This window comes from Paenibacillus aquistagni (genome assembly GCF_900177815.1).
GTDB lineage: Bacteria > Bacillota > Bacilli > Paenibacillales > Paenibacillaceae > Paenibacillus_B > Paenibacillus_B aquistagni.
On record NZ_FXAZ01000004.1, the window covers coordinates 1 to 461,373 of the forward strand.

At 48.6% G+C, this 461,373-nt stretch carries 392 protein-coding genes, 10 tRNA genes, 1 rRNA gene, 1 other RNA gene, 2 pseudogenes and 4 riboswitches (1 of these 410 only partly in view); of the genes and pseudogenes, 288 read left to right on the forward strand and 118 right to left on the reverse strand.

Annotation, left to right across the window (positions count from 1 at the left end; translation table 11 throughout):
- The 32 genes from B9Y93_RS14030 to B9Y93_RS14185 form a co-directional block, all read left to right on the forward strand.
- Window positions 1–94 (forward strand): 23S ribosomal RNA (locus B9Y93_RS14030); the annotation flags it as partial.
- A gap of 114 nt (window positions 95–208) precedes the next feature.
- Window positions 209–297 (forward strand) — tRNA-Ser (locus B9Y93_RS14035).
- A 29-nt stretch (window positions 298–326) separates the two neighbouring features.
- Window positions 327–403, forward strand: a tRNA-Met gene (locus B9Y93_RS14040).
- Window positions 404–412: 9 nt separating this feature from the next.
- A tRNA-Val gene (locus tag B9Y93_RS14045) sits at window positions 413–488 on the forward strand.
- 31 nt (window positions 489–519) lie between these two features.
- Window positions 520–595, forward strand: a tRNA-Thr gene (locus B9Y93_RS14050).
- A 12-nt stretch (window positions 596–607) separates the two neighbouring features.
- Window positions 608–684, forward strand: a tRNA-Asp gene (locus B9Y93_RS14055).
- A 28-nt stretch (window positions 685–712) separates the two neighbouring features.
- Window positions 713–788: transfer RNA gene (locus tag B9Y93_RS14060), tRNA-Phe, on the forward strand.
- Between the two features lie 9 nt (window positions 789–797).
- Window positions 798–883 (forward strand) — tRNA-Tyr (locus tag B9Y93_RS14065).
- Window positions 884–888: 5 nt separating this feature from the next.
- Window positions 889–964: transfer RNA gene (locus tag B9Y93_RS14070), tRNA-Lys, on the forward strand.
- 165 nt (window positions 965–1,129) lie between these two features.
- Entirely contained in the window at window positions 1,130–2,254 is a 1,125-nt protein-coding gene (locus B9Y93_RS14075) for a PucR family transcriptional regulator (protein WP_085495169.1), read from the forward strand.
- 109 nt (window positions 2,255–2,363) lie between these two features.
- Window positions 2,364–3,485, forward strand: coding sequence for an ABC transporter ATP-binding protein (locus B9Y93_RS14080; protein WP_085495171.1), 1,122 nt, complete (start codon window positions 2,364–2,366; stop codon window positions 3,483–3,485).
- A gap of 242 nt (window positions 3,486–3,727) precedes the next feature.
- Window positions 3,728–4,666, forward strand: a complete 939-nt coding sequence (gene hprK / locus B9Y93_RS14085; protein WP_085495173.1) for an HPr(Ser) kinase/phosphatase — start codon at window positions 3,728–3,730, stop codon at window positions 4,664–4,666.
- Between the two features lie 34 nt (window positions 4,667–4,700).
- Window positions 4,701–5,867: a prolipoprotein diacylglyceryl transferase gene (lgt, locus tag B9Y93_RS14090; protein ID WP_085495175.1), complete on the forward strand. Its 1,167-nt coding sequence runs from the start codon at window positions 4,701–4,703 to the stop codon at window positions 5,865–5,867.
- 35 nt (window positions 5,868–5,902) lie between these two features.
- Window positions 5,903–6,565 (forward strand): pyrophosphatase PpaX, encoded by a 663-nt coding sequence (gene ppaX / locus B9Y93_RS14095; protein WP_085495177.1) that lies wholly within the window; start codon window positions 5,903–5,905, stop codon window positions 6,563–6,565.
- Complete coding sequence (locus tag B9Y93_RS14100) at window positions 6,552–7,049, forward strand: acyltransferase (RefSeq protein ID WP_085495180.1); 498 nt, start codon at window positions 6,552–6,554, stop codon at window positions 7,047–7,049. Before ppaX ends, B9Y93_RS14100 begins: the two co-directional genes overlap by 14 nt.
- A 166-nt stretch (window positions 7,050–7,215) precedes the next feature.
- Window positions 7,216–8,436 (forward strand): polysaccharide deacetylase family protein, encoded by a 1,221-nt coding sequence (locus B9Y93_RS14105; protein WP_085495182.1) that lies wholly within the window; start codon window positions 7,216–7,218, stop codon window positions 8,434–8,436.
- A gap of 120 nt (window positions 8,437–8,556) precedes the next feature.
- Window positions 8,557–9,744 carry an acyltransferase gene (locus tag B9Y93_RS14110; protein ID WP_244903411.1) on the forward strand — a complete coding sequence of 396 codons (1,188 nt, stop codon included), beginning with the start codon at window positions 8,557–8,559 and terminating at the stop codon, window positions 9,742–9,744.
- Window positions 9,745–10,098: 354 nt separating this feature from the next.
- Window positions 10,099–11,319, forward strand: a complete 1,221-nt coding sequence (locus tag B9Y93_RS14115; protein ID WP_085495184.1) for an ATP phosphoribosyltransferase regulatory subunit — start codon at window positions 10,099–10,101, stop codon at window positions 11,317–11,319.
- A 67-nt stretch (window positions 11,320–11,386) separates the two neighbouring features.
- Window positions 11,387–12,022, forward strand: a complete 636-nt coding sequence (hisG, locus tag B9Y93_RS14120) for an ATP phosphoribosyltransferase (RefSeq protein WP_085495185.1) — start codon at window positions 11,387–11,389, stop codon at window positions 12,020–12,022.
- Between the two features lie 75 nt (window positions 12,023–12,097).
- On the forward strand, window positions 12,098–13,396 hold the full coding sequence (gene hisD / locus B9Y93_RS14125; protein WP_085495187.1) for a histidinol dehydrogenase: 1,299 nt from the start codon (window positions 12,098–12,100) through the stop codon (window positions 13,394–13,396).
- 15 nt (window positions 13,397–13,411) lie between these two features.
- Window positions 13,412–14,026 (forward strand): imidazoleglycerol-phosphate dehydratase HisB, encoded by a 615-nt coding sequence (gene hisB / locus B9Y93_RS14130; RefSeq protein ID WP_244903412.1) that lies wholly within the window; start codon window positions 13,412–13,414, stop codon window positions 14,024–14,026.
- Window positions 14,027–14,653, forward strand: a complete 627-nt coding sequence (gene hisH, locus B9Y93_RS14135; protein WP_085495189.1) for an imidazole glycerol phosphate synthase subunit HisH — start codon at window positions 14,027–14,029, stop codon at window positions 14,651–14,653.
- A 108-nt stretch (window positions 14,654–14,761) separates the two neighbouring features.
- Complete coding sequence (gene hisA, locus B9Y93_RS14140) at window positions 14,762–15,511, forward strand: 1-(5-phosphoribosyl)-5-[(5-phosphoribosylamino)methylideneamino]imidazole-4-carboxamide isomerase (RefSeq protein ID WP_244903413.1); 750 nt, start codon at window positions 14,762–14,764, stop codon at window positions 15,509–15,511.
- Window positions 15,512–15,542: 31 nt separating this feature from the next.
- Window positions 15,543–16,301: an imidazole glycerol phosphate synthase subunit HisF gene (gene hisF, locus B9Y93_RS14145; protein WP_085495193.1), complete on the forward strand. Its 759-nt coding sequence runs from the start codon at window positions 15,543–15,545 to the stop codon at window positions 16,299–16,301.
- The gene (hisIE, locus tag B9Y93_RS14150; protein WP_085495195.1) at window positions 16,298–17,050 is read left to right on the forward strand and encodes a bifunctional phosphoribosyl-AMP cyclohydrolase/phosphoribosyl-ATP diphosphatase HisIE; all 753 of its coding nucleotides are present in this window, start codon (window positions 16,298–16,300) and stop codon (window positions 17,048–17,050) included. The genes hisF and hisIE overlap by 4 nt, the downstream gene beginning before the upstream one ends.
- 799 nt (window positions 17,051–17,849) lie before the next feature.
- The gene (locus B9Y93_RS14155; protein ID WP_085495196.1) at window positions 17,850–19,772 is read left to right on the forward strand and encodes a tetratricopeptide repeat protein; all 1,923 of its coding nucleotides are present in this window, start codon (window positions 17,850–17,852) and stop codon (window positions 19,770–19,772) included.
- A gap of 131 nt (window positions 19,773–19,903) precedes the next feature.
- Window positions 19,904–20,860 (forward strand): thioredoxin-disulfide reductase, encoded by a 957-nt coding sequence (gene trxB / locus B9Y93_RS14160; RefSeq protein ID WP_170936668.1) that lies wholly within the window; start codon window positions 19,904–19,906, stop codon window positions 20,858–20,860.
- 192 nt (window positions 20,861–21,052) lie between these two features.
- Window positions 21,053–22,006: an ROK family glucokinase gene (locus B9Y93_RS14165; RefSeq protein WP_085495198.1), complete on the forward strand. Its 954-nt coding sequence runs from the start codon at window positions 21,053–21,055 to the stop codon at window positions 22,004–22,006.
- 28 nt (window positions 22,007–22,034) lie between these two features.
- Window positions 22,035–22,931 carry an RNase adapter RapZ gene (gene rapZ, locus B9Y93_RS14170; RefSeq protein WP_085495200.1) on the forward strand — a complete coding sequence of 299 codons (897 nt, stop codon included), beginning with the start codon at window positions 22,035–22,037 and terminating at the stop codon, window positions 22,929–22,931.
- Between the two features lie 12 nt (window positions 22,932–22,943).
- Window positions 22,944–23,930: a gluconeogenesis factor YvcK family protein gene (locus B9Y93_RS14175; RefSeq protein ID WP_085495202.1), complete on the forward strand. Its 987-nt coding sequence runs from the start codon at window positions 22,944–22,946 to the stop codon at window positions 23,928–23,930.
- 6 nt (window positions 23,931–23,936) lie between these two features.
- Window positions 23,937–24,869 carry a DNA-binding protein WhiA gene (gene whiA, locus B9Y93_RS14180; protein ID WP_085495204.1) on the forward strand — a complete coding sequence of 311 codons (933 nt, stop codon included), beginning with the start codon at window positions 23,937–23,939 and terminating at the stop codon, window positions 24,867–24,869.
- Window positions 24,870–25,017: 148 nt separating this feature from the next.
- Window positions 25,018–25,284: an HPr family phosphocarrier protein gene (locus B9Y93_RS14185; RefSeq protein ID WP_085495206.1), complete on the forward strand. Its 267-nt coding sequence runs from the start codon at window positions 25,018–25,020 to the stop codon at window positions 25,282–25,284.
- Between the two features lie 140 nt (window positions 25,285–25,424).
- Here the strand turns inward: B9Y93_RS14185 and B9Y93_RS14190 are convergent, their stop codons facing one another.
- Complete coding sequence (locus B9Y93_RS14190; RefSeq protein ID WP_085495208.1) at window positions 25,425–27,758, reverse strand: helix-turn-helix domain-containing protein; 2,334 nt, start codon at window positions 27,756–27,758, stop codon at window positions 25,425–25,427.
- 391 nt (window positions 27,759–28,149) lie between these two features.
- Here B9Y93_RS14190 and B9Y93_RS14195 point away from each other — a divergent pair, with 391 nt between their 5' ends.
- From B9Y93_RS14195 to B9Y93_RS14235, 9 genes are all read left to right on the forward strand, one after another.
- On the forward strand, window positions 28,150–29,127 hold the full coding sequence (locus B9Y93_RS14195; RefSeq protein ID WP_085495210.1) for an ABC transporter permease: 978 nt from the start codon (window positions 28,150–28,152) through the stop codon (window positions 29,125–29,127).
- Between the two features lie 33 nt (window positions 29,128–29,160).
- Window positions 29,161–30,045, forward strand: a complete 885-nt coding sequence (locus B9Y93_RS14200; RefSeq protein WP_085495211.1) for a carbohydrate ABC transporter permease — start codon at window positions 29,161–29,163, stop codon at window positions 30,043–30,045.
- 67 nt (window positions 30,046–30,112) lie between these two features.
- Complete coding sequence (locus B9Y93_RS14205) at window positions 30,113–31,666, forward strand: extracellular solute-binding protein (RefSeq protein ID WP_085495213.1); 1,554 nt, start codon at window positions 30,113–30,115, stop codon at window positions 31,664–31,666.
- Between the two features lie 103 nt (window positions 31,667–31,769).
- Entirely contained in the window at window positions 31,770–33,065 is a 1,296-nt protein-coding gene (locus tag B9Y93_RS14210) for a Gfo/Idh/MocA family oxidoreductase (RefSeq protein ID WP_085495215.1), read from the forward strand.
- A gap of 233 nt (window positions 33,066–33,298) precedes the next feature.
- Entirely contained in the window at window positions 33,299–34,303 is a 1,005-nt protein-coding gene (locus tag B9Y93_RS14215) for a fibronectin type III domain-containing protein (protein ID WP_085495218.1), read from the forward strand.
- Between the two features lie 172 nt (window positions 34,304–34,475).
- Entirely contained in the window at window positions 34,476–35,039 is a 564-nt protein-coding gene (locus B9Y93_RS14220) for a superoxide dismutase family protein (RefSeq protein ID WP_085495220.1), read from the forward strand.
- 363 nt (window positions 35,040–35,402) lie between these two features.
- Entirely contained in the window at window positions 35,403–36,215 is an 813-nt protein-coding gene (locus B9Y93_RS14225; protein ID WP_240968219.1) for a TrmB family transcriptional regulator, read from the forward strand.
- Window positions 36,216–36,260: 45 nt separating this feature from the next.
- Window positions 36,261–37,163, forward strand: a complete 903-nt coding sequence (locus B9Y93_RS14230) for a sulfite exporter TauE/SafE family protein (protein ID WP_085495224.1) — start codon at window positions 36,261–36,263, stop codon at window positions 37,161–37,163.
- 26 nt (window positions 37,164–37,189) lie between these two features.
- On the forward strand, window positions 37,190–38,179 hold the full coding sequence (locus B9Y93_RS14235; protein ID WP_085495226.1) for an ornithine cyclodeaminase family protein: 990 nt from the start codon (window positions 37,190–37,192) through the stop codon (window positions 38,177–38,179).
- A gap of 193 nt (window positions 38,180–38,372) precedes the next feature.
- Here B9Y93_RS14235 and B9Y93_RS14240 read toward each other — a convergent pair whose 3' ends face one another.
- Entirely contained in the window at window positions 38,373–39,104 is a 732-nt protein-coding gene (locus tag B9Y93_RS14240) for an endonuclease/exonuclease/phosphatase family protein (protein WP_085495228.1), read from the reverse strand.
- Window positions 39,105–39,331: 227 nt separating this feature from the next.
- On the opposite strand from B9Y93_RS14240, the gene B9Y93_RS14245 reads away from it, so the two are divergent.
- The 7 genes from B9Y93_RS14245 (at window position 39,332) to B9Y93_RS14275 (ending at window position 48,331) form a co-directional block, all read left to right on the forward strand.
- Entirely contained in the window at window positions 39,332–40,075 is a 744-nt protein-coding gene (locus tag B9Y93_RS14245) for an SIMPL domain-containing protein (RefSeq protein ID WP_244903414.1), read from the forward strand.
- Between the two features lie 549 nt (window positions 40,076–40,624).
- Window positions 40,625–41,599 carry an ABC transporter ATP-binding protein gene (locus B9Y93_RS14250; RefSeq protein WP_277351705.1) on the forward strand — a complete coding sequence of 325 codons (975 nt, stop codon included), beginning with the start codon at window positions 40,625–40,627 and terminating at the stop codon, window positions 41,597–41,599.
- Entirely contained in the window at window positions 41,596–42,450 is an 855-nt protein-coding gene (locus B9Y93_RS14255) for an ABC transporter permease (RefSeq protein ID WP_085495232.1), read from the forward strand. Before B9Y93_RS14250 ends, B9Y93_RS14255 begins: the two co-directional genes overlap by 4 nt.
- A complete protein-coding gene (locus B9Y93_RS14260; RefSeq protein ID WP_085495234.1) occupies window positions 42,447–43,268 on the forward strand; it encodes an ABC transporter permease in 822 nt (273 codons plus the stop codon). The genes B9Y93_RS14255 and B9Y93_RS14260 overlap by 4 nt, the downstream gene beginning before the upstream one ends.
- Before the next feature lie 68 nt (window positions 43,269–43,336).
- Complete coding sequence (locus tag B9Y93_RS14265) at window positions 43,337–44,383, forward strand: ABC transporter substrate-binding protein (RefSeq protein WP_085495235.1); 1,047 nt, start codon at window positions 43,337–43,339, stop codon at window positions 44,381–44,383.
- 526 nt (window positions 44,384–44,909) lie between these two features.
- Entirely contained in the window at window positions 44,910–45,923 is a 1,014-nt protein-coding gene (locus B9Y93_RS14270) for an asparaginase (protein WP_085495237.1), read from the forward strand.
- A 110-nt stretch (window positions 45,924–46,033) separates the two neighbouring features.
- Window positions 46,034–48,331, forward strand: coding sequence for a helix-turn-helix domain-containing protein (locus tag B9Y93_RS14275; RefSeq protein WP_244903415.1), 2,298 nt, complete (start codon window positions 46,034–46,036; stop codon window positions 48,329–48,331).
- A 354-nt stretch (window positions 48,332–48,685) separates the two neighbouring features.
- Here B9Y93_RS14275 and clpP read toward each other — a convergent pair whose 3' ends face one another.
- Complete coding sequence (gene clpP / locus B9Y93_RS14280) at window positions 48,686–49,264, reverse strand: ATP-dependent Clp endopeptidase proteolytic subunit ClpP (RefSeq protein WP_085495238.1); 579 nt, start codon at window positions 49,262–49,264, stop codon at window positions 48,686–48,688.
- A 428-nt stretch (window positions 49,265–49,692) separates the two neighbouring features.
- Here clpP and B9Y93_RS14285 point away from each other — a divergent pair, with 428 nt between their 5' ends.
- From B9Y93_RS14285 to B9Y93_RS14295, 3 genes are all read left to right on the forward strand, one after another.
- Window positions 49,693–51,222 carry an extracellular solute-binding protein gene (locus tag B9Y93_RS14285; RefSeq protein ID WP_085495240.1) on the forward strand — a complete coding sequence of 510 codons (1,530 nt, stop codon included), beginning with the start codon at window positions 49,693–49,695 and terminating at the stop codon, window positions 51,220–51,222.
- A 108-nt stretch (window positions 51,223–51,330) separates the two neighbouring features.
- A complete protein-coding gene (locus B9Y93_RS14290) occupies window positions 51,331–52,299 on the forward strand; it encodes an ABC transporter permease (protein ID WP_085495241.1) in 969 nt (322 codons plus the stop codon).
- A 70-nt stretch (window positions 52,300–52,369) separates the two neighbouring features.
- Entirely contained in the window at window positions 52,370–53,245 is an 876-nt protein-coding gene (locus B9Y93_RS14295; RefSeq protein WP_085495242.1) for a carbohydrate ABC transporter permease, read from the forward strand.
- A 62-nt stretch (window positions 53,246–53,307) separates the two neighbouring features.
- On the opposite strand, the gene B9Y93_RS14300 is transcribed toward B9Y93_RS14295, so the two are convergent.
- On the reverse strand, window positions 53,308–55,662 hold the full coding sequence (locus B9Y93_RS14300) for a helix-turn-helix domain-containing protein (RefSeq protein WP_085495244.1): 2,355 nt from the start codon (window positions 55,660–55,662) through the stop codon (window positions 53,308–53,310).
- Between the two features lie 135 nt (window positions 55,663–55,797).
- Between B9Y93_RS14300 and B9Y93_RS14305 the strand changes: the two genes are divergently transcribed.
- Entirely contained in the window at window positions 55,798–57,819 is a 2,022-nt protein-coding gene (locus B9Y93_RS14305) for a heparinase II/III domain-containing protein (RefSeq protein WP_085495245.1), read from the forward strand.
- A 202-nt stretch (window positions 57,820–58,021) separates the two neighbouring features.
- Here B9Y93_RS14305 and B9Y93_RS14310 read toward each other — a convergent pair.
- A tRNA-Arg gene (locus B9Y93_RS14310) sits at window positions 58,022–58,096 on the reverse strand.
- A gap of 368 nt (window positions 58,097–58,464) precedes the next feature.
- Here B9Y93_RS14310 and B9Y93_RS14315 point away from each other — a divergent pair.
- The 7 genes from B9Y93_RS14315 (at window position 58,465) to B9Y93_RS14345 (ending at window position 66,606) form a co-directional block, all read left to right on the forward strand.
- Complete coding sequence (locus tag B9Y93_RS14315; RefSeq protein ID WP_085495247.1) at window positions 58,465–59,514, forward strand: sugar-binding transcriptional regulator; 1,050 nt, start codon at window positions 58,465–58,467, stop codon at window positions 59,512–59,514.
- A gap of 40 nt (window positions 59,515–59,554) precedes the next feature.
- Window positions 59,555–60,559 carry a type I glyceraldehyde-3-phosphate dehydrogenase gene (gene gap / locus B9Y93_RS14320; protein WP_085495249.1) on the forward strand — a complete coding sequence of 335 codons (1,005 nt, stop codon included), beginning with the start codon at window positions 59,555–59,557 and terminating at the stop codon, window positions 60,557–60,559.
- Between the two features lie 248 nt (window positions 60,560–60,807).
- Window positions 60,808–61,989, forward strand: coding sequence for a phosphoglycerate kinase (locus tag B9Y93_RS14325; protein WP_085495251.1), 1,182 nt, complete (start codon window positions 60,808–60,810; stop codon window positions 61,987–61,989).
- Window positions 61,990–62,036: 47 nt separating this feature from the next.
- Window positions 62,037–62,789: a triose-phosphate isomerase gene (gene tpiA / locus B9Y93_RS14330; RefSeq protein ID WP_085495253.1), complete on the forward strand. Its 753-nt coding sequence runs from the start codon at window positions 62,037–62,039 to the stop codon at window positions 62,787–62,789.
- A gap of 1 nt (window position 62,790) precedes the next feature.
- On the forward strand, window positions 62,791–64,329 hold the full coding sequence (gpmI, locus tag B9Y93_RS14335) for a 2,3-bisphosphoglycerate-independent phosphoglycerate mutase (protein ID WP_085495255.1): 1,539 nt from the start codon (window positions 62,791–62,793) through the stop codon (window positions 64,327–64,329).
- Window positions 64,330–64,394: 65 nt separating this feature from the next.
- Window positions 64,395–65,681 carry a phosphopyruvate hydratase gene (gene eno, locus B9Y93_RS14340; RefSeq protein WP_085495257.1) on the forward strand — a complete coding sequence of 429 codons (1,287 nt, stop codon included), beginning with the start codon at window positions 64,395–64,397 and terminating at the stop codon, window positions 65,679–65,681.
- A gap of 286 nt (window positions 65,682–65,967) precedes the next feature.
- Window positions 65,968–66,606 (forward strand): class I SAM-dependent methyltransferase, encoded by a 639-nt coding sequence (locus B9Y93_RS14345; RefSeq protein WP_085495259.1) that lies wholly within the window; start codon window positions 65,968–65,970, stop codon window positions 66,604–66,606.
- Between the two features lie 359 nt (window positions 66,607–66,965).
- Here the strand turns inward: B9Y93_RS14345 and odhB are convergent, their stop codons facing one another.
- The gene (gene odhB, locus B9Y93_RS14350) at window positions 66,966–68,258 is read right to left on the reverse strand and encodes a 2-oxoglutarate dehydrogenase complex dihydrolipoyllysine-residue succinyltransferase (protein ID WP_085495261.1); all 1,293 of its coding nucleotides are present in this window, start codon (window positions 68,256–68,258) and stop codon (window positions 66,966–66,968) included.
- 56 nt (window positions 68,259–68,314) lie between these two features.
- Window positions 68,315–71,173: a 2-oxoglutarate dehydrogenase E1 component gene (locus B9Y93_RS14355; RefSeq protein ID WP_085495263.1), complete on the reverse strand. Its 2,859-nt coding sequence runs from the start codon at window positions 71,171–71,173 to the stop codon at window positions 68,315–68,317.
- Window positions 71,174–71,597: 424 nt separating this feature from the next.
- On the opposite strand from B9Y93_RS14355, the gene B9Y93_RS14360 reads away from it, so the two are divergent.
- From B9Y93_RS14360 to B9Y93_RS14415, 11 genes are all read left to right on the forward strand, one after another.
- Window positions 71,598–71,936 carry a PadR family transcriptional regulator gene (locus B9Y93_RS14360; protein ID WP_085495265.1) on the forward strand — a complete coding sequence of 113 codons (339 nt, stop codon included), beginning with the start codon at window positions 71,598–71,600 and terminating at the stop codon, window positions 71,934–71,936.
- Window positions 71,929–72,852, forward strand: coding sequence for a DUF1700 domain-containing protein (locus tag B9Y93_RS14365; protein WP_085495268.1), 924 nt, complete (start codon window positions 71,929–71,931; stop codon window positions 72,850–72,852). Before B9Y93_RS14360 ends, B9Y93_RS14365 begins: the two co-directional genes overlap by 8 nt.
- Window positions 72,849–73,784 (forward strand): DUF4097 family beta strand repeat-containing protein, encoded by a 936-nt coding sequence (locus tag B9Y93_RS14370; RefSeq protein ID WP_170936670.1) that lies wholly within the window; start codon window positions 72,849–72,851, stop codon window positions 73,782–73,784. Before B9Y93_RS14365 ends, B9Y93_RS14370 begins: the two co-directional genes overlap by 4 nt.
- Before the next feature lie 95 nt (window positions 73,785–73,879).
- Entirely contained in the window at window positions 73,880–74,704 is an 825-nt protein-coding gene (gene pdxK, locus B9Y93_RS14375) for a pyridoxine/pyridoxal/pyridoxamine kinase (RefSeq protein WP_085495273.1), read from the forward strand.
- A gap of 176 nt (window positions 74,705–74,880) precedes the next feature.
- On the forward strand, window positions 74,881–75,114 hold the full coding sequence (secG, locus tag B9Y93_RS14380; protein WP_085495275.1) for a preprotein translocase subunit SecG: 234 nt from the start codon (window positions 74,881–74,883) through the stop codon (window positions 75,112–75,114).
- A gap of 255 nt (window positions 75,115–75,369) precedes the next feature.
- Window positions 75,370–78,348 (forward strand): ribonuclease R, encoded by a 2,979-nt coding sequence (gene rnr / locus B9Y93_RS14385; RefSeq protein ID WP_085495277.1) that lies wholly within the window; start codon window positions 75,370–75,372, stop codon window positions 78,346–78,348.
- Between the two features lie 297 nt (window positions 78,349–78,645).
- Window positions 78,646–79,560 carry an MgtC/SapB family protein gene (locus B9Y93_RS14390; protein WP_085495280.1) on the forward strand — a complete coding sequence of 305 codons (915 nt, stop codon included), beginning with the start codon at window positions 78,646–78,648 and terminating at the stop codon, window positions 79,558–79,560.
- A 333-nt stretch (window positions 79,561–79,893) separates the two neighbouring features.
- Window positions 79,894–80,364: an SsrA-binding protein SmpB gene (gene smpB / locus B9Y93_RS14395; protein WP_085495282.1), complete on the forward strand. Its 471-nt coding sequence runs from the start codon at window positions 79,894–79,896 to the stop codon at window positions 80,362–80,364.
- A gap of 308 nt (window positions 80,365–80,672) precedes the next feature.
- Window positions 80,673–81,036: a transfer-messenger RNA gene (ssrA, locus tag B9Y93_RS14405) on the forward strand.
- A gap of 444 nt (window positions 81,037–81,480) precedes the next feature.
- Complete coding sequence (locus B9Y93_RS14410; protein WP_085495285.1) at window positions 81,481–82,794, forward strand: BaiN/RdsA family NAD(P)/FAD-dependent oxidoreductase; 1,314 nt, start codon at window positions 81,481–81,483, stop codon at window positions 82,792–82,794.
- Between the two features lie 32 nt (window positions 82,795–82,826).
- Window positions 82,827–84,152 (forward strand): BaiN/RdsA family NAD(P)/FAD-dependent oxidoreductase, encoded by a 1,326-nt coding sequence (locus tag B9Y93_RS14415; protein WP_085496044.1) that lies wholly within the window; start codon window positions 82,827–82,829, stop codon window positions 84,150–84,152.
- A 184-nt stretch (window positions 84,153–84,336) separates the two neighbouring features.
- Here the strand turns inward: B9Y93_RS14415 and B9Y93_RS14420 are convergent, their stop codons facing one another.
- Window positions 84,337–84,666, reverse strand: coding sequence for a hypothetical protein (locus tag B9Y93_RS14420; RefSeq protein WP_085495287.1), 330 nt, complete (start codon window positions 84,664–84,666; stop codon window positions 84,337–84,339).
- Between the two features lie 68 nt (window positions 84,667–84,734).
- Window positions 84,735–85,481: a MerR family transcriptional regulator gene (locus B9Y93_RS14425; protein WP_085495289.1), complete on the reverse strand. Its 747-nt coding sequence runs from the start codon at window positions 85,479–85,481 to the stop codon at window positions 84,735–84,737.
- An 86-nt stretch (window positions 85,482–85,567) separates the two neighbouring features.
- On the opposite strand from B9Y93_RS14425, the gene B9Y93_RS14430 reads away from it, so the two are divergent.
- A complete protein-coding gene (locus B9Y93_RS14430) occupies window positions 85,568–86,272 on the forward strand; it encodes a CPBP family intramembrane glutamic endopeptidase (RefSeq protein WP_085495292.1) in 705 nt (234 codons plus the stop codon).
- 440 nt (window positions 86,273–86,712) lie between these two features.
- On the opposite strand, the gene B9Y93_RS14435 is transcribed toward B9Y93_RS14430, so the two are convergent.
- The gene (locus B9Y93_RS14435; RefSeq protein WP_085495293.1) at window positions 86,713–87,108 is read right to left on the reverse strand and encodes a VOC family protein; all 396 of its coding nucleotides are present in this window, start codon (window positions 87,106–87,108) and stop codon (window positions 86,713–86,715) included.
- Between the two features lie 326 nt (window positions 87,109–87,434).
- Between B9Y93_RS14435 and B9Y93_RS14440 the strand changes: the two genes are divergently transcribed.
- The 3 genes from B9Y93_RS14440 to B9Y93_RS14445 all read left to right on the forward strand — a co-directional run bounded on the left by B9Y93_RS14440 (window position 87,435) and on the right by B9Y93_RS14445 (window position 91,456).
- Window positions 87,435–89,129 carry a methyl-accepting chemotaxis protein gene (locus B9Y93_RS14440; protein WP_085495295.1) on the forward strand — a complete coding sequence of 565 codons (1,695 nt, stop codon included), beginning with the start codon at window positions 87,435–87,437 and terminating at the stop codon, window positions 89,127–89,129.
- 70 nt (window positions 89,130–89,199) lie between these two features.
- Window positions 89,200–89,373 (forward strand): hypothetical protein, encoded by a 174-nt coding sequence (locus B9Y93_RS25210; RefSeq protein ID WP_176228935.1) that lies wholly within the window; start codon window positions 89,200–89,202, stop codon window positions 89,371–89,373.
- A gap of 94 nt (window positions 89,374–89,467) precedes the next feature.
- Window positions 89,468–91,456 (forward strand): stalk domain-containing protein, encoded by a 1,989-nt coding sequence (locus B9Y93_RS14445; protein WP_176228936.1) that lies wholly within the window; start codon window positions 89,468–89,470, stop codon window positions 91,454–91,456.
- A gap of 141 nt (window positions 91,457–91,597) precedes the next feature.
- Here B9Y93_RS14445 and B9Y93_RS14450 read toward each other — a convergent pair.
- A pseudogene (locus B9Y93_RS14450) lies at window positions 91,598–91,810 on the reverse strand (type II toxin-antitoxin system death-on-curing family toxin); the annotation flags it as partial.
- 167 nt (window positions 91,811–91,977) lie between these two features.
- On the opposite strand from B9Y93_RS14450, the gene B9Y93_RS14455 reads away from it, so the two are divergent.
- The 4 genes from B9Y93_RS14455 (at window position 91,978) to B9Y93_RS14470 (ending at window position 95,513) form a co-directional block, all read left to right on the forward strand.
- Window positions 91,978–93,231 (forward strand): mechanosensitive ion channel family protein, encoded by a 1,254-nt coding sequence (locus B9Y93_RS14455; protein ID WP_085495298.1) that lies wholly within the window; start codon window positions 91,978–91,980, stop codon window positions 93,229–93,231.
- Window positions 93,232–93,371: 140 nt separating this feature from the next.
- A complete protein-coding gene (locus tag B9Y93_RS14460) occupies window positions 93,372–94,019 on the forward strand; it encodes a 2OG-Fe(II) oxygenase (RefSeq protein WP_085495300.1) in 648 nt (215 codons plus the stop codon).
- Window positions 94,020–94,233: 214 nt separating this feature from the next.
- Window positions 94,234–95,028, forward strand: a complete 795-nt coding sequence (locus tag B9Y93_RS14465) for a DUF6597 domain-containing transcriptional factor (RefSeq protein ID WP_085495302.1) — start codon at window positions 94,234–94,236, stop codon at window positions 95,026–95,028.
- Window positions 95,029–95,123: 95 nt separating this feature from the next.
- A complete protein-coding gene (locus tag B9Y93_RS14470; RefSeq protein WP_085495303.1) occupies window positions 95,124–95,513 on the forward strand; it encodes a DUF8051 family protein in 390 nt (129 codons plus the stop codon).
- A 290-nt stretch (window positions 95,514–95,803) separates the two neighbouring features.
- On the opposite strand, the gene B9Y93_RS14475 is transcribed toward B9Y93_RS14470, so the two are convergent.
- Entirely contained in the window at window positions 95,804–96,436 is a 633-nt protein-coding gene (locus tag B9Y93_RS14475) for a YfbR-like 5'-deoxynucleotidase (protein WP_085495306.1), read from the reverse strand.
- A 318-nt stretch (window positions 96,437–96,754) separates the two neighbouring features.
- Window positions 96,755–98,374, reverse strand: a complete 1,620-nt coding sequence (locus tag B9Y93_RS14480) for an amidase family protein (RefSeq protein WP_085495308.1) — start codon at window positions 98,372–98,374, stop codon at window positions 96,755–96,757.
- Window positions 98,375–98,593: 219 nt separating this feature from the next.
- On the opposite strand from B9Y93_RS14480, the gene B9Y93_RS14485 reads away from it, so the two are divergent.
- Window positions 98,594–100,672 carry a methyl-accepting chemotaxis protein gene (locus B9Y93_RS14485; RefSeq protein WP_085495311.1) on the forward strand — a complete coding sequence of 693 codons (2,079 nt, stop codon included), beginning with the start codon at window positions 98,594–98,596 and terminating at the stop codon, window positions 100,670–100,672.
- Window positions 100,673–100,799: 127 nt separating this feature from the next.
- Here the strand turns inward: B9Y93_RS14485 and B9Y93_RS14490 are convergent, their stop codons facing one another.
- From B9Y93_RS14490 to B9Y93_RS14525, 8 genes are all read right to left on the reverse strand, one after another.
- Window positions 100,800–101,015 (reverse strand): hypothetical protein, encoded by a 216-nt coding sequence (locus B9Y93_RS14490; RefSeq protein ID WP_085495313.1) that lies wholly within the window; start codon window positions 101,013–101,015, stop codon window positions 100,800–100,802.
- Between the two features lie 530 nt (window positions 101,016–101,545).
- Window positions 101,546–103,681, reverse strand: a complete 2,136-nt coding sequence (locus tag B9Y93_RS14495; protein ID WP_176228937.1) for a copper amine oxidase N-terminal domain-containing protein — start codon at window positions 103,679–103,681, stop codon at window positions 101,546–101,548.
- A 115-nt stretch (window positions 103,682–103,796) separates the two neighbouring features.
- Window positions 103,797–104,141: an EamA family transporter gene (locus tag B9Y93_RS14500; RefSeq protein ID WP_085495318.1), complete on the reverse strand. Its 345-nt coding sequence runs from the start codon at window positions 104,139–104,141 to the stop codon at window positions 103,797–103,799.
- 2 nt (window positions 104,142–104,143) lie between these two features.
- On the reverse strand, window positions 104,144–104,614 hold the full coding sequence (locus tag B9Y93_RS14505; protein WP_085495319.1) for a DUF2304 domain-containing protein: 471 nt from the start codon (window positions 104,612–104,614) through the stop codon (window positions 104,144–104,146).
- Window positions 104,604–105,356 (reverse strand): glycosyltransferase family 2 protein, encoded by a 753-nt coding sequence (locus tag B9Y93_RS14510; protein WP_085495321.1) that lies wholly within the window; start codon window positions 105,354–105,356, stop codon window positions 104,604–104,606. The genes B9Y93_RS14505 and B9Y93_RS14510 overlap by 11 nt, the downstream gene beginning before the upstream one ends.
- Complete coding sequence (locus B9Y93_RS14515; RefSeq protein WP_085495323.1) at window positions 105,319–106,605, reverse strand: ArnT family glycosyltransferase; 1,287 nt, start codon at window positions 106,603–106,605, stop codon at window positions 105,319–105,321. Before B9Y93_RS14515 ends, B9Y93_RS14510 begins: the two co-directional genes overlap by 38 nt.
- Before the next feature lie 224 nt (window positions 106,606–106,829).
- Window positions 106,830–108,056, reverse strand: a complete 1,227-nt coding sequence (locus B9Y93_RS14520; RefSeq protein WP_085495325.1) for a sensor histidine kinase — start codon at window positions 108,054–108,056, stop codon at window positions 106,830–106,832.
- A 1-nt stretch (window position 108,057) separates the two neighbouring features.
- Window positions 108,058–108,768, reverse strand: a complete 711-nt coding sequence (locus B9Y93_RS14525; RefSeq protein WP_085495326.1) for a response regulator transcription factor — start codon at window positions 108,766–108,768, stop codon at window positions 108,058–108,060.
- Between the two features lie 456 nt (window positions 108,769–109,224).
- Here B9Y93_RS14525 and B9Y93_RS14530 point away from each other — a divergent pair, with 456 nt between their 5' ends.
- The 9 genes from B9Y93_RS14530 (at window position 109,225) to B9Y93_RS14575 (ending at window position 122,343) form a co-directional block, all read left to right on the forward strand.
- Entirely contained in the window at window positions 109,225–110,676 is a 1,452-nt protein-coding gene (locus tag B9Y93_RS14530) for a sulfatase family protein (RefSeq protein ID WP_085495328.1), read from the forward strand.
- Between the two features lie 51 nt (window positions 110,677–110,727).
- Window positions 110,728–111,942, forward strand: coding sequence for a metallophosphoesterase family protein (locus tag B9Y93_RS14535; protein ID WP_085496047.1), 1,215 nt, complete (start codon window positions 110,728–110,730; stop codon window positions 111,940–111,942).
- A gap of 504 nt (window positions 111,943–112,446) precedes the next feature.
- A complete protein-coding gene (locus tag B9Y93_RS14545; protein WP_085495333.1) occupies window positions 112,447–113,688 on the forward strand; it encodes an ABC transporter substrate-binding protein in 1,242 nt (413 codons plus the stop codon).
- A gap of 185 nt (window positions 113,689–113,873) precedes the next feature.
- Window positions 113,874–114,815, forward strand: coding sequence for a carbohydrate ABC transporter permease (locus B9Y93_RS14550; RefSeq protein WP_085495335.1), 942 nt, complete (start codon window positions 113,874–113,876; stop codon window positions 114,813–114,815).
- Window positions 114,812–115,633 (forward strand): carbohydrate ABC transporter permease, encoded by an 822-nt coding sequence (locus tag B9Y93_RS14555; protein WP_085495337.1) that lies wholly within the window; start codon window positions 114,812–114,814, stop codon window positions 115,631–115,633. Before B9Y93_RS14550 ends, B9Y93_RS14555 begins: the two co-directional genes overlap by 4 nt.
- A gap of 37 nt (window positions 115,634–115,670) precedes the next feature.
- Window positions 115,671–118,757, forward strand: coding sequence for a glycoside hydrolase family 2 TIM barrel-domain containing protein (locus B9Y93_RS14560; protein WP_085495338.1), 3,087 nt, complete (start codon window positions 115,671–115,673; stop codon window positions 118,755–118,757).
- 4 nt (window positions 118,758–118,761) lie between these two features.
- The gene (locus B9Y93_RS14565) at window positions 118,762–120,474 is read left to right on the forward strand and encodes an amylo-alpha-1,6-glucosidase (RefSeq protein WP_085495341.1); all 1,713 of its coding nucleotides are present in this window, start codon (window positions 118,762–118,764) and stop codon (window positions 120,472–120,474) included.
- Window positions 120,471–121,364 (forward strand): DMT family transporter, encoded by an 894-nt coding sequence (locus B9Y93_RS14570; RefSeq protein WP_085495342.1) that lies wholly within the window; start codon window positions 120,471–120,473, stop codon window positions 121,362–121,364. The genes B9Y93_RS14565 and B9Y93_RS14570 overlap by 4 nt, the downstream gene beginning before the upstream one ends.
- Window positions 121,351–122,343 (forward strand): LacI family DNA-binding transcriptional regulator, encoded by a 993-nt coding sequence (locus tag B9Y93_RS14575; protein ID WP_085495345.1) that lies wholly within the window; start codon window positions 121,351–121,353, stop codon window positions 122,341–122,343. Before B9Y93_RS14570 ends, B9Y93_RS14575 begins: the two co-directional genes overlap by 14 nt.
- A gap of 64 nt (window positions 122,344–122,407) precedes the next feature.
- On the opposite strand, the gene B9Y93_RS14580 is transcribed toward B9Y93_RS14575, so the two are convergent.
- Window positions 122,408–122,812 (reverse strand): hypothetical protein, encoded by a 405-nt coding sequence (locus B9Y93_RS14580; protein WP_085495347.1) that lies wholly within the window; start codon window positions 122,810–122,812, stop codon window positions 122,408–122,410.
- 115 nt (window positions 122,813–122,927) lie between these two features.
- Here B9Y93_RS14580 and B9Y93_RS24585 point away from each other — a divergent pair, with 115 nt between their 5' ends.
- Complete coding sequence (locus tag B9Y93_RS24585) at window positions 122,928–123,167, forward strand: hypothetical protein (protein WP_176228938.1); 240 nt, start codon at window positions 122,928–122,930, stop codon at window positions 123,165–123,167.
- 82 nt (window positions 123,168–123,249) lie between these two features.
- On the opposite strand, the gene B9Y93_RS14590 is transcribed toward B9Y93_RS24585, so the two are convergent.
- Window positions 123,250–123,918 (reverse strand): DUF421 domain-containing protein, encoded by a 669-nt coding sequence (locus B9Y93_RS14590; protein ID WP_244903416.1) that lies wholly within the window; start codon window positions 123,916–123,918, stop codon window positions 123,250–123,252.
- Window positions 123,919–124,299: 381 nt separating this feature from the next.
- Between B9Y93_RS14590 and B9Y93_RS14595 the strand changes: the two genes are divergently transcribed.
- The 9 genes from B9Y93_RS14595 (at window position 124,300) to B9Y93_RS14635 (ending at window position 135,445) form a co-directional block, all read left to right on the forward strand.
- Window positions 124,300–126,570, forward strand: coding sequence for a bifunctional diguanylate cyclase/phosphodiesterase (locus tag B9Y93_RS14595; RefSeq protein ID WP_085495352.1), 2,271 nt, complete (start codon window positions 124,300–124,302; stop codon window positions 126,568–126,570).
- 284 nt (window positions 126,571–126,854) lie between these two features.
- Window positions 126,855–128,558, forward strand: coding sequence for a helix-turn-helix domain-containing protein (locus B9Y93_RS14600; protein WP_176228939.1), 1,704 nt, complete (start codon window positions 126,855–126,857; stop codon window positions 128,556–128,558).
- A 114-nt stretch (window positions 128,559–128,672) separates the two neighbouring features.
- Window positions 128,673–129,680: an ABC transporter substrate-binding protein gene (locus tag B9Y93_RS14605; RefSeq protein ID WP_085495356.1), complete on the forward strand. Its 1,008-nt coding sequence runs from the start codon at window positions 128,673–128,675 to the stop codon at window positions 129,678–129,680.
- A 23-nt stretch (window positions 129,681–129,703) separates the two neighbouring features.
- A complete protein-coding gene (locus tag B9Y93_RS14610; RefSeq protein WP_085495357.1) occupies window positions 129,704–130,711 on the forward strand; it encodes a FecCD family ABC transporter permease in 1,008 nt (335 codons plus the stop codon).
- A gap of 19 nt (window positions 130,712–130,730) precedes the next feature.
- Complete coding sequence (locus B9Y93_RS14615) at window positions 130,731–131,732, forward strand: FecCD family ABC transporter permease (protein ID WP_085496050.1); 1,002 nt, start codon at window positions 130,731–130,733, stop codon at window positions 131,730–131,732.
- A gap of 16 nt (window positions 131,733–131,748) precedes the next feature.
- Window positions 131,749–133,317 (forward strand): alpha/beta hydrolase, encoded by a 1,569-nt coding sequence (locus tag B9Y93_RS14620; RefSeq protein WP_085495359.1) that lies wholly within the window; start codon window positions 131,749–131,751, stop codon window positions 133,315–133,317.
- A gap of 321 nt (window positions 133,318–133,638) precedes the next feature.
- Window positions 133,639–133,839, forward strand: coding sequence for a cold-shock protein (locus tag B9Y93_RS14625; RefSeq protein WP_085495361.1), 201 nt, complete (start codon window positions 133,639–133,641; stop codon window positions 133,837–133,839).
- 214 nt (window positions 133,840–134,053) lie between these two features.
- Window positions 134,054–134,269, forward strand: coding sequence for a cold-shock protein (locus tag B9Y93_RS14630; RefSeq protein WP_085495363.1), 216 nt, complete (start codon window positions 134,054–134,056; stop codon window positions 134,267–134,269).
- A gap of 261 nt (window positions 134,270–134,530) precedes the next feature.
- A complete protein-coding gene (locus B9Y93_RS14635; protein ID WP_085495364.1) occupies window positions 134,531–135,445 on the forward strand; it encodes a DMT family transporter in 915 nt (304 codons plus the stop codon).
- A gap of 196 nt (window positions 135,446–135,641) precedes the next feature.
- On the opposite strand, the gene B9Y93_RS14640 is transcribed toward B9Y93_RS14635, so the two are convergent.
- Entirely contained in the window at window positions 135,642–136,769 is a 1,128-nt protein-coding gene (locus B9Y93_RS14640; protein ID WP_085495366.1) for a cytochrome P450, read from the reverse strand.
- 83 nt (window positions 136,770–136,852) lie between these two features.
- Entirely contained in the window at window positions 136,853–137,431 is a 579-nt protein-coding gene (locus B9Y93_RS14645; protein WP_085495368.1) for a TetR/AcrR family transcriptional regulator, read from the reverse strand.
- A 634-nt stretch (window positions 137,432–138,065) separates the two neighbouring features.
- Here B9Y93_RS14645 and B9Y93_RS14650 point away from each other — a divergent pair.
- Window positions 138,066–139,817 carry a fibronectin type III domain-containing protein gene (locus tag B9Y93_RS14650; protein WP_425320347.1) on the forward strand — a complete coding sequence of 584 codons (1,752 nt, stop codon included), beginning with the start codon at window positions 138,066–138,068 and terminating at the stop codon, window positions 139,815–139,817.
- A gap of 136 nt (window positions 139,818–139,953) precedes the next feature.
- Here the strand turns inward: B9Y93_RS14650 and B9Y93_RS14655 are convergent, their stop codons facing one another.
- From B9Y93_RS14655 to B9Y93_RS14665, 3 genes are all read right to left on the reverse strand, one after another.
- A complete protein-coding gene (locus tag B9Y93_RS14655) occupies window positions 139,954–141,183 on the reverse strand; it encodes an MFS transporter (RefSeq protein ID WP_085495370.1) in 1,230 nt (409 codons plus the stop codon).
- A 116-nt stretch (window positions 141,184–141,299) separates the two neighbouring features.
- Entirely contained in the window at window positions 141,300–142,244 is a 945-nt protein-coding gene (locus B9Y93_RS14660; RefSeq protein ID WP_244903417.1) for a DMT family transporter, read from the reverse strand.
- A 142-nt stretch (window positions 142,245–142,386) separates the two neighbouring features.
- On the reverse strand, window positions 142,387–143,439 hold the full coding sequence (locus B9Y93_RS14665; protein WP_085495372.1) for a Gfo/Idh/MocA family protein: 1,053 nt from the start codon (window positions 143,437–143,439) through the stop codon (window positions 142,387–142,389).
- 240 nt (window positions 143,440–143,679) lie between these two features.
- Here B9Y93_RS14665 and B9Y93_RS14670 point away from each other — a divergent pair, with 240 nt between their 5' ends.
- The 8 genes from B9Y93_RS14670 to B9Y93_RS14705 all read left to right on the forward strand — a co-directional run bounded on the left by B9Y93_RS14670 (window position 143,680) and on the right by B9Y93_RS14705 (window position 151,737).
- Entirely contained in the window at window positions 143,680–144,510 is an 831-nt protein-coding gene (locus B9Y93_RS14670) for a protein-glutamine gamma-glutamyltransferase (RefSeq protein WP_085495374.1), read from the forward strand.
- Between the two features lie 62 nt (window positions 144,511–144,572).
- Entirely contained in the window at window positions 144,573–144,926 is a 354-nt protein-coding gene (locus tag B9Y93_RS14675; RefSeq protein WP_088549734.1) for a hypothetical protein, read from the forward strand.
- A 170-nt stretch (window positions 144,927–145,096) separates the two neighbouring features.
- On the forward strand, window positions 145,097–146,368 hold the full coding sequence (locus B9Y93_RS14680) for a Gfo/Idh/MocA family protein (protein WP_085495378.1): 1,272 nt from the start codon (window positions 145,097–145,099) through the stop codon (window positions 146,366–146,368).
- Between the two features lie 572 nt (window positions 146,369–146,940).
- Window positions 146,941–148,185, forward strand: a complete 1,245-nt coding sequence (locus tag B9Y93_RS14690) for a DUF445 domain-containing protein (RefSeq protein WP_085495382.1) — start codon at window positions 146,941–146,943, stop codon at window positions 148,183–148,185.
- Window positions 148,186–148,431: 246 nt separating this feature from the next.
- Window positions 148,432–149,076, forward strand: coding sequence for a response regulator transcription factor (locus tag B9Y93_RS14695; RefSeq protein ID WP_085496056.1), 645 nt, complete (start codon window positions 148,432–148,434; stop codon window positions 149,074–149,076).
- Complete coding sequence (locus B9Y93_RS14700) at window positions 149,069–150,469, forward strand: sensor histidine kinase (RefSeq protein WP_085495384.1); 1,401 nt, start codon at window positions 149,069–149,071, stop codon at window positions 150,467–150,469. Before B9Y93_RS14695 ends, B9Y93_RS14700 begins: the two co-directional genes overlap by 8 nt.
- A gap of 244 nt (window positions 150,470–150,713) precedes the next feature.
- Complete coding sequence (locus B9Y93_RS24590) at window positions 150,714–150,857, forward strand: hypothetical protein (protein ID WP_169028591.1); 144 nt, start codon at window positions 150,714–150,716, stop codon at window positions 150,855–150,857.
- Window positions 150,832–151,737, forward strand: a complete 906-nt coding sequence (locus B9Y93_RS14705; RefSeq protein WP_244903418.1) for a metallophosphoesterase — start codon at window positions 150,832–150,834, stop codon at window positions 151,735–151,737. The genes B9Y93_RS24590 and B9Y93_RS14705 overlap by 26 nt, the downstream gene beginning before the upstream one ends.
- Window positions 151,738–152,146: 409 nt before the next feature.
- Here B9Y93_RS14705 and B9Y93_RS14710 read toward each other — a convergent pair whose 3' ends face one another.
- From B9Y93_RS14710 to B9Y93_RS14720, 3 genes are all read right to left on the reverse strand, one after another.
- Window positions 152,147–155,449 carry a DEAD/DEAH box helicase gene (locus tag B9Y93_RS14710; protein ID WP_085495388.1) on the reverse strand — a complete coding sequence of 1,101 codons (3,303 nt, stop codon included), beginning with the start codon at window positions 155,447–155,449 and terminating at the stop codon, window positions 152,147–152,149.
- Window positions 155,450–155,720: 271 nt separating this feature from the next.
- A complete protein-coding gene (locus B9Y93_RS14715; RefSeq protein ID WP_085495390.1) occupies window positions 155,721–156,164 on the reverse strand; it encodes a DUF6376 family protein in 444 nt (147 codons plus the stop codon).
- Window positions 156,165–156,224: 60 nt separating this feature from the next.
- A complete protein-coding gene (locus B9Y93_RS14720) occupies window positions 156,225–157,178 on the reverse strand; it encodes a DUF1129 domain-containing protein (protein WP_085495392.1) in 954 nt (317 codons plus the stop codon).
- A 152-nt stretch (window positions 157,179–157,330) separates the two neighbouring features.
- Here B9Y93_RS14720 and B9Y93_RS14725 point away from each other — a divergent pair, with 152 nt between their 5' ends.
- From B9Y93_RS14725 to B9Y93_RS14750, 5 genes are all read left to right on the forward strand, one after another.
- Window positions 157,331–158,155, forward strand: coding sequence for a GNAT family N-acetyltransferase (locus B9Y93_RS14725; protein ID WP_176228940.1), 825 nt, complete (start codon window positions 157,331–157,333; stop codon window positions 158,153–158,155).
- Between the two features lie 237 nt (window positions 158,156–158,392).
- A complete protein-coding gene (locus B9Y93_RS14730; RefSeq protein ID WP_085495396.1) occupies window positions 158,393–158,833 on the forward strand; it encodes a MarR family winged helix-turn-helix transcriptional regulator in 441 nt (146 codons plus the stop codon).
- Between the two features lie 6 nt (window positions 158,834–158,839).
- Window positions 158,840–160,495, forward strand: coding sequence for an MDR family MFS transporter (locus B9Y93_RS14735; protein WP_085495398.1), 1,656 nt, complete (start codon window positions 158,840–158,842; stop codon window positions 160,493–160,495).
- A gap of 522 nt (window positions 160,496–161,017) precedes the next feature.
- Window positions 161,018–163,036: a polymorphic toxin-type HINT domain-containing protein gene (locus tag B9Y93_RS14745; RefSeq protein WP_085495402.1), complete on the forward strand. Its 2,019-nt coding sequence runs from the start codon at window positions 161,018–161,020 to the stop codon at window positions 163,034–163,036.
- Between the two features lie 8 nt (window positions 163,037–163,044).
- Window positions 163,045–163,530 carry a hypothetical protein gene (locus B9Y93_RS14750; protein WP_085495404.1) on the forward strand — a complete coding sequence of 162 codons (486 nt, stop codon included), beginning with the start codon at window positions 163,045–163,047 and terminating at the stop codon, window positions 163,528–163,530.
- Between the two features lie 190 nt (window positions 163,531–163,720).
- On the opposite strand, the gene B9Y93_RS14755 is transcribed toward B9Y93_RS14750, so the two are convergent.
- Window positions 163,721–163,933 (reverse strand): helix-turn-helix domain-containing protein, encoded by a 213-nt coding sequence (locus B9Y93_RS14755; protein ID WP_085495406.1) that lies wholly within the window; start codon window positions 163,931–163,933, stop codon window positions 163,721–163,723.
- A 231-nt stretch (window positions 163,934–164,164) separates the two neighbouring features.
- Between B9Y93_RS14755 and B9Y93_RS14760 the strand changes: the two genes are divergently transcribed.
- From B9Y93_RS14760 to B9Y93_RS14775, 4 genes are all read left to right on the forward strand, one after another.
- Window positions 164,165–164,491 (forward strand): hypothetical protein, encoded by a 327-nt coding sequence (locus B9Y93_RS14760; RefSeq protein WP_139829177.1) that lies wholly within the window; start codon window positions 164,165–164,167, stop codon window positions 164,489–164,491.
- Window positions 164,492–164,864: 373 nt separating this feature from the next.
- Window positions 164,865–165,497: a 5' nucleotidase, NT5C type gene (locus tag B9Y93_RS14765; RefSeq protein WP_085495410.1), complete on the forward strand. Its 633-nt coding sequence runs from the start codon at window positions 164,865–164,867 to the stop codon at window positions 165,495–165,497.
- On the forward strand, window positions 165,494–167,257 hold the full coding sequence (locus B9Y93_RS14770; protein WP_244903419.1) for a LamG-like jellyroll fold domain-containing protein: 1,764 nt from the start codon (window positions 165,494–165,496) through the stop codon (window positions 167,255–167,257). The genes B9Y93_RS14765 and B9Y93_RS14770 overlap by 4 nt, the downstream gene beginning before the upstream one ends.
- Before the next feature lie 42 nt (window positions 167,258–167,299).
- Window positions 167,300–168,091 carry a DeoR/GlpR family DNA-binding transcription regulator gene (locus B9Y93_RS14775; protein ID WP_085495411.1) on the forward strand — a complete coding sequence of 264 codons (792 nt, stop codon included), beginning with the start codon at window positions 167,300–167,302 and terminating at the stop codon, window positions 168,089–168,091.
- A 266-nt stretch (window positions 168,092–168,357) separates the two neighbouring features.
- Here B9Y93_RS14775 and B9Y93_RS14780 read toward each other — a convergent pair whose 3' ends face one another.
- The gene (locus B9Y93_RS14780) at window positions 168,358–168,864 is read right to left on the reverse strand and encodes a DoxX family membrane protein (protein ID WP_085495413.1); all 507 of its coding nucleotides are present in this window, start codon (window positions 168,862–168,864) and stop codon (window positions 168,358–168,360) included.
- Window positions 168,865–169,294: 430 nt separating this feature from the next.
- Here B9Y93_RS14780 and B9Y93_RS14785 point away from each other — a divergent pair, with 430 nt between their 5' ends.
- From B9Y93_RS14785 to B9Y93_RS14815, 7 genes are all read left to right on the forward strand, one after another.
- Entirely contained in the window at window positions 169,295–170,020 is a 726-nt protein-coding gene (locus B9Y93_RS14785; RefSeq protein ID WP_085495414.1) for a glycerophosphodiester phosphodiesterase, read from the forward strand.
- Between the two features lie 66 nt (window positions 170,021–170,086).
- On the forward strand, window positions 170,087–171,028 hold the full coding sequence (locus B9Y93_RS14790; protein WP_085496060.1) for an ABC transporter permease: 942 nt from the start codon (window positions 170,087–170,089) through the stop codon (window positions 171,026–171,028).
- A 76-nt stretch (window positions 171,029–171,104) separates the two neighbouring features.
- Window positions 171,105–172,832 (forward strand): extracellular solute-binding protein, encoded by a 1,728-nt coding sequence (locus B9Y93_RS14795; RefSeq protein WP_085495416.1) that lies wholly within the window; start codon window positions 171,105–171,107, stop codon window positions 172,830–172,832.
- A 78-nt stretch (window positions 172,833–172,910) separates the two neighbouring features.
- Window positions 172,911–173,825 carry a carbohydrate ABC transporter permease gene (locus tag B9Y93_RS14800; RefSeq protein ID WP_085496063.1) on the forward strand — a complete coding sequence of 305 codons (915 nt, stop codon included), beginning with the start codon at window positions 172,911–172,913 and terminating at the stop codon, window positions 173,823–173,825.
- 25 nt (window positions 173,826–173,850) lie between these two features.
- Window positions 173,851–174,735 carry a CehA/McbA family metallohydrolase gene (locus tag B9Y93_RS14805; protein WP_085495418.1) on the forward strand — a complete coding sequence of 295 codons (885 nt, stop codon included), beginning with the start codon at window positions 173,851–173,853 and terminating at the stop codon, window positions 174,733–174,735.
- Between the two features lie 14 nt (window positions 174,736–174,749).
- Window positions 174,750–175,655: a metallophosphoesterase family protein gene (locus B9Y93_RS14810; protein ID WP_085495419.1), complete on the forward strand. Its 906-nt coding sequence runs from the start codon at window positions 174,750–174,752 to the stop codon at window positions 175,653–175,655.
- Window positions 175,645–177,015, forward strand: coding sequence for an MATE family efflux transporter (locus B9Y93_RS14815; RefSeq protein WP_085495421.1), 1,371 nt, complete (start codon window positions 175,645–175,647; stop codon window positions 177,013–177,015). Before B9Y93_RS14810 ends, B9Y93_RS14815 begins: the two co-directional genes overlap by 11 nt.
- A gap of 319 nt (window positions 177,016–177,334) precedes the next feature.
- On the opposite strand, the gene B9Y93_RS14820 is transcribed toward B9Y93_RS14815, so the two are convergent.
- On the reverse strand, window positions 177,335–178,798 hold the full coding sequence (locus B9Y93_RS14820; RefSeq protein WP_085495423.1) for a catalase: 1,464 nt from the start codon (window positions 178,796–178,798) through the stop codon (window positions 177,335–177,337).
- Between the two features lie 286 nt (window positions 178,799–179,084).
- On the opposite strand from B9Y93_RS14820, the gene B9Y93_RS14825 reads away from it, so the two are divergent.
- Window positions 179,085–179,534, forward strand: coding sequence for a hypothetical protein (locus B9Y93_RS14825; protein ID WP_085495425.1), 450 nt, complete (start codon window positions 179,085–179,087; stop codon window positions 179,532–179,534).
- A 227-nt stretch (window positions 179,535–179,761) separates the two neighbouring features.
- On the opposite strand, the gene B9Y93_RS14830 is transcribed toward B9Y93_RS14825, so the two are convergent.
- A complete protein-coding gene (locus B9Y93_RS14830; RefSeq protein ID WP_170936652.1) occupies window positions 179,762–180,340 on the reverse strand; it encodes a TetR/AcrR family transcriptional regulator in 579 nt (192 codons plus the stop codon).
- A gap of 291 nt (window positions 180,341–180,631) precedes the next feature.
- Complete coding sequence (locus B9Y93_RS14835) at window positions 180,632–182,620, reverse strand: alpha/beta fold hydrolase (protein WP_085495429.1); 1,989 nt, start codon at window positions 182,618–182,620, stop codon at window positions 180,632–180,634.
- 231 nt (window positions 182,621–182,851) lie between these two features.
- Between B9Y93_RS14835 and B9Y93_RS14840 the strand changes: the two genes are divergently transcribed.
- From B9Y93_RS14840 to B9Y93_RS14850, 3 genes are all read left to right on the forward strand, one after another.
- Window positions 182,852–183,175 carry an MTH1187 family thiamine-binding protein gene (locus B9Y93_RS14840; protein WP_085495431.1) on the forward strand — a complete coding sequence of 108 codons (324 nt, stop codon included), beginning with the start codon at window positions 182,852–182,854 and terminating at the stop codon, window positions 183,173–183,175.
- An 82-nt stretch (window positions 183,176–183,257) separates the two neighbouring features.
- Complete coding sequence (locus tag B9Y93_RS14845; protein ID WP_280522896.1) at window positions 183,258–184,919, forward strand: formate--tetrahydrofolate ligase; 1,662 nt, start codon at window positions 183,258–183,260, stop codon at window positions 184,917–184,919.
- A gap of 295 nt (window positions 184,920–185,214) precedes the next feature.
- On the forward strand, window positions 185,215–185,829 hold the full coding sequence (locus B9Y93_RS14850) for an acetate uptake transporter (RefSeq protein ID WP_085495435.1): 615 nt from the start codon (window positions 185,215–185,217) through the stop codon (window positions 185,827–185,829).
- A gap of 291 nt (window positions 185,830–186,120) precedes the next feature.
- Here the strand turns inward: B9Y93_RS14850 and B9Y93_RS14855 are convergent, their stop codons facing one another.
- Complete coding sequence (locus B9Y93_RS14855) at window positions 186,121–187,110, reverse strand: glycoside hydrolase family 130 protein (RefSeq protein WP_085495437.1); 990 nt, start codon at window positions 187,108–187,110, stop codon at window positions 186,121–186,123.
- A 186-nt stretch (window positions 187,111–187,296) separates the two neighbouring features.
- Window positions 187,297–188,358, reverse strand: a complete 1,062-nt coding sequence (locus B9Y93_RS14860; protein WP_085495439.1) for a LacI family DNA-binding transcriptional regulator — start codon at window positions 188,356–188,358, stop codon at window positions 187,297–187,299.
- A 274-nt stretch (window positions 188,359–188,632) separates the two neighbouring features.
- Between B9Y93_RS14860 and B9Y93_RS14865 the strand changes: the two genes are divergently transcribed.
- The 6 genes from B9Y93_RS14865 to B9Y93_RS14890 all read left to right on the forward strand — a co-directional run bounded on the left by B9Y93_RS14865 (window position 188,633) and on the right by B9Y93_RS14890 (window position 194,256).
- Window positions 188,633–189,229 carry a DUF4825 domain-containing protein gene (locus B9Y93_RS14865; RefSeq protein WP_085495440.1) on the forward strand — a complete coding sequence of 199 codons (597 nt, stop codon included), beginning with the start codon at window positions 188,633–188,635 and terminating at the stop codon, window positions 189,227–189,229.
- Between the two features lie 91 nt (window positions 189,230–189,320).
- Window positions 189,321–190,022 carry a response regulator transcription factor gene (locus tag B9Y93_RS14870; protein WP_085495442.1) on the forward strand — a complete coding sequence of 234 codons (702 nt, stop codon included), beginning with the start codon at window positions 189,321–189,323 and terminating at the stop codon, window positions 190,020–190,022.
- On the forward strand, window positions 190,012–191,097 hold the full coding sequence (locus B9Y93_RS14875) for a sensor histidine kinase (RefSeq protein WP_085495444.1): 1,086 nt from the start codon (window positions 190,012–190,014) through the stop codon (window positions 191,095–191,097). Before B9Y93_RS14870 ends, B9Y93_RS14875 begins: the two co-directional genes overlap by 11 nt.
- Window positions 191,098–191,177: 80 nt before the next feature.
- Window positions 191,178–192,209: a D-alanyl-D-alanine carboxypeptidase family protein gene (locus B9Y93_RS14880; protein ID WP_097676153.1), complete on the forward strand. Its 1,032-nt coding sequence runs from the start codon at window positions 191,178–191,180 to the stop codon at window positions 192,207–192,209.
- Window positions 192,210–192,463: 254 nt separating this feature from the next.
- Window positions 192,464–193,021 (forward strand): hypothetical protein, encoded by a 558-nt coding sequence (locus B9Y93_RS14885; RefSeq protein ID WP_085495447.1) that lies wholly within the window; start codon window positions 192,464–192,466, stop codon window positions 193,019–193,021.
- 44 nt (window positions 193,022–193,065) lie between these two features.
- Entirely contained in the window at window positions 193,066–194,256 is a 1,191-nt protein-coding gene (locus B9Y93_RS14890) for a DUF4118 domain-containing protein (RefSeq protein WP_085495449.1), read from the forward strand.
- 256 nt (window positions 194,257–194,512) lie between these two features.
- Here the strand turns inward: B9Y93_RS14890 and B9Y93_RS14895 are convergent, their stop codons facing one another.
- Window positions 194,513–196,180, reverse strand: coding sequence for a bifunctional metallophosphatase/5'-nucleotidase (locus B9Y93_RS14895; RefSeq protein ID WP_217809694.1), 1,668 nt, complete (start codon window positions 196,178–196,180; stop codon window positions 194,513–194,515).
- A gap of 313 nt (window positions 196,181–196,493) precedes the next feature.
- Between B9Y93_RS14895 and B9Y93_RS14900 the strand changes: the two genes are divergently transcribed.
- Window positions 196,494–199,793, forward strand: coding sequence for an OmpL47-type beta-barrel domain-containing protein (locus B9Y93_RS14900; protein WP_085495453.1), 3,300 nt, complete (start codon window positions 196,494–196,496; stop codon window positions 199,791–199,793).
- Window positions 199,794–200,068: 275 nt separating this feature from the next.
- Here the strand turns inward: B9Y93_RS14900 and phnE (B9Y93_RS14905) are convergent, their stop codons facing one another.
- From phnE (B9Y93_RS14905) to B9Y93_RS14935, 7 genes are all read right to left on the reverse strand, one after another.
- Entirely contained in the window at window positions 200,069–200,872 is an 804-nt protein-coding gene (gene phnE, locus B9Y93_RS14905) for a phosphonate ABC transporter, permease protein PhnE (RefSeq protein ID WP_085495455.1), read from the reverse strand.
- Window positions 200,869–201,669, reverse strand: a complete 801-nt coding sequence (gene phnE, locus B9Y93_RS14910; RefSeq protein WP_085495457.1) for a phosphonate ABC transporter, permease protein PhnE — start codon at window positions 201,667–201,669, stop codon at window positions 200,869–200,871. Before phnE (B9Y93_RS14910) ends, phnE (B9Y93_RS14905) begins: the two co-directional genes overlap by 4 nt.
- Window positions 201,669–202,439, reverse strand: a complete 771-nt coding sequence (gene phnC / locus B9Y93_RS14915) for a phosphonate ABC transporter ATP-binding protein (protein ID WP_085496068.1) — start codon at window positions 202,437–202,439, stop codon at window positions 201,669–201,671. The genes phnE (B9Y93_RS14910) and phnC overlap by 1 nt, the downstream gene beginning before the upstream one ends.
- 26 nt (window positions 202,440–202,465) lie before the next feature.
- Complete coding sequence (locus B9Y93_RS14920; RefSeq protein WP_085495459.1) at window positions 202,466–203,380, reverse strand: phosphate/phosphite/phosphonate ABC transporter substrate-binding protein; 915 nt, start codon at window positions 203,378–203,380, stop codon at window positions 202,466–202,468.
- Between the two features lie 164 nt (window positions 203,381–203,544).
- On the reverse strand, window positions 203,545–203,808 hold the full coding sequence (locus tag B9Y93_RS14925) for a YiaA/YiaB family inner membrane protein (protein ID WP_085495461.1): 264 nt from the start codon (window positions 203,806–203,808) through the stop codon (window positions 203,545–203,547).
- Window positions 203,809–203,924: 116 nt separating this feature from the next.
- Window positions 203,925–204,971, reverse strand: coding sequence for a ribonucleotide-diphosphate reductase subunit beta (locus B9Y93_RS14930; RefSeq protein ID WP_370739030.1), 1,047 nt, complete (start codon window positions 204,969–204,971; stop codon window positions 203,925–203,927).
- Window positions 204,972–205,132: 161 nt separating this feature from the next.
- Window positions 205,133–207,484, reverse strand: a complete 2,352-nt coding sequence (locus tag B9Y93_RS14935; protein ID WP_085495465.1) for a ribonucleoside-diphosphate reductase subunit alpha — start codon at window positions 207,482–207,484, stop codon at window positions 205,133–205,135.
- Between the two features lie 824 nt (window positions 207,485–208,308).
- Here B9Y93_RS14935 and B9Y93_RS14940 point away from each other — a divergent pair.
- From B9Y93_RS14940 to B9Y93_RS14965, 6 genes are all read left to right on the forward strand, one after another.
- A complete protein-coding gene (locus tag B9Y93_RS14940; RefSeq protein WP_085495468.1) occupies window positions 208,309–209,202 on the forward strand; it encodes an ABC transporter ATP-binding protein in 894 nt (297 codons plus the stop codon).
- A gap of 67 nt (window positions 209,203–209,269) precedes the next feature.
- Entirely contained in the window at window positions 209,270–210,010 is a 741-nt protein-coding gene (locus B9Y93_RS14945) for an ABC transporter permease (RefSeq protein WP_176228941.1), read from the forward strand.
- The gene (locus B9Y93_RS14950; protein ID WP_085495472.1) at window positions 210,011–211,210 is read left to right on the forward strand and encodes a sensor histidine kinase; all 1,200 of its coding nucleotides are present in this window, start codon (window positions 210,011–210,013) and stop codon (window positions 211,208–211,210) included.
- Between the two features lie 4 nt (window positions 211,211–211,214).
- Window positions 211,215–211,820 (forward strand): response regulator transcription factor, encoded by a 606-nt coding sequence (locus tag B9Y93_RS14955; RefSeq protein WP_085495474.1) that lies wholly within the window; start codon window positions 211,215–211,217, stop codon window positions 211,818–211,820.
- Between the two features lie 384 nt (window positions 211,821–212,204).
- On the forward strand, window positions 212,205–213,872 hold the full coding sequence (locus tag B9Y93_RS14960; protein ID WP_342351864.1) for a DUF4091 domain-containing protein: 1,668 nt from the start codon (window positions 212,205–212,207) through the stop codon (window positions 213,870–213,872).
- Between the two features lie 150 nt (window positions 213,873–214,022).
- Entirely contained in the window at window positions 214,023–215,075 is a 1,053-nt protein-coding gene (locus tag B9Y93_RS14965; RefSeq protein ID WP_085496073.1) for a sialidase family protein, read from the forward strand.
- Between the two features lie 220 nt (window positions 215,076–215,295).
- Here B9Y93_RS14965 and B9Y93_RS14970 read toward each other — a convergent pair whose 3' ends face one another.
- Entirely contained in the window at window positions 215,296–218,316 is a 3,021-nt protein-coding gene (locus tag B9Y93_RS14970) for a glycoside hydrolase family 2 TIM barrel-domain containing protein (protein ID WP_085495476.1), read from the reverse strand.
- A 252-nt stretch (window positions 218,317–218,568) separates the two neighbouring features.
- Here B9Y93_RS14970 and B9Y93_RS14975 point away from each other — a divergent pair, with 252 nt between their 5' ends.
- Together B9Y93_RS14975 and B9Y93_RS14980 are read left to right on the forward strand one after the other, a co-directional pair.
- On the forward strand, window positions 218,569–219,399 hold the full coding sequence (locus B9Y93_RS14975; RefSeq protein ID WP_169028626.1) for a helix-turn-helix transcriptional regulator: 831 nt from the start codon (window positions 218,569–218,571) through the stop codon (window positions 219,397–219,399).
- 229 nt (window positions 219,400–219,628) lie between these two features.
- A complete protein-coding gene (locus B9Y93_RS14980; RefSeq protein WP_139829178.1) occupies window positions 219,629–220,879 on the forward strand; it encodes a hypothetical protein in 1,251 nt (416 codons plus the stop codon).
- 224 nt (window positions 220,880–221,103) lie between these two features.
- Here the strand turns inward: B9Y93_RS14980 and B9Y93_RS14985 are convergent, their stop codons facing one another.
- From B9Y93_RS14985 to B9Y93_RS14995, 3 genes are all read right to left on the reverse strand, one after another.
- Window positions 221,104–221,286: a hypothetical protein gene (locus B9Y93_RS14985; protein WP_085495480.1), complete on the reverse strand. Its 183-nt coding sequence runs from the start codon at window positions 221,284–221,286 to the stop codon at window positions 221,104–221,106.
- A gap of 206 nt (window positions 221,287–221,492) precedes the next feature.
- On the reverse strand, window positions 221,493–222,506 hold the full coding sequence (namA, locus tag B9Y93_RS14990; RefSeq protein ID WP_085495482.1) for an NADPH dehydrogenase NamA: 1,014 nt from the start codon (window positions 222,504–222,506) through the stop codon (window positions 221,493–221,495).
- Window positions 222,507–222,636: 130 nt separating this feature from the next.
- A complete protein-coding gene (locus tag B9Y93_RS14995) occupies window positions 222,637–223,593 on the reverse strand; it encodes an alpha/beta hydrolase (RefSeq protein ID WP_085495483.1) in 957 nt (318 codons plus the stop codon).
- Window positions 223,594–223,835: 242 nt separating this feature from the next.
- On the opposite strand from B9Y93_RS14995, the gene B9Y93_RS15000 reads away from it, so the two are divergent.
- On the forward strand, window positions 223,836–224,327 hold the full coding sequence (locus tag B9Y93_RS15000; RefSeq protein WP_085495485.1) for a GAF domain-containing protein: 492 nt from the start codon (window positions 223,836–223,838) through the stop codon (window positions 224,325–224,327).
- 266 nt (window positions 224,328–224,593) lie between these two features.
- Here B9Y93_RS15000 and B9Y93_RS15005 read toward each other — a convergent pair whose 3' ends face one another.
- Window positions 224,594–225,277, reverse strand: coding sequence for a hypothetical protein (locus B9Y93_RS15005; RefSeq protein ID WP_085495486.1), 684 nt, complete (start codon window positions 225,275–225,277; stop codon window positions 224,594–224,596).
- 188 nt (window positions 225,278–225,465) lie between these two features.
- On the opposite strand from B9Y93_RS15005, the gene B9Y93_RS15010 reads away from it, so the two are divergent.
- From B9Y93_RS15010 to B9Y93_RS15025, 3 genes are all read left to right on the forward strand, one after another.
- Window positions 225,466–225,540, forward strand: a tRNA-Thr gene (locus B9Y93_RS15010).
- Between the two features lie 174 nt (window positions 225,541–225,714).
- On the forward strand, window positions 225,715–226,428 hold the full coding sequence (locus tag B9Y93_RS15015) for a copper amine oxidase N-terminal domain-containing protein (protein ID WP_085495488.1): 714 nt from the start codon (window positions 225,715–225,717) through the stop codon (window positions 226,426–226,428).
- Between the two features lie 418 nt (window positions 226,429–226,846).
- Window positions 226,847–227,044 (forward strand): hypothetical protein, encoded by a 198-nt coding sequence (locus B9Y93_RS15025; protein ID WP_085495491.1) that lies wholly within the window; start codon window positions 226,847–226,849, stop codon window positions 227,042–227,044.
- Window positions 227,045–227,684: 640 nt separating this feature from the next.
- Here the strand turns inward: B9Y93_RS15025 and B9Y93_RS15035 are convergent.
- Window positions 227,685–229,691 carry a CAP domain-containing protein gene (locus B9Y93_RS15035; RefSeq protein ID WP_085495493.1) on the reverse strand — a complete coding sequence of 669 codons (2,007 nt, stop codon included), beginning with the start codon at window positions 229,689–229,691 and terminating at the stop codon, window positions 227,685–227,687.
- 225 nt (window positions 229,692–229,916) lie between these two features.
- Window positions 229,917–230,564, reverse strand: a complete 648-nt coding sequence (gene ytaF, locus B9Y93_RS15040) for a sporulation membrane protein YtaF (protein ID WP_085495495.1) — start codon at window positions 230,562–230,564, stop codon at window positions 229,917–229,919.
- Window positions 230,565–230,693: 129 nt separating this feature from the next.
- Between ytaF and B9Y93_RS15045 the strand changes: the two genes are divergently transcribed.
- On the forward strand, window positions 230,694–231,359 hold the full coding sequence (locus tag B9Y93_RS15045) for a DUF1232 domain-containing protein (protein ID WP_085495497.1): 666 nt from the start codon (window positions 230,694–230,696) through the stop codon (window positions 231,357–231,359).
- Between the two features lie 173 nt (window positions 231,360–231,532).
- Here the strand turns inward: B9Y93_RS15045 and B9Y93_RS15050 are convergent, their stop codons facing one another.
- Window positions 231,533–232,066 carry a DNA topology modulation protein gene (locus tag B9Y93_RS15050; RefSeq protein ID WP_085495499.1) on the reverse strand — a complete coding sequence of 178 codons (534 nt, stop codon included), beginning with the start codon at window positions 232,064–232,066 and terminating at the stop codon, window positions 231,533–231,535.
- Between the two features lie 186 nt (window positions 232,067–232,252).
- Window positions 232,253–232,654, reverse strand: a complete 402-nt coding sequence (locus B9Y93_RS15055; protein WP_085495501.1) for a GNAT family N-acetyltransferase — start codon at window positions 232,652–232,654, stop codon at window positions 232,253–232,255.
- Window positions 232,655–232,810: 156 nt separating this feature from the next.
- Between B9Y93_RS15055 and B9Y93_RS15060 the strand changes: the two genes are divergently transcribed.
- From B9Y93_RS15060 to B9Y93_RS15115, 11 genes are all read left to right on the forward strand, one after another.
- The gene (locus B9Y93_RS15060) at window positions 232,811–233,326 is read left to right on the forward strand and encodes a TlpA family protein disulfide reductase (RefSeq protein ID WP_085495503.1); all 516 of its coding nucleotides are present in this window, start codon (window positions 232,811–232,813) and stop codon (window positions 233,324–233,326) included.
- Between the two features lie 331 nt (window positions 233,327–233,657).
- The gene (locus B9Y93_RS15065; RefSeq protein ID WP_244903420.1) at window positions 233,658–234,779 is read left to right on the forward strand and encodes a cysteine synthase family protein; all 1,122 of its coding nucleotides are present in this window, start codon (window positions 233,658–233,660) and stop codon (window positions 234,777–234,779) included.
- Between the two features lies 1 nt (window position 234,780).
- A complete protein-coding gene (cntE, locus tag B9Y93_RS15070) occupies window positions 234,781–235,989 on the forward strand; it encodes a staphylopine family metallophore export MFS transporter CntE (protein WP_085495505.1) in 1,209 nt (402 codons plus the stop codon).
- Window positions 235,990–236,120: 131 nt separating this feature from the next.
- Complete coding sequence (gene nikA, locus B9Y93_RS15075) at window positions 236,121–237,740, forward strand: nickel ABC transporter substrate-binding protein (RefSeq protein ID WP_244903421.1); 1,620 nt, start codon at window positions 236,121–236,123, stop codon at window positions 237,738–237,740.
- Window positions 237,741–237,762: 22 nt separating this feature from the next.
- Complete coding sequence (gene nikB / locus B9Y93_RS15080; RefSeq protein WP_085495510.1) at window positions 237,763–238,707, forward strand: nickel ABC transporter permease; 945 nt, start codon at window positions 237,763–237,765, stop codon at window positions 238,705–238,707.
- Entirely contained in the window at window positions 238,704–239,636 is a 933-nt protein-coding gene (nikC, locus tag B9Y93_RS15085) for a nickel transporter permease (RefSeq protein WP_085495512.1), read from the forward strand. The genes nikB and nikC overlap by 4 nt, the downstream gene beginning before the upstream one ends.
- A complete protein-coding gene (locus tag B9Y93_RS15090) occupies window positions 239,566–240,384 on the forward strand; it encodes an ABC transporter ATP-binding protein (RefSeq protein ID WP_085495514.1) in 819 nt (272 codons plus the stop codon). The genes nikC and B9Y93_RS15090 overlap by 71 nt, the downstream gene beginning before the upstream one ends.
- Entirely contained in the window at window positions 240,381–241,163 is a 783-nt protein-coding gene (locus B9Y93_RS15095; protein WP_085495516.1) for an ABC transporter ATP-binding protein, read from the forward strand. The genes B9Y93_RS15090 and B9Y93_RS15095 overlap by 4 nt, the downstream gene beginning before the upstream one ends.
- A gap of 258 nt (window positions 241,164–241,421) precedes the next feature.
- On the forward strand, window positions 241,422–242,123 hold the full coding sequence (locus tag B9Y93_RS15100; protein ID WP_244903422.1) for a hypothetical protein: 702 nt from the start codon (window positions 241,422–241,424) through the stop codon (window positions 242,121–242,123).
- A 343-nt stretch (window positions 242,124–242,466) separates the two neighbouring features.
- The gene (locus tag B9Y93_RS15110) at window positions 242,467–242,877 is read left to right on the forward strand and encodes a MerR family transcriptional regulator (RefSeq protein ID WP_085496082.1); all 411 of its coding nucleotides are present in this window, start codon (window positions 242,467–242,469) and stop codon (window positions 242,875–242,877) included.
- A gap of 18 nt (window positions 242,878–242,895) precedes the next feature.
- On the forward strand, window positions 242,896–244,101 hold the full coding sequence (locus tag B9Y93_RS15115; protein WP_085495520.1) for an MFS transporter: 1,206 nt from the start codon (window positions 242,896–242,898) through the stop codon (window positions 244,099–244,101).
- Window positions 244,102–244,312: 211 nt separating this feature from the next.
- Here the strand turns inward: B9Y93_RS15115 and fabI are convergent, their stop codons facing one another.
- On the reverse strand, window positions 244,313–245,092 hold the full coding sequence (gene fabI / locus B9Y93_RS15120) for an enoyl-ACP reductase FabI (RefSeq protein WP_085495522.1): 780 nt from the start codon (window positions 245,090–245,092) through the stop codon (window positions 244,313–244,315).
- Window positions 245,093–245,360: 268 nt separating this feature from the next.
- Window positions 245,361–245,906 (reverse strand): peptide-methionine (S)-S-oxide reductase MsrA, encoded by a 546-nt coding sequence (msrA, locus tag B9Y93_RS15125; RefSeq protein ID WP_085495524.1) that lies wholly within the window; start codon window positions 245,904–245,906, stop codon window positions 245,361–245,363.
- Between the two features lie 367 nt (window positions 245,907–246,273).
- Here msrA and B9Y93_RS15130 point away from each other — a divergent pair, with 367 nt between their 5' ends.
- The 4 genes from B9Y93_RS15130 (at window position 246,274) to B9Y93_RS15145 (ending at window position 252,133) form a co-directional block, all read left to right on the forward strand.
- Window positions 246,274–248,079: a B12-binding domain-containing radical SAM protein gene (locus B9Y93_RS15130; protein WP_085495526.1), complete on the forward strand. Its 1,806-nt coding sequence runs from the start codon at window positions 246,274–246,276 to the stop codon at window positions 248,077–248,079.
- Window positions 248,080–248,400: 321 nt separating this feature from the next.
- Window positions 248,401–250,197 (forward strand): ABC transporter ATP-binding protein, encoded by a 1,797-nt coding sequence (locus B9Y93_RS15135; protein ID WP_085495528.1) that lies wholly within the window; start codon window positions 248,401–248,403, stop codon window positions 250,195–250,197.
- Window positions 250,198–250,325: 128 nt separating this feature from the next.
- On the forward strand, window positions 250,326–251,000 hold the full coding sequence (locus B9Y93_RS15140; protein ID WP_244903423.1) for a response regulator transcription factor: 675 nt from the start codon (window positions 250,326–250,328) through the stop codon (window positions 250,998–251,000).
- Complete coding sequence (locus B9Y93_RS15145) at window positions 250,997–252,133, forward strand: sensor histidine kinase (protein ID WP_085495532.1); 1,137 nt, start codon at window positions 250,997–250,999, stop codon at window positions 252,131–252,133. The genes B9Y93_RS15140 and B9Y93_RS15145 overlap by 4 nt, the downstream gene beginning before the upstream one ends.
- A gap of 126 nt (window positions 252,134–252,259) precedes the next feature.
- Here B9Y93_RS15145 and B9Y93_RS15150 read toward each other — a convergent pair whose 3' ends face one another.
- From B9Y93_RS15150 to B9Y93_RS15190, 9 genes are all read right to left on the reverse strand, one after another.
- Window positions 252,260–253,339, reverse strand: a complete 1,080-nt coding sequence (locus B9Y93_RS15150; RefSeq protein WP_085495534.1) for a M42 family metallopeptidase — start codon at window positions 253,337–253,339, stop codon at window positions 252,260–252,262.
- Between the two features lie 461 nt (window positions 253,340–253,800).
- Window positions 253,801–255,516 (reverse strand): phospho-sugar mutase, encoded by a 1,716-nt coding sequence (locus tag B9Y93_RS15155; protein ID WP_085495536.1) that lies wholly within the window; start codon window positions 255,514–255,516, stop codon window positions 253,801–253,803.
- Between the two features lie 253 nt (window positions 255,517–255,769).
- Complete coding sequence (locus B9Y93_RS15160; RefSeq protein ID WP_085495538.1) at window positions 255,770–256,291, reverse strand: hypothetical protein; 522 nt, start codon at window positions 256,289–256,291, stop codon at window positions 255,770–255,772.
- Between the two features lie 147 nt (window positions 256,292–256,438).
- A complete protein-coding gene (locus B9Y93_RS15165; protein WP_244903424.1) occupies window positions 256,439–257,155 on the reverse strand; it encodes a pirin family protein in 717 nt (238 codons plus the stop codon).
- Between the two features lie 157 nt (window positions 257,156–257,312).
- Window positions 257,313–257,729 (reverse strand): DoxX family protein, encoded by a 417-nt coding sequence (locus B9Y93_RS15170; protein ID WP_244903425.1) that lies wholly within the window; start codon window positions 257,727–257,729, stop codon window positions 257,313–257,315.
- A gap of 96 nt (window positions 257,730–257,825) precedes the next feature.
- Window positions 257,826–258,293, reverse strand: a complete 468-nt coding sequence (locus tag B9Y93_RS15175; RefSeq protein WP_085495540.1) for a MarR family winged helix-turn-helix transcriptional regulator — start codon at window positions 258,291–258,293, stop codon at window positions 257,826–257,828.
- Between the two features lie 256 nt (window positions 258,294–258,549).
- Window positions 258,550–260,355 carry a CotH kinase family protein gene (locus B9Y93_RS15180; protein WP_085495542.1) on the reverse strand — a complete coding sequence of 602 codons (1,806 nt, stop codon included), beginning with the start codon at window positions 260,353–260,355 and terminating at the stop codon, window positions 258,550–258,552.
- 17 nt (window positions 260,356–260,372) lie between these two features.
- Window positions 260,373–261,080, reverse strand: coding sequence for a DUF4956 domain-containing protein (locus B9Y93_RS15185; protein WP_085495544.1), 708 nt, complete (start codon window positions 261,078–261,080; stop codon window positions 260,373–260,375).
- Window positions 261,081–261,083: 3 nt separating this feature from the next.
- Entirely contained in the window at window positions 261,084–261,797 is a 714-nt protein-coding gene (locus tag B9Y93_RS15190) for a polyphosphate polymerase domain-containing protein (protein ID WP_085495547.1), read from the reverse strand.
- A 279-nt stretch (window positions 261,798–262,076) separates the two neighbouring features.
- On the opposite strand from B9Y93_RS15190, the gene B9Y93_RS15195 reads away from it, so the two are divergent.
- Window positions 262,077–263,336, forward strand: a complete 1,260-nt coding sequence (locus B9Y93_RS15195; protein WP_085495549.1) for a purple acid phosphatase family protein — start codon at window positions 262,077–262,079, stop codon at window positions 263,334–263,336.
- Between the two features lie 260 nt (window positions 263,337–263,596).
- On the opposite strand, the gene B9Y93_RS15200 is transcribed toward B9Y93_RS15195, so the two are convergent.
- The 6 genes from B9Y93_RS15200 to B9Y93_RS15230 all read right to left on the reverse strand — a co-directional run bounded on the left by B9Y93_RS15200 (window position 263,597) and on the right by B9Y93_RS15230 (window position 274,038).
- Window positions 263,597–265,276, reverse strand: a complete 1,680-nt coding sequence (locus tag B9Y93_RS15200) for an alkaline phosphatase family protein (RefSeq protein ID WP_085495551.1) — start codon at window positions 265,274–265,276, stop codon at window positions 263,597–263,599.
- Window positions 265,277–265,399: 123 nt separating this feature from the next.
- On the reverse strand, window positions 265,400–266,893 hold the full coding sequence (locus tag B9Y93_RS15205) for a glycosyltransferase family 2 protein (protein WP_085495553.1): 1,494 nt from the start codon (window positions 266,891–266,893) through the stop codon (window positions 265,400–265,402).
- Entirely contained in the window at window positions 266,890–268,461 is a 1,572-nt protein-coding gene (locus B9Y93_RS15210) for a glycosyltransferase (protein WP_085495554.1), read from the reverse strand. Before B9Y93_RS15210 ends, B9Y93_RS15205 begins: the two co-directional genes overlap by 4 nt.
- Window positions 268,415–270,742, reverse strand: coding sequence for a tetratricopeptide repeat protein (locus tag B9Y93_RS15215; protein ID WP_176228942.1), 2,328 nt, complete (start codon window positions 270,740–270,742; stop codon window positions 268,415–268,417). The genes B9Y93_RS15210 and B9Y93_RS15215 overlap by 47 nt, the downstream gene beginning before the upstream one ends.
- A gap of 142 nt (window positions 270,743–270,884) precedes the next feature.
- Window positions 270,885–273,005, reverse strand: coding sequence for a beta strand repeat-containing protein (locus tag B9Y93_RS24900; protein ID WP_244903426.1), 2,121 nt, complete (start codon window positions 273,003–273,005; stop codon window positions 270,885–270,887).
- A gap of 1 nt (window position 273,006) precedes the next feature.
- Entirely contained in the window at window positions 273,007–274,038 is a 1,032-nt protein-coding gene (locus tag B9Y93_RS15230; protein WP_085495558.1) for a DUF6385 domain-containing protein, read from the reverse strand.
- 139 nt (window positions 274,039–274,177) lie between these two features.
- Here B9Y93_RS15230 and B9Y93_RS15235 point away from each other — a divergent pair, with 139 nt between their 5' ends.
- The 3 genes from B9Y93_RS15235 to B9Y93_RS15245 all read left to right on the forward strand — a co-directional run bounded on the left by B9Y93_RS15235 (window position 274,178) and on the right by B9Y93_RS15245 (window position 275,947).
- The gene (locus B9Y93_RS15235) at window positions 274,178–274,519 is read left to right on the forward strand and encodes a DUF1904 family protein (RefSeq protein ID WP_085495560.1); all 342 of its coding nucleotides are present in this window, start codon (window positions 274,178–274,180) and stop codon (window positions 274,517–274,519) included.
- Between the two features lie 99 nt (window positions 274,520–274,618).
- Window positions 274,619–275,221 (forward strand): LysE/ArgO family amino acid transporter, encoded by a 603-nt coding sequence (locus B9Y93_RS15240; protein ID WP_085495563.1) that lies wholly within the window; start codon window positions 274,619–274,621, stop codon window positions 275,219–275,221.
- A gap of 105 nt (window positions 275,222–275,326) precedes the next feature.
- A complete protein-coding gene (locus B9Y93_RS15245) occupies window positions 275,327–275,947 on the forward strand; it encodes a TraX family protein (protein ID WP_085495564.1) in 621 nt (206 codons plus the stop codon).
- A 20-nt stretch (window positions 275,948–275,967) separates the two neighbouring features.
- Here B9Y93_RS15245 and B9Y93_RS15250 read toward each other — a convergent pair whose 3' ends face one another.
- On the reverse strand, window positions 275,968–276,732 hold the full coding sequence (locus B9Y93_RS15250) for a tryptophan-rich sensory protein (RefSeq protein WP_085495566.1): 765 nt from the start codon (window positions 276,730–276,732) through the stop codon (window positions 275,968–275,970).
- A 375-nt stretch (window positions 276,733–277,107) separates the two neighbouring features.
- Here B9Y93_RS15250 and B9Y93_RS15255 point away from each other — a divergent pair, with 375 nt between their 5' ends.
- Window positions 277,108–278,040, forward strand: coding sequence for an NAD-dependent epimerase/dehydratase family protein (locus B9Y93_RS15255; protein ID WP_085495568.1), 933 nt, complete (start codon window positions 277,108–277,110; stop codon window positions 278,038–278,040).
- A 227-nt stretch (window positions 278,041–278,267) separates the two neighbouring features.
- On the opposite strand, the gene B9Y93_RS15260 is transcribed toward B9Y93_RS15255, so the two are convergent.
- Window positions 278,268–278,498, reverse strand: a complete 231-nt coding sequence (locus B9Y93_RS15260; protein ID WP_139829179.1) for a hypothetical protein — start codon at window positions 278,496–278,498, stop codon at window positions 278,268–278,270.
- Between the two features lie 97 nt (window positions 278,499–278,595).
- Window positions 278,596–278,994 carry a hypothetical protein gene (locus B9Y93_RS15265; RefSeq protein WP_085495571.1) on the reverse strand — a complete coding sequence of 133 codons (399 nt, stop codon included), beginning with the start codon at window positions 278,992–278,994 and terminating at the stop codon, window positions 278,596–278,598.
- A gap of 183 nt (window positions 278,995–279,177) precedes the next feature.
- Between B9Y93_RS15265 and B9Y93_RS15270 the strand changes: the two genes are divergently transcribed.
- From B9Y93_RS15270 to B9Y93_RS15285, 4 genes are all read left to right on the forward strand, one after another.
- On the forward strand, window positions 279,178–280,569 hold the full coding sequence (locus tag B9Y93_RS15270; protein WP_085496089.1) for a dicarboxylate/amino acid:cation symporter: 1,392 nt from the start codon (window positions 279,178–279,180) through the stop codon (window positions 280,567–280,569).
- A 187-nt stretch (window positions 280,570–280,756) separates the two neighbouring features.
- A complete protein-coding gene (locus B9Y93_RS15275) occupies window positions 280,757–282,568 on the forward strand; it encodes an LTA synthase family protein (RefSeq protein WP_085495573.1) in 1,812 nt (603 codons plus the stop codon).
- Between the two features lie 909 nt (window positions 282,569–283,477).
- Window positions 283,478–284,299: a M15 family metallopeptidase gene (locus B9Y93_RS15280; protein ID WP_088549474.1), complete on the forward strand. Its 822-nt coding sequence runs from the start codon at window positions 283,478–283,480 to the stop codon at window positions 284,297–284,299.
- 103 nt (window positions 284,300–284,402) lie between these two features.
- A complete protein-coding gene (locus tag B9Y93_RS15285; RefSeq protein ID WP_085495575.1) occupies window positions 284,403–285,422 on the forward strand; it encodes an FUSC family protein in 1,020 nt (339 codons plus the stop codon).
- A 342-nt stretch (window positions 285,423–285,764) separates the two neighbouring features.
- Here the strand turns inward: B9Y93_RS15285 and B9Y93_RS15290 are convergent, their stop codons facing one another.
- Together B9Y93_RS15290 and B9Y93_RS15295 are read right to left on the reverse strand one after the other, a co-directional pair.
- Window positions 285,765–286,457: a GTP pyrophosphokinase gene (locus tag B9Y93_RS15290; protein ID WP_085495576.1), complete on the reverse strand. Its 693-nt coding sequence runs from the start codon at window positions 286,455–286,457 to the stop codon at window positions 285,765–285,767.
- A 135-nt stretch (window positions 286,458–286,592) separates the two neighbouring features.
- On the reverse strand, window positions 286,593–288,866 hold the full coding sequence (locus B9Y93_RS15295; protein ID WP_085495578.1) for an ATP-dependent helicase: 2,274 nt from the start codon (window positions 288,864–288,866) through the stop codon (window positions 286,593–286,595).
- Window positions 288,867–289,260: 394 nt separating this feature from the next.
- Between B9Y93_RS15295 and B9Y93_RS15300 the strand changes: the two genes are divergently transcribed.
- Complete coding sequence (locus B9Y93_RS15300; protein ID WP_085495579.1) at window positions 289,261–290,016, forward strand: zinc ribbon domain-containing protein; 756 nt, start codon at window positions 289,261–289,263, stop codon at window positions 290,014–290,016.
- Between the two features lie 205 nt (window positions 290,017–290,221).
- Window positions 290,222–290,530, forward strand: a complete 309-nt coding sequence (locus tag B9Y93_RS15305; protein ID WP_085495581.1) for a hypothetical protein — start codon at window positions 290,222–290,224, stop codon at window positions 290,528–290,530.
- A gap of 94 nt (window positions 290,531–290,624) precedes the next feature.
- Here B9Y93_RS15305 and mscL read toward each other — a convergent pair whose 3' ends face one another.
- Together mscL and B9Y93_RS15315 are read right to left on the reverse strand one after the other, a co-directional pair.
- Window positions 290,625–291,119 (reverse strand): large conductance mechanosensitive channel protein MscL, encoded by a 495-nt coding sequence (mscL, locus tag B9Y93_RS15310; RefSeq protein WP_085495583.1) that lies wholly within the window; start codon window positions 291,117–291,119, stop codon window positions 290,625–290,627.
- Window positions 291,120–291,217: 98 nt separating this feature from the next.
- Window positions 291,218–292,105: a diacylglycerol/lipid kinase family protein gene (locus tag B9Y93_RS15315; RefSeq protein ID WP_085496094.1), complete on the reverse strand. Its 888-nt coding sequence runs from the start codon at window positions 292,103–292,105 to the stop codon at window positions 291,218–291,220.
- A gap of 227 nt (window positions 292,106–292,332) precedes the next feature.
- Here B9Y93_RS15315 and B9Y93_RS15320 point away from each other — a divergent pair, with 227 nt between their 5' ends.
- Complete coding sequence (locus B9Y93_RS15320; protein ID WP_085495585.1) at window positions 292,333–293,109, forward strand: sporulation protein; 777 nt, start codon at window positions 292,333–292,335, stop codon at window positions 293,107–293,109.
- 91 nt (window positions 293,110–293,200) lie between these two features.
- On the opposite strand, the gene B9Y93_RS15325 is transcribed toward B9Y93_RS15320, so the two are convergent.
- The 4 genes from B9Y93_RS15325 to B9Y93_RS15340 form a co-directional block, all read right to left on the reverse strand.
- Window positions 293,201–293,461, reverse strand: coding sequence for a transposase (locus B9Y93_RS15325; RefSeq protein WP_085496097.1), 261 nt, complete (start codon window positions 293,459–293,461; stop codon window positions 293,201–293,203).
- A gap of 127 nt (window positions 293,462–293,588) precedes the next feature.
- On the reverse strand, window positions 293,589–294,200 hold the full coding sequence (locus B9Y93_RS15330; protein ID WP_085495587.1) for a TVP38/TMEM64 family protein: 612 nt from the start codon (window positions 294,198–294,200) through the stop codon (window positions 293,589–293,591).
- A 48-nt stretch (window positions 294,201–294,248) separates the two neighbouring features.
- Complete coding sequence (locus B9Y93_RS15335; RefSeq protein WP_085495590.1) at window positions 294,249–295,421, reverse strand: MFS transporter; 1,173 nt, start codon at window positions 295,419–295,421, stop codon at window positions 294,249–294,251.
- 243 nt (window positions 295,422–295,664) lie between these two features.
- A complete protein-coding gene (locus B9Y93_RS15340) occupies window positions 295,665–296,789 on the reverse strand; it encodes a serine hydrolase domain-containing protein (protein WP_176228943.1) in 1,125 nt (374 codons plus the stop codon).
- A gap of 229 nt (window positions 296,790–297,018) precedes the next feature.
- Between B9Y93_RS15340 and B9Y93_RS15345 the strand changes: the two genes are divergently transcribed.
- A complete protein-coding gene (locus tag B9Y93_RS15345) occupies window positions 297,019–297,207 on the forward strand; it encodes a hypothetical protein (RefSeq protein WP_085495594.1) in 189 nt (62 codons plus the stop codon).
- 209 nt (window positions 297,208–297,416) lie between these two features.
- On the opposite strand, the gene B9Y93_RS15350 is transcribed toward B9Y93_RS15345, so the two are convergent.
- Window positions 297,417–298,211, reverse strand: a complete 795-nt coding sequence (locus B9Y93_RS15350; protein WP_085495596.1) for a hypothetical protein — start codon at window positions 298,209–298,211, stop codon at window positions 297,417–297,419.
- 523 nt (window positions 298,212–298,734) lie between these two features.
- Between B9Y93_RS15350 and coxB the strand changes: the two genes are divergently transcribed.
- From coxB to B9Y93_RS15485, 27 genes are all read left to right on the forward strand, one after another.
- Window positions 298,735–299,814, forward strand: a complete 1,080-nt coding sequence (gene coxB / locus B9Y93_RS15355; protein ID WP_085495598.1) for a cytochrome c oxidase subunit II — start codon at window positions 298,735–298,737, stop codon at window positions 299,812–299,814.
- Between the two features lie 81 nt (window positions 299,815–299,895).
- A complete protein-coding gene (gene ctaD / locus B9Y93_RS15360; RefSeq protein WP_088549525.1) occupies window positions 299,896–301,746 on the forward strand; it encodes a cytochrome c oxidase subunit I in 1,851 nt (616 codons plus the stop codon).
- Window positions 301,743–302,360 carry a cytochrome (ubi)quinol oxidase subunit III gene (locus B9Y93_RS15365; protein WP_085495601.1) on the forward strand — a complete coding sequence of 206 codons (618 nt, stop codon included), beginning with the start codon at window positions 301,743–301,745 and terminating at the stop codon, window positions 302,358–302,360. The genes ctaD and B9Y93_RS15365 overlap by 4 nt, the downstream gene beginning before the upstream one ends.
- A 4-nt stretch (window positions 302,361–302,364) precedes the next feature.
- Window positions 302,365–302,688 (forward strand): cytochrome C oxidase subunit IV family protein, encoded by a 324-nt coding sequence (locus tag B9Y93_RS15370; RefSeq protein ID WP_085495604.1) that lies wholly within the window; start codon window positions 302,365–302,367, stop codon window positions 302,686–302,688.
- Window positions 302,689–302,785: 97 nt separating this feature from the next.
- Entirely contained in the window at window positions 302,786–303,697 is a 912-nt protein-coding gene (gene ctaG, locus B9Y93_RS15375) for a cytochrome c oxidase assembly factor CtaG (RefSeq protein ID WP_085495606.1), read from the forward strand.
- 87 nt (window positions 303,698–303,784) lie between these two features.
- Window positions 303,785–304,249: a DUF420 domain-containing protein gene (locus tag B9Y93_RS15380; RefSeq protein ID WP_085495608.1), complete on the forward strand. Its 465-nt coding sequence runs from the start codon at window positions 303,785–303,787 to the stop codon at window positions 304,247–304,249.
- Between the two features lie 259 nt (window positions 304,250–304,508).
- Window positions 304,509–305,969: an aminotransferase-like domain-containing protein gene (locus tag B9Y93_RS15385; RefSeq protein ID WP_085495610.1), complete on the forward strand. Its 1,461-nt coding sequence runs from the start codon at window positions 304,509–304,511 to the stop codon at window positions 305,967–305,969.
- Window positions 305,970–305,979: 10 nt separating this feature from the next.
- Window positions 305,980–306,915: a D-alanine--D-alanine ligase gene (locus B9Y93_RS15390; RefSeq protein WP_085495612.1), complete on the forward strand. Its 936-nt coding sequence runs from the start codon at window positions 305,980–305,982 to the stop codon at window positions 306,913–306,915.
- Window positions 306,902–308,074, forward strand: a complete 1,173-nt coding sequence (locus B9Y93_RS15395; protein ID WP_085495615.1) for an aminotransferase class I/II-fold pyridoxal phosphate-dependent enzyme — start codon at window positions 306,902–306,904, stop codon at window positions 308,072–308,074. The genes B9Y93_RS15390 and B9Y93_RS15395 overlap by 14 nt, the downstream gene beginning before the upstream one ends.
- 436 nt (window positions 308,075–308,510) lie before the next feature.
- Window positions 308,511–309,239 (forward strand): ABC-2 transporter permease, encoded by a 729-nt coding sequence (locus B9Y93_RS15400; protein WP_085495617.1) that lies wholly within the window; start codon window positions 308,511–308,513, stop codon window positions 309,237–309,239.
- Between the two features lie 53 nt (window positions 309,240–309,292).
- Window positions 309,293–309,700 carry a GntR family transcriptional regulator gene (locus tag B9Y93_RS15405; RefSeq protein WP_085495619.1) on the forward strand — a complete coding sequence of 136 codons (408 nt, stop codon included), beginning with the start codon at window positions 309,293–309,295 and terminating at the stop codon, window positions 309,698–309,700.
- Complete coding sequence (locus B9Y93_RS15410) at window positions 309,697–310,605, forward strand: ABC transporter ATP-binding protein (protein ID WP_085495621.1); 909 nt, start codon at window positions 309,697–309,699, stop codon at window positions 310,603–310,605. Before B9Y93_RS15405 ends, B9Y93_RS15410 begins: the two co-directional genes overlap by 4 nt.
- Complete coding sequence (locus B9Y93_RS15415; protein ID WP_085495623.1) at window positions 310,602–311,507, forward strand: ABC transporter ATP-binding protein; 906 nt, start codon at window positions 310,602–310,604, stop codon at window positions 311,505–311,507. The genes B9Y93_RS15410 and B9Y93_RS15415 overlap by 4 nt, the downstream gene beginning before the upstream one ends.
- Window positions 311,500–312,783: an ABC transporter permease gene (locus B9Y93_RS15420; protein ID WP_085495625.1), complete on the forward strand. Its 1,284-nt coding sequence runs from the start codon at window positions 311,500–311,502 to the stop codon at window positions 312,781–312,783. The genes B9Y93_RS15415 and B9Y93_RS15420 overlap by 8 nt, the downstream gene beginning before the upstream one ends.
- 473 nt (window positions 312,784–313,256) lie before the next feature.
- Window positions 313,257–314,219: a cation diffusion facilitator family transporter gene (locus tag B9Y93_RS15425; protein ID WP_085495627.1), complete on the forward strand. Its 963-nt coding sequence runs from the start codon at window positions 313,257–313,259 to the stop codon at window positions 314,217–314,219.
- A 411-nt stretch (window positions 314,220–314,630) separates the two neighbouring features.
- Complete coding sequence (locus tag B9Y93_RS15430; protein ID WP_141097567.1) at window positions 314,631–314,900, forward strand: hypothetical protein; 270 nt, start codon at window positions 314,631–314,633, stop codon at window positions 314,898–314,900.
- A 63-nt stretch (window positions 314,901–314,963) separates the two neighbouring features.
- Window positions 314,964–316,370, forward strand: a complete 1,407-nt coding sequence (locus B9Y93_RS15435; RefSeq protein WP_097676203.1) for an MATE family efflux transporter — start codon at window positions 314,964–314,966, stop codon at window positions 316,368–316,370.
- Window positions 316,371–316,713: 343 nt separating this feature from the next.
- Window positions 316,714–316,906: riboswitch (cobalamin riboswitch) on the forward strand.
- A gap of 165 nt (window positions 316,907–317,071) precedes the next feature.
- Window positions 317,072–317,452, forward strand: a complete 381-nt coding sequence (gene nrdI / locus B9Y93_RS15440; RefSeq protein WP_085495635.1) for a class Ib ribonucleoside-diphosphate reductase assembly flavoprotein NrdI — start codon at window positions 317,072–317,074, stop codon at window positions 317,450–317,452.
- A gap of 10 nt (window positions 317,453–317,462) precedes the next feature.
- Window positions 317,463–319,517, forward strand: coding sequence for a class 1b ribonucleoside-diphosphate reductase subunit alpha (gene nrdE / locus B9Y93_RS15445; protein ID WP_244903440.1), 2,055 nt, complete (start codon window positions 317,463–317,465; stop codon window positions 319,515–319,517).
- Between the two features lie 15 nt (window positions 319,518–319,532).
- On the forward strand, window positions 319,533–320,528 hold the full coding sequence (gene nrdF, locus B9Y93_RS15450; RefSeq protein WP_085495639.1) for a class 1b ribonucleoside-diphosphate reductase subunit beta: 996 nt from the start codon (window positions 319,533–319,535) through the stop codon (window positions 320,526–320,528).
- A 337-nt stretch (window positions 320,529–320,865) separates the two neighbouring features.
- The gene (locus B9Y93_RS15455) at window positions 320,866–322,419 is read left to right on the forward strand and encodes a spore germination protein (protein ID WP_425320350.1); all 1,554 of its coding nucleotides are present in this window, start codon (window positions 320,866–320,868) and stop codon (window positions 322,417–322,419) included.
- Window positions 322,420–322,423: 4 nt separating this feature from the next.
- Window positions 322,424–323,515, forward strand: a complete 1,092-nt coding sequence (locus B9Y93_RS15460) for a spore germination protein (RefSeq protein WP_085495643.1) — start codon at window positions 322,424–322,426, stop codon at window positions 323,513–323,515.
- On the forward strand, window positions 323,512–324,723 hold the full coding sequence (locus B9Y93_RS15465; RefSeq protein WP_085495645.1) for a Ger(x)C family spore germination protein: 1,212 nt from the start codon (window positions 323,512–323,514) through the stop codon (window positions 324,721–324,723). The genes B9Y93_RS15460 and B9Y93_RS15465 overlap by 4 nt, the downstream gene beginning before the upstream one ends.
- A gap of 443 nt (window positions 324,724–325,166) precedes the next feature.
- Window positions 325,167–325,367: a cation transporter gene (locus B9Y93_RS15470; RefSeq protein ID WP_085495646.1), complete on the forward strand. Its 201-nt coding sequence runs from the start codon at window positions 325,167–325,169 to the stop codon at window positions 325,365–325,367.
- Between the two features lie 31 nt (window positions 325,368–325,398).
- Entirely contained in the window at window positions 325,399–327,831 is a 2,433-nt protein-coding gene (locus tag B9Y93_RS15475) for a heavy metal translocating P-type ATPase (protein ID WP_085495648.1), read from the forward strand.
- A gap of 34 nt (window positions 327,832–327,865) precedes the next feature.
- Entirely contained in the window at window positions 327,866–328,522 is a 657-nt protein-coding gene (locus tag B9Y93_RS15480; protein WP_085495650.1) for an NAD(P)/FAD-dependent oxidoreductase, read from the forward strand.
- A gap of 52 nt (window positions 328,523–328,574) precedes the next feature.
- Window positions 328,575–328,814, forward strand: coding sequence for a glutaredoxin family protein (locus B9Y93_RS15485; protein WP_085495652.1), 240 nt, complete (start codon window positions 328,575–328,577; stop codon window positions 328,812–328,814).
- Between the two features lie 149 nt (window positions 328,815–328,963).
- On the opposite strand, the gene B9Y93_RS15490 is transcribed toward B9Y93_RS15485, so the two are convergent.
- The 3 genes from B9Y93_RS15490 to B9Y93_RS15500 form a co-directional block, all read right to left on the reverse strand.
- On the reverse strand, window positions 328,964–329,752 hold the full coding sequence (locus B9Y93_RS15490; protein WP_085495654.1) for a class I SAM-dependent methyltransferase: 789 nt from the start codon (window positions 329,750–329,752) through the stop codon (window positions 328,964–328,966).
- 232 nt (window positions 329,753–329,984) lie between these two features.
- Window positions 329,985–330,599 (reverse strand): nitroreductase family protein, encoded by a 615-nt coding sequence (locus B9Y93_RS15495; protein WP_085495657.1) that lies wholly within the window; start codon window positions 330,597–330,599, stop codon window positions 329,985–329,987.
- A 231-nt stretch (window positions 330,600–330,830) separates the two neighbouring features.
- On the reverse strand, window positions 330,831–331,712 hold the full coding sequence (locus tag B9Y93_RS15500) for an AraC family transcriptional regulator (RefSeq protein ID WP_176228959.1): 882 nt from the start codon (window positions 331,710–331,712) through the stop codon (window positions 330,831–330,833).
- A gap of 203 nt (window positions 331,713–331,915) precedes the next feature.
- Here B9Y93_RS15500 and B9Y93_RS15505 point away from each other — a divergent pair, with 203 nt between their 5' ends.
- Window positions 331,916–332,665 (forward strand): AAA family ATPase, encoded by a 750-nt coding sequence (locus B9Y93_RS15505; protein WP_085495661.1) that lies wholly within the window; start codon window positions 331,916–331,918, stop codon window positions 332,663–332,665.
- A gap of 48 nt (window positions 332,666–332,713) precedes the next feature.
- On the forward strand, window positions 332,714–333,250 hold the full coding sequence (locus B9Y93_RS15510) for a GNAT family N-acetyltransferase (RefSeq protein ID WP_085495664.1): 537 nt from the start codon (window positions 332,714–332,716) through the stop codon (window positions 333,248–333,250).
- Window positions 333,251–333,505: 255 nt separating this feature from the next.
- On the opposite strand, the gene B9Y93_RS15515 is transcribed toward B9Y93_RS15510, so the two are convergent.
- On the reverse strand, window positions 333,506–334,126 hold the full coding sequence (locus B9Y93_RS15515) for a hypothetical protein (protein ID WP_085495666.1): 621 nt from the start codon (window positions 334,124–334,126) through the stop codon (window positions 333,506–333,508).
- A 525-nt stretch (window positions 334,127–334,651) separates the two neighbouring features.
- A riboswitch (cyclic di-AMP (ydaO/yuaA leader) is annotated at window positions 334,652–334,848 on the forward strand.
- Between the two features lie 125 nt (window positions 334,849–334,973).
- Window positions 334,974–335,142, forward strand: a riboswitch (cyclic di-AMP (ydaO/yuaA leader).
- A gap of 261 nt (window positions 335,143–335,403) precedes the next feature.
- On the opposite strand from B9Y93_RS15515, the gene kdpF reads away from it, so the two are divergent.
- The 6 genes from kdpF to B9Y93_RS15545 all read left to right on the forward strand — a co-directional run bounded on the left by kdpF (window position 335,404) and on the right by B9Y93_RS15545 (window position 343,082).
- Window positions 335,404–335,481, forward strand: a complete 78-nt coding sequence (kdpF, locus tag B9Y93_RS25215) for a K(+)-transporting ATPase subunit F (protein WP_425320351.1) — start codon at window positions 335,404–335,406, stop codon at window positions 335,479–335,481.
- Window positions 335,482–335,515: 34 nt separating this feature from the next.
- On the forward strand, window positions 335,516–337,183 hold the full coding sequence (gene kdpA, locus B9Y93_RS15525; RefSeq protein WP_085496099.1) for a potassium-transporting ATPase subunit KdpA: 1,668 nt from the start codon (window positions 335,516–335,518) through the stop codon (window positions 337,181–337,183).
- 27 nt (window positions 337,184–337,210) lie between these two features.
- Entirely contained in the window at window positions 337,211–339,238 is a 2,028-nt protein-coding gene (gene kdpB / locus B9Y93_RS15530) for a potassium-transporting ATPase subunit KdpB (protein ID WP_085495670.1), read from the forward strand.
- A gap of 16 nt (window positions 339,239–339,254) precedes the next feature.
- Window positions 339,255–339,830, forward strand: coding sequence for a potassium-transporting ATPase subunit KdpC (gene kdpC / locus B9Y93_RS15535; protein ID WP_085495671.1), 576 nt, complete (start codon window positions 339,255–339,257; stop codon window positions 339,828–339,830).
- Window positions 339,831–339,925: 95 nt separating this feature from the next.
- Window positions 339,926–342,292: a universal stress protein gene (locus B9Y93_RS15540; protein ID WP_085495673.1), complete on the forward strand. Its 2,367-nt coding sequence runs from the start codon at window positions 339,926–339,928 to the stop codon at window positions 342,290–342,292.
- A 313-nt stretch (window positions 342,293–342,605) separates the two neighbouring features.
- Entirely contained in the window at window positions 342,606–343,082 is a 477-nt protein-coding gene (locus B9Y93_RS15545; protein ID WP_139829180.1) for a hypothetical protein, read from the forward strand.
- A gap of 177 nt (window positions 343,083–343,259) precedes the next feature.
- Here the strand turns inward: B9Y93_RS15545 and B9Y93_RS15550 are convergent, their stop codons facing one another.
- The 3 genes and pseudogenes from B9Y93_RS15550 to B9Y93_RS15560 form a co-directional block, all read right to left on the reverse strand.
- On the reverse strand, window positions 343,260–343,694 hold the full coding sequence (locus B9Y93_RS15550; RefSeq protein WP_085495676.1) for a GNAT family N-acetyltransferase: 435 nt from the start codon (window positions 343,692–343,694) through the stop codon (window positions 343,260–343,262).
- A gap of 161 nt (window positions 343,695–343,855) precedes the next feature.
- Window positions 343,856–345,517 (reverse strand): annotated as a pseudogene (locus B9Y93_RS15555) (FAD-dependent oxidoreductase); the annotation flags it as partial.
- Between the two features lie 3 nt (window positions 345,518–345,520).
- On the reverse strand, window positions 345,521–345,805 hold the full coding sequence (locus B9Y93_RS15560; RefSeq protein ID WP_085495680.1) for an ArsR/SmtB family transcription factor: 285 nt from the start codon (window positions 345,803–345,805) through the stop codon (window positions 345,521–345,523).
- 106 nt (window positions 345,806–345,911) lie between these two features.
- Here B9Y93_RS15560 and trxA point away from each other — a divergent pair, with 106 nt between their 5' ends.
- The 10 genes from trxA (at window position 345,912) to B9Y93_RS15605 (ending at window position 354,945) form a co-directional block, all read left to right on the forward strand.
- Window positions 345,912–346,235, forward strand: coding sequence for a thioredoxin (trxA, locus tag B9Y93_RS15565; protein ID WP_240968065.1), 324 nt, complete (start codon window positions 345,912–345,914; stop codon window positions 346,233–346,235).
- 39 nt (window positions 346,236–346,274) lie between these two features.
- Entirely contained in the window at window positions 346,275–346,595 is a 321-nt protein-coding gene (locus tag B9Y93_RS15570; RefSeq protein WP_085495684.1) for a rhodanese-like domain-containing protein, read from the forward strand.
- Between the two features lie 91 nt (window positions 346,596–346,686).
- Complete coding sequence (locus B9Y93_RS15575) at window positions 346,687–347,073, forward strand: rhodanese-like domain-containing protein (RefSeq protein WP_085495686.1); 387 nt, start codon at window positions 346,687–346,689, stop codon at window positions 347,071–347,073.
- 291 nt (window positions 347,074–347,364) lie between these two features.
- Window positions 347,365–349,080, forward strand: coding sequence for a methyl-accepting chemotaxis protein (locus tag B9Y93_RS15580; RefSeq protein WP_176228944.1), 1,716 nt, complete (start codon window positions 347,365–347,367; stop codon window positions 349,078–349,080).
- 286 nt (window positions 349,081–349,366) lie between these two features.
- The gene (locus B9Y93_RS15585; RefSeq protein ID WP_097676160.1) at window positions 349,367–349,888 is read left to right on the forward strand and encodes a DUF6773 family protein; all 522 of its coding nucleotides are present in this window, start codon (window positions 349,367–349,369) and stop codon (window positions 349,886–349,888) included.
- A 21-nt stretch (window positions 349,889–349,909) separates the two neighbouring features.
- Window positions 349,910–350,104 (forward strand): helix-turn-helix transcriptional regulator, encoded by a 195-nt coding sequence (locus B9Y93_RS15590; RefSeq protein ID WP_085495693.1) that lies wholly within the window; start codon window positions 349,910–349,912, stop codon window positions 350,102–350,104.
- 97 nt (window positions 350,105–350,201) lie between these two features.
- Window positions 350,202–351,629: an erythromycin esterase family protein gene (locus B9Y93_RS15595; protein WP_085495695.1), complete on the forward strand. Its 1,428-nt coding sequence runs from the start codon at window positions 350,202–350,204 to the stop codon at window positions 351,627–351,629.
- A gap of 286 nt (window positions 351,630–351,915) precedes the next feature.
- Complete coding sequence (locus tag B9Y93_RS24595) at window positions 351,916–352,092, forward strand: hypothetical protein (protein WP_176228945.1); 177 nt, start codon at window positions 351,916–351,918, stop codon at window positions 352,090–352,092.
- A gap of 228 nt (window positions 352,093–352,320) precedes the next feature.
- On the forward strand, window positions 352,321–354,033 hold the full coding sequence (locus tag B9Y93_RS15600; protein WP_085496101.1) for an ABC transporter ATP-binding protein: 1,713 nt from the start codon (window positions 352,321–352,323) through the stop codon (window positions 354,031–354,033).
- 174 nt (window positions 354,034–354,207) lie between these two features.
- Entirely contained in the window at window positions 354,208–354,945 is a 738-nt protein-coding gene (locus B9Y93_RS15605; protein ID WP_085495697.1) for a Bax inhibitor-1/YccA family protein, read from the forward strand.
- 57 nt (window positions 354,946–355,002) lie between these two features.
- On the opposite strand, the gene B9Y93_RS15610 is transcribed toward B9Y93_RS15605, so the two are convergent.
- From B9Y93_RS15610 to B9Y93_RS15620, 3 genes are all read right to left on the reverse strand, one after another.
- Window positions 355,003–355,587 (reverse strand): DUF2238 domain-containing protein, encoded by a 585-nt coding sequence (locus tag B9Y93_RS15610; RefSeq protein WP_085495698.1) that lies wholly within the window; start codon window positions 355,585–355,587, stop codon window positions 355,003–355,005.
- A gap of 126 nt (window positions 355,588–355,713) precedes the next feature.
- The gene (locus B9Y93_RS15615; RefSeq protein WP_085495700.1) at window positions 355,714–356,244 is read right to left on the reverse strand and encodes an NUDIX domain-containing protein; all 531 of its coding nucleotides are present in this window, start codon (window positions 356,242–356,244) and stop codon (window positions 355,714–355,716) included.
- A 140-nt stretch (window positions 356,245–356,384) separates the two neighbouring features.
- On the reverse strand, window positions 356,385–356,939 hold the full coding sequence (locus tag B9Y93_RS15620; RefSeq protein ID WP_085495702.1) for a recombinase family protein: 555 nt from the start codon (window positions 356,937–356,939) through the stop codon (window positions 356,385–356,387).
- A gap of 191 nt (window positions 356,940–357,130) precedes the next feature.
- Here B9Y93_RS15620 and B9Y93_RS15625 point away from each other — a divergent pair, with 191 nt between their 5' ends.
- Both B9Y93_RS15625 and B9Y93_RS15630 read left to right on the forward strand, forming a co-directional pair.
- A complete protein-coding gene (locus tag B9Y93_RS15625; RefSeq protein ID WP_085495704.1) occupies window positions 357,131–358,594 on the forward strand; it encodes a SulP family inorganic anion transporter in 1,464 nt (487 codons plus the stop codon).
- A 37-nt stretch (window positions 358,595–358,631) separates the two neighbouring features.
- Window positions 358,632–359,048, forward strand: a complete 417-nt coding sequence (locus tag B9Y93_RS15630; RefSeq protein ID WP_085495705.1) for a universal stress protein — start codon at window positions 358,632–358,634, stop codon at window positions 359,046–359,048.
- 276 nt (window positions 359,049–359,324) lie between these two features.
- Here the strand turns inward: B9Y93_RS15630 and B9Y93_RS15635 are convergent, their stop codons facing one another.
- A complete protein-coding gene (locus B9Y93_RS15635; RefSeq protein ID WP_085495707.1) occupies window positions 359,325–360,296 on the reverse strand; it encodes a hypothetical protein in 972 nt (323 codons plus the stop codon).
- A gap of 639 nt (window positions 360,297–360,935) precedes the next feature.
- Here B9Y93_RS15635 and B9Y93_RS15640 point away from each other — a divergent pair.
- From B9Y93_RS15640 to B9Y93_RS15650, 3 genes are all read left to right on the forward strand, one after another.
- Window positions 360,936–362,105: an alanyl-tRNA editing protein gene (locus tag B9Y93_RS15640; RefSeq protein WP_085495709.1), complete on the forward strand. Its 1,170-nt coding sequence runs from the start codon at window positions 360,936–360,938 to the stop codon at window positions 362,103–362,105.
- 139 nt (window positions 362,106–362,244) lie between these two features.
- Complete coding sequence (gene proC, locus B9Y93_RS15645; RefSeq protein ID WP_085496103.1) at window positions 362,245–363,090, forward strand: pyrroline-5-carboxylate reductase; 846 nt, start codon at window positions 362,245–362,247, stop codon at window positions 363,088–363,090.
- A 421-nt stretch (window positions 363,091–363,511) separates the two neighbouring features.
- On the forward strand, window positions 363,512–364,099 hold the full coding sequence (locus B9Y93_RS15650) for a Crp/Fnr family transcriptional regulator (protein WP_085495711.1): 588 nt from the start codon (window positions 363,512–363,514) through the stop codon (window positions 364,097–364,099).
- A gap of 25 nt (window positions 364,100–364,124) precedes the next feature.
- Here the strand turns inward: B9Y93_RS15650 and B9Y93_RS15655 are convergent, their stop codons facing one another.
- The 3 genes from B9Y93_RS15655 to modA all read right to left on the reverse strand — a co-directional run bounded on the left by B9Y93_RS15655 (window position 364,125) and on the right by modA (window position 366,382).
- Entirely contained in the window at window positions 364,125–364,832 is a 708-nt protein-coding gene (locus B9Y93_RS15655) for a DUF4386 domain-containing protein (RefSeq protein ID WP_085495713.1), read from the reverse strand.
- 73 nt (window positions 364,833–364,905) lie between these two features.
- Window positions 364,906–365,583, reverse strand: coding sequence for a molybdate ABC transporter permease subunit (gene modB, locus B9Y93_RS15660; protein WP_085495715.1), 678 nt, complete (start codon window positions 365,581–365,583; stop codon window positions 364,906–364,908).
- A gap of 1 nt (window position 365,584) precedes the next feature.
- Window positions 365,585–366,382, reverse strand: a complete 798-nt coding sequence (modA, locus tag B9Y93_RS15665) for a molybdate ABC transporter substrate-binding protein (RefSeq protein ID WP_085495718.1) — start codon at window positions 366,380–366,382, stop codon at window positions 365,585–365,587.
- Window positions 366,383–366,480: 98 nt separating this feature from the next.
- Between modA and B9Y93_RS15670 the strand changes: the two genes are divergently transcribed.
- The 9 genes from B9Y93_RS15670 (at window position 366,481) to B9Y93_RS15705 (ending at window position 375,380) form a co-directional block, all read left to right on the forward strand.
- Complete coding sequence (locus B9Y93_RS15670; RefSeq protein WP_085495720.1) at window positions 366,481–366,951, forward strand: molybdenum cofactor biosynthesis protein MoaE; 471 nt, start codon at window positions 366,481–366,483, stop codon at window positions 366,949–366,951.
- 3 nt (window positions 366,952–366,954) lie between these two features.
- Window positions 366,955–367,185 carry a molybdopterin converting factor subunit 1 gene (gene moaD / locus B9Y93_RS15675; protein ID WP_085495723.1) on the forward strand — a complete coding sequence of 77 codons (231 nt, stop codon included), beginning with the start codon at window positions 366,955–366,957 and terminating at the stop codon, window positions 367,183–367,185.
- A 68-nt stretch (window positions 367,186–367,253) separates the two neighbouring features.
- A complete protein-coding gene (gene moaA, locus B9Y93_RS15680) occupies window positions 367,254–368,309 on the forward strand; it encodes a GTP 3',8-cyclase MoaA (RefSeq protein ID WP_085495725.1) in 1,056 nt (351 codons plus the stop codon).
- A gap of 326 nt (window positions 368,310–368,635) precedes the next feature.
- Complete coding sequence (locus B9Y93_RS15685; protein ID WP_176228946.1) at window positions 368,636–371,887, forward strand: polysaccharide lyase family 8 super-sandwich domain-containing protein; 3,252 nt, start codon at window positions 368,636–368,638, stop codon at window positions 371,885–371,887.
- Between the two features lie 632 nt (window positions 371,888–372,519).
- On the forward strand, window positions 372,520–372,720 hold the full coding sequence (locus B9Y93_RS25220) for a matrixin family metalloprotease (RefSeq protein WP_425320352.1): 201 nt from the start codon (window positions 372,520–372,522) through the stop codon (window positions 372,718–372,720).
- Window positions 372,721–372,739: 19 nt separating this feature from the next.
- Window positions 372,740–373,330, forward strand: a complete 591-nt coding sequence (locus B9Y93_RS15690) for a hypothetical protein (protein WP_085495729.1) — start codon at window positions 372,740–372,742, stop codon at window positions 373,328–373,330.
- Between the two features lie 181 nt (window positions 373,331–373,511).
- Window positions 373,512–373,856: a YojF family protein gene (locus tag B9Y93_RS15695; protein ID WP_085496105.1), complete on the forward strand. Its 345-nt coding sequence runs from the start codon at window positions 373,512–373,514 to the stop codon at window positions 373,854–373,856.
- 32 nt (window positions 373,857–373,888) lie between these two features.
- The gene (gene bshB2, locus B9Y93_RS15700; protein WP_085495731.1) at window positions 373,889–374,542 is read left to right on the forward strand and encodes a bacillithiol biosynthesis deacetylase BshB2; all 654 of its coding nucleotides are present in this window, start codon (window positions 373,889–373,891) and stop codon (window positions 374,540–374,542) included.
- A 250-nt stretch (window positions 374,543–374,792) separates the two neighbouring features.
- Window positions 374,793–375,380: a hypothetical protein gene (locus B9Y93_RS15705; RefSeq protein ID WP_085495734.1), complete on the forward strand. Its 588-nt coding sequence runs from the start codon at window positions 374,793–374,795 to the stop codon at window positions 375,378–375,380.
- Between the two features lie 256 nt (window positions 375,381–375,636).
- On the opposite strand, the gene B9Y93_RS15710 is transcribed toward B9Y93_RS15705, so the two are convergent.
- Complete coding sequence (locus B9Y93_RS15710) at window positions 375,637–375,987, reverse strand: DUF1360 domain-containing protein (RefSeq protein ID WP_085495736.1); 351 nt, start codon at window positions 375,985–375,987, stop codon at window positions 375,637–375,639.
- A 160-nt stretch (window positions 375,988–376,147) separates the two neighbouring features.
- Between B9Y93_RS15710 and B9Y93_RS24600 the strand changes: the two genes are divergently transcribed.
- The 5 genes from B9Y93_RS24600 (at window position 376,148) to B9Y93_RS15730 (ending at window position 381,633) form a co-directional block, all read left to right on the forward strand.
- On the forward strand, window positions 376,148–376,312 hold the full coding sequence (locus B9Y93_RS24600; protein ID WP_170936618.1) for a hypothetical protein: 165 nt from the start codon (window positions 376,148–376,150) through the stop codon (window positions 376,310–376,312).
- 492 nt (window positions 376,313–376,804) lie between these two features.
- Window positions 376,805–377,479 (forward strand): SOS response-associated peptidase, encoded by a 675-nt coding sequence (locus B9Y93_RS15715; RefSeq protein ID WP_085495738.1) that lies wholly within the window; start codon window positions 376,805–376,807, stop codon window positions 377,477–377,479.
- Window positions 377,480–377,803: 324 nt separating this feature from the next.
- The gene (locus B9Y93_RS15720; protein WP_085495740.1) at window positions 377,804–378,769 is read left to right on the forward strand and encodes a PD-(D/E)XK nuclease family protein; all 966 of its coding nucleotides are present in this window, start codon (window positions 377,804–377,806) and stop codon (window positions 378,767–378,769) included.
- 214 nt (window positions 378,770–378,983) lie between these two features.
- The gene (locus B9Y93_RS15725) at window positions 378,984–379,415 is read left to right on the forward strand and encodes an ArsR/SmtB family transcription factor (RefSeq protein ID WP_085495742.1); all 432 of its coding nucleotides are present in this window, start codon (window positions 378,984–378,986) and stop codon (window positions 379,413–379,415) included.
- A complete protein-coding gene (locus B9Y93_RS15730) occupies window positions 379,393–381,633 on the forward strand; it encodes a heavy metal translocating P-type ATPase (protein ID WP_085495744.1) in 2,241 nt (746 codons plus the stop codon). The genes B9Y93_RS15725 and B9Y93_RS15730 overlap by 23 nt, the downstream gene beginning before the upstream one ends.
- A 143-nt stretch (window positions 381,634–381,776) precedes the next feature.
- On the opposite strand, the gene B9Y93_RS15735 is transcribed toward B9Y93_RS15730, so the two are convergent.
- Window positions 381,777–382,556 (reverse strand): class I SAM-dependent methyltransferase, encoded by a 780-nt coding sequence (locus B9Y93_RS15735; RefSeq protein WP_085495745.1) that lies wholly within the window; start codon window positions 382,554–382,556, stop codon window positions 381,777–381,779.
- A 290-nt stretch (window positions 382,557–382,846) separates the two neighbouring features.
- Between B9Y93_RS15735 and B9Y93_RS15740 the strand changes: the two genes are divergently transcribed.
- The 4 genes from B9Y93_RS15740 (at window position 382,847) to B9Y93_RS15755 (ending at window position 386,921) form a co-directional block, all read left to right on the forward strand.
- Window positions 382,847–383,572 (forward strand): DsbA family protein, encoded by a 726-nt coding sequence (locus B9Y93_RS15740; protein WP_244903442.1) that lies wholly within the window; start codon window positions 382,847–382,849, stop codon window positions 383,570–383,572.
- Window positions 383,573–383,592: 20 nt separating this feature from the next.
- Window positions 383,593–384,042, forward strand: a complete 450-nt coding sequence (locus B9Y93_RS15745) for a disulfide oxidoreductase (protein ID WP_085495747.1) — start codon at window positions 383,593–383,595, stop codon at window positions 384,040–384,042.
- 196 nt (window positions 384,043–384,238) lie between these two features.
- Window positions 384,239–385,981, forward strand: coding sequence for a glycoside hydrolase family 35 protein (locus B9Y93_RS15750; protein WP_085495749.1), 1,743 nt, complete (start codon window positions 384,239–384,241; stop codon window positions 385,979–385,981).
- A gap of 82 nt (window positions 385,982–386,063) precedes the next feature.
- On the forward strand, window positions 386,064–386,921 hold the full coding sequence (locus tag B9Y93_RS15755; protein WP_085495751.1) for a DMT family transporter: 858 nt from the start codon (window positions 386,064–386,066) through the stop codon (window positions 386,919–386,921).
- A 126-nt stretch (window positions 386,922–387,047) separates the two neighbouring features.
- Here the strand turns inward: B9Y93_RS15755 and B9Y93_RS15760 are convergent, their stop codons facing one another.
- Window positions 387,048–387,986, reverse strand: a complete 939-nt coding sequence (locus B9Y93_RS15760) for an alpha/beta hydrolase (protein ID WP_085495753.1) — start codon at window positions 387,984–387,986, stop codon at window positions 387,048–387,050.
- Between the two features lie 249 nt (window positions 387,987–388,235).
- Here B9Y93_RS15760 and asnB point away from each other — a divergent pair, with 249 nt between their 5' ends.
- The 6 genes from asnB to B9Y93_RS15790 all read left to right on the forward strand — a co-directional run bounded on the left by asnB (window position 388,236) and on the right by B9Y93_RS15790 (window position 397,874).
- Window positions 388,236–390,089 (forward strand): asparagine synthase (glutamine-hydrolyzing), encoded by a 1,854-nt coding sequence (gene asnB / locus B9Y93_RS15765; protein WP_085495756.1) that lies wholly within the window; start codon window positions 388,236–388,238, stop codon window positions 390,087–390,089.
- Between the two features lie 108 nt (window positions 390,090–390,197).
- On the forward strand, window positions 390,198–390,968 hold the full coding sequence (locus B9Y93_RS15770; protein WP_085495757.1) for an energy-coupling factor transporter transmembrane component T family protein: 771 nt from the start codon (window positions 390,198–390,200) through the stop codon (window positions 390,966–390,968).
- Window positions 390,969–391,103: 135 nt separating this feature from the next.
- Window positions 391,104–391,709, forward strand: coding sequence for an ECF transporter S component (locus B9Y93_RS15775; protein ID WP_244903429.1), 606 nt, complete (start codon window positions 391,104–391,106; stop codon window positions 391,707–391,709).
- Window positions 391,710–391,774: 65 nt separating this feature from the next.
- Window positions 391,775–393,301, forward strand: a complete 1,527-nt coding sequence (locus tag B9Y93_RS15780) for an ATP-binding cassette domain-containing protein (RefSeq protein ID WP_085495760.1) — start codon at window positions 391,775–391,777, stop codon at window positions 393,299–393,301.
- 117 nt (window positions 393,302–393,418) lie between these two features.
- Window positions 393,419–394,927, forward strand: coding sequence for an MDR family MFS transporter (locus tag B9Y93_RS15785; protein WP_085496110.1), 1,509 nt, complete (start codon window positions 393,419–393,421; stop codon window positions 394,925–394,927).
- Between the two features lie 214 nt (window positions 394,928–395,141).
- Window positions 395,142–397,874: an EAL domain-containing protein gene (locus tag B9Y93_RS15790; protein WP_176228948.1), complete on the forward strand. Its 2,733-nt coding sequence runs from the start codon at window positions 395,142–395,144 to the stop codon at window positions 397,872–397,874.
- Between the two features lie 214 nt (window positions 397,875–398,088).
- Here the strand turns inward: B9Y93_RS15790 and B9Y93_RS15795 are convergent, their stop codons facing one another.
- On the reverse strand, window positions 398,089–398,565 hold the full coding sequence (locus tag B9Y93_RS15795; RefSeq protein WP_085495763.1) for a MarR family winged helix-turn-helix transcriptional regulator: 477 nt from the start codon (window positions 398,563–398,565) through the stop codon (window positions 398,089–398,091).
- 170 nt (window positions 398,566–398,735) lie between these two features.
- On the opposite strand from B9Y93_RS15795, the gene B9Y93_RS15800 reads away from it, so the two are divergent.
- The 4 genes from B9Y93_RS15800 to B9Y93_RS15815 all read left to right on the forward strand — a co-directional run bounded on the left by B9Y93_RS15800 (window position 398,736) and on the right by B9Y93_RS15815 (window position 402,313).
- On the forward strand, window positions 398,736–399,725 hold the full coding sequence (locus tag B9Y93_RS15800; RefSeq protein WP_085495765.1) for an NAD(P)H-quinone oxidoreductase: 990 nt from the start codon (window positions 398,736–398,738) through the stop codon (window positions 399,723–399,725).
- Between the two features lie 101 nt (window positions 399,726–399,826).
- Window positions 399,827–400,528: an ABC transporter ATP-binding protein gene (locus B9Y93_RS15805; RefSeq protein ID WP_085495767.1), complete on the forward strand. Its 702-nt coding sequence runs from the start codon at window positions 399,827–399,829 to the stop codon at window positions 400,526–400,528.
- Window positions 400,525–401,811: an ABC transporter permease gene (locus B9Y93_RS15810; protein WP_085495769.1), complete on the forward strand. Its 1,287-nt coding sequence runs from the start codon at window positions 400,525–400,527 to the stop codon at window positions 401,809–401,811. Before B9Y93_RS15805 ends, B9Y93_RS15810 begins: the two co-directional genes overlap by 4 nt.
- Before the next feature lie 100 nt (window positions 401,812–401,911).
- The gene (locus tag B9Y93_RS15815; RefSeq protein ID WP_085495771.1) at window positions 401,912–402,313 is read left to right on the forward strand and encodes a DNA/RNA helicase; all 402 of its coding nucleotides are present in this window, start codon (window positions 401,912–401,914) and stop codon (window positions 402,311–402,313) included.
- Between the two features lie 81 nt (window positions 402,314–402,394).
- Here B9Y93_RS15815 and B9Y93_RS15820 read toward each other — a convergent pair whose 3' ends face one another.
- Window positions 402,395–403,666 carry a BaiN/RdsA family NAD(P)/FAD-dependent oxidoreductase gene (locus B9Y93_RS15820; RefSeq protein ID WP_085495773.1) on the reverse strand — a complete coding sequence of 424 codons (1,272 nt, stop codon included), beginning with the start codon at window positions 403,664–403,666 and terminating at the stop codon, window positions 402,395–402,397.
- A 198-nt stretch (window positions 403,667–403,864) separates the two neighbouring features.
- Between B9Y93_RS15820 and B9Y93_RS15825 the strand changes: the two genes are divergently transcribed.
- The 5 genes from B9Y93_RS15825 to nadE all read left to right on the forward strand — a co-directional run bounded on the left by B9Y93_RS15825 (window position 403,865) and on the right by nadE (window position 408,048).
- Window positions 403,865–405,574, forward strand: a complete 1,710-nt coding sequence (locus tag B9Y93_RS15825) for a two-component system sensor histidine kinase NtrB (RefSeq protein ID WP_085495775.1) — start codon at window positions 403,865–403,867, stop codon at window positions 405,572–405,574.
- Between the two features lie 21 nt (window positions 405,575–405,595).
- Window positions 405,596–406,354, forward strand: coding sequence for a hypothetical protein (locus B9Y93_RS15830; protein ID WP_085495777.1), 759 nt, complete (start codon window positions 405,596–405,598; stop codon window positions 406,352–406,354).
- 129 nt (window positions 406,355–406,483) lie between these two features.
- On the forward strand, window positions 406,484–406,600 hold the full coding sequence (locus B9Y93_RS24745; protein WP_217809695.1) for a spore protein: 117 nt from the start codon (window positions 406,484–406,486) through the stop codon (window positions 406,598–406,600).
- A gap of 115 nt (window positions 406,601–406,715) precedes the next feature.
- Window positions 406,716–407,150, forward strand: a complete 435-nt coding sequence (locus tag B9Y93_RS15835) for a BrxA/BrxB family bacilliredoxin (protein WP_085495779.1) — start codon at window positions 406,716–406,718, stop codon at window positions 407,148–407,150.
- Window positions 407,151–407,238: 88 nt separating this feature from the next.
- On the forward strand, window positions 407,239–408,048 hold the full coding sequence (gene nadE / locus B9Y93_RS15840; RefSeq protein WP_085495780.1) for an ammonia-dependent NAD(+) synthetase: 810 nt from the start codon (window positions 407,239–407,241) through the stop codon (window positions 408,046–408,048).
- Between the two features lie 270 nt (window positions 408,049–408,318).
- Here the strand turns inward: nadE and B9Y93_RS15845 are convergent, their stop codons facing one another.
- The 3 genes from B9Y93_RS15845 to B9Y93_RS15855 all read right to left on the reverse strand — a co-directional run bounded on the left by B9Y93_RS15845 (window position 408,319) and on the right by B9Y93_RS15855 (window position 411,464).
- Window positions 408,319–409,149, reverse strand: a complete 831-nt coding sequence (locus tag B9Y93_RS15845) for a carbohydrate ABC transporter permease (RefSeq protein WP_085495781.1) — start codon at window positions 409,147–409,149, stop codon at window positions 408,319–408,321.
- Complete coding sequence (locus B9Y93_RS15850) at window positions 409,149–410,033, reverse strand: carbohydrate ABC transporter permease (RefSeq protein WP_085495782.1); 885 nt, start codon at window positions 410,031–410,033, stop codon at window positions 409,149–409,151. The genes B9Y93_RS15845 and B9Y93_RS15850 overlap by 1 nt, the downstream gene beginning before the upstream one ends.
- 66 nt (window positions 410,034–410,099) lie before the next feature.
- A complete protein-coding gene (locus B9Y93_RS15855) occupies window positions 410,100–411,464 on the reverse strand; it encodes an extracellular solute-binding protein (RefSeq protein WP_244903431.1) in 1,365 nt (454 codons plus the stop codon).
- A 255-nt stretch (window positions 411,465–411,719) separates the two neighbouring features.
- Between B9Y93_RS15855 and yhfZ the strand changes: the two genes are divergently transcribed.
- The 7 genes from yhfZ (at window position 411,720) to B9Y93_RS15890 (ending at window position 418,318) form a co-directional block, all read left to right on the forward strand.
- Window positions 411,720–412,640 (forward strand): GntR family transcriptional regulator YhfZ, encoded by a 921-nt coding sequence (gene yhfZ / locus B9Y93_RS15860; protein WP_085495784.1) that lies wholly within the window; start codon window positions 411,720–411,722, stop codon window positions 412,638–412,640.
- Window positions 412,641–412,791: 151 nt separating this feature from the next.
- Window positions 412,792–413,148, forward strand: a complete 357-nt coding sequence (locus B9Y93_RS15865) for a PRD domain-containing protein (RefSeq protein ID WP_085495786.1) — start codon at window positions 412,792–412,794, stop codon at window positions 413,146–413,148.
- On the forward strand, window positions 413,142–413,507 hold the full coding sequence (locus tag B9Y93_RS15870) for a DUF2620 family protein (protein ID WP_085495787.1): 366 nt from the start codon (window positions 413,142–413,144) through the stop codon (window positions 413,505–413,507). Before B9Y93_RS15865 ends, B9Y93_RS15870 begins: the two co-directional genes overlap by 7 nt.
- A 3-nt stretch (window positions 413,508–413,510) precedes the next feature.
- On the forward strand, window positions 413,511–414,851 hold the full coding sequence (locus B9Y93_RS15875; protein ID WP_085495789.1) for a YhfT family protein: 1,341 nt from the start codon (window positions 413,511–413,513) through the stop codon (window positions 414,849–414,851).
- Between the two features lie 84 nt (window positions 414,852–414,935).
- Window positions 414,936–415,856, forward strand: coding sequence for a phosphotriesterase family protein (locus B9Y93_RS15880; protein ID WP_085495791.1), 921 nt, complete (start codon window positions 414,936–414,938; stop codon window positions 415,854–415,856).
- A 78-nt stretch (window positions 415,857–415,934) separates the two neighbouring features.
- Window positions 415,935–417,101 carry an alanine racemase gene (locus B9Y93_RS15885; RefSeq protein WP_176228949.1) on the forward strand — a complete coding sequence of 389 codons (1,167 nt, stop codon included), beginning with the start codon at window positions 415,935–415,937 and terminating at the stop codon, window positions 417,099–417,101.
- Between the two features lie 5 nt (window positions 417,102–417,106).
- The gene (locus B9Y93_RS15890) at window positions 417,107–418,318 is read left to right on the forward strand and encodes a phosphopentomutase (RefSeq protein ID WP_085495796.1); all 1,212 of its coding nucleotides are present in this window, start codon (window positions 417,107–417,109) and stop codon (window positions 418,316–418,318) included.
- Window positions 418,319–418,498: 180 nt separating this feature from the next.
- On the opposite strand, the gene B9Y93_RS15895 is transcribed toward B9Y93_RS15890, so the two are convergent.
- Window positions 418,499–418,924, reverse strand: a complete 426-nt coding sequence (locus B9Y93_RS15895) for a hypothetical protein (protein WP_085495799.1) — start codon at window positions 418,922–418,924, stop codon at window positions 418,499–418,501.
- 394 nt (window positions 418,925–419,318) lie between these two features.
- Between B9Y93_RS15895 and B9Y93_RS15900 the strand changes: the two genes are divergently transcribed.
- From B9Y93_RS15900 to B9Y93_RS15910, 3 genes are read left to right on the forward strand one after another with little or no spacing between them, the layout of a single operon-like run.
- Window positions 419,319–419,714, forward strand: coding sequence for a GntR family transcriptional regulator (locus B9Y93_RS15900; protein ID WP_085495801.1), 396 nt, complete (start codon window positions 419,319–419,321; stop codon window positions 419,712–419,714).
- The gene (locus tag B9Y93_RS15905; RefSeq protein WP_244903432.1) at window positions 419,695–420,576 is read left to right on the forward strand and encodes an ABC transporter ATP-binding protein; all 882 of its coding nucleotides are present in this window, start codon (window positions 419,695–419,697) and stop codon (window positions 420,574–420,576) included. The genes B9Y93_RS15900 and B9Y93_RS15905 overlap by 20 nt, the downstream gene beginning before the upstream one ends.
- Entirely contained in the window at window positions 420,566–421,597 is a 1,032-nt protein-coding gene (locus tag B9Y93_RS15910) for an ABC-2 transporter permease (RefSeq protein WP_085495805.1), read from the forward strand. The genes B9Y93_RS15905 and B9Y93_RS15910 overlap by 11 nt, the downstream gene beginning before the upstream one ends.
- 217 nt (window positions 421,598–421,814) lie before the next feature.
- Here B9Y93_RS15910 and bioA read toward each other — a convergent pair whose 3' ends face one another.
- Window positions 421,815–423,209, reverse strand: a complete 1,395-nt coding sequence (bioA, locus tag B9Y93_RS15915) for an adenosylmethionine--8-amino-7-oxononanoate transaminase (RefSeq protein WP_097676163.1) — start codon at window positions 423,207–423,209, stop codon at window positions 421,815–421,817.
- A gap of 130 nt (window positions 423,210–423,339) precedes the next feature.
- Here bioA and B9Y93_RS24605 point away from each other — a divergent pair, with 130 nt between their 5' ends.
- The 7 genes from B9Y93_RS24605 to acpS all read left to right on the forward strand — a co-directional run bounded on the left by B9Y93_RS24605 (window position 423,340) and on the right by acpS (window position 431,188).
- Complete coding sequence (locus B9Y93_RS24605) at window positions 423,340–423,492, forward strand: hypothetical protein (RefSeq protein WP_176228950.1); 153 nt, start codon at window positions 423,340–423,342, stop codon at window positions 423,490–423,492.
- Between the two features lie 252 nt (window positions 423,493–423,744).
- Complete coding sequence (locus tag B9Y93_RS15920; protein WP_170936613.1) at window positions 423,745–425,079, forward strand: ABC transporter substrate-binding protein; 1,335 nt, start codon at window positions 423,745–423,747, stop codon at window positions 425,077–425,079.
- 495 nt (window positions 425,080–425,574) lie between these two features.
- Window positions 425,575–426,678 carry a BMP family lipoprotein gene (locus tag B9Y93_RS15925; protein WP_085495810.1) on the forward strand — a complete coding sequence of 368 codons (1,104 nt, stop codon included), beginning with the start codon at window positions 425,575–425,577 and terminating at the stop codon, window positions 426,676–426,678.
- Window positions 426,679–426,903: 225 nt separating this feature from the next.
- A complete protein-coding gene (locus tag B9Y93_RS15930) occupies window positions 426,904–428,433 on the forward strand; it encodes an ABC transporter ATP-binding protein (RefSeq protein ID WP_085495811.1) in 1,530 nt (509 codons plus the stop codon).
- Window positions 428,430–429,485, forward strand: coding sequence for an ABC transporter permease (locus B9Y93_RS15935; RefSeq protein WP_085495814.1), 1,056 nt, complete (start codon window positions 428,430–428,432; stop codon window positions 429,483–429,485). The genes B9Y93_RS15930 and B9Y93_RS15935 overlap by 4 nt, the downstream gene beginning before the upstream one ends.
- 4 nt (window positions 429,486–429,489) lie before the next feature.
- Window positions 429,490–430,455 (forward strand): ABC transporter permease, encoded by a 966-nt coding sequence (locus tag B9Y93_RS15940; RefSeq protein ID WP_085495816.1) that lies wholly within the window; start codon window positions 429,490–429,492, stop codon window positions 430,453–430,455.
- A gap of 334 nt (window positions 430,456–430,789) precedes the next feature.
- A complete protein-coding gene (gene acpS / locus B9Y93_RS15945) occupies window positions 430,790–431,188 on the forward strand; it encodes a holo-ACP synthase (RefSeq protein ID WP_085495817.1) in 399 nt (132 codons plus the stop codon).
- 136 nt (window positions 431,189–431,324) lie between these two features.
- Here the strand turns inward: acpS and B9Y93_RS15950 are convergent, their stop codons facing one another.
- Complete coding sequence (locus B9Y93_RS15950) at window positions 431,325–431,723, reverse strand: c-type cytochrome (protein WP_085495819.1); 399 nt, start codon at window positions 431,721–431,723, stop codon at window positions 431,325–431,327.
- A gap of 162 nt (window positions 431,724–431,885) precedes the next feature.
- Between B9Y93_RS15950 and mutY the strand changes: the two genes are divergently transcribed.
- Complete coding sequence (gene mutY, locus B9Y93_RS15955) at window positions 431,886–433,001, forward strand: A/G-specific adenine glycosylase (RefSeq protein ID WP_088549387.1); 1,116 nt, start codon at window positions 431,886–431,888, stop codon at window positions 432,999–433,001.
- A gap of 42 nt (window positions 433,002–433,043) precedes the next feature.
- Entirely contained in the window at window positions 433,044–433,571 is a 528-nt protein-coding gene (gene def, locus B9Y93_RS15960) for a peptide deformylase (protein ID WP_085495822.1), read from the forward strand.
- Between the two features lie 74 nt (window positions 433,572–433,645).
- On the opposite strand, the gene B9Y93_RS15965 is transcribed toward def, so the two are convergent.
- The 4 genes from B9Y93_RS15965 to B9Y93_RS15980 form a co-directional block, all read right to left on the reverse strand.
- Window positions 433,646–434,692: a formylglycine-generating enzyme family protein gene (locus B9Y93_RS15965; RefSeq protein ID WP_097676165.1), complete on the reverse strand. Its 1,047-nt coding sequence runs from the start codon at window positions 434,690–434,692 to the stop codon at window positions 433,646–433,648.
- A 113-nt stretch (window positions 434,693–434,805) separates the two neighbouring features.
- Window positions 434,806–436,050 (reverse strand): ROK family protein, encoded by a 1,245-nt coding sequence (locus B9Y93_RS15970; RefSeq protein WP_085495824.1) that lies wholly within the window; start codon window positions 436,048–436,050, stop codon window positions 434,806–434,808.
- Window positions 436,043–436,585, reverse strand: coding sequence for a chromate transporter (locus B9Y93_RS15975; RefSeq protein WP_085495826.1), 543 nt, complete (start codon window positions 436,583–436,585; stop codon window positions 436,043–436,045). Before B9Y93_RS15975 ends, B9Y93_RS15970 begins: the two co-directional genes overlap by 8 nt.
- Window positions 436,586–436,878: 293 nt before the next feature.
- Complete coding sequence (locus B9Y93_RS15980) at window positions 436,879–437,508, reverse strand: chromate transporter (RefSeq protein WP_244903433.1); 630 nt, start codon at window positions 437,506–437,508, stop codon at window positions 436,879–436,881.
- A gap of 206 nt (window positions 437,509–437,714) precedes the next feature.
- Between B9Y93_RS15980 and B9Y93_RS15985 the strand changes: the two genes are divergently transcribed.
- Complete coding sequence (locus B9Y93_RS15985) at window positions 437,715–439,235, forward strand: arylsulfatase (protein WP_085495828.1); 1,521 nt, start codon at window positions 437,715–437,717, stop codon at window positions 439,233–439,235.
- 237 nt (window positions 439,236–439,472) lie between these two features.
- On the opposite strand, the gene B9Y93_RS15990 is transcribed toward B9Y93_RS15985, so the two are convergent.
- On the reverse strand, window positions 439,473–440,087 hold the full coding sequence (locus B9Y93_RS15990; RefSeq protein WP_085495830.1) for a superoxide dismutase: 615 nt from the start codon (window positions 440,085–440,087) through the stop codon (window positions 439,473–439,475).
- Between the two features lie 497 nt (window positions 440,088–440,584).
- On the opposite strand from B9Y93_RS15990, the gene B9Y93_RS15995 reads away from it, so the two are divergent.
- The 6 genes from B9Y93_RS15995 (at window position 440,585) to B9Y93_RS16020 (ending at window position 445,882) form a co-directional block, all read left to right on the forward strand.
- Window positions 440,585–441,019 (forward strand): GNAT family N-acetyltransferase, encoded by a 435-nt coding sequence (locus B9Y93_RS15995; protein WP_085495833.1) that lies wholly within the window; start codon window positions 440,585–440,587, stop codon window positions 441,017–441,019.
- Window positions 441,020–441,169: 150 nt separating this feature from the next.
- Window positions 441,170–441,739: a DUF402 domain-containing protein gene (locus tag B9Y93_RS16000; RefSeq protein ID WP_085495836.1), complete on the forward strand. Its 570-nt coding sequence runs from the start codon at window positions 441,170–441,172 to the stop codon at window positions 441,737–441,739.
- Window positions 441,740–441,888: 149 nt separating this feature from the next.
- On the forward strand, window positions 441,889–443,592 hold the full coding sequence (gene queG / locus B9Y93_RS16005) for a tRNA epoxyqueuosine(34) reductase QueG (protein WP_085495838.1): 1,704 nt from the start codon (window positions 441,889–441,891) through the stop codon (window positions 443,590–443,592).
- A gap of 135 nt (window positions 443,593–443,727) precedes the next feature.
- Window positions 443,728–443,985, forward strand: a complete 258-nt coding sequence (locus B9Y93_RS16010; protein ID WP_085495841.1) for a YneF family protein — start codon at window positions 443,728–443,730, stop codon at window positions 443,983–443,985.
- Window positions 443,986–444,041: 56 nt separating this feature from the next.
- Window positions 444,042–444,635, forward strand: coding sequence for a GTP cyclohydrolase I FolE (gene folE / locus B9Y93_RS16015; protein ID WP_085495843.1), 594 nt, complete (start codon window positions 444,042–444,044; stop codon window positions 444,633–444,635).
- Window positions 444,636–444,823: 188 nt separating this feature from the next.
- Complete coding sequence (locus B9Y93_RS16020; protein WP_085495846.1) at window positions 444,824–445,882, forward strand: DUF7309 domain-containing protein; 1,059 nt, start codon at window positions 444,824–444,826, stop codon at window positions 445,880–445,882.
- Between the two features lie 567 nt (window positions 445,883–446,449).
- Here the strand turns inward: B9Y93_RS16020 and B9Y93_RS16025 are convergent.
- Together B9Y93_RS16025 and B9Y93_RS16030 are read right to left on the reverse strand one after the other, a co-directional pair.
- On the reverse strand, window positions 446,450–447,946 hold the full coding sequence (locus tag B9Y93_RS16025) for a Fe-Mn family superoxide dismutase (RefSeq protein WP_244903434.1): 1,497 nt from the start codon (window positions 447,944–447,946) through the stop codon (window positions 446,450–446,452).
- 167 nt (window positions 447,947–448,113) lie between these two features.
- Entirely contained in the window at window positions 448,114–449,133 is a 1,020-nt protein-coding gene (locus B9Y93_RS16030) for an alpha/beta hydrolase (RefSeq protein WP_085495848.1), read from the reverse strand.
- Window positions 449,134–449,598: 465 nt separating this feature from the next.
- Between B9Y93_RS16030 and B9Y93_RS16035 the strand changes: the two genes are divergently transcribed.
- Entirely contained in the window at window positions 449,599–450,351 is a 753-nt protein-coding gene (locus tag B9Y93_RS16035) for an IclR family transcriptional regulator (RefSeq protein WP_085495850.1), read from the forward strand.
- 310 nt (window positions 450,352–450,661) lie between these two features.
- A riboswitch (TPP riboswitch) is annotated at window positions 450,662–450,775 on the forward strand.
- A 251-nt stretch (window positions 450,776–451,026) separates the two neighbouring features.
- On the forward strand, window positions 451,027–452,811 hold the full coding sequence (thiC, locus tag B9Y93_RS16040) for a phosphomethylpyrimidine synthase ThiC (protein ID WP_085495853.1): 1,785 nt from the start codon (window positions 451,027–451,029) through the stop codon (window positions 452,809–452,811).
- A 147-nt stretch (window positions 452,812–452,958) separates the two neighbouring features.
- On the opposite strand, the gene B9Y93_RS16045 is transcribed toward thiC, so the two are convergent.
- The gene (locus B9Y93_RS16045; RefSeq protein ID WP_085495854.1) at window positions 452,959–454,575 is read right to left on the reverse strand and encodes a ClC family H(+)/Cl(-) exchange transporter; all 1,617 of its coding nucleotides are present in this window, start codon (window positions 454,573–454,575) and stop codon (window positions 452,959–452,961) included.
- Window positions 454,576–455,401: 826 nt separating this feature from the next.
- Here B9Y93_RS16045 and B9Y93_RS16050 point away from each other — a divergent pair.
- Entirely contained in the window at window positions 455,402–457,708 is a 2,307-nt protein-coding gene (locus B9Y93_RS16050; RefSeq protein ID WP_244903435.1) for a glycoside hydrolase family 3 N-terminal domain-containing protein, read from the forward strand.
- Window positions 457,708–460,989: an alpha-mannosidase gene (locus B9Y93_RS16055; RefSeq protein WP_085495856.1), complete on the forward strand. Its 3,282-nt coding sequence runs from the start codon at window positions 457,708–457,710 to the stop codon at window positions 460,987–460,989. The genes B9Y93_RS16050 and B9Y93_RS16055 overlap by 1 nt, the downstream gene beginning before the upstream one ends.
- A gap of 149 nt (window positions 460,990–461,138) precedes the next feature.
- Here the strand turns inward: B9Y93_RS16055 and acnA are convergent, their stop codons facing one another.
- On the reverse strand, window positions 461,139–461,373 hold the 3' portion of the coding sequence (gene acnA / locus B9Y93_RS16060) for an aconitate hydratase AcnA (protein WP_085495858.1). It continues 2,492 nt past the right edge of the window; the window shows 235 of its 2,727 coding nt (coding positions 2,493–2,727); its start codon lies beyond the right edge, outside the window — the gene reads right to left on this strand; it ends in the stop codon at window positions 461,139–461,141.

Consider the following 461,373-nt stretch of genomic DNA (forward strand, 5'->3'; position numbering starts at 1 on the left):
AGACCCCTTGAAGACGACGAGGTAGATAGGTTGGGGGTGGAAGCACAGCAATGTGTGGAGCTGACCAATACTAATCGGTCGAGGGCTTATCCTAATGAATTAAGATGACTTTACTTCCTTCACGATCAGTTTTCAGGGTGCAAGCCTTGAAAGAATAAGGAAACATTTCCGGTGGACAAGCTATATGCTTATCACAGCCTAACGACATGGAGAGATACCCAAGAGGCCGAAGGGGACGCTTTGCTAAAGCGTTAGGGTGTTACAGCCGCGAGGGTTCGAATCCCTCTCTCTCCGCCAGTGTTTTCTTAGAACATTTATTTTAGTATGGCGGCGTAGCTCAGCTGGCTAGAGCGTACGGTTCATACCCGTGAGGTCGGGGGTTCGATCCCCTCCGCCGCTACCAATCTTATATGGACGCTTAGCTCAGCTGGGAGAGCATCTGCCTTACAAGCAGAGGGTCGGCGGTTCGATCCCGTCAGCGTCCACCACTGATTTTTACAATCAGATGCAAATAAATATGCCGGTGTAGCTCAGTTGGTAGAGCGGCTGACTTGTAATCAGTAGGTCGAGGGTTCGACTCCTTTCGCCGGCACCATTTCCATAATGCGGAGCTGTGGTGTAGAGGCCTAACATGCCTGCCTGTCACGCAGGAGACCGCGGGTTCGAATCCCGTCAGCTCCGCCATTTTTTTTGCCTTTTTATAATCTAATATGGCTTGGTAGCTCAGTCGGTAGAGCAAAGGACTGAAAATCCTTGTGTCGGCGGTTCGATTCCGTCCCAAGCCACCATGTAAATGCGGAGGATTAGCGAAGTGGCCAAACGCAGCAGACTGTAAATCTGTTCCCGTCCGGGTTCGGTGGTTCGAATCCATCATCCTCCACCATTTGCGAGCCATTAGCTCAGTTGGTAGAGCACCTGACTTTTAATCAGGGTGTCGAAGGTTCGAGTCCTTCATGGCTCACCAGTTACGAATTCAGACAGCTTCAAGGGAAACCTTGGAGCTGTTTTTTGTTGTATCAATTGAGAATAGGAAGCTGGCAGCAGGCTATGTTACAATGTAAGGGACGAATTTATGTTTCACCAGAATAGAGGAATACTACCGTATGATACGTGAGATAGGATGATTAAGATGGAGAAGCAATTACTGCGGGAACAGATTGAACGCATCATTCAGGAGAAGCTGGAGACAACTACAATTCCGACTGATACGTGGAAGCAATGGCTTGCGGAGGCTAACGAACAAGAGGGAGAGAATCTCATCTCCAGACAAGGTTCACATGTTATTCTTCGTGAGGGCAGATGTTATTTGCTGTGGAGGCAGAACGCTTCCCAAGCAACGGTACTGTTCTGTAATGAGTCCGATCTAAGCGAACGAGACATTGAATGGCTGCGGATGCTCTTATGGATGGATTCACAGACTGTTAAAGGCGTGAGCCAATCCGTTACAGGTGACGAATATCAAGCGGCGTTGTTTGGACAATGGATTCTGGAAAGATTGCAGGCATCTGACATGCAAGCAGAGGTGCCGGACTCCTTTTCATGGAAGAACAAGCTGTTCAGCACGGTTATCCCTTTCTTATTAGTGACCGAGCAATCCCATCGTGAAGGGCCTAGCTATACACAGCTTTATAAGCTGCTCAAATCATATTTTGGCGGAGATCTAGTGGTTGTTCCGTTAACGGATAAGGAATGGTTTTTCCTTGTTCCAGAGCATTTGACATCGAATGCGGATGCTGATGAAGAAGAAGACAATAAAGAGACGATTGAGGAATATTTGACTTCTTATTGCCATGGTCTATTCGAATTGCTTGCACCTCAATGGATCGGGGAGAGCCATTTGTCTGTTGCTTATCCGACGGCTCCTATTCATGGCATTCCTGCTATTGTATCGCGACTAAGAGAAACGATATATCTCGGGAGAACCTTCCATATTCCAGAGAGCATTCATCTTCCATGGGAATTGCATCTAGAGCATCTGGTATACAGCATTCCTGATGAGGTGCGCAAGCAGTTTATGCAGCGTGTTGTTACAAAAAATGACAATTTTACAGATGTGGAGACCATGACGACGCTCCAGACCTTCTTCCAATACAATTGCAGTGTCAGTGAGACAGCGAAGCGGCTGTATATCCATCGCAACACGCTCTTATATCGTTTGGACAAGATCAAGCAGGAAACGGGGCTTGATGTTAGGACATTTTCTGATGCTGTGCTCGTGAAGTTGATCCTTCTATTGTACAAAGTGACGAAATAGGTAAGCGCTTTTTTGTAGAGTATGTGTATAGTCATTTGTACTAACTTTCGTTATCATTAGGATATATTAAAGGAAACGATTACAGAATGACTCTAAGGGGGAATTACTCATGGCAGGCGTACGCTTAGAACATGTTTACAAGAAATATCCAGGTTCCGACAAACCAACGGTTATCGACATCAACCTCGACATTCAAGATAAGGAGTTCCTTGTACTTGTAGGTCCTTCCGGTTGCGGTAAATCAACTACACTTCGTATGATCGCAGGTCTTGAAGAAATTTCAGAAGGTAACTTGTTTATCGGCGATCGTCTTGTGAATGACGTAGCTCCTAAAGATCGCGACATCGCGATGGTATTCCAATCCTACGCATTGTACCCACATATGAACGTATACCAAAACATGGCGTTTGGTTTGAAATTGCGTAAGTTCAAAAAAGAAGATATCGACAAGCGTGTAAAAGAAGCTGCGCGCATCTTGGATATCGAGCATTTGCTTGATCGTAAGCCTAAGGCATTGTCCGGTGGTCAACGTCAGCGTGTCGCGCTCGGTCGTGCGATCGTTCGTGAGCCTCAAGTATTCTTGATGGACGAACCGCTCTCCAACTTGGATGCTAAGCTTCGTGGACAAATGCGTGCTGAGATCACTAAGCTTGCTAAGCGTCTTCAAACAACAGTTATCTATGTAACGCATGACCAAATCGAAGCGATGACAATGGGTGATCGTATCGTTGTTATGAAAGACGGTATCATCCAGCAAGCAGCTGCTCCAGACGTATTGTATAACCATCCGCTTAACATGTTCGTTGCAGGATTCATCGGATCCCCTACAATGAACTTCATCAACGGTACTTTGAATGAAGCAAATGGTGAAATTCACTTCAAAGGAACGGGATTGGATGTTGTTGTACCTCAAGGTAAAGCTCAATCTTTGAGAGAAAAAGGCTACATTGGCAAAGAGGTTATCCTCGGCGTACGTACAGAGGACATTCATGAAGAGCCAGTATTCTTGGAAGCTTCCCCTAACAGTGTGTTCACTGCAACAATCGAAGTTACAGAGAACATGGGTCATGAAATGTTCCTATACTTGAATGGCATTGGCAATGAAAGCATCATCGCTCGTGTTGATGGCCGTTCCACTGCTAAAGAAGGCCAAAACATTAAGCTTGCTATCGACATGAACAAAGTTCATGTATTCGATAAAGAGAGCGAATTGAACGTATTTGAAAACTAATCCTTGATAATTAAAGCCCAGTAGCTCATACTGGGCTTTTTTGCTGTTTATGCATCAATATAGAGGTCGTTTATACAGCTAGATTGATGCGATAGGCCACTGTGGGACGAGCTTGAGAAAATGGGCACACATTGATTTCAAGCCCGATTTCCGATACGATGGTAACAATAAGATCACACATCAGAACACTTATCAATACGCGCATTGATGTTGTTGTACATATGAGATGAGGAGTGAAGACCATGGTCAAGAAGGTGAAGGTGTCCGAACTGGTCGCACAGTTCAATTTGGAAGTGCTTGCTGGTGAAGAAGGCACAAAAAACGCCATTACCGTAGATGATGTACACCGTCCAGGCTTGGAGATGGCCGGTTATTTTGATTACCATCCGACAGAGCGCATTCAGATGCTGGGCAAGACGGAGATTGCTTTTTTGGATACCTTATCCGAAGAGACTCGCAAGGATCGGCTGAATCATTTTGCTTCAACTGAGCTGCCATGCGTCATTATTACCCGGGGACTGGATATTCCATCTGGATTAATTGAGATATGCAATGAACGTCATATTCCGCTTCTGAGATCCTCTGCTGCTTCTACGATTCTAGTCAGCCGCATTACAGGCTTCTTGGAGCGCAAGCTTGCTCCAACAGCAACCATTCATGGGGTACTGGTGGATATATACGGCGTTGGCATGCTGATTACAGGCGGCAGCGGAATCGGTAAGAGTGAAACAGCGCTCGAACTGGTAAAGCGAGGCCATCGTCTCGTAGCGGATGACGCCGTTGAAATTCGCCAAACCTCTGACAATCATTTGCATGGATCCGCTCCTGAATTGATCCGTCACTTGCTGGAAATTAGAGGTATAGGTATTATTAATGTAATGACCTTGTTTGGCGCTGGCGCGATTCGAAACAATAAGCGGATTAGTCTTGTCATTCGACTGGAGAACTGGCAGCAAGATAAGCAATATGACCGACTCGGCTTGGATGAGGAAGTGACTCGCATCATTGATACCGATGTGCCGCTTGTCACGGTTCCTGTTCGTCCAGGACGAAACTTAGCCGTTATTATTGAAGTCGCTGCAATGAACTTCCGCCTGAAGCGCATGGGCTACAATGCAGCTCTTCAGTTCACGAACAAGCTGACAGAGCAAATTAACGAGGATTCAGAGGATTTTGATTAAGGTTTTGGAGTTGAGAAATAAAGGAGACGTGTAAATGGCTACAATGCTGCTTAACCCCATTGCTTTTCAATTGGGGCCGATCAGTGTATATTGGTATGGTATTATTCTAGGAACGGCTGCATTAGTCGGTTTGCTGCTTGCGATACGTGAAGGTAAGCGCTTTGGACTTTCTCCCGATTTCTTTATGGATATTCTGCTAATTGGACTGCCTTCGGCGCTAATTGGAGCAAGGGCGTACTATGTCATATTCCAGTGGGATCAGTATAAAGGCGATCCGCTAAAGATATTCGCGATATGGGAGGGCGGTATTGCCATATACGGTGCGCTCATCGGTGCTTTTATCGGTGCTTGGCTATATCTGCGCAAAAAAGGCTACAGCTTTATTCGTATCGCCGATATATGTGCTCCGGGCTTGTTAATTGGACAAGCGATCGGCAGATGGGGCAACTTTGTAAATCAAGAAGCTTATGGTGGCCCTGTGGAGGAAAGCTTCCTTCGCAACACGCTGCACTTGCCAGACTTTATCGTGAATCAGATGAATGTGCAAGGCGTGTTCCATCATCCGACGTTCTTATATGAATCCGTTTGGAACTTCGCTGGCGTGCTCCTTCTCTTCGGAATTCGTAGAATAAAAAATGTTCGACAAGGGGAATTGCTGCTCAGCTATCTCATTTGGTACTCCATAGGACGATTCTTTATTGAAGGGCTTCGCACAGACAGCTTGGCTTATAAGGGCTCTGCATGGATACAATCCATAGTGGATGCGCTATGGTCACCGATGACGTTTGTATTCGAGCCAGGGTATCTTGATCCTGCTTACGGAAATGTTCGTATATCACAGCTGCTTGCCGTTATTATTGTTATTGTGGGCATTATTCTTATTGTGGTTCGTCGACTTCGAAGTGGCGATCGTGCAGTCCGCTATAGCGATCCGATTGTATCGACAAAGCAGACTGCGGTTAACCTAGTAGAGGCTAATCAAGGAACAGAAGCAGCATCTGCTGGCTCTACTTCTGTGACAGAGAGTGAAGAAGTGCATGAAGCGGATCGTTTGCGGAAGCAGAATCATGCTGATGTGCCGTCACCTTTGGACGAACAGCCTAAGGTTGATGAACAGGCTTCGACGACACCCGAGCTAGGGGAAGCTCAGGCGGATAACAACGATTCAGTCCTTCATCCTGAGAACAAGGATAAGTCATAAGATAAAGACAGCACGGTTAAAGGAGTCGTATTGAAATGATTCGAACGGTACTATTTGATTTGGATGGCACAATCATGGACACGAATGAACTGATCATCGAGACATTTCAGCATGTGCTTCGGGATATTGTGCCTCAGCCGTTCACACGCGAGCATATTATTCCGACGATGGGCATGACGCTGGAGGAACAGCTTCGAGGCTTCTCCAAGCGTGAAGACATCGAGGATCTTGTACAAGCATACCGAGATTACAATTGGAAGCGGCATGATGATCTCATCTCGCCATTCCCTCATGTACAAGAGGTTATCCAGCGGCTTGTAGAAGCGAATATTCAAGTTGGAATTGTGACAACCAAGATTCGCTTAACGACTGAGCGTGCGCTTCGCATGTTTGATCTCTTCGATAAGATGGGCGCTGTGATCACCTTTGATGATATTACAAATGCCAAGCCCCATCCAGAGCCTGTCCTAAGGGCCGTGGAGATGCTTGGTGCAGATCCACAAGCGACGCTTATGGTAGGAGACAGTCCAGCAGATATTCAATCTGCGAATGCAGCTGGAGTGATCTCTTGCGGTGTTGCGTGGTCACTAAAAGGTGAGGCATTGCTAAAAGACTACGGTGCGAAGCATGTACTGCATGATATGCGTGATCTTTATGCGCTAGTTGGATTGGAGCGTCGTGAAGGTGAGACAACTTGAGCGTTATCCTGTTGAAGGCCCCAATGGCTTATGGCAGATCTATCGAACCGTAAGCCCTTGGAAAGGGGTCAAAAACTTTATATTTATCCAGTTGGCACGCTACTGTCCATACCTCCCACTGAAGAATTGGATCTATCGCAAGATTCTGCATATGAAAGTAGGAGAGCATACTGCGTTTGGACTTATGGTGATGGTGGATGTCTTCTTTCCAGAACGCATTCAGATTGGAGACAATTCCATCATCGGCTATAATACGACGATCTTGGCGCATGAATACTTGATCAAGGAATACCGTCTAGGACAAGTCGTCATTGGCAGCAATGTCATGATCGGTGCCAACTGCACTGTTCTTCCTGGCGTGACGATTGGGGATGGCGCAGTCGTTGCTGCTGGCTCTGTCGTTCACAAGGATGTGCTCCCCGGGCAGATGGTTGGGGGCAATCCTCTGCGTATTATTCGAGAGGCTCCAGTGAGTGGCGAGTAAGTGAGAGCAAGCGTTGGATTTAAGTTCATACAAGCAAGCGTCTGACGGAAGTCAGGCGTTTTTTGCATAAAGCGAGGATAGGGAGGGACGATAAATTTGAATGACAACATTGGTCGATTATGTTAATTTCTATATAGATCTATTTCATAAAAAGAGGGCATAACACATGAAAAGGCGTTCGATCATACTCGTCCTCCTCATGCTGCTAGCATTCACAACTATGGACTCCACATCAGATGCACGAGGATCTCAGTATACCGTGGCTTGGGACAAGCAGGCTTGGCGCGACAGCAAGGCGTTTATACGCAATGGGGAATGGTATATTCCTGCATCAGCCTTAGAGCAAGCCTATCAGCTTAGAGCCAGTACGACTACTGAAGGAACACTTGCTTGGCATTCCACACCGAAGACTCCTTCTTACTTTCGCTATTATCCTAACTACTATCAGCACAAAGTCGTTACCTTAATGTATCACAATGTCGAGAAGCAGCCGACAGACGTATCTTTTATATCACCTGCTCAGCTAGAAGAGCAGATTACAGAGCTTCGCAAGCATGGGTTTCGTTTCATAAATATGAATGAATATATTCGTTATTTGCATGGGCAGCAGCAAGTTCCGGATAATGCCGTGCTTCTTACGTTCGATGATGGCTACGAAACGTTCTATACAGAGGTGTACCCGCTGCTGAAGAAGCATCATCTTACTGCCACGAATTTCGTCATTGTCTCATCGATCGATGATCGTGGGCAGCCTGGGCGGGCCAAGCTCAGCTGGGAACAGATGAGAGCGATGATGAAGGATGGATTCAGCTTCTACAGCCATACCTTCCAATCCCATGCATACGCTTCCATTAATAGCCGAGGCACGCAAAAGCCTATGCTTACTCGCAAGCTGTATGACAAGCGTACAGGCAAGGTTGAGACAAGATCCGAATATAAGGAGCGGGTTAAGCAGGATCTTTGGAAGGCGGAGCAGCGTCTGCAGGCTGAGCTCAACAATAAGCACCGAATCGTAGCTTTTCCGTACGGCGCCTTTAACTCAGATGTATTAGACATTTGCAAATCACTCGGCATCGATATCACCTTTACCGTCAAACCCGGCATTAATGATCAGTCAACATGGAACGGCTATCGGATCAATGCAGGCAATCAAAATATTCAGACAAAGGATCTCCTTGCCAAACTGAAGCATATAGACGAGGAGCAGCCTAAGAAGCTGTCACCATACAAGATGAATTGGGATTCTCTTGAGCTTGAATTGGATCAGCCCGTCATGCGTAGAAACGGGGAATGGTATGTTCCGCTTCGAGAAATTGAAAAGAACTTCAAAGTCACAGCGAACATCGACAACAGCTTGCAGCAGATTATGCTGTTTCCCGGGAAATAATGATGGCTCTCGACATTTTTAATCGCTGACAGGAATTCGGCCTAAAGGCAGCATCAGCGCTATGCTGCAGCTATGTTCCTTGCTCCATATACATTTCTACATAGAAAGGAATGTCGCTTAGTGGGAAAACCGATGATCACAGCACTTCCCATCATTCGAGCATTAGCGATCTTAGGGGTTATCATGGTTCATGCTACGTCCTTCAGCTCTATTGAAATGACAGAGTCGCCTGCTTTTTATGGATACACGTGGTTTAATATTTTCTTCAAGTATGGCACACCAACGTTTATTCTACTCAGCAGCCTTGTGCTGTTCTATCAATATGGCGGACAAAGCTCCTTGCCTGCTAGCCGATTGAAGCGATTCTATACGAACCGGTTGAAATATATTTTGCTGCCTTATGCCATCTGTTCATTTTGCTATTTCTTCATGGTGCAGATCACAGCTAACCGAGATCGCCCATGGGATGAAGCGTTTCGAAGCTTCGGCAGGGAAATCCTTACGGGCAGCGCTTATACGCACCTCTACTTTGTATTCATTAGCCTGCAGTTCTATATTCTGTTCCCTCTGCTGCTTCGATTATGCCGCAGTCCGAAGATACAGCCTTGGATGATTCCGATCGGCTTTATTCTGCAGTGGGGATTTGTTATCTGGAATAATATCGAATGGCATATCGTCGAGAAGGGGAGCATTGCGCTGTCTTACATGAGCGTGTATGCAATCGGGGCCTTCTTCGGACTTCGCTATCATCAGATTGAGCCTTGGCTGAATTCTTGGCGTAATAAGGAGCTGTATCGGGAGTATCCTATATATCGCGTGTGGAACATCATCTTGTGGATGAGTTGGTTAGCAGCTGCGCTTCTTCATGTTCACTTATGGTATGTCACCCGATCAACAGGATATGCGTATCCTTCGCTAGCCTATGAGGCTCTATGGAATATACATACCGTGCTGTCAGCGTTGGTGCTGATGCAGATTGCTTATTGGATTCAGCGTTCATCCCATGAGGCGATCATTCATAAGCTAAGCCGCCTAGGGGAGCTGTCCTTTGGCATATATTTGCTTCATCCTGTCTGGCTTGCGCTCCACCGGCAGATCCCTTGGCACAACCAGAATGAATGGCTGTATGCGCTATACATACTTGTAGGCTACGCCTTAGCGCTTGGATTGTCGTGGCTTCTGGTTTCCATTGCGTTTCGGAAGATATCGTGGTCATGGATTGCTCTGGGCGCGCCTCCGAGAGAGAACAAGGCGGAGCATAATCGCCCATCCATGCAGAAGGACAAGTCCGTGACGCTTGCGCCGTAATCAAGTCCTCAAGTCCAGCGGTTGCTTTTGCCTTACGCATATCGGTTAACTGATCTGCAAGACAGAAGCAGAACCCTAATAAGTTATGGTTAGCCCTTCTATCGAACGAAAGGGAGATGGAAGGGCTATTTATGCATCTGTAAGTGAGCATTCCCGCCATAAGCATGCTGTGTATTTGTGGAAGAGGTTGCTGGCTGCAGGGAATGAATACGGATGAGAAGGAGGAAGAAAAAGGTTTGACGAATAAATGGAAAGCATGATAAGATAGCTGATAATTTCTTTGGTTTGTTAATTAGTTAAATTGGTAGCACATTAATATATTAAAGTATTAAATGCAAAGTTGGGGTGGATGCAATGACGAAGCCGAAGATGTTCGAAAAGCCTTCAGGCGTAAGAGATTATTTGCCTGATGCGGTTACGAAGCTTAAATATATTGAGCGCCAATCCTTGAATTGCATGTCTCAATGGGGATATGAGCAGATTGTAACGCCTTCCATGGAATTTTACGATACGGTCGGGATGGCTAGCGCAACGCTTGATCATAAGCTGTTCAAGCTGCTTAATCAACGAGGAACGGCAATGGTGCTTCGTTCGGACATGACAGCTCCTATTGCGCGAGTCGCTTCTTCCTTAATGCAGGAGGCAGAGCTGCCGATTCGCTTGTCCTATCATGCGAATGTCTTTCGCTCGATGGAGGAGGACAGCGGCCGTGAGGCGGAATTCTATCAGACCGGTGCAGAGCTGATTGGCGATGCTTCACCTGAAGCAGATGCCGAAGTGATCGCCTTGTCTATATCCTGTCTCCAAGCAGCTGGAGTGAAGCAGTTCAAGGTGGCGATCGGCCATCATGGCTTCTTGCATGGATTGCTCGAACAATATTTGCCCGACCAGGATGAGGTGCAGCATCAGCTAAAGCAGTATCTGGTTCAGCGTGATGTGGTAGGCTACCGAGAGCTAGTTCAGGAGCTCGCCATTGATGAGGTGAAGAAAGGTCAATTGAACCAAATCCTTCGCCTTCGCGGCGGCATCCCGGTGATAGCAGAAGCGCGACACATGGCACAGGAGGAGAGTGTAAGAGCATCGCTGCAGCATCTTGAGCTGCTGTGGGAGGTGCTGGATGCCTATGGGGTAGCAGAGATGTGCATGCTTGATCTTTCTATGGTCGGGGATTTCTCTTACTACACCGGCACGATATTCGAAGGCTATGCTGCCGATCAAGGCTCTCCTGTCATGAGCGGAGGAAGGTATGATAATCTGCTGACTCAATTCGGACGCCCAGCGCCGGCGACAGGCTTCGCGCTTAAGACCACTCGATTAATGGATGCTTTGAGGCTGAACGAGGCTCATCAGGCAAGCTTGCCTGTTCTTATTCAATACGATGAGTGGCGGCGGGCTGAGGCATTTCAGGAAGCTGCACGCTTGAGGGCTCAGGGAGAACGTGTCATTACAAGAAGAGTGAATGAAGAAGAGCAGCTCGAAGAGGTTGAGCGCAGGCAGGATCAGCAATTGTTCTGGCGAGGCAATCGCTATCAGGAGATATTGACCTTCGTTCGCTTTTTGAAGGAGCATGTGTAGAATCTATCTTTCACTGAAAAATATATTCCAAATTAAGCTCTTATCTCATTATAGAAAGGTGATCACAATGCAGGATTGGCTAAAGGTGGCTATGCCCAAAGGCCGTATCTATAAGCAGGCTGCTTCCTTAATGCGCGAAGCTGGGTATTCCATCTTAGAGGACGAAGATGAATCCCGCAAGCTGTTGATTGAGCTTCCCGAAGCGCGCATGCAATTCATTATGGCAAAGCCAGTGGATGTGCCGACCTATGTGGAATACGGTGTTGCGGATATCGGCATTGTAGGCAAGGATGTGCTGATGGAGGAGAATCGCGATGTCTATGAGCTTCTCGATCTCGGGATCGCTCGCTGCCGAATGTCCGTTATCGCACTGCCGGATTGGGAGCCTGGCACGTATCCTAGAGTGGCCACCAAATACCCGAATGTAGCCTCGCAGTACTTCAGAGAGCGTGGACAGCAAGTGGAGGTTATTAAGCTTAATGGCTCGATTGAGCTGGCGCCGATGATCGGACTTGCCGATCGTATTGTCGATATGGTGGAGACGGGCACGACGCTTCGGGAGAATGGCTTGATCGAACAAGAGGTGATCTTCAATATTACGAGCCGCTTAATTGCGAACCGTGTCAGCTATCGATTGAAGAATGACGCGATTCAGAAGCTGTGCGATCGGCTGCAGTCACAAATTCAGTTAACGAGATCATAGCAGGCTGCAGAGTGCGGCCGTCAACTTTTAAATATTTTTACTTATAACAGGATGTGCGCGGGGAGGCAGGGAATGATGAGAATCATAGCAGGCAGCGAATTCAAGCTTGAGCGGGAAGTGGATGCAGGGACGACAGAGCAGTTGAATGCGGTATTGAACATCGTGCAGCGGGTTCGATTGGAAGGGGACGAAGCTTTATTCCATTTTACACGATTGCATGACAAGACCGAGGTAACGACAGGCAATATTCGCGTGACAGCAGAGGATATCGCTCGTGCCTATGAGTTGGTGGAGCCCTCTTTCTTAGAAGCGATTCGGGAAGCTGCACAGCGCATTCGCACTTTTCATGAGAAGCAAAAGCGCGCCTCTTGGTTTGATATCCAGCCGGACGGGACGATGCTTGGCCAACTGCTACGACCGCTAAGACGTGTTGGCGTCTATGTGCCAGGAGGCAAGGCTGCATATCCCTCCTCTGTTCTGATGAACGTTATTCCGGCTCAAGTAGCAGGGGTAAAGGAGATCGTAATGGTCACCCCGCCTTCTACAGGCGGCAAGCAGGGCATTGATCCTTATATCCTCGTAGTCGCAGCGGAAGCGGGTGTTGAGGAAATCTACCGTGTGGGAGGAGCGCAGGCAATCGCCGCTCTCGCGTACGGAACCGACAGCATTGCGAAAGTGGATAAGATATGCGGACCGGGCAATATTTTTGTTGCTCTAGCAAAACGCGAGGTGTATGGGGCAGTGGATATTGACAGCATTGCTGGTCCATCGGAGATCGTGGTATTGGCCGACGAGACAGCTCATGCTTCATATATCGCTGCTGATCTTCTCTCACAAGCTGAGCATGATGAGATGGCATCCGCGGTGCTGGTAACAACCTCTAGAGCAGTAGCCGAGGCGGTTCAGCAGGAAGTGGAGCAGCAGCTCACAGTACTGCCTAGACAGTCTATTGCCTCCCAGTCGATAGAGCAGTATGGAGCGATTGTCGTGACGGACAGCATGCAAGAAGCGATAGCGCTCATTAATCGCTTGGCCCCGGAACACTTGGAGATTATGACAGAGGACCCGATGAATGAGCTGTCGCTTGTTGAGAATGCAGGGGCGATCTTCCTTGGGAACTACAGCTCAGAGCCGGTTGGTGATTATTTTGCAGGACCGAATCATATTATTCCGACGAACGGGACGGCTCGCTTCTCTTCGCCGGTCGATGTCGATATGTTTGTGAAGAAATCAAGTCTTATTCGTTACAGCAAGGAGGCGCTCTTTGCACAGGGAGAGACCATTATGAAGCTGGCGCGCCATGAGGGGCTGGAAGGGCATGCCAAAGCGATTCAGGTGCGATTGGAGCAAGAGAAGGACAACGACACAAAGTAGAAGAGGTGGATGAGGATGAGTACGAACATGCAAAATGATACGAAGCGTCGTGAGGCATCCATTGCCCGCAAGACGAATGAAACGGATATCAAGCTCGCATTTGGCCTAGACGGATCAGGAATGAGCCAACAGGATACAGGGGTGCCTTTTCTGAACCATATGCTGGACCTCTTTACGAAGCACGGACACTTTGACCTTGATGTTCTTGCTAGAGGAGATATTGAGATCGATGACCATCATACGGTTGAGGACATAGGCATCTGCCTAGGGCAAGCTTTGAGCCAAGCCCTTGGCAGCAAGGCGGGGATTAAGCGCTATGCATCGGTATTTGTGCCAATGGACGAGGCGCTGGCGCAAGTGGTGATTGATATTAGTGGACGTCCGCATTTTGAATATCGTGCTGAGTATCCTTCTGCTGTTGTCGGAACTTTTCATACAGAGCTTGTGCATGAATTTCTATGGAAGCTGGCATTGGAATCGCGCATGACGCTTCATGTCATTGTTCACTACGGTCGCAATACGCACCATATGATTGAAGCGATATTCAAGGCGCTTGGCCGTGCGCTGGATGAAGCGACAAGCATTGATCCAAGAGTGCAAGGAGTGCCGTCTACGAAAGGGGTGCTGTAATTGATCGCTATTGTTGATTATGGCATGGGCAATCTGCATAGCGTCAGCAAGGCCATTGAACGCCTCGGCGGGGAGGCTGCCGTTACTTCCGATCGAGTGGGGCTCTCACAGGCGTCCGCGATTCTGCTGCCTGGAGTTGGCGCATTCGGAGATGCGATGGCGGCTCTAAGAGAAACGGGGTTGGACCAAGTCATTGTCGAGCTTGCGCGTTCAGGCAAGCCGCTGCTAGGGATTTGTCTTGGCATGCAGCTGCTCTTTGAGGAAAGCGAGGAGCATGGTGCTCACAAGGGGCTTGGGCTGCTGCCGGGCAAAGTGGTTCGCTTCCAGGAAGGGACCTATAAGGTTCCGCATATGGGCTGGAATCGCTGCAGCTGGAAGCAGCCTAATCATGAATTGGTTGCGGGCATTCAAGAAGGACATGTGTACTTTGTCCATTCGTATCATGTTCTGCCGAGCAATCAGGATGATCTTGTAGCGGTATGCGAATATGCCAATCAGGATGTAACGGCGATTGTCGCTAGAGACAGCATATATGGCATGCAGTTCCATCCAGAGAAGAGCGGGGAGCTTGGGCTCATGCTGCTGCAACGGTTTATTGAAGTAACATCGGCTGTGAAGAAGGCCTAATCAATAGATGCCTTCCACGTTGAAATGCGATAAACACGATTGAGAGATATAGGAATCTGAATACTTGGACTTATTTCATTCTATATGATCTTAAAAGGAGTTGGAGCTGTGAGCACATCATTTATCATTTACCCTGCCATTGATATTCGTGGAGGCAAATGTGTTCGTCTTGTGCAAGGGGATTATGGACAAGAGACGATTTATAACGACAATCCTGTAGAAGCAGCCTTGGAATGGCAATCAGGAGGGGCGGAGTGGATCCATCTCGTGGATCTGGATGGCGCCAAAGAGGGACGTCCTGTAAATGCCGAGCTGATCGGGCAGATTGCCAGTCAGGTAACGATTCCTGTTCAGGTAGGAGGAGGGCTTCGCACGGAGGCGGATGTTGAACGCCTCTTGGAGCTTGGTGTATCGCGAGTCATTCTGGGTACGGCAGCAATTGAGGATCGCGAATTCGTTCAGCGTGTGCTCGCATCCTATCCATCGAAGATCGCGATCGGCATTGACGCAAGAGACGGCTATGTAGCGACTAGAGGGTGGCTCGACACCTCTCAGGTGAAGGCGGAGGAACTCGCCAAGCAGCTGGCTGAGCTAGGCGCGACCACCTTTATTTTTACCGATATTTCGCGTGACGGAATGATGAAGGGGCCGAATACAGAAGCCATCGTGAGCTTGGCACAGGCTTCCGGGCAGACGGTGATTGCCTCTGGGGGGGTAAGTTCCTTGAAGGATATCGATACGCTTGCCCAATACCGTCATGAAGGTGTGGGAGGGGCTATAGTCGGCAAAGCCCTGTATACCGGAGCCATACAGCTCTCTGATGCTGTTGAGCTTGCCAGAATGAACATGCTCGGATAAATGATTCGCTTATTAGAAAGGGAGGATGCGCATGCTTGCAAAACGGATTATTCCATGCCTGGATGTAAAGGATGGTCGTGTCGTCAAAGGTGTCAATTTCGTGCAGCTTAAGGATGCGGGAGACCCTGTGGAGCTTGCGGCTCTATATGATCAGGAAGGAGCCGACGAGCTCGTCTTCCTAGATATTTCAGCTTCCGTTGAAGGACGAGAGACGATGGTGGATGTTGTACGGGAAACGGCTGGAAGCATCTCCATTCCCTTTACTGTAGGCGGCGGCATTAAAAGTGTAGAGGATATGCAGCGCATCCTTCGGGCTGGCGCTGACAAGATCGGGATCAATACAGCTGCTGTGCTTGATCCTGGCTTGATTACAGAGGGGGCCACCCGCTTTGGCAGCCAGTGCGTCGTTGTGGCCATTGATGCCAGGTATAATCCAGAATGGCAGGATTGGGAGGTATACACCCATGGCGGACGCAAATCAACCGGTATACGTGCTGTGGAATGGGCAGAAGAGGCTGTTCGCTTAGGCGCGGGAGAGCTCCTGCTTACAAGCATGGATGCGGATGGCACGAAGGATGGATTTGACCTGCCGCTTACTTCTGTCATCTCAAGGAAAGTTTCGGTGCCTGTCATTGCATCGGGGGGAGCGGGACAGGTCGATCATTTTGAGCAGGTGCTTACAGAGGGTTGTGCAGATGCAGCGCTCGCGGCCTCCATCTTCCACTACAAGGAGATCTCCATTGCTGAAGTGAAAGAGGGATTGCGAGAGAAAGGGGTTCCCGTACGATGACAGCAACGAATAAGACAGAAGAAGCGAACCTCGTTAACTCGACTAAGGCTAGAATTGCTTTAGCGCTGAATAAAGAAGATGCCTTGGATTGGGCGCGTAAGCTCAAGTGGAATGAGCAAGGCTTAATTCCTGCCATTGTACAGGACGTTCATTCGCTTGAGGTGCTGATGGTTGCCTATATGAACCAAGAGTCCTTCGTGATGAGCTGTGAGCAGGGGGAGACGGTGTTCTGGAGCCGCTCAAGAAAGTCGCTGTGGCATAAAGGCGCCACTTCCGGTCATACGCAGCACATCAGGGGCCTATATACGGATTGTGATCAGGATACGCTTCTGATTCAAGTTACAGCCGCTGGCCCTGCGTGCCATACTGGCAGCAGAACGTGCTTTTTCGAGCCGATTGGCAGCCAGCCGGTTCATAAGGGACGCTTTGAGATTCTCGATCATTTGGAGCAGACGATCGCAGCTAGAGAGCAGGAGCGTCCAGAAGGCGCTTATACGACATACTTATTTGAACAGGGCATCGACAAGGTGCTGAAAAAGATCGGCGAAGAGGCAGCTGAGGTTATTATCGCCGCTAAAAATAATGATGCGTCTGAGCTCAAGGGGGAAATAGGCGATCTGTTGTTCCATCTGCTGGTGCTGATGAAGCAGACGGAGCTTCCATTGGATGAGGTGCTTGGCGAGCTGTCTCGTCGTCATCAGGCCCCTCGACGTGATCAATATAGTGAGCAGGGCAAGATTAAGGATTAGGCTATTGGTTGAAATGAAAGGTTGGCGGGCGTCCGTCCACTGGACCGCAATCGGCAGGTTCAATGGCGGCACCCGCTTTTTTGTGTGCCATAAAGCGGAGGAACGCATGGCTCGAACATGAGCCGTGCTGCAACTTCATCAATCATCATCTAGACATTAGATCTGAAGGATTGCCGGATTGACAGATACAAGTTATAATAATATTAGAATTATTATAATATAAAAATCATTTTTATTGCTTGTCATGAATCGATTGTCTCGACAAGGCTCTTTCCATTCTTTGCGGAATGTTCAAAATGATAGATAACGACAGGTCCGCCAAGCCTAACTGCCAGCATGCTCCTTGAGCACGGGCTGGCAGCTTCGAACTCACTAGGATTAGCTGGTCGTGCGATTGAAGATTGATAAGCCTATGCGATGAGGATGAGACATACACGTCATGCATCCATTCAATTATGACTAGAACAGAGGCAGATAGGAAGAGTGTTCATCTGTGACGCCAAGAAGGGGAAACTGCGCCTCCTTTTCTTGATTCGTAGGCCGCTCTTCTTATTCTTCATCTGCATGCAGTCTGGATAAGGAATGGATGACAACCTAACCAAACGTTAAGCAGCGTGAAAGAGAGAAGAGAGCAAGTGAGGTCAAAAACCAAGCCGATCCAGCCGCATTTGTGGACGACTAGGGATGCAGGAAAATGCAGCTTGTGGAAAGAGTTGAGGGATAACGGTCTCGTTATGTTATACTTGTGAATGCATGAATTACACACAGATAACGATGACAGTTAGGAGGTGCCTTGGCGATGGCAGATCAGATGTCTGAATCAACGGGACACCATGCGGGCAATCACACGAATCTTATTGCGTTTCCGGTTGATGCCACAGCCTATGCAGACCGTGCTATTAAGGCATTAGAGCGGATGCATTACGACAAGGCATTAAAATATTTCCGTAAGGCTGCAGATTGCGAGCCTACCGATCCCATTCACCAGTGCAATTATGCTGGAGCTCTTGCAGAAGCAGGGCAATTCGAGCAATCCAATCGAATTCTAGAACATGTGGTTACGGAGCTTGATCCAGAATTAACAGAATGCTACTACTATATGGCCAACAATTGTGCTTATCTTGAGAAATTCGAGGCAGCAGAAGCGCTGCTGGAGCATTATTTGTCCATGGACCCAACAGGGATCTATGCGGAGGAAGCCCAGGAAATGCTGGACATGCTCCATTATGAGCAGCAGCACCCTATTATGGCGAAGCGAGGGAAAACCGGCGAGTCCTCTGAGGAGGAGGCTTCTTCGGAAAAAGAGCAGCATGTTGCAACGCTTGAGCGACTTGAAGAGGAGCGGGAGTCAGCTTCTAATGAGAGGAAGGTCGATCCTTCATCGCTGGAGGATAGCGATGAGCAGGAGCTTCAGCATGCCACTGCGCGGCAAATGCTGGAGGATGGCCGCTTCAATGAAGCAGAGCAGATCCTGCTGGCGATCTTGGAGGCTGATCCTGATTTTCTAGCTGCACGCAACAACTTAGCTTTGGCATACTACTACATGGGACGCTTTGAAGAGGCCCAGCTTACGCTTCGCGGTGTGCTTGAGCGCGATGCAGGAAACTTGCATGCATTATGCAACCTGGCGATCTTTGAGCGCCAGGCAGGCCATGAGGATGTCGTACAGGAAATGATTCAAGTGCTGTCGAAGACAGAGCCCTTCCATCCTGAGCACAGCTTCAAGCTGGCCACGACGATGGGGATTCTTGGCGAGCATGAACAGGCCTATCGGCATTTGAAGCGCATTGTGACGAGAACGGCGATGAGAGAGCCTTCCGTGTACCATTATGCTGCGGTCGCGGCTTGCCACATCGGACGTTATGATGAAGCTGCGCGCTGGTGGGCGGTATGCCGCAGACTTGATGCAAAGTCGGGCATAGCCGCTTATTACCTGGAGCAGCTGCAGCGTATCCGGCCGGGGGATACCTTAACGCAGATGCCAAGCTATCATTACCGGCTGCCTTATGATGAAGAAAGCAGAAGATATCAGCAGGCGCTTGAGCATTCTGGTCTTGGGCAGCAAGTGGATCAGGAACAGTCATCCACAACAGAACTTCGCAGCGCCTGGCAGCAAAAGGTGAAGCGCGATCCGCTTGTTAGAAGCTCTCTATTCTGGGCGCTTCGTTTCGGAGATCTGGATACGAAGCTGCAGGCGATTGAAGCGATTAGCTGTCTAGGTGACTTGGAAGCGCAAGAGGCATTGCATGTACTGCTGCTGGATCCTGATCAAGAGCTTGTGGCCAAGCAGGTCAGCTTCTATATGCTAAGAAGAATGGGTGTGAGCGAGGCTATTCAGGTGGAGCTTGAAGGCAGCATTCAGTCTTATGGCACGACTTATTTGGCAGAGCCAATTCCAGAATGGGATGAAGCTTGGGGCCGTGTGATCGAGGAGCTGCGCTATCAACTGGAGCCGCATGCAAGCTTGTTGATGATGTATGATGCCGAGATGCTGTGGTACAATTGGCTGACTAAAGCATATCCCGATGTCCCCAAGCTGACAAAGGCAGGGGTATGGGCGGCGGCGCTCGAGTATATCATAATGAGACAGCATCATCGCTCGATCTCTTATCAGGAGGCTGCTGAACGCTATCAAGTATCAGCTGCCAGTGTCAGCCGCAATGTGAAGCGATTGATGGAGGAAACCTTAGTTGACAGCCATCAGAGCTCCAATCGCTCCTGATCGAGATAAGCTAGCATAAGCTTTGCGATTCTGATCATCAAAATAAGGTTATTAATAGAACAGCAAGTATTCGCTGCTCGCTCTAGAAAATGATTAAAATAGATATAACCTTTTAAGGAGGATGCTTTCCTATGACTCAACAAGTGTACAAAACGGTTGTAATCGGTACGGGTCCTGCAGGCTATACAGCAGCGATCTATTTGGCCCGCGCTAATCTGGCACCACTCATTATCGAGGGCCCTCAACCAGGAGGACAGCTGACAACGACTACTGAGGTTGAGAACTTTCCAGGCTTCCCAGAAGGCATTACGGGCCCTGAATTGATGGAGAATATGCGCAAGCAGGCGGAACGCTTTGGCACCACATTCAAGACTGGCATTGTCCAATCCGTGGATGCTAGCGAGCGACCATTCAAATTGCAAGTGGAAGGCGTGGGCGAAGTGCTCGCGGAATCCGTTATTGTAGCTACTGGGGCATCCGCTCGTTATCTAGATATTCCAGGCGAGCAGGATAATCTGGGCAAAGGCGTTAGCGCATGCGCAACTTGTGACGGCTTCTTCTTCCGCAACAAGAAGATTGTTGTCGTAGGCGGCGGCGATTCCGCAATGGAAGAAGCAAACTTCCTGACACGCTTTGCTTCTGAGCTTACACTGGTTCACCGTCGTGATGAGCTCCGCGCCTCCAAAATTATGCAGGATCGCGCGAAAAGCAATGAGAAGATCGGCTGGGCATTAAACCGCACTCCGATTGCTGTGGAAGCAGGTCCGCTTGGTGTAACCGGTCTTCGCGTTAAGAACAACGAGACTGGCGAGGAAGAAGTGATTTCTACCGATGGCTTGTTCGTAGCGATTGGGCATACGCCAAATACTGGCTTCCTGAAGGGCCAAGTGGAGCTCAATGAATCCGGTTATGTTGTTGTGAAGCCCGGCACGTCTGAAACCAGCGTACCCGGCATCTTTGCAGCAGGCGATGTGCATGATATGAAATATCGCCAAGCGATTACGGCCGCAGGCTCTGGCTGTCAAGCCGCGCTTGATTGCGAGAAGTTCTTGGAAGGCAATATGGTTCATGACTGGAGCGGAAACTAATTGCATTAGGACCCGTTGCATTCGTTATAGCAGATTCAGCTTGAACATGATATGATTTTGCACATACAGACGGAGCCGCAGCAGGCTCCGTTTGCTTGTGCTGCGGGGGTTCCCGTTCTTGACCTGACTGCTCAGGTTCGCGTATAGTGGGAACAGAAGAACCTAACGAAAAACATAAAAGGTGGATGACGCATGTCTGAACAATTCTACGTAGGTGTCGATTTGGGAGGAACGGCAATTAAGGTAGGGTTAGTGAATGCCGCAGGAGAACTCTTGCAAACGTTTGAAGGCCCAACTGAAGTAGCCCAAGGAACCGAAGCAGTCATCAATAATATTGAAAAATATGTTCGTCATATCGTAGAAACTTCGCCTTATGAATGGGATCAAATTGCTGGAGTAGGCGCAGGAGTAGCTGGATTTACCAACATTAAGGAAGGCATTATTGTGCTTGCTCCTAACATAGGTTTTAAAGAGGTGCCTATTCGCTCCATTCTTGAAGAGCGTCTTGGCAAGATGATTAAGATTGATAATGATGCAAATGTAGCTGCATTAGGCGAGGTATGGAGTGGCGCAGGCAAAGGGCTTGAACATTGTGTGTGCTATACATTAGGAACAGGTGTCGGTGGTGGAATCATTGTCGGCGGCAAGATTGTACAAGGCTTCTCCGGACTTGCAGGAGAGCTTGGACATATGGCGGTTATTCCAGATCTTGAGGCCATTCAATGCGGTTGCGGCAAGATGGGATGCTTGGAGACTGTTTCTTCAGCTACAGGCATTATTCGCATGGCTAATGACGCTGTGGAGCGCGGCGATCGCACATCGCTGTCTCTTCTGGAGCATGCGATTACCGCAAAGGATGTATTTGATGCGGCAAAGGCAGGCGATGAGGTGTCTGAGCGAATCGTAAGCCGGGCTGCCTTCTACATTGGGAAATCCATGGCTTCGATCGCCGTTACATTGAACCCAGAGCGTTTCATTATTGGAGGCGGGGTGTCCAAAGCTGGCGATTATTTATTTGACCAGATCCGAGACACGTTTATGAAGCTTACACCTGAGCCAGTCACACGTGGTGTGTCAATCGTAGCAGCGGAATTAGGCAACGACGCAGGAATGATTGGAGCCGCAGGCCTGTTCTTGCATTCGTAATGGGTTTGCAGTAAGGAGAGGACAAACGATGATAGAGTCGATGGAAACATCAGCAATGTCGAAGCTGGTCATTATTACAGGGATGTCAGGTGCAGGCAAGACGATTGCCGTGCAGAGCCTAGAGGACCTCGGATTTTTTTGCGTAGATAATCTTCCCCCTGTCTTGATTCCCAAATTTGCTGAGCTCATCGAGCAATCCAAGGGCAAGATTGCCAAGGTAGCCTTGGTGATAGACTTGAGAGGTCGTGAGTTCTTTACAGCTTTATCTGAATCTTTGAATTATATTCGTGATCACTACACGATCAGCTGCGAGATCTTATTCCTTGATGCCACCGACAGCGTTCTGGTGCAGCGATACAAGGAGAGCAGAAGACGCCATCCGTTAACTCCGGATGGGATGCCGCTTGATGGCATTCGTATGGAGCGCAAGCTTCTTGAGGATCTTAAGGGATGGGCGAATCAAGTCATTGATACGAGCAATCTGAAGCCTGCTCAGCTCAAAGATCGAATTATTAGCCGATTTATGCAATCTGACCAGCATTTGATGTCCATTAATGTGACCTCATTTGGCTTCAAATATGGTGTGCCTATTGATGCAGACCTCATCTTTGATGTGAGATTTCTGCCGAATCCGCATTATGTGGAGCAGCTGCGTCCGAGAACGGGCCAGGATCAGGATGTATATGATTATGTCATGAAGTGGCCGGAAACTCAGCAATTTCTAACGAAGCTATTGGATATGCTGAATTACCTTATTCCTCAATATCATAAAGAAGGAAAGAGTCAGGTCGTTATCGGCATTGGCTGTACCGGAGGCAAGCACCGCTCGGTTGCCATAGCTGAATATATCGGTCGTATGATCGGTGCTAGTGACACGGAAAGTGTACGTATCAGTCACCGCGATGCGGAACGTGACCGACACTGACGGGAGGTCGCTATGGGTCAACAATCGAAGAAGCAGCAGCGCCCGCGCATCGTAGTGATGGGTGGCGGTACAGGGCTGTCGGTCATGCTTCGTGGACTTAAGGAGAAGCCTCTGGATATTACAGCTATTGTAACAGTGGCTGATGATGGAGGCAGCTCTGGCATTTTAAGAAATGAATTGCAAATGCCGCCTCCAGGGGATATTCGCAACGTACTTACAGCATTAGCCGATGTTGAGCCATCTCTATCCGAGATGCTGAAGTATCGATTCAAGCAAGGGACGGGCTTAGCAGGACATAGTCTTGGCAATCTAATCCTTGCAGCAATGTCTGATATTACAGGCGATTTCGTGGCAGGTGTTCGTGAGTTGAGCCGTGTGCTCGCCGTGCGCGGCAGAGTGCTGCCAGCAGCGAATGAAGCGGTTGTGCTCAAGGCCGAGATGATGGATGGGACGATTGTTGAAGGGGAATCCAATATTCCAAAGTACGGCAAGCGCATCAAGCGTGTATTCCTAGAGCCGGATGATGTCGAGCCGTTGGAGGAAGCGGTTGAGGCCCTGCGTGAAGCAGATGCCATCCTAATTGGGCCAGGCAGCTTGTATACCAGCATTATCCCTAATCTGCTCGTGCCTAAGCTCGCAGAGGCTATCATTGAATCCCAAGCCGTAAAGCTGTTTGTCTGCAATGTCATGACACAGCCTGGCGAGACGGATAATTATACGGTAAGCGATCATTTAACGGCTGTACAAGACCATATTGGACATCAATTGTTCGATTATGTGATTGTCAATGATGGCGAGATTCCGCCTCAAGTGCAGGATTTGTACGCTGAGAAGGGGTCGACTGCAGTTCATCTAGACCTTGATGAGGTGACAAGACAAGGCTACAAAGTCATTGCGGATTCCTTGGTCTTATTCCGCACCTATCTGCGGCATGATGCGGCAAAGCTCAGCCACCATATTTATCAGCTTGTTGAAGATTGGATGTTACGAAAGAGGTGAATGACGATGTCTTTTGCGGCACAAACCAAAAAAGAGCTCACGATGATTGAATCGGATTCGTGCTGTGAAAAGGCTGAATTATCTGCGCTGATGCGAATGAATGGCTCGGTGCAGCTCTCCTCTAATCGCAAGGTTGTCTTGGATATATCAACGGAGAATGCTGCGATTGCTCGCCGCATCTACACGCTTGTGAAGAAGCACTTTCAGATCCATACGGAGCTGTTGGTGCGTAAGAAAATGCGCCTTAAGAAGAACAATGTCTATATTGTTCGTATTCCCGCAGGCGTACAGGAGATTCTGTTAGATCTTCACATCGTCTCCGAAGGCTTCTTGTTCACTGACGGAATAGATCCAAGCACAATAGCAAACAATTGCTGTAAGCGTGCTTACTTGAGAGGAGCTTTTCTTGCGGGAGGCTCGGTAAATAATCCGGAAGGTTCATCCTATCATCTGGAGATCTCTTCGATGTATGAAGAGCACTGCAAGGCACTGGCTGATCTCGCTAACGAGTTTTATTTGAACGCTCGTTGGATTGAGCGCAAGAAGGGGTTTGTCTTCTATATCAAGGAAGGCGAGAAGATTATTGAATTCCTTAATATTATTGGCGCGCATCAGGCGCTGTTTAAGTTTGAGGATGTGCGCATTATGCGGGACATGCGTAATTCCGTTAACCGAATTGTGAACTGTGAGACGGCGAACCTTAACAAGACCATTGGCGCAGCCGTAAGACAGATCGATAATATTAAGCTGATTCAAAGGGAAATAGGCCTTGATTCGCTTCCTGATAAGCTTCGCGAGGTAGCGGAGGTTCGTCTGGCTCATCCGGATATCAATCTCAAGGAAGTTGGCGAATTGCTGAAGGTCAAAGTGAGCAAGTCAGGGGTTAATCACCGCCTGCGCAAGCTTGATGAGATCGCCGAACGAATTCGAAGACCATGACACTTTTGTTCTAGTTTAATATCCTTTATAATGGTATAATGTGATAAAATGAACTATAATGACGTAAAATTTACTAATGCTTCAATGTTGATGTTGTAACATGTTTATGTTGTAATTATGTAACAAATATATAGGGGGTATGATTTGCATGGCTCAACAACCAGTTGTTGTACGTCTGAAGACAGGACTGCATGCACGTCCAGCGGCACTGTTCGTACAAGAGGCAAATAAATATTCTTCGGATATCTTCGTGGAGAAGGAAGACAAAAAGGTTAATGCGAAGAGCATTATGGGTATTATGAGTCTCGCAATCAGCTCGGGCACGTCTATTACCATTACAGCAGATGGCGCGGATGCAGATCAGGCTGTAAGCGCTTTAGTATCGCTCGTTAGCAAGGAAGAATTGGAGAACTAATCTTCGCTCATACAAGCAAGATGCAGTTGACCAATACCGTATGATGGGAAAGGAACGCCATCGTTCTTTTCTTGAATATAAGGTTATGCGATGGAAAGAAAGAAGCCGCTATCCGTTATGGAGAGCGGCTTCTTTCTTTTTCATTTAACAAATGGCTTGATGCCAGAATCCTGCTGTCGATATTGTCCAGGGGTGACTCCCTCAAGCTTCTTAAACATCCGATTGAAGTAGGAAGGTTGATACCCGGCAGCCTCTGCAATCTCATTGATGCGCATATCCGTAGTAAGCAGCAGTTCTTTACAGCGGTTCATGCGCACTGTAGTCAGGTAATCCATATAGTTTGTGCCTGTCATTTGCTTGAATGCCTTGCTGAGCTGAGAGACGCTCACACCTGCCTCGGCAGCAATGGTATCGAGGGAGAGATCCTGCATGCCATTCTGCTCAATCTGCTCAAGCACATGTTCGACAATTGATTTCATGGAACTATTGAAGTTCTTTGTAAGCTGATGTAGATAAGGCACAATGATCTCCGCCTCGAACCAGTGAATGCAGGCTTTAGGCTCTCGGAGCAAGGATAACTGCTCCTGTAGATTCGAAAAGTCATAAATCTGATAAGGATTAAGACCAGCCTGCAGCATGGAGCGATGCACACTGGTTATTAAGCGTATAAGGCCGTGATGAACATGCCACTCTGAGCTGCCGCTGGCCTGCAATGCAGTGACAAAGCGGCTGAGTGAGCGCATAGCTTCTTCACGGAGTCCCAGGTTCAAGTTGTGAATAAACTCTTGTTCGAGCTCCAATGGGAAGTCAACCCAATCATTTTTTTGCGATAATACGGTCTCTGCTTCCAAGAGCTGACTGCCTGCGTCGAAGGAACGGTATTGCAGTGCTCGCTTCGCCTGCTCAACAATGTGCGGGACATCTGTCCACTGCGAGCTTGGCCCTCCAAGCACGATCGTTGCTGTCATACGCAGCGTGTCACGGAGCGCTCGCATGATCTGATCGCCTAACAGCCGCATTTGCTTCCTTTGCTCATCAAGGGTTTGCTCCGCAGGCACAATCAGGATGACACCGAAGGAACCATCAAAAAAGTTGATCGTGTGCACATAGGCATCAAGCTCTTCAGCGAGCTCCTGGATAACGTTCAATGCTGCATAGGTAAGCAGGTGCTGGTCATTCTCAGTTAGGGGCACACGCGCTTCCCCATGAGTATGCTGCTTCAGCACGATGGCTGCGAATTGTCTATCGGAAATATCCAGCTCCATCTCGTTCAGCTTGGCGACATACTCGGCTTCTGTGAGATGAGCGGCTTGCCCGTTCACAAATTGATTGATGTACGCTTCTCTAATGGCAGGCAAGGATTGCTGCCATTGGCTTTGCAGGGTAGAATGCGAGAAACGATAACGCTTCCATTCATGCTCAATATAATCCAGCTCATTGTAGACTGAGCTCTGCCTCGTCTGCTCACTGCCGATTAGATTCAACATTTTGCGAATCGGACGATACATGCTCTTGGAAGCATACCAGCTGACGCCAAGCGAGCCAGCAAGAGCAAAGGAAAAGCACATCAAGATAATGTGGGTATAAGGCTTTGTCGGAGCCGTAATCATGGACTGAGGCGTACCAGACACGTAAGTCCATATGCTTTGCATTTTCTCAAATTGCACGGTATTCACAAGCAGGACATCATCATCAATTGGAACTCTCATGCGTTGATGAGACAAGCCTTCTCCGTCATGCTTAAGCTCAAGCTGCTCCCGAATGGCACTCATCGCCTCCGGCATCATGCGGCTCTGTCCTGACTCTCCGATAAGATGGCTCTTGCCATCCAGCAAGAACGATATGTTCTCCGCATTGCGAATCACATGGAGCTTGGAAGGGTCGATATAGATCACGATGGCGCCGTAAGGAGCATGGCCGTTGAAGGGCAGCCTCATAACAAGAGCATGAGAGGAACCGCCTTTATTGAATGGGCGTTCAAGATCGTGAACCCAGAACATATCGGTGTCCTCATCCATCAGCCTACCAAAGCTTGAGGCATCATCCTTATCATCAAGCGTTCGAAGCCCGAGCTCTGGCTCCATGATTTTGTTTTGCTTTTGAATATAAAGATAGACTTGATCGACAAGAGGATCCGCACTCTCCACCAGATTCAAGGTGTTAAAGAGCTCATCGGTCACTTCAATATTCGAAACAAAGTCCATATCGGATAAAGAGGATTTAAAGTACGGCTTAACGACCATATTGAGCGCATACTGAACCAACTGGGTAAATTGCTCATCCACTTGCCTGGCTGCATCCACAAGCGCTTCTTCGTTGCGCTGCTGATATTGATTAATCATATGCTGATTGCCTACATAGAGATAGACGGCTGTTATGACGGAGATGGGAAGGCAGGTTAACAATATCGCAAGTACAATACTTCTCCAGTACATGATTCCTTTGAAACCGGATTCAGAATTCCTTGGTCTCATTTTCGTAAACCCCCTGTTGGTTAAGGCGAATTCTTGCAGCTGCTGGATTCGAATTGGGAACTTCTACATGATTAGTACTATCATAGCGAATGTATAGGCAGGTGAAAAGGCTGTATCTGATGGGAAGGAGAGCATTTATCTCATAAAGGCATAAAGATGGCCTGTATTGAAGCGCAGGAAAAAAAGTGCAATTGAAGGAAATGAAATCCCCCTAACCCTTGCTATATCAACGATAGCGGGCGGAAGGACATCTTGGTATTAGGTCTAGAAGCGCTGCGGAAAAAAAGTAAAATTGCAGGCAATTATGGAAGCGTATACATTAGGGGTACATTTCAAGATCCCGAGAACGGTAAATCGAATGAGATGACACGCTGAAAGTGAGGGAATACCGATGAAAGTACAAGACACCGTTCAGCCTGCAAAAGGGGCACCAACTGCTCGGTCTGCAAAGCCTAAATCAAAGTGGGGGCGGCTTTGGTCTGATGTCGTGCGTGATAAGTACCTGTATGTGCTTGCCCTGCCAGGCATCTTGTTTTTTATTATCTTCAAATATATTCCGATCACCAACCTTGTAATTGCGTTTCAAGAATACTCGCCTTACTTTGGTGTGCTGGGAAGCCCTTGGGTCGGCTTTGAGCATTTTGCTCGATTTTTCTCTAATAATGATTTCTGGATGCTGTTGCGCAATACGCTGGCAATTAGCTTCCTGAGCTTAATCTTCTTTTTCCCAGCGCCGATTATATTGTCATTAATGCTCAATGAGGTGAGAAGCTCGCTTTATAAGCGAACAATACAATCACTCGTGTACATTCCGCACTTCTTGTCTTGGGTGCTGATCTATGGCTTAACGTATCTGATGTTCTCGCAGTCGGAAGGGCTGTTCAACAAGTGGCTCGTCTCGATGAACTGGGAGACCATAGATATTTTGTCTAACCCGAATTACTTCTGGGGAATGCTGACGGCTCAGTCGATCTGGAAGGAGATTGGATGGGGTACGATCATATTCCTAGCTGCCATTGCAGGCGTTGATCCTCAGCTCTATGAGGCTGCGGTGATGGATGGAGCAGGGCGTCTCAGACGGATGTGGCATGTGACGCTTCCAGCGATGCGCAATGTCATTTTGATTCTATTGATCCTCCGTCTTGGCACGATTCTAGATACCGGCTTCGAGCAGATCTATCTTATGATGAATGCGGCAGTCACGAATGTAGCCGAAGTATTTGATACGTATGTGTATCGTGTGGGGATACGGCAAGGCGAATTCAGCTACAGTACCGCGATTGGCTTGTTCAAATCCATCGTCGGTGTCATTATGGTTGTCACGGCCAATAAGCTGGCAAGACGATACGGCGAGGACAGCTTGTATTAATCGAACCATCACCCAGATAGGAGGGGTATTCATATGCACGAACGAGGATGGAAAAACGGCATATTCAGTCTCATCAACAATACCTTGCTGCTGCTTATTGGACTGGCGACGGTCTTTCCCATTTACTATACGGTTATTCTGTCATTTACCGATCCGGTGGAATATTATCAGCGAAGCTTGATCTTGTGGCCAAGAGATTGGACGCTTGATGCTTACAAGCATCTATTGTCTAACGGTTTGTTCGTCAGCTCGATCTCCGTGAGCGTGTTTCTCGCAACGGTAGGCACCGCGCTCAGCTTGTTGGTGACAGGCGGCATGGCCTATGCGGTATCCAGAAAGCGCCTGCGCTTTCGCAAGGCGATGATGATTATGGTACTGATTACGTTCTTGTTTACGCCAGGCTTGGTTCCGTTGTATCTGGTTGTGCGTAATCTTGGACTTATTGATAGCGTATGGTCGCTTATTCTGCCGAGCTTAACGAGCGCTTGGTATGTATTATTGATGAAGGGCTTCTTCGACAGTATTCCGGAAAGCCTTGAAGAAGCGGCAATGATTGATGGCTGCAATGATATTGGCGTATTCTGGCGCATTATTCTTCCCTTGTCGCTGCCCGCTCTTGTTGCATTCGGCTTGTTCTTTGCCGTCGGCTATTGGAACACGTACTTCAATGCGCTGATGTTCATCAACGATCAGAAGATGTGGCCGCTGCAGGTGCTGCTGCAAAACATGCTCGTTGATCCAACGACGATGGGCTCCGGCAGTGGAGGAGGCTTTGCCTTCCATGTCAACAGACAGGTGCCAACGGAAACCTTGAAGATGGCCGCGGTCGTTATTGCGACAATACCAATCATGTTAGTGTATCCATTCCTGCAGAAGCACTTCGCCAAAGGTGCGATGGTAGGTTCTGTGAAGGGATGATTCGATATACTGAGGCAAGTCAGCAGGTCCAGTCAGGTGCGATCATCATAAACGGGAGGGTCTAGGTATGAAAAACACAGAACGAAAGTCGCCGAAGTCGCTGTTAAAAATGACACTGCTACTGCTCTTGACGAGTTCATTACTGCTTAGTGCGTGCGGTGGAGGAGGCTCCGGCAGCGAGTCAAAAGGCAATGAAGGCGGTACAGACAGCAATGAGCCTACAAGCATTACGATTCAGACCTTGAACTATGCAACGGAATTTATTGATAATACCAATGCCCTGTGGAAAGAGCTTGAGAAAGAGACGAACACGAAGCTGAACATTACGTGGTTGTCTCCATCTACCGCAGAGGAGAAGATTAACGTGATGCTGGCTTCGGGAGATTTGCCAGAGGTTACGTTTGTTGAATCCATGCAGAACCCTCAGCTGCAAAAAATGCTGAAGCAAGGCGTGTTCTGGGACTTGACTCCTTTCTTAAAAGACTATCCGAATCTCAACCGCGATGAGTTGAAAGAGATGTGGGATGTAACCAAAGTGGATGGAAAGAACATGGTCATTCCGCGTTATTATCCAAGCTATGGCGGAGGCATCTTCCCAATGGTCCGCAAGGATTGGCTGGATGCCTTGAATCTAGAGACGCCAAAGACCTTGGATGAATTCTACAATGTGCTGAAAGCTTTTAAAGAGAAAGATCCGAACGGCAACGGTCAAGCGGATGAGATTCCGTATACCGCTAACCCTGGATCACTTGCTTACATCTACAACATCTTCAATGAAACACAAGGCTCTTGGAAGCTGCAGTCTGACAATACGTTGTCGCCAATTATCACGTCCGAAGAGTCTAAAGAAGCGATGCTGTGGATCAAGAAAGCCTATGAGGACGGCTTATTCCCTAAAGACTTTGCGATCATGAAATTCTCGCAGGTGATGGATACGATGAGAAGCGGCAAGGCAGGCGTCGGCGGCATGTCCATGAACCATGCTTGGGTGACCGGCAAATCGGTGCGTGATGTCGATCCGAAGGCAGACTTGATGCCTTTGTCTTACTTGGAAAATGCGAATGGCGTGAAGTATACGCCGTCAGGCTCCCCTTATTATGGCGTGTACCTCATTCCTAAGAAGGTGCCTGAAGCGAAAGTGAAGAAGATTCTAGAGTTTTTCGACTATGGCTACAGCAAAGAAGGCAATGAGATGCTGACCTACGGTCTTGAAGGAGTTCATTACACGGTTGAAAATGGTAAAAAAGTATCGACGCCACAAGCTGCTATCGATAAGACAGGGGATGGCAACCTAAACAACATGATTCACTTGGTTAGCGATGATATGTCTATCAGCGCAGTCGGCATGCCTGATGATGTGTACAACCGCAACGTTGAGATCGTCAATGAGCGCAAGACGGTTAAGGTTCCGAATCCTTCGGCAGAGCTGTATTCGGAAGCTTATAACAAGTACTACCCAGAGATCTCGAAAAAGGTTGAAGATATGCGTGTCATGGTCATTACTGGCAAGGAATCGATTGAATCGTACGATAAATTGATTGAATCAATCAAAAATGACCCAAAAATGAAGGAAATTACAGATGAGATGTCGAAGGCTTATCAGGAGAAGTATGTGAAATAGATAGAAACAAAAGATGCAGGCAGGTGCGTGTCGGGGAGGGCGCGCACCCTCTTGTGTCTAATCACTTGCGGAGACTTTGCAGTCAGAGAGGGAGAGATGGAACATGAAGCCGGTAACAGCAATTGTCATTGGCGCCGGAGATCGGGGGGAACGCGCTTATGCGCCATATGCCCTTCAGCACCAATCCGAGCTTGTTATTGTTGGCGTGGCCGAGCCTATTCAGGAACGTCGTGAGCGATTCGCGAAGACATATGGTTTGACAACAGAGCAGCAGTACGATACTTGGCAAACGATTCTTGAGAAGGAGCGCTTGGCTGACGTGGCCATTATCTGTACGATGGATCGGATGCACCGGGAACCGACTTTGAAGGGACTTGAGCTTGGCTATCATGTTCTGCTTGAGAAGCCGATGTCTCCTGATCCACAAGAATGTGTGGAGATGGAGCTAGCGGCCAAGGAGCATCAGCGTCTGCTCACGATCTGTCATGTGCTCCGCTATACGACATTCTGGCAGGCGATCAAGCAGGAAATACAAGATGGAGCGATTGGAGAAGTGGTCTCCATCCAGCTTAATGAAAATGTTGGCAATATGCATATGTCTCATAGCTTTGTTCGCGGCAATTGGAGGAACAGCGTGGAATCGAGTCCGATGATTCTGCAAAAGTCATGCCATGACATGGATATTCTGGCTTATCTGATGGACGAGCCTTGTGAGCGAATCAGCTCCTTTGGCTCATTAATGCACTTTACGGAAGCGAACAAGCCTGAAGGAGCGCCAGCTTATTGTATTCAGGGCTGTCCTGCAGAAGAGAGCTGCCAGTACCATGCAGTCAATTATTATCTCAGCGAGGCAGGCCGCGGCTGGGCGAAGAAGTTCGTTGACCAAGGCACCGATGAGGAGATTCTAGCAGCACTTTCAGATGGCCCTTATGGGCGTTGTGTGTATCAAACGGATAATAATGTGGTGGATCACCAGGTCGTCAACATGGAATTCAAGAGCGGTGCAACCGCCATGTTCAGCATGAGCGGGTTCACGCATGATAATACGCGGATTGTTCAGATTATGGGGACGAAGGGCGATATTCGCGGGGATATGATGGACTACTCCTTCACAGTGAATGATTTCGTAACGAAAAAAGCACGTGAGATGAAGCTGAAGGAAACGGCATCCGGGCATGGCGGGGGAGACTTCGGGATCGTGGCCTCCTTCCTTGATGAGGTGCGTTCATTCGATGAAGGTGGCACAGAGAACCTGTCTTCCGCTTCGATATCGGTGCGGAGCCACTTAATGGCCTTTGCTGCTGAGCATTCCCGTCAGCATGGCGGAGCGCCTGTCGAGATTCAAGCATACTATGATCAGTTTGCAGCACAGCCTCAATATTTAAAAGGCTATAATTAAAAACTGGATTCAACTATAAAGGTACCATCTCATAGTTTTAAATAGAAGCCATGGAATGTAAATTTTACGTTCTGTGGTTTTTTCGTGTCCATTTAAATGAGTGAATTTAAAGATATATAAAGAAATAAACAAAAATTAATTAAAATTACATAAAATGGATTTTAATGTTTGGACATGCTCAGAAATATTTAGTACTTTTTCTATGTGATTACAATTACAAAGGAGAATGTGTCATGAAAAAGTTTTTATCAGCATTACTTGTAGCGTTAGTGGCTGTCGTTATCGTTGTGCCTGTCTCTTCTGTGGATGCATATTCAAGAGGACTACTTCAAGGATCTCCACTCACAATATCAACAGATTATGGTGTCTCGCATGGGACAACTGATTTAGTAACTGATGGACTCGATTGGACATATCATGATATAGAAGCCAACGGAAATTATGGTGCGAAGAGTAACCTGACATATACATTTACAAGTACAAGCACAATAACATCGTATAAGCTATTAGCAGTTAATAATCCTAATTTTGACCATAACACTGTAAGTATCCTTTTTTATGATACAAATGGCAATCAAATTAAGGAAGTAACAAATCCTAATGGTGGGGGCACAATTAATACGCTTGACACCCCTATCAATGGAGTGAAGAAGATAGCCTTGCGTCAGTGGTCACCATATTCTCAAAGAGTATATGAATTTGATGTATTTGGGAGAGAAGATATATCTCCTCCACAGACACCGACAAATTTAAAAGCAACAAGTGGTAAGGGTGAAATAGATCTCACATGGAATACAGTTACTGAAGTTACTTATTATAATATAAAACGATCTACAACCTCATGGGGACCCTTCACTACTGTAGCGAGTAGTGTTTATGGACAGTATACGGATTCAAATGTTGTAGCAGGTGCAACTTATTACTATGTAGTTAGTGCAACGAATAAAGCTGGGGAAAGCGGAAATTCAAATCTAGTATCAGCAATGGTGCAAGCAGCACAAGAGGACAGAGCAATATTAGTCGTTACATTAATGACTGGAGCAACCAAAGAATATGATCTGTCCAATAATGAACTGAATTCCTTTTTAAACTGGTATGAAAAGAGGGCTTCTGGACAAGGATCTAGTACATACGAAATAGATAAAGGTAGGAATGTAGGGCCATTTTTAAGTCGAAAGGATTATCTCGTTTTTGATAAAATCTTGACATTTGAAGTCAATAAATATAGTGCTAAATAAGAACAAAAAATAAGAATAACGAAATGGGAGAGGCACGTTTTAGCGTGCCTCTTTTATTATGTTCTAGGAATATGATGAAACTTTCTTCGAGGCATTTTTGTTGTGATTATGATGAGAAATGTTTGGAAATAATAAGGTGCAGTACATATAACCAAAAGTTCAGGAGGCCGTTATGAAGCTAAGGAACATTTTTTTACTAGTGTTTTCTGTGCTACTCATTCTACTTGTTAGCTGTGAAGGCAAAGATCTCCCCGTATCCGCTCAAATGAACGAGCCAGCTGAGAAGGTTCAGCCTATCGCGCAGGACATTATGGACAGCAAAGGCAGCAAAATGGGGACTGCGACCTTTACACAGCTCGCTAAAGGGGTGCAGGTGGATGTCAAGGTGGCTGGCCTTAAACCGGGTCTGCACGGGATTCATATCCATGAGACTGGAAAATGCGAACAGCCTGACTTTAAGTCGGCTGGCGGGCATTTCAACCCTTCAATGAAGGAGCATGGCTTTGATAACCCAAATGGCGAGCATGCGGGAGATATTCCGAATCTCGTTGCTGGACCTGACGGCACAGCGGAAGCTCAATTTGTAGTAACGACCGTTACCTTGCAGAAGGGAGTGCCGAACTCTTTATTAAAAGAAGGCGGTACAGCGCTGATCATTCATGCCGATCCCGATGATATGCATACGAATCCAGCAGGCAATGCCGGAGACCGAATTGGCTGCGCGGTCATACGTTAAGTAAAATGATGAAATCCGCATAGTTAACCAATTCAACCTGGTCTAAAGCTTACTACAGCTTTGGCCAGGTTTTTTGCGTAAACAGAAGATTTACAGCCTGCCATGCAATGTTGAAGGAGCCTTCGTTGAGTGTGGGGGACAAAAGCAAAAGGTGATTTTCAAAAAAAAGATTGTGAAATACTGTACAAAGTAATGAAGATGGTTTATAGTAGTTAACGAGGGTAGCTACTATCAAACGCAACAAAACAGCATTAATAGTGAAAATAATCACAATTCAAGCATCGCAACATGCGCTTCATCATTTTGTGAAAATCCCGAATGTCTGTACAATGAAGAAATACGAATAACGACTCGGGAGGAAGCATGATGGAGAAAGTCATTCAACTGCTAAAGTCATTTCATTTTACGGAGTCCGAAACGAAGGTGTATATCTCATTGCTTAAGAATGGACCGGGTACAGGATATGAGATCAGCAAGCAGTCTTCTGTACCAAGATCTAAGGTGTACAACACGCTCGAAATCTTAATAGATAAGGGATGTGTGGTGGTATCCAAGCAGCAGAATCCGGTGAATTACAGTGCTGTACCGATTGATGAGTTTATTGGAAATATTAGAAGCTCGATGGATGATAACCTTGCTGAAGTCAAGCAGGAGCTAACAAGTTACAACCAGACTATGGATTTGGAGACGTTATGGTATATCCAAGGGTATAAAAATATTTTTAATAAATGCAGACATCTGCTCAAGGAAGCTGTTTCCGATGTATATGTACAGGTATGGAAAGAGGATATTGACTATATTCTTGATGAGCTGCAAGAAGTAGAGACTCGCTTGAATCAATCGGTCATTATTTTGTACAGCACAAATCACGATTACGATGTTCCACTCTCCAATTATTATAAGCATGGCTTTGAGAAGGAGAAGCTCAAAGAGAGCGGTGGAAGATGGATAAACATCGTAGTGGATTCCAAAGAGATGTTATTTGGTCATATTCAAAATGAGAAGAACGCTGAAGTGATATGGACCCAGAGCGTGCCGATGGTATTTCTTGCAAAAGAGAATATCAGACACGATGCGTATTGTCTAAAGCTGATAGACGCACTCGGGGATGACGCCAAGCGTCAATTCGGAGATGAATTGATGGAAATCCGCAGTATTTTTAAGAATAAGCAGTGATATTGACGCGCATGTATAAAACTTCTACAGGAGAAGGTTGATCCTATGTCAGCAGTCGTTATTATACTTGCCCTTATCGTACTCATTAATGTAACATTTGCTGTTCGGTTTATTGTAGATGTAGTCAAGCATAGAGAGGAAATAAAAAAGGAGCCAGGGAATGGCATAATGCTCGCGTTCTCTTCCACTATTATCTTTTTCTTCTCGACATTTGGAGTATCGGACTTTGCGATTTCTTCGATATTTTACAGAAAGGCCAAGCTCGTCTCTGATAAGAAGCTTCCAGGAACTTTAAACACGCAATGTGTGATCCCAGTAGCGGTCATGGCGCTTGCATTTATTACCGTTATTAATGTGGATATAAAAACGCTGGTGGTATGTATCGTCGCACAGATTATCGGCGCCTACATCGGACCACGCTTTGTGGTCAAGCTCTCGCCTAAGGTTATCCGCAGATTTATTGGCGTCGGACTCGTCATCGCCACGATGTTTATATTGGCTGGCAAGTTCAATCTAGTGCCTTCAGGCGGCACCGCAACAGGCCTGTATGGAAGCAAGCTTGTTATCGCAGCGATCTGTCTGTTCGTATATGGAGCGCTTAACAATATTGGCATCGGTTCTTATGCACTGACGATGGTGACAGTATACGCGCTTGGACTTAACCCTGTGGTAGCGTTCCCGATTATGATGGGAGCTTGCACGTTCTCTGTACCGATCGGCAGCATGCAGTTCATTAAGTATGGAGAGTACAGCAGAAAAATCACACTGTTCACTTCAACATTTGGCGTGCTGGGCGTGCTTGTAGGCGTTTATTTGGTAAAAGGGCTGGATGTATCGATGCTTCAGTGGGTTGTAGCAGCCATTCTGCTGTATAGTGGTGTGAGCATGCTGATTAATGAATTCAAAGCAAGCAAGGCGAACAAAGAGAGCCAGCATTCGGCCGCTTAATCTGATAGAACTGAGGTGTGTTTACGATGCTTATTCTAACGAAGCAGCATATTGAACAAGTATTTACGATGAAAGATGCGATTGAAGCAGATAAAGAAGCGCTTCGACTATATACAGAAGGCAAGTGTGAGGTGCCGCTTCGAGTCAATATTGATATTCCTAAGCAGCAGGGACAAAGTCTTTTTATGCCAGCCTATGTAGAGGGGCTCGATGCAACTGGCGTTAAGATCGTTTCGGTATTTCCGAATAATATAAAGCAAGGCAAACCTTCGGTGCCGGCACAGATGATATTGCTGGATGGGAAGACAGGCGAAGTGTGTGCGATTATGGATGGAACGTATTTGACGCAGCTTCGAACAGGCGCGGTTCAGGGAGCAGCTACGGATATCCTTGCGCGTGCAGATTCCAAAATCGCTGTTCTGTTTGGTACAGGTGGACAGGCGAGTGCTCAATTGGAAGCTATGCTTAATGTTCGTGATCTGGAAGAGGTGCGTGTATTTGATTTGGACTATGAGCGCGCCAAGTCATTTGCTGCTCAGATGCAGCAGCAGTTTGCTTCGTTTAAGACGAGAATTGTAGCCGTAGAGGATGGGGATGCAGCTATTGTTGATGCAGACATCATTACAGCTGTAACGACGTCTAAGCGGCCTGTTTTTAATGGCAACCTTGTGAAAAAAGGCACTCATATCAATGGTGTTGGAGCGTATACGCCGCAAATGCAGGAGCTGCCAGAGATCATTGTGCAGCGTGCAGATAAGGTAGTGTTTGATACTACCGAAGGTGTATTGGCTGAAGCGGGTGATGTGATTATTCCAATAGATAAAGGCATCGTGTCCAAGCAGGATTTTACGGGCGAGCTTGGACAAGTCATTCTAGGGCAGGCAAAGGGCAGAGAGAATGACGAGGAGATTACTTTGTTCAAAACAGTAGGCACGGCAGTGCTTGATGTTGTAACCGCACAGTTGATCTATGAAAAAGCAATGCAGCATGGCGTTGGACAGCAAGTCGAAATATAGAGTTGCGGGTCTACAGCATCAAGTGCTGTTCTAGTTAAAGTTCCATAAAGTCAAAACAACCCTCCAAGAGATTTGATGGAGGGTTGTTTTTGTGGAATGAATTTGTACGAGTAAACAATAAAGCCAATCTTTGATGCGGCTATTTCACGTATAGGAGTGAATAGTAGCGAAAGAACCGGCTATTTTACTGGAATTACGCATTTAGGCATACCTTGGCCACAATCGGATAGTGATCGGAGGCTAAGGAATGAATAACCTCTTTGTCCTTAAGCTGTATCTGAGGATTGATCAAAATGTAATCAATCGTCTCATTGGCTTCACCTGCTGGGAAGGTATAGGCCTCAGGAGCATCCTTGAAGACGTTGTCAAACACAGTCGTAATCTTGGCGATCTCAGGGTCATCAGGATGGGCATTGAAATCTCCCGTTAGGATGCAGCATTGACCCTTGTGATGATTGGATGCAAGAAGCAGTTCCTGGACTTGTGTGAGACGCTCCTCCTGCTCTAATCCTAAATGCGTGCAATAGAAATGAAGCATCGTCCCATCTGCATCAACCCTTGCATACAAGGCGCCTCGCTCCTCGCTCTTATCGCTTGTCAGCTTGAGATGCTGCTGATCTTCAATCTCATACTTGCTTAAGATGGCGATTCCATATTGCCTGTGCTCTTCACGGCCCGGCTCAGGCTCTTCTATGACGTTGGCCGCGTAGCACCAATGCATGCCTAAAGCCTCGGCCAGCACTGCAATCGTATCCTCATACTGGCTGCGATCGGAAAAGTAGCGATCGACTTCTTGAAGCCCAATAAGATCAGCGCCAGACGCTCGAATAACCTCTGCGATACGGTCCAAATCGAAGACATTGTCGCTGCCCTCTCCATGCCGAATGTTGTACGACATGATTGTCAGTGTTTGCTGTGATTCCATCAATGCGCTCACTCCAATATCATGTGAAATGGGTTGACCATGCAGAACTGGGCCATAATGATAAGCATAGAAACTCACTTTTTTATTATAAGGCAAGGTATTGAAAAAGAGGACGGATCGAAAAATATAAAAATGAAAAAACTGTAACCAAATTATAGCAACATTTTCAAAGGCAATCTCGTTTATATAGACAAGATCCAACTACTAAATATTGGAGGGGTAATATCGTGCAGAATCGGGTAAAAGTATTGGGTGCTATGATGCTTAGCGCAGCGTTGTTTTTTGGCTCCGTTGGAACGGGGGCTCTTTCCACACCAGTAGCAAAGGCGGCAGATCAAGTGAAGAGAGACTATGTATCAGTAAGCGGTACGGGAACTGTTGAAGTTGAGCCAGATATTGCTTATGTGAGCTTAGGCGTTGTATCTCGCGGCAAGACGGCTGCTGAAGCCCAAACTCAGAATGCAGCGGCATTCGATAAGGTAAAGAAGGTATTGTCCGACACCTTTAAAATTCAGGATAAAGACATAAAGACAGTAGATTTCTCCGTGCAGCCTCAGTATCAATATAAGGAAAATACGGAGCCTAAGATTGTAGCCTATGAGGCCAATCATATGGTTGTGGTAAATGTCCGTGACCTCACCAAGGTAGGCAAGCTGGTTGATGAGGCCTCGAAGGCAGGCGCGAATCGCATCAATAATATTCGTTTTGATGTAGAGAACAAGCAGAACTCCGAAGCTCAAGCGCTGGAGAAGGCGGTAGCGAATGCACGCAAGAAGGCTGAAGCCATTGCGAAGGCTTCGGGCCGTCAGCTAGGCATCGTCATCTCTGTTACAGAAGGCGGCTCCAGCTACAATCCTATTTATATGAATGAGTCGCTGATGGCGAAGGATATGGCCAGTGCCGAATCAGCTCCACAGGCCGGCCAAGTCAAGCTGAGCGAAAGCGTTCAGGTTGAATTTGAATTGAAGTAATCGTTGTCAGGCCTAGACAAGAGCACACCAAGGAAATCAATTCCCTGATATAAGCAGAAGGTCCTCGAAATGTCAACTTCGGGGACCTTTTATTTTGACTCTCATTGCGTTATTATAGACGTTAATGGACATTTTTCGCAGGTTATAGGTTATTTTCGTGAAAATTGATGTATGGAACTGTCGAAATTACGTAAAAATAGTTGTAACACCAATCAAAACACGGTATAGTGATAATGCAAAAAAGACATAGGCCGTAAGCAGCCTTTTCATGGTCTTCTCGCTTCGAGAGAAGCGTTTACGTTTATTGCTTACTGTTCATGAAAGAAGACAGTCCAATGGGCAAGACACAAACCTCTAGACGTGGTCCTGGATTAGACATGGCCTCGATAGAGGTTTTCTCGCGGCATCTGAAAGCACGAAGTTCGTGGATTACTCCATGATTTGTACATCATCTAACCTCTATGAGGGTCACGTTTATGGGATGACTCTGTAGGGGTTAATCTTATTATTAGACATAAGACGTTATCCACGGATGACGGGAAGGGGTTGATGATTATGATTCGTCTGGAAAATGTAGAAAAGCATTTTGCCGGGCACCCCGTAGTGCATCCCTTGTCTCTGAAGATTGAGGAAGGGGAATTCCTGACGCTGCTTGGTCCGAGTGGTTGCGGAAAGACGACAATTCTGCGCATGATCGCAGGGTTTGAGCACCCGACAAGTGGTGTAATTACTTTGGACAATGAAGATATGACTTATCTTCCTCCGAACAAGCGAGATTTGAATCTCGTATTTCAGCATTATGCACTGTTTCCGCATATGACCGTGGAGCAGAACATTCAATTTGGCCTTAAAATGAAAAAACTTCCGGTGAAGGAGCAGCGTGAGCGTATTGATGAAGCGGTGCGTCTGACTCAGCTCTCAGCGCTGACCAAGCGGTATCCGCATCAGCTGTCTGGCGGCCAGCAGCAGCGCGTAGCCATCGCCCGCGCCATTGCAAACAAGCCGAAGGTGCTTCTGTTGGATGAGCCGCTCGGTGCGCTCGATCTCCAGCTGCGCAAAAATCTACAAACGGAATTAAAGCAGCTTCAACGAAGCCTTGGCATCACCTTTATTTATGTAACACATGACCAAGAAGAAGCGATGATGATGTCGGATCGCATCGTCATTATGAACAACGGCCGTATCGAGCAAATCGGTACGCCAAAAGTAATATACGAACGCCCGGAGACGTTGTTTGCAGCTACCTTTGTTGGCGAGAATAACATCTTCCATACTGAAGATCGCTTGTATGCGGTCCGTCCTGAGAAAATTCGGGTTCATCATGAGGTAACAGCCGACCATCAATCTGGTATTATTCATGACATTGTTTACTTAGGCAATATTCATAAGCTTATTATTCAGCTTGATGAAGAGCAATCATTTGTCACAAGTGTGCTGGACTTCACGGATCAGCGGACTTGGGAGATTGGGCAGTCTGTAGGGGTGTATTGGGCTCCACAAGATGAGGTGACGGTAGGACGATGAACAAACGTTGGTTTGGCATTTTGTCGCCTGTTGTCCTGTGGCTTTGCTTCTTTATGATGGTGCCGATGATTGCCGTTGTAGGGGTGTCCTTTCTAAGCAGGGATACTGTCGGCAATCTGGTATGGACCTTTAATATCAGCAACTATACCCGTTTTTTTGATCCGCTATATTTGGGCATCTACTGGGATACCATCTGGCTGTCCGTCTTGACGACGCTCTTGTGCCTGCTGCTCAGCTATCCACTTGCCTACTATATTACAACAGCGGGTCCGAGAACACAGAAGTGGATGCTGATTGGGGTAACCGTGCCGTTTTGGATCAACTTCTTGATTCGGACCTACGCTTGGGTGCTGATCCTAAGAACACAAGGACTCGTCAATATGGGGCTTGAGCAGCTTGGGATGATCAGCGAGCCGATGCAGCTGCTGTATACGAAGGGAGCGGTCCTGCTTGGGATGGTCTACACCTTTATTCCTTACATGGTGCTGCCGATCTACGTATCACTAGAGCAAATGGACAAGCGTCAGCTAGAGGCCGCCAGCGACCTTGGAGCTTCGAGATGGAGCGCGTTCTGGCGTGTTACGCTTCCGCAGACAAAGTCGGGCATTATGACTGGAGGCGTGCTTGTATTTGTCACCACGACCGGAATGTTTGTGATCACGGATATTCTTGGCGGTGCGAAGTCGCAGATGCTCTCCAACATTATTCAAAACCAATTCCTAAGCGCTAGGGATTGGCCGTTCGGAGCGGCGCTGTCGGTGATCTTTATGATAAGCTCGCTTATTATTATATGGCTCTTCAATCGAGCATTGCGCTCCAAATATGAGTCAGCGAAGGAGGCGAGAGCATGAAAAGCAACACATTGAACCGAAAAAATCCCTTGCTCTCGATCCATTCTTTCTTAATGATGGCGTTTATCTATATACCGGTCATTGTGATCATTGTGTATTCATTTAACGATTCGAGGCTCAGCATGAGCTGGGAAGGCTTTACCTTTGATTGGTATTTGTCCTTGCTCGATAATCGCAATGTGATGGAAGCCTTGAAGAACAGCTTAATCATCGCATTAACTTCTACAATCGTCTCCACTGTACTGGGAACGATGGCTGCCATTGCGATGCGCAAGCTCATGAGCAAGAGTAAGGGAGCGATTGCGGGACTGTTGTATATGCCAATTGTAGTGCCCGATATTATTATGGGTTTGTCGCTCTTAGTACTGTTCAGCCAGCTTGGGTTGGATCTTGGGAAAACAACGGTCATTATCGCGCATATTACCTTCAGCATCTCGTATGTCTATGTGATCGTGTCCTCGCGCATGGCGAATATGGGGAACCAGCTGGAGGAGGCGGCCAGCGATCTAGGCGCCACCCAATGGGAGACCTTCCGATATGTGGTGCTGCCATCGATCTGGCCAGGCGTTATTGCCGGAGCGTTAATTGCGTTTACGCTCTCCATTGATGACTTCTTAATAAGCTTCTTCGTCGCAGGGCCGAATTCCTCCACGCTGCCGATCTATATTTACAGCTCGGTAAAGCGGGGCATCTCGCCTGAGATCAACGCTTTGTGTACGATTATGATTTTGGTCAGCGTGGCGCTTATCATCTTGGCACAGTGGCTGCTTAACCGCGGTAATCGCGAGGAGAAGAAGACATCCATGCTGCCGTTTTAGCTTACATCGTCTAACCATATGGTTAGCTTCATGAATGTATATTTGATGCACAGAGAGGGGTAATAAGATTGAACAAAAAGAAATGGTTTGCTGTCGTATTGACAGGATTGTTTGCGCTCACGCTGCTTGCAGGCTGCGGTAATAGCGGAAAAGAAACGTTGAACCTGTACAGCTGGGTAGATAATTTTGACGAAGATATGATCAAAAAGTTCGAAGAAGAGAACAATGTGAAGGTTAACTATACGAACTTTGCAAACAATGAAGAGCTGCTGGCTAAGCTTAAAGCCGGCGGTGCTGACTATGATCTTATTCAGCCATCCGATTACATGGTGGCAAGCATGATCAAGCAGGACTTGCTTGAACCGCTTGATCTGAATAACATCCCGAACTTTCAATACGTAACAGACCGTTTCAAGAATCCGGAATATGACCCTGACAACAAATATTCCATCATCTACACAAGCGGCGTTACCGGCATTGCATACAACAAAAAGTATGTAACGGAAGAGCCGAAGCATTGGGAAGATCTATGGAATGCCAAATATAAGGGCAAAGTGCTGCTGCTTGACGACAACCGTGAGGTAATCGGAATGTCCTTGAAGAAGGCAGGCAAGTCCAACAGCTCAACGAATGATGAGGAAATCTCCGCAGCAGTAGACGATCTTCGCAATTTGGTGCCGAATGTTCTTGCTTTTGACACGGACAGCATCAAGCAGAAGATGATTGCGGAAGAAGGCTGGATTGCCATGATGTGGTCTGGTGATGCTGCATTTACGCAAGCTGAGAATCCGGATATCGAGTTTGTGGTGCCTGAAGAAGGCAGCACGATCTGGTCGGATAACTATGCGATTCCGAAGGGTGCGAAGAACAAGGCGCTGGCAGAGAAGTTCATCAACTTTATGCTCGATCCGCAGAACTCAGCCAAGAACTATGAGTCTATTGGCTACAGCAACCCCGTCACTGAGGCGAAGCAGTATCAAAGCGAAGAGTATAACAACAATCATATGATTAATCTGACGGATGACGAGCTTGGCCGTACGGAATGGCTGCTTGACGTCGGAGACAAAATTCAAATGTACGATCGCTTCTGGTCAGAACTGAAGAGCGGACGTTAAGATTCATACGAGACATCCTTGGGCTGTGAGAGCAGCTTAGGGATGTCTTTTTACCATAATTGCATTCATAAGTTGCGTTATAGACGTAACCAGCATGATATTTGGCGATAGACGCTGCCTTTAAACGCGGTCACTCATCTTGGAGTGGTCTCGGATAGAGAGGTTTTTTCACGTTACAAACATTTAGCCCTAATAAAAATGAAATAAATGATTGATCTTCCGATATATGCAAGTAATGGGGCGCTCAAGCTTGAGATATGAAAGATTTAATTGTGAAATGTAACAATTGGGATAGAAAACAGGACATAAATTTGTTAAAATGCAAAGTATAAATTGGATAAAAACACGATTTCATGTGACATTTTAGCATTTAAATGTAAGATTATTGAGTACATCCCTTCTTTAGAAAATAAAGGGTTTGTGCAAGCGGTTACACGCAGGCTGCTTCCATTCGAGAGGCGCCATTTGCAATCAAGCGTTAGGGATAACTCTAGCGTGACAAGGAATCAACAAGGAGTGCTGAATAATGAAGGCTTTTGAGGGATTCGATGTGTTGGTGGAAGAATATCGTGCAGGTATTCTTGAAAATGTCCATTATGGGGCAATCACAGTGGTCAATGATAAGGGGGAGGTCATTCATCATGTCGGCAATCCGAATCATGAGACGTACCTTCGCTCTGCCGCTAAGCCATTTCAAGCTATACCTGGAATGAAGCGCGATATTGATGAGGTGTATGGCCTGTCTAGTGCGGAAACGGCGCTGTTTGCAGCTTCTCACCGTGGGGAAGACTATCATATTGATGCTCTTCATTCTATCGCGAAGAAGACAGGAATAAAGGAAGATCAGCTGTATTGCTGTGCGACTTATCCGCTTAATGAAGAAGCAAAGTCGGAACGTCTTCGCAACCGCGAAGAGAAGCGTCGTATCTTCCATAACTGCTCAGGCAAGCATATGGGACTGATTGCAACGGCGAAGCATATGGGATGGGACGAAGCTTCATACTATGAGCTGTCGCACCCGATTCAGCAGGAAATTATTCAATCACTGGCAGAGCTTGCAGATGTGCCAGTCGAGCAGATTGGTATCGGTGTGGATGGCTGCGGCCTTCCTGTTCACACGCTTCCCCTCGACCGCATCGCACTCGCTTACTTGAAGCTTGCCAATCCTGACCTGATTGCAGATGAGAGCACTCGTCATGCGGCAGCCAAGATTGCAGCACGCATGAATGAGAACCCAAATATGATCGCAGATCGCAAATTTGTATGCTCTGCCCTGCTTAAAGATCCTAATCTTGTGGCAAAAGGCGGAGCAAAAGGGGTATACGGCATCGGGCTTCGCAAAGAGAGAATCGGCATATCGCTGAAAGTGTCGGATGGCTCTGAGCAGGTATGGCCGGTTATCATCGCCACAATTCTGGAACGGATCGGCTATCAGAATCAAGATACGATTGATCGTCTGTATGAGGTCGTACCAAACACGATCTATAATGACGGCGGCATGGTTGTTGGTGAGCGCAAGGCTGTATTTAATTGGTCTTAGATGAATGAGTCCCGTTCCTCAAAGCACCATGATTCTGCCTATGAAGGCGGGATGAATGAGGGGCGGGGCTTTGTCATGATTACAGCACTTAAATACTATGGAGGGATCTAATGAGATTGAGATGGGACCTGTTCAAATCGAAATTGTTCATCCGATACTTGTTATCCTATTTGTCGATCTCACTTATACCACTGATTGTCCTTACAAGTGTTATTTATAACAACTCGGTAACGGCACTGCGTGAAGAGATTGAGCTTGCGAACATTAATCAATTGAAGCAAAGCCGCAATATTATGGATACGCGCATGTCCGAACTTTATGATATCGCTTCCCGTATTACGTATGACGAGCAGCTAACACCTTATATGGTTCATGATCCGTATTATGCGATGGAGGCAACCAACGCCCTTCGAAAATATAAAGCGAGCAACTCCATCATATCGGAGCTGTTCCTTTATTATCATGGCGATAATGGCGTTTATTCCTCGCGCGGCGTGACGGATGTTCAAACCCTGCTTGGACAAGTATATCGGTTTAGCAATTGGAGCTTGGAGCAGTTCAAGCAGGATATTAACGAGATCAAGCAGCCGATTATCCGTCCTGTGGATCAAGTGGTGATTAACGGGTTCGATACAAGCTCGATGCTTGTGTATTTGGTACCGATTCCGCCTAATGACTCGGCACAAGGAACCGTGATGTTTTTCATGGAGGAGAAGGTATTCTCCAGCCTGATGGATCCCATCTTGAAGCAGTTCCAAGGCAAGGTATATATCTTCGACAATGAAGAGATGCTTATTGCTTCTCGCAGTCACGGCAATAGCGATGAGAAGATGGACCTTCATGAGCTCGCGAAGCTTAGCGAAGGGACGCATAATATTAAGATTGGGCACGAGAGCCATTCCGTCGTCGTCGTGAAGTCGGAGACGAATGGATGGACGTATGTCGCTTCGATGCCAAGCGATCAATTCTTTGATCGGGTGCAGCATATTAAGATGTACATCTGGGTCGCTGCAACCCTCATAATCCTTGGCGGTGCCATGCTGGCTGTCTATGTAGCAAAGCGTCAATATCATCCGATCCATGACCTTTTCCAATTTGTGAAGAAGAAAAATGATCTTCTCGATGCCGAGCAGATGAAGGGCAAGACGGAGTTCGACTGGATTAAAAATACGCTGTCTGTCTATAGCGATCGCGTCGACATACAAGAGCCGTATGTGCGCAACCAGTATCTGATGACGCTTCTGAGGCGGGGTGCGCCTAATGATGAGGAAGCAGATCAACTGTTCGAGATGCTTGGCCTTCATATCGATGGCACACATGTCTTCGTCGCCATGATCGCATGGGAGGAGGCTCCGGATCAACCGTATTCCGTGCAGGAACGCGAGTATATGATTCAGATGCTGACGGAAGTAGAGATGCCGGAGCGCCGGATTCACATCTATGGCGTGGAACTTGCCAAGCGCGATCAGATGGCACTTATCATCAATATGGAACGCGATGAGGCCTTAACCCTTCAAGGGCAGATGGAGCAGGTTATTCATGATGTGCACAATATGATTCGAGAGAACTCCTCTCTTGTCTTGTCTATTGGCGTGGGCAGCAGCTATACGACCTTGGAGCGCATCAACCAGTCGTATATTGAAGCGGCGACTGCGCTTGAATATCGCATGATCCATGGCAAAGGAAGCGTGACGTTCTTTGACAGCATCTCTGTTCGCCCAGAGCATAACTTCTGGATACCGAAGGATACGCTGCTCAAGCTAACGCAAAGCTTGAAGCAGGGCAATGCCAAGGTCGCGATCGATACCCTTCGGACTATGTTCGAGGAGCTTAAAGTTCAGCAGGTGTCCATCGCGCTGCTTCGCAGCATGAGCTTTGACATGATTAATACGGTCATGCGGACGGCTTCCGATCTGGGAATTCAAGATGCAGCGCAGTATTTGCCTGAGATCTCCCAGTATGAATCGTTGGAGGAGCTGGAGCTGAAGCTTGGTGAACTGTCTGTCTTTATATGCAATCAGATGGAAAAGATCGAGGAGACAGAGCAGCGGACACTGTTGGATGAAGTGATCCTATACATTGATAAGCATTATGCTGAATACTCGCTAAGCTTAGAGCAGCTGGCTGAGGAATTCCGCGTATCGGTCTCTTATCTCAGCCGATCCATCAAAGAAAAGACCGGGGAGACCTTCTCCCAGTATGTATGGCATCTTCGAATGAATGAGGTGATTCGTCTGATCACCACGACGGACCAGCCGCTTAAGGACATTATTACGCAGGTCGGCTATCATGATGCGCCGAACTTCATTCGCAAGTTCAAGAAGGAGATGGGGGTAACGCCGGGACAGTATCGGAAAAACGTCGGCATGAATGTAGAAGATGGGGAAGATTCGGATAATGAGGATTAAAAGATAAATGCAGCACACACCCTTCATTTTATCTGTTTTTAAGGTTTCTCTCAGATTGCTTTAAGAAAGAAGCGTTATTCTGATTATGGACCGAATGACAGATCATGATTAGCAAGGAGGGCTGCCGCTTAAACTTCATGACCTTGGACAGGATATCACATCCGATGCACAAGGAATCCGTTTCATCTTTCTCATGGTTTTACAGTTTACCCCTAGAACATATATTTTGCCGCATCGTCTCGTGAAACGATGCGGTTTTTTTTGCGCGTGGAGAGATCTTTCCATTATAAAAAATAAAGAGGACCGATGAGGGTCCTCTTCTTCTTATGCACAAGAATATGCTTCACAAACGCATTACTTCTCCAATACTTTGTCGATCAAGCCATATTCCTGCGCTTCAAATGCCGTCATGAAGTTGTCGCGATCGGTATCGCGCTCAATAACCTCAAGCGGTTGGCCTGTACGCTCGGACAAGATGCGATTCAGATGATCACGCATCTTCAGAATGCGGCGTGCGCGGATCTCAATATCACTTGCTTGCCCTTCGGCCCCGCCAAGCGGCTGATGAATCATAACCTCACTGTTAGGCAGCGCATAGCGCTTGCCCTTCGCTCCGGCGTTCAGCAGGAAGGCGCCCATGGATGCTGCCATGCCAACACAGATTGTAGATACATCTGGCTTAATATGCTGCATCGTATCGAAGATGGCCATCCCGGCTGTGATGGAACCGCCCGGGCTGTTGATGTAAAGCGAAATATCCTTATCTGGGTCATCCGCGGCTAAGAACAAGAGCTGCGCGATAATGGAATTGGCTACAACATCATTAACTGGTGATCCCAAGAAAATAATACGGTCCTTCAGCAAGCGAGAATAAATATCATATGCTCGCTCCCCGCGATTCGTCTGCTCGACAACCATAGGTACTACACTCACGTATAACCCCTCCTATGCTTCAATAGCTAAAATATACACCAATTTACATGCCTTTAAACGGTGCCTGCTGTAAAAATAATAGACGTTGATTTCTTGCTGTAAACATCATATCGCAAAACTTTTGAAAAGTCAAAGATGGTCAAACAACTCTTAGAAAGCCTTGCTGTGCTTGGGATGGCACCCTATGTGTATCATATTTTGCACAGTCTTAACCCCTGCAAAAAATGAGCATCAAAAAGTGAACGTTTGCGGTCCATCCCTGTCTCGGTAAGATGGGAGCAAGGGAGGTGCTTGGCAACACGAACAAGACGCACAAGCAGGAAATAGGTTAGACCCGTGCACGAAAGCATTTCAACAAGAAGAGGGTATGATGATTGATTCATTCATTACATTCTGTAGAGAAATGAGATCATGGGGAGGTTGTAATTATGAAAAAAATGATGGCCCTGCTGCTCGCTTGTACGATGGCAATAGGTTTGTTGTCCGCGTGCGGCTCAGGATCTGGCAGCACTGAATCACAAGGCGGCAATAGCAAAGACACCTCGACACCTTCAGAAAAGAAATACTCCGTAAGTGCAATGAACATCCTGTATGGTGCGGCACCGCCAACCACCAACAGCTCCGGCATCAAGGCAATAGAAGAGCGTTATAACATTGAATATAAATATATTCCGGTTGCGGCTGGGGATTTCAACAATAAAGTTGGCGTAACCGTGGCTTCAGGCGACATGCCAGATCTTATGCTGCTCGAGGATACGTCTCCTAGCTACTTCAACTGGGTGCAGAATGGCATGTTCCTGCCATTAGAAGACTATATCAAGGATTACCCGAATCTTAGCAAAATTCCACAAAGCGTATGGGATACGCTCACAACAGACGGACATATTTACGGCATTCCGCGCTTAAGAGGCATTCCGTTCCATGCGATGGCGATTCGCCAGGACTGGCTCGATAAGCTTGGACTTAGCATGCCTACAACATACGATGAGCTGTATGAAGTTATGAAAGCGTTCTCGAACAACGATCCGGACGGCAATGGCAAAAAGGATACGTACGGATATGCATTAGATGGAGACTTTAGTGGCGCGAACGGCTTGTTCGGCTCGAACCGCGCGCTTCGTACCGGCTGGTATGATGATGGCAATGGCGGCATTCAGCACGGCTATCTCATGCCAAATGCCAAGGCTTCTGTCGAATTCATGGCCAAGGCTTATCAGGATGGGCTGGTGAGCTCCGACTATACGATCAAGAAGGGAGCGCAAGCGGAGGAGGACTTCTTGACAGGCAAGGCAGGTATTATCGGCAACTGGGCTTATACTGCCTACACAACGGCTCGCATGGATAAGGGATTATCTGTAAATCCAAACTTCAAGGTGGCTCCAGTGCCTCCATTAACAGCTGCTGACGGGTACAAGGGAAATGGTACCGCTGCTGGCTACTACGGCTTCTTCGTGATGCCAGTTACACTCGGCAAGGAAGAAGACAAGGTGAGAAAGCTGCTCAGCATCCTTGATGACATGATGAGTGAAGAGGGTGCGACCTTCATGCAATGGGGGATTGAAGGCGAGCATCACACGAACGACAACGGAACGAAGGTTCTTACAGACAAAGGGGCTGCTGAAGGCCCAGGCAAATATATGCTGACCAACCATGCAGCTGAAGGCGAATGGATCTTTAGCCCGGATGATACTGAGTTAACGAAGAGCTTAAAGGAACAATCGTTCAAGGTCGCAATGGAAGGCGAACCGTATGCGGATCTATCCGTAGGATTGTACTCGCCAACGAATGCTGAAAAAGGCAAGGAGCTTGGCCAATATCTGCTCGATGAAACGAATAAGATCGTAACGGGTCAACGTCCTCTAGACGATTATGACAAGATCATTCAGGAGTGGAAAGATCGCGGCGGCGAGCAAATCATCCAAGAGATGAATGAAGCCTATAAGAAGCGAGCTGAATAGCAGTTGAAGCAATGGTGATTGTTCATGCATGGCCCTGGCCTTAATTCGTTAAGGCTGGGGTACATATCTATACACCGTGTGCGAGCGTACTTAATGGAGGTGGATGAGATGTCCGTAGAAGCAGCAGCCTCTGTGCCTAGTCCGGCGACAAAGCAGAAAAAGCCGCAAAAAGGCTTAAATCGGATTTGGCATACATTCTGGAATGAAAAGTACCTGTGGCTTATGGCCCTTCCGGGAATATTATTCTTTTTGATCTACAAATATTTGCCGATGCTGGGCATTATTATTGCCTTTAAGGATTATAATTTGATGCTTGGCATTTGGGACAGCAAATGGGCAGGCCTCAAGCACTTTTACCGTATCTTCGAAAATCCCGATATTGGACGAATCTTCGTCAATACGTTGATTATTAGCTTCTATCAAATTGTGTTTGCCTTTACAATTCCGATTGTACTCGCAATCATGATCTATGAAGTGTCGAAAAATGCCTATCGGCGCGTTCTGCAAACCGTATTCTATATGCCGCACTTTCTGTCTTGGGTTGTTGTTGCGGGAATCTTCTATTTGATCTTCCGCAGTGACGGTGCGATGAATTCGGTGCTGGCTGATTTGGGCCTTGGTCAGATCAACATCTTGTCGAACCCTGAGAATTTCCGCATTATGCTTGTGCTCCAGGTGATATGGAAGGAAGCGGGCTGGGGAACCATTATCTACCTTGCGGCCTTATCAAGCATTGATCCCGCACTTTTTGAAGCCGCGAAGATGGACGGCGCTTCTCGCTTGCGCCAGATCTGGCATATTACGCTTCCGGGCATTCGCAGTACCATTGTCGTTCTCTTTATTCTTCGCTTAGGCAGTGTGCTTGATGTCGGCTTCGAGCAGGTATTTCTCATGCTGAATCCTTCTGTGCGTGAGGTCGGGGAAGTCATCGAGACCTACGTGTATCAGGTGGGGGTTGTAAACAGCAACTTCAGCTTCTCAACCGCCGTTGGCTTGATGAAGGGGCTTATTGGGCTCGTGCTCATATTTGGCGCCAACAAGCTGGCGAAGCGCATGGGTGAGCGCGGAGTATTCTAGAGGAAGCCTCCGTGCTTCTCGGGCTTACTTTGTGGAACGAGACACAGGCACCATGAAAGGAGCGATTGTAATGTTGAAACCGGCTACGCATGGCGACCGTTGGTTTACGGTCATCAATGGCACCTTGCTGATCATATTCGCGCTAGTCACCATATTGCCGATCATTCACGTCTTTGCGATGTCCTTTGCGACGGTGGAGGAGACGCTGTCAGGGAAGTTTATCTTATGGCCTTCCGAATGGACGACAGAAGCTTACAAGTACATTTTTGATACTGGCGTTTTCTTCTTATCTTTGAAAAATACAGTGTGGATTACGGTCGTGGGTACATTTATTAACGTTGTGGTTACGGCCCTGCTCGCTTATGTGTGTTCAAGGCCGCAATTCAGCGCGCGGCGCGTCATTATGTTTTTGGTTTTATTCACGATGCTGTTTGGCGGCGGGATGATTCCAACTTATCTTGTGGTTAAAGGCACAGGCCTGATCAACTCGCTCTGGGCTTTGATCCTCCCAGGTGCAGTATCCGCCTTCAACATGCTCGTCATGCGCGACTTCTTCGAATCGCTCCCAGAGGAGCTGATAGAATCAGCCCGCATCGATGGCTGCGGCGATCTTCGTATTCTATGGCGAATCGTTATGCCGCTCTCGCTGCCGATTCTTGCTACATTCACGTTGTTCTATGCGGTAGGGAACTGGAACCAATACTTCTCTGCGATCTTGTATCTTAATGATCCTGACAAATGGCCGCTGCAAATTCTGCTTCGTCAGGTGGTGCTCGTCGGACAGGCTGATATTTATGCCAATCTGGATCCAACGGTGCCGATTCCGCCATCTTTATCCATTCAGATGGCAACGGTGGTGCTGGCATCCTTCCCTATCGTGGTGCTGTACCCATTCTTGCAGCGCTACTTTGTACAAGGGCTCACATTAGGCGCCGTAAAAGGTTAATCAGACAAAGAAGCAGTATGCCCGGCTGGTGAGCGCATACTGCTTATTCGTCATGGAATCCATTAGTTCTCATCTTTGTTATGCAGCTTGCGGTATTGGCCTGGCGTCATGCCTGCCGTTTTCTTGAAGGTTCGAATAAAGTTCTGAACCGAGTTGTATCGAAGCTTGTCTGCTATATCTTGAATGCGCATATCGGTATCGATCAGCATTCGCTTTGCCTGCTCTATGCGGAAGTGGATGACATAGTCGACGAAGTTCTGCCCGGTATGCTTCTTGAACAGTCGACTGACTTGGAAGGTATTCATGCCAAGCCAGTCAGCGCAGTGCTGCAGCGAGATGTCCTGATCGTAATGCTCATGGATATAATCGACCAGCTGTCGGATCTGCTCCGCTTGTGCCGGCAGGGATCTCTCGGCCAGCGACTCACGAATTCCGCCAAACACAGAGGCGATAAAGAAATGCTCGACCTCGCCTAAGGTTTGCTGTTTGGACAGGCTGCTGAGCAGAACGCGATGCTGTTCAGCGGTCAGCGCCACGCTGTGATGCACCTGCATGCAGCGATAGATTGAGCCGATCAGCTGCGAGAAGAAGCCGTGAATCGACTCAACGGAGAACATGGAACCGTCTTTAAGTCCTTCCATGAGCTGGACGAATTCAGCCTCCGCCTCTTCGACATGCGAGAGCTTCAGCTTATCGAGAATCTTGTATGTCGATTCGGCGATATCTTCAAATTGCATGCTCATGGACGGGTCCAGCTCATTGATGAAGATCGTCTGCTCCTCTTGGAGAACGAAGCGGTAGCGAGCAGCCTGCTCGGCTTGCTTATAGGCTTCCGGCAGGCCGCTCAGTCCTTGCAAAGAATAAGATACCGACAGGGTAGCCGTGAGCTTCAAGTATTGCTGAATGACTTGCAGCAGCTTATTGCTTGCCTGTCTGAGCAGCTCCGCTTCGAGCACCTTCTCCCGCGCGATCAAAATGACGAAGCGGCCAGGCTGGAGCATGAGCGCATGAATGCTGCCATAGGCATTCATTACTTCTAACGCCATATTCTCGATAGCGAAGTAGAGCAGGAACTGGTCATTCTGCGGATACTTGGCATACAGCTTCCAAGGGTCGAACTCAAGCAGCATGACCGCAATATAGCATTCGTTCGGCTTGAAGCGAAGATCCGTGCGCGCATCAGGCTCTTGCAGATTGCCAAGCAGGTATTGATGGAGGGTATGCGCCTCCATTTTATCCTTATATGCTTCTAGATTCTTCTCAAGCTGCTCGTTATGCTTCAGCATCTCATGGATGGCACGGTTTACTTGTTCAATCTCGTTATGTGGCTTGGGGTTATCGGTAGCGTCCATATCCGTCTGGCGAATAGCTTCAATTGAACGCGTAAGATTGCGCACAGGACGATACAAGGACGTTGCCGCATGAAGGGCGATCAGAGCAGCTACAACAACGAGTGCGCCTGCTGCGCTAATGACGAGCAGCTTCACATGATTCACGTTCTGGTACAGCTCTGCCTCAGATATCGAGGAGACATAGTACCAGTTTTGATTGCGTGCAGGAAGTACGTTGGCGATGGAAAGGACGCCGTTCACCGACATTTTAACAGGCTCTAGCGTTACTGCCTGCGTGATCTGATCGAGATTGTCTTGGTTGATGCGTGTTCCGATGCTGCTGCGGTCATTATGGAAGACCACTTGTCCGCTCTCATTGACAACGAAGACCTCGTGGGTCTTGTAGCTGCTCTTGGAAGCAAGCTTGTTGCCTAGCGTGTCAGCGTCCAAATAGGCGATGATCGCGCCTGTAATGGTCTTCTTGGCGGAGGAATCCGCAGCAACAGGGCGAATAAGCGTAAGTACATTTTGATTGATGCGGGTGTTGGCTGGCAGACTCGTTCTAGTATCAATCCATACGCCTTGAATAGACAGCTGCCTAGCCTTGTCGAGCGCAGCAGGATCTCGGAACTGCTCCTCGCTCAGGAATTGGTTGTCTGAGGTTAAGATTTTTTTGGAATGGAAGGAGTAAAAATCAACCTCAATCACATGCTCCATTCCGCTTCTAATGTTGACCAGTATGTTTTTGATCTGGCGAAAGGTGTCGATATCGGTGGCGGACAGCTCCTTGCCCGCATATTGCGTAAGTATGCCCATGTAGTCGCTTTGACTGGAATATGTATATTGAAGCAGCAGTTCATCGATCTTCTTCAACTGATCATGCATGCGGTCTTGTGCGTTCTGTACGAGCATCTTGTTGTACAGCGAAGCTTGGTCCTGAATGGTGGTGGTCAGGATGTTCGTAATGAACAAGCCGAAGACCAGCACAGGGATTGTGGATAGAAGCAGCATGTATATGATCAGCTTTTGCTTATGATAAATCGGGCGTCGAAGCAGAGGGAGTTTGGCAAACATGTGCTGTATCAAGGGCGACCCTCCTGTTGGATTCCAGTTCCTTCTATAGAAATAGTATATGTCCTTATGAAATCGCTTGCAACGAAATTTGGCTTGCAACAAAAAGTTCAAGTTTTAAAGCTTTTTGATAAGAGAGGAGAGTAAAGCATGAAGAAGGCAGATTCGTTATTGAGCAGCAGACGGGCTGCATGGAGGGTGGATGCGCGGTTTGAGCCGTATCCAAGAGCTTGTCAACGAAAGTCATGGGAGCAGCTCCCTGACACGGTGCGAGACTTATGGATTCAAGAGGGGGAAGGTGAGCTTCATAAAGCGTGGCCTATGCTGACGGCAGCCCTGTATATGGACTATAGTCGAAACGGAGTGCGTGATGCCTACCAAGACCCAACCTTTATGCGCAGACAGCGTCTTGTGAAGCTGGTAATGGCAGAATGCATGGAATATGAAGGACGTTTTCTAGACGAGATCGTAAATGGAATTTGGGCGATATGCGAGGAATCGACGTGGTGCTGGCCGGCACATCTGAACAATATGGATACGCTTAAGCTTGATCCGCTGCCTGATGTGGATCAGCCGATTATCGATCTTGGCGCTGGAGAGACGGCGGCGCTGCTGGTGTGGACATACTACCTTTTGCGTGATGAGCTTGAGAAGGAGTATCCTCGGGTGACCTTGCGCTTGAACAGAGAGCTGCGGGTTCGCATTCTTGAGCCGTATGATCAGGAAAGCCGGTTCTGGTGGATGTCATTTGACCCTGATGAGCTGATTAACAATTGGAATCCTTGGTGCAACTCGAATGCACTGGCCGTGCTGCTGATTGCAGAACAGGATGAGGAACGCAAGGAAAGAGTAATGGAGAAGCTGCTTCGCAGCCTGGATCGTTTCATCAGCGCTTATGAAGAAGATGGCGGATGCGATGAGGGGCCTGCGTACTGGGGGCATGCAACGGGTGCCTTGTTCAATGCACTGGTCTCCCTGTCTGAGGCATGTCCGGCTTACCGTGAATGCTTCGATAATCAAAAAATTCGAAATATGGCTCGTTATATCATGAACATGTATATCGGCGAAGGCCAGTTTATTAACTTTGCGGACTCAGCTGCTAAGCTTAAGGTGAAGGCAAGCTTAATCTATGCCTTCGGCAAAGCGCTTAAGGATGATGAGCTCCTTCAATTCGGCAGAGTGATGTATGCGAGACAAGGCGGTTATGAGCATTGGCGCGATGAGGAGTTTCTATACCATTTTCAGCTCATCTTAGGAGAGTTGTTCCATACCTCAGAGTTGTGGGAGGAGAGCTCGGATACTGCAGCTGGGCTTGTTGCTAAGCACACCCCCGACATGCAGAGCGCGGTTCATCGTCAGAACCATACGGGACCTAGTTCCCTTCTAGAGCTGTCTCAAGATGTATGGATGAGCAGCATCGAGGTAATGGTTGCAAGAGAAGCTTCGGATGGCCGCGGCTTATGTCTTGCAGCCAAGGGCGGACACAATGATGAGAGCCACAACCACAATGATATAGGAAGCTTCATCGTTTATCTTCATCAGAAGCCGGTGCTGATTGATGTAGGCGTAGGCGTATATACATCGAAGACGTTCAGCAGCGAGCGTTATACGATCTGGACGATGCAATCTGCCTACCATCAGACACCAACTGTACATGGAAGGACGCAGGAAGGCGGCAAGGCTTATCGAGCGAGCGAAGTGCAGTATGAAGCCAATGGAGGCTTAAGCTGTCTGACGCTGGAGTTGTCTAAGGCTTATCCGCAGGAAGCGGGAATAAAGCAATGGCAGCGCCGCATCGCATTGTCTAGAGCTGCGAAGGGTTCTCAGCATTTGAAGTCGGAAGTGGTCATCTCGGATAATGTACTATTGGATGGAAGCACAGATGAGGTGGAGCTTCATTGGATGAGTGCGATTGAGCCCGTTGTTGAAGATTCTCAATGGCAGGTCATGGTGGATGACAATGAAGGCATACAGGCGGTGCTGGAATTTGATCCAGAGTTGTGGACGTTAGTGGTGGAGACGATTAATCTAACCGATCCTAAGCTAACAGCGGTGTGGGGGGATGCGATCTATCGTACAACGATGCGCACCAGCATGCCGATAACAAGTGGAGCATGGCAGTTTAAGCTTAGAGAAAAAAGAACAACGAGCAGCATAACAGCTTTGGCTTGATGGAAAGGATGCTGCTAGCTGTTGAACTTTGATATCTGTCTTGATTGCACATGAAAAAACTTGAGAACACACGAAAAAAGCATCTAGTCTATCTCCCTTGCGCAAAGGAGAAGAGTAGATGCTTTCAATGTAATAAATACATAGCCTAAATGTTGCATACCTGGTCCTCATCTAATGAGGAAATCCATCGATCAGGAAGTTATGGCGCGCCCGCAAGGAATCGAACCTTGATCTCAGGCTCCGGAGGCCTACGTCATATCCATTGGACCACGGGCGCATCATGTACTGAAATGGTGCAAGACACATTGTACCGCATTCAGATTAAAAGTGCAACCAGAAACCGAACGCCTTTAATGAAGATAACGCACTGAGAATGCAAGCAAAATGCAAGAACAATCTCTGTTCAAAAGTGCGTCATTTTGTTGCTGTGATGGGCCTATCCAACCCTCTGACGTTTTTAATAATTGCATTTAGGGTATGAATAAAGATGGATGCATTTGTTCACCATAGACTCGGGATATATGCAGGCTTGCAAGTTCCTAGGAAGTCGGTTAGAATGTAGGTGGGACGAAAAAAGTGTTACATGGACATTTTGCGTCCCAGTATGATTCTCACAGTTTCTGGGGAGTGCAGGAGTGGAGAGAAATGCGTGAATGGCTAGAGATAAATAAGCGTCTGCTGCCCGACCTCATGGAACTGTTGAAGAAGCGCTACACGATCTTGCACGAGATCATGTCGTCTGATCTCATCGGTCGAAGAACATTGGCTTCATCGCTTCATATGTCAGAGCGTGTCCTAAGAGCCGAGACGGATCTGCTGAAGTCTCAGGGTCTTATCGAAACGGAGACAGCTGGCATGCGAATCAGCGAGGAAGGGCGCAAGTTGGTGATTCAGCTGGAACCGCTCATGCGCGAACTGCTTGGCATGCGCGAGCTGGAAGAGACGATACGCGAGGCTTTTGGCCTCAGACAGGTTATCGTCATTCCTGGGGATGCTGATGCCTCTCCTGCGGTGAAGCAGGAGCTTGGTAAGGCCGCTTGCGAGGTGCTGAACCGATCCATGGGCAAGGACGATGTCATTGCCGTTACCGGTGGTTCAACCTTGGCAGCCGTAGCAGATCAGCTTAGATCTTCCTCAGCGCGCAAGGGCAATTGGTTTGTCCCTGCAAGAGGAGGGCTAGGAGAAAGCCTTGAATACCAGGCGAATACGATCGCTTCCATGATGGCGAAGCGGGTAGGTGCTCAGTATCGACTGCTGCATGTGCCTGACCTCATCAGTGAAGAGGCGTATCAGTCCTTGAAGCAGGAGCCGAATATTCAAGACATCTTAAGCGTCATTCGTCAGGCACGAATCGTTGTGCATGGCATAGGCGACGCACTCGTAATGGCAAGACGACGCCATGTGGATGAAGCGACAGTACAGGCTCTGCAGGAAGCAGGAGCGCTGGCTGAAGCTTATAGTTATTACTTTGACCGCAATGGTCATGTTGTACATACGATGCTGACCTTGGGACTGCGGATGGAGGATATCTCCCGCGCAGAGGTCGTCATTGCTGTGGCAGGTGGCAAGAGCAAAGGCGAAGCCATCACTGCGGTGCTTAAGTTCGGACATGAAGATGTTCTCGTTACGGATGAAGCGGCAGCCAATGAAATCGTACGAATTAGTGGTCTCGATGTGCCTAAGAAGCCATCTTGAGCAATATAAAATTTCCATAAAGAAATGGGAGGAATCATCAATGGTTAAAGTTGGTATTAACGGTTTTGGACGTATTGGACGTAACGTATTCCGTGCAGCTTTGAACAACTCTGAGGTTGAAATCGTAGCAATTAACGATCTTACAGACGTTAAGACGCTTGCTCACCTGTTGAAATATGACACAACTCATGGCACTTTCGAAGCTACTGTAGAAGCTAAAGAAGGCGCTCTTGTTGTAAACGGCAAAGAAGTTAAAGTATTTGCAGAGCGTAACCCAGAGAACCTTCCTTGGGGCGCTAACGGCGTAGAAATCGTTGTTGAGTCCACTGGTATCTTCACAGCGAAAGACAAAGCTGAAATGCACTTGAAAGGCGGCGCGAAGAAAGTTATCATCTCCGCACCTGCTACTAACGAAGATATTACAATCGTTATGGGCGTTAACGAAGACAAGTATGACGCTGCTAACCATACAATCATCTCCAATGCTTCTTGCACAACAAACTGCTTGGCTCCATTTGCAAAAGTATTGCATGAGCAATTTGGTATCGTTAAAGGTATGATGAACACGATTCACTCCTACACGAACGACCAAAACGTGCTTGACTTGCCGCACAAAGACTTGCGTCGTGCTCGTGCAGCAGCTCAAAACATCATCCCTACAACAACTGGTGCTGCTAAAGCGGTATCCCTTGTATTGCCTGAATTGAAAGGCAAATTGAACGGTATGTCCATGCGTGTTCCTACACCTAACGTATCCGTTACGGACTTGGTTGTTGAGCTTGAGAAGGACGTTACTGTTGAAGAAGTAAACGCAGCGTTGAAAGCAGCAGCTGACGGTCCATTGAAAGGCATCTTGAACTACTCCGAAGAGCCATTGGTATCCAGCGACTACAACGGCGACCCAGCTTCCTCTACAATCGATGCTTTGACAACGATGGTAATCGGCGGCAACTTGGTGAAAGTTGTATCCTGGTACGACAACGAGTGGGGCTACTCCAACCGTGTAGTTGACTTGGCAGCATTCATCGCTAAGAAGGGCCTGTAATCTCATAGCACGAACAATCAAAGAGGAGTAACCATTTTTGGGCTCCTCTTTGGTTCAGTTGCGGACTTTTTTTATCTTGTATTACCAACCAACCATAGATAGAGATGAAAGAACGGACCAACGTTGATTTCATCAAAACCATTTCAAATATAGATAGAACCTTTATAGATAGAACCTTCCATATAGAACCTAGATATAAACACGATAAAGAACCGAAATAGATGCACGATCGATAGGAGGACATGGAGATGAATAAAAAGAGCGTACGTGATATTGATGTGAACGGAAAGCGCGTGTTTGTGCGCGTTGATTTTAACGTGCCATTGGAAAATGGTAAGATTACAGATGATACTCGTATTCAGGAAACACTTCCAACGATTAAGTTTTTGATTGAGCAAGGTGCAAAAGTGATCTTGGCTAGCCATATGGGTCGTCCAAAAGGTGAAGTGGTTGATTCCATGCGTCTTACACCAGCAGCGGCTCGTCTTGGCGAATTGCTTGGCAAGCCGGTTAAAAAGCTGGATGAGTCCATCGGCGAAAATGTCAAAGCAGAGATCGCGACAATGGAAAACGGTGACGTTGTTGTATTGGAAAACGTTCGTTTCCACAAAGGGGAAGAAAAGAACGATCCTGAACTTGCGAAGCAATTCGCTGAGCTTGCAGACGTATTCGTAAACGATGCGTTTGGTGCGGCTCACCGTGCTCATGCTTCTACAGAAGGTATCGCGCATCATCTTCCAGCCGTTGCAGGTCTGTTGATGGAAAAAGAATTGAGCGTGCTTGGCAAAGCATTGTCCAATCCAGAGCGTCCATTCACAGCGATCATCGGTGGCTCCAAAGTTAAGGACAAGATCGATGTCATCAATAAGATGATCGAGATCGCGGACAACATCATTATCGGCGGCGGACTTGCTTACACGTTCTTCAAGGCTCAAGGCCACGAGATCGGCAAATCCTTGCTTGATGAGACGAAGCTTCAAGAATCCCTTGGCTTCATCGAAAAAGCAAAAGCAGCCGGTAAAAACTTGTACTTGCCAGTAGATATCGTTGTTGGCGATGATTTCAGTGCTTCCGCGAACACACAAGTGGTTAGCATCGACAGCATCCCAGCTGACTGGGAAGGTCTTGATATTGGACCGAAGACTCGCGAGATCTATGCAGATGTAATCAAGAACTCGAAGCTTGTTGTATGGAACGGACCTATGGGCGTATTCGAGATCGAGCCATTCTCTCACGGTACTCGTGCAGTAGCACAAGCTTGTGCAGACACAGATGGCTACACCATCATCGGTGGCGGTGACTCCGCAGCAGCAGTAGAGAAGTTCAACATGAAAGACAAGATGAACCACATCTCTACTGGCGGTGGCGCATCCCTTGAATTCATGGAAGGTAAAGTACTTCCAGGCGTTGTAGCATTGAACGATAAGTAAGCAGGAGGGCAGCCTAAGCTGCCTCTTGTTCCAAGGAGTGTATTAGGGTGAGAAAACCGATCATTGCAGGTAACTGGAAAATGTTCAAAACGGTACCTGAAGCGCTTGAATTCGTAGAGCAGGCAAAAGGCAAAGCGGAAGTGGAAGGCGTCGAGAGCGTAATCTGCGCGCCATTCACAAACCTTCCTGCTCTTGTTGAAGCGGTAAAAGGTACATCCATTAAAATCGGGGCACAAAATCTTCACTTTGAAGATTCCGGTGCTTTCACAGGCGAAATCAGCGGCGTTATGCTGAAAGACTTGGGTGTGGACTATGTCATCATTGGCCACTCCGAGCGTCGTGCTTATTTTGCAGAGACAGACGAGATCGTTAACAAGAAAGTCGTAGCGGCTTTCCGTCATGGTCTTACACCTATCGTGTGCGTTGGGGAGTCTCTTGAAGAGCGCGAATCCGGCAAGACAAACGACGTATGCAAAGTACAAACGGTTGCTGCATTCGAAGGTCTGTCCGCAGATCAAGCGAAGCAAGTGGTTGTTGCTTATGAGCCAATCTGGGCGATCGGAACAGGCAAGTCCTCTACAGCAGCAGATGCCAACGAAACGATCAGCTACATCCGCAGCGTCATTGCTGGCTTGTACAGCAGCGAAGTTGCAGAAGCGGTTCGTATTCAATACGGCGGCAGCGTGAAGCCTGAAAATGTACGTGAATACATGTCTGAATCTGATATTGACGGCGCATTGGTAGGCGGAGCAAGCTTGCAGCCAGCTTCCTACATCTCTTTGGTGGAAGGGGCGAAGTAAGATGTCCGCACCTAGACCAGTAGCCCTTATCATCATGGACGGCTTCGGCCTTCGCAACACGGTTGAAGGTAATGCGGTTGCGCAAGCTAACAAGCCGAATTATGATCGTTATATGAGCATGTATCCAAACACGACTTTGACAGCTTGTGGTGAAGCGGTAGGCTTGCCAGAAGGTCAAATGGGCAACTCTGAGGTAGGTCACTTGAATATCGGTGCAGGCCGCATCGTATATCAAGACTTGACTCGCATCACGAAGTCCATTCGTGAAGGAGACTTCTTCCAGAACGAAACGCTGCTTGAAGCGGTTAAGCATGCAAAAGACAACAATAGAGCCTTGCATATCTATGGCTTGCTGTCCGATGGCGGCGTGCACAGCCATATTGACCATGCGCTTGCGATGCTGGACTTGTGTAAGCAAGCTGGCTTGTCTGATGTATATATCCATGCCTTCTTGGATGGTCGCGACGTTGCGCCTGACAGCGCAGTCGGCTATATCAAGAAGCTGCAAGACAAGATCGCTGAAGTGGGCATAGGCAAGATTGCGACCGTTCAAGGCCGCTACTATGCGATGGACCGCGATAAGCGCTGGGAGCGTGTAGAGAAGTCCTATCGTGCGATGGTATATGGCGATGGACCTACAGCGCAGGATCCGATCCAAGCGGTTGAGGAATCCTATGCAGCTTCGGTATACGATGAATTTGTAATGCCTACAGTCATCGTAGACAACAACAATGAGCCAGTAGGCTTGGTTCAAGAAGGCGACGCTGTCGTGTTCATGAACTTCCGTCCTGACCGTGCGATCCAGCTCGGACAAGTGTTTACGAACGAAGACTTCCGCGGCTTTGACCGTGGTCCGAAGTTCCCTAAGAACTTGCACTTCGTGGCATTGACACTGTTCGCTGAGACTGTTGGCGGATATGTAGCTTACTCTCCAAAAGAGCTCGACAATACGCTTGGCGAGGTTCTTGCTCAACAAGGCAAGAAGCAGCTTCGTATTGCAGAGACAGAGAAATATCCTCACGTTACCTTCTTCTTCAGCGGCGGCCGCGATGTTGAGCTGCCAGGAGAAAAACGTGTGTTGATCAACTCGCCGAAGGTGGCAACGTATGATCTGCAGCCAGAGATGAGCGCTTATGAGGTAGCGGAAGCTGCTGTCAATGAGATCAACTCTGACGAGTTCGATGCGATCATCCTGAACTTTGCGAACCCTGACATGGTAGGGCACTCCGGCTTGCTGGAGCCTACAATCAAGGCGGTAGAAGCAACAGATGAGTGCATGGGCAAAGTGGTAGAAGCTGTCCTTGCAAAAGGCGGCGTGTGCTTGATCACAGCTGACCATGGTAATGCTGATATGGTATTCGACGAACAAGGTCGTCCGCATACTGCGCATACGACTAACCCCGTGCCGATTATCGTAACGGCGAAGGATGCGGAATTGCGTGATGGCGGCATTCTAGCTGATATTGCTCCAACGATTCTTGACCTGCTTCAAGTTCAGCAGCCTGCTGAGATGACAGGAACATCCTTGATGAAGAAGTAATCACTGCTGTCAATGACAGCTGTGCATAGATTAAATGACTTGATGAATAGGAGATGTAATCGATCATGACAATGATTATGGACGTATACGCTCGCGAAGTCCTTGACTCCCGCGGTAACCCAACAGTAGAAGTTGAAGTAAAATTGGAATCCGGCGGCTTTGGCCGTGCAATCGTACCTTCCGGTGCATCCACTGGTGCTCATGAAGCAGTTGAGCTTCGTGATGGCGACAAAGGTCGTTATGTAGGTAAAGGCGTAGAGAACGCAGTTAAAAACGTAAACGACATCATCGCTCCAGAAATCATCGGTATGGACGCTCTTGATCAAGTAGCAATCGATAAAACGATGATCGAGCTTGACGGAACGCCTAACAAAGGCAAATTGGGTGCTAACGCTATTCTTGCTGTATCCATGGCTACAGCTCGTGCAGCTGCTGACGCTCTTCAAGTTCCTTTGTACACATACCTTGGCGGATTCAACGCTAAGCAATTGCCAGTGCCAATGATGAACATCATCAACGGTGGTGAGCATGCGGACAACAACATCGACGTGCAAGAGTTCATGGTACTTCCTGTAGGTGCTCCAAACTTCAAAGAAGCACTTCGCATGGGCGCTGAGATCTTCCACAACTTGAAATCCGTATTGCAATCCAAAGGCTTGAACACAGCTGTAGGTGACGAGGGTGGCTTTGCTCCTAACTTGACTTCCAACGAAGAAGCAATCACAACCATCATCGAAGCAATCGAAAAAGCGGGCTATAAGCCAGGCGTAGATGTATTCTTGGGTATGGACGTTGCGTCCACTGAGTTCTACAAAGATGGTAAATACACACTTGCGGGTGAAGGCAAATCCTACACTTCCGCTGAGTATGTTGACCTTCTTGCTTCTTGGGTTGAGAAGTATCCAATCATCACAATCGAAGACGGTATGTCCGAAGATGACTGGGATGGCTGGAAATTGCTCACTGAGAAATTGGGCGACAAAGTTCAATTGGTTGGTGACGACCTCTTCGTTACAAACACAGAGCGTCTTGCAACAGGTATCGAAAAAGGAATCGGTAACTCCATTTTGGTTAAAGTTAACCAAATCGGTACGCTTACTGAAACATTCGATGCAATCGAAATGGCGAAACGCGCTGGTTACACAGCGGTTATCTCCCACCGTTCGGGTGAGTCCGAAGACAGCACAATTGCTGACATCGCAGTGGCAACTAACGCTGGCCAAATCAAAACAGGTGCTCCGTCCCGTACGGACCGTGTTGCGAAATACAACCAATTGCTTCGTATCGAAGACGAGCTTGGTCAAGTATCTCGCTATGACGGCTTGAAATCCTTCTACAACTTGAAAAAATAAGTCACGTCAAAAGCGTGATTGACGAAAGGAATCCCATCTGGGATTCCTTTTTTTGTGCCGAAGTTACAGCCATTTGTGATTGTTCCCATCCGTTATCATAACAGGAAAACACATTGTGTTTAGTATGAGCATCGTCTTTCTGGGTGAAAGCTGTTGATACTGGATGAAGATATCGCCAGATATCGCCATGCCAGATGCAAGCTATTGCCTGATAAACATCCTGCTGTCACCCTGCATAAGCTGATAGAACAGTGATCGTACTCAGGTGATGTGAGGAGAGGAGCCGATGACCTTAACGAGTTTTTTTAGAGAATGTGATCCGAAGCTTAAGCAAGTCGTTATTCCCCTGCCTTCATTTTGGTGGAGTCGGCCTTACGAATATGCATGGGCAAGCCAATATGCTCAGGGCTGTGTGCTCGACGCAGCCTGCGGCATCAGCCATCCGTTCAAATTCTGGCTGACGGAGCATTGCGATGAGGTCCACGGGTGTGATCTTGATCCAAGGATTCTGTCACATGCCGCAATCTTACAAGATATTGTCGTTGATTTTGGCGAGCAGGAGGCTGCGTGGATTAAGCAAGAAGGCTATCTTCACCGGCTGAAGCTGCTTCGGGCTGATCTTGGCATGCTGCCTTATGGTAATGAGAGCTTTGATACCATCTTTTGCATCTCGGTGTTTGAACATCTGCCAGATGCCGTCAAGCCTGCTGTTATGCAGGAGTTCCACCGAACATTAAAGGGCGGCGCTACACTTGTCATGACGTTGGATTATCCGCTTGCTAATCCAGCCTTCATGGTGCAGGCGATTCAGGACAGCGGGTTTGAGTTGAAGGAGCCGCATGATTTCTCTATTCCAGAGGACGCCATTACCGGACAGGGTTTAATGTGTTATCGCCTGCTGCTTACGAAGAAGCCATCTTCATAAACATAAAATGAAAGGGATAAATGCTCATAAACATAGTTGCTCATAAACATATGAGCATGATAACTTCAAGCCTAGCAGCAAAATGAGGAGGCACCCAAGGCGGATTGCTGTCTCAATAAAGCTATGAAACACCCGGTAGTTTGATGAAAAAATGCGCATGGGTCTTCTTAAAATAAACATGCCCCTGAGGAAGAGACAACGCCATACAGCGGGTCCTCTTCCTCAGGGGCAGATGAATTTAATATCAGGCTATACCGGATTTTTGTTTTCTTCCCGATTCGATTCCGACGAGTGCTGCTTACGAAGAAGCTTGCTTTGTCGTTGCATCATGCTGCTAAGGGGTAGTTGACTAGCCAAGATTAGCTCTCCAGCAGCAATGATTCTGGATCCTCAAGCAGTTCTTTCACCTTCACGAGGAAGCTCACGGCCTCAGCTCCATCGACGATACGATGATCGTAGGAGAGGGCGATATACATCATCGGGCGAAGCTCGATTCGCTCGTTATCGACTCCTACAGGACGCATTTGGATCTTGTGCATGCCAAGAATTCCAACCTGCGGCGCATTGAGAATTGGCGTTGACAAGAGGGAGCCGAATACGCCGCCATTCGTAATCGTGAATGTGCCGCCTTGAAGATCAGAGATGGACAAGCTGTTGTTGCGTGCTTTGTTTGCAAGCTCAACGATCTCCTTCTCAATCTCAGCAAAGCCTAAGCGATCCGCATCTCTTACAACGGGAACTACGAGTCCTTCCTTCGCAGATACCGCGATGCCGATATCATAGAACTTCTTCACGATTAGCTCATCGCCGGCAATTTCTGCATTAAGCAGTGGATACGCCTTTAGAGCACCGATAACAGCTTTGGTGAAGAAGGACATGAAGCCAAGATTCACTTCATATTTCTCTTTGAAGCGATCTTTGCGGCGCTTACGAACATCCATGATGGCCGTCATATCTACTTCATTGAACGTAGTCAGCATTGCTGCTGTCTGCTGTGCTTCTACTAGACGCTTGGCGATCGTCTGGCGGCGGCGGGACATCTTCTGAATATCCACGGCTTTGCCTGCAAATTGATCGGTATAGGCAGAAGCCTTTGGAGCTTGAGGAGCTGGTGCAGCAGCTTGGGAAGGCGTACCCGCTGTCCGCACACGAGCTTGCGCTTCAACATCGTCTTGGGTCACGCGTCCAAGCGGATCGCGCGTCTGCACACTCTTGAGGTCCAAGCCTTGCTCGCGTGCCAAGCGTCTCGCACCTGGTGTAGCATAAGTATCTTTATCAGGTGCTGGAACAGCCGCAGGTACGGGAGCCGCTGCTTGCGCTGCTGCAGGCTTGGCAGGCGCCTCGACCGCTGCTGCTACTTGCGGCTCAGCAGAAGTAGACTCGCTGCTTGCTGCTGGCGCAGCGGAAGCGGAACTTCCGCCTGCACCAAGAATAGCAATCACTTCTCCAACAAGAACGTTCTCTCCTTCTTCTCGGACGAGTTGTTCGATCACACCATCCTCATCAGCTGCGATCTCAAGATTAACCTTATCCGTCTCCAATTCAGCCAGTACATCGCCTTGCTTCACGGCATCGCCTTGCTTCACATGCCATTTGTGTAACGTTCCTTCGGTAATCGAATCTCCCAAGTCAGGGACTTTGATCTCTGCCACGGTTGGTGACCTCCTTATGTTTGAAGCTGCAAGCTGTTAGCTTACCGATCTCTATATTAAGAAAGCTTGAGTGAGTTCTGAATAATCTGGCGCTGCTCATGACTGTGTACATCCGCGTAGCCGCTCGATGGGGAGGAGCGCTCTCCTCTGCCGATATAGCTGAGGGAAGCATTCTTCGGCAGTATCGCCCGAATGCGAGGCTCCATGAAGGACCATGCACCCATGTTTTGCGGCTCTTCCTGCACCCATGCGACTTCCTTAAGGGACTTCATTCTTCCCATCACTTCAGCAATCTGTTCCTCTGGGAACGGATACAGCTGCTCGACGCGCACGATATGAAGCCAGCTCCAATCCTGATCCTGATGATTCTCAAGCTCAGCTTCCAGATCAAGGGCGATCTTGCCTGAGCAAAGAATCAAGCGCTGTACCTTGCTAGGCTTGCTGCCAAGCAGCGGCTCCTCCAGGATAGGAGAGAATGTGCCTTCCGTTAAGTCGGCTACGTTAGAGACGCTGCGTGTATTGCGCAGCAGGCTCTTCGGCGACATCACGACAAGCGGTCTTGCCTCCAAGGTTCCGCCAATGGCTGCCTGACGACGCAGCAGATGGAAGTATTGCGCTGCACTAGTCAGGTTGGCAACCATCCAGTTGCCATTCGCGCACAATTGAAGGTAGCGTTCCAGACGGGCACTAGAGTGCTCTGGACCTTGACCCTCGTAGCCGTGCGGCAGCAGCATCATCAAGTTGGAGTACTGATGCCACTTCGCTTGGCCAGAAGCAATAAACTGGTCGAAGATCACTTGCGCAACATTGGCGAAATCTCCAAACTGTGCTTCCCAGATCACAAAGGTCTCTGGGGAGAATACGTTGTACCCGTATTCGAAGCCCAGTACAGCCGCTTCCGTTAGCGGGCTGTTGTGAATATCGAAGGACGCCTTCACCTGCGGAATATGGTGCAGCGGGCAGTACGTGCTGCCATTGTTCGGATCATGCATCATTAGATGGCGATGAGCGAACGTGCCGCGCTGTACATCCTGGCCGCTCATGCGAATCGGCTGGCCATCTGCAAGAATCGTAGCAAAGGCAAGCGCTTCTGCGAGCGACCAATCAACCTTGTTCTCATCCTTCATCGCATCCGCGCGACGTTTCATAATCCGCTCAAGCTTCGAGTAAGGCGTGAAGCTTGAAGGATAATCAACCAATGCCTGATTGAGCTCGCGCAGCTCTTCTTCCGCTACGCCAGTAATCGCCGGGACCGGCTCATTCGCACGAGGGAGCCTGCTGGTATGAAGCGGGAAGTCAGACTCTGTGCGCTCGCGCATCTTCTCATAGGCTTGTTGCATCTCTGCTTCGACTTCGTCCTTCATCTGCTTGAGCTCTGCCTCAGTGATGACCGCTTGCTGCTGCAGGCGATTCGCATACACCTGATAAGGCACAGGGTGGCTGTTCACTTTTTTGTAGACGAGCGGCTGCGTAGCACTCGGATCATCCATCTCATTGTGGCCGTGACGGCGGTAGCCGATCAGGTCAATGAGGAAGTCCTTCTTGAACGTCTCGCGATATTCAAATGCCATCCGCACAGCAGCGATACAAGCCTCAGGATCATCAGCATTGACATGTACGATCGGGATCTCATAGCCCTTCGCTACATCGGAAGCGTATAGTGTTGAACGTGAATCCGAGCTGTCTGTTGTGAATCCAATGCGGTTGTTGACAATAATATGGAGCGACCCGCCGTTCTGATAGCCATCCAGCTTGGCAAAGTTTAGCGTCTCCGCAACGATGCCTTCGCCAGGGAAGGCTGCATCCCCGTGCATGAGGATGGTTGCCGCGAGGCCCGTATCTTGGGCAGGGTATCCTTTGACTGTGCGATCGTCCTGCGCAGCGCGAGCAAAGCCTTCAACCACGGCGTTCACATATTCCAAGTGGCTCGGGTTATTAGCCAGCGTAATCTTCGTGCGAAGCTGACCTTGTTCAAATTCGCGATCCGCACCCATATGATATTTCACGTCACCGGTCCAGCCGAAGTTAATGCCTGTCGAACCTTCGGAAGGCACCAGATCCTTGTTCGGTGAATGATGGAATTCCGAGAATATGGCGCTATATGGCTTGCCAAGCACATGCGCCAGCACGTTCAAGCGGCCGCGGTGCGCCATGCCCATCATGATATTTTTGACGCCGTCTTTGGCAAAGGCGACAACCAGCTCATCAAGCATTGGAACGAGCGTATCGTTGCCTTCAATGGAGAAGCGCTTCTGACCGGCGAATGTCTTATGAAGGAATTTCTCGAACAGGTCAACTTGGATGAGGCGCTTGAGAAGCTTCTTCTTCTCTTCATCAGAGAGACGAACAGGTTCTCTTTCTGCTTGCTTTCTCAACCACTTGCTCTCGTTCTTGTCGTGCACATGGCCAAAGTCGTAAGCAATCGAGCGCGTATACGACTTCTTCAATTGCTCGATCGCATCCCAAGCGGTATGCACGCCCACTGGAGGCTCGTTCCATACCAAGCTTGCTGGAAGCGCCGCAAGCATCTCCTTCGTCAAGCCATAGGCTTCAGGCTCGAAGCCAGCCTCAAGCGGCTTCGTGTCGATCCCAAGCGGATCGATATCTGCAGCCAGATGTCCGAAGTGGCGAATATGATCGGCGAGCTTCGCTGCGCTCACGGCCTGCTGCAGCTGCTCTTGGCTTGGGGCCAGTGCAGGGCGGTCAGGCGCAATCAGCGCATTGACAGCGCTTGCAGGCGCAGTAGGCGAAGCATCGACTGGAGGTGGTCCATACTGCTCGAACCATTCTCTGTACTGCGCATCGACGGTATCTGGATTTTTTAAATACTGTTCATACTGCTCTTGAATGTATCCAAGGTTCGGGCCATAATATTGCTCCCAAGCTGCACCTCGGCTTGATATTCCAACCGACATGAATCATAACCTCCTTATGGGTTCAATCCTGTTGTTAGGAACACGAACTTGCCTCTCATTGACCCATCCACATTACCTGTCGTCTATTATTAAATGGTTTCATAAATACTGGAAACGTCTCTATTATACTTTACATTTCGTCAGATGTAGCGTCCTAAAAGCGTAAATGATGATAGCTATTTCAGATGATATACATATCAAATGTAGATAGATAATGATTGCGCTTACAAGTGAGAGTTTTCACAGTTCGCAGGGCGGGTCTAATGCTGGACCTTAGACTAGTTTTGAGACGAAGGTATTGCGGTGCATCAGGCATGAATCTATACTAAAATCAGGTACTAATCAATGTACAATACTGAATGTCACGCACAACTGCAACTTCATCATATATGGCAGCGGATGTCGTCCAAGAGAGGTGAGAAGTTTGAAGGAAATCATTCAATTCAAAAAAGGCGTGCTCGGTCTATGTGTGATGGTGCTGATCAACGAACGCGATCAATATGGCTTCGAGCTTGCTCAGCAGATTTCCAAGCACATTGAAGTGGCGGAGGGCGCATTATATCCTGTACTTCGTCGAATGGTGGCAGACGGCCATTGCACGACTTATTTGCAGGAGTCGACAGAGGGCCCGCCTCGCAAATATTACAAGCTCACTCCAGAAGGCAAGGCTTATATGAATGAGCTTGTCACGGAGTGGAAGAGATTTGTTACAGGGGTACAAGAACTGATGGAAGAATCTGAACGGGGTGAGAGAGATGCATAAAGAGTTATTTCTATTGAAGCTCGAGGCGGCACTGCTGCCGCTGCCAGAGAAAGAGCGTATGGAGATTGTCGAGGAATATGACGCTCACTTTGAGTTCAGCAAGCAGGAGGGCCGTACGGAAGAAGAGATTGCCAAGGAGCTTGGCGTGCCCGAGGAGCTCGCTGCAGATATATTGAATGATCAGCGGGAGCGAAAGCCTGAGACGCTGTCAGAGATTCCGGTATTGGAAACAGAACCTAAGGCTGACCCGTATCCTCCGATGATGGAGAAGCCAATATCTCCTGCTGGCGATGATCGATCAGCTCTGGCTCCTAGGAAGTCGGCACCGGTACCGATAAGTGAATATATGAGGGTGCCGCCAATGGATTATCGTTCCGACAAGAAGGAGGAATCCTCTCCTCCTGCCCTTGATGCGGAACCGAATGTTATGGGTGCAGGCATGCAAGCTTCTGAGCTGTCGGCGCAGGAGCCTATGACGCCTCCGTCGTTTTATGCCGAGCAAGGAAGGGATCTACGCATGGATGCTCCTCCTATGCATGGCTTCGAGGGGCCTCACAATCAGAATCAAGCTCCGCCATTTGCCGAGGAGCCGCCGAAGAAGAAGCGCTCCGCGGGTGGAGCGATCGGCGTCCTGCTTGTCTCCATTGTCGTTATTCCTCTGCTGCTTTCATTCTGGGGAGTGTTCATAAGCCTTGGAGCGGCTGCGCTTATCATGATCCTAAGTCCTGCCCTTCTTATCGTGAAGCTGTACATGGGGGGCATGTTCCATGGCATTGATCTAAGCGCCGTGCTTATTATGTTCGGTCTTGGCATCTTCTTGATGCAATTGGTATGGCCGCTCATGAAAGGCTACAGCAAAATCTCAGGCGGCTACATGCGCTGGGTATTCAACATTCGAAAGGAGAGAGCCGCATGAATCGACTGATTCTGAATATGGTTGCCCTGGTGGCGATCGTGCTTGGTGGTCTTGGACTCTTTATGTTCGGCATCGAGAATCTGGTCAACCCGCCTCATCCGGAATATGAGAAGAGTATTAGCTTTGCAGCGGGGAGCACTTTAGGACAAGGGAGCTCCACCTCTGAAACGGAAGGAAAGGATTATAACCATGCAACCTCATCGGCTGAGCTGAAAAAGCTTCAGGTTAAGGCTGACGTAGGCAAAGTCAATATTAAGTGGATTGCTGACAGCGAGAACCGAATTGAATGGAACGGCAAAGCACCGCAATCCGTTATTGATACCATCAGCAAGGCAATGATTGATGATAACGGCACGCTCAGTCTGGACTTTTCAATTAAGAGACAGTGGAAGGATACGCCGTTACTGGATTTAGGCGGTCAGAATTATGTGTTCAATGTCATTATCCATGCACCGCAAGGGTTTGAGCTGGAGCAGGTGGATGCTCATGTGGCAGCTGGAGATATGCTGATCGAAGGGCTTCAAACCAAGCGGCTTCAGGCGATCAATAATCTAGGCCAGCTTACGGTCAAGGAAATGCAGGGAGAATTCGCTGAACTTCGCTCGGATACCGGAGACATTAAAGCAATCGGAGTGGATGCAAGGCTCGATGTCAGAGCTTCTCTTGGCAATGTGAGACTTATAGATACGAAGCAGGATGCGGAGGCTTCTGTCATCACAGGAGATCTAATGGTAGAGCAGGAAGCGCCGCATTCCGTTGAGGCGAAGGTTACGCTCGGCAACATCTTGGTGAAAGCAGCAAATGGCTTTGACGGACGTGTTACCGCTCATTCTACGCTCGGCAATGTATCCGTGCCTGATATGGACAGCAGCGGAGCAATGCGAATCAAGGTTCGCACGGAGACGGGAGATGTAACGGTTGTCCAAAAATAACTTGAGATTCCCTTTGCAAGGACTATAATTTTCTATAGTAGTGCTCGTGATTGCATATAGATGAGATCTTGTATCTTGCGAAGGGGATAAGAGTAATGAAACCAATTAATAAAGTTCTAACGCTTGCAGGCTCAGATTCGAGCGGCGGGGCTGGCATTCAAGCAGACCTTAAAACATTCCAAGAGCGCGGCGTGTATGGAATGACCGCTCTTACAACAGTCGTGACCATGGATCCTGAACATGGATGGGCGCATGGCGTCTTCCCTATAGAGATGTCTACGGTGGAAGAGCAGTTGAAGACGATTCTATCGATTGGCGTGCAAGGCATGAAGACAGGGATGCTTGGCTCCGTAGAGATTATTGAGCTTGCTCGCCGCACGATCGAGAACCACGGCATTACGAATGTGGTGGTTGATCCGGTTATGGTATGCAAGGGCGCAGACGAGGCGCTGCATCCTGAGCTGAATGAAGCGTTGCGCGACATTCTGGTGCCGAAGGCGACCGTGGTAACGCCTAATTTATTTGAAGCGGCTCAGCTTGCAGGCATTGCACCGATCCGTACGCTTGATGACATGAAGGAAGCCGCAGCGAAGATTCAAGAGAAGGGAGCACGCTACGTGCTCGTGAAGGGCGGTTCCAAGATCGGTCTGCCAACATCTATCGATGTGCTGTATGATGGACAGGAATTCGAAGTGCTAGAAGCAGATCTGATCCAGACGACTTATACTCACGGAGCAGGCTGCACGTATTCGGCAGCTATTGCGGCTGAGCTCGCCAAGGGCCATGATGTGAAGGAGAGCATTCGCACCGCGAAGCGCTTTATTACAGAAGCGATTCGCTTCTCGTTCCCGTTGAACGAGTATGTAGGTCCTTTGCGCCACAATGCGCTGCGTCTAGTCGAGCATGGGGATGAGGAATAATTAATCTTTCTTCTCTTGAGCAAGAGCTAACGGATAAATGCCGCTTATGCTGCTTAGTTAATGCCATTTCGCGCTGGTATTGTGTCCTATTCGGGGTTGTGTTATAATGAGAATGCTGTTTTTTAGATATTTCTCTTTTCGAACAATCGTTGATGTAACCATTAGGAGGTGGAACCGTGGACGTTTTTTTGACAATACTGCTTGTAATTAGTGCGATCGGCTTGATTACCGTTGTACTCCTGCAAAAAGGAAAGAGTGCTGGTTTATCAGGCGCCATCTCCGGCGGTGCGGAACATTTATTCGGAAAGCAAAAGGCACGCGGGATGGATTTGGTCTTGCAGCGTGCTACCATCGTATTTGCTACTTGTTTCTTTGTATTAGCGTTGATCGTAGCGTACTTCTTGAAATAGAACATAACAGCTCCCTTGCTATCTTGGCGAGGGAGTTTATTTGTATATGGACCTGTCGATGGGACAGGTCTTTCACGTATCTGCGGTAGTCCAAAGGGTACATAGCGGGATGCAGGAATCTCGAGAGACAGTAAACGAAAAATCAAAATGAAGTTAGGCTTGAGCCGACGGATGCGATGATTGGAATTCGTGTATACTAGGGTATATATTGGATAACTTTGCGCATAGGGGTCTCAGGCCATTGAGAGGTGAACAATGATAGCAGATCAAGACATATTGAGCTTCATGCGAGAGCTGGCTTATCGACCAATGACATTTGAGGAATTGGCCGATCATTTCAGACAAGAAGGCTCTCCTGAAGAGGTACACGCCATCTTGGCTTCCTTGGAGGATAACGGATACATTATCCGCACCCGCAAGGATCGCTACGGTGTTCCGGAGCGAATGAACCTGCTGAGAGGGCGCTTGCAGGCGCATGCGAAGGGCTTTGCCTTCCTCATTCCAGACGAGACGGATCATCCGGATGTATATATTCACGCCAATGATCTTCATACTGCGATGAATGGCGATATTGTGCTGGCGCGAGTGACCAGCAAGTCGCAGGGCGGAGCACGCATGGAGGGTGAAGTGGTGCGTGTGGTGAAGCGTGCGATTGAACAGGTTGTCGGCGTATTTGAGAACCTGGAATCCTACGGCTTCGTCATGCCGGACGATCGGCGTATCAACCGTGATGTCTTCATCCCGAAAGGCGCATTTCACGGAGCGGTTACTGGCCAGAAGGTCGTTGCAAAAATTGTGAATTACCCAGAGGGGCGAGCAGCTGCAGAAGGCGAGATTATTGAGATTCTCGGCCATAAGGATGATCCGGGCGTCGATATACTGTCCATCATTCGCAAGCACAAGCTGCCTGAAGCGTTCCCTGATGAAGTGATGGCAGAGGCTGAGGGTGTGCCGGATGTCATTAGTGAAGAAGAAATTATTAGCCAGAAGCGCCGTGACCTGCGCGGCTTGAACATCGTCACGATCGATGGCGAGGATGCAAAGGACTTGGATGATGCGGTATATGTGGAGCATCTTCCAAACGGCAACTATAAGCTTGGCGTGCATATCGCAGATGTCGGCTATTACGTGAAGGAAGGCTCGGAGCTTGATCGTGAAGCTTATGCAAGAGGGTGCAGCGTCTATCTCGTAGATCGCGTAATACCAATGCTGCCGCGTCGATTATCAAACGGGATATGCTCCCTTAATCCACGCGTCGACCGCCTTACACTTTCCTGTGAGATGGAATTCGATGAGCAGGCGAAGCTGATCAAGCACGAGGTATTCCCGAGCGTCATTCGCACCGTGGAGCGCATGACCTATACAGATGTACGCAAGATCGTTGAGGACGAGGACCCTGAAGTGTCCGCCCGCTATTCCTACATGGTCGACAGCTTCAAGCTGATGAAGAAACTCGCGCTTAAGCTTCGCAAGAAGCGGATGCATCGCGGCGCGATTGACTTTGACTTTGAGGAATCGAAGGTCATTGTGGATGAGAATGGCAAGCCGACAGACATCATTAAGCGAGAGCGTTCCATTGCAGAGCAAATGATCGAGGAGTTCATGCTGGCGGCAAACGAGACGGTAGCTGAGCATTTCCATTGGCTGCGCGTGCCATTCTTGTACCGGATTCATGAAGATCCGGATAGCGAGAAGCTGCTTCACTTTATGAGCTTCGTTGCAAACTTTGGCTATGTCGTTCGCGGCAGAGGAAATTCCGTGCATCCTCGCTCCTTGCAAACGCTCTTGGAGGAGATTGAGGGCACCCGCGAGCAGACGGTCATCAGCACGATGATGCTGCGTTCGATGCGACAGGCGAAATATGATGCTGAGAGCACAGGCCATTTTGGGCTTGCGGCAGAGTATTATACGCATTTTACGTCGCCGATTCGTCGATACCCGGATTTGGTCATTCACCGTGTCATTCGAGAAGTGTTCAATCATGGCGGTTCGCTGCCTGAGAAGAGACTTGAGCTCCTCAAGGTTCGCATGCCTGAGATTGCTCAGCAATCTTCGGAGCGTGAGCGTGTAGCGGTTGAAGCGGAGCGGGATACGGAACAGCTGAAAAAAGCAGAATACATGCTGGATAAGGTCGGGGAAGAATACGTCGGCATCATTAGCAGTGTCACGAGCTTCGGCATGTTCATCGAGCTTGATAATACGGTAGAAGGCCTGATTCGCTTGAGCGATATGGCAGACGATTATTATCACTTTGACGAGCAGCATATGCAGCTTATTGGTGAACGAACGGCCAATATTCATCGCATTGGCGATGAGGTTAAGATTCGAGTCGCACGCGTCAACATGGATGATCATACGATTGATTTTGAAATGGTTGACAGTGCGCGGCGTCATGGCACGCTTGGCGACAAGTTGTCCGGCTATGAGCTGAAGAAGCGCAGCCATAAGGACCGGGCAGCCAAAGGGGAGTTCGAGCGAGGCGGTAGAGGCAACCGAGGCGGTCGCGCAGGAGATAGCCGCGGTGCACGTGGCGCTGCTGGTCGCGAGGATTCCCGCGGTGCACGTGGACAACGCAGCGGCGCTCAGACGGGCGGCGGACGCGGTCAAGGCCAGCCGTGGAAGAAAGGCCAAGCCGGTGGGTTCGGCCGGGCTGGCAGCCAAGGTCATGCTGGAGGCGAGTCCGTGAATATCGATCGCCAGCATGATATGGACAATGGTTCTCAGGAGCCATCAGAAGGCGAATGGGTCAATCGCGGTGAGCATCGGTCCCGTCGATACCGGGATCGCCAAGATGCTCAGCGTGAGCGTCCGAAGAAGGGCAAGAGTGGCATTAACTTCGGCGGCGGTCATGATAGCGGCAGAAGCAGCCATGCATCAACTGATGACGCGAACTGGGTTGACCGCTTGATTGAGCAGGCCGAGCATGAGGAGTCCGACGGCGGAAGCTTTGACTTTGGCTCTGGCCGCGGCGGTTATGGACGTCCTGCCGAACACGGAGGAGGCCATGAACGCAGAGGTGGAAGCGGCTATGGCCGCGGATACAATGGCGGAGCCCGTGGCAGCGGGAAGAACAAATCGGGCGGCGGAAAGCGCGGCCGCAAGAGTACGTCCGAGAGCGGCATCTTTATCGGAGAGGGCGCTGCCAAGTCGCGCCAGAAGTCTGGAAGCAGCCCATCGAAGAAGGGCAAATCCAACAATAGCACAGCCAAATTTGTTCGCAAGAAGAAACGTTAGTTTCACATAGGATATATAGCTGAAGCAGTGGAGGCGGTCCCCGTAGGGATCGCCTTTTTTCGTGGGAATGTGATGAAATGGCTTCAACATGAAGATGCAGCAGACACTGATACGATTACTCTGTTGGGAAACAATGTAGGTACGACGCTGCAGCATATCGGCAAAAATTAAAGCATCATCAGCACCTATTTACGCCAAGGCATGATGAAGCATATTGCGTCATAATATGTATAAAGTGTTATATTAGTAGTAGCTCGAATGGAGCACGACAAAACAAGATAGAGAGAAGATGATGGCATGACACCAAGTGATATTAGCGTATGGCATGTGCTGATACGCATGGCATTGGCTGTTATTTTAGGCGGCTGCATCGGGTTGGAGCGGGAGAAGCGGAGTCAGGCCGCAGGCCTTCGCACTCATATGCTGGTCAGCCTTGGATCGGCATTGGTAATGCTCATATCTGTCTATGGCTTTCCTGTTCTGAAGCCGGATGGTCAAGCGAATGTGGACGTAGCCAGAATCGCGGCCCAGGTGGTAAGCGGGGTGGGCTTCCTCGGTGCAGGGACGATTATTCGCAACGGCATGAGTGTTAAGGGCTTGACGACAGCAGCCTCGCTGTGGGTATCAGCAGCAATCGGACTAGCCTGTGGATCGGGCTTCTATTCAGCAGCTTTGTTTGGCTGCGGGATGTCCATTGTGGCATTGTGGCTGTTGAACAAATATGATATTAAGAACCGTGTTGCTCACCGTCTCCACGATGTAGAGATCGTTGCTGTGAAGCGCGATGGCTGGATGACGGAGATTGCAAAGCAGGCAGAAGCCTGCGGGCTTACGGTTAGGAGTCTTCGTGTTCGACAGGAGCGAACAGGTGTCATTGCTCGCGTGAAGCGAGAGCTTGAAGGAATAGTTCCTGTTGATGAACCTAAGCGTCAGTTGGAGCAGGAAACGTTGGAACAAGCTAATCATGATCAAAAAGTGAGCTCGGCAAACTCCTCCTTGCAGCAAGAAGCCGCTGCTTCCCTGCAGGGAATGAATGCACGAGAACATGAGCATTCCGTCACGAAAAAAGCTTTAAAGATCGAAGAAATGGAAGCGGTTGCGCTCGTACACATCGAACTAAAGGTGCTGGCAGAGAGCATGACGGCAGTATCCGCTTGTGGAGAGTCGATTCTGGGGTTGGATGGTGTTCAGGATGTGCGCATATTAGGCTAGCACCATGCAATGTCATTCCTAGCATGACTTTTTTGAGGATAAAGCAGCCTTAGGCACTTATTTTAAAAGGATTATAATGAAATGATAATGATTCCATCCATTGCATTGGATGTAGTGTAATGTAGTTGTCGTAAAGATTTTGGCCTAGGGTAAAAAAGGGTAGACTCGCTTGGATATCTTCATTATAAACATTTCATCCTAAGGAAGACGTACATTTTCGACGTGCATTGACTTGAGAGAAGGGGCGCCTTTTTGATACAATAGAGGTCTAATCTAATCATGCTCACAGATTCAGAGATAGCTGGTTAGATGTCATAGACATGGAGGTACATCATGGGCAAGAAAAACAATGATAAGCCGCTGGCTCAGAATAAAAAGGCGTCCCATGATTATTTCATCGAGGACACTTATGAAGCAGGGATGGTGCTTACGGGTACAGAGATTAAGTCTCTTCGCATGGGTAGAGCCAATCTCAATGATGCTTTTGCCACGATTCGCAATGGGGAAGCATTCATCCACAATATGCACATCAGCCCATTTGAGCAGGGCAACCGGCATAATCCGACGGATCCAACGCGTGCGCGCAAGCTGCTTCTGCATAAAGCACAGATCAGTAAGCTGATTGGACATACGAAGCAGGAAGGCTATACACTCGTGCCGCTTAAGATCTATGTTCGCAACGGCTATGCAAAGCTGTTGATCGGCCTTGGCCGCGGTAAGAAGAACTATGACAAGCGCCATACTGAAGCGAAGCGTGATGCAGAGCGTCAGATTCAACGCGCATTGCGGGAACGCCAGAAGTAATGTGCACGCTCTTCCGTACGTATAAGCATTCCTTGCCAAGGGAACGTTATGAAGAGCTGGCAACAACATCATTAACAATTTTGATGGGATTGTGTTATACTAAGGATGTCGCTGAGGGATACTTGATGCGGGCTGAATGCTTGATTTGGCAAGCGCGCCGATGTCCTTGGTACCAGCATTATGAGCTGGTGGCTGCGACGTGATACATCTTTGACAATGGAATAGAGGCAAGACTCTATCAATGTCTGTACTTTCCTTTAATCCGGAACGTGACTCCCCAATTGGGCGAGCGCCTTTCGCGAACCTTTGGGGGCGTTTATGGATTCGACGGGGATAGTTCGGGCATGGGTAGCGGGTAGTGGGGACGCGTCCGCTTCATCAACGCTAAAGCCAATTAAACGGCAAACAAAACAACAACTTCGCATTAGCAGCTTAATAACCTGTTAGCGAGCTTCTACTCTGCATCGCCCATGTGCCGAGATAGGGGCCCAACTTTAGTGGGATACGCTGTCACATCTCCGCCTGGGGTGTGCTGAAGAAGACAATCAGGCTGACCCAAAGTAGAGCCGGTTACGGGGCGCTACTAGGGTGACATCAAAACTGTGACTACACCCGTAGAAGCCTATGTTGCGTTATCTTCGGACAGGGGTTCGACTCCCCTCGCCTCCACCAAAAACCTGAACACCCAGACCGCATGAGGTCTGGGTGTTCTTTTTGTGTGGAGTGTAACAAGGGAAAGGACCCCTGTCAGGGTTCGTCCGCGCGCAGGGAGCAAGGAAATGCTTCCGAGCATTGCTTCGCGAGTGAGCACGGCGTCTAATTCTACCGCAAAGGTAGTCATCGTCGAATAAGCTTCGTCAGCCAGTGCAATGAAGAATTGGACACGCCCTCTCCTCCACCAAACGCAAAAAAGACACCTCAGCGGTGTCTTTTTTGCGTTTGGTCGCAAGGCGATATTAGGGAGTTCCATCTCTGTGAGGAATCCTGTGCGCAGGAAAGACGTGATGTCAGGAGAATTCTATTGGTTATGCTATAATTACATATAGTGTAGTTTCATTCGGAAAAATCACATTTCCTATATATAAATTTATTGGACAAGGGGTGCATTGACAAACCATGCACGATTATCAGACTTTCTTGCACCACAAGTTGATTATTATCGGTGCAGGCGCATCAGGACTCATGGCCGCTGTTACTGCGCGGGATTTGGGTATCGATACCGCCATTCTAGAGGGTAACGACCGGATTGGGAAAAAAATCGCTATGACAGGTGACGGTCGTTGCAATATTACGAACGATTACACTATGACGGGTACGGACGACGAAGTGGTGGCCTTATCGCGCAAGTACCATAGCAGTCAGGCTGAATTTCCGTTGCCTGTGCTGCAGCAATTCGGCATCCGTCAAACCATTGATTTTTTCAATATGCTTGGATTGCCACTTACAACATTGAAAGAGGGCTTAATGTATCCGATGTCGCTGCAGGCTGCATCCGTGTTGGATATTTTTGAGCTTGCTCTGGAGGAACGGAACGTTCCGGTATACCTTAACAACAAAGTACTGGATGTTACCGTATCGTCGGATCATCCGCGATTCAAGATTACATGCCGAACCGAGACAGACGAGCAGGTTGTCTATACCAGCGAATACCTGTTTATCTGTACGGGCGGCCTTACTGGCCAGAATGCGGGGACGGATGGATCTGGGTATGTGCTTGCTCAAAACATGGGGCACGCGATGGTCGAACCTGTGCCGGCAATCGTGCAATTAAAGGTGCAATACCCCTATATGAAGGCTCTATCCGGTATCAAAATTCAGGGACGAGCCCATATCCTTGTGAACGGCGAGGTCGTTCGCAGCGAAACCGGTGAAATTCATTTCGCCGATTACGGATTTTCTGGCCCACCGATTCTTCAACTCAGCCGGATAGCCGCCGTTCATCTCTCAAGAGGGGATTCCGTGACTTTATCCATCGATTTGATGCCGAAACGCACGAAGGAGGAGGTCATCGAATTCCTGGAGATGAGCTGGGGAACATTCGCACACCGGCCGGTTGCGGAATCCTTCGTCGGATTTTTACACAAGAAGCTGGTCCCTGTCCTGCTGAAGGAGGCGAGAATTGATCAAGAGCCAAACCTACTTTGCCAGGACCTCTCGTGGAAAACGAAAGGGATCTTTTATAAAATATTGAAACGTTGGGACTTTAAAGTAATAGATACCCATAGCTTCGAGAAGGCACAAGCGACAGCCGGAGGCATCGTTACAAAAGACATCTTACCCGACACGTTGGAATCGAAGCTCGTGCCTGGACTCTATTTCGCCGGCGAGGTGATGGATGTCGACGGCGAGTTCGGCGGCTACAACCTGCAATGGGCCTGGAGTTCCGGCTATGCGGCCGCGATGGCGTTAGGGAAACATATTTTTAAATGAAGCCATTAGAAAAAGGAATGAATTCAACACATATGTATAAGTCGAAATCTACAATGCACCACGAGCTGTTCATTATCGGTGCAGGTGCTTCAGGCCTTATGGCCGCCGTGACCGCGCGAGACCGAGGGATCGATGTCGCGATCATTGAAGGCAACGACCGGGTAGGCAAGAAGGTACTTACGACCGGCAATGGTCGCTGTAACATTACGAACCAATCCACGGCAAAGGGTACGGACGAAGCGGTCGCACTATCGCATAAATATCACAGCAATCAAATGGAATTTCCGCTGCCTGTGCTGCAGCAATTCGGTGTCCGGCAAACCGTCGATTTCTTCAACACACTCGGCCTTCCGTTGATCGCCGTGGAGAATGGCCGGATGTATCCGATGTCGCTGCAGGCTGCATCTGTATTGGAGGTTTTCCGGATTGCGCTAGAGGATCGGTATGTTCCGATACACTTCAAAACCAAAGTATTGGATGTTACCGTATCGGAGGGAAATCCGCGCTTCACGATTTTGTGTCAAACGGAGACAGAGGGAGAGGTCATGTATACCAGCGATTATCTCTTTATCTGTACGGGCGGCCTTACCGCACCAAAGACAGGAACGGATGGATCTGGTTATACGCTTGCAAAGCGACTGGGACACACAATGATCGATCCTGTACCTGGGATCGTACAATTGAAGCTGCAATATCCGAATCTAAAGGAGTTGTCCGGCGTCAAATTCGAGGGATTGGGCCATATCATCGTCAACGGTGAAGTTATCCGCAGCGAATATGGGGAGATCCTGTTTACAGACTACGGCGTCTCCGGCCCACCGATTCTCCAGCTAAGCCGGAAGGCTGCGTATCAGCTCAAAAGAGGAGAAACCGTAACCTTATCGCTTGATTTGATGCCAGACCGCACGGAGGAAGAAGTCGTCGATTTTCTGGATACGCATTGGGGGACATTCGGATACCGGACTGTTGCAGCTTCCTTGATCGGCATCTTTAACAAGAAGCTGGTCCCTATTCTGTTGAAAGAGGCGGGGATCGACCAAGAGCCGAACCTCCTATGTCAGGATTTATCGTGGAAAACGAAGAAAATCTTGTGCCAACTTATAAAGCGTTGGGAATTTATCGTAGCCGATACCAATGGCTTCACGCATGCACAAACGACGGCCGGCGGCATCGATACAACTGAGTTAAGAGAAGGAACGCTAGAATCGAAGCTAGTACCTGGACTTTATTTTGCCGGCGAAGTGATGGATGTGGATGGAGATTGCGGTGGCTATAACCTGCAATGGGCCTGGAGCTCCGGCTATTCCGCCGCGACGGCACTTGCTGATCAACTTACAGGCATCATGGAAAAAGATTGATAGTTGTTCGTTGTTCGCTCCCCGCACGCAGGGAACACACGCCGGTGAATTGTGGATTTGCACAGCCAAGGTTTGCCTCCACCAAACCATGAAAAAAGACACCTCAGCGGTGTCTTTTTGCGTTTTGTTAAGGCGATATTAGGGAGTTGATGAGTACATTGATTTATAATGATTTCTATACATTTTATTTATGCAGAAGTGTTTTTATTTCTTGTAGTTGATTTTCCGTTATTTGTTGTGATTGATGGATGGCATTTAGCCGATCCTCAACTCTTTCTAAACGAAGCTGAGTTTCCTGTTGAATTATTTGGGTATCCTTTTGCGTTTTGTTGTTATCCATTACGACTAGAATGGTAAGGCCTGCGCTGAAAATCGTTAATCCTCTGGCCAACTGATTTAAATCTAGTTTGTTAAGGGAGAATAAGCAATCTGCAAGTCCTGCTCCTATTAATATGCCCCCGATCGTTACAATCCCATTCCATTTCCATTTATCTGGGATAATGGCAATTTTCATCTATAGTTCTCCTTTAGCTTATATCATGTAGTGGAATACGAAAGCTCCTACAAGTGTTAAGAAACCAATCATTCATTTTCTTTATTCAGCAATTGCTCTGCATAGATCATACAACGTTCTGCAAATTCCAGTGATTGATCTGTTATAGGATACAGTCCAGTTGTCTCTGACGGCATTTTTCTTACTTCCCAAAACTTATTCATTAACTCTTCATTTCCATCAAATGTATCATTGGAAACTGCAATCAACTCACAACCAATCTGATAGCCAGCTTCAGATTCAGGTAATATGCTATGCTGCTGACACCATTCAATTCTCCGTAATAGTGAAATATATTGTTGGGTGATTTGGTCACCTTTACCAATACTAGGAAGCGCTTGTTCTAAAAAATTCTTCTCGTCATCTTCAAAATATTCAATCCATTTTTTCGAATTATGTTTGGCTGTCTGTACTAAATGTGAGATTCGTTTCCACGATAATTCTCCCTCAAGATCAATCATGTTGATGAGGGAGGTCGTATTGGAGATGCTAGTTTGGAGCGAAGAAAGTTGTTCTTGAAGATGATTATAGTGGGCTTTTAGTATTTCTCGGTAGGATAGCTTATCCAATAAATTCTGAATTTCTTCGAGTGGAAGCATGAGAGATTTTAGAAGTGTGATCTTTTCCAAAGTAAACAAGTCTTCTTCGGAATAGCAACGGCGTCCGCTTTCGTCCTTAAAGCTAGGTGTAAGGAGCCCAATTTGATCATAATAGCGAAGCGTTCTTACAGAAACATTGCTTTGTTTGGATACTTGTCCTGTTGTCCAATGACTCATGATATGCCTCCAAAAAAAATGCTTGCAGGTGACGTAGCGTCACCCCATATATTTGAATTATATCACAGAGACAAAGGGGTAAGGGAATGACTGATCACTTAACGCATTGGAAACAAAGGGATAATTGGATATGGAAAGAGTTTGTAGCTTTGCTGTTGCTAGAGTTTGTATTTGTTATCGGATTTATTAAATTTGTAGTAAAACCCGTATATGCGCAATGGCTTGGAGATGAGCTGTATTCAGGAACATTGACAGGGCTTACAATAGCAATAGTATTAATGCTGGGAGTGTATTTCATAGGGCTGCGTCCTAAAAAGCTTTCTTGGAGTGAAGTGGGTTTAAGATCCTTTCCTGCGAAGGATTGGTGGCGAATTCTGTTATGGACGTTCTTGCTGATTATAGGCAGCACCATCGTAATGATCCTTACCAGCTATATCGGCAATACATTTGAAAATTCTAAGACGGAATCAATTCAGCAGAATGTAACGGTCTTCAGTGTATTCATTGCGTTTGCATCAGCAGTGATCATCTCGCCTATATACGAAGAGATATTCTATCGCGGTTTTATCTATCGCTGGCTGCGAACCCGATTAGGCATTGGTTGGGCAATGTTTTTGAGTGCGAGTCTTTTTACGATAGTTCATATTCCTACCTATAACGCGATGCCTGCGAATTTTCTTGGGGGGATCGTATTTGCATGGGCGTATGAACGAACAAATTCTATTTGGCCTGCAGTATGGGTACATGGCTTAACAAATGGACTATTTTTATTATTGACTCTGGTAATGTAACGGGAGAAAGAAAAAGAGTTACCTAATTCGTAAACAAGCACTTCGAGGCAATGACGACAAATGAGACGGGACTCATCACATGGTTAGTAGAGTTTAGGATTAGAAGAGATGAATTATAAAAGGCATGCACCATCGAAATACGAAAGCTGAAACATCCAAAGGGAAAGTATACTTTACAACCCAACAGTGGTTTCAAAACTGTGACTACATCCGTAGAAGCCTGTGTGGCGTTATCTTTGGACAGAGGGCCGCCCGCGCATGAAGCGGAAGAGAAACTTCGAAGAGCCAACACCGCGAACGAGTACGAGCGTAGGTGCCAACCGTAAGGTAATACTGCGATGAGCAGGCATCGAAGGTTGTGAATCATAACACCGTCCCCCCTCGCTTCCACTACGACACCCCCGGCCGCAATAGGTCGGGGGTGTCTATGTGTAAGAAAACTATTTTGCATTCTTATCTGGCTGATGAATACCAAAAGTATTTCCCTCAGTGTCGATATAATATCCTTGCCAGGCCATTCCAGGCAGAGCATACTTGGGCAATGCAAGCTTGCCTCCAAGTTTAAGGATTTTTGTTTCAGTGGAATCGTAGTCTTCCACTCCCATTGTACATGCATAGCCATTCAAAGCCTGACCGAATTGAGGGGCAGCCCCTTGACGCTGCATCAAGGCTCCGTTAATTCCCATTTCATTTGCATCCCCGGTCACCGCTCCGAAATAGGGCATTCCAGCATACTCGCTCCAATCCTCAAATGTCCATCCAAATACTTCCCCATAAAATTTCTTAGCACGTTCCATGTCATCGACATGAATTTCGAAATGAACTAGTCTGCCCATCATTACCTCCTATGTTTTGGCTTTCTCCAATCTTTTATTATGTATGCTTTTTGATTCTCCTTCTTCATTATGATAATTATTTTAAAACTTATTCATTTTTATATTAGAGCTGTTACTAAGAAATCTCATAGAGAATCAATAACGTTCCAAGAGACATATAGGTATGAACTTCAATCGTACATATACATACGTATTTGATACGAAAGTTATAAATAAGATGGAAACTCACAACTTTAGAAATAGATATAAAGACCTATTTTTTGTCGAATAAGATCGACCGATTAACTTTAATAAGGGCTTTTTTATACTAAAGGAGTGGGGCATACATGAAGATTTCTACCTGGCTTAAAGCGATGAGTGGCGTGTTTGTTTTGTTGACGGTCCTGAACGGAATTAGTGTCTACAGCCTTCAAACGAGCGTAGCGCAGGAACGCGCCACCGTAAAAAGGCAAGCAGAATTCAAGCAGTTAGGAATTGATCTAGCCAACTCCTCGGACTATCTGACTAACGAAGCTAGAGCTTTCGTGCAGTTCGGAGACAAAGTCCATTATGACAACTACTGGAAAGAAGTAAATGAGACCAAAACGAGAGATCATGTAGTGGAGAGATTAACTGAATTGGGCGCGCCTAAAGAAGAGCTGGATCTTATATCACAGTCAAAGCAAATTTCAGATGCTCTTGTCAAGACAGAACAAGCGGCAATGAAAGCTGTGGAAGAAAAAGACTTTAACAAAGCCCGTGAACTTATGTTTGACAGCAATTACGATGCCATTAAAAAGACCATTACGGAGCCGCTGCTGCAGTTTCAACAAAAGATGAACACTAGAGCGGAAAGTGAAGCAAATGCAGCAAAGCAAAAAGCAAGCCTGATGCTTACGATCACTGTTCTTTTGCTTATTATTACTTTCGGGGCATTACTTGCAATATTTATTATTATTTTTGTGAAGCTAAAACCGCTAAAGCTAGTCAATGAAAAAATCGCCGAAATTGCGCAGAGCGGAGGGGATCTCACTGGGCGACTGGATTATTCCCGCAAGGATGAGATCGGAGAAATCTCCAAATCCTTGAATGCGATGTTGGAGACGCTGCAATCCATTATTAAAGATGTCCGTAATGCCTCCTATAGTGTATTGAGCTCGTCGAGCAAATTAATCGAAAATACGAAAGAAATGGCAAGTGCGACAGAGGGAATTACGAGACAGGGAGTCAATATTGAGCAAGGGGCCACAACATCTGTACAAAGCACACTTGATGCTTCACAGGCAATCACTGAAATGTCTGCGGGCGTGCAGCGTGTCGCCGTATCTGCGGAGGATCTTGCACATGTCGCAACGGAGACAGAGAAAGAAGCAGCCAACGGCGTGACCTTTATACAGGAAGTTAGCAGGCAGATGGCCCAAATTAGCGATTCTGTAAGTTCAACAGCAGACATCGTATCCAATTTGAAAGATCGCTCTTCTCATATTGAAAAAATTGTTAGCGCCATCACGGAAATATCGAGTCAAACGAATTTACTTTCGTTAAATGCTTCAATAGAAGCGGCAAGAGCGGGCGAACATGGAAAAGGCTTTTCTGTAGTGGCCAGCGAAATCCGGAAATTGGCGGAGCATTCTTCTGCGTCAGCGGAGCAAATATCCGAATTGCTCCAAGATATTATGGCAGATTCTCAAGAAACGGAATGCGCGATGCAGCATGTGACAGGTGAAGTGTTAACAGGGCAGCAGAAGATGGAAGAAGCAATTGAATCCTTTGAAAACATCTTAGAATCCACTCAGAAAGTGGCTTGGCAAGTTCAAGAGGTCTCCGCTGTTAGCGAACAAATGGCGGCAGGCTCGGAAGAAATTGCAGCATCCGTGTCCGAGATGGCAACTATAGCTAAAGAATCGCTTACAGGAGTGAAAGCAGTGAACGATATGACTGCAAAGCAAAGCTCCTTAGTTCAGGAAGTGGCTTCACTTACGGACTTGCTTAGCAAAGATTCTCGAAGCTTGGAAGCTCTCGTTATGAAGTTTAAGGTGTAAAATGAATAGGCACTACTATCAAGCCGACCGCATGCGGTCGGTTTTTTGCATGGGGTTAGAGGTGAGACGGGTGAGCTGGGGTAGTCTTATGGCGGTCGGTTGCAACGAATTTGAGTTCGCCATCTTGGAGATTCCACAGCACCCCGGTAAAAAAATTGGTGTTGTTTCGTTTGTTGAAATGGCTTCTATATTTACAAATCTTCTTATTTTGTTTCAGAAGATGGCAGATGAAAAGGAACAGTAATGATAAAATGTACATATATTCACATTATGAAGTGGAGTTGTTCCAGTTCATATCATCATGGTTTACCTACATCATACATAAAGGGGCAGAGAAGATGAAAGGCAGAATGATGGTGTTTCTATTGATTAGCTTTCTCCTTCTATTTGGGGGAACGGCAAGTGCAAGCGAGAGACTGGATCATAGACAGGGAGATTACCTCGTTCATTATCTTGAAGATGGGGATGGCACGAAGCAGATATTTTCAATGGAGACAGGCAATCAGCTTACAGCATCCAACACGAAGATCCACGTGTTTATCAATGCGCAGGAATTGGACTCTTCCGACTATACAGTTGATTATGATAACCACACCATAATGGTGCATAAGGTACCAGACAGCGGGGCTGAGCTCTCCATGAAGTATGCGATTGCCCCTGCCTTTGAATGGGAGGAAGGGGTGTCGGGCACCGCCAGCATTGGTCATGCGCTGTCTGCGGGGGACGGCAATTCGCGAACGTTTAAAGTGACGTCCCGTTACACCCTCAACTCCAGTAAAAATGTCAGCTTGTACATAGATGGCAACAAGCTTCGTGCGTCTGAGTTTAAGTTTGACCATAAGACGCTTACTGTCACCCTTTCCGAGAAGCGGAAGGCACCAGGCAAGCAGTCGAAGATTTATTTTTACTTCCCTAAGACATCCGTATCTGGAACCGTACAATCGAACGAAGAGACTGATCCGAAGCCGTCAACCGGTTCGGATGCAACCCCGACCCCGGAGCCGGACACAGGGGCTGTAGTCGAATTTAACGTGCCAAGCGGCGAGAACTTCCCTGGTACGATTGCGTTAACGCCGAATTACACCTTTACGGTGTCCACAACAGCTGAAATGAGAAAGTCGGGTTTTTCTACCTATGTCATCATTAAAAATGCTAGTGGGGAACTGGTAAAGCGAATCCGTGTTGACGGAGGCCGTTCTTCTACCTATTCACTGCGTAAGCTAGGGCTGCCTGAGGGCGGATACTATTTTTATTTGAAAACGGTGACACAGTACGGAGGCTATGCTGTCTCGATCCCTCAGTTCTATCCTGTTCGCTATGAGGCGCAGCAGATCGGGGTCTTTATTGAAGGGAAGCAGCAGGAGTACACACAGCCACCCGTTAACTGGAAAGGAAATGTGCTCGTTCCGCTTCGGGGCATTTTTGAGGCGCTGGGGGCAACGGTAAAGTGGGAGCCTTCTACGCAAACGATAACGGCAACAAGGGGAAGCACAACGGTTGTGTTAACGATTGGTTCGTCCACCGCCTATGTGAATGGTAAGCCAGTCAAGCTGCATGCTCCCGCGCAATTAATAAACGGAACAACCATGGTTCCGATTCGATTTATCAGTGAGGCGCTTGGCGGAGTAGTAGCATGGGAAGGAACGTCGAGAACGGTCATTGTGTTTCAACATGAGCCTAAGATCGAGACATCTGCAGAAAGTGAGCGGACACCAAGCAAAGAAGGTTCTGAAGCGTCGGGCTCATCGCCAATCTTGCAGCATATTTCAAAAGAAATTAATGAGGCCTCCGATATTGTGTTTGTCATTGACGTTACGGGCAGTATGGCTGAGGTCATTGATTATGTGAAGGAAACGATCAGTCATTTCGTGGATTCGGTTCCAGCTGGCTCTAACTTTGCCATCCTCGCGTACCGCGATATCAACTATAAAGATGCCTATTATCCTGCTATGGAGTTTTTCAATTTTACAAATCAAAAGAATGTATTGAAGAGCCAGCTAAGCGGCTTGGTTGCTACTGGAGGCATGGATTGGTATGAATCGGGCTTGGAGGGCATTCAAATGGCGGTTGAGAAGATGTCGGACAGCAAGAAGGCCAAGCGGATCATTTTCATAACGGATTCACCTGTGCATGAGAAAGGGAGCTCCCCAAGCAAGTCCCGTTATTCGCTAAAGGAAATAAGCGAAAGTTTAAAATCGAATAAGGTTACACTGGATGCGATCGCTCCGAAAGAAGGACCTGCTTATAAACAAATCATCCAGCTTGTTGAAAGCAGTAACGGTACCTTATACGATATTAATGAAGCCTCTGTGCTTCATATAAAATAAAATAGTTGTATTAGACATCAGCTCATCCGTAGATGAATACATTTTGGGCTTAAAAGGAGGCGATTGTTGAATGTCCAAATTCACGAATCGCCTTCGACAGAATGAAAAAAGCGACCTTAATGAGGGTCGCTTTTTCATTTATCATGTCACGTCTATACAATGCTCTTTAATGATTTCAGCTAATTGACTTAATGTATATTTGTTGTTAACCATGTCAACGGTAAGGTCTTCGGCTTTCTGGGGATCCATTTTGAAATGTAAGCCGTTATAACGCAGAAAGATCACCATAGCTGTAAAGGCTGTGCGTTTGTTCGCATTGTGAAAAGGATGGTTTTTGCCTAACGATTCGAATAGTGCAGCTGATTTTTAGAAGGCCTCTGATCCACAGAAGTTAATGATGCGATATCTTTAAATGGCCGGTTAATTTTACTTTTATCTTGGCCACGATTTCTTCGATTTATTGCCTCCGCCTCTAATGTCATTTATAATGTTAGGCTAACAAATAAGGTTAGGAGGAAATTATGGATTTTATTAAACATCAGCTTGACGGATACGGCATGAGCGAGCAGACTGTGTTTTATCTTTCGAATATCATCATGGTTGTGTTGATATCGGTGGTATGCATTCTGGCAACGATCATTACGAAAAAAATTGTGCTGCGGATGATCATTCATCTCGTTCAAAACAATAAGTATACCTGGGACAACATCATCGTAGAGAAGAAGCTGTTTCACAAGCTGTCGCACCTTGTTCCCGCGATTATTATTTATTATTCTGCGTACGTCTTTCCGTCTGTTCGAGGCTTAATTGAAAAAGCGGCATTGACGTATATGATCGTCGTGATGATCTCGGCGTTAAATGCGCTGCTCAATGCGATGGAGGCGATTTATCGTACGTTTGAGGTTTCTAAAATCAGACCGATTAAGGGCTATATACAGGTTGCCAAGATCGCGCTGTACATTATCGGCGGCATCGTGGTCATCTCGAATCTCATCGGGCAGAATCCGTTGATTATCCTTAGTGGTTTAGGCGCATTATCGGCAGTGCTGATGCTCGTGTTCAAAGATTCCATTCTGGGTCTGGTAGCTGGCGTGCAATTATCATCAAATGATATGGTGCGCGTAGGCGATTGGATCGAAATGCCCAAATATAATGCGGACGGCAACGTCATTGACATCACCTTGAATACGGTAAAGGTCATGAATTTTGATAAAACGATTACGATGATCCCAAGCTATGCGCTTATCTCGGATTCCTTCAAGAATTGGAGAGGGATGCAGGCGTCTGGCGGCAGAAGAATTAAGCGGAGTGTCTATATTGATACGAGCAGCATCTCTTTCTGCACGGAAGACATGATTGCGGCATTCGAGAAGATTCACTACCTTACAGACTATATGACGACAAAAGTAGATGAGATCAACGAGTATAATATGGAGCGCCATATTGATACGGACAGCAAGGTGAATGGGAGACAGCTTACGAACATTGGCGTCTTCCGAATCTATATTCTCCAGTATTTACGCAATCATCCCAAAATTCATAAGGATATGACGCTGATTGTAAGGCAGCTGGCGTCTGGAGATAACGGATTGCCACTGGAAATCTATGCGTTCAGCAATGATACCGATTGGGAAGCCTATGAAGCGATTCAGGCGGATATCTTCGATCACATTTTTGCAGTAGCTTCTACCTTCGGGCTCCGCGTATTCCAGAACCCAACAGGGCATGATATTGCTCGATTAAAAGACAGCACGGACTATGTGCGTCAATATTAGGAGTTCGTTCTGCCTATATGCGTCGCACGATTGATTTTTTCAATAAGCTTGGACTTCGACAAATCATGACAAAGAAATAACGACCATTTTATGGTATTATTATTTATGGTTAAATGACATAAAATGGGAGTTGCATAACGATGGTAGGGAATGCGACAGTGAAGGAACAGACGATCTTCGCTCATGTGGGCAATATGATCAAAACAGAGGATCGAGAGATTCGAATGGTAGCCAAGTATGAGGAGCCTTTGGTAGTCGTGCTTGAGAATGTGCTTAGCCATGCAGAATGCGATGCGCTCATTGACTATGCCCGAGAGCGATTGCAGCGGTCTAAAATAGGCGGGGGTCGTGAAGTTAGCCAGCTAAGGACAAGCAGCGGAGTGTTTTGCGAGGAGAATGAATGGATCACGAGCATTGAAAAGCGAATCTCTCATCTTATGAATATTCCCATTGAGCATGGCGATGGCATGCAGATTCTATTTTATGCTCCCGGACAAGAGTACCAGCCCCACTTTGACTTCTTCGCAGACACGAGCCGTGCAAGCGCCAATAATCGAATCAGCACGCTTGTGATGTATTTGAATGATGTAGAAGAGGGCGGAGAAACCGTATTCCCTATGCTTCAGTTGTCAGTGTTTCCACACAAAGGCATGGCTGTTTATTTCGAATATTTTTACAACAGCGAGGAGTTGAACAAACTTACTCTCCATGCAGGTGCTCCCGTTATCAAAGGGGAGAAATGGGTAGCCACGATGTGGATGCGCAGGCAAGCCTATCGACTATCCTAGCAGCTTGCGTAAAGCACAATAGTGCTTGAACATCAGGGCTGTAACCGTCATTATAATAGTAGTCTCTCATATCGGATGTACAAGGAGTAATGACGATTTTTTGCTAAAAAACGTCTATGCTCATCTAACAGAACTTGATTGTCTTGTATGCATGCATGTCAAGCCGGCCATAGAAGGTCGGCTTTTGTGATTTGGAGAGAAAGGAGCGCATACGTTGATCCAAACATTCGAACCTATTCAGGCTTTGTGCGGCCTTGTGGATTATATATGGGTAATGGACTTCGAGTTTCTTGAGGACAATTATCGAGAGGATATCATTATGCCGCTCGGGCATGTCAATCTGATTTTTAATTACGGATCTAGGTACAGCTTGGTTGAACAGGACCTGATGCTTGCAATCCCTGATGTCGCTATCATTGGTCAAATGAAGAGGGCGAAGCATGTTCGATATGGACAGCGGCTGCAGCAGATGGGGGTATCGTTAACGCCGCTAGGGTATATTCAAATATTCGGTGAGCCCGGTATAGCCCTGACGGAGCGCATTGTACAAGCCTCAGATGTGGGTGCTGGTACGGAAGAACTCTATCAAGAGCTGAAAGCGTCTCCAGACATCGAGCAGCAGATCACCGCGGTCCATCAATATCTGCTGCAGCAATTGACGTTGAATAAGGGGGATACCGCTCGCATAGAGAGCATGCTCTCGTATGTTGAACAAGCATATGAAGACTTGAGTATCGCGAATATGGCAAAAGCCTTTCAGGTATCTGTTAGTACACTGGAGCGTTTTTTCAAAAAATGGGTGGGGCTGACGCCAAAGGCCTACGGGGATATTGTGAAGTTCAGAAAGCATGCAGAGGATAAAGGCTTGCGAGAAAACATGCAGGATCACTACTATGACCAATCCCACCTTATTAAGACGTCCAAGCGATTTGCCGGCAAGACGGTCAAGGAGCTTGAGAAGCTGCAGCATGAATTAACACTGCGCTATGTATGGCAGGATGAATCCTAACAGCATCATCTTATCGGTGCTTATTTTTTACAATACAAAGCCCTTTCATTCAGCTAAGCTTGAGATACACCAATGAATGAGAGGAAGGAATATAGATGCAGGATATAATGATCATTGCAAGTTTCATTATGTTTTTGAATGTGACACTACTGACAATATTGGTACCGGGAGGACCGATTGAGAATAGGGATTTCTCAAAATTAACAGGCGCTGTATTCTGGGGATTTAATGTATTTCTCATTTCACTTGGAATCATGTCGTTTGTTACCTGTTATCTCTTATTGATCTCACACCCCCACGCCATCTTGATTTCGCAAGTTATCGCAATTCTTTACTTTATCGTATATACCATTGATCTGGCGGGCATGTTCCCTAAGTCTCCGACGAAAATGTCCAAGCCGCTTATGATGCTTGAGATTATCAATACAGCCATGGCGGTGTTCCTTTTTATCTTTGTGACAGCAGTCAATCATATTGGGCTATAAGGGCGATAGAGGCACCATTCAGGTGTCTTTTTTTATTTCTTTATGTGATTAGATGGACTTCGATCAATATTCAAACAGGATGATACCAAAAGGGAGCTGCTTCTTGTTGCGGAGCTAAGAAAGTGATTAAATGCACAAGCAAAGAGGCGGTTAGCCGGGGAAAATGGGGTGTCCCGAGCTATCATTTGTTTCGGAGTGCAAGATTCACTTAACGCAAAAGTTCTAGTGGGAGTTAACGGGGCATTAAAGAGATGAAATGCCTGCGGATTGGAGAGGGGAGCGTTGCGTCTTCACGACGATGCCAGCGCTTCATTGGTGATTCTTTCGATATCGATTGGCGATCTAGAGCCTTCACGAACCATATCAGGTAATATATGATTCAAGAAGTAGTCCACACAATGCAAATCCATGTTTTTAATCTTAATAAGTGCATGGCGGTACATGGCGATAAATTCTTTTTCGGTATTGCCTCGCTGCAGCTCGGAAAATGCCTCATAGATCTGATCCATTTTATCCGCAACCTCTAGGATTTGGCCTTCTATGGAATTGTCTTTGCCCTCGCGAAGCTGTCGATGGAAGATGGGCTTGAACTCATCTGGTATATGCTCGTTGATGAAATGATCGACCATGCCTTCTTCTACTTGCTGCAGCATGGATCGAAGTTCTAATGAGTAATGTTTTACAGGAGTCTTAATATCCCCGATAAAAATTTCTCCATAGTCATGGCTGCTTGTTATTTCATAAAGCTTCTTCCAATCGACACTAACGCCATTGCTCTCTTCGATATCAGCCAAGGTCTTGGCATACTGCACCACCTTCCATGAATGCTCGGCCACACTATGCTCTTGAAATTTGAACTTCCCTGGGCAGCGAATAATTCGCTCTAGATCCGTTAGAGATTGAAAGTACGTATGAATTCCCATAAATGAATGTCCTTTCTGTGTTAGTAATTGATGATTACGATACTAGTATAAACGTGATTTGTTAGTGGATGATTAACGCAGATTGCCAATCCTGACCAAAATGTTAACGTGGTATTAAACGTGGGTGAAATAGAGCGATAACATGCGCCGAATAGGATTCGGATGCCTCGATTATCCTTCGTTATAGAAACAACCGCCCCGTATGGACGGAGCGGTTGTCATTTCATAGACTCATTTATCCTGAATCAGCAGCCGATAATATAAAAAGGGAGAAAGCGAGATGGCAGCTGCTCATTGGGTACATAGCCTATGAAGCTATTATTTGAAGTTCGGTGTATGAGTAGGAACCGTTCTTACTTTCGTTGCTTGCTCGAAGGAATAAGCAAGATCAAGCAGCTTCTGCTCGGTATAAGCGGGTCCCATGAAGGAGATGCCGATAGGCACACCAGCTTCAGCCATTCCTGCAGGCACGGTTACTTCTGGGAAGCCTGTTGCAGATGCAACATAGCTTGCAGCATACGTGTCATACGCATTGCATACATAGGTAGGATCTTCTTTGTCAAAGCGATTCGAAGCTGGGCAGGACATGGTCGGGAACACGATCGCATCCAAGTCGTTGTCCTTCATGAGCTTCTCTACGCTTTTACGTGTTTCGGGAATCACATGATTCACGATATTTTTGTACTCATCGGAATTCAATGTCTCAGCCTTTTCCAGCGCTGTCTTCAGGCCATCCAAGCGAGCAGGGTTAACGGGTGTCTTGGAGTTCAATACCTCAGGCGATTCGCTGATCTTAATGACCTCTTCCAATGTCTTTACGCCGCCAGCAGGAAGGGTGCTCAAGTACTTCTCGAATTGGCTCTTGAATTCTGCATCGCCGATAGGGCCAAGCGCAGGCGTCCAGAGATACTTCGTACGATCGGAGAACTTCACACGAATGACCTCAGTGCCCATGCTCTCCATCTTGGCAATGGCTTCTTTCGTGATCGCGTCCACTTCTTCGTTATCGCCAAAGAAATCGACCGCGACACCAACACGCGCTTTCTTCAATGCGGAAGCGTCAAGTGCCTTCGCATAGGCCTTCACATGCTTGGATGCATCCTTGGTCGCTGCATCTTCTTTGTCAGTTCCCGCCATAGCAGCAAGGACGATGCTTGCATCCTCAACGCTGCGAGCCAATGGGCCGGTTACATCCAAGGAAAGGGAAGATGGAACCACTCCTGTACGGCTAGTAAGGCCATGCGTTGGTCGGATTCCGACAAGACCCGTTACATTCGCAGGTCCTCTAACAGAACCGGAGGTATCGGTACCAAGGCCGAATACCGCGAAGTTAGCGGCTACAGCTGCAGCGCTGCCGCTGCTGGAACCGGAAGCATCACGGTTGAGGTTGTAAGGGTTAAGCGTCAACCCGCCCATGGAGCTGTAGCCGAGACGTCCATAAGAAGCGGCAAGCTCAGACATATTCGTTTTAGCGATAACAATCGCGCCAGCATCAATCAACTGCTGCACCGTATATGAATTTTTGAGCGGATATTCATTTTTAAGCGCGACTGAACCAGCGGTTGTCGGCATGCCAACCACGTCAAAGTTATCCTTCACCACAAATGGGATGCCATGAAGGACGCTTCTTGGGCCCTTGGATGTACGTTCTGCGTCCAATGCCTTAGCTGTATCAAGCGCCTTCTCGTTGATTGCTGTGATCGCATTTATAGCAGGGCCCTGCTTGTCATAGGCCTCAATACGTTCAAGATAGTACTTTACAAGTTCTTCTGAAGTCGTCTGCTTGCTATCCAAGGCTTTCGCGACTTCTTCAATGCTTTTTTCAAATGGATCAAATGGAGCCGTTGCTGCTTCTGCATTCGCTTGATTCCACGGGAGAATCGTCACGACAAGCAAAATAGCTAGTAAAGCTTTGAGGTTCACATATTTTTTACCCACGTGTCCTGCCTCCTGATGTCTTTAATATAGGTCTTAAAAGTGCGGTTTTTCTCCCCTTCATCCATTATCGTTGATTTCTATCAAAAAATGAATAGAATTCGACAATAGTCCCTAAGATCTATAAAAAAATTCGACAATATCTAACAAACACTGATTTTTCAGCCGATAGTATGTAAAGAGATATATCATTTGTGCTATACGCATTGGAGGAGAAACATCTTGAGAAACAAACTGCAGTGGAATCTTAAGCTTCAGCTATTGGTCACCATGGTCGTTCTTGTCCTGCTGTCGACCTTATCACTCGGTCTTGTGATCAATCACCGCGTGATGAATGACATGGAAGAGAACTTCTATGAGGCGACACGAAAGGAAATCGAGCAGGTCAGCAAGTCAATGGACTTGTACTTTAGCACGATCAATGAATCGGTGGAATACTTCGCCAAGCATCCTGCTGTAACGAAGATCGACGGTTCAGTTACATCCTATGTAAATGCGGTCGGCGAGGATGGGACGATTCAGATGACTCCATCGCAGACGCCAGGCATGGAATCACAAATTTACAATTTATTTTTAAACTACGCCAATACACATCCTAATATAGCGTATATCTATCTAGGAACAAAGGAAGGCGGGTATATTCAATGGCCGGAAGGAACGTCAACAGACAAATTCGATCCAAGACCAAGGGCCTGGTATACTCAAGCCGCAGAGAAGCCGGACAAGGTTATGCGTTCAGGCGCTTATGCAGCTTATACGACGAACAGTCCAATTGTAAGTTCTTCAATGACCATTAAGGACAGCGCAGGCAATGTTGTCGGGGTACAAGGCGTGGATGTCAGCTTGGACTCGTTGACGAAGACGATCAACGACATAAAGATCGGGAAAACAGGGTATGTGATCCTGGCGGACCAGACGGGCACAGTACTCGCTAATCCGAAAAATCCCGAAACCAACTTCAAAGCGCTTAATGAACTAGGTGTTGAGCAGTTCAATGAGATTGACAAGATGAAAGATAAGAATTTTGATATTGCGATGAATGGAATCAGCCGCACGGCGAGCGTTTATATCTCTCCGGTGACAGGCTGGAAATACATCTCAATCATGGACAAGAGTGAGATCGAAGAGTCGGTCAAAGTCATTCAAAACATTATTTTCATCGTGATGGCGATCATCGCTGTTATCGCTATCGCTGCTGCTATGTTCTTATCGAATGCGATTACCAAGCCAATTAATGCAGCGGTAAAACATGTGCAGGAAATTGGCGGCGGCAACCTGACTGTCGATATTCCCGATTCGTTGTTGAAGAAGAAGGGCGAGGTCGGCGCCATGGTTCGTGCGATTCATGATATGAAGCAAGATATCCAGAAGATGATTGGCGGAATATCAAGCTCAGGTCATATTGTATCTGAATCTGCTGTCAATCTGGCTACGAGCATGGATCAGACACAGAAGGCGGCTTCCTTGATTACAGAATCCATCATTCAGTTGGCTTCCGCATCCAGCCATGAAGCAAGCACGGTAATGGAAGGCTCGGATAAGGTTGAACAGCTTGGCGGTGCGATAGATCAAGTGACGCTGTCCACGCAAGAGATCTTGGATCTTGCTCGCCGAACAAGCGAGCTGAATGATCGAGGCATGCTGATCGTAGATGAACTGGTAGGCCGCTTCAACAGCACCCTGCAATCGTCAGAAGATACGGCGCAAGCGATTCAAGATGTAAGCAACAGTGCAGGCGAGATCAGCAACATCCTATCGACGATTCTTCAGATTTCGAGCCAAACCAATCTCTTGGCGCTGAATGCTTCCATTGAAGCTTCTAGAGCAGGGGAGCATGGCCGTGGATTTGCGGTGGTTGCATCTGAGATTAGAAAGCTGGCAGAGCAATCTGCGGATGCTGCGAACAATATCAGCAAGATCGTATCGAATGTAAGCAATGAGATGGAGGCTGCTGTTGAGGCAATCGGCAACTCTCGTGATTTGTTAATGGAGCAGGAGACAGCCGTTCGGGAGACTGAATCAATCTTCAACGATATTAAGGTATCCGTGGATGGACAAATGAGCATGACAGATCAAGTAGAGCAAAATGTTCAACTGATGGTCGATAAACGCCATGAGCTGTCCGATATCTTTAACAATATCTCGGCGATTACTGAAGAGAATTCGGCAATCTCTCAAGATGTATCTGCTGCGGCAGAAGAGCAGATGGCGACGATTGATGACGTTACAGGCTATCTCACACAGCTTAAGGGACTCTCTCAAGATCTAGAGGAAAATATTAAGAAATTCAAGATAGACTAAGCAATACTGCTTCAATCACGAGGTTAATCGAGGTAAATAGAACCAAAGAGCCCGATCGGCAAGGGGAATATCTGATTTTCCACGAGCTTCGTCGGGCTCTTCTTTTTATTCCTTTTTATGCATCGTATTACTCTGGAGGGATGCTTTCAATGGCTGTAAAGAACACATCTAAAATATCGCGATCAAAGGTTTCTTTCACATAACTTGTTATATGTTCAAGCTGTTCCTGACTGTCATATTCCAGACATGCACGGCCTTCGCACCACAACACCGTGCATTGAAAGGCCTCCTTCACTTGCTCTATCACATAATCTTGTGGAATGTGTTCTCGAATTCTTGCCAAGGCTTATGCACTCCTTCTGCAAATCATTTCCTTATTTGTGCAGCTCCTCTTATTGTTTTAAATTTTATCTATTTTGGCGAGGACATTTGTCACACTTGAGAAAATCAGCAAATCAGCAAATCAGCAAATCAGCAAATGAGCAGATATGGGCATTCTCTTGGATATGGTCAGCAAGAGTGTCATTTCGATGAAGTGATCCTTGATTTCTTAATACAGACTGTCCATGACACAGCATTGTTAACGGACGGCATGCGAAGGCTTAGCCTGAAGCTCCCCCCAAGGCTAAACACCCGTACAAAGTGCATCCATTTTCAAGATGATCCATATTCGCTTCGCTCAAAGGCAAAAGCCGACCGGATGAGGTCGGCTTTTGCTGTATTCAATATCGTAAAATGGAAGGGGTGACGATGTTGGATGATTAGAAATGAGAACGTGGCATCGCTCATTTCTGATCTCTATATGAAATACATCCATGATGCATGCTATCCAATCTATCCTGAGATGAACACAATGGAGCACTCACAAGTAGACTATGACTTCTTCTCAGGCAGCGGCATGAATAAGAACGTAAATGGCAGATTGCTGCCTGCTGCAGGCGTAATCCAGAGCTCGACGCGTTCTTCCTTGTCGCCTGTCCGATAGAGGACGCTGGTGGTATTCTGAGTCGAGCCAATATGCTTAATATGCACGACCTCATTGTTCACTCTCGCCGCACCGGAATAAAGTCCGCCGCGAGGATTAAAGGTAATTAGCGTATTCGGCGCTACCCGGTTAAGCACGATGTAATAGAGCACGCCATAGTTGCCGGAATTCGTTGCATCAGTGAACTTGATGCCGTCAATGCCCTTCTGGAAGGGATCCGTCGTATTATCAGTCAACGGCAGGCGTTCTGGCTTGGTGCCGACAAGCTCATTGTATTCAAACACCCGCGTGGAATCCTTGAAGGTTCCGCGTACAATCGATTCCTTTGGATCTAGATCAGGCAGCGTAGGAAGTGCCACCAGCGGATCATTTTTAGCTTTTACCATAAAGATCGTATATTGAATCGGTCCGTCGCTGACGAGCTCCGCATTCATGGTGATGATGTCTCCAGAAGATACAGTAGGCGTGCTGAGCGGTGTAAAGATCAGCTTTTTCTCACCTGGCTCTAAGGCCAGGCTGCTGCGCGCGCTGCCGTCGATCATGGACTCAAAGTATCGAGCCGCGGCAAGCCTTCCAGCCACCTCTGGATGATTGGTTGGTCCAGCGAAGCCTAGGCTGCTAATATTGACATTTGTCGTAGAAAGGCTTGTATTCTCGGCCACAACATAGAACTTCGCCTTCTCGCCGAGATTGTTCTTATGGTGAATCATAAAGCGAGTGGCCCCTTCGATGGTGTCTTGATAGAGTATGCCCTCGTTGTTTACCGTCTCAGGACCGCTTGCGCGGAATAAGGTGAATGGCTCGGTCCAATATTTATAAGGAAGCGCGTCGAACGACAGCACTGAACTACCCACAATTTCAAAATTGCTGCCTACTGGCGTAAATAAACGAACAAAGTCCTCTTTGTTGTAAAGGAGCTCTGAGGTGATCTCGATCTCCTGCTTGTACGTGGAGGATGCGCCATGCTTGTCTGTAACCTGCAAGGTCACTTCGACCATTCCAGGCTCGAAGAAGGCTGGGTTGTTGTTGTCCCACTTGCGATCGACGATGGCATCCTCTTCATCGGTGCTCTGATCCTCGTAATAAATGAGCTCACCCATGCGGTACTTTTTCTTATTGGTTGTAAAAAATGCGACCGGAGGTTCATTTGGCTCCGGTTCCGGTTCAGGCTCCGGCACAACAGGCGGTGTTAGAATGATGCGATTGCTTTCCAGCGTAAGTGTAAGGTTGTACGCTGCGGCAAAGGATCGGAGCGGGATCATCAGTACGCCTTTGTCCATGTAGGGTGTGCCGTTTAATGGAGCAGACACGCCGTTCATCGTATAGGTGCCGCGATTTGCTTTGAATCTCGCTTCAGCGATCCCATCCAAGAGAATGGCTTCATTTGTGCTTCCATCATACCCCACCTTATAGCCGAACCGCTCGGCTATTGATCTTAAGCTTACATAAGACACCCCCTTTTTTACGGTCAAATTGCGCAGTGCATTATACGCTCTGCCGTTCTGTTCCATCTTGCTGCTGTTCGGATACAGCACCAATGAATCCTGGCTCACTTGTATGCTTGTGGCCCGCGGTTCCATCGTATCCTTTGCGCTGCTGTCAGCAGTCGCACTTTGATCCTCAGCATCAGCATTGGAAAGAGCGGGATCATCATTGCCAGTTGATGCTTGGCTCCGCTCTGTGCCTGTTCCACTGCTGTCTTTGCTGCCGTCATGGTTTTGTTCGTCGCGGCGATTATTCTTCGAATCGACGGAATCGTCGGTTGTTGGCGTAGACGAATTTGTGCTTGTATTTGTATTGCTGCTTGATGATCCTGCATTCAAAAGGCTGCTATCCGTGTCGCCTGCGCTCACCGCGCTGTTGACCAGAGCACTGCCGCTGGCTTCTGTCACTGGCTTGTCCAAGCCGTGCTGCTGCACTTGACCATTGGACTTGTGCTCAATCGGCTCCGCCTGCACAGGGATGACAGATGCTGCTTGCGAGACGGCAATGATTGTCGCTAGAATGGTTTTTTTCATCTTCATAAATAATAGAAACTCCTTTTTCCAACCAGCCTTCATGTTGCTTGCAAGAAGTATCACTGTCAGCTGCTGCTTCAATGATTCCGACTGATGGTATTGATATGCGTGATAACTACATTTATTTTAAGGTAATGACCATTACACCTAAGATAATGATGCCTGCGCCCAGCCAGCGATTGACGGGAATCACTTCCCCGAAGAGGTAGAGCGCTGCGAGCAAGCCGAACACATAAGCAAGGCTTTGAAGGGGGTACGCAATGCTCAGCGGCAGTCGTGACAAGACGAACAGCCACAGTACTGTTGCGATGCCATAAAAAGCGATGCCTAGTAGAATCAAGGGAGAGAACAGCACGGATAACAGGTTGTGCAGTTGAAGTCCGCCTTGCTGAGCGAGTCCCATCTTCCATACGATCTGGCCGGCAACGAGGAAGAGAATGTTTAGCAGCAGCAGTCCATACACCATGATTAGCTGCTCACCTCAACGCATGGTGACGCAGGATTCTCCTCGTCTACTTGCTGCTCCTCTGATCGCATCATCTTCAGCAACACCTGATTCTCGATCCACACCTTCTGTTCAATCCGCTCCTGCTGCTTGATGAGCTCCTGAATTTTGCGCTCTTGCAGCGCAACAGTCTGGACTAGAGTAACATTGCGCTGAGTCATAGCGGATACCGCCATTGTAAGATGAAGCAGAATGAATAAGATCCCGATGACACTCAACAGATAAAGCAGCGAAGGCGCGTAATCAATATGGATGAGTCTCGCCAGATCATCAAGAATAGACGGAAACAGCGATAGAATCATCATCAGGACACTGAGCAGCAGCCACAGCAGCGCGTATTGCTCTTTTAACTTCTGCTTGCGAATCAAATAGAAGAGAGTAGCGCCAAATACGAGACTAATATAAAAGCTGAATAAGAAAATATTAGGCGTCATGACTCATTTCCCACACTTTCTTCTTCTTTGTTTTCATAATGAGTACGGCTAGAATCACCTTGGTCATGTAATAGATAGACTTCAGCGGCGAGATGCTCGATACGCCCCCTTGACGTTCCAGCATGATCACGGGCGTCTCTTTAAATGTCAGGTGATAGTTATCTAGCAGCACGAGCGCCTCGACTTCAGGGTAATCTGTAGGATAGTGCTGTGCGAACAACGCAATTGCTCTGCGGCCGCATAAGCGATAGCCTGAGGTCGGGTCTGTAATTCGCTTGCCGGTAACCCGCGTAACAAGACCGGCAAGGAGATCAATGCCAAGTTTCCGTGTGAACGTGGATTGGAAGCCTTCCTTTTCGATAAATCGAGAGCCTACGACCATATCCGCACCGCTCTCTTGAATCGTGTTAAGCAGCTTGTTGAGATCAGCGGGATTGTGCTGGCCGTCACCATCAATCTGGACGGCATAGTCATAGCCGTTCTCTGCGGCATAGCGATAACCGGTCTGAACAGCGCCGCCAATACCAAGATTGCAGCTTAAGTGAAGAACCGCAGCGCCTGCTCGCTCCGCGATAACCCCCGTATCATCGGTGGAACCATCGTTGATGACCACAATATCTGCGTAAGGGGTGTATCTCTTAAGTGATAGAATCACCTGCTCGATGCCTTCCTCCTCGTTGTATGCGGGCACGATGACAAGAATTTTAGGTTTGGGATGGTGAGGATGGCGATGGTTGAGCATCGTCTACACTCCTTTCGATATTGGAATCAGGAAGTTTGTGATATCGGGCAATCAGCCAGCGGACCATGGCGACACCGACCATGCTGTCCATGATGATAATGAATGGCATGACGGTATAGTTATATCGAAACTCTGGGATGAAGGCGAGCCGCACAATTGACATCGTGACGACAATGACGCCTAAGAGCGTTGCAGGCTGCCTCCACTTTCTAGCCTGCATAAACAGTGCAATGAGAGTCATGAAAATAAGTACTTGATGCAGCAAATTCCGCGGTAAAAACGGAATGACCGGATACAGCGGATCATGGCCGCTGCCGAAGTACATGCGTGCGTAGGTGTGTTTCAGCTTGCCGTACGTATACCATTTGGTAAATTCCCACGTATGCTCGGTAAATCCGACCTTGAGACGTTCCTTTGCGATCTCCATCTGCGTTTTGCCTTTGCGATCGACCAGGCCATCTTCATAATTTTTGTTCGGATAGGTTCCAGCATGGAACGGGTTTACCTGTGTAGAGGCGACAACAACCTCGTTTAGCGAGATCATATTCCGGATCACCCATGGAGACAGCACAACCGATGTACCAATGACGGTGAACAGCAGCAGCTTCAGGGTCTGCTTTTCTCTTTTCCATAAAAAATAGAAAACATAGATAGGAAGCAGGAGAATCAAAAATTCAGGCCTTGTCAGCACCAGCAGCCCCATCGCGGCTCCGCTTAATACGGCGTAAGTCCGGGTCTTCTTCTCGAAGACGATAAGCTGAAGATAGACAAAGGTCATAAAGAACAGCGTAGCCAGGGTTTCGGTCAGAATAGCGCCATTGCTCCATACAAACGACGGATAGATTGCACCGATAAATAATGCGACCAGCCCTACCTTTGTTCCCCCAAGTCTCTTCGCGATGCAGTATAGCAGCCAAAGCGTAATGAGGCTAATGACGACTTGCGTGTACCGAATGGTAGGAAAGGGATCGTTATGCTCATAATCTACGAGCTTGTAGATCGCGGCCATGAATAGTGGGTAGCCAGGCGTAACCTTTGCATTCGGCTCGGTATCCTTATAGGCATAGACCCCCTTTTCAAGCAGTTGTCTGACCATGGCATCGTAATGGACGGAGTCGTGAGTTACTTTGTGATTCACGGAGACGAGAAAGTCTATTCTTAAAAAGGTTGCTAGAGCAAAAATAAGTACAATGAGTGCAATCGTGATCCAAGACTTGGATTGATGGATACGATTCGAGCGTGTTAGCATGCAGCATGCTCCTTTCTGTATTGGACGCTTAACGCGGAACGTTCATGGCTCATTTATGAACTCCTATAACGGTACATGATAGTTCTTAATGGTCGACGTCTGAAATGCTTAACAAATCCTTAATTAAATCCGTAGCATTGATGAAGAGTGAGAATGTAAGGAAAAAAAACACCTCCCACAATGGTGGAAGGTGTTCGGATGGTATGGAAGGGTTGATTTCAAAGTTAGGTTGACTTCGGAAATACGGTTTCGAAACAGGTTTGCCGCTCACTGCTGCTGGCAGCGATCTTGCCGCCGTGGACTTCGATAATGCTCTTCGTAATGGCAAGTCCAAGGCCCGTTCCGCCGCCTGTCTGCTTCGATCTGGACTTGTCTGCACGATAGAAGCGATCAAAGATAAACGGCAGATCCCGCTCTGGAATGGGAGAGCCATAATTCACGATCTGAATCACGATCTGCTGCTCCTCCTCGTGAATATAGATGTCGACTCGTTTGCCATCGCTGCCATATCGGATGGCATTGGCAATCAGATTTTCATATGCGCGTACAAGTCGGTCACCATCAGCTCGAATGATAACGGGATGCTCAGGAGCATGAACACGGCAGGACATGCCGGCGCTCTCCAGATGAGGTACAAACTCTTCAGCTAGCTGCTGGAAGAAGTCGTTCATGTCAAGCTTCCTAAGTTCAAGCGGCATGCCATTATTGATTCGTGTATATTCGAACAAGTCGTCAATCAGCTTCTTAAGGGTTACAGATTTCTCATAGGCTATCCCTACGTAATAGCGAAGTTCCACCTCATCGACATAGCGATCCTTCTCAATCAGCTCAAGAAAGCCTAGGATGGAAGTGAGCGGCGTTCGAAGATCGTGCGATACGCCCGTGATCAGGTCGTTTTTCGTTTTTTCTGCATTGCGCTCCTCTTGAATGGAATGATGCAGCTGCGTGCTCATTTTGTTGATGCTCTCTGCTATTTTCCCAAGATCATTATCCGGCTTAACCGGAATGTCATAGTGGAAATGTCCCTTGGCGATCTCCTGCAATCCATGATGAATTTCGCGCAGGTACTCGTTTAACTCCTCAGACACACGATTAACCTGAGCGGCAATTGTGCCAAGCTCGCTCGGAGTCTGAACCTTTACGGGCTCATGGAATTTGCCGTTCGCCATATGCTGAAGCGATGCTGCGATATCTTGGGTGTACTGCACCAATGGACGGCTTAGCACCAAGTAAAACGTCAAATACAACAAGGCCCCGGCAACAACCATGGTGGGCGTGGAGCCGACATTGTTAATGACCCAGATAATGGGGGTGCTCAGCGGATGGTATTGCATAAGATAGGTTGCAAGCAAGTTGCCAAGCAGCAGAACGAGTGCCGTCGACAGGGTGCTTGCAATATGAATCATTAAGAATCTCCATCGAATGGAATAGAAAAGTTTGATGCGAGTCATGCTACAGCTCCTTTGAGGATTTCATCTTGTATCCGATGCCCCACACGGTCTTAATAAACCGCGGATTCTGCTTGTCCTTCTCGATCTTCTCGCGGATCTTCCGGATATGAACCATGATGGTATTCTTAGAATCCATAAAGGGCTCATTCCACACCTCTTGATAAATTTTATCCATGCTGAGCACAATGCCCTGATTAATCGCCAGCAGCTCTAGGATGGCAAACTCACGGGGAGTCAGCTTGACCTCCTGATCGTCCACTGTAACGGTATGGGTGGCTGTGTTGATTACCAGCTCATCAATCATAATTTCGTGATCATTCTTTTTCGTTTCTTGACGGTTCAGCTGCTTGTAGCGTCGAAGCTGGGACTTCACGCGTGCCAGCAGTACCAGCGGATTAAACGGCTTCGTCACATAATCATCAGCACCGATGCTAAGACCGGCAATTTTATCAATATCCTGGCTCTTGGCAGACAGCATGATGATCGGAGTGTTGTTCTCTTCTCTGATCTTCATGCAGGCCTGAATGCCATCCATCTCCGGCATCATAATATCTAGAATAATGAGATCCACCTCATGGTTCTCCAGGATGCTGAGCGCCTCTAGGCCGTTTGATGCCTTGTGAAGCAGATAGCCTTCATTTTTAAAATAGATCTCCATTAATTCGATAATTTCTTTCTCGTCATCAACGAGTAGAATAGACTCTCTGGACATGATTTGCACCTCTGAATTCATCTCTATGGTTGCTACAACGATGTTGTAAATATACCATATCCTAGCAGTATTTGCTGTGAGCCCCCGCTAGGTGGATTTATTTTAACCCTTATCCCTTAACAAAGATGAACATAATTGCTTAATTTTATCTTAATTAAATCTAATTCAACTTGTAAGCATGAAAGTGCATGGCTTAATAACTTATAACAATAAGTATAATGTTCCCTTCTTCACCTAATCTGTTGTCCACGATTGAAAAATATAAAACTCCATATCTCACTGAGAAGAAAGTCCATCATATCTACGAGCTTTTATTCAGTCGATTCTTGATAACCTATCGCTTGCTTCAGTTGTGAGAATCGGTCGCTCAAAATTAACATACAATTCATACCACTTGAGGTAGAATGGTGTTGCAAGCGCATTCAATGAGTGATCTAAAGGCAGGTGGAGTAGAAGATGGGAAAAAGAAAGCACATCTGGCTCATTATAGCCGATCAGATGCGAGCGGATGCAATGGGCGTTGAGAACAAGAAGGTTCAGACCCCTGTGCTTGATAAGCTGGCTGCCGAGGGGACCGTATTCACCAATGCCTATTGTGCAAGTCCGGTATGCACGCCGTCGAGAGCTTCTATTATGACGGGGCGCTATCCGAATGTACATGGAGCTTGGAATATTGGGGTGTCGCTTCGGGAAGACGAAGTTACATTATGCGACTCTTTAAAGGAACTTGGCTACCGTACCGTAGGGGTCGGGAAAATGCATTTTCGTCCTCAGTGCAAGACGGGGTTTACGGCTGAAGCGGAGGAGGTATCCGTTCGAGACAGAGGCAGGGAGCGGGATGGAACATACTTTGGCTTTGATGAGCATCATATCTCAGAGGACAATATGGTAGGCGAGTACATCGAATGGCTGAGACGTCAGGATTCAGCAGTGGCTGAGCGCTTTGTTCGAGATCAGTACCGTTCAGGGGATGCAGTACGCGATGTGTGGGAAAGCGATATCCCGCCTCATCTTCACCAGTCGTATTGGATGGCGGAGAAGAGCATTGAGCAAATTGACAAACATGATGTGGAGCAGCCGCTTTTCTTATGGACCAGCTTTGTTGATCCACATCATCCGTTTAATCCGCCTCGTGCGTATGCAGAGCAGTATACTGACGTCGATATTCCGATTCCAGAAGCACAGCAAGGAGAATTCAAGCTTCGGCCGGAGCATTTGCAGCGGCAAGGGGAGCGTGGATATTGGCCAGGTGGCGGGGAGGCTCATCAACTGGATCGAGCTCATCTACAGCGAGTGATCCGCAATTACTACGCCATGATCACCTTCATGGATGAACAGATTGGGCGCATCAATGAGGCATGGAAGGCGAGAGGGCTCGATGATGAGCTCGTCATTGTCTTTACGAGCGATCATGGGGAATTGCTAGGCGATCATGGCTTAATGTATAAGGGTCCTTGGTTCTATGAGGGCTTGACTCGTATCCCGATGATCATTCGAGTTCCTGAAGGAACAGACAAAAAGGTAAGTGCGCTCATGGAGCATGTAGATATTGCACCGACGCTTCTTGATATCATCGGCGCTGCCATCCCCTATGGCATACAAGGGGTATCGCAACGGCCTGTAGTAGAAGGCTTGGAAGCCGCGGTTCGAACTTCAGCGATCACGACTTATGATGCTCATGATCGAGGCATTCAGGCCCAATGCTTGCGGACGAATCGATATAAACTCGTCTTGTTCGCCGGAGAAACCTATGGAGAACTGTATGATCTGGAAGTGGATGCGGAGGAGCGGCAGAACGTATTTTTTGATCCTGCTTATCAAGCAGCGAAGCTTCAACTGCTAGAGCTTCTTGCCGAGCGATTAATTCAGGAACAGGATCCGCTGCCAGAACGCAAAGCTTTATGGTAATGCAAGTGACTAGGATGTTATCGATAAAGGGAGGACATGCGCGTGAATGACATGGATAAGGACGAAGGGCAAGAGCAGCCGATTGTAAGCTTTCAGGTTATTACGGATATGCATATTACCGGAGACAGTCAGCATGCTCATAACCAAAATGTACGGGCTGTCCTTCAAGACATCACGACGACTGACCCGAATAGTGACGCCTTAATCATGCTTGGAGACAATACGGACAGTGGTCGAGAAGAGGAATACCGGGAATTTGAACGAATCTTCCGTGCCTATGAAGCGGTGCTGCCTGCCACATACTTTATACAAGGCAACCATGACGTGCGCTGGGGAGATTGGACCCTGCATGCAGAGCGGTTTAAGACATATACCAAGATGACGTCTCATTATTATGATGTATGGATCAAGGGCATTCATTTTATTTTCCTAGGGACGGAAAGAGGACTGAAAGACTATTCGTATCTATCCAAGTCGCAGCTGCAGTGGCTGGAAGAGAAGCTTGAGGAGGATCAGTCAGGCGACAAGCCCGTCTTTGTGTTTCACCATCAGCCGTTGAAAAATACCGTAGCTGGAGCAAATGAATCCTATCATGAAAATAATTTTTGGTATGGGGTTCGTCAGGATCGTGAACTTAAGCAGCTGCTAGCCAAGCATCCACGGGCGATTATGTTCAGCGGTCACACGCATTGGGAGCTCGGCTCCAAGGATACGATGGTAGAGACTCCATATGCAACCTTGTTCCATACGGGAGCTGCTTCTTATCTGTGGTCGGAGGAGCACGGGCATCGAAGCGGGAGCCAAGGGTACTTTGTAGAAGTATACAAGGATAAAGTGTTGGTGCGAGGCAGAGACTTCCTAAGCAGCAGCTGGCTTGCTGCAGCTCAATTTGAAGTAAGCCTCACGATGCCAAGAGAAGTGGATCAAGCGCATCAGGAACCAGACCTTACGATCAGCCATCCGTCGTTTGTACTCGACAAGGAGATGTACAAGGTCGGTGAATCGATTCAGGCCACTTACAGCGGCTCTGTATGGAAGGATTGGATCGGCATCTTTCCCGCAGGAGTGAAGCTCGGGAAATCTGTGAGCGCACTTGCCGTTCTGAGGCCCTGTGACTTCGGGCAGCCGGATGGGCATCTTCTATTCGAAGATATATGGCTTCCTTCTGGCGAATACGAAGCCATATATGTGGGGGAAGCCGAATATCGAACGGAAAATGATCATTTGGAGCTGGAGAGAGTGAAGTTTAAGATTGTTGAAGGCTAATAGGCGATCGCGAAGAGGTCCTCTTATGAGGGCTTCTTTTTTAATTGAGTTATTTTTATTTGGTAATACATGCACTGTATTTATTGTCGATGATCGGTGTATGACTCATTATTCAGTAAATATTTTAGTAAAATTATTTATTTTAACTAAAGGAAATGTGGGTGAAAGTGTACGACTATTACCGATATATGCTGGTTATGTGCCAAAAATGTTCATTATTTGGTTATTTTTTGATTATCAATACATGAACGGAACTTGATTTTAGTAAAATATATTGACTTTTTACTAAAAGTAAAAATATAATAAATGCAACATCACCCGATGCCGGCTGGCAGCGAACACCCCAGATTTAGACTCGTTGACGAGCCGCTGGCATCAGATGATGAGAAGATGGGAGATGGTTCGCAGTCTATTGCGTTCCGAAGCTATGCAGCTTTGTTATACTTGCATGTACGCAGAGTAATCTTAGGATTTGCAATCCAATCTGATTAAGGGGTGCTTGTCATGCTAGAAACGAAGAGAAGATCATGGTTTGTTGTTATCATTCTTACCATGCTGTTCCTGAGCGCATGCGGTTCAGGAGGGGCGGGCAGTTCGTCAGATGAGGGACAGTCCGGAAAGGCCACGATTCGATTTGCAACGTGGGATTCTGAGGAGAATCTGACTTTGCAGCAAGGGCTGGTGGATAAGTTCAATGAAGCTCATCCTGATATCCAGGTTAGCTTGGAGGCATACGGCAGCGAATACGATACGAAGATCGCCGCAGGCATGGGCGCCAAGGATGCGCCAGATGTCATGTACATGTGGAATTATCCAACCTACAAAGACGCTCTGGAGCCGCTTGATTCCTACCTTGAAAAAGAAGGGGCGGACTTCAAGAATAATTATTATGAGACGCTATGGAATTACAACTCGGCAGACGGCAAAGTATTGGGGCTTCCTGTCGGCTATACCACGCACGTTGTGTATTACAATAAGGACTTATTCGATAAAGCAAATGTACCTTATCCAAAGAGCGATTGGACATGGGATGACTTGCAGGCAGCAGCCAAGAAGCTGAACAATCCAGATGAGAGCATCAGCGGTTTTGCCTTCTCAGGAACCCCAGATCCCTATGATTTTGAAATGTTTTTATGGGGAAATGGAACCGCTTACGTAGATGATAGCGGCAAAACACAAGGCAGCTTGAACAGCCAAAAATCAGTTGATGTGCTCACTATGTTCCAAAACATGCTGAAGGATGGCTACGCGATTACAACAGAGGGTTCAGGTTCTACTGAAATGAAATCCGGCAAAGTGGCGATGTTTACGAATGGCGCTTGGTCAATCGGAAGCTTGAAGGAAGCAGGCATTAACTTTGGCATCGTGGAATTGCCGTCCTTCAAAGATGGAAGCGCTGTCAGCATTGTATCCTCTTCTGGTATCTCGATGTCCAAGGATTCAAAGAACAAGGATGCAGCATGGGAGTTTATCAAGTTTTGGACCAGTGAAGAAGCGAACAAGGCGCGTCTTGATTATGAGCTACCTGTTCTGAAAAGCGTTGTGGAGAGCGAGAAGCTTCAGGATGATGAGCTGAAGAAGGTATTCTATCACATGCTTGAGATGAGCGAGGGCTATACACCAGCTTCCTTCAAGGTAGAGAACTGGAGTGAAATGTCTGAGAAGCTCGCACTCGTCTTCGAACAAATCTTCAATCCTAGCACATTGATGGATCCGAAGGCTGTTCTCGATGATGCGGCAGAATAAGGAAGCCTGCAATTGAAAATAAGAAACGGGCCATTTGTTGGGTAGAGCCGCGCTAGTGTAAAGGAAGCGACGCAGCAAAGCGAATGGCTTGTAGGAAAGAGAAGGGGTGCATGCACCCCTTCTTCAATACTAAAGACACATGACAGTCATCCTTAGACTAAGAGGGGTATTAGGAGGTACGCGCTATGGAGCATGCAGTTAAGCCTCATAAACGGGTTCGAAGATGGGATAAATGGACCCCCTATTTGTTCATATCGCCATGGATTATCGGCATTCTGTTATTTACGGTTGGTCCGCTTATTTTCTCGCTGATCATGAGCTTTTTTGATTGGCCGGTAACCTCATCACCGAAGTTTATCGGGCTTGGCAACTATACGAAAATGTTCACTGAGGATCCTCAATTCTACAAATCGCTGTTGATCACGCTTAAGTTTGCGCTCTTCTACGTTCCGCTAAGCTTGGTCACCTCTCTCATTCTTGCGATGTTGATCTCGCAATCGGTTCGAGGGGTCAAGTTCTTCCGCACGATATTCTATCTGCCTGCGGTTGTATCTGGCGTAGCGGTGTCAATTATCTGGGGTTGGATCTTCAACACCAAGTACGGAATTCTTAACTATGCCTTGTTCTTGCTTGGCATTGAGGGTCCAAAATGGCTTATTGATCCGAACAGCGCCATTATCACGATCGTCATCGCCAGCGCGTGGGGCGTAGGGACGATGATGCTGATTTTCTATACGAATATTAAGAGCATTCCGCCAGATTTATACGAGTCTGCATCAATTGATGGAGCGGGTCCAATTCGCCAGTTTACTCACGTGACGCTTCCGCTCATTACGCCAACAATCTTTTTCAACCTGATTACATCCACCATATCGGCGCTCCAGCAGCTTACGCTTGTCCTTCTGCTGACCAATGGCGGTCCGTTGAAATCCACCTACTTCTACGGATTGTTCGTATACAACAATGCGTTCAAGCATCACAAGCTTGGGTATGCGAGTGCGAACGCCTGGTTTATGTTCATCATCATTCTGCTGCTTACCGCATTAATCTTCAAGTCGTCAAATGCGTGGGTGTTTTATGAGAATGAAGTGAAGAAGGAACGGAAAAAAGGAGGCAAGAAGAAATGAAATTATCCAGTTGGCATAAAATCGTTGTCTACATCTTGTTAATCGGATTCTCGATTTACTTCCTGTTTCCTTTCATCTGGATTGTGCTTACAGCGTTGAAGTCCGAGGCAGAGGTGCATCAATATCCGATCACCTTCTTCCCGAGCGAGTTTCGGTTTGAGAATTTTGTAAACGCGTGGAAGGCGCAGCCTTTTGGCCTTTACTTTATGAACTCCGTCACAATCACCGTGCTGACGACGCTTGGGCAGATTATCTCGTGTTCTCTGATCGCCTACGGCTTTGCTCGCTATGACTTTAAATTCAAGAATGGCTTGTTTATCCTGCTATTGGCTACGATGATGATTCCTTGGGACGTTACGATGATTCCGCTTTATATGCAGTTCAATTTGTTCGGCTGGATTAATACCTTGAAGCCGCTTATCGTTCCGGCGTTCTTCGGATCTGCGTATTATGTGTTCTTGCTAAGGCAGTTCCTCATGAATGTGCCGAAGGATCTTGAGCATGCGGCGAAGATTGATGGAGCCAACGACTTTCAGATCTACTCCAGAATTTTTGTGCCGATCATGAAAGCACCGCTGACGCTTATTGCTGTACTCAATATGCTGTCGGTCTGGAATGACTACTTAGGGCCGCTCATCTTCTTGCAGGATCGCATGAAGTATACACTGGCTTTGGGCCTTGCTTCCTTCAAAGGTGTGCATGAGCTGCAAATTCTGCCGATCATGGCAATCACGATTATTATGATTATTCCGCCGGTTATTGCCTTCTTGTATGCACAGAAATATATCGTTGAGGGCATTAGCGGCGCGATCAAATAACCTAACTTCTTAGTGTGGTAGTGGGGAGGAACTTACGATGAAGAGAACGTATAAACGATGGGAAAACATACAATTGTCTCATATCAATCGCAGAGAGGCTAGAGCAAGCTTCTGGCGCTATCGCTCTCAGGAGCAGGCAGAGCTTATGAATAAGCAGCAGAGCATCGGCTATCAGAGCTTGGACGGGTCATGGCAGTTCTTCTATGTCGAAGCGCCAGAGCTGTCCCCTGCTGGATTCTATGAGAAGGAATACGAGGACAACAGCTGGGATGAGATCCAAGTTCCCTCCTGCTGGCAGATGAAGGGCTACGGGAAGATGAGCTATACCGATCTGTACTACCTGTTCCCGATTCATCCTCCTTATGTGCCAACGGATAATCCGACCGGCATTTATCGGAGAACCTTTCAGCTGGAGGAGCTTCCGTCAGGCGGGAAAACCATTCTCAAGTTCAATGGCGTAGACAGTGCCTTTGATCTATGGATCAATGGCGAGCATGTTGGCTACAGCAAGGTGAGCCGTCTTCCGTCTGAATTCGATATCACGCCTTATGCTGCTCTTGGAGACAATCAGATCACGGTCCGTGTCTATCAATGGTCGGATGGGACGTATCTGGAAGATCAGGATATGTGGTGGATGAGCGGCATCTTCCGCAGCGTTGAGCTGTATCAGACGAGCAAGACGACGCTGGAGGATTGTTATGTGGTTACTACTTTTGACGACAGCTACAAGGACAGCGAGCTGAAGCTTGAGCTGAAGCTTCGCAATGAGGATGCGATAGACAAATCGATCACAGTCGCTTGCAAACTGATCGATGATCAAGGTCAGCAGATGTGCTCCTTCCATGAGACTCTACATGTCCATCGCGAGTCCGAATGCCAAGCTGAGCTTGTGGAGTGGATTCGCTCACCGAAGCACTGGACGGCAGAAACTCCGAACCTGTACCAGCTCTTGATTACTCTTTATGAAGGGGAGCAGATCATTGAAGTCGTGCCGCTTCGGATTGGCTTCCGAGAGATTGAGATTATAGATGGCTGCATCACTGTAAATGGCAAGGCCGTTCTCTTGAATGGGGTAAACCGTCACGACCATGACGCGGTTGAAGGGCGTACAGTTAGCTATGAGGGGATGCTGAAGGACATTGTGCTCATGAAGCAGCACAATATCAATGCTGTGCGTACTTCGCATTATCCGAACCAAGAAGAATTCTATGATCTGTGCGATCAGTATGGTCTCTATGTTATCGATGAGGCAGACCTCGAATGCCATGGATTCGAGCTAACGGGCAAATATGACTGGCTCGCTGACAATCAGCTCTGGGAGTCTTCCTTCGTCGACCGTGCAGAACGCATGGTTCAAAGAGATCGCAATCATCCTTCTATTATTATGTGGTCGCTTGGCAATGAATCCAGCTTCGGCAGCAACTTCCTAGCGATGTATCAGGCCTGCAAGCGTCTTGATCCTACGCGTCTTGTTCATTATGAGGGAGATCCGAAGGGGGTAGCGGGGGATGTATATTCCACCATGTATACCCGTCTTGAGGCATTGAAGGGGATCGGCCAGGATGAAGCGGGCAAGAAGCCGCATGTGCTGTGCGAATATGGTCATGCGATGGGCAACGGCCCTGGCGGGCTCAAGGAGTATCAGGAGGTGTTCCGCCAATACAAGCGTCTGCAGGGGGGCTTTATTTGGGAATGGTGTGACCACGGCATTCTGCGCACGGATGAAGCTGGCAACGAATATTACGCTTACGGCGGAGACTATGGCGATGAGCCGACGAACGGCAATTTCTGTATCGATGGCTTAGTGTATCCTGATCGCACGCCTTCGCCTGCATTAATGGAGTATAAGAAAGTCATCGAGCCTGTGAAGACAGAGGCCGTAGATCTAGCGAACGGCGTCATTTGCATTGAGAATGCTTATAACCATATCGACTTGTCGCATCTGTCCATGAAGTGGAAGGTCGTCTATGATGATCAGGTGCTCACGGAAGGCAAGGAGGAGCTCAGTGACCTTGCAGCGGGCGAAAAAAGAGAGTGGCAGCTTCACTATGCGATCGATTCGGTGCTGCCAAATACCGATTACTATTTGGTCGTCGAGTATGCATTAAAAGAAGAAGCGCCATTTGCTGAGCAGGGTGCTGTAGTGGCGAATGCGCAATTTAAGCTTCCGTATGCAGAGGAGCAAATGATGGAGCGTCTTGTCGACGGACCAATCAGCATCTCCCGCGATGCGGTATATACGACGATCAGCGCAGGAGCCTGCGAAGCCGTCTTCCATCATGTATATGGATATCTGCACAGCTATCGCAAAGGCAGCAGCACAGTAATCGAGCGCGGACCGAGAATGACGATGTGGCGGGCGCCGATTGATAATGATATGTATAAGGTTGAGGACTGGAAAAAGAAATACTTCCTGCATCTATCGAGCGAGCAGTTGAACAGCTTCGACGTCAAGCATTGCGGCAATTATGCGGAAGTGGAGATCTCTACTTACTTCAGCGCCTTGAATCAAGGCTTCGGCTTCGACGTATTGTATCGCTACAAGGTATATGCGGATGGAACGATTGGGCTTCAGATCTCCGGCAGCCCGGTTATTCATTGCAAGGAAGTTCCAGCGCTGCTGCCGCGCCTTGGCATAGAGATGCACACCTGCAAGGCGCTTGATCAGGTCGCTTGGTATGGAAGAGGCTTTGGCGAGAACTATATCGACAGCAGGGAAGCGGCGTTTATGGGTGTATATCGGGCCGCTGTTGAGGATATGCATACGCCATATGTCTATCCTCAGGAGAATGGCAATCGTACGGATGTGAAGTGGTTCAGCCTTGCTGACCAAGACGAGTCCTTGTTAATCAAGGCCAAGCACGCGGTGGAGTTCTCCGTCCACGACTATACAACCGAGGCCTTGGAGCAAGCGAAGCATCGCCATGAGATTAAGAAGGCGCCTTATCATGTGGTCCATCTGGATTATATGCAGACAGGGCTTGGCAGCAACAGCTGCGGTCAAGAGCAGCTTCCACCTTATAAGCTTGGACTGCAGCCATTTGAGATCGAGGTGGAATGGTCGCTCATTGCAGCAGGCGATGAAATCAAGGCAAGCAAGGAGCGCTTTATAGCAGAGGGGTGAGAAGATGACACAACCATGGTATCTAAATATTGCAGAGGTCCCTTTTAGCCGCTATGGCTCGTACTTTGCCTTCACTTATGATACGAAGCAGCAGCTGCTGCTAAGAGATGTGCATGGGGGCGATGAGGCGCCAAGCACACTGTTCACGATGGAACTAGTCAAGGGCGGCCAAGCGGTGCCCTACGAGCTGGAGGCTACGGAGACCAGACTTCGCATCGTGCATAAAGGTCATCCATCAGAATATGCAGAGCTGTGCATCGGTGATGAGGATATTGTGCAGGGGCGCGCACAGGAAGTGGGGCTGAGGCTGACGGCTGTCAAGACGCGTTATGACAGCTTGATGCCTCGCGGCACGAGGCAGTGGGAGTATCATGTGTACGCCAAGGAAATCAAGCTGATGATTAGTGTGCTGGACGGAGCAGCCCATGTAGAAGCGCCCTGGAGAATGGTCGGCAATGAAAGCATCACGCTCTGGCTGAACCCTGATGAGCAAACCTGCGACTTTGCCATCGAGAGCTATAAGACGGTCTGGAAGAAAAAAGAGTATGACCGCTATGAGCAGGCTTGTGAGCGAGTGGATCGCCATTATGCCGAGTGGCTTGAGCGGATGCCGAATGTGGGAGAGCAGTATGAGCCTTCTCGCCGCTTGGCTTCCTATATTACCTGGTCTTGCGTCGTTCATCCTGAAGGCCAGCTGACCGACTATGCGATGTACATGTCGAAAAACTGGATGTTCAACATATGGAGCTGGGATAATTGCTTCAATGCGCTGATGCTGAGCGGACGTGACCCGGAGCTTGCTATGGCGCAGCTGGACCTGTTCATCCATCATCAGGATCAAAGCGGCATTTATGCCGATTTTATCAATGACAAGTTCTTGTCCTTCAACTGCTGCAAGCCTCCCATTCATGCTTGGGCATTCAAGAAGATGAGGCAGCAGCATGACTGGTTCAATCAACCAGAGGTCGTGGCCCGCATGTACAATAGTCTCGTACGAGCTACGAAGTATTGGCTCTTGTATCGTCGAACGGATGACTCAAGTCTGCCTGTCTATACGCATGGCAATGATTCGGGCTGGGATAATGCCTCGATCTTCCATGAGGGAATGCCTGTGGAGGCGCCTGATCTGACGGCGCATCTGATTCGACAGCTGGATATTTTAAGCGAGATGGCGCTTGAGCTCCAGCTAGAGGTGGAGGCCGCTGCATGGAAGCAGCATGCCGATCAGCTGTATGCGCTCCTGATGGAGCGGCTGTATGTGGGTGGCCGCTTTGTCGCAAGATACCAGCCAGAGGATCGGATTATCGCGCATCAAGACAGCTTGATTCTCATGCTGCCTATCGTTATTGGCTACCGCTTGCCTCGTGAGGTGACGGATCAGCTGGTGCTTGGCCTGATGGAGCGCTTCGAAGCCGCATATGGATTATGTACAGAAAGCCATGCCAGCTCATTGTACAAGGAAAATGGATACTGGCTTGGGCCGATCTGGGCTCCTGTCACCTATTTGTTCATTGATGCGCTGCAAGTTAATGGATATAATGAATTTGCATCCAGACTAGCTTCCAAATTTATGAAGATGACACTGATTGGCGGCATGGCCGAGAATTTTGATCCGTTCAGCGGCCGTGGACTTGTCGACCCTGCATTCACGTGGACGTCCAGTGTATTTCTCATGCTGGCCGAGCAGTATGCAGCCATATCGGAGGCCAACGCATGAGAAAGTATGCCGGTGAGATTGGCCTCTTGCTCGTAGCGGTCATTTGGGGAACGGGATTCGTAGCTGGCGCTGTCTCCTTGGAGACGCTGACGCCCTATCAAGTGATGGCGATTCGATTCTTTATCGGTGCTTGCTTAATGTCTGTCATCTTTATGAAGCACTTTCGCTCGTTGACGCGCTCGGCAGTTGGAGCGGGAATCGTGCTGGGGATCTTCTTATTCTTTGCTTTTATGCTGCAGACACTGGGGCTTCAATATACAACGCCCTCCAAGAATGCCTTTCTAACCGCAGTCAACGTTGTCATTGTGCCCTTTATCGGGTATATGTTGTATCGAAGAGGCATTGACAAATTCGGCTTGATTGGTGCCGTGCTCGCGATTCTTGGTGTTGGGGTATTGTCGCTTGAGATGAGGCTGAGCCTGAATCTTGGGGATGGATTAACACTCCTGTGTGCAATATGCTTTGCCTTTCATATTTTCTTTACTTGCGAGTTTGTAAAGAAGCATCCACCCATTGGCTTGACGATCATCCAGATGATCACAGCTTTTGCGCTCTCGCTTCTGGTGGTGCTGTTTCGCGGAGAAGCGCTTCATGTTAACATAGACAGCAAAGGTCTGCTGGCGGCCGTATATCTGGGTGTCTTCAGCACTACGCTCGCATTCTTGCTACAGACGATCGCCCAGAAGTACACATCGGAGACAAAGGCAGCCATTATTTTGTCTACGGAGGCTTTATTTGGCACCTTGTTCTCCATTTTAATTCTTAACGAGGTGCTTACCGCGAGGATGATCATGGGGAGCATCTTGATTCTAGCCGCGATCATTACAGCGGAGACGAAGTTAAGCTTTTTACAAAACAAAACGAGTAGGCGGTATTATGGCGACCATTAAAGACATTGCTGATATAGCCAACGTGTCCATTGCAACCGTGTCTCGAGTGCTTAACTATGACGAGACATTGAACGTGACGGACGAGACGAGGCAGCGTGTATTCGAGGCAGCAGAGCAGCTGTCCTATCAGGTGTCCAATAAAAAAAGAAGAAAAAAGAAATTCAAGATCGGGTTGTGTTACTCCTATTCGCTTGAAGAGGAACTTAATGATACGTATTATCTCTCGATTCGTGTCGCCCTAGAGAAGAAGCTGGAGGCTGAAGGGCTTAAGGTATACCGCATTCGCAGCGGCGATCAGCCCGAGCAGCTCCGCTCGATTGACGGCATCATTTGTCTCGGCTTCTTCCTGCGGGAGGATATTGAGCGCATCGCCAGCTATCAGAAGCCAGTCGTGTTTATCGACTCTTCACCGGATGAGGATTTGTTCGATTCGGTCGTGATTGATTTTCACAAGGCGACGAAGAAGGCGCTCGATTATCTTATGGAGCTTGGCCATACGAAGATTGGGTTTATTGGCGGCGTGGATACCGATAAGTACGGCAATCATTATTATGACCTGCGCCAAGAGGTCTTCGAGGGCTATCTGAAGGAGAAGGGCTTGTATAGCGAGGGCTATATTAAGATTGGCGGTTATAATCCCAAGGATGGCTATTTGCTGCTCAAGCAGCTGCTTGAGCTGGAGGAGAAGCCGACAGCCGTATTTGTAGCTAACGACACGATTGCCGTAGGGTTGTACAAGGCCTGTTCGGAGCTTGGCTACCGCATACCTGAGGATATCAGCATTATCGGCTTCAACGATATTTCCGCGGCTCAGTTTATGGTGCCGCCGCTGACGACGATTCGATTGAATACGGAGTTCATGGGGGAGACTGCGGTGTCGCTGCTGCAGGAGCGCTTGATGAGCGAAAGGGAGCTTAGCTTGAAAGTGACGATTCCGACGCAGTTGATTATTCGCGAGAGTGCAGTGGCTATTCATTAATCATGAATAATGGGAAGGATAGAGGACGTTATTTCGTTCTCTATCTTTTTTATATGATGGATTGTCAAGCTAAGTGCGACAGTTCATCACGTAATAAATGTTTGAAAAGGATATCAGTCAACCACAAGCCTATTGCTGCCATAATAACTGCATATACAATCCCTTCAGCGTGATTCATAAGAGATGAAAATCCTCCTGGATCATCAAAACTGAGCCAAAAGATAACAATCCCTGCAAATATTAAATGTATAATCCCCCCTATAACCAAACCGAGTATATTTCCTTTTATTTTCGCATTGACCAATTCTGCTACGATAGAGCACGGCACTCCAACTATTAAATAACCAGCACAAAAAATTGTGAAATATACAATAAAGGAAGAATGACCATCAATCAATACAAATAAATAAGATAAAATTACAGATGTAAATACAGCAGACATAAACTTTCTCACAATCATTCCCTTCATAAGATCCCCGCTCCTCAATAAAAAATAAGCTTCTCGGAATTCACTTACCGTTGTAGACTCTGGGATTTCTTATGGGTTATTTTCTTGTTTCACTTCCAAATTCAGGAGGGACAAGATGAAAAATCAGAATCGGAACGTTTTGAGATTGGGTATCAGAAAAGGGCGGAGTAGATTGGACGGGAGGATTAGCGCTTTCAATATAAAAACCGCTAAGCAATTTTCGGAACTGCCGCTCAGCGCTCCATCTCTTCTTTCCATTATACAGCACAATCGGCACGATGGGCAGCAGACGAAACGTTTTTCGATTGGCATTGATATGGAGGGAGCGGCGATGAAAAAAAGGAATGTCCTTTAACAAGTAACAAAGTTGAATCGCTAATTGTGTCACTCTAGCAGCAGTCAGTTATGGTGGGTTCATTCTAACCCTATGCAGGGTATCAATGGTACACAGGCGGGAGCTGCTGATGGTCCTCTTCATAATACTTGCTGATATGAAGCTCGCGGTTATCATTAATCGTCGCGAGAAAAATATCGGAAAGAGGGATGTTATGCGGCTCGATCATCTCTAGGACTTCAAGCTCCTTAATTTGAAGCGCCGCCAATACATTGGCATCCAAGCGCCCCTCACGAACGATCGGGTAAGCAACAGAACTTTTACTTGTAGCTCCTGCTTTCTCCATAATGCTCAGTTTGCCGTTCGCCTCAAGGATGGCGAGATCTACCTGCTCAACATCAAAGATTTGCTCCTCTCTTAGCATTTGCAAGATATTATCCATTGAATATTTTACTTTGTTTAATTGGCGATAAATGAGCTTTCCTTTGTATATGACAATGAGCGGCTCGAAGGTAACCAGCTTTCCAAACCAAGGCCATTTAATAACTCCAATGGAGAAGCATTTTTGGAGAAAACCTATGGCAAGTATAGCGAAGGCGGTAGGAAAGTGCTTAATATCGGGGTCAGCAATATCTGCTCCTACTACAGAACCCAATGCCAGAATGATGAGAAAATCAAACACAGGCATTTCACCAATTGCTCTTCTGCCCATAAATAGATTAACAAACAGAACGAGCGGGAAAATCGTAATAATTCGCAATAGAATCATCATGTAATCCTGAATTTCAGATATGGCGGTAACCTCCTTCGAAAAGGCATATGAAGTCATGCAGGCGATTGTTTACATAGCATAACCCAATTGTTCCCTGATCATGAATGATTGGGCAGCATGGTTGCGATCAAGTGCGGAATACCGTTCCCTTAACATTGGCAGACTTTGAGGCAATACCATTAATTTTTATAACAAAAAATGGAAGAAGGCATGAGATGGTTTTTTCTAGACAAACGTAAAGAAGCCGAACATAGGTACATCGGTGGATTGACACTCCATAAGATTCACAGAAAAGTTGCTTTAATGAGGTGAGAATCTATGCTAAATTTAGGAGGTGAATTGTTTCACGATGCAGGATATCATCTTTAGGCGGATTTACATATGAAACCAAAAAAAGTGTACACTCGAATAACGACGACGTTAATTCTAATGGCGGCTCTTTTATTTGGCGGGAGCTCCTATTATTACGTGGATTGGGTATCGAATTCGTTGGAGCAAGAAGCGGTGCGCACGATCTCTGAAACAACGATTCAAGCCAGTTATTCGATTCGAAATATGATTACAGGGCAAATTCGTGTATTGGACGGAATTGCGGATACATTATCGAAAGCCAACTATCAGGATATGGGGGAGATTCGGCAGTACTTAAGCCACTTTGATGAGAAATACAATTTTAACCGCATTAGTATCTGCACTCCAGAAGGCATAGCCTATGCATCCGATGGTCAAACGCTCAATGTGTCTAAGGAACCCGGATTTCAAAAAGCACTTCAAGGCATCAGCAATATTTCCCCCCCATTTCTAGATCAGATTTCACATCGAGAGATTATTACGTTTAACAGTCCGCTTGTGATTGATGGCGAGGTCAGAGCGACCTTAAGCGCGAGCAGGTACTCCCAGGATTTATATGAAGCATTAGGGACTTCTTTTTTTAATGGCTATGGCTATTCTCTTATTATCGATCGCAAAGGCACGGTCATCCTTGCCTCACAGCATCCAGACAGCAATCATTCCATCCATAATTGGTTTGAATATCTGAGTCGAGATGAGCGCAATAAAAAAACATTAAAGCCGTTCAGTGAACAATTGATGAGAGGTTCAAGCGGAGTAGGCAGCTTTGTGCTGGATGGCGATAAAAAGTTCATCGGCTATTCCAAGATGCAGGGAATCAATGATTGGTACGTGGTATCCGTTGTATCCAAAAATGTCGTCATGAACAGAGCAGACGTGATCATTGGCTCGACGTACCTCTTGTGTCTGATCGTGTTCACCGCATTGATGGCCATCTTTGCCGTGATCTCCCGCAGCAAAAAAAGACATCAGCAGGAGATGGAGAGCATCGCCTTTTTGGATGGGCTTACTAAGCTTCCTAGCGGCTATAAGTTCCATCTAGATGCCTGTCATCTGCTTAAAAAGCATGCAGGCTCAGACACGCAAATGGCGGTCGTTCAATTCAATATTGATCGTTTTAAATATATTAATGAAATCTATGGCTACCAAGAGGGCAATCAGATTTTGCAGCATATTGGGAAGACGCTGCAAGATCAGGTGTGTGCTAGGGATCGCATTGGCCGATTGCATGGGGACCGATTCATTCTGCTTACGTCGTACAAGACCAAGGCCGAGCTGTGGTCGCGCATGAATGAGCTTAATCAGCATCTAAGCGAATACACCTCGCAAGTGACAGAGGATCTTCATTTGGTCATTCATTGCGGCATCTATATCGTGATCGATAAAAAAATGGACATATACACCATGATGGACCGAGCGGGAATGGCAGCTAAGTCTGTCAAAGGCAGCTATGGAAGCATCTGCGCCTTTTTTAGTGATGAGATGCTAGAGCGGGTGGTGGAAGAGCAGAATATTGAGCGGCGCATGCATGACGCCTTAGCAAATGGAGAGTTCGAAGTATATCTTCAGTCCAAATATGACCTGAATGATCGGAGCATGCAGTGCGCAGAGGCGCTCATTCGTTGGAACCATCCTGAGAAAGGGTTGATTCCACCTAACGCTTTTATTCCCGTATTTGAGAAAAACGGCTTTATCGTGCAAGTGGACTTAATGGTATTTGAATTTGTGTGCAGCTTGATTAAAAGGTGGATGGATCAAGGCATAAAGCCTATTCCGATCTCGGTCAATTTTTCGAGAGTGCATCTGTTTCGATCCGACTTTTTGCTTAATCTCTCTTCGATTATAAAAAAGTACAGCATTCCTCCAGCCCTCATTGAGATTGAACTAACAGAATCGATCGTATACGAGAATATCGATTATTTGCGGGATGTGCTGCTTAAGCTCAAATGCTTAGGATTCACGCTATCCATTGATGATTTTGGGACGGGATACTCCTCCCTTAGCCTGCTGCAATCCATCCCGGCGGATGTGATTAAGCTCGATCGCGGCTTTTTCCTGAACGAGGCCAACGACGAACGTGGGAGAATCGTGATTGCCAACATGATTAAGCTTGCACATGATCTGAAGATGAGAGTCGTGGCGGAAGGAGTCGAGACCGAGGCGCAGGTTCAATTTTTGCAGAGCATGAACTGCAATTTAGCCCAAGGCTATTATTTTGCTAAGCCTATGCCTGTGGCTCAGTTTGAGTCAAGTTTGTTTGGGGAAACGAGAGTATTCGAGCAGGGAGGACGTCTTGACTGAATCCTTGAATTAGGGGCCTTTTATGATGAAAGGCTCCTTTTTGTTCTTGGCTTCTTGAATCATGGGATATGACCAAAAGGAAAATGGGCAGAGCAATGGGAGAAGACGGGAGATAGCCGTTAAGATGCTTCTAAACATTTATAAGCAATAATGAACCCGAACGGAAAAGAGCATGCATTTTATAAGAAAAGCACAAAAACTCTTGCACACTAATAATGATAATGATTATCATTATTATATATTTTAATGAAAGCGGGTCTTAAGTGATGAACAAGCAGGGAGAAATGACTATCAATCAAGGCTTCATCCCCCGTATTACATGCTGCAAGAACGCTGACATGGTGCAGGAGGCTCCAGTTGGAGATGCTTTCTCGCCAGATAGGGATATAACGGTCAGGCTATGGAGCACGGCAATGATCAAGCTTAGGGCAGGCGAACAGTGTGAAGGACAATTGAATACAAGCTATGCTGTGGCTGTCCTTCTCTATGGGGCTGGAACCTTGCTGCGCGATCAGATGGCTGCTCGTCTCAAGCAGGATCAAGTGTATGTAGCGAAGCCTGGGAGCACCTTGCAGCTAATTGCTGACGAAGGAGAAGAATTAGCCGTTGCCGTACTGAGGTGGAGCTTTTATCATGAGCCTTTTCATGCATCAAGGCAGCTGCAGGAAGTCGAAGACGCTGACTGGCTGCCGGGTCAGATTGAGCTTGAGCCATCAGGGGCTATTGCTGAACGATGCCGCAATATCATTGAACATCATCGTGACATCGATCCGCTGCTTCGCTGGCACGCGCAGGTGGAGATGCAAGAGCTGCTGCTAGGTGTCGCGCAGGCCATTAGACAGCTAGAAAAGCCTGTCTCTACAGGATCTTTGGAGCATGCGAGGACCTACATTGAACAGCATTTCCATGAGGAGCTAACGACAGATCACCTGGCTCGAATTGCGGAGCTAAGTCCGAAATATTTTGTGGATTCCTTTAAAAAAGAATATGGCTTGAGTGCCATTACGTATATAACGGAGCTTCGGATGGCAAGGGCGAAGCAATTGATGCTGCGCTCGGACAAGCTGCTTCGAGATATCGCCCACGAGGTGGGCTACGAGGATGAATTTTATTTCAGCCGCAAATTCAAGAAGATGCATGGTTCTTCGCCATCCCAATTTATGAGGAGAAGACGATGCCGCAAGATCGCGATTTATGGTTGCCATAGCATCATTGGCTATGTTCTTCCGCTGCATATTATCCCTTTTGCGGCTCCCATGCACCCGAAGTGGACCGGATATTATATGGAACGAATCGGTGTAGATATTCCGTACCATTTGCACGTGTACCATGGCACCGATTATCAGCCGGATAACATCGAGCAGCTTATCAGGATTCGTCCGGATGTCATAGTGTGCAGATCGACGCTAAAACGCACAGTAAAGGAGCGGCTTGGGGCGCTGGCACAAGTTATAGAGCTGCCGGAGTTCAAGAACAACAGCTGGAGATGCGGTCTAATGGCGTTGGCAGAGACACTGGGCGAGACAGCGGAAGCAGAACGTTGGCTCCAAGCCTACGACAGAAAAGTGAAGAAGTGTCGAAGCTCGCTCTCCTCGTGTAGGCAAGGGGCAACAATTGTATGCTTGCGAATGCATAAGCGAGAGTTGTTTCTATACACGAACCAGGGCATTGAAGATGTGGTTTATGGAGATCTAGGCATGGTGAAGCCGGATGCCCTTCGTTCCTATGACGTAGAACAACCGATTACCCTGCAGCAGCTTGAAAAGTTAGATTGTGATCTCGCGCTGTTGCTTGTACGCCAGGAAACAGAAACGTTGGAGCATTGGAGCAGATTACAGAGGTCTAGTGAGTGGCTCTCCTTGGATTTGGTGCGGAAGGAACGCGTGCTGCAGGTCTCTTCTAGCCCATGGCGAGAGTATTCTCCGGAGGCGATGCTAAGAATGCTGGAGCAGGCCACCGCGCTGCTGTCTGGAAAATGTCCATGCTGAATCTGGATAATATCCATGGAAAAAAGGCAAGGTCTCCCTATAATTAATAATGAGAATCATTATCAATATTAATTATTAATTGGGGTTATTTTTGAAGGGAGATACAGAAGAGGTATGAAAAAGTGTGGCATGCTGTTGAGCCTTGTTATGGCTCTATCCATCGTATTAACGGCTTGCGGAGGTAACGCGGCTAAAGAATCTAAGGCAAGCGAGAACACCGCTTCGGAAACGGTCAATCCGGCGGAATCCAAGAACACCGCTTCACAGGATGCTGCTCAAGATAAGCGAGTAGTGAAATATCTTGATCAAGAATATGATCTTCCAGCCAACACAGAACGAATTGTGATTACAGGTGCGCTTGAAGCGATGGAGGATGCTGTATTGCTTGATGTTCATCCGATTGGCGCAAGCTCTGTCGGCGGGAAGTTCCCAGAAATATTCGCATCCATCACGGACAAGGCAGAATCTGTTGGCGAGAAAACAGAGCCTAATTTTGAAAAAATATTGGCGCTTAAACCAGATGTTATCCTTGCCTCCAGCAAGTCTGAGCCAGCAGTAATCGAGCAATTGAACAAAATTGCACCGGCCATTCCTTACTCCCATGTCTCCACGAACTGGGAAGAGAATGTGACGCTGCTTGGCGAGCTGAGCGGCAAGCAAGATCAAGCGGCGAAGGTGATTGCAGACTACAAGGCTGATCTGGAATCAGCAAAGAGCAACCTTAGCGATAAGCTAAAAGACAAAGAAGTTGCGATGATTCGTGTTCGTTCTGGCGAGCTTATGGTGTATTCCCCAACCGTATTCTTTAATCCATTCTTATATGAAGATCTAGGTCTTGCTGTGCCAGCGGAAGTGCATGCGGCGAAGAAGCAAGAGAAGATCTCTGTCGAGAAGCTTGCCGAGATGAACCCTGATTACTTGCTCGTGCAATTCTCGCCAGATGAGAACAAGGACAATCCGAATGCATTAGAAGATTTCAAAAACAATCCCATTGTCAGCAAACTTGATGCTGTGAAGAACGGACATTTGTATGTCAATCTTGTTGACCCTCTTGCACAAGGCGGTACAGCATACAGCAAAGTTGCTTACCTCAAGGCATTCGTTAGCGAACTCAGCAAATAATTACAGACAAGGTGTGCTGCTACATGCGCATAAAAGCTTCGTTGCCGGCTGTCATCCTCGGGGTGGCGCCGGCAGCTGTTGTATTGATCATATTATTGTCGGTGCTATATGGAGCGAAAAATATCGAGGCTTCAACGATTTGGAATGCGGTATTTCACTTTGACCCTGAGAATGTGGACCATCAGATTATCCGCTATTCACGCTTGCCTCGTGTCATAGGAGCTTTATTGATTGGAACCTTCCTTGCCATCTCAGGCGCTCTCATGCAGGGAATGACAAGAAACTACCTGGCTTCCCCATCCATTATGGGGGTATCGGATGGATCTGTGTTTGCAGTTACGATGGCGATGGTATTCCTGCCAAACCAACATTCGGTCAGCATGATTGTGCTCTCCTTAATTGGCTCGGCTGTGGGTGCTGGCATTGTATTTGGCCTTGCCAGCGTGATACCAAAGGGCATGTCGCCAGTGAAGCTTGCGATCTTGGGCACAATAGTAGGCTTATTCCTTAATGGCGTTGCTGACGCCATCGCGACTTACTATCAGGTGTCCCAAAGCATCAGCTTCTGGTATAACGCAAGGCTGCATCAGCTGGATCCTGAGATGATCAAGCTGTCCATTCCATTTGCGATTGTGGGAATTGGGCTGGCTATTGCGCTGTCCAGACAGATTACGATCCTCTCGCTTGGTGATGAGCTCTCTGCGGGACTTGGTCAACGAACTCGCCTGATCAAAGGCCTGACGATGCTCTCGGTCATCATCTTAACCGGGATATCTGTAGCCTTGGCAGGCAAAATAGCCTTTATCGGACTGATTATTCCTCATATTACGAGATTCCTTGTTGGTTCGGATTATCGCAATATCGTGATTGTCTCTGGCGTATTGGGCGGATTATTTCTGGCCTTGTGCGATGTGCTGTCTCGCTTTGTGAATTACCCGTTCGAGACGCCAATTGGTGTGGTAACGGCGTTGTTCGGGGTTCCGTTCTTCCTCTACCTTATTCGAGTGAAGGGAGGTGGGCAACGTGGATAAGCGGCATCCTGCGCTGCGCATGTGGACGGTTCTGTTCACCTGCTTTGCGATTATTGCGGCAGCTATTTATCTTAGCATTACAAGCGGCTCCTTCTCCATCTCGATTGCAGATATTGTGAAGACACTGCTTCGCATCATTCGCGTGCCAGAGTATGATCTTGTTATTTTTGAATTTCGTTTGCCGCGAATTGTGCTTGGCATGCTGGTCGGGTTTGCCCTTGGCATCGCAGGCGCGGTTATTCAAGGGATTACGCGCAATGGCTTGGCTGATCCCGGCATTCTAGGCATTAACGCAGGCGCGGGGATGGCCGTCGTCTTGTTTATGTTCTTGTTCCGCGGCGAGATGGATATCACCGGAACCTTGTCCATCATGATGATGCCGATGTTCGCGTTAGTCGGAGGACTTGCTGCGAGTGCGCTTATTATGCTGTTTGCAAGGCAGAATGGAGAGCTTGATCCTCAGCGTCTCATTCTCGTTGGTATTGCCATGACGACAGGCTTTGGTGCGGTTACAATGTTCTTATCGCTTAAGATGAATCCGCAGGATTATGAGATGGCTGTCGTATGGCTTGCGGGAAGCATATACAGTGCCAACTGGAAGTTCGTGCTTACCGTATTGCCGTGGGTGATCGTGCTTCCGCCTATAATCTGGACCAGGTACCGCGCGCTTGATGTCCTTCAGCTGGAGGAAGTTAGCGTGAAGGGGCTTGGCCTGCCTGTGCAGCGCGAGCGTTTGATCCTGCTTCTATGCAGTGTTGGACTTGTGGCAGCGAGTGTATCCGTTGCAGGAAGCATCGGGTTTGTCGGCTTGATTGCACCGCATATGGCGAGACGGCTCGTAAGCCATTCTCACCGTTACATCTTGCCTGTCAGCGGGGTTGTGGGCATGGCGATGGTCGTGGTCGGTGACTGGATCGGCAAGACGATATTCGCACCTGCCCAGTTGGCTGTCGGAATCGTTATATCTGTTATAGGCGTGCCATACTTTGTCTATTTGCTCATTACAGCGGATAAAAAATAACAGGAAGGACAATAAGATGAATCGTTATCACACTGTGATTGTGTATGAGAGAAGGCTGAGCGTGTATCTTCCTCCTTCCTATGAACAAGGGATAGACCGCTATCCGGTAGCTTACGTTCAGGATGGCGGGGAGCTGTTCCATGATTGTGCCAATTATTTGGATTTGCTGTTCCGGGAAAAAAAGCTGCCTGAGCTTATTCTGATCGGAATCGAACCCCATAATCGCAACGCTGAGTACACACCGTGGGCTGCAGATCCAACCATGAAGGGCTTCCCGAGCTTTGGCGGAAGCGGGCGGGCTTACGTGGATGAAGTGGCAGATACGATCAAGCCCTTTATTGACAGCGAATACCGTACTTTGTCTGGCAAAGAGCAAACCGCGATCCTGGGCGGCTCCTTTGGCGGCTTGATATCCATGTTTGCAGGTTATTGGAGGCCCGACACATTTGGCTTGATCGGCATGCTGTCCACCTCATGCTGGTTCCAAGGCGTCTTGGATTATGTCGACAAAGAAGAGGCGCCTTCAAGCAATCTGCGAATCTACATGAGCGTGGGGAGTGCTGAAGGCATCTATAAGACAAGCATTCAACAGCATATGGTCCCGAACAATGTGGCGGTTCAGCGGCTATGGCGGGAGAAGGGATTTCCCGAAGAGCGGCTTCGCTTTGACATTGACGCCGGGGGCACGCATGATGCCTTTTTTATGACGAGGCGCTTTATCGATGCGCTTCAATGGCTGTTCGGCCAAGCGGCTATAGAGGCAGACGGTCATGTACAAAGTCCAACTGCTTCGCGTTATTCTCAGCCTGGCACGGACAGCTTCACCGTCATATCGAAGCATACAGGAAGGGAATATAAGATCTTCGTGTATGTGCCTGCAAAGCCCGCGCCGCAAGAAGGGTATCCGATTCTATACGCTCTTGACGGCAATGCGTACTTTGGCTCGCTGGCTGAGGCGATGCGCATGCAATCCAGGCATCCGCTCGGCCTAGATCCGGGCATGATCGTGGGCATTGGTTATGATTCCGATGAGCCCTTCGTAGCGGCTCGCCGGTTCTATGACTTTACAACGCAAGCAGCTGAGGATTCCAAGCGTCCGGATGGTTCACCTTGGCCAGAGACGGGCGGAGCAGAACCATTTCTAACGTTCATCGTAGAAGAACTTCAGCCGTTAATAGAGGCGCGCTACTCTGTTGATGCCAAGCGCAGAGGACTCTTTGGCCATTCCTTAGGAGGGCTGTTCACGTTGTTTGCGCTCAGACAGCAGCCTGCTGCCTTCTTGACATACGTGGCGGGAAGTCCTTCGATATGGTGGAATGGACAAGCCATGCTGACATGCTATCAGGACTGGCTGCCTGTGCTTCAAGATGGAGCGATAAAGGCAAGACTTCTGTTGTCCATTGGCTCAGAGGAGAAGCCGTCTATGATTGAGGATGCAAAGCATCTCAATGAGATGGTGCAGTCCTATACCGCAAAGGGCATCGAGTCCACCTTCGACTTGATTGAGGGAGAGGGGCATGTCTCCGTCATTCACCCGATGATAAGCCGAATGTTTCGGTTGTTATTTGGCAAAAATAACGGATGAGTGAATACGATTGCACAGGAAAATGCCGAAGGGCTGAATCACAAGAAACGAGAAGAGGCATTGCGCTGATTGACTCTTCGGCATGGTTTCCTGTCCGTGTAAACATTGGAAAATGTCAGGTGCAAAATTGAGCCTATAAAAGTTGCAAAGCAAATTCAATTATGATATGATAAAAGCAATAAGAATATAAAATGATCCCTAGAAAAGTCACATATTGTAGAGGGTTATTATTTTATGTGAAATAGCCTTGTGCAATATGTGATTTTTATTTTTCACGGAATATAGAGGTCATGTAATTAATATTATTGGAGGTAACACTCAATGGAAACAGGAACAGTAAAATGGTTTAACGCAGAAAAAGGTTTTGGATTTATCGAAGTTGAAGGCGGCAACGATGTATTCGTACACTTCAGCGCAATCGTAGGCGACGGCTACAAGTCTTTGGACGAAGGCCAACGCGTAGAATTCAACGTGGTACAAGGCAACCGCGGACCACAAGCTGAAAACGTAGTTAAGCTGTAAGTTAGTCATCTATGCTCCAAACTTCAAGTTTGGAGCATTTTTACTTTATAATCCGAATAGAATGAATGGATGCCGTTTTAGGCAGCAGCCAGCCTTCTATTTAGAGATATAACCAGCCTCTGGCCGGGGCCATTCATCATGAATTGGCTTTGCAAGGGGTTTTCTCATGTTTGTAGGTGCAGTCACCATACTATAAGAGAAAGAGGGATGCTACATGTACCATTCACGTAAGAGACCAATGGATGAGATTGCTGAGGAGATGACGGCGATATGGTCTTGCTCGAGCGATTCGTGCAATGGATGGATGAGGGATAATTTCTCTTTTGATAAAGATCCAGCCTGTCCGCATTGCCAATCTCCTATGGTGAAAGGTGAGAAGATGCTTCCGGTGGTTCCGAATACCGGGATCGTGAGCAACAAAGAGGACTAGGATTAACCTCCTTTTCTTATAACTCAATATGCAAGACCATGAGAGATACATCATCGTTTATTCATCATCAAGTTAGCCGACCGCATGAGGTCGGCTTTTTGTTTTGCGGGCGTAGTCTCCATTTTTTTTGCATTTTCTGCGAACCACAACAAAAAAGCGCTTGTTTGTGAGCAAAACGTATTGCAAGTTTTCGTTACATGATTCACAATGTAGAGCATATGTGCCTGATTATATAAAAAAGGGATGGAGAATGTCATCGTCATGGAACGAAATTGGATGTACTACGCGGGGCTGGTCATCGTTGCCGCGATTTGGGGAACCAACTTTGCTGTCTCGAAGCAGGCGATGGAGACGTTTGATCCGATCTTGTTTACCTTCCTGCGCTTTGGACTTACCATACCGTTCTTTTTTATGCTGCTTAAGCTTAAGGAAGGCAGCGTAGGTGTGTCGCTCAAGGATGCTCTCAAGCTGGCATTGATCGGCTTGGTAGGGGTAACGGGACTGGAGATTGCGACCATGTACTCGATCAAATGGACCACAATTGCGAATGCCTCTTTGCTGAATGTGGCCCCTTGGCCTGTGTTTACCGCGATATTCGGCACCTTTCTGATGGGGGAGCGAATCACGTCGAGGCTTGTGGTGGGGGGCTTAGTCGCCATGATTGGCGTCGGCTTCGTTATTTTGGGTGGCGACCAGGGATTTGATCTATCCTCTAGCCATATGCTCGGCAATCTGCTTGCTCTAGGCATAAGCATCGTCGGAGCGTTGTTCAATCTGGCCTGCTTGCCCCTTATTAAGCGATACTCTGCGCTAAGAGTCAGCGCGTGGTACATTATGTTTGGGTCGCTGTTTATGGCTCCGTTAACATTTCGTTCATGGGATCAGGTGGACTGGGGAGCCTTGTCGGCTGGCAGCTACATAGCGGTTATCTACAATGTGTTCTTCTGTACCATATTTGCGTTTGTGGTCTGGAATGCCAGCATGCATAAGGTAGGCGCGGCGCATTCAAGCTTCTTCCGATATGTTACGCCAGCAGCTGCTATGATAGCAGGATACTTTTTCTTTGGCGAGACGGTCTCGATTTGGCAGGGGGTTGGCTCAATCTTTATGGCTGCGGGCCTGATCTGGATTACGCTGGATCATAAAAAAGATGCACCCGTTGACACTGCTGCATGAAGGGAAGCTTAGATCACAGGGCATCTACAGGAGAACGATAGTGATTCTGCGATCCACCGTTTATGTTCGATTCAAGATAACGTAGAAGAAGGAATGGGCGGGCCCATTCCTTCTTTTTTATTGCATGCCTCATGATCAGATACAACATGATGGAACGTTTAGCATGCTTAGACATGCATATTGACTAAAAACGGCGTTACTCGTACAAATGAATGGGAAGGGATTGCAGAGCGAACATCATGGAACTGTCCGTTCGCTGCAGTGGAATGGAGCGGTTTCTGTAATAATGGGGAAACCGATCCAGAATGGCTTCCAGCATAATTTTGGATTCAAGCCGTGCCAGCTGCGCACCCAAGCAGTAATGAATGCCGCTTCCTAAGCCAAGATGAGGATTCGGGCTGCGGAACATATCGAAGCGCTCCGGATGGTCAAACACAGTCTCGTCATGGTTCGCTGAACCAATCCATAGTCTGACGAATTGGCCGGCTTGAAGGACGTGTCCGGCGAGCTCTGTATCCTGCTTTACCTGCCGGAACATATGCTGGACCGGTGAACAGTAACGGAACACCTCCTCCAAGGTTCCAGGTATAAGCGAGCGGTCAGCCAAGAGCTGCTCTCTTACCTCTGGCAGGCTGTCTACACACAGTAGGGCAGAAGTGATAAGGTTGGTTGTCGTTTCATTGCCTGCAACCAATAGAAGAATGCAGAAGCCGATCAATTCAATCTCGCTCAAGGATTCTCCTTCCACCTTGGCCTGCACAAGATTGGAGATCAAGTCATCCTTTGGCGAGCTTCTTCTCTCTTCAATAATGACGTTGAAGTAAGCCGTCATCTCCTCCTGACATTGCAGGTAAGCTTCATAGTCGCTGCCGACAAGCGCATCAGACCATTGCTTGAATTGCGCACGATCCTCAACAGACACACCCAGCATTTCTGCTATAACGGTAATGGGAAGCGGGCTCGCAAGAGAAGCGAGCACATCAATGCTGCGCTCCTTCTCTGCTTGGTCCAAGAGAGAATGGGTAATCGACGTAATCTTTGGAGCCATGCTCTCAATGACACGAGGAGTAAAGGCTTGGGAAACCAGCATCCTCAGCTGCCTATGCTTGGGAGGGTCCTGCCGAAGCACACTGGAGTCGATCGGTTCCTTTGCGTCCTCTGTGCCTTGCGAGGAAAAGACTGCATAGTTGGTGAACGCTTCTTTGACCTCTTGATAACGATACAATTCCCACATTTGTCCCTCCTCCTGAAGATGAACAGGGGAGGTGCTGCGCATTTCTTTGAATTGACTTAAAGGCAATAGCTCCGATTGATTCCATTCCATCGAGATCCCTCGCTTTCAAATAATAATGCTGCACAATTAGAACTGACTAGTCAGTACAAATCAAAGGCAAAAGAGTAGGCTTGCTACTCCAGATTGGTTAACAAGCCTTGGGTGATGAGCGTAAATAGCGAGTGTTCAAGCTCTTCTCTTGTCATCTGCTCTTGATGACTCAAATAATAGTTGCAGGCGCTTTGCAGCATTCCGATAATGCCTGAGGCCGCGATCATCGGCTGGACGTCCACGATATAGCCGTTGCGCTTGCCTTCTTCCAGCAGCTCTCCAATGAAACTGAGATACTCTAATTTTAATGCCTTAATCTCATCAAGGACTTCAGGTTCAATGCCATTGGACAGTTCGTTAAAAATAATATGAGCCACATTCCTCGACTCCAAGATGACATCTAAGTTGTGGCGAATAATGCGCCGTATCTGTTCCTCAATAGAAATCGAAATATTGTCTAGGTCTTGGCAGGTATGATTGATAATGTCCTGCAGCGCCTGCTTCACAATCGTTTTGAACAGCTGTGCCTTGCCAGGAAAGTTATAATACAATGTTCCCTTGGCGACTTGCGCTCTCATGGCGATCTCATCCATACTTGCCCGATGATAGCCGTGCTCGGAGAATACCTCCATAGCGGCGTGAATGATCTTGTCTTTGCTCAACGATCTGCTTGCTCCTTTGCCTTGCATGTACTCGAACTGACTAGTCGGTATAAAAATGGTACCATAGGCAAAAATCAGTTGTCAAACCACACAGCAGCTTATATTTGATTTATCATTTCTTATTATAAAGGTACAGATTGACGCACAATTGGTTCTTGTCAAATCATCAAATGAGTATTAATATTAGGTTCACCAATAGTTATAACCCTTTTATTTCCTCCATGATTTTTACCAACTCCCGTTAGGTATATTCATCCCACCCATGATTCTCTTGCAAGCTTCAATCTAACTTGGCCAAGTCGACTGATAACCGCATGAATTGACAGCGTTTTCACCCAACACCCAAACTCAAACATAAATCTCCCACTGCTTTCTAGCTTGCTAACTGGACAAGCTTCCTGGATCAAACAAAAACAGCCTCGATTGGATCATCCATGAAAATCAATTTTGCATGTGGCCGTACGATAACGATGAACATCTTGGTTCCAAACTCTGCTGTTACTCCTGTTCTAAGGGCTTCTCTGCTTCTTGCTTTCACATATCTGCTCATTGAAGCCATGATATTTTGACGAGGAGGTGAAGGCGCGAACACGTCTTGCAGTTATCTTGAAATGAAGACAAAGGAGGAACGTTGATGAGAACAGCTCGATCTGTTGTCAAAATGATGCATCATCAGAAAAAATGGATGTCGCTCTTATTGACTATTGTATTATGTGTAGGTTTGGTGCCTGCGATGGCCATAGCAGCAGATCGCGGGGAATGGGCCCCTTACGTTACCTATGCCACGAATGATACCGCTACTTATGGCGGCAAGACCTATCAGGCTATTCAAGGGCATACGTCTATTCCGGGATGGGAGCCTTCTAATGTACCGGCATTGTGGAGAATTACGCAGGGCACTCCAGATACCGAAGCGCCAACGGCACCATCCAATTTACGCTCCACGGCTGTCACTTCCACGAGTGTATCCTTAGCATGGAATGCATCCACAGACAATGTAGGCGTTAATCAGTATGTGATCTATCAAGGCGCTACGCAGCTTGCAGCGGTCTCTAGCAGCACGCTGAGTTATATCGCTTCAAGCTTGACGGCCAATACCGCCTATACCTTCACTGTTAAAGCGAAGGATGCCGCAGGCAACCTGTCCCCAGCAAGCAATGCGCTGAGTGTAACAACCAGTGGTACGGGCGGCGGCAATGATGTTGAAGCGCCGACGGCGCCATCTTCCCTTACAGTGACAGGTGTTACCGCATCAAGTGTATCCTTGGCCTGGACGGCTTCAACGGATAATGTCGGCGTGACCGGCTATGATGTCTATGTCGGCACAACGCTGAAGCAAAGCGTCACAGGCACGACAGCAACGGTAGCAGGCCTTGCAGCTGCCACCTCCTACACGTTCAAGGTTACGGCAAAGGATGCTGCGGGCAATGTCTCTGCACCAAGCAATACCGTTACCGCAACGACCTCAACGACAGGCGGCGGGGGCCAGCTTCCCAAGCATACGCTGACTGGCTATTGGCACAACTTTATTAACGGTTCTTCGAACCTGAAATTAAGTGACGTTCCAAGCGAGTACGATATTATCGCCTTGTCCTTTGCTGAGATGGATCTTTCGAAACCAGGCGGCGTCACCTTCGCCGTAAATGGCCCACTCTCTACTGCACTTGGCGGATATACGGATAATGATCTCATCAGCGACATCCAAGCCAAACGAGCGCAAGGAAAGAAAGTCATTCTCTCGATTGGCGGGGAATTGGGCAATGTGAATCTGAACAGCGCTTCTCCTAACGTGGCTAATTTTGTGAACAGCATGTACGACATCATTACAAGGTTTGGACTTGACGGCGTGGACATTGATCTCGAAAATGGAATGAACGTGCCGAACCTGACAACGGCGATTCGTCAGCTGCAGCAGATGGTTGGCCCGAATTTCATTTTGACGATGGCCCCGCAAACCATTGATATGCAAAATCAGAACACGTCGTACATGCAGCTATATGGCAATCTAAAAGATATTACGACGGTTATCAATGTTCAATATTACAATTCCGGCTGTATGCTGGGCCGTGATGGCAAGTGCTATTCTCAAGGAACGATAGATTTCTTGACAGCACTGACGGATCTTACCTTGCAGTGGGTAGAGCCTTCCCAGCTAGGGCTTGGCCTTCCTGCCGTTAGCTCGGCAGCAGGCGGCGGCTATGTTCAGCCATCGGTTGTCGGCAATGCGCTCAAATGTCTGACTTCAGGGACGAATTGCGGCACCTACACGCCGGTAGCGCAGTATCCTGACTTCCGCGGCGCGATGACCTGGTCGATCAACTGGGATAAGACAAGCAACTATAATTATGCGAAGACGGTGAAGCCAGTACTTAACACGCTTCCATAAACGGCATGAAAAAAGAACTCCTGTTCATCCCAATCAACCTCTGTCTCAGCTCGGTTGGCAAGGGAGAAGGAGTTCTTTTTTATCCTCCGCGAACGCATGCTTTTGCTATCGATGCGCGGAATCCTAATTCTCTATCTTAGGTTCGATCAGCTGCTGCGTCAGGATCGATGCCCTTCGTTTCCTTGCCAAGGAATAATACCGCTAGGGCGCCTATTACGATCGCGACAAAAAAGACAACGAAAATATAGGTTAAGGAAGAACCGCGAGCAACGAGAATGCCGACGAGATAAGGTCCGATAATGCCCCCTACTCGGCCGAATGAGGCAGCAAAGCCGACTCCGGTTGATCTCACCTGTGTTGGATACAGCTCTGGCGTATAAGCATACATGCCGCCCCAAGCCCCAAGATTAAAGAAGGATAAGCAGGCGCCTGCGGCAATCAGCATGCCCTCTGTCGTAGCAAGCCCGAACCAGATGGCGCTGACCGCAGTCATGAGCAGGTAAGTGACGAGCACGAATTTGCGGCCTAATTTCTCAATGAAGTAGGCGGCGGTAAAGTAGCCAGGAAGCTGGGCAAGCGTAATGATGAGCACGTATTGAAAGCTCTTCACAAGGGTGAAGCCCTTCAAGACCATTACGGTAGGGAGCCATAGGAACATGCCATAGTAGGAGAATACGACAGTGAACCACAGCACCCACAGCATAATCGTCGAACGCCGATGCTTAATGGACCATACTGAGGACATTCGTGCTGTGAATGGGATCTTTTTGATGGTCTGATTCTCGAATGCCGGTGAATCGGGAATGGCTTTTCGAAGATACAGGGCAAAGAGCGCCGGTACAGCGCTAATGAGAAATGCGATGCGCCAGCCATAGTCAGGGATAATAAAGTAAGCCACGAGCGCAGCGACAATCCAGCCAACCGCCCAGAAGCTCTCTAAGAGAACGACCGCCCGGCCTCGCTCTTTGGCAGGTACGGATTCCGAGACAAGGGTCGAGGCTACAGGAAGCTCGCCTCCCAGCCCGAATCCGGCAATAAAGCGAAGGATGCATAGGACGGCAAAGCTTGTGACGAGTGCCGACAATCCGCTGGCGACAGAGAAGATTAACAGCGTCAGCACCAGCACATCCCGTCTTCCGTAGCGGTCAGCGAGGGAGCCGGCCACTGCGGCACCAACGGCCATCCCTACGGAATTGATTGCCGTTAAGAGGCCGATCTGCTCCGCGCCGAGACTCCATTCTACAGCCAGGGCTGCGACGATGAAGGAGACGAGTCCGACGTCCATCGCGTCAAACAGCCAGCTGAGGCCTGCATTGAACAACAGTTTTCGCTGTTTAGGTTCTTGTAGTAATGCTAGATTGCGCATAAGCCCGACTCCGATCTATCTGTAGTGTGAATTCATTTAACTTCCTGAGAGCATTGCATGTCTCTTTGATTGTGTGCAAGTGTTGGGAATTTATTCAACTGCACGCTTCAGGCCTCTCAGACCTGCTGTTGGGACTTTGACTCTCCTTTATGCTCTTGAAGATCAGGCGAAGCGCCTTGCATCATATGAGAATATTTGAGCTTAAAGTATCCGCCAATGCCCGCCAACGTGATTAATCCGCCGATGATCTGCATGATGGTGGAGGATTCCCCAAGCATAAAGTAGGCTAGAATAATGGCGAATACAGGCTCGCCTACGATGGCCATCGAGATTGTCGATGCCTCTAGGTATCGGAGCAAATGATTAAAGAGCAGCTGGCCTAAGATTGTGGGTATCAAGGCAAGCAGCAGGAAGATTCCCCATTCCCGAAGCGGGTAATGGGTTAAGGAGATGCCAAGGCTCACATTATAGAGCAGCAGCAGTCCTCCTGCGATAGCAAATACCCATAGGCTGTAGCGAAGCCCGGAAATACGGTCTTTGAGCGCCTGTCCTGTCAGCATATATAGAGCGTAAGCGAGTGCTCCAAGAATGGACAATAGGTCGCCGTATAAGGCTTGACTGGATAGACCAATATCCCCCCAGGCGATTACGGCAGAACCGATAATGGCAAGCGACATGCATAGCGCGCCGCCAAGCGGCGTTCGTTCTCGAAACAGAATAAAGGCGCCGATGGCCACAAATACAGGCTGCAAGGACAAGAGCACCATTGAGCTTGCAACAGAAGTATGGACAAGCGATTCCATCCAGAACAAGAAGTGAAGCCCCAGGAAGACTCCCGCTAATGCGAGCAGACCGATGTCTCGAAGCGAGCTCTTGCTGGGCTTGTGTAATGGTGATCCTCTGCGAATGAATGGGACGATGAGAACCACGGTAAACAACAGGCGATACATGCCCATGATGGACGTGGGCGCCTCAGACCATTTGATAAAGATGGCCGATAATGCAATGGCAATGACCCCGATCAGCAGCATGAGATAAGGGGTATATCGTGCTTGTTTCACGCTAGAAAGCTCCTTTTTCTACAATCCTGTTAGCATCGTATCGATTATAGCATGAGGTTGTTTTGATGATGCAAAAAAAAGACTCCAGATTCCTAAATAAGAATCCAGAGTCTCAGTTTTCATGCGGACAGCACGTCTATGATTATTCAAAATGGATGGCTTGTCCTGTCTCAGCAGATTGGAATGCCGCCTCCATAATCTTCATGACATGCATGACCTCGCTGTTTTTGATAAACGGCTCAGCCTTGCCTTCTACGCAATCAATGAAGTTGGCGTAGAACTCTTTGACATCAGACTCGACAACAGGAAGAGGCAGCTTCTCGACATTGCCCTCTCCACGCGGTGCCATCGTCTTCGTGAAACCTGCTCCAGCTACGATTGGCATCGCATCCTTCTCTTCAAAGTCAACGAGACGAGTCATCTCGCCCTTGTTGCTCCAGTCCGGGATAACAGCTGTTCCTTCTGTGCCGTTCACATACCAGAGCGGAAGGGAAGCATAATGCAGCGTTCCGACTTCGATAAATGCCGTGCGGCCGCTCTCGAAGGTAAGCATCAGCTTGAAGCCGTCGTCGCATTCTCCCTGCCATACATAGCTGAATTCGCAATATAATTTGGTCAGCTTCTCGTTGACCATCACCATGATGCGATCGATGAGGTGTACGCCCCAATCCAGCATCATGCCTCCGCCGTGAATCTTTTCATGCCGCCAATCTCCAGGAATGCCTCGGGAGCCGTGCACGCGTGACTCAATATTGTATACTTCTCCAATCAGCTTCTCATCATAAATCTTCTTGATGACCCTGAAATCATTGTCCCAACGACGATTCTGATGAACCATGAAGACCCCGCCTGTACGCTTCTCGACATCCAGAATGTCTTGAAGTTCCTGGGCGTTCATCGTTACTGGCTTCTCACAGATGACGTGTTTGCCAGCTTCAAGAGCTTGGATGGCGAGCTCCTTATGCACATCATTTGGCGTTGCAATAAGAATCAAGGACACTTGAGGATCATTCAGCATATCCTCATAGCGCTCATAGCCGGTATATCCGAGCTCTTGCCCATGCTGCACACGCTCCGGCTTAATATCACATACACTGACGACCTTGATACGTTCATTTCCTTCTAGTGTGCGGCTGTGATGTTCGCCCATGCCGCCAAAGCCAACGATCCCAAGACCATATTGATTATTTTCCATGTTGTCATCACCTCAATTGGTTTCATCTTGTGTCCATTATAAAGGATACGTTCACTGTATGAAAGAAGCGCTTACAAATCTGTGCACTTCCTCACAATGACAGGGCTCCAAAATGAGGGTTGGCGGCAGGTTATTCGAATTGAGATAAGGGGCTAGGGAGGGGCTGATCAAGATATTCACCCTTGCGCGGCTGCGTACGTACAATAGTCTAATCATTGTGTACCTACGGGAGGCGCGAAAATGATCTATGTAGCAGGCAGTGCATTTTTTCAACTGGATGAATCTCAGCTTACGAACCTGGAGCGTCAGATGCTGGAGGCGAAGCGCAAGAGTGATCAGGTGTACGTTTACAGCTCCGTTGATGCATTGATCGACGAACTTCGAATGAGAAGCCAGATTGTGGCAGCTGCTAATGATTTGTATCGCAGTGGAGTGGGGTTTGCCGACTTTAATCGTTCCAGAAGCAATCCGGTTTATTGGAATCGAACGGCGAATGGGGGATTTCAGCTCATTAGCGGGCAGTCTCCTTCGGCAGCGATCCGAGATATATATACAAATGGTCCCCTATATGCTTTTGAATGTGCAACAGCCATCATTATCATCATGTATAAAGCAGTGCTTGAGACGATTGGGAGCGAGGCGTTTGATCGATATTTTGCAGATCTGTATCTTCGCGATTGGAATGTGGACAGCGACTTAAGGTTCGTGACGCATCACAATAATCAGGCGGTTTATCCGGGAGATGTGCTCTACTTCGAGAATCCGGACCATGATCCTGATCAGCCCTGGTGGCAAGGCGAGAATGCGGTGCTGCTGGATAAGGATCTATATTACGGTCATGGCATTGGGATCGGAACGGGTGAAGAAATTATCGAGGAGTTGAATCAATTTCGCAAGAGCGGCGCGACTCAATCTGCCTTCCTTTCTGACTTGGTGCTCCTGCCGGATTATGAATATATTCGAAGATTGAAGGAGAGCCGTCATCCAATGGATGTGCTGTATAAGCAGGGGGCCTGCCGCATTGCTGCCAGGATCGGCTCGCAGCTGTATGTGGTGTCCTGTAAAAGATAGGGTCTTATCCCGATATAAAGGATATGGGATGCACAGGATGCAAGAACAGCGAGGTGATAGCAGTGAACATCCAAGCAGGTACGAAGATGGACCCCCTTCTTGAGCTGGCGCTAGGCGGAGGCTCGCTTAGTTATAAGCAGCAAGTGTTGAAGAATATGCAAACGAAAGAGCAGCTCAGCAATATGGAGATTCAGATGAAGGAGCTTGCCAAGGAACAGGCTAAGAAGAAGGAGAAGGATGAGAAGACTGCCGGCAAGGAACATGCAGCTGTCAACCAGGATGGAGATGAGGTCATCATTTCTGAAGCGGGACAGCGTGAATATTTGAACCACACGGCAGCATCCTCGGTGGAAGCCGCAGTGGAGACTGCTGAAGTAGAGACTGCTGAAGCAGCGGCCAGTCCGCATAAGGAGTAACCCAAGAAGAAGCGATCAGCATGTCGGATTGACGTGCTGGTCGCTTTTTATTCACAATTTATCTGCTGATCCCATTGACAGATGGAAATGTAAAGGCTTATATATGTAGTGACATGATTAGAATCAAGCAACCTAGATGAGATGTATAGGTGAAATGAGGAGATACCATCATGAGCATAAAGGCTATCCTGATCGGAGCGGGTGTTCGAGGGGCGAATGTATATGCGCCCTATGCGCTGAAGTATCCGGATGAGCTCACATTTGTAGCTGTAGCAGAACCTGATGAGGAACGCCGAACGTCGTTTGCGAGGAAGCATGGCATACCCGCAGAGCATCAGTATAAGGACTGGAAGGAAGCACTCAATCAAGCGCGTTATGCAGACGCAGTCATGATTTGCACCCATGACCGCATGCACTTTGAGCAGGCGATGAATGCCTTGGATCTAGGCTACCATGTGCTGTTGGAGAAGCCAATCTCTCCATTTCCGAAGGAGTGTCTGGCAATGGAGAAGCGTGCCAAGGAGAAGGGGAGATTGCTGACGATCTGCCATGTGCTGCGGTATACGCCATTCTGGTCGACGATCAATCGCTTGATTCGTCGAGGTGATATCGGTAACATCATCAGCATTCAATTAACAGAGCATATTGGATTCGCACATATGGCCCACAGCTACGTCCGAGGGCAATGGAACCAGGCGGAGCAGTCCAGTCCACTTATATTATCAAAGTCATGCCACGATCTCGATCTGATTGCGTGGCTTATGGGGCAGGAATGTACACGCATCAGCTCCTTCGGCTCATTATCGCACTTTCGCCGTGAGCATGCACCGGCAGGTGCGACGGAGCGCTGCTCTGATGGATGCCCGCATCTAGATACTTGCTGTTATGCGGACTTCCGCTACTATTTGGGCGATGGACGTAGACATGCGGCGCATTTTACGGAGGACTTATCGGATGAAGGCATATTAAAAGCGCTGCCGCATACCCCATATGGGCGCTGTGTCTACGCGTGCGACAATGATGTAGTCGATCATCAGATTGTGAATATGGAATTCCACAGCGGTGCGACAGCTGCATTCCACTTGTCTGCCTTTACCCATGACAGCACCCGCCGGGTGCATATTATGGGGACGCATGGCGAGATTCAAGGCAATCTGTCGGAGCAGACCTTTACCGTCTACGACTTTGCTACGGGAAACGAGAATCGGGTTCAGGTTCAGGATGGAGGCAAGGAAGGGACAGAAGCAATGTTGAGGGAATTCTGCCGACACGTGCGTCAGCATCATGCTGCATCCGCCCTGACCTCAGTTGAAGCTTCGATCCAAAGCCATATGATGGCTTTTGCAGCTGAGCATTCACGAATCAGCCAGGGCGCTGTTGTGGATTTGCCTCTCTTTATCGAACAGCATAAGCATCAAGTGCTGGCTGAGGCCTGTCGTTAGAGTATCGTTCTGACAGGTCTCTTAACGCTTGTGATTTGCCGCCTCGTGTAGGCGGCTTTTTGTTGTTAATGCTCATTCAACAGGTGCCTTCATGAATGACGTCTGGATGCTCAGTGGTCAGCCTCTCTTATTGTCAATGGCGCAAGGCGCAAGCATGATCTCTTCGGCTGTCATCTATTGCTGCTCATGATGCAAGGCTCTGATTGCTTTATTTTAGAAGCTGCCTGTTTTGTCATAGAAGCTGACGGTTCATAAGGATTGCGCGCCGTCTAATCTTTGAGCATAGCAGGTAGAGGAGAAGGAGTATGCATCGTTTCGATGAGGCGTTTCTTAGATGCAACTATCACATATTCGTGTATACCTGATATATTGTGATCGCCATACAGAGGCGGCTGGAAACGGAATGCGAATTGTAGCTGTGATGTCCATTCTGTGCTGTCAATGCCTTGCCCAGGACCGTACATACAGCTGCTGCTTCCATCGCAACGTGATCCAGCTGTGGATTTTGCTTTTAATAGGAAAACAAAGTACACTTCAATATATCCCGCTAAAGTGAAGGGAGAAAGAATAACATGAATTCAAAATATATTGCTGTCGTATCCTTGATTATTATGGCGGTGGGGTTCGCCATTACGCTGCTGCTGCCTGACTATACATGGATTCTAATCCTGCAGGGAGGCTTTGAGGCTGGGCTTGTGGGAGGATTCGCGGACTGGTTTGCAGTGACTGCGCTATTCCGCCACCCGATGGGCATTCCGATTCCGCATACTTCTTTGCTGCTCAAAAATAAAGACCGCATTGTAAATTCTCTGGTGTCTGCGCTAGAAACGGAGCTGCTGAATAAGGAAAGCATTGAGAAGAAGCTTCGAAGCTGGAATCTGGTGGAGCGGGCAGGAACGATGGCGACGAATGCGATTCTGAAGCGGAGCATTCGAGCACAGGTGATGGATACAGCAATTCAGCTGGTGGAGAAGCTCCCGCTTGATAAGCTTGCCCCTGTCATTCAGTCTGGCGTGGTATCGTATCTGCGCAAGGCAGAGCTTCATCAATCTGCTGACCAGCTGGCGACTTATCTGCTCAAGCAGGGCTATGACGAGAAGGCGCTCGATTATGTGCTTGAAACGGCGGATACGTGGGCGAAGCGCTTGGAGACCAAGCGAATGCTTGGAAGACTCGCTAATGAGAAGATGGGCGAAGTGAAGCTTGGCGGCTTGATGGGCTTTGCTTTCCAAGCGTTTGCGGGCTTTATGGATGAAGATAAGCTGGGTCAGCTCCTGCAGAGCATGATTACGTCATCCATTAAGGATCTGAAGGATGAAGATAATGAATACCGTGCGATGATTATCCATGAGATTCGTGTGCAGGTCTTCCAGCTGACCAATCAAGAGGATAAGCTCAATCGCTTGAAGGATTGGCTCATTCTGCGTATTGAAGAAGAACGCACGGAAGAGATCTTCAAGGAGCGTTTGGAGGAGGTTCGCTCCATGGTGCTTGCAGCCTTCCGCCGTGAGCGGGATACGGGCGGCCGCATGGTGCTGAAGGGATATCGAATGGTGACCAGCCAGGTTCAAGCACATCCAGAATGGATGCATGAATTGGAGAATAAGGTTAGTCAAGCGATCGTGAAGCTGGTGGAGAACAATCACTATCGCATCGGACAGCTCGTTAAAGAGAATGTGGATCAGATGGACGATGAGGCGCTCGTCGAGATGCTAGAAGGCAAGATTGGCAAGGACCTGCAATGGATTCGTGTAAACGGAGCTTTGTGCGGCTTTGTCATCGGCTTAGCCCTTGCCGTCATAAAGATGTTTTTGTAATGGGGTGTCTGTCTCCAAAGTATACGTGATGCTTGCTAGGTGAGCATAAAAGCGCGAGGAGCCTGTCAGAGCTGACAGGCTCTTTTTTTCAGCAACTGCATGTTCAGTAATTGCGTGTTCCGCAAACACGTAACGAGCAAATATGGTAATCAGATCGTCATAACGGACATGAAGCTTATCTAGGTATGAAGAAGAGCAGCAGCGTTAAACCAATACAGGTAAAGAAGGTAAAGGCAGGTGAAGAGGGTGAACGTGCTCTTAGCAGATGATGAGCCACACATGCTCCATATTCTGAACGCTTATTTTACAAAGGAAGGCTTCACTGTATTTACCGCTGAGAACGGTGAAGAAGCGTTGGAACTGTATTATGCCAACGCAGTGGACTTGGCAGTGCTGGATTGGATGATGCCGATCAAGAGCGGCATTGAGGCTTGCCAAGAAATGAAGCGGTATGGAACGAAGGTGCTGCTGCTCACCGCCAAGGGCGAGGCGGAGGATGAACTGGCAGGCCTTCAAGCCGGTGCGGACGATTATGTCCGGAAGCCCTTCGATCCAAGGGTGCTGCTGCTTCGGGCGAAGAAGCTGCTGCATATGGAAGGGGAGATTCGAATCGGTCCCTTAAGAATGGATATGGTTGGTCAGAAAATCTATAAGCATGGCGTGGATATTCAGGCTACGCATCGGGAATTCCAGTTGATGAAATGCTTGGTTCACAATCGAGGGCGCATTATGACTCGCACGGCTTTGCTGGATCATGGCTGGGGGTTTGATTACGAGGGAGAAGAGCGAACGATAGACACGCATATTCGACGACTGAGGGAGAAGGTCGGTGAAGAGCTGATCAAGACGCATCGCGGAATTGGCTACAGCCTTGAGGCTGCGCATGAGTAGGCTTGGGCTCAAAATTTTTGTGCGGATGTCTTTGGTTGTTATGGTTGTATTTGCTCTAACGTATGCAACCAATCGATATCTTCTGCCCAAGTATATGGTGTACCAGCACAAGGCTCATCTGTCCGAGCTTGTCGGTGAGATTGAGAAGCTGGGTGCAGAAGCAGCGCTGGTGCAGATTGAACGGCTGGCCCACGAGTATGATGTTACCCTGATTCATACCCCGTATGTCCAAGATGAGAATGAGCTTAATGAGAATGTACGATATTTGTTGAACCGGCAGGGTATTACATTAAGCAAGTTTTGGATCTCTTCTTGGAGCATGGAAGAGCTCAATCATGATAAGACGGTGATGAAGCTGTACAACCAAGAGAAGCTGAATACAAGCTTCCTCGTTGCCTTTGTTCACAAGGAAGGCACGCTGTTTGTAATGGGAGATACGATTGCGCATGCGATGGATCCGCTCGCCATGGCCAATCAGTTATATGTATACATTACATTGGGAGGCTTAGTGCTGACGATCGCTCTCTCTTGGCTTGTGGCAAGGCGGATCGTGAAGCCTCTGGCCAAGCTAGGAGATACCGCAGAGCAAATCTCTCGTCTTTCTTTTCAGCAGGCAGAGGTTAAGACAGGCGATGAGATTGAGGCGCTTGCCCGTAGCATTAATAAAATGAGTGCCAATCTAGAGCAATCCCATCAAGCGCTGCAGGATCGCAATGACAATCTGAGGACGTTCATTTCGAATATTTCTCATGAGGTGAAGACCCCGCTGGCGCTTATTAAGGCATATACGCTCGGCATGAAGGATGGATTAGACGATGGGACGTATCTGGACGTTATCGAGCAGCAAACAGATGAGATCCAGCATATTGTGGACAAGCTGCTGCATCTCTCTCGCATGCAGACTGAAGACTATGCGCTGGAGCAGGTGGAGTTCAGAGGACTGCTTCAGCAATGCCTGATGCAATATAAGCTTGCATTGGAGCAGGCGGGACTTGCATGGAGGCTTCAGGATGAGGCGGAGCAAACAATAGTTCAAGGGGATGCAGGCAAGCTGTTGATTGTGCTGGATAATCTGATGAGCAATGCAGTGAGCTATGCATCTGGGACCATGGTAGCAGGCAGGCTGTACAACGAAGGCAGCACGCTTGTATTCTGTCTTCGCAATCATATGCTTGGCAGGCTGGAGGGAGAGATCGAGAAGCTGTGGGAGCCTTTCTATGTAGGCGAGCCTTCTCGTCATAAGCAGCGAAGCGGAACGGGGCTTGGACTCTCCATTGTCAGAGCCATTCTTCATAAGCATGGCGCAAGCGCATATCTTACATGGGAAGATGGACAATTCTCCTTTGAGATGAAGCTGCCTCTTGCGGACGGCAGCAGTGATGCAGCAACGTAAGGCGAGGGCTGGACTCGTGCTTTTCTCCTGAGGCAGCAATCATAATCGTGCTGCTCGTCATAAGGGGGACCATCACTGCCAACAGAATATTCCAGCCGTTGAAGGATGCTGGGGCCAAGGGCTGCAGCAGCTTTTTTTCGTCATATTGGCGTAACAAAGCTTCTATATGATGGAATACAAGTTAGCAGCCGTTCTTCGGACTGCTCTTTAACGATACGAATACGAAGCAGGATGGGTGATCTTTATGGAAGCACGCTGGACCAAAATTGTATTAGCAGCCTTTATTATCATTATTACACTATCTGTTGTCTTGGGATATGTATCTCAACAGCACGCGCAGTCTCAAGAGGAGCATGCAGCAGTTGATATCCGTTCGGAATGGCAATAGCATGAAGCGGGCTAAGTCATCATGGGCAAGCCGAATGGTTATGCTGCTGATCGTCGTTCTTATCCTTATGGCCGGTGGCTATGGCTACAGCACGATGATAGAACCTGGCCTTCTTGATATCACAAGGCCCGTTATCGTCGTCAAACAGCTCCCCGAATCGCTTGATGGGCTGAGGATTGTGCAATTCAGCGATACGCATATCGGAGAAGGGTATTCGCTGCAGCAGCTGGACGAGCTTATCGAGAAGATCAATGAAGAGCGGCCTGATCTGGTTGTATTTACGGGTGATTTGATCGATAAATTTCGACTGTTTACAGAAGGAAGAGAGCGCCTTCCGCAGAGCTTGGCCAAGATCGAGGCGCGGCTTGGCAAGTTCGCGGTGTACGGCAATCATGATCGCGGAGGCGGAGCCAGCACCTATTATCGCAGCTGCATGGAAGAGGCCGGCTTCAAGCTGCTCGTCAATGAGAGCTATCCCATTGAGATGCCAGGGGAACGAAGGCTCGTCATCTCAGGACTCGATGACTACTTGCTTGGGCAGCCTGAGGAGGAGGCGGTATGGTCTTCTCTTGAGGAAAAGGACTACAATGTGGTGCTTGTCCACGAGCCGGATGCCGCGGCTCAGTGGAAGACTATCCATCCCCTGGATCTGATATTGGCGGGACACAGCCATGGAGGCCAGGTGCAGCTTCCTTTTATAGGGCCTCTGATTGTGCCTCCTCTAGCTGAGAAGTATGTGGAAGGGCACTATGAGCTGGAGAGTGCCAGTCGCAGTAGACATTTGTATGTCAACCGAGGGATAGGAACGACGCGGAAAAAGGTGCGGTTAGGCAGCAAGCCGGAACTCACAGTGCTTACGCTTAGACATACGCCTGCCTAACATGGCTTCGCTGCTGCTGTACCGGTTAAAAAGGAACGCCTCAAGCGGTTATGGCTGCAATATCCTTTGATCTATTTGATTCATCTTGAAAAAGGCTCCAGGCTATACCGTATCAGGTAAGCTTGGAGCCTGTGTTCGTTGGCTTATATGCCGTATCAGGTAAGCTTGGAGCCTGTGTTCGTTGGCTTATATGCCGTATCAGGTAAGCTTGGAGCCTGTGCTCGTTGGCTATACCGCATAAGGCAAGCCTGAAGCCTCTGTTCGTTGGCTTATGGTAGCTATATTTGGTCCTGCAAGCGCAGCTGAATTGCAAGCCGCATGCCTGATTGGAAGCTTGGTGATGTCCTGTCTGAATGGCTGACAGGACGTCTCCTGATAGGACGCGGCTGTGCTGACTCTCATCCTCGCATTATCGCTCTTCAAGCATGAGCAGGTCCCTAATATCCTGCTCTGTCAAGATGGACTGCGATTCACTGTCATTGGCTTGGATGACCTCATCGATAAGGTCTCGTTTTCGATCCTGAAGCTCAATCATCTTTTCTTCAATGGTGCCTTGGGTTACAAGCCGAATGACCTGCACAACCTTCTTCTGCCCCATGCGGTGAGCGCGATCGGCTGCCTGCTGCTCTACTGCGGGATTCCACCAGAGGTCATACAGAATGACCGTATCGGCGCCTGTTAGATTAAGCCCTGTTCCACCGGCTTTGAGGGAGATGAGGAACACGGATTCCTGGCCCTCATTGAATCGATTGCATAGCTCCAGCCGCTCGCGCGCAGGCGTACTGCCATCGAGATAGAAACAGGATAAGCCAAGCTGGGATTCCAGCTCCAGCCGGATAACCTTCAGCATCTCTGTGAATTGAGAGAACACAAGCATGCGCTTGCCGCTTGCCATGCATTCTTGGATCAGCTCCAGCAGGTGTTCAAGCTTCCCAGAGCCCCCGTCATAATTCTCCAAGAAGAGCGCCGGGTGGCAGCAGAGCTGGCGCAATCTTGTCAGCCCAGCGAGGATCTTCATGCGGCTCTTTTGAAAGCCCTCCTCATGAAGCTGCGTTCGTGTATCTTCCTTGAGCTGCGACAGATAAGCGAGATACAGCCGCTTCTGATCCGGATACAGCTCAGTCTTTTGCAGCGTCTCAATCTTCTCTGGAAGCTCAGTAAGCACATCTGCCTTCATGCGTCTAAGGATGAAAGGGCGAACTTTAAGAGCTACATGCTCGCGCGACAGCTCCAAGAACTGCCTGCGATTCATAAACAAATCGGGGAAAACCGCATCGAAGATCGACCATAATTCCTCCAGTCGATTCTCGATGGGTGTCCCGGTCAAGGCGAAGCGCTGCACAGCTCTAAGCTGCTTGACAGCATGGGCGGTCTGCGAAGCATGGTTCTTGATAGCTTGTGCTTCATCCAAGATTAACGTGCGGAAGCCTTGGCCGTCATAAGCCTCAATATCGCGCCGCAGGAGCGGGTAGGAGGTAATGTATACGTCAACCTCATGCTCCGCCTGATCATCTCCCATAGCCCGAAGCAGCAGCTGCCGTTCTTCCTTAGAGCCTGCAATAACAGCGGTACGAAGCTCAGGCGCGAATCTTGACAGTTCATACTGCCAGTTGTACAGCAAGGAGGCGGGCGCCACGATCAGGGCAGGCTGACTTGTGCTTCGTGCTTCACCTGCTTGAGACTGCAAGAAGGCGATGCTTTGCAGCGTCTTCCCAAGCCCCATATCGTCAGCCAATATTCCACCGAATCGATAGTGGGCAAGCGTGCGCATCCATTGGTAGCCAGTGCGTTGATAGTCGCGCAGCACGGATTCCAGCGAAGGAGGAACTTCAAAGCTCAGGCTTCCCGGCGCGCGAAGATTGCGAAGCAGCTCTCGCAGATCTTGGCCAAGCTTAACGGAAGCGGAGCCATAGGTCTCCTCCTCATCCAAGAGATACAGGCCGCGGGTGAGTGACATACTGAAATGCGAGCCCTGCACGTCTTTTTGCTTCATTCCCATTCCGCTCATCAGCTGCGAGATTCTGCGGAATCTGGTGTCATCAAGCCACAAATAAGCTCCATCCTGCAGGCGGTAATATTTCTTTTTCTCCACAAGATGAGTAAGGAGCTCCTTTATCTCGGTCTCGCTCATGCCTTCGATCTCGAAGTCAACATCGAGCCAATTCATCTGCGGATCAAGATCTACAGACAATTGCGGCGCCGCTTGCCGCATCCGCATGGTTCCCTGCAGGGCTGGTGTCGTATAGATACTGACCCAGCGTTCCAATCGCGGCAGCAAGTAGAACAAGAAGTGAGCGATGTCCTCTTCTTGATCCATATACAAGGTCGCGCCATTATATTTGAAGGCGGATTGCTCCATCAGCGCCATAATGCGGTCTTCTTTGATGACGTCGCGAAGTCGAATCTCCGTATCGACCTTCTCAAGCTCTTCTATGTCCTGCTGCATAGGCTCCAGGATGACATCACCGTACTGGTAAGTCAGGCGCGCATGCATTCTGCGTTCCGCCATATCCAGATACAGCTTTGCTTCAAGCGGGACGCGTACGAGTCGCTCTTCAATGGCGTTTTCGATATGCACCTGACACATGCGCGATAGCTCTGGCACCACCCGCGCAATGAAGAGAGGGAGCTCCTCGTGCGTGATGTAGAGCGGCGCTGTATCTTGAAGCAGCTGCCTCATATCCTTGAGCAGCCGGAGCTGCTTAGCCCGCAGCGGATACAGTTCTCTTCCAGCCATGGCTATCTGGTAATGCTCAACGAGCTCAAGCTCATGGAGCCCATCACAGGAGAGCTCATATCCTGCCTGCCCTTTCTCGTACAGCTGGAATTGAACGGGCAGGGGGTTCTCTGAGAGCGCAACCCCAGGATAAGCGACCCCGTTCGCCTCGAAGCGCACCAGACAATCTGAGAGCAGCGGCAGGATCGTTTGCAGGGCAAACGGGGGAATATATAGCTCTCGGCCTTGTCCGAAATATCCTCCGCTCCCGTATCGATTGAAGCTCTTCTGAACGACTTCGCGATAAGCTTGTTCACGGCTGCTCAATTCAGCGAGAGCTCGAAGAACAGTCTCATCCTGAGGGCGAAAACGGTACACATGAGGCTCCCATGTAAAAGATTTGGAGATGGTGTACTCCTGCTGGCTAATGACATGCTCCAGAAACTCTTTAATATTCGAGACCATATAGGAACGAACGGTTCCAAGCTTGATCTCAATCCCGAATTGCGGCGGCTGGCCAATAGGCTGCGCAAAACGGCAGGCATATTCGACCGTTAATGGAATTCTCGCTTCCGCTTCTTCTTCCCTCAGCTCAAGGTGATCCTCTTCTATGCCTTCGAATAAGGAAATCAACTGGCTTGCCGCCCTCTGAGCTGGCCTGATCGGAGTAGCGGGTTCTTCTTCAGCCGCCCCTCCTGCATGCTCGCCTCGCTCCATTGCACGAATATCCAGCAAGGTGGCCGCAATATGCTTGCAGTATGATCGATACGTGCCATAAGCGGGGCAAGTGCAGGCCGCGTGAGCAACCTTATCGCCATCAAATGCAATATGGACATGATAAGGGTCTGATCCGCGCACGATGGCTTGATAGACGCCGTCACTGGTACGATATTCTTCTTTTTTCACACGATGCTCTCGAAAGTAGGCTTCACCTCTTCGGTAAGCACTTGTTCCGCATAAGCTCTTGATATCGGATAATGACAAGGCATGACTCATGGCAGTAAATCCTCGCTTTATTCACTCGATTGAACGGTTCCATTCTACTATTCTATGTACCATTATGGGCAAATGATGATGAAATCACAACGTCCTTGCTCAAATGGTTATGGATGATTTTCAAATGGACAGCGATTGCAGCGGCCCTCAAAGAATGGAAAAAGCCCTTCGTTCAAAAGAACGAGGGCAGGGTCTTGTGTATGATAGGTTGGACTCCGAAGGCAACGTCTCGGAGATGAACTCTCGGCATGCAGCATGCGAAGTCCGTTCCTTATTGTCCGAGCTGCTCGATTTGCTGCATGAGTTCTGTAATGCTGCTCATCGTATGGAACATCTCGGATTGCTTGATTGCTTCTAGATCGATCGTTTGGTTGGTCAATTGTTCAAGGTACGTATTAATCTCCTGCAGGAATGCAGCATTGTATTCGCTAAGCTGATTATGGATGTCTTCAGCGAATGTCGGGGGCTCAAGTCCGCTGAACTGCTGAATCGTGTCCTTCATCTGTTGGAGGGAGTTCGTTACCTGCTCAAGAGCGGCAGGATTCGTTATCGCTTCCTCCGCCATAATTGGCAGCTGTTCTGCAAAGTCCGATACATCATTGACATAGTTGGTTGCTTCAGTAGCATAGCTGAGCGATTGATTAACACTGTCAAGCATGGAGCAGCCTGTCAGCAAACCGAGCAGGAGCATAAGTGCCAAGAGACGAGATTTCATTCATGGGCCTCCTTGATGGAAAGGTTATGTACTACATACTGAAGAAGGCCCTAGAAGGTTTCAATCTTTTTCCATACCCTTATGCTGCTTGCTTGATTCCTGGAATAGCGGACGGCTGGATAGATCATATAGACGTCTTACCTGTCCGTCTGCGGTTAGAAGCATGCTGTCATAGCTTGCGGATATGGTGGTCAGATTGCTGGCGGCTGCCTGCTTTTGATCATTTGGCGTAAGGTGAATCTGTATCGCTCGACTCCTTTGATGAGGCTCAAATACGACATTTTGAAGCGTAATATTGGGATGAATCGTGTCTCTATTGGTGCTGTCGGGTGCAAGCAGAATGATCTTAGCGGTTACAGGCTGTGAACTTTCATTTGTGCCTTGTATGACACAACTGCCGTTCCCTTCATTGGTCGTAAAATCCCACTGACATACAGCCATTGCCTTGCGAGTATCGAATTGAATCGCATAGATACCGTTAGCCGCGTGCTTCTGAATCAGATCCACCATTATAGATGGGAAGGAGCTTATAAATAGAAGCGCGAGCACAGCTGCAGCCACTCTTAGTCGATGAAGCGAATGAATCAGGTTGCTCAGACAGGCGACGAAAAAGAAGACGATGAGCAGTCCTGCCATATAGACTGTTGAGCTGTGCAGCGGCCTCCAGATTGGCGTGACCCCGACTTGAAGAAGTAAATGATCCGCCAGAGTGTATTGATGGGGATAACGCACACTGAGCAGAGACAGGATCAATACGCCTGAAATGGCGAGCCAGAACCTGGATTTGTTTGCAATGACTTTAGGTGAAGCGGCACCAGGAGGCTGAGGGTAGGTATAGAACATATAGCTGAAGGCAAGCCCTCCTAGCACACTCCATATTATTAGGCTAAAGAGCATGCGGATCACAGTATCCATAGAGGTCGTCGTCCAAGCGATCATTATTCCGAATAAAAACAAAGACAGGAAGGCTCCAATTAGAAACAGCCTGCCAAAAGATGCACCTCGCTTTAACATGATGTCCCTCCTTCATCTTTCCCTTCACATTTGACCTTAGCAAATAATAGGAAGCACATCAATAAACTTATCTGTACAAAGAAGGTTTGAACCCGTATAATGTCAGGAATTATATGGGTAATTTTTCTATTGAAGAGAAGGGAGAGGGGCCAATGCTTGTATCCAATCGATCATTCCAGCATGTGTTTGCGCAGCCCGCATTCCAGGCGATGGAAGCCAAGTACAATGTTCTGTACGCGATTTTAACGGGAGAAGATGCGCTATCTATTCATACGGAGACAGGCGACATTCTCTTAGGCCAGACTCCGGGGTATTTTGCATGGCTGTACATACAGCCAGAGCTGCACGCGAATCGCAAGGAAGAGCTTCTGAATGCGCTGGTGAAATACCCTTATAGCTCTAGGCTTCCGGGTGTGACAGGCGATCCGGAACTGATTCGTGATTTTGTGGAGCGATACGCGAGCGCGTATGATGTAACCCCAGTGGTGCGTATGGAGCTGCAAGCATATCACTGCCCAAAAGTCATAGAGCAAGAGGGAGTTCGCGGACGGATGAGGCCGGCTGCTCCAGGAGATGAACAGACCATTGCTCGGTTTATCGTTGGGCTTAACCAAGAGGCGATGAATCAAACGGTGAAGCTTGAGGATGTGTTGGAGCGAGTACAGGTTCTTCTGCCGGCGGGCCATATAAGTGTATGGGAAGTTGACGGACAGGTGGTATCACTAGCTTCAGCTGCTCATCGATCGCCTCGGCATGCTCGCATCAATATGGTGTACACCGACCCTGCTCATAGAGGACAGCGCTATGCCGGAGCACTAGTTGGCGGACTGTGCCGCTCTCTTCTTCAGGAGGGGCTTACGCCAATGCTGTATGCCGACGCCAACTATGCTTCTTCGAATAAAGCCTATCAGCGAGTCGGCTTCACTTCCTGTGGAGTGGTGACGGAGTATCGATTCGATGCAAAGGACGATCATTAACGAAGTACTTTAGATAGAGGATCATGAGATGGATTATGTATTGATCACATAAATAATGAACGCTATAAATGATTAAGGATGCTTAAGAAGCCGATCTGTTTGGATCGGCTTTTGTGCATGTTTAAGTGATTTTTTATGTAAAAAATTTTATATTAAAGTGTTGCAATATTTCATTAAAGTGTTTATTATTTACTAATAAATTATTAAACAATATAACAGTTCGAGGGGACGGTAATCATGTCAGAACATCCGATGCTGCTCGACCTGCCGATCTTGTTCAAGAAGCTCATTAAGCGGGCTACACAGGAATGGAATCGTCGGGTAGATGAGGAGATGTCAATGAACCAGTTCCGCCTACTCTGTATTCTCCGCAAGCAAGGCTCTACACAGGTTAATGAGCTGGCTGAGAAGCTAGGTGTCACCGCAGGCGCTATTACAGGAATGGCGGATAAGCTGATGGATCGCGGCCGTGTTGTGCGTACTCGCATATCAACGGATCGGCGTGCCGTATTGCTTGAGATCACAGAGGAAGGCAATCGCTGCGTCGATACGCTTGTGGAGAAGCAGGGAGAAATGTTAGCCGCCCTATTCGGCACGCTCTCTCCAGAAGATATGGAACATTTGCAGCGTATCTTCTCCGAGATGCTGGATAGGCTGGAACAAATCAAGGAGGAGTAAAAGAAAGTGGAACACTTATCACACAAACGAAAGATCACGGTGATGATGGCAATCATTGCTGCGATGTTCTTTTCATCCATTAACCAGACCATCGTAAGTACAGCCATGCCGCGCATTATCGCTATTCTGGGTGGGATGGACCACTATACATGGGTGGTCACCATCTACATGCTGACCTCCACGATCGCTACCGTGCTTGTGGGCAAACTGTCCGATATTTATGGACGCAAGCCATTTATTTTGACAGGTATCGTTCTATTTATTATCGGGGCCTTTTTGTCCGGCTTCTCGAAGGACATCTTCCAATTGATTGCTTATCGGGGGATACAAGGTCTTGGTGCTGGTGTCATTATGTCCTCAGCCTTTACAGCTGTAGGGGATTTGTTCGCTCCGCGTGAACGCGGAAAATGGACCGGGGTTATGATGGCGGTGTTTGGCTTCTCAAGTGTCATCGGTCCTGCACTCGGCGGCTTTATCGTCGATCATATGAACTGGAAGTGGGTCTTCTGGATCTTCCTTCCGATCGGAATCGTGGCTTTCGTCATGATCTTAACGATGTTTCCGAAGACGGAACGTCGGGAATCAGAGTCCATCGACTATTGGGGCTCCATCTTCCTTACGCTGTCAATTGTTCCGCTGCTGCTTGGCTTCTCTTGGGCGGGAACGACTTATCCGTGGGATTCCATTGAGGTGATAAGCCTTTTCGGTGCAGCTGTGCTGTTCCTCATTATTTTCATATTTGTCGAGCTTCGTGTGAAGAGCCCTGTGCTGCCGATGTCGCTCTTCCGCAATGATATCGTTACGTTGTCTAATCTGATCGGCTTCATCATGAATGCAGGAATGATGGGAGCGCTCATCTACTTGCCATTCTTCGTGCAGGGAGTAGAGGGTGTCTCGCCAACATACTCTGGTTATGTAACGATGCCGATGTCCATTGCAATGGTTGTGATTAGTGCCTTTACAGGCAAATGGATTACCAAAACCGGAAAATACAAGCGCTATGCGATGCTTGGCATGCCTATTATGATTGCTGGCATGGTGATGATGGCCTTTATGAACAATATCGCGATGGCGGTCGCCAGCATGATTGTATTCGGCCTGGGGTTAGGCTTTGGCATGCCAGTCTTCTCGCTCACGGTGCAGAATGCGGTGAAGCCGTCAGAGCTTGGTGTTGCAACCGCTTCTTCCCAGTTGTTCAGAAGCCTTGGGGGTACGATCGGGATCTCGGTTATGGGGACGATTATGGCTACCAGCTTGAAGAACAATATTGCGGACAAAATGGCGGCAAGCGGCGGCGGGATGGATATGAGCAAGCTTGATCCAGCAACTGCAGAGAAGTTCCAATTCTTAAGCGGTCCTCAGGCTTTGCTTGACCAACCGAAGCTCCAGCAGGTGCAGGAGTCGCTGCCTGATGCGATTCAGCCGATGTTTAACCAAGTGGTGGAAGCATTGCGCGATGCGCTTAGTTCATCGCTAACGACTGTCTTCTTGTCCGGTGCAGCCCTGCTCGTCGTGGCGCTCGTGCTGGTGTTCTTCTTGCGTGAGATTCCACTTCGCACCTCCAACAAAATGGATGAGGGAGCGGCAAGCAAGGATGAAGCGGCTTCCGAATCTGCTTATCAGGGTGAACGCGGTGCAGAAACGGCCTTGAACAAGGCGTAAATTCAATGTGGCCATGATGAGAACCTTCTTATGTGAAGGTTCTCATGTAAGACTTACATGATCACAGTCTGATACTCGCAACAAGATTTACGTAGCAAGATGCGATTTTTATAGCACAGGTTACAGGATAGAAGAAGCATTCTTTCTGCCGCAAGGCGGGGAGGGTGCTTTTCGTATTCTTGGATGAATTGTCAAGGTATGTGCGAAAGAGATTTCCATGGAATGGGCGATACGATCGGACATTTCCACCGTGAAATAGAGGCTAGTTTTACGCTCGATAAAGGAGGTTGTACAAGATTTACTCTTTCATCAGCTAGACACGACGGTATCGCGTTCCCAACGACCGAATGTCTTACGATTGCTGACTTCCTTAGAACGCTGATCGAATCCGCTTTCCAACAAGGAAACGTCCCCGTATTCCTAAGAGTTTGCAACGATTTCTTTTGACGTAACGTAACACCTGCATCTCGGAGATCGTCACCTACTGGTGCGATAACGGATGTTCGATATGACTTTGATTCCATGAATCGTATGGACAGCATTGATATTAGTAGCAACGCTGGTAATATGCAATCCAGAGCAACAACTGCGATTGATCGAGTGACGTTCCAATATCAGCAGAACAGTTTGTTAAAAGGATACACATTCGGAACAGGTCTACAGATGAGCATGGGGTATAACGGATATGATTTATCCCAAGTAAACATGAAGTACGCGGGTCAATCATTACAGGAATATCAATACCGTTATGACAACAATAAGAATCTGACTACTATTATAGAGCCAGAAGGAAACGCACAATTTACCTATGATGAGTTGAGCCGAATTCAAACGGAAGATTCAAACGATAAGACGGAGCGCTATCTCTATGATGAAAATGGTAACCGTGCACAAACGGGCACTTCAAAAATATTCGGAATGGTGGATGCTGCTTATACGTTTGATAGCCTAAATCAATTGACACAAGTAGCGGGAGAAGGAAAAACAGTTACTTATGCTTATAACGGCTATGGATTATTATATGAGCGTGTTGAAGGGGATATAAAGAATCGTTATTACTACGACGAATATGGGAGATTAATTGCCGAATCTGAAGGTACTTTAAAAGCTAGCCCCCAATTAACGTATGTCTATGTATATGATCTAGAAGGCCGTTTATTAGCTAGACAAGATAAGAAGAGCGGACAAATGCAATACTACCAGTTAAATGGACATCAAGATGTGGTAGGAATTACGGATAGTGCTGGAGAAGTACTCAATCGATATTCCTATGATATTTGGGGAGGCCCTGAGGTTGAGGAAGAAAAGGTGCCAAATGTTTTGCGGTATTCCGGGGAGTATTGGGACCATACGACAGGCTTACAATATTTGCGCGCAAGATGGTATGATCCGAGTCTCGGTCGATTTGTGAGTGAAGATGCGTATGAGGGGCAAATAAATAATCCGCTCACACAAAATCTTTACACGTATACTGCAAATAATCCACTCAAGTATACGGATCCAAGTGGCCATTGCTTTACAGATTGGTTAGGAAAGAAGTATTGTACGGCTGCTTGGGACTGGACGAAAAAAGAAGCAAAGAAAACTTGGAATGATTTAAAAACTATTCATTCGTCTTGGTATACTGCAGTTGATTACTGGTCATTAGGAAGCTTATCTCAAATCAGAGAATACTATGAAATTTCTCAAAAGAATCCTTATTCCTTCGAGCAGTTTTTAGCTGCCGGATTGATCATTGTAGATATTACACCACAAGGGAAAACCGCGAAGCTAACAAAAAAGGGATCAGGATTTATTAATAAGGCCGTAAAAGTAGGCTGCAACTGCTTTACAGCTGGAACAAAAGTACTAACAGAAGAAGGGGAGAAGAATATCGAAGACATTGAAGTCGGAGATATGGTTCTTGCCAAAGATGAGAACAACCCTAACGGAGAGTTGGCTTACAAAGAAGTAACGAACCTTTATCGCAATCAGCGTGATGATATAATTAAGTTGTATGTCGACGACCAGATCTTCGAGACAACGGACAATCATCCATTCTGGGTTGAAGGAAAGGGCTGGATTTTCGCTTATGAGCTTCAAGAAGGGGATAAACTTCAAAAGGCTTATGGAAGCAACCTCACGATTGATAAGGTTGAGTTTATTAAACTAGATGAGCTAGTTACGGTTTATAACTTTACAGTTGCTGACTATCACACGTATTATGTAACGGATATTGGGATTTGGGTGCATAATACGAACTGTATGTTCGGGGCGAAAGGAGTTCGAACTACCAGTAAAACAATTTGGAAAGAAAATGGTAGTAAGGCAAGGATAGATGTTGAAAACCCTAACCCCGGTCAACGGCCCGGACAGATTCATTATCAGGATGCAAATAATAAGAAGTATTTGTTTGACCCACAAAAAGGAGCCTTCGTTAATTCCAATGGTAGTCTTGCTCCGAAAAGCGTTAATAAAATGCTTAAAGATTCGAATTTCGTAAAGAAATTGAATGTGGGGCTTACACAATATCTTGGTGAAAGTCCTTACGTTCCAAAATGAGGTGAAAGATGAAAACTAATGCCAAAATGAAACAGTACATTGATACTGTAAAGACTAATAGTATGATGAATAATTTTACCATCGATTTTACTGCGTTAGAGAGTATTATCTTCCCAAGTTTTTTTGAATGGGATGATTGCGTTCTCTTAAGTCAGCTAAAAGGTAGTGAATTACCGACTCATTTTTCACCTAATCAATTTGTAACCGATAGAACTGCATTTGAAGCCGATTATAACCATATTCACTTAAATGATACTTTTGGTGAGGGTGTACATCCTGATTCAATCCTAAACATCGGAATAAAGATACTAGGAGTTTGGGAGGCGATTCTCTATAAACAATTCAACGGACGCAGGAAGTTTATGCTAATACTCTCTTATGACGGTGAAGATGTGATTCTACGCTTCTATACTGTTAGGGAAAATGAGGTGCCATGGCTTGACACATCTAAATTAGAATTGTATATGGATGGATTAATGCTTATCGAAACTTAAAGTGTGCAGTTTCTGATATGTATATGACCTTGGGGGCAATCCTCAAGGTCCTCTTTTTACCCCCACCCAGTTCCGACTGAATATGACTGCATGTTCACAATCACTTATTCCTTATCAACCTTTCTTTCAGTGGATTTTATTGGATGCACCTTCGAGCATTGGAGCCTTTCAAAAAAATGGCTGACAGAGTTCAAGAACGTTTTTTGGAGCTGGGTGGATACGGCGTTTTTTGATCCGTACGACCAAGCAAATAATCGATGCTCGTTTGATGGAAATCGGCTAATGCAATTAAGAGCGATGTCGGAATATCCAACTTCCCTCGTTCGTAATCGCTGTAGGTTCGCTGTTTGCAATTCAGATACTCGCATAGTTTCTCTTGTGATAAATCCTTATCTTCACGCATGTTTCGTATTCGTTCATAGACCACAGGGACTCACCTCAAAATGAGTATAATTCAGCGGATAATCCACTATTTATTTTCAGTGTGTTATACACTAGAATCTCTTGTGTGAGCCCTCTTTATATTGGAAAATCCTATTGGAATCTGGGTTTTAATAGAATCTGAGGACATCTGGTACTCGGTAGGGTTTGAAGGTTCTTCCTAAAAGACGATTTTCGGAACAGAACAAAGGAGATGATTGCAACGCATTCTATTAAAGTGGCAGTTCTGACTGTCCTTTATCTGAAACGGGAACGGTTGGGGCTGACCTATGAAGATACGCTTATCTTCGCGGACGAAATTGCTCGATATATTTCGAAACTCCAGCACATCGAAGCGGAGGTTATCCTGGAAGCCAGTACAACGCAGTGGAACAAGGGTGGACGCCGAGCGCTCGGACAATTGTCGGTGCAACAATTGCTAGACATTATGGAGGCCGCACAGCACGCGAGCGTAGACCAGCCTTTTGTGAATGAGCTATACAAGGAACTGTGGTACAAGCTAATGCAAGAACAGGGGTGAATTGCAGGTGAGTCTGTTAATAGCTATATGTGGCTCCTTGTTCGGCCAACCAATAACCGTCTGCAAAAGGGCAACGTAACGAGGTGATATTCATCCACAACAGCTGACTTTAGACCTCGAAGGTCCTATCCTTCAAGGTCTTTTTTTATGTCCCATTGTCAAGCCAAGTGTGATTGTTCATCTATGGGCTTCTTTATATTTAGCTGCTGCACTTCATATTACAATCTGTTATTTACAAATATTTAACAGGCGTTTTAAATGAAGCTAACAGATGCCCGTTATGATTGTGGTATCCGTTTTGGTTATGCGAGACTTCTTTGCTTTGTTGCTTGATTATGCTTGATGTAGCCTACTTTACTGGAGGAATGGAATCATGAAACGTATAGCCATCGATATGGATGAAGTGATTGCAGATACGCTGAATACACATGTGGAATGGTACAACCGAGACTATCAAGATGAACTGACATTAGCCGAGCTTCATGGAAGGTCGCTGCTTGATGCCCGCCCGAACGCCCGCGAAGCGATCGAGAGCTATTACGCAAGAGAAGACTTTTTCCGTCAGATTAAGGTGATGCCGCATAGCCAGCAGGTGCTGCAGGAGCTAAGCCAACATTATGCGATTTATATCACGACAGCCGCTATGGAAGTGCCCGCATCCTTCCGTGCGAAGTATGAGTGGCTGCTGGAGCATTTTGACTTTCTAGATGAAATGAACTTTGTGTTCTGTGGCGATAAAAGCATCATTCGCGCTGACTACATGGTAGACGATAATGTGAAGCAGCTACAGGCCTTTCAGGGAAAAGGTGTCCTGTTCACGGCTCCGCGCAATGTACATGAGACGCGTTACGTGCGAGTAGACAACTGGCTTGAAGCAAGAGATTGGTTCATGGCGGAGCTTGAGCGAGCAGATGAGCGTATGGAAAATGCGCGGGAAGAGGGTCAGTCAGCGAATCAAACGCCTTGTTCGACTGCATCCATTAGCGTGGAGGAAAGTGCGACATGAGGCCAGCTATGAGCCCTAAGAGGCAAGAGGCTGGAAGCCAGCACGATGTCGGTACGGTGCAAGCTGCTGCGCATTGGAGATTCTGCAGCGATCATGTGCTTGATGGTGCCCTAGAGGCTGGGGAAGGGAGAATTGCGGATCTGAGCGGCAATGGCAATCATCTGGAATGGGTGCAGGTTCTTGGTGGACGTGATGTTCACCAAGAAGCAGGAACATCGCCATGTCTGACTTGGGTGCATGATCAAGAGCATGGTGAAGTGCTCAATATGCTAAATGACGAGTCGGCCGCTGCTCGCGGATACTTTCGTACCCTTGCGTCTGCGCCAATTAATCAGCATACCTTTGAGCACGGATATACCATAGAAGCAATTGTGAAGCTGCCTGTCCCCTTTGACGAAGAGCAGCATAGCTGGATGGGTGTGCTGACAAGGCAGGGAGCAGGAGCAGAGCTTGGCCGTCAAGGCGAGCGGGAACTCCTTGCCACTTTGTCTGTCTCCAATTGCATGGAATATCAATGGGTGCATCACCCTTATGCAGCCATGAGCTCGGCGACCAGCTGGTCGAGATACTTAAAGGACGAGGAATGGCATCATGTCGTTATCGTCAACGATACCAACGAGACGTTATTGTATGTGAACGGCATTTGTGATTTCGCTTGTCTTCAGCAAGATCTTAAAGGCATTGCTGCTGTTCCGGGAAAAGGATGGAATATCGGCGCCTCCGAGTGGAAGGGGGAGCTTGATTCGCTGTTCTCCGGGAGGCTGTCCGAGATTCGCATCACGGATCGTGCGCTTTCAAGCACGCAATGGCTGACCAGCATGAAGCCGCTGCGGCGGCTAGAAGGGACCAATGAGGGGGAGGTGACTCGAAGATCCTCCGATCAGTATTACTTCGCCTTCATCCCTGATCCTCAGAAGCTGGTCTATCTGAACCCGCATATGTTCAATGCGCAGATCGAGTGGGTAAAGCAGAAGCATGAGGAATTGAATATTGCCATGACAGCCTTGCTAGGGGATGTGGTGGATCATAGTGATGCCAAAGACGAGTGGGAGCGAGCCTCACTTGCGATTGCCAAGCTGGATCAAGCCAATACTCCTTATGTCATGACAGCGGGCAATCATGATTATGATGAGGCGGATACGTATCTAGGCTATTTTGGCCCTGCTCGGTTTATAGACAAAGCCTATGTCCAAGGTCACTCTCCATCCTGCTACAGCTCATACAGCATCATGGAAGCGGGGAGCTATACCTATCTGTGGCTTATGGCTGACATGAAGCATCTGCACACCGATCTTGCTTGGCTAAGAGATGTGCTGAATCAGCACCGGGCGCTGCCTACTATCCTAATCTCGCATGATATTTTATATAAGCGAGAGCAGCCATCCTCCAAGTCCTTGGTGCAGTCAGAGCTTGGGTCGGTCATTTGGGAGGAGTTAATCGCACCGTACAAGCAAGTATTTATGACGGTAAATGGACATTACGACGGCTCAGGCTATCAGGTAAGAGCCAATCCAGACGGCCATGACGTCATTCAGCTTCTTGTCAATTATCAGGACAGCTACCGAGGAGGCAACGGCTGGCTCCGATTAGCGGAGATGGACGAGGAGCATCAATGCATTCGTTTTTGTACGTATTCGCCTTGGGTGGAACGTCTGGCTCTTACAGAAGAGCTTGAATATCCCGATTATCGGTTTTTGATCGGTGAGGACCATCGCTTTACCATTCCTATGAACTTTAAGGAACGCTTTAATCTGCTATAGCCTTATCAGCGTTCACTCTATGGGGAAATGAGGAGATATTGCGTGTCTCTATTATCTGAAGAACGCAAGCAGTATATACTGGAGCAGCTGGACAGCACCGGCAAGGTGCGTGTAGTGCTGCTTGCAGAGCAGCTTCAAGTATCGAATGAGACGATTCGACGTGATCTCGCTGTGCTGGAGGAGGAAGAACGGCTTCGACGGGTGTATGGCGGAGCGGTGAAGGTGCAATATGAAACAGGAGAACCGCCGTATCAGCAGCGGCAGGTTCTCCATCATGAAGCGAAGCAGAAGATTGGCCGATGTGCAGCCATGTTGATTCAAGATGGCAATACGGTCTACATGGACACAGGTACGACCATTCATGAGCTGGCTCGTGTCTTAAAGGGGCGCAAGCGCATTACGGTCATCACCAATTCCTTAACGGTGGCGAGCCTTCTGCGTGATTCCTTGGCTCAAGGGCTGTTCAGCGGCCGAATTATTATCCTCGGAGGCGAGATCTCTCCTGATCAGCAATCGGTAAGCGGGCATTTGTGCCTGGATATGCTCCGTCACTTCTATGTGGATAAAGCCTTTATTTCTGTCGGCGGTGTTTCTATTCTGACAGGCATCAGTGATTACGACATGAACGATACCGTGATCTCCAAAGCAGCAGCGGCGAATGCCAAGGAAGTCATCGTGCTGGCTGATTACAGCAAGATGGGCATCCAGGCCTTCTGTCACATTACGCCATTGGATCAGGTTGATGTCGTAGTATGTGATCAGCCGTATCCGCCTTCTTGGGGGCAGGAGCTTGAGCTTAAAGGAATAACGTGGATTGTGGCAGCGGACACCTAAGCTTGGGACATGGCCATGGCGTGTGCCTGTTTCATCTGATGAGCAGTAATGTGCAGGTGTGGTTCAACAAGAAAAAGGAAATAGCAGCCTGAATAATTTAAACGTTTTAACTAAAAGTGCGCAAAAATGGGTGTTGCGATGAAATCATGGGATTCAGCCCAATTGCAGGTGTTCTCATAAGCAAGGACTTAAGGATATGCTTACTTAAGCAGGGTCTTCGGTGATTCCGGGGGCCTTTTTCGTGTTGGCTAAAGGTGTTCGTGGTGTTAGGACGAGGAAGCAGCTTGTGCTGGTGATTGATTCTTGTGCTGTCTAAGCTTGGTGTGCAGGAAGTAGTCGATGCCGAATCGTCCGGCGTTGGTATAGGCAACGAGAATAAACATGGACAGGATGATCATGATGGGGTTGTTGCTGATTGAACCGCTTAATAGAAAAGACATATTCATGACGATTCCGAAAAAGGCAGCCGTACGAGTCAAGCCTCCAACGAGGAGGCCAACGCCGACCAGGATCTCTCCCCATTGCACCATCATGCTGAAAAGGCTTGCATTCGGAATGGCGACATGTTCTATAAACGAAGCCCACCATCCTTGCACGATCGGCCGTTCGCCAGATGCTTTCTCCACAGCTCCCTTCAGGAATCCGCTCGCGTTGAAGCTGCCTCCAGACAGTTTGTTAAGTCCAGCCGAGATCCAGGTATACCCTAGATACAGCCGAATGAGAAGCAGCACAGCTGAAGCCCATACATTCCTTCTTAAAAATTCAATCATTATTATTCCTCCTTCATTCTATTAAATGGGGTCTTGCAATCATTCAGGCTTCATCAACACTTTAAATAACAAAAGCACGAATTTCAAGGCTCATGAGAGCTATTTTTTCACAAATTAGACGAAATTGATGTTCGGCAGCTTGGTTACGATCCCAGCAGGCTGAACTTTGGAAACGAATTAAAATCGGACAACCCACAGTCATTAAATCCCACAACAAACCACATCTATCTCTTAGGCATAAGGCCTTCCGAACAATTGAAATGCCCGTTTTCCATAATAAAACAGAATAAACACAGAAAACCTCACTTAAAAAAACATTAATATTCCGTTGATCTCACGAAAACATTCTGAATTTAAAGTATAGATATCACAACATCAGGCAACAAACAAACGGAATCAATCATAACGGAATGAATCATCGAGGTGAGATGTCTTGAAAGATAACGCACGACCATTGATTACTGCTCATACTGGTTCAGGGCAGGCGCCAGCGAATACGTGGAGCTCCTTCTTGGAAGCATGTGATGCTCGGGCCGATGTGGCAGAGGTGGATATTCGAGTGACGAAGAAGCAGGAGCCGATTCTGATGCACGACCATTCCCCCTTGCTGGAGCAGTATGGTGTGGATGAATTGAATCAGCTGCCGCTGCGCGCACAGCTTGGCGATATCTATGTGGAGCATGAGCTGGTGAAGCTGGAGGAGCTCCTGCAAGAAGCAATTAGACGGCAGATCAAGCTTAATCTGGACATTAAAAATGGGGAAGCCGTGAACCCCACCTTGAAGCTCGTGAAAGCTGCCCGTGCAGAGCACCTAATCTATGTGACAGGGTGCACGGAAGGGATTGAAGTCGAGGCGTCAGGCATGGCTCTGCTGCTTAATGCGCCAATGTCCATGATCATCAAGGACGGCACACGGCATGACCAGATTGACGGCTTCTGTCAGCAGGCACAGCAAGAAGGATATGCGGGCGTGAATCTTCACGAGGCTATGGTAACCCCAGCATTTGTCGATATCGCTCATGCACATAATCTCTTCGTATCGGTCTATACGGTCAACGAGCCTCAGCGCATGAAGGAGCTGATCGAGATGAAGGTAGACAGCATTACAACAATGAAGCCTGAGCTGCTTCACCGAATGAAAGGCGGACAAGCACGATGATGGATTATGAATGTAAAGGACAGGAGGGAGATTGAGATGGCAAGGGATACGACTGTCATAACGGGTATGGCGGCAGGCGGCTCTGCAACAACACGTCAACGATCGCAGCTGTGGAAACGCATTTGCTCTCATTATCAGCTCTATCTGATGCTTCTGCCTTGTGTGATCTTCTTTATTATCTTCTCGTACATTCCAATGGGAGGTCTTGTTCTGGCCTTTAAGGAGTACCAGTTCAACAAAGGGATCTTTGGCAGTCCGTGGATTGGACTCACGTACTTTGAGATGTTCTTTCAAGATCCTCAAAGCTGGCGTCTCATACGCAACACGCTGGTGATCAGCGGCATGAAGGTCTTTCTAGCCATGCCGTTTCCGATTCTTCTCGCTTTAATGTTCAATGAGGTGAAGAATTCGCGGCTGCGCAATCTGTTTCAAGGCATTGCTTATTTGCCGCACTTCTTCTCTTGGGTCATCGTGGTCGGCATCATGCAGCGAATCCTTGCGCCGGATACCGGACTTGTCAATCAAGTGATCTCATGGCTCGGAGGTGATGGCAGCACCTTCTTCATGATGGAGGAGGGCGCCTTCCATCCGATGATGTTCTGGAGCTATGTATGGAAGGACGTCGGCTGGAGCTCCATTATCTACTATGCCGCCATTGTGGGGATTAATCCTGCCTTGTACGAGGCAGCCAAGATTGATGGAGCGAACAAATGGCGCCAGATCTGGCATATTACCCTGCCAGGCATTCGCTCAACCATTATCGTGCTGTTCATCTTGTCGCTTGGCAGTATCTTGTCTGCCGGCTTTGACCAGATCTATCTGCTGAAGACGCCAGGCAACATGAATGTATCTGAAATTCTCGATACCTACATCATCTATATGGGGCTTGAAAGCGGGCAGTTTGGCTTTGGTACGGCCATCGGAATGATGCAGGGCATCGTAGGCTTGATTCTAGTGCTCACGGTAAACAAAGTCGCAAAGAAATGGTTCCAGTCCTCTCTTTGGTAGGACGTATTGGGGAAGCAAATGCTTCTTGCGATACGAGAAATACACATATAAGAATCATTCAAAAGGAGAGAAAAACATGTCTCACAATCGAATGCATATTTGGTCCAAGCTGCTTGCACTGACACTTGTTGTCTCTATGCTGTTAACCGCTTGTGGAACTTCCAGTCCATCAAGCACGGACAGTGCCAAGGGGACAAGCACAAGCGAAACGCCTTCTGATAAGCCATCCACATGGATTGCTGACCGCAAGCTCAAAGGGCTTGTGTTTATGGGCAGCGATGTTACAGAAGGAATGAACCCAGAGATCGCAGCGAAGCTCAAGGAAATGACGGGTATTGAGCTGGAACTCCAAGCCGTCGGGCATGACGGCTCTCAGAAGGCGCTGGCTGCGGGACTTGCTGCAGGGGACCTGCCGGACTTTATCGCGTACTATCTTAATCACAGCGGCCGTCCTGAGATGGAGATGATCAACAAGGCATCTCGTGAAGAGATGTTTCATGATCTCGCTCCACTCTTGAAGGATACAACGGTGTATAAGAAGTACACCGAAGAAGGCTACTTGCCGCTTGATACAGAGTATGGTGTCATGTTCCGTCCAGAGTTTGGCGGCTCGGCATATGCCATTCACTTAAATATTCCGCGTGAGGGCGGCTATGAATCTCGCAAATATGTTTCTGGCCCTTACATTCGCAAAGATATCGCTGACGCGCTTCAGGTGGATCCGCGCACGATTACGACGTCCGAGCAGCTGTACGAGTTAGCCAAGAAGATTAAGGATGGTCAATTCAAGGATAAAAACGGCAAGGATGTGTATCCGATTGGACCGACAGTATGGGGCGGAATCGATCGCAGCGGCCTGTACAATGATCTCGTGTGGACTGGCTTCAATGGTGAAGGATTCGGCCGTGACAAGAATGGTGCGATTCTGCACGAAAGCCAGACGGAATACGGCTTGAAGCGTGTGGAGTTCGTTCAGAAGCTGCTGAAAGAGAAGCTCATGCATCCTGAATATTACTCTATGGAGGAAAACCGTGCCAAAGAGGGCGTGCTGAACGATTCCTTCGCCATTATCGGTGATATGCACAACTACAATATCGAAAACAAGGACAACCGCTACATTCCAATCGGTCCTTTGGATACTGTTGATGGCCCATATCGTATGACTTCGACCTTCAAAGGCGGTTATGGTGCTTGGTCTATTCCGCAGACAACTGAGCACCCAGAGGATATCGTGAAGCTTGCTGACTTCCTTGCGAGCCGTGAAGGCAAGCTTTTGTGGAAATATGGCTTGGAAGGCCGCGATTATGACCTTGATGCCAATGGCAACCCTGTACCCAAGAAAGAAGTGCTGGATCTGATTGAACAAGACCCTGTGAAAGCGAAGGAGCTTGGTTTTGCTGGTGTAGGCAACGACTGGGGCTGGTACCTGGGCGGAACGGATCTTGATGATCTGAAGGACTTCGGCGAAGCAAGCTACGGCGAATCGGTAAACAAGGACATTAATAAAGGTCCGCTGGAGATTGCAGCGTACTGGAACTATGACGAGAAAAAGAAAAATATTGACCTGCGCGACGGCTATGCTGCGCTTGCCTTCATTGGGGAATTCCCGAAAGGCTCGATGCTGACCATGGCGCTTGATAAGTACAAGGAAAGCTTGGTTCGCGCTTACTATGCGAAGGATATGACTGAAGCGAAGTCCATTCTGGATGCAGCTGCAGGCCAGCTCAAGAGTGCGGGGATGGAAGAGTACATTAAGCTGCTGGAGCAAAAAGATCAGGATTCGAAGACAAAGCTGATGTTCTAATGAATAGGAGTTCGTACATGAGAGAGCCTTCCCTCCTGCTTGGGAGGGCTCTCTATGAATCGAGAGGAGAAGCGTAGGATGAAAAAAACGACAGTCTCATTAGGTACGGCCTTTGGAAGCTTGATGACCGTACTGAACTATACCGTGCTTATCCTGCTGTGCTTGTCCATTATATTGCCGACATTAAATGTCCTGGCATTATCGCTGAATGTAGGGACAGATGCAGCCAAGGGCGGCATTTACTTCTGGCCGCGTGATTTCACACTGGATAATTTCAAGGAAGTGTTTCGACAGTCCAATATCGTCAATGGCTTCCTTATTTCTGTGTTCCGTACGGTACTGGGGACGTTTCTAAGCGTATTTTTAACGGCGATGGCTGCATACGCCTTGAAGACCAGAACGATGCCCGGACAGAAGCAGCTGACCTTCTTTATTTTCTTTACGATGTTATTTAGCGGCGGCCTGATTCCTTATTATATTGTGCTGAAGGAGCTTCATCTGACAAACAGCATCTGGGTATATGTGCTGCCTGCGCTGTACAGCGTGTGGAACATGATGATCATGAAATCCTTCTTCGAGCAGACGCCAGAAGGGCTTGAGGAAGCGGCGCGCATTGATGGCTGCAGCGACTTCGGCATTTTCTTTCGCATTATACTGCCAACAAGCAAGCCCGTAATCGCAGCAATCTCCTTATTCAATGCGGTGGGCCATTGGAACGACTGGTTCACAGGCTCCTTCTATGTAAGGGACCCGAATATGAAGCCGCTGTCTACGGTTCTTCAGGAGATGCTGACGAAGCAGCAGGCGCTAACCGATACGCTGATGAGCGCTACTGGCTCGATGCAGATGCAGATGCTCGATAAGATTCAGGTGACGGGAACCTCGCTTAAGATGGCGACGATTATGATCGTCATTACACCGATCGTCTTGGTATACCCGTTCTTGCAGAAGTACTTCGCCAAAGGGGTCATGATCGGCTCGATGAAAGAATAATAGGCTTTTAACAGGAGGACCTAAGATGAACATTCATAATCCCTACGCCAAGGAAGGCGTGTGGCTTCGTGGAAGCCTGCATAATCATACGACCAATAGCGATGGGCATCATCCGCTGAGCACGGTGTATCGCATGTATCATGACTATGATTTCTTCGCGATATCCGATCACGACCAGATCACGGAGCATACGGACGAGAGCACGATTCCAACCCTATACGAGGCGATTGAAGTTAGCAGCCCTAAGGCGCACATGCTTCTCGTGCAGCCTCCTAAGGCCATAATGGAAGGATACACGAATGAATTTACGATCGATAATTACGGGCAGTTGTCGGCTATGTGCTTGGAGGGTGGCGGGATATCCGTGCTTGTGCATCCTAACCGCTACTACTCGCAGTATTGGAAGCTTGCAGACATGCTCGCGATGAACGCCTACACAGGCATTGAGGTTATCAATGGAGACGGCAATCCGGAGTACGACATTGCCTTTGATAAATGGGATGCTGTGTTGTCCTCTGGCAGGAAGGTGTGGGGATTTGGCAATGATGACTTTCATGCCTATGGTCAAGAGAGAAGAGCCTGGAATGTGGCGCTTGCGGCCACGAACAGTCATGAGGCAGTGCTTGAGGCGCTTCGAAGCGGTAGTTTCTATGTCTCTACAGGCTATGGATTTGATTCGATTGAGGTAGAGGGAAGCACCATTGTAGCGAAGCTTGGCAGCAGCGATCAGTTGGATGGCATGTACAAGTACGCGACAGTGATCGGCAAGTACGGCAAGGTGCTGCATGAGGTAACTGGACGTTTTACCGAGCTTCGCTATACCTGTACCGGGGATGAAGGCTATGTTCGGATTGCCGTGTATCTAGAGGGCGGATCTGGCGCTTTTTCGCAGCCGCTGTTTATGGAATAGGAGTGACGAGAGAGATGAGAGAATCATTGCGATATCGAGCAAACGGCAGCTTTACAATCGTGCAGTTCACCGATCTGCATGTAGGCGGAGGTGTAGAGGAGAAGGATGAACGCACGCTTGCGCTGACGAAGCGGGTGATCGAATTAGAAGAGCCGGATCTTGTGGTCTATTCCGGCGACATGCTGTATGGCTCAGAGGTGAAGGAGCCGATCGGCACCTTGCAGCGGATCGTCTCGATTCCAGAAGCGCTGAACATTCCATTTGCCATCATATTTGGCAATCATGATGCGGAAAGCATTGCCTCGCGCGATGAGCTGTTCAACTGCTTGAGCGACTGCCGCATGCTGGTCTCCAAGGCAGGCCCTGAGCCGATTCATGGAGTGGGCAATGATGTTCTCCCGGTTCTTGATTCTAAAGGAGAAGAGCCTGCATCGTTATTGTATTTGTTTGATTCCGGGGAGCTGGCTCCGCCTGAGATCGGAGGCTATGAGTGGATACACCACGATCAAATTGAATGGTACCGCAAGCAATCAGCCGCTTATCAAATGAAGGCGGGATATGCACTGCCAAGCCTTGCATTCTTCCATATTCCAATACCGGAATATCGAGATGCCTGGGAGCGGGGGCAAGCCAAGGGCACCAAGAATGAGCTTGTATGCTGCCCAGAACTGAACAGCGGCCTGTTCACCGCCATGTTGGAATGCAAAGATGTGATGGGAACCTTTGCCGGGCATGACCATGACAATGATTATGTGGCCCGCTGGCATGGGATAAGGCTGGCGTATGGCCGCGTATCAGGCTATGGCGGCTATGGCAATCTGAAGCGAGGCGCCCGTGTGATTCGCATGCAAGAAGGCGAGAGAGCCTTTTCGACCTGGATTCGCCTTGCTGATGGGAGCGTTATGTCCGATGAGCAATAAAGCAGGCGCTCGCTTCGGCATTCTGACTTTGTCGTGGCCGATCTTCTTGGAGTCGCTATTTGGGATGCTGCTTGGCACAGCGGACACGCTCATGCTCAGCCGCGTCTCTGACGGGGCGGTTGCAGCCGTTGGCGTGGCCAACCAGATCTTGACTGTAGTCGGATTGATGTTCGGCTTTGTTACGGTGGGGATGGGCGTAGTCTTGAATCAATGGCTTGGAGCAGGACAACTCAAGGATGTAGATCGCATAAGCCGTACGGCGCTCACACTGAATCTCTTGATTGGCATTCTATTCAGTGTGGGCTTGTTTGTATTTGCGGATAAGGCGCTGCTCTTGTTCAAGCTGCCTAGCGAGTTGTTGGCAGAGGGAAGCATTTACTTGTCTATCGTCGGAAGCGCTGTGTTTATGATTGCCATCAATATGGCGCTAGGCACGATGCTGCGCTGCAGAGGGATGGTAAAGGAAATGATGCTGATATCGTTTGAAGTCAATGTCATTCATGTCATCGGAAACTACATGGTGCTGATGGAGCCGTTCGGCTTGCCGATGCTCGGCGTGGAAGGGGTTGCGATCTCGACTTGGGTCAGCAGAGGGATAGCGGTTGCTGCTTATCTGGCGATATGCAAGCGAAGATTGGAGCAGCCTGTTCGGCTCGTGAATCCGCTGCGGATGAAAAAGAAGGATCTTCGCTTGATCTTCAAGCTCGGCATTCCTTCAGCAGGCGAGCATGTCTCGTATAATCTGTCACAGGTGGTCATCACTTATCTGGTTACCATGCTGGGCGCAGCTGCACTGACGACGAAGATCTACACGCAAAACGTTACGGCGTTTGTGTTTATCTTCTCGATGGCAATCGGCCAAGGGACGCAGATTATTGTCGGTCATTTGATTGGACAAGAGAGCAAAGGAGAGGCTCATCGATCGGGTGTGCAGTATTTGAAGCTTGCCGTGCTCGTATCCTTGGGGATCAGCCTGCTGCTTTGTCTGCTGGCCGACCCGCTCTTAGGCCTGTTTACAAGCGATCCGGAAATTATTCGGCTGGGCAAGCTGCTTATGCTGCTGTCTGTGCTTCTGGAGCCGGCGCGCGCGAGCAATATGGTGCTGATAAGCTGCCTTAATGCTGCTGGGGATGTGAAGTTCCCTGTGATTACAGGTCTCGTATCGATGTGGGGCATTAGCGTGCCGCTCGCTTATGTGCTTGGAATTGTGTGCGGCATGGGGCTTACGGGCATCTGGATCGCCTTTGCCGTAGATGAGTGGGTTCGTTCTCTCATCATGCTGCGGCGCTGGCAGCAGAGATCCTGGATGAGGCTGAATTTGTTCACAGAGCCTCATGCTCAGTCGAGAGAGGCAGGCTAGTGCCAGTTGACATCTTGAGGACGAGCGGAAGCGAGTTGATTAACAGGGGATATGTTATATACCCTTACACCTTTGGCCGCTCATGCAGCTGTGAAAGCAGCTTTGGAGCGGTCCTTTTTTATGGCTTGTAATGGACAGCATCAGGAAAACAATAAGCAAAGCCCTTGTTGCTGTAAAAAGGAACAAGGGCTGCTTATCTGATGATTGCGGGAACGGTCTACCCTATTAAATGGAAGATTCATGGAGCCGAATTACACACCTATCAGGGGAGTGTTGATTAGGGTGTGATTCGCTGCTATCATCACGAGCGCTTAGCAGCTTAGGATTGCTGCTGCAGATAGCTGCTGATGTCAACGCCAAGACCTGCTGCCAACCGGCGGCCGAGCTCGACATCGGCCCGGAAGAAGTTGCAGATTGCCCGAAGCTGTACCTCACTGCGTGTGGCTGACAAGTCTTGGGTCAAGTTCAGGACCAACCGATCCTGCTCGCCTGATGATAAGCCTCTATAACGATCTCCAGCTTGACTGAAGTCATCCGTCTTCTCAATCTTGCGTCTCATCGCAGCGCCTATGAGCGGGGATTCACTCTCCGCGTACTGGGGAGCTTCCTTCTTGTCAGCTTCCCGACTGTTCGGCTCATAGTTCACGGGAGAGTAATCCTGACTAACATTCATGAAGCCATCTCGTTGATGATTGTGAACCTTGGCGAATGGGCAGTTCACCGGAATTTGCAAATAGTTGGGACCTAAGCGATGACGCTGCGTATCCGGATAGGAGAACAAGCGTCCTTGCAGCAGCTTATCCTCTGATGGCTCAATGCCTGGCACAAGCGCGCTTGGCGAGAAGGCAGACTGCTCAACCTCAGCAAAGTAGTTGCCCGGATTCTGATTGAGCGTCATGCGCCCTACTTTCACAAGCGGGAATTGTTCTTCAGGCCATACCTTCGTTGCATCAAGCGGATCGAAGGATAAGGCATCGCCGTCCACGTCCATAAACTGCACGCAGAGCTCCCATTCCGGGAAGCTGCCTGCTTCTATTGCCTCATGCAAATCACGGGTTGCATGGTTGAAGTCTTTTGCCTGAATGGCTTCTGCTTCTTCGGCTGTCAGATTGCGAACACCCTGGAGCGACTTCCATGTGTATTTGACGTAGGTGACCTTTCCTTCCTGATTCACCCACTTGAAGGCATGCACGCTAAAGCCGTCTGTCTCACGGTAATTAGCTGGAATGCCATGATCAGAGAACAGCCATGTCAGCATATGCGTGGACTCTGGGGACAACGACATAAAGTCCCAATAATGATCAGGCGTCTGGATGTTTGTTCTTGGCGCAGGTTTTAGCGCATGCACCATATCCGGAAACTTCACCGCATCCCGAATGAAGAACACAGGCAGGTTGTTGCCGACAATGTCGTAATTGCCTTCCTCTGTGTAGAACTTCACTGCAAAGCCGCGCGGGTCGCGCAAGGTCTCAGGAGATGTGCTGCCGTGAATAACAGTAGAGAAACGAACGAAGACTTTCGTTTCTTTGTTCGGATCTTGTAAGAAGGCAGCCTTCGTATAAGGGGCCATGCTTTGATAAGGCTTGAACACGCCGAATGCACCTGCTCCACGAGCGTGCACGACACGCTCAGGGATTCGCTCACGATCGAAATGGGCGAGCTTCTCTATCAGATGAACATCCTCAAGAAGTACAGGTCCTCGTTGTCCAGCGGTCTTGGAAGATTGATTGTCGGCTACTGGCGCACCTTGATTCGTCGTAAGATGATTGTGATTCGTCGTCATAAACAGCCTCCTAATTTATAATTATTATTTTATAATATTGATAATAATTATTATTTGTCTGCTCATACGATAACACGATAACGATTACTAATCAATAATTATTTTAATCTAGTTTGTCATATTCCTGATAATGATAGCGTCCATAAATGTAGAACATGGATATGGCAGCATTACCCTTACCCTGTAGAAGATATTCTAAAACGAAAAGAAAGAACGCTGATTCTGGAAATGAAGGGAAAGAGAATGGAGGGAGTGTCGTATACTAATAACGAAGGGAGGCTGTGCGATGAGTTTTTTTGACAAGATGAAATCAGGACTTCACCAAGTAAAAGGCAAAGCTCAGCACACGGTAGAAATTACGAAGCTGTATACGCAGATTCAGGTGAAAAAGAAGGATTTGCAGCAGCACTTTGCAAAGCTTGGGGAGACAGTATACCAAAGTTCTGGCATGGGCAAGCAAAAGGCGGAGTCTGTAGATGATCATCAGGATCAGATGGTGAAACTGTGCCGTGAAATTGCCCACATGGAAGAAGAGATTGAGGAGCTTGAGCAGGAAATGCATCGATTGAAGGGAGATAAGCAGTGCCGGTGTGGATCTTATGTCCCGCAAGAGGCGCTTTTTTGCAGCCGCTGCGGGCACAAATTTGCAGCAGCGTACGGTCAAGGGGACGCCATTATCATTGATCCCATCAGGGATCGACCGAATGATGACAGGCAGGGTCCGGGGCCTACCTAATAATGGCCTTCATTACGCAAGTGAAGGATTAAAGCAGTCTGAGGAGCAAAAAGCTAAAAATCAAAAAGCTAAAAGCATAGAGCATAAAGCAATGGAGTGTTATGGCTCTGAAGCAGGGAGATAAACGGAGAAGAATAGTGAGGATCAGCGCAAGAGCCCTTGCATGAAGGGGAGAGGGCTCCTGCTGATATTTAAAGAGGAATGTAAGCGCTTAATCCCAACTACTTTTATATACAGAAAAAAGAAGCGCTTTTACTTTGGCACACCAACCAATCCAATGAGTAAAATAAACGATCAAAATAAGAGGGGTCCTGATGAATTTTGCTCATAAACAATCCGCCTTCACACATGGTAATGATCAGTGCAGCCGTCTCGGGAATGGGCATCTTTGCAGGCAGTTCCTGCTTGCGAATGCCCTCTAGCAGAAGCAATTCAAGGGTGGATTGCATTCGAGTAAAGAAGTTTTTGATCAACTCTAGGATGGTATTGTTATTCGGAGGAGACTGAGCGTAAAGTGTTACAAATGGGCAGCCTACTTGACAGTCATATTGGCAGGGCGTATGGATGATGGTGCGAAGCACAAATTCGATTCTCGCCATGACCGGTACGTGATGCCATGCCAATACGGTGGAGCACTTCTTCTCGTATTGGTCAATCATTTGCTTCATCACATGAAGCAGAATATCCTCCTTGCTCTTAAAATGATAGTAAATGTTTGTCTTTGACACTTTGCTCACGGCGACAATATCATCGATGCTCGTGTTATGGTAGCCTGACGATAAGAACAAATCGGTAGCTGTATCCAACACCACGTCTCGATTGGATAATCTGTTGTTTCTCATATAATGAATGTACGCACTATGTCATAAACTGTCAATCGGTTCTTGGGACTATCTTCCGTGTGGGTTGGTGCATTCAAGGGCTTAAGAACGAGGTGAATATACCGATGTTCGGCTGCTAACGAGGCAGTGTGCGAAGGAGGATCAGGCCGCGAAAAAAGAAGCTGCACAGGGATAAAAGGCTCTGCTGCACAGCTTCTTCCTAAATATCGAGAGGTTCTTCATCCGAGTGGTTTTATCTTGATTCAGACGGCAATCTTAGCAATATAGCGTAAACCGCGCCTTGATCCATTCAGCCGTCTCCTCAGGATGGGATACAGGCAAGAGATGGCCATAAGGCATGCGGGATATATGGTGAGGAAGAATATCCTCGGGCAGCTTGAACATCATATCCTGAAATCCCCACAAGACAGATATGCGGTTGCTGTAATCATAATTTTGCTTGCAGGCCTTCTTCTTTTTGAAGGTTGAAGGCGTTGACAGCATCGCCATGCTCTTGGCCGAAGCTCTTCGTATCCGAGGAGAACGCAGCTCCCGCACAATAAAGGTGGTGAGATGATGAGGGACTTCATCTACACTATTGTAGCAATATTGATTCACAAGCATTCGTGCAAGCTGATTGGGCGAATACGTTCGAAGCGCCATCTCATTGAAGAATTCCAGTCCCAGCAATCGATCTTGAACCTGCAGCACAGGATGGATTAGCAGCAGATGATGAATGAGCTCCGGATACTGCTCCATGATGCGATAAGCGACAGTTCCGCCGAAGGAATGACCCGCTAGTACAACAGGGCGCGGCGAATCCTTGACCGCTTGCATGACCTCGATAATGGTTCCATCAATGTAGGACGGATGACGATGAACAGGCGATCGACCGAAGCCTGGGAGGTCAATGAACCACATCGGTATGCCAAGCAGGTGGGAAGCGAGCGGAAGAAATAAATCTCCGCTGCTGATTGCACCGTGCAAGAAGACGAGAATCGGCATATCCTTGCTGCCATCAATCTCCCACGTCGCCAGATTGCCTCGACGGCCTCTCGTAATGGGCATGTCCTGCCGTTTATACCCGCTGGTTATGATCGATGGCTTGGAGGTTGTAGGCTGAATCAACAAAGGCTGCATGCCAATTGGTCTGCTTAAGCTGCCTACCTCAGGCGGTGATATCGGATTCAAGCTGCTCGTCTCGTTATGGACAACCCGGTAATCGAGATCCGCGATTACAGCGGACAGGATTGGCGTGGTATCGAGGTCCGGCAAGCTATGCTCAGCCTGCAGGCGCAGGGTGGATGTGATATCCACATCCCTGTCAATATAGAGCTGTTCCGCTTCGCATGGAACAGCGGCAAGCCGGTCAAGCGGCGTCCGATGGAGCCGCTTGACCCACGACTTCGGCACGGGAATAACACGTGCCGACGAGTACAGCTCGCGCGCAATGCGCTTCGCGAGCTGAGGCCCCCGCTGCTTGACGCGATCACTGTCAAGCAGCGGGTAAGTGTCGGAGCGCGGCGCCTGAAGCATGGCGAGCGCCCCGATATAGGCTGCCGCGGTATCTACCGCAACGAGCGGCAGCCAGCCATCGCCGGAGCCTGGGATGACACGCAGCAGGCTCCGGCGAACCGCGTCCACGAACAGCCCGAAGCCGTTCAGCTGTTCGGTGGACCCTGTCCCGGTGTCGCCAATTAAGACACCGGGCTGCACGACGGACAACGGGAGCTGAAGGGCTCGGCATGCGAGTCTCATCTCCCGTTCGGCGAGTAATTTGGCGTGATCATAAGGCAGCTTGGCCTGCAGCGCAAGCGTTTGATCCCACGGTTCCATTTCCGTATAAGGTGATTGGTATCCTGAGATATGGATCATATGTTTAAGAGAGCCCTGCTGCTTTATCTCCTTCGTGACGGCTAGCAGATAACGAGTGCCTTCAACAAAGAGGCGATTGGCTTCTTGCTCATTGAAGGCCAGATTCATGGAGCCGCCAGCATGGATGATGACATCTGCGGCAAGGAGTTGGGTGCGATCCTCTTCACTAAGCCCGAGGTGAGGCTTTGTAAGGTCACCAAGGAGGCCGTGTATGCGTTCTTGACAGAGCTCCTGCAGCTCAGGGTTGTATTCACTAATGCGCAATCGCGTATGCTGAAGGCGGGAAGCGGATCTTGTCAATGCGAGGATGCGGACAGGCTGGGCAAGTAAGCGCTTCATGATTGCAGTGCCAAGAACTCCTGTGCCTCCTGTAATGAACACCGTTTGCATACAGATACTCCTTTTTGATTTATATTAGTTAGGGAATAATAGTAGGGATTGATCGTGAATGCACTGAGAGAATCGCGGAAATGTAACATCGTCATGACATGAAGGAAATGAAAGATTCTGGAGTTTGTTGGGAAATGTTACATGATATAATTAGAACTATATAGTACTATAACTTTAGTGTCAACGTAACTCTTTATATAGTAAACGACGTAAAGGAAGGATGAGTTGCTCATGGCTATTGCAGAAATTACAATCATACCAATCGGCACGGCTACAACCAGTTTGAGCGCCTATGTGGCGCAGCTGCAGGAGGTGCTCTCGAAGCAGGAAGGCATCCAATATGAGCTTACCTCGATGAGCACTATCGTGGAAGGTTCCCTGGATCGATTGTTTGAGGTCATTCGTGTTCTGCATGAGACGCCATTTCAGTATGGGGCAGCGCGTGTATCGACCAGCATCAAGATCGATGACCGCAGAGACAAGCCGTCCTCATCGCTGCAAAAGATTCAGTCCGTACAAGAGAAAATATCCAAATCCGAACATTATCCCAGTTAATATTTAAAAATAGTAGGATATAGACCTTGTTGGTGAAGGTTATGACGAGATAATGGATTCATAGTATAATAAAAACAAAAATATAGAACAGCAGGTGAGAACAACGATGCAACCCATCACGACTATTGCGTCCCATCTTGGGATCGATATTAATGATCTTGAGCCTTATGGAAAATATGCAGCTAAGCTCAGCGAAAGCTTATGGGATGATATTGAAGCAAGAGACAACGGCAAGCTGATTCTGGTGACCGCCATGAATCCCACCCCAGCAGGAGAAGGGAAGACATTGACGACAATCGGGCTGACACAGGGCTTGAATCGTATTGGCCACAAGGCTGTTGCTGCACTGCGCGAGCCTTCGCTTGGCCCTTGCATGGGCATGAAGGGCGGGGCCACAGGCAGCGGTGCTGCGCAGATTGTCCCTTCTGATGATATCAACCTTCATTTTACAGGAGATATTCACGCTGTAACTTCTGCGCATAATCTAGCCGCAGCAATGCTCGACAATCATTTGATGCAGGGAAATGCGCTTCATATTGATGTAAATCGTATCGTATGGAAGCGTGTGGTGGATATGAATGATCGTCCTTTGCGCCGCACCGTGATTGGACTTGGCGAGGGCAATGGCGTCGTGCGCGAGGACGGATATATGATTACAACCGCGTCAGAAGTGATGGCGGTATTATGTTTGGCTGAGAATCTGCAAGATCTGAAGAAGCGGCTTGGGCGAATGATACTTGCTTATAGCATGACAGGCGAGCCGATAACGGTAGACCAGATTGGCGCTACAGAAGCGATGAGCGTGCTGCTTCGTCATGCGGTAAAGCCGAATCTTGTACAGACAATTGAAGGGGACCCTGTGCTCATTCATGGAGGCCCGTTCGCCAACATTGCGCACGGCTGCTCCAGCGTGCGTGCAACGCGGTATGGACTGAAGCTTGCTGATTATGTGGTCACAGAAGCGGGCTTCGGTGCAGATCTTGGCGCTGAGAAATTTCTTGATATCAAATGCCGTCAAACGGGTCTTATGCCGTCTGTTGTAGTATTGGTAGCGACGGTTAAGGCGCTTAAATACAACGGCGGGATCAAGAAGGACGAGCTTACGGCACCGAATCTGGATGCCCTGCAAGAGGGGCTTGCGAATCTGAGACGTCACATTGAGAATTTGCACAAGTATGGTCTTCCTATTGTTGTTGCCGTGAACCGCTTTGCGACTGACACAGAGGAAGAGCTTCATGAAGTGATATCCTTCTGCCGTGGCTTGTCATGTGAGGTTGCGTTGTCTGAGGCCTGGGCAAAAGGTGGAGAGGGCGCTCGTGCGCTTGCAGAGGCAGTGGCTCAAGCGGCTGAATGCTCCCGTGTGGAGGAGGAATTCCGCTTGCTCTATCCTGATAATACTCCACTTCGGGACAAAATTAAAATCGTGGTCCGCGAGATCTATCGTGGTGCGGATATTCGCTTTACTCCAAAAGCGTCGCGTGCACTATCTCGAATCGAAGAGCAATTCGGGCACGAACTGCCTGTCTGCATGGCGAAGACACCGTATTCGTTCTCAGACAACCCCAAGCTATTAGGTGCGCCTGTTGATTTCGTGATGGACATCTCAGATGTAAGAATCTCTGCCGGCGCAGGCTTCGTGGTGGTGGAGACCGGAACGATAATGACGATGCCTGGCTTGCCGAAGGAGCCAGCGGCTCTTCGCATTCAGCTTCATGAGGATGGCACCGTATCGGGTCTGGAGTAAACGCTCTAATTAAGATTCCGGCTGCTAATTAACATGATTTCATTCATTTGAAAAGAGCTCTTTTCAAGGTGAGCCATGCTGAGGGATGGATCGCTGAGAAGAGCTTTTTTTAGCTGAACACACTTCCATAAATTACATGATTTCTCTAGCTGCTTCTAAGCGTTGAATCATGATAGAATAAGGCTCGTTGTGTGTTTGTAGAGTGGGCTATAGAAATTGTATCTTATTACCATCTTACAAACAAGAACTGTGCATCAAAGAAAGAGATCACATCTAAAGGGGAGCATAAAACAACATGAATACGGAACAACGGCAGGTAAAAATCGCGACAGCTGATCCAAGTGCGATCGGATTGTTCGGTCTTGCCATGGTGACGCTTGTGGCGTCCACGCAGAAGCTTGGATGGACAGACGGAACCTCATTTATTATTCCTTGGGCGATCTTCCTTGGAGCCTTTGCCCAACTGTTTGCTTGCATTCACGATGCAAAGAAGGGCAATACCTTCGGTACCACAGCCTTCGGGGGCTATGCTTTCTTCTGGTTTGCAGTCGGCACGTCCTGGATGATTCAGCATGGACTCTTCGGTGAATCGATGGCGCAAGGAGCAGATCCACATCAGCTTGGCGTTGCCTTTGTCGGCTACCTGATCTTTACCTTGTTCATGACGATTGGCGCAATGGAGGCCAATAAAGTATTGTTTATTATTTTTGTCCTGATCGACTTTTTGTTCCTAGGCTTAAGCATGGATTCCTTTGGCATTGCATCGCATGTGATGCATAAGGTTGCTGCCGTATCTGAGTTCGGCATCGCACTGGTCAGCTTCTATGGTTCGGCTGCATCTGTGCTGAATGCGCACTTTGGGCGTTCTTTCCTGCCAATCGGAAAGCCATTTGGAATATTTAAAAAATAAGTTTACATTTGCATAATAGATAAAAGTCGCTTTTTGAAACAGCTTGGCTGTGGAGGAAGCGGCTTTTTTGTCCGGAGGGACAAGAGGTTTAACGGTATCATATTGGGGCAGCAGGCAGGGAATCCACCAGAGAAATAATTAAAGCCCCTTATATCCACGGGCAATGGACATAAGGGGCATGGGGGGGTTACAAAGAAAGCATGATTCATGGGTTCAATGCATCTTTGTAATTCACAATTACATTATACTGCGTTTGTCGCAGATAATCCAATTCATAAACACGCATTTTTTTTACTTAACGCGGGAGTTGTTTTTGACAAATTCCACAATTTCATCAACATAGCCGAATGCAACAGCTGTTACCGTGTCAGCTGCACCATAGTAGATCGCGATGCGGCCTGTATCAGCATCCACAAGAGACGCACAAGGGAACGCTACGTTAGGAACGTCGCCTACGCACTCATAGTACGTGGAAGGTTGAAGCAAGTATGGCTCACTGCGGTACAATACTTTCCAAGGCTGTTCCAAATCAAGAAGAGCAGCGCCGAATGCATATACATAGCCGTTGCAGGAGTTCAATACGCCGTGATAGATCATCAGCCAGCCTTCGCTTGTCTCGATCGGAATCGGGCCAGCGCCGACTTTCTTGCTTTGCCATCCGCCAAGTGTACCCATTACATGGCGATGACGTCCCCAATATTCCATATCTGGGCTTTCGCTGTAGAAGATATCTCCGAATGGAGTATGTCCTGTGTCGGATGGACGGCTAAGCATTGCATAGTTGCCATTAATCTTGCGCGGGAACATAACGCCGTTACGGTTGTATGGCAAGAATGCATTTTCTAATTGATGGTAAGTCTTGAAGTCATACGTATAAGCCACACCGATTGTTGGGCCGTGGTAAATGTTACACCATGTTACATAATAACGGTCTTCGATCCAGCATACGCGTGGGTCGTAACCTTCGATAAAGTTACCGATCTCAGGATCATCGCACTCGAATTTGAGGGGCTCTTCGTTGATTTCCCAATTCAAGCCGTCTTTACTGAAACCAGTGTGAAGTCTCATATAACGATTGCGATCATCGCAGCGGAATACGCCAGCAAATCCGCCTTCAAACGGCACAACAGCACTGTTGAAAATACTGTTGGAGTTCGGAAGCAGGTCGCGAGGAATAACAGGGTTTTGCGTATAACGCCATAATACGTCGCGGTGACCTTCTGGGCGCTCTTCCCATGGAATATTCGGAAGGCTTGGTCCAACAATGTTAAGTTTGCTCATGAACAAGTACCTCACTTTGTTTATAGTATTGTCATTGATGAGAACGCTAACTTTGAGATGCATTCCAAAGTGCATTCGTGAATGCGTTTTCTTTTATAGTCTAAATGTAAAATAAAATGCACGCTATGTCAATAACATAGTGTGCATTTATTTCGTAAAATTTGTGCAATTGTAGATTAAATGATATTACATTAGGTTATTTAATCCAATTACACGTGTCGCTACCCGGACAAATTCTTTGGGACGATCCGGATGATCGATCCGCCATTTCAATAATTCGGCCGCGCGCAGGCCCATTTCACGCTTTGGCACATCCACGGTTGGCATGGAAGGCTGCAGCAATGACAACTCGCCGCTATTGTCGAAGCCTGTGACGAGAATATCCTCAGGGACTCGTTTTCCTTCCTCTCTTAAGAGGTGAACGAGTTCGATGGCGACAGCATCGTTGGCACATATATAGACCTGAGGGCGCTCTTGATTCTCACGAAGTGCATCTCGAAGCTGCTCTTTGTAGTAATAGTGTCTCGGTAAAGTGTTCGTAATATTCAAGACTTCATTCATTGGAAGCTTCGCTTCCTCCATTGCACGGTTAAAGCCCATCCAGCGCTCCCAATAGCTGAGACAAGATCCGATATCACCTACAAAGCCAATTGAGGTGTATCCGTTTGCAAGAATGGACTTAGTCATTTGGTACACGCTGTCGCTGTTGTTCATGGTGAGAATATCCGTCTTCAGTTCGTTCATATTGAAGGTTGCGAATGTGTCTACAAATAGTGCGGGTATACCGGTCTGCTCAAGATGCTCATAGTAGCTTTGAAGAAAGGAGCCGATAGTAATCATGCCGGCTGGGCGCTGCATGGAGAAGAGTGGAGGCAGACGCAGCTCATTTTCTTCATCCAAATCGACAATGGCCATTGCAACGGTGTATCCAGCTTCTTTCAGCGAGGAATTTAATCCGCTTAAAAATTGAGACCAGTAATAGTTGCCCATATAATCAGAATGAGACAATAAGGCAATAAGCCTGCTTTTGTTTGGATCAGGAGTCGGTTCTCGATGCTCGCTGAGCTTCGATATGGACTCAAGAAGTCCTGGCGGGAATTTGGTATATCCCATCTGAATCGCTTGCTTCACAATGCGAACACGGGTCTCTTCCTTAAGACCTTCTTCATTGTTCAGCGCCTTTGATACGGTGTTTCGAGACAACTGCAAGGCATCGGCAATATGCTGTTGGGTTATTCTTTTGGACATCCGGATTTCTCTCCCATAAGGTTTGGTATAACTTGAGTATAAGGTAAGCTTACATATTTGACAAATGTAAAGTTAAAAAAATGGAAAAAAATTTTCCTGAATTTGAATGAAAAGTTCACGTTTCCCAAACCGATGATGTAGGATTAAAGCCTATCCAACAGTCAATCATCATGAAATCTTCATTTTTTCATCACGTTACATTGAAAAACATTCTATAGAATAACAAGCTAAAATAAATGAATAATGTTATACATTCAACGAAGGAGGAACTGAAATGACACATACACAAGCGAGGAAAACAGGCATTTTGCTTCTGCTGCTTGTCTTTATTTTATTTGGATGCAGCCTGGAGCCTGTTCGGAAGCAGGAGCTGCAGCAGCCAAGCTTGTCTTCCTATAAGCACTCTTATATTGGCGATGCTGGGGCAGTCAGCCAAATTATGGGCTTTGGGCTGGGGACGGCTTATGGCCAAGGCATAGAGCTAAAGACCAGCGAGGAGCCGTATGGCCTTATCATGAATATTGGACTTCATCAGCCTTCTCCTGAATCGGAGCAGGATTATCAGACCTATTGGGGGAGGGCTGCTGCACCCCATACGGCGCTTAGCAATGCAATGCTTTTCTTGTCAATGGTCGATAATGCTGGATGGGTGACATTTCGTCTCCAAGAGGCAGAGCAGGACCAAATGCGAGATATTACGATAGAGCGCGAGCCGATTGAGCGAATTATTGGCATGTCGCTTGTACAGCTTCCGGAGGATGAGAACGAGTTATGGAAGGAAATCATAAGGCTTCTTCAGCTGCATCGAACAGCATTTGATTCCTATTTGGCATCGTTAGAGCAGCAGGGGGAAAAGGATGTTTCACCATAAAATTGAATCTTAAGAAGGGAAGAAGATTGCACCTTATGAGAAGACCGCAGTGCCGGTAAAAGAGACTTGGCATGAAAGGAGTAGACGACAATTGACCCGACTATTGATTGTAGATGACGACCGTGAAATTGCGAACTTGATCCGGATTTATATCGACAATGAGGGATATGAATGTGAAGTGGCTTACGATGGCGAGGAAGCGCTGCAGCTTCTGCGAAGCAACCACTATGACCTTGTGGTCTTAGATATTATGATGCCGAAGGTTGACGGGTTTGTGGTTACTCGGGTCATACGTGAGTCGCAGGCCATCCCCATTCTTATGCTTAGCGCGAAGACGGAGGATATGGATAAGATCCTGGGCTTAATGACAGGGGCGGATGATTATATGACCAAGCCATTTAATCCACTGGAGCTGATGGCGAGGGTGAAGTCGCTCTTAAGGCGGACTTATCAGTTGAACGACCGCTTGAGAAGCGAAGGACACAGGCAAATGGATCATGTGCTCTCATTAGGTGAACTGGAGATTAATAAAGAGCTGCATACGGTAAAGGTAGCGGGGACGGCTGTGCATTTAACCTCCATTGAGTTCGATATTCTGACCACGCTGGCAGAATCTCCGGGGCGTGTGTTTCCAGCAGAGGATCTGTATGAGCGGGTGTGGAAGGAGCCTTTTCAAGGGGCACATAACACAATAGCCGCGCACATCAGCAAGCTGCGGGATAAGCTTCATAAGCTGGGGCAGCCTCTCATTCAAACGGTATGGGGGGTTGGCTACAAGATTGATGTGGATTAAAAGCATAAAATGGAAAATGCTCTATATGATGCTGATGAGCATCGGGTTATCGATGGTCGTAACGTATGCGCTGTTTTTTTTGCTGAACTGGATGTATTCACTTGATTTATTTCCTATGTTTAACAGTCTGATGCGCACCCTCTATTACAGCACCAATCCAGTCGTGGATCTGGCACTGCTCGTGATGCTTTTGTTTGTGGTGTTCTATCTTCTTTTCATGAACCGATTTACGAAGCGTCTAGAGCAATTGACAACTGCTGTTAAGGATATTGCTGGCGGCAATCTGGATCGTCGCTGTAAGGTGAGCGCAGAAGATGAGCTTGGCAGTCTGGAGCATCATATTAATATGATGGTGTCGCAGCTGCAAACCTCGATTCAAGAGGAGCGGCTTGCAGAACAGACGAAGAACGAGCTGATTACAAATGTCTCCCATGATCTTCGGACCCCGCTTACGTCCATTATTGGCTATTTGGGCTTGATTGAGCAGGACAAGTATCGAGATGAGGTAGAGCTTCGCCATTATACGTGCATAGCGTATGAAAAATCTCAGCGGCTGCATTTGATGATCGAGGATTTGTTCGAATATACGCGAATGAGCGGCAGGATGCAGCTTCATCGCCAGCAGGTAAACATGACTGAACTGGTAGGACAGCTGTATGTTCATTACCGTTATCCGATGGAGTCTGCTGCTCTTGAACTGCGAATGGAAAATGTGGCTTACCCGCTATATGTGCTGGGAGACTCATTGAAGCTGGTCAGGGTGCTCGAGAATTTGTTGTCTAACGCGATGAAATATGGTCGTGATGGCGGTGTTGTGGAATTACAGCTTCATGACCGGAAGCATGAACTGGAGATTGAGGTGACGAACTATGGGGAACCGATACCGCTGCAGGATCTCCCGCATGTCTTTGATCGCTTTTATCGAGTGGACAAATCAAGAAATGATGAGGTGAGCGGTTCTGGTCTTGGTTTAGCGATAGCGAAGGCTATTGTTGAGCTGCATGATGGCAGGATCGAGGCTGACAGTGATGAACTTAGCACAACCTTTCGCGTAAAGCTTCCTCAATCCTCATAATTTCTTAAGAATTTCGCAAGAAATCGTTAAACCTATCCGTCTAAACTAGGGTTATCACAAGGCACAGGGGATAGGTGACAATGATGAGCGAATCCATTCAACATACATCAACGAAGGCGAAGCCAATGAAGCGGCGCGGCATGCGAAAGCTCCGCATAGCAGCAGGGGTGCTTATGATCGGCTGCGGACTGCTGTGGATCATGCAGGCGATGGACTTCCCAATAAGGACGCTCTACGCCATGACGGTAGAGCGCCTTCAGCTCCATTCGAATGATCATGCCTTTGCGGCAACAAAGATTGAAGCAGAGGCTGCGATTGTCATTAATGGCAAGACAGGAGAGACGATATTTTATAAAAACGATCAAGAAGAGCTCCCTATGGCGAGTACGACTAAGATGATGACAGCTCTAATCGCTTTGGATGCGATGGATGCGAATTCGCTTATAAGGGTTGGCTCTGAGGTGGAATGGACCGGATCGGAAGAGAGCAGGGCAGGACTCGTTGAGGGACAGCTGCTTACCTGGCGAGAGCTGATTACAGCTATGATGCTGCCTTCAGGCAATGATGCAGCACGTACGATAGCCGTGCAGGTAGGCATGCAGCATGCGCAAGCGGGCTCGACTAGAGGAGAGGCCTATAATGTGTTTGTTCAGATGATGAATGATAGAGCGAAAGAGCTAGGCATGGATCATACCCACTTTACGAATCCGCACGGTATGCATGACCCCAAGCACTACACGACAGCGAGAGATCTTGCTGTACTTGCGCTAGAAGCAATGAAGCACGAGGGATTTCGCCAGATCGTGACCGAGAAGCGAGCCTCTCTAAGTGAAGGGCAAGCGGCAAGCAGCCATGCGATGACGGTCGTGAATCGCAACAAGCTTCTTCAAGAAGACAGCGGCTATTATTATGAAGGCGCTATCGGAATTAAGACAGGCTTTACGGATCAAGCGGGCTATTGCCTTGTATCCTCAGCTGAACGAGACGATGAGCAGATCATAGCGGTCGTTCTGCATTCCACTGAGCTTGAAGTATGGACAGACTCCCATATGCTGCTTGATTATGGATTTAATCGAACAAAACCAAAAGAAGAAATGGACCAATCTGCTTGAGTACGCAATCTCAAGCAGATTTTGATTTTGGCACTAAAATTTAAGCGCTATAAAGTCGATAAAAGGTATGGGATCTCTTTACGTTTTTTCTTTTTATTAACCTCAGATTATTGATCAATGCCTTTAGGGATAGAGGCTGGGACTTTCGTACTGAATTTAGAAAGAAGTAGATACAGGCTGAGGGTGCACACCGTAAAATTATATATGAACATATATCCATGGATAAGGTTTATATGTATGGAGGGGATCATCATATGTATACGGTAGCCGTCAGCACCTCAGAACGAGCGCAATTCAAGCGAATATGGAGTCAGGTATGGTCAGAGATGGGATACGAGCAGATGGAAGAAGATAGCGAGTCGAGCAAGCTGCTGGTGCAAAATGAGGACGAGGCATATATAGGCATTATTGAGATCAAGCCTTATCGTTCAGCCAACCTTGAGCTGAATCAGGTTGCGCTCTTCCACCAGCAGCCTGAACTAGTCGGTTCTATGGAGAAGGCCGCAGAAGTGAGCAAAGTTGCTATGCTGAGCGAGCACCGTGGCGCGAACTTATCCCGAATATTGTCTGCCCTCGTGTATTATGCGGATCGGCATCTCTTAGATTACTATGTAGGGTTGGTGGAGCCTGTCTTTGCACGAGCCTTGCGAATAACTTATAAGGTGCCGATGCGAGCCATTCAAGGCCGAATGTGGCACAAAGGGCGCGAGGTTATCCCCATGATGATTCATGTAGGGCGTGTTCGCCGCGATAAGCACGACTACAAATGGATACTGGCAAATGAGCAGAAGACAATGCTTGAGTCTTACTAAGAGATGTAAGCCTTTAACGAAGAGTTGAAAGGTGGGTAAGGGCATTGAGCGATCGACATATTCTAGATCGAAGAAATCGATTATTTGTTTTGATATTGTGGGTTTCCATTGGTCTTAGTGTTCTGACGAACTTGATGGTTGGTGCGACGGGCACGATGCTCGTTGTTCTGATTGCATTCGGTGCAGCCGGATGCGGGGCAGCCACATTACTGACTTATAGGCGCATTGCCATCGAATATATTATGTATTTGGTTCCTGTTATCATGACCGGACTCATTCTCATGCTCCTGCTTTCTGATCCTCAGCCGTTATTCAGCACCTATCTGCTTATCTATATCAACATGGGAATGATGACGCTCTATTCCAATTATCGTCCCGTACTCTTTACCGCTATTCTCAGCTTTATTTTAACGATATACGCTTTTTATGACCCACGATTGCATGATGCCATCTTTGCAGAGGAGCCGCTCATTTATTTAATGCTCTATATTGTGCTTGGAGCGATTACGTTATGTGCGTCCACGCTCTTCAGTGAACGACTGCAGCGGCAGGTGATGGCGAACAGCGAGGCGGTACAAAGAGCGAATGAACAGGCCGGGAAGCTGCTGCATGAGATCATGAGCTCAGTAACGATACTGAATGCGTTCAGTACGGATCAGAAGGAGCGAGCGGTTATGACAAGAAATATTTCTAAGGAAGTTACGCATGCCTGTGTCGAGATCTCAAGCACCATTAAGCAAGAGACGAATGAGCTGCAGGGCATACGGGCATCTGTGCAAGCCGTCGATCAGTCTATTGGCGAGATGATGCAGCAGATGGAGGAGGTCTCCATCATCCTTGCCAAGCTTCAAAGGCAAATGAACAATGCGGCAAATCCTATGGGATGGAACGGTAAATCTGGTGTGCCCAATGCAGTAGATGAGCCGACCGTCAATTCCATCATGATGGAGTTCATGAATAGCACAGACCAAGTGAATGAGCAGGCAGATCAGATGAGAATTGCGATTGCCCATCTAGAGGAGCAATACCGAGTTGTCGCCAAAGCCATGGTTGCCATCGCCACCAGCAAGGAACAGCATATGACTGCAGTCGAAGAAGTAGTGGGAAGCATGGAGCTTCAGCATAATCAGATCACACAGCTCGTTCAAAGCTATGATCGTCTTGACAGAAGGGTATCTGATTTGAAGAAGCTTGCTCAAGCGTATGACCACTCCGATGTGAGGGGCGTTCAATAGTTTATAAAGATACATAGCTAATGAGAAGCTATTGAGATAAGCTCCTGAGGAAGCTATAAAGTATATGGTCACAATCCTTAAGCCAAGCGCATGTTTTTGAGTTGAGTACGACCAGATATTGAAGCTGTAGATTTGGTGTCCAATCGTTGAGAGACGGGTGGACACCTTTTTTGGATTAGAGGAGGCAAATAACAGAAGGAATCTTGTCTTTTGAGGGACTTGGCTGCCATTTGCTTCCTGCTCCGATTGAAGCGGGCTAGGGCCCTTGTGTAATGCGTCCTTCCTTCTTATACGTAATAAGCTTTAGCTGTCTCATATACTGTTCGACGGCTTCATACAGAGTGATGCCAGTTGGCCGCTGCTTCTTTTTCGAAAGGATTGAATATCCATCGCCTCCTGCGGCCATGTAATCATTCACGATCACCTGGTAGAGCGACTCACCCTTCACTGGGGAGCCTTGAATACGAAGTTGTGATATTCGACTACCTACAGGCTGCGATGGATCAAGATGACAAGAGACGCCGCTTACTTGAAGAAATCTCCCAGCCTGCTTCTCCACCTCGCTTGCTCCCATTTCGAGCACCTCCCGCACCTCTCTTCCTGTTAGCCTCACCACAGTCAGCAGATTATCAAACGGAATCGCTTCATAGAGCTCTCGCTTCAATACTCTGCCAGGGAGAACGCTAGTTCTAATACTGCCGCTGTTGAGAAGCGCGATATGAGGGCTGAGGTCTGGCAGGGCTCGGATACGCAAGAGCATGGCATCGGTGAGCAAATTCCCAAGATTGGTTTCTTCTGCTCGAATACGCGCCCGTTCACCATTCAACAGGATGCTGGTGCTGGCGATCGATTCGTTCAACGCAAGATCGGTACGCTGCTGCAAGGCAGTCATTTGCTCAGCCAGCTTAGGATCTGGATGAAGATCAGCCGGATAGGGAAGGAGCTTTGCTGCAATCTTAGTCAGCGAGCCGTGCTCGTAATGAAGATCTACACTGCCCAAGGCGCGGCCATACTCCCCAGTCTGGACGATGGATACACCATTCACCATTTCTGGACGATTAAGCTTTGTGTGGGAGTGGCCCCCGATGATCAGGTGAATGCCTGGAATCTGACGGGCTAAGCGACGATCCATCTCGATCCCGCAATGGGAGACAATAATGATCTCATCGGCCTGCTTCTCCAGCTTCGATACCCATTGCTTTGCTGTCTGAACAGGATCAAGGAAGGTCAGTCCTTTGACGCGTTCAGGATGAGCCAGAATGGAGGTGTCGGGTGAAGTGAGACCAACAAAGGCAAAGGTATAGCCCTTTATATTTTTCAAAAGATAAGGCTCAAGCAGCAAGCTTCCATCATGCTGTACGATATTGGCGCTGATCAGCGGAAAGTTCAGGCTCGAACGAAGCTTCTGCAGCTGATCCAAGCCATAATCGAATTCATGGTTGCCTGCCACAGAAAGGGCATATCCAAGCTCATTAACAAGCGGAGGGACAGCTTCTCCTTGGGACACATTCGAATAAATGGTGCCTTGAAACAGATCGCCAGCATCGATAAGCAGCGTGTCGGGGTTTTTCTGCCGAAGGTCATTTAGGAGTGAAGCCAGCTTCGCAATACCCATTTCTTGTTTATGCGGCTTCTCCATCAGATGTCCATGAATATCATTGGTATGTGCAATGGTCAGATGAAGAGTCGGGAGCTTATTGGCTGTGCTGCTGCGCTGAATAGGTTCGCTTTGCTTAGAAGCGTGTCCTGGATCAGTGGCGTTATGTGGCTCATGCCGATGAGCCTGGCTGTTAACGGGCTGCGAGCGTTGTGCTTCCAGCGACGGCAAGGCTATGGATAGGGAAGGGATGTCAAAATATACGATGCCAATCCCCATAAAAATGATCATACAGGCTAATGCTTGAGAAAGCCCTTTACCCTTCATCATAGACCTCCATTCGTCTCATAGAATTGATTAAGCGCATAAAAGTTAGCTGATTGCCATTGAGCTTTGAATCTTAATTTGAAATTGACCGCATAGATGAGGGCCGAAGGAAGGATGTGGTTGCTGCAGGTGAGCAGGGCATCGTGCTGTAAGTATAGATTCAGGCTTGCTGGCTGATTATAGTGTGATCGAATGCTGCACAATTATGCACAGGCGTCTTCCAGATATTTACGAAAACAACATCATAATTTAGGGCATATCCCTAGTAGAATGATAGTGTAGAAAAACGCTTTTCATATCTGGGAGGAGACTGATGATGAAGCTTACAAAGTTCAAGTTGAATTGGCTTAAACTCGCTATGGTCCTCGCACTGGCTATCCCGTTGCAAACTGGCTTGACAAGCAGTTGGCAGCAGGCTTATGCAGAAGGTCCTCTTGATCCAGCCCCTTATCTCAATCCTACAGTCATCAATGAAAATGCAGGAAAAAAGGTATTGTTTGACAACAGTCACGGCCAGACAGCCGGTGCGGCTGATTGGGTTATTGACGGAGGGTTCTCTGACTTTGCCGTAGCGCTTGCGAACGATGGCTACTACGTCAAAGAATTGCGCAAAGCAGGACCGATTGCGTACGCTGATCTTCAGGACTATGATGTATTCGTGCTGGCAGAGCCGAATGTACCGTTCAAGCAAACCGAGCAAGCGGCAATGAAGCAGTATGTGGAGAACGGAGGCAGCATCTTCTTCATCGGAGATCACTATAATGCCGATCGCAACAAGAACCGCTGGGACGGCTCTGAGGCGATGAATGGCTATCGTCGCGGCGCATGGGAAGACCCAATGAAGGGCATGAGCACAGATGAGAAGAATTCCGCTGCGATGCAGGGCGTCGCAAGCTCTGATTGGCTGGCGGACAACTTCGGCGTACGCTTTCGCTATAATGCGCTTGGGGATGTAAATGCGAACCAGATCGTCGCCCCAGCGCAAGCGTTTGGCATTACGACAGGCGTCTCCTCCGTGGCGATGCATGCAGGCTCAACCCTCGCCATTATTGATCCAATGAAGGCCAAAGGGATTGTATATGTGCCTAATACGAATGCCGCTTGGCCGAATGCAGTGGATCAAGGCGTATATAATGGCGGCGGCATCGCTGAAGGGCCTTATGTCGCGGTATCCAAGCTTGGTTCCGGCAAGGCCGCTTTCATCGGGGATTCCTCTCCGGTAGAAGATGCTACACCGAAGTATCTGCGCGAAGAGAATGGCTCCCGCAAGACGACTTATGACGGCTTCAAGGAGCAAGATGATGATGTGCTGCTCGTGAATCTAATCAATTGGCTGTCTGAGCCAGAGAGCTACACATCGCTGTCTCAGGTTCCTGGCTTGCAGCTCGATCAGCCTACGGCTCTGCTTCCGATGGAATCTCCGCAGGCATCAACTGAACCGCAGCCTGAGCCGTGGTCCCAGCCCGCAGCAGGCTACAAGTGGTGGGATGCTTCTACATTCAAGCCAGGTTCATATGGCAGCTCTGCTCCAGTAGTTAATCCTTCATACAGCTTCGTACATCAGTCTATACTGCCAAATGCAGAAGATTTCCAGATTCGAGTCCTTCTACAGAACCTTCCTCCAAACACCACGGTATCTGGCCTTAATGCAGGCATTTATCTAACAGGCGGCACGCAGGTCGCAAAGATTCAAAATGATGGCGGAACATGGCCGGCATCCTATGGCTACAGCACGCCAATCAGTGTGACATCCAATGCACAAGGCATTGCATATAAGGATCTGACGGTTCGCATGAAACCGGGAACTTCTGGCGCAGCAAGCTTGAGGCTTAGACAAAATACGAACGGCAGCAACAGCAACATCCTGACTACTAGCGTGTCGGTCGGCAATGTGCCGGCAGAACCGCTTCCTGGAATTCCGAATCCAAACCCAGCTAAGATCTCTATTGCAGAAGCACGTACCAAGGCAGAGGGTACCTTGGTTACCCTTGAAGGTGTTATCACGACAGAGCCTGGCATTTATGGCGCACAAGGCTTCTATCTTCAGGATGAGACAGGCGGCATCTACGTCTTCCAGACTCAGAGCGGCTATCACCAAGGCGATGTTGTAAAGATCACAGCGCCTCTTATCGTATACAATACAGAGCTTGAAGTAGCTGATCTCGTTGCGATCGAGAAGACAGGCACAGGCGCCCTTCCAGCAGCGGTGTCTGCGGATACTGTAAATGCGAGCAATCAAGGACAGCTTGTCTCGCTTGCTGGGATGACTATCCAAAATATTGCAAGTGCAGCGCCAAGCGGTTCGCTCGAATTCGATGCGGTAAAGGGTACCCAAAGCACGCGGATTCGAGTAGATGTGCGCACAGGTGTTGATCTTCAGTCGTTCCCTTATCAGAATGGCCAAGTCATCAATGTGCAGGGCGCAGCTTCTATCTTCAAGGGAACGTATCAGCTGAAGCCAAGAGGGCTTAGCGATTTCGCCCTCGTGCAAGACACGACGGCGCCAACAACAACTGCGGCTTTTGAACCATCCCCGACTTCGAGCGGATGGTTCAACCAGCCGATCAAGGTGACACTCACCGCTTATGATGATGGTGAGGAAGTGGCTACCTATTATGCTTTGAATCAAGGCCAGGATGTAGCATATACCGGACCAGTGACCATCGCGGAGGAGGGCGTGTCCCTCCTCCGGTATTATTCTAAAGACGCTTCTGGCAATACGGAAAAAGCGCACGCTGTGGAATTAATGCTTGATACCGTAGCCCCTGCTGCTGCGCTTACCTTTGCCGACCAGCCCGTACACGATCTGCAGCTGTCGGATCGTATACAGGTTAAGCTTGTAAGCTCTGATGAAGGCTCAGGTGTTGTATCTGAGCTTCTCTTGTTGAATGGGGAATCCTTTGCAAGCGGCAGTGTTCTTGCGGGGAGCGAGCTTGGTCTTGGCGAACATACCCTGCAGTATGAGGTGACGGACGCAGCAGGTCATCGCACAGCGCAAACAGCAGTCTTCAAAGTTGTCTCTGATACTCTCGCCAAAGGAGCACCCGGCAAGCCGGTATTGTCCAGCAACAACGGACATTCTGGACTCGCCAACGGCAGCTACACCATTACGATGAATATGTGGTGGGGCAATAATGGCTCACTGTTCAAGCTGTATGAGAATGGCATTGAGATCTACAGCGCACCGCTTACGGATGCTACTCCATCTGCACAGATGACTAAGGTGGATATTCAAGGCAAAGCGAACGGGACATATGTATACACAGCGGAGCTGATTAATGCGAAAGGAAAGACTGCTTCTGATGCATTAACGGTTGTCGTCAAGGATGCTGCTCCAGGGAAGCCGGCGCTGTCACACAATAATTGGGACGGCAATGGACAATACACGCTCACGATGAATATGTGGTGGGGCACTAATGGCAGCGAAGCTAGATTGTATGAGAACGGTCAGCTGATTGAGACGAAAGAACTGCAAGCGAACACGCCAAGTGCTCAGCAGGCTCGCTTTGACATCAGCGGCCGCGAAAAAGGCATCTATGAGTATCGCGTCGAGCTGATCAATGCAGCAGGCGCAGCATCCAGTGAGATCGTCAAGGTACAAGTCAACTCGTAAATGAAGGGCTGTCTGAGCGGGTGGGAATAGGTGCTCAGCAGCCTTTTTGTGATGCGTGTACTGGGATCGGAATAAGGAAGAAACCAACGGGTTTGTAGGCTATCTTAAAGAGGGAAGTGGAAGCTCTGGCGAAGCTGCGGCCATGCAAACAGCCACCCCGCGGCTCTCGCGTGCAAGGTGGCTTTGTTTTCGTATTCGCTGAAGGTATTACTGGTATAACTGGTATGAATGGTGATTCACAGTAGTTCATCTGCAGCCGTGACGGAGCTTTTCTTCTAGATCAGTCTTTTCCGTATAGCGCCTGACAGGATATCGATGATGGTGATCATCACGATAATGCCAAGCAGGATAATGCCGACACGGTCCCAGTCACGAGTGCTGAGTGCGAAGATGAGCGGCGTCCCGATCCCGCCGGCGCCGATGACGCCAAGGATGGTGGCTGAGCGGACATTGATCTCGAAGCGGTATAAGGTATAGGAGAGGAAGCCCGGCAGAACCTGCGGCAGAACGGCATACCATAGAATCTGCAGGCGATTCGCTCCAGCAGCAGTCAGCGCTTCAATTGGACCTTTATCAATCTGCTCGACCTCATCGGTAAACAGCTTGCCTAACATGCCGACGGAGTGCAGGCCAAGAGCCAGAACGCCTGCGAATGATCCAGGGCCGACAGCCTTGATGAATAGAATCGCCATCACGATCTCAGGAAAGGTGCGTATAAAGCTGAGCAGCATCTTGCCCGAACCGGAGATCAGCTTCGTGCTGCTCATATTGACGGATGCGATAAAGGCGAGCGGGATCGAGAGAAGGGTTGAGATCACTGTGCCTAGAATCGAGATATACAGTGTGCTGAGCAGCCCTCTCAGCAGATCCTCTCCATCCGGCAAATACACATAATCCCAGTCTGGTGAGAACAGCCCTTCAGCAATCGAACGGGTAACCTGAAGCGCGGTGTCCTTCAGTCCGGAGTAGGGGATGCCCATGAATGCCCAGACATAAAGCAGGAACAGCGCAATAACAAGAAGCCAGCGGCTCTTCTTAGGCTTCGGCTTAGCAACTATAGACTTCCACGATGGTGTCATAGCAACTTCTCCCTAAGCTTCATACTGATAACATCAATGCAGATAACAAGGGCCAAGGTAAATAAAATGATCATGGAGGTCTTCTCATATTCCAGCAGGCCGAGGGTGACCTCGTAATAATGACCGATGCCGCCTGCTCCGACAAGCCCTAGAATGGCTGCGGCGCGAATATTGATTTCAAAGGTGTACAGCGTAAAGCTCATGAAGTGGGCTTGAATCTGAGGAATGACACTGTACACAATGATCTGAATCCAATTGCCTCCTGTAGACGTTAGCGCTTCCAAAGGGCCTTGATCAATCGCCTCCAAGGCTTCATAGGTGAGCTTCGCGATAAGCCCAAGCGAGAAGACGCTAAGCGCCAGAATGCCAGGCACGGGGCCAAGGCCAAAGATGGCAACGAAGATGGCGGCTAACAGCAAATCGGGTATCGTGCGAATAAGGTTCAATAAGAAGCGAAACGGGTAATGCACCCACTTGAGTCTTGTCAGGTTGCTCGCACATAGCAGAGCCATCGGAATGGCGAGTACAGCGCCAAATGTCGTCCCGATCAGTGCCATCCTTATCGTTTCCAGCATGGCAGGCAGGATATTGTCCAGATAGCTCCACTTTGGCGGGAACATCTCGCGAAGCAGCTCCAGCATGTTCGGGAAGCCCTGAACGAGCTCTTGCAGAGAAGAATCTGTACCGCGGGCGCTGAGCCAGATCAAGACAAGCAGCAGGATCAAGGTAAAGTAATGCTTCATGCGGCTTGGGGGAGTCGGCCTTGCCGCCGATAGGGAGAGCTTCGGATCAGCCATTAAGCATTAATCTCCTGCACGCTTTCCGCTCTTAAGGTCCGCCCATAGATCTCGGTAAAGCGCTCGTCTGTCGCTTCTTCCACCGGCCCATCAAATACGATCTCCCCCGCTCGAAGGCCGATAATGCGTGTGGCATAAGCTCTAGCCAGATCAATATCATGCAGATTAATGATCGTTGTAATCTTCAGCTCCTGATTAATGTGCAGCAGATCATCCATCACCTGCTTGGTCGTGAGTGGATCAAGGGAGGCGACTGGCTCATCAGCCAGAATGATCTTCGCTTCTTGGGCCAGCACACGGGCGATGGCGACGCGCTGCTGCTGCCCGCCAGACAGCTCGTCAGCGCGAGCGTACGCCTTCTCGATCAGGTTGACGCGCGCCAGCGCCTCGAAGGCGAGGTCCACATCCTGCTTGGGGAACAAGCCCAGAATGGTGCGCAGCGTGCCATGGTGTCCAACCCTTCCAGCCAATACATTGCGCAGCACAGAGGATCGCTTCACCAGATTGAAGCCTTGAAAAATCATGCCAATGTCTCGTCGGAGCATTCTTAGCTGCCTGCCTTCTGCTCGTGTAATGGATGCGCCATGAATCTCAATATCGCCTTCGGTAATATCATGAAGCCGGTTGATGGCGCGAAGCAGCGTGGATTTGCCTGCGCCTGACAGTCCCACCACGGCCACGAATTCCCCTTGATCGATTGATAAATGAATCTGCTGCAGTCCTTTCGTCTGGTTCGGATACACTTTAGACACGTTCGTCAGCTTGATCATCGCAGCATTCTCGGGCCGATGATGTGTCATTGCGTTTTTACCTTTTCCCCGTACTCGCGCACGATATCAAACACGCTGTCTTCGGACTTCACATAGCCTTCATGCGTATAGATATCTTTGATGATCGCATGCCCATCCGGATCATTGCCGATATCGATAAAGGCCTGCTGGAGCTTCTCGATCCACTCCTTGCTCATATCTGAACGCACGGCGATCGTATCATTAGGGATTTTCTCAGTATAGCTGAGCACTCGCGTCTCCTCGAAGACGTCCGGATAATCCTTTTTGACGACATTGCGGGCATCTTGGAAGATCGCAGCTGCGTCAACGTCCCCATTCAATACAGCCAGCACAGCTTGGTCATGACCTTTTAACGTAATGGGCGTGACATCTTTCAATGGATCAACGCCTTCCTCCAGCAGCTTGCCTGCCGGCCATACATAGCCGGCTGAGGAGGTTACATTCTGATAGGCGATTTTTTTCCCTTTAAGTTCGCTAACCTTCTGGATATCCGAATCCTTCTTTACAATGATCATGGCTTTGTAGAAATCGACCTTCTCATCAGTCGGCTCGCCTGTCTCGTCTTGAACGCCGTAACGCTGGGCTTGAAGAATAACCTCAGCGGCTCCCTTTTCCTTCGCCAGCACATAAGCCGACGGCGGCAGGAAGCCGACATCGACCTTCTTGGATGCCATCGCTTCAATGATGGTGTTGTAATCAGTAGAGATGCTCACTTTGACAGCAATGCCAAGTCGCTCGGTGAGCAGCTTCTCGAGCGGCTTGGCCTTTGCTTCAAGGGTGTCCGCGTTCTGAGAGGGAATGAACTGCACCGTCAATGATTCCGGTTCATAAGGCTTGGACGTATCTTTGCTTGAGCTGCAAGCGCTTAACAATAGCAGGGGAACGCACAGAAGCAGAATGAATGCTTGGCGCATAGTCATGCTTTGGACCTCCTCGAAATGAGTTCTTACTATTATTTATTCGAGGATTAAAAGTTTTAGAGCCAAACAAGAGGGATAATTTTCAAAGACAGGATTGGCAACTTCTGGCTTTCCAAGCAATAAAGAAGACCCCTTCCCGCATGGAAGAGGCCCTCACAATGAAGCTACTCTGTTAATCTGGCTGCTTTGGTTTCATGATCCTCACGCGCTTTGGGGTAATCATACTCATCCTCCGCGTTGTCGCGAACAACTTTTTGCAGGGTAAAGCACGCGGAAATCATCCATAAAAACAATACCACATACAGCCCCTTCTCCATGAGCGCCCAGTCTGCATTGAATACGCTGATGCCAAAAATGATGCAGCAGGCTGAAAAGGATGCCCACGCCATAAAGGTGTAGGCAGGCGTATTTCTTCTACGAGGCTTCATCCAACATTCCCTCCCCAAGGTAATGAGCTCATTATACCTTAAATTGGAAAGTAATACCGCATTAATTTTGATGAAAAAAGGAAAATGAAGCCTAGAGCGCTTCAATCTCCTGCTGTCTACAGTTCGTCAAAGCCGTTGTCGTCCCCGACCTTGCCATAGTTGCGGGACTTCGCTTCAAAGAAGTCTGTCTTCGTTGCGTTGAGCGCCTCGTCAGAGAATGGCTTGATCCAAGGCATGCAGTTCACATCTACGCCTTCGTAGGCTTTGTCGAGACCCATCATGCCCAGGCGGCGATTGGCAATGTGCTTGATATAATCGGCGAGCTCGCGTAGATCAATGCCTTTGATGTTCTGCAGCGTGTAATGCGCCCAGTTGGTCTCAAGCTCAACCGCGCGATGGATCGTGTCATACACGTACTTCATGTTCTCGCTCGTATTCAGCTCGGGGAAGTCCACGAGCAATTGCTTGAACACCTCGCCGAAGAAGTAGCAATGCTGATTCTCATCACGCTGAATGTAGGAGATCATCTGGCTGGTGCCCATCATCTTCTGGTCGCGTGCCAAATTGTAGAAGAAGGCAAACGTACTGTAAAAAAAGATCCCTTCCAGAATTAAATCCGCCACAAGTGCTTGGAAAAAGGTTTGCGGCGCTGCATGATCACGGAATTGTTGATAGATATCCGCGATAAACCGGTTGCGCTCCAAGAGCACCTTGTCATGCTTCCAATATTCAAAGATCTCTTTTTGCTCTTGATCCGAGACAAGAGAGGAGAGCACATAGGAATAGGATTGGTTATGGACAACCTCCTGCTGAGCGATGATGGCAGAGATCGCCTCCAAGGAGGAATCGGTAAAATATTGCTTCACGTCCCCGACAAACATCGTTTGCATGGAATCAAGCACGGCCAGCAGGGAGATGTTGATCTTGAATGCCTTTCGCTCCTCCTGCTCAAGCAGCGAGAACTGCTGCGCATCCTTAGCCATTGGAATCTCGTCGGCGATCCAATGGTTCAAGAGCAGCACCTTGTACAATTTGTACATGTGCGGCATGCGAATGTCATCCCAGTTCAAAATGCCCGAGCATTCGCCAAGAATGATGCGCGTCGATTTGTTTGGGGCGTCGGTATTGAAGATAAGCTGACGATTAAGTGATGGATGAAGCATTGTCATGAGGTCACGTCCTTTCTATAAATAAGCCGTCTATGACCTGCGCAGGGCTGTTCCAATGGCAAGACAGGCAGCAAGACTATTGATGACGGATCATAAGCCTGCCTGTGCCTGTTGATGTGATGGCATCGATAAGATAGAGCACATCTGGATCTCGATTAGGAACTGCAGGCTTCGCATTCTTCTACGGTCAGAGCTTGGCTGCGTACATAGTACGTGGACTTCAGTCCGGCTCTCCACGCATGGATATGAAGGGCAAGGAAATCTACAGCGCGAATATCGGGACGGACATACAAGTTGAAGCTTTGCCCCTGATCCAGGTGGCGCTGGCGAGCAGCCGCCATCTTGATGGACCAGTGCTGATCGAGGCGGAAGGCGGTCTTGTAGTACCACAAGGTCTTATCAGACAAGTCTGGAGCAGGGTTCGCAATCTTGTAAGACGTCTTCTCCTCATAGCTCAACAGCTCGTAAACAGGGTCAATGCTGGCAGTGGAGCCCGCAATGATGGAGGTCGAGCTATTTGGCGCCACCGCCATGAGCCATGCATTGCGCATCCCATTTTTTCTTACGAGCTCAGCAAGCTCCTGCCACTGCTCCGTGGTAACAAACTCGCCTTTGCGATCGTAAGTCGTATAACTACGCTGCTCGAAGTAGCGGCCCGTTTCCCAATCGGAGCCTTCAAAGAGCGAATACGCTCCTTTTTCCTTGGCAAGCTCCATGCTGGATTTGATCGCCAAGTAGCTGATCCTCTCGTACAAGTTGTCGTTATAAGCGACTGCCATATCGGATTCCCATGGAATGCCTTCCAGAGCTAGGAGATGGTGAAGCCCGAATGAGCCAAGCCCGATGGCGCGGTAGCGCTGATTCGTATACTGCGCTTGCAGCACCTCGATGTTGTTAATGTCGATTACGTTATCGAGCATGCGCACTTGAATAGGCACAAGACGATCCAGCACATCTGCACGCACAGCACGCGCCAAATGGATGGAATTCAGGTTGCATACGACGAAGTCCCCGGGCACCTTGCTTATCACAATGCGGGTCTGTCCGTCTTGTGTCACGAGCTGCTCTTGTTCAACAACCGTAGGCGATTGGTTCTGCATAATCTCTGTGCACAGATTCGAGCAGAAGATGACGCCATGTGCTTTGTTCGGGTTCATGCGATTGGCAGAATCCTTGTAGAACATATACGGAGTACCGGTCTCCAGCTGGGACTTCAGTACGCGCTTCATAATATCAATGGCCGGCAGTGTAATGCGCGTCAGCAGGGGATTCATCACCGCCTCCTTATACTTCTCGCGGAATAGCCCTTGGCCGAACTCTTCATCATAGAAGTCTTCCAACCCAAGCGAGCGTCCATTGCTGTCCGTCCAGCCCATAGTCTTCTTCACCTCGTGCGGACAGAACAGATGCCAATCCTCGCGTGACTCTACGGCTTCCATGAACAAGTCCGGAATGCAGATGCCGTGGAAAATGTCGTGCGCTCGCATGCGCTCGTCTCCGTTGTTGAGCTTCAGATCAAGGAAGGACAGGATGTCTTTGTGGAATACATCCAAATATACCGCGATGGCGCCTTTGCGTGTACCTAACTGGTCTACGCTCACTGCTGTATTATTCAATTGGCGAATCCAAGGGATCACGCCAGAGCTTGTATTTTTGTGGCCGCGGATATCGGAGCCGCGGGCACGAATCTTGCCAAGGTAGACCCCGATGCCCCCGCCCATCTTGGATAGGCGAGCCACGTCCGTGTTGGAATCAAAGATTCCTTCCAAGGAGTCATCCACCGTATCGATGAAGCAGCTGGACAGCTGTCCAGCCACCTTCTTGCCGGCATTCGCCATGGTCGGAGTAGCAGCGGTCATGTACAAGTTGCTCATCGCCCAGTAGGCTTCCTTTGCCAGCTGCACGCGCCTATTGGCAGGCTCCTTGTGCATCAGATACATGGCGATAACCATGTAGCGCTCTTGCGGGAGCTCCATCGTGCGAGCTTCGAAGTCAGCTGCCAAGTAGCGCTCGCTCAAGGTGAGCAGGCCGATATAATCGAACAGCTCATCACAGTTAGGTTCAATAGCGGCGCCAAGCTCACGAATGTGATCCTCCGTGTACGCCTCAAGCAGCTCCTCACGGTATACGCCCAGATCGACAAGCGCTCGGATTAGCTTGTAGAAATCCCCATAGGGTTTGTCCGGGTATGCTTTATAGTTGCGATGGATCGCCGCTTCCTTGTAAAGCTTCGTGAGCAAGGAGCGTGCTGCAACGAACTTCCAGTCCGGCTCTTCACGAGTAATGAGCTCAAGGGAAGTCATGATGCAGGCTTGCGTAATCTCGGCTGCCTGCACCGTGCTCTGGCGCAGCTTGGAGAGCACGCCTCGCAGCCACTTCTCCCGATTGAGATGCGGGAAGTCCTCCATGATACGCTCCGCATACTTCATGATCCGGTCTGCATCAAACGCTAGGGAGCGGTTATTTGGCTTAAGCACCGTGTGCACCGTATGGGTGGTTGTAAACATGAATCGGTTCCTCCTCTTAATATGAAACGTCCCTGATACAAATCTTCTCTGTCCTGATCAAATGAACACAAACATAAAGGTGATGACGCTATAAAGGCTTATCCTTCTCTTCTTGCCTGCAAAACGCTAACCGCTTTAAGAAACGGGATTGAATTCAGATGCATTCCCATTTCCCATCGGTGATTGGTGTTATTCACTGTTCGAATACATCATTAAGAGTGATGCAGTTTTGCCATGCAGGGAAGAGAGCTTGTAAGCATAAGCGTATAGGCTTCTTGGTAGGCATGCTGGGCTTCAGCTTGTGTGTATTTGAGGCAGGGTATGTAGACATACCTGCAGGAGTTGTTGGTTTTGTTGTTATGGCGAAGCGAGGTATGTGCTGCTAGCTCGTGTGTATAAGGGATATTTGCAGGATTGAACAATGGTCTGTATGTGTCATAAAAAATGATGATGAAATCGTGGGTGATGTCGTCAGCCATAGGGATAAAAAGCGACAAGCATTAACGCATTGAAAAGTCGAATGGCGGCGTGGTGCGGGTTAGTGGAATTCAATATATAGTTGAGCTTTAGTAAATATACTACAACATATAGGGTTAGTAAATAGGCGATACGTGATTTTCATGTTAACGGACGCTGACCAAAAATGAGAGTAAAACGCTGTTCCGCGGTTCTTTTTTATCAATTCCACAATGCTGAATAATTATCTTTCTGACATTTGTCATTCGCATGTTCTGACATCGGCAACTAACTGGAGTTGTTTGCTGAAACGTACAATGAGGACATGAAGAGCTGAACAATGATTATAGGGCAAAGGATGATGGAAAATGGCAATCGCAATTCAAGGCAAGCAAGTCGTAAAGAGGTACGGGGGCGCGGCCGCTGTTGATCATATGGATTTTACGTTCGAACAAGGAAAAATTACGGCGCTGCTAGGCCCAAATGGAGCGGGGAAGACAACTGCGATCTCCATGATTCTTGGACTGGTGCGTCCAACCTCAGGCGAGATTGCCGTACTGGGCGAGCCTGCGGGAACCGCTTCTTTAAGACAGCGAGTAGGGGCGATGATGCAGGATGTGAAGGCGCCGGATGGACTAAGGGTTGCGGAGCTGCTTCAGCTGTTTCGAAGCTATTACGCCAATCCGCTTTCCTTGGAGCAGCTGCTTGATATTGCTGGACTTCATAAGGAAGCGAAGAAGCGTGCAACTTCCTTGTCAGGTGGGCAGCGCAGAAGACTTGCATTCGCACAGTGTCTGGCAGGCAATCCAGAGCTTATCCTGCTGGATGAGCCTACGGTAGCCATGGATGTGGAAGCAAGAGAGCGCTTCTGGGACACCATTCGCGCGTTAGCAGCAAAGGGCAGAACGATTATTTTGACTACCCATGATTTGAGTGAAGCGGATGCAGTTGCGGACCATATCATCATGATGGCAGCGGGCAAGGTCGTTGCCGAAGGAACGCCGCAGGAATTGAAGGCGAAGAGCGCCTTGCGAACCATTACGTTTAGAACGAACAGAATGGTAGTGGACGAGCAATTCATGAGCATTCCTGGGGTGAACAAGGTCGAGCGAGTGGGCGAACGCGTTCGTCTGCATGTCCATCATCCCGATCATGTCCTGACTGTTCTTGTGCAATCGGAATGGGGGGCATCCGACATTGAAGTGACCCAAGCGAAGCTCGAAGATGCATTCCGCGCATTGACGGGACATAAGCGTGGTTGAGATCGCTGAAGCTCAGACAGTATGGAAGGACACGATATTTTAATTCATTACAGAGGAGAAATGGATCATGAACATGTTTATTACTCAGACAAAAGCTGAATGCTTGCGCATCGTGCGCAGCCCCTTCTTCATCTTATTTTCGATCTTTATGCCGCTTTGCTTTTACTTTTTATTTGCCAGCTTGAACGGTGCAAGCACAGAGATTGCTTCCACGCAATATGCGTCATTTTCCTTGATGTCGATGACGGCGTTCAGCTTGATCGGCACCGCCATGAGTCAATTCGGGATTCGCCTGTCGTTTGAGCGTCGTGATGGCTGGGTATCGCTGCTTAAGCTAACGCCGCTGACACCCGCTGTATGGATTGGCAGCAAGATGGTCGCGCATATGGCCGTGCATCTCTTGACGATAGCTGTGATCTTTAGCGCTGGCAGCATAGTATATGACTTGGATTTGTCATTAGGACAATGGCTTGTTTGCGGCCTGTGGCTATGGGTAGGCAGCCTGTCATTCTTGGCAGTAGGCTCCTTGCTAGGTACGATCAAAAATGCAGAGGCTGCTGTGGCGGTAGCGAATTTGCTGCTGATGGGACTTGCGATTATGGGCGGGCTTTGGATGCCGCTTCACACACTGCCGATGTGGATGCAGAAGATTGGGGAATGGCTGCCCTCCTACCGATATGCGCATGGCGCATGGAATATGCTTGGCGGGTCCAGTCCTGCAATGCTTGATTGGTTGATTTTGCTAACAGCAGGCCTTCTTTTTATGATAGTATCAGGTTATCTATTAAATCGACGGGAAGCGGTATAAATGAAGATCAACATCTCATGGCGTCTATTTCCGAAGGAAGAAGGCTTCGTACCGTATATCTCGCTGGCGAACTTTTTCATTCCTTTGTATTTTATACTGCATGAGCCCCCGACCAGACTGTGGTCAGGGCTCATTTTGCTTGTCATATTAGCGGTGCTGTACAGAGAGCAGTTCTATCGTACGCGCTTCATTCCTTATCTGCTGGCGATAGAGGCAGGAATTATTCTATATCTGGGTTATGCCTATCATCCAGTGTATGTGTATCTCGGCTTCTTGCTGTCCGCGCCCCTTGCGAAGCAGTCGGTTCGCTATATTACAGGGCTCGGGATCATCTTTACTGCCGTCGCGTTGAAGGCGTCTCTTCCGTATTTTCATACGATGGGGGCGGTGATGCTCTTTATTTTGCTGCCCCCGCTCTTTAGTGTGAGCATCATGCCATTCATCATTCGCAGCGCAGCCAAATATAAGGTGATGGCAGAGCGGCTTAAGGCGGCAACAGAGCAGTTGGAGCGAATGGCACAACAGGAGGAGCGTCAGCGTATCGCACGCGAGCTGCATGATACGCTCGGGCACACGCTGTCTTTGCTGGCGCTCAAAGGGGAGCTAACGGAGAAGCTCATCTCGCGTGCGCCTGAGCGGGCAGCGGTGGAGGCAAGGGATATTACGGAGACGGCGAGATCAGCTTTAAAGCAAATGCGCGAGCTTGTAACTGAGATGCGAGTCGTACAGCTGGCGGATGAATACACACATGCAAGAGCATTGTGTGCAGCAGCAGGAATAGAGCTTAGCATTCAAGATTCGATATATGATGAACGGCAACAAGATACGGTCAAGAGTGCGAAGACAACGAGTCGAGCCTTGGACATTCCAGGCTCGGGATTGCCTTTATCGCCGCTGCAAGAGACCATTCTTGCGATGTGCTTTAGGGAAGTGCTGACGAATGTGGTGAGACACAGTCAAGCTGGGAGCTGTCAGGTGAAGCTTGAGACCGAGGACGGCTCGGTGCAGCTCTACATCGAAGATGATGGGAGAGGGATGGATCAAGCCGCCCTGCAGCATCGTGGAGGTAGCGGCATCGCAGGACTTAAGCAGCGTTTGCAGCTGGTGGATGGACATCTGGAGCTCCATTCTCCCTCAGGTGGGGGACTCAAGGTAGGGTTGTCTATTCCAAGAACAATTCGGAATCAGGAAGGAGGATAAGATTATGATACGAATTCTGCTCGGAGAGGACCAAGGGCTGCTTCGGGGAGCTCTTGCGACGCTTCTATCCTTGGAAGAGGATATTGAAGTTGTAGGACAGGCGGAGAATGGCGAGGTCGCGCTTGCGTTGATTGAAGAGCTTAAGCCGGATATTGCCATTCTGGATATTGAGATGCCGCTGAAAACGGGGCTTGATGTTGCAGAGCATATCCACCGTGAGCAGTGGCCAAGCAAGGTGCTGATTCTCACGACCTTTGCCCGTCCCGGTTACTTTCAACGGGCTGTAGCTGCTGGCATTGCCGGTTATTTGCTAAAGGAGACCCCAAGCGATGAGCTGGCAGACGCGATTCGCCAGATCGCAGCAGGAAAGCGCGTCGTTAGCCCGGAGCTGTCTCTGGCTGTGTGGGAGAATCCATGCCCACTGTCTCCGCGGGAGCGTGAAGTAATGAAGCATGCGGCGCAAGGGCTGACCATGCAGGAGATCAGCGGCAAGCTGTTCTTATCGCATGGCACGGTCCGCAACTATATGTCGGAGGCAATCAGCAAGCTGGGAGCCAATACTCGCATCGAAGCGATCAGTATTGCCCATGAGAAGGGCTGGCTGGATTGAAGCTTGAAGCTAGATATATTCAATAAGCTGTATGATAAAGTGCATAAAGATTAGTGATTAATGATATCAAGCATTAATGAGATTTATAGATTATGAGGTTAAGGTCAACCCGACATATCGGGTTGGCTTTTTTATATTCACATCGTTGCAGATTGGATGAACGAAAGGGGGAAAAGTATACTATTGCATTTCATTGCATTCACCATTATGATTGATAAAATCAAAATAATGTTTGAAAAAATCAATTATGCACAAGGTATTCCCTATTCAGCTGTCGAAGTGGAGAGGAGAAATAACGATGCTAGTTGAACATGCAATTGTCATGTTCACCTTAGCCCGTCTTGATGTATACAACTTTTTCATGAATGAAGGAGCGATATGCACATGTTGAATATGAGCCAGAAGGTGGACACGACGACGCTGTCTTCCCTTGCCAAGGTATTTCCCGATGAAGAATTGAAGGATGCTGCCTACGTGAAGGGCTCTGCCCTGCTTGACGAATCTTATTCCTTCCAGGTTGCCTACCGCAGCGCACAGCTGTGGAAGGGGGTGTCGGTACGTGTACAATCTGAGCTGGCCCCTTATATCACGCTGTATGAGGTAGGTTTAGCGCCTTCGGAGCTGCCGAACCATGCTGATCATGATGAGCATTGCCTGCGTACTGCTCCAGGCTTGTACCCAGATCCGCTGTACCCGCTGTCTGAAGCCAAGGTCGATGTCATGGCAGGCCAATGGCGTTCTGTCTTTGTTGAAGTGAATCTTGACGATCAGGTGAAGCCTGGCACGTATGAGATTAAGCTTAGCTTCGAGGAGCAGGGGCAGGAGCTTGGCGCAGCGGCATTCCAATTAGAAGTTATCGGTAGCAAGCTGCCAGCTCAAACCTTAACGCACACCGAATGGTTCCATGCCGATTGCTTGGCGACCTACTATAAGGTGGATGCCCTGAGCGAGGAGCATTGGAAGCTGATTCGAAGCTTTGTCCGCACCGCCGTAGAGCATGGCATGAATATGATTCTGACTCCGCTCTTTACGTTGCCGCTGGATACAGCAGTCGGCGGGGAGCGCCCAACCGTTCAGTTGGTTGGTGTCGAGGTGACAGGCCAGGATCAGTATGGCTTTGACTTCTCTAGCCTTGATCGCTGGATCGATATGTGCATTGAGGAAGGCGTATCTTATATTGAGTTTTCACATTTGTTTACCCAGTGGGGCGTTAAGCACGCGCCTAAGATTGTAGCGACTGTGAATGGGGAAGAGAAGCGCATCTTTGGCTGGGATACCGATGCGATGGGTGAGGCTTATGGTCAATTCCTATCTCAATTCCTACCGCAGCTCAAAGCGTATATCGTAGAAAAAGAGATCGCGGACCGCTGCTATTTCCACGTGTCCGATGAGCCTTCCCTTGAGCACCTCGGCAACTATGAAGCCGCGAGCAAGCGACTGCGCGAAGGACTTGGCGATGATGTCACCTTTATCGACGCCTTATCCAACATTGACTTCTATGAGCGCGGAATCGTCGAGCATCCGATCCCTGCGAATGATCATATCACGCCGTTTATCGAGCATGGCGTCGATCCGCTGTGGACCTACTACTGCGTGTCTCAGCGCCAGAAGGTATCGAACCGCTTCTTCTGCATGCCTTCAGCCCGCAACCGTGTGCTCGGCATTCAAATGTACAAGTTCAACGTGAAGGGCTTCCTGCACTGGGGCTACAACTTCTGGTATACACAGTTCTCGACGAGAGCGATTGATCCTTATCGCGTTACGGATTCGGGTCGTGCGTTCCCATCTGGAGACCCCTTCCTTGTCTATCCGGGCGAGGATGGACCCATTGGCTCCTTGCGCCTGAAGGTGATGCGTGAAGCGCTTCAAGATATGCGCGCCTTGCAGCTGCTGGAGGAGCTTGCAGGCCGAGAAGCTGCGATGGCACTGGTCGAGAAGCAGGTCGATGAGCCGATAACATTCAGCTCCTACCCGCGCGAGGCGGCATGGCTGCTCGGCTTGAGAGAAGCCGTTAACGATGCGATTAAGCAGAGTATTCATTCTCATCTATAAACGCCATACGAGTAAGCTTGCATGAATAGGGTCCCCATGCATCGTACAGATGTATGGGGACCGTTGTGCTGTTGGTTGCGCCACAACATTCTGTAGAAGCGAAGTGATGCCGTTATGGCAGCTTTAACGGCAAACGCGGAGGTTATTGTGATGCTGAACAAATTCATTGTAAGTCGAGATGACAGCGTATATGAAGCATTTCCTGCTCTTGAGCTGACCGTGAAGGAGCATCTAATATGTGTGTTTTTGGAATGTGTATCCCATGGAGATCGCTCGAATACTCGCATCGTATATGTGAAGAGTGAGGATCGCGGGCGGAGCTGGGGAGAGAAGATATGTTTGACCGAGAGTGATCCAGAGCAGATGTACTATGATGATTGCCCAAGCATTAAGCGGCTGCGTGATGGCCGGCTTGTTATACTGATCAATAAATGCGCAAGACACGAGCCGATGGGCAATGCAGGCGGCCGCCATGCTCGGACATGGATGTACATTGGCGATTCAGACGGAAATGAATGGTCGGCTCCTATTGAGACCCCGATCGAAGGGATCGTTCCAGATACGCTGCTAGAGCTTGACAGCGGCCGATGGCTGGTGACGGCTCACTATGAAAGCAAGGAGCATGGCTTCTTGGAACAGATGGCATGGTATACGGATAACCAAGGAACAACCTGGAGCGGTCCGATTACTGTAGCCAGCCAATCAGGCCTTCATCTATGTGAAGGTTCCGTGCTTCCATTGCCGAATGGGGTGCTTGTCTGCTATATGAGGGAAAATTCCCATCTTGGGCTTGATGCTTACAAGGCTATTTCGTACGATCAGGGCGAGTCCTGGGAAGGGCTTTATACAGCGCCAATTCCTGCCTGCCATCGGCCTGTAGCTCGCATGCTGGCAAGCGGCCTTGTATTGATTACCTACCGATTCATGCAAGGGGGCAAGGGGTGGCTCGGCTTCTGGACGCAGAATGTATTTGCTTGTCTTACAGATGCTGCGTCTGCTGCAAGCACAGAACGCGATAACCAATGGTCTAGAATCTTTCCACTGGATTATGATCGAAGTCCGGAATCGGATCTTGGTTATACTGGATCGGTGCAGTTTGCAGATGGGGAAATCTATGTAGTGAATTACATCGTGGATGATGCGCCAAAGGCTCATATAAGAGGTTATGCCTTCTATGAATCGGATCTGTTATTAACGTCATAAATCGATTCTCTAGAGAGGGTACAGGAACGAATTGTTTCCCTATCATGCTCATGTAAAAAGCACCTCTGGTTGCGACTAGGAAGATCTCCTTTTAACGCGACTAAGAGGTGCTTTTCCATGCATATTGCCGTTGTCATGAGCAGGTCCTATTCAAGCTAAGCCGCTCTTATAATGAACCGTAATGCCTCTTTATTTGACTCACACTAGAATACACAAGCGGTTATTCATCTTCAGTAAAGATCGGTTGAATCTTCACTTCGAAGGTAAACGACTTTTCGTTGAATTGATACTTCTCCATGAGTCGCGGTCCGCAAGAGTTGGAACCGACGCCGCTCATTTTATAGTCCACATGCACGATCGTTTCATCACGGCGCACCAGCTCGACATTGTGTCCTGCCTTCGTCAGATCTTCTGGCGTAAAGTGGCTCGCGTTGAAGGAGAAGCTGTCAGCTGCCGTAAAGCGAAGCCCCATGCCAAGAAGGTTGCTGACAACGGCCCATTCTGTGCTATAGCGAGAACCATTCTCCTGCGGCATGATGTAATCCACATGCATCTGATCAACAGAAGTGCGGTATACGTCTCGCTTAACGCTGAGCTTCTTGTCGATATAGCTTTCATGCGGGCCAAGGCCGTAATAGGTCACGGCTTCGTTGCCCTTCGGCATCGTGAGCTGGAGCCCGAAGCGCGGCAGGAAATCAATCCCCTCTTTTATTTCGACATTTGTCTTCAGTGTAATGTCGCCGCGGCTGTCGACCGTCCACTCTGCCATCCCCTGCAAAATATTGCGAATCGAGTAGCCGCCAAGGGAGTAATGCACCTTGATCGTCACTTGCTTGGCTGATAGTTGCTCCCATTCAGCCCGATATATCTTCGCTACGGCCCGATGGAGTCCTTGACCCTGCCATGCATGCTTCTCATTGCGATCATTGTCAATTGGCGCACGCCATACTTGGAACTGAGCAGGCGCAGCAAGCATATGCACACCGTGCTTTGTCATTCCGACGAAGGTCCCAAGGCTCAGGTCAAACGTATGCTTGAAGTCGAAGCCTTCCATCACGAGCGTATTTCCTTGCTCCAACGCATGAACAGCTCTTGTTGGAAGAAGCGGGCGCGTGAAGCGTTCCACAGTGCGAGGCTTCACCTCGAATTGGACATGTGCGAGCGCATAGCCGGCATCTGCCCAAGGAAGCTCTTCGTTCAAGATACACGATAGCTCCAGATCGACAGCTTCATGAATAGAAGGCAGATTAATGGGCACCACAAACTCTGTGCTTTCATGCGGAGCAAGCGTTGGAGCTGCCAGCTCGCCTTGCTGCAGCAGCGTACCTTCCGCCTGCAAACGATAACGAAGCGTCAGCTTGCTTAAGCTGCTGAAGTCATAGCGGTTCGTTAGCTTAAGCTTCCCTTGGGCCGCATCTACAGCTTCAATCGTGAGCGGCGCATAGACCTCCTTCAGCTCCAGCAATCCGATATTCGGCTTGCGGACAGGGCTGACAAGACCATCAATACAGAAGTTGCCGTCATGCGGCTTCTCGCCGAAGTCTCCGCCATAGGCAAAGAAAGGCTTGCCATCCTCGGTAACCGTCTTAATGCCATGGTCCACCCATTCCCAGACACAGCCGCCCATCAGCTTCGGATAAGCGTACATGACCTCCCAGTAGTCTTTAAGATCGCCGGGACCATTGCCCATCGCATGGCTGTATTCACACAGCAGCATTGGCTTCTTATTCTGGTCATTCTGAGCGTAAGCCTCTAAGTCCGCGACTGACATATACATGCGGCTCTCCATGTCTAGACTGCTTTGATCCTGCATATGATCGGGATCATGAGCAGCACCCTCGTAATGGACGAGTCTGGTCTCATCGCGCTGCTGCGTCCACTCCGCCATCGCAATATGATTCGGCCCATAGAAGGACTCGTTGCCAAGCGACCAGATGATGACGCTGGCATGGTTCTTGTCACGCTCTACCATGCGGACCTGACGCTCAAGGAAGGCTTCCTTCCATTCCGGCAGATTAGGCAGAGCTTTGCTGTTCTTCATGCCATAGTGCAAGGAGAAGTCGCCATGGGATTCAAGATCTGCCTCATCGATGACATAGAAGCCGAACTCGTCGCATAGATCCAGGAAGCGCGGATCATTCGGATAATGCGAGGTGCGGATCGTATTGATGTTATGGCGCTTCATCAGCTTAAGATCCTCGATCATATGCTGAAGCGGGATCGTCTGGCCGAGCTCGGGATGAGAGTCATGGCGGTTGACGCCCTTCAGCTTGACGTCTTGTCCGTTGATGTAGAAGACGCCATCCTTAATCTCCACCTGACGGAAGCCTACCTTGAAGCGAAGCACTTCTTCGCCGCTTGAGATCACTAATTCATACAGATAAGGATGCTCCGCATTCCATAGGGTTGGTGAGTCTATCTGCAAGCTGATGGTTTCTTTTCCATTCATCTCGGCCTGCTCCGTTAGCAGCTTCTGTCCCTCGCGGTTGGACAACTGCAGAGCAACGGTTGTCGATCCCGTTGTATCGAGTTCGATATGCAGCTGCGCGGATTGAAGCTTCTCATCAAGCTGTGTGCGGCAGAATACATCTCGAATATGAGCGCTGTCGCGTGCCAGCAGGTACACGTCACGGAAGATGCCCGTGTAGCGCCATTGGTCTTGGTCTTCTAAGTAGGAGCCATCACACCATTTGAGCACCATGACCGCGATCTTGTTGCTTCCTTGGCGGACATAAGGGCTGATATTGAACTCAGCCGGCACGCGGCTTCCTTGACTGTAGCCCGCATAGCTGCCGTTGATCCACAGATAGAAGCAAGCGTTTACACCTTCGAACATAATGTGGGTGTCTTTTCCAGTCCATTCCTCGCCGATGCGGAATTCTCTTACATACAGCCCTGCAGGGTTGTCGTCTGGCACATAAGGCGGATCGTATGGGAATGGATAATTGACGTTCGTATATTGAAGCTGGTCGTAGCCTTGAACCTGCCAGCAGGAAGGCACAAGCAGATCATCCCATGACGTGGCGTCAAAGGATTCGTCGACCCACTCGGTCGTCACATCCTTTGCGCGTGGGCGATAGCTGAATTTCCAACTGCCGTTCAAGGTTTGATACCAAGGTGATCGAGAGCGTTTGTCGGCACGTGCGCCTTCTATATCACCATATGGAATATAAGAGGCGCGCGGCTCTTCGCGGTGTTCATGGAGCAAGGTTGGTTGTTCCCAATAAGGCTGTAGGTTCAATGCTTTCGTCTCCTTTCAACGTGGAACCGATGAATTGGCATCCGGTATGCTGTTCTACGGCTTCGGCTGTGTCAAAGCAGCGCTGCAAGCATGCTGGAAGCCCAAGCTGATCTTAGCAGGCCTCATCGTTTCTATGTTGTGGTTATGATATATTCATATTATAGAATGGCTGTTATCCTTGATACAGAACGAGATATTCATATTTATTTAACGATTTTCGCATTTGTGAAATAGATAAGGAGAGAGATGTCTGTGGCCAACCGATTGGGTTTTCTCATGATGAATGACGTGGTTCAACGATTGCCTATCTATATGACAGGAGCAGGGCATTGGGATCATCAGGAGCCGATTGAGCGTCCGGATGGGTTCCCACAATATCAATGGCTGCACTGTGTATCTGGCGAGGGAGAACTAAAGGTCAATGGTCGAATTCATCGCATCAAGCCAGGCGCAGGCATGTTCTTGCATCCTGATGAGTCGCATGCTTATTACAGTGTAGAACGTCCTTGGGAGGTATACTGGATTACATTTATGGGCAGCGAGGTACAGGCACTGGCTGAACTGGCAGGATTCGGAGAGACGGCTGTATATGAGGCGCACAGTCAAGAGCTTATTTTGAACCATCTGAAGAATGGACTTTCCTTGACGCTGTCTAATCAGCCGGGGGCTGCGCTGGAATGCGCCAAGCTCGCTTATATGTTCCTAATCGACCTGACGACGGATCGGATGATGCGCGCAGCTTCGACGGATCAGGGCTACTTGAGGCTCCAGCCGGTCTTCAATTATATGGACGAGCATTACCATCGTGACATTCCACTGCAGGAGCTGGCTGAGCAGCTAGGTGTATCCGTGCAGCATTTATGTCTATTATTCCGCAATAATGTAAACAAGCGTCCGATGGAGTATTTGAACCAGCTTCGCATTCATAAGAGCAAGGAGCTGCTATTGCAAAGCCCGGTTGCGCGGATTCAGGAGATTGCGCTGCAAGTTGGCTTTACGACGCCGGGTTATTTTAGCACGCTATTTAAACGCACAGAGGGAATGACGCCAGAAACGTTCCGCAAGCTGAATGGAGTCCGCTAGTCACTCGCAGAAAGGGATTAGAGGACTGAACGAATGCACAATATCATCGTGATCATAGAAGGTATTGGCGCTTGCAATAGGGAAGTCATTAGTCTGGCAGAAATATTTACTAGCTGCCTTTCTTCAATAGCAAAGAAACTTGCGTGTTATCTTTGCGTCTAAATTATGTTATAGTATTTTTTTGGACAAGCGTATGAGCGTACACTTCATGAAGAAGGGAGCGAAACTCATGGTGAGAAAAAGCTGTACAATCTTTGTTATGGCCATGTTGAGCTTCATGCTGTTATGGCCTTTATCAGGCTATGCCGCTGCTTCGGAAAGTGTGGGGGCAGTACGAGCAGTAATGAAGCAGGCACCGAGTGAGATTGAGACGGTGTCGGGTGTGTCTGCGCGATTTGATGAACAGCAGGTAGGGTATGTCGATCCTGATTCGGGAACGATCTACTATAATATAAGCGGTGTACAGGATGATAAGCGGTGGTATTCCGTAGTTGAAAAGTCTCCTGATGGAACGCTGATGCGCTGGGAGGATGGATTCTCCGCAATTTATCCTGTGATGGACGGGGCTCCAAGGGTGAGCATCCTGCCTTCCAAATATAGTGCTGGCGATATGGATCAGGGCTTCTATTATGATGCGGCAAGCAGCACGGTATATGAAGGCAATGCCTATATCATCTCACCGGATCAGCGGTGGGCTTTGTATGAAAACTCCTCTTATACCGTTCCTCTAGGTGAGAACGGACCAGAACAGCCGCAGCGTGAGTACCGTTATTGGCTGAAGGAAGCAAAGACGCACGAGCTGCAGGAAATATTCACAAGCCCATCCTATACGGGGGCTACATGGACCGCAGATAGTCAAATCATTGTGCAGCGTTACAGTGAGCAGGCGAAGCAAAATGAGATTGTGTTGTTTGACCCAAACACGCTAAAGTGGAAGTTTCTAATGAACGCGTCTATGGTGTTCTATCTTCGTGATCGTCATCTTCTTGTATACACGAATAATGAGCCGACAAGACAGCCGAATGCCTATGATCTGAACACACATCGGACTCGCACCATCTCTACCGAAGAGCTCAATCAGCTGTCCCGCGAGAGATGGACCTCCTATAAGGATGTCGAGGAACTGGACCCAGAGTTGAATGTATCCCGTTTGCCCGTCAAGTCGATGGTGTTCACAAGACACCGAGAGCATAAGGTGGAGATCGATGGCCAGATTGTAAAGCTTCCATATGCTTTGCAGAAAAATGGAACGCTGTGGCTGCCTGTTCGACCTATGGCAGAAGCGTTGAGCTGGAAGATCGAGCCGATCCAGACGGAAGCCGCCCATTATCAATACGGTATTCAGCAGGACTCAAGCCGGATTGAGCTTCAGAATACGAACAGCATCGTCATTCACAATCGGTTGTTTATAACGCGAGGGCAGCTGCAATCACTAGGCTACAAGGAGATTGAGGTTAGTCCGAACATTACGAATAAATAAAACATAAAGAAACGCTTGGAGGCTTCCGAGCGTTTTTTTGCTGAGTACGCATGGATTTCTATCCTGGATTGCTATTAGGAGTACATCATGAAAAAAAGTATAGGCGAGCGCGCCAAGGCATCGTGGCACATCTAAAAAAGCCCCTGAATCATCAGGAGCTTTTCTCAGCGTGCGCATATACGGATCGCTTAACACATTCGCTCGCTTGCTTAGGACAAGGAGGCTTAGGAGCCACCTGTACGGCGGCGCTGATTGTTAGGCTTCTTCGTATTTTGACTTTTTAGTGTCTTGGTCGCATTGGAATGAAAGTTTCCTTTATGCTCGGATTGCTGTTGTTTCTTCTTCTCCAGCATTTGCTTCATTGCATCTGCGAGATTGACTTTCTTTGGCTGCTGATTCTCAGACATCGTACCACCTACCTAAGGCTTTGTTGATTTAAGACTATCATGGCTTGTTTGGAACAGCAATATGCCAAAATAAATATATACATTTATGCACATGAACACAGCTTCGCTACAGTCGTGTAGAAAAGGGGGAGTTACATGGACAAATGAATAAATCAGCCCTCCTGCACACGTAATATCTTAGGAGGAGGGCTGGCTGCTGTAATGTCTTACCAGCCTCGTGCATAAGAGGCTGGCGGCGTTAACTCTACGCCGAGCGTCTTCGCCGCTTGGCGCGGCCAATAAGGATCACGGAGCAGCTCTCGGCCAAGGAAGACAAGGTCGGCGCGAAGATTATGGACGATATCTTCTGCATGCGTCGGCTCCGTGATCAGCCCTACAGCTCCAGTCGCAATGCCGGCTGATTGGCGAATAGCCTGGGCATAGGAGACTTGATAGCCCGGGAATAGGGCTGTTGGCGCACTGGATACAACGCCGCCTGTACTGACATCAATGAGATCCACGCCTTGCGCCTTCATGCGGCGGGCGTAATCAATAAAGACCTCAAGGCTGTTGCCTTCCTCGTCATATTCATTTGCGGATATTCGAACAAACAGCGGCTTGTCCCAGATATTCCTTACCGTATCTATGGTCTCTTGAAGGAAGCGATAGCGCCCGTCCACGCTGCCGCCGTACCCATCAAGACGCTTATTCGTTAATGGCGACATGAACTCGTTGATCAAGTAGCCATGGGCAGCATGTAGCTCAATCACATCAAAGCCGGCCTCTTCTGCTCGACGAGCGGCATCGGCGAATGCCTTGATCGTCTTGCGAATATCCTCTTGGGACATCTCCTGAGGTGTTTCATAGCGATCGCTGAATGGTATTGCGGATGGTGCAATGCTATGAGGCACGGTCGCTTTGCGGCCAGCATGAGCCAGCTGGATGCCAATCTTGGCTCCTTGGGCGTGAACCATCTGAACGAGTTCGCGCAGGCTCTCAATCTGTGCATCCTCCCAGATGCCGAGATCCTGTGCGCTGATCCGGCCATTGGGTTGAACCGCTGTTGCTTCAAGCATAATAAGCCCCACTTGCCCTACGGCACGGGATGTATAGTGAACACGATGCCAATCGTTCACTTTCCCATCCTGAGCCTCAACGGCATACATGCACATTGGAGACATGACAATGCGGTTCGGAAGTGTAATATTGCGTATGGTTAAAGGTTGAAATAGCTGTGACATCTGTAGCGTTCATCCTCTCTATGCTGTGGGTATGAGATTATTTGATGGATTAGGAAAAATATAAAAAAAGTTCCATTCCTCGTATTATACCGCTTGTCTTTCATTTGGACAAACCTAGAGATTTGACGCTTTATCGCTCTGCCGTGGGAGCAACAAGCTCATCAAACCAAGCTAAGCAGTCGGCTGTAATCTCGTCTCGGTTCGTCTCATTCAAGAGCTCGTGCCGCGCGCCGGGATAAATAATCGTTTTGACATGCTGCAGCTTCAGCTGTTCAGTATACAGCTTCTCCAGCTTGCGCACTCCGGCACCGAAGTTGCCGACAGGATCTTTATCTCCGGCAATAATCAAGACAGGCAGATCTTTTGGGATTCTAGCGGTAACTTCCGGACGATGAATGTGCTGGATCAGATGAAACAGCTCATAGTAGAAGCCAACGGTGCACACATAGCCGCAGAATGGGTCATCTATATATTTTTGCACCTCGTGCTCATCACGGCTGAGCCAATCATACTTGGTCTTGCTTGGCTTGAAATTCCGGTTGAAGCCGCCAAAGGCTAGATTGTCAATAAAAGGGCTGCGATGCTCAATGCCTTTCCACTTCGTGATCAGATTGGCGGCGAACTTGCCTGCATGCACTTCAGGCCCACGCGGACCGTTGCTGCCGCATAATACGACACCATCCAAGAGGGAGCCGTGAAGTGCGATATACATTTGGGATAGGAACGAGCCCATGCTGTGTCCAAATAAAATCAATGGCACGTCAGGATGCTCTGCTTGGATGTAAGTGCTGATGATCCGCATATCCTCTACCATGTAGTGGTTATCATTGCGATTGAGATGGCCAAGCTTCTCCATGGAAGATGCTGACCTGCCATGACCACGGTGATCATTGGCATAAACGATATAGCCTGCCTGTACCAGCGCTTCTGCGAATCTGGCATAGCGCAGTCCTGTCTCTGTCATGCCATGAGCAATTTGAATGATGCCTTTGGGCTGCGAATGCGGCGTCTCTTCTTCTTTTTTCCATTGATATATGGTAATCGGGCTATCGGTTGAACTTGTTAACTGAAACTCATGGGTATGCATGCCATGAACCTCCTTGAGATCTCGTGAAGTATTGGTTTAATGTGGAGCCGCAATAGCGTATTAACATCTTTTACTCCTAAACTATACTCTACCTATTCATAACCACTTCATGCAAGAATGAGACAGTTCGATGAAATGAAAAGTCCGTAAGCAAGGTTCTTTACATTGGAACATGGAGTGCGTACTATTAGAGAATGAGTTTGCAGAGGTTAATCAGATAGAGGAAGTGGAGGGTCTTTGATATGTTTGAACCTACATTATACAGCGGAGATCCAGCTAAGGATTATCCGCTTCTTCATTCCCAGCTTGCAGCTTTAATGGAAGGGGAGCCGAACTTCATCGCTAATATGGCGAATGCAGCAGCGCTGCTCTGGCATGGGCTTAAGGATATTAACTGGGCGGGATTCTATTTATATGAGGAAGACACGAACCAATTGGTGCTGGGGCCATTTCAAGGCCTTCCTGCTTGTGTGCGCATACCGCTTGGACGAGGGGTGTGCGGAGGAGCGGCAGCAGAGGAGCGTACATTTGTCGTGCCAGACGTCCACGCGTTTCCAGGGCATATCGCCTGCGATGCTCGCTCGCAATCGGAAATTGTCGTGCCGCTGATGCATGCTGGCAAGCTGATTGGCGTCATCGATATCGACAGCCCCATCCAGAATCGCTTCCATGCCATCGATCAGGAATGGCTGGAGCAGATCGCCGAGCTGTTGATGAGAGGCTCAAAGATCTAGTTGCCGCAAGTCTCCCTGAGTGGCTGGATAGAATATAAGGGACGTACAGCAGCATAACAGCGATAGGCATAATGGTGATCGTGAATGTATGCCAGTATATGCCGTTGTGGAGCAGGAAATTCTAGCGCTAGATAAGCAAAAAACGTAAAAAGCCAAGGCCGCCTTTCAGTAAGGAAGGGACCTTGGCTTTCTTATTGGCTGCAGGGCAAAAGGAAGAATTATTTCATTCATAATCATCGATTATTTAAGCATGAGCATAAGCTGATTTATTCATTTTCCTCAGAATTATCCGTTGTCTCCACGTCCATTCCAGCAGATGTCTCGGAACCCGCCCATGCAGGAGTTGACTCATTCGCTTCTGTTGCGGCAGCTTGCTGATCGACTGCTTGACGCAGACGCAGCATATCCATAGCCATAGGCAGCTGTGTGGATACCAGGCGGTAAGTAGCGCGATTTATTCCCGCTTGTATGCATGCGGACACGAATATTGAAGCGAGAAGTATGCAGATCGGAGCGAGAAGCTGGCCTAAGGATACAAGCACAGCCGTCAGGCTGAGCATTAAGGGTGTATGCTGCTGAAGGCCAAATAATTCTTGATCACTTGCCAGCACAAGGATAAGCAGGAGCAGCAGCGCAGGCAGAGCCAGCTTAAACAGCAGGTGGAGGATGCTTCGGTATATATTCTTTTGCTCCTCATGGCTCTTTAGCGTATAAGCAATTGCGGCCAGCTTCTCCGTCTCTAATTGTTCATATGCATATAAGCTTCCTTCAATCTCCTTGTTCACAACACGGACGCGATGCGAACGGAGCCTATCCCATTCTTGAATATAGCGTTGAAGGGGCTGTCTTACCCCATAGGACAATTGACGGTAGCGAATTACAGGCACAACGACAGTGGCAAGCACGAGCGCTGCCACGATATATATCGCAATGGAAATATAGATGTACATAGGTATAACTGTAGCACCTCTTCACGTAGCCCGTTACGGGGCGGATTGGAACCTAACAAAGCATCTCGGGCGATGAGTGCCCATTAATAGTAGCATAACACGAACTAGCTCCCGATAGTATGTCAAATTGGACGTTGCACCGATTCCAAGGAAGTGTGTATCATAAAAAGTGTCGAGCGCATACTTATGCTGGTGTAGCTCAGGGGTAGAGCAACGCACTCGTAATGCGTAGGTCGGGGGTTCAATTCCCTTCACCAGCACCATCCATATTCCAATAATGACGCGGCTTCCGGGGTTTCGGGAGTCGTGTTTTTATTTAAATAAACCAGTTTAACTGCCCTGAAAACGATAATCCATAAAGATGTAATTTATCAATAAGTGTGATATTATCATTCTGGAAATTCCGTCCAATAGTATTTTATTTTAGGAGGTTTAAAATGAAGAAAAAGCTGGTCATTGTTGTATCACTTGTTTTTGCTCTTACCTCTTTGTTAATTGGGGGGGCATTTGCTAGTGGGAAAATTTCAATTGTTGTAAACGGTCAAACGGTACCTACTGACGTTTCGCCTCGCAATGTTGATGGAAGAGTCATGATTCCTATTAGTACGATTTCTAAGGCCTTAGGTGCTGATGTGACTTGGGATTCTAAAAAACAAACAGTAATGATTAATCAGAAAAACGGAACTTCGGCTTCTACTCCTGATCTATGGAATGAAAAATTAAATCTGGCTGGGGGAGAATGGGCGGACATCGTGTCTTTAATCAATAAGTATTTCGTTACATATGATTCAAGGGATGAGGAAGCTTGGAAAAAAACAATAGCCTCTAGTTACTTGGATAATGGTTCAATCGAGCTGCCAGGAGGAGGAGTATATCCTTCCATTTTAGAGCTGAAAATAGTAGATGCTAAAAAAATTGTAGATGCTAAAAGAAAAGGAGAAGGTAGGAGCGATGGAGACCAATACAAAGTACGTGTAAAAGTAGTTCATTACATGAATTTATCCACACCATTTGTAGCTGAATGGGACTTTGATATAGCTCCATATATGAGCAAGGGATACCTAATAGATTATGCAAACATAATCAGTGATACCCAATTAAAGAATTATACCGTTTTCCCTGGTTTAACATTCCAAGATGTTTCTGAATAAATATTATATTTATGATAGTCCCCGAGTTCAAAACCTCCTTAGAAAAGGAGTAGAAATTGTTTATTTGGATCGTCAAGGAAATGTTACTCAACGAGGGATTATTATTCGGAGCATACGTGATGGAATTGTTAATGCAACTTGTATGAAAGCAAAAGCTTGGAGACCATTTCGCATTGAAAAAATATCAACTTGGCAGCCAGCAGGGAGGAAAACAGCGTGAGCGAATGGTTGAAGAAAGCTCATTCTGCAGTCCAAAGATACGAACATCAGAGGACTCTAATTCCTCAAAATATATGTCAATGTAAAGCTAATATGCGTGGTCGGTGGGTAAAAGGTATTTGTTTATATTTCAGGAGAGTCAACATTTTAACGGAAACTTAATGACCTGCTACATCCGATGCGATTAGGAGGCGGTTGAATGATTGAGGTTGAGAAAATAAGGGAAAGACAACATCTTAGATTACAAATACTTGAGAGGTTGTATGATATTCACTTCTCTGGTGGTCCGGAAGCATTCAGTAGGGGTCGAAAGGAAGCCTTAACAGGGACGATACAAGAGCTGTATATTGACAACGAACATCATAAAGCCTGTTTATATCTTTTTCAAAAAAATTAATTCATCATAGAAGCGTTCCCAGCAGACAAGGATAGACTTACCGTATATATTACTTCAGAAGGTATTGATTACGTAGAGAGGGAAGTGCTGAGGGAACAATAATGTGTGTGAGAAAGCATTTTCCTATTTTTTCAGATAGTGCCCACTAGAGAAATTCGTTAGTGGGCACTAAGCTATTATAGTTCTATGAATTGTTGGGGTTCTTGAAGTTTGCAAATGTTCTTAATACGAGAGGGATTAGGATCAGCAAGAGTCCCAGAATAAGAAAGATAGATCCGTATAGGTAAAGTGAGGAGCTTTGTGCCGGAATTAAAAGACCCAGTTTGTAAATGGCTTCACCCCGTGCGGAAAAAGTAAGGATAGAGTAGCCTTGGTACGACAGAAAGATCCCGATTAAAATAGAGAGTATAAACAATCCTTTTTTCAAAATCATAACACCTCCTATAAATAGTATTTTATAGCATAAATTCCATGCTTATAATAGCAAGTTTTTAATCATACATAGTCTTCGCTTACATTCCGGCCTATGCTGCACATAACAAATACAAACCCCCTGCACCTATTCTAGCGTGCAGGGGGTTATTGAATTGCTTCAAGATAGGTTCACCCTAAGAGGGCTCACACGAAACACATATTAGCATTATCGCTGAGGCTTATATTCGCTAACATTCATCGCATTGGCGCCAACCGAAATCCAATACGTGGTTCCTGGCGTCTTGAAGTACAAGTTCAAAGATTGTTCTGTGTACGGGCCAGATGTGACCTTGAAGCGGCCGTCCTTGTCAACGGATACCGTTACATTCTCGATATGCTTCGGCTTCTTTCCGCCCGTCTGTACCATCATCGTCGTCTGCTGGCCTGCGAGAATGGAGAATTTCCCTTCGACCGTTAAGGTGCGATCAGGCTGATAGGTAGCGATGAGCGTATAGTCCTTGATCACTTCAGGCTTCTTATAGACTTCTTTTTCAGGCAAAGGCGGCAGGAATTCGACGGGCGTCTGATTGACGGGTCTAGCCCGCAATGACTTCATCTTCGGCTTCAGTTGCGTGAGCAGTTCTACTGCCTCGCCGCGAGTCATTGTCCGATTAGGCTCGAAGCCGGTGAGCGTTGAATCCGTAATCCCTGTCATATAATCTTTACCGAGCACATACCAGATGGCATTGTAGTTGATGTAATGGACTCCGTCGGCTGCAGCCACAATTTCGGCAACTTTCCCTCTTGTGATTGGCTTATCTCGAGCTGGAAGATTAGTCAGTCCAAGCAGCGGGATGTTTCGCATCTCCGCAATCCGGTAAGCCGCGTCTGCAGCATGCTTCTTTTTGGCCGGTGAATAAGCTTCAATGTGAATTTGATATTGCTGCAGGAACATCGTCCAGAACTCGGCTTCTGATACCGTGCTTGCAGGTTTGCTTGCCGACAAAGGCGGATACGTCTTCGTCTTTAGGCGAGGCAGCACCTTGACCTGAATGCGTTCAGAGGACAGGCTGCCTACATGAGCGGTAACATAATAACTGCCTGCCTTCACGCCCTTGAACGTGGCAGGGGACACAAGCTTTAGCCCTGCTGCATTGCTGCTGACATAACGCACTTGGTCAGTTAAGGGTTCCGTGACATGATCGTCATACTGCCCCATTATCTTAATGGATGCCTCTTCGCCTTCATTAATGACAATCTCATTCGGTGCTCCTGATATACTCGTTAATTGGTGGCCTTTGCCAGTCTTGAAAGACCAGGACAACTGCTTCGTCTTGGATGAGCCATCCGTGCGGTATGCCAGATTGACGCGATAGGTATGGTAACCCTGTAAGATGGATTTGGGATAGAGGAACAGGGTGCGCTCATGTGATACCTCTTCATAAAAAGGAACGCGGTTGCCCTTCTCATCCGTGATGCTCGCTTCATGCCAGTCCAGCTTGCCAGGCACTGACGCAGAGATGATGTAGCCCGAGTATTCGGCGTCGAACTGTTCCAACGGATTCGGGATTTCATTCCCGTAGAATCCCACAGGCGCATTAGTCATCCCTTGATAAGGATAGACAAAGATCGAATTGCCTTGCGAGGCAGAGAACGGGCCTGATCCGCCTACATTCACGACCGCTGTTCCGTCAACAAGCGCAATCCCGATCTCTTGATAGGCGGGGCCTAGAATAATCTCACGATGATAAGCGGTGTCGAGCCAACCCTGCATGGCCTGCGAGCTGCTCTTTTGCCCAAAATGCATGACTTCAGCAGCTCGGTAGGAAGATCCATAATTCCAGCCAGCCGCTTTCATTCGTTCAAAAGGTCCTGTTCCCGTAAAGCCTTCTAGGCCCTGCTTCTCTTGATGGGCACTTAAGGTAACCTTCGTCCCGCGACCGTGCAAATTATAATATTTCGCATGATTGATGGCGGCTTGCGTTATTTCTTTATTAAGCTTTAACGGCGAGAGGCCAACACTGAGGCGAACCTCATTCAGCATGGCAAGAGCCTCTAATTGATCCTGGGTGTAAGCCGCTGATTCAGCGCTTGCTGCTGCCTGGTTAAGCGGCAAAAAAATAAAGCCAATGGCTAGTGTAAGGAATAGCGCGAGAATGCCATGGCGCATGAAGCTTATGCGGGATCGCCTAGGACTCCAACTACTGCTATTCTGATCTGTGATTGTTGACATGATGCAAAATCGTCCCCTTGTTGAAATTTGTAAATCCATGTAATACTTCGACAGATGAACGACAATTCCTTTATGTGTCAGTCAAAATGCGGGATTCAGACCAAAAGAACCTTGGCATTCTCCAAGGTTCTTCATATGAGACCGCCTTTGTTACAACACGACTTGTGCATGAAGTGTGGATACCATAATAATCATCGCTGTTATATGAAGATCACATCGCATGCATCAGTCGAACAGGGTGTTGATCGCAATCAACACAATCAAGAGGCCGCTTAAAACGGTGCTGAACTGGCCCAACGTGTACCTGCCAATGCGGATGCCTGCTGCTTTATGTCCAATGGCGACGCCCAGCCAGACGGAGATATAGCTGCCTATGGCTGCTGTTAATGAGATCGCGAGCGGGGAAAGTCCCAGTAAGCCTGCGCCAACCCCATTGGTTACCGCATTGGCGGCGAGAGCGACACCAAGGATTATGGCTTCGCCTAATCCAATGGTTCCAGCTGCGTTTGCATGAGCGGAAGCGGGATTGGTAAGCAGGGACAAGCGTGATCTGCGGTTGGAGGGAGCCGGGTGCTCCGTAAGAGGATCTTGCTGCTGCGCTGCTTTACTTGGCGTGGTCAGCAGCATCATGCGGATGCCTACAATAATGAGCAGTAAAGCGCCAATGAGCACCGGAATGATGCCGGGAAGAACCTGCGCCAGCCATTGGCCGGATAGGATGCCCACCATACTGAGTGCGAAGCAGATAACGGCAATCAATAAATTCGATAAAAAGTTAATACGCACTCCGCGAATCCCATAAGATATTCCAACCCCTAAATTATCTAAGCTTGATGACATTGCAAATCCGAAAATCATCATTCCAGCAACCATCTGTACCACTCCCTTTGTGTATTTACAGCATATTATTGAGTATTGCGCTGAAATGTTCCTGTTTTGTTGAAATACTGTTGAGAAAATCTCAACACACCATATATGACCAATAGGGAGGCGTGGATTGTGATGACCGATGGGCATAGGGACAATCTGATTGGGGAGACGCTGATAGCCTTGCTGAAGGCTCGTTCCTTATCGATGCGCAAGCTTAGCACGCTATCTGGCATTGATACTGCGACGATATCGAGAATCGTGAATGGCAAGCAGAAGCCTAAGGCGAGCCATTTGGAGCGCTTCGCCATGCACTTAGGCGTACCAGCCTCGAAGCTGCTTCAAGCAGCAGGCTTTGGTAGCATGATGCAAGAGGAGCAGCCGTATACGAATATACAGGCTACGATTGCAAGCATTACAGAGATTCTGCAGGCATCCAAGCTGATTGGACATCCGTTTCGGCTTGAGGATGTAGAGCAGGAACTGAGCAAATATGAGCCTTATGCATTGACGGAGGAAGGGCAGCGCATCATCTTGAACGACTTTCCGATGAAGCTTGCCAGCATTAACGGAGCAGGGCCCTTTATTGAGGAGTTAAAGAGGCTGTATGAGCAGTTCTGTGCGGATGAGGTGACGTTGGAGAAGCGGGCGATTATTGGCAGTGCGCTGCTGTACTTTGTGCTGTCGGCTGATGTCATCCCTGATTATGTATTTCCGATTGGCTATCTCGATGATGCCATTGCCGTGCAGCTGGTGTTGGCCCGCCTCTATCGCGACGACGCTCATGACCAGCCTGTGTAGGATTAGCTTGCAGGCTGGCAAAGCTTCTTTTTCTGGCTTAGCACGTACAGGCAAGAGGCGAGCGGGAAGCTGCAGTTAGATAGAATCTTGGCTTGTCACAATTAACGGATCTACGGCACTTCTTCCTGATCAGGAGTGTATCTCAAACGTCGGATGTCATCGCTGTAGATGAGCTACCTTTTTTCAAAAAAGGATGTTCCCTCGTTCTGGATATTCCTTATAAGGGTACGAGCCTCCTTAGGCGTTCGAATGATGATGATCTTGGCATGTCCTGCATGCTTGCTGAGCTTCTCTAGGACTGCAGGCCTCTTGTCCCGGCGGTAATTCCAGATCAGCTTGATGAACGGCCAATCCAAGGATTCGGGACAGCCTTCGTTGAGATCGGGTCTTGTCTTGCCGTGATATTGAATTCTTCTTTTGATGACTCGATAAGTGGCGATCCAAGGGGACAGGTCAAAAAAGACGACAGCATCTGCTGCCTGCAATCGAATGTCCAAGGTCCGGCCATAGTAGCCGTCAATGATCCACGCTTCATTGTGAACGAGTTGAGTATTAAACTGGACCCACTCATCATGAGGGGTCTGAACCCAGCCCGGCTTCCAAAAGTAGAGGTCCAAGTGATAGACAGGAAGACGAAGCAGCTCACCAATTTGTCTTGAAAAGGTGGACTTGCCAGCACCGCTTGATCCAATCACGATGATTTTCATGGATAGCTGCCTCCTATGCAGTAAAGTAAAAGTGTTGGAATGCAGAGGCTCTGTGCCATTCTCGCGAATGAGCCGCTAGGTTGTTCCAGATCTGAATGAGAATGGGCTGCCGATAGGCATGATGTATTCTCGATCCATTTATTGTCGAAAGGGAAGGGATGCGCTGATCTCCCGTTCCTTGTATGATCAGCGTGACGAAGGCTGAACGTGCATAACGACCTGCTTGGTTCGTTTGAAGTCGAAGGCTTGATAAAAGGGAATCAAGTCCTCAGTACAGAATAAGCTGACGACGTCGATGTCCTGCAGCGCTTCCAGCAGCTTCTCCACCATTGTCGTGCCGATTCCGATATGCTTGCAGCTGCTGTGTACCACAACATCTTCGATATAGGCGCGGTAGGTGCCATCCGTTAGCGCGCGACAAAAGCCAACCAGTCGTTCCCCTTCCCAGGCACCGACAGTGATCCCATGAGCCAGCATATGCTGAATGCCCGTCTCATTGCGTTCTGGCCACCAGCCGGCATCCTTGTACAGCGCGATCAGCTGAGGAATATCAATGGGTTGTTCGGAATGCAGTTGTATATTCATCATGTTAAGCTCCTATCTGCTTGTTGTCTGTTCTCCTGAATCACAGGCATACTCATTTTACGCTAAGGCGCGCAGCAGGAAAATAGTAGAATCTATTTTGCAAACGCACTGTTATACTAGGATATATCATTCATCATTCATACAGAAGGGGTGAGTCTATTGAAAAAAAGAGCATGGATGCTGAACGGCATGCTCCTCGTGCTTGGGCTGGCTGCCATCTATTTCATTATTGCCAGTCAAGCTGCCAAGACCGAGAGCGTTTATGAGGACATATCGCTAAAAGAGCTTGCGACTGGCCGTGAGGTTCAGATCCAATATGCGGATAAACCCACTGTGCTGCTCATGTTTACTTCATGGTGCCCTTACTGCAATGAGGATGCGCCAAAGATCGTGGCCCTTGAAGAGAAGTACAGAGATCGCCTCCAAGTATATGGAGTCAATCTGCTCTATCAGGATGAAGTGTCTGAGCTTGAGTCTTATGTAGACCGACACCAAATTACCTATCCCGTGCTTATGGATGAGACAGGCGATATGCATAGAAAATATGGCCGCACCGGCTTCCCTGCATTGTTTTTCCTTAACAAGCAAGGGGAGGTTGTCGACCAGATTCTAGGCTCCACGGATATGGAGACGATCGAAGCTTCCTTTCTACGATTGCTTGAAGAAGAGGCGTAGGATCACCATAACTAGTCGTTGGAGAAACAAGAGCGTGCTTGGAAGGGGAGTTTCCAAGCACGCTCTTTTTCTATGGATAGGAAGAATGACAGGTGCTCATTCTGGAAGCAGCTCGAACGAATCTTGCACGGAATATAGCACGTCTGCTTTTTGATAGATTTTTGATAGGCAGCTCATTTCAACTGCTGAACACCTTCTAACCGTGCTCACTCCTTTGATGAAAGCGTTATTATTTTTGAGGCGAAAATGACTAGAAAGAGTCATGTGAGGCGTGAAGATATGCTTTATTCTAAGTGTGTATGGAAAAAAGATAACCTAAATGAGGTGATCAATGATGTACAGCATTTTGGACACGGTAGGGAGGACGCCCCTGATCCAGCTACGCAATCTGGTCGGTCCAGCTGAAGGGAGGGTGCTGCTCAAGCTTGAGCGAACCAATCCGGGAGGGAGCATCAAGGATCGCCCGGCGCTCTACATTGTCGAGGAGGCGGAGCGAAGGGGGCTGCTTAAGCCCGGAGGAACGCTGATCGAGTCCTCATCCGGCAACTTCGGCATCTCGCTTGCCATGATCGGGGCGGTGCGAGGCTATCGGGTCATGATCTTAGTCGATCCGAAGACCACACCAACCAATCTGGCGCTGTTAAAGGCGTACGGAGCGGAAGTGATCGTTGTGACTGAACAGGATGACAGCGGCTCCTACCATAAGACGCGCATCGCACTGGCGAATAAGCTCCACCGCGAGATTCCGAACTCTTTTCGGCCCGATCAATGCTTCAATCTTCAAAATGGCGAGGCTCATTACAGGCGAACAGGACCAGAGCTTCACGCCCAATGCGAAGGCGAGCTTGATGCCGTTATCATTACAGTAAGCACAGGCGGGCAGATCGGCGGCCTCTCCCGATACTTCAAGGAGCATTGTCCGCAGGCCAGAATTATTGCCGTTGACGCCGTAGGCTCCACGATCTTCGGCGGCACCTCTCATGCTTATCTGCTTCCAGGGATGGGACTTAGCTGGACCCCGACCAATATTGATGATTTGAGCCGCATAGATGCGGTATACAAGGTGCCGGATGAAGAGGCCTTTATGATGTGCAGAATATTGGCGCGCCACGAGGGAATATTGTGCGGCGGCTCTACAGGCGCAGGTATGGTCGTCGCGCTGAAGCTGGCGCAGCACATGGGCACGAACAAGAAGGTAATCTGCATTAGTGCCGACAACGGCGAACGATATTTGCCCACGATCTATAATGACGATTGGCTGCGTGAGCGCCATATGTCGCTGTCCACTGATCCTCAAGAGCTTAACCAACGATTGGACCATATTCACCCCTACAGTATAAACCCCATGGAAACAGCCAATTACAAACCGGAGCTGATCGAGCTTCTAGATTGTCCTACCAAGAACCCGCATACCATCTCTATCAAGCCCCCAACAGAATTGAGGGGCAGCTAGCATGAGCCAGAGCGACCATCCTTTTTCATTGCCTGCAATAAAGGTATATCTCATCACCATCCTGTTCTACTCCATCGTGTACATGGTGCTGATGGTCATTCCATTTCACGCGACCTTGCTTGGCGGTACCAAGACCGATATCGGCTTGATCATGGGGGCGACCATGCTCACCTCCATGTTCGCAAGACCGATCGCAGGAAGACTTATTGATCGACATGGCGCAGGGCGCATCTTCTGGATCGTGCTGATCCTATTTGCAGCCTCCTTGTTCGGCTATCTGGTTCCAAGCCTATGGATGCTTGGCCTCGTGCGCATTGTTCAAGGAATTGTAGCCGCTTTCTTCTCCACCGCGATGGAGATTATGACTATCGATTTGCTGTCAGATCGCGCGCGGGGTCAAGGGCTGTCCCTGTATTCCTTGTCCACCATGATTCCTTCCACCTTTGGTCCTGCCATCGCGCTGTACTTGGTCGATCAGCTGACAATGAGAGAGATATTCTTGATCTTCATTGGATTTGGCCTAGTTAATGCCGTGCTGGCAGTCATGATGGCTAGAAGCACGGGCACGGGCGCCATAAAGCAGACAATGGAGCCGCAACGCCTAGCAATTACAGCGCCTGAGAGCATGTGGAAGCATCGAAGCTTATGGATATCCTCGATTATCATGCTGCTTGCTTCCATCGCGAACGGAGCAATCTTCACCTTTTTGCCGCTGTACCTTGAGCATAGGCAATCCTCGATGGGAAGCTTTTATTTTCTAACCCAGACGTTGGTGCTGGTGTTGTGCCGGTTTGTCGGCCGCTCCTTTATTCCTTCGGACGGGACGACGCCGACTCGCCTAATCGGGTTTACCCTGCTGCTTGCTGCAGCGGGAAGCAGCTTGTTAAGCGTCTCGGTGCAACCTGCTATCCTGATTGCCGCCGCGGTACTGAATGGCATTGCGTTTGCCCTCATGTACCCTACGCTGCTGACGTATGTCTCCTTCACAGTGCCTGATCAGGCAAGAGGACTTCTGCTTGGGCTGTTTATCGGAGCGGCTGACTGCGGCTTTGCCCTAGGCGCGCTCGCCATGGGGCCGCTCATCGATCTCTTCAGCTATCCCATGATGTATATAAGCTGTGCGGTCTGCTGCATTGTGGCAGGCTTGCTTCTATGGGGATACAAGCCTGCGCCGACAAATCAAACACGAACGAACCATACAGCGTTGTGAGCGCAGAACTCGAAGGGAAGCCATTGCAGCTGCAGCAATCTCCTTCTCGTGCTGCAGCGGCGTATTCCTTCGAATGCGAGAAGGTCTAATGTTAGTCATTAACTTGATTAAAAAATAGGAGCGATATGCGTATGAAATTTAAGCGTTTAAGCATGACCCTTATGCTGCTCGTTGCCATGATGACGGCTGTTGGCTGTGTCAGCAGCTCAGACGGACAGCCAAAGGGCAAGTCAACGGAATCGAAGGCGGAGGAAGGGCTGCTGACAATGAGCTGGAACAAGGATATTGGCCCGCTCAACCCCCACCTGTATGCGCCCAATGAGTGGTTCGCTCAAGCAATGGTATACGAGTCGCTTGTGAATTACGGCGAGAACGGCAAGATCGAGCCAAGTCTAGCGGAATCATGGGAGATTTCCGAGGATGGGAAGACCTACACCTTTCATCTTCGACAAGGCGTATTGTTCTCTGACGGCACTGCTTTAACCGCTAATCAGGTGAAGCGCAACTTCGATGCTGTGCTACAAAATGCCAAGCGGCATGATTGGCTTGAGCTGATTGCGGAGATGAAGCAGGTGGAGGTTGTGGATGAGCATACAATCAAGATTGAATTCAACAATCCCTATTATCCGGTCCTGCAGGAGCTGAGCCTGATCCGTCCGCTTCGCATTCTGGGAGATGCGGGGTTCCCGGAGGACGGCAGCACCGCTGAGCAGATCAAGGCGCCAATTGGCACGGGGCCTTGGGTGCTCAAAGCGTATAAGAAGGACGAGTACGCTCTATTTGTGCCTAATGAGCATTATTGGGGGACGAAGCCGAAGCTTAAACAGGTAAAAGTTAAAGTGATTCCAGATGCTCAAGCCCGTGTAATGGCGCTGCAAAAAGGAGATATTGATCTCATCTTTGGAAGCGGGCAGCTAAGCCCGGACAGCTTCAAGTCCTTGCAGGACTCGGGAAACTACCAGACTGCGATCTCAAGCTCTGTCTCAACCAGAGTGCTCGCCATTCATTCGAATAAAGGGGCTACCGCTGATCTGCGCGTGAGGCAGGCGCTGGAGCATGCCTTGAATAAGCAGCTGCTGATCGATCATGTATTCTACGGCATTGAGCGCAAGGCGGATACATTGTTCGCTCTTGAGCTCCCTTACAGCAATGTTGCTCTCCCGCCTTATGACTATGATATGGAGAAGGCCAAGCAGCTGCTTGATGATGCGGGCTGGAAGACGGAAGCAGGCCAAGCCTTCCGGATGAAGGATGGGGAATCGCTTCGCCTGCAGCTGGCTTACAACAGCGAGGAGCATGTTCAGAAAGCGGTGGCTGAGTTTATGCAGGGAGAGATGAGGAAGCTTGGCATCGAGATTGAGCTGATTGGCGAGGAATATCAAACGCATGTTCAGCGCCAGAAGGAAGGCAGCTTCAATCTGATCTTCAGCGAGACCTGGGGTGTGCCTTATGATCCCCATTCGGTCGTTGCTTCCATGAGGGAGCCTTCGCACGCGGATTATCAAGCGCAATCGGGCTTGGCTATGAAGCCGGAGATCGACCAATGGATCACAGAAGCCTTGATCAGCACGAGTGAAGCGAGAAGAGCAGAGCTGTACAAGCAGCTGCTCACCACGCTGCATGAGCAGGCTGTCTATCTTCCGATTTCCTTTACGACACATACAGCCGTCTATCATGATCGGGTATCGAAGGTGGAGTTTCTGCCTATGCAATACGAGATTCCGTTCCATTCTATTGAAGTGAGACCCTAGCTGGAGAGTGAAGGAGTGAGCGATGGCTGGATATGTGTTACGAAGATTAATCGGGGTGATTCCAGTTCTGGCTGGACTGTCGCTGTTGTCCTTTTTGCTGCTGCATCTGGTGCCTGTCGACCCTGCAGAGGCTGCCTTGAATCTAAGCAATCCCGGTGCTTCGGAGGAAGCGGTACAGGCACTGAGAGAGGAAATGGGGCTGCATGAGCCGATCTTAGCCCAATACGGCACTTGGCTGTACAAGGCTGTGCAGCTGGACTTCGGCACGTCGCTTGTGAGCCATCAGCCAGTAGGACAAGAGCTTGGACAGTATCTGCCTGCCACTCTTCAGCTTGCTCTCAGTGCCCTGCTCCTCCTGCTTGTGATGAGCCTTCCCTTGGGAATTCTCTCCGCCGTGTACAAGGGCTCTTGGCTGGATCGCGTGATTCAATTCATCGTGGTAAGCGCGGCTTCTGTGCCGAGCTTCTGGATTGGCTTCCTGCTTATTTACTTGGTCTCCATGCAGCTGAACTTGCTGCCTCTTATGGGCAGGGGAGACTGGACCCATCTTGTACTGCCGTCCTCTACGCTCGCCTTAGCTTATGCTTCTCCGCTCATCCGTCTTCTAAGAACCGGAATTCTGGAGCATCAGCATCAGCCCTATATTCAGGCGGCGAGGCTAAGAGGGATCAGTAACCCTAAGCGCATGGGCAAATATGTACTGAAAAGCGCGCTTCCGCCTGTCATCACAGCGCTAGGCATCACCATTGGGCATTTGCTTGCTGGAACGGTGATTGTAGAGAGCGTGTTCGCATGGCCGGGTGTAGGCCGATACTTGGTGGAGTCGGTTGCGAATCGGGATTATCCCGTTATTCAGAGCTACGTATTGCTGATGGGAACGATGTTTATACTGCTTAATCTTGCTGCTGATCTAATGTGTGCAGCACTTGATCCCCGCAGCAGGCTGAAGGAGGGGGTGCTGCCATGATGCGGGAGAGAGCGCTTGCTGTGTCGAGATCATCGGGCCATATGACGATGGCTATTGCAGGAACAATCGTCGTTCTTGGTGCAGCCGCCGCGATCTTTGCCCCTTATCTTGCCCCTCATGACCCTTACGAGGTGGATATCGTCAACAAGCTGCAGGGTTCATCCTGGAGCTATCCGCTCGGAACAGATCATTTGGGACGCTGTGTCTTGTCCCGGCTTCTATTCGGGATGAGGGTATCGCTTGGCGCCTCCAGCCTGTGCATCGCCTTGACCTTCGTGATCAGCTTGGTGCTGGGCATGGCCTCAGGCTACGTGGGAGGCTGGTTTGATCAATTGCTTATGCGGGTATGCGATGTGCTGCTTGCCTTCCCGAAGCTGATTCTAGCGCTTGCCTTGGTCGGGACGCTCGGCGCTGGGATGAGCAACTTGATCTTGGCGATCGTCATCGTGCAGTGGGTAAGCTATGCGCGAATTATTCGCGGCATGGTGCAATCCCTTAAGACACAGGATTATATTTTAGCTGCGCGGTTGGCAGGCACCTCGCACGCTCGCATTCTGCTTCGGCATATCGCGCCATTCGTGCTGCCTCAGATGGTCATCCTGCTTGCCGTCGATCTTGGCAAAGTCATTCTGCTCATCTCAGAGTTCTCGTTTCTCGGACTTGGCGTTCAAGCGCCTGCGGCGGAATGGGGCATGATGATCAATGACAGCAGGCCCTACATGCTTGATCACCCAGCGCTAATGCTGTATCCGGGCTTGATGATCTTTGTAACCGTCATGGCCTTCAACAAGCTTGGTGATGGATTTCGCGATCAGCTCGATGTTCAGGCAGCGAACAAGGGGAGGGGGTGGAAGCGAAATGGCAGCGGCAGCTCCCGTTTTATCCGTTCAAAATCTAAACATTCAGCTCTCGACAAGCAGCAAATGTGAGGACATGCCTTTCGCGGTCGAAAATGTTTACTTTGAGATTCAGCAAGGAAGCGTGTACGGTCTCATCGGAGGCAGCGGCAGCGGCAAGACGCTCACCTGCATGTCGATCATGAACCTGCGTGAATCCTCTGTTCATATTAGCGGCAGCATTCGCCTGTGCGGCCGAGAACTGCTAAGCCTCAAGGAATCACATATGCAGAGGGTGCGGGGCAGACAAGTAGGCATGATTGTTCAGAATCCGATGTCGGCCTTCCATCCCGCAATCACCATTGGCGAACATTTTGTGGATGTGATGAGATCCCATGCTCCCGTATCGAAGAAGGCAGCGCTGGAAAAGGCTCTTCATTATCTTCAGCTTGTGAAGCTGGATCATCCAGAACGTTTGCTTCACATGTACCCGTTTCAATTTAGCGGAGGCATGCTGCAGCGGGTAATGATCGCGATGGTGCTCTGTCTGGAGCCCGTGCTGGTTATCGCCGATGAGCCGACCACGGCGCTTGATACGACCAATCAGCGGGACATACTTGAGCTGCTGGCCGAGCTGCGCTCATCGCTTGGCTTGAGCCTGCTGCTTGTCTCCCATGATCTTGGGGTCATCTGCCGCTTGGCTGATGATGTCGGTGTGATGAGGCAAGGGCAGCTGGTCGAGCAGCAGCCAGTGGAGCAGCTGCTTAAAGCCCCTATGCATGATTATACGAAGCACCTCTTGGAAGCCGCATGGAGGCTTGAAGGCGGTGAGTGCTTATGAGTCTGGAACTGATTGAAGTAAGCAAGTCTTACCGCTTATCTGGCCAATCTTTGTTCCGTGCAAAGCGGGAGATGGCGGTTATGAATGTATCCTGCAGCTTGGAGGAAGGCAGGACGCTTGGGATTGTGGGCTCAAGCGGGTCGGGCAAGAGCACGCTCGGCAAGCTGATCGTAGGCTTAGTTAAGCCGGATGCTGGAGACATTCGGTATAAGGGCGAGAGCTTGTTGCGCCCTCAGGCTCGTCAGCGGCTCTTCTCCGAGCTTCAAATGGTATTTCAGGACAGTCGCAGTGCCGTGAATTCGCGCATGACGATTAAGGATATCGTGGCCGAACCGATACAGCACCGCGAACGATTAACGTCCTCTCAGCTGACGAAAAGGGTGGGTGACCTCCTCACAGCAGTGGAGCTGCGGCCAGAAGAGATGAATGGATATCCGCATCAGATCAGCGGCGGACAGCTGCAAAGGGTGTGCATCGCAAGAGCGCTGGCCGCAAAGCCGAGACTGATTGTGTGGGATGAAGCGATCAGCAGCTTGGACGCTATGACCCAGTGGCAAATGATACAGCTGCTTCAGCGCTTGCAGAAGGAATACGCGATGTCTTATGTGTTCATTACACACAACCTGCAGGCGGTTCGCCATCTCGCAGATGAACTGATCGTGATGAGCAGGGGAGCCGTTGTGGAGCATCTTCAGGATGCCAAGCATTTGGACCAGCTCCGGCATCCAGAATCGCAAAGACTAGTTCAGGCGATGCTAACAAGCTATAGATCGACGTGAGGTGAGCGGGCGGAATTCATTTTGGATATTAAATATACATGATGTTAACGATGAAATGCATGCTATTAACGATGTAATACTATTTTGCGGTTCTCACCATGAGGGGAGAGCCGCTTTTTTATGACATCCTCCGATAATTTTCAACATATATCGCCTAATGTTTGAGAAATAAGAGGGTTTTTGGAAGAAAAATCATTCCATATTCGAATGGCTTCCGTTATCATAGATAAAAATAGACATAGAAAAAGAGGGGATACTGTGAGAAAAAGATGGATACGATCCGTGATTTTGTCAACATCGCTATTGATAGCGGTATGGGGCATGTCCGCATGCAGCAGCGGCACAAGCAGCACAGCATCAGCTGATACTTCTGCGCTTGAGAAAAAAATCGTCGAGCTTGAAAATGAAAATAAGGCATTAAAGGCGAAACTGGAAGCTGCCGAGGGCTCGAATGACACAAATCGTGGCAATCAGGCCGTTAGCGAAGAAGAACCCGTTCAAGCAGTGGTGGCAGATAAGACGCCTACGCTTGAGGCCAACAAAGCCGTAACGGTGGACAAGTATGCGGAAGTGACTTTGCTTGGCTCGAAGTTCAAGAAGAAAGTAACACCGCCGAATCCCGACAGCTTCTATACATACTATGAAGTGAAGGAAAATGAAAATATTTATCTCGACACGGTGATCAAGGTTAAGAGTTTGCTCACGATCGGCAAGAGCGCAGATGAGTTTCTTTCGGTAGACGTACTGTACGATGGACAGTATGAATACGGCACTTTCTCCACGATTGAAGACCGTGGCGGCGCTGACTTTACCTATACGAATATTACGCGCATTGAACCGCTGAAGTCTGGCGTTATTCACTTCTTGGCTGAAGTCCCGGAAGACATCAGCAAGGATGATAAGCCGGTTATGATTAAGGTAAAGATAGAGGATCAGGAGTATACGTTCCAAGTAAAATAACATAACGCATAAGGTGAAGGAAGCAGCCCAATATCATGTTGGGCTGCTTTTTTGGTTTGGCGAATGGATGATGACGCTGGAAGAAAGGGGAGAGCATGAAATGAATCTGGGAGCAACAACGCCTAGAAGACCATTTCAACTCATCTTCCTTATGAGGGGAACCCATTTGTTCCACTTATCTAGAAGAGATGTATTAAATGTTTTATGGAATAAACAAATAATTCAAGGTGGATCTAATGTGTAACCATATACATAACTATATATAAATAATTACATATGTAAATATTGACGTTTACGTTAACAAGGAGTATTGTATGAAGAGCAGAAGAACGGGGTGAAGGCAATGAAGACCTACAAGATTGAAGAGGTGATGCGTGAAACAGGATTAACGAAGCGCACGCTTCGCTATTATGAGGAGCTTGGTATTATCCAGCCTCCTGATCGGAGTGAAGGCAATATTCGCTTGTATACCGATGCGGATATTCGTCGGATTCGACTGCTGATTGAAGCCAAAGAGGTGCTCGGCTTCTCGCTCTTAGAGCTTAAGCAGTTTGTGGATTGGAAGGAGCACCTCAGTGATGAGCATGATGAGCACAAGAAGCAAGGGAAAGCAAAGCCAGAGGCCTTGCTTACAGCAGAGGCGATGCTCGTAAATCAGCTTCAGCAGCTTGAGGGCAAGATGAAGCGCATGCAGGAGTTCAAGGGCTATATTGAGGAACTGCTGGAATCGGTTCGTGGCCATCTCGAAATATAAAGAGGAGGAAAGCAATGCATGTTAACAGAAGCACAAAAAAGCAGGGGTAGAAAAATTACGATCTTCGCAACCTTCCTAGCATTCATGGGGATCGGAATCGTGGATCCGCTGCTGCCAATTATTGCGGAACAGCTGGGGGCTAACCATGCACAGGTTGAGATGCTGTTCACGGCTTACATTTTTACGATGGCGATTATGATGCTCCCTGTCGGGATGCTGGTGTCAAAAGTGGGGGATAAACGAATGATGGTCATGGGGATGGCCATTGTGACCGTCTTTGCCCTGCTGTGCGGCTTCTCCAATTCCATCTTGGAGCTGTCCTTATTCCGTGCAGGCTGGGGTCTTGGCAACTCGATGTTCTTTGCGACGGCGATGACGCTCCTGATCTCCTTATCGCCAACGGTATCTGGGGCTGTCGGTGCTTATGAGGCAGCGATTGGGCTTGGCATGGCAGGCGGACCGCTTGTTGGGGGATTGCTGAGCAGCTCCTGGCGCTATCCCTTTATGATGACGGGCGTATTGATCTTTATTGCCTTCATCCTCGTTCTCTCTCAGGTCAAAGCACCCGAGAATCATCACACAGGCGCGAAGCGCAAAGCGGCAGGCTTCAAGGAGCTGGCTCATCTGCTGTCTTATAAGCCGTTCCTGCGTGGTGCCATTGCAGGAATGCTGTACAACTACGGCTTCTTCGTGATCTTGGCATATTCGCCACTTGTCATTAAGCTGTCTGCGATTCAGCTCGGGCTTGTGTTCTTTGGCTGGGGCCTGCTGCTCGCATTTGGCTCTGCTAAGCTGGCTCATGCGCTTGAGACGAAGTATACGCCAGAACAGATTCTGAAGTTCAGCTTGTTTGGCTTTGCGATCATCATTTTCCTATTGTTCTTTCTGCACAATACTGCGATCCAGATCGCGCTTGTCGTCTTGTCTGGCTTATTGTGCGGCTTGAACAATGCCTTGTTCACAAGCCATGTGATGGGCGTATCTCCTTATGAACGCGGCATTACGTCTGGGGTGTACAACTTCGTGCGCTGGCTCGGTGCGGCGATTGCACCGCTGTTGTCTGGTGTGATCGGCGGCGCGATCAGCCCATTCGCCCCTTATGGTGTGGCGGGTATTCTGCTTGTGATTGCAGGAGGCCTGATGTTTATTCGAGTGAAGCATACGCTGTCTTCGCACGCAGCACAAATGCAAGCAGCGGATTCGTCGGCAGGAGCGACCGTCTAGTTTTTCTTGCACGAAACGCACAACATACACAAAACAAAGCCAAGCAGGGCAAGAAGCGGTGTTCGCCGCTTCCTTCCAGCTTGGCTTTTATTTTCGCTCTACTGCACTCTACTGTACTAGGAATGCTGCATTCGCATATCCGTGCTCATGTTGTGTTGAGCTGCTGCCTTGCGTGCACAAGTCTAGCTTTGTAATTTTGGGCGATGCAGAACTAGCCCATAATATTGTAGCCAGAGTCTACATACACAATCTCACCTGTAACGCCGCGGGACAGATGGCTCATCATTGCAATAGTCATATCGCCAACCTCTTCTTGCGTAACATTGCGCTTCAATGGGGATTCCTCTTCGATCACATGAAGGATGCGATTGAAGGAAGGAACGCCTTTGGCTGCCAATGTCTTGATAGCGCCAGCGGAGATGGCATTTACACGAATGTTGTATTTGCCAAGGTCAGAGGCAAGGTACCGAACGGATGCCTCAAGGGAAGCCTTCGCAATGCCCATGACGTTGTAGCCTTCAACCACGCGCTCTGCGCCGAGATAGCTCATCGTAATGATCGAGCCGCCTTCCGTCATATACGGCTTTGCTGCTTTTGCCACAGCGATCAAGGAGTAGGCACTTGTATCCTGTGCGAATGCGAAGCCTTCTCTAGACGTATCGACGAAGTCGCTCTTCAGATCCTCAGCATGCGCGAATGCGATGGAGTGAACAACGCCATGAATAGTGCCTACCTCTTCTCCGATCTTGGAGAAAGCGGCCTCAATGCTCTCATCGCTGTTGATATCGCAAGGGAGCACCAGCTTTGGCTCGATGTTGTTGGCCTCAATCAGCTTCTCAAGCTTCGCAAGAGAACGCTCCTTGCGGTAGGTGAAGATGAGGTTCGCGCCCGCTTGAATAAGCGACTTCGCAACGCCCCATGCCAGGCTGCGCTCATTGGCCACACCCATGACAACGATATTCTTACCTTTCAACTTCAGCAAATCTTCCATGTGATCCTCCTTAGGATATATAACATACATCATGTCTTATTGTAAGTATCATTATGATGGATAGCTGCCGCTAATGGCTAATATTAATAGCTGCTCTTAGCAGCTGCTACTAATCCAAAGTATATCATATTTGAACAAGTTTGAAACGATATCCACTTCTATTTAGAAGCGATAGGTGAACTAACAGAAGTAGCAACGGACGATTAATAGAACCCTTTCGCTGTCGTTTATCCGCTGGTTGCCTAGTCTTAGGAAGCTCGCGAAGCACTTACTTCCAATGCTGCTCGATAAATGCATCTCGACCGGAGACAGCGCGATCCTGCTTGTAGTGCTCGGGCTCCTTGCGATAATAATCCTGATGATAGTCCTCAGCAGGATAGAACACCATTGCATCTCGAATAGGCGTCACAATCGGCTTGTCGAAGCGTCCGCTGTGCATGAGCGCTTCCCTTGAAGCTTCAGCAAGCTCTCGCTGCTCTTCATTATGAACAAAGATGGCGGTTGTGTAGGATTCGCCGCGATCTTGGAACTGGCCGCCGTCATCTGTCGGATCGATCTGCGCCCAGAACAGCTCAAGCATTTGCTTATATGAGATAAGCGACGGATCATACGTAATCTGAACGGCCTCAAGATGGCCTGACGTTTGGGTCTTCACCTGTTCATAGGAAGGATTGTCCACATGTCCGCCTGTATAGCCGGAGATGACAGCGTGGACGCCGTCCCATTGGTCGAAGGGCTTGACCATGCACCAGAAGCAGCCGCCTGCAAAGGTAGCGAGCTGAAGATGGGGAGCTTGTGATTGTTGTGAGGCCATGATTACCCTCCTGTTCTTGTCTTGGTATAAGCTTCATTATATATTTTATTATCAAAAAAAGGGCATTTTCGCACTGTGTTGCTAGTGTACAGCGTTTTGAGCGCCTTGTGAAGCGAATGATTCGCTTTGTCTTATCTGCATGGTCTCATGTGCTTTGTCTATCATCAAAGACATTCGATCTTATTGCCTTCAAGTTATATCAGCGATATTCGTGAGATGCCTTTGATTGGAGCTTCCAGAATGATTTCTTGAGTGCTGTGACTTCCTCCATTGACGCGAAAGAAGCACATTCGTTACGGTATGGGATGGCATGCACCTGCATGCACAACACGTCATGTGACGCTGCGGAGATAGGATGTTAGTCAAAATGAAAACCATTGTTGCGGCAATCAATGCCAAATATATACACACCGCGCTATCCCTTCGATTGCTGAAGGCGTATGCCCAAGATGCCTTTGAGATTGAGATGGCTGAATATACCGTGAAGGACCCTGCGCTTCATATTGTCACTGATCTATATAATCGCAAGCCGGATGTAGTCGGCTTCTCCTGTTATATCTGGAATATAGAAGAGACGCTGAACTGCGTATCCTTGTTGAAAAAAGTGCTGCCCCACGTTCGCATCATACTTGGCGGCCCTGAGGTATCCTTTGACCCTGAGCACTTCATGAATCGAGAAGCAGGAATCGATGTCATCGTGATGGGGGAAGGAGAAGCTGCCTTCAAAGCGATCCTGACCGCTTATTCGGAGGATCGGGCGCTTCATCATATTCCCGGCATTGCTTGGCGGGGACTTAGCAATAATCAGGTGTACGAAGGACAGACCGCACAAGCAGAGCGCATATTTATTCAACCTCAGGCGGATAAGATTGTGTTGGATTCGATCCCTTCCCCTTATCGCTTAGAAGAGGACGCACAGGAGATCAGCAAGCGCATCGTTTATTTTGAAACGAGCCGGGGCTGTCCATTCAGCTGTCAATTCTGCTTGTCGAGCACCGAGGTAGGCGTGCGGTACTTTGACAAGGAGCAGGTGAAGGCGGACCTGCTGTACCTTATCCAGCATGGAGCAAGAACGATCAAATTTCTGGATCGGACCTTTAACATCAATCGGGAATATGCGCTCGATATTTTTCAGTTTCTGATCGATCATCATAATGGCTGTGTGTTTCAATTCGAGATCACAGCGGATATTATGCGGCCAGAGGTGCTCGCTTTCCTGAATGAGCATGCGCCGAAAGGCATCTTCCGCTTTGAGATTGGCGTCCAGTCGACGAATGAGGAGACGATGCGCTTGGTGAAGCGCAGACAGAACTGGGATAAGCTGTGCCGAACCGTCAATCTGGTGAAGGAGGGCGGGAAGATTGATCAGCATCTTGATCTGATCGCAGGTCTTCCTGGAGAGGACTACGACTCTTTCCGCAACACTTTCAATGACGTATTCGCTTTGCGCCCAGAAGAGCTGCAGCTTGGTTTCCTGAAGCTCCTCCGTGGAACTGGACTGCGGCGAGACGCCGAGCGCTACCATTATCAATACATGGAGGATGCGCCGTATGAGATGCTGTCCAATGATGTGCTTTCCTTTGGCGATGTGGTCAGGATCAAACAAACCGAGGACATTTTAGAGAAGTATTGGAATGATCATCGAGCAGATCATACGATCGAGATGCTGCTGGCACTAGCCTTTGATACGCCATGGGACTTTTTCCAGAGGTTCGGGACCTATTGGGCGGAGCAGGGCTGGTCAAGGATCGGACACCAGCTCGCCGATTTGTTTGTGCGCTTGGAGCAGTTTCTTGCCGCGGAGCAAGTTCAGCACCAAGGCGCGATCCGAGGAATGATGCAGCTGGATTATCTGCTTCAGCATAAGCACAAGCCTCGGACGATTTGGTGGGAGGCCCTGCCTAAGCAGGAGATGAGCGAGTGGATGTCCTATGCGGCAGCACATGCTTCGACGCTGTCCTCGGCGCAGGGTGATGCTGACGGCACGTTGGAGTGGACCGAGGGATATTTGCACAAGCATGCCATGGTTCACAGGCTTCCCTTTGATCTTGCGCATTGGCATGAGCATCGCGAGCTGGATGACGGCAAGGAGACGGTGCTGTTAGTATTGTTCGGCAATGCGGCATCGAAGGCTGAGGAGCAAGGAGACCGCCGCTGGAACATCATTTATTAATAGGGTATATGGACCAACGAAGCAGCCGGTCTGAACAATCATGTTCAGGCGGGCTGTTTTTTGCTTGATGCGTGCATAACATCCAAGATAGGCCTTCGTGGTTAGTGTTCAACCTTATTGAGTCGTTTGCTTGCACGTCAAATCTAGCAAATCGATGAAAGGTATGCTAGGCCGCCTGAATTGATAGACTGGAAGGTAGAGGGTGAGAAGCAAGAATGAGATCCGGCTGCATTGGATTAACATTTGTTTAAATGGAGTTTACATTGCTCTTGTACGATGGAGTCAGATCAAGACAGAGGTTGAAATAAAGGAGTGGAAGATATGGATACCTATCCGCAAGTTGAAGAAACCAAAGGCTCCCTGAGCAACTGGCGTAAATTCGTAAAGCTGATTCAAGAGACGAAGCCCTCCAAGGGGATGCTGATTATAGCGCTGGTGCTGAGTCTTGGCGCTACCGTCGTGTCCTTAATCATCCCGATGTTTACAAAGGGATTGGTGGACGGCTTCACGATGTCTTCGCTAAAGCCTGCTCAGATCGTATCGCTCGCAGTCGCGTTCGTGATTCAAACGATCGCAAGCGGCATCTCGATTTATTTATTGAATGTCATTGGCCAGAAGGTGGTATCAAGCCTTAGGGATCGGTTGTGGAAAAAGCTGCTCGTCCTTCCGGTGTCCTTCTATGATCAGAATCGGACCGGCGAGACGATCAGCCGCGTGACGAATGATACGGGGATTGTAAAAAGCTTGATTACCGAGCATCTAATCGCCTTTCTAACAGGCATTCTATCGGTGATTGGTTCGATGGTGATCTTGTTTATGCTGGATTGGCAGATGACGCTAATTATGCTGACGGTCATTCCAGTGTCGGCCCTCGTGCTGGTGCCGCTTGGCAAGCAGATGTTTAAAATATCGAAGGGACTGCAGGATGAGACGGCTTCGTTCACAGGCAAGCTGACTCAAGTGCTCTCTGAGATTCGACTCGTCAAATCATCGAATGCGGAGCAGCGCGAATATGAGAATGGCGCGAAGGGCATCTCCAATCTGCTGGCCTTTGGCATTCGTGAAGGCAAGGTGCAGGCCTTGATTCAGCCGCTGATGTCCTTTGTGCTGATGCTGCTCTTGGTGGTCATTGTCGGCTTTGGCGGCATGCGTGTCTCATCAGGCGCCATGTCGGCTGGAGATTTGGTTGCGTTTATTCTGTATCTGATTCAAATTGTGATTCCGATGAGCCAGCTGTCCATGTTCTTTACACAGGTTCAGAAGGCGATTGGTGCGACAGAGCACCTGATGACCATTCTGGAGTCAGATGAGGAGGATCACTCGAAGGAGCAAGAAGTCACGCAGGAGGGCCTGCCAATGATCGTAGACCATGTGCATTTCGCCTATGAAGAAAGTCAGGATCCGATTCTCCAGGACGTGCATTTCCACATCCCTGCAGGCAAGGTGACCGCCATCGTGGGTCCAAGCGGCGGGGGCAAGACGACCTTGTTCTCTTTGTTCGAATGCTACTATGATCCGACAGAAGGCGCGATTCGATTGGGAGATACCAATATTGACGAATTCTCGCTTCATTCTTGGCGCAGTAAGATTGGTTACGTATCGCAGGAGAGCCCGTTGATGGACGGCACAATTAGAGATAATATATGCTATGGAATGAACTGTAAAGTAAGTGAGCTGGAGCTGAAGCGCGCAGCGAAGATGGCCTATGCGGACAGCTTCATCGACCAGATGCCGAACGGTTACGATACGGAGGTAGGGGAACGTGGCGTGAAGCTGTCGGGTGGACAGCGTCAGCGGATTGCAATTGCGCGAGCGCTGCTTCGCGATCCGAAGCTTCTGATGCTGGATGAGGCAACATCAAGCCTTGACAGCAAGTCGGAGATCGTCGTGCAGGAGGCCCTGCAGAATCTGATGCAGGGACGGACGACGCTTGTGATCGCGCATCGGTTGTCTACCGTCGTCGATGCGGATCAGATTGTATTTATTGAGAAGGGCAGAGTGACGGGGATTGGCCCTCATGAGCAATTGTTTGAAGAGCATGAGATGTACCGCGAGTTTGCGATGCAGCAGCTCCGCATTCAAGAGCAGGGCTGGCTCGATGAAGAGCAGGCGCAATAGTTGCGAATGGCTGAATGTGAAGTTTTTTCAACATGCTCAGCGTTTGTCTTCGCTATTCGTTCAGCTATTCTCTCAATCGAAGTGTGGATCGTAGGAAAGACATTAGCTTAGGAAGGAGGAGGTTCTGGGTGGCTCATATCCTGATTGTGGATGATGATCCTCATATTCGCGAGCTTGTGCGATTATTTTTGCAGCAGCAGGGTTATGGTGTTGAAGAGGCAGCGGATGGACGCGAGGCACTGCTTCTATTGGATGAAAAGAAGATCGATCTGATGATTGTTGATGTGATGATGCCCAACATGGACGGGTGGCAGCTGACAGAGGAACTGCGTCGATATTATGATCTTCCCGTTCTCATGCTGACAGCTAAAGGTGAAACATCGCAGAAGATCAAGGGGTTCAATCTAGGGGTGGATGATTATTTGGTGAAGCCCTTCGATCCGATGGAGCTCGTCGTACGGGTACGGGCGCTGCTGCGGCGCTATCAGATTGCGGTATCCAATCAGGTTCAATTTGGCGAACTTCTGCTGGATTACAATACGTATGAGGTCACAGCAGGTGATAAACAGCTCAGCTTGCCGCGCAAGGAATTCGAGCTTCTCTATAAGCTTGGGAGCACCCCAGGCAAGACCTTCTCCCGAGAACAGCTGATCGAAGATATATGGGGGCATGATTTTGAAGGCAACGAACGGACGCTGGACGTGCATATCAATCGCTTGCGTGATCGATTTAATGAGCAGGAGCATCGCTTTGTCATTAAGACGATTCGCGGGCTTGGCTATCGTCTTGAGGTGCAGGCATGAGTGCTAGAAGAGCCTTAGAGAGGGATTTCTCGTCCAAGACAGTTAAGGCAAGGCGAATATTGAAGCATACCTTTGATCTGTTGATGCTGCTCCTTGCCTTGATCGGCATATGGATAGCGTCGTATTACACCGTAAGGTCGATCATTCAGCGCACAGACTGGCAAGTGTCCGATCTTGCGCTATTTCTCCTGCAATCGGGCATAGCAACCGTATATGTTGCTATTGTATTTGCTGTGTTTTTCCTGTTTGTGTGGCGCAAGATGAACAACATTTTGACACAGATTACAGATGCGCTGCGCAGAATTGCCAAGGGCGAGTTTAACGTCTCCATAGCGATGGAGGAGCGAGTGGATGGAGAGTATGACAAGATTATTGCAGGAATTAACGATATGGCGATCGGACTGCAGGAGATGGAGCAGCTTCGTCAGGAGTTCATCTCCAATGTATCCCACGAGATTCAGTCGCCGTTAACCTCTATCCGAGGCTTTGCCTTGGCGCTTCAGAAGGAGGAGCTTAGCGAGGAGGAACGGAAGTGTTATTTACAGATCATCGAGACAGAGACGATTCGGTTATCGAAGCTTAGCGACAACCTGCTGAAGCTCACCTCTCTGGAGTCGGAGCATCATGTGATGGAGGTCAGCAGCTATCGACTGGATGAGCAGATTAAGAAGGTGGTGCTGGCAGCGGAGTCGCTGTGGGGCGCAAAGAATATTGAGATGGAACTGTCCTTATCGAATGCCACGATACAAGCGGACGAGGATGCGCTCAGTCAAGTGTGGACGAATCTCATTCACAACGCCATCAAGTTCACTCCTGAGGAAGGGCATATGCATATTGGCATGCATATGGAAGATGACCGAGTAGAAGTGAGCATCGCCGATGATGGGATTGGCATGGCGAAGGAGCATCTTCCCTATGTGTTTGAGCGCTTCTATAAGGCGGATGCGTCGAGGAATCGCACACTAGGAGGCAACGGACTGGGATTGTCGATTGTTAAAAAAATTGTCGAGATGCACCAAGGGACGGTTCATGTACAAAGCGAGCTTGGCAAAGGGTCAACCTTTACCGTCAAGCTGCCGCTTAATCCTGCTCTGGAAGCAGCTTCTGCAGGCCATCCGAGCATCACCCGCTAGCCGCTACGCCGCTAGTAAATGATAAAAAATAATGTTGCAAATGAATAAAGCCCCCGGACAGCTTCAAAGCGTCATGAAGACACTTGCGAGGCTCGGGGGCTTCTTTGTATTTTGGGCTATGGCCGCTTATGCATTTTCAACGATCGTGTTATAGGTTGTGCGGTCAGTATGCTTCACCAGCTGAACGAGCAGTTCCTTCGCTGCGTCGATATCATCTGTATGCACGATTGAAGCAGGCGTATGGATATAGCGTCCTACGACACCGATAATCGTGGAAGGCACACCTTTGCCGCTAAGATGAATTTGGCCCGCATCTGTACCGCCAGGTGATACAAAGTACTGATAAGGGATCTTGTGCGTATCGGCAATATCCTGTACGAACTCAACGAGTCCACGGTGTGTAATCATCGTTGGGTCATAGATGCGAAGCAATGCGCCTTTGCCCAAGTGGCCGAAGGAGTTGCGATCTCCGGTCATATCGTTGGCTGCGCTGCAGTCAAGACCATAGAAGATGTCTGGTTGGATCAGGTTTGCCGCTGTGCGCGCGCCGCGCAAGCCGACTTCTTCTTGTACCGTTGCACCAGAGAACAGAATATTAGGAAGCTTCACTTGGTCCTTGTGAATTTCCTTCAACAGCTCAATGGCAAGTCCGACACCATAACGGTTGTCCCATGCCTTCGCCATGATCTTCTTCGGATTCACAAGCGGGGTGAATGGACATACCGGTACGATCTGTTGTCCCGGGCGCACGCCGGCAGCTTCTGCTTCCTCGCGGCTGTCCGCGCCGATATCGATATACATAACCTTTGGATCAACCGGCTTGTTAGCGGTAGCTTCATCCAAAAGATGCTTGGGAATAGAGCCTACAACGCCAGGAATGCGTCCTTTTGGCGTAATGACTTCGACTTGCTGGGCCAGGATGACTTGTCCCCACCAGCCGCCAAGGGTATTGAACTTAATCATCCCGTTGTCCGTAATCTGTGTGGTCATGAAGCCGACTTCGTCCAAGTGGCCGGATACCATGACGCGAGGGCCGTTCTCATCCCCACGGACGACGCCGAATACGCCGCCAAGGGCATCGTGGATGATTTCATCGGTATATTTGGATATTTCTCCCTTAACTAAGGCGCGAAGCTCACGCTCGAATCCAGGTGCAGCTGGAAATTCAGTTAAGGTGCGGAATAGTTCGAGTGTTTCCTGTTGCATCGGAAGAACCCCTTTCATTGTTTGCATGAAATATGGAATATACGGTTAGTATGAACCTATTGACAGTGCTTTGCAAGCCAATCCCCAACCACCCTAAGCCGATCTTAAGTGGGGCTTGAGTGGCGGGGAATGAGGCTTCACAGCCAGATACAGCAGTAACAGCCGGAGCTAGCAGTAACAGCCAGAGCCATTAGTAACAGTCGGAGCAAGGTGTAACAGCCGGAGCCAATAGTGACGGCCAGAGCCCAAAACGCCCCTTGCTCTGCTAGTAGCCTGCAAGGCAAGGGGACGTGGGTGGTTATCTATGCACAGCTGCCATTTATGCTAATGGTGAGGCAGATGGTGAACATCTGGCAGCAGTGGCAACTGAATATATCGATTAGAGCACATACAGGTTACAGGCAATCTCCTCGATGGCCTGTCTTGCGATTCTAAGATTCTATGATGCTTAGAGATGGATATTATCGCTCTTCCATGTAAGCATCAATACGGGACATGACATCATTCGTCAGGCTTGCAAGCCGTTCCTTGGCATGGTTAAGGGAGTTCCCTTTAACCGCAAAGTACATCTTGATCTTAGGCTCAGTGCCAGAAGGACGAAGACAGAACCAACTGCCATCCTCAAGATGGAACTTGAGCACATTCTCCTTCGGAAGGTCATAGAGGCCTTGAGCAAAGTCCTCAGTCTTCACGATGGCCGTTCCTCCAGCTGTGTCTGGGGCGTTGTCCCGCCATTCGTTCATAATGCTTTGGATTGTCTCTACCCCTTCCATGCCCTTCAGCGTACGAGTCTCAAGACCTTCCAAGTAGTATCCATGCTGGGTGTACAACTGCTCCAGTACCTCATTCAACGTTAAGCCTTTGGATTTGTAATAAGCGCCAGCCTCCGCGATGAGCATGGCTGCGATCACAGCATCCTTGTCGCGAGCATAGTTGCCTGCAAGGTAGCCGTAGCTCTCCTCGTAGCCAAAAATAAACGTATGCTCATGCGTTTGGTCAAATTGCGTCATCTTCTCGCCGATGTACTTGAATCCAGTGAGCGTGTTCATGACGGTCATGCCGAAGGATTCCGCGATGCTGGCGCCGAGCTCGCTTGTAACGATCGTCTTGATGACTGCGCCATTGGCAGGAAGCGTGCCTTTTTCCTTCATAGAATCAAGCATATAATGCACCATAATGGCGCCTGCCTGATTGCCGGTCAGCACCACATATTCGCCCTGCGCATTTTTGACAACGGCGCCCATGCGGTCTGCATCGGGGTCGGTGCCCATAATCAGGTCCGCATCCCAAGCCTGTCCTTGCTCAATCGCAATCGCGAAGGCGCTGCGCTCTTCTGGGTTAGGCGATTTCACTGTAGGGAAGCTGCCATCGGGCTGCTCTTGTTCAGGGACAACGCGTACTTCTTTGAAGCCTACTCGCTCAAGCACCTTCTGCACAGGAATATTGCCTGACCCATGGAGAGGAGTGTACAGCACGCGGAAGTTATCGCTAGTTGCTTGAATGACTTCCGGATGCTGGCTGACCGCAGCAACGGCGCTAATGTAGGCATCGTCAAGCTCCTCGCCCAGCCAAACCAGCAGTCCTTTTTCTTCTGCTTCCTGCTGGCTGATCTTCTTAATCTCTGCAAGCGAGGAGATGACTTGAATTCCTTTGATTACGCGGTTAGCGGTCTCCGGTGTGATCTGTCCGCCATCGGCGCCGTAAACTTTATAGCCGTTATATTCCGGCGGATTATGGCTTGCCGTAACGACAATCCCTGCGTTTGCGTTCAGATGGCGCACAGCGAAGCTCAGCTCAGGCGTTGGGCGCAGGCTTTTGAATAGATATGCCTTGACGCCGTTTGCAGCAAGCACAAGCGCCGCCTCCAATGCGAATTCAGGGGAGAAGTGGCGAGAGTCATACGCTATAGCGGCTGAAGGAGCGGCATCTGTACTTTTCAAAAATTGAGCCAAACCTTGTGTAGCTTTTCCAACTGTATGTATATTCATGCGATTCGTTCCAGCACCAATCACGCCACGAAGTCCGCCTGTGCCGAATTTGAGATCAGTGTAGAAGCGATCTGTAATTTCTTTGTCTTGTCCTGAGATGGCTTGAAGCTCTTCCTTCAGGGAAGGATCAACGAGCGGATCATTCAGCCACAGCTCATATACCTCATGGGCACGTTTTTCAAGTGACACGGATAATTCCTCCTTTTGTTCGTCCTGCTTCTTGTTTGTCCTGCTTCCAATTCTACATGGACTATTGTACGCGATATGAATTCAATCTGCATATGACAAATCCATGCCCTTGTCTATTATAAGCTTGTCATGTGCTCATAATGATCATGTAGCAAGGATAACCAGCGTTTAAATGCAATTCATGCTATCCTGCTTCCGTTACGACAGATTTTCGGCATTTGGATTTCGGATTTGCGCGTCTGCTGCCATTCCCTTAATTCGTAATCACCCCATCCAGTTTCCATACCCCGAATTCGCGAATGAATTGTGCATGGATCTCAACCATCGTTTCATCTTGCCGATTAGCAAAGGCAAGCTCAACAGCATGATCATCAGCGTAGGTGAGGGCTCGGAACTCAAGAGTTTGCAGACTTACATTTTGAAGGAAAGGGGTCTCCACTGTACGATCTCCATATGGAAAGGAAATCGTGTGCTTGGAAGTGTTTACTTCGACGTTGCTTGAGCTTATAGCCTGGATATAGGCTCCATCTTTTTCATTCATTGCAGCAAACATCTTGAAAGAAAGATTTAAGGCTTCCCTCAAATAAGACCAATCTCTCTCTTCTATTCCTTCTTGATGGGGGATGGGCTGCTTGATGGCATCAAGCGCACCGCTGCTAGATTGTGCGTACGGTGAACGTACGGCTGCTGCTGATTGCTCATCTTCTTCTTGACTGGGGGTACAGGAAGTCATGAGGAGTAAGGCGAGGCTGCATGCGGCAAAGACGGTCTTCACAAGATACCTCCTATTTCATAAATAAAGAAAAATATGGAATATACATATTGTATCATATGAGCCCTTATCTTACATCCCATGAATAGGAAAGAAAAGAAAAAGAGCGATCTTCTTGGGGAAGATCACTCTCTCGTATCGTGATGCACGTTAAGGCAAATCGATAAGCATAAAGTGGGCAGCCTCATTTGGTGTAATGATAATATTCTCTGCTTCCGTAATTCTTGCGTCATCTCTGCGGTTCAGAACCGTCCCGTCATTCAAGCTGATCTGCCCATCGATGACGAAGATGTAGGTGGAGCGATCAGGCTTTTGCTTAAAGGTAAGAACTTGCCCCTTCTCAGGCTGGCTCAAGTATAAAGTAAGATCTTGATGAATGCTTGCAGCATGAGGTCCCGGGGAAGCTGCGGATACGACCGGCAGCAAGGTATTGTGCAAATTCTCAAGGCCATAGGTGATGGTCTCATAAGAAGGCTCAATATCTTTGCTCGTAGGGAAGAACCACAACTGAAGGAAATTCAGCGTCTTCTCAAACGATGCATTGTATTCGCTGTGATAAATCCCTGTCCCTGCGCTCATACGCTGGATCTGGCCAGGCACGATTACTTCTGTATTGCCCGTATTGTCTTTATGCTCCAATTCGCCTGCAAGCGGGATCGAGACAATTTCCATCTCGCGGTGCGGGTGGAGATCGAATCCTGTAGCGGGAGCCAAGAAGTCATCATTAAGCACACGCATATAACTGAAGTACATATTTTCAGGATCATAATAATCGGCAAAGGAATAGCTATGATAAGATTTCAACCATCCATGATTGGCAAAATATCGTTCGTCCGCTCTGCGAACAAGGGTATTCATTGTAGACATTGCTGCATCCTCCTAGTGTATATATAGCAATTGTTGTTGTTATGATTCATCACGCGATGGCGGCATGCTAATTATAGCATCAGGCTGCCGTTAGCTCTCATATGGCGTTATGATGCTCCGTTCATAGGAGCTGAACAGCAATCCTTTACTTCTGTTATTATCCGATAAGCGCATCGATTGAAACAGCGCCTGCTCCAGTCAGTGCTAGGCCGATTGCGACAGCGATGATGAGCAGGTTGTACTCATATCCATTTTGAGTCGACCAGTACCCGTTCTTCAAGTGCGCAGTCAAGATCGCAACCAGCATCGTTCCTGCAACGAGAATGCCGCCAGCCCATGTAAACAACCCAACAGCAAGCAGCAGGCCGCCAACAAACTCACCGAGTCCTGCCATAAGGGCCATGAATATACCGGGCTTTAGTCCAAGAGATTCCATCCAGCCGCCAGTGCCCTTTAAGCCATAGCCGCCGAACATGCCGAACAGCTTCTGGGCGCCGTGAGCCATCATAGACAATCCTAATACCAATCGAATCACCAATAAACCATAATCCATTACTCCAAAATCACTAAACATGAATATCTTCTCCTTTATATTTCAAATTATTTCTTAAATATAATATTCTCTAATTCGAGATATTAGACCGAGTAAACCGCGCTTCCCTCCTAATAACTAGGATGGGAAGGCGGAATTCTTGCCAAGCTTCTTCAACAGGTCGATTAACGTTGTCTGTTCTTCTACGCTTAATGTGTTTACGGTATCTTGAATCACCTGTGCATGCTCAGGGAATACCTGCTCCATCAGCGCCTCGCCAGCTTCCGTAAGCTGAACATGAATGACGCGACGGTCCTGCTCTGAGGCTTGTCGTACAATGAGTCCCTTGCCAGCAAGCTTATCGATTACATACGTCATCGTACCGCTAGCAAGCAAAATCTTGTTGCCGATCTGCTGAATTGGAGTAGGGCCTTTGTGAAAAAGCAGCTCTAGCACAGCAAATTCGGATGGATTCAAGTTATGACGCTTCATGTCGTACTGAGCGACATCCATCATTGAGCGGGAAGCACGCGAGAGGACCACGAACAGCTTAAGCGCTCGTTGAATGTCAGGTTCGTATATATTCACGCGATTGTTCGCATCCATGCGATCACCACCTTGTCTATTCCATATTATTTTAAATACTTGAAAAATAATATCTTGAACATGAGATAAATATATCATTAGTCATTTAAGCTGTCAACCATTTATAAAGATAATAATTCGTTGGATAAAGCCATCTATTCAATATACGTCATGAATGCCATATTAGAAAGGGCTGATGACCAGAGTTGTAGCCTGAGCGCATACAAAAATCCCCTTAATCCACATGTGTACCACGTGAATAAGGGGATGGTGAAGTCTATAATCGTCTGCGCTTGTAGAACACGATGACAAGGCAGGCGAGACCAAGAACAAGTGCGGAAGCTAATGCAGTGATTGCTGTTGCTGCACTGCCTTGCGGAGCAGCAGTACCCCCGAATCCGCCTGGCCCTGCACCGCCTCGCCCCATTCCATTAGGACGTTCCATGCCATTGCCTCCGTCTGGAAGGGTGCCCATGCCGCCGCCAAATCCATCCGGGGGCGCTTCCATGCCGCCGCCGGCTCCATCGGGCGGTGCAGCGCCGTTGTTGGCAGGCGGAGCTTCTCCTTGCGTATTCCCTTCGTCTGGCATTTGCTCTGTACCGTTGCCATTAGCGATATTGCCTTGTGTCCCTTCTTCTGTCTGAGCTGCATTTGCTGGACGTTCTGCTGCTGGCAGCTGCCCGGCTTCATTCACCGTGGAGGCGGTTGTTACCCCGTCCTCAGCCTGCTCTTTAGAAGGCTGTGCCATAGCCGGGCGCTCGCCACCGCCTCGACCGCTCATTCCACTTCCTGAACCGTCACCGGATGATGCGGCAGTGCCATCTAGCTGATCCTGAATGCTCTTGATGGTCGTGGCATTCGTCTTTTTAAGCGATGTCAATCCTTCTTTGTACTGTTCATACGTATAGAAGGCCGTCGTGTCTTGTTCGACATCGCTTGCAATGAGTGCATCAAGCGCATCGATTCGCGCTGAGAAGTTGGCTTCAGCAAGGTACCCTTGGATCGCTTCTTGAATGATCTCGTGGTAGCGCGCCTTGTATTCTTCATTGGCGAGCAGCTTCGCGATCATCGGCCGATCAGCTAGCTGGCCTTGAGTGGGCTCATCAATCATGACGCTAGAGCCGCCAAAGCCGCCGAAGGCCATGTTGTAATCCCATGGGAGCATGTTGAACAGCCCGTGATTCTCATACAAATAGTAGTTGTGCTTATTCTGGCCCAGATAGCTGTCCATATTGGTTGCTACCACATTAAGGGCGATGTATTTCAGAACTTCATCGACATCAATATAGGATTCCAGATCCGAGTCATGATTTAATTCATTAAGCATGCGGATCAATATATCATCATTGGAAGTTGCACTCTTTAGATCCAAGCCCGTATACAGCCGGGCATTATCTCCAAGCCATGTAAGCTCACTGCCGCTGCCGCCATTAGCCTTGTAGAAGGCTCCGCTGGTATTCTGGAAGTTGCGATTCAAGTAGGCTGTGCCAAACTGCTCGATGGCCAGATAGAGCCCCTTTAGCTCATTATTGACATAGAGTCGAACATAGGAATACTTGGGTGTAGGCAAGCCCATCTTTTCAGCCAGTTCATAGGAGAGGAACTCTCTCATATACGTCGGATCGCTATAGTTGTTGTTCAGATTGATCTTGGTAACGCCATGCAGATTCTGGCTGCCAATGTACTCATCAAATGCAATCTTGAAGCTGTAGCGATCGGAGTCGCTGTTCACTACACTGCGCAGGCTCAAATTGCCCTTCGTTCGAATAGCAACATTATCAATGGTCGTACCGTTGTATTCAACGGAAGCCGGCTTGTATTCCTCTTGCGAGGCATTGTCCAGCATATCTTGGAAATCATCGCTGCTCATCGTTACTTTGACATCAATGATCTTATCCTGTGGAAAGACCTCTTCATCCAGCCTTCGTTCCTCGCTTGTCTTCACAGCAGAGCTTCCGGCCGCACCGAGTGAGGCATCTGCACTCTCCAGCTGAATTGGGTGTTGCGTCATGCAGCCTGTAGAGACAATAGCAAGCAGAAGAAGTCCGGCAGTGAGCAAGAGCGAGGTGATCTTTGCTTTCATAGGGCATCCTCCTCTTTTTATGATACGTAGTCTCCGCTGTAGCTGATTAATACGGCATTGCGAACGCCTCGAAGCATGGATACCGCATTAACCACTTTTCCTTCCTCATCCTTCAATCGTACTTCCAGTGTCATCTCGATATTGCCAGGGGTGACGCTTTTTTGCTTGACGTTATACCGCTTGACAAGAGTTCCCATGTGCTGATGCACGTCGCGTTCGCTTTCATTGTCCTCGCAGTTGACGACCAATAAGTAAGGTATCTCAAACGAAGAACGCTTGATGAGAAAGAACAGAATCAATCCAACAATGACTGAGCCTAGAATGGCAAGCGTGTAGAAGCCTGCACCGACGACAATGCCTGCAGCAGCAGACCAGAATAAGAAGATGAGATCTGTTGGGTCCTTGATCGGTGTGCGGAAGCGAACGATGGACAATGCCCCGACCATGCCGAGCGACAGCACGAGATTCGAATTGACGGCAAGAATGATCATGGCGGTAATCATGCTCATGCCGATTAGAGAAACGTTAAAGCTCTTTGAGTACAGCACGCCGCTAAATACGCGCTTGTAGAGCAAATAAATGAAGAAGCCAATAATGAAGGCCATGCCCATCGTAATGAGAATCTTAGACAGGCTAATATCCGAAACAAAGTTGTTAATAAAGGAATTTTTGAGAATATCAGAAAAATTAGTTGATGACGTCGAAGTTGTATTGGTCGTATCCATCGTTTAATAATCCTCCCATGTGTTCGTTTTCAAGTATTTGCGGCAAATCACATACTTTGAAGCGGATTGCCGGTTCAAGCCTTCGAGCTGGAGTGCTGCTTGAATGTAAGCGGGCAAGTATTGATCGTATTTGACCTCAAGAATGATGAGGTTGTGATCCAGCGCCCGAATAGTTCTAAGATTAGGGTCAAACAAATTCACGCTGTTAAGACCTGTTCGAAGCTCCTTATCGAAGGTGATGCGGACATTGCCGTTTTCGCATATAAATGGTTCTCTAACATAATCTACAATTACTTTCGGACGCAGCAGGCGCTGCGTTATCTCCTGATGAATCTCCCTGAGAAGCGGTCGGTTGGAATGTCGGAGCGCCTCATAATGACCGGCCATGATCTGATCATGCATGTCACGCGTCAATGGCTCCTTTACCTTAGCAATATAATCCTTGAACTTGATTTTCTTTTCAAAATGAATGACCTGATCCTGCTTGTTGTAAATGCGAATCCGGAATTTGGCCCGATCTCTTATTCCGCCGAGCTTCTCATGCAGCGCTGTGTTATCTATGTCATCAAAGTACAGGCTTCGAATATGATACTCGCCAGTCGGTCCAACATGCTTGTCCTGCGCAATGAGATGCTTGAGCCGCTTTTGAATCGTAAGGTATTGGTGCGGGCTTACGAAATATTTCAGTTCATTGCGATACGTTAAGGATGGCTGCATTGCTTCAACACCTCATTTCTATTCAGAATGGTTACTGCCTGATGTAAAGATAGTGTAAATGCGATACCTGAGCCTTCGATTAGTAGAAACTGATGGGGAACTGAGCGTTAACTGAATATTTGCTGAAAATGAAAACGAAGCCTCCGAGGCTGTGCTATACTGTGGGCACTTTAAATCAATGAAAACGGAATAAAACAGAGCAGCCTGTGCTGAGCACATGGCTTCAAGCGGACAAATGGAAGGAATGGACTCATCTCCGCATGAAAGGGGAGAACGATCATGAAATTCAGAAGCAGGCGCTGGGGAACAGATGTCATGCTGGTGCTTGTGGCATGTCTTGCACTTGTTGGGGGACTTGTGGGCATGCAGTGGCTGCGTGAGGATGCGTCAAGACAACCCAAGTCGATCGTCACAACTTGGACAGAGGATCCGAAGACGAGTCGCGCCTTTACGTGGTACACCGTCTCGCCTGATACAGGCACGGTCATAGAGCTTATAGAGGAGGATACTGGCACGCTGGGCGCGACAGATTCCAGCATGATAACGATAAAGGGATCGCGACAGACGATAGATACAGGCAATCAAGGCATGCAAGCGGTGCATCGTGTGACTGTAACGGACTTGAAGCCGGGAACCACCTATCATTATCGCGTTGGCAGCGGTCAGGAGGGGGAGTGGAGCCAGTCTCTCCAATTCACAACGGAGGCCTTAGACAGTGAGGAGAAGGCATTGACCTTCCTGCATGTTGCAGATTCTCAAGGGAAGACGGAAGCTGATTTCAAGCTTTGGGGCAACACGCTTATTCAAGCACTAAACACGTTTCCAGTTACGCAATTTATTATCCATGGGGGTGATCTGACCGAGAACCCTGAAGATCAGCTAGCATGGGATTCGTTTTTCATAGAGGCTCCGATGCTGTCCCGGATTCCTCTTTTTCCGGTAACTGGCAATCATGATGAGATTGATGGGGAGGCCAAGCGTTACTTATCCCATTTTCAGCTGCCAGACAATGGGGCTCAGGGCTCTATCCCGGGAACGACGTATTCCTTCGACTATGGTCCGGTGCATGTGGTTGTGATGAATACGGAGTCAAATCGCAAGCAGCAGACCGAATGGCTGAGACAAGACCTCAAGAACAATACAAAAGAATGGACGATTGTGGCCATGCATAGAGGAGCCTACGGGGGCAACGCCTATCAAAAGGTTCAGGATTGGGTGGAGGTGTTTGATGAATTCAAGGTCGATCTGGTGCTGCAAGGACACAACCATGAGTATTCCAGATCTTATCCGCTGCGCGGCGGTAAAGTTGTGGGTGATGAGGACAATGTTGTGAAGCAGCGGGAAGGAACCGTCTATATCGTCCCAAATGCAGCGGGGCAAAAATTCAACGAGAAGAAGGAGGACCAATTGTATCATCAGGTCCACTTTCAAAATAATAAGCAGATGTTTGTCGGCATGACCATTGCCGAGAGTCAACTGGTATACCAAGCCTACACAGTCGATGGCGAGCTTGTGGACGAGGTGACATTGATTCATTAACATAACGAAAACGAAAAAGATAGGGCTGATCGAACCGTATCTCTTGATATCTTTCTCACACTAGCATTGTGTGGTTGTGCTTAAGAGAGTACGTTGGAGTCAGCCTTTTTTACTACAATGCCATTAATAAGTTTGGTCTTAGCCGTATCCAGCAGACTATTTGACGACATAACCTGTCTCTAGACACGGTTGCTCAGCGTTGAATAGCCTCGATAGAGGGATTCACATGACGAGCATACAGGCAGCAGGTTTATGCTCGTCTAGTTGGTTGACTGGGAAAGTTCGAGCAGCCATGCTTTTAGATCGACAATGCGAAGCGGGACAGACAGCTTCTGGGTGCCCGCTACAATAATCGGCACATTAGACTCGATCGCATGAAGCGACCCATGTGCGCCTCCCCCAGGATGCGTAGGCGAATGCTCATCAGCGAGCTCATAGCCAGGCTTGGCTGTGACGATCAGATATTCGCTGGTATGGGAGCGAAGCGCGGCATACAAGCGCTTTAGACCATCGGGATAACGATATGAGGTCAGCATATGATGGTCAGCATCTGTCTGCAGGTCCATGACCTCAAGATCTCCTTCGATTGTCCATGCTTGCTGATAAGCATCCTGCCAAGGACCGCCCTGCTTGAATTGCAGCTTGCGACCAGTTCCTGCCTGCAGCACATGCACGCTGTCCCCATCTTTCCAAGCCAGCTGATCGATTCTAGCATCGGAGGCGAGTTCAGCTGCTAATTGGCTTAATGCGGGACCTTGAGCGAAGCGATAGACATAAGCCATCGTCTCGTTGGAAGCTATGGCGATCTCGGTGGACGAATCGGGGGCCTGTCCTGGCGGAAGGCGCTTATAGGCAGCCAGATGCTTATCAAGCTCAATCTTGGCGTCATTCGAACGCTCCCGCACTTCGCTGACGCCGCTGTCGCCTATGATCACGATGACTGCTTGCTTCAATGCCTCATCGACAGAGCCGAAGCCCTGCTGCATGAGAGAGCCAAGCTGCTGATCCAGCTTGAGGGCAGCTTCGTCATCAGCAGGCCCATGCTTATGCAGCTGCTGATCGGCATCAGGCAGGTAGACATAAAGAAAGTCGGGGAGCATCCGATTATGAGCGAGATGCGAAGTCAGCTCTATGCCATATTCATTATTCAATCCGAAGCGATTCGTTGGCCCGACGGGAAGCTTAAGCTTGTCCTCAAGCGGATTGGAGAAGGCCCCGAAGGCAAACAGATCTGGCCCTTTAATTGTCGCTGTCTCCGGCAAGTTCAAGGGCTTCTCCAGCCATGCTGGAAAGGCTAAGCGGTGCTGCACAGGCCCGCGGTACAAGAGTCCATTGATGGAGCCTGAGCTTTTTCCCTTGCGGTGAAGGTCTTCATAGATCGTCGAGACCTGTTTGCTCAAGTGCTCTTCGTTAAGATGCAGCATGCCATCCTCGATCACCCGTTTAGCCCCCTGATGCAGGCTCTCTGAAGGACCTGTCCCATAATTAATCAGCCGCTTCGCCTGATCGGAATACCAGATTAGCCCGGGGACCTTGTGACGATCAGGATAAGTGCCTGTGATTAGAGAGCTGTCGATGGTAACAGACATGGTCGGGAAGGAGCTAATCACGTTTCTTTCATAACGACCTCTTTCAATCAGGGCTTGGATCGTAGGGAGCTGATGCTTGGATAGTCCCCGATCAATCGCTTCTGACAAGAGCGAATCCGCGACGATCAGAATGATCTTTTTGGCAGCATTGGGAGCAGAAGGGGAGGTCTGTTCAGCTTTTATGCGAAGCAGGTCCTGATGTTTAACGGTATTTGCTTGTCCGCAGCTTACAACCAAGCTCATGCAAATGGTTAATAGGCTTCCCTTGATGAGGAGGGGCATTAAGGTTCGCATGATGGCAGCGGAGCGGTCAAGCTTATGTCTTAGTGTGCGTGAATGATAGCTATTCATGAATGGCTCTCCTAGTCTTGGAATGATGTGTCATTCTTTACTATGAGAAAAAGGGGGGCAAATTATCCCGTTCACAATTCCTCATAGAGAAAGGGGCTTCAGTCTCAGTAAGACAGGAGCCCCTCATGATTCGAGATAAGGTCGAATTCCATCTCCCCACTGCAAGGCCACCGTGGGGATATGAGCGAGTCCGGCTGAAACATACGGAAGATGAGCTTCCGCAAGCTTGCTGCAGGTCAGACTCATCGCCAGATGCAAGAAAGGCGTGATGGCTGGAGCAGCTTCCATAAAGGAGCGGAGCGAATGAATGGCCTCGTGGTATTCCTGTGAATAGTAAGCTTTTGCTGCTAGAAATAGCGATTGAAGGACTGGGTTGGGGTGAAGTCGTGCCGCCTGTTCAAAATGCCCGCTCGCCAAGGTGCAGGGGTGCTCATGTATAGCGTGGTGCAAGGGAGTATGGTATCTTTTTGCTTCCAAGGACTCCTCTGCCACCTTGTTTGGATCTTCCACATGGTTCGTGTGCACAGCCAGAGAGGCACGCTCGATGATCGTGGCGGAGAGCCAGTGCGTCCGCCAGCTGCCAGTTCCAGCTGTCGTGGTATAGAGATGGCTTACATCCCCGCAGCGCAGCGCTTGTTGGAGATATGCATAGCTCTCCTGCCAGCGGCCTTGGCTGCTCAGCAGGGAGGCCGTCAGCTCCAATAGATCAGGAAAATCCGGATAAGCGGCAGCGCCTTCTTCTGCAAGAGCGAGCGCTTCATCGAAGGAGCCGATGCGCTGCAGGGCGTAGATGGTTTTGAGCCATACGTCGGAGGTGTAGCCAGGCTTTGACTTTTGCGCACGAAGTGCCTCAAGTGCTCTTCTTAGCCATGGAGCCGCATCCTTCCATCGTCCGAGTTGAAAATATTCCGTACCGTAAGCGTACCACCACAGCGGCTCATAAGGCTCATCTTGCATTTGAAGCAGCAGCAATTGGCGATTGCGCTCCTGTTTATTTTTTTGCTGAATCGTATTGTCCGTGTAGCCGTCGTGCCAGATCATGAGATTGCTCCATGCTAGAGAGCCTTCAGCGCTGGCTTCAATGGAAGGGGCAATATCTTCGTGAATGCGTCCTCGGTATTGATGCTGAGAGGCTCTTCGAAACAACCGGCAGCTCATATCCACTGCCATAATGCTCCGCTGCTGCAAGGGCTCAGACAAAGGCTCCTCCGTATGAGCGAGCTTAACATAGTATCCATTGATGCTGGTTTGATTGATGAGAGGAGCAACCGTATCCGTCGTCCATGTATGTGGATCCAATACTTCATCCGCATCAATCATTAGGATCCATGGCTCATGTGCCTGTCGAATCGCTTCATTTCTGGCCGCGGCAAAATCATTCGACCATGGATAGTGAAAGACTTTTGCTCCATACGCGCGGGCGATGTAAGGCGTGTGATCGGTTGAACCTGTATCTATGACGATCATTTCTTGTACAAGAGATACAGCAGCCTGCAGGCAGCGGGGCAGGAAGTCCGCTTCATCCTTAACGATCATGCATAAGGAGATGGGCAGTGGAAGGGGATGATCGCTGGATGCGGCATCTGCCTGGTGGACAAGCGGGCGATAAGGCTTCATTGGATTCTCCCCCTTGCTTCCGCTAATGTCAGCGCCATTGCTCCTATGGGGCAAATTAATCGTATCGCGATGGCGAGTTCCTGCGATCGATCATGTGCCTGAAGCCGTGCTAATGCGCCATCTGCAAGCCTCAGGCATTGAAGGCTGGACTCTAGAGCAGTCAGCTCCGGGCTGTGCCCGCTCTTGCTTGGCGGTTCTTCTGCCTGAGGCATAGGGGAAGACTGCGCTTCTTCAGGATGAGCATCAAGCGGCTGCATGAGCTCTAGCGTGTATTGGAGCAGCCGCTGCTTTTCCTGTGACTGCAGCAGCAGCCAGCTCTCGCTTGGTCTTGCTGCTCCGCTGCTGTTAACAGCGGACTGAGATGAAGAAGTGGATGGACGGTGTATCGTCAGGGCTTCTTGCCCCTGAAGGTAGGGTTCACGTGGAGTCCAGTCTGCGGCTGTCGAATAATGCTGCAGCAGCCGCTGAAGCCGATGAACGGCCAGCCAAGTGGACACGGGGCAATGAGCGTCCTTAAGTGCCAGCTCCAGTTCTTCTTCAGCCTCTCTCCACCGTCTCTCTTCAAGCGCCCATGAAGCCAGCTTGGCATGCGATCGATACGTAGCGAGTCCAGATTCCGTATGATAATGGTTCGGAGGAGGGCCTAGTTCAATCGCTCGTTTGAGAGAGGCGACTGCTGCCTTGCGCTGTCCTAATGCTTCTTCATAATGGGCCATCGCGAAGTATAGATCAGAATAATCGGGGTAAAAGCGAAGACCGCTTCGGCAGGAGGCTAATGCTTCCTCATAGCGACCAATAGCGGCCAGCGCCATGGCTTCATACTTGATCATCAGATGTGCAAAGGTTGCTGAGGAGGGGGTGATGGCCTTTGCTTCAATAAGCAAACTCAGGGCCTCTTCAATGCTGCCCAGCCTGAGCTTCTCCACTGCCAAATTAAACAAATGAAACGGCTCTCGCCCCTCAGTCTCAAGCGTATGCTCTAAAAGCGCAATGTTGCGCTGTATCTTGTTCTTATTCATTACGATATGCGACTGATAGCCGAGATGGCGGATTCGACAACGGCTTATGCCAAAGACGGCCTCCGGTCTCTCTCGCAAGATAACAGGCGCGATCTGCTCATGTATGGCTCCTTCGAAGCGATAGGCTTCACGGTTGCGGAACAATCGTAGGAGCGGGTTGATGCTGATTGGAACGGCATCCTCATCATCGGACAAGAAGTGCTCCACCTGAAGAAACCAGCCCTCATATTCATGAGAGCCATCCAGCAAGGAACGCAGCAGAACCGTATCCTCCTTGGTTAGCCGCTCATCGGCATCAATGGATAGAATCCAATCCCCCGTAGCCAGCTTAAGGGCTTCATTTCTCGCATCGCCAAAGTGCTGCTTCCATTCGATAACTTCAACGTGGGCGCCATATTGTTTGGCTATATCGATGGTTGCATCTGTTGAGCCTGTATCCATGACAATGATCTCATCTGATACCTCGCAGATGCTGTCCAAGCACGCAGGAAGCAGCTCTGCTTCATTTTTCACGATCATGCAGGTGCTTAAGCGAGGTTTGTTGGACAATGCGGATATTCCTCCTTTGCAATGGCGTATAAACGGTTTGCCATGGCATGCGGCTGACCTGCTGAATGGACGTATGAAGGGATTGAAGCTGATCTTGCCATTCCTGCCTTTCTGGACTCAAGCGAATCGCTTCTCGCAGATGGCTTTGAGACTGCTTCAGATAGGCTAAAGCAAGCATGCGATCTCTTCTTGCTTCCATATCCATGTGTGTAGTGTTCGTCTCTTGAAGCTTCCGCGAGCCTTCAAGCAGATCGCAAGCCTCTCGATGCTGGCCGGCCTCAAGGAGCATCTCACCGATAAGCACGGCACCTTCTGCATCAAGGCGCTGCTCCGTCATGACTTGGAGCAGGATGTGTACGGCCGAATAGCGATCCCCTGCCTGGAACAATGCTTTAGCGCAGCGTATATCCCAAGGAGCAGGGTAGTTAACCCATTGGCGCAAGGATGCGAGATGCCCTTGCTGGCCAAGCCGCTGCACCCATTCCATAAGCAGCTTCTCAGCATGAACTGAATAGGTAATATCCGCATGAGGCTTAGATGCATCATGAGTTGAAGCTTCTGTTTGAGGAGCATTTTGGGAAGAATCAAGGGCATGGTCTGCTTTGTACGTGTTAGGTAATGAGGAACTTTGAGGCTCCTTCGATTGGGAAGCCAACTCTTCGCTGTTCTTAAGACCGTCAGCGTGCTGATCGTTTAAGGTATTTGTGCTGGCATTTGGCATCAGGCTGACCGTCTCGACTTGCAAATGCTGCTCTTGGAGCTGTTTTGCTTCCTCTAGTTGATCTGCATAATGGCAAAGTACGTGATAAGCCTCAATCGTATGTTCATCCCAATAAGCTTGATCCGCCACAGTCAGAATTCGCTGGCTGTATGCTTGCCATGCGCATAGCGCCTGCAGATGAGTCAAGGCGGTACGCTCCTCTTCGTACAGCTTGGTATGTCGGAGCAGATGACGAATGAGCTCATGCGCTTCGATGTAGCGCCCCATCTGGAACCACGCTTGGATTAATCCATTCATCGCATGGGGGGCGTGCAGATGCTGTGAACAGATGCGTGCGAGAGCACTGACAAAGCCAGCCTGCTCATATGCGCGAATTAATGGCGCAGCTTCAGGAAACGTGAGCGTGCCCCATGTTTTTTCAATATGCTGAGTAATGTCTTCTTCTTGTACGCCTAATTCATCAAATGAAGCGATTAGACCGAGCAGGGCAGCCTCACAGCTTGGCTGCTGCTCTAGTACTTGATTGTAATAACGAGAAGCTTCCTCGTAGCGCTCCAAGCGGTAGGCAGTGTCCCCTAAGTATAAAAACGCGGTCGCATGGTCAGCCCCAGACTCTGTAACATATCGATCATTATGCGACTCTGTAGCCTTCGTAAAAGCAGCAAGGGCATCTTCCAATAGGCCTTGTTCGCTGAGACATTGCCCGTGAAGGAGATGGAGCTCTGCGTAGTCGGGGTAATGCTCCAAGACCTCTTTGATCCATTCCTCCGCCTTATGCGGCTTTTTGCGTGCAAGAAATACTTTTGCCGCATCCCGATATAAGGTTGCGCGGTAAGCGGCTTCCTTCGGCACATATTGACGGGAGAGCTCGAACCATTGCAGTGCCAACTCCAGTTGATTGCTTTGTACTGCGGTAACGCCTAGCCCATAAAGGACAAAGGGGTCTTTTGGGGATTCTGCGAGAGCTAATGTCAGCAGCTGTTGATTGCGCTCAAGCTTCTTTTTGCTGGCGATGATAGAAGGAAGAACGCCTTGATGCTCAAGATGAATTGGGCTGTCCGCTAATGCATTTGTACCCGATGCGTGGATGATCGATGGGCCGATGTCTTCATGAATGACCCCTTCATAGCGATAGCTTGGTTTGTTGCGGAACAACCGTACGGCACGGTGTTGAACGTAGTGATCCCTATGCTCGCTTAACCGATTCTTGATCAGAACGGAGTATCCGCAGATGTCTGTGTTCTGGAGAATGGCCCGAATGTCAGTTATAGGAGTGAGCAGCCGCTCGTCGGCATCAAGCACTAAGATCCACTCTGCATTCATCGATAGCAACGCTTCATTTCTCGCCTTGGCAAAATGATGATCCCATTTTAAGGTCACTACCGTAGCTCCGAGATCTCTGGCCAGCTGTGGCGTGCCGTCTGTTGAACCCGTATCCGCGACAATAATTTCATCTGCGCCGGCGGCGCTTGCGATACAGCTGCCAATCAGGCTTGCTTCATCACAGGCTAGAATAAGGACCCCTATACGCTCACTTGCAGCGGGGCGCTGAAGATACATAAGGTCACCTCTCTTGGATTTGGAAAATACCCCGGGATGCCTCAGGGATGCATATACATCCATGGTCATTGGACATAGAAAAAGCACATGATGGTCATGTGCTTATAAAGGATGCTGTTGTAGTCTATGCCCTATTTATCCATTATGTGCCTTGGGCATTGAAAATGACGCTGATTGTTGCAGGTGCTGCCAGAAGTGTTGAGCGATACGAGAGTCTCGTATACTTCAGGAAGCGTGCAGGAACGACGACATCCGTCTGGCCTGCGGCAATAGTGGAGCCGTTCGTATCCACATAATAGTTGGTTCCATCTGCGCTCACTTCAACTCGTGTGGTGATGGAGCCGCCTAGCTGATTGTATACAAAGAACGAGTAGACCCCAAGCATGCTCGTTGTAACAGCAGGAAGCGGTGTGAAGGATGTGGAGTCAGCCTGCACATTGGCTGTTGTCTGCTCTACGAAGCTCTTCTGCGAGATCGAGGTGACGCTGGCTAGTGTGCCTCCTGTAATCGTAGCTCCAAGAATGCTGGAGATGGTGCCATCAAGGATGTTAGTGATGGTCCCCGCGGAAGAGAGCGACCCCGCTGTAATCGTAGCGCCAAGAATGCTGGAGATGGTGCCATCTAAGATATTGGTGATGGTCCCCGCGGAAGAGAGCGACCCCGCTGTAATCGTAGCGCCAAGCACGCTGGAGATGGTGCCATCAAGGATGTTAGTGATGGTCCCCGCGGAAGAGAGCGACCCTGCCGTGATTGTGGCGCCAAGCACGCTGGAGATGGTGCCATCAAGGATATTGGTGATGGTTCCCGCGGAAGAGAGCGACCCCGCTGTAATCGTAGCGCCAAGCACGCTGGAGATGGTGCCATCAAGGATGTTAGTGATGGTCCCCGCGGAAGAGAGCGACCCTGCTGTGATCGTAGCGCCAAGCACGCTAGATATGGTGCCATCCAAGATATTAGTAATGGTTCCCGCGGAAGAGAGCGATCCCGCTGTGATGGTAGCGCCAAGCACGCTAGAGATGGTGCCATCTAAGATATTGGTGATGGTCCCCGCGGAAGAGAGCGACCCTGCCGTGATTGTGGCGCCGAGCACGCTGGAGATGGTGCCATCTAAGATATTGGTGATGGTTCCCGCGGAAGAGAGTGACCCTGCCGTGATCGTAGCCCCAAGCACACTAGATATGGTGCCATCAAGGATATTGGTGATGGTTCCCGCGGAAGAGAGCGACCCTGCCGTGATTGTGGCGCCAAGCACGCTAGAGATGGTGCCATCTAAGATATTGGTGATGGTTCCCGCGGAAGAGAGCGACCCTGCCGTGATCGTAGCGCCAAGCACGCTGGAGATGGTGCCATCCAAGATATTAGTGATGGTCCCCGCGGAAGATAGCGACCCTGCTGTGATCGTAGCGCCGAGCACGCTGGTGATCGTTCCATCCAAGATATTAGTAATGGTCGCACCGAGAACATTAGAGATGGTGCCATCTAAGATATTGGTGATGGTTCCCGCGGAAGATAGCGACCCCGCCGTGATGGTAGCGCCGAGCACGCTAGAGATCGTCCCATCAAGGATATTAGTGATAGTTCCAGCAGAAGAGAGCGATCCTGCCGTAATCGTAGCGCCAAGTACGCTAGAGATGGTGCCATCAAGGATATTGGTGATGGTCCCCGCGGAGGAAAGTGACCCCGCTGTGATGGTAGCGCCAAGCACGCTAGAGATGGTGCCATCAAGGATATTGGTGATGGTCCCCGCGGAAGAGAGTGACCCTGCCGTGATCGTAGCCCCAAGCACGCTAGAGATGGTTCCATCCAAGATATTGGTGATGGTCCCTGCGGAGGAAAGTGACCCCGCTGTGATTGTAGCGCCGAGCACACTAGATATGGTGCCATCAAGGATATTGGTGATGGTCCCCGCAGAAGAGAGTGACCCCGCTGTGATTGTAGCGCCGAGCACGCTGGAGATGGTTCCATCCAAGATATTGGTGATGGTACCAGCAGAGGAAAGTGACCCCGCTGTGATCGTAGCTCCAAGCACACTAGATATGGTGCCATCCAAGATATTGGTGACCGTTCCAGCTGAGGTTAAGGTTCCTGCGGTGAGTGTTACCCCTTGAATATTAATGTTGTCAATGGTTCCGCCGACAATGACCGTTTGCAGGTTGCCGCTGGAATCAGTTTGCAGTCCTGTTGGATTGCCAAGACTGTCCTGCCCGAATATTAATGTCCGCAAATTGTTAGGGTCAGTTTGAAACACATTATAGTTTGGCAATTTATCGATCCCCCTTTGCAGTTCCTATGGATTGACATTGATAATAGATGTCGGCTGTCGTTGCACCTTCAGGAATAATGCGAATCCGAGTCCACTTTAGAAAGCGATTAGGCACTATAACTGCTGTCTCGCCAGCATGAATGCGTTCTGTTGCATCCCTTACGTAGTCCTTGCCGTTAGGGCTGATCTCAAGCACTGCCAGCATATCATTGGCGCCCCGATTGATGACGGCATAGGTGTACACTGTAGCTTTGGATGTATCCTGGGCCGGCATGACTCGTTCCCCGCGCAGGCTGATTTCTGTAAACTGCTGCTCATCGAACAGTGTCTCTGTCTTGGAGATGACTTTGATATGGTTTACACAGCTGCATTCTGGCGGAGGAGGCGGCGGGCAGTGCGGCACGCAGCTGCAAGCGTGGCGATGCTCATGCTGGGATCTCATATAAGATTTAGAAGGTGCTCTAGGCCGACAGCATTTTTTCTTTGCTCTGTGTTCGGTGTATGGCTTATGATGTTTACAATGAACCCGCCTGTTCTTTTTGGCTGAGGAGCTCCGCTTGATCGTTTGCTCATGTGAAGCATGCTTGGAGCCACACAGCTTCGGCTTGTGACGAGCAGACAGCTTTTTCAGCATATGAATGGGCACGATCCCAATGCAAATGTACTGTTTGCGACCACGACGGTTAAAAGCCCAAACCTTCAAGGTCCCGACAGCAGAACGTTTTTTGGATGATGCATTAGCAAAGCGAGATGGCTTGGCTTTTTTGACGCTCGCTATTTTCGATAAGCGGTGACTGCGTTTGTTCGACTTTTTCGGTTTGGATACCATGATGAAGAGCTTGTTCGCTGTTGAGGAGCGAGAAGGCTGTTTCGACGAAGCGGTTCTGAAAGAATAGTTGGAATGGTTTGCTTGTTGCGTGAATGCAGCAGTCTTTGCTCGTTGCATGGCATAAGCTTGCTTATCCGATCCCATAGGCCTTGTCGAGCGATCTTTGGAATGGCCGCGGGAAGAAGCAGATCGTTTTTTTTTCACATCATCACCCCGCCTTTCCTTACCGGAATTCGTTAACATTAGAATATGTAAGGGATGAGGGAAGTGCTTGAGATGGTCGCCTATTTGCAAATTGAAATGATGGAAAAAATGCTGGAATCTAGAGGAGGATGAAGAAAATATGCCCCATTTATTGTTTAGAGGGTTGGAAGCGGAGAAGCTGCAGCAGATTAGCCGCCCATTGGTGGACGAGCTTGCCAAAGTATGCTCCTGCGGTAGAGACAATTTCACATTGGAATGCTTGAATACGACAGGGGTATGGGAAGGTGAGCAGGTTCCGTCCTTTCCATTTGTGGAGGTATCCTGGTTCGAGCGGGGAGATGAAGTTCGCGATCGCTTTGCTGAAGCCGTTGACCGTCTTGTAAAGACACTTGGCGTACCGGAGTTTGAGATTGCATTTCGGACCTATGAGGAGAAGGCGTATTATATTGATGGCGTACGCTTCGATCGTTATAAAGGCTAGCGAGCTAAAAAAGAACCCTCAATGACCATGCCGTCAACGAGGGTTCTTACTGTAATGACATCGTATTTTTGATGAAGAGGTGGCTTCTTTGTTTGCAGCATTCATGGCTTTATTCTTGCTCTGGGTTTGATATTGCCGCTTGGCGCTCAGAACGTGTTCGTATTTAACCAAGGGGCGTCACAGCCTAAGCTCAAAAGAGCGCTGCCGGTTGTGCTCACAGCGTCTCTAAGCGACACATTGCTCATCCTACTGGCGGTTCTTGGTGTATCGGTGCTGGTGTTTACCGTTCCCGTGCTCAAAACGGCGATCTTTGCAGTTGGCATTGTGTTTCTGTTGTATATGGGATGGTCCATCTGGAAGAGTGATCCTGCTAACATGAATAAGCAGCAGGCCGCCATGCCGATCAAGAAGCAGGTGCTGTTTGCTCTATCGGTGTCCTTGCTTAATCCGCATGCGATATTGGATACAATCGGCGTGATTGGGACAAGCTCTCTTAGCTATCATGGTGCGGAAAAAGCGATGTTTACAGCAGCTTGCATCATCACTTCCTGGCTGTGGTTCTTAGGACTTGCAATCACCGGCAAAGCTGTCGGGAGCCTGGATCATGAAGGCAGATTGCTTCGCTGGGTCAACAAATGCTCGGCAATGATGATATGGGGAGTTACGGTATACCTCGTGGTTCAGCTCATTCAAGCTCTCTAGCAGCTGTGAAAAAAGACCTCAAGCTCCAGGCTTTGAGGTCTTAGTCGGCTCAATGTTATGATGAACAATAATCATAAGGATGTTCACGTTCATGGAGGTGCGGATATGGAATGGATCGCAATGATCAGCATGCTGATTGATCACATCGGCGTGACCTTTTTTCCAGAGCAGGATGGACTTCGAATCATTGGCCGGCTTGCGTTTCCTATCTATGCTTTCTCCATCGTGCAAGGCTATCACTACACAAGATCGCATAACAAGTACATGCTTCGCTTGCTGTTTATCGCTTTGTGCGCGCAGCTTCCGTATATGCTTCTATTTGAAACGTGGGATCTCAATGTTGTGTTCACTCTTTGCTTAGCGCTCAGCACTCTCTTATTCGTGGAACGCTACAGCAAGTCCGACCCGATGTGGAGTATGCTGCTCCTTGGGATAGCCTGCATCGCTGCTGAACTGCTGTCTTTTGAGTACGGTGCGTATGGGCTGCTGCTTGTATTCGCTTATCGTTATTTCTCTGGCTTTCCCCTTATCGGAGCGCATTTTATTCTGAATGCATTCGAGTATTTAAACGGTATTCCGCTGCAAATGTACAGCCTTGTGCCGACGATTGCGATAGCATTTCTTGGCGTGAGGAACAAGCGCTCAAGCATGCCGAGATGGATCTGGCGTTCCTTTTATCCAGTGCATCTTATCCTGTTGAGCATAATAGCCTACGCTTTACTATAACGGTGTGTTGCATGCAGAGATTATGGGGAACTTATCGTTCGTGATCTTGGGCGAAAAGCAATTGAAACAGCGTACACAAACATTAATGCGGCTAGACTGAGTGCCGTATAGAAGACGGTCGGCTCCTGTCCTTCTTTGACCGCAATGCCAATGTAGGCCCAGACGAAGACAAGGACATAGGCGTAGTCCCGGTACACCCCGCCGACAATCCAAGCGAGCAGTGTACCGACAGCGAGAATAAGGATCGTCCACAATTCGGCGCTAAGGCCGAACCCATTCCAATTCACCGCATAAAGCACGACACTCACGTTGACAATGGTAGCGACACTGACCCAGCCCAAGTAGATGCGAAAAGGAAGCTGGACACAGAGCTCATCTGCAGCTGATGGACGGGGGATCGAGACCACGCGCTTGTATATAAGAATAAGGCTTAGAAGAAGCCCGAGCATGGCGAGAAGCGACAGCCATACTTGTGTGTATAAATAATGCCAGAGTACAATCCACAGCATGTTGAACAAGCAGCTGATCAAGAACAGCGGGCCAACAAGCTTGACTTTGTCTTGCTGCTTAGGCAGCGCGAGGTAGATGGCAAACACGATGAGCAGCACATAGATAAGTCCCCAGATGCTAAATGTATACGGCGCGGGTGTAATCAGCACGGGGAACATAGCCGAAATCTCGCCCGTTGTCTTTCCATTAAAGGGGATGATGTTGGCGAGCGCGTTGACGGCAATTGTTGCTATCACCGCGATTAGATTGATAATACGCCAGAATGAATGATACATAAATAAACCTCCTTTGCATTCCTCACAATCTCAGTATTCCCGCAACATGCTGCTCTTCAATCTTTGATAAGCCTTGGAGCAGCTTATCTATTTTATAGCCAGGCAGGCTGGACCTACTCAAGCAACCGTCATTTTATTTTCTATTTATTTCTATATACCCACGATACGGCTGATGACTCTTGTTTATGACAAGTTGTTCATCATATCGGTTGGTGCTGACCTTGTATGAGTGTAGAAGGAAGGACAGACGAAAAAGAGTGAATTATACTATAATCAGAAAATGGGATGGTTTAGCATTTCAGGTGTGAAGATAGGTTGCTTTGCAAGGCTGTGACGGCATAATCAATAGACTTATATCAGTAAAGGGGAATTCTAATGGAGAAGGCGCTTGTTCTTGGAGGTACCCGTTTTTTTGGTAAAAAATTGGTCGAGCGTATGCTGGATCAAGGCGTCAAGGTGACGATTGCGACGCGAGGGCACACGAAGGATGATTTTGGAGATCGGGTACAGCGGCTAATCATGGACCGGGGCGACAAGCATTCCATGCAAGCAGCGACAAAAGGCATGCAGTGGGATGTTATTTACGATAATATTTGCTACCATGCTGCCGGCGCAGCGGACGCTTGTGAGCTGTTCCGTGATCGTACGAAGCACTATGTGTTCACATCGACGTTAGCGGTGTATGAACCGGGGAATAAAGCGCATCAAGAAGACAATTTTGATCCTTATACGTATGAGATTGCGGAGGTAGTAGGGGAAGTCAGCTATGGAGAAGGGAAAAGGCTCGCGGAGGCGGTGTTTTTTCAGCAGGCGTCTTTTCCTGTAACAGCGGTTCGATTCCCGATTGTGCTTGGCATCGATGATTATACGAAGCGGCTTCATTTCCATTTGGAGCGTATTGACCAAGGGCTAGGCATTGAGATTCCCAATCGAAATGCGCGCCTGTCCTTTATTACATCAGATGAAGCTGCCGATTTCTTATACCGAGTGGGGAAAGAGAGGGTTAACGGCCCTATTAACGCTTGTTCTGACGGCGTATTGTCCTTGCAGGATATCATCCATATGATTGAGCAGGAGCTCAACAAACAAGCGGTGATATTCTCTCCATCCGAAAGGGCGCTGTCTGATTCGATTGCCAGCGACATAGAGACATCGCCTTTTGGCCTGCTTGATGATTGGGGTATGGATACGACTAAGGCAAAGGAACTTGGTTTTGCATTTCGATCCATTACGGAGTGGTATCCTGCTTTGGTGCACGCGTTGGCAGAGGAACTGAAAGAGAACCATAAGAACAACAAAGCAAATTGACAGGCAAGCCTAACGTGCAAGCGATGCTGAGCATGCTAATGGCATGTTAATCATAAACCAGTGCAGGCGGCAGGACGAGAAGTACGCGGTTCCTGCTGTCGTGCAACAGGAACCGCCCTGCATGTTCTTTGGCATGAATCCATAAGCATGCAGGGCCAATGTTTGACAACCAAGTGATCGTATTTTGCTTAAGAAGGCGCATTGGACTTCAATGTACGATCTTAAAGTTAAAAGTGAATTACGAGATCTGGCTCTGTGTCAGGCTTTGGAATGACCCAGATCACCTGCTCTTTATATTTCTCCACGTTAATCCAAGCGGCGAATTCCTCCGCTCCAAATACGTTCACATAGAATCCACGCATTCCCCCATCTTCTTTAAATAGGTGATACTCCTGAAAATAATTGTTGCCTTTTAGACTTTTTATAAAAATATCGAACTCGTGTTGAAGTTTGCGCATGTCGAGAATAACGCCATCCTTAACCCTCATATATTGTGAATGCAGTGAATAATCCATTTCGATAATCAAATCAAAGCCTCGATTCCATTCTTATTTATCACTCCAAGATTTCAAGAATGCATAATCCTTCTTTAAATGCGTGATAGTTCCTTTCATGCAACAAAAATGATGTAATCGCTTCCTTTTTATCGTATACAAGATATTTGCTGTAGTAATGGAGCAGCTGCTCATGTGAGCGCGTAATCTCAATCTTGATGATATGCTCAATGGTCTCTCCTTCGTTCCATTCATAGTAATAGCCTCTTTCGTGCTGGCCTACCAAGGAGATGGTTTTGAGCATGAGAAGATGCTTGCGGTCCTGCTGGAGCAGCCATTTCCTGAATTTCTGTTCACGTTCAGCATGTAGCAGTTCGTCGTCGGTTTCGTGCAGCTCTTGGCTTTGTTCCATGTACATTATGAACAGCGGGCGAGTCTGTATAGCCTCATCGTACAGCATGAACTAACCCCATTTCTATTATTTCCCTATTTGTATGGAAAGTGTAACATGATTTGTCCCGTTCGTTAATAGTGGAGCAGCTGAGCGAATGGTAAAAAAAAGAATTGACGGATAAAAGCTTAATTCCTATAATACCTATTAAACAACTTGGTTTTATGAGAAAAGAAGACGGGGTGAATGTCCATGAAAGAGCAGTCGTGGTTGTCGCTGCAGGATTGGAGTGTATATGGAAGCTGGGGAGCAGCGATTGTTCTCACAGCCGTATTGTGGCTTTTGGCCAAGAAGAAGGTAGGCTTCGGCACGCGAGTGCTGATTGCGATGGCATTTGGTTTTGCGATTGGAGCGGTATTCGGCGATTCAGCTGCAGACGTAGGCATCGTCGGCTCCATCTATGTGAGCTTGATCAAGATGGTCGTGATGCCGCTCGTATTCTCGACGATTATTACAAGCATTACATCGGTGCCGAATATGAATGTATTAAAGAAGCTTGGGACCAAGACGATTGCCATCTTCTTGATTACTACCGCGATCGCGGCAACCATTGGCATTGGGGTTGCCCTCGTCGTAGATCCAGGCTCTGGGATTGCCCATAACAGCGAGGCCGCACAGAGCTTCGAGGCCCGTGATATTCCTAGCTTCAAGCAAGTGCTGCTGGACTTAGTGCCATCGAATCCGGTCAGTGAGATGGCAGAAGGCAAAGTTGTTCCGGTGATTATCTTCGCTTTCTTTATTGCGATCGCAATCATTTGGGAAGGCGGTAGGCATCCTGAGCGAGTGGAGCCTGTAAAGAGCTTCTTCCAGTCGCTGTCCCATGTGATGTTCCGTGTCACTAAGCTGGTCATTCGCTTAACGCCATATGGGGTACTCGGCTTGATGACGGCCATGTCAGCACGATATGGATTCGAGACGCTCAAGGAATTGGCTTGGTTTATCGCCGCAGTGTATATCGCATGCTTTATTCATATGTTTGTCACGTACAGTGCGCTGTTGTCCTTCGCAGCGCGTGTGAATCCGCTGCGCTTCTTCAAGAAGGCCTATCCGACGATGGCCGTTGCGTTCACAACGAGAAGCAGCTATGCCACGCTGCCTGTGAATCTTGAAGTGATTACGAAGCGCATGAAGGTATCCGAGCGCGTCGCTTCGTTTGTGGCACCGCTAGGCGCCACTATCAATATGAATGGCTGCGGCGGGATCTATCCGGCAATTGTGGCCGTATTTGTTGCCAAGGTCTTTGGCATCGAGCTTGGCATCACGGACTATTTGCTGATTATCGCTGTAGCAACGCTGGCTTCTATAGGTGTAGCAGGGGTACCAGGCCCAGCCTCGATCTCAACAACGGTCGTGCTGGTGCAGGCGGGGCTGCCGCTTGAAGGCTTCGCGCTTGTGCTTGGCATTGATGCCATTGTGGATATGGCGCGCACAGCCGTGAATGCAACGGGAACGACGGTTGCCTCGGTTCTAGTAGGCAGCAGTGAAGGAGAGTTTGACCGTAGGGCCTTCAATGAAGACCCTGATGAAGATATTGCTATTGGCTCGGACCGTGATTCCGATAAGGGAGCAGTGGTTCAAGCTTAGACGAACAGCAACGAATACGAAGGTCTGCGCATGGCTGATCACTGCGCAGGCCTTTTGCTTGTGGTCAAGATGCGGCGGCCGTTTGTTCCCAGTACGGTGCGTTCATTCCGATGGTATGGATGCATTAGGAACAGGTCTTCATTTTTGATATAGTAGGATACGAGAATGTTAACGGGGAGTAAAGATAATGGAAAATAAACAGCAATGGCCTGTCACTTATCTGCTCTATGGGGCAGTTGTCTTTCTATTGAAGCTGCTGTTTGTCAACATGCAGCTGTTCGACGCGATCTCATTTGGCGGCCTTCTCAGCGATCTTGGGATTCTGATCATCTTGCTAGTGCTGGGATGGATTCTGCATGTGCCGCTAAAGGGGTATTATATCGGGCTAAGTGCACTGATGTCCTTCATATGGCTTGCTACATTAATGTACAACGACTATTACGGAAGCATTGTAACAACAGATGCTTTGAACCAGGCAGGACAGCTTGGGGAGGTGCAATCCAGTGTATTCGCGCTTTTCCATTGGAGCTATCTGCTGCTCATTGCAGACCTTATTATTGTGGCATTTATCAGATGGAAGCGGCCGAACTCTGGCTGGAGCGCACGCTGGCTTGCTGCTGTGATATGTGCTGTGCTGGTCGTTCCTGTCGTTTGGAACATCAACCATCATCAAGGCATTCTGAATGAGCGCGCACAAGCGGAACAGATGGGAGTGCTCAGCTATCAGCTTCAGCATATGTTCGTTGATGAGGCTGAGCTGGAGGAACTACCTGCAGAGACTGCGAAGGCAGAGCTTCAATCTTTGCGGGCTCCTGCTTCTCAACCGCTGCAATACAATGGTGCGGCTCAAGACAGCGATGTCATTGTCATTCAGGTGGAGGCTATGCAGCGTTTCCCAGTTGGCTTATCGCTGGAAGGGGTGGAGCTCACACCTAATTTGAATGCGCTGATGCAAGATAGCCTGTTCTTCAACCGCATTTATCAGCAGATTGGCAAAGGCAACACATCTGACGCGGAATTTATGATGAATACCTCGATCTATCCGACCGGCCATACGCCGATGGCGGAATACGTTGGGGGAAGCAAGGTGCCAAGCCTGCCTCACTTGCTGAAGGAACATGGCTATGAATCGGTCACGTTCCATACGAATGATGTAAGCTTCTGGAGCCGGGATAAGATGTACCCTGCACTAGGATTCGACCGCTACTACGACAAATCCTACTTTGGCACGGAGGATAAGATTGCATTTTCCGCCTCTGATGAAGTGCTGTTTGACAAGAGCTTCGAGGTGCTGAAGGAGCTTGCAGATAAGGACCAGAAGTTCTATGCGAACATCATTACGATGTCGAGCCACCACCCATTCGAGATACCGGCAGATAAGCCTCAGCTTCAGCTGCCAGCTTCCATTAAGGATACGTCCGTCGGGAAATATTTGAATGCGATGCATTACGCAGACTATGCCATCGGCAAGTTCATTCAAGAGTTGAAGGATGCAGGGATGTGGGAGAATACAACATTGCTTATTTATGGGGATCATTACGGCCTCCAGCTCCCGCAGCCAGCAGATCAAGCGGCGATTGAAGAGGTGCTTGGCAGACCGTATGATGACAAGCTCGATGCCTTCAACATACCGTTCATCCTGCATGCTCCGGGCGTAAAGCCTGCCGTAATGGATATTGTTGGTGGACAAGTTGACTTTATGCCAACGCTAATTAATCTGCTCGGGTTAACGGAGCAGGCCAATCCTATGTTTGGCGAGGATCTGCTCAACCATGAGAATAACTTGATCGGCAATCGTTTCTATGCGCCGTCAGGAACATTCATGAACAATGAGGTGCTGTACGTGCCGGGGGCTGACTTTGCCAGCGGTAGCGCCAAGCGTGTTGCGGATCAATCCCCTGTGGACCCTGCTCCTTATCAGACAGATTATGAGAAGGTGCTGAAGCTGATGGAGCTGTCCGACCGCTATATTTATACCGTAGTCAAGGAGTCCAACTAATGGATTAATTCTAATGTCATTAATGATTCATCTCATAAAGTGTATGGCAAGTGCATAAACATATTATCTTTGGACGTGCACGGCAGTGTGAAAGCTTAACATCCGCAGGTCTCTCCTTCGTCAGGGGACCCTGCGGATTTTTTGTATGTACGACAAGCTGCACGCTGTATCTATATTCCAGCCTGAATGCAAGGGCTGCTGTGAGATGATCATGCCAGCTCCCTGCTTGTTCAAGCCATTAGCGGGTACTCTTTGCAGACGTCCGCTGCGCTGGATATTCCAGCACCTTTGCTTCAAGAGTGTAGGAGTTATAGGGTGCGATGAGGAATCCTTTGGTATTGAATGCTGTTATGCTCATCTAGTGAAAGTAGGGTGGTAGAAGGACAGTGGAGGAGTATGCGGAGAATCGAACAGGTCACAAGCAGGACGGGACAAGCTGGACAGTGAGCTATGATGGCTATAGGGAGGCGGAGGTCACCTCAGGGGTAAGGGGACAAGCACTGTAATTGGGCAAGCGTGCGGCAAGCCGAAAACCGGTTGCGGCGTCCAATCCGCTGCAGCTTTGCTCGGGAAGCTTCACGGTAAGCTTCTGGGTTCTTGGAGATGTACAAGAGGGAGCAACAGTTTCTAGGCTATGTATCATATAGGGTACGTATCATTATCATGATGTTATCGTTCTGCCATTCATGCTGTGCACGATTTATGAACCTTAGATTGAGAGCCTGTCCGTTAGCGAAGGACGGGCTCTTTTTGGCGCGTTCTATTCTAGTTCTCTATGAAACGGCTCTGGGAGCCGTCCCATGAGCCCATCTGAGGTCTAGGTGAATCCTATTCTATTATCCGTTATAATAGAGACTCACTCGAATTCATAGATTTTGAGACAGAAGGATAATAGGAAGGATGAGTAGGATGAAGCATCGCCGTACTGCGATCATGCTGCTGCTCTTGGCTATGAGTTCTGTTCTGATTCTTGGAGGATGCGGAACAGACACACCAAAAGAGAATAGCAGCGAAACAACCCAAACAGGAGAGATCGATCCAGCCCTCGCGCCAAATGATGATTCAGAAGCGGGAGAAGAGGCCAACGACCCTGTGGCAGCTTTGCAAACGGAAAATGCTCTTGCTCAGACGGTAGAACAACAAAACGGCAAGGCCACTGTAACCAATGCAGAATCGAACTTGGTCGTGGTCAACAAGGAGCGTTCCTTGCCAGATGGATATGAACCACCTGATCTTGTTGAGCCTAATGTAAAGTTCTCATTCAGCGAGGCGCATGAAAAGCGCCATATGCGCAAAGAAGCAGCAGAAGCGCTGGAGAAGCTCTTCGCCAATGCAGAAGAGAATAATATTGAACTTAATGCTGTATCTGGCTACCGTTCGTACAAGCGCCAGCAGTCGCTATATAGCTACTATGTTGATACGCAAGGTGAAGAATATGCCTCCCGTGTAAGTGCTGTGCCGGGGACAAGCGAGCATCAGACCGGACTTGCAATTGACGTATCCAGCCCAAGTGTTGGCAACGTGCTTGAGCAGGTATTCGGGGATTCTGCAGAAGGCAAGTGGCTTGCTCAGCATGCCCATGAATTTGGCTTTATTATTCGTTATCCAGAAGATGGGGAGTCCATCACAGGGTATTTATATGAGCCCTGGCATATTCGTTATGTCGGAGTAGAGGCTGCAACGGCTGTTTACAACAATAAAACGACGCTTGAGCAGTTTCTTGGAGAATAATCCATCATACAGTTGGCAAGCTAAGCTTATGATTCTATTAACCTGTACGACCATCAGGATACGGGCGACTGAAGTGCTCAGCACTTAAAAGGAGGAGTCGTTGGTGGCACTAGGTGCGCGAGTGCTGAAGACAGGCATGGCTGTTGCAATGACCATCTATCTTTGCTTATTGTTTAACCAAGGTTCACCGGTCATTGCGGCGGTCGCGGCTATCTTTGCCATGCAGCCATCCATTTACCGGTCATGGCGCTATTTTCTTGACCAGCTTCAAGCGAACACAATGGGGGCCATTATTGCTCTCGGGGCAGGAATGGTGCTTTCGAATGAGCCGATTATAGTCGGTATTGTCTGTATCTTGGTCATTATGCTCAGCTTAAAAATGAAAATGGAAGACACGATCGGATTGACACTGGTTACCGTCATTGCGGTCATGGAAGCTTCTGGACAATGGGATTATGCGCTGCTTCGCTTTGCGCAGATTCTAATTGGGATCGGATCGGCTTGCTTTATCAATATTATTTTTCTGCCGCCTGATCCGAAGAAGCAGTTTATCAAACAGATCGAGTCCGTATTCAGCCAGATGTCGCTGCTGCTTCGCACCAGCATCTCCGATGAGATGACGGAAGCTGCGTTTCATCAGGAGAAACGAGAGCTTGAGCAGTCGCTGCATTCTCTTGCTGATAAGTTCAAGCTGTTTGAGGAAGAGATCAAGAAGCTGAAAAAGGCGAAGTTCAGCCGTACGCGTCATGTCGTCATTTATAAGCAATTGCTTTATACGCTTCAGCGAGGCATGGAGGTGCTCGATTCGATCGAGAACCACTATTTCCAATCGATGCGCGGAGAAGGGATCGATCAGCTGTTTGATGAGCATCTTGAGCATCTCATTCGAGTGCATGAGCATGTGCTGCTGAAGTTTGAAGACAAGGTGAAAAAGGATAACGAGATCATGGAGCAGCTCATGGAGAAGAACGAGCAGTTCTTGGAATCGATGATGAGGGCTTGCGTCAATGGAGACGACAGCTCACATCGCCTAGCGATCGTCGTTGCGGCCTGTTATGAATATGGCCTTCAGATTCAACGGCTTGACCGGCTTGTAGGCCATGCTGGATCAGCACAAGAATAAATAAGGAAAGAGGAGTCCAAATGACGGGTTGTACCGTTGGACTCCTCTTTTTTGTTGAGAGCTGCACCGTCTCTACGACAGGACAGCACCTCTAATCATGATGAACGGGTTTGCCAATGAGGGCCTCATCGCGTTTTCCGTCTCATGTCTGATGACATCAAGCAAAGTTCCGATTAGAGACTTACTCGATGTCGATATTATCATGTGCAGCTGAGGCAAGATCTATACATGCGTTTTTCAAGAATATCCTATAATTCATTGAAGAATTCAACATGAGAGTTGCTGTGGTGCTGTATGATGCAAAACATTGCACAGATTCCAGCGGTACGGTGTCTTCGTCCCTTATTCATTCGTTGCCGCTGGTTCCATGTTCATCGTAAAGATATCCCGGTCCATCCAATCCTGATGATTGTAATTGAGGATCTCCTTGCGCAGTTCAAGCATTTTGCGATCCAGCATGTCCACGGCTTTGGCCGCATCCGTAAGCTCATTTACCACATGAGGAGGCACCTGCTCTTCATATTTGTAAAAAATAATATGCTCCATGCTGGCCCAGAAATCCATCGCTAATGTACGCATTTGAATCTCAACATAGATCCAGCGAATATCCTCAAATAAGACAAGAGGCACTTGGACGATAACGTGCAGGCTTTGATATCCATTAGGCTTAGGCTTATCAATGTAATCCTTAATCTCAACGATGCGAAGATCTTCCCGGGATTTGAGATGCTCCAGAATAGAGTAAATGTCCTTCACAAAAGCACAGACGATGCGCATGCCTGCGATGTCATATATTTTGTTAACGATTGAATCCAAATTGACAGGCAATCCCTTGCGCTCACACTTGCTGATGATGCTTTTTGGCTCTTTTAAACGAGTCTTTATATGCTCAATGGGAGAGTACCCATTGCGATGCTTCCATTCGGAGCGGATAACTTTGAACTTCGTTTCAAGCTCCTCTAGTGCGAGCTGGTACAAGGTTGGAAGCTGCTTGACCTGCTCATTTGGAGTGCTCATCATACCAGAATTGGACATAGCCGTCCTCCTATTGCGCTTAGATGCAAGGCTGTTAGACAACCCATTATGTTTATTGTAAGGAATCATTCAATGAAGATCAAAGAAAATGAGCATTTTTATTCTCTTCTTGGGCGTTATTTCTCAAAATAGCCTTTATTGCTGCCATGCTTCCTTAATAAAGCGGCTGATCTCTTGCTTGTCGCCATGTACGACCACAGGTGAGCTGATGTACAGCTGATTCTTGGCACGTGTGACGCCTACATACAGAAGACGACGTTCTTCTTCCACCAGTTGAAGCTTTACATCCTCTTCCTGGCTTCGTGACGCGTCTGTTACAGCCATGGCCGCAGAGCGATCGCTTCGGTCTTCTGTCAGTGCGGCCTTCTTGTCTGCAGGAGGCTTCTTCCGCAAGGAGGTGCGATGAGGAAGCAGCTCTTCTGTTATGCCAAGCAGGAACACGGTCTTGAATTCTAGCCCCTTGGCGCGATGAATAGTCATCAGCGTGAGCTTGTCATCTGCTTCCTCCGCATCTCTTGCATGATATGGAGTATCGACAGGGGCAGATTTTGCTTTCGTTTCTTGCCTTGCTTGCTGCTGTGGCGCGTAAGGCTCTGTCCGAGAGCCTCTAGCATTAGTGCTGCCTGTGGCTTGCTGCGCGTCATAACGGGCAGCAAGCTCATCAATATGCTTGATGAAGGCTTCGACCGTATCAAAGCGCTTCGCAGAGCTCTCCAGCTCCTCAAGCAGCTCCGCCGACGCATCCTGATAGGCCGAGCTGTCAGCATGACTCGCTGCTTGCGTGAATTTGTCGTAGAATTCTCTTCGCATATCTTGAACCGCAAGCGCTGGCTTCATAGAGGCCAGCTTCTTTATGTAGCGGATTCTTGGCTTCACCGCCTCCTGCTGGAAGCTCGCGATGCCTTGGCAGGAAGCCAAGTGCACAAGCGGATACTTCTTGGCCCGTTCCTTTTCCTGCTGCTGAATGTAACGGAGTCCTTGCTCTCTAGAGATGTAGAGACAGGCTACCGCGCTTCCGAGAGCTTCCTTATCCCTTGGCTGAAGAGACAAGCGCAGATGATCAATGACAGGCTTCACTAAGCCATGATCGTAGAATAATGGCTCTCGGCCGAGCTGCTCATAGGGGATGCCTTCCATAGTGAGTTGCTCAATCATAGCTCGGCTTACGCTTTGGCTTCGGTACAAAACTGCCATGTCCTGATAGGCATGCCCTTGCTGCTTCAGTTCTTGGATCTTCTCAATCATTAACATCGCTTCTTCCTCTGCATCATTAGGGCGAAGATAATAGGGCTGCTGACTCGTTCCAGCTGATGAGGCTGGGGCAGGCTTTACTGCCTGCATGGTCTTGCTCAGCCGATCCTGATTATGCTTAATAATGGCATTGCCAAGTCCTACGATAGCAGGGGTAGATCGGAAATTCAGATCCAGCGTCACTCTGATTGCATCAGGATAACGCTCCTGAAAGGTTGTAATATATCGATGATTAGCACCGTTAAAGGTATAGATCGTTTGATCATCGTCTCCAAACACGGCAAGGTTGCGATGCGCATTCGCAATTGCCTCAAGCAAGGCGATCTGGACAGGGGTGGAATCCTGAAATTCATCGACCATTACGAATTGAAAGCGCCGAGCGAGCTTCACAGGGAGCTCGGGCTTGGCTTCGAAGAGCTTGATCGTATCAAGTAGCAGATCGTCAAAATCTTTCAGATTGCGTTCTTGCTTTTGTTCCTCAAAGCGCAGCATTGCTCGTCTTAGATCACGCTCCAATGGGGACTTAGGCTGCCAATCCTCAGGAAGCTCTGCCCTTGACTTGAGTGCTGATAATGAGGCGAGCGCTGTTTCTGCTTCGAATTGCTCTTGCAGTCCAAGCTCTCGTAGCACTCTCTTCATGAATCCGTAACGGCTTCTCTCCTCAGCAAGCAGCGTAAAAGGCGGCGCATATGCCTGCAGCAGACGCAGAGCGAAGGAATGAAAGGTGCGGGCTTGCACGCGCCTTGCCATTGAAGGCGTAATTCCCGGAAGACGGCCAAGCCTGTCCCGAATTTCAGCGGCGGCTTTATTCGTGAAGGTAACAAGCCATAATGACTCAGGCGGCACGCTGCTTACCGCCATGAGGTAAGCGGCCCGAGCTGTAAGCACCGACGTCTTGCCAGACCCTGCACCAGCAAGGCAAAGCAGCGGGCCTTCGTGATGACGAACGGCTTCTTGCTGCGCATGATGCAAGGACAGACCTAAGTTCTCCAATGCCTCGAAGAACCACCGATCCTCATCATTAGTGGTATCATGAGACAGTGTCCCAAGGCTGTCTGGTGAGATGCATGTCGACAAAGGCTGTTTATATTCGGCATGGGTGCCTTGCGGACGAGAGGTCCAGGATGTGGCGGCAGGGCTGCTGATTGATTTCTTCATGTGAATCTCCTTGTATCTCCTTGTTCGTTCTTTTGCTCAAGTCCTTGCTGCAGGGTTTGATCCTGCGCGTTTGACGGTATATGCTTGAAGAACGGAGTCTTATCTTTATGAAACGAAATGTTTGGCATAAATGCGTCTAGAAATTGCGCAACTTGACAGGACCGACAACGTACATGAATAGGGGCTCCTTACAAGAGCGGCTTTATTGATGAAGACAAGTACATGATAACGTGTTGAGAATCTCTTTTGCAGGACACATCATTTTCCAATCACAGGCATATGTTGTCCCTATAGAAGTCTATACGTTTCGATGCTGCTTGTTCAAGTGTATATGGGTATTAAAGAAACATGCCTTTTGATGAGGTGAGTGTAGTTGAGGAAGGGAGCAAGCTTTATGAATCGATTTTTGGATAAAGTAAAACAAGGGGCGTCCAAAGCGTCCGAGAAAGCTCAGCTTGTTGTGGAGCTCAATCGCATTCAATCGCAGATTGACAGCCGCCGCAAGGAGTGGGAGCAGCATGCGTATGAAATTGGCTGCATGGCCTTTGATGCATATAAAGATCAGAAGATGGATACTTTGCGTGAACAGATGTCAGAATTAGCTTCAGCAAATATCAGGCTGGAAGAGGAAATAGAAGCACTCGAGTGGAAGCGCTGCGAGCTTCGCCATGAGAAGCGCTGTGACGAATGCGGGGAAATCTCCGCTTGGACTTCGAATTTCTGCGCAAACTGTGGAGCGAAGCTGCCTGACGCTCCTGCCAGCATACGTCAGACTGATTTAAGTACAACGAAATCCGAAGTGAAGCGCAAACCTTCACATGATGGCTACATTACGCTGAATCCCGTTCAGCAAAGCAATGTGATGAAGCCATCGGAGCTGAAGCTTAATGTTCAGGACAGCTACGCAGATCATGAGGAACATGCAGCAAGCAGCGAAGTCTATGAGCAGCAGGCAGCCTTAAGTGAAGAGGATATGTATTTCCCGCCGAGAGCAGCACGCACAAGCTCCTATCAGGCTGAGGATTCTAGAGAAGAAGCAAGGTATGCATCCTCGTCGATTCCACCTGATCAGAAGCCCTGCGCAGGCTGTGGTTCCTTGGCTCCGCTTGATGCTAAGTGGTGTGAGCGCTGCGGGGCTCCATTCATCTAAGAGAACGTCTTAACGTCTGATCACTGCTCGAACTGCAGAGGACATGACTCAAACACTACAGTGTCATTAAATACCAGCAACCTCTCCCAACCTTTCTCGTAGAGTAATGAAGTGGTGATCTTGGATTATGCACTAGCTTGAACGGGCATAGTAAGATCAGCCAATGATGCCGAGTACGGACAATTGTGATAAGGAGCAGGATATAATGGCAGAGTGCATCGTTTATTTCGAAGTGCATGATCGGAACGGAGAAGTTCATAAGCTGCGTGGCTTGGTCATGCTGGAGGAAGGACGGAAGCCTACGGCTGCTGAAGTCCAAGAGATGCTAAGCATGATGGGCTATGAGACACGCATCGCGGATGACAAACAGTATGAATATGAGCCGTTGTCTTCGTCTGCCTTTGAGCGTATTATCGTGAAGAAAATGGATAATGGTGAAGAGACCTTTACTCCTGATCCGATGCTGAAGGCTTTGGCGGAAAGTATGATGGAGAAGAATCGCCGTTCAATATAAAATTTAAGACCGTGCCTATTTAGAACTGATTTGCAGAGTCCTAAAAGGCACGGTCTTTTTTCGTTAAGCATACATTTTGAATATATGCGTTCGTTTATTGCGATGCTTGTGTTTCGCCAAGCTCGGATGTGCAATTTGGACAGCGTGTCGCTTTAATTGCAATCTCTGTAACACAATATGGGCACGTCTTGGTTGTTGGCTCAGGCTTGACCTCTTCCACCTTTTTACGGCGGTGCAGCGCATTAATTCCTTTGACCAGCAGGAATACACAGAATGCAACGAGAATAAAGTCAATAACGGTATTAATGAAAGAACCATACGCAATGACGGGCACGCTGTTCGCTTGTGCATCAGCAAGAGTTATAGGTTCTGAGATTCCGTCCAAGCGAATTACAAGATCTTTGAAGTCCATGCCTCCGATTAGTGCACCGATTGGCGGCATGATGACATCGTTGACGATGGAGGTTACGATCTTGTTGAAGGCTCCTCCAATGATGACACCGACAGCAAGGTCAATGACATTGCCGCGCATCGCAAAGTCTTTAAACTCCTGTACAAATGATGTTACTTTTCTTTTTGAATCTCCCATAGGTCTACCTCTTTTCATGATATATCTTGTCTGAATAATCTGTATCCAATCAATCCTTTGTCAGCAGCATAAGAATTGACGGGCAATTGGCGTTGTCTTCATCGGTCAGCAGGAACGAGCAGCCGGAGCTTGCTAGGAAATAGCTCTGCGACAAAGGGGGTGTTCCCAGCTTCTTCTCCATCGCCTATCGTAAGCTGCGGTACCGATGGTTCTATTCGCGCCTTGCGTCCACGCTTTATGGTTACATAACGTAATCGAGTATGCCTGCCAAACAGTACAGTGGGAAGCAGTAGCATAAGCTTAAGACGGCTCGCATGATGAACAATGCAAAGATCGAATTGGCCATCATTGCTTGCAGCATCAGGGCATATGCGTATTCCTCCGCCATAGGTGCTCGTATTGGCTACCGCACAAAGCCATACCTGCTTGTACTGTGTTGACTGTCCATCCACTTCAATGACAGCATCAACAGGCTTGTAACGAATCAGGGTATGGATGATGCCTAGCAAATAAGCAACAGAACCAAGCCCTAGGCGATTGCACCAAGACTTGTACCAGCTCGTGTCTGCAGCATGCGCAACTTCAGCATCAAAGCCCGTTGCAAGTGCAGTAAGCGTCCAAGTATCGTAAGCATAGAGAAGGTCAATAGAGCGTATGTGAGCATCCTGAATAACCTTCAGCGCTTTCTCTGGCCGCTTGGGAATGCCGAAGCCTCTAGCCGTATCGTTGCCAGAACCTGCCGGTATAATACCTAGTGCGGCTTCAGAACCAGCAAGTAGAGACAGCATGCGATGAATGGTGCCGTCTCCTCCAATAACGATGATCGTACACTTAGGATATAGCTGAAGATGATGGTTCACTTGCTCAAAAGCTTCTTCTCCTGAAGTCGAGAGACATACCGCATACGGATGCTCTAACTTAGGCTCCAGACGCTTCCACACGCGAAGCGCATTGCCATTGCCAGCGGAGCCATTGATGACAAACATATTCACGGTATTCTCTCCCAAATGCCTGATGCTTATATTATTTAGACCTTCCCTATTATATCATCGGAAGAGGCGGAGCCAAGCATAGAGCATGAATAAATTCTAGCAATTCTCAAATCAGTTGAAACATTAGAGTAGAAATACCGTACTATGCTGTAAGCAACTAGCAACTAGCAACTAGCAACTAGATCGTCATATTTCCCATTCTAGCTCAGGAGGGTGTACGAATGTCGATGTTCAATCGTTTATTAGCGAGTGTTGGAATTGGCAATGCGAAGGTGGATACACTGCTGGAGCATTCCCGGTATGCGCCTGGAGGCGAGGTCAGAGGCGTAGTTAAGATGCAAGGGGGACAAGTCTCACAGAAGGTGGACGGTATTCAGTTATCCCTATTAACGCAGTACGTTAGAGAATCGAATGACAACCAGCGTTGGGAAACCTTTGAATTGTCTCATTATCGTATCAGCGATGCCTTCACGCTTCAGCCAAATGAATCCAAAGAGTATCCATTCACCATTCAATTGCCTTATGCAACACCGTTAACCATTGGCCAGGCTCCTGTTTGGCTCAAAACGACGCTTGATATTGCAAGTGCAGTCGATCCAAATGACAATGATCGTCTAGAGATTATTCCGAATGTGGAGCAGAGCATCGTAATTGATGCCCTTAATCGCTTAGGCTTTCGACTTCGCAAGGCAGATTGCGAATATGCGCCGCGCATTGGAGGACATCATCCATTTGTTCAAGAGTTTGAATTTGTACCGACGAGCTACTTCCGTGGGGACCTTGATGAGCTGGAGGTTATCTTTATCCCAATTGATGGCCAATTAGAGCTGCTGCTGCAAATTGATCGCCGAGCCAGAGGCATAGGCGGATGGCTTACTGAAGCGATGGATATGGATGAGACCTTTGTCCGCTATCGTCTGCCTCATGACGAGTGGCGCCGTCTTGGCGCTGAAGGAGTGTCGGCTGAGCTGGCCGAGCTGATTCGCCGATATATATAAATCAAACAGGGTGTGATCACGACGATATGTGCGTGACTACACCCTGTTGTTGCTTCTTGCTCCATCTGCAGCCTAAGCTGCCAGCGGGATGTTATTTGTCGCCTCGATCCGTATGCTTGCGCGGTTCGGATGGATTGGATGAATCCTTGTTATCATCCGCTTTAGCAACGAGTCGAATATCCGTTTTCCCATCATGGTGATTGTCAAAGAGATACTCTTTGAGTTCCCATTCTGAAGCCCCAAGCTGTGGGTCTGACGGGAAATGCTGCCCTCGGTGGAGAACTTCCTCGCGGCCCCATTCGTTGGCGTAGATTCCATCTACTTCAACACGATCATAGGACATTGGATTCATGTTGTTTTCATCATGGCGATCTCTTGGCAAGTTGCTCGCTCCTTCCTCAAGTCACATGGCTTCCTTCATAACGTTCCCAAGGGAGGTGCAGGCTATGCTAAAGAGCTGTATCGAGAATCGCCCAGTACTAAGTGGAATGATGGTATCGGGCTTCAAGCTTCTTGCCGCCGATCCATAGCAGGCCAAATACACCAACCGCCAGCACGATGCGCCATGGTTCATGAATGAATCCCTGCCAGTCGTGGCCGATAAAGGCCATCATGAAGATCATAATGGACTTGCCGCACAGCACTGCAATCATAAAGGTAGCAAACGACACAGTGCTCAATCCGGCGATGATATTAATAAGGAAGGATGGCGTAAAAGGAAAACATAATAGCAAAAAGATAGGTGTAAATCCTTTTCGTTCAATCCAATGAAAGAGCTTGGAGGAGCTTGGGAGCTTGCGCTGAATCCAAGCACTGAATCTGGTGCGGAACAGTCGGGCCATCCAAAACACACAAAATGCTCCCACACAGCAGCCAATCCATGAATATAAGAAGCCGAGCCATAGGCCGTATGCCGCCGCATTTGCCATTACGAATACCACTAGCGGCAGAAAGGGCATAAACGCTTCTATAAACGGGAGAAGAATCCCTGGCAGCGGTCCAAGCGCTGAATATTTCATCAGCAGAGCTTGAACCTGATCCATATCCAAATTTTTTAATGTCGTTGATACGTGGTGGAACCATTCCCACATGCTATGTTTCATCCTCTCCCAGCTGATTCTTACATTATGTGCAGCCCATCAGTGTTCAGCGAACCAACGGGATGGGAACAATAAGTAAATCAATGCTATTATCGCAAACAACGCGGCACTAATCCAGACTACAGCAGCAATGGATATGTAATCGGCAATAAGGCCGCCGATAACAGGCCCTACGAGCACACCAATGCCTTCTACCGTCGATAATAGACTCCATCCCAGTCCTTTTTGCGAAGGGGGGACATATAAAGCAAGCAGCGCATTCCAAGCAGGAAGCACCGCTGAATAAGACAGCCCAAGAATAATGGCGATTCCGTAAGCCATGCCAGTCGAAGGCTTGAAGGACAAGGAGGCGAGCATAACGGCAAAGATCGCAAACCCAATAAATAAAAACGGCTTTCGACCCGTTCGGTCCGACCATTTGCCCATTGGCATTAATCCAAGCACTGTGCATCCTCCACCTAACAGGAGAAGAATCGAATACTGAGTCGCATTAAGGCTCAAATACTCCTTTGCAAAGCTTGGCAGCACAGGAACGAGCATGCTTGCCGCCAATGTCTGAATGACCATTCCCGGAAGAAGGGGCTTCATGGCGATGAGCCGTGCCTTCAAAGCTTCCCATTGCTTGCGAAAAGGGACGGGTAGAGCTCCAGTCTGACGGGCATCCGGCGCGAAGAAGCTGATGAGCCAAGCGGCAGAGGATAACGACACAAGCAGAATGTAGCCCCAAGACGGCTTAGAATCTAAGATCAGATTCAGTACAACAGGGCCTGAGCCCATGCCGACCAGCCAGATCATATACAAATATCCCATCTGCGCAGCACGCTGATCTTCTTTCACCTTCGTTAAGCACACGATCCATACCGGGGAAATGCCTACACCATAAAGCGCTGCAGCAAAGATAAACAGCCAAGGATGATATCCCCACGTGAACAAGACAACTCCAATAAGGGATATCAACAGACCGATATTGATAATCCAGCGCGCCGACCAGCGGTCGAGCAAATACCCGATAAAGGTCTTGAGGATCGTATCGGTTAAATAATGAGCAGTAATCGCTGTACCGATTATCGTAAGCTGCAGCATTAATTCATTTTTGCCGAAAATAGGTATAAAGCTAACGAGAACTGCCCCTCTGACGAATTCAACCAGAAACAAGATTACGGAAAGCAGGATAATCTCAGGTCCTAGACCCAAAAAACGTATTCCTTTCACCTTAGACACTCCTTCAATGTATCACCGAACATTTGGTTTAAGCGGCATGATATTTGTATAGCGAAATAACACCCTATATCACATTGTTTACCAAATGTTATAACCCAAGACGGTACAAGGTATGAAATGATAAGGATAGATAGACTGGGCGCTTCTGTGTAAAAGGCAAGGCGTTCCAATCGATTTATTCAGCCCCCTGAACCGCAGAATCTTACGTTTGAACGTCATCTGCTGACATTTTTCTTAAGTGGTTAGACGTTCCATTACTGAGGTTTCCTTCATTAAAAGTGACTCTCCCTGTGTTTTTCTAGCTTGAAGGGAAGCGGGAATAAGGATTTGCTCAAAATATTGTCTCGGATGTCTCCACCTGCGCACCTTTGGATCGGAAGCCATGGCAATCGTCATCCGAAGCGCAGGAATCGAGCATATGATCTGACCGCCATGCCCTAGCGCATAGGAGCAAGATTGACTCAGGAGAAGATCGTTCCACCGCTGATATCCGTAAGTACCGAATCCCGGACAGCCATCGGTGTGGTCAGCCATTGATTCAGAGGCCCATGAATAGGGTAATATCTGTGTATCGGCCATCGTCTGCCTTCTGGTCATTGCTGCATGAGATTCGGACAAGACGGGTGAAGACAAAGGATTTGTTGTCATAGGCCAAGAGCCTTGATGAGTCATCACCTCACCGAATTTTAACATATCTCGTCCTGTGAGCATAAGCCCGATATGTCCAGCAGTATCACCGTCAGGAGATCGAAGCCACTCAAATCGATGAATTTGGAGCGGGTCGAAAAAAAGATACCTGGCTGCGTATTCATCGGCAGTGCGTCCGGTGCAGCGAGTCATCAGCATGGACAAGAGGTGGGAATCGATGCTGCGGTATTGAAATTGTCCCAGCTTGTCCGCTTGTATAGGAAGCCTCAATGCAAAGCGAGCCCAGCTTGGGCTGCGATGAAAGGCATGAATATAACGTTCGCCGAGCTTCGGGCCCGTTGTCCAGTGAAAGCCAGAAGTCATCGTCAGCAGGTGATAAGGCGTGAGCCCATGCCATAACGTATCATTCGCGCGGCTTCTAGGCAAAATATCCTTGAAGCACGCAAAAATGGCTGTTGAAGGCGGAAGGATCTCTTGTCTGTCCAGCATAATCCCATATAGCGCGCCAATAAAGCTCTTTGTGGCTGAACGAAGGTCATGCAGGGATTGCTCGTTGCAGCCGTTAGCATAATGCTCGATAAGAAGCTCGCCGTCACAGGATAGAAGGAGACATCTTAGTTTTGGAAACCATATTTGAAGCTGTTGGATCGCGGAATTCAAGCTCTCGACTTTATGTTTGGAAGAGGATGATTTCATTTGCTGACTAGACATGGTCGTTTCCTCCTTTTCATACATTTGTATAGAGTCAAGGGATGTTTGGAAGCACCTGTCGTTGTGTATTATGCCCAGCAGAGAAAGGTATCAGCGAATGGTGTGTTTTTCTAACGGAACTGAATATGCTATAATAGGGACTATTAGGTCGAAATTCCAGCATGATAAGCGAAGTCCGTTAGTTCTCCGTTGCGGAGCATGATCTACAACGCTTTGGGAGGGAATTTTCATGGCAACTAAAGGTCACAACGAAGTGAAAGAAAGCTTGTTGGAGATGACGCGTATTTTCCGACCGAAGAATCCTCGGAAGTTCGTGAAGGAATACATCCGAAAGTATCGGATTACGGGAGGCTATGAAGACGAACTTACCCATCTTGTTGAGGTAGAGCTCGGAAAGATTGATTCAAGTGTGTCATAAAAATTAGAGATGAACAAGAAAGATTTGTTAACATAATGGAACTCACTATATATTTTGAGGTAAGGCATGACAAAGAAATTGCCTATAACCGGGTTGTTTGACCAAGCATCGAGCGTGCATGGATCAAACAACCCTTTTCTATTTTTACAGCGTGTTAAATATATATGAAGGAAGAGACATGGAGCTGCTGCTGATTGCCGCCGAATAGACTACCTCATGGTGTTGCGGACGAGCCGATGAATCTGATTGCGATATCCCGTAAGGGAGGTTGCAGGATAGACCTTCATCGCGTAAGCACTAATCTGATTAAAAAAATCGGCATTTGCACTAATGTAGACGTCATGAAGCTGGGGGAGCTTCTCGCGTACTGTGATGGCAACGGTCTGCTTGAATTCATGGGAGAGCTCTTTGCTGCTGTTCACGGAACGAAGCGAGCTGTTCTTATCGATGACATTGGGAGCGGCAAATGGGGTGCGAGTTACTTTGGCTGCACCAGCAGGATATCTGTAGCCTACACCTTGCTGTTCTCTTGTCTGTGTTCCGCCGCTAGCCTTCATGCCCAGTCCGCCTCCATTAAGTGCGAGTGCAACGTAGGCATTGCCGTCCATTACAATCACATAAGCTAATCCTACCCCATCCAGCTTGGCCAGCTCTGCTGCTGCCTCGCGGTCTAGACGGACAAGTCGGGAATTGGCTTTGCTTCTTGTTGGAAAGTCAGATTCAGAAAGAGCGGTAGTCCGCGGGGCATAGGGATAAGCGTCCTTATCAAGCACACCAGGATCTTGATAAGCTCTAGGACCTACTAAGCGAGGATCGTCTGTACGCTGATCCCCATAGCTTTTGATCGGTGTGCTGGAATACTGCTGACCTTGCTTAGAAGAATAAGAGGAGCAGCCAGAGCATAGTATCGCAGCAATGGCAATGAATGTGACGATCCTGTGAACGTTTGGCTTGAAATGGAAAGGGAAAAAACTTATCAAAGGGGATTTAGGATTGGATTTCATAAGACATCTCCTTTCATTTAGTTGTATCGTTTCGAAAAAAGACGAAAACTATACAGGATATGGAATTTATTGATAGGTGAATAGATACCAAAAGACAGCTGTAGTCATGTTTCGACATACGCATTGGTGCCAAAAACACATTATTGAAAACGTTTACAATCCTTGATATTATGCGGAATTATCGCAAAATTGAACACTTTGTGAACTCGACGGTAAACATTGACAAATAAAAATATGGAAATTATATTTAGGTGAGTGATTGTGTTCATTGACAGGATTGTGACATCCGTGCGTGAACCAAAGCTTTCCCTTTAACTGAATGTGCTGGGTCTATCAACGATTTTTTACATCAGAAGAATGCTGATTCCGCTATTTCAGCACCCTCTGAGACAACCAGAGCTATCCTCATTATTCCTCTCCATCCAAGAATCAATCATCAGAGTGTCTTGCGAGTGTTATGAAGGGTTTGGTATGGGTATGTGATGCCATAATCTTACGAAAACGTAAAAAGTGGGGTTGATCAATGATGAAACGGTGGCATGCTGCGAAACGACTCCTTCCGCTGTTCGCTGGACTTGTCCTGCTCCTGAGTGCCTGCGGCCGCGAAGATTTATCCGCAATTAACCCGCAAGGACCTGTTGCTGAGAAGCAATATGGGCTTATGACCTTGTCCATTTCCATTATGACGCTGGTCGTTGTGGTTGTGTTCGCGATCTCGTTCTATGTCATCATCCGCTACCGTCGCAAGCCGGGGCAGAATGATATTCCGAAGCAAGTCGAGGGCAATCATAAGCTAGAGATTATTTGGACGGTTATTCCTATCGTGCTCCTCCTTATTTTGGCTGTTCCAACCGCAAAGTATGTATTCGCTTTCGCAGAGGACTACAGTAAAGATGAGAATGCAATCAAAGTGAATGTGACCTCTCATCAATACTGGTGGGAATTCGAGTATCCTGAATACGGCATTAGAACCGCTCAAGATCTCATTATTCCAACAAATAAGAAAATTGCGATTAATCTGAGAACGCAAGACGTGCTTCACTCCTTCTGGGTGCCTTCCTTAGCAGGAAAGATGGATACGAATACAGAGGGCAACTTGAACAAGATGTACATAGAAGCGACCAAGGAAAATGTGTACCGAGGCAAGTGTGCCGAGCTGTGTGGTCCTTCTCATGCTTACATGGACTTCAAGGTTAAGGCTGTGAACGAAGATACGTTCAAGGCTTGGGTGAATGAGATGAATGCTGAGCCGAAGGCATGGACGGGGGACCCTGCCGCTTATGACAAGTTCAAGACGAGCTGCTTGTCTTGCCATGCGCTCGATAATAGCCAAAGCTTAGGACCGAATCTCAAGGGACTTGGGAGCCGTGAATCGATCGCAGGCATCATGTTGAATCGTGACAATGTGAGCGAGCCGATCAATCAGGATCTCATGGAGCAGCATCTGCGTGAATGGATTGTTGATCCTGAGAGAGTGAAGCCAGGCAATGCGATGACGAACGGAATGACTGGCGTGGAGTTCACGGATGAAGAGCTTGATCAGATCGTCGACTACTTGTCGAATTACAAGCTCGATTCTTTGAAAGAGATCAATAAGCAATAATGAAAATGCGTCAAGCATCTTCTAGGGGGGGTTACGACCTTGGCTCACACTACGCATACGGTGAAGCGATATAGCGGCTTAATGGATTGGCTGACGACGGTCGACCATAAGAAGATTGGAGTCTTGTACCTCATAGCTGGTGCTTTCTTCTTTGGCATCGGCGGCATTGAGGCCATCTTGATTCGTATTCAGTTAATCAAGCCGCAAAATACTTTTTTGGACGCGCAAACCTTTAACGAATTAATCACGATGCACGGAACCACGATGATCTTTCTAGGCGTCATGCCGATTATCTTTGCACTTATGAATGCGATTATTCCGCTGCAGATCGGTGCTCGTGACGTAGCATTTCCATTTTTGAATGCGCTCGGATTCTGGACGTTCTTCTTCGGAGGCTTGCTCCTCAATCTTAGCTGGCTGATCGGCAGCGTGCCTGATGCAGGATGGACATCTTATGTTCCGCTGGCATCCACGACATACAGCACCCATCATGGGGTGGACTTTTATGTTTTGGGCTTACAGATAGCCGGTATTGGTACACTACTTGGGGGAATTAACTTCCTGGCTACGATTATTAATATGAGAGCGCCGGGCATGTCCTTCATGCGTATGCCCATGTTCACCTGGGCATCCTTCATTACATCAGCATTAATCCTGTTTGCATTCCCAGCGGTAACCGTTGGTCTTGTCCTTCTCATGTTTGACCGCTTGTTCGGCGGCAACTTCTTCGAAGTGGCAAATGGCGGTAACCCGATTCTTTGGCAGCATATCTTCTGGATCTTTGGACACCCAGAAGTGTATATCTTGATCCTGCCAGCATTCGGTATTATCTCTGACGTGGTAAGTACGTTCTCCCGCAAGCGTCTATTCGGATACAGCTCGATGGTGTTTGCAACAATCTTGATTGGTTTCTTAGGATTCATGGTTTGGGCCCACCATATGTTTGCAACAGGCTTGGGACCAGTGGCGAATGCCTTGTTCTCGATTGCAACGATGCTGATTGCCGTGCCGACGGGAATTAAGATTTTTAACTGGCTGTTTACGATGTGGGGAGGCTCCATTAAGTTTACAGCGGCTAATCTATACGCAGTAGGCTTTATTCCTACCTTCGTTATGGGTGGGGTAACCGGAGTTATGCTGGCATCTGCTCCAGCGGACTTTCAGTTCCACGATACGTACTTTGTCGTTGCCCACTTCCATTACGTTATCGTAGGCGGCTTGGTGCTCGGTTTATTTGCTGGTCTGCATTACTGGTGGCCGAAGATGTTCGGCCGCGTATTGAAAGAAGGCCTTGGCAAAGCGACATTCTGGATGTTCTTCATCGGCTTCCAATTGACGTTCTTCGTGCAGCATTTCTTAGGCCTTACGGGTATGCCGCGGCGTGTATTCACGTACTTGCCGAATCAACGCTTTGATTTGATGAACCTGATTAGTACAATCGGTGCCATCATGATGGGTATTGGGGTGCTGATGTTCTTGTGGAATGTCTTAGTTACTTCCCTTAAGCCAGCAAATGCTTCCAATGATCCATGGGAAGATGGCCGTACGCTGGAGTGGACAATTCCATCTCCTCCACCAGAATACAACTTCAAGCAAACGCCGCTTGTACGCGGATACGATGCTTGGTGGAAAGAAAAGATGGAAGGCAATACTGAGATGCAGCCGGCTGAACCCGTTGGTTCCATCCATATGCCGTCTCCATCTATCCTTCCGTTCTTTATGGGCATTGGCTTGTTTATTGCAGGCTTTGGCTTTATGTTTGCGAAGGACGACTTCAATAACGCGCTCCTTAATGGACTGTTCAACAATTATGTGGTAGCCGGTGTTGGACTTCTCATCACCTTAACATGCATGTTCTTGCGCTCGGTAATCGATGACCCTGGTTATCATATCGAGAAGGAAGAGCTGGAGGATAAGGGGGTAAAAGCATGAGTGCACCCGTGCACGCGGACGGTCAATGGCCGCATGAACCGGAAAAAGCAACCTTAGAAGGACGTAATAAAGTATTAGGCTTCTGGCTGTTTCTTGGTGGAGAGGCAGTCCTGTTCGGAACGTTGTTCGCAACGTTCCTTGCACTCCGCAATTCGATTGGAGATGGGCCTGCTGCTAGTGAACTGTTCAAGCTCCCAATGATTGCAGCGGCAACTATTATTTTGCTTGCAAGTTCCCTGACGAGTGTGTTTGCGGTGCAAGCCTTGCATCAGAACCGCGTGAAGTCCATGATTCAGTGGCTGATCGCAACAGTTGTATTGGGGTTTGCATTCTTAGGATTAGAGATTTATGAATTTGTAGAGTACGTTCACGAAGGTCATACCTTTACGACCAGTGCATTCAGTACCGCCTTCTATACGCTAGTAGGCTTCCACGGTGCCCACGTTCTATTTGGAGTCGTTTGGATTACGATTCTGATCGTGCAGGTACAGAAGAAGGGCTTGAATTTGGTTACGGCTCCGAAGGTCTATGTATCTGCAATCTACTGGCATTTTATCGACGTAGTCTGGGTATTCATCTTCACTGTTGTGTACCTCATGGGAAAGGTGGGTTAATCCTATGGCCGCTCAACAAGCAGCTTCTGATCAATCAAAACGCCGACATAAGCATGAAGGGCCACAAAAGCATATCGTTGCTTTTATTTTCTCCATCGTGCTGACGCTGATTGCCTTCGCGGCTGTTGGCTCCGCTGGTGAAGTGAACACGACGTTCATCTACATTATTCTCATGGTCATGGCCATCCTGCAGGTCGTCATTCAGATGGCTTATTGGATGCACATGAAGGATAAAGGACATATGCTCCCGATTGTGTTTATGTTTGGGGGAGCAATTGTGGCTCTCACCTGTATCGTTATGGCTGTCTATTGGGTATGGTGGGGTTAAGGAAATCGCGATTTGGAGGTGGCGCTTGCGCCGCCTCTTTTTCCGTACAGGAGTCGCAAGGGTAGTCAGCACGAATACGGAACGGGAGGGTTATTGTATGTTTGGTTTGGAGTCATTTTTTAGCTTTTCAGATCTATGGAGTCCGCTTATGCTGATCGCTACGGTCTTAATCATTATCCTTTATCTTGGATTAACCGGTCCATTTAGACAACGATTTGCAGATTCGACGCCTGTGCCTCCCTTCCGAAAAGGGCTGTTTATCATTGGGGTGCTGCTGTTGTATTTTGTGCAAGGTGGACCTGTGAATGTTCTTAGTCATATGATGTTTACGTTTCATATGATTATGATGTCCATCTCCTACATTATTGTACCGCCTCTATTAATGCTAGGCATTCCTAGCTGGCTGTGGCGCTTTATGCTGGATCGGGCGTTTGTCAAAAAGCTGAATTGGCTTATGCATCCGATCTTAACGGCTGTTCTGTTCAACACTCTTTTCTCGCTCTACCATGTTCCAGCCGTGCATGACTATGTCATGCTGAACTACGATGTTCACATTCTCTACTATATCGCACTCTTTATTGCTTCTATGATGATGTGGTGGCCCGTTGTTTCTCCAGTGCCGGAATGGCCAGGCATTACACATGTGAAGAAGATGGGTTATATCTTCTTAAATGGCGTATTGATTACACCTGCCTGCGCGCTCATTATTTTTGCAGGAGATCCGCTGTACAGTACCTACACGGACCCGGATACATGGGCGCTAGCCATGGGATACTGTGTAGCAGGAGATCCTTCGCAGCTGATCTCTTCCTTCGGTGGACCTGAGTTCTTCAATTGGTTCGATCCTGTCGAAGACCAGCAGCTTGGTGGCATCGTTATGAAACTGATTCAAGAGACGATGTACGGAGCGATATTGGCTTATGTATTCAGTCAATGGTTCCGCAAGGAAGGTAAGGATGATGACGATGTCGTAGAATCGACACTAGACGGACACTGGAAGCAGGCTTAATTCGCGCTATAATAGGAAGGGGGACTAGGAGCAGGATACTGCCCTAGCCGGACTGGAGTAGAAGCATAAAGGGAGGACTTGTTAGCCGTGGATTTGTATAATATTATGCCTGCGATAAGTACAAGCTTTATCGCGATCAGTGCGATTCTCGTCGCGATCGGGTGGCGGCAAATTATAAAAAGACGGATTGTACAGCATAAGCGCACGATGACCTTGGCTGCCATTGCAGCTGTCATCTTCTTCGTGATTTATGTCTCGCGTACGGCATTTGTAGGCAATACCGCATGGGGTGGACCTGAAGACTTGAAGACCATCTATACCGTCTTCTTAATCTTCCATATCGTACTGGCGACCGTAGCGGCTGTATTTGGTCTTACGACTTTGTACACCGGCTATAAGGAAAACTATGCGAAGCATAAGAAGCTGGGACGATTCACAGCCGTGATCTGGTTTATTACTGCGATTACAGGTGTAACGGTGTATGTGCTTCTTTATATTATGTACCCAGGCGGACATACGAAGCCTGTGTTGGATGCGATACTAGGCTGGTAGGATAAGAAAGAATAATGACATATCAGGTAGAAGCAAGGCGGCTCTGACTTCGGTCAGGGTCGCTTTTTTGTGTGAAAATCGCATCTGTTGGTCAGGTTCATCATTAGGACGCTGATTATTACCAGCCTGAGAAGTGGTGCATGAGCAGGATGAATGCTCTAAAATAATGGTGTAGAACCACGTTCAACAGAAAGTCAGAGAGGCGTGGTTCTTTTTCATTCGTTCAGGTTATGCCATGATAGATGTGGGAGAGATGATGATGTTCAATGATTTTAAGCTCATAGGAGATCGGCCTGTTTACATTCAGGTAAAGGATTATTTGCAGAAAATGATCGCACAGGGCGGGCTGCTTGCTGATCAAAAGCTTCCCTCGACACGAGAGCTTAGCGAGCTGCTTCATGTGAGCCGCAATACGGTCATTGCCGCGTATACGAGCTTGGAGGATGAGGGCTTCATCTATACGATACGGGGAAAAGGCAGCTTCGCAGCAGCGGTTATACCTGCTCGCCGCTGCCATGAGCCTTCTCATGATCTTAAGCTGGATTGGAAGCAAAGACTGAGCGGGACCGCTCAGCTGGCAGATGAGCTGGATCTTATGAAGCGAGGCATCCGTGCTGCAAAGGGCACCATCTCCTTCACAAGCATAGCCCCTGACGAGAAGCTGTTTGATCTGGATCAGGTCAAGCGAGCTTTCCTAGATCGCATGTCAATCGAAGGCGATGTCCTGTTGAACTACGGCTATGCCAAAGGCTATAAGCCTTTAATGGAATATTTGCTGCAATATATGGAGAACAAAGGTGTGAATGTGAGCGGCAAGGATTTGCTCATTACGAATGGATTTACAGAAGGCTTTGAGCTTGTGCTCTCTGCCCTGCAGAAGAGGCACGGCACGGTGCTGTGCGAGAATCCAACTCACAACACGGCGATCAAGAACTTGAAGCTCCATGGCTACGACATTACAGGCATCGAGATGGAGTCTGACGGCATTTGTCTCGACAAGGTAGAGCAGGCGTTGCAGGAACAAAGCTTTGACTTTGCGTTCCTGATTCCGTCCTACCACAACCCGACGGGGATTGTGATGTCGCCAGAGAAGCGGGTAAAGCTGATCGAGTTAATGACAGCCTATCAGATTCCCATCGTGGAGGATGGCTTCAATGAGGAGCTCCGATACTCGGGCGCTCATGTGGCGCCATTGATTGCATCAGCAGGAGCAAGCAACAATGTCGTGTACATTGGCAGCTTCTCCAAGGTGCTGTTTCCAGGCATTCGAGTGGGCTGGATTCTTGCTGATCACGAGCTGATCTATTATCTGGAGAGCATTAAGCGAGCTCGCTCCATTCACACCTCTACATTAGATCAATCCTTGTTATATCAATATCTATTGAATGGCAATCTAGATAAATATCTTAAAAGAGCGCGTGCGGAATACAAACGCAAGTATGAGTGGACGAAGCAGTGCATTGAAGAGCACATCCCTTGCAAACGGGTGTCAGGTGACGGCGGCTTGCATGTCTTCGTTGAATTTGAACAAGGCTTCAAGACGCGGGAGCTGCTTAAGATGTGCTCGGAGCGAGGGGTTATTTTTACCCCTGGCGATAATTTTTACACAGATGGAACCGGTCAGCATACGATGCGGCTTGGCTTCTCCAGAGTAGCGGATGAGGATATTAGCCAAGGCATACGCATTATTGGGCAGGCCGCAGCACAATTAATGGGATAGAGGTGCAGCCATGAAGGTTGGCGTGATAATGGGCGGTGTTTCGTCCGAACTGAATGTGTCGATGATGACAGGAAAAGAGATCATGGCGAAGCTGGATCAGAGTCAATATGAGGTCGTTCCTGTTGTGATCACAAGAACGGAAGAGCTGGTAGAGAAGACGAAAGGGATCGATATCGCCTTGCTAGCTCTTCACGGGAAGTTTGGGGAGGACGGAACGATTCAGGGAGCGCTAGAGACGATGGGCATCCCTTATACAGGCAGCGGCGTAATGTCGAGCAGCATGTGCATGAATAAGGATATTACGAAGAAGCTGCTTCGTTATGAAGGGGTTCATACACCGGATTGGCTGTGCTGGAACAGCATGGAGGAATGCTCTGTAGAGGCTGTTGAACAGCTTGGTTACCCTGTCATTGTGAAGCCGAATTCCGGAGGGTCCAGCATTGGAGCACAGGTGGTTTTGAATCGAGAATCGCTTCTAAAGGCCGTCGAAGCGGTGTTCGCCATGGATAGCACGGTCATGATTGAACGCTACACGGCTGGCGATGAGATTACCTGTTCGATTCTAAATGGAAAGCTGCTTCCGCACCTTGGCATTCGCGCGAATCAATCCACATGGTTTGATTATCAAGCGAAGTATGAGGATGGTGGTGCCATTGAAGAAGTGATTCAACTGCCGCCAGAGCTGGACGCACTTGTTGGCGAGGCAGCCTTGAAGAGCTACCGAGCGCTTCATTGCAGTGTTTATGCACGCGTGGACATGATCATTCAGAACGGCATCCCGTATGTGCTGGAGATCAATACGCTGCCTGGCATGACCTCGAACAGCCTGCTGCCAAAGAGTGCGCAGGCAGCAGGGCTCTCCTTCCAAGAGCTCTTGGAGCAAATTATTGCGATTTCCTTGGAACAGCGTCGGAAGGAAAGAGGTGGACAATATGTCGGTTGCTGATCGAATATCGCCGCATGTCCGTGCTATTCCGCCTTCTGGCATTCGCAAGTTTTTTGACTATGCCAGCGGCAGCGCGAATGTCATCTCGCTAGGCGTAGGCGAGCCTGACTTTAAGACGCCAGAGCATATACGCCAAGCAGGCATGCGCGCATTGAGCGAGGGCGTCACGAAGTATACGCCGAATGCTGGGCTAATGGAGCTGCGCGAGGAGATTTCCAATTACATGTCTTGTCAGTTTGGATTGAGTTATGATCCTGAAGGAGAGATTCTTGTTACCGTCGGCAGCAGTGAAGCCGTGGATCTGGCGCTGCGGATGCTGATTGCGCCAGGAGATGAGATTCTTATCCCTGCCCCAAGCTATGTGGCGTATTCGCCGATTACAGCGCTGCATGGCGGCAAAGTAATCGAAGTGGAATCATCAGTCGAGCAGCAATTCAAGTTGACAGCAGATGCATTAAACCGGGTTATAACGTCCCGGTCAAAGGTGCTTATACTTAATTATCCGAGTAATCCTACAGGATCAGTTATGTCTTATGAAGACTGGCTTCCGATCGCAGAGGTCATTAAAGCGCATAATCTGATCGTAATCTCTGATGAAATCTATGCTGAGCTGACCTATGACCAGCGTCATATCAGCATTGCTTCGCTGCCAGGCATGAAGGAACGGACGATTGTGCTGAACGGATTCTCGAAGGCGTTCTCGATGACTGGCTGGAGAGTAGGTTATGCCTGTGGACCACAGCTATTGCTTGCTGAGATGCTGAAGATTCATCAATACATTGCGATGTGTGCGCCGACGGTCAGCCAGATTGCTGCCATTGAAGCGCTGAGGCATGGAATGGAAGAGAAGGATCGCATGAAGGAAGCCTTCAAGGAGCGCAGAACGAAGTTTGTAAAGGGACTGCGCGAGCTGGGCCTATCCTGTCATGAGCCTGAAGGCACCTTCTATGCATTCCCTTCAATTGCTCGTACGGGAATGTCCTCGGAAGCATTCGCCTTGAAGCTATTGAAGGAGGCCAATGTGGCGGTAGTGCCGGGGCATGTATTTGGTACCGGGGGAGAAGGATTTATACGCTGTTCATTCGCCGCATCGCTTGACAGACTCGAAGCTGCACTAGAACGGATGGCGCGCTTTGTGAAGCTGACCGTAGAAGTTTAGCAGCAAGATAGGTTTTAGATGAAGTAAGTTTTTAGATGAAGCAAGTGTTTATAGGAAAAAAGTGCTTGAAGGAAGTCGATGCAGTTCTCGGATAAGAGATAGGATTTGCATCAGACGTATTTTTCCCATAGAACTCTGATAGAACCCTCATAGAACTAAGGCATAACAACCTCCATTCCTAATCAAGGTGAATGGAGGTTGTTTTGCTTTTTGGATGGCGAGAAAGAAGACATCCTTGGTCCGCAAGCGAGTTGAGGTGCTCACGAAAAGTTATTGAAAAAGATGACAAAATTAGGATTGACACCGTGCAGCACACTGAATATACTGTGTATATAGATATATACAGTAATCACAGTGGTGTTAGAACTAGCACAGTGAGGCTGTAGATGAGATCGATGAAGACTCTCTTCAGGTGAGAAGAAAGGATCGATGCGTGATGAAGACGCAGTGGCAGCAGGCCTGGATGATCACGAAGACTGAACTTGGGAGATCCAAGATAGGACTTGTCGCATCGTTGGTCTTGAACGCGTTTATCGCTTTGAGCGTCTATTCCTTCTGGAATGGTGTTCAACTAAAGGCGGGTGTCGAGCCGCTTAATCATTTTTTGCTCGACTATATGGGCATTATTGGAGTGACGAATCTAGGCTTTATCTTCAGTGCTAGACATTTCAAGTATATGGAGACGGATTCCTATCGGAATTATCTGCGCAAGCTTCGAACGATGCCGATTGATATGAGGACCATCGTCTCCTCGCGATTTATCCAGATCGGAATGAATACGCTGATGAATGGATCTATTTACTTTGGTGTCTTGTACATCCTTATGCTGGCGAATGATCAGCAGCCGGTAAGTGTGATCACGTACGCTGGTTTTGTTGCTTTCTTGCTGTGTGTCTCATTGTTGATGCACATGGTATATATCCGCTTTGAATGGACACAGAGCGGCAAGGGCTACTTTTTCGTGATTCTAGGCATTGTTGCCGTATATCTTCTCGTGTCTATTCTGCTGTATCTGAGCGGGGTGAATTTTACACTGTCTATTATGTTCCTTGCTGAACACTATGCCATACTGACCATTCTTATCTCTCTGATTGGACTAGTGCTTCTAAGCGTGCTTGGCTATCGATCGAACTGCAAGCTTCTAATGAAGCAGGATCTGGCCTAATGTTCGAGCATTGGTAGAGGAGAGTGATCAGCGTACAGGAGGTGGTAATCAATATGTTTGTCCCGATACAAGTGGATGAGAACAGCACAGAGCCGATGTACGCTCAGATTGAGAACCAGCTTCGGGCGTTGATCTTAAGCGGACGTGTTGAGACTGGAACACTGCTTCCTTCCATCCGGGAATTTGCCAGTCAGCTCCAGTGCAGCATCATTACGGTGCGCCGTGTATACCAGGACCTTGAGAATGAAGGCTTGCTTCGCACGAAGCAGGGAACAGGGACATTTGTTGCTGAGGTGGAGCAGGGGGAGAAGGACCAGTACCGGGAGAAGGCCGTTGAGGATGCATTAAGGATTGCCGTGCAAGCTGCATTGCAGATGAAGCTTCGCAAACAGGAATTCAAGGAACTCGTAGACCGAGTGATACAGGAGAACTGGAGCGACGAAGGCGGGGGAGAGCGATGAGTGAGAGCAATGCGATCAGCTTCCATCATGTAGCGAAGCAGCGAGGAGAGCTTCGAGTAGGCCCAATTGATCTGGAGCTGCCAAGCGGCTGTGTGACAGCGATTGTTGGTGTGAATGGCTCTGGCAAGAGCACGCTGATCAATCTGCTGCTTGGCTTGATCCATCCGGACCAAGGAGAGATTCGAATGGGTGGCAAGCGTTATGAGCCCGTGAATGATGTGGCTTGGAAGCAGGAGCTTGGCTATGTGGCGGAGCTGCCCAATTCAGAGGATGATGGCCTTACTGCTGAGAAGATGGCCCAATTTGCTTCCTATTGGTACCCGAACTGGAACTGGCAGGTCTATCGCAAGCTTACGGCCAAGTATCAGGTGCCGCCCAGCACGAAGCTGAGCAAGATGTCTAAGGGTATGAGGCGCAAGCTCGAGATCGTTCTGGCGCTGTCGCATCAGCCTAAGGTGCTTCTCTTGGATGAGCCGTCATCGGGGCTTGACCCGATTGCTTGGCGAAGCATGATAGAGGACATACAGACCGTACTAGATGATGGTAAGCATACGGTCATTATTGCGACACATGTCATTGAAGAAGTGAAGCGGCTGGCCGATTATATTCTGTTTCTTCATCAAGGTCAGGTATTGCGATTGGTGGAGAAGGACCAGTTGTTTGATGACTGGAAGGAGTATTGGATCAACGGTGTGATCGCGGAGGATCTGCTGGGCGCACCAGGCTTGACTGATGCGGGACAAGAGCGTGGAATGGTGCGTGCTGTCGCTTATGATGCGAGGAAGCTTGAGGCTTACCTGCAGGATGAAGGCTTAGAAGTTGTCAATACGCAGGCGTTAGCGCTTGATGAAGTCATGATCCATATGATTCGAATGAGTGAAGAGAGGAGTGTGCGAACACGATGAAGACGCTGCAATTAGACAAAATCGTGAAGCAGTATGGTGATAAGCTGGCTGTAAATGAGCTCAGCTTGGAGGTAGAAGAGGGAGAAATCTACGGACTGCTTGGGGCCAACGGTGCTGGGAAGACGACCACAATGCGCATGGTGCTTGGACTAATCTATCCGGATGAGGGTAGAATCTCCTATTATGGCAAGCCGCATTCGAAGGAGCTAGAGAAGATCTTTGGCTATCTGCCGGAGGAGCGGGGCTTGTATCCGAAGGTTAAAGTATGCGATCAATTGCTCTATCTGGCGCAGCTTCGCGGCATGTCGCGCAAAGATGCGGATGCCTCTTTGAAAAAGTGGCTGGAGCGCTTCCAAGTGCCGGAGAACTACAGCAAGAAGATTGAGGAGCTCTCGAAAGGGAATCAGCAGAAGATCGGATTTATCGCTTCGATTCTTCATAATCCGAAGATTGTCATTATGGATGAAGCATTCAGTGGCCTTGACCCTGTCAATGTAGAGCTGATGAAGGAGACAGTCAAGGAGCTTCGCGACCAAGGCACGAGCATCCTGTTCTCTACGCATCGCATGGAGCATGTGGAGGAGCTGTGCCGCAACATTACCGTTTTGCAAAAAGGGCAGGCGGTCATTCAAGGGAACATTCGCGAGTTGAAGTCGAAGTTTCCGCGCGAGAAGGTTATGCTTCGCACAAGCGGCGATGTAGCGGGACTAGACAGCATTGCGGGTGTCAGCGGAGTAGAGCGTATTCCGGACGGCTACAGCATTCGCATTGCGGATGAATCAGCGGCGCCTCATATTCTGGAGACGGCGATGAAGCAGACGGCGATACAGCATTTTGAAGTGAAAGAGCCGACCTTGAATGAAATCTTCATCAAGGTGGTTGGAGGTGAGTCGAATGAATAGCTTAAAGACTGTGATCGGGTTCACGCTTCGTACGAAGCTTCTGACGAAGTCCTTTATCATTACGACTGCAATCTTGGTGGTCTTGATATCGATTGGTGTGAATCTGCCTTATATTATTTCCTTATTTTCCAAAGATGAGCCTGTAAAGAAGATTGGTGTTTTGAGCGGTTCTTATACGACGATTAGCGAGTCTTTGTCTCAAGCTTTCAATGGGCAGGAGAACAAGGATCTGCAAATAATTGTGGACCCGAATGCGACGGAAGGACAACTGAAAACGCAGCTTGAGAATGGGGAAATCAATGGTTATATCAAGCTGGAAGCCGCAGAAGGAGCTTCTCCTGAAGCATTCCCAAGCACCGTGTATTATGCAAATAAGGACCTTGGCTTTACAGAGCAGTCCGCGATTACGAGTGTGCTGTCTGTTCTGAAGACGAAGTGGATCGCGAAGGATGCGCTTAGCGATGAGCAACTGGCTCAGCTTGAGCAGCCTGTGCGCTTCGATACCGTCAACTTGAAGGACAGCGAGGAGGGGCCTGTATCAGAAGCGGATGATATGCGCAAAATGGTGTCTACCTTTGTGGTACTCGCGCTCATCATTTTGTTCTTCATGACGAATATGATGACAGGAAACATGATCGCAGCTGAGGTGACACAGGAGAAGAGCTCCCGCATTATGGAGATTCTGATTACGAGCGTATCACCGCTTGCACAGATGTTCGGCAAGATTATCGGGATGTTTATTCTAGGCCTCATCCAAATTATCGTATTCCTGCTTGCAGCCTTCGTCAATCTGATGCTGCCGCATAATGCAGCGGCTTTCAAGGATATCAACTTTGATATTTCGATGATCGATCCGAATGTGGTGCTGCTTGGCATTGTGTTCTTTATTCTTGGTTACTTCCTGTATGCGACGTTGTTCGCGGCTGTTGGCTCCATTGTCAGCCGGACCGAGGATCTTGGTCAGGCGATCATGCCAATTACGATGCTGTCGCTCGCGGCCTTCTATATTGCATCTTTCAGCGTCTCTGCACCGGATTCGATGCTGGTGAAGATCTCGTCCTTCTTCCCATTCTTCTCGCCGACGACCATGCTGCTTCGTATTGGGGCAGGCAATTATGCGGCTTGGGAAGTCATTGTATCTGTATTGATTCTTATTGTCTCCATCCTAGCCTGCGGCTGGCTGTCGGCTAAGATCTACCGTACCGGGGTATTGATGTACGGCAAGCGTCCTTCCTGGAAGGAAATCCGCAAGGCAATGAAGGCGTATAAGATCTAAGGAAGAGCAAGCTTGTGAATTTTGTGAATAATACTTACAAATGAGACTAAAAATGAAGTCAGATGGATCAGGCCTTGATCTATCTGGCTTTTTTTATTCTAAGTAAAACATATTTTCATTGAGGAATTCATTCTCTACTACTTTTTGGAACACATGCTATATCCTCGATTTCCTACGAAATTTCCCTGTCATTTTCTTCAACCAATATTGGCTGTGTCATAAAGGATGAAAAATAAACCCTATCTTGGAACTTGAATATTTTGGGCTGAAACAAAAAAACATTCAAATATACATTTGAATATTTAATAATAATCATGTATTATAATAATCAAATAATCGTTTGAATATTAGAAGAGGAGGACATGACAGAGAATGAAAAGGACTCATGTGAACGTGATCTTAAATTACTCAAAATGATGATCGAGCAAGCTATCGAGCATGCTTCACGTCACTAATTTTAGGAGGATCTTACAATGGGACATAATCATCAACATGACCATTCACACGGCCATACACATGGTGCAAATAAAAAGACATTAACTATAAGCTTTATTATTATCGCATTTTACATGCTTATTGAAGCCGTTGGGGGATTCATGACTAACAGTCTTGCATTATTATCTGATGCAGGACATATGTTAAGTGACGCTGTATCACTTGGTATTGCATTAGTAGCTTTTACTCTTGGAGAAAAGGCTGCTAATTACGGTAAGACATATGGATATAAACGTTTTGAAATATTGGCAGCTGTTCTTAACGGAGTAACACTCGTATTAATTTCCCTGTATATTTTCTATGAAGCCATTCAACGTTTCCAAAACCCACCCGAAGTTGCTTCAACGGGAATGTTAATCATAGCTTCAATTGGACTATTAGTTAATATTTTTGTTGCATGGATTATGTTACGTGGTGGAGATGTAGAAGAGAACTTGAATATGCGCGGAGCATACTTACACGTTATAAGCGATATGCTAGGATCAATTGGCGCTATTATTGCTGCACTGCTTATCATATTTTTCGGTTGGGGATGGGCAGATCCATTAGCAAGTGTCATTGTCGCAGCACTCGTATTACGAAGTGGCTACTTTGTTACAAAATCCGGACTCCATGTTCTGATGGAAGGTACACCACAAAATGTAGATGTGGATAAGGTAATTCAAACCATCAAAAATACAAACGGGATTCAGAGCATTCATGACTTACACATTTGGTCGATTACAAGCGGATTAAATGCTCTTTCTTGCCATGCAGTTGTAAATGTTCAAATGTCGATTGCTGAAAGTGAGCAATTACTCCGTAAAATCGAACATGACCTTGAACACCAAAATATTCAGCATATGACAATTCAGTTAGAAACGTCGGAACATAAGCATGATGATTCGATTCTGTGTGAAATGAAAGCTGAATCATCTGGAGACCACCATCATCATCACTGATGATAAAATAACGGAAGAGGTTCTATACCTTTTTTTATGAAACGATATCTCGTTATCGATATCTCATTACTTGCAGCTTGCGAGGCATGAGTTCTGTTTTTTACAGAACTCATGCCTTTTTACTTTGAACACCTTAACGTCTATGTTGTCCAAACTATTTCCTTTCCGAGATATGCTCCGCGTAATCCCTTGGGCTTTACGAGGCAACTTCCATCTTGAGGCAATGCAATGACTTTTCCATCTTGAGGCAATGCAATGACTTTTCCATCTATGTAATCACATTATGTTTGCAGCCTCTTTTTGAATGATTATATATCGTTTAGATAATCATAAAAGTAGCTTAAGAGAAAAATGGAACAACATAAACATGGAACATCTCATCGTCATGGAAATTATTTAGGCCACATCCACATGGAGAATGAAGTTAATATTTCGGTCGATTATAAAGAGAACTTTATTTTAATAAATCTTAAAGACAATCAGAACCATGTTCCAGAGTTGGAAGTGGCTCATGAAAAGATTATGCATTTAATTATTGTTCATGATATAACTGTCGAGCTGAAGATAGATTCCCTGGTGACTAATAAACCAACAATTTTAACGTATAAAATATTGGGTGCTGAGCCAGAACCTTACCTGGGAGCTTTAGGTCATCACTTTTTTCTAAAAAGGAGCCAGTAGATGAAGCATACACATGAACAAATCAATGAACAAATCAATGAACAAATCAATGAACAAATCAATATGCCCCAAACAAACAAAGCGCGTTTGGTAGTTATTACCATGTTAGCAATTCCTGCAGTCGTAGAAAATTTTTTTCAGACACTTCTTGGCTTTATTGATACGTATTTTGTGTCAAAAATCGGTCTTGCTGAAGTTTCAGCTGTTGGAGTAACCAACGCGGTATTGGCTATTTATTTTGCTCTATTTATGGCAATTGGGGTAGCAGCCAATGTTAGGATTGCAAACTTTCTCGGTGCGAATCTCCAAGAGAAAGCAAGGCATATATCACAGCAATCGATTGTGCTAGCAGCGATATTCGGGGTTTTAATGGGTATTGTTACATTAATGTTCGCTGAACCTCTTCTTAAACTGATGGGGATTGAAGCCGAGGTTCTCGAGGCAGGAGCCCTCTATTTTAGGATCGTTGGGATTCCGGCAATTATTATGAGTTTCATGTTTGTATTAAGCGCTATCCTGCGCGGAGCAGGAGATACTAAAACACCTATGAAGATCAGTATTGTGATCAATATTGTTAATGCCGTTTTAGATTACGTTCTCATTTTCGGCTTTTTATTTATACCTGGAATGGGCATAGTAGGGGCAGGACTTGCCACGGTTATTGCAAGATTGGTCGGATGCATCGCGTTATTCTACTATGTGAATCGGACTGGAACACTTTCATTCCGAAGGGATTATTGGAGATTAGACAAGACTCATTTGATGGAACTGACGACACTTGGCGCACCAGCTGCTGGCGAGAGGCTGCTAATGCGTGTCGGGCAGATTGTTTACTTCGGTTTTATCGTTGCTCTTGGAACTAACGCATTTGCAGCCCATCAGATTGCCGGCAATGTAGAGATATTTTCCTATATGATTGGTTATGGATTTGCCACAGCAGCAACCATTTTGGTTGGCCAACAAATCGGTGCGGGTAATTTTGATGAAGCTAAGCATTATGCAAAATTATCGACCTATCTCACAGTCGGCTCGATGACTATTCTTGGTGCACTACTTTTCGTTCTCGGGGACTGGGCTGGCAGCTTTTTTACAAATGATGAGCAGGTAATAAAAGATATAGGGATCGCATTGAAAATCTCGGGTGTTTTCCAGCCGTTTCTTGCGGTCTTATTGGTGCTAACAGGAGCGTTTCAAGGTGCAAACAACACAAAATTTCCGATGTATCTGACCGGTTTCGGGATGTGGGCTGTAAGGACTGTACTTGTTTATCTCCTCGGAATAAAACTTAGTTGGGGTTTAGCGGGAGTTTGGATAGCGATTGGAGCTGATATCGCATTCCGTGCGATTGTGCTAACTATCCAATTCAAGCGAGGGAAATGGATGGCTGTGAAAAAAGCGCCAGAACCCGAATCACACTGTCATCCGCAAACAACAAAGGAAAACATGTCGTGCTGTGCAAACAATTATTAGCCACAAACCATACAATTTCGCGGCTGTGTGCTTGTTTTGGTGTTATCAACATTGAGAACATCCATATCTAGATATCGATTGTGATGAAAATTATAACCTTGAGAGGCCATTTTCAGGTCTGCTCAAGGTTTTTTTCTTTGAGATCGGCTCATGGCCTATATGGGCTGATATTTGCTCGAATAGCGGCAGTATCGTCTATTATTCATCCAAGATGTGCGATTGAAAAAGTATAAAATTTGATATTTAATATAAACGTCTTGCTATTCATTATTAAAAAAGGTAAACTAGAATCACTACATCTAGAATGACAAGTCATCAACAAACACAACATATAGATTGTGGATAAAATATTAAAAAAACCGGTGTCCAAGTGACTTCATAGGGAATCTGGTGCGAATCCAGAGCTGTCCCCGCAACTGTAAGTGTGGACGAATTGAACATGCCACTGTATAGGATCGTAAATTTCGATCGATATGGGAAGGGTTCAAGGAGAATGAAGCACAAGTCAGTAGACCTGCCGGATTTTTTTTTGGTTTCATATCTTCGGGGTATGAGAGGTTGAAACGACGCATTTGCAAGCAAGAGGGTTCTTTGATTTGTTCAGATGAATCTTTGCGTCGTACACACAGCACACCTTCATTGAGGTGGGCTGTTTTAGTTTCTTAGGACTGCTGTACGCAGGCTGGTTAAGGAGGGAGATTATGCGTATTATCTTTGATTCAAAGACCGGGAACGTCAAAAGATTCGTAGGGAAGCTAGATATGGAGTGCACGCAGATTACGCCAGAGCTAGAGATTGAAGTGCCGTACATATTAATTACCTACACGACCGGCTTTGGACAAACACCGCAGATGACCAAAGATTTTCTGAGCCGTAATGGACGCTTGCCGTTAGCTGTTGCTTCTAGCGGCAATATGAATTGGGGGAACAATTACGGGCGTGCAGCGAACCTTATTGCTGAGCAGTACGGCGTGCCTGTTCTAATGAAATTCGAGTTAAGCGGAACGCAAAAAGACGTTGTAAGATTCAAACAGGGGGTTGATCAGATTGTCTACACAGATCGCAAAGTGGATACAGCTTAATAACGAAATTATGGTGCAAAAAAACGGGAGCTTCCAGTTCGAAAAAGACCGTGAGGCGGCTAGAAGTTATTTCATAGATTATGTGAATCAGAACACCGTGTTCTTCCACAACTTAGAAGAGAAGATCAATTACTTGATTGAGCACAATTACTATGAGAAAGAGACCTTCGATCTTTACGCGTTTCCTGATGTTAAGAAGCTGTATGATTTTGTGTATGGCAAGAAGTTCAGATTCCCATCCTTCATGAGCGCATTCAAATTCTACAACAACTATGCGCTGAAGACAGATGATGGCTCCAAGTTTCTAGAGCGTTATGAGGACCGCATCGCGGTAGTATCGCTGTTCTTGGCAAAAGGCGATATGGAGAAGGCGATGAGCTACGCGGATGTTCTGATTACCCAAGAATATCAACCGGCTACGCCAACATTCCTGAATGCGGGCAAGAAACGCCGCGGCGAGCTTGTCAGCTGCTTCCTGCTTGAAGTGGACGATTCGATGAACTCGATTGGCTTTTCGATTAATTCCGCTCTTCAATTGAGCAAGATCGGCGGCGGAGTCAGCTTGAATCTGAGCAAGATTCGTGGAGCAGACGAGCAGATTAAAGGACTAGACGGCAAGGCGAGCGGCGTGCTCCCGGTGATGAAGCTGTTCGAGGATGCGTTCTCTTATGCTAATCAGCTAGGACAGCGCGATGGCAGCGGTGTCGTGTATTTGAACATTTTCCATGCGGACATTCAAGAATTCCTTGATACGAAGAAAATCAACAGTGATGAGAAGACTCGAATCAAGACCTTGTCGCTTGGTGTTGTTGCGCCTAACAAATTCTTTGACCTCGTAGAAGAAGATAAGGATATGTACTTGTTCTATCCACTTACGGTGTATAAGGAATACGGCAAGCATTTGGATGATATGGACATTACGGCTATGTATGATGAGCTCGTGAACAACCCGCGTGTACGCAAGAAGAAGATTGTAGCCAGAGACCTAATTATGAAAATTGCACAGACTCAGATGGAGTCTGGTTACCCATATATTATGTTCGTGGATAATACGAATGACTATCATGCGCTTAAGGAATTGGGACGCGTCAAGTTCTCCAATCTATGCAGCGAGATTGCGCAGCTAAGTGAGGTCTCCATCATCAACGATTATGATGAAGAGGACATCATCAACCGCGATATCTCCTGTAACCTCGGCTCGCTTAACATTGTCAACGTGATGGAGAACAAGCGTATGAGAGAGACGGTGCATCTGGCGATGGATGCCTTGACTGAAGTCAGCGACCGCTCCAATGTTCGCATCGTGCCATCGGTTGCAAAGGCCAATCGTGAGCTCCATTCCGTAGGCTTAGGTGCGATGAACCTGCATGGCTACTTGGCTAAAAACAAGATTGCCTATGAATCCAAGGAAGCAAGAGATTTCGTACGTGCCTTCTTCATGATGCTGAACTATTATTCCATCGAGCGTTCGATGCTGATCGCGAAGGAGCGTGAGGAGACATTCCTCGGCTTTGAGCATAGCGAATACGCGAATGGCAATTACTTCGAACGTTATCTGACGAAGGACTATTCTCCTGTAACGGATAAGGTGAAGGAGCTGTTTGAAGGCCTGCCGATTCCAACAAAAGAGGATTGGAAGTGTCTGAAGGAGCAGGTGGCTGAGCACGGCTTGTACAATGCTTACCGTCTCGCGATTGCACCAACGGGGTCAATCTCTTACTTGCAGTCCTCGACGGCTTCGATTGCACCGATTACGCAAAGGATCGAAGAGCGCGAATACGGCGATTCCAAGACCATCTATCCAATGCCGTTCTTGAGCGATGAGAACTATTTCTATTATAAAGAAGCTTATGATATGGATATGTTCAACCTGATCGACCTCGTGGCGGATGTGCAGGAGCATATTGACCAAGCGATCTCGACGATCCTGTACGTGAAGGATGACCTGACGACGCGTGATCTGGCGAAGTATTATATCTATGCACAGAAGAAGGGGCTTAAGACGCTCTATTATACAAGAACGAGAAAGAAGACAATCGATGAATGCGTAAGCTGTGTCGTATAAGGGGGACGTTAAGCGATGAGTAGATTTGAAGCTGTAAACTGGAATGCACCGGAAACCGATTATACCGAGCTCTTGTGGACACAGAATACGTCGCAGTTCTGGTTGGATACTGAGATTCCAATCTCGAAGGACTTGAAGTCTTGGGCTAAGATGAGCAGCAAGGAGCAGCTCGCCTACATGCGTGTCTTGGGCGGATTGACACTGCTTGATACGGAGCAGGGCAATGTCGGAATGCCGATGATCGCGCAATTTGTACAGGACAAACAGAAGAAGGCGATTCTGATCTTCCAAGCCGCCATGGAAGAAATCCATGCGAAGAGCTACAGTACGATTTTTACGACGGTAGCCAGCTTGGATATGATCAATGATACGTTCGAATGGGTGAAGGAAAACAAGCACCTGCAATATAAAACTTCGGTCATCGACAGCTTGTACCGCAATATTAAGCCAGGTGATGGACTGAGCTTGTACAAAGCGATGGTGGCATCTGTATTTCTTGAGAGCTTTTTGTTCTATTCAGGATTCTTTTATCCGCTGTTCTTGGCAGGCCAAGGCAAAATGGTCGCAAGCGGTGAGATCATCAAGCTCATTATTCGAGATGAGAGCGTGCATGGCGTGTTCGTGGGCTTGCTAGCGCAAGAAGTCTTTGCCGCGTTGACAGAGGAAGAGAAGCAGGTGGCAGCGGCATTCGTGCCTGAGCTTATGAACGATCTATATCGCAATGAGCTGGAGTACACGGAGATGCTGTATGATGATATTGATCTGACGCATGAAGTGAAAAAATATATTCGTTATAATGCCAATAAAGCATTGATGAACCTTGGGCTTGAGCCGGTATTTGAGGAAGAGGATGTTAACCCTGTTGTGCTGAACGGAATACGTACGGAAACCAGCACACATGATTTCTTCTCAACGAAGGGCAATGGCTACCAGAAGGGCAAGGTCGAGCCATTGCATGATAAAGACTTCTCGCTTCTCAATGATCGCGTGAATCAATCGAATATTTTTTAATGTATTTAGGATGTGTATGTAAGACTATTGAGAATTTTCTCGATAGTCTTTTTTTCTGTATATATAACCTCCCTATACTTCATATCAGCGGGCTTGGTTGCATGGATTGAGCATGTAATCATTAGATAAGCGGGGATACGAAGCTGCTGAAGCGACCGGATGTAAAGGAGCTTACAATCCCTTCTTATTACAGATGCGCATGTATAGGTCACTAGATGAAGTTGCATATTACATACAGGTGATATCCATGTGGAATATAATTGCTTCCCATCTACCGAGTTGGGAAGTTCTCTTTCAAGCACTAATCGTTGTAGCCGTACCTTACCTCTTGTCGAGAATGATGTCTAAAACGCAGTACGCGGATCATCCGCCATCCAAGGAAGAGAGTATGGAGGTCACTTCACAGCGTGACTTTACCGGAAAGCTTAATCATGACTTGGAGCAGGTGAAAAATGAATTTGGACAACAAGCGGATATCAATATCCGATCGTTCTGTCTTGGCCATTCAACACAGCAAGCGGCCCTCCTCTTCGTAAATGGCATTTCTGATCGTGAGTTGATTGATCAGCATATATTGAAGTCGCTTATGTGTGATCTTGCCTATGGTGATAACCATCAAGCGGAGAATGTCACTTATCCTATTACAAAGCAGTATCTAAAAGACCATGTGTTGGCGGTAGGTGTCATTAAAGAAGTCGATCGGGTGGCGGATGTAAAAACCGAGCTGCTAAGAGGTCATGCTGCCCTCATGTTGGACAATAGCACTTCAAAGGTCATTATTCTTGGGACACGAAAAGAGATTACAAGAAGCGCTGGCGAACCCTCTTCTGAGATTCTCGTAAGAGGTCCACGCATGGGCTTTAACGAAAGCATCTGTGATAATACGACTCTGCTGCGGCAGCACGGGGAGAAAGCAGATCTGACTATCGTACAAATTCGTGTAGGGGAGCGGGTGGAGAAAGAGCTGGCCATCGCATATATCAAGGATGTTGCTGATGAAGACCTCGTGCAAGAAGTCCGTAATCGCATTGAGAATATTACTCTCGATGATATTCAAGATACAGGCTATATTGAGCAGCTTATTGAAGACAACTTCTTGTCGCCGTTTCCGCAAATTCAGAGCACGGAAAGGCTTGATCGTGTAGTTAGCGCGTTGATGGAAGGCAGAGTAGCAATCTTGCTTGATGGAACGCCGTTCGTCTTAACGGTGCCTACGACCTTCAACATGCTGCTGCAATCACCTGAGGACTATTATGAGCGCTGGATTCCAGGTACTCTAGTTCGTATCCTAAGATACTTTGCTGCCTTTGTATCCACGTTTGGACCATCATTGTACATATCGTTTATTTCTTTTCATCAGGGGCTTATTCCCACGAAGCTTGCACTTTCTATAGCGGATACTCGAAGTGGTGTCCCTTTTCCATCCTTAATTGAAGTTCTCATTATGGAGGTAGCTTTAGAAATTCTTCGTGAGGCAGGACTTCGTCTTCCTAAGCCCATTGGGCAGACCATAGGGATTGTAGGCGGTCTTGTTATTGGTGAAGCAGCAGTACAAGCTGGCATTGTAAGTCCGTTGATGGTTATCGTGGTGGCAGTTACTGCGATTTCTTCCTTTGCGATTCCCCAATATAATGCCGGCATTGCACTAAGGATTCTTCGATTTATTGCTATGTTTTTTGCAGCTATATTTGGCTTGTATGGAGTGGTCCTATTTTTCTTACTCCTCTGCAGTCATATGGCGAAATTGAATAGCTTCGGGGTTCCTTATATTAGTCCAGCCGTTCCGTATCGTTTACAGGATTGGAAGGACTTCATAGTACGGGCACCGCTTAAGTTGATGAAGCGAAGACCGAAGATGATGAAAACCAACAATCCGATACGCAAGGAGTGAGAGGGTGAAGTTCAATAATCAGGAGAGCCTAACGACTCAACAAACAGTCATGATCATAACCAATTTCATCCTTGGCATCGGCATTCTCACATTGCCTAGAGCAGCTGCCGAAAAAGTAAAAACCCCAGATATTTGGCTTTCCATCATTATAGGCGGATTAATTGCCATGCTGGCTGGGGTTGTTATTGTGAAATTAAGCCAACAGTTTCCTAAAAAAACGTTTTATGAATACAGTCAAGATATTTTAGGTAAGTGGCTCGGATGCTTGCTCAACCTGATTGTCGTCGGATACTTCGTGGCGATGTCTAGCGTCATGCTGCGCGCAATGGCAGAGGTCAATATACTTTTCTTGTTGGAAGGCACCCCGCGATGGGCCATGATCATCGCATTTATGTGGGTAGGCTTCTATCTTGTGATTGGAGGATTATCAGCGATAACACGGCTTTTTCAATTGATTTTCCCCATTACCGTTATCATTTTTTTTATGATAGCGGGTATGAGTTTAAAGGTTTTTGATATTAACCATTTGCGACCCGTGTTGGGACTTGGCTTAGGTCCTGTTCTAAAGGGAGTACAATCCACAGCTCTTTCCTTTGGAGGCTTTGAAATTATGCTTTTTTTGGTGGCCTTTATGAGAGATCCGAAGAAAGCCAACAAAGCAGTGTTATTTGGAATTGGTATTCCAGTGATTATTTATGTAACAACAGCGCTTATGGTTATTGGAGCATTGAGTGTTGATGGCGTAATCAGTCTTACGTGGCCAACGATTACCTTGATCAAGAGCATTGAATTTCCGGGTATATTTTTCGAACGATATGAGTCTCTATTGCTTGTGATATGGATGATGGAGATTTTTACGACCTTTGTCATTACGCACTATACGGCAGCCATGGGTTTTGCACAAAGCTTTAAGAAAGAATTACGACCATTTTTGTATTTTCTTATGCCGGTCATTTATATCGTTGCCTTGCTCCCGGTTGATATCAATGAATTGTTTGCATTAAGCAATGGCGTTGGAAATGCAGGGTTAGTCCTATTTGTTTTCCTTCCAATCGTACTGCTTGGCATTGCAAAGTTAAGGGGAGGGAGGACATGAGTTGGGATAAAGTAAAGAAACGAGCTCCAAAGTTTTTGATTATGCTTGCTGTATTGGTGGTGATTACGGGATGCTGGAGCCGGAGGGAAATAGAGGATTTGGGAATGACCATTGGTGCTGCTGTCGATATAGGAGAAGAGACCAAGATAGAAGAAGCCTTCGAAGAACAAGGCGGCGATTACGAGAAACGTAATGTCCTGACATTAACGTATCAAGTCGTGCTTCCCGGCCAAAGTGGTGGGCTGGCGGTAACTGGTGGAGGGCGGAAAAATTATAAAAACATTTCGGTTACAGGGGATTCATTCTACGAGGTTACTCGTGAAATTCCATTGATGAGGGGTCGCCCTATTTTTGGACAGCACTACAAAGTCATTGTCATCAGCGATAAAGTTGCTCAACAGGTTAGTATGAAGCATCTTTTTGATTTTTTTATTCGAGAACAGGAATTTCGTCCAAGCTGTCTTGTGCTTATATGCAAAGGAGAAGCCAAGCAAGCGCTGGATCATAAGGATAAGAGCGACTTTCCTTCTACACGGCTTCTAGCCATGACGAATAATCAGTACAGAAGCAGCCGTATATTGCCCCCGGTATCTCTGTCCAAGCTGCTGCCTGAGATCAACTCGTCTTCTACTTTCCTGCTGCAAAATGTTATAACGGCGGACGGGGAAATCAAGTTTGCGGGAGCTGCTGTTATCTATGGCAAGACCGGTAAACTCATTGGATTCCTTAAGGAAGAAGAGCTTGAGGCTGTCAATTGGCTCTCCGGAAAAGTGGAAGGAGGGGTTGTCAAATCTTATGATGAGGACACTGGGCAGACTATAGTCTATGAGCTGACTTCACTTAAAACCAAAATTCGACCCCATTTGAATAAAGGGCGAATATCCTTCGATATTGAGATGGACTCTGAGGGACGCCTTGGTGAGAGATGGAATGAGGGCGATGATTTTGACAGCCATTCTATGAAGCAGATCGAAAAGAACACCATTAGACAAATGAGTAAGCGAATTGATGAGTTGCTCAATAAAGCACAGAAGGAGTATCGAGCAGATGTTATTGGGCTAAGCGAATATGTAAGAATTTATTATCCGCGAACATGGGAAAAAATAAAGTCGAACTGGGACGACGTATTTGCGGAAGCTGAGATACGATATCAGATAAAGGCGAAAGTAAAGGAATTCGGTACAACAAGTATAAAAGTTCAAGAATAGCGGCCATAATGTGTAGTTCTTAGAAAGGCTGCATCCATGCTGATACCCTAGGAACCTCTTCCTGAATGAGGTTCCTAGGGTGATCTTTTTTTGTGAGTTAAATAAGCAGAGCTTTAATGAATATGTTGCGTCTATGGAAGAGTCTCATGAAAAATAGGCTGTGGGGGTATTCAAAAAAGAGTTGACACAATATAGGGGTAGGGGGTATATTGAATTCAAGGCTTAAAGAACACGGTTCAGCATTACATGTGGAGCCGGTGGGCTAGATCTAGCTGCCAGATGCTCATGAGGCTGTCTTCTGTGTATGACAGAAGGCGGCTGATATAAGCATCTCATGGCAGAAGAATATCCTGCACCCTGTTATATAGGGTGTGGGGGTATAAGTGGTGAATGCACATCTTTTTACGGTCCTATTTTAATTCCATATAAAGGAGACGATAATCATGACAAATGTTGTGTTGAAAGTGAACGGAATGTCTTGTAATCACTGCGTGAATTCGATTGAGGGCGCTTTGAAGGAGATTGGAGTGGAAGGTAAAGTGGACCTCGGAGAAGGGACAGTTGCTGTCGCGTTCGATGAGAATCAATTAACGCTGGATGCGGTTAAGGAAGTAATCGAGGATCAGGGCTACGATGTAGCGTAATGTATGGACGAAGGGAAAGAGGTGACCACACATGGAAGCAAGCAAGGCAGCTGATAAACAAACGTCGCTGCAGATCACGGGCATGACCTGCGCGGCTTGTGCAAACCGAATTGAAAAAGGTCTGAATAAGCTCGAAGGGGTATCGGAGGCGAACGTGAACTTTGCTTTGGAGCGGGCGACGGTATCGTATGATCCAAGCAAGATTGACGTAGCGGTGATGGAGGAGCGCATTCACAAGCTCGGATATGACACGGTAAAGGAAGCCGTTGATCTTGAGCTGACCGGCATGACCTGCGCAGCTTGTGCCACAAGAATTGAGAAGGCATTGAATAAGCTGCCAGGCGTAAGCAAGGCGAATGTGAACTTTGCAATGGAGACCGCCCATGTAGAGTATAATCCTGCGGACATTAACATCGGGGAAATGCAGCAGCGTGTGGAGAAGTTAGGCTACAAAGCTGCGCCTAAGCAGGAGAAGGGAGATCCAACGGAGCATCGCCAGCAGGAGATCACGCGTCAGAAGCGCAAGCTGCTCGTATCCTCGATCCTGTCGCTGCCGCTGCTGTGGTCGATGGTCAGCCATTTCTCCTTTACTTCATGGATTTGGATCCCCGATCTCTTCATGAATCCGTGGTTCCAATTGATTCTGGCTACGCCGGTTCAATTCTATATCGGCAAGCCGTTCTACGTAGGGGCATATAAAGCGCTTCGCAACGGCAGCGCAAACATGGACGTACTCGTATCGCTCGGAACGTCAGCCGCTTACTTCTACAGCTTGTATCTGACGATTGATTGGTTCTTGCAAGGAGGCAGCGCGCATCACGGACCTGCCATGTATTACGAGACCAGTGCGGTGTTGATTACGCTGGTGCTTATGGGCAAGTTGTTCGAATCGCTAGCGAAGGGCCGAACGTCTGAGGCGATTAAGTCCTTGATGGGGCTGCAGGCCAAGACGGCGTTAGTCATTCGCAATGACGAGGAGCTAACGATTCCCGTTGATGAAGTGATTGTCGGAGATGTTGTGCTTGTACGCCCCGGCGACAAAGTGCCTGTTGACGGCGAAGTGCTGGAGGGCATCTCTTCCGTGGATGAATCGATGCTGACAGGCGAGAGCATACCGGTTGAGAAGAAAGCGGGAGACGCCGTTATTGGCGCGACGATCAACAAGAACGGGATGCTGCGGATTAGAGCAACGAAGGTTGGGAAGGAGACGGCGCTTGCCCAGATCATCAAGGTGGTGGAAGAGGCTCAGGGCTCAAAAGCGCCAATCCAACGCATTGCAGATGTAATCTCAGGTATTTTCGTACCGATCGTAGTGGGGATTGCGGTTGTTGCTTTTCTTGTATGGTACTTCCTTGTTGCGCCTGGAGACTTTGCTGAAGCCTTGGAAAAAGCGATTGCGATTCTTGTTATCGCATGTCCTTGTGCGCTTGGCCTAGCGACGCCGACTTCGATTATGGCGGGTTCCGGTCGTGCTGCTGAGTTCGGAATCCTGTTCAAAGGCGGAGAGCATCTCGAGCAGACGCACAAGATCGACACGATCATTTTAGATAAAACAGGTACGGTTACAAAAGGCAAGCCGGAGCTTACGGATGTGATGACAGAGAGTAATGAAGCGGATTTCCTTAGACTGGTTGGCGCGGCGGAGAAGAACTCGGAGCATCCGCTCGCGGAAGCGATTGTGGAAGGCATTAAGGCGAAGCAGATTGACCTTCCATCCACAGCATCCTTTGAAGCGATACCAGGATACGGCATTCAAGCTGTCGTGGAGGGCCGTGAGCTGCTCATTGGCACACGACGCCTGATGGAGAAGTACGAGGTTGACGCGAAGCGTGCTTATGATGCGATGTCTACGCTCGAAGAATCCGGCAAGACAGCGATGCTGGTCGCAATTGATAAGCAATATGCAGGCTTGGTTGCGGTAGCAGATACAATTAAAGAAAGCTCTAAGGACGCAGTCAGCCGTCTGAAGGGCATGGGCATTCAGGTCATCATGATTACGGGAGACAATGAGCGTACTGCGAAGGCGATTGCAGCTCAGGTCGGAATTGACCATGTGCGTGCCGAGGTTCTGCCTGAAGGCAAGGCAGAAGAAGTGAAGAAGCTGCAGGCCGAAGGCCAAAAGGTCGCGATGGTCGGAGACGGCATCAATGACGCGCCTGCGCTTGCAACCGCGGATATCGGAATGGCGATCGGCACAGGGACGGACGTTGCGATGGAAGCGGCGGATGTTACGCTGATGCGCGGCGACCTGTCCAGCATTCCAGATGCGATCTATATGAGTCGCAAGACAATGCAGAATATTAAGCAGAATCTGTTCTGGGCCCTTGGCTACAATACGCTTGGTATTCCGATCGCAGCCATTGGATTGTTGGCACCGTGGGTAGCCGGTGCAGCGATGGCATTAAGCTCGGTATCAGTAGTCCTTAATGCGCTTCGTCTACAGCGGGTGAAGATTCGCCATTGATGCTGGTTCGACAACGGTTGGGGGGAGAAGAATCATGGGAGAAAAGACGGTCATTGCAGTAAGTTCCCCGATTCAAGTTGGGGGCAGCCTGTTTACGCCAGAGCAGCTGGAGCGGATAGGGACGATTGTCGGCTCCAGCTCCAAGATTGAGATGACACCGTTCCGACAGCTGTATGTTGAGGTTGCAGCTGAGGATCGGGATATGATTGCGGAAGAACTCATGCGAGCAGGCCTTGAGGTGCATCCGGCTGGGTTTGTCACCAAAAGCTTGATCGCATGCAACTTCTGCAAGGGGGCAGAGGATGCGGGACTTGCTGCGGCTGTTCGCTTGAATGAAGCAATAGCCGGTATCGAGACGCCGACGCCAATGAAGATCGGTTATGCAGGCTGCGCGCTTGGAACAAGCGAGCCGCTGCTTAAGGATATCGCCATCGTCAAAATGAGAGACCGCTTCGATCTGTATGTCGGCGGAGAGCCCAAGGGACTGAAGACTTCATTTGCAGAGCTGCTCGCAGCAGGATTAGTGGAGGAACAGCTTGTGCCCGCAGTACTCGCGATCATTCATTTTTACAAGGCAAATGCAAAAGGGAAAGAGAAGTTTAAGAAATTTATTCTTCGCATTTCCCTTGAAGAGTTGAAGAAAGCTGCGATTGAAGAGAATCTGGATGTAAAGGGAATTGCCCAGAGTTAATGGAAGCGCAGCGCTGGAAATAAACGCAAATGTGCGATAGGAGTGTTATCCCATGACTAAGCCATTAAAGATTTACTCGATCCCAACGTGCAGCGACTGCAATTATGCCAAGCGTTATTTCAAGGAAAATGATATCTCTTACACCGATTATAACTGCGAGGAAAATGTGCAGTATGCGAAGGAAGTACTGGAATTGACCGGAAAGCAAATCGTGCCGACCATCGTCATTGGTGATAACGTGTTTATTGGCTTTGCGGAGAATTTGAAGGCGATTAGTGAATTGGTGAGATGATGGCATGAATAGATAAGGCCCTCTGAGAATCGGGACTGCCCCCTGTTTGTGAGACAGAGATCAGTCCCTTACGGCTTTCAGGGGCTTTTTTTGTTGGCCTCCTCCATAAGAGCGACATCCAGCGGAACATATCATATATGGAGTGCCGATTAGAAGTTAGATGGGAGATGATTATGTGCCTTGTTCTCTCGTCGACAGACCACCACGATGCTGGGATGGTCTTCGCCAATTGAATCTTTATTCCAGCTTCCATACCATGCCTCAAGGTGTAAGCCGGCTTGTGCCAGCAAGAGCTTCAGCTCCTGCGGATATGTAAATCGAAGATGAATGCGAGCTTCATCCGTAGAATGCTCTCCATCGCGAAGCTCTGTCATGCGATAGGTCGTATTATGCTGAATTTGGGTGACGGGATCGTATTGACTGTCGTAGTAGACATTGCAGGTCTGATCAAGCAGATCCTTGTACGTGTAGGCCAAGTCCTCGCGCGAGGATTGAGCCAGCTCGTTTCTTGAAGGAAAACGAAGATCGAAGATCAGCAGTCCGTCAGGCGCAAGGTTCTGGCGAATTCGAGTCAGCAGCTGCAGCTGTTCCTCCTGAGTCAAAAAGTGCTGGAAGCTGTTGCCGACCATCACAAAGGCATCTGCCTGTTGCTCGAGTTCTAGCTGCAGGGCATCTGTCTGTCTCCACTCGATATCCAGATTCCGAGCCGCAGATTTGCCCTTGGCCGCCTCAAGCATCCCTTCTTGAAGATCAATCCCCAGCATGCGGTAGCCAGCTTCCGCTAATGGCAGGGTCAAGCGTCCCGTTCCGCAGGCGAGGTCAACGATTGTTCTTGCCTCCTTGGGCAGATGCTGCAGGATAAGCGCCAGCTCATGATGCCCTTGATTTTCTTGATCATAACGATTCGGATCGGTGTATTCCTCCATATTATCAAACATAGGAAGCCCTCCATGCAGTTGTAAATGATGATGAGTCTGTCATATCACATATATCCTTGTATTTTATTGGAGAGTAGATTGGGCGTCTAGGTATTATTTGATTATGATTAATATTCACCAGCTTGACGGAAGGGTGAACATGAAAAAAGACCTCACCTTAAGCGGTGAAGTCTTATCTACAGTGCTGCATTTGTATCGAAGCACCTTAGGATAGGTATCCGATCAGACGTAATTACCTTACAAATTTCACTTTCTCGGCAACGGGCTTGTATTCCTTATCCTTCGGCTCAGCTGTTTTCTTGCCAAAAGGCATCTGTGCGATGAGCTTCCAGGATGCAGGAATATCCCACTGCTGCTTCACTTCATCGTCGATCAATGGATTGTAATGCTGGAGGTTGGCCCCAAGTCCTTCCGCCTCCAATGCTGTCCAGATCACGAGCTGCAGCATGCCTGATGACTGCTGGGACCAAGTCGGGAAGTTATCTTTGTAAGTCGGGAATTGCTCTTGCAGGGATGCTACGACAGCCATGTCCTCGAAAAAGAGCACCGTTGCATATCCGCTCTTAAATCCGTCCATGCGCTGCTGTGTGGGCTCGAAGCTGTCCGCAGGGACAATGCTGCGAAGCGTCTCAGTCGTGATTGTCCACAGCTTGTCGTGGTGCTCACCGAACAGCACAACCACTCTTGCCGTTTGGGAATTGAAGGCTGATGGGGTATGCTGAACCGCTTCTTCAATGATGCTTTGAATCTTGTCATCGGGGACAACCGATTCCTTGCTCAGACCATAGATGGACCGGCGGCCTTTTAATACGTGCAGGAATGCTTGAGACGATAATTCATTTGTCATGGAATGTACCTCCAGAAATAGCAAAGATATTGTTAGTGTGTCTCAATTTCACTACAGCATACATGAGTAGATCCAATTGTTAGGTTTTGTTTATGTCATATTATACATATATACTTACAAAAAACAAACCCTTGAACAACTTATTTGTCGTTCAAGGGTTTTCTCAGGCCTGTTCATTTGTAGTGGAGCGGTCAAGTGAGATCAAGGAGCATAAGATGCTGCTGATCCGAGCTACGTAGCGAATGATGCATGCTTATGGCGCACGCCAATCCATATTTCACTATATACCTGCTGCAAGTTGGACATGTCTCCTGTAAATGAAATCTCAGGTACATCGATCAGCTCGTAGCGGGACGAAGGAAGCCACTCGGAAGCAATCTTGGCCCATGTATCCTGCATGGTCTTCGGGAAAGGGCCTTCGGAGCTGAAGACCGCCCATGTGCAGGCTGGCACTTCAACGACCTCGAAGCCGTCGAAGTCCGTGTCAAGCGTCGTCATGGAGCCGATCAAGTGATCGAGTTCTCCCTTCTCCTCATGCCGGCCTTCTTCGAAATGGTAAGAGGCATTCACAACGGTGCTTACCTCTGTGTTCCGATAGCTTTGCAGCTTCATTCTTTGCTCGGCTGTAATCGACTGCATCAGCTTAACAATCTCCGGATTCTCACCCTCAAACATGATAGGTACCCTTTTTTTCACGCCTACAAGCTTAAATGCTTCTTTATGTTCGATGCGATAGTTCATATCCACGCCTCCTTTGACGGTAAGTTGGAAGGTCATACGTGGAAACAGCTTTAGCTGAGACGAGCTCTTCACCTCAGATGGGTTCATGCCGCACCATTCCTTGAAGGCTCTAGTGAATCCATCCGCGGAATGGTACCCATACTTAATCGCAACATCGATGACTCTGACAGATTCATGCTGCAGTTCTAAGCTGGCCTCGGACAGCCTGCGATTGCGGACATAGGTATTCAGCGACATCCCGGATAAATAGGAGAATAATCTGCGAAAATGGTACGTCGAAGTGCCGGCCAGCAGTGCTATCTTGTCGTCATCCAGTTCCTCATCAAGATGGGCTTCAATATAAGCCAGCGCCTGATTCATGTCTCTAAGCATATCCAATGTATATCCCTCCTTACAGCATTCATTGTAGCGGGGTCGGAAGTCGGAGATCCGACTTATTAGGTATGAGAATGGTCGATTATGAGGGTAGAAGGATAAGTGGTATCCTTATCAATATGATGTTGATTATACGTATTAACCTCTCATGAATAAACCAGATCAGCTACAAATATAGAAGTTCGGAAAGGAGCCATCCCATGAATCTTGACACCTACCTAAGAAGAATTGAATTGGACAAGGGCCGCATTCCTTCCTTTGATCAATATCCCTTTACTCTTAAAGTCATTCAGCATCTTCAGTCATTGGAGCTTCATCCCAAAGTAACTTATATTATAGGCGAAAATGGGATGGGCAAGTCCACCCTGATGGAGGCGATTGCGGTCGCGTTGGGTTTTAATCCAGAAGGGGGAACGCGGAACTTTACGTTTTCGACCGCTGCAACCCATTCCCGCCTTCATGAATATATGAAGCTCGTGAGGGGCGTAAGCAAGCCAAAGGATGGCTTCTTTTTTCGAGCAGAGAGCTACTACAATCTAGCCACCAATATCGATGAGATGGATCGGGAGTGGTCTTTTGGTCCGCCAATTAAGGATTCGTACGGCGGCAAGTCACTGCATGAGCAGTCGCATGGCGAATCGTTCTTCGCCACCTTCGTCCATCGCTTTGGAGGCCAGGGATTATATGTGCTGGACGGAAGGGAGGCAGCACTGTCTCCCTTCCGTCAATTGGCGATGTTATCTCGCATGCATGAGCTCGTGCAGCAGCAATCCCAGTTTATTATCGCGACGCATTCTCCGATCTTAATGGCTTATCCGGATTCTATAATCTATGAGCTTACTTCAGATGGAATAGCAGTCAACGTGCTGGAAGAAACGGACCATTTTCTCATTATGAAGGAATTCGTGAATAACAAAGAGCGAATGCTCACTGAGTTATTCAGGCCGTAAAGCGTGAAGGGACATCAATGAAATTCAAGTGTTGAAGGAGGAATAGGTATGAAAGGGCTGCGCAGCGGTGATCTGAGCATTCGGCCGCTAACAGAAGCAGATGCTAGCTTACTGGTCAAATGGCTGAGTGATCCACAAGTGCTTGCTTATTATGAAGGGCGGGACCGTCCACATGATCTGGCCCTTGTGCAGGAGCATTTTTATGTGGAAGCAGAAGGGGAGCATCGGTGCATCATCGAGTATCAGGAGGAACCGATTGGGTATATCCAGTATTATGCCATTGAGGAAGAACGCGAGGAATACGGCTATGAGGATCTCACAAGCCGCATGTATGGCATGGACCAGTTCATCGGCGAGACAGACTATTGGAATAAGGGGATTGGCACGAAGCTAATCCAAGCGATGGTGGACTACCTGCATGCTGAAGAGCAGGCTGATATCCTTATCATGGACCCTCAAAGCTGGAATGAGCGGGCGCTCAGAGTCTATGAGAAGTGCGGATTTGTGAAAAAGAAGCTATTGAAGCAGCATGAATGGCACGAAGGAGAGAAAAGAGATTGTTGGCTGATCGAGCATCGAAGATAATTATTACATGACAGCACGATGGGGCGAAGATATCCTCGTCACTATCTTCATATAAGAATATGAAAAAAAGCAGTCTGGAGGTGGAGGGATTCATGCCATGTCCATGCCTGCTTTTAGCTTTTTAACAGGGAAATCTTCAAGTATCCATCGCCAAGTTCCGGCATCAGGAGCTGTCAGTATCGATAGAGCAGATATAAGACATATAAGACAACGATCAGCTTTCACCAGCATACGTTATCCTACAATTCTCCATTCCTACAAAACGGAGTAGTAGGCTGTTGCATAATGGATCAGCTCCTTTTCTGTTGCTGCCGCCCCTTTGAGCTTGTGAAGAAAGGGGGAGTTTGATCGGCTATCGGAATATAGCGTTTCCGGCCGCATGATGAACGATTCTGTATTAGGCACGAAGCTGGAAGCGCGATTGGTAAGAGCAGCACGCGGCTTGATATGAGCATTCATGTCCAGTGCTTTTTGTCCAACATGCACGCTGCGTTGGCTGAGCTGCCGATAGGAGATAAACTTATGTATGATCGCCCTATACAGGCGTGCCTGAATACGATTCTCCATCAAATTCATAAGCACTGTATGCACAAGCTTTCGCTGCTCCGTGCTCCAACGATGGCCCCTCTGCTCGAATATCTCCCATGCCTCGCTCAAAGTGCATGCACGAAATGCGCGCAAGAAGCTGCCCCAGCGAATAACATCTTCTCGCTTCGTTCCGCTGGACAACAGGCAATGTCCAATCCCTTGATAGATGCCGCACGTCATCCGCAGAATCCCATATCGCTTATACTGAAGCCTACCCGATGCTTCATCGATGCCGTCTGGCTCATCCCATGCATACAGCTCAATGCGTGATAACCGTTTTGTCTGCAATGGCTTCTCCTCCTATCCCAGCACTGCTTGAGAATCATCCTTCGTGTACTTAGCCCCATTAATAGGTTTGGTACATGCAAGATTCGAACGAACAGGTAATGATTGCTGTTTCCAAGATTACTAAACATCATAAAAGACTTTGTGTGCTGCTGTAAAAGCCATGAATCGGGTGACATTTTCAAATACGGGGAAGTTTGTGCCAATAAAGTTCAAATGTTCTGTTAAACAGAATTATATCTAATGTTTTCTCATGATTACTCCCGTTTTAGATGAATTTTACATTCGTTTTGTCGATGTTGGCAAGCTTATGGGAAGGGCATTGCTTCATTGCACAACGATTTTCTGTCATTTTCAATAAAATGAAAACCTTTATGAAAAAACGAGATTTTTGCAGATAAAGCGTTAATTGATTGTAAAATTCACGAATTAGCTGTAAAAGCGGCTTAATTCACGCTTAAAAATCAATTATCCTGCTTTGCAAGTCCTGAACGAAGAGAGTATGATTCATCTCATGAATTGAAACTCACAGGCAGTACGCTGAATGCTCCATCGGGAGCGCGGGGGAACCATATTCGTGAATCTCTTTCTTCGGGGTGAGAGCCGAAGGACTGGGACACTTGGGGTGAATCGGTAGAGAAGGACCATGGCCTTCTCCATACTGTAGGGCGACTCTCACTGCCCGAATCCGACAGCTAACCTCGCAAGCGTTGTGGAGAGAGGAGAATCAAAACGAGAGCGAAGGAAGCTAGTTACGTCGCGATAATGCGACGCAGACTCGTGTGTAACGTACACCGTACATGTAACAAGTAATGTTTGATGAGAACATATTGTATCCACATTTGTGGATCCTTTTGAATCGCTGAGTCCCTAGACATAGGGAGCGGGGGAACCAACCGTGGCCGGCTCGTTGATAGACGAGAGATGCGTCCACATGGGGTGAGTCTCGAGCAATCGAGTAGGGCTACTCTTTGAGCCCGAATCCGACAGCTAACCTCGTAAGCGTACAGAGAGGCAACTTGCTAACCGCGCATATTAGACACGGTCTTGTTTGGCTGTGACTGAAGAAGCATGGAGAGGAGTTCCTCTAAGCCATGCTTCTTTTTTGTTGCCTTTTAACGGGCAGTTGGTGGGAGTTGTCTCATGATGGAGACAGATAACAGGAGGTTCGTCATGAATGATTTCATAATGATTGTACTGGTAGGCTTGCTTGCAGCACTTATGCTGGGGCTGACTACATGGGCATCACATGCCACAGAAGAAGGAAGGGATCTAAGATGATGTGGGTGCTTGCTGTGATCATCATCGCAATCTTCTTGTATCTGGGCTATGCCCTGATTAACCCGGAGAAATTCTAGAATGATTCATTAAGGAGCGATTCAAGTGACGACCATGGCTTGGATTTCAGTAGCATTACTTCTGTTGATCGCGTGTCTGCTGGCACGCCCGACAGGTCATTATATAGCCCACGCATTCAGCAATGAACGCACGGGGCTCGACCGCTGGTTCGGCCCCTTGGAGAATCTGATTTACCGATTGTGCGGCATTCGCCAAGAGAACCAAAGCTGGAAGCAATATGCGATGTCAGTGGTTCTAAGCAATACGTTAATGATCTTAATCGTATACACGATTTTCCGAATACAAGGCATGCTGCCGCTCAATCCGAGCGGAGTAGCATCTATGGAGCCGTCCTTAGCCTTTAATACTGCGATTAGCTTTATGACCAACACGAATCTGCAGCATTACAGCGGAGAGACAGGATTATCCTACCTTTCGCAAATGATCGGCATCGTATTTATGATGTTTGTTGCGCCGGCATCGCTCTTATCCGTTGCGATCGCGTTCATTCGCGGGCTGGCAGGCAAGCCGCTAGGCAATTTCTTTGTCGATCTTGTAAGAGGCATTACAAGAATACTCCTGCCAATTGCCTTTGTGGCAGCCCTAGTCTTTGTTGCGCTGGGTGTACCGCAAACACTGGAGCCTACCGCAGTGGTGAAGACGGTGGAAGGCGCAACGCAAGAGATTGCACGCGGACCGGTTGGCTCATTCTTAGCCATTAAGGAGCTCGGCAACAACGGGGGTGGATTCTTCGGCGTCAACTCAGCCCACCCATTTGAGAACCCGGGCGCCATCAGCAATATGCTGCAAATGCTGTTGATGCTGCTTCTTCCAACCTCGCTGCCATTTACGTATGGCATTATGGTGGGCAACAAGAAACAAGGCCGCGTACTCTTTGTGTCGATGGCCATGATGTTTCTCTTATTCTTAGGGATCTCGATAGCCAGTGAGCAAGCAGGCAATCCTGCGCTGCACGCGCTTGGCGTTAATCAGATGCAAGGCTCAATGGAAGGAAAAGAAGTGCGCTTTGGCCTTGCGCAGTCTGCTATGTATTCTGTAGTTACGACGGCATCTGAGACGGGTGCTGTAAACAATATGCATGATACGCTGACGCCGCTTGGAGGCTTGATCACGATTGCCAACATGATGCTGAACACTGTATTTGGCGGTGTTGGCGCTGGCTTCTTGAACGTGCTGATGTATGCCATGATTGCCGTGTTTTTATCAGGCCTTATGGTTGGGCGCACACCAGAGTTCTTGGGCAAGAAAATTGAAGGCAGGGAAATGAAGCTGATCGCGGTGACGATGCTCATTCACCCGTTCCTGATTCTAATTCCAACTGCAATTGCACTGTTCACCAATGCCGACACGATCTCGAATGCAGGATTCCACGGATTGACACAGGTGATGTATGAATACACCTCATCTGCTGCCAACAACGGATCAGGATTCGAAGGGCTTGGGGATGCGACAAGCTTTTGGAACCTAACAACGGGGATTGTCATGTACCTTGGCCGTTTCTGCTCGGTTATTACGATGCTCGCGGTTGCCGGCTCACTAGCAGCGAAGAAGCCTGTGCCGGAAACGAGCGGAACGTTCCGTACAGACAACGCCTTGTTTGCAGGAGTATTCCTGGTGGCCGTGTTAATTGTAGGTGCCTTGACCTTCTTCCCGGCGCTTGTGCTGGGACCTATTGCTGAGCAATTGACCTTATTGTCATAGATCGGAATTACATTGGAGGAGAAGCATATGAGCACGAACAAACGTGCATGGAATCGTGCAGTCGTTAATCAGGCCTTGAAAGAGGCAGTTATTAAATTAAATCCGAAGACGATGATACAAAATCCCATTATGTTTGTCGTTGAGGTCGGTTTCTTGGTTACCCTGTTCCTTGTCTTCATGCCAACTGCGTTTGGCAATACCGTTTCTTTCGGCTTCAATATTGCTGTTGCGCTTATTTTATTGTTTACGCTGCTGTTTGCAAACTTTGCTGAAGCCTTGGCAGAAGGCCGGGGCAAAGCGCAAGCCGATTCTTTGAAGAAGACGAAGCAGGAGATTACGGCTAATAGGCTGGTTGGTCTTGATGTTGTCAAAGTTCCTTCAACAGATCTTCGCAAGGGCGATATTGTGGTGGTATCGCAAGGGGAAATGATCCCTGGAGACGGCGAAGTGATCAAGGGGCTTGCCTCTGTAGATGAATCTGCAATTACGGGAGAATCGGCACCTGTGCTTAAGGAAGCGGGCGGTGACTTCAGCTCGGTAACAGGCGGTACGCGCGTCATCAGCGACCAGATTGAAGTGAGAATCACAAGTGATCCCGGCGAATCGTTTTTGGACCGCATGATTTCCTTGGTTGAAGGAGCGAAGCGCCAAAAGACGCCCAATGAGATCGCGCTGAACACCGTGCTTGTGAGCTTGACCCTCATCTTTTTGGTTGTCGTGGTGACCCTGCCATTTTTCGCAGATTATCTGAATATTCAATTGGAAGTGCCTGTGCTGATTGCCTTGCTGGTATGCTTGATCCCTACGACGATAGGCGGATTGCTGTCTGCGATCGGGATTGCAGGGATGGACCGGGTCACGCAATTCAACGTACTCGCCATGTCTGGGAAAGCTGTTGAAGCTTCTGGGGATATCAATACCATTATCTTGGATAAAACGGGTACGATTACTTACGGGAACCGGATGGCGAGCGATTTCATTGCGGTAGGCACACATACTTCGCAAGAGGTCGGATACTGGGCAGCGTTGAGCTCAGTGCAAGACGATACGCCAGAAGGCCGCTCGGTTCTTGAATTAATGAAGAAGCTGAATTACTCCTATGAGCCGGCGGTCATTCGAGATGGAACCTTTATGGAGTTTAAGGCGGAAACGAGAATGAGCGGCGTTGACCTGCAGGACGGGCGCAAGATTCGTAAAGGCGCAGTGGATGCTGTGAAGCAGTGGGTTCTATCCCAAGGCGGTGAAATCCCGGCTAACCTTGATCCTAACAGCGATGCTATTGCTTCAGCAGGAGGAACGCCGCTCGCGGTTGCAGTGGATCATACGATTTATGGCTTGATTTATTTGAAGGATACCGTGAAGCCGGGCATGCGCGAGCGCTTCGATCAGATGCGCAAGATGGGGATCAAGACCATTATGTGTACAGGGGATAATCCCCTTACGGCCGCAACGATTGCGAAGGAAGCGGGGGTCGATGACTTTATTGCGGAGAGCAAGCCAGAGGACAAGATTGCAGTCATCCGCCGCGAGCAGGCGGAAGGCAAGCTCGTTGCCATGACAGGCGATGGTACGAACGATGCGCCCGCACTTGCGCAGGCAGACGTGGGCATTGCGATGAACAGCGGCACGATTGCAGCGAAGGAAGCGGCTAATATGATTGATTTGGACTCTGACCCCTCGAAGATCATTGAAGTCGTCTCCATCGGCAAGCAGCTGCTCATGACCCGTGGGGCCTTAACGACCTTTAGCATCGCGAATGATATTGCCAAGTACTTTGCCATTATCCCCGCGATGTTCATGCTGGCCATTCCGGAGCTTGAAGCGCTCAATATTATGAAGCTGCACTCTCCGATGTCCGCGATATTATCGGCATTAATTTTTAATGCCGTTATTATTCCAATTCTGATCCCGCTTGCGATGAAAGGGGTCGCTTATAAGCCGATGAGCTCTTCGCAGCTTCTGCGGCGGAACCTGCTGGTTTACGGGCTTGGTGGCATCATTGTTCCTTTTGCCGGCATCAAATTAATTGATCTTTTCGTCCAATTCTGGGCCTAATACGAGGTGACATGCAATGAAGATCATAACGATAACTTTACGAGTGAGCATCGTGTTTATGCTGCTGTGCGGAGTGCTGTACAACTTGGCCGTAACAGGCGTCTCGCAAGCCGTCATGCCCTTTCAGGCGAACGGCAGCCTGATCAAGAATGAGCAGGGCGAGCTGGTAGGCTCCAAGCTCATTGGGCAAGCCTTCACAGATCCGGGATACTTTCATGGCCGGATCTCAAGCATTGAATACAACGGTGCAGGCTCTGGTTCCCCGAACTATGCGCCATCCAACCCTGATATGCTGTCACGGGTAAAAGAATCCATGGAGCAATGGAAGGCGGAGAATCCACAGGTACCTGTTGAAGAGGTGCCGATGGATCTGCTGGCAAACTCGGGCTCAGGGCTTGATCCTCATATCAGCCCTGAAAGCGCACGTGTGCAGATTCCTCGCATTGAGAAGGAGACGGGGATTGCAGCTAGTGAGCTGTCGCACATGATTGAACGCCACACCGAAGGCCGAGAGTTCGGGGTCTTAGGCGAGCCAAGAGTAAATGTGCTGGAGCTGAATCTAGAGCTGCAACAGGCGAGAGCACAATCGTAACTGGCAGTAGTAAAAATGGAAGGATTGACCCTTATGAATGCTTGTGCACTCACTAGGGTCTTTCCCCATTTTGGTGAAGAAAAGGAGGGCGTGTGATGGACCCGTTCAAGCGCAAAACCCCCGAGGAGATTCTAAGCTCCATTCACAAGCTTCAGCAGGGGAGGCTGAAGATCTATATTGGAGCGGTCAGCGGCTCGGGGAAGACCTATCATATGCTTCGCGAGGGGCAGGCTTTGCAGGAGCAGGGCATTGATGTGGTGATTTGCGCGGTCTCTACGAAGCAGCGGCCGGAGACGATGGAGCAGCTGGCAGGACTTGAACGTGTACCGAGCCTTCATTGGCATCGCCATGGGGTGGAGCAGAAGGATTTGAACCTTGAAGCGCTGCTCTTACGCAATCCAGAGGTGGTGCTTGTCGATGGCCTTGCTCATCGGAATCGCCCCCGTGCGGAGCATAAGACAAGGCTCGAAGATATCAAGCTGCTCCTTGCTCGTGGAATCAGTGTGATCACAACGGTAAACGTCTATGAGCTGGAAGGGGTAACAGAAGCAGCCAAGAAGCTTGCGGGCATCTCTGTAAAAGAAACGGTTCCAGATGATACTCTAGCGCTGGCCGATGAAGTTCAATTGGTCGACGTGACCCCGGAAACGCTGCTGCAGCGCCTATCCGATGGTCATCTTCGCAATCACACAGAGCTGCATCACTTTAAGCACGGCAATCTCAGCATCCTGCGCGAGCTTGCGCTTCGGCTTGTTGCAGAAGGAGTCAATGAATCCTTGGAGAAGTACCGGGAGGAGTTGGGACTCATTGGCCCCTCCGGGGCAGCAGAACGCATCCTTGTATCCACACAATATCACTGGAATGGTTCTATTTATGTACGACGAGGCCAGCAGGTGGCAAGACGCCTGAATGGCGACCTTATGGTCGTGGTGTTCACGAAGGCGCATAAGAAGCTGACGAAGGAGCAGCAGGTGTTCAAGCAATCAATGAAGAAGCTTGTGTCCAAGGTGGGCGGGACTTTAGAGGAGCTGTCCATCGTTTCGCGAAGGGAGCTGTCCTGGAGATTGGTTCATTATGCGCTGTCCCACAACGTTACTCGCATCGTGCTGGGGCATTCCAAGCAGACACGGTGGCAGGAGCTGTGGCAGGGATCGCTAGTGTACGAGATTCTAAGGAAAATGAAAAATATCGATGTTTTTATTATGGCGGACCGAGCGGCTCAAGAAGGAGAGCGCATCCTTCCTGCACGTGTCGCTGGCAAGGAAACGCCGCTGCAAGAAGCAAAGGGCAAGGCTTACCATCGGCTAAGCTCCCATGAGGTTGATGAGAAGATTGGGAGAATCAAGCGCGGCACCTTTAAAGTGTACATTGGGGCGGCACCAGGCGTTGGCAAGACGTACACGATGCTGAGAGAAGGCAATATGCTGCTGAAGAAGGGGGTGCGGGTGGAGATTGGCCTGCTTGAGACCCATGGCAGAAAAGAGACCGCGAAGCAGGTTGGGAATCTGCCGATCATCCCTAAACAGCAGATTCGCTATCAAGCGCGGGTTCTAGAGGAGATGGATACGGAAGCGATTATCGCTTCTAATCCGGATGTTGTGCTTGTTGACGAACTGGCCCATACCAATATGCCGGGGTCAAAGCATAAAAAACGGTACGAAGACGTAATCGAGCTGCTGGATGCGGGCATCTCGATTATTGCGACTGTAAATGTACAGCATCTAGAGAGCTTGAATGATGCAGTGGAGCAGATGACCGGCGTACGGGTTAGAGAGACGATTCCCGACTTTATTCTTCGGCTTGCCGACGAAGTGGAATTGATCGATGTTACGCCAGAAGCGCTTCGCCAACGGATGCGCGAGGGCCAAATATATGCGATGGAGAAGGTGAATCAGGCGCTGAATCATTTTTTTACCTCGGGCAATCTTATTGCACTGCGAGAACTTGCCTTGCGCGAGCTCGCGGATGATGTGGATGAACGGCTTGAAGCTTGGGAACAGCGCTCATCCCTTCGAGGACCTTGGCGGAGGAAGGAAGTGATCTTTGTCTGTGTGGATACGAGCGAGCAGGCGGAGCGATTGATTCGACGTGGCTTCCGTATTGCTCATCGCTTGAAGGCAGAATGGATCGTGCTGCATGTGCTAGATTCTTCTTCGCATCATGCAGCTATGGCTTCGGAGTATCGGAAGAAGCTTGAGGCGCTTGAGAGCCTGACGGTTAGGCTTGGAGGCCGCTTCGAACAAGTCTCCCTTGAGCCTAATCGGCATGTTGCCGAGAAGCTGATCTTGATGGCCAAGGAGGCCGAGGCGACACAGCTCGTAATCGGGCAGTCCAAGTGCTCGATCTGGGAGCGGCTTCGACGCGGCTCAATCATGAAGACGATACTCCGGGAAGCGAGACATATGGATGTGCTTGTCGTATCCCGCTATGATCCTCATGTGAAGCTGGAGCCGAGCTCCTAAACCTATTGCATGATGCTGGGCAGCTTAGAATTTGATAATGAGAAGCCTATACGGCACAATAGTATGCGACATCAGCAGCCAGCATAACGTCATTCGAACAAGTATGAGGGCTGTTTCTTCCTATTGTTGCTGATTGATGGGCCAAAAGAATATCGGATACAGGACACAGGAAAAGAAGGAATCTTTCTTCGCTATGGAGAAAAAGGAGAGCGACGGCTACTCCATTTCTTCAGGGGTGAACAATCCTTTTGGTTATGACATACATCCTGCTAATCATCCCATACTGGAAGAACGCGATATAGGAGTGATAGCGATGTTTCCGACATTCTTTTTCGTAGGCATCATTTCGGTGCTGGTCTCTTTTCTACTTTCTTTTCTAATTGGGGTATATGGGCTTTATGATCACTTTATCGGCAATCCTTACTACGGGGCCATCATTTATTATGCTTATTTTTCGATACCCGCCTTAGTCGTGTTCGTATTAAGTATGGCTAAGCGGATCAGGGCGTTGCCTATTCGATCCTTAGTCATCTGCTCGATAACTACAGGGTTAGGCTACTTGGTATGTTCTCTAGTGGTGAATATCCTGTACAGAGATCTTGTTAGCTTCGTTCCGCTTGATATGAGCAAGTTTCCGCTTCGACATGGACTATTATTATTGATTGGGCCTCATGGTGTACGGGCAGGGGAGATCCTGCTCGTGAGTGTGATGCTGATGCTGTCTATCTTTTTGGTTGGAAAGGTACGGCGCAGCAGAGGTGTCTCTGGGGATGCCGTGGAAGAAGGCTAGCGCCTAAGAACGGGGTCGAATATCTTGGTATAAAAATGCGGTCTCCGATTGACTTAGACGTCTCGGAGACTTTTTCTATAGTGGGGCCCATTCCTGCGAATGAGCCTAAACGATTGGGTAGATGAACAAGAGACAAGAGTCATCTCAACGGATGCCGTCAATGCCTCCCCATACCTATTAGATGAGGGTAAGCAGTAGAACATTCTTGTCATAGTTGTCCAAGCACCATTGATGCTTCTTCGCAACGGCAGTATGAATGGACGTGAGGGTGCTGCTAGCTGGTTTGAACCCGAACTTTTCATAAAAAGGCAGCAGCTCTTCAAAGGGGAGACAGTATACTTGCTGCAGCTGACGGTCTCTTGCTGTTTGAACCAAATGCTCGACAAGCTGATGCGCAAGGGCTAGGCCTCTGAATTCCTCCAGGATGTAGATGCCGCCCATTTCCGCTTCGTCCTCGCTTACATACACCAATCTCCCCACCCCTGCGAATTGATCGTTGTAGGTGACAATGGCGATGTGCTCGTGATCATAATGGCTGGGCACGAATCCTGCTTGTTCGTACTGCTCGTTCACCCATGGCATGTCCTGTTTGTCAGCGATATAAATTCCCATGGCACACTCCTCCTGATTAAAGCAATTTCGATTCCAATTTAAATTCGTTAACTCTATTAAATATGAAAAAGAGGGGACCAGTTCCCAAGGGAACCAATCCTCCTCTATCATCATAGCACGGATTAAAAGTGTATAAAAAGGGATGATTACTTAGCAGCAACGGGTGCAGTCGTGTTCGCGAGAGGCTGCGACATTTGATAGGTTTTGTAGCCGCCAGTCAGGTTCTTCACCTTGAAGCCATGCTGCTTCAGAATACGCGAAGCCGTGTATCCGCGAAGCCCCACTTGGCAATACACCCATACTTCTTGTTCTAGGGTGAGCTCCTGCATACGATCGCGAAGCTCATCCACTGGGATGTTGACCGAGCCCTCGATGTTGCCTTTGCTGTGCTCAAGCGGCGTGCGCACATCCACGAGCTGAATGTCTTGCAGAGACTTGCCTTCCAAGTCAGCAGGAACAAATACTTCTGTCAATCCTGTCAGTATGTTCTCCGCCGAGTAGCCAGCCATATTCACTGGATCTTTGGCTGAGGAATACGGCGGTGCATAGGACAGCTCCAACTCAGTTAGATCTGTGACTGTGCCGCGAAGACGGATAACGGTCGCGATGTCATCGATGCGTTTGTCCACGCCATCTACACCGACAGCTTGTGCACCGAGCACCGTGCCTTCGTCATTGAAGAGCAGCTTCAATGACATGGGATTCGCGCCTGGATAATAGGTCGCGTGAGAGCTCGGATGGATGTTCACCGCATGATAATGCAGGCCAAGGCGCTTTAGCGTCTTCTCATTATTGCCTGTCGCAGCTCCAGTCAGACCGAACACTTTAATGATCGATGTGCCCTGCGAGCCTTTGTACGTTGTGCCAAGGCCGCATACGTTATCAGCAGCAATGCGTCCTTGCTTGTTGGCAGGACCGGCCAGCGGAATGGCTGTTTTCTGACCATTTACAAAATCAACTACCTCAACCGCATCGCCTACGGCATATATATCTTGGAGGCTGGTCTTCATCTGCTCATCCACGAGGATATGACCGCGCGGGCCAAAGCTCAATCCGCTTTCCTTCAAGAAGGAGACGTCCGGAGTGACGCCAATCGCCATCAGCACCATCTCTGCCTCAAGCGCATGGCCGCTAGCCAATTGCACCTTCACTTGGCTGCCATCCTGCTCGAAGCCCTGCACCATATCGGACAAAATGACGTTTACGCCATGGCTTTGCAGCTCCTTCGTCAAGACCGCAGCCATCTCTGCATCAAATGGAGCCAGAATTTGCGGGCCTGCTTCGACCAAGGTTACGTCAAGCCCAAGCTCCTTAAGATTCTCCGCCATCTCTACCCCGATAAAACCACCGCCAATAACCACGACGGAGCGGGTACCTTCTTCGGATACTTTGGCTTTGACCTTATCCGTGTCATGAACATTGCGAAGCGTATGAATGCTAGGGCTGTCGATGCCTGGCAGAGACGGGCGAATCGGCTTCGCGCCTGGTGAGAGAATAAGAGCATCATAGCTTTCCTCATAGGTGCCTTTGTCTTTGCTGTTTACCGTTACGATCTTGCGCGCGGGTTCAATCGACACGACTTCGCTGTGCACACGAACGTCAATATTGAAGCGGCTCTTCATGGCCTCTGGTGTTTGCACGAGCAGCTTCTGGCGCTCTTGAATGGAGCCTCCAATGTAATAAGGCAGCCCGCAGTTCGCAAAAGAAATATATTCATCTCGCTCGAACATGATAATCTCTGCCTTCTCATCCAAACGGCGCAAACGAGCTGCTGCCGAGGCGCCTCCTGCTACTCCGCCTACGATCAATACCTTTTTACTCATGAATTATGCCTCCTCTAATAATAGTTCAATCAGCTTCTTAATCTTCTCATCCTTAACGGAATAAAAGTTCTCAAGTCCTTGCCGATCCGTCTCCACAATTCCCAGAGTGCGAAGCTTCTGAAGATGCTGAGATACCGTGGATTGGGGGATGTTCAGACAGTCCTGCATATAAGTGACGTTGCACTTTCCCTGCTGGAGCAATCCTCTGACAATACACAGCCTCACAGGGTGAGCTAATGCCTTCAGAATCTCGGCGGCTTCGTTGTATGCTTTAAAATTATTATCCATAAACTTTGTGCGCCTCTCTTTACAACATCGTTATATCGTAATATTATGATATTACAATCAAAAAATCAAGCCTTGATTCTAAGGCCTTATATTTAAGGAGGAATTCATGATGACAACTATTCAAGTAACAGACGCTACCTTTAACAAAGATGTTTTGCAATCTGAGCAGCCCGTGCTGGTCGATTTCTGGGCACCATGGTGCGGACCTTGCCGCTTATTGTCTCCAGAGCTCGAGAAGCTGGCGAAGGAGCTATCAGGCAAAGTGAAGATTGCCAAGATCAATGTGGATCAGGATAAGAAAATGGCAGCGAAGTATCAGGTAAGAGGGATTCCGCATATGAAGCTATTCCATAAAGGAAAGGACATTGCCACTTCCGTTGGATACAAGCCAGCTGCAGAGTTGAAAAAATGGATTGATCAGCAATTGTAAGCCGATTAGAAGAGACCGCAAACAAGGAGAAGATGATGAATGAGTACACAAGCATGGCCAGAATGGACACCAGAAAAAGTAGCCGAGAAGCTGAAGCAAGGAGAGAAGCTCACCATTATTGATGTGCGCGAGCCAGATGAATGGTTTCTTGGCCATATTCCACAGGCGAAGCACATTCCTTTGCAGCAGATTCCAGCTCGAGCAGCGGAATTGGACCCCAATGTAGAGCTGATCATGGTTTGCCGCAGCGGAGGCAGAAGCCAGATGGCTTGTGAATACCTTCATAGTATGGGCTACAAAGTCATAAATATGCCTGGCGGCATGTCGGAATGGCCTGGCGAGAAGGCGTTTGGAGAATAAGTGGTTGAGACTTTGAACACCTCATATCAGATTCTGGTATCAAGTTATCGGATGGAACTCGCTAATATGAAGTAAAGGAGCTTATCACAGCATGGATTATACGAACGTTTTTATCGTCGTACTCCTACTTGTCGCAGCATGGTTTTTTTATAAAAAGTTCGCCGGTGTCAAAGGGCTGACCGAGCTAAGCAGCGAAGCTTTCGCGGAACAGCTGAAAGCAGTGAAGCCTTCCATGCTCATTGATGTTCGCGAGCCCCATGAATTCAAGAATGGGCATATTACGGGCGCGACGAATATTCCTTTGTCCCAGCTAGGAAGTAGATTGGATCAGATTCCACAGGAGAAGACGCTGTTTCTCTACTGTCAGAGCGGGATGCGAAGCAAGCAGGCTGCAACTAAGCTGATCCGGGAAGGACATACGCAGGTGGCGCATCTGCGTGGCGGCTTTATGTCCTGGAAGGGGAAGCGTACACGCTAAGGCGAGATGCAGCAAAGCAGCAGGGAAAGTCTCAAGCGATAGAGCAGCGTGTGCATGAAGCAAAGAAGAGTCTTTCATCCAAGAGAGATGAAGGCTCTTTTTTTGCTATATCAAAAATAAAAATAATCCTGTTTCGTTGTTCAAATATTTGTAAAAACCATCGTGCAGTTAAAGCTTTAAAGCTGTGATAATATTGGTTTCAAGGAAATAATTTCATGTTATTTCTCATTTTTTCTATTCTCAAGTTCCACTTCACTCGATTAGCATGCAAGTGACCTAAGGGGGATGGCTATGCTGTTCAAGACCACAGCAAGAGATGTGCACCACACCATTCAAGCAACAGATGTGAATGCTACAATGCTTCATCGCGACATGTTGAATGTGCTCCAGATTCGACAGGAAGATCTGACTTATTTACGCCAACTCGAGCCTTTGATTGCTGCTCATGGGGGAACAATCATTCAGCGCCATCTTGAAATGAGCGCGTGGATGGATGCAAGCAGCATTTCACCCGAGGAATTGATAATAGGTGAGCAGTGGGAAGCGTTGATAAGAGAATACATATTCTCCTTGCCGAAGCTAGAATGGAACGAACAGGATATGTCTATTAGAAATCGGATTGCGAAGCTGTATATTCAACGGGATTTGACGCCCGAAAGGTTTATCGGTATCACTACCCGGATCTATGAAATCATCTTTCCACTTGTAATCCAGAAATACCCGAGCAAAGCTTCATCCATTCTGATTGCGCTCCATCGAGTGCTGACGGTGGATGCAGAGTGGATTCGCGACGTGTATCAACGGGAGCATGATTTTCGGTATATGGAAATGAATAGTGAATCTTTAGAACAAATCATTAAGCTCGACAAGGTGATGCCGCTGCTTGCCGCTGTGGATCGGGCGATGCACGAGACCTCGAATGTAAGCGCTGCATCGGAAGAGCTGTCTGCATCCATTGAGGAGATTGCAGAGCATACAATGGATGCAGCGGATAAGAGCGAGACACTGGTGCGCGAGACGGCTCATGGCCAAGCGATTATTCGTCATTCCCTGGATGGCTTCTTTGAGGTAGCCCGTCAGTTTGATGAGACGAAAGATTCATTCGATGCACTTCATGGCGCTATTGAAGAGGTGTTCTCAATTGCTCAGGTCATTCATCAGGTAGCCGATCAGACTCACCTATTGTCCCTAAATGCAGCGATCGAAGCCGCAAGAGCTGGAGAAGAGGGGCTGGGCTTCGCTGTTGTAGCAGGAGAAGTGCGCAAGCTATCGGAGCAGACGAAGGCATCGGCAGAGCACATTACGCGTATTATTCAAGAGCTGAGAGCCACGGCACAAGAAGTAGGCGGCAAGTCGCAGGAGATGGCGCTGAACATTCATAAGCAGGCTGAAGAGACTCAAGGGGCGATTACTTGCCTGGAGGAGATTACTGAAAAGGTTCAGCATATTGGCCAAGCTGCAGGGAATATTGCTGCTATAGTGGAAGAGCAGTCTGCGGCCACAGAAGAGATACATTCCAGGATGCATGAGGTTGTGGGCCAGATTGAGACGATTCAGCAGCATGCGAGAGATACCGGACAAGCCATTTATGAGATGAGCGCTAAAGTGAATGAGTTGAGGCAAGAAGCACTGCGCACCGATGAAGGAAAGCTGACGGATGCTCAGATGATTCGTGTGATGGAGACCGATCATTTATTGTGGCGCTGGTGGGTATACAACAGTTTATTGGGTTATCACGAGATGGCCGCACAGCAGATCGGGGATCATAAAAGGTGCCGATTGGGCATCTGGATGGAGCGGAGCAAAGGACGACAGGAACTGGGCTCACATGCTGCCTTCCGTGCGCTTGAAATACCGCATAAGAAAATTCATCAGCTTGCCGCTCAAGCGGCAACACAGGTGGAAGCGAAGCAGTATAAGGAGGCTGCTGCTATGCTGCCACTCATTGAAGAGGCATCAGAAGAGGTGCTTTCGCATTTGCATGAATTATCGAGCAATTTGCGTTAACAGCGTACAAAGACTGCCTGTCAGCATGGTCCAAAGATCTGATAAACAGGCAATGAAATTAACGTATAACAAGCCTTTGTCACTTCTCACACGTTGAGGAGCAAAGGCTTTTTGTTATGGAATTCTAAAAGAGGAGCAGCTAGAACGGAATAGATTGAAATGTCATGGGATGATTGCTTAAAGACATTTATCATTGACTAAATGACATATATATATTGCAAAATGCACGATATATCATTATAATCAAAATCACATAGAAGAATTAACCATGAGGGTGGCGTGTGATATGAAATGGTTTAAACGAAAAGCAGTTCAAGACGAACGCATCGTGAATTTGAAAAATCAGATTGCGAAGGAAGCCTGGGTGCTGGTGATGATCATCTGCAGCATCTCGGTCATTGTGAAGTCGTTCTTTTTTGCCGAGGGGCAGCCGGTTTATACAGAGCTCATTATTCTTATAGTAAATGGAATCTATTACTCGATCAGAAGTGTCAGAACAGGGGTGTATGCTGACGAGGTGGAGGTACACGATCAGACACATCGCTTCTCCATGACGAAGAAGCAAATGATGATCGGCCTTGCTTCTGGATTGTTTCTTGCTTTTTTCTTTGGCTTTCGCAGTGCGTATCATTTTGGAGATGGAAGCGGGACGCTTGAGGTGGAGTATTTCTTTGTCGTCTTTCTCGCAAGCTTAATGATGTACATTCCTTTCTTTGTGATTGTGACAGCCGTTAGTCATCTTGCAATGAACAACCTTAGCAAGCGCCGTTCCAACAGCGATCTTGAGGATAGCGATCTCATTGAATAGAGACGAGAAAGGTACAGCAAAATGAAAAATTTGAGGATGAAAATGGCTCGCGTGGAGAAGGATCTGTCTCAGGATGAGCTGGCGCGAATCGTGGGGGTATCGCGGCAGACGATAGGCCTGATTGAGCTTGGCAAGTACAATCCTTCTCTAAGTCTTTGTGTCGCGATTTGCAAAGCACTAGGACGAACACTGGATGATCTGTTCTGGGAAGAGTAGTTTTGTAGAACAGCAGGAGATGTGGAGGTTTGAAGGAGTAATGGGATAGAGAAGCAGCAGGAAAGAGGACATTAATCGTTAAGGGGATGAATGAGTGATGGGGAAGATGAATAAACGTAAGCTTGCAGGGATCATTGCAGCGGCAGTACTGGGTGTACAACTGTTTGCAAGTACAGCTCCGGTATATGCGGCTGAGCTGAATCAGATGGGCGAGGCTGTGTCGAAGGTAGCGCGAACAACGAAGGAGGCGCTGGCGGATTGGGAAGCATGGACGAGGGATCATGCGTATCGTTTGGATACGATTAAGCCTGTCGAAGGTAAGATTAACAAAGAAAGCTTCAAGGATCTTGCGATGCTGAAGCCGCTATTGCATGACAAGCGCATCGTATTTCTCGGGGAGAGCTCTCATGGGGTTGCGGAGTTCAACCAGGCTAAGACGAGACTGATTCAATACCTTCACGAGGAAATGGGCTACAATGTGCTTGCCTTTGAGAGCGGGCTTAGCAATGCTTCACTTGCATATGGACAGATCGGTTCTCAGAGCGCCGAGCAGACGATGAAGGATTCGATCTTCGGCGTATGGTGGAGCAAGGAGATTCTTCCCTTGTTTGACTATTTGAAGGTTACGCAGGATAGTGAGAAGCCGCTTATGCTGACTGGCTTTGATATGCAGTTTCAATATCCGCTGATGGATGGCAGGTGGCTTAAGGATGAGAAGCTCGCGGAGCGCTTGAAGCAAGCAGAAGAGAAGCTTGCTGATTATGCTGGAGGAACTGAGCTTGAGGCGTATCAAAAAGAAAAAAACCGCCTAATTGGCGTTTACAAGGGAGTGCTGCGTGCACTTCAAGCGAAGGAACGCGAAGAACCTATTGAAGCTTTATATCCTTCTAATCCTAAGCTTGTTAAGCAGCTGGAGCGAAGCTTGCAGGATCGCATTCGCGTGGCAGACGAGTATGTCGAGCTCTCGATTAAGGCTAATCGCAGCTATGCAGAAGAGGATTACACCGCTTATGCTGAGACTTTCCTAGAGTCGATGGAATGGCGCGATCAAGCGATGCTAGACAACTTGCTCTGGCTTGCAACTGAGGTGTACCCGAACGAGAAATTTATCGTATGGGCACATAATGATCATATCCGCAAGGCGCACAGCGAAGTGATGGGCTCGCCGTATCCTGTAAAGCTGATGGGAGAACGTCTTCCGGAGGAGTGGAAAAAGTACAGCTATGTGCTAGGCTTGTATCCAGTCAGCGGCAAGACGTCCGATAACTCGGGTGCTGTGCATGATGTGCTTCCATTAGAGGAGGGCTCGATAGAGTCCATCGTATCCCAAGCAAGCCGCTCGCCATATACCTTTATTGACCTGAAGTACCGCAGTAATGAACGCGGCAATTCGTGGATGTTTGAGCCGCGGTATGCATACAGCTGGGGCATGATTCCGGAGAGCTTTGTAGCCCGTGATCAGTATGATGGGCTGCTGCTCATCGATGATGTGCATCCGCCGCAATATATCCGTGGCAGCAAATAAGCTGTATCCGGATAAGAGGATGATCGGGCTCCTATAAATCGTCTATCTGGATTTCATTTAGGAAGCTGGTTTAGTTACAAGCCGTTACGTTGTTAAAAATTAAAGCAGATCGCGAACCTGACAACCAGGAGGCGGTCTGCTTTTTTGTTTTTTGAAGGAGTTGAGCTGGAAGGGATCATAAATAGAAACTATAATATACATAATTAACCAATTAAGAAGTGCGGCAATAATCATTCTCTTGCATGTGCTTCACTCGCAATACCTTAATACTGGGGGCTGGACATTAATGAAGATATCCAAGAGGACAGGCTTGATTATAGCAGGCATACTGATTCAAGCGCTTGGCGTGCTTTATTTTGCAGATTTTATCTCTTTTGAATGGGGAAGGATGCTCCATCTTGCTGGTACGGTTGTTCTCATTTACGGTATCCTGTACCCAAAGCGCAAAGCGCAGGAGAAATGAAGGCATGGTGACCTTGGAGTCGCTCGCAGACCCATTCAAATTTTTAGCGGATAACAAGATTTGGGTTTTTATTTGTGCCAGCCATGACAGGTTAGACATATGTAAAATTTGAATATAAACGATTCTATCACTACATCTTGTGTTATAATTACAATTCTGGTCCAGGAAGAATCATACATATGCTAACCTTCCTAAGTTTAACCGAAGAAAGAGTGGTCAGCCTTGCAAGTGTTAAAGAGGTTTTTCTCGTATTATAAGCCTTACAAAGGTCTCTTTATTCTCGATTTCACCTGTGCTGTTATTGCAGGATTGCTGGAGCTTGCATTCCCTGTTGCGATCAGCCGATTCATCGATGAATTGCTGCCAACGGGCAATTGGAAGTGGATCGTCCTTGCTTGTATTGGACTGCTAGCCATTTATGCGCTGAATACAGTCTTGAATTATATTGTCACATACTGGGGACATATGCTCGGCATCAATATTGAGACGGATATGCGCAGAAAGCTGTTCTCGCATCTCCAGAAGCTGTCGTTTCGTTTCTTCGATAATCAGAAGACCGGTCACCTGATCGGCAGAATCACAAACGACCTGAACAATATTGGCGAGATGGCGCACCATGGCCCAGAGGATATTTTTATTGCGGTAATGACGCTCATCGGCTCCTTTGCGTTAATGGCGTCCATTAACTTGGAGCTTGCCCTGATTACCTTTATTATTGTGCCGCTGATGGCTGCTGTGGTCATCTTCTTTGGCGGTCGAATGACGAAGGCCTACAGACGCTTATTTGGCGAAGTGGGCAATTTCAACGCTCGCATCGAGGACAATATCGGCGGTATTCGTGTTGTTCAATCGTTTGCGAACGAGAAGCACGAGGAGAAGCTGTTTGCCGTAGACAATCAGAACTACCGCAAGACGATGCTGCTTGCCTATAAGACGATGGCGAAGAGCATCTCGATCAGCTATATGATGATGCGCTTAATCACGATCTTCGTCATGGTGTGCGGCGCGTGGTTCTACATTGATGGAAAATTGGAGCTAGGGGAGTTCATGGCATTTATATTGCTGTCGAACATCTTCTTCCGCCCAATTGAGAAGATCAATGCTGTCATCGAAAGCTATCCAAAAGGAATTGCGGGCTTCAATCGCTACATTGAAGTCATGGATACGGATCCCGAGATTCAGGATGCACCGGGCGCCATTGAAGTTGATCATGTGCAAGGCAATATTCACTTTGATCACATCTCGTTTGGCTATGAGGAAGGTCGTCCAATCTTAAGCGAGGTGAACCTGAACATTCGCGCAGGGGAAACGATTGCCTTTGTCGGTCCGTCCGGAGCCGGCAAGACGACCATCTGCAGCCTGCTGCCCCGTTTTTATGATGTGAATGAAGGGCGCATCACGGTGGATGGCATCGATATTCGAGACATGAAGCTGGAATCGCTGCGCAAGCATATCGGGATTGTGCAGCAGGATGTGTTCCTCTTCTCTGGCACGATCCGAGAAAATATCGCTTACGGCGATCTTGATGCCACCGATGCACAGATCTGGGAGGCGGCGAGAAGAGCCTCGCTTGCCGAGCATATCGAGAAGCTGCCAGAAGGCATGGACACGGTGATTGGCGAACGCGGCGTGAAGCTGTCCGGTGGACAGAAGCAGCGCATGTCCATTGCCCGGATGTTCTTGAAGAATCCTCCGATTCTGATTCTTGATGAGGCGACCTCTGCGCTTGATACGGCGACCGAAGCGGCGATCCAAGAATCGCTAGCTGAATTGTCTGTTGGCCGTACAACTCTTGTTATTGCCCATCGCTTATCGACCATTCGGAATGCAGATCGCATCATTGTAATGAATGAGGAAGGCATTGCGGAGCAGGGCAAACATGATGAGCTTGTCGCGCAAGGCGGCGTCTACAGCCGCTTGAATGCGATGCAGCCAGTGTGATCGCCTGATGAAGGACTGATGGGGAGCTCGTACCATTTTAAGGTTTTGATGATCAAAAAGTTATCGATCCTATCGTTTTAGCTGATGACTATCAAAAAGGTCACCTCAATAAATATGAACATATGTTAATATAAAGTCATTCTACCAAATGCTGAATGAAGGAGAGGATTTTGCTTGATCGGAAGAAGTGGCAATCCTACACTAAGCGATAAAGTATTTGAGAAGCACCAATCCTATAACGAAGAACGGATGACGATTGGCGGAACGGTCAACAAATCATTTATGACCCTGGCACTGCTGCTGGCAGGTGCTTCGGTATCATGGTCGATGTATTTCCAAGGCTATGATGTGCTGAAGTATGCGCTAGGCGGAGCTGTCCTGGCATTTGTATTGGCTCTGGTTGTCAGCTTCAAGCCAACGTCTGCGCCATATCTGGTGCCTGTCTACGCTGTGCTTGAGGGTGTATTTCTAGGCTCATTATCTGCGACCTATGAATCTGCATTTAATGGTATCACGCTTCAAGCTGCATTGATCACAATCAGCATCTTTTTAGGGCTCCTGCTCGCTTACAAAACAGGATTGATCAAAGCGACAGAGAACTTCAAGCTTGGTGTCTTTGCAGCTACAGCAGGCATTGCGCTCGTTTATCTATTCAGCTTTATTTTAGGCTTTTTTGGCATTACCGTTCCTTATCTTCATAGCAATGATCTGATTGGAATTGGAATTTCTGTTTTTATCGTGATTATAGCGGCACTTAATCTAGTGCTTGATTTTGACTTCATCGAGAACGGAGCACAGCAGGGCGCGCCAAAGTACATGGAGTGGTACGGCGCATTTGGCCTGACCGTGACCTTGGTATGGCTGTATCTTGAGGTGCTGCGTCTGCTTGCCAAGCTGGCGAGCCGCGACTAGAATCATTGCGCTATCGCTTGAATCATACAAAGGGGCATCCATTGAAGGATGTCCCTTTTACTTCTTCCTGAAGGTGAAACGAAGATACAGCGCAGCTATGATGGCGCCGATGGTTCCGCATATCATATCCAGCATCGTGTCTGTTAAGCTGCCATTCTGGGAGTTGAGGCCAAAGAGATGGTCGACGGTAAACTCATAAATTTCCCATACGCCGGCCATGGCGATCGCAAACCAGAGGGAGAACCAGATACCCAGCTTATGGGCTGGCATGCCAGGGCTCTCGTGAGACTTTATAAGCCGTGAATAGAGATACATGCCGACAAATGCAAGAATAACACCTGACAGCAGATGCTCGATTTTATCTAAATAGGGAATAAAGCCATACATGCTGAACATATTGGCCACCATCATCGTAAGGGCGATAAAGAGCAGGATAGAAAAACGAAGAGCCGCCGGCAGCTCGCTCTTGGTCCATATGATCAGTCCTCGAAGCAAAAGGAGTGTAACCACAATAAGCACCGCTTGAAAGCACTTGCCGACATTGCCTTTTACTGCAAATACGATGAATGATATTACACAGATGATGTAGAGCAATAGCTCAATTCCATCATTCCAGCGCTGTTTCGTAGTTGTTTGTGTCATACATGCTCCTTCATGTCAGCGCTCGCCGTAATGGCGACTTAGCGGTCGCAAGTCGCGATCATCGATAGGCGGGACGCATGGTGATGCAAGCTCATAGTTGTAGTATAGACACATCTGAATGGAATGTTACCCTGCTTGATCGAGCAGTTCCTTCGCAACGAGCTCTAATACGTAGGTTTCCCGCTCTATGGATAATCCCATGGATGCCTCTTTGGCGTTCATGACTTGGCGGTTATGGGCAATCGCTTGCTGAAGATCGACCCACACTGCGGACATTCCATTAGAGGTCTCGTAATCTTCCATCTGAGCATCGCCAAGCTCTCTATCAATCTCACAAATATAAAAATAGGAGAGCATATGAATAACATCATATTCCGGTTTATAGTGAGGGCGATACTCATCAATATATCCGTATTCGCTTATGACGTTAATATTTCTTGCACCCGTTTCTTCTGTCAGTTCCCGCTTTAGACCTTCCATCACTTCTTCATCAGGATCAATGCCTCCGCCAGGGAAGCTGTAATCATTGTAGCGCTTGGTGTAGAGGAGCAGAATTTGAGAGCCATCCAGTACGATGGCGCGTGCCGCCTTCCGTTCGTAGACACGGCTGTATGTTTGAGGTGTAGCGGGATGGATCCATTTACTTAAAAGTCTCATCGTATCTCCTTCTTTCATATTTGAACCGTACAAGTCTATTTATCATATGTCTGTGTCCGCAAGCTGTGCACAATGACGTCCATAGATGGTGTTCTGTTCCTGACTCCAGCGCACAGCATCTAGTACGGCATGCTGGGATGCTAACCATTTGTTTCATTCTCCAGATAGCGATAAAGCGTCGATTTGCTAATTCCAGTCGCTTCCTTAATCTCTGCTAGCGTATAATTCTTGCTGTCATACATGACAATTGCCCGTTTGACATTCTCATCAGGCTTTCGCGGTCTGCCTGTCGTGACGCCTTTTTGCTTGGCTTCATAGAGTCCTTGCTTCGTCTTTTCACTGATTACATCGCTTTGAAAGTCCAGCAGATGCTGCACAGATGCCTTGAAGGCTGCTCCCAGCGGGGTTGCAGTATCAATTTGCTCCTGCAATGCATGCAGAGAAGCGCCTTGCTCATCCAACTGCTGGAGCAGCTCCATCAGATGCCTAGTAGAATCTGCCAAGGTGAACAGCCGGCATACAATCAGCTGATCCTGTGGCTGAAGGTTCGCTATTATACGCTTAAGTTCGACTCTTCGCTTTGCTGATGCGTGCGCTTCCTGCACGATCAGGTGGCAGCCGTACTGCTCAAGCTGTGCCTGCTGCTGCTGACAATCCTCATCGCCTATATAGGGTCTCATATATCCGATAATCACAGATTTCGCTCCTAACCGTTCCAATCATGCTTATTATCATAGCATAAGGCGGTGTGCTTTACGAAAAAACAAATCCTAAAAAGGTTCCATTTTGGGACGAATGATGCTACACTAGTCTCTGCAAAAACGGTAGAACGATTATCGAGCCAAATACGAATAATATGCAATGAAGATAAGGATGAGGTGGAGAAGTGGTAGAGAGAATGAAAAGAGAATGGTTTGGAAATGTGAGAGCGGATATTCTATCAGGTATTGTTGTTGCTCTTGCACTTATTCCTGAAGCAATTGCCTTCTCGATCATTGCAGGAGTCGACCCTATGGTAGGGCTGTATGCGTCGTTTTGTATCGCCGTAATTATTGCTTTTGTAGGGGGACGCCCAGGGATGATTTCTGCGGCGACGGGGGCCATGGCATTGGTGCTGGCTCCTTTGGTGAGAGATTACGGTTTGCAGTATATGCTGGCAGCGACTGTGCTGACAGGCGTTATTCAGATCATCTTTGGCATGTGCAAGATTGCGAATCTCATGAAGTTCATTCCTAGAGCGGTCATGATCGGCTTTGTCAATGCGCTTGCGATTCTAATCTTTATGGCGCAGGTGCCACACTTTATCGGGATATCAGGCTTAACGTATGTATTTGTCGGCATTACGCTATTGATCGTGTATGTTGTGCCTCGTTTCTTCAAGGCTATTCCGGCTCCGTTAATTGCCATTCTTGCTTTGACGGCTGCGGCGATCTTTGGCGGACTTGATCTAAGAACGGTTGGCGACATGGGGAATATTAGTCAGACGCTGCCAAGCTTCCTTCTGCCGGATGTTCCGTTTAACCTTGATACGCTCAAGATCATCTTCCCCTTTTCAGTCGCGCTTGCGATAGTAGGGCTGCTGGAATCGTTGTTGACCTCATCGATTGTGGATGATATGACGGATACCCCGAGCGAGAAGAACCGCGAGGCCCGCGGTCAGGGGATCGCGAATGTGGCTACAGGCTTCTTCGGTGGGATGGCCGGCTGTGCAATGATTGGCCAATCCGTGATTAACGTGAAGTCCGGTGGACGAGGGAGGTTGTCCACGTTCGTAGCGGGGATGTTCTTGATGTTCTTGATTGTCGTGCTGGGGGATCTTGTGGTGCAGATTCCCATGCCGGTATTGGTAGGCATTATGATCATGGTCTCCATTGGAACCTTTGACTGGTCTTCCTTTACGTATCTTCGAAAAGCGCCAAGAGGCGATGCGCTTGTCATGCTGACGACTGTCATTATCGTCGTAATGACCCATGATTTGTCCAAGGGTGTTATCGCTGGGGTGCTGCTTAGCGCGGTGTTCTTCGTTGCCAAGATTTCGAAGATCAAGGTACAGAAGAGTACAGAGGGGACAGTACCCATATATAGGGTAGAAGGCCAGTTATTCTTTGCTTCGACGAAGAGCTTCGTGGATACCTTTGACTTTGCTGCTGAGAAAGAGGAGATCATTATCGATTTCTCGAATGCCCATATATGGGATGATTCTGCGGTAGGCGCGATCGACAAAGTGGTGATGAAGTATCAGGACAACGAGACTCGTGTGACGATAAAGGGATTGAATCCTAGCAGCAAGAAGCTCGTTGATCGCTTGGGTGTTCATCATGATCCTAAAGCGAAGGCGGCCGCTCATTAAGTACATGAAGCAACTTAGCCTAAGGGAGGTACATGGCATGAGCAACATCCTATTAGCGGTAGACGGATCAGACAACAGCTATCGTGCAGCGGAGGAATGCATCAGGTATGCTGCCTGCATGGAGGCTTCTCGGGTCCAGCTGATCTACGTTGCTGACTTCGCTAAGGCGAAGAACGAGGTTCTGCATGCAGGAGGCAGGGATCAGCTGGAAGCAGCTAGAAGAAAGCGGCTTGCGCCTGTGGAAGCACTGCTGCAGGAGAAGCAGATCCCGTATGAGGTGCATATTCTGCATGGCGATCCCGCGCCTGTGATTGTGGAATTTGCGAATGAGCTGAAGCCGGATTTGGTCGTTGTCGGCAGCCGGGGACTGAATAGTTTGCAGGAGATGGTCTTGGGCAGTGTAAGCCACAAGGTCGTAAAGCGAGTGCAAGCGCCCGTACTGGTGGTGAAGTAAGGAACACGTTTCTGTTAAGAATATAGACATAGTGCTTGGAATCGAATGTGAGGCAGCTTTTGAGAGCTGCTTCTTTTTTTGTATGTATTTTTGGAAAGAGACGGAGGTCATTTGAAGCATTAATGCGGTAATAAAATGATGCGAAGAAAGGTGAAGCAGCACAATGGAATTCTTATCTGGCTCCATTCATGCTATGCGCACCTTTCTTCCTCATCCGAATGTAAAGCGGAAATAAAATATTGTCTGTCATGATGCGGCAATGAAATGATTAGTTACTTAGATATGTCCCATCCAGATATATGCAGCCATGAGGCCAAATATCATAATGCCAAAGTTCACGGTGACAAATAAACATCGGAGCACCATGGAACGATGGATGCGTGTCGGCAGGCTCGGCTCCTCACGACCCATAATAATAAAAATCAGCAGGAGGGTATGCACGATAGTATGGCCTACGATTTCTGTGAAGCCGAACACAGAGGTGGTCAGCATGAACACGCTCGATAAGAGGAGTGCGGAGAAGCGATTCATCAATCCGACCATGAATGCCCACGCCAATCCCATTTCGATAAAGGCGCTAATGAGAACGAAATCCTCTACTGTAAAGCCTAACGTCGGGATGCCGTACTGATGCATCAGGGAGCAGGCGAGCTTCGCAATGGTCAACTTTTCCATCGCTACCCACGCAAGCGAGATTCCCATCCATACGTAAAGCACCGGCAGTGCCGAGCGATTCCAAGGGCGATCGGATACGAACAGCACATAGATGATGCCTGGATAAAAGGCATAGTCGAGGCTTAAGAACAAACCATAAGATAAAATCGCTTTAATATAAAGGACAGCAAGAGCCGCGCCGCTGACCGGAAGCAGCCGCCGATGGAACAGCGCTAGAATGGCTACGACAAGAACAGCATACACCCACCATTCGTTTGAAACCATTTTAGGCGCAAGATAGGTGCCTGTGAACAGCTGCAGGGACAAGCCTATGCCGATGCCTACTCTTAGGACCGTCAGCTTATATCGCTTAAACTTGTTGAGCGAGTCATGCACTGAGCGAACGATGGAGAACCTCTCCATCCATTGCTGGCCGATTGTAACTAAAAACAATGCAAACATCGTAAACACAAGCCAAAACCAAAAGGTTGGGGTTATGACTTTGCTGAACGGCTGAGGATTCCAATCATAGTCATCTGTAAACCATTTGACATGAAGCATCCATTCCGTCCATTTATTGTGGATTCCATACATTAATAATCGCCTCCCTTGAATCATTTGTTGCGGGTTTGAATGATATGAATCGGCTATCTGTTCCTTTCTGTTCTTCGTGCTTAACAGCATGAAATAATGGGTGTAACGGCATTGAAAATGTGAGTGTGAATGAATGTAAGCGGTTAAACTTATTGCGTAGACATAAGAAGCGCGCAGCTGTGGACAAACGTGTGCAGGGTAACCATCTATGTTGTTGAAGCATCCCTTTCGAATCAGCTTGCCAACGAAAGGATTATATGCAGGACATAGGGTGATGTAGAAATGCATGAGATGAAAAAAGGTTGGTGTAAAAATGGAAGTCTTGCCGAGTCAAAGTCTGTAGCGGTGGAATGAGGAGGATAAACTAGACCTTGTGAGAAAAGGGCAGAAATTCGGCAAAAAACGGGTGTTTTCTTGCTGTGTGCTTATATTTATACCATATTCGATTATATTTGTCATTAGAAGGTTCACACAATATTTGAATCTCTGGCTTGTCATGGTTTGCACTGCTTAATATATGATGCCTCGTGAGGTTCAAGTACGGCTTCTGTATCGAAGTGATGGATAAAATGGTCACCTTTGTGCGCAGGCCGTTCCTTTTGCTACAATAGATAGAACGATGCTTAGAGAGGGAAGAACATGACCGAGAAATTATACTATAATTCCGCTTATATCAAGGAATGGACGAGTCAAGTTGCTCGAAGCTTTGAACAAGACGGCGCTTATTATGTGGTGCTTGAAAAGACGGCCTTCTACCCCCACGGCGGGGGTCAACCGTGTGATCTAGGGAGGATGCAGGATATCGCTGTGCTTGATGTTGTGCTGGAAGGCGATGAGGTGCTTCATCAGGTAGAGGCCCTTCCTGCCTCGACAGAGGTGCAATGCGTGCTCGATTGGGAGCGGAGATTCGATCACATGCAGCAGCATAGCGGGCAGCATCTGTTGTCAGCTATGGCCAGCAAGCTGCTTAATACAGAGACGCTGAGCTTCCACCTTGGCGAGGAGTATGCGACGATAGACATCGCGTTGCCGAGCTTGACGGATGAGGAGCTGCATAAGCTGGAGCTGGAGGTCAATCAGCAGATTTATCACAATCGGGAGATTGTCAGCTATTTCGTTACACAAGAGGAGCTGCAGAAGCTGCCGGTTGTGAAGCCGCCAATCGTCACGGAGGCGATTCGCATCGTCGAAACAAAAGGGGTTGAATACAATCCCTGCGGAGGGACTCATGTCAGCCGGACAGGCGAGCTTGGGTTGATCAAGCTGCTGCGCGTGGAGAAGCAGAAGGGGCATCTTCGTCTAACCTTCAAGTGCGGCAAGCGTGCGCTAAGCGACTATCAGCGCAATATGAGCATCTTGGATGCGGTAGCCAAACGGTTCAACACGAATTATCACGAGATCATGGATCGCGTAGAGAAGTGGGAACAAGAGATCCGCGCTCAGAAGGCCAAGCTTGACGCGATGTCAGAGCAATTGTCCGCTTACGAAGCGCAGGATCTCGTTCAAGATAAGGAAGCGGAGCTAGTGGATCGTCTATATGACGACAAATCCATGCAAGAGCTTCAGCAGCTGGCGTTGATGACAACTTCAATGACCGATCGTCTGGTGCTGCTTGGCAGCATCAGCGAGCAGAAGGTCGTCCTTGCGCATAATGGCGCAAGTTCTGTCTCCTGCGGGGCCTTCTTCAAGGAGTACTTGTCCCTTTATCGGGGTAAGGGCGGAGGACAGCCTAAGCTCGCTCAAGCGGGATTTGCGAGCAGGGAAGACTTAGCTGCTTTTATGGAGCATGCAAAAGAGGCGCTGTCTTGATCATCAGGATAGGGCGACGCGTTGGATGACGTCTATATACGAGCTTGAGCCTCACACTGGAGAACATCCAGCGTGGGGCTTTGTGCCTTGGAGCAAGCCTCGCGTCGTTTAACGAAAAAGGCAATAGGGCAAGATGCAGATGAAGGAGCTGACAAGCATGAAAGTAGGATTTATAGGAGCTGGCAACATGGCCAGTGCCATTATAAAAGGGATGATCGCGACGGCGTTTGTTCCAGCTGAGCAGGTGCTGGTGACGGATCATTCTCCGGATAAACTACAGGCGTTTACGGAAGCAACCGGTACCGTTGCTTGCTCAACGAGTGAAGAGCTGGCGGCACAAGCTGATGTGGTAGTGATTGCAGTAAAGCCCAATCAATTTGAGACCTTGCTGACACCGCTTCGCGATACGCTGCAGCGCCACAGACCACTGATTGTGTCGATTGCGGCAGGTGTGACCTTAGCTCAGCTAGAAGCAATGATTGGCGCAGCACCAGCGCTTCCAATTGTACGCGTAATGCCTAATGTGAACGCGGTGATCGGAGCCAGTATGAGTGCGGTTGCGGGCAATCAAGCGGCAGCGAAGGAAGAGATACAGCTTGTGCTGGATATGTTCAATGCAGTCGGCATGGCGATGGAGCTGGATGAAGAGAAGTTTAGTATTTTTATCGGCATAGCCGGAAGCTCCCCTGCGTATGCCTATTTGTTCATTGATGCGCTGGCAAGAGGGGCGCTCAAAGCAGGGATGTCAAAAGAGCAGGCCACTCGCATTGCTGCTCAAGCCGTGCTTGGCAGCGCAAAGATGGTGCTGGAGAGTGACGAAGCACCGTGGGTGCTTATTGACAAGGTATGCTCGCCTGGAGGGACGACGATTGCGGGGCTTTGCAAGCTGGAAGACGAAGGCTTTAGCTCTACCGTGGTCAAAGGGGTGGAAGCGACAATCGCGAAGGATCAGGAGATGCTTAGGAGTGCTGAGGCTAAGCGTTAGCAGGACATTTTCAACCTTGGGCAGCGAATGCTCTGTAAGTACAGGGTTGCCTCCTTCTTTTAACATCCATGATGATTTTTGGAGCCTTGCTTACAATCAAATGGGTATCTAGGTACTCTAGAAAAGAGCCTCGTCTCGATTTGGAGTCTCGGTTTGGTCAAAACCCAAAATGATGGAGAATAAAAAGGACCTCGCCGCTAATAAGTGGATGTTGAGGTCCTTTCGCGTGTGAATGGGGACGTGCTCAAGTTATGTGCCCTTAGGGGGTAGTCTGTTTCACACTTCACAAAAGGAAGAGTGCCCCATCTTGCGCATGCTTCGCTGAGATTCCCGTTTTATCGATGAGCTCATTTTGTCTTTTTTGTACAGAGGACATCATCTAGAATAGGAGTAAGTTCTACATTAAGGAAGGAAGCTGACGATGAAAGATATCCTCCTAAAATACTTGGACCAATATACCTCCCTTCATGAACAGCAGAAGCAGGAGATTCTTGATGAGCTCCAGATTGCTGCTTACAAAAAAGGGACGGTTCTCCTCAGGCAAGGTGAAATTCCTGCAAAATGCTATTTTGTCCTACAGGGCTGCGTGAGGCAGTATTCCATTCATCCTGATGGAAAAGAAGCTACCTCCCAGTTTTACACGGAAGAACAGGCAATCGCCATATTCCATTCCCATAAGCAGGACAAAGCATCCGAATACACCATCCAATGCTTAGAGGATTCAGTACTAGTGGTGGGCGATTTGGCTTTGGAAATGGACATGTACAAGAAGCATGATCAATTGGCGCTTATGACGCGCAAAATGATCGAAGAGAGATTCGGCCAGATGCAGGCTGAATATGCCGCCTTTATTGCTTCTACGCCTGAGGAACGGTTCAAGTCGCTGCTGCATAAGCAGCCTCGCCTGATTGAACGTGTGCCGCAGCACCAACTCGCAAGCTATCTTGGAATGACGCCTGAGTCGCTGAGCCGCATCAAGAAGCGTGTTCAGCAGGAGAGCGGCAAATAAAGACTGGCCCTTCTTATCAAAGCAATTAAAGCACCTGCTTCTTCGTGAAGAGCAGCCATAGCCCGAACCCAAGCTCTCCTGCGATCATGGGGAGTGTAAACACGAGGTTAAGCATCTTACTAACCTCATCAAGCTCCGGCAGAAATGCGTGGAGAAGATGAACCAGCATATAGCCAACAGCGGCGAGCAGCAGCAAGAGGCTGATTCCCTTGGGGATAATCTTTGAGCGCAGAGCCACGAGCCCTACAAGAAGGAGATGGCCGCCAAACATAATCAAGCCCACCGACCAGAATGTCTCGAAGGCTTGCAAGTGCAGCATCACATCGGCTTCAAGCAGGCGGCTGTCTTGGAGCAGCAGATCTGAGCGATTCAACAAGAGCTGTACCATAAATAGGTTCATGATGGCAGCGCCGAGTATGGAGGAATAGATAAGACGCAGCCATGCGCCTAACAAGGAGAGCGGCTGATGAATCGGCTTCAAGTAGAGGTAGAAGCCCCAAGCGACGAGAATGTCGCAGATCAAGATGATCACCCAGCCAAGCAGCTCTGCGGTGAACAGCAGTCTTGAGGTTGAGAGATTGTGAACGGTTAGCGCCGCGTTTCCTGCAATGACCAGCTTCCCGTGAGCGAAGCCATAGGCAAAAATAGCGGCAGCCGTCATCAGAATCAGCGACAGGCCAGCAGTAAGAGCGGCTGATCGCTGATTCGTACGTGGTGCACTTGTGTTAAGCATTGGGGGGGAACCTCCTCAGATAAGGTATTGCCTTCATTATAAATAGAGGAGGCTGGCGGTTCATTGACTTAAATCAAGAACTCATTCCATGAGGACTTCTTGCTCTCGTCATGAGGAGCATCAAGAATGAGATGATAATCATCATTATCGTCCATGCCCATGCAAGGCCTTGTTGTCCCGTATCTGTCGCTACATAGATAGCGGTAGGAAGGGTTTGCGTACGGCCTGGAATATTGCCGGCAAACATCATGGTGGCGCCGAACTCTCCCAATGCTCTAGCGAAACCCAGAATATAGGCGGTGAAGATGGCTTGAGAGGATAGAGGGAGCATGATATGCCGAAGTACTTGCCATTCATTGGCGCCGATGGAGCGGCCCGCATCCACGAGATCCGCATCAATGGATAAGAAGCCTGCCTTCATCGTCTGATAGACAAGCGGGAAGGCAACGGTCGCAGCCGCGATTACGGCGGCCCACCATGTGAACACGACAGGCGCATGGAACAGGCTCTCAATCAGCCGTCCTGCCATGCTTTTTCGACCAAGTCCAGACAGCAGCAGGAAGCCTATGACAGTAGGGGGCAGCACCAGCGGGAGCATGAAGCAGGTTTCTAGCAGCACTTTTCCCTTGAAGGTTACCCGAGACATCCACCAGGCAAGGCTTCCTCCCAGCAGCATCGCAATGAGGCTTGCACACAGCGTAACCTTGAGCGAGAGCATGATCGGCTCCCAGAACGCGGTCTGAGTCCACATCTTAATTACCGCTTGGAAGAGAGAAGCCGTAGGATTGAAAGACGGACAGCGCTTCTTCAGACTGCAAATATTCGTAAAAGGCTGCTGCCTCGTCAGGATGCTTGGAACCCGCAAGCACACCTACTGGGTAGGTGATTGGTGTGTGCAGCGATGCGTCAATGATAGCTGCGATATGTACGGAATCGCTCTCTTTGGCATCGGTGAGATAGACAATGCCTGCATCGACATTGCCGGTCTCTACAGTTTGCAGCACTTGTCTTACATCCTTAGCTTGAACAGCTTTGGATTCTACGTCTTCCCAGAGCTCTAGATGAGACAGCGCCTCCTTCGCATAGGTGCCGGCAGGTACGCTCCCTGGAATGCCTACGGCAATGCGCTCAATCGCGGGTGCGGCAAGATCGGTAATGCTTGTAAACTTCTCCTTCTGATCGTTAGGCACAATGACGACAAGCTGATTGGCTAGCAGAGGGGTATGGGCATTCTGCAGCACCGTGCCCTCTTGAATGAGCGTATCCATATTCGCAGCAGAAGCCGACAAGAATAGATCTACGGGTGCTCCCTGCTGAATCTGCTTCATCAGGGTGCCTGAGCCGCCAAAGTTGAACTCGAGCAGGACATCTGGATGCTTCGCTGCATATTGTTGTTTAATGGTGGTTAAGGCATCGGTTACGCTTGCCGCAGCGGATATCGTTAAGGTAACGGGCTTTGACTCGCTTGGTCGTGTACCGCAGGCAGAGAGAAGCAGCACTGCAATCATGGATAGAATTAGGAGTCTGCCTATGCTAGACTTCTTATACATGTGGTTATGCTCCTTTTTATTAGGTTAGATTGCAAGGGATAGAAGGACAAGGTGTCCAATTTTTCCATTATAATAGAAAAAGAAGAGGGAATGAAGTGATGAAGCGCTTTGAGGTCGTAGATCGTCCGCTTAATATACAAGATTATATCGATCAAGTGCTCCATGCAGGCGCAGGGGCTGTGACGACATTTACAGGGCATGTGCGGGAGTGGACGAATGGAGTCCGAACGCTCTACCTGGCTTATGAGGCATATGTGCCGATGGCGGAGCAGCTGCTTGCTCAGATTGGAAGGGAGATCGAAGAGCGGTGGCCGGGAACGAAGGCTGCAATCGGGCACCGCATTGGGGAACTCCACATTTCCGATATCGCAGTCGTCATTGCCGTCTCATCGCCGCATCGCAAGGCAGCGTATGAGGCGAATGAGTATGCGATCGAGCGGATCAAGGAGATCGTACCGATCTGGAAGAAGGAGATCTGGGAAGATGGAGAGGCTTGGATCGGAGATCAGACCAAGAAGCCAGAGCCGAAAAGCAGCTCCAATCATGTGGATGGAACGGAGGAGAAGTAGCACATGCGCGTCTATTATTTTGCCGGGCTCAAAGACATTAGCGGGACAGCAGAGGAACAGATAGAGAAGAATCTTGGTACTGTAGAGGAATTGCTGCAATGGCTTCATCGCAAGTACCCTGTGCTCCAAGATAAATCGTATATGGTGGCAGTAAATGAGCAATACGCTTCAATGGATACCTGCCTGCAGGCAGAGGATGTCATTGCTTTGATTCCTCCCGTAAGCGGAGGCTGATGCTTGAACCATGGATAGACAACCTATAGATAATGGATAGATAACATGTTAAAAAGGTGGTGATCGTCATGAAGCAGGAGCATGATGCAGCAGATCTCGTGGATGCTGTCCCCGCGCTGCCTCTAAGAGATCAGTGGGATCGTCCGCTGCGCGATCTTCGTTTATCGGTGATTGACCGCTGCAATTTCCGCTGCAGCTACTGCATGCCGAAAGAGGTGTTCGGCGATGATTACGCCTTCCTTCCTCCATCTGAGCTGCTTTCCTTCGATGAGATGGAGCGGCTGATTCGATTATTTGCCTTGCTGGGGGTCAAAAAGATTCGTCTTACGGGCGGCGAACCCCTGCTTCGACAAGACCTGCCGAGACTGATCGAGAGGCTCGTTGTCATACCCGGCATTGAGGATGTAGCCATGACGACCAATGGTGTGCTTCTCGACCGATATATGGAGGAACTTCATCAATCAGGGCTTAGACGCTTGAATATTAGTCTCGACGCCTTGGATGCGGAGCTGTTCAAGCATATGAATGGTAGAGGTTATCCGCCAACTCGCATCCTCCACAATATTAAGGAAGCCAAGCGCAGAGGATTCAAGGTTCGCGTTAATATGGTGGTTCAGCGCGGTGTGAACGATCATGAGATTATACCGATGGCAAGGTACTTCAAGGAACAGGAAATCGATCTGTGTCTGATTGAGTTTATGGATGTGGGCAATGACAACGGCTGGGATATGACACGGGTCGTTACGAAGCGGGAAATGATTGCAAAAGTAACCGAGGCCATGTCGATTGAGCCTTTGGAGGCCCGCTATTATGGAGAGGTTGCAGCTAGATATCGGTATCATGACAGCGATGCCGAGATTCATTTTATCTCCTCAGTATCGGAGTCATTTTGCTCAACTTGCACTCGTGCAAGGGTCTCTTCTGATGGGAAGCTGTTTACCTGCCTCTTTGCCTCAAGCGGATTCGATCTGCGTGAGGAGCTTAGAGCTGGAGCAAGCGATGCGGAGCTATTGGCTTCCCTTGTGAAGGTGTGGTCCAATCGCAAGGATCGCTATTCGGATGAGCGCAGCGTTCATCAGCAATCGAATCGCCGCAAGATCGACATGTCTTATATTGGCGGGTAGCTTTGCAAGAACGAATGTGAAGCAGGCAGTGCTGCAGCTACTGCATCATTTGCATGAAATAGTAAGAAAAAATATTGTGGAATATATTGAGAATTTACGTCCGGCGTCATACACTATACTTGTCTTATTGCTAAGCCTTGTCCTCTTCCAAGGATAAGGCTATGACCGGCATGAGCGAATTTGTTCAAGAGGTTTGCTCATGCTTAAGGTCATGAGGACACAGCGTGGAGGAGGTGAGCGGTAACAAGATCATCGAAGCGTCGAAGGTGTAATTGAAGATTCGTATTCTGTTGACTATCTGCATTGTCATAATGAGGAGGAATATGATGAGAGACACATCGCGATACTCTGATTCGAAAGCGCTTCCATTATCAAATAAGATGGCAGTTAAGTTCATGGCAACCCTGCTCGCTTTCTCTTTGCTGCTTACCTTGATGCCAACTGCTGAAGCAGCCTCTGGCCCTACAGAATATGATGTGCTGCGAGCGAAGTGGCATGCTTATCTAACAGGTGGAGATGACTTCGATCCTCTCGACCCTGATATTGCTGCCAATCTCGCGGCAAAGAGCCAGGGCGTCAGCAACTCGGAATCAACAGGCATTTGGGATACATTGAACAAAGCAGCTGGACGCACCTACCTCTGGAGTGATCTTCAAAGCACGACGGCCTCAGATCAGGTTTCTACCCACTACTCTCGCATTAAGCGGATGGCCATTGTCTACGCGACAAGAGGTTCAGCCTTCTACCATAATGAACAGCTAAAGAATGATATTATTGGAGCCCTTGATTGGGCGTATGCGAATCGTTACAACGAGAATAAATCAGAGACAGGCAATTGGTGGGACTGGGAGATCGGAACTCCGCAGCTGATTAACGACACGCTTGTCTTGATGTATGACCATCTCTCATCAAGTCAGCTTGACCAGTATATGCGTGCCATTGACCGTTTTGTCCCTAATCCGAGCAAGCGCACCATTAATGGCGTGACCGAGACCGGAGCAAACCTGTTGGACAAATCCTTTGTCGTGGCGCTGCGCGGCATAATCGGTCAGTCCGGCACGAAGATTACGCAGGGAAGAGACGCGATGAGCCCTGCCTTTTTATATGTCAAGACAGGAGACGGCTTCTACGAAGACGGCTCTTTCATCCAACATACAGATATCGCGTATACAGGCGGATACGGAGCGGTTCTTATGGGTCGCATTGCGGATATGTTTTATTTGCTGAAGGATTCTACTTGGAGCATTGCAGACCCAAATGCCGACCATGTGTTTCGCTGGGTGCGTGAAGGCTTCGAGCCTTTAATCTATAAAGGCGCGATTATGGATAATCTGCGCGGACGGGGCATCTCTCGCCAGAGCACGAATGACCATAAGGCAGGCCGAGGCATCGTACTTGCCATTCTGAGGCTGTCTGAGGGTGCGCCTGCAGCAGAGTCCCTCTCTATTAAACGAATGGTAAAAGAGTGGATCGGCTCTGATTCCACATTCGCCAACTACTTTACGGGAGCGGGCATGTTCGAGATGATCTTGGGCAAGCAGCTTATGAGTGATACATCGATTACACCAAGAGGCGATCTGTCGGGACATTATGCCTTTCCAAGCATGGACCGGGTCGCTCATTACGGCGATCAGTTTGGATTTGGCATCAGCATGTTCTCTCCGCGCATATCCGCCTTCGAATACGGCAATGGAGAAAATATAAAAGGCTGGCACACGGGCGCTGGCATGACCACGCTTTATAACGCCGATCTTGAGCAGTTCAGCGGCAGCTATTGGGCAACAACCGATATGTATCGTTTGCCGGGAACAACCACGGATGGCTCAGGAAGCGGGACGCCTGTAGCGTGGAAAAGCTACTATAACCCGATGAGCTGGGTTGGCGGCTCAGAGGTGGACGACCAGTATGGCACAGTAGGCATGCAGTTCTCGAATGCTCAGAATACCGGCAGTTCCTTGCAGGGGAAGAAGTCCTGGTTCTTGTTCGGCAATCGCATCACTGCCCTTGGAACAGGCATTAAGAGCACGGACAATCGCAAGGTTGAGACCATTGTAGAGAACCGCAAGCTGAATGCATCAGGTGACAACGCACTCACCGTCAATGGAATAGCGAAGTCGCCAACCCTTGGCTGGTCCGAGCATCTGAGTAATGCGACATGGGCGCATCTTCAAGGTTCCGTGTCTGGAGCGGATATCGGTTATTACTTCCCGAATGAGCCCAGCCTTACAGCGAAGCGAGAGGCGCGCACGGGCAGCTGGCAGCAGGTGAACACCGGAGGCTCTTCCGCCGCAGTAACGGACTCATACTTGAGTCTTGCCTTTGATCATGGCACCTCTCCTTCTGATGCTTCGTACGCTTATGTGCTGCTGCCTAATCTGAATGAAGCTCAGACCGCAAGTTATGCTGCTAATCCGACTGTGGAGATTGTGGCGCAGAACGATGATGTGCATGCGGTATATGACTCCGCGCTCAACACGCTAGGCGCGAACTTCTGGAAGGACGAGTCAAAGACGGTATCCAAGGACGGCTCGCCGCTTCTGACCAGTGATAAAAAGGCTTCAGTCACGATGTCAGAGAGCAATGGAGAGCTGCATATTGGAGTATCGGATCCCACTCGTCTTCAAGCTGGCGAGATTCATCTTGAGATCCATAAGCCAGCAGGCGCTGTTCTATCTCTTGATCCTTCTATAACGGTCACAGAGCTTGCTCCAACGATCAAGCTGACTGTGCGGACGCCATCCACCTATGGCGTGTCTCAGCAGGTGAAGCTGGCGCTTGGAACGCCAGCTGCTCCGCAGGCGCCTGTGCTCATGGCAGCAGAGCCTGTTGGCTCGAACATCGAGCTTGCTTGGTCTCATAGTGAAGGAGCGGCAGGCTACCGAGTGAGCTATGGAACCGCATCCGGCACTTATAGCGAGACCATCGATACAGGCGTGCTTGCACAGCAAAACAAGCTGAGCGTCTCCGGGCTTACGCCTGGCCAGACTTATTACTTCGTGGTAAAGGCCTATAATGCATCTGGCGAAAGTCCTGCATCGAACGAAGCATCAGCATCGCCTGAGCTTGCAGCCTTGCTATCGCCAGCCGCAGACGCTTATGTCCGAGATGGCTCTTATGCAGCTCAGAACTTCGGGCAAGCGAGCAGTCTCGTTGTCAAAAATGACGGCTCCGGCTATGCGCGCCAATCGTATATCAAGTTTGATCTCTCACAGCTGTCAGGCAGTGTTCAGAGCGCCAAGCTGCGATTGACTTCTGTGGGCACAGGCTCTGCCGGCATCAATCATGAGGTGCTGCTCGTTACAGACAACAGCTGGTCTGAATCAGCCCTGACATGGAACAATAAGCCTGCAGCAGATTCCATAATTGCAAGCTTTACAGCACCGGCTTCTGGCTCCGCTGCTGAAGTGGACTTAACCAGTCAGGTTGCAGCCGCTCTTGCAGGCAATAAGCAGCTGTCCTTAGTGATCGTATCGCCAGTCAATGTAGGCTCCAAGGGAGATGTTAGCTATGCCTCCAAGGAGCATGCTATATCGGAGAGCCGCCCTTCGCTCCAAGTTCAATTCCAAGCCACGCCCTGAATGAAGCGAAGCGGATGCTGAGGATACTGAAGAGAAGAGAGGGGCTGTCGAAGCGAGTATGCTTATGGATGAAAAGGCCCTAGGGCAGCGATGTGAATATCCTTTGACAAGACGCGCTGTTCACTCGAACATGGATCATTATAATTTTTTTAAGAAGGTAATTTACTCGAATTCATTTGGTTTGCATATCCTGCAAGGCTAAACTTGTGATTCGTAATGTAGAATGAATTCGCAATTACGAGGACGGCTACTGTCCTGAACAGCCCGGATGTTACCGCATCCGGGCTTATTTGTCTCCAAAAGGCTGTTTTGTTTCTACTAGACTTTTTACAATATGAGAATTTGTGTTTCACACTATACCTAGACCTCATCTTTATTACATTGAGATAAAGATCTATCGACCAGAATCGACTAAGTCCTAAGACTACTGAACGATTTCCACCTTAAAGTTGCAGGAATTTAATCCTGATAAATATAGACCTCACATTAAAATTCATTAAAAAGGAACAGTATCTTTTTATGTTATTTATCGGTATGTTTATTACAGTGAATTATGGGAGGTAAAGGAATTTTAAGAAAAAACTAAAATAATTGTCATAATCCTAATCGCACTTACGAACTTAGCAACTCCAATTCCTAATGATACAAATATAAAGTGCGTGACCACCCATGAGGTCGGCCACTCAGTAGGTTTGGCGCATACTAACGTGGTCAATTCTACGTTAAAGTCACAATCCATCATGACATCTGGTGAAGATTCATTTGTAAATTGGAACAACACCTCACCTTCTAGCTATGATAAAGATGAGCTTCTTTCTAAGTGGGGATATTAATATATAGGAGGACATTGGAATGTTATTAAAAAATAAAAGCATCATTATTTCTCTGATCCTGGCCTTAATTATTGGAGGAGCCACTTATTACTACTTTGCTATTTATAATTCTGTTCGTGATGTTTTTGTAGCATCTACCTACAAGGGGTTTCCGACAGCACCCTCGCTGTTTTCAGGTGCTGATCTTGTTGTGATTGGAACTCCAATCAAAGACTTCAAAGACCGAAAATTACATTTATGGAAACTACCTAATGGTGGCATTATGGATATTGCAACGTATACAGAGCTCAAAGTCGAGAAAGTGTTAAAAGGGCCAAAAGAAGACGCTGTTGATCTCACCGTTTTTGAGCCGATAGGAGTGTATCAAACCTTCGAGGGCAAACGAAGAATGGCTTATGAAGGCTATACCGAAATGAAAAAGGATAGCAAGTATTTAATTTTTTTGGGGAAGAACGCATATGGGCAGTATAGCGTTATTAACATGCAAGCTGGCAAGTTCAATCTTGATGGAACAGATCCAGACGATACAAAAGGAAGCTCCATTAAGTCAGGCATTTTTGCAGATCTTAAGTCTAAATATTCACAGGAAATATTCACACAGAGTTTTTAGAAGTAAATCGTCTATATGACATCAGAACAGAAGCCTGCTATGCCTTGCGGTGTAGTCAGGCTTTTGTTCTATCATTTGTCTACCCGATCTATTTTCGATTGGCATTGCGTCATACCCGTATTACGCCTAAAATAAAGGATGATAAGTCAACAACGACATACAAAAGAAGGTGGATGAGATGATGCAGCCCATTAGGCCTGAGCTTGTTCAGGAGATGCTGGATGCTTTGAAGGGCGAACCCGTCTACCTGCATCTTGAGATGACGACAGGGGCATATGCCAATAAGCGCAATCAATCGATGCTTACTGCCTCAGCCTTTATCACCAATGCTGAGGTGCGCTACAGCCAAGGCTCCATTGCGGGACAAGGCCCATATCGAATTGGGTTGAAGACAGAGACGGGCTGGGTATATGCACAGGGACTGACCCATTGGGAAGAGCAGGAGAAGGATCGGATTATTGCAGCAGGACATGATGACGAAGGCAAGCTTGTTGTTGCTTTCCAGCTGTCCAAGCAGCCATTCTAAGCAATGAGCCTGAAACAATAGAGGAGAACAACATGGAACCTAACACGATATTAGTCGTGCTGCCTCACCCTGATGATGAAGGCATTATCGCAGGGACGCTTATTCAGTATGCGAAGCAGGGCGCCGAGATTACGTATATATGTTTGACCTTAGGGGAGATGGGACGCAATCTAGGCATGCCGCCATTTGCCAACCGAGTAACCCTGCCGGAAATAAGAAGACAAGAGCTCCACGCCTGCTGCGGGATCATCGGCATCCAGCAGGTGGAGAGCTGGGGACTGATGGACAAGACGGTTGAGTTTGAGGATCAGGAGCTGTGGATTCAACGGATAATGGATAAAATGAAAGAGCTGAAGCCATCGCTTGTTCTGACCTTCTACCCCGGACACGGCGTGCATCCAGACCATGATGCGGCTGGCCGCATGACCATTGAGGCGATGAGGCGCTTGTCTCCAGAGGAACGCCCAGTCGTCCATGGGATTGCCATGACCGCTCATGCGAAGGACCTGCTTGGGCCAGCCGATGTCGTTCATGATGTCACCGCCTATGTGGAACAGAAGATTCGAGCGATTCAAGCACACAAGAGTCAATTCCAGCTCTTGATCGGCAATGGCTCCTTCGAGGATCCGAAGCGCCTTGCGCATTACCGCACAGAGCGGCTGTGGACGTATCGCTTCGATGATTAATAGAAATGGTAGCTTTCCTTTGGATAGACGGGTTTTACAGCCTGCTGCCGAAGGGGAGCTTTTTTATTTGGTTGTTATGGATGTGATGGGAACGTTCTTATACAAGATATAAGTTCAAGAGCATGGATATTTATGATAGCCACTCGTAAGTAAATCAGTTACGCTATATTCTGTATCTATTGAATAATTTAGATCTCATTTCTGGCATCAAGATAATGAGGAAAAATACTATTCTAGAAAGGAATACAACATGTCACACATAGAAGATAAATTTGAAGGTCCTGTGGAGTCGAATGAGGAATGTGAGGGGAGTGTTGAACTTACTACATCCGATATTTTAGAAAATCTATATTGGACCTTGAGTTTAGTCAAAGAAATTCAGGATATTGAAAATTTAGAAGCGTACTCAAAAAGAAAACCAATAAATTTTCATTTTATTATTCACGTTATGTTAGGATCGTTTAGTTTGTTATTCCTTATGAGTGTTTACTATATATTGGAGAGTTCCTATCATATTCGGTTTCCTGATTATTTAGATATAAATGGTAAAAAAAGTTCCTATTATTATATTTTGGCTTATCCTGTGATCGTTTTACTTGTTAATAGACTCACTCTCCTATACAAATGGATGAAATACTCTTCAAGGGTCAAGCAGAACAATCAATTATTACCTGGTGTTAAAGAAAATCTATATCACGAATCAATTGTACCCTCGGAATATTGGAGTCCCTCTAATGTCAGTACTCTTATTAAGTATTTCGAACAAGAGAGAGTGTCTAACATGGGCGAGGCTCTTAATATGCTGGATGAAGAGATTAGACATCAAGAAAAGATGTAAAAGCTAGAGGAAATCAGGAGTGTTGCTCATTAGTATCAAATAGCATACAAAATGCAAGTACATAATATCTGCGCACATAAGCCACAGTTTTTTATGGAGAGAGAAATGTCGATTTATGTGTAACAATGTCACACGTGGAACAAGATAATATTGGTAATAAAAATGAGGCCGTTCCTTGCATGGATATAAACTGAGGGGCAAAGAAGGCCTCTTTTCTGTACAGTCAGCTCTACACGAATTCCATTTTACGAGCAATCTACAGCCTTAGCATAATCGTCTCAATAATGGCCGCGGCCCCTGCCACAGCGAGGATAACTAATAGCCATATCGCATAAGGCACAAACAGCCACAGCAGAGTAAGGATAAGACTTGACCAGACGCCCATGCACCAATGGCAGGTGAAGAGCATCCCAAGCCAACGCTTGAGCCCTTTTGGCGCTACTTCATGCTGTACAGCCTGCTGCCCATGATCTAAGGTGACGATGGTTGTCGTCACAAACAAGCGGCGCAGAGGAGCTGTAATATCGTCATAGACAAGCAAATGAGTAAGCCTGAAGCTTGCAAGAATAAGAATAAGCAGAAATAAACCGGAGAAGGATGCCAGCATGGTCCCGTTCACCTCCTTCCCGCGTGCTTGTATTGAACATCTAACTGATCGTCATGGACTATCGATCCAAACCGTATTGCTAGAAATCGAGGACATGTTCGTCCAAACCTCTTCATTGTTTCTGCATATACTAGATAAGAGAAAGGGGAGGTGAGCTAGGATGTGTTTTTGCCGCTCGGTGAATCAGGCTCAACAGCAGCAGCGTAATCAATCCTTGTGGAAGCAAGGAAGTCAGACACTTCCTGTACAGATTGTCAGCAAGGGAACAGGGGTGCCCGATGTCCAACCTATTGTCATCTACCCAACGGCCCCAAGAGCGAAGTGAGTTGTTCTATCCTAATATATTCTATGTACGGGAGAGGGTGCGCCTAATCTAGCTGGTTAGACGCAATGTGCTAGTGTATGGGGATTGGTGTCGGAGAATGATTGGTCGAATGACAGCAGCATCTTCAATACCGTTTTTGAAATGGAATCGACAGCTTAATGCACCACTCTCTGACTTTTGAATCAGGAAGGAGGAGGGTGGTTTTTTATGCTTAGGTAGGAGAGAAAGTTTTCTATTAGAGTACTAATTTCTATTCCTTACAAGGGCCTCTATTGCTGCTTTTTATTTGATTAACAATAAGAATCGCTAATGGTTAACGCCCTCAAATATTTCGATGGAGACACGATGATGATGAGATGATTCATGACCGTTCATGATGACGCGTGGATTCAATATGCCGGTAGTTTTTTCGCGATTATGATGGGCGCAATTGTGATTAAATGTATAAAAATACCTCCTGTGCACAAAATACCCGTACAGGAGGTGGGGCCCATGTGCCGCCAATATTCGATCAGCTCGGACTTTCAAGAGATTCAATCTTATTTTGCAATTGATGAAAGCCTTATGTACTATCGTCCTAGATATAATGCGCTGCCGACACAGTCTGTACCGGCGATCACACTTGAAGATGGCAAACGCACGCTGCAGAGCTTCCGCTGGGGCTTAGTTCCTTTCTGGGCACCAGATGCAGTCAATGCAGACCTATGGAACGTGCATGAGAATGAGGCCTATCGCAAGGTTATTGAGAAGCAGCGCTGTGTGATTCCCTGCAACGGGTTCTATTATTGGAAAAAGGAAGAGAAACGGATGCATCCGTTAAGGGTGGTGCTCCGTACGAATGGCATTTTCGGGCTGGCTGGGCTCTATGAATGCTGGCGCAGTGCCAAAGGAGACATTCACCGCACATGCACCATTCTGATGACGAGAGCGAATGGGCTCGTTGGGGAATATGATCGCCGCATGCCAGCGGTGCTGGAGTCTGACGAGATCGCAAAGTGGCTGGAACCCGACTTGCTGGAGATGGAGTATTTGAATCGGCTGCTGAAGCCGTCTTCGGAGGAGCGCTGGCGCGCTTATCCAGTCTCTCCCCAGATCCAGCATGCGCATGTGGATGAACTGTCCTGCATACAGGAGATGGATCTGAAGCAGGCATGGGTAAAGAGCTAGAAAGTGATAATTAGATCATCCGCTAGATCCCTAATAGTCTATAGAGAAGAGCTATGGATCAGTAATACAGAAAGAAGGTAATGGGGCTAACTTGCGTTTTCTTCTATATAATTGAGCTTCGATAAGCCGCATCAGCGAAATGAACGGCGCTTCAATGCTAGAATAAGCTGCAAGCTGGCATAAAGGCGTTGTTCGAGGAACGCTGCGGCTTATTGGCGCTTCTTGGGGATAGTTGGATTTATGATATAATGAAGCGAGTGAAGGATTGGTTCGTGAAGCTAACGGCTTGAAGCGTACAGGCTGCAGCAAAGGAGGAAATGCAACATGCCGCCAAGACCTTATCCTGATTGGTCGTGGTCGCCATCGCGACATCATTTGTTTCAGGAGTGCCGCCGCAAATACTACTATCATTATTATGCCGCACATAATGGGTGGTTCTTGGATGCGCCTCCTGCTGCACGACAGGCGTATCGCTTAAAGCAGATGAGCAGCCTGTATCTTGTGTTTGGAGAGGCTGTTCATAAGATGGCTGAGGAGACGGTGCAATTATATCATCAATACGGCCGCCCGCTAGAGCAAGGCGAGATGGTAAGGCGAATTCGCCATATGCTGAATCAAGCCTATAAAGATTCGCTTCGTGTGGAGGAATGGAAGCAGCAGCCGAAGCAGCGTACGATGCTTCAGGAAATGTACTACTTGGGCACGCTGCCTGAGAAGGCGCAGGAGGCGATCAAGCAGCGAATCCCGATTCTTGCGGATCGGCTGCTTCAAAGTGAGAGCCTGCAGCACTTCATGCATGCGGACCATTGTCACTTGGTCGAACTGGAGAAGCTCAATACCATGGATATGGGCGATACGATGGTCTATGTGAAGCTTGACTGGATGTATCGGCAGGCAGACCAATATATCATTGTGGATTGGAAGACAGGGCAGGAAGATGAGCGCAACGATGTCCAGCTGCGATTGTATGGTTGGTATGTCCATGAGAATTACGGCATTCCTTACGATCGAATTCAGATTCGCACAGAGTACCTGCTGAGCGGAAAGTGCAAGATGGATCAGGTGACCGAGCATGAGATGAATGAGCTGGTTGCATATGCTGAAGCCAGCATTGCTGAGATGAGAAGCTATTTGGCGGAACCTTCGCTGAATCAGCCGAAGCCGATGGAAGCCTTTGAGGTCACACAAGACGAGCGCAAGTGCAGACAATGCGCGTTTCGTGAAATGTGTGAGGGCGCGTCGCCTAATCTATTTCTTGATGAAGAGCCAGATGCTGGACAGGTCTCTTAACAATGGAATATTGCGGATAAAATAAACAATACTAAGGCGATGGCCCCTTATCTGAAGGGGGAACATCGCCTTTTTTGTGCACCAATTTCACCAATCGTTCTTATAATAATAAAAAAATCGTTTGAATGTTTGAGTGAATGGTGATATATTGAAATCAATAATCAAACAATCATTTGAATATATAAATGAGATGACAGGTGGAGGAGCTGAGATCATGGTAGCAAAGCCGTTGAAGAACAAGCGGAAGGAACAGGAGATAGAGATCGGCAAGGACGATGTCTGCGAGATCGTCTGCTATGATGCGGAGAAGGTTCAGTCACTGAAGGGCTTGGTGCAAGATGATGAGGTCCAGCGCATGGCACAGATGTTCAAGGCGCTGTCTGACCCTACCCGCATGAAGATGGCGGCTTATATGGACAAAGGCGAGGAGCTGTGTGTGTGCGATATGGCGCTCTTAACCGGTCAATCCATTGCAACGACATCCCATCATCTGCGCTTAATGAAGAACCTTGGCATTGCCAAGTCGCGCAAGGAAGGAAAGAATGTCTTCTATACATTGACAGACCATCATATCCGGACTTTGGTTCGCATGACGGAAGAGCATATGAGAGAGGAGCATTGTCATGACAGCGAAAGCGAACACTAGCGAAGAAGTCAAACGGACCTATCAAGTACAGGGACTGTCCTGTGCCAACTGTGCAAGAGAATGCGAGACCGACATTCGCAAGCTGGAGCACGGCGCGGACGCTCAGCTCTTATACAACAGCGGAACCCTCAAGCTCAACGCTGCTGTCGACTTGACAAAAGTGGAACGCATTCTAAAGCGCGATGGCGCTTATATCGTCGAATCGCAGGCTGCTGCGAGCAGCTCTCATGCTGGCGAAGCGCATTCGCACGATCACGCGCACGGCCATGAACACTCCCACAGCGCCGATCATGGACTCAGTCATGCACATGGAGATGAACATGGCCACAGCCACGCGCATGGTTCCGATCAGCGCATGAAGTGGATGCTTGGCATATCTGCGGTCTTGTATGCGGCGACCTTCTTTGTGGATGAGGCTATCCCCCATTGGTCCTTGGTTGGCCTTTATCTGATAGCCATCCTGCTTAGCGGGCACACGACTTTTATCCAAGGCCTGAAGAATCTGCTTCGCCTCAGATTCAACATGGATACCTTGATGACCGTTGCCTTGACGGGTGCTGTTGTCATGGGGGAATGGAAGGAAGCGACCCTCGTCGCTATTTTATTCGGCTTAAACGAGATTCTTGAAGGCTATGGCATGGAACGCGCACGCCAGTCGATGTCTGCGCTGCTCTCCGTTGCGCCGAAGCAGGCTAACGTCATTCGCGGCGATGAGACGATTACGATACCGATTGAACAGCTGCGCGTGGATGATCTTGTTATCGTTCGTCCTGGCGAGAAGATTCCTTCCGACGGCACCGTCGTAGAAGGCGACAGCGCCGTGAATGAAGCGGCGATCACAGGCGAATCGCTTCCTGTAGCGAAGAGCGCAGGCGCTCATGTCTTTGGCGGCAGCTTGAACACATCTTCGGTGCTGTGCGTGAAGATTGAGAAGGCCTATGAGGATTCCTCCTTGGCTAAGATTCTTCATCTTGTCCGCGAGGCGCAGGATACGAAGACCCCGACCGAATTGTTTATCGATCGATTCGCACAGGTGTATACGCCAATTATTATGGCGATTGCCGCATTGGTGATGGTGGTACCGCCGCTGTTTATGGACGGCGATTGGTCCAAGTGGCTGTATCAAGGCTTTGCCGTACTTATCGTAGGTTGTCCATGCGCACTTATACTTGCATCTCCTATCGCTATTGTAAGTGGGATTACACGTACTGCTAGATTAGGCATTCTCGTCAAGGGAGGCGTGCATCTTGAGCAGCTAGGCAAGATCAATGCGCTAGCCTTTGACAAGACCGGTACCCTTACCAAAGGGGAGCCAGCAGTCGTTGATGAGAGCATTTATGATCAAGAGCGTGTATACCGTGTCATGGGAGCGATTGAAAAAGACTCCTTGCATCCATTGGCGAAAGCCATGATGAAGCATGTGGATAATCACAGTGCTGGCGCTTATCCAGATCCTATGAGCACCGAGACAATTGCAGGCCAAGGGATTAAGGCTGTTGTTGAGGGGCGTGAATATTGGGTCGGCAGCGAGCAGATCTTTGCAAGAGAAGGCGAAGCGTTCAAGCGTGCAGCTGAAGACGCTGCGCGCATGATGACACAAGGATATACGATTGTAGCCATTGCAGATGAAGAAGCGCCGCTTGGGGTATTCGGCCTTGCTGACCAGATTCGTGAAGAGAGCAAGGATACGATTCAAGCTCTTCACGACCTGCATGTGACTCATACTGTCATGCTGACAGGCGACCATGGACAATCGGCGGAGCGTGTGGCGAAGGCGGTAGGCGTATCCGAATGGCATGCGAAGCTGCTTCCTGAGCAAAAGGTCGAGAAGGTGAAGGAACTGGCTCGCAAATATAATGTCGCCATGGTAGGCGATGGCATCAATGATGCGCCGGCATTGGCATCGGCTCAGCTTGGCATCGCAATGGGAGCGGGAACGGACAGTGCGGTAGAGACGGCTGATATTGTGCTGATGCAGGATCATCTGGGCAAGCTGCCTGCTGCGGTTCGGATTGCGAGACTTGTGAACCGTGTCATCCGCTTGAACATCGGTTTAGCGCTGGGGCTTAAGATTATTGCCCTGCTCTTGACCATCCCAGGCTGGCTGACACTCTGGATTGCAATCCTCTCCGATATGGGAGCGACGATCATTGTCACGTTGTTTGGTCTAGCGATTCTGCTTGGCAAGGACAAAGAAACTACCTCCCAACGCGGATAAGCAGATAACCAGACAAAGCGGATAATAGGGATGCGTTATGAGGAACAAACGGCTTCAGCCAAAAATGGCTGTTGTATAGGAGGCTCGGGCATATACCATGCCCGAGCCTTTGTTGTGAAGATATACATAAGATGTAAGAGAGCTCACACGGCGGTCTTGATTGCCATCACGCGGATTCGGCGATAGGGAAGGCTCCAGCATTTCTGCTGAGCATCATAGTAGTCAGGCCGCAAACGCTGCTCGATCTCCTCATAAAGGGAGCGGATCGCGCCTTGGGGAAGGCCTTCAAAGTAAGCGCCGGCGAACATGCGAAGCCAACTCTTGATACCCTCCTCACCATCAGACAGCACGGTGGGACGATCGATCATTTGCGCCTTCATGACTTCAAGGCCTTGTCTCTCAAGCATAGAGCTGTATTCACCAATGGCGGGGAAGTACCAGGGCATGCTGGAATGACGATCTGAATACCCCTGAGCAATAAAAGACTGATGAACAGCCTCAACTAAAGGGGCTATATTGCCCTTTCCCCCAAATTCTGCTGCAAAGCGGCCGCCTGGCTTCAGTGCACGATGGATCGAAGCAATGACTTCTGTCGGACGTGTCATCCAGTGCAGAGCCGCATTAGAGAAGACAGCATCCACCTCCTGCTCTACGCTGAAGGAATGCCCATCTTGATGGAGGAACTGGGCTTCAGGCACTTTGCTGCCTGCAATAGCTAGCATGGACTCAGAGGCATCGATGCCAATGACTTGGGCTCCACTCTCGACCAGCTTCATGGTAAGATCACCTGATCCGCAGCCCAAGTCAATAATGATCTCCAGTGCTTGAGGCTCCAGCCAATCCAACATGCTTTCTCCGAAATAAGAGACAAACGCAAAGGATTGATCATAACGGGATGCGCTCCATTCTTTCTCTGCATGCATGGGGATGCCCACCTTTCTGTTTTCATTAGCAATGGAATACCATGAGCATACACTCCACTTGTTTATAGTTGAAATATATAAAACAAATAAATAAAATAGGTTTAAATTATAAGTTAGTCGCTTTCTTTTTACTATTTAACGATAAAATGTTACTAAACAGTGACATTTATCACAGATTGGACACAAATATTCGAAAACAAATGGAAAAAACGCTCATTTTCGTTTACATTAGAAATAAATCATATATACGTTCTCGTTCTAGGGAGCAAGGATATACTAAATTGATTGAGGTGGATGTCGTGGCCAATAAGTCCAAAACGTCTTACAAAGGTAAAAGCGCTAAAAAGAACAATTTAATGCTGATCTTGTTCCCCATCATTCTCGTGGTGCTGCTAGGTCTTATCTTTGTGTTGAATAATCAAAATGAAAAGATCGTACAGGATGAGGCAGCAAATCGCGTCGTTGACTTCAAGCTTGAAGGTCAGCCTGTGCTGGGTTCCTCTGATGCTAAGGTAACGCTAGTAGAATTCGGAGACTACAAATGTCCTGCTTGCAAGCAATGGGAAGAGACGATATTCCCGCAATTAAAAGCCGATTATATCGATAAGGGCGACGCTCAATTTGTATTTATGAACTATCCATTCCTTGGGCCCGATTCCAACACGGCAGCTTATGCTGGCGAGGCCATTCATGCCAACCATCCAGACGCATTCTTTGCTTTCCATGAAGCGTTGTATGCAGCTCAGCAGGACGAGCGTGTGCAGTGGGCAACCCCAGAGTACTTGCTTGAGGTAGCGAAGAAGGTTGTTCCTGATCTTAATGGAGATGAGTTCTTGAAGCAGATTCAAGACGATACGTATAAGGAGAAGGTACAGGGAGATTTTCAAGCGGGTGAAGCGGCTAAGGTCAGCGGTACGCCAAGCGTATTTGTCAACGGAAAAGAGTACACAGGCAATTACTTGGATTATAAGAGCTTAAAGGCATTCATCGATCAGGAGCTGTCGAACGCAAAGTAATCTAACGGGAGGGCATATTGATGAACGTTATTCGCCGCTACGCCATTTACTTTGCATGGATTGTATCATTGGTTGCAACGAGCGGCAGCTTGTACATGAGCGAGATTCTGCTGTGGGAGCCGTGCAGGCTGTGCTGGTACCAACGTATTTTCATGTATCCGCTGGTGCTCATTCTGGGCATTGCCGCTTATCGCAATGATCGATCAGTGCTTCGCTACGGGCTTCCGATGGCGATCATTGGGGGGAGCATCTCGATTTATCATTACATGGTGCAGAAGGTGCCGGGAATGGCCGAGGCTGCGCCTTGCCGCGTAGGCATCCCCTGTGATTCAGATTATCTGGATCTATACGGATGGATTACGATTCCACTGCTCGCGCTAGTAGCGTTTATCCTCATTACCGTCATGCTGTGGACGGCTCGTACCGAGGTTGAAGAAGCAGTAGAAGAGGAGGCTTCCTTTGGCGCATAATGAACAGCTATTTTTGATCTAGGATCTGCATAACAGTTGAAGCTCTCACTCCATGCTTTGGGGTGAGGGCTTTTTACATTACTACATGTTCAAGCGGAATTATGCCATGTATCTTTTCAGTAAAATCGTTAAGATGAGAAGTAAGCTTTACTTAAAAATGAAAAGGCATATATTCGTCGAATCAGGAGGATTGCAGATGACTCAGCTTAGTTGGGAAGGACAGCAGATGCTGTTGAACGGAGAACCATTCCGCATCATATCTGGTGCGATGCATTATTGGCGTGTGGTACCTGAATATTGGGAGGATCGCCTTCGCAAGATCAAGGCCATGGGCTGCAACACAGTCGAGACGTATATTGCCTGGAACGTGCATGAGCCGAAGGAGGGCCAGTTCAACTTTAAGGGTATGGCAGATGTGTCCCGATTTGTAGCTTTGGCAAAAGAAGTGGGATTGTACGTCATCGTGCGTCCAGCCTCTTATATTTGCGCAGAATGGGAATTCGGAGGCTTTCCGGCGTGGCTATTGAATGAAGAAATGGAGCTGCGCTGCAATGATCCTCGCTATTTGAGCAAGGTTGAGGCCTATTATGATCAGCTTATTCCTGAGCTTACGCCTCATTTGATAACAAATGGCGGTCCGATTATTGCCATGCAGATAGAAAACGAGTATGGTAGTTATGGCAATGATAAGGCCTATCTTCAGGCTTCGAAACAAATGCTCGAAGAGCGCGGCGTGGACGTGTTGCTGTTCACATCAGACGGACCGCAAGATGATATGCTGCAGGGCGGCATGACAGAGGGGGTCTGGGCGACGGTCAACTTCGGTTCGCGTGCGAACGATGCATTCGACAAGCTGCTTGAGTATCAGCCAGATGCGCCTCTTATGTGCATGGAGTTCTGGAACGGCTGGTTTGACCATTGGCATGAGGAGCATCATACGCGCTCTGCTCAATCGGCGGCAGAGAGCCTGGATGAGATTCTGGCAAGAGGGGCGTCCGTGAATTTCTACATGGTACATGGCGGCACGAACTTTGGCTTTATGAACGGAGCAAACCACGGAGAGCGCTTTGAGCCAACTGTCACGAGCTATGACTACGATGCAGCCATTAGCGAATGCGGAGACATTACACCGAAGTTCCATGCCTTTAGGGATGTTATCGGTAAATACACGACGCTAAGCGAGGAGCCGATTCCAGCTAATTTGCCCAAGGCAGCTTATGGAGCCGTAGATGTGAAGCGAAGCGTGAAGCTGTTCGATACGCTTGCAGCGATATCCGAAGAGCATCAGAGCGTAACGCCTGAGCCGATGGAGGCGTATGGTCAAGCCTTTGGCTTCACGATGTACTCCACGACCATCACAGGACCGCGTCCTGAGAGCCATCTTAAGATTCAGGATGTACATGATCGTGCGCTTGTCTTCTTGGATAAAAAGTTCATTGGGGTGGTGGAGCGCTGGAATCCGACTTCCATTCCTGTCGTTATTCCTGAGGGAGGCGCTGCGCTCGATATTCTGGTTGAGAATATGGGGCGTGTCAACTACGGACCTCAGCTTATCGACCGAAAGGGCATTACGCATGGAGTACGTCTCAATGGACAATTCCAGTTCCACTGGACGGTCCGCACGATGCCGCTTGAGGATATCGCTCAGGTCGCCTTCGATCAGGCTTCATCTGAGCTCACGGGTCCGCAGCCTGCGTTCTATGAAGCGGAACTGAATATTGACGGCGAACCGCAGGATACATTCTTGTATTTGGACGGCTGGAAAAAAGGCGTCGTGTTCATTAACGGCTTCAATCTAGGCCGCTACTGGGAAGTAGGCCCGCAAAAATCGCTGTATGTGCCTGCGCCGATCCTGAAGTCAGGACGCAATGAGATTGTCGTGTTCGAATTGCATGAGCAAGGAGAAGCTCTACGCTTTGAAGATGTGCCTGAGCTCTAATCGGCACGCAAATGCAATCATGCAAAGCAGCAAAGGGGATTAGAGAGAAACCGTACTTGAAAGTGAAAGGTGTCCTGTAATAATGGAAGTCTACATTGGTGTTGCACTTGTACTTTGTTCTGCTTTTACTCATTCTGTATGGAATCTGTTTACGAAGAAGAGCCTTCACAAGGCTACCTTCCTATGGTCACTGCATCTCATCGCCAGCATCATTTTCATGCCGTTTTTTATAAAAGACTTGATTCATCTGGAGGCAGGTCTGAAGGAATGGGGTTTCCTGCTGCTGTCCTTTATGTTTCAAGGCATCTACTTTCTGATGCTGAGCAAGGCCTATCAGGTTGGAGAGCTGTCGCGCATCTATCCGATGATGCGGGGGATGGCGGCGCTGCTTGTCCCGTTGTTTAGCCTTGGGCTGTACGGCGAGCAGCTAACCGGTCTTGGCTGGTTCGGGTTAGCCTGTATCGTTGGCGGCTTATTTGCCATCGGAGGCTTAATGAATCCGAATTGGAAGGAGCAGGGCCCGCTCTTGAAGATTGCGTTGATCGTTGGGCTATGCACGACGGGGTATACCTTAACAGATAAGTTTGTGGTCTCCTTTATGACGCCACTTGGACTGCTTCAATTAGGCAATCTGGCTGCATTCTTCATCTTGATTCCTGATGTGGTAAAGGCGAAGCAGGTGAAGGCGGAGTGGCGGCTGAATTGGCGAACGATATTGCTTGGCGCGGTGCTGACACCGGGCTCCTATCTTATCTTCTTATTTGCCATGAAGCTTGCCCCTCTCGCCCAGATCGCGCCGATGCGCGAGTTCAGCATCGTATTCGGAACGGTGCTTGGGATGCTGATTCTTAAAGAGAAGCAGGGGCTGCCGAGAATGGCGATGGCCTTATTGATTACATGCGGAATGATGCTTGTAGGACTGTTTGGTACACCCGTATAAGAAACAGCACACGAGTCTAAGAGAAAAGAGATGGAAATAAAGAGGCAGCAGGCACGGCGCTCACCCTGAGCGAATAGAGGGGGAGCGTCGTGCCTGCTGCTTTTTGCTGCTTGCTCAATCAATGGCTTAGAGACTGTTCACCGATATGGCCTGCTTGCCAAGCAACCCGTCAATAAATTGATGCACAGCCGCCTCATAACGCTTGGGGTCCACGCAGTACGATACAGCATGCGCGGCATGATCGACGAGCAGCAGTGCTGAGGGAGAGGACTTGGCAGCGTACAGCTCCTCGCTCATCCAAGTGGGCACAAATACATCATCCTTGCCGTGGATGAATAACACAGGAAGCTTGCACTGCTTCATGTTTTTGATCGGACGGATATCTGCCATGCGAAACCCCGCATGCTTCTCCAAGAGCTTGTCCATCAATCGCATCGTTGGCCAAGGAGGCAAGTAATACTTAGCCAGTTGATGACGCATAAGCTTCGTCAGATCTGAATACGGGCAATCGGCAATAATGAATCGTACCTGCGGACGATGGATTGCTGCATATTCAAGCACAGTACCGCCTCCTAAGGACTGTCCATGAAGTCCAATCATGCAGTCTTCTCCCTTGCGAGCGACGATCCAGTCTACCCAAGCTTGAATATCGTATTTCTCATGGAAGCCAAAGGTCGTGTATTGTCCGTCGCTTCTTCCGTGCCGCCGCTGGTCAACGAGGAGGACATTAAATCCTTTTTGCTTGAACATGGCAGCGAATTGGCATGACCACGGCAGGGCGGCAGTATAACCGTGAACGATAAGGGCAATCCGGTTGGAGGCAGGAAAGTATTCCATATAATGGCCGTGCAGATTCAGTCGATCATGGCTGCTTAATTGGATAACTTCTGGCTCCATCTTGTCAAAGGCATCACGGGTAAAGACACCATATTCCTCCAGCATGTCAAGACAGCGATCATAGGTGGACTGCTTCATGCGTGTCATTTCATGCACGGCGATCCGTGGAACAACCCATAAATATAAGAATAAGATTACTGCAATTCCAATCAACATCCAGAAATACATCCGCATCACTCCTTGCCCTTGCCAATTTGTTCACTACATTGTAGAATGTGCAACAATGTCAATAATTACACGAAAAATGAGCCTGATTGTTGTATGAAGAACCGGATTATTTGTCAGGCAGTGCGGGGAATTGGCGAATTGTGTGAAAGGGCCTGTGTAACTTTTTGAAAAAGTAGTTTATAATGAAGCGAAGGTTTTTCGTGACTATACTAGACACCGCTATGTGTATTGAAGGGATTGGAAGAAGTAATGTGTGGAATTGCTGGACTGCTTCAGTTTAACGGACAACAGCCGGATGAGCATATCATTCAGAACATGATGGACGTGATTTACCATCGCGGGCCAAACGACGGCAGAATGTGGATCGGAGATCGTGTAGGGCTTGGTTTCCGCCGCCTGTCCATTATCGATGTGGCAGAAGGGGCTCAGCCGCTCAGCAATGAGGACGATTCCGTCTGGATTATATTTAATGGTGAGATCTATAACTATATGCAGCTTCGAGAAGACTTGCTCTCTCGCGGTCACCAATTCAAGACACATACGGATACAGAAGTCATTGTCCACCTCTATGAAGAGTACGGAGAGGACTGTGTCCATCATTTGCGCGGTATGTTTGGATTTGCAATTTGGGATCGTAACAAGCAGCAGCTGTTTTTGGCACGTGACCATTTTGGCATTAAGCCGGTTTATTACTTTTTTAATCGTGAAATATTTGCTTTTGGTTCAGAGATCAAGAGCCTGCTGACCATACCTGGGATGCCGCGCCTTTTGAATATGAACAGTTTCTATAATTATTTGACGTTCCAATATGTGCCGGATCCGGATACGATGTATGAAGGCATTCAGAAGCTTCCTCCGGGTCATTGCATTACGATTCCATTTGAGGAAGAGCCTCGGATTCGCAAGTATTGGGACCCTATGTTCGATCCTGTGGATCGTCCGCTCGCAGAGATTATTGAAGAGATTCGCGATGTCATGTCTGATTCTGTGCGCAATCACCTGCACAGTGAAGTGGATCGCGGCTGCTTCTTGTCGAGCGGGATCGATTCGACAATCACGTCTACGCTTATGCGCTCCATGGAGCCGATCAAGACGTTCAGCGTCGGGTTTGAAGGACCGCACAATGAGACGACGATTGCAAGAGATACGGCTAGTCAGATCAATACCGATCATTATGATCGGATGATTACCCAGGAGATGTACTTTGATGCCGTTCCTCGGGCGATCTGGCATCTTGATGAGCCTGTTGCCGATCCATCGGCAATTGCGCTGTATGAGGTAGCGCGTCTTGCGAGAGAGCATGTGACCGTCGTCTTGTCTGGTGAAGGCGCAGATGAACTGTTCGGAGGCTATCGGATCTATAGAGAGCCTCATTCCTTGCGATATTTGTCTTGGCTGCCTGACGGGCTCAAGTCTTCTGTTCATGCAATGGTAAGCAAGCTGCCGAATTTCTATGGCAAGAACTACTTGATGCGGGCGACGACGCCGCTTGAGAAGCGATTCTTAGGCAATGCGAATATCTTCAGCGATGATGCGAAGCCTGAGATTCTGCGTGTAACCGAAGATCAGCTTGAATGCTTTACGAAGCCATTCGACAAGGCTATGGAATATTATCAGCAGACGAAGCATCTTGATCCGGTTGCTCGCATGCAGTATATCGATATGAACCTGTGGATGCCTGGCGATATCTTGATGAAAGCAGACAAGCTGACGATGGCTCATTCCATGGAGCTTCGCGTGCCATTCTTGGACCGCAAGGTGTTCGATGTAGCCAAACGCATTCCGATGAAATACAAGATCGCGGATGGAACAACGAAGTATGCGCTGCGCAAGTCAATGGAAGGCATTATTCCGGACTCTGTCCTGAATCGTCCAAAGCTTGGGTTCCCGGTACCGATGCGTGACTGGCTCCGTACGAGCCGTGCTGATGTTATGTGGGAAGAGATGACGAGCAGCGGCATTGATCATATTGTGAATTTGAGCGCGGTAGAGAATATGTTCCGCATGCACAAGGCGGAGCAGGGTGATTATTCCCGGAAGATCTGGGTGCTCTATGTATTCTCCTTGTGGTATTCCACTTATATGAGAAATGCTGCTTTATAATTAAGGAGGCTGAGTATCGCTGCTGATCGGACAGATAAAGCAAGCAGTGATGCTCAGTTTTTTTATGCTCAAGAACTTCAATTATGGGCGTGAGATAGGATGAATGAAATGAAGCATAGAGATACCTCTTCTGCATGGGCAGCTGGGGGATGGCTGCACCGAATCGATCCCTTAACAAAAGGGATATGGCTCTTAAGCACAGGGTTCGCCAGCATGATGACCACCTCATTGGCAGGACAAGCGGTATGGTTCGCATCCGTACTCCTCATCGCTTGGACGGGGGCTGGCTGGTCCTTAACAAGATGGCGGCTTGTTCTTGGCTGGTGTGCAGGCTTTGGCCTGCCGCTCATCTGGTTTCAGTGGCTGGTTCTCCCCGGACAGACGCCGCTATTTGGCTCTGGCACAGGACGGTGGTTTACCGAGGAGGCGCTCGTGCTTGCTGCAGCACTCACGCTAAGAGCGCTCGTTATGTTTCTGACCTCGATTGTATTTGCGACGACAACAGAGCCAAGGGATGTGGTGGCAGCCTTGGTCGGAAAGCTTCGCGTGCCGCCTAAGTTCGCCTATGCTGCAGCTGTCGCCTTGCGATTCGTGCCGCTTCTTACCCGTGAGGCAGAGCAGATTAGACGGGCGCAGCAGCTTCGCACCTTAACCCGAGAGAAGGGCCTTCAAGCGCGCCTAGGAGAGGTTAAGCAGCTAAGCTTGGCGCTTGTCCGCTCCGCCCTGCGGGAGGTGCAGACCGTATCTACGGCTATGGAGGCGAAGCAATTTGGCCGCGGGGCCAGAACACAGCGGCGCGAGCTGTCCATTCCGCTGTCTGGCAAGCTTTTTGCGCTATTATCCTGTGGCGCAGCTATCTTATCAGTCTGGTTGATATGATCGAGCAGCTGGCTGAACTTTGGCAGGAAGAGCGCTGTATGCGAATTCTAAAAATAAGGATTGCAATTATACAATAGGGCCTGTACGTTAAATAGTGGAAAGTAGATTGAGGTAGTAGGGAGGACATGCATACCAATGAATGCAATGATGAAACAGTGGGGGAAGCTTACATTAATGGAGTGGGTGCTTATGGCACTGCTTGCTGCCCTGAACGGGGTAGCGACCAGCCTGCTGTCGCATCTTAACCAACTGCTGACAAGCCTTGGCGGCTCCATGCTGACTTCTACCATTGTCGGTTTGTATATGATTTATGGCCTGCTTGCCATGTATATTATCCGCAAGCCGGGAGCTGCGCTGTTTACCTATCTGATCGGAGCGCTGATGCAGATCATGGTGGGCACAAGCTATGGGCCGTGGTCGGCTATTGCGGCTGCTCTGTGCTATGCCGTCATTGTGGAGCCTTTATTTTTCTTAGTCAAATACAAAAAGTTTGATTGGAGCATGATGCTCTTTACGGGAGTAGCCATGACGCCGCTGTGGTATATCGTGGCAGCGTTTATGTTCGGATACATTCATTATGAATCCCTCGTGCTGGTGATTACGCTTGCCATTCGCTGTGTCAGCGGCATGCTTCTGTGCGGAGGCTTAACGAAGTGGCTCGGCGATCGACTCAAGCATACACGCTATGTGCGGCCCTTTGCCTTGGGCCGTGAGGCTATGGGCCTGCGTGAGAAAGGCTAGCATGCCTGTCAGGCTGCTGACCTGACGACGAGCGGTGTAGAGGAAGAACATGAAGGAGGAGCAAGATGAACAGGGAAGAGCATCCTTCCATAGATTCCATACACGACTTAGGTGCCGGGGAGGTCATACGCATGTCGCGTGTGGCCTTCACCTATGTTGGCGAAGATCAGGCAACCCTTGAGGAGTGCTCTTTTACCTTGCGTGAGGGTGAGGTGCATGTCATCTTCGGCCGCAATGGAACGGGCAAGACGACATTGGCCAAGCTTCTCGCTGGACTGCTGGAATCGCATGAAGGCAATTGTACGGGAGAACTGGCTACACGAGAGGACAAGCTCATCGGCTACATCGGCGGTGATGCCGCCTCGCAATTTGTAATTGGGATCGTAGAGGATGAACTGGCCTTTGGTCCTGAGAATTTGGCTGTAGTTCCTTCTGAGATTGAGCGTAGAATCGATGCTGAGCTCGATGCCTTCAAGATGGCCCATCATCGCTTCAGTCATGTTGACACGCTGTCTGGAGGAGAACAGCAGCGCGCAGCAGCCATGTCCATTTGGACGATGGAGCCGGATGTTCTCATCATCGACGATGGCTGGAGCCAGCTTGATGTGGAAGGAAGAGCGGAGCTCTATGAGAAGCTTCGGTGTTGGATGAAGAAGAAGGGGCGCTCGCTTCTTCTACTTTCCTCTCGGCTGGGTGCAGCCGAAGGAGGCCTTGAAGCCGATGAGCTTCTTGAGCGAGCGAAGCGATGGCGGCTTGAAGCGGGGCGGCTTCAGGCATGCGATCAAGACGAGATGCGGATGGCTGCAGCAGAGGCGAAGCGAAATGAGCACCGAGTGGAAACCGTAGAGGCAGCCGGGTATTCCTGCCCTGCTGTACCAATAACGGAGCATAGACAAGCGATCCTTGCGCTCAATCAGGTCCGCGTTCGTTATAAAGGGCAGGACAAGGAGGTGCTGCAGCAGGTCACAGGCGTGCTGCATGCAGGTGAATGCGCCCTGCTCCAAGGACATAATGGAGCAGGCAAGTCGACGCTGTTTCGTCTCATCAGCGGAGGGCTGAAGCTTCAAGGAGGGAGCGTCATGCTTGGCGGCGAGCCGCTTAGCCGCATGGACCGCTATGATCGGGCCCGTGCGCTGGGCTATGCGCCTCAGCGGGCAGCAGCCTCGTTTCTTGCCGATTCGGTATGGGACGAAGGCATGCTTGTATATCAGGCGCTGCAAGCCCTTCCCCAAGCGCAGCAGCCATTGTCCGTTCAGGCTGAGCCAGATGCCTCGAGATGGCTGGAGAAGGAACTGATGGCACTTCAGCTGTTTGCGCTTCGGCATCGGCATCCAGAAGAGCTGTCGCTGGCTTCGCAGCGGAAGCTGAGCCTGTGGATCGCTAGCGCTCACGAACCTTCGCTGCTGCTCTTGGATGAGCCTACAGCGGGGCTTGATGCGGCAGCGTCGCTTCAAGTGATGGACTGGTGCGAGCATCAACGAAGCCGTGGTGCGGCAGTCCTGATCATTACTCATGATCCGCTGTGGGAAGCAGCGGGTTCGAGGGATTGTTACCGGCGTTGGAGACTCGAAGGAGGAATTCTCCATACGTAAGCGAAGCGAGCTGCTTTATAGATATCGAAATGTGTAGAACTAGGAGATGACATCATGTCAGAAAAAATAAATTCGAAGGTGGATAGCCGTACTGCCAAGCTTAAGCAGGATGCAACGATGCAGCCGGGGCGCAAGCGCCAGCTCGTCACATTAGCGCTCTTGCTGTCCACCTTTTTAGCAGCAATTGAGGTTACAGTTGTCAGCACAGCCATACCTAAGATCGTGGCAGATCTAGGCGGCCTGCAGCTTATCAGCTGGATATATGCGGCTTATCTTCTAACGACTGCAGTATCGACGCCGTTTTTTGGCAAGCTGTCTGATTTATTTGGCCGCAAAAATATTTTTATCTTCGGCTCTGTATTGTTTGTGGTGGGCTCCATGCTGTGCGGCCTATCGCAAAATATGACCCAGATGGTAATATTCCGTGCGATCCAAGGTATAGGCGCTGGGGCGCTTACGCCTGTTACGATGACCATTGTAGGCGATATTTATAACTTTGAGGAGCGAGCCAAGATTCAAGGGCTATTCAGCTCCATTTGGGGTATTGCTGGACTTGTAGGGCCGCTTGTCGGCGGCTTCTTCGTTGATTCACTGAGCTGGCACTGGATCTTCTATTTTAATGTGCCGTTTGGGATTATTTCCGTCTGGATGATTGCTGTTCTATTTCATGAAAAGGTGGAGCGCAAGCAGAAGTCCATCGATTACGGCGGCACTGTGACCTTCACGATCGGGATGACGGCTTTTCTTGTCCTCTTAATCACAGGAGGAAGCATGATAGCCTGGGATTCTTATGTGATGATGGCGCTGATTGCGGCATCCGTTCTGTTTATGGGGATCTTCTTCTACATTGAGCTCAAGGTGAAGGAGCCGATGGTGCCGCTTCATTTGTTCAAGATTCGAAGCATCTCAGTTGCAAATGGGGTCAGCTTCTTATTAAGCGCAGTGCTCATTGGTTTGAACTCTTATTTGCCGCTGTGGGTGCAAGGCGTGCTGGGGCAGAGCGCTAAAAGCTCCGGCCTTGCTCTTACGCCAATGTCGATCGGCTGGCTGATCGGCTCGATCATTGGCGGCCGTCTCTTGATTAAGAGCGGCAGCAAGGTGACGGCCTTTCTTGGGACGATGGCCATTGTGGCAGGCTCTGTATGGCTGACCTTCATCTCGGGAGAGAGCTCCATCTGGATGATTATGGCCCTGATGGCTGTCGCAGGCTTCGGCTTTGGATTCTCTTTCACCTCGTTTATCGTGATTGTGCAGTCGTCCGTAAGCTGGCAAGAGCGAGGAAGCTCTACAGCGCTCAACTCGTTTGTTAGAACCTTGGGACAGACGATTGGCATAGCCGTATTCGGCACTTACTTGAATGCCCATATCGCGAGTGCCGTGAAGCATGCTGGGGCAGATATTGCCGGCAAGGTAACGAATGATGATCTGAATAGCCTGCTCTCGCCAGAAGGCGCGAAGGAGCTCTCAGCCGACCTGATTGGTCCGCTTCGGGGATTTCTTGAGCAGGGGCTGCTCAGCGTCTTTATGCTTGCAGCCGTGATAGCAGCTGCTGCCTGGCTCTTCACGATCTTTATGCCTGGTCGCCGCACAGAAGCAAATCAGGGCAAGGATCAAGCAGTATCCTAGTCGATTGTGTATGAAACCGAAAGCAGGTCGCTTTCGGTTTTTTTGTGCTTATGAGTAGGAATTCATATGTTTGTGTCGAAATATAAGCGGTATCCATTCCATAGCGTAAGTTGCATGTTAGGCCCTCTCTAGGTCAAGGTTGTTTCAAGCGTGGACGGTTGGAGTATTGTAGAATATGACCATGTTTCTTCATCGGAAAAGGAGCTCCATGGATATGCGACGAACGTTGTTTCCACTCTCCACCTTACGGACAGTGCTTTTATATATTTTGCTTATTCTATTGGCGTTGTATCTGAGCCAGCACGGCATACAGTATGCGTATGGAGCCGAATTCATATTGTGCAGCTTCGCGCTGCTTCTCCTCACTGGCCTCTTTGGATGGGCATGGGGAGCGGTATCCTCCCTCGTGTTAACCTTAGGTCTTTACTATACGCAGCATGGCTCCATCATATTGCCGCTAATTGGATTAGAAATCTTAATTGTAGGTTTTCTGCATGAGAGGACAAGGCGTCCGCTGCTGCTGCTTGATGCGTTGTATTGGTTCTGTATTGGAGCGCCTCTTGCTATGCTGTTTTTCTACCTGCAGACGTATACCTTCAATTCAGAAGCAATACTCCAATACTTCATGTTTGCGATGAATGGTTTATTGAATGTGTTTATCGCGGATGTGCTGCTCACCTTTGTGCCTTGGCACAGGCTTATTCCAAGGATTGAGCGGAAGCTTGTGTCCTTGAATCAGCTGCTTGCTCATCTGTGCATCATTGCCGTATTTATTCCTTTTATGATTAATCTTGTGCTCGACAGCCATCAGATGCGATCGGAGATTGAGACGGACTCCATGTCGCTCGTTGAGAGTCAATCGAGGGTTGCGATGGATTGGGTAACCGGTCTAAGCATGAAGGACAAGCACGGCCTTTACGTCCACAATGAAGACAATATGAAGCAGCTCGACCTGAAGCTGAATGCGTTCTCCTTGAACCACCTCTTAAAAATTGCGGTATATGATAAAGAAGATAAGCTGATGGCGTCGACAGACTCCTCCTTTTTTCACAAAATGAATCTGATTCAACTGGAGAATGAAGGCAATCAGCTGATGGAGATTGCGCTGAGGCAGGAACAGCCGATTCGAGAAAAAAGGCTCGCGGAGCAGCGCTTCTATCAATGGCTCCCATCCGAGAATCAATATGATTATGATACCAGACGCTGGAACGATGGCTATTACGTCTTAATCAAGCAGTACTCGGATCTTCCTATACAAAAAATAATAACGCTTATCCCTATAGCGGTATTTTCAGAGAATACGATCTCCGTTTATTTAACCAAGTTTTTAAGCTTGTTCCTTCTGTGCTTGATCGTAGGTGCAGTCGCCTTCTTGATCACCCGTTATATTTCCCGTGTCTTGAATCAGCTCATGACGATCACGACAGGCATGCCAGCGAAGCTGATCACTTCACAATCCATCTCTTGGCCGTCAAGCAAGATCAGTGATATTCGGGCCTTGGAGAACAACTTCCGTTCGATGTCAGAGCGTTTGATCGAGGTCTTTTATGAGATGAGGCGCATGAATGATCAGCTGCGCAACCAGACGAACAAGCTAGAGAACTCCGAGGAGCGGCTGCAGCAGCTTGCTTATTACGATCCATTGACGCAGCTGCCGAATCGATATCACTTCACCTCGAAGCTGGAGGAAGCGATTCAACAGGCGAAGGAGAATCAGGGCGTGATTGCCTTGATGTTTTTGGATTTGGACCGTTTCAAGCACATCAATGATTCCTTAGGACATAATGTGGGCGATCTGCTGCTCGTGCGTGTTGCTCAGCGACTAAGCTCTCAAGTCACAAGGCTGCAGGGAGCGGCTATGATCGCAAGGCTTGGCGGCGATGAGTTCGTGATTCTGCTTGAAAATTATACGAAGCCAGATGTGAGGAAGGTGGCTGAACGGATCGTACAGGTGTTTCATGACAGCTTCTTCGTATTATCGTATGAGCTGTTTGTTTCCCCTTCCATCGGCATTGCGATGTATCCTGAGCATGGGACGGAATCAACGGCTCTCCTCAAGCGGGCGGACACCGCAATGTATGCGGCCAAGGACCGCGGAGGGCAGAATGCTATTTTCTACGATGAGCTGCACTCTGATCAGCTGCATGAAATTGCGACTATTGAAGGACAGCTTAGGAAGGCGCTTGATCGGGAGGAGCTGATTCTGAATTATCAGCCAATCGTGGATTCAACAGGACGTGTCAGTGCGGCAGAAGCCTTAATACGCTGGATTCATCCTGTGCATGGCTTTATCTCTCCAGCCAAGTTTATTCCGATTGCGGAAGAGACAGGGCTTATTATTAAGATTGGGGAATGGGTGCTGCGGACCGCATGCATCCAGCATAAGCAATGGATCGATTCGAAGCGGCTTCCTCCTTTTGATCTATCGGTCAATGTCTCGCTGCGCCAGTTTTTGAATCAAGACTTTGTGGAAATGGTTGACCGCATATTGGCAGAGACGCGATTCGACCCTGAGCGTTTAGTGCTAGAGATTACGGAGGGCTATGTTAACAAAAATGTTGAATACGGCAATCATGTCTTAAATCAGCTCAAAAATAGAGGCATTCGCATTGCCATTGATGATTTTGGCACGGGATATTCATCGCTCAGCCGATTGAAAACTTTGCCGATTCATGTGCTCAAGATCGATCGCTCCTTTATACGCTATGTGCAAAATGACAGTGCCAATGCTTCGATTGTCGAAGCGGTAGTGCATATTGGGAAGAGCATGAACCTGAAGGTGATGTCTGAAGGAGTGGAGACGATAGAGGAGCTTCAATTCCTGAAGTCGGTCAATTGTCACCAATATCAAGGCTATCTGATTAGTCCGCCGCTTCCTGCAGCGGAGTTCGAAGCAAGATTCCAGGAGTTCTCGCTGCCGCTTCAGATGCTAGCTGAGCAGCGATGAATAAGCCTGATGAGCTTAAGGCCTCAACAAGGCAACAATAGAAATTGAATGTACGACAAAAGAGCCGGTGCTGCCACCGGCTCTTTTGCTGTTCCCTCTTTCTTGGATGCTGTTCATGCTGTCATGAGAGGGGGCGTTATGTTGAAAAGAAAATACAAGCTGGTCATGAGGTACATGCTTAGATGCATCCAGCTTGGCTTTAACTTCTAAAGCCTTACACCGTTTTCTTCGCAGGCGAATGTCCAAGCTTCTCTGCCTGCATGCCAAGCTTCTTCAACAGCTCGATCGCCATCTCTTTCTCTTCAAGAGACAAGCCGCTTAATGCCCGATTCAGCATAAGCGCTTGGCGAGGGAAGATTCTGCCCATTGCTTCTTTGCCTTTCTCTGTCAGCTCCGCATAGATAACGCGGCGATCCTTGGCGCAAGGATGACGGCGAAGAAAGCCGTTGCGTTCTAGCTTATCGATGACGTAAGTAACGTTGCCGCTTTGCAGCAGCAGCTTGGAGCCGATCTGTTGAATGGGCTGAGCACCTTTATTGTAGAGTATTTCAAGAACAGCAAAGTCCGTCGGATTAAAACCTTCATTCTTGCAGCATGTGGCGGAATGATCCGAGATGCTCTTGAATGCTTTGGAGAATACACGAAACAAGTGCAAGGATACCTCAGTTTCACGATCAAAATAGTCATGCATGGTTATCCCACCTTAAACGAATGGTTACGATTTCATCTTAGTATGAAAATGATAGCTGAAAATATATCATTAATCACATTTGTGAAAGATTGAACACAAAAAATTTGAAGTTTTCTTGCTTGTAGATTATGGTTAAAGTATAGAAGTAATGTAAAAGAGGAGGTCGAGTCATGGAACAAACGATGAAAGCCTGTTTGGTGGATGAGTCCAATAACCTGTATTGGGGAGATGTCGAGAAGCCGATATGCAAAGACGATGAACTGCTCGTTCGCGTGCATGCAACAGCCGTTAATCGGGCAGATCTTCATCAGAAGGAGGGGTTATACCCTGTACCGCCAGATGCCTCTCCGATCCTAGGGCTTGAGATGGCGGGTACGGTAGAGCAGATCGGCAAGGATGTAAGCGGCTGGCGTGTCGGTGATCGCGTGATGGCGTTATTGTCAGGAGGGGGTTATGCCCAATATGCAGCCATCAAAGCAGATATCGCGATTGAAGTGCCAGAGGAGCTTCATCTGGATCAAGCGGCATCGATTCCGGAAGTGTACCTCACTTCATACTTGAACATGCTCCAGCTAGGAGGATTATCGAGCGGAGAGCGGGTACTGATTCATGCAGCGGCAAGCGGGGTCGGTACAGCATCCATTCAGCTTGCGAAGGCAGTTGGCGCAAAGGTGTACGCGACGGCTGGATCGGAAGAGAAGATTGAAGTGGTGAAGGATCTAGGCGCAGAGCTTGCTATTTTATATAAAGAACAGTCTTTTCGAGAAATCATACTTAAGGAAACGAACGGCCATGGCGTAGAGCTGGTGATGGACCCGGTTGGCGCTGCTTATTGGGAGGATAACATGGAGGTGCTGGCGCTTGATGGCCGCATGGTCCTCTACGGAACGATGGGTGGCTCGAAGATCGATCAAGTAGATCTAATGCCTGCCATGCTTAAGCGAATTCATCTTATCGCAAGCACGCTGAGAGGAATCCCGCATGAGCGTAAAGTAGCGCTTAAGAATGACTTTGTGGAATGGGTTATGCCCAAATTCCGCACCGGTGAGATCGTACCAATCATTGATAGCGTGTATGAGTCCTTTGAGGTCAATGAGGCTCATGCCAGAATGAAGAGCAATCAGAACATCGGGAAGCTCGTTGTGCGCGTTCCCTCCTAATCGAAGATGTGAGCAAGTCAATAGGTGAATGCTTAGAACAGCATGTACAATGATCATAAACGGAGTAGCTGTGGATTTGCAGATCAGAGGGGTATGAGGGAATGAGCGCACTTAAGGTTCATATTGAAGAAGCGGGCTATAGTCCGCAAGACATTAAGATTCACGGAATTTCATTTCATGTGAATCCTGGAGAATTAGTAGGCTTGATTGGACCTAACGGTGCAGGCAAGAGCACGACGATGAAGACCATCCTTGGCGTAATGAGGGTCGTGAAGGGAAATATTCAGATAGGCGATGACGGCAAAGGGAAATATGCCTATGTCCCGGAACAGCCTGTCTTGTACGAGACGATGACGATGAAGGAGCATCTTCAGCTTGCTGCGGCAGCTTACAACATGACGCCGGAGCAGTATGATGAAGTGGAGCGGGAATTAACGGAGCGCTTTCAGATGCAGGATGTACTGCATCAGTATCCGACAAGCTTCTCTAAGGGGATGCAGCAGAAGCTGATGCTGATTCTCGCATTTATGCTGAAGCCTTCTTTATATATAGTGGATGAGCCCTTTGTAGGCCTTGATCCAAGGGCAACTAAACGGTTCTTGGATATGCTGAGTGCGGAGCGAGAGCAGGGCGCAGGGGTATTGATGAGCACGCACGTCTTGGATACGGCTGAGCGTATCTGTGATCGCTTTATTCTTATTCATGGCGGACGAATGATCGCCAATGGAACCTTGGATGAGCTGCGTGAACAAAGCGGCCTTGAAAAGGGAACCCTTATGGATATTTTCGAGGTGTTAACATGATGACGCCTTGGAAGCTGGCTGTTCGACGCTATCGCAAGAACCTAAACTATCAGTGGAGGGCGATTCGTACGGTCATCGATTGGACCGTAGCGCTGTATATTGTCATTCCCGCCGTCCTGCTGGGATCGAAATTCTATCTGGAATGGTGGGAGACACCAGTATTGCCCCCAATCTTAAGCCAAGTGAGCAGCATCTGGCTGTATCCATTCCTCTTCCCGTTGTTCTTTGCCAGACTTCGGACGTGGGCAGAGCCAGGGGATATTCTGTTCTTGCGTCAACGCCCTGATTGGATCCATTCACTCGTCCGCTTTGGACTGCTGGAACTCGGCATTCGCCAGCTTGCAAGCTTCGGCGTACTCATGTTATTGATTATGCCGCTGCTGAGAAATAGCTATGATTTTTCCAGTGTGATGCTCTTGCGGCTGTTTTTGTGGGGCATCAGTATGTCCATGCTGTTTGCGCTCGTCAAGAATGCCATTCACGTTCAGCTTGCAGGAATGTGGCGAGTGCTGGCCGGATGGCTTTGGAATCTTGTCCTGCTGCTTGCCTTTCGTGCGATGACCGCTTATATCATTATGCATCCCTTTGTGTTTGGTTGCGCGCTGATCGCCGTTATTCTGGCCGTGCTGCTTCTTTCTTATTGGCGCGTCCATGTGATGTACACCTATGAGCGGGATGTGGATCTAGAGCTTGAGATTAAAATGAAGCTGACAGCGATGCTGCTTAAACAAGCCGTTGATGTGAAGCAGCGTAAACGTAAGGGAAGCAAGCCCCTGCTCTTTCGCCGTTCCGGTTACTTGTATAAATTGAAACGTCCAGGCCAACAGGTTGGTGCTATCGGGGTGAAGACGCTGTGGCGCAGCTCCTCTCATATGATCTTTTACTGGCAGCTGCTTGGAGTCGGCCTTTTTGCGATAGTTGTTAGTGCAGCAGCTTTGCCTGTACTCGGGTATATCGTATTTCCCGTCCTTTGTATAATTTTAGGGGTATGGTTGAATATGTATTGGCGTGAGCTCGTTGACAGCGACGTATGGAATATGTTCACATTTGATGGGTCGGTGCTTAGCGAAGCAGCTTTTCATTTCACCTCAGTCAATGCCTTGCTGCCGGGGCTTTTGTGGGGGTTATCCTTTGGACTTATCCTTCAATCCTTTCTGGCTGCGCTCGTATATGGCTTGGCTGGCGCATGCGCTGCGCTCTTTCTTGCGCGCATCATAATGACTATGATTGGCTATAAGCGCAAGGAACATGCTAAGCCGCCAGCTTCTGATGCGACAGCGTGATGCTTGATGCTTGATGCCCAATGAATCAACAACCATAAGCATGATTCCTTCTCCATTGGGTACGCTAACCATAAGGTTAATTCCCTTGAGGAGGATGGCTATGGAACAGTCCGTACTAAGATTTCAATTCAAGGATGCGGCAGGTCTTTCGCATGCCTTTGATACGCTGCAGGAGCTTGGGTATGATCCTGTCAGAGAGCAAGGCCATTTGCTGCATATTCATATTGAACGTCAGGATCTGACCTCAGCGCTGGAGATTGCCGAGGCTTGTGGCGGGCAGTTGGTTGAGGAGGCTGGCAGGTCTGAAATGAACGTAATGGATGAGGCATACGGGATGCATATGATCCCGATACCCGCACATCTTGTCAATGAAGATTGGGCGGATGATGCTGCCTACGCAGTAGTTGATCCAAGAGGAGACGACTTGTCCCATCGAGAGGAAGAAGCGATCGGGTGGGATGATGAGCTCAGCAATCAATTTCCTGGCGGTGTGCATCTGTAAGTGGGCCGCTGGTATACAACTTGCAGCAAGCAGGAGGAGCTATGGTTTCATACCATGCTCCTGCATGCTGCTATCAACGGCCTAACCGCCTAACTCCTGTTGAGCGGCATGATGACCTGCTGTATAGCCTGTCGCAAAGGCTGCTGTAATATTGTAGCCACCCGTATATCCATGAATATCAAGTATTTCCCCGCAGAAAAACAGTCCTCTTATGACTTTTGATTCCATGGACTTTGGATGTATTTCTTTGAGGTTTACACCCCCGCCTGTTACGAAAGCTTCCTCTAATGAGCGTGTTCCGCTTATTTTCATAGGGAAGGCTTTGATGAGCTGACACCATTCCGCCCACTGCTTCTTTTGCACATGATCATACGTAGTTGCTTCATCGATATCGGACATCTTCAGAAGCAGCGGTGCCATGCGCTCAGGGATCATCTGCTTGATAATGTTCTTTATCGCCTTTTTGGGCTCCTTTGACCAGATATTCAGTCCCCATTGGCTGATCGCCTCAACGCTTAATTCAGGCTTAAGGTCGATAGAGATGGAGACCGTTTCCCTTCCAGAGCGCTTAAGCTCCTTCACTACGAACTGGCTGCATCGCAGCGCCGCAGGCCCTGATAATCCAAAGTGAGTAAAGATTAGATCTCCTTCATGAGTCACGAGCTTCTTTCCTTTTTCATTCCATACCGTAACAGCAATGTCGCGCAGCGATAATCCTTGAAGCACCTTATCCCGAATAAATGAGGCATTCGAGGTTAGAGGCACCTCTGTCGGATACAGCTCTGTAATCGTATGTCCCGCAGCTTGAGCCCAAGGATAGCCGTCTCCTGTCGATCCTGTATGGGGAACGGAGCAGCCTCCCGTGGCCAAAATGACAGCATCAGCCTCCAGCACGGCCTGATTGTGCAGCACGACGCCGGTTACGGCCCCATCTTCATACAAGAGACGCTCCACAGGTTCATTGGTCCGAAGCTGAACGCCTAAGCGGACGGCTTCTCCAATCAGCGCATCTACGACGGTCTTGGCCTTATCGGATACAGGGAACATGCGTCCATGGTCCTCTTCCTTCAAGCGAATGCCAAGCTGTTCAAAAAAAGCAATAATTCGCTCTGGGTTCATATGCTGCAGCGCGCTGTGAAGAAAGCGCCCATTGCCAGGGATGTAGCGAATCAGTTCATCTATGGGCTTGTTATTCGTGACATTGCATCGCCCGCCCCCAGATATGGCAAGCTTGCGGCCGAGTTTGTTTCCTTTATCGACAAGGGTGACCTTCGCTTTTTGCTCAGCGGCAGCGATGGCTGCCATGAGGCCGGAAGGCCCGCCTCCAACAACGATGACTTGAATGGGTTGCATGAAAGACTCCTTTTTTACAGGTTCGATTATCAATTTTACATATTAAAATGAAAGTTTTCTTGTATCATTGTAGCCTTGTTCATGTCGATTGCAACCAAAAAACATAAAAAGTTGTTAAAAGATGTACTTTAGTGATTGTTTTAACAGCATGAGTATGTTTTAATACAGGCAGAAATAACCAGCGGAAGAAGGGAGATTATGTACGCTGCTTTAAAGGAAACACTGCTTCAGGTGTTCATTGCTTATCTTCCGGCTTTTTCCTGCCAGATTTACACGATGAAGCCGGAGCGTATTTCTAAGGCTCACTATAACATTGGATTTTTCTCATCCTTATCGGTGCTGCTGTGCATGATGCTCTCCTTTTATTATTTTAAGGCAACGGTCCAACCATTTGATTTTCGGCTTATTCCTTATACGCTAGGTATTTTGTACGGTGGGTATTTGATGGGGAGCTTCATCGTTGGCTTTTACATTCTTGTGCTGATCGGATTCAGCTTCGCCGATTATCCTGTTGCCATGTGGAGCGATGCCTTAATTTATTTGACACCGTTTTTATTTCTGTATATCAGCAAATTTCGACAGGCTGGCACACGCAAGCGTGTATACATTGTCATGAGCTTCGCGGTGCTTGGTATTTTGCTGTATTTTGTCTATTATGTCATTGCATTGTGGAATCATACGATTATATTTGATATGGAAGTTCTATTGTTTATGACGATCTTTGGTGCTGTATTTCTTGGGGCGGCGGGACTTGTCGTATACTTTGTTGAGAGCGCAAGAGAAAAGGCTTATCTCCAGCAGGGCTATATCTCGGTCTGGCGGCAGTATCGCCAGGAGGCCCATAAGCTGCATCAGGTTATCGATGCGACGCCGCTTGGCGTTATATCCGTTGATGCAAACGAGCGTATTACAGGTATCAATCAGATGATGCTGTCTATGCTTTTCCGTGAAGACAATATACCGCAGGGCAACCACCTGATTGGCAGAGAGTACCACAGCGTCATACAGACGACAAGGTTCTGGCGCGGCCAGGAACTGCTTGTGCATCGCGTCTTGCGTGGGGAAAGCCTGCAGAGCGATGTGATTACGGTTGAAGATCGGACTTATCTCATCCGCGCCGCTTCGATGAAGAATCAAGAGACAGGAGAGATTGTCGGCGCTGTTGCAATGATGCATGATATTACGGAGCTCGTTCAGCTTCGTGCGGAGATGGGCAATATGGAGCGGTTGAGCCTGGTTGGCCAGATGGCAGCCAGCATTACGCATGAGATCCGCAATCCTATGGCTGTCGTTCGAGGCTTTATCCAATTAATGAAGCAGAAGAGTCCAGACCATCTTGATGACTACTACAAGATCGTAATGGAGGAGCTGGACCGAGCTAATAGTATTATCAATGACTTCTTGTCTTTGGCTCAGAACCGTATCGTGGAAAAAGAAAGAATCCATCTGCATGACCTCATCAATACAATCTCTCCGCTGCTTCAAGCGGATGCGAATCTTAGAGGTCAGGAGATTATGCTGAAGCTTCAGGAATGTGTGCCAGAGCTGCTTCTTAATCCGAAGGAGATCAAGCAGCTGCTGTTGAATTTGGCGCGCAATGCGATGGAGGCCATGGACGAGAAGGGCAGCTTGATTATCGAGACTCGTTATGAAGGGCAAGGCGTTGACCTGATCGTGAAGGATAACGGACCCGGCATTCCGAAGGCCACACTGGATAAGCTCTTTGAACCTTTTTTCACGACAAAAACCAAAGGAACAGGGCTTGGCCTGCCGTTATGCTTAAGTATCGTGGAGCGGCATAACGGAACGATTCGCGTGGAATCGGAGGAGGGCCAAGGCACGACCTTTATTGTTTCCTTCCGAACCGAAGATACGCTGCAAGCGATGCTGCAGCCGCAGGCAATCTAACAACATGATTGGGAGGACGATATGGATGTCATACAGCTTGGGCCACTAGCCTTGAAGGGAGATCTGCTCGCACTGATTGGCGCGCTGATTCTCGCGGCAGTGACCGTGATGCTTCGTCTGAAATTAGAAAACAAATCAGCCAAGCCTTGGGTGGAATGGGCTATGACCGTGATGCTTGCGCTGCTGCTGAATGAGAAGTTCGGCTACTTATGGGATTCGCCATCTGTATTATGGGAGCAGCCGAAAGCGTTATTATTTTTATCGGGTGCTTCCATGAATGGCAATGTCCTGCTGGTCATCGGCCTGCTCTCATGGTCCATTCTGTATGTACGCAAGCAAGAGCTGTCATTGGCTGTGCTGACGGACCTTGCAGCACAAGGATATCTGATGTGGATGGCGGGATATGGCTTCTTGTACAGCTATATTGGCAGAACGGCGCCAGGGATGACGGCCTTCCCTCTGCCGGGCGGAATTGCCGAGGCCTTGCCGCCGATTGAAGCCTTCGTAGCGATGATCGTGCTGCTGGTGCTGTGGTTATTAAGGAGACCTCTTGGCTCGCTTAAGGATGCGCAGTACAGCACGCTCTTGATGGGCACCTCAGGCCTGCTCCTGAGCCTGATGACTGTGCAGGAGATCGCGTGGATGGGACTCTCCGGCACCCAATGGCTCTATGTCTTTTTATTGATCTGCTGTTACTTCATTACCCGCGAGCGGGAGCGCCGCAGAGTGCAAACGAAGCTGAAGGAAGAACAAGACCTGGAGAATATTCAGAAGGCTTAAAGTGAAAATAGGCACCAGAATCAGCCTTATAAGAGTGATCTGCTCTCCTTGTTGGCATGCTCACCGGATAATCCTGTCACTGCCCGCACATAATAGCCTTGACTTATATGTGGGAAGGGAGGGATATTTGTGAGCAACAACAAATCCAAAGAGCAAGAGATGCAAGAGAAGGCGAACCGTGGACTAAAAAATGCTTCCAGTATGCCGGATAAGAAGCTAGACGGACCGAACCGTCCATCCGTGTAGCTCGAACATGTTGTCCGGTTACCCTTGCTTTCACTTCTAGGCATGGTACAATATTTACCGATAGAGTTGTGTGATGAGTCTATCGGAACATACTTTACTTTAGGAGTGAACGAGGATGTCGATGTCATTCGAGCAATATATGCGTGATATGGTCCAGCCAATGCGTGATGAGTTGACGAAGGTTGGCTTTATCGAGCTGCGCACAGCAGAAGAAGTGGAAGAGCAGCTTCCAACTGCTAAGGGCACAGCCCTAGTCGTGGTGAACTCCGTATGTGGTTGTGCTGCGGGACAATGTCGTCCAGGCGTTCGCCAATCCTTGGAGGCTGATGCAGCACCGGATCATTTGTTTACGGTGTTCGCTGGACAAGATAAGGAAGCAACAGCGAAGGCGCGCGAATACTTTGCGCCGTATCCGCCATCTTCTCCATCCATTGCGTTGATGAAGGATGGGGAGCTCGTATACTTTATCGAGCGCCATAGTGTGGAGAATCGCTCTGCAGAGGAGATTGCCGCTGATTTGACGGCTGCTTACGAGCGCTTCTGCAAATAGAACCTCATAGAAGGACGAAAGCCCCCGCGCATGTGAATGTGCGGGGATTTTTGCACAATATTGGAGCATTGGAAAGGAGAACACGGAGATGAGCCTACAACAAGAGATTATCGAACGCTTTGGGGTCAGCCCTCAGATTAATGAAGCAGAAGAGGTTCGCAAGCGTGTGGATTTCTTGAAGAAGTACGTGACGGACGCAGGCACAAGCGGTCTATTGATCGCGATCAGCGGAGGGATTGACAGTGCCGTTGCGGCTGGGCTATGCAAGCTCGCTACAGATGAGCTTGCGGCAGAGACAGGCAAGCCTTACATGACGCTTGGCGTATTTCAGCCTTATGGCGAGCAGGCGGACATTCAAGACAGCTATGCCGTTGCGGAAGCCTTCAAGCTGAAGCATACGGTAGAGACGAACATTGAGGATGCGGTCAATGAGATTTCCCTTGAGACGGAGCAAGCCTTCAAGCAATTAAACATTCATCGTCATATCAGTATTCCGGGCAAAGGGAATGTCAAGGCTCGTGTGCGCATGGTTACACAGTATGCGCTGGCATTCGACCTTAATCTGCTCGTTGTCGGCACCGATCATGCTTCTGAGGCGCTCACGGGCTTCTATACGAAGTGGGGCGACGGCGCTGTAGATATTACACCGCTCTCCTCGCTGAATAAGCGTCAAGTGCGTCAATTGGCTCGCTACTTGGGTGTTCCTAGCAGCGTGATTGATAAGGTGCCGACTGCTGGCTTGTGGGAAGGTCAGACCGACGAGAAGGAGCTTGGCATTTCCTATGAGGAGAATAGCGACTATCTCGAGGGCAAGCCGGTATCTGATGATGCAAGAGAGAAGATTGAGCGTCAATATAAGAAGACCGAGCATAAGCGCTCGGCTATCCCAGGCATCTAATGTGAGGCTGGGATAGGGAATAGAGGGGCTGCTGCTTGCCAAGTATGGCAAGCGGACAGCCCCTCTGCTGTATGCGATTCTAGGTACGATTACAGCTGCAATAACCGTTACGATTACTATGGAATTAAAGCTGCCATTACAGCTATGAATGGAGTAATTGCAGCATCTGGAGCAACAGCAGGGCGACTGAGAAGGCTGGCTGCCGCCATCGGCGTCGAACCGCACACTGAGAGCTGCATATGTTGCAAAAAGCCGTGCTGACAAAAGCAGCTACCCCTTCACGCTGCCTGCCGTCACACCTTCGATAATCTGCTTTTGCAAGATCGCGAAGATAATGATGACAGGAATGATGCTGATCGCAATAGCAGCGGTCATGGCCCCATAATTCATATTGAATTTATCCGCGAAGGCAACGATGGCGACGGGCAGCGTCCTAAGCTTCTCGTTGGATAAGAAGAGGTTGGCCATCACGAATTCGTTCCAATTGTTGATAAAGTTCAGAATAAACACGGTGACTAATGTAGGCTGCGTGAGGGGCATGATGATTCTGCCCAGAATGCCGAATGTGCTTAGCCCATCCATAACACCGGCTTCCTCCAGCTCGTTTGGAATGGACTTTAAAAAGGCTGCGAGCACAAACACGGTAAGCGGAATGCCAAATGAGATATAAGGAAAGATGAGCGCCATAGGCGTGTTGTACATGCCGAGATCCTTGACCAATGTATATAACGGTATCAATAAGGATGCCGGCGGGATCAACAGCGAGATCAAGAGAAGACCATACACGGCTTTGCTGAGCACAGGAAATCGCATTCTTGTCACGGCATAAGCGATTGTCATAGACAAGAAGAGGGTGGACAGCGTGGCTGTCACGCCAATGAATAAGCTGTTTGCAAAGTAGTGCCCAATATAGGAATTGGTTAGCGCATCCCGGTAATTTTGCAAGCTGAGCGCAGCGGGAAGTCCCCAAGGGTCATTGAATATTTCGGTATTGTTTTTCATGGAAGCAAGAATGACGAACCATAGGGGGTACAGCACGATTAAGATATAAGGCAGGAGTACCAGATGAGGTGCCGCTTGTTTTAATTTTTTGAATGTCATTACTCACTGGCCTCCCTTGTCTTGACGTTGATATATTGAAAAATCAATGAGAGCACGGCAGTAAACAAGCTCACAATAACCGCAATCGCATTGGCATAGCCAAAATCATTGATTGTATAGGCTTGCTTATACATATAGGAAGCCATCACCTCTGAGCTGCCAAAGGGGCCTCCCTTGGTCATGATCAAAATAATATCCAGTGCCTTCATCGCGCCTGTAATAGACAGGAGCAGGGTAACCATGATGACAGGGCGTATGAGCGGAATTGTAAGCAGCCATGCCTTCCTCCAACCTGTTGCGCCATCCATCTCACCCGCCTCAAGCATTTCCTTGGGGATCGCAAAGATGGCGGCAAGCACTAATACGATATAGAAGCCAGTCCACTGCCATCCGTTGGTCAGAAGGATAGACAGGAACGCTGTCGCCTCGTCGCCCAGCCATATGCGCTTCCAGGATTCCAAGCCGACTGCAGTCAGCAGCTGATTGAGCAGCCCAGCGTCTGGTGAATAGATGAACTGCCAGATCACGCCGATAGAGGCGGTAGATAAGATGCAGGGCAGAAAGACCGTCAGCTTGTAGAAGTTCAAAAAGCGCTTGGCGCTGCTCACGATAATGGAGATAAAGACAATAAACGGAACCTGGATAAACACCGAGAACAGGACAAAGTAGATGTTGTTTTTAAACGAAACCCAGAATTGTTCATCAGAAATAGCTTTCGCGAAATTGCTGAGCCCCACAAAGACAGGGTCATTAATGCCGTTCCACTTGGTTAGAGAATACTGCAAGGACTGGAATAATGGGTACAAGTAAAAGGTCACATAGATGAGCAGGGCAGGCACGACAAAGATGACATAAGCCCAGTAATTGCGTTGAATATTCTTCATATGCGTAATCCACCAACTCTCTCTTGCGAGGATGTAGGGAGCCAAGCAGGCTCCCTATGCTTTGCTTTAGTTGCTTGCAGCATTTGCTTCATCTTGGACCTTCTGCATGTTCTCCGCGGCTTGCTCAGGAGTTACCTTGCCCCCAAGCAATTGCTGCATGTTGGTCTCAAGCGCGACCTTGACTTGCGGCTGCACGACGGAGTCAAAAGCAGGAAATGCTCCCTTGGCGGAACCTTGTGCTTCGCCGATGGTCTTGATCAGATCGTTAGCGCCCTGTATATCGGTTATGCCCTTCATGGAAGCAATTTGGCTCGTTTCTACAAGCGTGCGCTTTTGATTCTCCATGCTGAAGAAGTTCTTGATGAAAGCCTTCACCGCTTGTAATTCCCGTTCATTTACAGCGGCAGAGAAGCCATAGCCGTTGGACCAGCCGCCATTGATATAACCGTCTCCTTTGCCGCCTACATCAGGGAAGCGAAAAAATCCAGCATCATCTTTTACCGTAGAGGACTCTCCGGTAATGGCATTTACCGCCCAGCTGCCGTCAAACAGCATTGCGGCCTTGCCCGTATAGAAGTTGGCTTGACCCTGAGGGAACTTCAAGCCGAGCACGTTTGGGTCAATGTATTGATGCTGAACCAGGAACTCGATGCGCTTGAATGCTTCGACAACGGCTGGATCAGTCCATTTGGCAGCCCCCGTCGCAAAGCCCTCTTGAAGTTCTGGTCCTCCGAGCGCAACAAACATACTATTTGCAAGCATGTTGATGACCCAGCCATCTCCGCTGCCTGCACCCATGGCAATAGGAGTGATGCCGCCAGCCTTCAGCTTCTCCATAGCATCAACAAGCTCATCCCACGTGGCAGGAACCGAAGCTCCGACTTGCTCAAATAGCTTCTTATTATAGAAGAAGCCTTCAATATATCCGGACTCAGGAAGGCCATATATTTTCCCATCCACGGTAAACTCTCTTAAGTCAAAAAAGGAGTCTTGAATGCCGAGTTCAGTCAAAATATCGTTTAGCGGCAGCAAGCGCCCTGCTTTGGAATAGTTCTCCGTATCTGCCCCTCCGAAAAGGCTGAAGATGGGGGGCTGGTTTCCCGCAGCCATCTCTGCCTTGAGCTTCACATCTCGATTGACAGCGTCTTCAACACCATCCAAGGAGATCTTGAGACCTGGCACATCCGCCTCGGTCGCTTTGACAGCATCTTGAAGAATAGCGAGCGTTTGCTTGGCTGTGTCACGAATGTGAATATGACGGAGGACGACTTCAAAAGGCTCTGCCTCGCTTTTGTTTTCTCCAGAAGTGTTCGTCGACTGATTGGCCTTGGAACCATTTGATTCCGCTGTCGAATTAGAAGAGCCGCAGCCAGCAAGCACGGACATGAGGACAAGCAGGCTTACAAGCATAAATACCATTTTTTTATTCACAGACAACATCTCCTTCATCTTTGTGTGATGGATGAAACCATATGACTTCCCCTTGAAGCAGGCATGGCGATCTTACATGATGTTGCGAGCATAAGCATCAACGTACATTTCACTGCAGTAGGCATCACTCCTTTCGATAGCCGCAGCCCCGCGGTATTCTTTACATGAACAAATGAAGATGATATGCTTAAAAAAACCAATATACATTATTTTGTACTTTTAAAAATGAAAGCCATAGGAGTTGGAATGTGATCCATGAATACCCATCTGTATCAAAAAAGCGGCCTTGCGCTGATGCATCTTGCACGAATGATGATGACCGTGAAAAAAGGGGATCGCCTGCAAACGATCTCTGAATATGAAAAGGAAATCGGGTTCGCACGCGGCACGATTCAAAATGCGCTGAATCGGTTGAAGCAAGCAGGTGCGATTACGGTCGAGAGCAAGGGACATTCCGGCTCTTACGTTGTTGATATCGATTATAAGAAGATTTGGGCGCATACCGGATTTGATATATGCTCGGGTGCGATGCCCCTTCCTTATTCCAAGCTCTATGAAGGTCTTGCTTCAGGATTGTATCAATCTTTCCAGCACTTTGGCGCAGAACTAAGCATGGCCTATGTCAGAGGCTCGCGTATCCGTTTACAAATGCTTGCAAAGGGAGCCTATGACTTTGTCATCGTGTCCTTGCTTGCCGCAAGACAAGCGATTGAATCGGGTGAAGAGCTTGATATTGCAATGGAGTTTGGCCCTCACAGCTATCTGTCTAAGCACATCTTAGTTGTAGCAGATGAGAAGTACGTCCAGATAGAAGATGGAATGACGGTCGCGATTGATCCCAAGTCAACGGATCAATGGCTGATTACCAAACGCTTATGCGAAGGGAAGCAGGTAAAGCTCATTGAGATGCCATATAGTCAAATCGTAACTAGCATTATGTCCCGCCGCATTGATGCAGGCGTGTGGAATCTTGATGAGATCAAAGAAAAAGAGCTGCCTGTGTTCTACCGGGATCTGCCGGATCTTGAGGAGATTAGGGACGTATCCGTTGCAGCGATGGTTACCTCAAGAGCGAACAAGGGAATGAAGCATATTCTGGCTGAAGCGGTGTCTGTTCATGAAGTGTTGACTACTCAGCAGCAAGTGGTGAAGCTCGAAATCGATCCAAGCTACTAATTTAGAAATGGAAAATCTCGTTTACAACCTCCTTGAAGAGTGATATGATTTTCCTGAGAGAATGTACAATATATTGTATATTGTATATTGGAGGTTTAGAAATTACAAGTGCTTTGTATCAGGATAAGGGTTTTGAACAAGGAGAGATGAGATGCTCAGCAAACGTATCGAACTGATGTATGCTTCACAGCAAATGGATTCACAGACGTATGAACAGCTCCCTTCCTTATTAGAAGATATTGAACAGAAGCTGGGCGTTAAGCTGGAAGATGACAATGCAGGCGCTTTTGTCACTCACTTGATTAAGGCGATTCAGCGCACCAAGGAAGGTCGGGCTATCGTGGAAGATCCGACCGTGATCGAGCTGACCAAGGAAAAGAGGAAGCTATTCGATTGGGGAATGGACTGCTTGCGCCCTTACACAAGCGATCCACAGACCATTGAAGGAGAAGTTGTTTATCTTGTTGCTTACTTTGAGATGATTCTTGGGGAGGAGTTCACATGCTAAGATTTGCTGTTGCCGGATTGAACAAGGAACAGCTCGCGCAAGCCATTAAGGCTGCCGGAGGAAATAGGGTATCTGTCATTGCTACCTCGGATATGGAGGCAGCGATGCTGGTCAAGACGTCACAGGCCGATTATTACCTGGGCGCTTGCAATACTGGAGGCGGGGCTGCTTTGGCGATGGCAATCGGCATTTTGGGCATCACCCGGTGCGCCACGATTGCATCCAATGGTGTTCTTCCGGATGCCGCGGCTATTCGAGAGCATATAGACGCAGGTGTGGTTGCTTTTGGCGTGACGGTGGAAAGCATCGAGGCGGCTGCAACGCTTGTAACCCAAATCCTAATTGAACAGCAGGGATAGAAGATGTCTAATCCCTTCCAACTCGATTGGCTTGTTCAAGCAGGTGTGCTGGCGCTGCTCTGCGGACTAGCGGCTTATCTTGCACAGCGCGGGATTGGCAGCTTCAATGATGGCGTAAGACCATTGCTGCCCGAGCTCTATAAGGGCTCCATCACTCGCAGAGAGCTTGCTGCAAGGTCTTATCGATTAAGCATTGGATTTGTCTTGTCCTTGGGCATTTCTTACGCCCTAGCGTTTGAAATGCTGAACCCTTGGCTCTTATTTCTCCCTGCGGACGTAATCGGCGTCTATGCCGCGCGCGGTCGTACAGCTGCATGGCTTGGCGGACTATGGGGCGCCATGATGAGCGCTTTCCTTCAATGGATGCCAAGCATGGTGCATGAGCTTCCTATCTCGATGACAATGCCTCTGCAGGAGCTGTACTTGCCTGTGCTGCTGGCCTTGTGCATGGTTCCATTCTTGGCGATCCAGAAGCAATTCGGATGGAAGAGACTTGTCATAAGTCTTGTCATCGGCTTGGGAGCTTCTCTTCTACTCGCGTTTACTGGACAGCAATGGCTGCGGGGGCTTGATGTTCTACAGCTATTCAGTATCAGCATGATGCTGTCTGGTACCCTGCTGCATATGGCGCTTGCGGCTTATCAAGACCGAAAGGGCAGGGCTGGGCGGGAAGCGATGGCTGCTCAAATGCTGCTCATGCATGAGGAGCCCTATCGCAAGCTCAAGCGTTCCATCCCTCTATATATGCTGCTCGGGGGACTTCTCGCACTGAGCGTTCACCTGCATTGGCTGGGCGGAACAGAGGTGTCCATCCCTCTATTGTATGATGCATGGCAGGACGAGGCGCCATCAAGCGTGTGGCTAGCAAGCATAGCAGCCGCGGAGTGGATGCGTGCGGTCAGCTTTGTGCCCCTGCTCGTCATGACGGCGCTCACGACAGGTGCCTATGGCATAGCCGGATTAACGATGGTGCTGCCAATCGGTTATCTTGCTCCGAATCCTGTGCTGGCTGTCCTCATTGGTATGGGTGTAATCGCAGTTGAGGTTCTGCTCTTAACCCGCATCGTGAAGCTGTTGTATCAATACCCGACCATTCGGGAAAGTACGGATTACCTGCGCTCATCGCTTCATACCATGATGGAGCTAGGCGTATTCATTGGCAGTGTCTTGGCTGTTGTGAAGCTCAGCGCTGCGCCCTATTCTCCTGCAGCCTTATTCATTTTCATGCTGCTATATGCGGTGAATGAAGCAGCTGGCAAGCCTATTATGCGCATTGCAATTGGACCAGTGGGTGTGATTATGACCGCACTGCTGCTCAATGGGATGGCTGTGCTTGGATGGTGAACGAAATGGCATATAATCTTTTCCACGTAATCTACTCACGGTATCTATGCCATGAAGATAACTCGCTAGAAAGGGGGAGCCCCTGTGCATGTCCAAACGGTAAGAGGCTCAATTCCACCTGATGAAGTAAAGTCCACGCTCATTCATGAGCATCTCGTCTTCGATCTGACCCCTGTTCGCGGAGATCAGGATTCTAAGTTGTGCCATGATGAGTCCTTGAATAAGGAGCTCGATCTGCTGTCAGGCCAAGGCTGCAATACGATCGTTGAAGTATCGAACCGCGGGATGGGACAGAATGCTGAGGCGTTAAGAAATATTGCGATAGAGCATAACCTGCATATCATTGCGGCAACAGGATATTACAAGCAGGAATACTATCCTGCTGAAGTATTTGAGCAAACCGAGCAAGAGCTTCAACAACGAATGATGCAAGATATTCAAGCGGGCATCGGTGAGACGGATATTTGTGCAGGGATCATTGCCGAGATTGGCAGCAGCTTGAACAAGATAACAGATGCGGAAAAGAAGGTGTTTCGAGCGGCAGCTCATGCACAGCTTCAGACAGGGGCGCCGTTAAGCACGCATTGTGAGCTGGGAACGATGGGAAGCGAGCAGCTTGAACTGCTTACAACCTGCGGCGTGTCGCCCAAGTCCATCTCATTTGGCCACCAGGATCTGAATCCAGATATTAAGGAGCAGTGTGAACTGTTAGAGAGTGGAGCCTATCTTCAATTTGATACGATTGGAAAAGTGAGCTACCGAACAGATGAAGAGCGCGCCAAGCAGCTGTATACCTTGCTTGATCGGGGATACGAGGATCAGTTGATGCTGTCGTGTGACCTTACGCGGCAATCGCATCTTCTTGCAGCTGGAGGGCATGGATATGTTCATCTATTCACCGCTTTCCTGCCTATGCTGCGTGCACTTGGCGTATCGGAGTCAATCATTTATAAGATGCTTACATTGAACCCTCGTCGCTTCTTGGCTTTTCACCCAATCGTGTAGAGCTGCTGAGGCATAAACGAGAGATTAAGAAGGGGCTAACAGCAAGAGGTTAGATGCTTCTTCATGTCAGGAGGAACTATGTTCTTATACAAGACGGCAAAGCGCAATCCCGAGCTTATGGAGGCGGCGGTACTGCTCCATCAAAGCGGGAAGATCCTGCCCGACACGTATGTGCTTGATTATGACAGCATTCAAGAGAATGCGGCGCATATGTTAGGTACTGCTGAGCGGTATGGGCTTGAGCTCTTTGTCATGACCAAGCAGCTTGGACGGAATCCTCTGTTATCTTCTATGCTGATTGATATGGGATTCACAGGGACCGTAACGGTGGATTACCGGGAAGCGCTGCTCATGATTAAGCATGGCATTCCGCTGGCTCATGTCGGTCATCTCGTGCAAACTCCAACCCATGCGCTGCAGCAAATCATTGCAGCGAAGCCCAGCCTCATGACCGTTTTTTCCATTGAAAAAGCAAAGGAAATTGATCGATTCAGCCGTCAGGCTGGCCGAATACAGCCTATCATGCTGCGCGTTATTGGTCACGATGATGTGATCTACGACTGTCAGCAGGGCGGAATAGCCCTCATGGATCTGGAAAAAACGATGCTTGAGCTGTCGAAGCTATCGCATGTCGTGGTTGAAGGAGTAACGACCTTCCCCTGCTTTTTATATGATGCGGAACATAAAGATGTACGCCCTACGAATAATGCCTACACGCTGCTGGAAGCGGCAGAACAGCTTCGCACGAGATATGATCAACCGATCAAGCACATTAATATGCCTTCTGCTACCTGTACGCATACGATTCCTGCCATTAAAGCAATAGGCGGTACACAAGGAGAGCCGGGTCACGGTCTGATTGGCACAACGCCGATGCATGCTGCAGCCGATCTCGTTGAAACGCCAGCCATTGTGTATGTGAGCGAGATCTCCCATTCTTATGGCGAATACAGCTATTGCTATGGCGGCGGGCATTATCGTCGATCAGGGGTGGAGCGGGCCTATGTGATCGATAAGAATGGCAATAGAACCGATTCCCGCGTCCGCAAGCCGGATGCTACGAGCATTGATTATTATTTTGCTTTAGAAGGCAAGCATGAAGTAGGAAGCACGGTGATCTTCGCTTTTCGAACGCAGATCTTTGTGACAAGAAGCGATGTCGCCATTGTACAAGGATTACATGCTGGACAAGGGCAGCTGGTAGGGATATACGATAGCTTAGGTCAGCCTAAAGAGGCGGGGTGAGCAGGATGGGGAGATTCGTTGTCGTTGTACTCGATAGCTTTGGCGTAGGAGCCATGGACGATGTGCAGGCAGTAAGGCCGGCTGATATCGGCTCCAATACATGCAAGCATATTCTAGAGCGCTGTCCGAAAGAGCGCTTGCCTCATCTGGAGCGGCTCGGATTAATCAACGCGCTGGGAGAAGAGGTTGGTGCCATGGGCTTCGCACACCATGCGACTTATGGGACCTCTGATTTGCTGCACGAAGGAGCAGACAGCTTCCTTGGCCATCAAGAAATTATGGGATCAAGGCCAATGAAGCCCTTAATCGAGCCTTTTGCCGCAGTTATCGAGCAGGTGGAGGCTCATCTTAGATTGAATGGCTATGAAGTGCAGCGGATAGGCGATCCTGTGTCCGTCCTGCTGGTGAACCAATGTGCAGTGATCGGGGATAATCTCGAGACGGATTCCGGTCAAGTGTATAATGTGACAGGATTGCTTGATAGCATGACATTTGCAGAGATCGAGGCGCTTGGACGCTGTGTGCGAGAAGTGGTATTCGTATCGCGGGTGATTGCACTTGGTGGAGAGCGCGTCTCTGTAGATGAACTGCTTGCAGCGAGACGGATCAAATCACAAATATACACGGGAATCGACACTCCCTTGTCAGGGGTCTATCGCGAGGGATACCGAGTCACACACCTCGGATATGGGATTAATAAAGAGACACAGGTGCCGACGATATTGGGCAACGCTGGTATTCCGGTGTCTTTGATTGGCAAGGTTGAGAATATTGTAGCCAATGAACGAGGAAGCAATCATCCAGGAGTGGATACGAAGGAGCTCATGGCGTGTGCGCTTCAAGAGATCGGCAGACTCGCACATGGATTTATCTGCGTCAATGTGCAGGAGACAGATCTGGCTGGTCATGCGCAGGATGTGCGGCGATATATGGATCGGCTACAGTTAAGCGATTATTATATCGGCTTAATGCTAGAGCAGTTGGATGAAGCGGATATCCTGATCGTAACGGCGGATCATGGCAATGATCCTACGATTGGGCACAGCCAGCATACTAGGGAGAAGGTGCCTATTCTTGTTTATGCCCCGATGGCGCGGCCGGGCCATATCGGGCATTACCCTACGCTTGCTTGCATTGGGGCAACAGCATCCGATTATTTCCAAGTAAGCTTGCCAGAGCACGGGACTTCCTTCTTGCCTCGAATCAGCGGAGCGTAAATCGTTAAAAGTATGGATAGTATATCCCAACACAAGTACAGCCGCTTATCGGTAGTCGAACCGATAAGCGGCTGTTTGTGGTTGTATCTATGAGAACGCGCTTAATAATCAAGCAATAGTATCGCACTATGACTTTATCAAGTAATGCCTAACCGGCTCACATGCTCAACTCATTGAAGGTTAAGCGACAATGGGTTGACCGTTCAATAATAAGGACCCTGTCCAGTAAAGCTCCTCCAGATGAGGGCGATTGTCGTGTGAGGCTGTACTCTTCTCGCGAAGCAGCATGCCTAGCTTCGTACAAGCCTGAGCTAGCGTCGCTTCAGAGCCAGCAATGACGGTAAGGCCATTACGATCGGAGTAGACGATAAGGATGTCTTCTTCCTGCAGCTCTTGCTTAAGTCGAAATGGTGAGAAGGGATGCTTCAATTGCTGGATGGTCGTCAGCTGGATACTCTCCTTCGGGTTAACAACCGTCTCAACAAAAGTGGAATACGCCACTTGTGCGGGGCGGGCGGTAAGCGTTGTAAGGACGTGCTGTAGTTCTTGAAGCTCTGCTTCGATGTTCTCTGCCACAGGCTTCGCCACGATTAGAGTCATTGTCATGTTCAATCTCCTCCCTTTCCACATACAGAAGCCTTCTATTGTACGAATAGGATTAGCAACTCTTAAGAAACGCAAGTAGCAGTCAAGGCTTTGAAGGTAAATTACCCTTATTCTAGCACTGTTAATCGCGAGATGAAACAAAAGGATGTGGCATATTCTAGACGCTTTGATGCTTGCTTTCATGTGGCGGCTTGAGCGGTGCTGCCAGTGAGCGGCCGATGTTGACCGAGATGCATGTGTTAAGCCAGATATGCATTCATGTAGAAGGTTAAATATTGACAGAATGAGATAGGGCCGTTATATTTGTTTGTATTAAGTGTATTATGTGTAATAGTACACTTGTTGATCGCAGCAGCAAGCTAAGAGCACACATAGATCAGAGAGGAGACCTGTGATGATACGTCTGCAGGAGCATAGCGCTTCGCCTATATATGAACAGATCGTAGAGCAGTTGAAGGCGCTTGTCGCTAAGGGAGCCATGAAGGCGGGAGACAAGGTGCCTTCTGTTCGTGAGCTCTCCTCCATGCTGCTTATTAACCCGAATACGGTTAGTAAAGCCTATCAGGAGCTTGAGCGGCAGGGCGTTATTCAGACGGTAAGAGGCAAGGGTACGTTTGTCTCCTCGAATGAAGCGCCGCGAATGGCTGCGGAACGCTTAGAGGCACTTCAGCGGGAGATTCGACGCTTGGCGGTAGAAGCGAAAAGCCTAGGATTGTCCGAGCAGCAATGGGAAGAGAGGATTCGAATGGAAAGTAGAACGCTATGGGGGGATGAACGTGCTGCGGATTGACAAGCTGCATAAGCAGATTGACGGCAGAGCAGTGCTCCAAGGCGCTAGCTTTGAACTAAGACCAGGAACGATTACAGGTCTGATTGGACGCAATGGCACAGGCAAGACGACGCTGATGAGACTGCTGACAGGAATATATGACCCTGATCGGGGGCAGGTGACGCTGGATGGCGTTGACATTCATCGGCAAGCGAATGTGAAGCGCGACATCGTGTTTGTTCCAGATGCACCAACTGCGCTCGAAGGATACACATTGAAGCAATGCGGCCAATTGTATGGCAAGATCTATCCTAGCTTTGACCGCCTCTACTTTGAGGACATTATAGGGAGATTCAAGCTTCCCTTGAATAAATCGGTAAGATCGCTGTCGAAGGGCATGAAGATGTTGTTCAGCACAGCCCTTGGGCTTGCAACTAGAGCACGCGTGATTCTATTGGACGAGCCGACCAATGGCGTTGACGCTGTGGCGAAGAAGCAGCTGCTTGCCTTAATTATGGAGTCGGTAACACCTGAGAGCTGCATCCTGATCTCGTCGCATATGCTGAGTGAGCTGGATCGGATCGCAGACTCGATTATACTGCTGCGTGATGGCCGCACGGAGGAACAGTGGCTGCTTGAGGAGCTGCGCATGCAGGTGAGGAAGCTGCAGATTGTGTTTAATGAAGGCGCAAGCATGGATTGGCTTAGCCAGAACGAGGTGCATGTGCTTCAGCAGATCGGGCGCGTGTACACCGTTCTCTTGGAGTCGGATGCCCTTTATTCCTCGCTGATGAAGCAGGATATGCTGCTTGTCGATGAGCTTGCACTGGCACTTGAGGATTGGTTCAGCTGGAAGTCGGGAGGTGATGGAGATGTGGCGTAATTTTTTTAATACTGGATTATGGTCCAAGGAGTTCCGCCAAGTGCGCTTCATGCTCTATGCGATCCTTGGATTGGGGTTCATCACGCTGCCGCTTGTTCGAATGAATCGCTGGTGGTTTGCTGAGCAGCGCCACATATCCAATTCCGTCGAGAATATCATTATGAATCCGGATTATGAGCCATGGCTGTATGACATCATGAATCTTCAAATTCTGATGCTGGTCATGGGAACGATTCTAGCGATATGGCAAATTGGATCGGAACGCAGAGCCAATATGCAGGAATTTACGCTCTCGCTGCCCTATTCCCGCGTTCATATCTATACCGTGAAGTGGCTTCTTGGCGTGGCTTTCTTACTCGGAAGCTTCTTCTTGAGTACGGCTGTTGATGCAAGTGTGATATGCACTTCAGAACTTGCCCCCTTTGTAGAGTGGGGAGGATATGCTTCTGCCCTGCTGAGGGCGCTCTTGATTAACCTTGCCCTTTATACCTTTGTGCTTGCCGTGGGCACGATGTGCGGCAGTGTGATCAGCCAGCTATCTTTCCTCGGGATACTGATCCTGATGCCGGAATTTATCCGGCTCATGTTTGATCGGTTTTGCTGGGCATTCGATATTCCGACGCTGAAGAAAGAAACGACCATTGAAGGCATGGTATATTACACCTCAAAAGCGCCAAAAGTGCCAACCCCAGACAGATGGCTGTTCTATGATGCAGGGAGCGAAGAAATAAATGCGTGGTTTTGGGGAGCAACAATTGCTATTATCGTGGTCTGCTATGTACTGGGACTCTTCCTGTATGTGCGCAACGAGGCAGAGAATAATGGCAAGCTCGTCATCTTCCCAAGTCTAGAGACGATTCTTCGCGGCGGCTTCACGATCTGCTTTGCACTTCTTGGGGCTTCAATAGCCACGAGCTTGTTCACGAACGGGCCTGTGCCGTACAGCCTTGGCTTCCTTGCAGCTCTAGTAATCGGGTATTTAATGATAAGAAAGCTTACGAAGCTTAAATTAAAAATATAAACCATTAGAAAAACAGTAGTTTTGAAAAAGGTGTGGACCGCTTTCAACCGCAGGCTGCGTCCAAGGGTTCAGCTTGATATTAGAATTGGAATCAGCCTGTTTAGTAGCTCGTCTTTAAAATATACCGTTCAGTCCAAGTATAAGGACCTCAGTATCCACGTTCAGTGGAAGCTGAGGTCCTTGGTTTCTTCTATGAATGCAGCAGGATAAGTCCAAATTACCCCAATACCTTGTTCAGCACGCGAAGGGTGCGGCTTACGATGTCGCTCACATCTTCTGGTGTTGCACAGTGCGGGAGCCAGTAATATATCGTATCGCCGAGCGGCCTCAAGATAAGCCCCTCTTCAAAGCCGGCCTCGTATATGGCTGCGCCAATGCGCTTCTCAGGCGGGAATGGCATCTTGCGCTGCGCATCCTCATACAGATCGAAGGCAGCGACAAGTCCAAGCTGACGAATATTCGCTACGTAAGGAAGCGCGGCTAGACCACTGCCATGCAGGGCTGTTTCCAACGCTCGAATCGTAAGCTGGATGCGTTCGAGCACCGCTTCCTCCTCGAACACCTCAAGACTTGCAAGCGCAACCGCACAGGCGACGGGATTGCCTGTAAAGCTGTGTCCGTGAAAGAACGTCTTCTGCGTCATATAGTCATCGTAGAAGGCAGCGTAGATGGTATCCGAGCACAGCGTAGCGGCTAGCGGCATGACGCCTGCTGTCAGTCCTTTGCTCAAGCACAGTATATCAGGGGAGATGCCGGCATGCTCGCAGGCGAACATGGTGCCTGTGCGGCCAAAGCCTGTCGCGACCTCATCAGCGATCAAATGAATCTGATGCGCTGAGCAGAGCTTGCGGAGCTCTGTCAGGTAATGGGCAGGCGTCATGATCATGCCGCCGGCTCCCATCAGCATAGGCTCCACGATGATGCCGGCAATCTGCTCAGCTTCCAGCTGAAGCAGTTCGCGAACCGGAGCTAGTGCCTGCTCGGCGACGATCGCTTCATCGGCGAGCGTATGACCGCCGGCCGCTCTTAAGTCTGGAGCGGGCATCTTGTAGCCGTGGAAGAGCAGCGGCTTGAACAGGGCGTGATATTGCTCCACGCCTCCCACGCTCACTGCCCCAAGCGTGTCTCCATGATAGCTGCCCTCAAGGTAAATAAACTTGGTCTTGGTTGTGTTCCCGACCTGCTGCCAATATTGAAATGACATTTTAAGTGCGACTTCTACCGCGGTAGAACCGTTGTCTGAGTAGAAGACCTTGTGAAGACCCTCTGGAGCCAGCTGCACTAAGCGTTCTGCAAGCGTAATCCCAGGAGCATGGGTCAGTCCGCTGAACATGATATGATCGAAGGCATGAAGCTGCTTATGAATCGCTTCCTTAATGCGTGGATGACCATGTCCGTGAACATTGCACCACCAAGAGGACACGGTATCATAGTATTTTCTCCCCCAAGCGTCATAGAGGAAGATGCCTTCTGCCCGCTGGATCAGAACATGATCACGCTGCTCATAGTCTTTCATCTGTGTAAAGGGGTGCCAGACATATTGCCTGTCCTTCGCTAGCAAGTTGGAGATCTGATCAGCTGTCATTAATTGTTGGTGTAGATTGGAATCCATTGTAAAAGGGCTCACCTCCATCCTAATTGTTAACCTATTATATCATTATAAGGGTTAACAATTGAAGGGGTAGAAGGGATTGATTGTATCGACTTTGCCAAGGTGTCATGGATTCTAGGTGCCGTGTATCATGGATTCTCCGCGCCTTGTATTCATTGAGGATGAAGAACGCTATACAGTAGATCGTTCAGGGTCAAGAATCTTTGTTTCAAAAGGAAAAAGAGGATTTCGATTAGCGGTGAGGACACAGGACGCAGCCAATGATGAGCAGGATGGTCAATGAGACGAAAACAGCTTTGAAATATATCACATATCTTTGATTTGTATTATTGTTCCTGCTATTTAATTGTGGAACAATGATATCATCCATAGATCGGCTCATTGCATCTATTCCTCCATTCGTGAACGCTGCCCCAAGCAATGCCAAATGGCGTTGGAATGAACAGACTCATTCCCAATTCATCTCATCCATGATAAGCCGGCCAACCTATTAACCTATACGTTCCATTAATAGATGAGAAAGGAGAAGCAAGCAATGTTTCGCATGAAAGCAAGGATGTCTCTATCCGCAATGCTTCTTGCCTGCTGGAGCTGCTTCCTGGTATCTTGTTCAACAATCAACGATCGGCAAGAGGCGATTACGCTTCGAGTGATGGCGGTAGATGACTACCAATTTAATGTTCTATATAAACAGCCCTTTGAGGCAGTACATCCTACAATTAAGCTGGAGCCGGTTATTCTCGATACCCGCTATGGCGTTACGTATGAGGAGTTCAAGCGGGTGGTGGAGACGGAGAAACCAGACGTTCTCACGCTCACACCGAGGACGCTTCAGCAGATGGTGGAGGAACGCCAGCTGCTGAACTTGGATCCTTTGATTCAGCGGGACGGCTACAGGCTTGATGAGCTTCATCCGCCTGCTGTCCAATATTTGCGTGCCAAAGGACAAGGAAGCTTGTTTGGTTTATCTTCATATGCGAATACTGCGGCGCTTTTTTACAATAAAGACTTATTTGATCTGTATGATATGCCGCTGCCGCAAGATGGCATGTCCTGGGAGACGGTGCTGCAGCTGGCGCAGCGCTTTACTGAGCTGGAGGATGCATCCGACATTCGGGGACTGCAGCTGGGAGGATATCTATATGGCAAAGGCCTGTTTATTATGCAGATGGCCAAGGATATGCAGATTCGCTATTTGGATCCGTCCGGCAAGAAGGTCATGATTAATACCGCGATCTGGAGAGAGCTGCTGCGAACAGCAGAGAAGGCATTCAGGTCAGGCGCTGTTACCGTACAGCCGAGCCCGGATCCGGACAGCTTTATCGCAGGGAAGGCAGCGATGACGCTCGGGACGCCAGCCACAGCGCTTCGGCTAGGCAATCTCGATCAGAAGCAGGCGCGCCAGCAGGGAAAGCAGAACTTTGAATGGAAGCTGGTTACGGCTCCGGCTGTACAAGGCGGATTTTATAAAGGATCATGGTCGATTGACTCCATTCTGTCGATTGCCAGCAGCTCTGAGTACCCGGAAGAGGCATGGAGCTTCATCCAATTCATGAACAGCAAGGAACGAATAAGAAGCAGCGGCTCCCTCTGGTCCGAGCAGATGCAGGCGATTGGCGGGCGCAGCCTCGAACCATTCTATAAGTATCCACCTAAGGTAGACGTACATGAAGACAATATTCCTAGAGGCTTCAATGTTCAATTCTACATGATTGTCAACGAGCATTTTGAGCAGGTGCTGGAGCGCAAGACTTCGATTGAGGAGGCGCTCGCAGCGATTCAGAAGGAAGGCCAGCGCAAGCTCGATCAGATCTGGCAAGGGCTTGGTGACACAGAGGATGCTAAGACGGGAGCAGAGGAGGCTCCATGAGCGGTGTATCCGTTATAGGCTTGCCGGGATCATGTGAGGTGCGCTAAGCTGCAAAAGCTGAATTTGATATGTTGTTCGAGGCAGTCCTCTTTCTCTTGTAGATAGTGGGCTGTTTTTATTTGTGACAAGAATATCAAGAAGATGAACAGTTAAAAAATGTTAATTCTATTGATTATTCATATCGTAAAATGAGGTATAAAAGAAGGCATATGGGACAACATACGTATAGCATTTTTTACAAAGGGGCCATTGTTCAAGCTTTATACTTATGTAGTGAAATATGCAGTTCAACATTTTAGTGGCGCTATGTATCAGTGATTTTTTTTATATGAATTGCATAACCATTCAAGTTTGTGCATACATAGTACGGGCGCATTCTGCCTATGTCTACCAGTGGTAAAATAAAGATTGAAATGGCTTTCTTTTATTAATATATTTTAAATAGCTTCAATTTTTAATGGAGCTTTATATATTCCTTAGGAGGGATTACCTTAGATGAAAAAAGGGGTCTTAGCAGTACTAAGTTTGGTGTTGTCCATTACAATGCTGGCAGCGTGCGGAAGTAAAAATTCAGGGGCTGAAAATGGCAGTGATGCACCAAAAGCAAACTTCAAAGTCGGTATGGTTACGGATGCAGGAACAATCGATGACAAGTCATTTAACCAAGGAACCTACGAAGGAATTGAAAGAGCAAACAAAGATTTCAACATGGATTATAAATACCTGAAGCCAGCGGGCACCACAGAGGCGGATTATACAAAAGAAATCGGAAACCTGTACGATGCAGGCTTCAAATTCATTGTAACGCCAGGCTTCAAATTCGAAACAGCTGTATTTAAAGCACAAGATAAGTATCAGGATGCCAAATTTGTTCTTATCGATGGCACGCCTCATGATGGCACGGAGCCAATGACGCCTGTAGTGAAGGAAAACACGGTTTCCATTTTCTTTGCAGAGCATGAAGCAGGCTTCTTGGCGGGTGTAGCATCTGCCCTTCACATGAAGGAAGGACAGGCTGGCTTTATCGGCGGCATGGAGATCCCACCCGTGCAGAAGTTCAACTGGGGCTTCCAGCAAGGCGTAGCCTATGCCAATGAGAACCTTGGCACAAAAGTAGAAATCAAAGAAGAGAACGTAGTATACCAAGGGTCCTTTGACGATGTGGCAGCAGGCGGACAATTGGCTGCTCAAATGTACAACCGCGGTGTGAAGGTTATCTTCGCGGCAGCAGGCGGTGTCGGTGTTGGTGCGATTAATGAGGCGAAGACACGTGCGCAGGCAGGCAATGACGTATGGGTTGTTGGTGTTGACGTTGACCAATACAAAGATGGCGAATATGCAGACGGCAAATCTTCCGTATTGACTTCTGCTGTGAAGAAGATCGACCATGCGGCTTATGACATGATTAAGGCAGAATCCGAGGGCAAATTCCCTGGCGGCCAAACGCTGACATTCGATGCAAAGAACGACGGTATCGGACTTCCGGAAGAGAACCCGAACTTGAGCGATGAGATCGTGAAGCAAGTTGATGATGTGCTTGCAAAGATTAAAGAAGGCGCTATTAACGTATCTGGCGAGCAAGGCGATCTAATTAAGTAAGATCAATCTTGTGTGAGCAGCATGCGGCTAGAGCACCGTTGATCGGCGCAGTGGCAAAGACCTGAAACAACAAAATGGATATGGCCTTCATTGCACTTGACGTCGATCAACGTATTTTTTATGCAGGACCATGCTTGATAAAGACGGAGAGGATCCGTCTTTTTTTGTGAGAGCGATGGATGACAACGCCCGTATGGGCAATACAGAAAGAGAGGACCCAAGACCATGGACTATGTTGTCGAGATGGTGGGCATCCGCAAGGAGTTTCCGGGAATTGTCGCAAACGACGATATTACGCTTCAGCTGAAAAGAGGAGAGATTCACGCGCTTCTCGGAGAGAACGGCGCAGGAAAATCGACTCTCATGAGTATTTTGTTCGGCATGTATCAGCCTGATCGCGGCGTTATCAAGATCAACGATAAGGAAGTGAAGATTACGAACCCGAACGTAGCCAATCGGCTCGGAATCGGCATGGTGCATCAGCACTTCAAATTGGTTGAGACATTTACCGTAGCAGAAAATATCATTCTAGGCAGTGAAACGCGCCAAGGGTTCTTCTTTTTAAATACGAAATCAGCAGTCACACGAGTTGAGCAGTTGTCCAAGCAGTATGGATTGAATGTGGATGCGAATGCGAAGATCGAAGATATCTCGGTAGGGATGCAGCAGCGTGTAGAGATTCTTAAGATGCTGTACCGCAATGCAGAGGTGCTGATCTTTGACGAGCCTACCGCGGTATTAACGCCGCAGGAGATCGAAGAGCTTCAGCATATTATGAAAAAGCTTGTGAGCGAGGGCAAGTCGATCATTCTCATTACGCATAAGCTTAAGGAGATTAAGGCTGTCGCTGATCGCTGCACCGTCATTCGTCGCGGCAAGACGATCGGGACCGTGGATGTGGCGGAGACGAGCCGTGAGCAGATGGCCGAGATGATGGTTGGACGCAGTGTCTCCTTCAAGGTGGACAAACAAGAAAGCAAGCCGGGGGATTCCGTGCTGGAGGTCCAATCTCTTACGGTTAAAAATAGCAAGAAGATCGAGGCGCTCAAATCCTTCACGCTGGATGTTCATGCAGGCGAGATCGTTGGCATTGCGGGCGTGGATGGCAATGGCCAGAGCGAGCTTATCGAGGCGATCACCGGCCTGAAGCAGGTGGAAAGCGGCAGTATTTTGCTGAAGGGCAAGGATATTGCGAAGCTCTCTATTCGTGAGCGCAATGAGAAGGGGATTGCCCATATTCCAGAGGACCGTCAGAAGCGCGGCTTGGTTCTGGATTATTCCATTGAAGAAAACCTGATTCTAGAGGTGTACAATAAGCCCCCTTATTCCAAGAGAGGGCTGCTGAAACCTGATGCGATTCGCAAGCATGCTAATCATATTATTGAGAGCTTTGATGTTCGCTCTGGGACAGGCGCTACCTCCATCGTGCGCTCCATGTCTGGAGGCAACCAGCAGAAGGCGATTATCGGACGCGAGGTAGAGCGCGATCCAGATCTATTGATTGCCGTTCAGCCAACTCGAGGCCTTGATGTAGGTTCGATTGAATATATTCATAAGCGGCTTATCGAGCAGCGTGACAAGGGGAAAGCTGTGCTGCTTGTATCGCTTGAGCTAGACGAAGTGATGAATCTCTCTGATCGTATCGCGGTTATTAACAGCGGCGAGCTGGTCGGGATCGTGAACTCCTCTGAAACGAATGAACGAGAGCTCGGACTCATGATGGCCGGGTATCAAAGGGAGGAGGGAACAGCATGAAGAACGGGATAAAATCGCTGATTGCCGTCGCCTTGGGCTTAATGGCAGGTGCTCTTCTGATGCTGTTCACAGGGCACAATCCCATCGAAGGCTATATGTATCTTCTGCAAGGCGCGTTAAAGAATCCTGAGCGGATTGGAAATATGCTCGCTACAGCAACTCCACTTATTCTAACAGGGTTGTCCGTGGCCTTTGCCTTCCGGACAGGGCTCTTTAATATCGGTGCAGCCGGGCAAATGCTGTTTGGCGGCTTCTGTGCGACCGCAATCGGTCTGTCGCTTGATCTGCCGCGTCCGCTGCTGCTGACGGTCATGGTTGTGGCCGGCTTTATCGGTGGAGCGCTGTGGGCATTTATTCCGGGCTTATTGAAAGCGCGGTACAATGTCCATGAGGTCGTATCCACGATCATGATGAACTGGGTCGCCTATTGGACCATCTACTATGTTGTACCGGGCTACTTCAAAGGGGCCAGCCTAGAGACGGAATCACGCCAGCTTCCGCCTGAGGCGATGCTGCATCAGCAATGGCTGACCGACCTGTTTCAAGGCTCTTATCTTAACCTTGGTTTCTTTATTGCTGTTCTTGCAGTCATCATTGTTGCATTCATTATCAACAAAACTACGCTTGGGTATGAGCTTAAAGCTGTAGGCTTCAACCGCCATTCGGCAGAATACGCGGGGATTGCGGTAAAACGCAGCATTGTGATGTCCATGCTTATCTCAGGCGGTCTGGCAGGGCTTGCAGGCGTGGCGCAATATACAGGGAATGCCTCAAGCATTCAGATCGGCGTGCTTCCAACGCAGGGGTTCGATGGCATCGCCGTAGCACTGCTTGGCATTAACGCGCCACTCGGCGTATTCTTGTCTGCGCTCTTCTTCGGACTGCTGTATTCCGGACGCGGCTTCATGAATGCCATGACGGAGATTCCACCAGAGATTGCAGATACAATCATTGCGATTATTATTTACTTTGCTGCTACAAGCATCTTGATCGAGCGCTTATATCAGAAGATGAAGTCGCGTCGTGCAGCGAACAAAAAGCGGGAGGAATGAGAACATGTGGGCGACTATTGAGCAAATATTTCCGTATGCCATTGCTTTCACGATTCCGCTTTTGATTACTGCCTTGGGCGCGCTCTTTAGTGAACGAAGCGGGGTTGTAAACATCGGTCTCGACGGATTGATGATCGTCGGTTCGTTTATCGGCGCATTGGTAGTATCACAGCTGCAGGAGGCATTCCCTGATCCTGGTGTTCCTAAAGTTGTATTACTGTTAATTGGACTTGCGGCTGCGGCTATCGCAAGTGCGTTATTTTCTCTGCTGCATGCCTTTGCGAGCATTAATCTTAGCGCGAATCAGATCATAAGCGGTACCGCTATTAATATGATTGCTGGTGCGCTAACCATCTTCTTGGCGCGCAACATGACAGGCAGCGGCAATATACGCGTCAAAAATGGGTTCGCAACATTTGATGTACCGATTCTATCAAAGATCCCCGTTATCGGCGAACTGTTCTTCACAAGAACGTATTTGACGACGTGGATCGTTCTGGGCATTTTGATTTTCAGCATTATTCTGTTGTATAAGACACCATTTGGCCTGCGTCTTCGTTCTTGCGGCGAGCATCCGCATGCGGCTGAGGCAGCTGGTATTCGCGTGCAGTCGATGCGCTATGTCGGCGTTATGATCTCGGGCGCCTTCTCAGGCCTAGGCGGCGCGATTATTCTGCTGACGTACTCAGGGGAATTTACGGGCAATGTCGCAGGACTTGGCTTCCTTGCGCTGGCTTCCTTGATCTTCGGACAATGGAAACCGATCGGCATTCTGCTTGCGACGCTGTTCTTCGGATTCGCAACTACAGTAGCCAACGTCTCGCAGGTCATTCCATCGCTGGCGGTATTCCCGCCGGTGCTCTTGAAGATCTTCCCGTATGTGGTGACTTTGATTGCGCTGGTCATCTTCTCGAAGTCGTCCAATGCGCCAAAGGCCGTTGGCGAGCCATTTGACTCCGGCAAGAGATAACAGCACTGAACTCGTATTGGAAACACGGCCTCTGTTAGCAGCATGCAGCCTTCGGCTGGCTGTTAGCAGCATGCAGCCTTCGGCTGGCTGTTAGCAGCATGCAGCCTTCGGCTGGCTGTAAGCAGGGGCTTTTTTGCATGACAAGAAGATGAGATCACGTCGAGCAACAGTTAACGCGCATGGTGTGTCGTCCGAGCGTCGACGTAGTGCCTCGCAGCAGTCATCATTACACCGCTCGCTAGGGAGATGCACGCGGTAATAAAGATTGCCGCCGCTGCATTTGCAATCCAACTGCTTCCCGTTGATAATAAGGTCAAAGGGGAGGGATGAACGGATGATATATGGAATTGGACATGACATTCTTGAGGTCGATCGGGTCAAAAAGATTGTGGAAAGCCAAAGCGGGGCTCGCTTTATTCAAAAGGTGCTGACGGAGCAGGAGCGGGCGCTGCTAAGTGAGAAGGAGCCAAGACGAACGGAATATGTAGCTGGCCGATTTGCCGTCAAGGAAGCCGTTGTGAAGGCGTTTGGCTGCGGCATCTCAAGCCAGATCGGCCTGCTCGACATCGAGGTGCTGCCTGATGCGGCAGGCAAGCCGGTAGCGAGGCTTCATCCTGCCTCTTGGCAGCGACTAGGGCTCGCTCAGGAGCGATTCAACATCCATGTCAGCATCTCTCATCAGCCAGGCATGGCCTCTGCCTTCTGCATTGTGGAGCAGCAGGACAGCAATTGAACGAAGGACCTTGTCTCTTATTGAAGATGAGATAAGGTCCTTCGTCTATACATGAGGTTAAGAACCTGTCACTAGAGCTGCCTTTATCCGGGCAATCATTGGCTCAGCCTATTCGATTCATGGCGTTAGGAAGCAGTTAGGCCGCAGGCTCGTTAGCAGATTCGGCTGCATTGGATTTGAGGGTGGACAGCCACTCCGCAACTTTGTCGATGTCGCCCTCTTCCATGGATCGTCCGACCTGAGGCATGCGTTTGCCTCCGTTGTGAATTTTGTCTATGATCTCTTCTTTGGTCATGTTGTCCCCAATCGTCTGAAGATTCGTATCCTTGCCCATGCGTCCCTCCAGATTGCCCCCATGGCACTGAAGGCAGCTCTGCTTATATACATTCGCCGCCTCAGCTGGCGCGCTATTCAAAATGTTCGACGAGGAGCTGCCTGAAGAACTGCTGGAAGCCCCGCATGCGGTCAACAGCGCGCCCAAGCATAATGCACTAATAAGAATACCGAAGCTTCTAGAAAAAGATAAGCTGCGCATATGAAACCCCTTCCTGTACATGATATTTCTTATATTTTTAGTATGGATGCCATGGAAGAATAAGACAAGACGAAAAGGTGTCATTTGGAAGAACATTTATAGGGATGCAGGTGTGATATAATAGACAGCGGACTTTGACATTAACATGATATGGAGGCCGTCATGGACGAACAACAAGCTTTTTTCAGCCGTGAGCTATTGCGCTGGTACCATGAGAACCGTCGTGATCTCCCTTGGCGGCGCGGGCATAATCCTTACTATACATGGGTATCGGAGATCATGCTTCAGCAGACACGAGTAGATACAGTCATTCCTTATTTTGAGCGCTTTATCTCCAAGTTCCCGACGGCAACAGCCCTAGCGGATGCGAAAGAGGAGGATGTGCTGAAGGCATGGGAAGGACTCGGCTATTACTCGCGAGCCCGCAACCTGCAGGCTGCAGCCCGTGAGGTGAAGGAGCGATACGCAGGAGAGGTTCCAGATGATGTCGCTGCTGTTTCCTCGTTGAAGGGGATTGGCCCTTATACCGCAGGCGCCATCATGAGCATTGCCTTCAATCGTAATGAGCCCGCTGTAGATGGGAACGTGATGCGGGTGCTGTCGCGATTTTTCCGTCTGCATGATGACATCGCGAAGCCCAGCACGCGCGTGAAAATTGAAAAGGTAGCGAGAGCGCTTATTCCAGATGGACATGCCTCTCACTTCAATCAAGCCTTAATGGAGCTTGGTGCGCTGACCTGTACGCCGAAGTCGCCGTCATGCCTCTTATGTCCGGTCATGGAGCATTGTGAGGGACGGCTGGCAGGCGAAGAGCTGCTGCTTCCGATTAAGACGAAGGCGAAGCCGCCGAAGCCGGAAGTTCGCTTCGCGGCTCTGGTCGAAGGCATGGGCCGTCACGAAGGGCAGCTGTTGATCAGGAAGCGCCCAGACACAGGTCTCTTGGCGCGGATGTGGGAGCTGCCGCATGTGCTTGCCCAGAAGCAGACAAGCAAAGGCAGCACCACGCAGGAGGCGGCCATGGATCAGGTGCGTGAGCTGCTGTTCCAAGAAGGAATCCATGCAGAGCCTGTTGAGGCTTATTGCGATGCGGAGCATACCTTTAGTCATATTCAATGGCAGATGCGCGTATATCGCTGTAAGGCTTTAAGCGAGATGGCACTGCCGCCTGGATATGCATATATCGAACGCGAGCATATGGCGGAATATGCTTTTCCGAACTTGTTTGTGAAGCTGATTCAAGGGTATTTTGAAGAGCAGCAATCGGTACGAAATGGCTAACGAATACCGAATTGCATGCATAAGTAGCAAGGAGAGATAACGATGGCTGTCAGAGAAATCCTGCCTTTTGGGGACCCTGTTCTGCGCAAAAAGTGCAGACCCATTACCGAGATGACCCCACGAATGGAACAAATGCTTAATGACTTGAAGGAAACATTGTATGATAAGCCGGGGCGAGCAGGGCTTGCCGCTCCTCAGATCGGCATGCTCAGAAGAGCGGTCGTGATGGACCTTGGAGAAGGGTTCCATGAGTTTATTAATCCGGAGATTGTGGAGTGCTCCGGCGAGCAGACGGGCATGGAGGGCTGCTTATCCTATCCGCACTATTACGGCAATGTGAAGCGCTATGACAAGGTAAAGCTTACGTATATGAATCGCAAGCTGGAGCAGAAGACGCTTGAGGCCGAGGGCTATCTGGCGGTATGCATTCAGCATGAGCTGGATCATCTGGACGGAGTGCTCTTTGTCGACCGCATGGAGGATGCGTTCCTCGTCCATGAGCATTCTCATGACCGTGTTCCTGTCATGGATGTGATCAAGCTGTCGAACCAAAACGTATGCAAGCTGTAAGGTCTTGGGGAATAGACAATGTAACAAAGACGTGCCGTCAGGAAATGATTCCGATCCGGCACGTCTTTGTTGTATTATTCAAGATCTGCGGCTACTCGAAAGCCAATGTTGCCAGAGGAGCTGTCTGGCGTATTGCTGCTTCTGGCGGCAACTCGGTAGCGGTTGCAGTAGGATTGGTGGCACAGATAAGAGCCGCCCTTCATGACACGAGTGCTTCCCATATCTGGGCCGCCAGGCTTCTCAGTGGAGCCTCTTAGCTCGGGACGGTTCGTAAACCAATCCGAGCACCACTCCCAGACGTTGCCGGATACATTGTACAAGCCGTATCCATTGGGATAATAGGCGTCGACCGGTGCAGTTCCAAGATAGCCGTCACTGGCGTGATTCTTGGTCGGAAAGACGCCTTGCCAAATGTTGCAGTAATGCTCGCCGTCAGGTCGAAGCACGTCGCCCCAAGGATAGCGGCGGCTTAGAAGGCCTCCTCTTGCCGCTGCCTCCCACTCAACCTCGCTAGGCAGTCTTACGCCAGCCCACTGGCAATACGCATTGGCGTCGTTCCAGCTGATATGCACGACCGGATGATGCATGCGATCCTCGATATGGCTGCCGGGTCCTTCTGGCTGCTTCCAATAGGCTCCCTCCACAGCAAACCACCATGGCGTCTCTTGAGGCGAGCCGATGATTGGCAGCTGCTCAGGATTGTCGATCAGCAGATGGAAGACATAGGACCAGCGGAAGAGTTCGGCATCGGTCGCATAACCGGTCGCTTCAATGAATCGTGCGAACTCTTCATTGGTGACAGTATGAGGCGCCATGCGAAAGGCCTCTATCTCGACAGGCCGTGCAGGTCCCTCGGCATCTGCTGGAAAGCCTACATCCTCATCGGTACCAAGGATGTAGGTGCCAGCAGGGATCAGCGGCCAGTCTGATGTATCGACCGCAGCCACATCTGCGCGAGCCAGTCTCTCCTGCTCTATGGTTGACGAAGGAGCATCGGCAGCAGCTAAGCTGTGCGAATCGATGGCTTGGCGTGTTCCAGCGCAACAAGAAGGCGAGGCTGTCGCTTCTATGGTCTTGGCTTCTTCTACGGATGCTGCCGCTAACGGAATCCACTTTTTCATATACAACGCTCCTTGCAGATACAATGAATGGTATCATTTCGATCAGTTAACTAGGGATAATGCCATCGTAGCTCCCTCGGCTTTCTTTTTCCATAGGAATCCTGCAGCTCAGACTACCCTTGCAGACCGGGATTATGGTGAGACAAGCGATCAATAATAATTAGAGCCGCGCCTACTGCGATGGCTTCTTCACCAAATGCTCCCTTGCTGAACACGACCTGATAGTCAGGATAATGATAGGTTTTACGAATAGCCGTCTGAGTAGCCGTATAGAAATACAGATCATGGTTGGTCATTAACGGCCCGCCCAGCACCACCTTCTCGGGATGGAGCACATTCAGCAGATTGGCAAGCCCAATGCCGAAGTAGGTAGCAGCTTGGGTAATGATCTCTGTTGTCAACGGGTCTTGGTGCCGCAGTGCTGCAAGCACATGCTTGAGCTGGACCTCTTCATTGGGCTTCACGAATGAGGAAAGGCAGCTGCTGCGCCCCATTCTAAGCTTTGATCTTAATTCGCGTTCAATGGCGTAGACCGAGCAGTAGGTGTCCAGACAGCCATGATTGCCTTCGCGTGTGCGATAGGGGAGGCCATCGCTTTGGATGATCATCTGACCTAGTGAGCCTTCCATATCAATGGCCCCATAAATGAGTTTGCCATCAGACATCATGGCGGAGCGAAGTCCAATCCCCACATGGACGTAGAGCATGTGGCGTACATTCTTCATCCGATCGGCAAACGATTCCGCGACGATGGCCGTGTTGGCTCCGTTGTCGAGCCGCACGGGAATATGAAGCAGTTCTTCGAATCGTGCGACAATGTCCACCTGACGCCAGCCAGGCGCTTGGAACCATTCTGGCTGTTCGATGCGGCCTGTGAAGCGATTGAGCGGACCAACTGCCCCAATGCCCATGCCTAGGAGCTGCTGCTGGAGCAGAGGATGCTCTTCCTTCCACTGGTTGATCTGCAAGATAACTTGCTTGATGAGCACATCTGGCGTCATCTTGTCATGCATGTCCCATACTTGTGAAGCGAGCTTCTGACCGCTTAGATCCAACAGCACAAGGCGTGAGCTTACACGAGAGATATCAAGCCCTAAACTGCAGCCGTAATCAGGGCGAACTCGATATAAAATGGGTCTTCGCCCCCCTGTAGAAGCCCCGAACCCGCACTCTTCAATAAGGCCTGAGGCTATCAGATCCTCTAATACGCGTGTTAAGGTGCTGACCGTTAATCCGGATTGGTGAAGCAGATCCAGCTTGGATATTTCATGCTTTCTGCGAATCATGCTGAAGATTTCTTTGGCCTTGTGAGAAACGATCCGATCCGCAGGATCGATAATTGGAGTATCCTTAGGCATACAATACCATCCCCGCAATTCCTGAGATTAAGATGACAGCAATCGGATGGATGCGGAACTTGACCAGCGCGAGCAGGGCAAGAGCAAAGATGCCAATACTGATATATGTGCTGTTGGACCAGCCGCTAAGAAGACCCGCATTCATCGTCATATTAACCGCTGCATAGGCAATAAGCGCTACGACAGCAGGCTTCATGCCATCAAGTGCAGCCTGCACCCAATGATTATCATACATTTTATAGAAAATAGTGGCAACCAGCAGCATGATGATGGCAGAGGGAAGAACAATTCCTAGGCTTGCCACAAGAACGCCGGGTATCCCTTGGGCAGCATATCCAACATATACAGCGCTATTCATCGCAACAGGCCCTGGGGCCATCCCTGCCAGAGTCACAGCTTCAGTATACTGCTGCGGCGTAAGCCACATGTGCGTCAGGGCTTCGTGCTCAATAATAGGGAGCATGGCATAGCCGCCGCCAAAGGATATAAAGCCTAGCTTGAAAAAGGTCCAAAATAATTCCCAAAGTACAAACATGCTGATGCCTTCTTTCTGCGTGATAGACTGTTGCCCTAAAGGTTAGGAACGATGTATGGAAGGGGCATGATGGCTGCAAAATTCTTATCTCCAGAGATAAAGCGGCGATGCTTCGGTTCGGTTGTCTTGCGGTCCTGACTTATGCAGTCACAAGGTGAGCGGTCACATTTTATAAAACAAAAGCGTCAAAGCCTCTCTTTATGCTGCGCAGGTTGCTTGGTGCTTATCGTTGCATATGGCGAAAGGGATAAAGTTATCACGAGCGTACCCATTAAGCTTATCGATGAAGCTCCTCATGAATGATGCGAGGTCTGCTGGTATTTGTGCTTGTGGCGATGAGACTTCGGCGGGCTCGTTGAACGCATTCTCATCCACTCCATGACAAGGCCGGCAATGGTGCCCAGTACTAAGACTAGAACAGGATGGATCGGCGTGAACAAGAGCAGCAGCGCACAGACACTCATCGCGGTCCAAGAAAAGAGATCCTTCAGCGTTCTTCGTCCCATGCGAATGGCAGCGAAGGCGATTAAGGCGATAACAGCGGGCTTAATGCCTGATAATGCAGCATGGACAAGCGGATGGCTGCTGTACTTGGATATGCCAAGGCAGATGACAAGCATAATAATGATTGTTGGCAGCGAGATGCCGATGATCGAAGCGATGAGGCCAGGAAGCCCGGCAATCCGGTATCCGATTAAGCCGGCAGCATTGACGCCGATTCCGCCAGGCGCGGCCCCTGCAAGCGCGGTGATCTCATTCATCTCCGTCTCCTCCAGCCAGTGCCAGTGTTCGACAACCTCCCGATCGAGGACGGGAAGGATCGCATAGCCGCCGCCGAAGGTTGTTGGAGCAATCTTGGTAAAAGTCATAAACAGCTGAGCGCACAGCTTCAGCTTGGAAGTCTCAGGCGAGGATGGATGCAAGATGTCCCCTTCTTTCTATCCGAACTTGTTACTTTTAGTATATCGCACTTAATTCCAAAATGAAATAAACTTTAATATATTCTATATATAAAGGATTTTTAAATGGAGTGTAGAAGCTTATTTATAAATAAAACTATTACACTTCTGTTCATTATGGATGGAACTCTACATATCTGTGAAGGACAGGGCTGAAAGGAGTCATCATCATGGCACAGGCAGGAACGGCAAAGCAGCCGAATATCCTGTTTATTACGGTAGATCAGATGCGATTCGACTGCTTAAGCATTGCAGGGCATCCGATTGTGGAGACACCGAATCTGGATGAATTGGCAAGAACGGGGGTTCGATTCGATCGAGCCTACACTGCGACACCATCATGCATCCCGGCTCGAGCGGCTATCTTTACAGGCCAAAGTCCGGCCCATCATGGACGAACCGGCTACGAGGATTGTGTGCCGTGGCGCTACGAGGAAACCATGCCAGGCGAGCTTGCAAAGGCGGGATATCATACCCAATGTGTTGGCAAGATGCATGTGTATCCTGCAAGAAGCCTGCTTGGCTTTCACAATGTCGTTATGCATGACGGGTATCTTCACCATAATCGAATGAGGCATAATGTCGCTGCTAAGGATCATTTTGACCAAGTGGATGATTATTTGGTGTGGCTGCGCCAGCAGGTGCCGTCTGCGGATCTTGTTGATCTGGGATTGGACTGCAATGCTTCCACCGTAGCTAGACCATGGGAGCTTCCGGAGCGGCTGCACCCTACGAACTGGGTCGTCTCTGAATCGATCGACTTCTTAAGACGTCGTGATCCTAGCAAACCGTTTTTCCTATGGATGTCCTTTGTAAGGCCTCATCCGCCATTTGATCCTCCTCAGGCATTCCTTGATTTGTACAAGGATGCGGAAATACCAGAGCCTCCTGTCGGAGATTGGGCCATGCAGGAAGACCCTATGCAGCTCGGACTCAATCCAGTGACGGATAAAGGGCTTGTGCCGAAGCGCCGCTTGAAGCAAGCGATGGCGGCTTATTATGCTCTTATTACGCACCTCGATCATCAGATTGGGCGCTTCTTGCAGGTGCTAAACGAATACGGAGAGATGAACAATACCATTATTATCTTCACTTCTGATCATGGAGAGATGCTGGGCGATCATCATATGTTCCGCAAAGCTGTCCCTTATGAGGGCAGCGCGAGAATTCCGTTCATTCTCAATGATCCAGGCAATCGGCTTGGACTTAAAAGAGGCGCCGTGCGCAATGAGGTTATCGAGCTGAGAGATATTATGCCAACGGTGCTGGATGCCGCAGGGGCGAGAATTCCAGATGCAGTAGATGGCCGCAGCATTCTTGAGCTTGCACGGGCGGGCAGCGCCTCCCCTGACAGGCAGCAGGATGCTTCCCTAGATTCAGCTGTTCAAGGCTGGCGGCCGCATCTGCACGGCGAGCATGCCTACGGCCACTTGTCCAATCATTGGCTTACCAATGGCAAGGAGAAGTACATCTGGTTCTCACAGACGGGCCAAGAGCAGTATTTCAACCTTGAAAAGGATCCATTGGAGCTTCACAATGCGGTGAACGATGCAGAATACGCAGATTGTATCGTGCATTGGAGACAGCAATTGATAGAGGAGCTAAAGGCTCGCGAGGAAGGGTACAGCGACGGAGAGCAATTAATTGCAGGCATAGCGCCACGATCGACGCTTTCTTTTCTCAAAGCATAAGGAATTCAGTGCAAGAATGAACTTGTTATGCAAAAAAAGCTAGAGTCCTTTCTCTTGGGGTGCCCCTATGAGGAAAGGACTCTTTTCTTGTTAGTGCTTGGTTGGGTATCGCGCTTCAACCCTAAGATCGGGTGTGGATCTATGTAGATTCAGAAGTAAACAGCATGAAACGGGTTGATTAAAAAAAGCGAGTCCAAGGCATCCCGCCATGGACTCGCTTCGTTATGTGTATACTGCTTATTTTGCAGCAGCTTCGTAGCGTTTTTCAACTTCAGACCAGTTTACAACGTTCCAGAAAGCGCCGATGTAATCAGGGCGTTTGTTTTGATATTTCAAGTAGTAAGCGTGCTCCCATACGTCAAGGCCTAAGATTGGAGTCTTGCCTTCCATGATTGGGGAGTCTTGGTTAGGCAAGCTGTATACGGACAATTTGCCGTCTTTGTCTACAGCGAGGAATGCCCAACCGGAACCAAAGCGAGTTGTAGCTGCTTTAGCAAAATCTTCTTTGAACTTGTCAAAGCCGCCAAGGTCATTGTTGATTGCGTCAGCAAGCTTGCCAGATGGTTGGCCGCCGCCGTTAGGTCCAATTACTTCCCAGAACAGGGAGTGGTTAGCATGGCCGCCGCCATTGTTGCGAACTGCAGTGCGGATGCTTTCAGGTACGCTGTCCAGATCCGCGATCAATTCTTCTACTGACTTCGATTGCAATTCAGGAGCGGACTCCAAAGCTGCATTCAAGTTCGTTACGTACGTATTATGGTGACGATCGTGGTGAATCATCATTGTTGTTTCGTCAATGTGTGGTTCCAAAGCATTGTTTGCATAAGGGAGTGCTGGTAATTGATGTGCCATCTGTATTACCTCCTGATAATTTTAAAACTCTCTTCATTCATTAAACATGATTGCAGTGAATAAATCAACAAAAATGTTTAAAAAGTCGGTTAAATGTTGCCATGTGTACACAATGACATAATGTTATGTCATAATGTACCTGCAGGCACTCTATTAATAGTACCCGAATAAGAGGGTTCTCAAACGCTAATGTCCTGTTTTTCCCAAATACAACCTTTAGGAATGTGAGGAGGCAAGTAGGTGATGATAGAAAGTGCTGGAAATAAAAACCGAAGAAAAAGCGCTTAAAACGCAATAATTGCTTGGAAACGGTTACAATTAAGCGCTTTCACAAGAAAAATAGCTTTTTTTCGTATTTTTTTAAAGTTTTTGCGAAAGAAAGAAGGAATACTGTGCTTTTTGTCGTATTTGTAAACTTGTTTTGTTTGATAAACTAATCCCTATACAAGAGAGAGAGAGTATAGAACCAATCATGCTCAGGATGAGGAGAGTAATACATGAATGTTCGTTCCTTTCGATTGTCGGATTATATGCCGGCTACAGAGTTGTTGAAAGCCTCGCTATCAGAAGAGTGCTGTGAGAAGACGTTAGCAGCCTTGGCAAGACAGCTGAAGCTCGAGGGGGAGCTGGTTGTTGTAGCAGAGCTGGAGGAAGATTCTGAAGTAAAAATCGTTGGCGTTGCCATCGGTACGATTGACAGCAATAACGGCTATTACTATCGTTTGGCTGTACACCCTGACTATCGCAGTCAAGGTATAGGGAAGGCTCTTGTTCAGAAGCTGGAGCAGAAGTTCCAGCAGCGTCAAGTTAGGAACATTATGATTGCTGCAGATGAGCATACGGAAGTTGTGCTTCCGTGGTTTGAGCAGCTAGGATATGGAGCGCAGCACGTACTCCGATCCTTGAAGAAGCTCCGCATTGTTACAGGCTGAGCGTGGTTGATTTTGGAGGAAAGACATAATTGCATAATCCTGTATAGGAAGGCATATCTTTTCAAACGTTGCATTCGGCGAAAAGATATGCTTTTCTATTATTAATCGTTGTTTTTGGAACTACACGTCATTTATAAATGAGGAAAGCCGATGGAGCACTACAGACAAGTACTCGTAAAGAGCTTTAAGCATGATGGACATTTGCATCGGGTCTGGTTGAAAAACTGGCTCGTTCCTCAAGCGGTGCGGCATGCTCGCTTCAGCGGGCAGCAGATGCACGTCCTGATTAACAGCCAGACTCCAATCGTGGAATCAGACGGGAAGCAGTGGATGAGCAGGGTTCCTGCTGTCACCTTCTTGATTCCGAAGCTTTGGTTCAATGTTGTTGCTTTGATCGAAGAGCAGGGCGTTCGCTATTACTGCAACATTGCCTCTCCTCCTTATGAATATGAGGATACCTTTACGTATATTGACTATGATCTGGATGTGATTCGTCATGCCAATGGCCACGTGGCTGTTGTGGACCGTGATGAGTACAATCACAACCGCATGCTGTATCACTATCCTGACATGGTGGAGCGAAAGGTAGCTGCAGGTCTTGAGGAAGTGCTGGAGCGCATTCATGCTGCTGAGCTTCCATTTGACGACGAGGCCGTCATTTGGCAGTACCGCCAGTGGGTGCAGTGGATGGCTGCGGCTGGGAAGCACAGACTGCAGTAATGCAGTATGGACTTAGGCTCTTTGAGCAAGGAATGGTCATGGTGGAGCAAAACGGCGCCGCGTTAGGGGAATGATCCTAACGAAGGGTGCCGTTTGTCCATTTTTAAATATAGGAATTGCAGCATCAGAGGAAAGGAGGGGAGCAGGTGATGGAGAAGCAGGCATTTATGAATCAAGAGGAGCGGTTCTCTGTCTTAAAACGTGATATTCAAGCAGCGGCAGCCTCTCTTGGCATTGATCAGATTGGCTTTACCAGCGCAGAGCCTTTTACCCTGCTGAAGGAGCGGTTGAAGCAGTCGGTGGAGCAGGGCTATCATTCGGGCTTTGAAGAGCCGGATCTCGACAAGCGGACTCAGCCGAAGCTCTTGCTGGAAGGGGCAGCATCCATCATCTCCATCGCGGTTGCTTATCCCTCCAAGCTTCCCTATTCACCGAAGTCAGAACCCGACTCTTATCGCGGCATGTTTGCTCGGACGGCATGGGGAATGGATTACCATCATGTGCTGCGTGATCGCTTGCAGCGGCTTGAAGCCTTTATTCGTGAGCGGGTACATGAGCCTGAGCTGAAGATTAAGAGCATGGTGGATACGGGAGAGCTGTCTGACCGTGCGGTGGCTGAACGGGCTGGCATTGGCTTCAGCGGCAAAAATTGCTCCATCATCTCTCCGAAGCTTGGGAGCTGGATCTATCTGGGGGAGATGATTACGAATATTCCCTTTACTCCCGATCATCCCATCACGGAAGACTGCGGGAGCTGCACCAAGTGTCTGGATGCTTGTCCGACAGGAGCGTTTGTTGGCCCTGGACAATTGAATGCCAATCGGTGCATCTCTTTTCAGACGCAGCTGAAGGATATGCTCACAGATGAGATGATGACCAAGATGGGCAATCGATTATATGGCTGTGATACGTGCCAGATCGTGTGCCCGAAGAATCGAGGACTCAATTGGACTCATCAGCCAGAACTGCAGCCTGATCCGGAGCAGGCGAAGCCGCTGCTTGTCCCCATGCTCTCCTTGTCGAATCGGGAGTTCAAGACAAGCTTTGGTTCAAGTGCAGCGGCTTGGCGCGGGAAGAAGCCGATTCAGCGCAATGCCATCATTGCCTTGGGGAACTTTAGAGACCGAAGCGCTGTGCCTGAGCTTGCGGGGTTGCTGCTGAGGGACGAGCGGCCTGATATTCGCGGTACGGCTGCATGGGCGCTTGGGCGGATTGGCGGAGAACTGGCCAAGGCGAAGCTGCAAGCGGCTGGGAAGCGAGAAGAGCATGAGGAGGTGATCCGCATGATTAAAGATGCGGTTCAAGAAGCTGCCAATACACCGGAGCCATTATACCTTATTGAGATGGATTCTCCCATCGGGAAGCTGACGCTAAGCGCGACACTGGATGGATTATGCCGAATTGACTTTGGGACAGTGCTCGAATGCTCCCATGATATCCAAGCATGGGCGGAGCAGGCGATAGGCGCCGTTATTCTCCAGCGCAACCCGGAACGTCTAAAGGCAGCGAAGAAGCAGCTTGAAGAGTATTTTGCAGGAGGAAGAACCACCTTCGACCTGAAGCTTGATCTGCGAGGTGGAACGCCGTTTCAGCGTGAAGTATGGCAGACACTGCGAGATATTCCGTATGGAGAGACCTGGGCCTATAAGGATCTTGCTGAGCGGATTGGCAATCCGAAGGCAGTTCGCGCTGTGGGCGGGGCGAACAACAAGAATCCGATCTCCATCATTATTCCGTGCCACCGCGTTATTGGCGCCTCCGGGCAATTGGTCGGGTATGGGGGAGGTTTGTCGAAGAAAGTTGCGCTGCTAGAACTGGAGCGGCGAACGCTGTCACCTTCTTTTTCTTCATGATCAAGTGCTTTTTTGGCAAAATGGTAGGAAGTTAAGGGTCAGGAAGCTTGTCCCTAGAATTGTCATCTATCGACGGACATGCTATCATAGTGCGGTAGTAGATTAAACATCGTATATGTTGGGGTGACCATTAGAATGTTGTGGACATGGATTACAGGCATCGTATGCCTAATCATCGGTCTAGTGGCCGGGTTTGCGATTGGAGTATTCTATCTTCGCAACCAAATGACGAAGATGCAATCTGATCCAGAGATGATTCAGAAGATGGCCAAGCAAATGGGCTATAATCTCAATACGAAGCAGATGCAAGCTGCCCAGAAAATGATGAAAAATGGCGGATCGGGTCAGATGAAGCCAGGCGGCGGTTCGAAGGGGAAAAAGAAGAAATCATAATCCCTCGATAAACATGGTAGTGCAATGAATGCATACGGCGGGAAGGAGGAGCAGTCATGGCGGGTGTGAAAGATTACGTAAATACGAGCGTTAGCGACAACCGTGAAAAAGTCGAGTATCATATACGCGAACTGTTGAAGCTGATTGGCGAAAACGTAGAACGCGAAGGGCTTCTTGATACGCCAGCACGGGTTACGCGCATGTATGAAGAGATCTTCAGCGGCTACAGCGTGGATCCTCGCGAGGTGTTGGGCGTCACATTTGACGAGCAGCATGAAGAATTGGTGATCGTTAAGGATATTGTGTATTACAGCCAATGTGAGCACCATATGGCTCCATTCTTCGGCAAGGTACACATTGGTTATGTGCCAAGCGGCCAGATTGTAGGCTTAAGCAAGCTTGCACGTCTGGTTGATGCGATTACACGCAGACTGCAAGTCCAAGAGCGCATCACCACGGAGATCGCAGATATTCTCGAAGAGGTCTTGAAGCCGCAGGGCGTGATTGTCGTCGTTGAAGGCGAGCATCTATGCATGTGTGCTCGCGGTGTACGCAAGCCTGGCAGCAAGACTGTTACCACGGCCGCACGCGGCGTGTTCAAGACAGATGCTGCAGGACGCCAGGAATTCATGTCACTGCTGAAGCAGTAGGATTGTTAGGGTTGTAAGGATCGCATAGAACCCGTTCCGACCAGGGAACGGGTTTTTATTTCGAGATACAGGATTGGCAGCAATGCTGTTGGATTGTATTCGGAAACGCGGATGATGCCTCCATTGGGGGCTGAAGGCGTTTTTCCGAGAGGATGGTGTGCGACAACGAAGGAGGAAGGAACGAGAAGATGACGGTAAAAGAGAAGCAACCAGCATCAAAGGAGCAAGAGAAGGTATGGACAGAGGAACAGCAGCAGCTGTCCAAACTGTATGAGACAGCAAGAGAATTCAAGAAGCTCGCTTGCTGGAAGTGGATTTCGGATAACCATATTTTTGGTGTGCAAAATCCTGAGGATGGCGAAATTGGCTACTGCAGCATTATGGGAGAAAGCGAGAATCTGTTTGGGCTTGCTTTGTTCCGTGGAAGCGAAGGGCTAGAGAGCCTTAATGACATGCTGATTGAGCGTGATGAGCGCTATGCGTGGCTGCACAGACAAAAATGCATCATGGTGACTTACGAAGACCGTACAGATCTTGAGAAGCGTGATTTGGCAGAGATCAAGGAGCTTGGCTTAAGCTTCCGTGGACGCAATGCATGGCCGATGTTCCGGGTGTTTGACCCAGGATTTGTACCTTGGACCTTGGATATGGAGCAAGTACGCTTCATGACGGCTGCGCTTGAGCAGGCCATGGACTTTGCGACTCGTGTGAAGAAGGATGCTTCGCTTCTGACTGCGCCTCAATCCGGAAACGTTCTTGTCCGCACAAATGAAAGTGGCGCTTGGGAGGATCGCTGGATGGAGCCAGGCTTCATATTGAAGCGTCCGAACAAGGTCATGATGAGTAATCAAGAGATGCTTAACGACATTATGAACCGCTTCCCGAACAAAAAAGGCCACTGGGAAACGGAGTTCTTCTACGCGCCTGTTGCCGTAAAAGGCGAAGGCGAGCGCCCGTATTATCCGCGTCTTGCGATTTGGGTGGACCGCACCACACGCTCTGCGGTGGGCTTCCATCTGTGCTATGACGAGAACTACGAGCAGGAATTCTTGGAGCACTTCTTGAAGCTGATCGAAGAGAAGGGCCATCGTCCGCAGAAGCTCGTTATTCGTACGAATGAGACATTGGATCTGTTCGAGAAGACGGCACAACGCCTGAAGGTTAAGATTGAGCGCGAGCCTCGTCTTGTCTTCTTGGAAGAAGCGCGTCAGGACTTGTTCGAGTATTTTATGAATAATCAGAAGTAATTGATTGAGATGACCTGAAGTCGCTATGATAATGGCGTGAGCTTCGAAGTGCTCTCGTATTTGAACGTGAAAAATAGATTGTAATAATCGGGAAGAACCGTCTCTGTGCTGAACTGCACCTCCAATCGTTAGATGGTGTCTAACAATTGGGGTCACTTCATGCTTGGGGCGGTTTTTTTCTACTAAGCGAAAATGAAAACGTTATCTTTTTGGGAGTTTAAAAATCTGAAACCACTGATCCGTCGAAACAATGGTTTGCTGATTGATCTCATTCCATATAATAACTGGCTTCATTCGACTTGAAATGTCGCCATGATCCTTATTCAATAGGGTAGGGCATGTCATTATTTCTCGGGAAATGTGATAATCCGCCTGATGATCAAAAAGAGCTTCTAAAAACCTCCATATTCTTGTGTAATAAAAATAACGCTGCGCATGATGCGCAGCGTTTATCTAAAGTATGGAGGGATCACAGGATGACGGACGACATGGAGCACAGAGCTTAAGGGTTATGAAGAACTGCTCCTAGTAACAGATGACAGAGCAGCACGCATTACGGATTCAGGGCTAGAAGGGGGTCCACTTTAACTCCCTTGCCTTAAGATAACGCTCATTCACCTTCGGCCAATATACAACATTCCACCAATCCCTAACATAGTCAGCACGTTTATTTTGATGCTTCAAGTAATATGCATGCTCCCACACATCAAGCGGAAGCAAGGGAACAATGTCCCACTGAGAAAGGTTCTGATGCTTCTCTGCCTGCAGGATTTCGAGCCGACGGCTTCTAGGGCTCCACACTAAGATCGCCCAGCCGCTGCCTTCTACTGTTTCAGCTGCCTTTGAAAATTGCTGCTTAAAGGCATCATAACTGCCAAAATCGCGCTCGATCATCGAGCGAAGCTCTCCCTCAGGCATGCCACCACCCTTGGGATTCATGATTTCCCAGAATATCGTATGAAGATAGTGGCCTGCGCCATTAAAGGCAAGCTCGCCTTCCAGCGCCTTGATTCGTTCGAAGCCGCCTGTTCGTCTAGCTTCTGCCAATGCCAGTTCTGCTTTGTTTAAGCCGTCGACATAGCTTTGATGGTGCTTGTCGTGATGTATCCGCATCGTGGTCTCATCAATGTAGGGCTCCAGAGCCTGATAGGCGTACGGAAGCGGAGGGAGTCGATGTCCTCCTGGAGGAACATAGGCCGTATCCTGCTGAGGCTTATTCGGAACGGTGCGAGACGGCGGAGAAGTACCTCCGCTTCGATGCGGGTCCAGGCGTCCAGTTTCGACCTTTGCATCGGTTTGCTCCTGTCTTTGCTCTGCCTTGGCAATGCTTGCGGCTGGTGTTACATAAGCACTCGATGTGCTGTAGGGCGGAATGTTTCCAGTCCCTAGAGCAGCTTGTTCAGAATAGGGTGAAGGAGGAAAGGAGCGATGAACAGCTTCCTCCTGCGGCTTCAGATTGCCGATCATGGCGCGAATGCCTGGCGAGCCAGCATTAGGCTGAACAGGTGAAGGGGCTAGATGTGCATCTTGGGGGCCGTTAGGGCCATGATTATCAAAGGCTGAGACAGGAGCAGACACGGCATGAATATGTGCTTGTGGTCCTGTCGGCTGCTCAGGCGGATGCGCGCTGATGGAAGCTAAGGGCACGTTGGTAATCCCATGCACGAGACTAACGAACACATAGGATTCACGCGCGATGTGAGAGATCATGATGGAAGCGGCAGAGGTATCCTGCACCGCCTTGCTGTATTGACGCATATATTCGAGCTGCTGGACGAATTGCTCGGATTGATAGACAGAAGCCTTGAGCAGCAATTCGATTTGTTCGATCATATTGGGTTCTGGCAGCTGCCTGTTCTTAGACACGCTAGTAAGCCATCCGCGAGCGGTTTCCTCGGTCTTCTGGAATACCTGCTCCCACTCGGACAGCACTTGGGCATATTCTGGCTCTAGGTCGGGGATTAGCTGGGAGATCATATTTGCATGCTCGAGCTCCTGGTTTTTCCAAAATTGAATTTCTTCCAGCAGGCGCACAGGCATGAGATCTCCATAGATGAGCAGCACATTGTCACCTCCTTGCCAAGTCGTTCTGCTCATACCTTATGTTCATATGTATGCTTGTGACAGGTTGGCTTATATCCTTTGCTGCAAAAAGAAAAAGCCCCTCAGCTGAGACCTGTGTTGTTCCGGGACTCAGAAGAGAAGGCTTGTTGACCGAATATTCAGATCATCTAATCCTGAGCTATCAGTCGATTAGGCTGATCGACTTGTGCCAGATAATTCGCTACTTTAGTGAGATATTCTTTATTATGAGTGCGATAAATCAATTCATGCCTAGCTCCGGGTACAATCCATGAGCTGGAGCGAGAAGAGTCCTGATTAGCGGCAATTTCTTCTGCAATCGTATAAGGAGCCTTGGTATCCTCTGTGCCATGTATGAACAGGGTTGGCATGGCGTATTGATGCTGCTTCACCTCTTGATAAGGAATCTGCTGCATGCTCGTATCATTGAGGAGCGGGAACATCATGCGCAGCAGGTCAAGAGACGGATGCTTCGGAACCTCGACATATTGCTGGACATTGTGATAGAGCGTATCTGGCTCAAGCAGGAAGGTGCTGTCGAGAATCATGCCGTCGATATGATTGTCATCTTGCAAAGCGGCTTGAAGGGCTGTACCGGCACCCATCGAGAAGCCCCATACGATCACTTGCTTGGCTCCACGTTCTCTAGCGAGATCCACGGCACCGAGCAGCTGCATCTTCTCAATTCTACCGCCTGTAGCCTTGGTCTTGTGCTGCTCCGAGGCAAAGCCGTAATCGAACATAATGACATTGTAGCCCAGCCGATGAGCGAACTGGGCAAGATCGTACATCGGCACCCAGTATTCCTCGCGGTTCGCGCCATAGCCGTGGCTGAGCACGATGGCTTTGTCGGAAGTCTCTTGTGCTGGAATATACCAGCCATCTACGAAGGTGCGCCCGTCTCTAGCAGGGAAGGTAACCGTGTCATAGGACATTCCCTTGGCAGCCATCGGGTTCGAGAATAGCGGCGGCACTTGGGGATTGGCAAACATCCAGGCAATAAAGGCGTGTGCGGCCAAAAATATGAGAGCAGCTGCAAAGAGAGCTGACAGCAGCAATGCTATAAAAATATTTTTAATTCGAATCTTGCCGGTTTGAACGAGCTTCGGATCTACTTGCCCCAGCCATTCGGGCTGAAGAACAGGAGTGCTAACCATCGGTGTATTCATCTCTACGACCTCCTTAGTGATTGTCGAATCTTCACCTCACAAGGTGAACGCTAGTGAAGGAGGTACCTTCATATAGGCCATTAGTCTCGTAAGTTAAGGAATTAGAATCTTAGATTTGTAATGTCTTCTTACTTTTATAGTATGTTGAAAGCACTTACAACTCAACAGTTATGCGGGATTTGTAAGCTATGCGTAATCAAACTGTAATATTGCAATCCTGTTGTAAAAAATGTCGAAAAGAGGGACTTTAGTCGATTGCCCATTACACGAGGACAAGATTGTATTTTGTACAGCTATGGCATCAACTGCTGCGTTAGGTTAATAGCTTGATTAGGGGATGACAGGGGAGAAAGGGCGGAAGCATTCATTTGCCCTGCTTCGTCACACTTTACGAATATTCCCTGTTTCCGTTATACTTAATGTAACTAGGTTTCACAGTATGAAACGATAAGAGGGAGATCCGACATGGAGGAACGTGGCGGTAAGCTAACGGTTCGCGCGGTAGAGCGCGCACTTGATATCTTAATGTGCTTCGCGCAGGATCAAGATCTCACATTGACCGAGATTGCGGGGCGCATTGGGTTGAATAAGAGCACGGTGCATCGCTTGATCGCTACCTTGGAAGAGCGCGGCTTTATCTTGCGCAATGGCGACAAGCTGCGTCTTGGATATCGGGTGTGGGAGCTTGCGGCGAACTTAACTCAAATGGATGATCCAGCACAGCTGCTGCTGCCTGAGATGGAACGCCTCAGAGATCAGCTCGGGGAGACGGTAAGCCTCTATGTGCAGGATGGTGATGCGAGAATTCGCATACAAGCTGTACAGAGCAATCAGGCGATTCGCAGGGTCGCACCTGTTGGGGCAAGGCTTCCGCTGTATGTGGGAGCATCAAGCAAGATCCTGCTTGCCTTTGTGCCTGTTGAAGAGCGTGAACGCATTCTGAACATGATGGATTGGCCGGCCAATCTAGATCAACCAACCTATCTGAAGCAGCTTGATGAGGTGAGAGCGGAAGGCTTCGCACTCAGCATGGAGGAGCGTGAACCAGGAGCGGCGGCGGTTGCTGTGCCTGTATTCGGCCGTGACCAGCAGCTGGCAGCTGCGTTATCCATCTCGGGGCCTGTTAGTCGACTGACACAGGATATGATGATTGAATATGCGCCTTTTCTCAAGGAAGCGGCCGCTCGAATGGGAACGATGATGCGCACCATTACGTAAATAGATTAGCACGGGCAAGCACGCTGATTGTGCAGCATTTCGCAATAACTGCATGCGTGGACTGGAACAGACTAAGAAGCTTATGAGACGGATTGACGGCCGTATCTCAGGATAACGATAAGACCTGCGACGAGACCGAAGACAAGATTCCTCTGCAAGGAATTGGCACTGTATTGATGACACTTTAAGCACCTGCAGAGGCGGACTGTAAGAGGGCAGCTTCTCCTTAGCTGCTTTAAGGCTTGCACAAGCCAAGAATTTAAGGTAAGGTAGATAGGAAATTATTTGAAACTAATTGCATGAAATCATCATTCGTTACTAGGGGGGCCCCGAGCGTGGGCTGAGATGAGATCGCGATGAAGATCTTACACCCTTTGCACCTGATCTGGATCATACCAGCGTAGGGAAGTAATCGGCACTTTCGGAGGAACGTGGGCACTACAGCCTTAGGTTAATTGGGCTTAGAGCTGTCTATTCGTTCATATCGTGAAGACAACAGGCAGCCGATTCCCTGGAGGAATCGGCTTTTTTGTGCATCTTGAGACCTTACCTTGCTACAACCGAATGCTGCCATGCACGTGTCTACTTCATCACTACAAGGAATCGAATACCAATTAGGCGCAAATCACCACCCTGCAGGTAATGAATGAGCGAGAAAAGGGAGGATGAAGCCGCATGTCGACGGTAAATACAGAAGCGAATCAAGAGAGAGTATGGTGTGCTCCGTTTCCAAACAGCAAGAAGGTATATACTTTAGGGTCCCGGCCTGATATTTTGGTTCCGGAACGAGAGATTGCATTATCCGATACTGAAACGCCAAACGGGATTGAAAAGAATGCGCCATTTCGCGTATACGACACCAGCGGCCCCTATACAGAGCCGGATTATCAGGTAAACATCCGCGAAGGGCTGCCGGCGCTGAAGCGGGCATGGATTGCTGAGCGGGAGGATACGGAGGCGTATGAGGGCCGCGATATCCAGCCGCAGGACAATGGCTTTCGCACAGAGGCTGCTGTGAAGCAGGCCGGAGCAGAGCCCTTTCCAGCCCATAAACGGCTGCCGCTGAAGGCAAGGGCTGGGCGCAGTGTGACTCAGATGCATTATGCCCGCCAAGGGATCGTTACGCCAGAGATGGAGTTCGCAGCGATTCGAGAAGGGCTGTCGCCAGAATTCGTTCGCGAGGAGATTGCTGCAGGGAGAGCTATTCTGCCTGCTAATATCAACCATCCGGAGTGCGAGCCGATGCTGATCGGACGCAATTTCCATGTGAAGATTAATGCCAACATCGGCAATTCGGCGGTGGCGAGCTCTATCGAGGAAGAGGTCGAGAAGATGACTTGGGCGATTCGCTGGGGAGCCGATACGATTATGGATCTTTCCACGGGCCGCAATATTCATACGACAAGAGAGTGGATCATTCGCAACAGCCCTGTGCCAGTAGGAACGGTGCCGATCTATCAAGCGCTTGAGAAGGTGAATGGCAAGGCAGAGGATCTCTCTTGGGAGGTATTCCGCGATACGCTGATTGAACAAGCGGAGCAGGGTGTCGATTACTTCACCATTCATGCAGGCGTGCTGCTGCGTTATATCCCGATGACGGCGAAGCGCATGACAGGCATCGTCTCTCGGGGCGGTTCGATAATGGCAGCTTGGTGTCTGGCCCACCATAAAGAGAATTTCCTCTATACGCACTTTGAGGACATCTGCAAGATTATGAAGCAGTATGATGTCGCCTTCTCGCTCGGAGATGGGCTGCGGCCGGGAAGCATCTATGACGCTAATGATGAGGCGCAATTCGCCGAGCTGAAGACGCTTGGCGAGCTGACGAGCTTGGCGTGGAAGCATGATGTGCAGGTCATGATCGAAGGACCGGGCCATGTGCCGATGAACAAGATTAAGGAAAATGTGGATATCCAGATGGAGATCTGCCAAGAGGCGCCGTTCTACACACTTGGGCCGCTGACGACTGACATTGCGCCGGGCTATGACCATATCACGTCTGCGATCGGGGCTGGAATGATAGGCTGGTTCGGCACTGCCATGCTTTGTTATGTAACGCCGAAGGAGCATCTTGGCCTTCCGAACAAGGATGATGTGCGTGAAGGGGTTATCGCATATAAAATTGCCGCGCATGCGGCTGATCTGGCGAAGGGGCATCCCCGAGCACAGCAGCGAGACGATGCTTTGTCGAAGGCTCGCTTTGAGTTTCGCTGGCGGGACCAGTTCAACCTATCGCTTGATCCCGAGCGTGCGATGGAATATCATGACGAGACACTGCCAGCAGAAGGCGCTAAGACCGCTCACTTCTGCTCGATGTGCGGACCTAAGTTCTGCAGCATGCGAATCACGCAGGATATTCGCCAATATGCGAAGGAGCATGGCTTAGAAGAAGCGGAAGCAATTGAGAGCGGCATGCAGGAGAAAGCGGTGGAATATCGCAGCACCCGATTGGGTGTATAGCATTCATATGAATAGAGGACTATCTTAGGCCAATAGATGATTACAAGCCTGCCGACCAGCCGCTTCCAGTGCTACTGCACAGGAAGATGGAGGGTCAGCAGGCTTGTTGTTTGTCGGGATAAGGACATACGGCCTTAGTTGGAGGCCTTATTCTCGATCGTAGCTGCTGCAATCCGTGCACAGCATATTCATCTTCTGCTTGACTTCTGAGAGTGTGTAGTCGTCCGTCAGGATGAGAATAGAATCACCTGCGCGCAGCTTGGTATCACCCTTTGGGATAATTTCCAGACCGCCGCGCTTCACCGCAATAAGCAGCGCTTGGCGCGGCCAATTCAGATCACGAATGTACTGATTCTCGGCCTTGCTGCCAATCACGATCGGGATCTCGATTAGTTCCTTTGCAGTCTCACGCGATTCTAGTTGATGGTCCATCGCCTCCTTAAAAGGCGTAGTTAATCGATGAAGCAGTTCTTCATAGATAGGCTTTGTCTTCAAGAGATCACTGATGACATAGGCAGTCAAGGAAACGATAATGACGGGAAGCAGGGTTGCAAAGCTCCCTGTCATCTCCGTAATCAGAAGACTCCCCGTAATCGGGGCTTTGACGACCGCAGTAAAGAAGCCAGCCATCGCGAGAATCACCATATTGTTCACAAACATTGGATCAAGACCGAACACAGATACAAACAGCTGGCCTAAGATGGCTCCGACAAGCGAACCAAGCGCCAGCATCGGCAGAAAGATGCCGCCAGGCAGCCCCGAACCATAGCAGATTAATGAGAACAGATAACGCACGAGCAGGAGAATCAACAATGCGATCAGCGAGAACGCTTGCTGGTGCAAGGACACGATAATATCATGCCCGCCTCCAAGCATCTGAGGGGCGAGCAGGCCAAGCGGCACCATCAGGATAAAGGGGAGGATGCCATGCAAATGCACAGGCAGCCAAGTGATGCGCTGATAGATCGACTGAGTCATGAGCAGCGTCTTATTGTAGATCATGCCCGCTACGCCAAGCATCGCACCGAGCAGCAGCAGGAAGCCATAGTCTTTGATTGGGAGGGACTCTAGGTGTCCAAATGACAAGACAGGAGTCAGGCCGAAAAATTGAGAGGCAACGACATCCGCGGTAACAGATGACGTCATCACCGTCAATAAAATGATGGGAGAGAAGTGACGATGTACTTCTTCCAGCACAAATAAGACTCCGGCAAGTGGAGCATTGAATGCTGCTGACAGCCCAGCACTTGCTCCGCAGGTGAGCAAGAACTTTTCTTCGAATACGCTGCGATTGCCAGATAATCGATGGATGCCTTGGCCTAGTGCGGCGCCAAGCTGGATGGATGGGCCCTCTCTGCCTAGAAATAACCCCGAGCCAATCGCAAGCGTGCCGCCAACGAACTTTTTGATGAAGACAGACAGCCAGTTCATATGCAGCTCGTTAACGAGCTGACCTTCCACCTGAGGGATGCCGCTGCCTTTGATGAGAGGATCGCTTTTGATAAGCAGGCCAATGACCCAAGCGAGCAGCAGCGCACCTGCAATCAAGACAGGCACCCAGATAAGATGCTGCTGAACGTATCCAAACATGTCTTTGACCAAATGCAAAGCCTCTGTGACAGCCATGCGGAACAAGCTGATGAACAGTCCGACGACAAGACCAACAATGGTTGCTTTGAAAATAAATTTGAGGATAGGTTCTTTCCATACTCTTAAAGTGTGGGTTGTTGAATTTGGAGAAGGGAGCCTTTCGGATTCATGCATTAAACAGACCAACTCTTTTCACGACGACTTTGTAGAATAAGTTCTAAGATCAGCCTTGGCCGGCAACTCGCACCTATGCGGTTTAGACCATTTATCTAGCCCTAAGCAATTAACGCGCTAAAGACATCTTTGCTGCCTAGTGACTAATAATGATGAATAGGCAAGGCGGGCCAGCTGGAATCTTTCGTTTATTCTGCTCCAATGCTGGAGGAGATGATACCTATATATTGTAGAACGAAGCCTATCATGTCGTCTATGTGGCTCATGCGGTGTATTCAACGATATGAATGGATTAGAGCGAATGAGCGATCAATATAGAACGATTTTTTCATACAGATGGATATTTATATCCCTATGCATGGCTCTCAGGTTGCTATTACGTAATATAGCGGGGTGATTCCAGCACCACACTGATCATTCAGCTAATGAAAAATGAATGCAATAAGAGATTAAAAACACTTTGTTTAATGGATATACAAAGTTATGCGAGATGTGCTAGGATGATATCAAGAAATCATGAACATGGATGCGAGAAGGTGGTGGGTGGAACCGGATACAGAGGACACGAGGCAGTAAGCCAGTAAGGCAGTATGGCTGCATGTGAAGATAATGAGATAGGCATGATGCATAAAGGGTAAAGCTATATATGAGCATGCCGCAGCAAGCATGCAGCGCAAACACGACTGCTGCTGGAAGAGAGAAATAAGGCAGCTAGAACGAAAGAGATGAAGGCTGCTGTTGAACCTGAACGTGGTTAAGGTCAAGGCTACTTAACATGATGAAGCTTATTTTGATTTGATATCGATAACACTTGGAGGTTATTCTCGTGAACGTTAAAGATGCAAGTCTGCCGATAGAAGCAAGGGTCCGTCATTTATTAGATAAGATGACGGTAGAAGAGAAGATTGGCCAGCTGATTCAGCTGTATGGCTGGGAAATGTATGAGAAAGCTCAAGGGAAAATTGTGCTTACGGATGCTTTTAAGAAAAGAATGCTTCAAGGAGGCATTGGCTCCTTGTACGGCACACTGCGAGCTGACCCTTGGACAGGCGTTACACTTGAGACTGGATTATCGCCGCGAGACGGCGCTCATGCCGTGAATGAGATTCAGCGCTTTGCCGTTGAACAGACGAGACTGGGGATTCCTATTCTTATAGGAGAGGAATGCTCTCACGGCCATATGGCGATTGGCGCCACTGTGTTCCCTGTGCCGCTTGCGATCGGAAGCGCTTGGAATCGCGAGCTGTTTGAGCAGATGTGCCGCGCGGTCGCGATTGAAACGAGAGCGCAAGGTGGAGCAGTGACCTATTCGCCAGTGCTTGACGTTGTGCGCGATCCACGATGGGGAAGAACAGAGGAATGCTTCAGCGAGGACAGCTATCTCGTGAGCGAGCTTGGCGCAGCAGCTGTGCGAGGGATGCAGGGCAAGGACCTAAGCTCGCCAGACAGCATTGGGGTCACTCTGAAGCATTATGCCGCTTATGGCGCTTCTGAAGGGGGGCGCAATGCCGCTACTGTGCATATCGGCGCGAGAGAGCTGCATGAGGTGGATCTGCCTCCATTTGAGAAAGCGATTGCGGAGGGTGCATTCTCCGTCATGACCGCCTATAACGAGATTGATGGCGTGCCTTGCACCTCCAGCCGTTATTTGTTGAACCATGTGCTGCGTGAGCAGTGGGGCTTCCAAGGGTTTGTCATTACGGATTGCGGTGCAATCGACATGCTCTACTCTGGACACAATGTAGCACCGACAGGAGAAGCGGCATCGGCCTTAGCCTTGTCTGCTGGGGTAGATATGGAGATGTCAGGCTCCATGTTCAGCCGTTATCTGATGGAGGCCTTGAATAAGCGTCTGGTATCGCAAGAGGAGCTGGACGAGGCTATACGCCGCGTATTGGATGCGAAGTTCCGTCTTGGCTTGTTCGACAACCCTTATGTGGACCCTGAGCGCGCGGCGATTGTCATTGGGGCAAAAGAGCATGCTGACATCGCGAAGCAGGTCGCTCTAGAGAGCACGATCCTGCTTAAAAATACAAACAGCATTCTGCCGCTGAACAAAAACAGCAAGCAGAAGATTGCCGTTATCGGCCCGAATGCCGATCGCCCATACAATCAGCTTGGCGACTACACGTCACCACAGCCAAGAGCGCATGTCGCGACGGTACTGGATGGGATTCGTCATAAGCTTGAGGATCGTGATGCAGAGGTGATCTACGCTCCGGGCTGTCGGGTGAAGGAGGATTCAAGGGAAGGCTTTGAGGTCGCGATTGAGGCTGCGAAGGAGGCTGATCTTTCGATCCTTGTGCTCGGCAGCTCCAGCGCTCGCGACTTCGGAGAAGGCACGATTGACCTGCGCACAGGGGCTTCAATTGTTACCGATTCGGCCGAGAGTGAGATGGACTGCGGCGAGGGCGTGGATCGTACCAGCCTGCGCCTGTCCGGCGTACAGCTTGAGCTGGCCCAAGAGATCGGCAAGCTGGGCAAGCCGATTATTATTGTCTATATCAATGGCAGACCGATTGTAGAGCCATGGATTGAAGAGCATGCTGATGCGATTCTTGAGGCCTGGTATCCTGGCCAAGAAGGCGGGCATGCCATCGCGGATCTGCTGTTTGGCGATGCGAATCCTTCAGGGAAGCTCAGCATCACGATTCCGATGCATGAAGGACAGATGCCAATCTCCTATCATCTGCGCAGACCAAGCAAGCGAAGATATGTTGAGATGGATCTGAAGCCTCGATATGCATTTGGCTATGGGCTTAGCTATACGACGTATGATTATGCTAATCTTCAAGTCCGTGCTTCACAAGGGGCAGGAGTCGAGCTTGTGCATGTTCAAGTTGAGGTTACCAATACGGGGCAGCGAGCAGGCCAAGAAGTCGTGCAGCTCTACATTCGTGATCGTTACAGCACGTTTACCCGCCCTGAGCTGGAGCTGAAGGGCTTTGAGAAAGTATTTGTGGAACCTGGGGAAACGCGGCTCGTCCAATTTGCGCTGACGAAGGAGCATCTCGCACTGCTCAATGAACGGCTGGAGCGGGTCGTAGAGCCCGGTGAATTCATAATCTCGGTAGGTCCTAGCAGCGATCAGCTGCTGTCTCAGTCTATTCATATTGAAGGTGGGGATTGCTAATGGAACGGATTCAGCGCTGGATCAAGCAGCTGTCGCAGCAGGCATCCTTTGAACGAATCGTCTTAGATCAGTGGACGCTGTCGAGAGGAACGTATGTGAAGCCGCGCCATTATGAGATGGAGCAGCTGCCTGACAGAGGAGCCCCTGAGACGATGGTAAGGGGAGAGTACGGAACGACCTACCTGTTTGAGACAAAGCTAAGCATCCCTAAGCATTGGAGTAAGGATGCAGTAGGCTTCCAATTGAAGGCGGGGGGAGAAGGACTTCTATCCATTAATGGTGTTCCTTATCATGGGCTTGATCGCAATCATGACTTTGTGATGCTGCACATTGATCAAGTAGGATGGGAGCCGGAGTTGAGGATTGAATTGTTCGATCCGATCCCTGAACCGATCGACCCGCTTAACAATCAGCAGGTCCGCCAAGCGCCAATTCAGCATATTGCATGTGAATTGGTCCATGTGAATAAGCCGGTAGAAAGCCTGCTGTTCACGGCTTCTGTGCTGCGCGATACCATGCGTCTTCTCCAGGAGGACAGCCTTGAGCGCGCTCGAATCCACTCTGCCCTCACACATGTCATGCAATCGGTGAGCACAGAAAGCGAGCGACTGCGCACGGACCCTGCATGGGTGAGAGAGTTGGAGCTTGAACTAAAAAGCAGCGTGTCAATTCAAGGAGAGAATCACGACGCGCAATCTCGCGGCATCATGCACATGGTGGGGCAGTCACATATTGATGTTGCATGGCTGTGGCCAATACGAGAAACGATTCGCAAATGCAGCCGCACCTTCTCGACGGTCATGACGCTCATGGACGAGTATCCACAGTTTCAATATGCACAGAGCCAGCCGCAGCTGTACGCTTATGTGAAGGAGTATTATCCGGAGCTGTACGCACGGATCAAGGAACGGGTTGCTGACGGGCGCTGGGAGCTCGTAGGCGGCATGTGGGTAGAGCCTGATATGAATATTCCAAGCGGCGAATCGCTGGTTCGGCAGCTGTTGTATGGACAGCTCTTCTATGAGCAGGAGTTCGGCAAGCGCTCGTCGATCGAATGGGTGCCGGATACGTTTGGCTATTGCGCGTCGCTTCCGCAGCTTCTGAAGCAGGCCGGCATGAACTACTTCATGACCTCGAAGCTGAATTGGAATGACACAAATCCATTCCCATACGATCTGTTTCACTGGGTAGGGATAGACGGCACTTCTATCTTATCGTTCTTGAATCATGGTCTAAATGAGCATACGACGCCAAAGGATATAAGCGAGCATTGGGCCTCTTATCGTCAGAAGGCGAAGCATCCCGAGCAGATGCTCTTGTATGGCCATGGAGACGGTGGCGGCGGGGTTACGCGCAATATGCTTGAATACATGGAGCGCGGAGAGCTTATGGCTTCGCTTCCGGAGGTGCGCTACAGCTCAGCTGAGCAATTTTTCAGCCGCATAGGCGAGGACCGCAAGGATCTGCCTTCTTGGCACGGGGACTTGTACCTGGAGCTTCATCGCGGCACCTTTACGACGCATGCGCGCAACAAGCGCTGGAATCGCAAGGCAGAGGTGCTGTATCGCGAGGCGGAGATGTGGAACAGCATAGGAAGCTTGAGCGCTCTAGATGGACCAGAAGGGGCTAGGGCTGCCCTAGATTCAACGGCTGCATCAACAAGCGCATCTAAGAACGAGCAGGCGCGTCTTTCTTTGAAAAAGGGCTGGGAGCTCATGCTCTTGAATCAATTCCATGATATTATTCCGGGGACCGCGATTACAGAAGTATACGAGACCTCGAAGCGCGAATATGAAGAGATCTTTGCGCTTGGTCATGAGGCGCTTGAAGCGGGACTTCAGCCGATCATTGGCCGAGTGAGCGCGGAAGGCGAAGGCACGCCTTATGTGCTGTTCAACAGCTTAGGCTGGGATCGGGATGCATCTGTCGTCATTGAAGGGGGAACCGAGCTAAGTGGTCTAACGGCTTGGAGCGACCAAGGGGACGCGCTCATATGCGATTATTGCGAGTCTAGTCTTGATGAAGAGCAAGGAGCACTCCATGTTTATGTTCCTTCCATCCCTGCTTTTGGCTACACCACGATCTGGTTGAAGCCAACTACAGCAGCGGAGTCGGTGGATACAGGTGAGGCCGCAAGCGCTTCGCAGTCGATAGAGCAAGGTGGAAGGATTAGCTCCAACGCGCTAGAAGCGCAGCAAGCGCATAGCAGCCAAAAGGCTGGAGCAACTCAGGCTTGTTCCATCCCTCGCTGGGAGACGCCTTACTACGTGATGGCGTTCAATGAACGAGGGGAGATCACGCAGTGGTACGATAAGGAAGCGAAGCGGGAACTCGTTAAGCAGGGTGAAGCGATGAACGTATTCCAGTTGTTCCACGATACACCGACCTATTGGGATGCATGGGATATTGATCCGAAGTACGAAGCTCAGCCTGTCATGGCTGCAGTGCTCCTGCAGCAGGAGCTGATTGTTGCTGATCCTCATCGTGATGTGATCCGCATGACGTGGAAGCTGCATGATTCCGTTATTACGCAGGACATGATCTTGTATAAGCACAGCAGGGTGGTGGATTTCTCCACAAGTGTGGACTGGAAGGAAGAATACAAGCTCTTGAAGGTGGCGTTCCCTGTCGATGTTGTCGCGACGAATGCGACCTATGAGATTCCTTTCGGGGCGATTGAGCGTCCTACTCATCGCAATACGAGCTGGCAGCAAGCGCAGTATGAAGTGTGCGGACATCGCTTTGCGGACCTGTCAGAAGGCGACTATGGCGTCAGCCTGCTGAATGATTGCAAGTATGGGTATGATGTGCATGGGAGCACGCTGAGGCTGTCATTGCTCCGTGCGCCAAGGTGGCCCGATGCTTCAGCCGATCAAGGGCAGCATATCTTCACGTATTCGCTGTATCCGCATGAAGGAAGCTGGAGAACAGGTGGAGTCGTACAGAAGGCGATGGAGCTCAATCATCCTATTCTTCCGGTGAAGAGCAAGCCGGGAACAGGAGCGCTTCCATCTACGCATCGTCTAATCGGCTATGAGAGCAAGCATGTCATGCTGGATACGGTCAAGCCGGCAGAAGCAGGGGATGGTATTGTGCTTCGACTGTACGAAGCAACAGGCAGCAGAGGGGATGCAGTGATCAGTGGACTTGATGCAGTGAAGCAGGCGCTGCGCGTGAACCTGTTGGAGGATATGGAGGAAGAGCTGCAAATGTTCGAAGGCCGTCTTGCGCTTTCTTTCCTTCCTTATGAGGTAAAGAGCATCAAGCTTGTCTCACGCTGATTCGAGCAGTGCAGGATCTGTATTAGCTTTAATGTGTAAAAAAGGCTAGCGAGGCATACATGTCCTCGCTAGCCTTTTGATATATAGGGACGAGAGCCAACCGCTCTTCTCTCTTCGTGTGAAGAGAACCCTTCCCTTGCATCTACTTATTAAGCATGAGTACGTTCGCTTGCGATCATTTGACGAAGCACGGTTTGCAGGATACCGCCATTGTGGTAGTAGTCGACATCAACCATGCTGTCAAGACGAACAACAGCATTGAATTCGAATGAGGATTGATCCTCACGTGTTGCGGTTACGCGCAGCGTTTGGCCTGGCTGTATATCATTGGACAAGCCTTCGATGCTGAAGGTCTCGGTTCCGGTAATGCCAAGTGTGCTCCAG

What these genes read in the sequence shown, in the direction of transcription:
- B9Y93_RS14260 (WP_085495234.1), top strand. Translation starts at nt 42,447, where the DNA reads ATGAAAAGCAACACATTGAACCGAAAAAATCCCTTGCTCTCGATCCAT.
- B9Y93_RS15275 (WP_085495573.1), top strand. Translation starts at nt 280,757, where the DNA reads ATGGAAAATAAACAGCAATGGCCTGTCACTTATCTGCTCTATGGGGCA.
- whiA (WP_085495204.1), top strand. Translation starts at nt 23,937, where the DNA reads ATGTCTTTTGCGGCACAAACCAAAAAAGAGCTCACGATGATTGAATCG.
- modA (WP_085495718.1), bottom strand. Translation starts at nt 366,382, where the DNA reads ATGTATAAGAAGTCTAGCATAGGCAGACTCCTAATTCTATCCATGATT.
- B9Y93_RS14545 (WP_085495333.1), top strand. Translation starts at nt 112,447, where the DNA reads ATGCTAGAAACGAAGAGAAGATCATGGTTTGTTGTTATCATTCTTACC.
- B9Y93_RS15250 (WP_085495566.1), bottom strand. Translation starts at nt 276,732, where the DNA reads ATGTATCATTCATTCTGGCGTATTATCAATCTAATCGCGGTGATAGCA.
- B9Y93_RS14345 (WP_085495259.1), top strand. Translation starts at nt 65,968, where the DNA reads ATGACCTTAACGAGTTTTTTTAGAGAATGTGATCCGAAGCTTAAGCAA.
- phnC (WP_085496068.1), bottom strand. Translation starts at nt 202,439, where the DNA reads ATGATCAAGCTGACGAACGTGTCTAAAGTGTATCCGAACCAGACGAAA.
- B9Y93_RS14515 (WP_085495323.1), bottom strand. Translation starts at nt 106,605, where the DNA reads ATGCTAACACGCTCGAATCGTATCCATCAATCCAAGTCTTGGATCACG.
- B9Y93_RS14555 (WP_085495337.1), top strand. Translation starts at nt 114,812, where the DNA reads ATGAAATTATCCAGTTGGCATAAAATCGTTGTCTACATCTTGTTAATC.
- B9Y93_RS15670 (WP_085495720.1), top strand. Translation starts at nt 366,481, where the DNA reads ATGAAGCGCTTTGAGGTCGTAGATCGTCCGCTTAATATACAAGATTAT.
- B9Y93_RS15595 (WP_085495695.1), top strand. Translation starts at nt 350,202, where the DNA reads ATGGGGAAGATGAATAAACGTAAGCTTGCAGGGATCATTGCAGCGGCA.
- B9Y93_RS14250 (WP_277351705.1), top strand. Translation starts at nt 40,625, where the DNA reads ATGATTATGATTCGTCTGGAAAATGTAGAAAAGCATTTTGCCGGGCAC.
- nadE (WP_085495780.1), top strand. Translation starts at nt 407,239, where the DNA reads ATGAGCCTACAACAAGAGATTATCGAACGCTTTGGGGTCAGCCCTCAG.
- B9Y93_RS15845 (WP_085495781.1), bottom strand. Translation starts at nt 409,149, where the DNA reads ATGACATTCAAAAAATTAAAACAAGCGGCACCTCATCTGGTACTCCTG.
- kdpF (WP_425320351.1), top strand. Translation starts at nt 335,404, where the DNA reads ATGTGGGTGCTTGCTGTGATCATCATCGCAATCTTCTTGTATCTGGGC.
- B9Y93_RS14080 (WP_085495171.1), top strand. Translation starts at nt 2,364, where the DNA reads ATGGCAGGCGTACGCTTAGAACATGTTTACAAGAAATATCCAGGTTCC.
- B9Y93_RS15890 (WP_085495796.1), top strand. Translation starts at nt 417,107, where the DNA reads ATGGGGAGATTCGTTGTCGTTGTACTCGATAGCTTTGGCGTAGGAGCC.
- B9Y93_RS15410 (WP_085495621.1), top strand. Translation starts at nt 309,697, where the DNA reads ATGAGTGAGAGCAATGCGATCAGCTTCCATCATGTAGCGAAGCAGCGA.
- B9Y93_RS15510 (WP_085495664.1), top strand. Translation starts at nt 332,714, where the DNA reads ATGAAAGGGCTGCGCAGCGGTGATCTGAGCATTCGGCCGCTAACAGAA.
- thiC (WP_085495853.1), top strand. Translation starts at nt 451,027, where the DNA reads ATGTCGACGGTAAATACAGAAGCGAATCAAGAGAGAGTATGGTGTGCT.
- B9Y93_RS15930 (WP_085495811.1), top strand. Translation starts at nt 426,904, where the DNA reads ATGGACTATGTTGTCGAGATGGTGGGCATCCGCAAGGAGTTTCCGGGA.
- B9Y93_RS14525 (WP_085495326.1), bottom strand. Translation starts at nt 108,768, where the DNA reads ATGTCCAGAGAGTCTATTCTACTCGTTGATGACGAGAAAGAAATTATC.
- B9Y93_RS15825 (WP_085495775.1), top strand. Translation starts at nt 403,865, where the DNA reads ATGTACGCTGCTTTAAAGGAAACACTGCTTCAGGTGTTCATTGCTTAT.
- B9Y93_RS15185 (WP_085495544.1), bottom strand. Translation starts at nt 261,080, where the DNA reads ATGGATACGACCAATACAACTTCGACGTCATCAACTAATTTTTCTGAT.
- B9Y93_RS15830 (WP_085495777.1), top strand. Translation starts at nt 405,596, where the DNA reads ATGGATGTCATACAGCTTGGGCCACTAGCCTTGAAGGGAGATCTGCTC.
- B9Y93_RS15640 (WP_085495709.1), top strand. Translation starts at nt 360,936, where the DNA reads ATGACCGAGAAATTATACTATAATTCCGCTTATATCAAGGAATGGACG.
- B9Y93_RS14535 (WP_085496047.1), top strand. Translation starts at nt 110,728, where the DNA reads ATGGATAAGGACGAAGGGCAAGAGCAGCCGATTGTAAGCTTTCAGGTT.
- B9Y93_RS15490 (WP_085495654.1), bottom strand. Translation starts at nt 329,752, where the DNA reads ATGTTTGATAATATGGAGGAATACACCGATCCGAATCGTTATGATCAA.
- B9Y93_RS15270 (WP_085496089.1), top strand. Translation starts at nt 279,178, where the DNA reads ATGAAAGAGCAGTCGTGGTTGTCGCTGCAGGATTGGAGTGTATATGGA.
- B9Y93_RS15550 (WP_085495676.1), bottom strand. Translation starts at nt 343,694, where the DNA reads ATGGGAATTTATATCGCTGACAAACAGGACATGCCATGGGTGAACGAG.
- B9Y93_RS14455 (WP_085495298.1), top strand. Translation starts at nt 91,978, where the DNA reads ATGGATTTTATTAAACATCAGCTTGACGGATACGGCATGAGCGAGCAG.
- B9Y93_RS14800 (WP_085496063.1), top strand. Translation starts at nt 172,911, where the DNA reads ATGAAAAAAACGACAGTCTCATTAGGTACGGCCTTTGGAAGCTTGATG.
- B9Y93_RS15015 (WP_085495488.1), top strand. Translation starts at nt 225,715, where the DNA reads ATGAAGAAAAAGCTGGTCATTGTTGTATCACTTGTTTTTGCTCTTACC.
- bioA (WP_097676163.1), bottom strand. Translation starts at nt 423,209, where the DNA reads ATGGATTCCAATCTACACCAACAATTAATGACAGCTGATCAGATCTCC.
- B9Y93_RS15025 (WP_085495491.1), top strand. Translation starts at nt 226,847, where the DNA reads ATGATTGAGGTTGAGAAAATAAGGGAAAGACAACATCTTAGATTACAA.
- B9Y93_RS15260 (WP_139829179.1), bottom strand. Translation starts at nt 278,498, where the DNA reads ATGCGCAAACTTCAACACGAGTTCGATATTTTTATAAAAAGTCTAAAA.
- B9Y93_RS15365 (WP_085495601.1), top strand. Translation starts at nt 301,743, where the DNA reads ATGAGTGCACCCGTGCACGCGGACGGTCAATGGCCGCATGAACCGGAA.
- moaD (WP_085495723.1), top strand. Translation starts at nt 366,955, where the DNA reads ATGCGCGTCTATTATTTTGCCGGGCTCAAAGACATTAGCGGGACAGCA.
- lgt (WP_085495175.1), top strand. Translation starts at nt 4,701, where the DNA reads ATGGCTACAATGCTGCTTAACCCCATTGCTTTTCAATTGGGGCCGATC.
- B9Y93_RS14725 (WP_176228940.1), top strand. Translation starts at nt 157,331, where the DNA reads ATGCTTGTATCCAATCGATCATTCCAGCATGTGTTTGCGCAGCCCGCA.
- B9Y93_RS14600 (WP_176228939.1), top strand. Translation starts at nt 126,855, where the DNA reads ATGACTATCAATCAAGGCTTCATCCCCCGTATTACATGCTGCAAGAAC.
- B9Y93_RS14965 (WP_085496073.1), top strand. Translation starts at nt 214,023, where the DNA reads ATGCTGAACAAATTCATTGTAAGTCGAGATGACAGCGTATATGAAGCA.
- B9Y93_RS14290 (WP_085495241.1), top strand. Translation starts at nt 51,331, where the DNA reads ATGTCCGTAGAAGCAGCAGCCTCTGTGCCTAGTCCGGCGACAAAGCAG.
- cntE (WP_085495505.1), top strand. Translation starts at nt 234,781, where the DNA reads ATGAGCCAGAGCGACCATCCTTTTTCATTGCCTGCAATAAAGGTATAT.
- hisD (WP_085495187.1), top strand. Translation starts at nt 12,098, where the DNA reads ATGAGAATCATAGCAGGCAGCGAATTCAAGCTTGAGCGGGAAGTGGAT.
- B9Y93_RS15115 (WP_085495520.1), top strand. Translation starts at nt 242,896, where the DNA reads ATGTTAACAGAAGCACAAAAAAGCAGGGGTAGAAAAATTACGATCTTC.
- B9Y93_RS15090 (WP_085495514.1), top strand. Translation starts at nt 239,566, where the DNA reads ATGGCAGCGGCAGCTCCCGTTTTATCCGTTCAAAATCTAAACATTCAG.
- B9Y93_RS14810 (WP_085495419.1), top strand. Translation starts at nt 174,750, where the DNA reads ATGAGAGAATCATTGCGATATCGAGCAAACGGCAGCTTTACAATCGTG.
- B9Y93_RS14900 (WP_085495453.1), top strand. Translation starts at nt 196,494, where the DNA reads ATGATGAAGCTTACAAAGTTCAAGTTGAATTGGCTTAAACTCGCTATG.
- smpB (WP_085495282.1), top strand. Translation starts at nt 79,894, where the DNA reads ATGGGCAAGAAAAACAATGATAAGCCGCTGGCTCAGAATAAAAAGGCG.
- B9Y93_RS14445 (WP_176228936.1), top strand. Translation starts at nt 89,468, where the DNA reads ATGAAAGGCAGAATGATGGTGTTTCTATTGATTAGCTTTCTCCTTCTA.
- B9Y93_RS15065 (WP_244903420.1), top strand. Translation starts at nt 233,658, where the DNA reads ATGATGTACAGCATTTTGGACACGGTAGGGAGGACGCCCCTGATCCAG.
- B9Y93_RS16055 (WP_085495856.1), top strand. Translation starts at nt 457,708, where the DNA reads ATGGAACGGATTCAGCGCTGGATCAAGCAGCTGTCGCAGCAGGCATCC.
- B9Y93_RS14925 (WP_085495461.1), bottom strand. Translation starts at nt 203,808, where the DNA reads ATGAAGCCTCGTAGAAGAAATACGCCTGCCTACACCTTTATGGCGTGG.
- B9Y93_RS15990 (WP_085495830.1), bottom strand. Translation starts at nt 440,087, where the DNA reads ATGGCACATCAATTACCAGCACTCCCTTATGCAAACAATGCTTTGGAA.
- B9Y93_RS24605 (WP_176228950.1), top strand. Translation starts at nt 423,340, where the DNA reads ATGGATTCTCCGCGCCTTGTATTCATTGAGGATGAAGAACGCTATACA.
- B9Y93_RS15770 (WP_085495757.1), top strand. Translation starts at nt 390,198, where the DNA reads ATGAAGCATAGAGATACCTCTTCTGCATGGGCAGCTGGGGGATGGCTG.
- B9Y93_RS14530 (WP_085495328.1), top strand. Translation starts at nt 109,225, where the DNA reads ATGGGAAAAAGAAAGCACATCTGGCTCATTATAGCCGATCAGATGCGA.
- B9Y93_RS14680 (WP_085495378.1), top strand. Translation starts at nt 145,097, where the DNA reads ATGAGCATAAAGGCTATCCTGATCGGAGCGGGTGTTCGAGGGGCGAAT.
- B9Y93_RS24585 (WP_176228938.1), top strand. Translation starts at nt 122,928, where the DNA reads ATGAAAAATCAGAATCGGAACGTTTTGAGATTGGGTATCAGAAAAGGG.
- B9Y93_RS15400 (WP_085495617.1), top strand. Translation starts at nt 308,511, where the DNA reads ATGAAGACGCAGTGGCAGCAGGCCTGGATGATCACGAAGACTGAACTT.
- B9Y93_RS14950 (WP_085495472.1), top strand. Translation starts at nt 210,011, where the DNA reads ATGAAGATCAACATCTCATGGCGTCTATTTCCGAAGGAAGAAGGCTTC.
- B9Y93_RS14155 (WP_085495196.1), top strand. Translation starts at nt 17,850, where the DNA reads ATGGCAGATCAGATGTCTGAATCAACGGGACACCATGCGGGCAATCAC.
- trxB (WP_170936668.1), top strand. Translation starts at nt 19,904, where the DNA reads ATGACTCAACAAGTGTACAAAACGGTTGTAATCGGTACGGGTCCTGCA.
- B9Y93_RS14615 (WP_085496050.1), top strand. Translation starts at nt 130,731, where the DNA reads ATGTGGACGGTTCTGTTCACCTGCTTTGCGATTATTGCGGCAGCTATT.
- B9Y93_RS15300 (WP_085495579.1), top strand. Translation starts at nt 289,261, where the DNA reads ATGAATCGATTTTTGGATAAAGTAAAACAAGGGGCGTCCAAAGCGTCC.
- yhfZ (WP_085495784.1), top strand. Translation starts at nt 411,720, where the DNA reads ATGAATACCCATCTGTATCAAAAAAGCGGCCTTGCGCTGATGCATCTT.
- B9Y93_RS14610 (WP_085495357.1), top strand. Translation starts at nt 129,704, where the DNA reads ATGCGCATAAAAGCTTCGTTGCCGGCTGTCATCCTCGGGGTGGCGCCG.
- B9Y93_RS14295 (WP_085495242.1), top strand. Translation starts at nt 52,370, where the DNA reads ATGTTGAAACCGGCTACGCATGGCGACCGTTGGTTTACGGTCATCAAT.
- B9Y93_RS14650 (WP_425320347.1), top strand. Translation starts at nt 138,066, where the DNA reads ATGAGAACAGCTCGATCTGTTGTCAAAATGATGCATCATCAGAAAAAA.
- B9Y93_RS16035 (WP_085495850.1), top strand. Translation starts at nt 449,599, where the DNA reads ATGGAGGAACGTGGCGGTAAGCTAACGGTTCGCGCGGTAGAGCGCGCA.
- B9Y93_RS15135 (WP_085495528.1), top strand. Translation starts at nt 248,401, where the DNA reads ATGGATACCTATCCGCAAGTTGAAGAAACCAAAGGCTCCCTGAGCAAC.
- B9Y93_RS15180 (WP_085495542.1), bottom strand. Translation starts at nt 260,355, where the DNA reads ATGAAAGCAAAGATCACCTCGCTCTTGCTCACTGCCGGACTTCTTCTG.
- B9Y93_RS14605 (WP_085495356.1), top strand. Translation starts at nt 128,673, where the DNA reads ATGAAAAAGTGTGGCATGCTGTTGAGCCTTGTTATGGCTCTATCCATC.
- B9Y93_RS15320 (WP_085495585.1), top strand. Translation starts at nt 292,333, where the DNA reads ATGTCGATGTTCAATCGTTTATTAGCGAGTGTTGGAATTGGCAATGCG.
- B9Y93_RS15785 (WP_085496110.1), top strand. Translation starts at nt 393,419, where the DNA reads ATGCAGCCGGGGCGCAAGCGCCAGCTCGTCACATTAGCGCTCTTGCTG.
- B9Y93_RS14815 (WP_085495421.1), top strand. Translation starts at nt 175,645, where the DNA reads ATGAGCAATAAAGCAGGCGCTCGCTTCGGCATTCTGACTTTGTCGTGG.
- B9Y93_RS15790 (WP_176228948.1), top strand. Translation starts at nt 395,142, where the DNA reads ATGCGACGAACGTTGTTTCCACTCTCCACCTTACGGACAGTGCTTTTA.
- phnE (WP_085495455.1), bottom strand. Translation starts at nt 200,872, where the DNA reads ATGACACCATCGTGGAAGTCTATAGTTGCTAAGCCGAAGCCTAAGAAG.
- B9Y93_RS14205 (WP_085495213.1), top strand. Translation starts at nt 30,113, where the DNA reads ATGAAAAACACAGAACGAAAGTCGCCGAAGTCGCTGTTAAAAATGACA.
- B9Y93_RS14550 (WP_085495335.1), top strand. Translation starts at nt 113,874, where the DNA reads ATGGAGCATGCAGTTAAGCCTCATAAACGGGTTCGAAGATGGGATAAA.
- B9Y93_RS15215 (WP_176228942.1), bottom strand. Translation starts at nt 270,742, where the DNA reads ATGTATCTTCAGCGCCCCGCTGCAAGTGAGCGTATAGGGGTCCTTATT.
- B9Y93_RS15435 (WP_097676203.1), top strand. Translation starts at nt 314,964, where the DNA reads ATGCCCCAAACAAACAAAGCGCGTTTGGTAGTTATTACCATGTTAGCA.
- B9Y93_RS15255 (WP_085495568.1), top strand. Translation starts at nt 277,108, where the DNA reads ATGGAGAAGGCGCTTGTTCTTGGAGGTACCCGTTTTTTTGGTAAAAAA.
- B9Y93_RS24590 (WP_169028591.1), top strand. Translation starts at nt 150,714, where the DNA reads ATGGAAGCACGCTGGACCAAAATTGTATTAGCAGCCTTTATTATCATT.
- B9Y93_RS15775 (WP_244903429.1), top strand. Translation starts at nt 391,104, where the DNA reads ATGAATGCAATGATGAAACAGTGGGGGAAGCTTACATTAATGGAGTGG.
- hisB (WP_244903412.1), top strand. Translation starts at nt 13,412, where the DNA reads ATGAGTACGAACATGCAAAATGATACGAAGCGTCGTGAGGCATCCATT.
- B9Y93_RS14805 (WP_085495418.1), top strand. Translation starts at nt 173,851, where the DNA reads ATGAACATTCATAATCCCTACGCCAAGGAAGGCGTGTGGCTTCGTGGA.
- B9Y93_RS15475 (WP_085495648.1), top strand. Translation starts at nt 325,399, where the DNA reads ATGGAAGCAAGCAAGGCAGCTGATAAACAAACGTCGCTGCAGATCACG.
- B9Y93_RS15835 (WP_085495779.1), top strand. Translation starts at nt 406,716, where the DNA reads ATGTCGATGTCATTCGAGCAATATATGCGTGATATGGTCCAGCCAATG.
- B9Y93_RS14860 (WP_085495439.1), bottom strand. Translation starts at nt 188,358, where the DNA reads ATGTCCAAAAGAATAACCCAACAGCATATTGCCGATGCCTTGCAGTTG.
- B9Y93_RS15325 (WP_085496097.1), bottom strand. Translation starts at nt 293,461, where the DNA reads ATGAATCCAATGTCCTATGATCGTGTTGAAGTAGATGGAATCTACGCC.
- B9Y93_RS14655 (WP_085495370.1), bottom strand. Translation starts at nt 141,183, where the DNA reads ATGCGCAATCTAGCATTACTACAAGAACCTAAACAGCGAAAACTGTTG.
- B9Y93_RS14105 (WP_085495182.1), top strand. Translation starts at nt 7,216, where the DNA reads ATGAAAAGGCGTTCGATCATACTCGTCCTCCTCATGCTGCTAGCATTC.
- B9Y93_RS16010 (WP_085495841.1), top strand. Translation starts at nt 443,728, where the DNA reads ATGTTGTGGACATGGATTACAGGCATCGTATGCCTAATCATCGGTCTA.
- queG (WP_085495838.1), top strand. Translation starts at nt 441,889, where the DNA reads ATGGAGAAGCAGGCATTTATGAATCAAGAGGAGCGGTTCTCTGTCTTA.
- B9Y93_RS15390 (WP_085495612.1), top strand. Translation starts at nt 305,980, where the DNA reads ATGAAGGTTGGCGTGATAATGGGCGGTGTTTCGTCCGAACTGAATGTG.
- B9Y93_RS14520 (WP_085495325.1), bottom strand. Translation starts at nt 108,056, where the DNA reads ATGACTCGCATCAAACTTTTCTATTCCATTCGATGGAGATTCTTAATG.
- B9Y93_RS15110 (WP_085496082.1), top strand. Translation starts at nt 242,467, where the DNA reads ATGAAGACCTACAAGATTGAAGAGGTGATGCGTGAAACAGGATTAACG.
- B9Y93_RS14670 (WP_085495374.1), top strand. Translation starts at nt 143,680, where the DNA reads ATGATCTATGTAGCAGGCAGTGCATTTTTTCAACTGGATGAATCTCAG.
- B9Y93_RS15585 (WP_097676160.1), top strand. Translation starts at nt 349,367, where the DNA reads ATGAAATGGTTTAAACGAAAAGCAGTTCAAGACGAACGCATCGTGAAT.
- B9Y93_RS15850 (WP_085495782.1), bottom strand. Translation starts at nt 410,033, where the DNA reads ATGAAGAATATTCAACGCAATTACTGGGCTTATGTCATCTTTGTCGTG.
- B9Y93_RS14960 (WP_342351864.1), top strand. Translation starts at nt 212,205, where the DNA reads ATGTTGAATATGAGCCAGAAGGTGGACACGACGACGCTGTCTTCCCTT.
- B9Y93_RS14230 (WP_085495224.1), top strand. Translation starts at nt 36,261, where the DNA reads ATGTCAGCAGTCGTTATTATACTTGCCCTTATCGTACTCATTAATGTA.
- B9Y93_RS14565 (WP_085495341.1), top strand. Translation starts at nt 118,762, where the DNA reads ATGACACAACCATGGTATCTAAATATTGCAGAGGTCCCTTTTAGCCGC.
- B9Y93_RS15755 (WP_085495751.1), top strand. Translation starts at nt 386,064, where the DNA reads ATGGAAGTCTACATTGGTGTTGCACTTGTACTTTGTTCTGCTTTTACT.
- rnr (WP_085495277.1), top strand. Translation starts at nt 75,370, where the DNA reads ATGATAGCAGATCAAGACATATTGAGCTTCATGCGAGAGCTGGCTTAT.
- B9Y93_RS15500 (WP_176228959.1), bottom strand. Translation starts at nt 331,712, where the DNA reads ATGCTTAGAGACATGAATCAGGCGCTGGCTTATATTGAAGCCCATCTT.
- B9Y93_RS14420 (WP_085495287.1), bottom strand. Translation starts at nt 84,666, where the DNA reads ATGAAAATTGCCATTATCCCAGATAAATGGAAATGGAATGGGATTGTA.
- ctaD (WP_088549525.1), top strand. Translation starts at nt 299,896, where the DNA reads ATGGATTGGCTGACGACGGTCGACCATAAGAAGATTGGAGTCTTGTAC.
- B9Y93_RS15780 (WP_085495760.1), top strand. Translation starts at nt 391,775, where the DNA reads ATGAACAGGGAAGAGCATCCTTCCATAGATTCCATACACGACTTAGGT.
- B9Y93_RS15570 (WP_085495684.1), top strand. Translation starts at nt 346,275, where the DNA reads ATGAGTACACAAGCATGGCCAGAATGGACACCAGAAAAAGTAGCCGAG.
- B9Y93_RS14885 (WP_085495447.1), top strand. Translation starts at nt 192,464, where the DNA reads ATGTATACGGTAGCCGTCAGCACCTCAGAACGAGCGCAATTCAAGCGA.
- B9Y93_RS14285 (WP_085495240.1), top strand. Translation starts at nt 49,693, where the DNA reads ATGAAAAAAATGATGGCCCTGCTGCTCGCTTGTACGATGGCAATAGGT.
- B9Y93_RS15415 (WP_085495623.1), top strand. Translation starts at nt 310,602, where the DNA reads ATGAAGACGCTGCAATTAGACAAAATCGTGAAGCAGTATGGTGATAAG.
- B9Y93_RS16020 (WP_085495846.1), top strand. Translation starts at nt 444,824, where the DNA reads ATGACGGTAAAAGAGAAGCAACCAGCATCAAAGGAGCAAGAGAAGGTA.
- B9Y93_RS15875 (WP_085495789.1), top strand. Translation starts at nt 413,511, where the DNA reads ATGTCTAATCCCTTCCAACTCGATTGGCTTGTTCAAGCAGGTGTGCTG.
- B9Y93_RS14770 (WP_244903419.1), top strand. Translation starts at nt 165,494, where the DNA reads ATGAGGCCAGCTATGAGCCCTAAGAGGCAAGAGGCTGGAAGCCAGCAC.
- gpmI (WP_085495255.1), top strand. Translation starts at nt 62,791, where the DNA reads ATGTCCGCACCTAGACCAGTAGCCCTTATCATCATGGACGGCTTCGGC.
- B9Y93_RS15750 (WP_085495749.1), top strand. Translation starts at nt 384,239, where the DNA reads ATGACTCAGCTTAGTTGGGAAGGACAGCAGATGCTGTTGAACGGAGAA.
- B9Y93_RS14220 (WP_085495220.1), top strand. Translation starts at nt 34,476, where the DNA reads ATGAAGCTAAGGAACATTTTTTTACTAGTGTTTTCTGTGCTACTCATT.
- B9Y93_RS14495 (WP_176228937.1), bottom strand. Translation starts at nt 103,681, where the DNA reads ATGAAGATGAAAAAAACCATTCTAGCGACAATCATTGCCGTCTCGCAA.
- B9Y93_RS15055 (WP_085495501.1), bottom strand. Translation starts at nt 232,654, where the DNA reads ATGATGAATATACAACTGCATTCCGAACAACCCATTGATATTCCTCAG.
- B9Y93_RS14765 (WP_085495410.1), top strand. Translation starts at nt 164,865, where the DNA reads ATGAAACGTATAGCCATCGATATGGATGAAGTGATTGCAGATACGCTG.
- B9Y93_RS15175 (WP_085495540.1), bottom strand. Translation starts at nt 258,293, where the DNA reads ATGGATGCGAACAATCGCGTGAATATATACGAACCTGACATTCAACGA.
- fabI (WP_085495522.1), bottom strand. Translation starts at nt 245,092, where the DNA reads ATGGAAGATTTGCTGAAGTTGAAAGGTAAGAATATCGTTGTCATGGGT.
- B9Y93_RS15340 (WP_176228943.1), bottom strand. Translation starts at nt 296,789, where the DNA reads ATGTCTAGTCAGCAAATGAAATCATCCTCTTCCAAACATAAAGTCGAG.
- B9Y93_RS15730 (WP_085495744.1), top strand. Translation starts at nt 379,393, where the DNA reads ATGACAGCGAAAGCGAACACTAGCGAAGAAGTCAAACGGACCTATCAA.
- B9Y93_RS15130 (WP_085495526.1), top strand. Translation starts at nt 246,274, where the DNA reads ATGAAAACCATTGTTGCGGCAATCAATGCCAAATATATACACACCGCG.
- eno (WP_085495257.1), top strand. Translation starts at nt 64,395, where the DNA reads ATGACAATGATTATGGACGTATACGCTCGCGAAGTCCTTGACTCCCGC.
- B9Y93_RS14215 (WP_085495218.1), top strand. Translation starts at nt 33,299, where the DNA reads ATGAAAAAGTTTTTATCAGCATTACTTGTAGCGTTAGTGGCTGTCGTT.
- B9Y93_RS14470 (WP_085495303.1), top strand. Translation starts at nt 95,124, where the DNA reads ATGCAGGATATAATGATCATTGCAAGTTTCATTATGTTTTTGAATGTG.
- B9Y93_RS15950 (WP_085495819.1), bottom strand. Translation starts at nt 431,723, where the DNA reads ATGCGCAGCTTATCTTTTTCTAGAAGCTTCGGTATTCTTATTAGTGCA.
- B9Y93_RS14475 (WP_085495306.1), bottom strand. Translation starts at nt 96,436, where the DNA reads ATGGGAATTCATACGTACTTTCAATCTCTAACGGATCTAGAGCGAATT.
- bshB2 (WP_085495731.1), top strand. Translation starts at nt 373,889, where the DNA reads ATGGAACCTAACACGATATTAGTCGTGCTGCCTCACCCTGATGATGAA.
- B9Y93_RS14720 (WP_085495392.1), bottom strand. Translation starts at nt 157,178, where the DNA reads ATGTTAAAGCGAGGTGCATCTTTTGGCAGGCTGTTTCTAATTGGAGCC.
- B9Y93_RS14415 (WP_085496044.1), top strand. Translation starts at nt 82,827, where the DNA reads ATGTATAAGTCGAAATCTACAATGCACCACGAGCTGTTCATTATCGGT.
- B9Y93_RS15815 (WP_085495771.1), top strand. Translation starts at nt 401,912, where the DNA reads ATGGAACAGTCCGTACTAAGATTTCAATTCAAGGATGCGGCAGGTCTT.
- B9Y93_RS15470 (WP_085495646.1), top strand. Translation starts at nt 325,167, where the DNA reads ATGACAAATGTTGTGTTGAAAGTGAACGGAATGTCTTGTAATCACTGC.
- B9Y93_RS14175 (WP_085495202.1), top strand. Translation starts at nt 22,944, where the DNA reads ATGGGTCAACAATCGAAGAAGCAGCAGCGCCCGCGCATCGTAGTGATG.
- B9Y93_RS15455 (WP_425320350.1), top strand. Translation starts at nt 320,866, where the DNA reads ATGATGTCTAAAACGCAGTACGCGGATCATCCGCCATCCAAGGAAGAG.
- kdpC (WP_085495671.1), top strand. Translation starts at nt 339,255, where the DNA reads ATGAAGATCATAACGATAACTTTACGAGTGAGCATCGTGTTTATGCTG.
- B9Y93_RS14855 (WP_085495437.1), bottom strand. Translation starts at nt 187,110, where the DNA reads ATGAGCAAACTTAACATTGTTGGACCAAGCCTTCCGAATATTCCATGG.
- trxA (WP_240968065.1), top strand. Translation starts at nt 345,912, where the DNA reads ATGATGACAACTATTCAAGTAACAGACGCTACCTTTAACAAAGATGTT.
- B9Y93_RS15720 (WP_085495740.1), top strand. Translation starts at nt 377,804, where the DNA reads ATGCCGCCAAGACCTTATCCTGATTGGTCGTGGTCGCCATCGCGACAT.
- B9Y93_RS15590 (WP_085495693.1), top strand. Translation starts at nt 349,910, where the DNA reads ATGAAAAATTTGAGGATGAAAATGGCTCGCGTGGAGAAGGATCTGTCT.
- B9Y93_RS15905 (WP_244903432.1), top strand. Translation starts at nt 419,695, where the DNA reads ATGAACGTGCTGCGGATTGACAAGCTGCATAAGCAGATTGACGGCAGA.
- B9Y93_RS15575 (WP_085495686.1), top strand. Translation starts at nt 346,687, where the DNA reads ATGGATTATACGAACGTTTTTATCGTCGTACTCCTACTTGTCGCAGCA.
- hisIE (WP_085495195.1), top strand. Translation starts at nt 16,298, where the DNA reads ATGACAGCAACGAATAAGACAGAAGAAGCGAACCTCGTTAACTCGACT.
- phnE (WP_085495457.1), bottom strand. Translation starts at nt 201,669, where the DNA reads ATGGCTGATCCGAAGCTCTCCCTATCGGCGGCAAGGCCGACTCCCCCA.
- B9Y93_RS14640 (WP_085495366.1), bottom strand. Translation starts at nt 136,769, where the DNA reads ATGGAATGGAATCAATCGGAGCTATTGCCTTTAAGTCAATTCAAAGAA.
- B9Y93_RS14625 (WP_085495361.1), top strand. Translation starts at nt 133,639, where the DNA reads ATGGAAACAGGAACAGTAAAATGGTTTAACGCAGAAAAAGGTTTTGGA.
- B9Y93_RS14430 (WP_085495292.1), top strand. Translation starts at nt 85,568, where the DNA reads ATGACTGATCACTTAACGCATTGGAAACAAAGGGATAATTGGATATGG.
- hisG (WP_085495185.1), top strand. Translation starts at nt 11,387, where the DNA reads ATGCAGGATTGGCTAAAGGTGGCTATGCCCAAAGGCCGTATCTATAAG.
- B9Y93_RS15050 (WP_085495499.1), bottom strand. Translation starts at nt 232,066, where the DNA reads ATGAAAATCATCGTGATTGGATCAAGCGGTGCTGGCAAGTCCACCTTT.
- B9Y93_RS14835 (WP_085495429.1), bottom strand. Translation starts at nt 182,620, where the DNA reads ATGCAAACGGTGTTCATTACAGGAGGCACAGGAGTTCTTGGCACTGCA.
- B9Y93_RS15545 (WP_139829180.1), top strand. Translation starts at nt 342,606, where the DNA reads ATGTTTCCGACATTCTTTTTCGTAGGCATCATTTCGGTGCTGGTCTCT.
- B9Y93_RS14635 (WP_085495364.1), top strand. Translation starts at nt 134,531, where the DNA reads ATGGAACGAAATTGGATGTACTACGCGGGGCTGGTCATCGTTGCCGCG.
- B9Y93_RS14575 (WP_085495345.1), top strand. Translation starts at nt 121,351, where the DNA reads ATGGCGACCATTAAAGACATTGCTGATATAGCCAACGTGTCCATTGCA.
- coxB (WP_085495598.1), top strand. Translation starts at nt 298,735, where the DNA reads ATGATGAAACGGTGGCATGCTGCGAAACGACTCCTTCCGCTGTTCGCT.
- B9Y93_RS15965 (WP_097676165.1), bottom strand. Translation starts at nt 434,692, where the DNA reads ATGAAAAAGTGGATTCCGTTAGCGGCAGCATCCGTAGAAGAAGCCAAG.
- B9Y93_RS15795 (WP_085495763.1), bottom strand. Translation starts at nt 398,565, where the DNA reads ATGCATGACTATTTTGATCGTGAAACTGAGGTATCCTTGCACTTGTTT.
- B9Y93_RS15970 (WP_085495824.1), bottom strand. Translation starts at nt 436,050, where the DNA reads ATGCCTAAGGATACTCCAATTATCGATCCTGCGGATCGGATCGTTTCT.
- B9Y93_RS15995 (WP_085495833.1), top strand. Translation starts at nt 440,585, where the DNA reads ATGAATGTTCGTTCCTTTCGATTGTCGGATTATATGCCGGCTACAGAG.
- B9Y93_RS14570 (WP_085495342.1), top strand. Translation starts at nt 120,471, where the DNA reads ATGAGAAAGTATGCCGGTGAGATTGGCCTCTTGCTCGTAGCGGTCATT.
- B9Y93_RS15430 (WP_141097567.1), top strand. Translation starts at nt 314,631, where the DNA reads ATGGAGAATGAAGTTAATATTTCGGTCGATTATAAAGAGAACTTTATT.
- B9Y93_RS14305 (WP_085495245.1), top strand. Translation starts at nt 55,798, where the DNA reads ATGAAGAAGGCAGATTCGTTATTGAGCAGCAGACGGGCTGCATGGAGG.
- B9Y93_RS14365 (WP_085495268.1), top strand. Translation starts at nt 71,929, where the DNA reads ATGCATAAAGAGTTATTTCTATTGAAGCTCGAGGCGGCACTGCTGCCG.
- B9Y93_RS14795 (WP_085495416.1), top strand. Translation starts at nt 171,105, where the DNA reads ATGTCTCACAATCGAATGCATATTTGGTCCAAGCTGCTTGCACTGACA.
- B9Y93_RS15370 (WP_085495604.1), top strand. Translation starts at nt 302,365, where the DNA reads ATGGCCGCTCAACAAGCAGCTTCTGATCAATCAAAACGCCGACATAAG.
- B9Y93_RS14165 (WP_085495198.1), top strand. Translation starts at nt 21,053, where the DNA reads ATGTCTGAACAATTCTACGTAGGTGTCGATTTGGGAGGAACGGCAATT.
- B9Y93_RS15715 (WP_085495738.1), top strand. Translation starts at nt 376,805, where the DNA reads ATGTGCCGCCAATATTCGATCAGCTCGGACTTTCAAGAGATTCAATCT.
- nrdI (WP_085495635.1), top strand. Translation starts at nt 317,072, where the DNA reads ATGCGTATTATCTTTGATTCAAAGACCGGGAACGTCAAAAGATTCGTA.
- B9Y93_RS14920 (WP_085495459.1), bottom strand. Translation starts at nt 203,380, where the DNA reads ATGACTATGCGCCAAGCATTCATTCTGCTTCTGTGCGTTCCCCTGCTA.
- B9Y93_RS14590 (WP_244903416.1), bottom strand. Translation starts at nt 123,918, where the DNA reads ATGATGATTCTATTGCGAATTATTACGATTTTCCCGCTCGTTCTGTTT.
- B9Y93_RS14760 (WP_139829177.1), top strand. Translation starts at nt 164,165, where the DNA reads ATGATTGCAACGCATTCTATTAAAGTGGCAGTTCTGACTGTCCTTTAT.
- B9Y93_RS14500 (WP_085495318.1), bottom strand. Translation starts at nt 104,141, where the DNA reads ATGGTGTATGGACTGCTGCTGCTAAACATTCTCTTCCTCGTTGCCGGC.
- moaA (WP_085495725.1), top strand. Translation starts at nt 367,254, where the DNA reads ATGAAGCAGGAGCATGATGCAGCAGATCTCGTGGATGCTGTCCCCGCG.
- B9Y93_RS15705 (WP_085495734.1), top strand. Translation starts at nt 374,793, where the DNA reads ATGTCACACATAGAAGATAAATTTGAAGGTCCTGTGGAGTCGAATGAG.
- msrA (WP_085495524.1), bottom strand. Translation starts at nt 245,906, where the DNA reads ATGGCCTCACAACAATCACAAGCTCCCCATCTTCAGCTCGCTACCTTT.
- B9Y93_RS14875 (WP_085495444.1), top strand. Translation starts at nt 190,012, where the DNA reads ATGTGGATTAAAAGCATAAAATGGAAAATGCTCTATATGATGCTGATG.
- B9Y93_RS15560 (WP_085495680.1), bottom strand. Translation starts at nt 345,805, where the DNA reads ATGGATAATAATTTTAAAGCATACAACGAAGCCGCCGAGATTCTGAAG.
- B9Y93_RS14825 (WP_085495425.1), top strand. Translation starts at nt 179,085, where the DNA reads ATGAGTTTTTTTGACAAGATGAAATCAGGACTTCACCAAGTAAAAGGC.
- B9Y93_RS15735 (WP_085495745.1), bottom strand. Translation starts at nt 382,556, where the DNA reads ATGCATGCAGAGAAAGAATGGAGCGCATCCCGTTATGATCAATCCTTT.
- B9Y93_RS15685 (WP_176228946.1), top strand. Translation starts at nt 368,636, where the DNA reads ATGAGAGACACATCGCGATACTCTGATTCGAAAGCGCTTCCATTATCA.
- B9Y93_RS15695 (WP_085496105.1), top strand. Translation starts at nt 373,512, where the DNA reads ATGCAGCCCATTAGGCCTGAGCTTGTTCAGGAGATGCTGGATGCTTTG.
- B9Y93_RS14945 (WP_176228941.1), top strand. Translation starts at nt 209,270, where the DNA reads ATGAACATGTTTATTACTCAGACAAAAGCTGAATGCTTGCGCATCGTG.
- B9Y93_RS14115 (WP_085495184.1), top strand. Translation starts at nt 10,099, where the DNA reads ATGACGAAGCCGAAGATGTTCGAAAAGCCTTCAGGCGTAAGAGATTAT.
- B9Y93_RS15195 (WP_085495549.1), top strand. Translation starts at nt 262,077, where the DNA reads ATGAAATTCAGAAGCAGGCGCTGGGGAACAGATGTCATGCTGGTGCTT.
- B9Y93_RS15710 (WP_085495736.1), bottom strand. Translation starts at nt 375,987, where the DNA reads ATGCTGGCATCCTTCTCCGGTTTATTTCTGCTTATTCTTATTCTTGCA.
- B9Y93_RS15655 (WP_085495713.1), bottom strand. Translation starts at nt 364,832, where the DNA reads ATGCTTAACACAAGTGCACCACGTACGAATCAGCGATCAGCCGCTCTT.
- B9Y93_RS14715 (WP_085495390.1), bottom strand. Translation starts at nt 156,164, where the DNA reads ATGAAATCTCGTCTCTTGGCACTTATGCTCCTGCTCGGTTTGCTGACA.
- B9Y93_RS15265 (WP_085495571.1), bottom strand. Translation starts at nt 278,994, where the DNA reads ATGCTGTACGATGAGGCTATACAGACTCGCCCGCTGTTCATAATGTAC.
- B9Y93_RS15690 (WP_085495729.1), top strand. Translation starts at nt 372,740, where the DNA reads ATGTTATTAAAAAATAAAAGCATCATTATTTCTCTGATCCTGGCCTTA.
- B9Y93_RS14690 (WP_085495382.1), top strand. Translation starts at nt 146,941, where the DNA reads ATGAATTCAAAATATATTGCTGTCGTATCCTTGATTATTATGGCGGTG.
- kdpB (WP_085495670.1), top strand. Translation starts at nt 337,211, where the DNA reads ATGAGCACGAACAAACGTGCATGGAATCGTGCAGTCGTTAATCAGGCC.
- B9Y93_RS15280 (WP_088549474.1), top strand. Translation starts at nt 283,478, where the DNA reads ATGAAGCATCGCCGTACTGCGATCATGCTGCTGCTCTTGGCTATGAGT.
- B9Y93_RS14895 (WP_217809694.1), bottom strand. Translation starts at nt 196,180, where the DNA reads ATGAAGGGTAAAGGGCTTTCTCAAGCATTAGCCTGTATGATCATTTTT.
- B9Y93_RS14820 (WP_085495423.1), bottom strand. Translation starts at nt 178,798, where the DNA reads ATGACGACGAATCACAATCATCTTACGACGAATCAAGGTGCGCCAGTA.
- B9Y93_RS15725 (WP_085495742.1), top strand. Translation starts at nt 378,984, where the DNA reads ATGGTAGCAAAGCCGTTGAAGAACAAGCGGAAGGAACAGGAGATAGAG.
- B9Y93_RS15935 (WP_085495814.1), top strand. Translation starts at nt 428,430, where the DNA reads ATGAAGAACGGGATAAAATCGCTGATTGCCGTCGCCTTGGGCTTAATG.
- B9Y93_RS14980 (WP_139829178.1), top strand. Translation starts at nt 219,629, where the DNA reads ATGGTGAGAAAAAGCTGTACAATCTTTGTTATGGCCATGTTGAGCTTC.
- B9Y93_RS14840 (WP_085495431.1), top strand. Translation starts at nt 182,852, where the DNA reads ATGGCTATTGCAGAAATTACAATCATACCAATCGGCACGGCTACAACC.
- ppaX (WP_085495177.1), top strand. Translation starts at nt 5,903, where the DNA reads ATGATTCGAACGGTACTATTTGATTTGGATGGCACAATCATGGACACG.
- B9Y93_RS14315 (WP_085495247.1), top strand. Translation starts at nt 58,465, where the DNA reads ATGCGTGAATGGCTAGAGATAAATAAGCGTCTGCTGCCCGACCTCATG.
- B9Y93_RS14235 (WP_085495226.1), top strand. Translation starts at nt 37,190, where the DNA reads ATGCTTATTCTAACGAAGCAGCATATTGAACAAGTATTTACGATGAAA.
- B9Y93_RS14620 (WP_085495359.1), top strand. Translation starts at nt 131,749, where the DNA reads ATGAATCGTTATCACACTGTGATTGTGTATGAGAGAAGGCTGAGCGTG.
- B9Y93_RS14225 (WP_240968219.1), top strand. Translation starts at nt 35,403, where the DNA reads ATGATGGAGAAAGTCATTCAACTGCTAAAGTCATTTCATTTTACGGAG.
- B9Y93_RS15865 (WP_085495786.1), top strand. Translation starts at nt 412,792, where the DNA reads ATGCTCAGCAAACGTATCGAACTGATGTATGCTTCACAGCAAATGGAT.
- B9Y93_RS14505 (WP_085495319.1), bottom strand. Translation starts at nt 104,614, where the DNA reads ATGACGCCTAATATTTTCTTATTCAGCTTTTATATTAGTCTCGTATTT.
- B9Y93_RS14850 (WP_085495435.1), top strand. Translation starts at nt 185,215, where the DNA reads ATGAATACGGAACAACGGCAGGTAAAAATCGCGACAGCTGATCCAAGT.
- B9Y93_RS14730 (WP_085495396.1), top strand. Translation starts at nt 158,393, where the DNA reads ATGTCAGAACATCCGATGCTGCTCGACCTGCCGATCTTGTTCAAGAAG.
- hisF (WP_085495193.1), top strand. Translation starts at nt 15,543, where the DNA reads ATGCTTGCAAAACGGATTATTCCATGCCTGGATGTAAAGGATGGTCGT.
- kdpA (WP_085496099.1), top strand. Translation starts at nt 335,516, where the DNA reads ATGGCTTGGATTTCAGTAGCATTACTTCTGTTGATCGCGTGTCTGCTG.
- B9Y93_RS15805 (WP_085495767.1), top strand. Translation starts at nt 399,827, where the DNA reads ATGAGCGCACTTAAGGTTCATATTGAAGAAGCGGGCTATAGTCCGCAA.
- B9Y93_RS15485 (WP_085495652.1), top strand. Translation starts at nt 328,575, where the DNA reads ATGACTAAGCCATTAAAGATTTACTCGATCCCAACGTGCAGCGACTGC.
- B9Y93_RS14560 (WP_085495338.1), top strand. Translation starts at nt 115,671, where the DNA reads ATGAAGAGAACGTATAAACGATGGGAAAACATACAATTGTCTCATATC.
- B9Y93_RS14425 (WP_085495289.1), bottom strand. Translation starts at nt 85,481, where the DNA reads ATGAGTCATTGGACAACAGGACAAGTATCCAAACAAAGCAATGTTTCT.
- B9Y93_RS15330 (WP_085495587.1), bottom strand. Translation starts at nt 294,200, where the DNA reads ATGTGGGAATGGTTCCACCACGTATCAACGACATTAAAAAATTTGGAT.
- B9Y93_RS14865 (WP_085495440.1), top strand. Translation starts at nt 188,633, where the DNA reads ATGACACATACACAAGCGAGGAAAACAGGCATTTTGCTTCTGCTGCTT.
- B9Y93_RS15870 (WP_085495787.1), top strand. Translation starts at nt 413,142, where the DNA reads ATGCTAAGATTTGCTGTTGCCGGATTGAACAAGGAACAGCTCGCGCAA.
- B9Y93_RS14195 (WP_085495210.1), top strand. Translation starts at nt 28,150, where the DNA reads ATGAAAGTACAAGACACCGTTCAGCCTGCAAAAGGGGCACCAACTGCT.
- B9Y93_RS15810 (WP_085495769.1), top strand. Translation starts at nt 400,525, where the DNA reads ATGATGACGCCTTGGAAGCTGGCTGTTCGACGCTATCGCAAGAACCTA.
- B9Y93_RS15305 (WP_085495581.1), top strand. Translation starts at nt 290,222, where the DNA reads ATGGCAGAGTGCATCGTTTATTTCGAAGTGCATGATCGGAACGGAGAA.
- nikB (WP_085495510.1), top strand. Translation starts at nt 237,763, where the DNA reads ATGGCTGGATATGTGTTACGAAGATTAATCGGGGTGATTCCAGTTCTG.
- acpS (WP_085495817.1), top strand. Translation starts at nt 430,790, where the DNA reads ATGATATATGGAATTGGACATGACATTCTTGAGGTCGATCGGGTCAAA.
- asnB (WP_085495756.1), top strand. Translation starts at nt 388,236, where the DNA reads ATGTGTGGAATTGCTGGACTGCTTCAGTTTAACGGACAACAGCCGGAT.
- nrdF (WP_085495639.1), top strand. Translation starts at nt 319,533, where the DNA reads ATGAGTAGATTTGAAGCTGTAAACTGGAATGCACCGGAAACCGATTAT.
- proC (WP_085496103.1), top strand. Translation starts at nt 362,245, where the DNA reads ATGAAGGAGCTGACAAGCATGAAAGTAGGATTTATAGGAGCTGGCAAC.
- B9Y93_RS15315 (WP_085496094.1), bottom strand. Translation starts at nt 292,105, where the DNA reads ATGTTTGTCATCAATGGCTCCGCTGGCAATGGCAATGCGCTTCGCGTG.
- B9Y93_RS24595 (WP_176228945.1), top strand. Translation starts at nt 351,916, where the DNA reads ATGAAGATATCCAAGAGGACAGGCTTGATTATAGCAGGCATACTGATT.
- B9Y93_RS14985 (WP_085495480.1), bottom strand. Translation starts at nt 221,286, where the DNA reads ATGTCTGAGAATCAGCAGCCAAAGAAAGTCAATCTCGCAGATGCAATG.
- B9Y93_RS14750 (WP_085495404.1), top strand. Translation starts at nt 163,045, where the DNA reads ATGAAAACTAATGCCAAAATGAAACAGTACATTGATACTGTAAAGACT.
- pdxK (WP_085495273.1), top strand. Translation starts at nt 73,880, where the DNA reads ATGAAACCAATTAATAAAGTTCTAACGCTTGCAGGCTCAGATTCGAGC.
- B9Y93_RS14440 (WP_085495295.1), top strand. Translation starts at nt 87,435, where the DNA reads ATGAAGATTTCTACCTGGCTTAAAGCGATGAGTGGCGTGTTTGTTTTG.
- B9Y93_RS15635 (WP_085495707.1), bottom strand. Translation starts at nt 360,296, where the DNA reads ATGTATGGAATCCACAATAAATGGACGGAATGGATGCTTCATGTCAAA.
- B9Y93_RS14745 (WP_085495402.1), top strand. Translation starts at nt 161,018, where the DNA reads ATGAATCGTATGGACAGCATTGATATTAGTAGCAACGCTGGTAATATG.
- B9Y93_RS15425 (WP_085495627.1), top strand. Translation starts at nt 313,257, where the DNA reads ATGGGACATAATCATCAACATGACCATTCACACGGCCATACACATGGT.
- B9Y93_RS14200 (WP_085495211.1), top strand. Translation starts at nt 29,161, where the DNA reads ATGCACGAACGAGGATGGAAAAACGGCATATTCAGTCTCATCAACAAT.
- modB (WP_085495715.1), bottom strand. Translation starts at nt 365,583, where the DNA reads ATGTGGACTCAGACCGCGTTCTGGGAGCCGATCATGCTCTCGCTCAAG.
- B9Y93_RS15145 (WP_085495532.1), top strand. Translation starts at nt 250,997, where the DNA reads ATGAGTGCTAGAAGAGCCTTAGAGAGGGATTTCTCGTCCAAGACAGTT.
- B9Y93_RS15760 (WP_085495753.1), bottom strand. Translation starts at nt 387,986, where the DNA reads ATGTATTTCTGGATGTTGATTGGAATTGCAGTAATCTTATTCTTATAT.
- B9Y93_RS16030 (WP_085495848.1), bottom strand. Translation starts at nt 449,133, where the DNA reads ATGAATACACCGATGGTTAGCACTCCTGTTCTTCAGCCCGAATGGCTG.
- B9Y93_RS15580 (WP_176228944.1), top strand. Translation starts at nt 347,365, where the DNA reads ATGCTGTTCAAGACCACAGCAAGAGATGTGCACCACACCATTCAAGCA.
- B9Y93_RS14185 (WP_085495206.1), top strand. Translation starts at nt 25,018, where the DNA reads ATGGCTCAACAACCAGTTGTTGTACGTCTGAAGACAGGACTGCATGCA.
- B9Y93_RS24600 (WP_170936618.1), top strand. Translation starts at nt 376,148, where the DNA reads ATGTGTTTTTGCCGCTCGGTGAATCAGGCTCAACAGCAGCAGCGTAAT.
- mutY (WP_088549387.1), top strand. Translation starts at nt 431,886, where the DNA reads ATGGACGAACAACAAGCTTTTTTCAGCCGTGAGCTATTGCGCTGGTAC.
- B9Y93_RS14665 (WP_085495372.1), bottom strand. Translation starts at nt 143,439, where the DNA reads ATGGAAAATAATCAATATGGTCTTGGGATCGTTGGCTTTGGCGGCATG.
- nrdE (WP_244903440.1), top strand. Translation starts at nt 317,463, where the DNA reads ATGGTGCAAAAAAACGGGAGCTTCCAGTTCGAAAAAGACCGTGAGGCG.
- B9Y93_RS15925 (WP_085495810.1), top strand. Translation starts at nt 425,575, where the DNA reads ATGAAAAAAGGGGTCTTAGCAGTACTAAGTTTGGTGTTGTCCATTACA.
- B9Y93_RS14255 (WP_085495232.1), top strand. Translation starts at nt 41,596, where the DNA reads ATGAACAAACGTTGGTTTGGCATTTTGTCGCCTGTTGTCCTGTGGCTT.
- hprK (WP_085495173.1), top strand. Translation starts at nt 3,728, where the DNA reads ATGGTCAAGAAGGTGAAGGTGTCCGAACTGGTCGCACAGTTCAATTTG.
- B9Y93_RS15940 (WP_085495816.1), top strand. Translation starts at nt 429,490, where the DNA reads ATGTGGGCGACTATTGAGCAAATATTTCCGTATGCCATTGCTTTCACG.
- B9Y93_RS15800 (WP_085495765.1), top strand. Translation starts at nt 398,736, where the DNA reads ATGGAACAAACGATGAAAGCCTGTTTGGTGGATGAGTCCAATAACCTG.
- B9Y93_RS14240 (WP_085495228.1), bottom strand. Translation starts at nt 39,104, where the DNA reads ATGGAATCACAGCAAACACTGACAATCATGTCGTACAACATTCGGCAT.
- B9Y93_RS14370 (WP_170936670.1), top strand. Translation starts at nt 72,849, where the DNA reads ATGAATCGACTGATTCTGAATATGGTTGCCCTGGTGGCGATCGTGCTT.
- nikA (WP_244903421.1), top strand. Translation starts at nt 236,121, where the DNA reads ATGAAATTTAAGCGTTTAAGCATGACCCTTATGCTGCTCGTTGCCATG.
- B9Y93_RS14955 (WP_085495474.1), top strand. Translation starts at nt 211,215, where the DNA reads ATGATACGAATTCTGCTCGGAGAGGACCAAGGGCTGCTTCGGGGAGCT.
- B9Y93_RS15245 (WP_085495564.1), top strand. Translation starts at nt 275,327, where the DNA reads ATGGAATGGATCGCAATGATCAGCATGCTGATTGATCACATCGGCGTG.
- B9Y93_RS15205 (WP_085495553.1), bottom strand. Translation starts at nt 266,893, where the DNA reads ATGAAGCCTTATCGCCCGCTTGTCCACCAGGCAGATGCCGCATCCAGC.
- B9Y93_RS14275 (WP_244903415.1), top strand. Translation starts at nt 46,034, where the DNA reads ATGAGATTGAGATGGGACCTGTTCAAATCGAAATTGTTCATCCGATAC.
- B9Y93_RS14880 (WP_097676153.1), top strand. Translation starts at nt 191,178, where the DNA reads ATGATGAGCGAATCCATTCAACATACATCAACGAAGGCGAAGCCAATG.
- B9Y93_RS14940 (WP_085495468.1), top strand. Translation starts at nt 208,309, where the DNA reads ATGGCAATCGCAATTCAAGGCAAGCAAGTCGTAAAGAGGTACGGGGGC.
- namA (WP_085495482.1), bottom strand. Translation starts at nt 222,506, where the DNA reads ATGTCACAGCTATTTCAACCTTTAACCATACGCAATATTACACTTCCG.
- B9Y93_RS14410 (WP_085495285.1), top strand. Translation starts at nt 81,481, where the DNA reads ATGCACGATTATCAGACTTTCTTGCACCACAAGTTGATTATTATCGGT.
- B9Y93_RS15190 (WP_085495547.1), bottom strand. Translation starts at nt 261,797, where the DNA reads ATGCAGCCATCCTTAACGTATCGCAATGAACTGAAATATTTCGTAAGC.
- B9Y93_RS15610 (WP_085495698.1), bottom strand. Translation starts at nt 355,587, where the DNA reads ATGACACAAACAACTACGAAACAGCGCTGGAATGATGGAATTGAGCTA.
- B9Y93_RS15165 (WP_244903424.1), bottom strand. Translation starts at nt 257,155, where the DNA reads ATGTCTACAATGAATACCCTTGTTCGCAGAGCGGACGAACGATATTTT.
- B9Y93_RS15385 (WP_085495610.1), top strand. Translation starts at nt 304,509, where the DNA reads ATGTTCAATGATTTTAAGCTCATAGGAGATCGGCCTGTTTACATTCAG.
- B9Y93_RS14755 (WP_085495406.1), bottom strand. Translation starts at nt 163,933, where the DNA reads ATGCGTGAAGATAAGGATTTATCACAAGAGAAACTATGCGAGTATCTG.
- B9Y93_RS15650 (WP_085495711.1), top strand. Translation starts at nt 363,512, where the DNA reads ATGAAAGATATCCTCCTAAAATACTTGGACCAATATACCTCCCTTCAT.
- B9Y93_RS15480 (WP_085495650.1), top strand. Translation starts at nt 327,866, where the DNA reads ATGGGAGAAAAGACGGTCATTGCAGTAAGTTCCCCGATTCAAGTTGGG.
- B9Y93_RS14790 (WP_085496060.1), top strand. Translation starts at nt 170,087, where the DNA reads ATGGCGGCAGGCGGCTCTGCAACAACACGTCAACGATCGCAGCTGTGG.
- B9Y93_RS15495 (WP_085495657.1), bottom strand. Translation starts at nt 330,599, where the DNA reads ATGACAAATGAATTATCGTCTCAAGCATTCCTGCACGTATTAAAAGGC.
- B9Y93_RS15900 (WP_085495801.1), top strand. Translation starts at nt 419,319, where the DNA reads ATGATACGTCTGCAGGAGCATAGCGCTTCGCCTATATATGAACAGATC.
- ytaF (WP_085495495.1), bottom strand. Translation starts at nt 230,564, where the DNA reads ATGGTTGCTGGAATGATGATTTTCGGATTTGCAATGTCATCAAGCTTA.
- B9Y93_RS14270 (WP_085495237.1), top strand. Translation starts at nt 44,910, where the DNA reads ATGAAGGCTTTTGAGGGATTCGATGTGTTGGTGGAAGAATATCGTGCA.
- B9Y93_RS15290 (WP_085495576.1), bottom strand. Translation starts at nt 286,457, where the DNA reads ATGTCCAATTCTGGTATGATGAGCACTCCAAATGAGCAGGTCAAGCAG.
- B9Y93_RS14700 (WP_085495384.1), top strand. Translation starts at nt 149,069, where the DNA reads ATGAGTAGGCTTGGGCTCAAAATTTTTGTGCGGATGTCTTTGGTTGTT.
- B9Y93_RS15350 (WP_085495596.1), bottom strand. Translation starts at nt 298,211, where the DNA reads ATGAAATCCAATCCTAAATCCCCTTTGATAAGTTTTTTCCCTTTCCAT.
- gap (WP_085495249.1), top strand. Translation starts at nt 59,555, where the DNA reads ATGGTTAAAGTTGGTATTAACGGTTTTGGACGTATTGGACGTAACGTA.
- B9Y93_RS15540 (WP_085495673.1), top strand. Translation starts at nt 339,926, where the DNA reads ATGGACCCGTTCAAGCGCAAAACCCCCGAGGAGATTCTAAGCTCCATT.
- B9Y93_RS15910 (WP_085495805.1), top strand. Translation starts at nt 420,566, where the DNA reads ATGTGGCGTAATTTTTTTAATACTGGATTATGGTCCAAGGAGTTCCGC.
- B9Y93_RS15630 (WP_085495705.1), top strand. Translation starts at nt 358,632, where the DNA reads ATGAGCAACATCCTATTAGCGGTAGACGGATCAGACAACAGCTATCGT.
- ctaG (WP_085495606.1), top strand. Translation starts at nt 302,786, where the DNA reads ATGTTTGGTTTGGAGTCATTTTTTAGCTTTTCAGATCTATGGAGTCCG.
- B9Y93_RS15405 (WP_085495619.1), top strand. Translation starts at nt 309,293, where the DNA reads ATGTTTGTCCCGATACAAGTGGATGAGAACAGCACAGAGCCGATGTAC.
- B9Y93_RS15420 (WP_085495625.1), top strand. Translation starts at nt 311,500, where the DNA reads ATGAATAGCTTAAAGACTGTGATCGGGTTCACGCTTCGTACGAAGCTT.
- B9Y93_RS15200 (WP_085495551.1), bottom strand. Translation starts at nt 265,276, where the DNA reads ATGAATAGCTATCATTCACGCACACTAAGACATAAGCTTGACCGCTCC.
- B9Y93_RS15345 (WP_085495594.1), top strand. Translation starts at nt 297,019, where the DNA reads ATGGCAACTAAAGGTCACAACGAAGTGAAAGAAAGCTTGTTGGAGATG.
- B9Y93_RS15975 (WP_085495826.1), bottom strand. Translation starts at nt 436,585, where the DNA reads ATGTTTGTACTTTGGGAATTATTTTGGACCTTTTTCAAGCTAGGCTTT.
- B9Y93_RS14355 (WP_085495263.1), bottom strand. Translation starts at nt 71,173, where the DNA reads ATGTCGGTTGGAATATCAAGCCGAGGTGCAGCTTGGGAGCAATATTAT.
- B9Y93_RS14595 (WP_085495352.1), top strand. Translation starts at nt 124,300, where the DNA reads ATGAAACCAAAAAAAGTGTACACTCGAATAACGACGACGTTAATTCTA.
- def (WP_085495822.1), top strand. Translation starts at nt 433,044, where the DNA reads ATGGCTGTCAGAGAAATCCTGCCTTTTGGGGACCCTGTTCTGCGCAAA.
- B9Y93_RS14075 (WP_085495169.1), top strand. Translation starts at nt 1,130, where the DNA reads ATGGAGAAGCAATTACTGCGGGAACAGATTGAACGCATCATTCAGGAG.
- B9Y93_RS15000 (WP_085495485.1), top strand. Translation starts at nt 223,836, where the DNA reads ATGTTTGAACCTACATTATACAGCGGAGATCCAGCTAAGGATTATCCG.
- B9Y93_RS15005 (WP_085495486.1), bottom strand. Translation starts at nt 225,277, where the DNA reads ATGTACATCTATATTTCCATTGCGATATATATCGTGGCAGCGCTCGTG.
- rapZ (WP_085495200.1), top strand. Translation starts at nt 22,035, where the DNA reads ATGATAGAGTCGATGGAAACATCAGCAATGTCGAAGCTGGTCATTATT.
- B9Y93_RS14325 (WP_085495251.1), top strand. Translation starts at nt 60,808, where the DNA reads ATGAATAAAAAGAGCGTACGTGATATTGATGTGAACGGAAAGCGCGTG.
- B9Y93_RS15465 (WP_085495645.1), top strand. Translation starts at nt 323,512, where the DNA reads ATGAGTTGGGATAAAGTAAAGAAACGAGCTCCAAAGTTTTTGATTATG.
- B9Y93_RS15150 (WP_085495534.1), bottom strand. Translation starts at nt 253,339, where the DNA reads ATGCAACAGGAAACACTCGAACTATTCCGCACCTTAACTGAATTTCCA.
- mscL (WP_085495583.1), bottom strand. Translation starts at nt 291,119, where the DNA reads ATGGGAGATTCAAAAAGAAAAGTAACATCATTTGTACAGGAGTTTAAA.
- B9Y93_RS14510 (WP_085495321.1), bottom strand. Translation starts at nt 105,356, where the DNA reads ATGCTCAACCATCGCCATCCTCACCATCCCAAACCTAAAATTCTTGTC.
- nikC (WP_085495512.1), top strand. Translation starts at nt 238,704, where the DNA reads ATGATGCGGGAGAGAGCGCTTGCTGTGTCGAGATCATCGGGCCATATG.
- B9Y93_RS15035 (WP_085495493.1), bottom strand. Translation starts at nt 229,691, where the DNA reads ATGTCAACAATCACAGATCAGAATAGCAGTAGTTGGAGTCCTAGGCGA.
- B9Y93_RS15095 (WP_085495516.1), top strand. Translation starts at nt 240,381, where the DNA reads ATGAGTCTGGAACTGATTGAAGTAAGCAAGTCTTACCGCTTATCTGGC.
- B9Y93_RS15745 (WP_085495747.1), top strand. Translation starts at nt 383,593, where the DNA reads ATGAACGTTATTCGCCGCTACGCCATTTACTTTGCATGGATTGTATCA.
- B9Y93_RS15920 (WP_170936613.1), top strand. Translation starts at nt 423,745, where the DNA reads ATGTTTCGCATGAAAGCAAGGATGTCTCTATCCGCAATGCTTCTTGCC.
- B9Y93_RS15895 (WP_085495799.1), bottom strand. Translation starts at nt 418,924, where the DNA reads ATGACAATGACTCTAATCGTGGCGAAGCCTGTGGCAGAGAACATCGAA.
- B9Y93_RS14630 (WP_085495363.1), top strand. Translation starts at nt 134,054, where the DNA reads ATGTACCATTCACGTAAGAGACCAATGGATGAGATTGCTGAGGAGATG.
- B9Y93_RS14190 (WP_085495208.1), bottom strand. Translation starts at nt 27,758, where the DNA reads ATGAGACCAAGGAATTCTGAATCCGGTTTCAAAGGAATCATGTACTGG.
- B9Y93_RS15235 (WP_085495560.1), top strand. Translation starts at nt 274,178, where the DNA reads ATGCCCCATTTATTGTTTAGAGGGTTGGAAGCGGAGAAGCTGCAGCAG.
- folE (WP_085495843.1), top strand. Translation starts at nt 444,042, where the DNA reads ATGGCGGGTGTGAAAGATTACGTAAATACGAGCGTTAGCGACAACCGT.
- B9Y93_RS14435 (WP_085495293.1), bottom strand. Translation starts at nt 87,108, where the DNA reads ATGGGCAGACTAGTTCATTTCGAAATTCATGTCGATGACATGGAACGT.
- B9Y93_RS16000 (WP_085495836.1), top strand. Translation starts at nt 441,170, where the DNA reads ATGGAGCACTACAGACAAGTACTCGTAAAGAGCTTTAAGCATGATGGA.
- B9Y93_RS16045 (WP_085495854.1), bottom strand. Translation starts at nt 454,575, where the DNA reads ATGCATGAATCCGAAAGGCTCCCTTCTCCAAATTCAACAACCCACACT.
- B9Y93_RS14460 (WP_085495300.1), top strand. Translation starts at nt 93,372, where the DNA reads ATGGTAGGGAATGCGACAGTGAAGGAACAGACGATCTTCGCTCATGTG.
- B9Y93_RS15295 (WP_085495578.1), bottom strand. Translation starts at nt 288,866, where the DNA reads ATGAAGAAATCAATCAGCAGCCCTGCCGCCACATCCTGGACCTCTCGT.
- B9Y93_RS15505 (WP_085495661.1), top strand. Translation starts at nt 331,916, where the DNA reads ATGAATCTTGACACCTACCTAAGAAGAATTGAATTGGACAAGGGCCGC.
- B9Y93_RS14210 (WP_085495215.1), top strand. Translation starts at nt 31,770, where the DNA reads ATGAAGCCGGTAACAGCAATTGTCATTGGCGCCGGAGATCGGGGGGAA.
- B9Y93_RS14390 (WP_085495280.1), top strand. Translation starts at nt 78,646, where the DNA reads ATGACACCAAGTGATATTAGCGTATGGCATGTGCTGATACGCATGGCA.
- B9Y93_RS15615 (WP_085495700.1), bottom strand. Translation starts at nt 356,244, where the DNA reads ATGAGACTTTTAAGTAAATGGATCCATCCCGCTACACCTCAAACATAC.
- B9Y93_RS15395 (WP_085495615.1), top strand. Translation starts at nt 306,902, where the DNA reads ATGTCGGTTGCTGATCGAATATCGCCGCATGTCCGTGCTATTCCGCCT.
- B9Y93_RS14580 (WP_085495347.1), bottom strand. Translation starts at nt 122,812, where the DNA reads ATGAAGGGAATGATTGTGAGAAAGTTTATGTCTGCTGTATTTACATCT.
- B9Y93_RS15170 (WP_244903425.1), bottom strand. Translation starts at nt 257,729, where the DNA reads ATGTTTAGTGATTTTGGAGTAATGGATTATGGTTTATTGGTGATTCGA.
- B9Y93_RS14995 (WP_085495483.1), bottom strand. Translation starts at nt 223,593, where the DNA reads ATGCATACCCATGAGTTTCAGTTAACAAGTTCAACCGATAGCCCGATT.
- B9Y93_RS15045 (WP_085495497.1), top strand. Translation starts at nt 230,694, where the DNA reads ATGACCGATGGGCATAGGGACAATCTGATTGGGGAGACGCTGATAGCC.
- B9Y93_RS15985 (WP_085495828.1), top strand. Translation starts at nt 437,715, where the DNA reads ATGGCACAGGCAGGAACGGCAAAGCAGCCGAATATCCTGTTTATTACG.
- B9Y93_RS14935 (WP_085495465.1), bottom strand. Translation starts at nt 207,484, where the DNA reads ATGTTTACAACCACCCATACGGTGCACACGGTGCTTAAGCCAAATAAC.
- B9Y93_RS14930 (WP_370739030.1), bottom strand. Translation starts at nt 204,971, where the DNA reads ATGCTTCATCCATCACTTAATCGTCAGCTTATCTTCAATACCGACGCC.
- B9Y93_RS15820 (WP_085495773.1), bottom strand. Translation starts at nt 403,666, where the DNA reads ATGCAACCCATTCAAGTCATCGTTGTTGGAGGCGGGCCTTCCGGCCTC.
- B9Y93_RS15885 (WP_176228949.1), top strand. Translation starts at nt 415,935, where the DNA reads ATGTTCTTATACAAGACGGCAAAGCGCAATCCCGAGCTTATGGAGGCG.
- B9Y93_RS14710 (WP_085495388.1), bottom strand. Translation starts at nt 155,449, where the DNA reads ATGAGTCATGCCTTGTCATTATCCGATATCAAGAGCTTATGCGGAACA.